Below are 461373 nucleotides of genomic sequence, written 5' to 3'. Positions count from 1 at the left end.
AATTAAGCAGGTCATTCTCAATATGATCAAAAATGCAATGGATGCCATCGAAGGTATCGGAGAAGACCGTGAGGGATGCATTGATATCCATACGGTGCTGGAAGGTTCGTATGTTCATATTTGCATTGAAGATAACGGTTTGGGAATGGATCACAATACATTATCACGTTTATTTGATCCATTTTTTACAACGAAAGAAAGTGGTACCGGCTTAGGACTGGCAGTGAGCTATCGGATCATCAAAAATCACGGGGGCTTTATTCATGTAGACAGTACACATGGAAAGGGGACACAGTTTAAAATCACGCTTCCTGTAGTTTAGTGTTCTGGGACTTTCACAAAGGGATGTAGTAGGTACTGATTCTTTTGTGTTGTACAGAACTGGGGCATAGGTATCACTCATTTGAAAAAGCCCGGATAGAGCGCATGATCTGAAGAGATGATGCGCTTTTTTGGTTCTGGAAGCTTATTTATTTGCGTAAATACGAAAATGAAATAATGAATATAAGACTAAAAAATGATTCACCTTTCACAGATTAAATGTTATTATGTACCATAATCCGTATTTATTTTTGATACTAAAGACTTAAAAAACGGCTTCCAAAGCTGTCAAACGTCTTAGATGATCGGAATTTCCGATATGCAGGGGGCTGAAGAGGCTGAATGAGTACACGGCTGGAAGTAAAGAAAACGATAGGCATCGGCATTGCTGCGCTAGTTCTGTTTGTCTTGGTTCAGTTATTTCATGTAACTTTGAATAAGCTATACTCCCATAATGTTTTTTTCTTGCTATACCCCATTGCAGGATTCGTCTGTGCGGCGATCTGTTTCTCTATTTTTTATCAATCCTGGTCGGTTTTGCTGGAGCAGTTATCCTGGCAGAGACTTCTCATCGCGCCCACATTTCTGGTGGCTGGTCTGCTTTACCTTGTTCATATCGTCTCGTTTAGTTTTGTTAGCCTGACGGACTTTGTTTTGTCTCCGGATATTTCGCTGTGGCTTCTTTATGTGAACCGTGTCTTCACCTCTATTATGCTTATAGTCATTTGCTCCCTCCCTTTTAGAAAAGCCGAATCAGGATATAAGAAAACCGCTTTATGGATAGGGATATGTTTTACTTTGCTGATCCTCGGGACCATTCAGATATACGAGTCGCACTTACCCGATCTGCGTATAAGTCACGAGATGGACAATCCGGGGTGGATCTTGAACTGGGTTATCCTGTTTCTGCTTGTATCCAATTTTATTTTAGGTGCACGAAAATATTCCCGACATCTCCCAGCGGAATTTGGTATGTTGCTTATGCTTCGCGGGATTGGGCTGTGTATCGTGAGCCAGTTGTTTTATTTGTCCTCCCGGCAAATGAGTGATATAAATCACCTTATGGGACTTTTGATGAGTGCTATTGCATTCTATGATCTGCTGAGCGGATTGGTTCGGCTAATGGTCCTTGTTCCATATCAGGAAAAGAAGGCGGCAGAATCTGAATTTAATTACATAGCCTATTATGACGATATCACAGGGCTGCCGAATCGTCGGCGTCTTTCACAACGCCTCGAGCAATCTCTGCGCAATTCATTAAAACCCGATGAAACGGCAACTCTTTTAATACTGAATATTGACCGATTCAAAACCATTAACGATTCGCTGGGGCATACGGCAGGGAATTATTTGCTCTATGTTGTAGGCGAACGCTTGGAGCATTTTTGCCGTGAAGGCGAGGATGTTTTCAGCATGGGCGGAGATGAGTTTGCGTTTCTTCTCACGGGCTACAAGGATATAGATGCCATGAAAAATCGTATTGATGATATGGTAAAGTTATTTGAGCAGCCTTTTGATATTAATGGTGAATATTATCATGTTATGGTGAGTATGGGAATAGCTTTGTACCCACTGGATGCCACTCAGGGTGAGCAGCTCATTCAGCACGCGGATACCGCTGTTCATAATGCCAAGGAGCAGGGAGTGAATTTTCAGCGGTATACCAGTGGCATGCAGATGCGGGCGCAGGAAAGGCTACAATTGGAAAATGATTTGCGGCGCGCGCTCGAAAATGAGGAATTTTCACTGGTGTATCAACCGCGTGTTCATTTGCAAAGTGGTGAACTGACGAGCTTGGAGGCACTGGTGCGTTGGAATCATCCTCATCGCGGAATGGTGATGCCGGGAGATTTTATTCCGGTGGCCGAAGAAAGTGGTCTGATCGTGCCTTTGGGGGAATGGGTGCTGCGGGAAGCGTGCCTGCAAAACAAGCGCTGGCAGAAGGCTGGATACCAGCCGATACCGATATCGGTGAATCTATCCATGCGCCAATTTCAGCAAAAAAAGCTGGTGGATGTGATTCGTGGCATTTTGACCTATACGGAACTGGAACCGTGTTATCTGGAGCTGGAGATTACGGAGAGTATGACTTTTGATAAGGATCGAGCCTTTGAGCAACTGAAAAAAATAAAAGCTATTGGTGTCGCAATAAGTATCGACGATTTTGGAACAGGCTATAGCTCGTTGCATTATTTGAAAAATCTTCCGATTGACCGTCTTAAAATTGACCGTTCCTTTGTCAATGAGGTGCTGGTCGACAGCAAAAATGCGGCTATTGTGTCGACCATTGCCTCTATGGCCCACCATTTGAAGCTGAAGGTTACGGCTGAAGGAGTGGAAAATGAGGGTCAGCTCCAATTTTTACAGGCTCAGGATTGCCATGAGGGACAAGGCTATTATTTCAGTCGGCCCATTCCGGCGGAATCCTTTGAAAACTTGTTTTTGCGCAAACCTATGAATTGGCTGGTTCAGGATGGTATGTAGTTTGCTTGCAATTTACAGGCAGGTAAGTTATACTAGATAACATCCTGATTCTGCTGGTTGACAATAGTTTGATTGTGTCATATATAAGAATTGAGATATTCTAAAGTGCGGGTGTAGTTCAATGGTAGAACTTCAGCCTTCCAAGCTGATAGCGTGGGTTCGATTCCCATCACCCGCTTTGTCGTAAAAATGATTGAAACCCTTGCGTCGCAAGGGTTTTTATTTTGCCCATAGTTCGACGTATGGCAGACTCCTTTTTAAATGGGGCAATTGGATTACATATAGATTAGCCGGGATGCCAATCGGGTGTCCAGGCTTGTTTGCGTTCTTACGAACTATTTTTACACTATTATACAAAATTAAAACCAATTGCTTCGCTTTCATGCTATAAATAAACAGATAAAAAGAACTATTTACCATTTGCTAAAGAATAAGTATAGTCTGGTTATTGGAATTAAATATAAAAAAAGGATGGTGTTATTGCAATGAGGAAAATTTATTTATTATTTCTATCCTTAACCTTTGTGCTTTTCGCTTTTCCAGCAACCTCTACGTTCGCTGCGGCTGATTTCCCGAATACGTCGACGAATGGACTTACAGGTTTTGCCGGACAGGCCAAAAATGAAAGTGGAGCTTCCAAGCCCAGTACAACCGGGGGCAAAAACGGTCAGGTTATCTATATCAACAATCTGAACGATTTGAAAAACCAGCTAGGGGATTCCACTCCCAAAATCCTGGTGATTGAAAAAAACATTTCTGCCTCCTCTAAAACCGTCGTCAATATTGGTTCCAACAAATCGCTTATTGGTTCATACGCGCAAAACAAACTGGTTAATATTCATTTGAAAACAACGGCTAATTCCGGTAATGTGATCTTCCAAAACTTGACTTTTGAACATAGCGCCAGCATCAACGATAATGATGATATTCAGCTTTATCTTACTGCGGGCACGAACTATTGGATTGATCATGTCACTTTTGCAGGTCACAATTATGATTCCAATGGTTCAGATCTGGACAAGCTTTTGTATGTGGGACAATCGGTTGATTATGTAACCATCAGTAATTCCAAATTTGCTAATCATAAGTACGGCCTCATTCTTGGTTATCCTGATGATGGCAATAAAAGCTACGATGGCTTACCTCATATCACTATCGCCAATAATTATTTTGAAAATTTGCAAGTTCGCGGGCCCGGGCTTATGAGATATGGATATTTCCATGTTAAAAATAATTACATCAATAATTTTCAGTTGGCCTACACGATAGCTACGAATGCAAGAATCTACTCAGAGTACAACTACTTTGGAAAAGGTAGCGAAAAGGGCGGCATTCTGGATGATAAAGCAAATGGCGAATTTAAAGACGTGGGCAGCTTTCCAGCCATCACCAACCAAAAGTCGCGGGTGACCAACTGGAATCCGAGCAAGAACTACAGTTATCAAGTTCAAACTCCTGAATATACAAAGGAATTTGTAACTAAATATGCAGGCGCGTCCAATACAACCCTGGTATTCGGAAAATAATTTTGATGCACAATGGATTTGCAAATACGTTCTGATCTGCTATACTGGCTGCAAGCAAGTATTCCGTGAAAAGGAAGGTAACTATACGTCCGATGAAGTAAGCACACTGATTTTCCCCATAAACTGCACAGTTACTGGCAGGCGGCTGTATGCTGCAACGGGAGAAGTGTGTCTGAAATGAGGTTTGGGACGTATACGTTTGCTCCGTAACGGGACTATGCTTTTTTCCGTTTACGGTTCTCTTTCTCATAAACGTATGTTCTGAAACGATTCATAGCAGTCATTCTATATTCCTTGTATGCAAGCCGCAGCCTTCTGCGGCTTTTTTTATTGCTTTCGGTATTGGAACCGGACAGGGAAAGGATGATTACCATATGAAAACCATTTTGCGTATCCGCAATGTGATAAAGGATTGGAACGGAACGTCTTTGTTTGAGAATGTATCAATGGATGTGACGGAGGGGGAACGACTCGCCCTGTTCGGAAGAAATGGAGCAGGCAAAACGACGCTATTGCGGATACTGTTAGGCGACGAGGCGCCGACTTCGGGTAAGGTAGAGCATGAATTACCGCTGGAGGAGCGGGGCTGGCTGAAGCAGCAGGACACCATTCAATCCGCCCGAACTGCACTTGAGGCGGCACAGCAGGCCAGTCCTGAGCATTGGCGAGTCAGGATGACGCTGAAGCAACTGGAGGCCGAAATTGCCCATAAGGGAGAGGAAGCAGAGCGTCATCTAGAGCAATATGGCGAGCTGATGGATGAGTACGAGCGGCTGCAAGGTTTTGCGTGGGAGTCCGAAGTGGAAAAGGCGCTGACCCGGATGGGCATGCCTGCTGAGACGTGGCCTATTGCCTATGGTGACCTGAGCGGAGGGCAGAAGACGAGAGTGCGGTTGGCCGGACTGATGGTCAGACAGCCGAAGCTGCTGGTGCTGGATGAACCGACCAACCATTTGGATGCCGAAAGTCTGGTTTGGCTGGAGCAGTGGCTGTCCACATATCAAGGGACGCTGTTGTTTGTATCGCATGACAGAGCCTTTTTGGATCGGGTAGCTACAGGCATATGTGAGCTGACGTCAACGGGCATTCGGCGCTATAAGGGTGGCTATACGGAATATAAGGCGAATAAGGAACGGGAGCTGCGGGAGCAGGAAGCCAACTATCGGAAGCAGGAACTGGCACGGCAGGCATTGGAGGAGACGATCCGAAATTACCAGGAATGGTTCCATCAGGCGCACCGGGCAGCTTCCAATGTGGAAATGGCCGTTACGCAAAGCTTTTATAAGGCCAAGGCTAATAAAAATATTTCCCGTTATCATGCGAAGGAGAAGGAGCTGGAACGGCTGGAGGCCAACCGGGTTGAGCAGCCGCGCGAAGTAGCATCTTTGCAAATGAAATTAAGTGACAGCGGGTTTCAGGCCAAATATCTGCTGCGCGCCGAGCATGTCTATTTTAGCTACGACGACCATACCATTGTGCAGGATCTCAACCTGAACATTGCACGTGGCGATCGCCTGGCTGTTCGGGGGCCGAATGGGATTGGCAAAACAACGCTCCTACGGCTGTTGACGGGCCAGTTGGAGCCGTATAAGGGTAAGATCACAGCGAATCCACAGCTGAAAATTGGATATTTTTCACAGGAACTGGAGCAGCTTCCGGAGGATCAGACATTGCTGGATAGTTTGCTTGCGCTCCCCACCATGACGCAGACGGAAGCGAGAACGGTGCTGGGATGCTTTCTTTTTGCCAGAGAAGATGTGTTCAAGAGGATCGGGACGCTTAGTATGGGTGAGAGATGCAGGGTGGCGTTTCTACGCTTGTATTTTAGCGGAGCCAGCCTGTTGGTGCTGGATGAGCCGACCAATTATTTTGACATTGAAACCCGTGAGATTGTAGAGGAGTCCTTGCGCAGTTACGGCGGGGCGCTGGTGCTTGTCTCGCATGACCGGGAGCTGGTGCGCCGGACGGCAACCCGTTTGCTTGATATGCAGCCTGGAGGCGTTTATGAAATCTACGAAGGGACCGCCGACGAAAAGCAGGAAGATCAGCAGAACCGTCAACAGGAACCAGAGGATCAGGAGCAGCGCGAGGAGCGTCTGCGATTGCAGTTGCGTCTTACGGAGCTGATGGGTACGGTCGGGCTGGACGATGAAAATGAGGAACTGTTGTCAGAAATCAGGCGTATTCGTGCCAAACTGGATCAGTCGGATTAAACGGCTGCGTCAGAATGGGTAAAACGGTATGCCCGGCTTGCCAAAGCGCTAGGGTTTGCATATAATAATGAGCAATAGTTCGAAATTTGAAAATGTCTTGATGGAGAAGAGTAGGCAGTGTCTGATTGAACAGGGAGGAAGCGCCGTAGGATTGAGAGCGTTTCTGCAAAACAAGGCTGTTGAAGTTCGCTCCGGAGCAGTTCCTTGAACCTCGTATGCCATTTGTAGATGGCAAGCGGGCAAGTAGGGGATACCGGTTCACGACCGTTACAACGTGCAGAGCGAGATGATCATGCAAAGCATGCATAAACCTGTACTGTCGAATGGCAGAAATTGTCGAAAGACAAGGCGCGGGATGAGCTGAGCAGGATTGTCTAACGAGGGTGGTACCACGGTCTTTTCGTCCCTTTACCGGGAGAAAGGACCTTTTTTGTTGTCTGAAAAGCTGGATATGAAGAAAGGGGACTGAACAGGCGATGAGCGAAACCATCCAAATGAAGGAACATTTGCTGGCCTTGAAGGAAGAAGCACTGGAAGTATTGGAGAAGGTGGCAACGCCCAAAGAGCTAGCTGATCTGCGGGTTAAATATTCGGGTAAAAAGGGTGCGCTGACTGAAATTTTGCGCGGTATGGGCAAGCTGAGCGCAGAAGAGCGTCCAGTTGTCGGACAGGTAGCTAATGAAGTTCGCGAGGCGATTGAAGAAGTCGTCAACCGTAAGCAGGATGAGTTCACGAAAGCGGAGACGAATGAGCGTCTGCAAGCGGAAAAGATCGACGTTACGCTGCCTGGACGCACATTGCCGCAAGGTGGGCTGCACCCGCTTAATAAAGTAATTGAGCAGATTGAGGACATTTTTACTGGTATGGGTTACCGGGTTGCGGAGGGTCCACAGGCAGAGACGGATTATTATAACTTTGAAGCGTTGAACCTCCCTAAAAATCACCCGGCGCGGGATATGCAGGATTCGTTTTATTTGACCGAGGATCTGTTGATGCGTACCCATACGTCACCCGTTCAAATTCGTGCGATGGAGGCGATGAAGGGTGAAACGCCGCTTAAGGTTATTTGTCCGGGTACCGTTTTCCGCCGTGATGATGACGATGCAACGCATTCCTTCCAATTCCACCAAATTGAAGGGATCGTAATTGGAAAAGACATCCGCATGAGCGATCTCAAAGGAACGCTGCTGCAATTTGCGCGCGAAATGTTCGGGGAATCGACCGAAATCCGCCTACGTCCAAGCTTCTTCCCGTTCACAGAGCCGAGTGCCGAAGTGGACGTAACTTTTGTGAAGAAAAATGGCGAACGGGTATGGATCGAAATTTTGGGCTGCGGCATGATGCATCCGAAAGTGCTGGAAATGGGCGGCTATGATCCTGAAGTGTACAGCGGCTTTGCGTTCGGCATGGGCGTAGAGCGGATAGCTATTTTGAAATACGGTATTGACGATATTCGTCATTTTTATAACAGTGACCTGTCATTCTTGAAGCAGTTTGCGCGTCAATAAACAACTATATCAAGGGAAGTGAACCCATATGAAAGTATCATTCGATTGGCTATCCGAGTATGTATCGCTGGATCAGGTGAGCGCGGAGGATCTGGCAGAGAAAATTACCCGTTCGGGCATTGAAATTGATGAGGTCGAACATCGCAACAAAGGGATTACAGGCGTCGTGGTCGGCTATGTCAAAAGCAAGGAAAAACACCCTGATGCGAATAAGCTGAATGTGTGTATCGTCGATGTGGGCCAAGAAGAAGATCTGCAAATCGTGTGTGGCGCCAAAAATGTGGATGCAGGGCAAAAGGTTCCTGTTGCCATCGTGGGCGCGAAGCTACCGGGAGATTTTCAGATTAAAAAGGCCAAGCTGCGTGGTGTTGTATCCATGGGTATGATCTGTTCGGCGAAGGAACTGGGCATGAATGACAAGCTGCTGCCCAAAGAGCTGCAAGAAGGTATTCTCGTACTGCCTGAGGATGCTGAAATTGGTACGCCGATTACGAAGCTGCTCGCGCTGGATGATCAGGTGCTGGATTTTGATCTGACACCAAACCGTTCGGATTGTTTGAGTATGCATGGTGCGGCTTATGAAGTGAGCGCGATTCTGGGGCGTGACATTTCGCTGGCTGAACCGGCTAAGGATTTGGTGGAGATCAGCGATGCGGCGGCAGATCATCTGTCGGTAAAGGTGGATACACCTGAACTGTGCACGCACTATGCGGCTCGATATATCACGGGTGTAAAAGTGGAGGCTTCTCCGCTGTGGATTCAAAACCGCCTGATGGCGGCGGGTGTTCGTCCAATCAACAACATCGTGGATATTACGAACTATGTCATGCTGGAATACGGTCAGCCGTTGCATGCTTTTGATGCGGATAAGCTGGAAAATGGCAACATCGAAGTACGTCTCGCTCGTGCAGGCGAAACATTGGTTACGCTGGACGATCAAGAGCGCAAGCTGGAGCCACATATGCTGCTGATTACAGACGGCGTGAAGCCGATTGCGCTGGCAGGGGTGATGGGCGGAGCCAATTCCGAAGTTACGGATGCGACGGTCAGCATTGCGCTGGAATCCGCAAAGTTTGACGGCGGTACGGTTCGCAAAACGTCCCGTCAGCTTGGACTTCGTTCCGAAGCAAGCCTGCGTTTTGAAAAAGAGGTTGACCCGGGTGCTGTTGTACCTGCGGTGAACCGTGCGGCAGCGCTGATTCAGCGTTATGCAGGAGGCACTGTGCATCAAGGAATCGTAGAATCTGCTTCTGCGAAGGCTGAGAACCGGATTATCAAGCTGTCGCTGGATAAAGTGAACCGATATTTGGGAACAGAGTTGTCGCTGCTTGAGGTGAAAACGATTTTCGGTAAACTTCATTTCGGATGCGGTGACGTGGAGCAAGGTGTGATGGAAGTGGAAGTGCCTACACGCCGCGGGGATATTACCATAGATGTGGATTTGATTGAAGAGGTTGCCCGTCTGTATGGTTACGACAACATTCCGACGACACCGATTGAAGGACCGACGACGCCGGGTGCTTTGACAGCATCGCAATCACTGCGCCGTTCGCTGCGTAAATTGCTGGCCCATGGCGGTTGGCAGGAGACGATTAGTTACTCGTTTGTGCATCCGGAAAGTGCAGGTTTGTTTAATGCGCTGACAGAGGAAAGCCATCCTGTACGTTTGGCGATGCCTATGAGCGAAGACCGCAGTGTGCTGCGTACGAGCATTATTCCGCAAATGCTGGATACAGCAGTGTATAACATGAACCGGAAGCAGGAAAATCTGGCGATTTTCGAAATAGGAACTGTATTTTATACCGCAGAACAAACGCTGACTCGCCAGCCTCAGGAAATTCAAGTGCTCAGTCTGCTGCTGACTGGCGTACGCCGTGAAAAACAATGGAATATCGGTGCTGAGAAGGTCGATTTCTTTGATATTAAAGGCGCGCTGGAAACGGTATTTGACTATTTTGGATTGGGTGCAAGCATCCGTTATGTGGCTGACCAGCCGCAAAGCTATCATCCGGGCCGTTCCGCCTCGGTATGGCTGGATGTGAATGGGACCTCCCAACGAATCGGCACCATCGGGCAGATCCATCCGGAGCTGCAACAGTCTTATGGACTGAATGATACGTATGTAGCAGAAATTGCGTTGCAACAGGTGATCGAACACGCCAACAGTCACATTCAGTTCAGAGAGCTGGCTCGCTTCCCGTCCGTGGAACGCGACATTGCCCTCGTGGTGGATAAGGACGTAGAAGCAGGCGAACTGCTGCGTGTGATTCATGCGGCGGGCGGAGAGCTATTACAGGATGCACGGGTGTTTGATGTATTTACAGGTAGCAAGCTTGGCGAAGACAAGAAGAGCGTAGCTATCTCCCTGACCTATCGTCATTGGGAGCATACGCTGACGGATGAAGAGATTAATGCGGCGCATATTCCTGTCGTGACGTCTCTGGAACAAACTTTTGGAGCAGAATTGAGAAAGTAGCAGGAAATGCGGGGAGCCGTATCGAATCTTAGTGACAGAGGTTCGATACGGCTTTTTGGCCTATCATCATTGAAGCTCTCTACTCTGATATTCACCCGCTGCGGGGAAACCGGACTAATGGGGTTGAACGCTTCACGAAGGGCGGGTTACCATAGTACCGGACACAACTTAGAATCAACATACAGTAGTATTGAAGGAGGGCATAATTGTGACTACACCAGATCGTACTCGCGTCACTGTAGAGATCTACGGTACTTCTTATAAACTCGTCGGCAGTAATACCGATTATATGAAGCAGGTTGCCAATTACGTGGATGAACGCATGCATAGCATTTCTCAGGCTCATTCGCGTCTGGATATGCCCCGAATTGCCGTGCTGGCTGCGGTTCATATGGCAGAAGAAGCTGTACAAATTCAGGAAATTCAGAGTCATATGAACCGGTTGGCCGGGGAGCGGGCGGAGCTTCGGGGCGAACTGGCTCACCTTCAGACAGCTCTTGGAGAACAGCAGCAAAAAAATACGGATATGCAGCAGTCTTTTACCCAATTGAAGGAAGAGAAGGAAACGGTTCTGAAAAAATGGAAGGAGACCGAATCCACATCAGCCAGGGAAATTGCCGAATTAAAGGCGAAGCTGGAACAGCAGGAGAAAAAAGCTGCAGAACTCGAAAATGGACAAAAGCAGGCTGAACGTCAATTGGAGGAGTCCCGTCAGGAAGCTTCCCGTAAGCTGAAAGAGCAGCAGGAGGCGGCAAATGCCCGTATCCGCCAGATGGAGGAGCAAACCAAGAAGGAGCTGGCCGAAGCGGTCAAGCAGGCGGAAGCCAAGCTGTCGGCTGCGGAGAAGGCTCATCAGGAGCGTCAGCATACAGAACTGGACAAGCTGCGTTCTGCTTTGCAGCAGGAGCATAGCCGGAAGGTCACTGAATGGCAGGACAAGTGGTCCGGGCTGAATGAGCAGCTGGAGCAGGAGCGTAAACAGGCGGAACTGGCGTTGAATGAAGAAAAGCTCCAGCATCAGGAAGCGGAGAAACGGGCCGAGGAAGCTGCACTGGAGCAGGAGATTCGGGTCGAGGAGCTTCAAGAGCAATTGGAGCAGGCTCAAGCAGGCAGTACAGAGCTGTCTTCTCGTCTGGGAGAGGCGCAAGAGCAGGTTGCAGCATTGAAGCAACAGCAGTCCGAACTGGAGTCTATGCTGGAAACGCAGCGGCAGGCTGCGACAGAGCGCGAGCAGACGGATACACTTGCGCGTGAAGAGCTGCAAAGCCGTTACGATGAATTGGCGGCGGAAGCCAAGGCAACGCAGCAGCAAGTGGCCAAGCTGGAGGAAGAACAGCGCCGAATGCAGAAGTTGCTGGAGCAGGCGCATGTGTCCTCCCGCAAACTGCAAAGTGAGCTGGCTACACTGGTCGAAAGCGAGAAGTCTTGGCAGAAGCTTGCAGAGGAGCGCCAGCTCGCAGTAGATGAGCTAGAGCTTTCGATACTGGAAGTACGTGAACAGAAGGAGACTGTACAGGAGCAATTACAGCATGCCATGGCTGAGGTTGAAGCTGTAAACCATAAATTTGCTGCACAGCAGCAACGTCTGTTGCAGTTGGAAGCGAGAATCAAGGAGCTTTCACCTGAGCTGATTCGCGTTCAGGACGAGCTGGAGAAGGCAATCCTGCGTGAGCAAGAGGGAACAAAGGCTTACAAAACACTTCAGGAGCAGTATGGAAGTATGAAGAGCCGGGCAGAGCAACTGGGACAGAATATCAAGCAGCTCCAGCGTGAAGATAGTGAACGGCGGAAGGAACTGGAGCGTGCCGAAGAGGAATCACTTGAATGGCAGCTTAAATATGAGCAGTTGAAGGCCGAAGCGGAACGTTTGGAAGCCGAAGATGCTGCCCGCAAGAAAGAATTTGCTTCGTGGGAACGGGAAATAGCCGTAACAGTTGAACAAAAGGAACAGCTTCAAGAGGAAATTCGTCTGGCCGTTGAAGCTGCCGAGGCGGCGAAGGCTGAGCGGCAATCTGTAGATCAGGAACGGATGGCTTTACAGTCCGAGCTGGAGGAGGTCGGTCAGAAGTACGAGCTGGCGGCTCATCAGCTTCGTCTTTTACAGGTTCAGCAGGATGTGGATCGGGAAAATACGGAGAAGATATCGACGGAATTACGTCAATTGCAAGAAGAGTATACCAAGCTTCAATCCGAGTACAATGAGTGGATTGAATTAATCGAACAGGATCAGTAGATACGGATTATAAATGTGATGCAATCCCCGGCTGCTTATCGCCGGGGATTATTTGTATGCTGTATCCTATTCGGTTCTCGGATGACAAAAGGCTGTCCAGCGGCAGAAGAAATCTGCTGTGGAACAGCCTTGTCGGGAATATGACCCCAAATTATTTCTCGCTCTTGCGGCCAGCTTCAAACGGTGTAGATACCGGAATGAACAGGTCTATAATCCCGATAACCAATGCGGCGAGCAATGCGCCCAAAAAGGAAACACTGACATGGGTTACGACATATTGAGCGATCCAGATAACCAGGGCGCTCACCAGGAAGCCTACGATACCGCGTCCAAATGGAGAAACGCGTCGGCCAAACATAGCCTCAATGATGTAACCGATCAAGGCAATGACAATGGCAAGGATCAGCGCGCTCCAAAAGCCGCCTACACTAAAGCCGGGAACGATCCAGCTTACGACCATCAGAACCAAAGCGGCAACGATGAAACGCACAATGTGCCCGAGAATGCTCACGGAATAACCTCCTTTGTTTTTTGAATGTACAGGGTTATACAAAGGTATTGTGTGGCATAAACGGCTTTCTTATGTGTAAAACAGAGTTGGCAAATAGCGTAAGTGCGCGGCTTTCGTTATAATATAGATATAAGTGAAAGGAGTAGTGAAGTTGGACTCTAAAATATTCAAAACCCTAGAATATCAAAAAATTTTAAATAAACTAAGTCACTATGCTCAAACCGCGATTGGTCAGCAGACAGCCCAGCGGCTACAGCCCAGCGATGATTTGGAGCATATCAAGAAATTGCTGAAAGGCACGGATGAGGCCTATGCTGCCGATCGACTTAAAGGAGTACCTTCGTTTAACGGAGTCGTGGATATTACTCCGGCGGTCAAGCGCGCCCGTATCGGCGGAACACTGAGTCCGCAGGAGCTGCTTGGCATTCGGACAACAGTTCAGGCTGCACGCCGTGTACAGGTGTACGTGGCAAGTTTGCATGAGGAAAATCCAGTTGAAACACTGCTGTATTGGAGTGAGCAGCTTTCAGAACAGAGAGGTCTGGAAAACTCGATTAAAGGCTGTATCGACGAAAATGCAGAGGTACTGGATTCTGCCAGTACAGAGCTTTCACAAATTCGCAGAGAGCTGCGCTCGGGTGAAGTGCGTATTCGGGAAAAGCTCGATTCCATGATTCGTTCCTCCACTGTGTCTAAAATGCTTCAGGATCAATTGATTACGATTCGTGGAGACCGTTTTGTAATTCCGGTTAAAGCCGAGTATCGTTCTTATTTTGGCGGAATTGTGCATGATCAATCCGGGTCCGGAGCAACCTTGTTTATCGAGCCTGAATCCATCGTGGCCATGAACAACAAGCTGCGGGAAACACGGCTGAGAGAAGAACGCGAAATCGAAGTGATATTACAAAAGCTGACCGCACTTGTCGCAGAGCAAGCGGATATGCTGCTATATGATGTAGATGTTTTGGGGACGCTTGATTTTATTTTCGCCAAAGCTCGTCTCGCTCGTGAGATGAAGGCAACCTTGCCTTTGATGAATGATCGTGGTTACCTGAAGCTGAAAAAAGGCAGACACCCTCTTATTCCGTTGGAGCAGGTCGTTCCGATTGATGTGGAGCTGGGCAATTCGTATACCTCCATTATCGTAACCGGACCGAATACAGGGGGGAAAACTGTTACGCTGAAAACCATCGGCTTGCTTAGTCTGATGGCGATGTCGGGACTCTTCGTGCCTGTAGAGGACGAGAGCCAGCTATGCGTATTTGATGCGATCTATGCAGATATTGGTGACGAGCAAAGCATTGAGCAAAACCTGAGTACCTTTTCCAGTCATATGACCAACATTATCAGCATCCTGAAAAATATGACGCCAAAAAGCCTTGTGCTGCTTGACGAGGTAGGTGCAGGGACCGATCCTGCGGAAGGCTCGGCTTTGGCTGTATCCATTCTGGAGCATATGCATGCTTTGGGTTGCCGTATGGTTGCGACGACCCACTATAGCGAATTGAAAGCTTATGCCTATGAGCGCAAAGGAATCATTAATGCGAGTATGGAGTTCGATGTTGCTACATTAAGTCCGACATACCGCCTGCTCGTGGGTGTACCTGGTCGAAGTAACGCTTTTGCCATTGCTGAGCGCCTGGGATTGCCAAGTCGTATTTTGGATTATGCCCGTGGTGAGGTGACAGAAGAAGACCAGCGCGTAGAACATATGATTGCGTCACTGGAACAGAATCGTCTGACAGCCGAGCAAGAGCGGGAAAAGGCGGAACAATTGCGTGGGGAGATGGAAGAACTGCGCACCCGTCACCAAAATGAGCTGGATAAGCTGGAAGCACAGCGGGACCGTATGTTGGAGAAAGCGGCGGACGAAGCGAGAGGTCTCGTGGACAAAGCTCGCAGCGAGGCCGAGAAAATCATTGCCGATCTGCGTAAGTTGGCTCAGGAAGAAGGAGCCTCTGTTAAGGAGCACAGGCTGATTGCAGCCCGCAGAGAGCTGGATGAAGCGGAACCGAAACAGCGTAAGAAAAGCGCAGTCAAGCGCCCGGCCGCTGCACGTACTCGTTCTATCGTAGCTGGCGATGAGGTATCCGTTCAGAGTCTGAATAAAAAAGGCCATGTGGTGGAACTGTCCGGTAGCAAGGAGGCCGTGGTGCAACTGGGAATCATGAAAATGAAGGTCAGTCTGGACGATCTGGAGCTACTGCAACCCGCCCAAACAACGGCACCGAGAGTCCAGAAGCCGGTAACTGGCATTAAGCGAACACGGGATGATAATGTGCGAAACGAGCTTGATCTGCGCGGTGCGAACGTGGAGGAAGCGCTGATGGAGGTAGATCGCTTCATGGATGAAGCATTTCTGGCCAATCTGGGGCAGGTACACATTATTCATGGCAAGGGTACAGGGGTTCTTCGGACCGGTATTCAGGAGTACCTTCGCAAGCATAAGCATGTGAAAAGCTACCGTATCGGAAATTACAATGAAGGCGGCACAGGCGTGACGGTTGCTGAATTGGAATGAGCTACGGGTTACCGGCCATTCGGTCGGGAACGCTTTGTAGGACGGGAGGGACAAAGTGAAGATGGCGATTGATGAATTGCTGTCACATCCGTTAGGAATGATGCTGGGCTATTTCTCGGTGGCGGTGCTGGAGCTGATTGTATTTTTGTCTTGCTTTGAGCTGGTAACCCGCTATAAATGCTGGGAAGAGATCAAACGCGGCAATATTTCAGTAGCGATGGCTACGGGCGGGAAAATGTTCGGTATTTGCAACGTGCTCCGCTTTGCGATGGAAGCCAAATCCAGCGTGTACGATACGATGATTTGGTCGTTCGTCGGCTTTTTACTGCTGCTTGCGGCGTACTTTCTGTTTGAGTTTCTGACACCGGTATTTTCAATCGATCAGGAAATTAAGGAGGACAACCGCGCTGTGGGCTTGTTCTCCATGATTATCTCGATATCGTTATCTTATGTGATTGGTGCCAGTGTAACTTGACACATCCTGTATACTAGAGCTTGGTATACGCATGGAACGGAAGGATGATAAAGCTTGGAAATGACTATTTGTCCATGGTGTAACATGGAAATTATTTGGGATGAAGAATTGGGACCTGAAGAAGAGTGCCCTTATTGCCATAACGACCTGAAAGGGTATTCGGATATCACCGATGATGAAGATGAAACGGAATCTGATTCTGCACATGTTCATGGGCATACGGATGAGCACCGACATGGAGAAAGTGAACGCATGCATACTCATGCACATGACCACGAACACAGCCATGAGGGTGCGACTTCTGCGGGTCAAGCCGCGCCTCTCCCTGGGAAGGAAGACCTAAAGGGCTATCGTACGTTGAGCATTCAGCTTGGGGATGATGACGAGCAGGATATTTTATATGAAGCAGAGGATGAAGTCTTAGTTGAAAAGCCGGCTGACGCTCCATTGTTGCAGGACAACGAGCTTCATAAGCTGCCTGTGCTGCATACCCTGCAAAAATTTGAAGAAAGCGGTGCGGATCTAATGGCTTATGAACAAGGCGCTGAACAAATACTCGACAGACAAGATGAGGTTCTTGAATGTTCCCAATGCGGTGAATACATGCTGCATGCAGGTTCGCAAACCGTGACCGGAGAAGGCTTTGTACCGTCGATGTCTCCTGCGCTCGGCAGACCTGTTCTGGATTTGCCGTTTGTCTTAAATGTATATGTATGTCCAAGCTGCTTCCATGTTCAGCAGACGTTGTCAGAGGATGACCGATTGCGTTTGTTAGAGAAGCTGAGTGGTATTTCCAACAATTAATTATATTCCCCCGGATAAGCCCAAGTTGAATTCGGGCATCTTAAGCCGAAGAAGCTCCGAAGCAAGCTGAGTTAAAAGGAGCTGAATAGTGATTTTCGGTTAGGGGGAAATTCATTGAAATCAAACCTGAACGGACAATCCATTCTGCTGCTAAGCCTGAATGGATTGTTTGTGTTTGCGGCAGCTTTGTCAGGTACTTTTCTTAACGTATATCTGTGGAAAAGCAGGCAGGATTACGCGATGATTGGCTGGTTTAATGTCAGCCAGCAAATTGCGCTGGGAATCATGGTCTGGTTGGCTGGAAAATGGGTCAAGGAGCATAACAAAATGAATGCTCTGCGCGTAGGGACCGCGTTGTCCGGATTATTTTATCTGGTGGTTTTATATACGGGATCGCAGGCTGTAAACTACATATGGCCGTTAGGGATGCTGTTGGGTGCAGCGTTGGGTTTGTTTTGGCTAGCTTTTAATGTGATTTTTTTTGAGGTCACAGATCGGGTAAGCCGGGATCATTTTAACGGATGGGTGGGCCTGCTGGGATCGTTTTCGGGCATTGTCGGTCCTTGGCTGTCCGGCTGGATTATCGCCCGTATGGAGGATGATGCGGGATACCGCGTGATATTTAGCATCTCTTTGGCACTTTATGTGGTGGGGGTAGTGCTGAGTTTCTTTCTTCGCAAGCGTAAGACGACAGGAAGTTACAATTGGCTGGAGCCCAAGCAGCGTTTGTCGCAAAAAGGAAGTATGTGGCGGCCATTGTCGTTGTCGCTTGTTACACAGGGCATTCGTGAAGGAGTTTTTGCCTTCCTGATTACGCTGCTTGTGTACGTCGCTACTCAGCAGGAGTGGAAACTGGCGCAGTTTTCGCTTATTACATCCGCAGTTTCATTTTTCAGCTTTTGGGCTGTTGGCAAATGGCTCAAGCCACATTATCGCTCAGTTGGCATGCTGCTGGGTGCCGTGCTGCTGGTGATTGCGCTTTTGCCGTTACTGTGGCGTATGGAGTATAGCACGTTGCTGATTATGGGCATCGGGACCGCCTTGTTTTTGCCGTTATATTTAATCCCGATGATTTCCGCTAGCTTTGACCTGATGGGAGTGAGCGAAAAGGATGTTAATCAGAGGGTGGAACTGGTCGTACTGCGCGAGTTGTGTCTGATGGTAGGTCGATTGACCGGAATGCTTATCTTTCTGGGTGTGTTGAGTATGAGCAAGGCACCTATAGCCATGATCTGGTTGTTAATTGGACTTGCATTAATGCCCGTGGCGGGATGGGTATTTATGCGCAATGTGCTAAAGAAGGAGCAAACAACGAAACAAAACAAGTCTCATTCCAAGGCACGACGCTGGCACAGGCAAACCGAGTAGCTCGAAATATATATATTCAAAAAAAAGAGCCTCCAAACCCACGGACATGGGAATTGGAGGTTCTTTCGTATTTATTAAGCGAGCGGCTCCGTGAATTCGGGGGAAGGCTTGGTAGTACGTGTCAGTGAAAAAAGCTCCATCTCAGGTCTGTGTGTGCCCGTTAGTTCATCGGCCAACAGTTGTGCAGCCATCATGCTGGTAACTGTACCGTTTCCCCCATAGCCCTCCAAAAAGTAGCAGCTCGGAAAGTGCGGGTGCGGACCAATATACGGCAAGCCATCATGGGAGGAGCCAAAGACGGCAGCCCATGAGTAATCAATCTTGAATGGTACATCGGGAAAATGCTCCTGTAATGCTTGCAGCAGCTTTTTCTGTTGATGCAGCAGTCTAACTTCACGCTGTTTCGGGTCGAGTACAGGCTCATCTAAACCGCCAATAATAATGCGCCCTTCCGTTGTTGAGCGTATGTATAGATAAGGACGGGCGGTTTCCCAGATTAAACATTGCTCATGCCACATGGCTGAATCTCCAACCGGATTGGTTACAATCGCATAGGAGCTTTCCAGTATGGCTCCGCGATCTTTTTTAATTTCTTGCGTTTCATAGCCGGTTGCAAAAATAACCTTTTTCGCCCGAATGGTTCCACCGCTGGTATGACAAACAACCTCGTTGTCGCCAGATTCAAAATGTTTCGCTTCGGTATGCTCATATAAGTGTACACCAAGACGGCTGGCAGATTGCAGGAGTCCCTGTGCAAAACGAAACGGATTTACCTCTGCATCTTCATGTGTATACAGCGCAGCAGGTTTTCGAAAAGGAAAACGGGCAGCCACCTGCTGCTCATCCCAATAATCCACCGGGAACCCAAAGCGGGTTAACTGTTCGAATTCTTTTTGGAGCACCGACACATCCTCCGGCGTACTCGCATAATACAGGCTGCTGCGACGGATAAAGGATGGATCGATGTCCACTGTGCTGGCCAGCTTTTCCAACTGATCCAGAGCATCCTTGCACATCCGATAAAACAACACACTATTAGCTTCGCCAAAAGTATTGATAAAAGAGGTCAGAGTCTTATCATTGCTATATTGCAGCAATCCGGTATTGGCCGAAGAACTCCCGTGCGTCAGCTTACGCTTGTCAATGACAACCGTATCCACCTGTCGTTCTCCCAGCAGTCGGGCACAGAGTGATCCACCCATCCCACCCCCGACGATAAGCACATCACAAGTCAAATCTTCTGTTAAAGCAGGAAAATCCAGTTTCTGCTCCAGGGTGCTAGGCCAATACGTATTCCCACTAATCAATTCCAAAACAAAACACTCCTTATTAACAATAAGTAATATTCAGGTGCACATCGTATTTTCAATCACACTTTTAGTCCTAAAGGGCGTTAAAGGTTTTCAGTAGTTCCGAGAAGCCATCAGGCTTCTCATATTTTATAGCCCTTCACTTCCCACCCCAAAGGGGAGTCTTGTCGAGATCTTGGCGCCTTAGTGGTGGGCGTTCCCGCCGAAGCAGCGAAGTGATCCATTTGAATCTGAAGAAGCGAAGCGCTCGCCTTTGCCACGGGATTCTTACCTCATAAATGTTTTATACAATCCAAGAATCCCGTGGCAACAGCGATCGTAAGATCAAATGGATCGCGTAGCGTCCTCCACAGTAGAACCACCCCTCACTAAATCGTCAAATTTCGATAAACTCCGCTCCTCTTCACATATACATATAATTCCGCCAAAACGGACAAGCTAACCAGCGTGCAACAAAACATTTAAGGAGGCACAGACCATGCAATCTACGAACATGCAACCTTTGACTGGCAAAGAACTGGAGTACATCGTGGACTCCATTTCCAATGAAGAACTGCTGCTCAAGCAATGTGCGGCAACGGCAGCATCCGTTCAGCATCCTGCCATTCAGCAAGCTTGTCTGCAATTCGCGAGAACTCATGAGCACCACCTGAATCTGCTTTCAAATGCCCTTCAACAGCACCAGCAGATTGCCCCTATGCAACCGCAGCAGTAACTATGGATTAACCAACAAAGGAGGTAGTATCACGATGTTTTCACAGAACAATACGTCATTTATGCCCGAAGAAGATTTGCTCTATACTATTCTTGCCGATATGAAACGCACGGTGGGAGAGTATACAACGGCGACAACTGAATCCAATTGTCCGTCTGTGCGCCAGCTTTTCACCGACCTTACGAGCGATACACTGCGTCTGCAAGGTGATTTGTACCGTTTGATGAGTCAGAACAACATGTACTCCACTACGACCAAAGCGCTGCGCACCGATTTGGACAAACAGATTCAGGAAGCCCGAAAAACCCAACAGGAATGCCAGCAGTTCATTCAGCAAAAATCGTCCTCCGCGGGAGTGTATAGCCAGCCTATGCATCAACAGGGCCAGCCTTCTCACCAAAACAACCCTTACTATATGTAAACGGGGCACTCCGCTTTTGAAGCTTTTTCTCATAACAAGCCGTCCGTCTGCCGGGTTTACCGGGGCGGGCGGTTTTTCTTTGCAGGTTTAAAGCACGTATTGTATGATGTATAGTAATCTCTTTTGATGGAGGCCTTATGTAGAATGACAGAACTGAATGATTTGAAATTAAAAGTGCTGGAATTGTTAAAAGAAGATGCAAGAAGGACGCCGACTCTGCTTGCTACCTTGCTGGGAGTTGCCGAACAGGATGTATGTACCGCGATTAAAGAGCTTGAAGACCAACATGTGATCGTCAAATACGCCGCTGTGGTCAATTGGGATAAAGTTGACGACGAGAAGGTTACTGCTTTAATTGAGGTGCAAATTACACCGGAGCGGGGAAGAGGATTTGAAGGCATCGCTGAACGGATTTATTTGTATCCACAAGTTAAATCGGTATATCTCATGTCTGGTGCATACGACTTGTTAGTGGAAGTAGAAGGACGCAATCTTCGCGAGGTAGCGAACTTTGTGTCGGAAAAACTGTCGCCTATCGATTCGGTCCTGTCTACCAAGACCAATTTTACGCTCAAAAAATACAAACAGGACGGAATTATCTTCGAAGATCATCAGGAAGATAATCGTCTGATGATTTCGCCGTAAAGGAAGATCATGATGAATATCAAACCTGAAGCATTGACCGACAGTAACAAAGCCATGAGCTCGTATTTGTCTCCATTGGTGCGCGAGATTCCATCCTCGGGTATTCGTAAGTTTTTTGATCTGGTGGGCGGCAACAAGGATATTATTACTCTGGGGGTAGGAGAACCGGATTTTACAACCCCTTGGCATATGCGGGAAGCCTGCGTCTATTCATTGGAGCGGGGGTTTACCAGCTATACTTCCAACGCGGGGACGCCTGAACTGCGTGAGGCGATTAGTGAATATCTGGATGAGCAATTTGCAGTCCGCTATGATCCAAAAAGTGAAATCATCGTGACGGTAGGCGGCAGTGAAGCGATTGACCTGGCTTTGCGTGCGTTAATTGTACCTGGCGACGAAATTCTCGTTCCTGAGCCATGCTACATTTCGTATTCTCCGATCACTTCGATTGGCGGCGGTATTCCCGTAGGGATTGAAACCTTCGCCAAGGATGAATTCAAGCTGACAGCAGAGGCGCTGGAGGCTAAAATCACCCCTAAATCCAAAGTGCTGATTTTATGCTATCCGAGCAATCCAACCGGGGCGACCATGACCTATGAGGATTGGCTTCCGATTGCGAAAGTTGTAGAAAAGCATGATTTGATCGTCATTTCTGATGAAATTTATGCAGAATTGAACTATGGTGAGAAGCATGTCAGCTTCGCGGCTATGCCAGGCATGATGGATCGTACCATTCTCGTCAGCGGTTTCTCCAAAGCCTTCGCCATGACGGGCTGGCGTATTGGATATACATGCGGGCACCCTGATTTAATTGCCGCTATGCTTAAAATCCACCAGTATACCGTGATGTGTGCGCCTTCGATGGGTCAGGTTGCGGCTCTTGAGGGTCTACGCAATGGTTTGGGCGAGAAGGATCGAATGGTGGAAGCTTACAATCAGCGTCGCCGTCTGATGGTTGAGGGGTTCCGGGAAATTGGTCTGGAATGCCACGAACCGAGAGGGGCTTTTTATGTTTTCCCAAGTATTCAAAGCACAGGGCTGAGCTCGGATGAGTTTGCGCAGCGTCTTTTGGCAGAGGCCAAGGTTGCGGCTGTGCCGGGGAACGTATTCGGTTTGGGGGGCGAAGGATACCTTCGTTGCTCATATGCGACCTCTGTGTCTCAACTGACGGAAGCATTGGATCGGATCGGTCAATTTGTAGAAAAAGTAAAAAAAGAAGGTTAAAATTATTTTTTTATGGGTAATTCATAGAAAAAAGTATTTTATTTCTAAATTTATATGCTATAATTTGAAATCGAAAGCAGGAAGTTTAATTTTTCAATTGCAGGAGGAATGCTCATGTCATATGTTGGATATAATTCGTCGGTGTCAACTGGATACGACATTTCCCTGGAAGATGAAATTTTGTTCCTGCGCAATGAGATGATGCGGACGTTTCAGGAAGAGAAGTCCTTTACCTCTGATCTTGTCATTGAGATCAGTTGCAAGCTCGATTTGAAAATTAACGAATACATGAAGCTGTACGGTTCGGAATGCAAGGTGTAACCGTGTGAAGCCAAGCCGTATATATAGAGAAGGCCGCAGGGCCTTCTTTTTTTGCGTTCACAACTTATGATATATTAGTGGCATGGAAGAGGGGGCGTACATATGAGAGCAGGGCTGAAAAGGCTATCTCCGTGGATCATTGGAATGCTGGCACTCGTGCTGTTGGCCGGATGCGGGGGGCGGAACAAGGACAGTTTCTCCATTTTTATTATGGATAAGCAAGGGGATGCTTCAGTTCTTCGTGATGAACTGGCGCAAAAGCTTAAGGATAAACTGGGCGAACAGGCTCCAACCATTGAGATTGCAGTTAGCCCACTGTATAACCAGCAGAAACTGGTCGTTGAATATGCAGCCGGGGAAAACGATCTGTTTATTTTGCCGGAAGAGGATATGAAGTTGTATGGACAGAATGGTTCAAATTTGCCTTTAGACGATGCTTTTGACAAGAAAACGTATGCTCGGGGTGTGTTCGAGGGCGGCGTATTTAAGGAGAAAGAGCAGGGGGGAAAAGGAACAGATATGATCAAGGAAACTCATTTGTTCGGGATTCCGGTGGAGCAGATGAAGATGTTCAAGGATGTAAAATATAACTCCAAAACATTATTTGCTACCGTGCCACCGCGTACGAGTAATAAGGAAGAAGCCATTAAGGTATTAAAAGCACTGACGGAATGATAGAGGGGATGAGATACCATGGGAATTTATACAAGAACAGGCGATGAGGGACAAACCTCGGTGATCGGCGGTCGAGTGGCCAAGGATGATGACCGTGTGGAGGCATACGGCACGATTGACGAATTGAACAGCTTTGTAGGACAAGCGATCAGCTTTGCCGAAGGGGAAAAGTTTGCGGATATTCGAACTCAATTGGAGGAAGTACAGCAGGAATTGTTCGATTGCGGCTCGGATTTGGCGTTTGTCAAAATCAACGAAAGCAAAAACAAGGTGAAGGATGAGCTGGCAGAGCGGCTTGAAGGCTGGATTGACGCATGTCAGGAGGAAAATCCGAAGGTGGAGCGTTTTATTATTCCGGGGGGGAGTACGTTGTCCTCAGCACTTCATGTTTGCCGTACGGTTTGCCGCCGAGCGGAACGTCGTGTAGTCACACTGGGCAAGCATACAGAAATCAATCCTGCGGTACGTCGATATTTGAATCGTCTGTCCGATTATTTCTTCGTCGTGGCCCGCACCGCGAATGTACGCCAAGGGGTACCGGATGTCGAATATGTGCGCAGCAAAAAAGTGTTCCGCAAATAAGGAGGCGACCGGGAATTTGTGATGAGTTTGTACTATGAACCTATCGTGTATACGATCCCTCCTGAGGAGGAGGGAATGCTGTTGAAGACCATTTTGCAAAAACGTATGAATGTTTCACGCAAGCTGATTTCCAAACTCAAGCTGACGGAACAAGGTATTATGCTGAACGGAACACGAGTGTATATCAGCGTAAAGGTACAGTCCGGGGATCGGGTGGAAATTCGTATGGAACGCGAGCGTTCCGATGATATTTTTCCTGAACCGATTCCTTTTGACATTTTATTCGAGGATGAGCATTTATTGGTTGTCAACAAGGCGGCGGGTATGATTGTCCATCCGACTCACGGTCATTACACGGGAACACTGGCTAACGGGGTTGTGCATTATTGGCAGGCCAAAGGCGAGCTGTTCAGGTTTCGTCCCGTTCATCGTCTCGATCAGGAGACGACGGGTGTCCTTGTGGTGGCTAAAAATCCATATGTACACCAGCATATTTCCGAGCAAATGATTGCGGGGACGGTGGATAAGCGCTACACGGCCCTGGTGCACGGTTGCCCTGATCCACAGGAAGGAAGGGTGGATGGGCCGATTGACCGTAATCCGGATGATCCGCATTTGCGCATGGTGACCCCTGATGGTTATCCGGCCCTTACACTCTATAAGCTGGAGGAAGCCTGGAATGAGGGGAGCCGCATCGGGATCAAGCTGGAATCCGGACGTACACACCAAATCCGGGTACACATGACTTCTATCGGATGTCCGTTGATCGGAGATAAAATGTACCGAAATACGCCTGCTGACGCTGCGCAACGTGAGCGTTATGATCTGCTGGATGCCCAGATGCCCCGACAGGCACTGCATGCCTCAGAGCTGTCCTTGGTGCATCCTGTGACCAGAGAGCAGTTGACGTTTTGCGCCCCATTGCCGGACGATATGGCCCAGTTGCAGGAGCTGTTAAGAAATCGAAATGGAGGGTTAACATAACGATGAGCCACTTGAAAGTATACCAGTACTCCAAATGCAGCACTTGTCGCAATGCAGTGAAATGGCTGCAAAGCAAGGGACATGAAACGGAATTGATTCCTATTTTTGAACAACCGCCCGGCCCGGAGGAATTAGCTGATTTAATCAGCAAAAGTGGACTGGAACTGAAAAAGTTTTTCAATACGAGCGGTGAGGTATATAAGGAGCTAAAGCTGAAGGACAAGCTGGCAGACATGAGCCGTGAAGAGCAAATCTCGCTTTTATCCTCGAATGGAAGATTGATCAAGCGCCCGATTGTAACAGACGGGAACAAAGTAACGGTAGGCTTCAAAGAGGAAACATTTGAGGAAGCATGGAGCGCTCAATAACATCCAATTTGGCTCCGCAATGTGTTATACTGTTGGGGTTAAATAATATGATGAATGGGAGCAATACAATCTGTGACACAACGTAATGAACAATCCATAATGCTGGTTGACGGCATGGCTCTGTTATTTCGCGCTTATTATGCAACTGCTGCAAACGGTTATATAAGGCGTACAAAGGCCGGAGTGCCAACGAACGCCATATATGGTTTTATTCGATATTTTTGGGATGCGGTACAAACCTATAATCCGACGCATGTCGTATGCTGCTGGGATATGGGAGGAACGACGTTCCGCGGGGAGCATTTTGCTGCGTATAAGGGGAATCGCGCTGACGCGCCAGATGATTTGATTCCTCAATTTACATTGATCCGTGATGTGACGGATAGCCTCGGCATTCCTAATATTGGAGCCGCAGGCTTTGAAGCGGATGATTGCATCGGTACGCTGGCACGCCACTATACGCAGAATGAGGACATGGATGTAATGATTCTCTCCGGAGATCATGATTTACTCCAATTGGTGGATGAGCGGACACGGGTTATTATTATGAAAAAAGGTCACGGCAATTATATGGTGTACACCCCGGAAACGTTACTGTCTGAAAAAGGGCTCAAACCCCGCCAAGTTGTGGACCTCAAGGGCCTGATGGGGGATGCAAGCGACAATTACCCGGGAGTACGAGGCATTGGTGAAAAGACGGCACTCAAGCTGGTACAGGAATATGACTCCATTGAAGGTATTCTGGAGAATCTGGATCAATTGACGCCAGCAGTGCGCAAAAAGATCGAGAGTGATCTGGATATGCTGCATTTGTCACGTAAGCTGGCAGAAATTCACTGTGGTGTACCTGTAGCATGCGCACTGGACAGTTGTCTGTTGACGCTGGATCATGTGCAAATTGTAGACAAGTTTGAGGAGCTTGAAATGAAAAGCTTGTGTACGTTAATGGGTGTGGCAACTGGATCATAACGAAGCCAGTTTGGCTTCACAGGTACAACTCGGAGCTCGTATTACACATATGAGGATGCTGGCGCTTGGTGCGTTAGTGTCCTTTTTTATACACAGTTATGTCAAGGGAGATATATATTGTTGTGAAGGATTATATACAATTGGGATCAGGGGATTGACCTTGGACACGTTTCAGGCGAATATAGGATAGAGAGAACCGGATCATGACTGAGAGGGGACAACAGCAGCTATGACAGTATTGGGAGCAATTGAGGCAGGCGGTACCAAATTTGTATGTGGAATTGGCAACGAACAGGGAGAGGTGCTGGAACGCGCGAGCTTTCCGACAGCCACGCCAGCAGAAACGATGGCGAATGTCGTTGCATTTTTTGAAGGGAAGGGCATTGAAGCGCTGGGCGTAGGGTCGTTCGGGCCGATTGATCCTATCGAAGGCAGTAATACATATGGCTATATTACAACAACGCCAAAGCCGCATTGGGGCAATTATAACCTGATTGGCAAACTGAAAGAGCATTTTGACGTACCTATGGGATTTGACACGGATGTGAACGGTGCAGCATTGGGCGAATCCATCTGGGGGGCGGCTAAGGGACTGGATAGCTGTCTCTATATTACGATAGGTACAGGTATCGGAGCGGGTGCTCTGGTCGGTGGAAAGCTGATTCATGGATTGTCCCATCCTGAAATGGGCCATATCCTGGTGCGTCGTCATCCGGAAGATACCTATGAAGGGACATGTCCTTATCACGGAGATTGTCTGGAAGGGCTGGCTGCGGGTCCTGCACTTGAAAAAAGATGGAAGGTCAAAGGCCATGAGCTTTCTATGGATCACCCGGCATGGGAGATGGAGGCTTATTATCTGGCACAGGCTTTGATGAGCTATGTATTGATTCTTTCACCGCAAAAAATTATTATGGGCGGCGGAGTGATGAAGCAGGAGCAACTGTTCCCACTCGTTCGCGCCGAGTTTCAAAAACTGTTAAACGGATACGTACAGCATCCGAGTCTGACTACAGAAATTGATCAGTATATCGTGGCCCCAGGCTTGGGAGACAATGCCGGATTGTGCGGCGCTCTTGCCTTGGCAAAGGAAAAGCTGAACAAATGAGAATTACGGGTTGACGACAATCCGAGGTACGGTTATCATATAGGCAACAGCATAGTACGGCTCAAAAAGGGAAGCACCTTTCTTGCAAATACGCGAGATAGGTGCTTTTTTGCGTTTGGCGTTGTACCGGACTGTAACCCAATTATAAGCATGGAGGAAAAAAGTATGGAAATTTTATTTTTAAATCGCTTGTCCAAACGGAATGAACAGGGTCATGAGCAATTTGCCCAGGTATGGATTGGACAACATGATGGGGTATGGAGTGCAGGGTGGAGCACACAACACAGCTTGGATGAAAGCACAGATGATCTGTGGTATGAGGGCAGCTTGTGGCAGGAGTTGCTGCATGTGTACCGTCACGAGCTGGCGCTTAAGATGGCAGAGGGCTACAGACCCTTAATCCATGGTGTTTTTCATGAGCAGGAAGGGGCAACAGGACGTGGGCAAACATTACAAAAGCTGTATTGTTATAGTGATTTGTTTCCGCGTGATGATGTGTATGAGCAATTGACGATGTGGAGACGACAAAAGGCGGCTGCCGAGCGAAAAGCACCCTATTTTATCGCTACCAATCGTCTGCTCCGGTTGATTAGCGTCTATCTTCCCCATACCGAGGAGGAGTTGCTGGAGCTACCAGGGGTGGGGCAAGGTAAAATATCCCAATATGGTCAAGAGCTGCTGGCTATTACGACACAAAATGATCGGACTACCCCATTTCCGCTAAATTGGGTAACAGAGACGCTGGATGAGGAAGTTTTCTTATCATGGCTGTACAAGCAAAAAGAGAACCAATATAAGCAGGAACTGAATAAATTCAGTCTGACAAAAACCATTATTGAAGGTATTTCAGACGGTCTTACGTTGGAGCATATTGGACTGAAGGCGGGGTTACATCGTAGAGAAATGATTGAAGCAGTGGAGCATTTGGATCGAGATGGAATCGATATGGAAAAGCTGATCCGTCAGGAACTGGTGAACGTATCTGAGGAAGAGCAGACGGCGATCTGGTCTGCGTATGAAGAACTGGGGGATACGCTGCTCAAGCCCGTCATGCTGCGGGTATATGGTGAGGAGCAGGCCGCGGAAACGGGGCTGGATCAAGTTTATGAGCGGCTACGTCTGATTCGTATCCGTTTTCGCCATCAGGTGGCATCAGATCGACATGCGGGATAACATCGCGCAAATATAAAATAATCACACAAAAAAAAGCAGTAGCTATATCCTGTGAGGATACGGCTACTGCTTCAACCTTTTCTTTTCAAACCCAATCCTTCTTGCGGAAAATACAGAACATGCTAACCCCCAGCGCCACCATAATACCAATGACGACAAAATAACCATAACGCGTATGAAGCTCAGGCATATTATCAAAGTTCATACCATAAATTCCGGTAATCACCGTCAACGGCATAAACACGGTTGTAATCGCTGTAAACACGCGCATGATTTCATTCGCACGGTTAGCGATACTGGATTGATAAGCTTCTCGAAGGTTACCCATTAGATCGCGGTAAGTTTCGAAAGTCTCCGAAATTTTCACGGCATTTTCATAAATATCGCTAAAATATTTTTGCAATTGATCGTCGATCAGCCGTAAATCCCGTTTGTTCAACGTATTGATGACTTCTTTTTGCGGACCAAGCACTTTTTTCAGCCACAGAATCTCACTGCGTAAGCCGATAATTTCATTCAAATGCGATTTTTTTGTATGCATCAGAATGTCTTCTTCCAGCTTCTCAATGCGAACCTCAATCCGGTCACCAACCAGAAAATAGTTGTCAACGATCAAGTCGACCAACAGATACATAAAACGGTCAGGCTGGCTGACCTCCTGCTCCCACAACATAGGCTTGAGGGTGCGTAGCTCATTGATTTTCTGCTTAGTCACCGTAATGATGAAATGGCGGCCGAGAAAAATGTTCAAAGCACGTAAAAATATTTCTTCATCATCAAAACGAATGCTGTTTACAACGATAAAATAATGGCTCTCGTAAATTTCAATCTTCGGGCGCTGCTCTTCTTCGCTCAAACAGTCCTCTACCGCGAGATCATGCATGGAGAATAGAGGCTGGAGCACTGCCAGATCATCAACATCGGCATCAATCCAATAAAAACCTTCTGCTGGCGGAGTAAGCGCCATTTCAATTTCTTCGACAGGGGTAAAAACCCCGTTGTTTACCAAACGGATTTTCATATATGTCACTCCTTATGCTCCGTCGTAACGGAAAATACGTGTACCTCAAGCATAAGGAATGGACTCAGTTAGCCAGTTAGCCGGATCGGGTAAGCGGCATCCCCATCAAAAGCCAGAGGCTTTTGGAGCATGCAGAGCCTGGCGTCCCGTCTTTCGGCAAGCTGAAGTCATTCCTATGCTGTTGTTCAGGGATCGCCGCCTATTCGGACTCGGGTCGCCTTCCATTCCGGATTCACCTCACAAATGTTCTTTTTTAGGTTGCCACAGTATCGCAGAAAGCACTCTAAATCTACACGACTGCTTTATATTTTCGGCCTATAGCACTTGTATAGTATAACGCTCGGCCTACAGCCTTTCAAGCGCAAAATCATGGGCTAAATCAACAGTAATGACAAGAGCTTCGGCGATAGGGTAATGTATGATTTAACATATGGAAATATAAGACGAAGTGTGAATGCAGGGTACAAAATTACAAGTCTCATCTTGACGAAGCCCAGCGGATGCATTAAAGTGAACAACAAGAACTTTTTATGAACCCAAAATGAATATAGCGAAATCTTATCAAGAGCAGGTGGAGGGACTAGCCCGATGATACCCGGCAACCGGCGATTTTAATCGCACGGTGCTAATTCTTGCAGGACGCGCGCTTTTTACAAAGAGCGATGCCCTGACAGATGAGAGAGGCGCATATGGATACAAATATGACCTTTCTCGTAACCGAGGAAGGTCTTTTTATTATATGCCCGGCATCTCAACATGACGATTTTCGCAAAAACTTCACCGAACAAGGAGTGAGTTTATATGCCGATTAAAATTCCGGATACACTACCTGCCAAGGAAGTGCTGGAGGGCGAAAATATTTTTGTAATGGATGAAAGCCTGGCCTATCATCAGGATATTCGTCCGTTGCGCATCGCCATTTTGAATTTGATGCCTACCAAAGAAACAACGGAAACTCAACTGTTGCGTCTGGTCGGCAATACCCCGCTTCAAGTGGACGTTACGCTGGTACACATGAAGTCGCATGTATCTAAAAATACATCGCAGGAATATTTGAACATGTTTTATAAAACGTTTGAGGAGATCAGAAACAGCCGTTTTGACGGCATGGTGATTACGGGAGCCCCCGTTGAACAGCTTGAGTTTGAAGATGTGAACTACTGGGAGGAAATCCGGCAAATTTTTGAATGGACGAAAACGAATGTAACTTCGACCATGCATATCTGTTGGGCCTCACAGGCGGGTCTGTTTCATCATTTCGGCGTTCCCAAATACGGACTTGATTACAAATGCTTTGGCGTTTTTCCGCATAGCGTTATTAAACCTAAAGTGAAATTACTACGCGGTTTTGATGAATTGTTTTATGCACCTCATTCCCGGCATACAGAGGTTCGGCGCGAAGATATTGAGCATATTGCCGAACTGGAGCTTTTATCCCAATCTGAGGAAGCCGGAGTGTATCTGGTAGCTACGCGGGATGGCAAACAAATCTTTGTGACTGGGCATTCCGAATACGATCCACTTTCTCTGAAATGGGAATATGATCGTGATGTCGCCAAAGGGATGGATATTGAAGTACCAAAAAATTATTTTCCCAACAATGACCCTGAGCGTACACCGCCCTCAACCTGGCGTGCGCATGCCAATTTATTATTTTCAAATTGGCTCAACTATTATGTATACCAAGAAACCCCTTTCGATATCGGGCCCCAGATTTAAAAAGGGGCTTAACGTTTATATCTACGCAGTATCACCTTGCAGCAGCGCAGCAGTACAGATATGATAATCCAATTTTGCAGCATATGTTACAGCACCTATTATGGAAGTGAACAGGAGGATTCATATGAGTGAGAAACAGTGGAAAATCGAAAGCAGGTTAGCACAGATTGGTTCAATCGAAGAACCGGTAACCGGAGCAGTGAATTTTCCGATTTATCAATCTACGGCGTTTCGCCATCCCCGTCTGGGTCAAAGCACAGGTTTTGATTACATTCGGACGATCAATCCGACACGTAAAGTACTGGAAGAGGCGTCCGCTGCACTGGAATCCGGTGATGCAGGCTTTGCATGCAGTTCAGGTATGGCGGCGCTGCAAACGGTATTTGCCCTGTTTGGACAAGGAGATCATCTGATTGTATCGCTGGATCTGTATGGAGGCACGTATCGTCTGCTGGAACGTATTTTATCCAGATTCGGCGTGACGGCAAGCTATGTGGATACGAATGATCTTGAAGCCATCGAGCAGTCATGTAGACCAAATACAAAAGCAGTATTCATAGAAACGCCTACGAATCCATTAATGATGATTACGGATATTCGGGCTGTAGCCGAATGGGCTTCACAACGTCAGTTGCTTACTATTGTAGATAATACGCTGTTAACACCATATTTCCAGCGTCCTTTGGAGCTGGGTGCCGATATTGTGGTACATAGCGCAACCAAGTATCTGGGCGGACACAATGATGTGCTGGCAGGCTTGATCGTAACCAAGGGTAAAGAGCTGTCAGCCGAAATTTCCTTCCTGCATAATTCCATTGGGGCTGTACTTTCTCCGAGCGACAGCTATCAGTTGATGAAGGGCATGAAAACATTGGCGCTGCGTATGGATCGGCATGAGCATAATGCGACAGTGCTGGCCAATTATCTGCTAACGCATCCAGCGGTGGCTGAGGTGTTTTATCCAGGGCTTGAGGGTCACCCAGGGCGTGAGATTCAAAACAAACAATCCAGCGGCAACACAGGTATTTTCTCGTTTAAAGTAAAAGATTCCCGTTATGTAGAGCCCTTGCTTCGAAACATTAAGCTCATTGCTTTTGCCGAAAGTTTGGGCGGTGTGGAATCGTTAATGACTTATCCTGCTGTACAGACACATGCCGATATACCGGCTGAGATTCGGGATGCGGTCGGGGTGGATGATCGTTTGCTGCGTTTCTCCGTCGGTATTGAACATACGGATGATTTAATTGAAGATTTGCGTTCAGCGTTGGAAGCGGCACGCCAAGAAATCGAAGGAGGGGAATAGCAATGATTGAGGACGTGCGGAAAATCGGGCGGGAAACGGAAAAAGAACGGAAGTTCGCTACCAAGCTGCTGCATTTTGGCTCTGAAATTGATAGTGTTACGGGTGCGTCGAGTGTACCGATTTATCAGGCGTCCACCTTTCACCATCATGATATTTTCAATCCTCCGCTGCATGACTACAGCCGTTCTGGCAATCCGACACGGCAAGCTTTGGAGGACTACATCGCCTTACTGGAAGGTGGAGCGAGAGGTTTTGCCTTTGCATCGGGTATGGCGGCTATATCCAGTACGTTTATGCTGTTGTCCGCTGGGGACCATGTCATTGTTTCGGAGGATGTATATGGAGGGACCTACCGCCTGCTGACTTCGATTTTAAAACGGATGAATATTGAAACCACCTTCGTCGATATGACAGACATCAACCTTGTGAAAGAAGCATTGCAGGAAAATACGAAGGCTGTATATATGGAGACGCCTTCCAACCCAACCCTCAAAATCACCGATGTGGCAGGGATAACGGCTTGGGCCCAGGAGAAAGGGCTTCTGACGCTGCTGGATAACACATTCATGACACCTTATTATCAACGTCCAATTGAGCAAGGTGTTGATATCGTGTTGCACAGTGCAACCAAATTTCTCGGCGGCCACAGCGATGTATTGGCAGGTCTTGCGGTAGCACGTACGGAGTCGTTGGGCAGACAAATCAAGCAGCTTCAAAATGGACTTGGAACCGTATTGGCCCCACAGGAGTCGTGGTTGCTTATGCGCGGGATGAAGACACTGGAAGCACGTATGGCTCACAGCGAAAAGAGTGCAGCGAAGCTGGCCAATTGGCTGAACGAGCGTAGTGACATTGAGGCGGTATACTATCCGGGCCTGGAAAATCATCCGGGGCGTGCCGTACATGAAAGCCAATCCAGTGGATACGGTGCGGTTATCTCGTTTGATGTAGGCACCGGTGAGCGTGCAAAAGAGGTTCTCAATCGCATACAAATTCCGATTGTGGCGGTAAGTCTGGGAGCTGTGGAAAGTATCTTGTCGTATCCGGCGATGATGTCACATGCGGCAATGCCACACAGTGTACGTCTGGAGCGGGGAATCACGGACGGTCTGCTGCGTTTCTCCGTAGGTCTGGAGGATATTGACGATCTGATCAGTGATCTGAACGAGGCTCTTCGCTAAAACAAAACACGGCATAATAAACATAAAATCTAAAAAAGCAGCAAGCTTCTGTGTAGTGGGAAGCTTGCTGCTTTGTGTAAGCGCGACATGGCGGAGGACAATATGAACGGTGTTGCACAACCCCATTCTCCCTTTCCATGGGACAATGTACCGTAGAATTATAGCTTGTTCGTCGTATCATATCGCCTGGGTAGAAAGCAGAAAGAAACGGGAATAAGTATGGTTCCTTACCTAAAGATATGTTAGTATTATCATTAGGTTTTACTATGCTATATAGCACAGACAAATACAAAGCCAGACATGAACACATATAATACGACAGGGTTCGAACGCAGGTTTGTGAAATCATTCTCGTTCATAAGTCCTGTCTTTCATTTCGTCCCCCTGTGAAAGCGAAGGAGGATACACCATGAGTGTAATCGACCATATTTTAGATAAAGCTCTGCGCGGCGAACGCCTGAATTTAGAGGACACCGTTGCTTTGTTCGAGTCAGACGAGGTAGAAAAAATCGGCCACGCGGCGAATAAAGTGATGAACCGTATGCATCCTGATCCGATTAAAACTTTCGTCATCGGACGAAATATTAACTATACGAACGTCTGTGACGTATACTGCCGCTTTTGCGCATTTTACCGTAGACCGGGTTCAGATGAAGGTTACGTTCTACCGGATGAGGTGATCTTTCAGAAGATCAAGGAAACGCAGGAAGTAGGAGGCACTGAAATTTTGATGCAAGGTGGAGTGAATCCTAACCTGCCGTTCAGTTACTATACCGGTTTGCTCAAAGCGATCAAGGAGCGTTTTCCCGATATTACGATGCATTCCTTCTCGCCGGCTGAAATTCATAAGATGAAGGAAAAATCCGGCTTGTCCATGGAAGATACGATTCGAGCCATTCATGAAGCAGGGTTGGATTCCCTGCCAGGTGGGGGCGGAGAAATTTTAGATGACCGCACACGCCGCAAAATTAGCCGTCTCAAAGGCTCTTGGCGTGATTGGATGGACGTGATGCAGACCGCTCACAAGGTGGGTATGAACACGACGGCCACGATGGTTATCGGCTTTGGCGAGTTGATGGAGGAGCGTGCGCTGCATTTACTGCGTGTTCGTGATGCCCAGGACGAATGCATTGAAAATAAATATGATTCCGAAGGCTTCCTGGCTTTTATTCCATGGACCTTTCAACCGGATAACACAAACCTGAAAAAGGAACGCCAGACGCCGGAGGAATATTTGAAGACTGTTGCAATCAGCCGCCTTGTTCTGGATAACATCAAGCATATTCAGTCTTCGTGGGTAACCATGGGACCGGAAATCGGTAAAAAATCACTATACTACGGTTGCGACGACTTCGGCAGTACGATGATTGAGGAAAACGTCGTTTCCGCCGCAGGCGCAACGTACAAAGTCAACATCGAATCCATTTTACAGCTGATCCGCGAAACGGGTCATGTTCCGGCACAACGCAATACCCGCTATGATATTATTCGTACCTTTGACGGTGCCAGCAGTATTGAACATGATTTTATCATGCAAAATTAGGAATACTTTCGTTAATATAGCGTAATCACTGCAAAACGCTTATCTATCATTAATCCGTGTAGAGGGATTAGTGTAGGTAAGCGTTTTTGATGTGTTTATAATTATAGATTATTCTTTTTCCTCAAATGGCATTAATATAATTACAGATTCCCTAAACCGCAAATGGAGCACTATTGGAATTAATGTCTCTGATGCTATTCAAGTATTTGAACAAGGGAACGACAATGTGTGGACACATATTATTGAGTCAGCAATGAAGAACGATTATCTTAAGTATGATCAACTTCCCAACAAGGATTTTATAAAATTGTATGCAGTTAATCCAATCGAAGCCTTGTCAGTTTATTTTCTGGAGACGGTTGATGTACATAACTACTGGGAATGGAGGGCGGTAGGGGGCACAAGCTATTGAAAGGGCAGAAGATGAGTCACAAAACTATGTATCAGGGTACTAATCTCAAATTTAGACTTAAAACAGGCGTTTTTCTTCCTCTAAATAATATCTATATGGTATAATATCCCTTAACAACAGAATGGCTTAGATGGGCGGTCGGCTAGTCTCCTGCAAAGGAGGTGATGCCTGTGGAGGTTAAAGATACACTGATGTTGATGATTCAATTTGCAACGTTAGTGATCTTGATTATTTCCTTCAACAAAAAGAAATAGACCGCCCTCTCCAAAGGTAAACGGTCTATTTCGATCAACAAATCTTTGAACAGCCGCCGCCCTTATAAGCGACTGTTGCTAAAGAGTAAGGATGCTACAACATCCTTACTCTTTTTTAAGTATACATCTTAGCTATATTTTATCATATTGCCAACCAGCATGACAATGGAGTAAAGGCGTATTAAGGTAAATATACTTGGCTTTGCTATACTTCCCATCGCTTCATATACATAATCTCAGCCTGCGGGTCTGCCATTTGGATTACCGCCTTAAAGCGCTGCAAATCCAACAGATGAACGCTGTAGACGATGACTTGTTCATCTTTTTCCTCTGCCAGTTCACCTCTATTTTTGCCCTCTATCTGTGCAGGATTTCCCACAGGCGTACTGTATATACGAAGCCTGCGGTATAAGGCTTCTTCGATGGTTTGCTGATTCTTGCTGACGACACATACCATACGGTTCAGACCGGTAAACATTAATCGGGTCGTTTCATAGGCGGCAAGGCAGGATAAGGCTGAATACAGAGCTGGCTCCCAGCCTAGCACGAAGCCAGCCGTAATTAGCAGCAAACCATTACAAAGCATCACAATTTGTATCAACGGAATCTTCCGATGCGTCAGCAACAGACTGGACGGTCGGCCATCGTCAGATTGGTTCAGCCCCAGAGAATCGAGCAGACCTCCATGACGGGCCGCCAGTCCTGCGCCAAGTCCGATGCAGATCCCCCCGCCCAGAGCGCATACTACCGGGTGGCCACTCACTGCCGGGAAAGGGGACAGAATGATGGCTGAGCCTGAAAAGGCGAACAAACCGGGAAGCGCCCGAAGCAGCATGGGCTTGTGGGTCGACAGAGAATACAGTAGCATGAGCGGCAAGTTCAAAATGAATAGCAGTAATCCAAAATGCTCTTGTGTGTAAAGCGACATGAGTCTGGAGATGCCTGTGACGCCACCAGCGATCATATCATGCGGATGCAAAAACAATTCCAGACCGACGGATGCCGTAATTCCGCCAATCACCGTATAAAAGACAGGGAACCTGCTCGCATCTCCCGAAGCGGGCTTCACAAGCCGCCTCATAGAGCTTCGGCATGTTTTACAGCGTGCGGCATAGCCTTCCCTCCTATTGGATTGTCGTATCCAGCTTTTACATTTCAGTTACACCGAGTTCCTCTCTTCCTTTCGAAGGCGGGGGTCCTTGAATTTGAAAACCTTATTCATCATATTAAAAATAGGTTTTGACTGCTTTGCCAGTAATGGAGCCATAATCGCCAATATAAGTACATAGATAGCTGCAAAGGGCTGAACAATATCCAGCAAACCGCCCTCTTTGCCCAAATTAGCCATAATGATCGAGAACTCACCGCGGGCCACAATCGTCAAACCGATATTTGCCGACGCCTTGGGTGACAGAGAGACAGTGCGTCCAGCCAGCATCCCGGCCCAAATGTTACCGATTAACGTAAGAATGACTGCTGCCAGCGCAAGCCAGATCGCGTTTCCGCCCAGAGACAGTGGATCAATAGATAGTCCGAAGCTGAAGAAGAACAAAGCGCCAAAGAAATCGCGGAAAGGAACAATTAAATGCTCAATCCGTTTGGCATGTTCTGTTTCGGCCAGCACGAGTCCGATTAGTAAGGCTCCGATGGCTTCCGCCACATGAATCGTTTCTGAAAAACCTGCCACAAGAAACAGGGAACCAAAAATAACAAGTCCGAATACCTCATTGGAGCGAATACGAAGAATTCGATTTAACAGAGGGACGGCCTTCCGACCGATAATAATAACTGCGAGCATAAAGCCAAGCGCGATTAGCGCCGATAACAGCACACCCCCGAGCGAGGATGAATCGCTGAGAACCAATCCGGAGAGGATGGAAATGTAGACGGCGAGGAAGACATCCTCAAACATAATAATGCCTAAAATCATTTCAGTTTCAGCATTGGCGGTTCGCTTCAGATCGACCAACACCTTGGCAGCAATGGCGCTGGAGGAAATCGTCGTGATCCCGGCAATGACCAGTGTCTCTGCAATGGGAAAACCAGTTAGAAAGCCGAGCGCCAGTCCCAACGTAAAATTAATGCCGATATATATGGTGCCGCCCACCGCGATGGAACGGCCTGACTTAATCAAACGGCCTACCGAGAACTCCAGTCCCAGGTAGAAGAGAAGAAATAGCACCCCGATCCTTCCCATAAAATCAATAAAAGGCGCGCTTTCGATAAATCGGAAATCAAAATGCCACAGCTCCATCGCATGCGGTCCGACGGCCATTCCAATCAGGATATAAAAAGGGATGACCGATAAGCGCAGTTTGGTGGAGATAAGTCCGGCTGCGGCGATCAGAGCAATAGCCAATCCAACCTCAAATACCAGATGATCCATCCAATCACCCGCTTCCGTTCATAAGAATTTGTTTAAAGCGTTTTTGCTGATCACGTTCCCCGACCACGACCACAGTAGCATCTTCGCTAATAATCACTTCCGGGCCGGGATTTACATACTTGTTCCCTTTTTTCTCAACAATGGCAATAACCGTAGCTCCTGAATTTTGGCGTACATCCAGCTCACCGATGGACTTGCCAACACTAGCATAGTGAGGTTCCACTCTGTACCATTCAATAATAAAATCGTCGAACGTCATTTCTACGCTTTCAAGCTGCTTGGGCTTATACGTCATGCCACCAATAATGGAGGCTACCAATCGCGCTTCCTGATCACTTAGGGTCGTCATAGAAATACTTTGTTCCAAATCCTCATAATCAAAATGATACAACTCACGTCTGCCGTCATCATGAATAATAATGACAAGGCGATCGCCATTTTCCGCATCTATTCGATATTTAATCCCGATTCCTGGCAAAATAGACTCTCGAATATCCATTTGTAATGCCTCCTGTATTGTACATTTGTTTAAAATGGGTATGGGAAATAAATCACATACATTAGGTGTGACATGGAACTTTTTCTTCACATTATAAAATTACATTAATTGTAAAAAAAATGGACAGAAAACAGACTTACTTATTAAACCTATTAGGAAAAGTTTACAAAAAGACATGCAAATATGATGTGCATGTAAAAGGAGTTAAGCCACATAACTGGAGGTGAATTTAATGGGGAACAAGTAGAGTTGCTTTTTCAGCTTGTAGATGACAGGAATGAAAGGCAAGCGCAGTTTTGGAATACTCATTAGTAGCACCAACGCCACCAAAATGATAAAGGGAAGTGATTTGGCCGCAGCAATCACTAGATGAAGGACCGGAGAGGATTTACGGATGGCTGGTTTAGAGTGATGCTCCAGCCCATGGGAGTCCGTTTCCAACGAAGGAGTTTCAACAATCGGCATGAGAGAAGATCCCGCAGTAAACTGGAGGGATTGAGTAGTATCTTCCGCATGAAACGTCACAGGAAGGGACAAAATCTGAACGAGGCTCAATATGACAATCATGAGTGTACGCAGCATGTTCAGCATCGTTGACATCTAATCCCCTCCCTCTTGTGAAAAATTCATATTACTATAACCTTAACATACCCTACCCTAAATATTCAAACGTCTTCTGGTTTTGTCCTGAGTTGCAGCCATTCTTTATAACACCGAAACCTTCTCTTTGAAACCCGTTTATTCTCATTTTATGCTGTATCCTGTTTCCAGTCGTTCACTTCGTATAACCCTTTCGAGCCCGCCATATACTGTAATCAGTGATCGAAAGGAGTGAGCCAATGGAACTGTTTACAGTGTGGACCCATACAGACGGAAATCAGGAAAGCGACCGTTTTTATCAGGTGGTCAAGAGCAGAAACAAAGGACTACATATGTCACGGCGCGGATTTCGATTCACTTTCAGACAACTCGAAAACAAAGTGGCATGGACCTGCAAGGGGACAGAGAGCAATCCAGCGTTTGAAAGCTTTCTCCCCTGTGTATACAGCATCATGGCTTCCGCAATAGCGGATTATATTATCGAAGTCAAGGAATGGGGAATGCTTGATCTGATCCTCGCCAACGCCTGCTCGCTGCTGGAGAAAGAGGATACGGAGCAGATTCGCAGCATGGTACATTCTTTGTTAAAGGATGATGGCCCAAGAGGGCGTATGAAGCGTCACGGCAAACTGTCTGCTTTACTGGAAAAGGATTTTATGGAGCTGCGCGTGATAAATCTGGAAGGACTTATACAATTCAGATTGAACGCATACAAAAAAGAGCTTGAGGAAATCGTCGACTATGCCATGGAAGAATTTTGGGCGGATCGGCAGTATGAAGAATTTATGGGATTGCTCAAGTACTTTGTGTTTTTTCAGGAAAGTAAAGTTCCACTGGTACATGTGCTTCATCAGGGTGGACATGATTTTACTATCCTCGATAGCTCCATGGTGCCGATACCGACACCTGATGGAGATGACATTATTGTGGAGATGCCGGGGATTGAACTGGAAATGGAGGTCGAGGACAGAATCGTAAGCACACTTATTTCGATTTCCCCTGCTTCCATTATATTACACACAGACGACGAGCACACCCCCATTGTACGGACGCTCCTGCATATTTTTGAAGATAAAATGAAGCTTAGCAGGCTCTATCCCGGGCAGGATGTTCAAAAATAATTAAGTGCTCGTATAAACCAACGGATTTCTGGAAAACCTTTGCCTCAAGGGGAGGTTTTTTATGAGATCCATGTTGGTATGGAAACGGATTTTGGGAACCGTATTAATCGCAACCTGTCTGGTATTGCCCGGCAATGAAGTTTACGGTCACAAAGAACCGATCCAGCATAAGAAATGGCAGTCCACACCTGTTTTGGCTCCACGTGAGGAGCAGGTTATTACGACCATGACGGTCACGGCAACAGGATATACAGCAGGCTATGAATCGACTGGAAAACGGCCAAGTCATCCCGGTTACGGTATTACGTATTCCGGTGTAAAAGTGCGTCGTGACAAGAACACACTGTCCACCATTGCGGCTGATCCCAAAACGTTTCCTTTGGGCAGCATTTTGTACATTCCAGGATATGGCTACGGGATTGTAGCAGATACAGGTTCAGCAATTAAGGGCAATAAAATTGATTTGTATTTTAAAACAACCCGGCAGGTGTATTCTGAATGGGGCAAGAAAGATGTGGATGTTCAAATTATAAAAAAAGGAAACGGAAAATGTACGGAAAAGATGGTGAAATCGCTCCAAAAGGCGATAGAAACGCATAAAACCATTCCGGCCGCTACGCTGGATGATTCCATATAATTCGTGCATATTGTCCTTTCTGACTTCACATACTATGTTGCGGGATGAGCTTATCCCGCAAAACATACTGGGAGGTTGAGAATTATGCCAAATCAAGGCGGAAGTTCTTTCACGAACAAAGGCTTCAAGGCAAGCACAGGAAATCAGTTCAAAGCGGAATTTGCACAAGACAATACGGTAGGTGTCGTTTCACAAAAGGTAAAGCAGTCTGAACAAAATAAAATTCAAGACAACTTCCAGACACCAAATGAGAAGTATGATGAAGAATTTGCAACAGATCAAGGCGGTACAGGTGCAGTAGCGCAAAAAGTTCAAAACTCCAGTCGCAACAAAATTCAAAACAATGCTCAAACACCGAACGAAAAGTTCGACGAAAACTTCAACACGAAATAAAAAAGAATATACAACCGACAATGCTCCGGATTATATCCGGGGCATTTCGTTTTGAGTAAAAGTGGTTAGGTACAAATAGGTCTAAGGTTTTATCTCCTTTTTAATTGTTTTTAAGGTGGAATTAAGGTTTAAAGTGCAAAATAAAGTCAGCTAAACAACACCACCTTGAAGCATAGGGTTTGGGAGGAGATATACAATGGACGAATTTAAAAATAATAATTCTGGACGCCGGGATGACAACGATCAGGTTGGATCCGATAATACAACCCGGCAGAATGATTCAAATGGTTCCTCATATTACTATTCGTACGGTCCCTTTTCTTCAGTTCAATCAGATGGACAACGCAAGGATGGGAAGCTTGTAGAGAAGGATGTTGAGATTACGCCACCGCAGGCGGTAAGGCCACTTCCTTCTTCATACCATCGTGCCGGGGCTGAGCAACAACAAGACGGCTCGGGTCGGAACAGCGGTAACTGGCAATTTAAACAGAATAAGCCCAAGTCCCAGGTAAAGACGATTTTCCTATCTTTTTTGGCCGGGATGCTGGTTATAACGGTTTTGATGTATACAGCCGACCGCACCAATATGTTTACACCCGAGACGGCGTTAACGTCGGCGGCAGCTGAAAGCGGAGCAACGACTAGTTCGGGAACGACAGGTCAGTCTCCTAACGCAGTTCCGGCTGTGATGCCTTCCGGTACCGCAGACGTTCAATCTGTTGTGGCCAAGGCCGGTCCGGCAGTCGTTAAAATTGAAACGCTGGCCAAGCAATCCAGCAGCAGTGGCAGACAAAGCAGCCCTTATTACAATGACCCGCTGTATCAATACTTTTTCGGTAATCAGTATGGAGACAGTGGTAATAGCGGAAACAACGGTAGCAACAATGACAATGAAGGCAACAATAGCGGACAACTGACTCCGCTTGGTATTGGTTCCGGCTTTATTTTCGATAAAACGGGCTACATCCTGACGAACAATCACGTTGTTGAAGGCGCGAATGTGGTTCAGGTTACGGTAGAGGGAACCAACAAGCCGTATGAAGCCAAAGTGCTGGGCAAAAATGCAGACCTGGATTTGGCTGTGCTGAAAATTGAAGGCAAGGATAACTTCCCGACGGTAACACTAGGCAACTCCGACAATGCTAAAGTCGGTGAGTGGATGGTAGCCATCGGTAACCCTGAAGGTTTTGAGCATTCGGTAACAGCCGGAGTGCTGAGCGCAAAGGAACGTACGATTACGATTAACAGTGAATCGACGGGAAAACCGACTCAATATAAACATTTAATTCAGACCGATGCATCCATTAACCCAGGGAACTCTGGTGGCCCCTTGCTGAACCTGCAAGGACAGGTTATCGGCATGAACGTAGCTGTCAGCGCTGATGCACAGGGAATCGGGTTTGCGATTCCGTCCAATACGATTTTGGAAGTTGTGGATAAGCTGAAGACTAATCAGCCTATTCCAAAAGAACCCGTTCCTTTCATTGGCGCAAGTCTGTTGAACCTGAGCCCCGAAGTAGCCAAGGAATTGGGTACAACCCTGACCGAAGGCTCGGTTGTGCGGGATATTATCTACAAATCGCCAGCTTATCAGGCCGATCTGCGTCCTTATGATGTGATTATCGGTGCTAATGGTACTCCTTACAGCACATCACAGGAGCTGATCGATTTCATTCAAAAGCAAAAAGTAGGTACAGCACTGACGCTTAACATTGAACGGGCTGGACAGAAAAAGGATATTCAGTTAAAAGTGGGTAACAAAAACGACTTTAGCTCGACTCTCCAACAGTAATCGAATTATTCTGTAAAAGTGAAAATGTGAAAAGAAACGGAAGGAAGTTGCCTTCCGTTTCTTGCTGTATGCGGCGGCAAGATGCTACACGCGTCTACTCCTGCTACAATAGAGTGAAAAGAAGATAATAAAGGAGCTCGATGGTGTATGCGTTCTACCATTTTGATTATTGATGACGATGAAAAAATTGTGTCCATGCTGCGCAGAGGGCTGGCCTTCGAAGGCTACGAAGTGCTGACGGCTGCCAACGGCGCAGAGGGATTGAATAAAATGCTTACAGCAGAGCCTGATGTTGTCGTGCTGGATGTGATGATGCCGCAACTGGATGGTTTCGAGGTATGCCGTCGTATGCGAGAGGGAGGAAGTACGGTCCCCGTTCTGATGCTTACAGCCAAGGATGAGGTAGAGAACCGGGTCAAGGGATTGGATCTGGGTGCCGACGATTATCTCGTCAAGCCGTTTGCTCTTGAGGAACTACTGGCCCGTGTGCGGGCGCTTCTGCGTCGTAAAACCGAGCAGCAGGACAATAACGGACATCGACTGACCTTCGAGGATTTACAGTTGGATAACGAATCGCGTGAAGTGATACGTGGGGGCAAGCGACTAGAGCTGACGGCAAAAGAATTCGAACTGCTCCACCTGTTTATGCAAAACCCGAAGCGTGTGCTGTCGCGTGATCTGATTATGGACAAAATTTGGGGCTATGACTACAGCGGAGAGTCGAACGTGCTGGAGGTGTATATTGCCATGCTCCGACAAAAAACGGAGCAGGATGGCGGCAAACGGCTCATTCGTACGATTCGGGGAGCGGGTTATATTTTAAGAGGTGATGTGTAATTATGTCCATTCGTTGGCGACTGACAGCTTGGTATTCCAGCATCTTGGCTATAGTGCTTGTTATGTTTGGATTGGCTATTTACGGACTGGTATATTATTACACATATAATGAAGTGAAAAGTCAGCTTATGAACCAGACGCCACGGATTAACAAGCAGCTACTGCTTACTGTCAAAGGAGGACTGTTTGAAGTCCCCAATCTCGATCTAGGCTTGGTGCAGGGTCGTGGAATTGATGAATCACAGCTATATGTACAAATTTACAATTATACGTCCGGAGTGACCAAGACAACGCAAAATATGAAGAATCTAGACATCACTTTCCCGGTTCCGTCCACAGCTGCTGGAGCTGTTCAAAATGAAGGAATTCGACGTGTGAGTGTGGATGGCGATCCCTTTATGATTTATCAGCAACCGATCAAATCCGAGGAACTTGGATTAGTGGTTGGACTGTTACAGGTGGGACAATTTACAGGCTCTCAGGATCGGCTGATGAACAGACTGCAAAATGTGCTCGTATACGGTTCGTTGTTTGCCTTGCTCGCTGCTGCAACCTCGGGTCTCTTTCTGGCTCGTAAATCCATGAAGCCGCTAGTGAAGGTGATTGAAGGGGCTAACCAAATTCAGTCCAGTAATGATTTGAGTGTCCGCATTGAATATGATGGACCGCCAGATGAAATTGGGCAACTGATCGCGACGGTTAACAAGATGCTGGGGCGTACGGAGGTTTTTTATAAGGAGCTGGAGGATGCTTATGGAGCCCAGCGTCGCTTTGTAGCCGATGCTTCTCATGAATTGCGTACACCGCTTACGACAATCAGGGGTAACGTTGATTTTTTGCTTAAAATGTGGACTACAGAGCCGGGAGACCGCCCCAATATGGATGAAGCGATGATTCGTGAACTCTCCATAGAGGCCCTAAGTGATATGGCGGATGAAGGCAAACGAATGAGCCGTCTGGTTGGTGATATGCTATCGCTTGCCAGAGCAGATACAGGAAAAACATTCGAGAAGGCCCCGGTGGCGCTGGAGCCACTCGTAAGTGAGGTTGCCCGGCGTGCTCAATTTTTGGAGCGAACCTCCGAATGGAATGTGGGCGACTTCTCGATACTGAATGGCGTTTATATGGATGGCAGCAAGGATTATTTGCAGCAAATGCTGTTTATTTTCATAGACAATGCGTTCAAATATACACCCGAAGGTACGGTCCGGTTTGATGCTATTGTCTATCAGGGACAGGTAGGTCTGCGAATTAGTGATACAGGCATCGGGATGGACAAGAGTGAGGTTCCCTTTATTTTTGATCGCTTCTATCGGGCGGATGAGTCACGCGGGGTGACAGAGGGAATTGGCTTGGGTTTGTCCATTGCCAAGTGGATAATAGATGAACATCACGGGTCCGTGGAAGTGGTTACACGCCAAGGTGAAGGGACGACATTTATTATCTGGCTTCCGGTCAGCTTTTCCGCGCCTCTGGAATAGGCTATAATAGGAAGGCAACTACATCATAGAATTGGCCGGTAAAGGCTTGGATGCCGCAGCTACCCAGTTTTTGGAGCTGTCTACTGTGTCAAAGAAAGCGGGTGCTATTTTTGGAAGTGCTCAGAATTTCGCCCCGGGGTTACTGCTACGGCGTAGTCGATGCCATGGTATTGGCTCGTCAGGCGGCCAGAAACTTGGACTTACCTCGGCCTATTTATATACTAGGCATGATTGTGCATAATAGTCATGTCACAAATTCCTTCGAGGATGAAGGAATTATTACACTGGACGGCCCTAACCGCATGGAGATTTTAAGCCAGGTGGAGAGTGGTACCGTTATTTTCACCGCCCACGGTGTATCCCCTGAGGTTCGCAAGCTGGCTCGCGATAAGAGGCTGACTACGGTTGATGCAACCTGCCCGGATGTGACGAAGACCCATGATCTGATTCGGGAGAAGTCTGCCGAAGGCTATCAGATTGTTTATATTGGCAAAAAGAATCATCCAGAGCCGGAGGGAGCTATCGGTATTGCTCCTGACCATGTTCATCTGATTGAAAAGGAAGAAGAGATCGACAGTCTTACGTTACCAGCTGGCAAAATCCTTATCACGAATCAGACGACCATGAGTCAATGGGACATTAAGCACATTATGAAGAAGCTGCTGGAGAAGTTCCCAGGTGCTGAGATACACAATGAAATCTGTTTGGCGACGCAGGTACGTCAGGAAGCGGTAGCTGAGCAGGCTGGACAGGCGGATCTGGTGATCGTTGTCGGTGATCCGCGCAGTAACAATTCAAACCGATTGGCCCAGGTTTCGGAGGAAATTGCTGGTACAACAGCTTATCGTATTTCTGATGTGACCGAGCTGAAGAGGGAGTGGCTTGAGGGCGTAGCTAAAGTGGCTGTGACTTCTGGGGCTTCCACGCCGACACTGATTACCAAAGAGGTTATTACGTATTTGGAGCAGTATGATGCGGCTAACCCGGATACATGGGAGATTCAGCGGACGATTGATATGAAGAAGCTGCTGCCCCCTGTGCGTGAAAAGTCAAAAACGGCTAAATAATTTGTAACAGATCATAGCTGCTATTCGGGAAGGGACTCCCGGATAGCAGCTTTTTTGAATTGGACGATAGACCCACCCGGACTAAATCGGCATCACGAGGATCGAAATTGCAGGCCAGTATTCAGGATAATTAAGTCTTGACGAGTACAGGTAAAACAGGTATATTTACTTTAACGAATAAAAGCTTAAAAGCGAACAAGCGTTTAAGTGTCATAATATTATTTATACATGATCCATAAAATATGTTTAATAGAGAGGAAGAAAAATATGATCGTTATCGCTGGTGTCCAAACACCTGAAGAACATATCCAGGCTATTGTTGCAGTTATTGAAAAAGAAGGTTTGCAGGCTCACGTTTCCCATGGATCGGATCGTACAATTATCGGGCTGATCGGCAGTGTAGAGCCCAAGCTGGCTGAACACCTGCGCCAAATGAAGGGCGTAGAGAATGTAGTCAAAATATCAAAGTCCTACAAATTGGCGAGCCGTGATTTTCATCCCGAAAATACCGTTATCTCTATCAAAGGTGTGAATATCGGCGGAGGCGAGCTTGTAATTATGGGTGGACCATGTGCTGTTGAGTCTGCTGCGCAGATCGACGAAATTGCTGCACTGGTTAAAGCTGCGGGCGCGCAAGTTCTCCGTGGAGGTGCTTTTAAGCCGCGTACGGGTCCTTACAGCTTCCAGGGAACAGGTGTAGAAGGTTTGATCATGATGGCCGAGGCGGGCAAAAAGCATGACCTCCTGACCATTACAGAGGTTATGACACCCGAATACGTGGATATCTGTGCAGAATATGCGGATATTTTACAAGTAGGTACACGTAACATGCAAAACTTTGATCTATTGCGCAAGCTGGGAACCTGCGGGAAGCCAGTGCTGCTCAAGCGTGGTTTCAGTTCGACTTACGATGAGTTCCTGAATGCTGCCGAGTATATTTTAGCGGGCGGTAACCCGAATGTTATGCTGTGTGAGCGCGGAATCCGTACATTTGAAACTTACACCAGAAATACGCTCGACTTGTCAGCTATTCCTGTTCTGCAACAACTGAGCCATTTGCCGGTTATTTCGGACCCGAGCCATGGCACAGGGCGTCGTGAGCTGGTTGTTCCTATGACGAAGGCTTCGGTAGCTGCAGGAGCAGATGGACTGATTATTGAAATGCACACAGATCCCGACAATTCGATGACGGGCGATGGTGTACAATCCTTGTTCCCAGATCAATTTTCAGATTTGCTGAAAGATTTGGAATTACTGGCTCCAGCTGTAGGAAAAACATTTCATACGCCTAGTACCATTTCTTAAAACCAATACTTAACATTAATGCATAAAAGTTTTGCCGCAACGCAGTAATTCGATTAAAATTGCCCCAAAAGCCCGGTGTTTCGGGCTTTTTGTGCTATTCAAATGTTATCAAGAACGTAAGCATAGCTAACATTAGTTTAAAAAATACCTTACATAGCTATTGACCCGTGTCATGTTTGAGATTTATAATGACGACAGAAAAAAACATTCGATCATGAACATTTCAGGGTTGTATAAGACTTAATGTTCGGAAAATTGGGAGGAAGAAGACATGTCCGTTGAGAATGTATTGAAAACAATTCAGGAAAATAATATTGAGTGGGTAGATTTTCGCTTTGTAGATTTGTCCGGCCGTGCTCACCATATTTCGTTGCCAGCTTCCGAAGTAGATGAAGAAACATTTGTTAACGGTGTTGCTTTCGACGGTTCTTCCATTCCCGGCTATCGTGGCATCGAGGAATCCGACATGGTTATGCTGCCCGATCCGGAAGCGGTTTTCATCGACCCTTTCACTCAGCATCCCACACTGAATATTCTGTGTGATATTGCTACGCCAGACGGCGAAAAATACGACCGCGATCCTCGCGGCATTGCAAGAAAAGCAGAAGAATTCCTGAAAACTGCTGGTGTAGGTACGAAAGTTAACTTTGCACCTGAATCTGAATTTTTCATCTTTGACGAGGTGCGCTATGAAACCAGTATGAACAGCTCCTCCTTTTTCGTGGATTCCGAAGAAGCTGCTTGGAACACCAATCGCAAGGAAGAGGGCGGAAATCTGGGCTTTAAAGTGGGAGTGAAGGGCGGATATGTGCCTGTAGCGCCAGTAGACACCCAACAAGACATCCGTAGTGAAATGTGCCGTTTGCTTGAAGAAGCAGGTCTGAGAATTGAGCGCCATCACCATGAGGTTGCTACGGCAGGTCAGGCGGAAATTAACTTCCGTTTTGATACACTCAAGAAAACAGCTGATAATCTGCTTGTTTATAAATACATTGTACACAACACAGCTCGTCAATACGGTAAAGTGGCAACATTTATGCCAAAACCACTCTTTGGAGACAACGGAAGCGGTATGCACGTTCACCAATCCATTTTCGATGGAGACACTCCTTTGTTCTACGAAAAAGGTGCTTACGCTAACCTGAGCGAACTGGCCCTTCATTACATTGGCGGTATCCTGTACCATGCACCAGCGCTGATCGCTTTGACGAACCCAAGTACGAACTCGTTCAAGCGTCTCGTTCCAGGCTATGAAGCTCCAGTTAACCTGGTATTCTCCAAAGGTAACCGTTCTGCGGCTGTCCGTATTCCAGTAGCGGCTGTTACGCCTAAAGGCTGTCGGATCGAGTTCCGTACACCGGACTCCACAGCTAACCCTTACCTGGCCTTCTCTGCAATGCTGATGGCGGGTCTGGATGGCATCAAGCGCAAACTGAACCCGATCGAATTGGGATATGGTCCACTTGATACGAACATCTATGAGCTGTCCGATGCTGAAATAGGTAAAATCCGTAGTGTTCCTGCTTCGCTAGATGAGGCTCTGGACGCTCTGGAAGCCGACTACGAGTTCTTGACAGAAGGTGACGTATTTACGAAGGACTTTATTGATAACTATGTAGAGCTCAAGCGTTCTGAAGCTAAATCGGTTAACATCCGTGTTCATCCGCACGAATACAGCCTGTATTTCGACTGCTAATAGTAGTTAATAAATGAGCAGCATGGTTACCTTGAAACATTAACTAACAAAACAAGCAGCATAGCTGCCTTGAACATTAACCATTAGCCTATGGTAACGGTTGATGTTCAAGATAGGTCTCCGGTTTTTAAGCCGGGGACCTTTTAAAATTAGATACCACAAAATTAAGATGTTAAATATACTTACATTCACATCTTTGTCACATCATAAATGAAATCGGAAACATTTTTTAACAAGTCTTGAACGCTCTTATGAATACTGCTATCATAGCGATAATATCCGCACCAGAGTAGAGAAGGGATGGGAATTTGTTGAGTAAGAGAGCCTATAATTTTAATGCAGGACCAGCGGCATTGCCGCTCAAAGTGCTGGAACGTGTACAAGCTGAATTCGTAGATTTTCAGGGAACAGGTATGTCCATTATGGAAATGTCTCACCGTGGAGCTGTGTATGAATCTGTTCATAATGAAGCGCAGGAACGTCTGTTATCTCTGCTAGGCAATCCAGAAGGCTACAAGGTGTTATTTCTCCAAGGAGGCGCCAGTACGCAATTTGCTATGCTGCCCTTAAATTTCTTGGGCGAAGGACAGACAGGAAGCTATATCATGACAGGTAGCTGGTCGGACAAGGCTTATAAAGAAGCCAAGCTTGTGGGCAAAGCTCATATTGCTGCGTCTTCCGCTGATGAGAAGTATATGCGTCTTCCGAATGTGGATTCTTTGGACTTGCCTGACAATACTGCTTATGTGCATATTACGTCCAACGAGACGATTGAAGGTACACAGTTCAAGCAATTCCCGGATACCGGTTCTGTGCCATTGATTGTGGACATGTCCAGTGATATTTTTTGCAAGCCGTTTGATGCTACTCAATTCGGACTGATCTATGCTGGAGCACAAAAAAATCTGGGTCCTTCCGGCGTAACGGTCGTGATCGCCCGTGAAGAACTGTTAACATCTTCACCGGACAACGTTCCTACGATGCTGCGTTATAGCACTTATCAAAAAAATAACTCTCTCTACAATACACCTCCATCCTTTGCTATATACATGGTGAATGAGGTACTGAAATGGATTCAGGAAGAAGGCGGCCTGGAAGGTATTGAACGTATCAACCAGCAGAAAGCTGCTTTGCTCTACGACCGTATTGACGGCAGCGAAGGCTTCTACCGTGGTTGTGTAGACGTCGCTGACCGTTCCATTATGAATGTGACCTTCCGCCTCGCAAATGAGGACTTGGAAAAGCAATTTATTAAGGAATCCGAGCAGGCCGGTTTCGTCGGTCTGAAGGGACATCGCAGTGTAGGAGGGCTTCGCGCTTCGATCTACAATGCTGTTCCGCTGGAGAACTGTCAAGCGTTGGCCGAGTTTATGGATAGCTTTAAGCAGCGTCATAGCTGATTGTAACGAACATATATTTCGATACACGAATGTTGGAAATCAAAAAAAACAAAGTAAAGCCTTCCCTGAATGTGTATAGGGGAAGGCTTTTAGTGGTGAGGAGCGATAATTTTTCTCATTTGATGTTCATATCCCGCCGATTTTGTTAAAATAATAGAATGTGTAAATTTTTTCAGTTCAAACATGAAGGGAACGAAACGTGATGCCATTACATATTGTGCTTGTTGAGCCGGAAATCCCGGCTAACACAGGGAATATTGCCAGAACGTGTGCTGCTACCGGAACACATCTGCATCTGGTAAAGCCGCTGGGCTTTCGTACCGACGATGCCACGTTAAAACGGGCTGGACTTGATTACTGGTATGCGGTCCACATTGAATACCATGAATCTTTTGCTGAGGTGCAGGAGAAGTACCAGGAAGGTCGCTTTTTTTATGCCACCACGAAAGCAAATCAGCGTTATAGTGATATTGCATTTCAGGATGGAGACTTTCTGGTATTTGGCAAAGAAACGAAAGGGCTGCCTCCCGAGCTTCTGGCGGCTAATCCGGATACATGCATCAAGATGCCTATGTCAGATAAAGTAAGATCGCTGAATTTGTCGAATTCCGCTGCGATTATCGTATATGAAGCGTTGCGGCAAATGGATTTTCCGGGTTTATCATGAATAATATCAAGTGAGCAAGCATAACTACGAATAAAGAACCAGGACCTTAGTTGCTAATCAAGCCTCGCGAATCTGTGTTCAAACGATCCCGAACGTAGGGCTTGAAAATAAGGTAATTTGTAAAATCCACAGATAAAGCTAATGATATTGGACATTCCGGTCGATAAAATATTACAGACATTCTGTGCCATACTTTGATATGGTTCATGATTTTATGAGAAAATGTAATAAAATTTCCTGTGATCAGCAGGATTCGACAAAAAGACAGCGAATACTACATAAAGAATAGTGTCTTTGTACCTAGTTTTTCGCAGGGAAGAAATTGCAAGTATAATGAATAGGAGAGGTGTACGATCACGATGAAACCTGCCGGTGTGGTGCGTAAAGTTGATCAGTTGGGGAGAATAGTCTTGCCCAAGTCACTACGCAAAAGATATCAAATGAATGAGGGAGACCCTGTCGAAATTTTGGTTCAGGGCGACCATATTATTTTGGAGCGTTATCGTCCGAAATGTGTATTCTGCGGATCAGTTGAGCAAGTGAACAATTTTAAAGACCGTTATATTTGTGCTCAATGTTTGACGGAAATGACACAGTACTCCTAAAATGGGGCAAAAGCATCACGACATTCGTTCGTGATGCTTTTTTTCTTATAGAGTATGAGAAAGCAAAAGTAGTTTACATGCCTGTAGACGATAAGTTCCTATTTATAGAACAAAAAATGAGTAGGGACCGGGCGGAGATTTCCATCCGACGGCTTGTTCACGACCCTACCGTTCAGGATGAGTGAGGAGGAGCCGCCCCCGTCCAGATTATAAGCATCCTGAACGCCGAGATTGTACATTTTCCCTTGTAGTTCTTCCAACGTTGCGCCTGAACCCCCGCTTTCATTGTAGCCGTCTACGACAATAATGAGCAGTTGGTCATCTTTATAGTTGCCGATGGCTGTACGTGGCGCCCGTTTAGGCGATACCTTCCACTTGTCTGGAATAGGCATCTTTTGGCCTCTTTGCAGTAGAACGGGAACGAAGGTAGCTCCAAAGACAGGTTTCAGGCTGTCCAGAGCGCCTTGACTGTAAAACTTGCCGCCGATGAGCTTGCCGGTGTTGCTCAATCCGACAAAGGACAAATCCTTAAAGCTGGACTGAAAGCCGGTCAGGTAATGGCCGTTCATGACGGTAGTGCTTAATGGATAGCGTTTGCCGTCTCCATCCGCAAAGCCGCCTGCATTAATGCCAGCGACAGCTCCATGTCTCAGGACAGCACGCATGGTCGTCTCAGAGCCGCCCAGTTTGTCGCTCCCCAGAGACATTTTCATAGCGGCAGGATCTTTAAGCTTGACCTTCATGGCATAGCCACGATAAATCCCCGGATTCACCTTAAACAATTCAATAGTAATCCGGTTGCTGTCTACCCGCTCATAGGGAACCCCGAGCTTGGCGGTGATGCGTCCATCATAGATTTTTTCGGGACGCTTAGATTGGGTAGAGGCCGTTTGAACAAGCTGATTCATCGTTTGGGTCGTTTGCTTGTACAGCTCCGATGTTCGGCGAATGGTGGACAAGGTGTATGTTGCCGTTTGTTTGGCTTCATCAAGCTGGTTGCTTACGGACTGCGTTTGTAGAACGACCTCGGTTTTTTGCAGACTCGGGACAGTAGATTCGGAAAAACTAAATGTGGGATGAATTAACAAAATACACCCCAACAAACCGATAAAAGGAGCAAGGGCCAACATGAAGAAACGATTTACCTGTTTTGTATCCATATTCATTTCAGCAGGTCCATTTTTTTCTGAAGTGTATTGAGCTGCTGCTTAACTTCGTTCAGTTGGGTGTAAAGCTTATTGCTGTTGTCGGTTTTATTGTTTGCATTATCCTTGGTAAAGGTCAGCAATTCATTGAAGGACTGCACTTTGCCCTCTAATCCGCTTACTTCCTTGGAAAGCGCGGTCAACTGTTTTTCATAGTCGGTTTTGAGCGCTTGAATCTGCTGGTCCGTATGGGTTTGCATTTCGTTCAGCATTTCCTGCTTCAAATGATTGCTGTACAGATAGGTTGCGAGAGCACCTAGTATAATAAGTAGGAACCAAAATAGCAGAAAGGCCTTTACGGGCATCCCCTTTCTTGAAGTGCCTCGCCGGGATTCGGCAGGAGGGTGTTCAGGTGAAGCTTGCATGCGATTTTCAACTCCCGTGTAAAATCAAATTTCCAGTCTTTATTTTGCAGTTCCAATTCTATCATGGGCCTATTTATTTCGCAAAAACGAAATGGATGCATAAAATTATTTGGAAAAAGAGATTGCATCGGAAGGAAGTCCTAGGATACAATTTCCTTAAACGGTTTTCGCTTCTTATACGTTCACATTTGCGCAATTTCTACATATGCAACCCCAAATTATAGATTCATTTTCGCTAACTATGTATTTTTATGTATTTTTTTGTGAAATCAGGAGGTTTAGACATGAGAAAAGTATGGCAGGTGGTCATTATAGACATCCATCCTACAAGCATGCTGGGTACAAAGCTTATTTTAGAAGACCAGCAGGATTTGCTTGTCAGAGGGATGTCCTCCTCCGGAACGGAAGGTCTGGAATTGGCTTGCTCCATTCGGCCGGAAATCATTTTAATGGATTACAGGTTGCCTGAGGGGACGGCGGAACCGTTTCTAACACAAATACGGGCCTTGTCTCCAGACAGCCATATTGTTATTATGACGGATGAGGATAATATTACGCTCTTCCAACAGCTGATTTCGCTGGGAGCGAATGGAATGTTATCCAAACAGGCGTCGCCAAGCCAGTTGATCCATCTGATCAACGGTTTGCGCGAAGGATTTGCTTCGTTACCGATGGACTGGATTCGTTGTGGAAACTGGCCTTTTATGCCGCTAATGGCTTCTGAGCCTTTTGACGAATTGACACAAACTGAAGTTTTTATTATGGAACGTATTGTACAAGGAATTACATATGACAAAATTGCTACTGAGATCGAAGTCAGTCGGCGCTCTATTGATAATTATTTACGTAAAATTTATGCGAAATTGGGCGTATCCAGCCGGGCGCAGGCGATTGAACGTTATGCCCTGTATGCGCGTCAGACCAAGCAGTTATATGCCTGACGCGCCAGCCCGGAAGCCGTGACCTATTTTTCAGCAGAAGGAGGATGTTCATGCAATATTCCTTTGCTTCACGAACGGCTGCAATGTTGGCTTCTCCAGTGCGTCATATCCGGGAAAATGCGAGAAGACACTCCTTTATATCTTTGGCTGAAGAATTGCCTGCACAAGAGCTTTTTCCGGTGAAGCTGCTGGAAGAAGCGGCTCATGATGTGTTTGGCTCCGGCCCTGACGCCCTCCAGTATGGTGAACCGGAGGGCTATTTTCCTTTGCGGGCGTGGCTTGCAGGAGAGTGGGAACAGCGCAAAGGGGTTAGAGTACCACCGGGACAAATCCTCCTGACAACAGGCAGTCAGCAGGCCATTGACCTAATTGTAAGGCTGATGGTGGATGAACGCGACCCGGTGTTGGTCGAAAATCCGACGTCGCCCGGATGTCTGCAAGTGCTGTCGATGCAGGGAGCGCAGATCGTGCCCGTAGAATCTGATGGAGAAGGTGTGCTTCCCGATCAGCTTGAAGCCTTAATCGTTCATCACCATCCCAAGCTTTTTTTCGCTACGCCCACGTTTACGAACCCGACCGGTTCCTTATGGAGCGCGGCAAGACGTCAGGAGATTTTGGACCTGTGCAGGCGTCATCAGGTGTTGATCGTGGAGGACGATTCTTATGGAGAACTTCATTTTAAACAAAAAAATGAATCCGGCGACAAGAGCCCGTATGGGCAAAGCCGGAAATTTGCAGAAGCCTATCCTTCGCTATTTGCGCTGGATCATGCGGGGCAGGGCGGCCAGGTGCTATATATCGGTTCATTCAACAAAACGATTGCGCCTGCGCTGAGAACCGGATGGGCGGCAGGCCCCGCCCCGTTGATCGAAGGTATGTACGCTTTGAAGCAGTTGGCCGATATGCAGTCCAGTACGATGAACCAGCGGCTCCTGTTCCAGTTACTGACCAGCTCGCGTTTTCAATGGCACGAGCATTTAGCCATGCTGAACAAAGAGTACTCGACACGTCTGCAATTAATTCTGGAGCTGCTCAAGCGCCCGTTTTGGAAAGACGTGACGTACCGCATTCCGTCCGGCGGCATGTATGTGTGGGTTCGGTTGCCCGATGGGCTGGACAGCGCACTGCTGCTAAAGGCAGCTCTACCCAAAGGTGTAGCCTTTATGCCAGGGGAGTTGTGCGCGGTTGGCAGCGAAGGCGCGTCCCATATCCGCCTGAACTTCAGTCATCCGGGCCGCGAGCAGCTACTCATGGGCATGAACTTGATCGGTGAGACGATCAGTGAATTCACTGCGCGAAGCTAGCAGGGGCCGAACGATCTAATTGCTGTGGCATACTTCCGGCAGTCGTGGCGTCAGAAGTAAGCTGTAGGCTTTTCAGTGATCGTCTGCATTCGAAGCGCCAGAAGTAAGCGGCAGGATTTTCAGAGATCGTCTGCATTCGCGGCGGCAGAGTACGCGGCTGGTGCTTCCGCGATCAGGCGTTGTCCGCCGCGATTATTGGGCTCTACGGCCTTGCCAGCGGCCGTTTCGGCGCCCTGCTCTTGCAGCACCGCCGTATACTCGCTCAGGGCGGCTTCGCCAAACGAGGTTAGCCTGTAGCGACCCCGGGCTACGCGCTCGAACCAGCCGTAGTAGTTGCGCTGGAGCACGGCTGCGGCCCCGCTGACGGCTGCTGTACGGGCGAGCTGTGCCGGTGCGGCTTCCCCCAGACCCTGCAAGGCCGCGGCCACGCGCAGCGCTTTTTCCCGGTAGGCCGTGACCAGCTTGCGCCGGGTACTGCCGCCAGTGTTGTGGTCGCCGCTGCGTGCGTGAAACTCTCGCAGCAGCCTTTCCTTGCGCGAGCCGGGGCGGGCTGCTGCCGTTTTGCGGTCACCACCGTTCGTACTCGCAGGCTTGCAAAGTACCTCTACGAGCGGCGGCTTGGTCTTATAATGGGTGACGGTGAGCAAGCCCAGCCCCAACTGGCGGCACAGTCCGACCAGCTCGTTCCAGCGCTGATTGACAGCCCCTTTTTTCGCACGGTTTCGTTCCACCGCCACATACACATTGCTGCTTAGCTTCAGACGCTGCATGCCTTGCAGCATCAGCGCCAGATTGAACGTCTTTTTAATCTCCACAATCAGTGGCTCCTGCTGTTCTGGCTTTATTCCCACCAAATCGCAGTTACGCACTTCTCCCTTGATTTCGTATCCTGAGCTCTCAAAAAAGGCTTTGATCGGAGCGTACAGCTCCGTCTCATGCCGAACCGCCATGCTTCTCCCGCTCCTTTATCCCATTATTCCGAGCTTATATTGTACCATAATGCGGCAGGTCCGCGTCGTTGTTGTATATTTTAGCACAGTGTATCTCTCTGTTTTTCGAAAAGGCAGGAAACCTGGCGCAAAAAAAAGGTCAATTCTGAAATCAATCTGCATAGGTATGTATTACACTTTTTTTAAGAGGATTGCATCATATCCTGAAAGGCGTGGACGAGTGTAGCCATTAACCATCCGGAGTGGAGGATAGTCATTACGCAGTCATAGGAGGAACCTAGCATGAATATTTTTGAACGCGTTGCGGAGTACCGGGCGGAAAACAACCGTCTGGCCTGGAGCGGCACTTTTAGAGAGTATATCGAGATACTCAAGAAAGACCCGACGCCGGCGATGACCGCTCATGCACGGGTTTACAAGATGATTGAATCTTTAGGTGTAGAAGAGGTTGGGGGACATAAGCGATATAAATTTTTTGAGCAGGAGATTTTTGGACTGGACCGTGCGCTTGAAAAGTTGGTGGAGGAATACTTCCATTCCTCAGCCCGTCGGCTCGATGTGCGCAAACGTATTCTACTTTTGATGGGACCCGTCAGTGGAGGTAAATCCACGCTGGTCACCTTGCTCAAACGCGGTCTGGAGAAATTTTCGAGGACGGATCAGGGAGCGGTATACGCCATTGAAGGCTGCCCCATGCACGAAGATCCGCTTCATCTCATTCCTCATGAGCTGCGTCCGGATTTTGAGAAGGAGCTGGGGGTGCGGATTGAAGGCAATCTGTGCCCAGCCTGCCAGATGAGATTACGCACAGAATTTGATGGAGATATTGAAAAGGTCCGCGTGGAGCGGGTGTTTATATCGGAAGAAAATCGGATTGGCATCGGTACGTTCAGTCCTTCGGATCCGAAGTCACAGGATATTGCCGATTTGACAGGCAGCATCGACTTTTCTACGATTACGGAGTATGGGTCGGAATCCGATCCACGCGCGTATCGTTTTGACGGAGAACTGAACAAAGCCAACCGTGGACTGATGGAGTTTCAGGAGATGCTGAAATGCGATGAGAAGTTTTTGTGGAATTTGCTGTCACTGACCCAGGAGGGTAATTTTAAAGCGGGACGTTTTGCGTTAATCAGTGCAGATGAATTGATCGTTGCTCATACCAATGAGTCGGAGTATAAAAGCTTTATCGCAAACAAAAAGAACGAGGCTCTGCAATCACGGATGATCGTGATGCCGATTCCTTACAACCTTAAAGTCTCGGAAGAAGAAAAAATTTACGCCAAGCTCATTGAACAAAGCGACATGAAGCATATTCACATCGCCCCTCATGCGCTGCGGACGGCTGCTATTTTCTCCGTGCTTACCCGCTTGAAGGAGACGAAGAAGCAGGGCATGGATCTGGTCAAAAAGATGCGCATGTATGATGGCGAAGAGGTGGAAGGCTACAAGACAGCCGATCTGAAGGAAATGCAAAATGAGTTTCTGGAGGAAGGCATGTCCGGGGTAGATCCAAGGTACGTCATCAATCGCATTTCCAGTGCGCTCATTAAGCAAAATGTAGAATCCATCAATGCACTGGACATTTTACGAGCTATCAAGGATGGTCTGGATCAGCATGCTTCTATTACGAAGGAGGAAAGGGAGCGCTATCTGAATTTCATTTCCGTGGCCCGTAAGGAGTATGACGAGCTGGCGAAAAAAGAAGTCCAGAAAGCCTTTGTGTACTCGTTCGAGGAATCAGCCAAGACGCTGTTCGACAACTATTTGGATAATATCGAAGCCTTCTGCAATTGGGTGAAAATCCGCGACCCGCTTACGGATGAAGAACTCGACCCGGATGAGCGGCTGATGCGTTCGATTGAAGAGCAGATTGGGGTATCGGAAAATGCGAAAAAGGCGTTCCGCGAAGAAATTCTCATCCGGATTTCCGCTTATTCACGCAAGGGACGCAAGTTCGAATATCATCATCATGATCGGCTGAGAGAAGCGATTGAGAAAAAGCTGTTCGCAGATTTAAAGGATATTGTCAAAATTACGACCTCGACCAAAACACCCGATGCTAATCAGCTCAAACGCATGAATGAGGTGATTAAGCGATTGATTGAGGAACACGGTTATACAGGTGCCAGCGCCAACGACCTGCTCAGGTATGTAGGTAGTCTGTTGAATCGATAAAAATCGGTAAGCTTAAGGTAAGCCAAAAGCAAAAGCGATAGCTAGAGTAATGAGTTGTGATGGACGGCGTCGTAGCTGAACAGAGATATCTATCGGCTGCGTAACCTATGAGGAATCCGGTAGCAAGCACTGGGAGTTTCCAAGTGCTTGCCACCGGATTTTTTTTGATGAAGGAGTTATTCCAGATGAATGTCCATCATTGATATGTGAAAAGTCACGAGAAAATAGCGCTCTCCCTCCGTGGCGGTCCAATCAACGCAACCGAGGAAGAGCGTAATACTTTATTAGGAAATGATTGATTTCTTCCATTCAGTATGAGCCGCAAATACTCTTTTCCATAACTCGTCCCGTTCCTGGGGACTATAGTTAACAAGCGGCTCACCAAATACATCTGCCAACACTTCCAGCCACTGCGATTTATGATCCAGCTCTATTTTTTCCAATCCGTTCAGCCCGTGTTTTTTCCAAATGCAGCCTCTTAGTTCATTCGTCTCTAATGCTTGTCTTTGCCGAATCAGAAACAGGTTGAACCATGGAGAATCCACTGAGCGGCTATAGAAATGATGTTTTGGCATAAACTCTTCCAAATCCCGAACAACCGTAGGGTCATAATCAACGCCGACAAATGAAGCAAGCGAATCATGCTCTAACCGCCAGCCTTTTGCAACAACCCCGGACTCCGTAACCTTATATTGAAGAGGAGCTTGTTCATAAGTGCCCATTTGGAGTGGAACAGGCTCATATGGCATATCGCCTAAACCGACATCAACAATCCATACTTCATCTTCGTGCTGCTCATTTAGCAAGTTCACGGTTAACCCAAGATGAAATGAATTGATGCGTGGCTCTGCCCCTAAAGGCTGAACCCCGGCACGATGCAGGCAGACCTTGTAGCCCAGTGAATGTAGTAGTGCGCTGAAGGCACCATTCAGATGAAAACAATAACCGCTTCTACCCTGTAAAATAAGTTGAACTGATTCTTGAAAACCAATGGCTGCTGGCTTTCTTGCAAAAATGTCCACCGTTTGCCACGAAAGATGTTTCACATGGGCCTTATGCAGCTCAAATAAATAGGATTGGGTAGGAGGCTGAATGTCTTGAATTCCGATCCTGTTTAGATAAGCCTTTATTTCTTCTTTTGTCATGATGTACATATACAGTCACCTCTATTGTTAGTTTCTCAATTTCTCTTTTCGGAACAAATGATCCTTGAGTCATAGCATCATTGTAGAAGGGGGACGTATTGATTACAATGCTATAAACTTTTGATTGTACCGGTACAATCAGCCAGTGGATCCGGTTCAGTGGCATGTAGATTTACCAAAGACAGTTGTCAGAACATAAAAAAACAGACCGTTTCGTTCGGTCTGCTTTCCTGTTTAGTTCCAAGCCGACAGATTATAACAGCGCTCTAAGCTCACGTCGATATTTGTTTAACTGCACGAATGATGGAATAACACGTTTGGCAGAACGGATGCCGCCTATTCTGATGTTGCGGACCACATGATAGGGAGAGATCAAAAGTGTGTGAAGCAAATGTAAATCATGGGCGCTTAACGGACGATATCGTTGATAGTAGTCGACCGCGCGCAGCATCTTGGTCCCGTTCCAAAGACAATTTCGATGAAGAAGATGGGACAAGTCTTTCATTCTTACGTGCAGGGAGCAATTTTCAAAATCGATTAAATGGATATTGAGCTGTCTGTCTTTAATCAGATTGGGGTAATTGTAATCGCCATGTATACATGCGCCTGCTTTTTGCTCTGAGTCGATTGCTTCTCGAACCTTGGACTGCTGTAAACGATGCGTCACTTCCTCACAGAGAGCCACGAGATGTGCTGTGTCTTTGTAGGGATTGAGGCGTTTTTTGTATCCAGCAATTTCATCACCCAAGCCTTCGTAACGTATTCTGGCTGCCGGAGTTTCGGTGATAGGAAAGCCTGCGGCGCTGGAGTGAAATTTGGCTAAGGTGGAAATCCCCTTTTTGAAATCTATTCTTTTTGTAAATTTGGGTCTTCGTCCATCCACCCAATTGGTTAACGTATACGAAATGCCTTCATGGGTCATATAAGCGGTTTGCTGCACTGTCGGATAGACCTTTTGGCTACGGGTAAACCCGCGCTCATCCAGGAAGGACAACACACGTGTAATAAAACGAATTTCATCTTCTGGGAATTTGTAGGGCTTTAAACAATAGGTCATGCCGGCGGTCTCAATCTTGTGTATGTCCTTCTTTTGACGAGTACGTTGAATTTTGATTCCGTACATCTGCTCAACGTTCGATAAAATCGACATTTTGATCCTCACTTTCTTTTATGCATGCACCCATTCCTGCAAAATATGAATGATTTGTAAACGAAGGGGCCACGATTGATCCCAATTGTCCAGGATCTCGCGGTTTCTTGAGCGATTCGGGTGTAGGGAGGCATGCCACGCTTCACGGGGCAGTTTATACAAGGCTGTAACCATTTTTCGTTCAGTTCGGCTTAGTGGTTTGCGTTTTTGGTATCCTTTCAGCAAGGATTGCACAAATTCAGGATTGAATTGGGTTGTATTCATAAGGGCCTTTGCCAGATCTGCATAGACTGAGCCGACCTTCACCCGATCCCAATCAATGATTTTAAGTTGACCATCATTTGAAATCATGACATTGGGGATCGTGATGTCACTGTGTATCAAAGAGGGGGAACGGCTTTCCTTCTGAAGCAGCTTAATAATAGAGGTGTCCTGCAAATCCCTCCATGCCCGCCTGGATAATCGTTGGCAGTCTTTGCCGTGAGTGTTGTACCAGCTGCGGTATTTTGTATCATGACGGCTGATTTTTTTTATTTTTTTTTGAAAAAGACGATCATGGTTTTTCCATATCCGCAATTGCTGAGACGTAGGGGATTTTCCCCTTCCAATCCGATGCAAGCCAGTGGACGTGGCATGAAGCGTGGCAAGTGCCCACCCAAGCTTTTCAAAATCTTCAGCATTCTCCAATCCCCGTCCCTTGATCCACTGACTCATATAAAATGGCGTCCCTTGATGTAAAGTCCATAGCTTCCCGGAATGTGTTGGAAGCCACGCGGGCATGTAGCTATACTTTCTCTTTTTCAAAAGCCTGATCATGCTTGCAGCCTGCTCCATCTGTTGGATTGTATTTGAGCGGACCATCCTAGTACGGCTAAAGGGCTTTAATGCATAAGTTCCCTTTTTCGTTTTCACCTGGATCACTGCATTTTTTCGGTACAGTGATGAGACTAAGCTTGATTTTAACGGGATCAGACCGAAACGACTGGTAATTTTGCGAATCTGTGCTTTGGTATAGGATTTCGTCATAAGAACCTCACTTGACTTGTGATTATAGAAAAAGGTAATCCTCTGTTAGTTATCAGTCTATTCATGATGAGGTAAATAGGTGCTGTTTTAAAGGGCTATACGCTTTCCTAACTAGTTCATGTTATATTTCTTTACACGATAAAGGGATAAAATGTCATGGTAGCGCTATATATATCGTCTTTTATCCTGTATGCACAATAAACATGCCTTTGTTTTGGTCAGGACGAACATTGTTTATGGAAGGAAAGTTGCAGTAACATAAGTTAAACCTACTCAATAGAGGAAGAAATACATCATGTCTAAGCCACAGGAGGGTCATATGGAAAACGAAAAAGAAAAACGCCACCCGAAAACGTTTGAGCCTTTTGCATTTATTCTCATTGTGGCTACAAGTGTTCTGGGAGCTATTATCGGAATGCAGATCGTAACCAGCCTGGGGGTGACCCCAAATACGGCCATCATCGGAGCGTTAATCGCGATGCTGATTGCACGTATCCCGTTTAACTGGTTTTTACGTTATAAATCGGTACATCGTCAAAATCTGGTCCAGACGGCGATTTCCTCTGCTACCTTCGGGGCGGCCAATAGCCTGCTGATTCCGATTGGAATTCCATATCTCATGGGAACCCCTGATTTGGTCGTACCCATGCTGCTGGGGGCGGCGTTGGCTATGTTCGCAGATGCAACGATACTGTACAAAATTTTTGATTCCAGACTGTTCCCCGCCTCGGGTACCTGGGCTCCGGGTGTTGCGACAGCGGAATCCATCAGAGCCGGGGACAAGGGCGGCAAGCGTGCCGGATTGCTGGGTGTCGGCGCACTGATCGGGGTAGTCGGCTCTTATCTCAGCATTCCGATGTCTGCCTTTGGTGTTGCTTTTATCGGTAACATTTGGGCCTTGGGCATGTTTGGTGTCGGCTTATTGATTCGCCAGTATTCCATGCCGCTATTTCAGATTGATGTAAATGCGCTATACATTGCGCATGGAGTGATGATCGGGGCGGGCATTGTGGCGCTGATTCAGGCTGCTGTACTCGTATTCGGCCGTTCCGGCAAGAAAAAGGACAGTACCGCCGCGCTTTCGGATAAAGCTTCAAATGAAGCATTTGGCACGAGTAGCATTGTCGTGGATGGGGCTCCCGTGCATGCCTCTTCGCAGGATGAAGAATACACCCGTCCGATTGCAGAGGCTCGTCGTACGCTTGGACTCGGATTCATCGCGTATCTGGCGATTTCCCTGTTGATCGCCATCATCGGTGGACTGGTTACGCACATGTCCGTAGGCATGCTGATCGGCTTTATCGTGTTTGCAGCCTTTGCCGCGTTCGTGCATGAAATTATCGTCGGCATTGCCGCCATGCATTCCGGGTGGTTCCCCGCCTTTGCGGTCGCCTTCATTACCTTGCTTGGCGGTATGATGATCGGCTTTCCGCCAGTGGCTTTGGCATTGCTGGCCGGGTTTAGCGCGGCTACAGGTCCTGCCTTTGCGGATATGGGCTTTGATTTGAAAACAGGCTATATCCTGCGTGGCAACGGTAAGGATAAGGAGCTGGAACGGGAAGGTCGAAAGCAACAGTATATAACGGCTCTGATCGCCTTCGCTGTTGCACTGGTGACTGTAGCTCTGGCTTATCCGAGTTATTTTGCGCAAAATCTGGTGCCACCGATTGATAAAGTATATGTATCCACCATTCAGGCCGGAGCTACACCGGGGGTGGCAAGCCAGCTCTTGCTGTGGGCGATACCGGGAGCGATTCTCCAACTCTTAGGTGGCTCCAAGCGCCAACTGGGTGTTATGTTCGCGACAGGGCTACTGATTGCGACAGCGAACGCGTGTTGGGCTGTTCTGGCCGGCATCGCAATTCGCTTCCTCGTAACCCGTTTCGCAAAAAAAGAGGTCGTTTCTTCCATGACGATTCTGGCCGCAGGCTTTATCGCAGGGGATGCGCTGTACAACTTCTTTAATTCCGTATTTAAACTAAAAAAGTGAGATGATGCAGATGGACGCTTTGAAGCTGGATGAGAGAATTGTTGAATATGCCGTTTATGGCGGTGCTGTTCTGGGCGGAGGAGGCGGAGGCTGGATTGAGGAAGGTCTGCGGATCGGAAAGCTGGCTCTTGAAGTGGGACAGCCGAAGCTGGTATCCGTCGAAAGCTTCGCAGATGACGATCTCTTCGTCACCGTGGCTGTCGTTGGTGCCCCGGCTGCTCCGAATAAATATGTGAAGCCTGTTCATTATGTGAAGGCGCTGGAAATGGTGTCCTCCATGACAGGAAAGGGTGTCGGGGCCTTGCATACGAATGAAAATGGTGGCGAAACAACGATTAACGGCTGGTTTCAGTCGGCTTTGATTGGTATTCCGGTTGTGGATTTTGCATGTAATGGCCGGGCACATCCGACGGGTACAATGGGCTCTATGAATTTGACCGAGCTGCCAGATTACGTTAGCCGTCAGGCTGCGGTGGGCGGACGCGGAGAGCATTATATTGAGGTAGGGATTTCAGGCTCTCTGGACCATGCTGCATCGCTGGTTCGTAAAGCCTCGGTAGAAGCTGGAGGACTTGTAGCGGTTGCGCGGAATCCGGTTACGGCTTCTTACGCGAGAGCCAACGGTGCGCCGGGAGCCATTTCCCGAGCAATTGCTGTCGGAGAAGCGATGCTGGCTCATCAGGGCGAAGCCGCGATTGCAGCCGTGGTCGCTGAGCTGGGCGGCAAGGTGATCGTCTCAGGAGAAATAACAGAATGCAAGCTTGAAACTTCGGGGGGCTTTGATGCCGGATTGGTACGTATTACCGATAGCCGCAGTGCCTACGAAATGACCTTCTGGAATGAGTACATGTCCCTGGAGCTTGACGGAGAGCGACTGGCGACTTTTCCAGATTTGATCATGACACTGGATCTGGATACAGGCAGACCTGTAATCACTGCCGCCGTAGCGAAAGGACAGCGACTGGCTATCATTGCGGTTCCGAAGGAAAAGTTGCTGCTGAGTACAACTATGTTTAACACCAAGCTGCTGCAACCGATTGAGCAAATTATTCATAAGCCTATACTGTCCTATCTATAAATGATTTCGGGAGGAATGCAAAGATGGCACTTCAACAGACATTAACCGTATTCGAAGCGCTGGACAGCGCCTATGTAAACGGAGAGCGGGTTAAGCAGCTTTTCGCCGGATACGAGGATATTGTGGTAACCGTAAAACAGGTAATCGGAGCCAAGGGAAGCACGGATTTTATACAAGTGCTTATTCCGGGTACAGAAGGTAAAAGCTCGGGAGGTACAGCACCGACATTCGGCATTGTCGGACGCCTGGGCGGGATCGGCGCACGTCCTTCCCGAATTGGTCTTGTATCTGATGCGGACGGAGCTATTGCGGCGGTGGCTGCCGGGCTTAAGCTGGCGGATATGCAGATCAAAGGTGACAAGCTGAAGGGTGATGTGATCGTAACTACACATATTTGCCCGGATGCACCTACTCGTCCGCATGAGCCGGTTGATTTTATGGACTCCCCTGTGGATTTTTTGGAAATGAATCGTCATGAGATTGTTCCCGAGATGGAAGCGATTTTGTCTATTGATACAACCAAGGGCAATCGTGTCATTAACCATAAAGGGATTGCTATTTCACCTACGGTGAAGGAAGGCTATATTTTGCGAGTCAGTGAGGATCTGCTGCGCCTGATGGAGCAGACCACGGGACAACTGCCTGTTACTTTTCCAGTAACCACGCAGGATATCACGCCGTACGGTAATGACTTATACCATATTAATTCGATTTTGCAGCCTGCTGTAGCGACGAATGCGCCTGTAGTCGGTGTGGCTATTACAGCGCAGGCTGCTGTACCAGGATGTGGCACCGGAGCGAGTCATGAGATTGATATCGCGGCTGCTGTACGTTTTTCCATTGAAACGGCCAAGGAATTTACGAATGGCACTTGTGCATTTTATGACCCGCAGGAATTTGTCAAAATTACTGAATTGTACGGCTCCATGAAGATACTTCAGACAGCAGGCAGTGCGCAAAACCACGACTGATGCTAAACAGGGCAGGCCACAGGCTTGCCCTTTGTCGTCAGGAGCGTAAAATAAAATGGATACGAAAGCAGGGGATTAAAGATGGATAAGCTTGGGATGATTACGATTGGGCAAGCGCCCCGGACAGATGTGGCTCCTATCGTGGAACGGGCTTTGGAAGGACGTGCAGAACTGGTACAGGTAGGTGCGCTAGACGGTCTTTCTTTTGCTTATATACAAGAGCATCTCTCTCCGTCCCCGGGAGAATATGTATTGACCTCCCGTCTGACGACTGGAGAGTCGGTAGTTATATCACGCGAAAAAATCCAGCCGCTGCTTCAGGAGAAAATTACGCGCATGGAGGAACAGGGCATTCGTACGATTTTATTGCTGTGTACCGGCGTATTTCCGGGTTTGCATACCCGAACCGCCTTTTTGATCGAGCCGGACCATGTGCTTCCTCCTGTGATTAAGGCGATGTCCGGCGGACGGCGGGTCGGCCTGATTGGTCCGCTGGAAGAGCAGAAGGACAATCTCAAGCTCAAATTCAGTCCTCACGGAATGAATCCCGGGTTTGCGGCGGCCTCGCCTTACAGCAGCAGTGAAGAGGAATTTCGCCAGGCTGCCGGGCAGTTCAAGGATCAGGCTGATCTTATCGTGCTGGATTGTATGGGGTATACGGATGTTCACAGAGAACTGGCTACGCGTTACGCGGGGGTTCCAGTCGTATTGTCCAATGCCCTGATCGGCAAGCTGGTATCGGAAATGGTATAAACATATAAGCTGACTGAAAATAGGAGGTAAAGAATATGAGCCAACAACGTGTTGAAATTAGTAAAAATGTATTGCAAACATGTCTGGGACTTACCGCTGGAGAGACGCTTCTGGTCGTAACGGACGATGATAAAAAGGAATTGGGCGAGTCCATTTATGAAGCTGGCAAGGCGCTGGGGGCTGAAGCTGCTATTTTGACGATGAAGGTGCGCTCCAAATCGGGGGAGGAGCCTCCGGCACCTGTCGCCGAAGCTATGCTCCGCTCCAACGTTGTCGTATGTGTCACCCGGTATTCGCTGACGCATACCCATGCCCGCAAGCAAGCCGCAGCGGCTGGAGCGCGTCTGGCGACGATGCCTGGCATGACGGACGACATGTTCATGAACGGGGCGATTGCTGCTGATTATCCGAAGGTCAAGGCGTTGACCGAAGAGGTGGCCGCATTATTGACGGCTGCCAAGCAGGTGCGGATTGAAAAGGATGGTTACAGCCTGAGCTTTAGCATTGAGGGTCGCAACGGCGTGCCCAGCACGGGCATGTATCTGAACCCTGGCGAATCCGGCAACCTTCCTTCCGGCGAAGCGTATATTGCTCCGCTGGAGGGGACGGCGCAAGGGCAGATTGTGGTGGACGGCTCTGTTGCGGGAATCGGTGCCTTGAAGGAGCCGCTACTGCTGATGGTCGAAAACGGCAGGTTGACAGCCGCAGAAGGGGAAGCCGGACAGCCCCTGCTGGAAATACTGGGCGACGGTGACGGCAGAATGCTGGCCGAGTTCGGTATCGGGACGAATGATAAAGCGCGTATTACAGGTGTTGTACTGGAAGATGAGAAGGTATACGGCACGATTCACGTAGCTTTTGGCAGCAATAATACTTTTGGCGGGACCATCGCTGCGGGTGTACATATTGACGGTGTCGTTCAGCGACCGGATGTATATCTGGATGACCGCCTGATTATGAAAGCAGGGCAACTGCTGGAGCGTTAGATGAATGAGAAACAGCAGGAGCTGTAAAAACGGGGAGGAATTCATCATGCTCGGAATTATCAGAGTGCTTACCATGCAAGACGAAGTAGCTATTGGCCTTCACGGTCGGGTTATCGAGCAGCGCTACGGGCTGTCTGTCACTAGTGTGTGTATCCCTGACCAGCCGCAGGGAATCTATGATGATGCAACGGATCGGGAATCGGTGCCTAAAATTGTGGTTGCAGCGCAACAGCTCGTCGAGCAGGGCTGCACGTCCATTGGCATTAGCTGTGCGGCTGATCCGGCACTGGAGGAAACCCGTCAGGCGGTGAATGTACCTGTATACGGCGCAGGCTCCTGCGCGGCGCATCTGGCATTGACAGCGGCCAGTCGTGTCGGTGTGTTAACCATTTTGGAGGAGGCACCCCCGTTGATCCGCCGTATCTTGGGTGAGTCTTACATCGGCACAGAACGCCCCGAGGGTGTACGTACGACGCTGGACCTGAACACTCCGCAAGGTAAGGAGGCGGCCATGGCAGCGGCGCTGCGGCTTCAGGAGAAGGGCGCAGAGGCCATCGTGCTGGCCTGTACGGGTTTTGTGACGATGAACTTCGCACCGGAGCTGGAGCGCAGGCTGGGCATCCGTGCCATTGATCCGATTGTGGCCCTCGGCGCAGCCGCATCAGTGCGTTGGGAACGGGAGAATGAGGAAGTTCAGGCAGGATAAGCCTGGCTCATAAAATAACAGGGTATGAAATAAACCGCCTTTTCCTGAAAAGGCGGTTTATTTGCGTTCCATCCGGTAAAAGGTTTTGTTTTGTAAACTTTTTTGGTACACTATCCTGAAAATTAAGTTAGGCGAGAACTTTGCAAAATCCTAAATATATATGTGCCGTTACCGCAAAATAAATAGCAAGGTGGTCTGTCCATATGAAAATACCGGGTGTAACCGTTCAGGAGCTTATGACAATGCCCGTATTGAAGGAGGCGAAGGTACTAAGCGGAGAGCAAGGGCTAAATCGGTTTGTCCGTTTTATTGATATTATGGAGGTCCCTGACTTGAAGGGCTGGATCAGGGAAGGCGTACTATTGATGACAACCGCTTATTCCATCCGTCATGAGCCTGAGGTATTGTGTCAAATTATTCAATTATTGCATCAGGGCGGGGCCGCAGCACTTGCGATCAAACCGACCCGCTTTCTCAAGGAAATTCCCCGCAGTGCGCTGGAGGAAAGCAATGCCTGTGGCCTGCCCGTGATTGAGATTCCGGCTGATATTCCATATACAGATATTACACAGCGAGTCATGGATATAGTGTTGAATCGGCAAGCAGAGCTGCTGCGACGCTCGGAAGAGATATATCGGACCTTAACAACGATGGTGCTGGAGAACAGCGGTATACAGGCTGTAAGCGATAATATTGCAGAGCTGCTTAAAGCCCCGGTTGCTTTGATTGATAATGGAGGCCGAGCCATCGTTACTTCACCACAGGAGTGGAATTGGGCGGAGGCGCAGGATTCCCGTTATTTTCCGATTAATGTCGATAAACGCACGGTTGCCAAGCTGGTCATTGCCCGCAACGAGCTGGATGATATGGAGCAGGTGGGGATTGAGCAGGCACGCCTGGTCATGGCGTTGGAATTAATGCGTGAAAAGGCGGTAGAAGATACGGAAAGCCGACTGCGGGGTAACTTTATTGATGAGCTGATGACCCCTCCGGTGCCGTTGCGGCATGAGGTTGAGCGCCGAGGGCGTCAATTGGGATTTAACCCGGCATATGATTGGGAGGTCGCTGTACTGGAAAGCGCTACCGCTCCGCCAGAAGAGATTCTGTCCGGATTGCTGATTCAGGAATCCACCCGGCGACGTGTGGTTTCTCATATTGAGTTCCGTTCCAATCGGGCAATATTATTTCTGCCTACTCTTCATCCGAATGACCATCATGACGGGGCTGGCGATGATCAGGGACTAACCTGGGCTGAAACGCTGAAGAACTGGAACAGTGAAAAAGCATTGGGAACGGGCGATTATTATATAGGCATAGGAAGTGCCAAAAAGCTGTGGGAGCTGATGCAAAGCTATAATGAGGCACGACGTGCCATCACCGTATCCCAGCGGCTGTATCCCGATAGACGTGTATGTAAATTCGGAGATATCGAAATGCACTATATGCTTGGGGAAGCAATGAACAAAGAGGAATTTGCCGATTTGTTTGAACGTAAGCTGGGCAAACTCCAGCAGTATGATCGGTCTCATGGCAGTGATTTGCTTAAAACGTTATTTTATTATCTGGAAAATCGGGGTAGTCTGATGGATACGGCGAATTATCTTTTTATACACCGTAATTCGGTCAAATACAGATTGGAACGGATTCGTGACATTGCGGATTTTGATCTCAACGATCCACGCGAGCAGTTCATATGCCATACCTGTCTGATCCATTATTATTTGCGGGAACATAAGTAGGCAGATACGGTTGGTTTATAGGGCAGGGAGGAAAAGACATGGATAAAAAAATATTAGTAGCGGACGATGAACCCAGCATTCGAAATGCGCTAGCCTATGGGTTGAAAAGAGAAGGTTATTTGGTAGAAACCGCTGTTGACGGGGAAGACGCATTGGAAAAAGTCCGTTTATTTCACCCGGATGTGCTGGTGCTCGACGTGATGATGCCCAAGCTGGGCGGATATGAGGTGTGCCGCCGTCTGGAAAGTCGGAAGGGCATTGGCATTTTGCTGCTGACCGCCAAAAACGATATCGTGGACAAGGTGCTCGGGCTCGAGCTGGGCGCGGACGATTTTATGAGCAAGCCCTTTGATCTGCGAGAGCTGCTCGCCCGCATCAAGGCGCTGGTACGGAGGCTTGAACGGGAGGGAGCGCCTGCACCAGAAGGATCAGAAACGGCACTTGGCCCGTTGCGCGTGCGTCCGTCCAGCAGAACGGCTGAACTGGAGGGAACAACGCTGGATCTGACACCCAAGGAGTTTGATGTGCTGGCGCTTCTGGTGTCACATGCCGGGCGGGTGTACACACGGGACGAGCTGCTGGAGCAGGTATGGGGCTTCGATTATGCAGGGGGAACGCGGACCGTGGATATTCATATCCAGCGCCTGCGCAAGAAGCTCGAACCGCATCAGTCGCTATTGCAGACGGTGTATGGAATTGGCTATAAGGCGGAAAAGATGCTGTGAACGAACGCCAGTTGCTTGGCGCTTGGCCCACCCATTCACCACGTCGATTCTTGATCCAGGCGGACACGAGGTTCATCGTTAACGAGAAAGTCGTACCAGCGGTTGCGAAAACGAACCTGAGGCCCGTCTGCAGGTACGTGCGCCTCCATGCGCAGCGCCTCAGGGATAGGACGCGGATGCTGGCTTTCCACCACGGTTCGATCCTCTTCCTGCGCCCCTCCTCAGCGGGAGTCAAAATCCATTGCTGCGGAAAAGTGTATTGCAGTAGCCCGCTTCTGTCTTTTTTACTTATACTATACCGATCGTTGGTTCTATACTACTATACAAACTTGCGATGATGCTTCTTGCCATCGTATGAGAATAAGGCCAGCTTGCCTTCAATCATCGTTTCCAAATGAATGGTCCGCCCCCACAGCTGATACACATACGGAAGCGTACGCTCCATATATTTTAAATCCAGCTCAATCCCTTCAAACTGATGCTTGAGCTTCAGCTCACCAGTGTGCAGATAATCTCCATCCTCAACGACAATATAAGGGGAGCCACCATTCACACGCGAGAACACAAGCTGGTCCCGTATGTTCTCCCACGATTTATCTGTTATTTTCCAATCCGGTCCCCGTTTCTCAAATACGTACAGATCCAAATCCTTGGTCAGTTGCTTGGTCATGTAATTGCGTATAAAAGAAGTGTCTGAGTCAAACTCCCGTACCTCGAACATTTTAGCGCGTCCTTCGCCCGGTTTGCGTCCTTGTCGCTCCTGCTCTTCACGGGTTGGGTTATCCCATCGCTTTTCAATATCCTCAAATATCTTAAGCCCCAAATAATACGGATTCAGGCTTTGCTTGGAAGGCTGTACGACAGAAGCATTCAGCAGTGCAAATTCAACGGTTTCATCCCCGGTCAAATCCAGTTCCCTCACAATCCGCTGATGCCAATAGGAGGCCCAGCCTTCATTCATAATTTTGGTCTCCATCTGGGGCCAGAAATACAGCATTTCGTCCCGCAGCATCGTCATAATATCCCGCTGCCAGTCCTCCAGCACCTCCGAAAATTCCTGAATAAACCATACAACATCCTTCTCCGGTTCAGGCGGGAACTGTCGTATCTGGATGCCTTCGCTTTCCGTCGAATCCAGCTGTGACTTCACCGTGTCCAGTGACCACAGATCATCGTAAGGACCGTCTGGGCGCTGCCGTTTTCCCGGTTCCTTTTGCTCACGGACTTTAAGCTCCATATAGCGCTGTTTATCCAGATGCTGCGGTTTGATTAGCTGTGGATCAACATGCTCTTGTATCGCCAGCACGGAGTCAATGAAAGATTCAACGGCCTTGGAGCCATATTCCATTTCATAACCGTTAATCCGGTCTGCTGTGGCGGACATACTCTCCACCATATTGCGGTTGGAAGCTGAGAAGCGAGCGTTGTGCTTAAAAAAATCACAGTGCGCCAGCACATGGGCGACAATCAATTTATTTTGAACTAAAGAATTCCCCTCCAGCAGGAAGGCGTAGCAGGGATTGGAGTTGATGACCAGTTCATAGATTTTGCTCAGTCCAAAATCATACTGCATCTTCATTTTATGAAATGTTTTTCCAAAACTCCAGTGGCTGAAGCGTGTGGGCATTCCATAGGCCCCGAACGTGTATACAATATCCGCCGGACAAATCTCGTACCGCATTGGATAGTAATCGAGCCCGAATCCGTTGGCAATCTCCATAATTTCTGATATCGCGTATTCCAGCTCTTTCTGGTCGGTGCTCATCCCACCGTTCCCCCTTCCCGTTTGCGAAAAAAGGTGCGTAAGGCTTGGTATACCTCGCCCTTTTCCTTGATAACGTAATACATGAACTGATCCAATTTAATGTTCTTATAGGCCGACATCAGTGTGCTGCTACGGTTATATTGATTCACTTCTCCATAGCCGAACATGTTGCTGCGCTTCATAAGCTCCTCGATTAGCTTCACGCACCGCTCGTTGTCCGAGGTCAGATTGTCGCCGTCCGAGAAATGGAAGGGATAAATATTATAGTTGGAAGCAGGGTAGCGCTTGTCGATAATCTCCAATGCCTTGAGATAGGCCGAAGAACAGATGGTGCCGCCACTTTCTCCACGGGTGAAAAATTCTTCCTCGGTAACCTCTTTGGCTTCGGTATGATGCGCCAGAAAGACAATCTCCACCTTTTCATATTGACGGCGCAAAAAGCGGGTCATCCAGAAAAAGAAGCTGCGGGCGCAATATTTTTCAAAAGATCCCATCGAGCCTGAAGTATCCATCATCGCAATGATCACTGCGTTGGATTGGGGAATGGTTTTCTCTTCCCATGTTTTGTAACGGAGATCGTCCGGACTGATATGATGAATGCCCGGATTGCCCTCGCGGGCGTTGCGGCGCAGATTTTCGAGAATGGTTCGCTTCTTGTCAATGTTGGCCTGCATGCCTTTTTTGCGTATATCATTAAATACGATAGATTCAACCTCAATCTGTTCCTTGTCTTTCTGCTGCAAATGCGGTAATTCCATGTCCTCGAACAGCATATCTTCCAGTTCTTCCATGCTGACTTCCGTCTCCATGATATCGTGTCCGGGCTGGTCTCCGGCTTTCTCGCCTTTACCGGGCTTCTGGGAAGCAGGATCGCGTCCGATGACATCCCCCACCTGACTGTCGCCGTCCCCTTGGCCTACATGCTTTTGTTTCTGATAATTATAAATGAAGCGATATTCGTCCAGACTGCGAATCGGTACTTTAATAATCTGCTTACCGTCTGACATGATAATATTTTCTTCCGTAATCAGATCAGGCAGATTTTGCTTAATCACATCTTTGACCTTCTGCTGATGACGCTGCTGGTCTTGGTACCCTTTGCGATGCAGCGACCAATCTTCGCGGGATACGACGAATGAATATGGCTGACGTGGTTCCGGCATTGTTAGGCACCCCCCAAGTGGATACACGGCACAGTTTGGCCTTGTTGGTTATTAAGTATATTCACGGGGATGTACGATATGTGATGGAACTTGATTTAAATTTTGCTCGTTTACTTTTATAATGAAAGTAAAAAATGTAAAAAAAGAATGGAGAATCTTGAGTTATGGAAGAAATTGAAGTACTTATAGTAGACGATGAACAGGGGCTGCGGGATATGCTGACAACGGTGTTAAAAAAAGAAGGATTCCTTCATGTTAAGCATGCAGCAACGGGTCAGGAAGCGCTGCAAGTCGTGAAGGAATATCATATTGATGTGATTGTGCTTGATGTTATGCTCCCTGATAGCGATGGGTTTGAGGTGTGTCGTCATTTGCGTCTATATACGGAAGCTCCTATTCTTTTTTTGACGGCAAGAGATACAGACCTGGACAAATTAATGGGATTTGGTATCGGGGGGGACGATTATATTACCAAACCGTTTAACCCTCTGGAAGTCGTTGCGCGTATGAAAGCTCGAATGAAATATCGGAAAGTTCCGACTGTGGCCATGAAACCGTCCTTACGCACTTTAGATTTTGGATATTTTCGTCTGGAGCTGGAATCCGGTGTGTTGTATGTGGAGGACAAGCAGGTCGATTGTCCGGCACGTGAATGGCTACTGCTGAAATTTTTGTGTAAGCACCCTAACCATATTTTCAGTGTACGGCAGCTATACGAGGCGATATGGAGCGAGGCCTTCTTAGGTGATGAGAAGACTGTAGTGATTCATATCTCCCGTTTACGAAAAAAAATAGAACCTGATCCTAAGCAACCGCAATTTTTAATTAATGTAAGAGGGCTTGGTTATAAAATGATGTCAGTCAAGAGGGAGGAGCAAGAATGAACTCTTTGGTTAAAATATCCTTTCGTTTTATGAAAGTAACGTTATGCTTTGTACTGGCCTATGTTCTTTGTTTTGTTATCTGCACTATCATATATATTTTTATAAAAAGTACATTTGCTGCATCTCAAAATATAAGTATTGATCTATTTTGGACAGGACTTGGTATCGTGCAAAGTACTGTATTCATAGCTGCCTATGGATGGTATATTGGTAAGCCACTAATTTACATGATTAAATGGATTGGAAATATATCAACGGGGGAATTCCAAGCGCCGCTAAGTGAGCTGGAACTGCCAGAGCGTAAAAAAAATCGGGAAAATAGTTATAAGCTCCCGTATCAATTGTATAAAGAGCTTTTTGAACAAATGAACATCTTATCTGCTCAATTGCGCCGCAATGAGGAGGAGAGAGTGGAAATAGAAAAGCGAAAACAGCAGTGGGTAGCAGGCGTAAGCCATGATCTGAAAACACCGTTAACCTATATTGAAGGATATGCAGCCATGCTAACTGCCCAAGAATATGATTGGTCTGATGAAGAAAGAAGAGGCTTTAGCATATGCATCAGTGAAAAAGTGACGGAGATGAAGCAGTTGATTCAGGATTTAAATGCTTCTATGCAGTTCAAGGAGAACCCTCTGCCGATTCAATTGAAGGAGGAGGACATTATAGAATTTCTTCGCAATGCAGTCATAGATATCGCTAACCATCCTTCAGCAGAGCAATACGAATTTTCTTTTACGTCAATGGAGGCAGCATGTATTATGCTCTTCGATAGCAAATTATTAGGAAGAGCGCTACAGAATTTTTTAATTAACGCGATCATCCATAACCCTCCAGGTACACATATTTCAATGGCAGTGAACAAAGCGAACGATAAGCTTCATATTTTTATCGAAGATGACGGCATAGGAATAATTCCAAATGAGTTCATGCAGGCGTCTCACTCCAAAGGGCATGGAATACCTATTGCCAAAAGCTTTATTGAAGCCCATAACGGAACGCTTCATATCCTTCCAGGAAGTAAAACGGGTACAAGGTTGGAGATTTCATTGCCGCTAAACATCTAACTTCTCAACATCTAATCTCACATTTTGAAGTTTGCTTGGTTTTTTTGCCTGCTGTTTATGAACTGTTTACTTGATGTTAACTTTACTTCAGTAAACTATATGTAACTAAAACTTCAGCATTAAAAGTCGAGAGGAGATAGGAAATGTCTGAATATGTAATACATACACAGCAGCTAACTAGGCGTTTTGGAAAACGGGAATTTGTAAAACGATTAAATCTCCAGGTACCCGGAGAGCAAATTTATGGATTTTTAGGACCTAATGGGGCTGGTAAAACAACCACGATTCGTATGCTGCTCGGGCTTATTAAATCCACAGCTGGAGAAATTGAGATTTTCGGGAAAAAGCTAAAGGATCAGCGTATGGAAATTTTGAAGGATGTTGGTTCCTTGGTTGAATCACCTGCCTATTATGCTCATTTATCCGCATATAGAAATTTGGAAATCGTTACAACGATGCGTGGACTGCCGACCCGAAGAATTCATGAAGTGCTGGATTTGGTGAGATTAAGCAAGGATGCGTATCGTCCGGTAAAAGGATATTCCTTGGGGATGCGACAAAGACTGGGGATTGCCATGGCACTTATTGCTAATCCCAAATTGTTGATTCTTGATGAACCGACGAATGGTTTGGACCCGTCCGGTATCCAGGAAATTCGGGAGTTAATTATGAACCTGCCTGGCGCTTACGGAATGACGGTACTGGTTTCGAGCCATTTATTAAGTGAAATTGAGCAGATTGCGACCTATGTAGGAATTATCAATCAGGGTGAAATGATTTTCCAGGGAACGATGAAGGAACTCACAGCCAAAAGTAAGCCTCAATTATTCATCGAAACCCAAGATCCTATTCTGGCTGCAGGAGCACTGATTCAGCATGGATGGACGGCTGAAGCTGAATCCATGGAACCCAAAGAAGTCGTAACTCCTATTGTGGATCGGCAACAATCTTCAGAGATGATTAAGGTGCTTGTGGAACACAATCATCCCATTTATCGGGTAACAGAAAAGAAAAAAACATTGGAGGAGATATTCCTTGAACTGACTGGTAAGGAGCGAAGTTTATGATACTCCGGGTTATAAAGGCAGAGGGGTTCAAGCTAAAGAAAATATGCTGGTGGCTTCCTCTTATACAGGGCTGTGTACTTACAGGTATGACTGCCGTGGAATGGTACCTTTACTTTCGGCAAGGGCCAGGAGGTGTCTATGCTGGTTTTGCTGTTATGTTTATGTTTCTCTCGTTTGTGATGCTGCTTGGCGGTACCCTTTTAGCGAGCATTATGGCGGGTACAGAGCATGATACTGATACATGGAAACAGCTTATGGCCATGCCTGTTCCCAGAAGCTACATCTATTTATCCAAAATAGTATGGATCGTGATTTTACAGTTTGGTACCGCCTTGATCACTATAGCAGGGATGAGCCTTATCTGGATGCTGTATACAAACGAGCCAATTCCTTGGCGGATTATGCTGTTGCAGCCGATTAATGCAAGCTTGGCTACCCTACCAGTACTCGCAATTCAACTTTGGCTTTCTACACTTTTCACTAATCAAGCATTCCCATTAGCGTTTGGTATATTTGGTTCTATTGCAAGCTTGTTTTTGGCACGCACAAGTATTCTATGGATTAAAATATTGCCTTGGTCATACCCTGCACTATCAAGCCCTCTGATTAAGGAACACATGATTTGGGTGATCGTTGCTTTAAGTGCAGGGGTCATTTTTACGGGACTTGGTACACTACAGTTTACCAAGCATGAATTCAAATAGAGAGGAGAAGCTGCATGGGCTCTATTTTACGCGTGGAAACGATAAAGCTTCAATGGATCATGGTATGGATTCTCATTATATTGGATGCGGTCATAAATTCTTTAATGGGAGTCTTGGAATTGAACGATTTGAAGCAGTTTTTTTCGCCTAGCTGGTTAACTTTATACACCTATTCAGCGCAATTTCACTCTATGTTTTTTTATCCGCTCTATTGTGGAATTATCGCTTCTCTTTTGTGTGCATACGAACATCGAGATGGGGGATGGAAAATTTTATTGAGCAGTCCGTATCCTCGTCAGCAAATCTATTATGCAAAATATATATTGCTCATTCTCATACTGGGGCTTGATCAGCTTATATTCATAGTAGGCTATTTTGTAAGTGGAAATATGGCAGGTGCTCCAGGAGAAATCCCTTGGTCTGTCGTCCTTTCTACCGGTTTGGGAGGGTGGCTCGGGATTTTCCCTCTAGCAGCACTACAGCTTATGCTCTCGATAAAAATCCGGAATTTTGGAGCTTCTCTGGGAATGTCCATTTGTTGTGTGGTTCCTAATATTGTCATAACAGGCTTCCATTCTTCTATAGGTGCGTGGTTTCCCTTCACGATTCCTTATTATATCATGCTGCCTCAAACAGCGACTTATGCACCCAGAGTTGAGCCTTATAGCCTTGGATTGATTGTAATTTTTACGTTTTTAGCTTATCTGTATGGTGGAAGAAAGATGTTTGTGAATAGGGACTGGTTGTAGTTAGGATAGCATTAGGATGTGATCCCAAGCTAGCTCCTTGTTCTCAGAAACACCTAATAAAGTAGCAGCAATTCCAGCAACGCCTTCAAGTATGCCCGCTTTTGACAGCCAGATCTGAGAGCCATCCGCCTTTGGCTCGGGATCAAGAAATCCAAGTGGGCTATCCGCTTGAAAGCGATCAAGTAAACGGCTCGATAATTGTTGCACAAGTGGGATAAGCGCAGGCTCTTTACTGTGACACCACATTCGCCAAGATATTATGAGTAGACCGGCAAGACCGTGACAGAGTGCAGAGGAGTCCATTTCCCGCTTAGTCACCTCATAGGAGATTGCACTAATACAAGCTTTTACAGCCAATTTTTGCAGATCATCATTATGGAGAGCCTTTCCGGCAAGAAATAGGGAACAGGCGATGCCGGGTGTACCGTAACACCATGCTTCTCTTGCTCGTTGGAAATCAAACTCTAGTGACCCTGTTTCAGCTTCAAATGGAACAATATGAGGCCAGTAGAAGCCGTATGTATCCTCATGTTTATACTTAAGCAACCATTCCGTAATGGTTTCAATCGCTTGATATTGACCTTTTACTTCAATTCCAGCACTGTATGCAACGGATAATAAAGCCAACGGTCCAGGAATACCATGTGCCATTCCACAATTGAAATTACCCAGAGGATAGTTACGTTTATCCCGGCCTAAAAATTGAAACTTTTGCGGAGAGTACCACCCTGGGACATAACGATTGTGAATATGTATGGGATGTGTAAGATGGGTGAGAAATTGAAGAATAGGCTCAACAAGAGGAGTACAGATGGGATCGGTTGAATTCATCAAAATATATCTTCCGATCCCTGAAGCTCCCGAAATGGTGTCAAAGGCTTGCATAGGCATCCCTTCTTGTAGACCTAATTGTTCTGTATTCGACTGAAGCCATTGTTTCGTTAGAGGAATCATCCATTGATGGATTTGTTGTAAGAAATTGCTGTAGTATTCGCCATGATTGGAAGCCTCACTCACGGAAGAAGCAATACCTGCCCATCCACTGTAAAGCGAGACATCGTTAAGACCATTTTTAGCAAGTGAAGCTTGGATTTGAGCCATGTTCAAGTGTATAGCCCCATTCCAATCATACGAAGAGTCTGTAGCACGCCATTGGGATAGTAAATGAATATTACCAGGATAACCATGCGAAAGTGAAGTTCCTCCCCAAGGGTGGTACTTTGTTTCCGGCGAAACATTGTGTTCTGCATGGACTGCCGTATAGACGGATTCGGGATCGCATATACAGAAGGCAATTTTTTTACTGATATCTCTTGCACGAGCTTGATCGGATTGTTGCATAACAAAACTATCCATTGTCATATGAATGCCCCCTTTATTTTTTTCTCATTATATTGTCGCTAAAAGTTAGTGAGTTGTCCTTAAAAATACTAAAAAGTAACGAAGGTTTATCTTAAATGTACTCGTTGAAGTTAAGACAAATGTAAGAATTTTATAAAGTCTAGTTAAGATTATATAACTTATAATGAAATTGTAAAAAATAAAAGGAGGTAACAAGATGAAAAATCAATTTGATCTGGACTTGCAAGTAGCCAAAAATGAGGTTGCTCCTAAAGAGGTTCAACCAGCCAGTGGTCTTATCTGTACTCCTTCATGTGCAACAGGTACTTTGAATTGTCAAGTTAGTCTTACCTTCTGCAAAACGTGTTAATAACGAGAAAATATGGAAAAAAGGCACGGTTTCTATAACCGTGTCTTTTCCCATATGAAAATGGGGAGGATTTATGGTCAAAGATTTGCAGGGGAGATCAGTTGAAATCAGTAAGTATATAGCACAAAAACTAACAGACCTATCATATACAGAAAAGATAGTCATTCATACAAACAACCTCTCACCTTCACGTGGAGTGGCCCCTTGGAATCCGGGCTCGCTTGCCGATGGAGTTCCAGGTGTATTAGTGTTGTTGGCCGAATGGGGTTATCTGGAGCCGGATCAATATTGGGCAGAGCATGTGCATACTCAGTTGCTGTATTTACACTCTAACTCTTTATTATTGCTGCCTCATACTTCTCTTTATTACGGAACAACAGGAGTGGCTTATGGCATACTCTTAGCTTCTAATAACAGAGCTAACTATAACCAACTAACGTCTCAACTGAATAAACATATTGAAGTTGAATGGGGAAAATTCCCTGTAATGAGCTCAACAAAAGAGTTTAGCAAGCAGATGGATTTCATCAATGGACTGCTCGGAGTTGGCAGATACACATTGGAGATTCCAGAAGACAAGGCGATGCGTGATCTGTCTCGTCAATTATTGGATACCATTACGTGCTTCATACCTGAATATATTCATTTGGCGTCAAGAGTAGGTTCGGCTTCAATCCATCTAGGTTTGGCGCATGGTATTACCGGAATACTTGCACTGCTTGTCACTGTCCTACAAAAAAAAATCGAAGTTAAAGGACTACATGAGGCTATAAAACATATAGCCAATTTTTTGCTTATTCAAATTCAGGAGGATCAATATGGTTTGTATTGGCCTGTAAACTCTCAAGTGGCTTCAATGAACAAGATAGAGAACAAAGACGGAATGAGAGAAATTGAAGGCTGGTGCCATGGAACCTTTGGAATAGCCTGGACTCTATTCAAAGCAGGAATTGAGTGTAGTAATGAAGAATGGAAAAAGATAGCGAAAAAAGCTGTAGAATCCATATTTTGCTTAGATGAAGAGCTATTAAATGCGTTATCCCCCACTTTCTGTCACGGATTGGCGGGTTTGCTTCATATGGCTCATAGATTCTATTACTTAACCGGTAATATAGCAGCGTTACACTTTGCCGATCAGATAGCATTAAAGTTAGTGAATTTATACGATGAAGAGCTTCCGTTTGGATACCAGGATTTGGAGGGGACAACTCATGTTCATAATATAGGAATATTGCAAGGGGCAACAGGGATTGCATTAAGCTTGTTGGACTATGGAATAGGGAAGGAACAACCTAAATATTCAGGGAGATGGAGTGAATTGTTTCTAATTTCGTAGCGGCTCGGTCTTAACTGCTTTATCTGAAGCATTGGTTTTGGGGGGATTAGATGAAACAAAAATTTATGGTTATATCATCCTTTAAGAAAATTAAGCATTTTTTTGAGACTTTAAGCACTCCAGAAAACGTTCAAATCATGTTTTATGATTCGCTTTACCAAGCTCTACCGGAGATTGATGAGCAGTGCATCGGTGTAGCTTTGAATCAGGATTATGTAACGCTAGAGGATTTGTCTTACTGGCACACCGTTAAAGAAAAATTTACGGTCCCATTTATCTTCCTGTCCTATCATTGTGATGACAAACGGCAATTGGATCTCCTCAAACAATTGTTTTCCATGGCTTCATCTGAATATGGAATGGAGAGAGACCGTGAGGCAATTAGTTTATCACCCAATGTTATTTTTGATCCTGCTGGAAAGGTTATTTGGAAGCAAGGGCATGAGCACATGCTGACTATGATGGAATTTCGATTATTAATGTATCTCCTTACAGCGAAAGAGCGTGCATTGACGATTGATCACATTATAGACAGAGTATGGGGAGTTGATGCTTTTACTACATCTAATACGGTGTATGTGCATATTCGAAAATTGAGAGAGAAAATAGAAGATGATCCAAGTCATCCGAAAATTTTAGTAACATGTCATGGAATTGGTTACAAGTTGAATATATTTCCTAAAAATTTGGAGGTGGTCAGTTGTGAAGAGACAACTGCATTACACTGATACTCATAAACTACATAAAGAAGAAAGAGTTAAGGATGAAAGGTGGTTCAGTGCATGTGATTTCTTTCTAATCAGAGCCCCATTACTACCGCTAGATCAATATTTTCAGGTATTTTCGGGCCAAAATTTGGACAGCGAGCTTACTTTGGAGGAAATAACTCGTCGACTAAAGCTGGTTTCCCAGGAAACTGTTATTCAAGAAGCCATATCATTAGCCTCTCCGTCCCTTATGCAGTTTCTACACTACTTGAACGATGATAATGCATTGGATGATAAAGGAGAGCTACAAAAGTATGAGAAGACGTTGAACAGCTTTTATCGTTATTTTATTAGGATGACTACCCGAACGACCCCTTTTGGATTGTTCTCGGGAGTAGGGCAGGGGATCTGCGGCAAGTCTACCCATTTGGATATTGGTACCTATAATAAGCATCTTAAGAGAGCTAGACCCGATATGGAATGGATATATAAACTTATTCAAAAAATCGAAGCTGATCCAGCCATATTTAATCAATTAAAAGTCTCCTTAAACAAAACGGTTATGATCAAAGGAAACCGAGCCAAATTACCTTTTAGACCTAAACATGGAGCAGCAGAAGCTGATGATTCTGCAGAAATTTTTAGCTCCATTCATCTCACTGATGTCGTTCGCCTGACGTTCGAAGCTACAGAGTTTCCAATTCAGGTGATGGAATTAAAAGTAATACTATTAAAAGCATTCCCTGACGCTACTATGGAAATGATCGTTAATTATTTGCGGCAACTTGTAGAGCAAGAATTTATTTTGAGTGAGCTTAGACCCCCATTAATGGATCATTCGTCCTTTCACTACATATTCGAAAAAATTAAAAAGTTGGATGTTACCGATCAATGGATTCATATTTTACATGAAATCGATACTTTATTACTTCGATATAATCAATGCACTATTGGGGAAGGAGCAGATGTCTATCGGAAGTTAAGTAGCAAAATGCTGAATATAATTTCTGTGAAGACACCTGTACAAGTTGATGTCAAACTGGAAAAAGAGGTCACTCTGCCGCGACATGTGTTGGATGATGCTGCATTAGGTGCTGAGATCATGTGCAGATTGTATGCACCTCCCAAAACTTATGAATTGGCAGAATACTTGAATCGTTTTTTGGAGAAATACGGTGTGTATCAGGAGGTCCCAATTAATGAATTGTTTGATGAGGATTGGGGACTCGGAATACCCGAGATGTACCGTACGAATATAGAGAAAAGTTCAATGGAGGATGTAGGGGCGTTTAAACGCAACGCTATTCTTTTTCAATGGGTTGCGAATGCAATTTCTAACCATGAAATAGAGCTTATCCTGACAGATGAGCAGGTAGAACAACTTACAGTTTTTGATAATTTTGAAACTTCCCCTGAAACGATGGAGATCTATTATAGTATTTATGCTAATTCCCCTGAAAAAGTTGATTCTGGCGATTATGTGCTGTTACTTGGAGCAAGTGCTGGTTCCAATAGAGCGGGTAAGACTTTTGGTCGTTTTCTAGATATGTTTAATGAGGAATTTATCCAAAAATTCTCTGAAGTATATGATCATCACCAATGTTTCCATCCAGAAGCATTGTTGTCAGAGATGGTTTTTATGCCTGAACAAGGAAAAATATCAAATATATCACTAAGTAAAAATTTAATGGAATATGAGATTGTATCTGGAACTATCTCTTCTAAAGACAAGGAGCATACACTACACATTGATGACTTGCTGGTGGGTGCAACTCTTGACCGTTTCTATGTCAAATCCAAATCTTTAGGTAAAGAAATAATCCCCTTGCAAACACATATGCTTAATTATAAGCTTTCACCACATATATTCAGGTTTCTAACGGATATTACCAATAAAGAGATTGGTACGTGGTCCTATTTTAACTGGGGAATATTAGAACAGTCACCTTTTTTACCAAGACTAGTGTATAAAAAGGTTATTATTAGTGCTGCACAATGGAAACTGGGCAAGGCCACACTGAACATTTCAAAATTAAACGAATCAAGAAAAGAAGAAGAGCTTTTTCATACATGGAGACAACAATGGAATGTGCCGCGCTATGTTTATTTAACGATGGGTGATAATCGTCTTTTACTAGACTTGTGCAATCTCTTTCATGTGAAAGAACTGCTTCGTGAGTTGAGCAAGACACGTGATGGACAGGAGCTTCTACTTATCGAATGTCTGGGTGACCCTTCACATACCCCATTACATGGGGCAGCAGGTAAATATATGGGGGAATTTGTGTTTCCATTAAAGAAAAAAAGTGTAAAGATAAAATCAAATATCCTTAGTTCACAGAATAAGGTTGAATTCCAAAATTTCACTGACCATACTCCTGTCAGCATGAATAGAGGGATACTTCCAGGAGGGAATTGGTTATACCTTAAATTGTACGGAATCAAGGAAAGAGAGACGGACCTTATTGGTTTAAGTTTGGGACAGCTAATAAACAAGCCCGATTTTGAGGACTGGAGTGAAAAAGCCTATTTTATCCGGTATGTTGATCCTGAACATCATATCCGTCTACGATTTCAGGGTGACCCTGATAAGCTGTGGACAATTGGTTTAGCGCAATTGAATCAGTGGGCATCCCAACTGCGTGAAGAAGGACTTATAACGAATATGATTTTGGACACATATCTTCCTGAAATAGAGAGATATGGGGGACAGGCACTTATGGAACTGGCAGAACAAGTTTTTGACATAGACAGTAAATGGGTCGTCTCCTACTTGGGGGGAGTTCGTTCTAAAGTTTTTAATCTGGACGTAGAGATTGCGGCGGTTATTAATATTATTCATTATCTGAGTGGCTTTGATTTAACAATTCAACAGCAAGTCGACTGGCTTGAAGAGAGAATTGATAGCAAGCCGCATATGAAGGCATTCAGGGATATTAAAAAAACATTGATCACCTCTGTAGAATCGAATTATGAATGGATTCGACAGGCGGATATGGTCTCACAGACCGCTTTTTTAGAACTTGTAGAAAAAAGACAAGCCAGTATTGAGCGGTATGCTCAAGCGGTAACCCTTGCTAAAAATAATAATGTGCTCACTAATCATCCTAATGATATTTTGGGTAGTGTAATCCATATGCACTTGAATCGTCTGCTTGGTGTTAATAGGGAGCGGGAAATGAAATGTATGGCTTTAGCAAAGCACACATTAGCTAACTTGTTGCACCGGAAAGGGGTAGGCCATGTCACAGTCTAATGGGCAAAAAAATGATTTAGTTTCATTGTCCTATAAGAATATATTTCGTACTTTTTTATTTTGGCCTCGTATATTCAGATTACTATGGGATACTCATCCCGCCTTTTTAATCGCTATACTCATTACTAATTTGTTTAAAGGTGCGATTCCTGCTGTGATTCTTTTAGCTACGAGAGAATTGATCAACAGTGTGGTGGGAGGGGGGTCAGGAGGAAGCTTTCAACCTGTTTTTATTGCTTTTGGCGTCTTAATAGGCATCAACATTGTGTATGATTTGATAAACATAGGAGAAAGTTTTTTTCGTAAAATGTTTCAAAGTCAACTATCAAACCAAGTTAATATCAGAATTATTGAAAAAGCACAGAAGATGTCTTTGCAGTCGTTTGAGGATGCAGATGTCCAAAATATGCTTCAACGGGCTCAGGGAGAGGCAGATTACAGGCCTTTTGAAATTTTCACTCAAATCCTGGCCATTATTAGTAGTGTTGTAACCTTATTTTCAGTGGGCGCTATTCTTATAGCGTGGAAATGGTGGGCGTTCTTATTTATTTTTCTTATTCCCTGTTTATCATTCTATTCTTTTTTACGCATCGGACAAAGAGAATTTAATGTTCATTTTCAAAGGGCAGGAAGGCAACGCGAATCCTGGTACTTGTCTTTTTTAGTTACCAGAGATAACAGTTTTAAAGAAGTGAAAATTTTTCAATTGGGAGACTATTTGCGAAAAAGATATAAGACTATACTTGAAGGGTTTTACCGTGAGGATAAAGTTCTAGCAGTTCGTAGGTCATATACTTCTCTTGTATTTCAAATTGTAAACCAGGGGGCAGGTGGGTTTATTATTTTCATGGCAGTACAAGCTACTTTTGTAGGCCAAATTTTAGTAGGGAACTTGGTAAGCTTAATTCAGGCTATAACGTTAACACAGTCAACATCCCAGAGCATCGTACAGGGAATTTTAAGCTTGTGCCAAAACAATTTATACATTAAGCAGCTATTCGACTTTTTAGATATGCCTGAGGAAACGGAGACACAAACAATAAATCAGAGTTTGTCCGCCATTCAAAGTATTGAATTTCGCAATGTATCGTTTAGGTATCCAAATACTGAGGTAAATGCAATTTCAAATGTTAGCTTCACTCTTTCTCAAGGAGAGAAGCTAGCCATTGTAGGAAGAAATGGTTCGGGTAAATCAACTATCGTTAAGTTATTGACTCATTTGTACTCAGAATTTGAAGGAGAAATTTTAATCAATGGGCACTCAATACATGAAATGGATAAAGATAGCTTCAGAGAAAAGATAGGAGTTGTTTTTCAGGATTTTGTACATTATGAGATGGCTGTTAGAGATAATATAGGTTTTGGAAATGTGTCTTCTAGAGAAATTGATGAGGACATTTGGACAGCTATAGACAAAGCTGGAATTGCAGATTTGGTAGTCAGTCTGCCCGATAAAATTGATACCTTGCTTGGAAAATGGTTTGAAGACGGACAACAGCTATCTGGAGGACAGTGGCAGCGTATTGCAATAGCAAGAGCTTTCATGAGGAACGCCGATGTATATGTCTTGGATGAACCAAGTTCGTTTTTGGACCCACACGCAGAGAAAGAAGTTTTTCAAAAGTTTGATCAGCTTGTAAATGAGAAATTAGGAGTGTTTATCTCTCACAGATTGTCCTCTACACGCATGGCGGATACCATCATTTTAATGGAGGAGGGCAAAATCATTGAGGCAGGGAGCCATGAACACTTACTGGATATGAACGGGGTGTATGCTGAAATGTTTCGGCTACAAGCCTCGTCGTATCTTCCACAACGAGAATGTGACTTTCAGGAGGAAAATACGTCGCCCTCTTTAGTAAGGATGACAGGTGGATAATTATAAAGGACAGATACCCTCCTGTGTCGTAGGAGGGTAATTTCTATCCCAGCCATAGCAGCCGAACGACAGCCATACTCACAATACCGACAATAACGGTAGCCAGCAGGTTTTTGCTCCATAAGGCAGTCACTAGTGTAGGAAGGATCGCAATAAGCACTTGCCAATTAAAAGTGACGGAGCCTTCCGTTCGGACGAGCAGATGTTCCATGACGAGCGCCGTAAAAATGCAAATAGGGATGTAGGACAGCCATTGGAGCACTGGTTTGGGCAGAGCCAGCTTTTGCAGTACGACGAAGGGAATGATTCTCGGGATGGCTGTGACGACCATGCCGCCGATAATGATGTACATGACGTTGGGATCAATGTTCATTTGTCAGTTAACACTCCAATCGTTGCGGTCATCATAGTAGCTACAATAACGGAGATATGAGATGGCACCCACCAGGATAAAAGGTACATCAGGATAGCCATACACAGCACGAGCAGCAGACGGTGCTTGAGCTTGGAGGTCTGGACGCTTTGCAGCTGGGAAATAAGCAGAGCCAGAAACATTGCTGGCAAGGCAAAGTCCAGACCAAATGCCTCCGGCCGGGAAATCCAGTTCCCGAGAATCCCTCCTGCCACACAGGAGGCAATCCAGACGAGGTAGGCAGTTATATTGAGCCCGTTCATCCAGCGATCACTGATCTGTCCACCTTTGGCCAGTTTATCAGAGGCTACCCCGAAGGATTCGTCTGTCAAAAGAACACCAATCCCTATATTTTTCCACAATGAATACTTTGAGAAATAAGGAGCCAACGATGCGCTTAACAACAGGTGGCGGGCATTTACAATAAAAGTCGTTAAAATAATGACAGAGGGGGGACTGACCGTAGCCAGCATCGAGCACATAATAAATTGGGAAGCTCCTGCGTAGACAAGCGCCGACATCAGGGCAATTTCCATCGTGCTAACACCTGACGAGGCCCCCACAATGCCTGCCGCGAAGCCAATACACACATAACCGAGCAACGTAGGGATACAATCCTTGACTCCTTGTAAAAAGTGGAGTGGATCGCGCTCCGTTTCGCTCAACCCCGAAGCTATAGACATTTCAACCTTCCCTCCATTCTAAATTTCATTATAGTATATAACGGAACCTTGAAAACAATCAATATATTATACATTTGTATGTTATGGTGAACATCATCTATAGCCTACTTTTGTATCCGTTGTAATTAGTTTTGTCATTAAACTTGAATTAGATGTCAGTGCCTGCGACCTTGATGGTTCAGGCATTTTTTACTTTCAGTTATTTATTTTCTTGATTAACGCTAACTTTTTTCAGTAACAATGGCTTATAAAGAATGCAATTAAAACTTGATAATAAAATGTCATTTTAGAGGGGATAGCAGTGAACTGGGGTGGTAAAAGATCATGGTTACATGAGGATGAACTTTATTCACGACGGATTGTCAAGCCAAGTGCGACAGTTCCTCTAAAAAGGATTCGTGAGCCGTTTTCCCCCCCAAACATTTTCGTGGTCTGTGATTGATGAGATAGAGTGCTTTCTCTAGGACTTCATCCGTAACTTGAGCGAAATCCGTCCCTTTGGGGAAGAACTCTCGCAGCAAGCCATTAGCGTTTTCGTTGGAGCCTCGTTGCCAAGAGGAATACGGATCGGCAAAATAGACCTGTACCCCATGGGGTGGCCTCCAGACTCGCATAACAGGCAAACTCTTTGCCACGGTCAGCGGTGGCTGTTTGGAAGACTCCAGTAGGGTACTGGGAAGCGGCTACGCCAAAGGCAATCTCCATGGATAGCGCTGTGCGATGGGGCATCTGAATCGCGGTGTAAAGACGCGTCTTGCCCACGGTATCCCATTCCCAATGTCCAAACGTCTCCCGAGAACGGACTTCTTTCGGGCGCTGGGAGATGGTTTTGCCTACGGAGAACGTTCCTCGTTTTTCCGCAGGCTGCTGCCGCTTGCCTTTGTGCCGGAGCACCTTCAGGGCCCCTCTCATTAGGCGGCTGGTATAGAGCCAGCAATAGATGGTTTTAAAGCACACCACATGTTCTCCTTCTTCCCGGAGCCGCTCTACGATTTGCTCAGGAGACCAACTGGCCTGAAGCTTTGCTTCGATGATCACTGCTTGTTCCGTTGTCCATTTGCCTTTGGATACACAAGCTTTCCGGCGCTCTTCATAAGCGTGCTGGGCCTGTTCCACCTGGTACGACACCGAAGCCTGCCTACGGATTTCATGGCAAATGGTTGCCGGGTGCCTATCCAGTTTCTTAGCAATGAATCTTGCACTCATCCCTTGCTGGTGGAGGATTTCTAGCTTGCTGCGCTCGATTATGCTAAGATGTGTGTAGCTCATGGTGGATTCTCCTTGTGTGAATGTGGGTGTAGGAACTTTCATTCTACACGAATCCGGCCATGGGCCCTTTTTTATTTATTTCCAGTGGGTGTCGCACTTCATATTACAATCCGTCATTTAAAAAACTTTCTGGCCGTTCTCTATTGAGGTAGTCTTTTCTCCCGTAAGGGTACATAGAGTTTGGGAAGGGAAGAGTAAACACAATTAAGAATTCGCTATATTGACGGCTTTTTTTGTTTTAATGATTTAAGTTCTTGTCCTTTGTTCGGGACAAGAACTTGACCTCATTGCCGAAAATGGACTAGCATAAGTACCATTAGCTGTAAAGGTATATACCTAAATTAAAGGAATACAGTGGAGAGAACTACGTATTCCTTGGTTGTATTAGGATTCCTAATCATTAGCAGAGTAAACACATTAAGGGGACCCTTTAAGCTAAATGGCTGGATCATAGTTTTTGTCTATTTACCGCCGTTATTGGCGGGGCTGGGACTCTGAATGGATTTTGTACCTTTCCGAGGGTTGGGAAAAACCTTTCCCGGCCAGACTAACTGGCCCGCTGTGCTGGGGTTCATCCTGATTCATAAATTTGGGCCTGTTTATATCGTTCGCTGGATGGTTTGTAACATTGAGGGCTTGCGTGCTTATGTGGTTTTCTCCATCCCGCCGGACCAGTAGGAGAGATCAGGAATTTTCATTGATTTTAGTGTGAGCACGTCTCGTATCTGCTAATATAGATTAGAGGTGTTATACTCGACTGGTGTGTTAATGAAGGAATATATTCTTTAGCAGAACGAATTGAGAATATTTAAAGCTTATTATCAGTTCCAATTCAGTTTAAATAACCAATAATAACTAAACAGAGAAAAGGTGTGTTCATATGAGTACAGCAAATCGTGGAATCCACATTGGTCCTCCCCGTTTTAAAATAGCCGTTCATTCTGTTGTATGGCTAGCAAAAAGTAACAGCGTTTTATCTAGTGCAATGATTGCGAGTCAAGTTAAATCGCATGCTACATTTATGAGAAGAGTCATGCAGTCTTTAACCATTGCAGGTATCGTGGAGTCAAAAGGTGGACGTGAGGGGGGCTACATTTTACGAAAAGCTCCCGGTCTAATTACTTTAGGTGATATTTATTATGCAGTAAATACGGATATATCAGAATCTGATTTTGATATCGATTGTGGAGATGCCGCTAAACAGCTTGACCTTGAATTGGAAAAAATTCTGTATGAAACTGAACAGCACACTATAAAATATTTGAGTCAGTTTACAATCGATGATGTTGCTAACCGTATAGATTTCTTCTAATTGGTAAAAATTGAAAAAGACTAAGCCGAAATTTATAATGTGCTGATTCAAAGATGCATCTCAAAAGCTTTAACCAATGATGCTGCCTTAGTGGTTAAAAGTTATAAGATGTCGCCATATTGGCGACTTTTTATTTTCTTGCTGGATTTTGTTATAACAGTACACTGATCGCTCAGTAAGTTCAATCAATAGACGAAAGTAAGCTTTTTAAAACCCTAGTTGTAAGAAAAGTGATTAAAAGTATACCTCTTCATCGATCATAGTTAGTCGTCTATTGTTGTATTCAGAAGATAGATAAATATGATACGAATGCTGTGAAAGAGCTCCCCCCTCAAAACGCTATTGCTCCTACTGACCAAACAATCAGGTGAACTCCTGTACTACAACGTTATAAAGCATATTTTGTAACCTAACATTCGTACAGAAATAAAACTTGAGATTAAGGAATAAATGAATTATAATGTGCTTATCACAGTTGCATTTAAAAGTTTTAAATGTGCTTTAAGAAGGCACAATATGAAGCGGACTGAGATAAATATCTTACTCTAAGGGAGAAATTACTATGTCCAATGTACTTTTTATTAAAGCGAATGATCGTCCAGCAGATCAAGCAGTAAGTGTTCAGATGTATGAGACTTTTCTCAAGACTTATAAAGATACCCATTCTTCTGATGTAATTACTGAACTTGATTTGTTCGTAGAGAACCTTCCTACTTATGGAAATACTGTGATCACAGGCATCTATAAATTAAGTCAAGGTTATGAACTTACGGCAGAAGAGTTGGAAGCCACAACAACGTCCAATCGTTATCTGGATCAATTCCTTGCCGCAGATAAAGTAGTCATTGCCTTTCCACTCTGGAACACCATGGCACCTGCACCGTTGGTCAACTACATCGCTCATATCTCCCAGGTTGGCAAAACATTTAAATTTACTGCTGAAGGTCCTGTTGGTCTTGCCGGTGATAAAAAAGTCGCATTGCTAAGCGCACGTGGAGGAATGTACTCCATAGAGCCGATGGCGTCCTTCGAATCAGCGGTTAAACCAGTGAAGATGAATCTTGGCCTTTTCGGAATTCAAACTACCGATGTTATTATTGAAGGACATAATCAGTACAAGGATCGTGCAGAAGTGATTGTAAAAGAAGGACTTCAAGAAGTGGCCAAAGTAGCATCAACGTTCTAAGACACTTTCCAGGAGGGCTTCACCTGTTTGGCGCCAGTGGCTCTATTGGGCAGATGTACGGCAAGCACTTGAGAAATGTGCTCTTGTAAGGCCTATGTACGCAAATCTGCAAGCCTATTCTAGAAAATAAGAATTATAATTTTGCAAACACTCTTTAAACGTAAAGGGGCTGTCCCAAAAGCCATGAATGGCTGCTTGGGATAGCCCCTGTTTTTGAGTAGGATATACGTGAGCGTTTGGTGAGGACGCTCCGCGAACGGAACGTTGTTCCAATCGCTGTTGTATCCAGACTTTATTTATTTGACTTAGCGGTAAAAATCGGATACAAAGGCGACCGCTGCCGCTTTTCCACAATCGTTCCGTCCTCTCCGCTGTTTAAGCGGGAATCGTATCTACAATCCTTCTAAAAATCATAAAAAAAGAAACCTTTCTTTGGTAAAATGGAAGTGCGACCAACCATTTCAAAGGAGAGGTTTCTTTTGTACATTCAATATAACATGGACCATCTTTGACGCCGCCTATCCCGGCGGTGGCCGCAACAGCTACCATCCTAAAATGCTGACAAAAGTCATCATCTACGCTTATACACAGCGCATTTACTCCTCCCGGCAAATCGCTAAAGCGCTTCGGGAGAATATCCCCTTCATGTTGTTGGCCGGACGGCAACGCCCGGACTTCCGTACCCTTAATCGTTTCCGTTCTCAGCGGATGAAGGAAGACCACATGCGAAACGGTCAACTGAAACCCGGATATAATGTGCAGGTCGGAACCGAAAACCAGTTCATTTTAGCCTACAGTGTTCACCAACGACCGACGGATACTCGCTGTTTGCAGCCGCATATGGAAAAAGCTCGGAAACTACTGGGAGGATTTCCACAGACCGTCATTGCAGACGCAGGCTACGACAGTGAAGAAAACTACGCCTGCCTGGAAAAGGAAGAGATCCAGGCAGTCGTTAAATACGGCAGCTACCATAAAGAGAAGAGCAAGGCGTGGAAAGCGGATATCGGAAAGATAGAGAACTGGACATACAACGAGGCAGAGGATACATGGACCTGCAAGGCTGGACAAACACTGCATTTCCGCAGAGAAAGGAAACCTTAAAGAGTGGATACGAGATTCGTAAACGTCATTACCGAAGCAACTCTTGTGACGGCTGCCCCCTGAAGGACCGTTGTACGAAGACGGAAGGAAATCGGGAAGTAGTCGTCCGTGTGGAACGGCTAAGATACCAGAACCAAGCTCGGGAAATCCTTCGAAGTGAAGAAGGGTACACCTTGGCCGTGCGCCGAATGACGGAACCGGAAAGCGTATTTGGACAACTGAAAAACAACCGGGGTTTCCGGCGGTTACTGCTTCGCGGCATGGAGAAGGTGACGCTTGAGGTCGGCTGGCTTTCACTTGCCCATCATGTGCTGAAGCAAGCCGCAGTGGACCAAAAACGCAAAGCAGCGATTCTCCAATAACGGGAGAATCGCTGCTTTGCTGACTTTTGTGGTTTTTTAGAATGAGAAGGGTTGTCTCTAACGTCGATATCTACTTTTGAGACAGCCCCCTTCCATAAGGCTGTTTAGGAAATGGCTTAGCAGTTAATACAGATAATTAACCCTTCCGTATGACCTAGCTCAGGCAAATTGTGCTCCAATATGTGTTATTCCATATCTATTACCTCTATTAGGTTGTATCACCTAAATAAGAGAGATTAATTTCTAAGTAGTGTTAGCAGGGGCATGTTTTTATGTTTAGATTTTCTAAGAGCAGTATTGGTGATTTGAAGGAGATAAATTAATAAGTTTTCTAATTTAAAAGTGACTTTTCAATGGGGATAACAGCTTGGGAAGAGATGCTGTACGCAATTAAATAATGGTCAAGAATCATCCAGACAGAATTAGACTTATTTTAAATATATATACTATATACAGTATATAAAATATATATAAACACATTATATAGGGTATTCAGGAACGTATTTTTTATTTTGCAATTGGCTTTTACCATATATCGAACTAAGCTTGATATAAAAAAGGGCCAATAGCTATGTCTTTTTATATTCTATCTATAAAGAAGAGTTAAACTTGGGGAAACTAACAAGGAAATAAAAGATGAATGTGAGGTTTTCTAATTACAACTATATATTTATCATTGGATTTGTTGATCCTATTCATCTGAAAATAAATACACAAATTGATTCGCTATAAATAAAATTTCTCTGAGTGGAAGTACCGCCAAGTAAGGGCTGTGGGAAAGCATCCCTGGCCATATTCGTGGCGCCTCGCTCGAATTTACTATGACTTTCGGAGGATGCTATTAAGAGTAGTAAAAAAGTTCCCGTTGTCTTTATCTCATACTGCTGGACAAACGAGAAATATATGCAGTCGGTCTTGGACAGCCACTAGGTTAGTAGAAAAATCTGGCGTTGACGTAATCCTCGCCAGGTGACATGGAGTGTTGCAACATATGGTTTGTAGTACGCCTATTAATTGTCTCTTATTTGTCTGAGAAGTCTTATTTTAGCCAAACAAATCATGTCCGTAGGTAAGTAAAGCACAACAAAAATGTTGATGGCTACACAGCCTTACATTAAATTTGATAATTGACGTTCATTTGAGCAAAATGTTAGAATCACATACAATTCAGACAAGCGCAGTGATCAATGGAGACTTGTCTTTTTTTGATGCTTTTTGAACATTGGGGGGATATTCATGTTGATTTCAAGAGTGATCAACAATAATGTGATCACGGCGATGAATGAAGACAACAAGGAATTGGTGATTATGGGCTTAGGGATCGCTTTTCAAAAGAAGAAAGGCGACACCGTTGATAAGTCCAAAATTGAAAAAGTATTCAGCCTTGAGAATAAGGAACTTACCGATAGACTAAAGACGTTATTAAACAAAATATCGTTGGAGGTTATGTCGCTTACAGAAGATATTATTAACTATGCTATGCAGAAAACGAATCGAAAACTGAATGAAAGCATATATATTTCGCTTCCCGATCATATTAATTTTACAATCGAACGTCATCAACAAGGGATAGATATTCATAATGCACTCCTTTGGGAAATAAAACGATTCTATAGATTGGAATTTGGAATCGGCATGGAAGCTCTGTCCATAATTAAAGAGCGTCTTGGTGTGGAACTCCCTGAAGATGAGGCTGGCTTTATTGCCCTCCATATCGTTAATGCTCAAATGAACGAAAATGTACCTGAAGCGGCAAATATCACAAGATTAATTAAGGAAATTCTCAACATCGTTCAATATACATTCAGAATTGATCTGGATGAAGAATCGCTTAACTATTTCAGATTCGTAACTCATCTCAAATTTTTTTCCCAGCGGATGTTTAATAAAATTATGACGGAAAGTAAAGATGAGGAATTGCTAAATATTGTGAAAGAAAAGTATAAGCCATCTTATGAATGTGCCTGGAAAATCAAAGAATACATCAAGCTAAGCTATGATTATCCCTTAAACAAGGACGAATTACTCTATTTGACGATCCATATTGAAAGAGTGGTCAACAGGAGTTGAGATCTTTACACCTGATGTAAGCGTTGACAGATTCCAAAGTACGTGCTAAATTATGCTCATATTCACAAAGTGAATAATTCTTTAGGATAAGTAGGATTGTAACTGCTTCGAGCAGGCAAGACCTAAATTCTAACGAACTTACGACTACCGCGGGGCGTAAGTTGGTTGAATTTAGGTCTTTTTTGCTTCCGTTTTTCATTAAAATCCCGGGGGGATCAGCATGAGCAATCAGAAAATTGCACAAGAAATACTGCCTTTATTAGGTGGAGAAGAAAACGTAAAAGATGTAACTCACTGTGTAACTCGATTGCGTCTTACCCTTAAAGACAATGAGAAAGCAGACAAAGCCGGTATTCAGGCTATACAGGGTGTTATGGGAGCGACAGTCAATGGGGGGCAATTTCAAATTATTGTTGGGGATAAGGTATCCGATGTTCACAGCGAATTTGTAAAATTGCTGGGTAACCGTCAAGTTGCGGATGATAGTAGTTCTGCATCAGGTTCGAAAGGCTTCAAAGGGATTCTCAATTCCTTCTTTAATGTCATCTCAAGTATTTTTGCTCCAATCATTCCAGCAATCATCGGGGCGGGATTACTTAAAGGGATTATTACATTACTCTCATCTTTTGAACTCGTATCTTTGGAAAGTAGCACATACAAGTTGCTATCTGTATTCGCTGATGCGGCTTTTTATTTCTTGCCTATCCTTCTTGCTTTTAGTACGGCGAAAAAGTTTAATGCTAACCAATATGTCGCTGGGGCGATTGCGGGTGTTTTGATTCATCCTAACTTAGGTGCTCTTTTGAACGGTGAATCACCTGTCACCCTACTTGGCATTCCGATTACTTCAGTCATATACGCATCGTCTGTATTACCCATTATTCTGGGCGTGTGGTTTATGTCTTATGTGGAAAAGGTTTTAAAACGTATCATTCCTAAGGTTCTTCAGTCTATCTTTTTGCCACTGCTTACATTGTTGATTGTTTCTTCTATCATTCTTATTGCGCTTGGACCTGCTGGTACACTCATAGGAAATGGAATCGCCGTCGGATTTATTTCACTATACATGAACTATGGATGGCTAGCGGGGCTTCTTCTCGGAGGATTTTATCCGCTGATTGTCATCACAGGTATGCATTACGGGTTCTTGCCAGTCATGTTCCAATCCCTTTCTAAGTATGGTGTTGACTATATAATGGGGATTGCAGTTGCAGCCAATTCGGGTCAGGCAGGGGCGACTCTTGCGGTATATTTGAAAACCAAAAACAAAGAATTCAAGGCTGTAGCTGGAACAGCAGCACTGAATGCCATTATCGGGATTACCGAACCTGCTCTTTACGGTGTAACCGTTAAGTTAAAAAAACCGTTGATCGCAGCTGCTATTGCTGGAGGCCTGGGCAGTGCAGTAATGGGATGGTTTAAAGTTGGTGCCACGGGAATTGGTACCGGGCCGATTGCAGGGTTACCATTTTTCTTCGGTTCCACATTCCTGTATTTCCTGATCGGCTGTGCAGTTAGTTTTGTTGTTGGTTTTGTTCTGACACTCATTATTGGATTTGAAGATATTCCAGAGAGAAAAGAAGCTGTAGCCGTCTCTTCGAATAATACAATTACAGGGACGATAGAGAGTGATCCTAAAGCACCCGTAACGGTACAATTTAATAATCCAGATCGTGTTCAACCTATTCTTAGTCCTATTCATGGAGAAGTGGTAGAACTCTCGCAAGTCAGTGATCCTGCGTTTGCAGCTGGTATGATGGGCAAAGGGATTGCAATTAGACCCACTACAGGAAGAGCGGTGTCACCTGTCAAAGGTACGGTCGCAACTGTTTTCAAGAAGAAACACGCCATTGTTGTTGTGGCTGACAGTGGAGCAGAAATATTGATTCATATTGGCATAGATACCGTTAAACTGAACGGTCAACATTTTGAGACTCACGTTGAAGTAGGTCAACATGTTGAGGCTGGCGATCTGTTGGTTGAGTTCGACATAGAACAGATTAAAAAAGCTGGCTATGACACGGTAACTCCTATTATTGTAGCTAATTATAATAACTATATCGATGTTAATGCAGAATCAACCGGAAGTATTGATGAAAAAGATCCTTTAATGAAGGTAATCGGATAAAAAAATTTGGAGAGTGAAAACAATGGAATTTACAAAAAAATCGGTGAATGAAATTAATATGTCGGGGGATTTATTCCCCCCTGACTTTCTCTGGGGCGGAGCCGTGGCTGCGAATCAGATCGAAGGTGCATATCTGGAGGATGGTAAGGGATTATCTGTCTCAGATGTGTTGTCGGACGGAATATTCGGTCAGATCCTGGATAAGCCTGATGGTGAATATCTCAAACACCAGGCCATTGATTTTTACCATCGTTACCCCGAGGATATCGCATTGTTCGCAGAAATGGGGTTTCGAACACTAAGAACTTCTATAGCGTGGACCCGGATTTTTCCGAATGGAGATGAAGCCATTCCTAACGAAGCAGGTCTGGAATTTTATGATCTGTTATTTGATGAACTACTCAAATACGGAATTCAACCATTAGTTACACTTTCTCATTATGAAATGCCTCTTGGACTCGTCCATAAGTACGGTGGCTGGTCTAATCGAGAAGTGATTACTCTTTTTGAACGTTTTTCGAGAGTTGTTTTCGATCGGTATGGGGACAAAGTAAAGTATTGGCTGACATTCAACGAAATTAATATGATGCTTCATGGTCCTTTTATTGCAGGAGGAATTTATCCTGATCAGGCAACTGAGCAAGTAACTTATCAGGCTATCCATCATCAATTCGTTGCAAGTGCTTTAGCAGTGAAGGCTTGTCATGAAATTATTCCTGATGCTCAGATCGGGTGCATGATAGCGGGTGGCCCAATGTATCCTCTTACACCTAAACCAGAGGATGTGTTGGAAGCCATGCGTAAAGATAGGGAGAATTTCTTCTTTGCAGATGTGCAAGTCAAAGGTAAATATCCTGGGTATATACTGCGTTATTTCAGAGAATCCAATATTGATCTCGATATCACAGAAGAGGATCTGAAGACACTTAAACACACGGTCGATTTCATTTCTTTTAGCTATTACATGAGTTACTGTGCAACGACAGATCCTGAACTTAATGAGCAATCCAGAGGCAATATTATGAGCGCGGTTAAAAATCCGTACCTTTCAGCTTCCGAGTGGGGTTGGTCAATCGATCCAAAGGGATTGCGCTACACGTTAAATCAGTTCTATGACAGATATGAAAAACCTTTGTTTATTGTCGAGAATGGCCTAGGCGCAATAGATGTCCCGAATGAGAAGGGGATTGTTGAGGATGACTATCGGATTGATTATATCCGCGAGCATCTTGTGCAAGTCGCAGAAGCGATTCAAGATGGAGTCGAGGTCATGGGATACACTAGTTGGGGATGCATAGACATCGTAAGCAACTCCACCGGAGAGATGCGTAAACGTTATGGCTTCATTTATGTCGATCGTCACGATGATTTATCGGGAACTTTTGAGAGAACACGAAAGAAGAGTTTCAATTGGTACAAAGTAGTCATCGCTACCAATGGGAAAATCATTACAGAGTAGAGGTAAAACAGCCGAAACATGTTCCATAACGAATGGAGGTGTTTCGGCTGTTTCAAATTTAATGTTATGAACATGAATTTAGAGGACTTGCCGAGGGATAACAGGCAAACTAATCATGGTCTCAGTATCTATAAATTTTAGTGTATCTTCATCCACTAACAAACCTTGCGGCGAAACCCAAGCTGCCTCTGCTACGGCTGCATTTTCGAAGATGTATAACGAAATAGCATCATAGGGTGCTTCGTCGGGGACATAGGCTCCATCTCCTTTTCCCGGTTTTCGAGTAGGATGCTGCCGATAAGAAATAAGCCCCGGAAGCTTGGTAGCAAGAGGTCCATGAGTGAATTCATAATGATAGCGAAACTCTTCAAGTGACATCCCTGGTTTTCTTCGGAACACAAACATGATGCTATGTCCTTTTTCAGGATATACATTTAACTCTTTTATACTCTCCATTATGGTTTAGCCTCCTCGAGTTAGTTTATTTAACATATGGCTATTATAGCAATGAAAATGAGCATCCTAATAGTGTCTTAATCTAGAGTTTTATGGTGTAAATCAAGTTTTGTTTGGAATGTGTACTGTTTCACGTTATGTTTTATTCCATAAAACTATTCGTATACTTTGAGCATAAAAGGGGGAAGGAACTCATGAGTGTTCTTCTTATACAAATAGACGAGAATGATTTCATGGAAGTGAAGGAGCTGATCACAAGGAATTATGCAGGAGCTAAAGTCATTACTGTGAATCAGTTGCCTGGGGATACGGATTGGCTTCTAAGTATGACAGAAATACCTGGTCTTTTGGATAGACTTATCAATACAGCTGGGGAACCTGCGGTGCAACGCGTTTTACATTATATAAACTGTCACTTTAGAAGATCATTAACGTTGGAGGAGGTATCTTCTGAAGTCCATTTGAATCCAGTCTATTTCAGTCAGTGGTTTAAGCAGAAGACCGATTGTGGGTTTAAAGAATACATTACTTATATTAGACTTCAGGAGGTACGACACTGGCTGCTAAATAGCGATCACACCATCAACTGGATCGCTGAGTATGTGGGGTATCAGGATACAGCACATCTATCTAAACTATTCCGCAAACATTTTGGTTTGGCTCCAGGGATGTATAGACAAAAGATAAGGAATGAACGCCAAGCATCAAGATAGTTCATTTTCAAAAAAGTATCTGAGGAAAAGGGTCGCCAAGCTCAGGATTTGGCATGGGTCCTCTAACATATTTCATTAAGCATATAGGTGTTCAAGGAAAATAAAGTATTCTTTGGGGGTCTTATTAAGAAGAAGGACGATTAGTAACTATGCAGAATTGTGATACCTAATTTTTTCATACTCATTGAGAACATCGTGTAATACATGATGTTCTCAAATAACTTGTTTTCGCTAATCTATAAGTTAAAGAACGGGTTATCTCGCTTATGAAGGGTATACCTGATTCCTTTTAAACAATCCCCATACCTGTTCGGCCATGTATTTCGGTGAATGTGGCATGTTATTTATAATCCACCATTCGATTACCCCAATGAATGCAAAGGCCATAAATTGCGTGATCAATAGCTTGTCATACCCCTTATTAAGGTCCTCCATATTGACTTGGTCTTTTATATTTCCTGTCACGATCTCCAACATATGCTCCCGAAAAGCAGGGATTCCTTTATTCGAAAGCATGGAAGCGAAAAACGTATGGTTCTGCTCAAAGTATTGAAAAACAGGTAACAAAGAATGGATAAAATCAACCTTTTCCTGATTTGGATCGGTTGAGATGCAAACGGAGGTCATTCTGCTCAAATGCTCATCGATGCATTTGTTAAGAAGATCGTATTTATCGGTGTAGTGAAAATAAATGGTTCCTCTGTTAACATTCGCCCGATCCGCAATCTCATTAATAGTTATTTCCTCAAAATCCTTCTCCGAGATCAAACCTATAAATGCATTAAATATGGCTGCCTTTGTTTTTAAGATTCTTCGATCGATTTTAACTTCCATAATGTATAGCCCCCAGAAGATATTTAACAAATTATTTGAATCCGTTGAATATAAAACAAAAATCACTTTATTGGCGATTGAAGTAATCATCATAACCCATATAATAATAACCAACGAACGTTATATATTCAACAAAAGATCGATAAAGTTTTGTTGTAACCTAAATGTTCATTGGGTCAAAAGAGCAATCTAACAATAAAATATCGAGGTGATCGACTAATGAACATAACGATTTTTGGTGGTAGTGGTGCAATTGGGAAAATTTTGACTGAGGTAGCAATTCAAAACGGAGATAACGTTACCCTTTATGCTAGAAATGCGGGGAAAATTGGACAGAAACATGAGCAGCTAAATGTTGTCGAGGGTCAATTATCTAATCAAGACTTGGTGGAACAAGCACTATCGAATGCTGATGTCGTCATTAGCACATTGGGACCCGCACTCGATACGTCCAGAAAATTAAAAGGTACCCCTGTTGCGGATGGTCATGAGGTTATTGTAAATGCGATGAGAAAGTTAAATAAGAAACGACTCATTACACTTGCTACTCCAACCTTGAAATCTGATAAGGATCGGAATTCGATTGCCACAGTTGTACCGGGAATTATGGCCAAGGTGATGTTTCCGAATGGTTACCACGAAATGAAAAAGCTTGAAAAAATCATCAAGCGATCTTCTTTAGACTGGACAGTAGTTCGGATTATTAATCCAAATGTAAGGCATAAGGAAAACGTTCATTATGCTTACTCGCTAGGCGATCAGCCAGCCAAGATGGGGGTATCCCGAGAAAATATCGCTAAATTTATGTATCATGCAGCTTCCGAGCCATCCTTAATTCATCAAATGCCAATTGTATACAACAGTTGAGAAAGGATTCGATCTGTTTATCAAGTGAAGGGAGAGGAACGAAATGAAAGTAGAGATTTGGTCGGACATTGGCTGCCCATTTTGTTATATTGGAAAACAGCGTTTCGAGGACGGGCTGGGGCGGTTTGCATCCAAAGATAAAGTGAATGTGGAGTACCGGAGCTTCCAGCTAGATCCTTATGCCGAGAAATACCCTGCTTACGATGTACATGACTTGTACGTTTCAAAGCATGGTGGCAGCAGGGAAGAAGCCAAGGCCATGCATAAACAATTTGCCCAACAAGCGAAGAGTGATGGAGTGGGTTTTCGATTTGACCGAATAATCCCTACTAATTCGCTCGATGCGCATCGATTGATCAAGTTTGCGGGTACCTATGGCAAGAGTGCGGAAGTGTTGGAGCTTTTGTATAAAGCGTATTTCACAGATTCCAAGCATATCAGCGACGCGGACACACTGGCCGACATAGCGGCGGAAGCCGGTATGGATCGCGAGAAAACGCTCAACGTGCTGGAAAGCACGCAATATGCGGATGAAGTTCGTGCAGATGGGCGCGAAGCAAGCAACCTTGGAGCTAAAGGTGTACCATTCTTTGTCATCAACCGCAAATATACGATTTCAGGCGCAGCACAATCAAGCGAAGTATTTCTCGAGGCGCTGCAAAAAGCATGGGACGAGGAACATCCGCTGATGACGTTAGATACGACTCTAAACCAAGAATCAGGCAATGTTTGCGAGGATGGTTATTGTACGCCAAAAAACAGTTGACGGAGGCGCCATTAAAGTAATCGTAAAACAGCGGCAGTCCAGGACTTTATTTTCTCGTCCATAGCTGCCGCTGTTTCTTTTATTGGAACTCTTTGGGTTTTAATGCTTGGCGAATCAGTTGATTGAATTGACTTATATGGTGATCAAAACTGAATTGTTCGTCAGTAGCTGTACGTGCAATAAGGCCGTCAATCAGCGCATACAACCAGAGAGAAAGGGTCTCCACATTATAATCTGGATCTACTTGTTTTTCATGAATAGCACTTGTAAGCAGATTTTTGAATGATTCACGCATGATGATATCACTTTGATTGAAGACATATCGCACACCCTTATTGCGTGAAGCTTCAGCCAAAATTTCGATCCATAATCTCTGGTCCATAGGATATACAGGGTCACTGACACAGCTAGTGATAATCGTCAAAATCTGTCCGAGTGGATCTTTTTCGGTATCTTTAAATTCCATCTTGGTTAAGGCATGGCGCTGTTCTTCTTCCACCAGTGCAATAATAAATGCATCTTTACTCGGAAAGTGGCGATACAGATTCCCAGCACTCATGCCTGCTTCTTTTGCAATTTCGACAATGCCTGTTTTGTGAAATCCATTGCGTGAAAAACATCGAACAGCAGCCTCGATGAGCAAGCGTCTGCTATCGTCTTTTTGTTTCATTCGTTTCGATTTAGGCAGTTCAGAGTTATTCATTGTACTTCAAATGTACAGGGATATCTTCTTGACTCTTATCCCTGTAACCTCCTTGCTTCGAGAAATAATGTACATCTATCATACCATGTACATTACCATAGTCTGTATTTGGATTAAAGCGTATTAAAGGCTGGGCGCTCTTTATTGTTAATATCTCCAAGCAGAGGTAAACGAGACAGCATATTCGCCAGGAAATAAGAGTCCCAAGGGAAATGTTCAGTGATCCCTAGACCGACTACATCATAAGACCGGGCCACATCTTGCAAAACTCGGATAATGGTTTCCATACTTGATCCTTGTGGAAAGCTCTTGGTGTATTTCTCGTATGTTCCCGGATAAGCAACCAGAAGGGAACGGAATTCTTTCATATCCAGTACATCCAGATCAAAATGGACAATAATCTTGGATGGTTTTTTCTCAGCTAGCCATTCGAGTACTTTAGAACTATCCTGTTTAATTTCATCTGGACCTACAATATCCAATTTCATATTTCGCATTGGGTCAGAGTTAAGGGGTTCGAACATATCATTCAATCCTACATATAGCACTTGTTCAGGACTAAAAAGGTGAGGAACCTCAGCAACAAATTCCTGATCACCTACACCAAGCAAATTGGCAAGAACATGAGCATGATGATTTTCAAAGTCTTCAGGGATTGAGACATCAGGGTGAGCATCAACCCATAGCAGAGCAACATCTCCATCATATTTCTCATTTAAATAAGAAAAAGGAGCAAGTTCTACACTGCAATCCCCTCCAAGGACAACGATACGTTCAGGATTATGTTTATGAATTAGACTTTTGGCTGATCTAGCTTGTTGCAATACGGTACTTCTTGCAATTATACCTTGTTCTTTTTCTACATTAGGGTTCAGATCCACCGGTACTATTTCAAAAGGACCATCGGACTTGGGAGCAAGCCAGTTTAACAAGTGAGCTCCCAGAACGTAAGGAGGGTTGTTCCCTCCTTGCCATTGAGGGAATAACAAACGCAGTGTACGGCTTGTATCCATTTCATTCAAAAGACATTTCTCCTTTTATTTAAGTTAGTGATCGTTCATTCACTGAAAATGATACAAGATTACTTTTTATATTGCAAACCCTAAATAACAGAGAATGCCTATTTGAAATTATGCTGATTATACAATGACAATCATGAAATTCTAAAGGAAGCTTTTTTATCTTTTATTATTTTTATAGCAAATGAGAAAAATTCTTTTTGATAAAGAAGGAGCAAGCCGATGGCAGTTAAGACAAAGAGTAAAAGAAAGATAGAAACGCTCATATACTAAAGGCAATTCACGACATATAGAAAAAGTGTCGTTATAGGCTTTATTAGTGACAAAACTAATTACAGCGGACATCTTTAGTTTTTTATAGCCAAAGAGAGTGTCTAATAAGCTAATCTTTGAAGTAAACATACTCTGAATGATGATATTTGTTGCTTGAACTTGCTATGTTTTAGCTATGATCAAGGATATCAAGAAAAATAGGCAAACAAAAAAGGGCGTTTCTGGAGCAATCCGGAAGTGCTTATAAATTCTTGTTTGCTGGAAAAAGGATGATCGGGGACCGTTTGTAATATTAATTGATGAAAGTAGCTCAATTAAAGCATTTATATTCTCTAGCAACTCTTCCAATTCACGTTCAGCAATTTTGTGAAAATCGAGTTTTTAGTTTGCGTTCACTTATGTTGTTGCAAGCAAGCGGTGAGCAGACATTGAGGGAACTACTGCTGAACAATAACCACTCCGGAATATTTGTTTCCGGTATGGATTTAACACTATCTGATGACGAAAAATATTATTTTTGAGAAGTGTTGAGCGAAGTGTATAATTTTGTTTCACAGGAAGGGTGAAACAGTATAAAGCGCTTTCGCATGAGTATGAAAGCAGCGAGAATGATAAATAATGATCTGTTCAGATTGGCAAAAACCTCCGGTGGCTCGGGGATTTTTGTTGTTTATAAAAATTTTCCGCATGTATACAGATGTTTGGCACGGAACTTGCAATACTAATAAATGAGAGAGACGAAGGGGGGAGACAGATAATCGGTGTAATGTTATTTTCTTTTTGCCTATCGCTCTCATTTTTTGCGTTATTTGCTGTAGGCATTATTGGATACGCGCTCGGTGTTTTGGATGCCGGTCAGGGAGTCATCCTTGGCCAGAATTTTGTAGGATATACAGCTTGAATCCATGGTATTGAGTTGCAGAGGAAAATGTAAGCGGTTTATTTTCGGTATCGTAGTACATGCAAAATTTCAAAAAAGGATGTGAAAGAATATGAAGAGGAAGTTAAGTGTGCTGCTTATTTTTTTTATGGTAATGGGTCTACCTTTAACTCCCGCCTTTGCTGCGGATCCTGGTTATTATGATGAAACATACCGTAATCAGATTCATTTTTCCCCCGAGGCTAACTGGATGAATGACCCGAATGGAATGGTTTATTATAAGGGTGAATATCATTTGTTCTACCAGTACCATCCGTACGGAACGGCATGGGGACCGATGCATTGGGGTCATGCGGTGAGCAAAGACCTTATCCATTGGAAACATTTACCGATTGCATTATATCCGGATGAAAACGGTCAGATTTTCTCGGGAAGTGCAGTGATCGATTGGAACAATACAGCAGGGTTCGGAAAAGAAGCGATGGTTGCGATCTTTACTCATTCCAGGGATAACGGCCAGGTTCAAAGCATTGCGTACAGCTTAGATAGAGGCAGAACCTGGACTAAGTATGAAGGAAATCCAGTAATGCCGGATCCCCCAATATCGGATTGGCGAGACCCTAAAGTATTCTGGCATGAAGACTCCAGACAATGGGTGATGTCTTTGGCCGCAGCGAATAAAGTAATGTTCTATACTTCGCCCAATTTAAAAAAGTGGACCTATGCAAGTGAATTTGGTGAAGATAACGGAATACAGGCCAACAGTCTGGATACCACTTCGTACGCTATGTCCTCACAGGAAGGCGCTTCATTCTCCTATGAGGGAGATATTACCCTTAATAAAAAGAATGGCCGGGAAGGCTCAGGAGGTCTGGTTTTTCGTGCTGACAAAAATGCGAAAAACGGTTATGTCGTCAGCCTGGACGCCCAAAATGATGTCGTTACTTTAAATAAGAATGTCGATGGATCGAATACAGAAATTGCAAGCAAGTCTTTAACCCTGGGAACCTCATCAACTTACAACGTGCAGGTGGACGTATATGGTCATGACATTCATGTGTTTGTAGATGATCAGTCTGTAATTAAAGAAACTGATACTGAATTTGATTATGGTTATTACGGTCTGACCGCCTGGAATTCAACAGCTTCCTTTCGAAATGTAAATTTCAAGAACACCTCTAACTTTGCAACCAACCTATCTAATTGGTCGGCTGTAACCGGCCGGTGGGAAGATACCATGGAGGGGAAAAGCGGTACATCAGCAGATGATGCTTTTATCATAAGTGGTAAGACAGGGGATAATTTTATATATAATGCGATTGTTGATTTGTCAGAGGGAGGAGATGAAACAGGATCACTTATTTTCCGAGCGGATGCTGATGCGGAAAATGGATATATGGCGAGTATCGATGCTTTAAACGATAAAGTGAAAATCGTGAAAATGGAAGACGGGAATAGAACGGTTCTGGCCGAAACCACAGTAACGTTGGATACTTATCAAAGCCATGATTTAAAAGTGAGCACATTAGGAACAAATATAAAGATGTATCTGGACGGAAATCTCATTCATGATATCGATGATGCAACCTTCCTGTCCGGCCATTTTGGATTACATCTTTTGCACTCTTCTGCGATATTTCAGGATGTTCAATTGGGTAGAAATATCATGGCCGATGAGAAAGAAATCACCAATCATGATTTTGAAACAGGCGATTTAACCGGATGGACTGTGATCCAGGGTGATACTTTTTCGGATGATCATGTATCCAGTGAAGCGACTTATTGGGGTGGATCCTTCGGACATGAAGGGAATTATCACTTGTGGGGATATTCCAAGCTTCACGAGGGAGATGAAGCAACGGGTGAACTGCATTCCTCCTATTTTAAACTAGGCGGTTCCGGTGAAATCAATCTATTATTAGGAGCAGGCGATGATGGCGACAATACCTATGTATCATTGGTCAGAGCAGCCGACGATCAAGAATTGATTCGCCAGGCCAATACAAGATTTAATGAGGAAAAATATTCAAAATACGTATGGGACGCGTCCAAATATATTGGTGAAGTGTTATATATCAAGGTAGTAGACCATGCAAAAGATGGTTACGGTCATATAAATGTTGATGATGTTAATGTTTATAATGAAGGGACCATATCGGATAAAGTTGACCAGGTTGCAAAAGAGCCGGAGAAAACAGATATGAAACAAAGCGGACTCCTCACAGATTGGTCCGCTGTTTCTGGACAGTGGATTCCTTCCACAAACGGCAGCATCGGAGGAGTATGGGAATGTCCTACGTTAGTCGAATTGCCGGTTGATGGCGACCCTTCAAAAAGAAAGTGGGTCCTACAGGTAAGTATAAATGATGGTGCTCCGGCAGGCGGATCGGGCATGCAGTATTTTGTAGGCAGCTTTGACGGTAAAACGTTTAAAAATGAAAATACTTCCGATAAAATGTTATGGACTGACTATGGAGCTGATTTTTATGCTGCTGTGGATTGGAGTGGAGTAGAAGGGAAGAATGGTGAGAAATATTGGCTCGGCTGGATGAGTAATTGGAAGTATGCCAACGATACACCCACCTCAACGTGGAGAAGTTCAACAACACTGCCGCGGAAGATGGAGCTCACTCAAACCGCAAAGGGTCTACGTTTAAAACAAGCCCCTATTTCGCTAAAAAGCATTCGTGACAGAGGGGATCGTATATCGTATACCAATAAAATGATATCGGGTAACAGCCATCTTCTTTCTAATTTATCAGAAGATACATTTGAACTGATCGCTTTGTTTGATGTTTCAAATACGGAAGCAACAGAATTTGGCTTTGAAATCCGTAAAGGAAGTGAGGAAAATACAACTGTCGGTTATGATGTCTACAACGAACAATTATTCGTAGACCGGACTCATTCAGGAGATTTCGATTACGGAAGTAGTGTAGTTGGTAAGCATGAGGGACCATTACATGCTAAAAACGGCACGGTTAAATTGCAGGTTATTGTTGATAGATCAGCTGTAGAGGTGTTCGGCAATGATGGTACGACCGTGATTACCGATCAGATATTCGCGGATTCTGCAAGCAAAGGACTAAAGATCTATAGTAAGGGCGGAAATGTTAAGCTGAAATCTTTGGACCTATATCCTCTAAAGAGTGTATGGAAAGAAAAAAGCTCTTCTTTTAAATCAAACTTATCAGGTTGGACCACCGTTAACGGGAAGTGGGCGGACACCATTCATGGCAAACAGGGACAGAGTAAGGGAGATGCTTTTATAGTATCAAAAGTGACCGGCAGGAATTTTGTATATGAAGCCAATATAAACGTGCCAGATACAGATTCCCACCCCGGTAATTCTGAAAAAGATTTGATAGACAATTCCATTGGAGCTGGTTCGTTGGTTTTTCGTTCTGACTTAACAGCAAAGAATTCGTATGCAGCAAATGTTGATATAAAAAATAATGTTGTAAAATTCATTAAATTTGTTGATGGAACCGGATATGAGATTGCAACATATAACAATGATGGAAAATTGGATTTACAGCCAAATACAGATTATCATCTCAAAGTAGAAGCGCAAGGCAATATCACTAAGGTTTATTTGAACAATAAATTAGTTATCGACACAAAAGATCAAACTTATAAAGAAGGATACTTTGGTCTCAATGTATGGGATACAACGGCTTTTTTTAATGATGTTAAAGTGAAACTAAAACATAAAGATGAATGATTAAGGTTGGTTAAATAATGACATTTGTATCTCTATGAGTTTAGTTTGTGTCGCCGCACAGCGACACAAACTTTTTTAAAATCACGCACTGCTGTTAAAGGCTGACTGTAGCGCTCGTTGCGGCGGTATGGAAGCGGGGATCAGTGGGAATTATAGCAACCTTTGATCGTACAGCTGCCGAATCAGCTCCCAATTGATCGGACGGGTCAGCACCGGTTGTAAATTCGGGTAGGCATCCGTCATCCCTGGTTCGGGCCTGTACAGTTTTTGCGAATGAACCGCCTTTAATCGAGGCATGAGTTGAAAGCCCGGCAGATGGCAAAAAGCAAAGGCGACTTCACTTTGACTGTGAGAATCTACATAGTTTTTCTCTACTTCCATATCGGTGCAATGTCGTAGCAGCCCTTCGATCATAGCTGCAATCTCGGATGAGGAACAAGATTTGAGCTGCGAATAGATACAAGTTGAATTTTTCTCCACTGCCAGTAAATCATCACGCCACGGCCACGGTACCGGATATGCCACTCTGTCATCAAATTCTGATCCCAGGCCCCAAACTTCTTTGAGTCGGATGCACAAGAAGTGGTTCCTTCTCCCCAAATTTCCTGCATCCGTACCCGAAAGATGGCATTGACCACTTCAGCAATGGCATTGCGCAAGTTATCTTTGTGAATGAATTTACGCCGCACATAAAGCAGATCTTTATAGCTTTCGCCAAAATCACCGGCACTGACCCGTTTTAAGCCTGTATTGGTCCCTAATCCGTAAACGGAAAGAATCAGACGCTTCCTCTTTCTGTAATCCGTACTTTGGGGTTCTTTGGCATCCCGGCATTCAGTTTTTCGAGCCCTTCGACCATTTCTTGTTTCAGCGCCGTAATAAACGAATCCGCATCTAACGGTTGATTCAATGCCTTATAGTTTTCTTCGCGCCGCTGCTCAAAGTCGGGGTTTGCTACAAATGTGGAAGGTATACGAAAGGAATTTAATTATGTTCCTTTCCCACCTTTTAAGACGTTGTATGTTACGAAGAAACCGATATACGTATAAATTTTGATATTGATCTGGTACTGTGGAAAGGATATGCGACCGTTTTTTTACTATGACACTTGAACAAAGTGTATTATAAATAGCGTGCAGCGCTCTTGTCTGCACGCTATTTATGTTCAGCCATTCCTTGATATGGTTTGATAAATCCTATATTCAAGGGAGTTTTATCATAATGGATATTATTTCCAAAATCGATAGTCAGGAATTTAACAATCAGTATGGTGCTGCTGCTGTAGATCGAGAAACGATTAAGCAGAAAGTGTGTTCTGTAAAAAACAATAAAATGATAACCCAAACGATTGTTGATGGTGAAATGGAATTCACGGAATCGATATTCGACCCTCTCCGAAAATGAATAAAGTCAATAACAATGTATGGGTAATCACACTTAAGGATTCTGTCATGCAATTGTTGCCTTTTATTCTTTTAGGATCGGTATTTTGTCTTCTGACTATACCTGGAGATGTGTATCATATCAAAAACTACCCTGATTTTTGGGTTCCGTTCGGATGGACGATGGGTATGCTTTCGCTGTTGGTTTCTTTCCTGATTCCGTTTAATTTGATGGAAAAGAAGAAGTTAAAAAAACAGCGCTTTATTGCCGGATGTACAAGCCTGGTTACTTTTTTGATCATCGTAACTCCTCAAGTCGTAAAGGACGGTACGGTTGGTTTTACTCATAGTTCTTTGGGCACCGGAGGGATGTTCGTTGCCATCATCGCCGCTATGATTACCGGTTATATCATGGGGCTGTTCGGAAAATTCTCCTTTTTCAAAGAAGATTCCGTCATCCCGGACTTTGTCAGATCCTGGTTTGATTCCATGCTTCCCATTGGGGTGACTATCGTTCTGGCCTGGGTGTTGGTCGATCTCGTTCATATTGATATATACAACATCATTTTAAATATTTTTATGCCGTTGGCCAACGTGGTAGAGACACCTTGGGGATTCATGTTAATTCTGTTTATCAGCTGTTTCTTGTATTCCATGGGGATTTCCAGTTGGATTTTGACCCCTGTCACCAAGCCGATTTTTCTGGCGGCCATTATGGCAAACGCTACCGCGGGGGCGCATAATATCGTAACGGCCGAAACGATTTATTCGGCATACTTGTGGGTAGGTGGTGTGGCCTGTACGTTGCCGCTGGCCATTATGCATCTACTTTCTAAAAGCACCAAGCTAAAAGCGCTAGGACGCGCATGTTTGGTACCTTCTATCTTTAATATCAACGAGCCTTTAGTGTTTGGTTCAATCGTATGGAATCCCATTATGATGGTGCCTATGTGGATCAATGGTTTGATTTTACCGTTGATCGTTTGGATCGGAACCAAAGTCATTCACTTTGGCCCCATCCCGAAGTGGTTTTCGATATGTGGTACGTTCCTTTTCCAATTTCCACGTGGATTACAACGGGAACCATTACAGGCATTATCCTGATGTTAATCGTTGTCGCGGTAGCCACGATGATTTGGTATCCATTTTTCAAAACCTACGAAAAACAAGAGCTTGAAAAAGAATTGCCACAAACCAATTAATCTGTTAAGGAGACTTTATTATGACTTCGGAACAAGTAGCCCAAAATGCGATGCAAATCATTTTGCACGCAGGGGAAGCAAGAAAACATTGTACGGATGCACTAAAGGATATTGAAAAAAGCGACTTTGACAGCGTTAAGGAGAAGATGAAATTAGCCAATGCGGAAATTGTCATCGCTCATCGCGTGCAAACGAATTGTATCCAAAAAGAAACGGAAGGAGTAAAAGGAGGTTACTCCGTTTTATTTGCCCATGCGCAAGATACGCTCATGACGGTCTATAGTGAAATTAATATTACCAAGCGGTTAATTGATATTTTCGAGAGCTTGAACCAGAGATTGATCCAACTGGAAATGACTAATAAATAACGAAAGGAAGTAATCAAAATGAAGAACATTCCAACAGGATTCCCATCCGATTTTTTATGGGGGGGAGCGGTTGCCGCCAACCAATTAGAAGGTGCTTACAATGTTGACGGATAAGGGTTAAGCGTAGCGGATATTAATGAATATTTGGATGGTATTCCTTTAGATAAAAAGTCGAATTTAGAACTGACTACGGACTATATTAAAGAAGCCATTCAAAGCGAAGATCGAGTTTTCCCGAAACGTTGGGGAATCGATTTCTATCACACCTATAAAGAAGACTTGAAATTGTTAGGGGAACTGGGACTCAAAACCTTTCGCACCTCGATTAACTGGGCAAGAATTTTTCCCATTGGTGACGAAACACAGCCTAATGAAGCAGGCTTGAAATTTTATGATGACCTGATCGACGAAATTATAGCGAACGGCATGGAGCCGATGATCACCCTATCGCATTATGAAATGCCGATTCATTTAACGACGGCTTATAAAGGGTGGTACTCCAGAGAAATGATCGACTTCTTTGTTCGATTCAGCCAAGTGGTTTTTGATCGGTACCATAAAAAAGTGAAATATTGGATTATCGTTAATCAAATCAATTTGATCGATCATGAATCCTTCAACCACCTGGGCATTGCGGAGGATGTGGTGGATGATTTGGCCTCCGCCAAATATCAAGGCTTGCATCATGAATTTGTTGCCTGCGGCCTGATCACGAAATATGCCAAAAGTCTGGATCCAAATTTGCAAATCGGGATGATGCTGTGTGGGGGACCGGCTTATCCGGCTACCTGTCGGCCGGAAGACATCTTTGCCACCGTGCGCAGAAATCAGATGGAGTACTTTTTCTCCGATATTCTGCTTCGCGGATATTACCCGGGTTATGCTTTCCGTTATTTCGCCGACAATAACATCACTGTCGAATTTGCAGAGGGCGATGAAGAAGCATTGAGAAATACGGCGGACTTTATGTCCTTCTCCTACTATACCCGCATTTACGATGCGGAAAGCATGAAAAACGATGATCGCCTTTATTTTAACGGGTCCAGGAACCCTGCTGCTCGAAAAGATGCTATTTAAATTTGGGAGACTGTATAAATTGAATTAAAGAAAGAGCAATTTATATAGAAAGAGGAGATAGAAACTATGGTGAAAAAAACATTTACAGTCATTGACGAATTAGGCATACACACTCGTCCGGCTTCCATCTTGGTTCAAGCCGCAAGTCAATACAATGCGGAGGTGAACATCGAATATAACGGTCGATCCATTAACTTAAAATCGATTGTGGGCGTCATGTCTTTAGGTGTTCCACATGGAGCGCAAATTCAAATTGCTGCGGTAGGTTCCGATGCGAATAAGGCGATCCAAGGGATTGAAGAAGCATTAAAGAACGAAGGGCTTAGCGAACCATGCGAAGTTATCTGAAAGGAATCGGCGCTTCAGCTGGTATTGCGGTCGCCAAAGCCTACCGCTTGGAGGAGCCGGAGCTTCAAATTATTAAAAAAAGTATTATCGACCGGGACGCCGAAAAACGGCGATTGGAGCAGGCTATCGGCTGCGCAAAAGATGAACTGAAAAAAATTACGGAATATGTAAACCGAGAGCTTGGCGCCGATAAAGCGGAAATTCTCGTAGCCCAGTTATTGGTGTTAAACGACCCGGAGTTGTTAAATCCGGTGTTCGAGCGGATAGGCACGGAAGGCGTGAATGCGGAATTTGCCTTAAAAGAATCAGCCGACATATTTGTTTCCATGCTGGAATCTATGGAAAACGAATATATGCGGGAACGTGCGAAGGACATCCGCGATGTAATGAATCGGATAATCGCCCATTTATTAGACGTGCCAATTTCCAATCCTAGCTTGATTTCCGAAGAAGTCGTCATCATCGCCAAGGATTTGACACCTTCCGATACCGCGCAGTTAAACCGCCGATATGTGAAAGGTTTTACGACGGATATCGGTGGCCGCACTTCCCATTCGGCAATCATGGCCCGCTCCATGGAAATCCCGTCTGTCGTCGGCACAAAACAAGCTACGGCCAGGATTAAAAACGGCGTAGTTGTCATTGTCGACGGTTTGGAGGGCGAAGTCATCATAGACCCATCATCAGAAATCATCGCACAATATGAAGCGAAAAAAGCAAAATACGAAACGCAAAAAGCGCAGTGGGCCAAATTGGTTCATGAGCCGACGGTAACTAAAGATGGCATGCATGTGGAACTGGCCGCAAACATCGGTACACCGGCTGATGTTAAAAGTGTGCTGGAAAATGGAGGGGAAGCGGTCGGGCTTTACCGTACGGAGTTCCTTTACATGGGTAGAGACCGGCTTCCGACAGAGGAAGAGCAATTTAATGCTTACAAAACAGTTCTTGAAAAAATGGAAGGGAAGCCGGTTGTTGTCCGTACGCTGGACATCGGCGGAGATAAAGAGCTGCCTTACTTAAATCTGCCCAAAGAAATGAACCCGTTTTTAGGCTTTAGAGCGATTCGTTTATGCTTGGAAGAACAAAATATTTTCCGTACGCAATTACGTGCATTATTACGTGCAAGCAGCTATGGAAACTTGAAAATCATGTTCCCTATGATTGCAACATTATCTGAATTTAGGGAAGCAAAAGCCATTCTTTTGGAAGAAAAAGAAAAGCTTGCGGCCAACGGTGTAAAAGCAGCGGATAATATTGAAATTGGCATGATGGTAGAAATACCATCTACCGCTGTAATGGCGGATCAATTTGCCAAAGAGATTGACTTTTTTAGCATTGGAACCAATGATTTGATCCAATATACCCTGGCCGCTGATCGCATGAATGAACGCGTATCCTACTTGTATCAACCATATAATCCAGCTATTTTACGGCTCATTTCAATGGTCATTGATGCGGCGCACAAAGAAGGAAAATGGGTTGGGATGTGCGGAGAAATGGCAGGCGATCCGATGGCTATTCCTTTATTGCTTAGTCTGGGGCTTAATGAGTTCTCCATGAGTGCAACCTCAATCCTCCTGGCACGTACACAAATCAAAGAGCTGGCAAGTGAACATGCACAAAACATTAAAGAGGCCGTTCTATCAATGAAAACGTCAGAAGAAGTTATTGAGTTTGTAAAAAGGACATTCTATATCCATAACTCCCTAGGAAGTCAGGTGTAACAATCTGTCTCTTCTGATTAACTTTATAATACAAATCGGTGCTTTAGTTGAAGAAAAAACATCATTAAGGTGTACTTCCACATTCCCATCATGCTAAGGCAAGTTAATACCCCAAAACAGCTTAGTGAAGCACGCTTTGCGTGCAGGCTTTCGAACAGATTATGTGTTAATGGACAACTGGTTCACGCTAAGTGAGATCTGCCGCGTTTTGCCCAAAACAAAAAAGATGCTATTTGGAGCTCGGTTCTGTCCAGACTGGGCAATTCTTTTGGTATGCCGATGCAGTACGTGATCTGGATTACCAAACGACTCTGCAACAATTGATGTCATTCTTTGTAGATCTCGCATCCGCAAAAAACAAACAAAGCAAACAAAACGTATGGTGTCAACTCCACCAGTGGATAGCTGATTCGCCTTTGTATATCAAGGGTTTATTCGGTCATTCAAGCTGCAAAAGTTGAGTTGCTAACAAGGTGTGGGCTATTAGGCAATTCACAACATATAAAAAAAGTGTCAAATTGATTTTTCAATTTGACACTTTTTTATATTGAATAGGATAATGAGTCGTGTATCCTAAATTGCAAAAGATCTGTAAAGACTTATATGTAGATTCATTTTTCGAATGGATCTCTCCCAAATGATATTATTTATTTTTAGTGTATAGTGGTCGTACAGAAAGTGGTGTTTATGGGCTGTATAGACATTTGGATACGAGGAGGCACGATCTGTGGATTCAATGCAGTATATCGTCGGTTCTAATTTGGCTCATATCAGGAAGATTAGAGGACTTAGCCTGGATAAAGTGGCAGAACTGACAGGGGTCAGCAAAGGAATGCTGGCACAGATTGAGAAGGGAAAATCCAATCCTACGGTGACTACACTTTGGAAAATCGCCAACGGTTTGCATGTGTCCTTTTCCACATTCCTCAAAGAGGACTCCCCGCAAATCACTAAAATCAGCAGGGAAGACCTGCATCCGGTGATTGATGAGGATGGTAACTATTTTGTTTACCCTATCTTCCCGTATCATTCGGAAAAGAAGTTCGAGGTGTTCACCGTAAGTCTGAAGCCGGGCTTTACACATCAGGCAGAGAAGCATCTGGGAGAAGAATCGATTCTCATGATCCGCGGGGAAATGTACTTTGAAATGCAGGGACAACAGCTTAAACTGAGTGCAGGGGATGCTGTGCAATTTCAAGTAACTGACCTTCATACGTACCGTAATGAGTCGGATGAGGATGCGGATTTTTATGTATTGATTTATTATGCGGATTAGTGGGATGATTAGCACAGTCTAAAACAGGCTTCCACTATATAAAAAGATAGCTACGAGGAAAAGAGAGGAAGAAAACTCATGGAAAGCAAGTACATCCGAGAAACCTACTGCTTCAAGACGTCCCGTGTATTTCCCAACGATATCAACAATCACAACACGCTCTTCGGAGGCCGATTGATGTCGTATATCGACGATATTGCGTCTATCGCAGCCTCCAAGCTATGCCGCACGAATACGGTCACGGCGTCTACGGATTCGGTGGATTTTTTGCTGCCCATCCATCCGAGCGATTCCGTCACGCTGGAGGCGTTTGTAACCTGGACAGGCCGTAGCTCTATGGAGGTATTTGTGAAGGTCATTCGCGAAGGACTAATGACTGGCGACCGGAAAATCGCAGCCACCGCCTTCCTGACCTTTGTGGCGCTGGACGAGAACAACCGTAAAGTTATCGTGCCGCAGGTCACTCCAGAGACAGAAGAAGAATTACAATTGCACCAGACTGCGCCATCGCGTGCAGCGATACGGCGTCAGCGCAGGGAGGAAAGCAAGCAACTGGCGAGCTTCCTGACGACAGATTATCCGTGGGAACTGTAACATTCTGACGCGCTTCAAGCCGATCTGGACAAGGGATAGCCCAGATACAGGTCAACTATCATTTTCCCGCAAAAAGAAGCCGTTCTTCCGTTAGCAGTGAGCTGCTGGGAAGACGGCTTTTTGGAAATAACGGAGTCACTGGAAGCTGCTACTTCAATGACAATGATGATGTCTATTCGATGATGAATGAACTAATCTACTTTCACTACACGAAAATGCTGATTCGTTCCGCCGTTATCCCCCCATTGAATCGCTTTGGCTCCATCGTCGGTAGTGCCTTCGGAAATGTCGATCAGCTTGCCCGTTGCCCGGTTTTTCAGTTTGTAATAACCTCCGGTTACAGATACCAGTTGCCATTGCTGGCTGGACCAGCCTCCGTCGCTCCATTGCTCGATGACCGCGCCGTCCGTCGTCGCTCCGTTTTCAACGCCGATCAGCTTGCCACTGTTGCGGTTGACGATTTTGTAATATCCGCCGCCTGCGTCTTTGAGCTGCCATTGCTGGCTGGATGCTCCCGAATCCGCACGCTGTTCCAGATCCGCTCCATCCGTGGTTGCACCGTCAATTACATTCAGCGGCTTGTTGCTCTTGCGGCTTACCAACTGATAGTATCCGTCCGGATCAATGGCGATTGGCGTGGTTACGCCTTGAACTACCCCGCTGGCGGTGTCGATGTTCATACTGTCGAACCAGTCCATAGCCAAAGAAGTCCCGGTTGGAAAACGCAGCGGCAGCCATACATATTGTGAATCCTGCACAGGACCGCTCCACGCTCCGGCCCAACGGTCGCCCAAATACAGGTACGAGGTCGTCTGAGTACCTTCTACCGGAATAACGTAGGCCGACTGTGAACCGTAGGTCGTACTGTCTCCGAAGTTAATCGTGTTGCTCCACGTACCTTCAATGCTGGATGCCGTAGCATACTTGGCTTGGTTGGGGTTCCAGCCCGTTGCCCCGGATGTGATCAGGAAGTAGACGTCTCCTTTTTTGAACATTGCCGGAGCTTCACGATATTGTCCCGGCCAGAGCGTGGTCACTAGCGCTTCAACTTGCAGAAAATCCGGTGTCAGACGATAAATGTTCAGGTCGGCATTCACGCGAGTAGCTGAGATCAGATACGCCGTACCATTGTCATTGTACACAGTCATATCCCTTGAATCGTAATCCAGTGGACGGAAGCTGCCCTGATAGGTGTAATCGCCGTCTACTGTATCGGAAGAGGCAACTGCCACCCGGGCTTCGTTGTAATTAACTCCATTTTCCTTGTGCATCCACAATACGTATTTGCGTGTTTTCTCATTATAAATGACTTTTGGACGTTCAATATTCGAAACATTCAGCTCTACTGCGGAACTGCTAGTTAGCACGTTTTTGCGGAATTCCCAGTTTCTTAAATCAGAGGAACGGTAGGCGGATACCGCCTTGAACGTGCCGTTGGGGTTGCGATTTTCACCAAACCAGTAGTAGTAACCGTCTACCTTAATCATACCGCCCCCATGGGCATGGACCACGTTTCCAGCAGTGTCTTTAAACTGAATACCATTCACAACATTCGCTGGAGCGGCTGAAGCGATCTTGGGTGAAAACATCTGGAAAATGCTCAACGACAGCAAAACAGCGAGCATAATACACAGTAAGACGGCAAAATCATATTTCATTGTTTCGTCCTCCTCTGTATGTTTTTAAAGCGCTTACAAAAATGATTTGTACTGAATAGCTCTCTATGCCGATGCCTATCACCTGTCTGATGATGCGATGTGATCAGCAAGAGGATTATATCCCAATTGTATCCATATTGAATTGAAAGTGCTAGAGTAGTATATTGACCATGTACACCGCACACTTATTACGTCATAGGGGGCAACCATGGAAATATATGCGATTGACACGAGCAAGCCGGAGGCAGAAGGTCATTACGAGTCACTGCTGAACCGGGTTTCGACTGAAAAGCGGCAGAAGCTGGATCGTTTTTTACATCTGGAAGATGCTGTAAGGGGCTTATACGCCGATGTGTTGTTAAGGTGGCTGGCCTGTCGGCAATTGAAGGTATCCAACGCCAGTCTTCAGTTTACATATAATGCTTTCGGCAAGCCTTCCTTGTTGAATGCACCCGCATTCCATTTTAATGTTTCTCACTCGGGAAAATGGGTGGTATGCGCCGTGGATGATCATCCGCTCGGAATCGACATTGAACAGCTCCGTCCTATTGATTTTGAGGTGGGGAGGGTGTGCTTTTCGGACAAGGAGTATGATGCGTTGATGCGCCAGGAGGCGGAGAGCCGCTTATCCTATTTTTACGATCTGTGGACGCTCAAGGAAAGCTTTGTGAAGGCCGAAGGGCAGGGATTAACGTTGCCGCTAAAGTCATTTTCATTCGATTTAAGCGAGCGTTCGTTGATCGGTTTTACGACGGAAGGCTTTACCACCGAGTATTGTCATTTTAAACAGTATGAGATCGATGGACACTACAAAATGGCTGTCTGTGCAACGCATGACCACTTTGCCGATCTGGTGCAGCAGGTAGACATACATACACTATGTTTGGAATCGGCAGCACAGGCGTGATATGAAGCACCATCCGACTGCGCAGTGGCGCTATAGTAACTCTTTAGTTCGGTTTATATAGTTGAAAAAAAGGGAGATGAGCTGCGTTGACACTAACATTGTTCAAGCACGGCAAGCTGTATGGGGAAGGGGCTGCCAAGGGAGATTCGGTCATTGTACAAAACGGCATTATACAGGCCATCGGACAAGCACGGGAGCTTGAATTGCAATTGTCGGGTAAGGAATATGACACGGTGGATTGGGAGGACGCTTATGTGTTGCCGGGCTTGACCGACTCACATATGCATTTGTCCATGCATGGCATGAAGCTGGCGATGCTGGATTTTACGTCGGCTACTTCGAAGGAAGAAATGCTTGATATGCTGCGTAAACGGGTTGCGGTAACACCGCCGGGAGAATGGATTTTAGGGCTGAACTGGAACGAAAATGCGTTTATTCCTGTTGAGATTCCGACCCTATCCGAGCTTGATGCCATTACGGATCAGCACCCGGTATATTTGACTCGTACTTGCTTTCATGCGTTTCTGGCGAATTCAGAAGCGTTTCGACGCGCTGGTATTGGCGAGAACACCCCTGATCCGGCTTCGGGAGCCTACGGAAGAAATGCTGATGGACAGTTGAACGGATTGATTTATGAGGAAGCGTCCACTGCCTTTACAAGTGTGCAGCCAGAGCCGGATTATTCGGTTAAAAAAGATGCAATCCGCCGAGCTTGTCTGGATGCACTACGGCTCGGATTGACGGCTGCGCACACGGAGGATTTACGTTTTCTGGGCAGCGTGGACACCATGCAGCGGATTTACAGGGAGCTGAGGGAGGAAGGCATTGCTTTTCGTACGCATCAGCTTATCTATCATCCGTTCATGGAAGAAGCGAAAGCGAAAGGGCTGCGTGCTGGTGACGGAAATGAGTGGTTTAAAATCGGTGCGGTAAAAATGTTTGCCGATGGTGCAATTGGTGGAAGAACTGCGCTATTGTCTGCGCCCTATAGCGATGCTCCTCATACCAGCGGCATGGCGATTCAACTGCAACCAGAGCTGAATCAGATGGTGGCGGCTGTCAGAGCCGCAGGTTTTCCGGTCGCTGTACATGCGATAGGGGATGGGGCGGCGCATATGATTTTGACAGCGATGGAAGCCCATGCGCTAACGGAGGAAAGCGGTTTGCCGGATCGTCTGATCCACGGACAGGTGCTGACTGCCAATTTAGTTAAGAGAATGGCGAAGCTGCCGCTGATTGCGGACATCCAGCCGCGTTTTGTAGCAAGTGATTTCCCGTGGGTGCTGGATCGGGTTGGCGCGGGACGTACCGAATATTTGTATGCCTGGAAAAAGCTGCTGGACGCAGGTATTCCATGTGCTGGCGGCAGTGACGCGCCGATTGAGCCGTTGGACCCTTTTCTCGGTATGCATGCCGCTGTGACCCGCACCAAGCCGGAAGAGACGCATGAGGGTTATCTTCCAAATGAAAAGCTGGACATTCACGAAGCGATTCATCTGTTTACCCTCGGAAGTGCAGTGGCTGCGGGAGAAGCGAATGAACGGGGTTCGATGGCTGTAGGGAAAGTCGCCGATTTTACGGTTATTGACCGGGATTTATCGGAGCGGCCTCAGACTTTACTTGACGTTAAAGCACGCATGACGGTTGTGAACGGAATCGTTGCATACCGGTCATAGACGGACGATAATATGTAGCAAAAAACCTTCAACCTCACGCTAAAAGTGGAGTTGAAGGTTTTTTGGCTTTTACAAACCACGCTGTGCGAAACGGTCTGCATTTTTCACACTGGACCATAGATCAGAGCTTGCCCCGCCTACATACCAGTAGGCGAAGCCTGCAAAGCCTTTGTCCTGTCCCAGACGGTATTTACGGGTGAAGGATCGCCCTTCCTCCAACCATAGCTTATGAAGCTGAGTATCCCTGTAGGAAACCGTATACTGCTGAATATCCTCATGCCAGATCGGTTTGGAGGTGGAACGGGATACAAGCTGGTTCTGCTCAATCAGTGAAATATCCGAGGAAGCGACCGATTGACCACTCGCATTGAGGGTCCAATTTCGTGTGAATAGAGGCAATGCCAATATCGCTTTATCACGATCGGTGGTTAGTAGAAAGCGCCGTACGCTTTCACGGAGCCAAGGTAATGAGGATACGGAGCCGGGGGTTGAGCTGCCTCCCCAATGTTCGTCATATCCCATCAGAATCAAATAGTCTGCCGCAGCGCCAAGTTGCTTATAATCAAAGGCGGCTGTCCAGTCTGTACCGTAATCAGGAGATACGCAGATTGCCAGTACAGCATTCAGGCTTTTTAACTTGGCCTTTAATTGTTGGATGAACAACGTGAGCTGAGTACGATCCTGACCAGCTACATTTTCAAAATCAATCACAAGCCCATCCAGATGATGTGTAGATACGGCATTCGTAAGCTGAGTTATGGTTTTGTTCCGTAAAACCTCACTGGACAGAATTTGGTGTGTCATCGTTAGATTGGAACGGTTGCCTACCATCGCCCAGACTTTTTTTTGATGCTGTTTGGACCAGGTGAGGAGCGAGGTGTTTGTAAGATCACTAATATTACCCGTTTCGTTTAGAAAAAACCAGCGTGGTGATAGGGTGTTGATGTTAGATTGAAGCACGGAGCTTTCAAACTGTTGAACGCTCTGGTCATATTGCCAGCCTAGTCGGATGGAAGATGCCGTGGAGGCTGTTTTGGAGGCATGCTGTGTTGAATACGTCAGCAGACGTTCCAGAAGTACTGCTGTTTCTTCGCGGGTCAGGGAAGATGTGGGGCGAAATTGGTTGTCTTCCCCTTTCATAAAGCCGTAACGGTTCACGGTAGTTACAGCTTCAACAGCCCAATCTGCAATCTGGTCGGTGTCTGTAAAAGTGGAAACCGCTGCTCCTGATCCCGTCGAGCGTATGAGGCGTGCGATCATCAAGGCTGCTTCTTGCCGGGTTACAGGGCTGTTGGATTGAAACGTGGCGGATGTCCCTCCCTGCACCACGCCAAGCTGGGAGGCTGCTTCAATCCATCCGTAATACCAGGCTTGTTTGGATACATCCCGATAGGAGGAGACAGATGCTTGTACAGGTTCCAGACCGAGTGTGCGATCCAGCGCGGTAACCCATTCGGCTCTCGTAACCGCCTTTTTGGGAGAAAAGTAGCCGGGTCGTGTACCTGCCAAAATTCCTTTGGCGTGCAGTGAGGTGATCGAATGATAAGCATAGCTGTCTGAAATATCCCGAAACGCCACACCGGCTGCGGCTGCGGGAACGGATAAACTTGAAGCGGATGCAGTTATTATAGTAATGGCGGCAGTCGCCAACAGGGTGAGTTTGGTTAGCAAGCGTGATCGTATGGGGCTCATACACAATAACCTTCTTTTTTATGATAGATTGTCAGACGAATCGTTCGTCACATGACGACTAATACTATCAAAAATAGTAAAGTTATTCATTGCTAAATTGTTGGAAAACACAAAAAAGCCCTTACCTGGTAGAGGCAAGGGACTTCACATTCGAAACTATTCTTTTTTGGCATACATTATACCAATCGTCTGTGGACCACAATGACTGGAAATGACACATCCGGCTGTTGCCAGCAGCACCTCTTGCGCTCCCGTTTCTTCCTGCAAACGGGCTTGCAGCATCAGTGCATCTTCCTTAGCCAAAGCATGTACGACAATAATGATATCGTTATCCATATGTTCCCGCTGGTTCAGGGCATTTTGCAGCATCTGATCCAGCGCCTTTTCACGTTTGCCGCGGACTTTGTACGCAGGTGTCATTTTTCCGTCTATTACTTTGATCACCGGACGAATTTTGAGCAGACTACCGATCAGGTTTTGCATCCCTGAGCATCTTCCGCCTTTGTACAGATATTCGAGCGTATCAATGACGAATTCCGTGTCTATCAAGGGGCGGGTTCTCGTCAACATGTCCACAATCTGTTCCATTGTACTGCCGTTGGCTGCAGCGCGTGCGGCCTTCATCACGAGCATGCCAAAGCCGCACGACAGATTCAGGGAATCAAAGACGGTAATGCGGCCTTCCGGGAACTCGGAGGTAGCGAGCAGCGCATTTTGGTAGGTTGAGGACAGCTCGGAAGACAGACTGATATATAAAATGTCGTCCCCTTGTTCTATGTAGGGAGCAAAGGCTTGAATAAAGTCCGATGGAGAAGGTGCGGCGGTTCGCGGCAAATGTCCCTCACGACTTACGCGCTGAAATAACTGTTCTGGCTGGATATCCACACCATCCCTTAATGATTCATCCCCAAACACCGTATACAATGGTACAATGCCAATCTCGTACTGTTCGCGCCATTGGACTGGAATATCACTGGTACTGTCCGCAAAAATTTTGATTTTGTTCATACATTGAATCCTCTCTGTGTGATGCGGAGATATTATAAGGATTGCACAGAGGAAGGATAGATATCCGCTGTGTTACTCGGAACGGCAAGACCCATGGCCAGAAGTGCAATGAAGCCCAGAATAATGAACACATTAATGATTAACCCTGCAATGGCAAAGGCTTTCTTACGGTTCTTCAACGCAATTCCAATAATGCCGACCACAAGCCCGGCGCAATTTAATAACAGACTGCCTAAAAATACAAAAGGAAGCAGGACGGCTCCGGTTTGTTGCAGAACAACTTCCGGGTCCAGGGTTTGGTATTGGCTGAAATGAGCCAACAGATTAATGACCATAACAGCCAGAATGATATACCCGATCAGGCTGACGAGCGACATAATAAAAGAAGCAATACCGGGACCGGAATGCTTGAGCTTGACTGGAGGCTGGAAGACGGGAGCTTCTGAAAAAACAGGATGCTCCTCAGACGCAACAGGCTTTTGCAGATTAGGATCTTGGTTACTCATTTTTTCAACTCCTTGAACAGTATCCGAACAGGTACTAATTTTCCACAAAATGAACAAAAAAGCAAGGGACCTTACACATTACCCTCCAAAAGGTAGGGTTTAATCATGGAATTCTGCAAGGTTCCAATTTAAATGGAGTGGCTGGTAAACTTCATACGGATTCGATAAAATAAAGAGATAGCTTGGATTAGAGGATGAGATGAAAAGGAGTACACAAACATGCAACGCAGATGGATAATTGTGGGATCTATAATGATGCTGCTGGCGGTAGCTATTGGAGCGTTCGGGGCTCATATCGTGAAAACGCGGATCGACGCGGACGCTTTGGCCGTATATGAAACCGGTGTGAAATATCATATGATTCATGCTGTCGGTTTGCTGATCATTGCATTGGCTGCGGGACAGTGGGGAGCGTCGGCTCGTTTAAAATGGGCAGCGCGGCTGCTGTTTACGGGAATCATTTTGTTTTCCGGCAGCTTGTATGTGCTGAGTTTGACCGGAATTCGCGTGTTAGGTGCCATTACCCCGCTGGGGGGCGTGTGTTTTATCGCAGGTTGGCTTTTGCTGGCATTAGCTGCCTTGGGTTTGAAGAAAGAGGATTAGTTTAACTTTCCAGATCATATCACAAAAAAGAGAATCGCTTGGAAACACATAACGTTTTTCCAAACGATTCTCTTTTTGCGTGTTTATTTCATGATGTAAGTGTTTTACTTTTACGATGTGATTTCATCAATTTCATTCATTTTAAAGGAGTAAACCTGCTTCTCATCCACATGATACACACTCAACAAGCTATTATCATGATCCAAATTAAGTATGCGACACGGGATGCTTCGTTGTCCGCCATAGCGGTTCACGATTAACCGTACAAGCGTATTATCTTGTATATAACGTTTAATCCAATCATGGGTGCTAAGTTCTTGTTGTGTTACAGGCTTCGGCTGTACGTGGGATTGTTTGATCTCTTGAACGACAGGTGGCTTGTTCAAAGCCGCGTCTAATTTTTTCTTGGAGAACTTCTCCGCAAGCTTAGCGGCAGCGTCAGATGAGCCGTTAGCGGCTGACTGTTTTTTTAGATACAGTGCAGCTTCGATTAAATTACCAAGTTCGATACCGGATTGAATCCGGCTATCCGCAATTTGTTCGTTTTGACTCAAGAGGTTAAGCAGGAACTGAAGGGCCTCTACATTGGAACGACCTTTAACTAATACATCTACATTAAATAAATAACTGGCTTCGTCTTGATTTGATTCTGTTTTCATACATCCTCCAGCCCAAGCCCTGGGTAATTAGTCTTTTATAGTACCTATCAATATATCATTAAAACGAAATCTGTCATAGTACCTTAGGCCCTGTTATTAGGCATCAACAAAAATAGGACCTGTATAAACGTATGAAAATTCCGGACGATAAATGGAGGTGCATGGTAGAACGAAGATACACAAGAACCCCGTCGGATAAAGTTTTGTGAAGTCCTGCAAGTGATCACCAATTGATGAAAATACCAACTTGTACTATACATATACAGAGAATAAACGAGAGTGAGAGTGAAATCAAGCAGTTTGAATTTTAAATATTTCATTTGATTGTAATATGTATGGAAAGTGAAGAAAAGTGGATAATATAAGACTCCGTTAGTGGCTTCATCTGCGCTGACAAGTGATTTCAGGGAAGGGGTATTCTGTCGGGATGCTCTTTTTCACTTGCCGTTATAGATAGCACGGTGGAACCCTAGCATAAATAACGACAAGCTCATTTGAATGGTAAGTGTTGGAGCATGTAAAGTGTTCAGGTGATTTAGGTTTAGCAATAGATGGACTAAGTCTAGGGTTGGGTTACGGGTGGGAGATCCTCAAGATGTTCGAAAATAAGCAGTTGCTTCTCTCTTGCGACCTTGACCATTTCATCAGCACCCTGCGAGGGTCCTCCAATTCGAAGCACTGCATCGCAGTGGTCTAGCAGGCGAATGGAGGACGGATGAAAAATGCGGTTGAAAACCTCATCTCCCAAAGAAGTGGAACCAGCTGTGGCGATTAGGGGCAATGCATACCACTCCCCTAGAACCGGTAAATGCCCAGTTTCATAAACTTGAAGAGCAATTTCATTCATGAACTGAACATTTTTCTCGATCAGCACGGGATCATCAGACGTTCCGGAACGATAAGGTCCCGCTATAAGAATATGCAACGAATTTGTTTTTTCCTTTAAAAGACCATGGATTTGAGCGTATTGGAGCAGCAAAATCGTCTTGGCATCACGAATTTCTCCGCTTTTGACCAAATTGAGCGCCTGAATAAAAGGAAGCTCTACCACTTCAATGTTTTCCTGGTCATCCTCGAGTCCACCACCCAGTCCTGTTGCCATATCTTCGTTATACTCTGCTACAAAAAAGTACAGGATTTCGGTAACCGATCCGGGCGACATGTAGGCCTCACCAATCTTTTGTACACAGTCGACACGGTATCCTGTCTCTTCCTCCGTTTCTCGCAGGATACTTTCCTCCGGTGTCTCTTTATCGAGCAGACCTGCACAGGTTTCGATAAGCATTCCCGTCTCATTACCGTTCTGGTAGGTTGGCATTCGGAACTGTCTGGTCAATACTATGGTTTGTTTTTTTCGATTATAAAGAAGGATTGTTGCTCCGTTGCCGCGGTCGTACACTTCACGGGATTGTGTCTCCCATTGGCCACTATTTTTTTCATACTCGAACGTGACTTTCTTTAAGATGTACCAGTTATCCGATAAAAGCTCCTCTTTGACGATCCGTACTCTTGGTTGTTGCTCCATTGCTTTCATGTTCATTTCCTCCCTAGAAATATTCCATTTTCTTTCGTCAGTTGAAGGACACCAGTCTGCTTCAGGTTTTGGTTGACATGGATACGAAACATATCGATGGCCTTTCCTACAAGTCGTTCCCTTGCATTCATCGGAGTCGAAATCATATAATCGATCAGGGGTTCCGCTTTGTCTACCATCAGGCGGTCGTCGTAATGGAGCAACAGAAGATTAGAAAAGCATGAAGACAGCAAGTCCATTCCGTTACCTAGGTGGAACCGATGAATCGCTTGGTCTAATACGCGAAGATCGGGGTCGAAGGAAGCCGCCAAGTCCTCAAGCTCTTGAAGGTGTTGCGTACTCATCGTCGACGTGCAAACTAGTCCCCCGGGCTTTAGAACACGGTGCATTTCCTCGATCGCTCTGGAGATGTCCGAGACGTGATAAAGCATATTGTTAGCAAGCACCACATCGAATTGCTCTTCGTGAAAAGGGAGCTGTTGGGCGTCAGCCGACAAAAATTTAAACATTGCATTGCTGCTTCCTAAGCGGCAACGTGCTTCCTCCACCATTCCGCTGGAGATATCGGTAAGCGTGATGCGCCAGCTATTGGGAATTCGTTCGGCATTTCTTAACCAAAAGGTCCCGTCACCGCAACCCAACTCGAGAATATGGGCTTCCGGTGTCACTTCCAGTTGATCAAAAACCCAACGATGCCAGCCTTGAGGATTCGTACTGAACTTGTCGTAAAGATTGATTCGTACTTGCAAGCGGGTGGCCGTCCGATATTGATCCCCCCAATTCTCTTCCTTCTGTACGGCTTGTATAAGCTCCGCGAAGCGATCCAAATCGGATCCATCGGCCAACTTTTCCAAAGCTTTTCGAATAGCATGGACGATATGTTCCGTATGAGCGATCTTCTTCTGGAGAATATCGAGCTGTGCTTCCAACGAATGTCTGATGTCCCCATCGGATATCAACTCTGCGTTTAAGATGTCTTTAATTTCTTGAAGAGATAGCCCGACATACTTCAACGTCTGAATCCGCTGCAGTCGTTTCAGTTCCTTCACCGTATACTTGCGAGCAGAGCCAGAATGATGGTCTTCCGGGGTCAATAGTCCAATCTGATCGTAATATCGCAAAGTTCGGAGTGTCATACCTGTACTTTTGGCAAGCTGCCCAGTCGATAAATAATCTCCTTTGCCCAACAGGTCTCCCTTCTTCCCATGCATTGATTTTCCAGTATAATCTACTAGGTTAGTATACTTGGTGACGTAACGTCACCAGCAAGTTAAATCTTTCGATAATTGAGTGTGTGGAAAACAGGGACCCTGCTGTATGGTTATCATTACGATTTTGATGAGAAAGGTAGAAGGGGGCCGAAACGGCCCCTTTTTCATTCTGTGTAAACAGCCTGTTTTTGCTTTGAGATGGGGTTCGCCGAATAAAGAAACGATACTGATTTACTCAACGCGGATTTAATTTCACCTGTGAGCCTTTGCCGCCCGTCTGGATTCCGCTTTCCTTCATTCCGGCTTCTTTCAGATCGACCAATAGCCGCTCTAATACCGCTTTGGCGGCGGCCGCTTCCTTGGCGCCGGACGATTTTACGACCAACTGCACCGGCTTGCCGGAGCGCAGATGTTTGTCTGCTTGGCGCAGCTTCGTGTCGTAGTCATGCTCCTCGATATGAGCAGTGAAGCGAAGCTCCTTGACCTTTTCCTTACTGCTCTTTCCAGCCATGTTGCTACCGCTCACCTTGCGTGTTCCGGTTTCCTTCTGCGCGAGCGCTTTTCCCTTGCCCTTAGCTACTAGGCTACATGGCGGAGGACTGCTCATCAGTGATGTACAGACCAGATCCATTCCTTTGGATCGGGCCATAGCCAAGGCTTCCTCTCTCGAGACGATACCGATCTTCTCACCGTTGAGTCCAGTGAGCATGACCTCGGAAGCCTTTATTTGCTCGTTGATTAATACTGCCACGTAAATGAAGCCTCCCTTAAAAACAATGATAAAGCTATCATATACGGAACCCGTTTGCGATTCAATTTGGAATTCCGGGTAGCGGGCAGAGGGAGCTTTCCAATGCGACATAGTACTGTTCTTTAGTACAATCTTTGTTGACAAAAATCATCAACCCCTATACTCTTTTACTGATAATGATTATCATTTTCTAATGAGACATATACATGCAGGGGTGAATGAGAGAAATGAAAAAGATGTTGAATGGCCTATTATTGTTTACGGTTTTTGCTATTGTATTGGCGGGTTGCGGATCAGTAGGGGATAGCTTGAAGTCGGAAGCCACTTCCGGGTCTGAGCAGACAACCAAAGCGGCCGGGCCGGTTATGGTTAAAGACGATCACGGGGAAGTCAAACTGGACAAGCCAGCCGAACGTATCGTTGTACTGGAATGGACGTTTACCGAAGATATGATCGCGCTGGGTGTGCAGCCTGTTGGTAATGCGGACAACGACGACTATAAGCTGTGGGTCACACAGGAGGCGAAACTGGCTGATTCGGTCACTGATATCGGTACACGGGGCGAACCGAATTTGGAAGCGATCGCAGCGCTCAAACCGGACCTTATTATCTCTAACGCAGACAATAATGCAGCGATTTACGCACAGCTTAAGGGAATCGCACCAACGATAGAATACGATCCTTACAAGGGAAACGGTTATGATTACGACCGCATGGTCGAGATCTTTAAGCAGATCGCTATCGCTACTGGAAAAACGGAGCAGGCGGATAAAGTCCTAAGCGAACTTGACCAACATTATATTGAGGCAAAGGCTGCATTGGAAAAAGCGGGAAAAGCGAATTTCCACTACGCGCTGACTCAGGCCTTCACAGCTCAAAATGCTGCCAGCCTACGGATGTTTAAGGATAACTCGCTTGTAGTTGGGACGCTTGCGAAACTCGGTATGGTAAACGACTGGAAGTCGGACAAAACCGAGAAATATGGATTCAGCACTGTTGGCATCGAAGCTCTTCCGGCGGTACAGGACAGCCATTTTATCTACATTACGCAGAAGACGGACGATGTATTTGGAGCCGCGATGAAGAACAATTCAGTCTGGAAAGAACTGAATTTCGTCAAAGAAAAACGGATCTATCCACTGGACGGAACAACGTGGACGTTCGGCGGCCCAATCTCATCGAAAGTGTTGGTTGATCAGGTGGTTGGAGTTCTGACGAAATGACCCGAGCAGACAGAACGAATTTGTCGAAGGCTTGGCGTGTAGGAAGCATTTTTGGGGGCGGATTGGCTGTCCTTATTGCGCTTTTTTTTGTAAGCTTGTGCTACGGAGAGGCGCCGATCCCGCTGCATACGGTAATCGAGGCGTTGACCCAGCGTCAGAATACGCTTGAGCACAATATGGTTTGGGATCTGCGGATGCCGCGTACGGTCATTGGAATCTTGGCTGGCGGTGCGCTTGCGATCGCCGGTGCATTGTTGCAGGCCATCACCAAAAATCCGTTGGCGGCTTCTGATACGCTCGGAATCAACGCCGGTGCCTACTTTGTGGTTGTGCTTGGCGCGGTGATGTTTCCCGGATTGCTGCATCAGGCTCCATTTCTGTTTGCCGCCATCGGCGGCCTGCTGGCAGCGGTGCTTGCTTACTTCATGGGCGGTGGGCGAGCTGGCAGTCCGATCCGGCTGGCGCTTGCTGGCCTCATTGTGTCTATGGTGCTCGGTTCGTTTACCGGAGCATTACATATTTTTTACTCCTTTGAAACGCAGGGATTGTTTCTATGGGGTTCCGGTTCGCTTGTGCAAAACGATTGGAGTGGAACTACTTATGCTTGGCCCTGGGTTGTAGGACTCTCGGTTATCGCGGTTTTACTGTCGAGGCAATTCGATGTGCTGGATCTGGATGAGTCCACATCCACGTCCCTCGGGCAAAAGGTGGGCTTGACCCGGGCGGTGGGAATTGTATTGGCGGTCTTGCTGTCGACCATTACAGTCAGCGTCATTGGACCCATTGGGTTTGTAGGTTTAGTGGCTCCGCATTTGGTGCGCTTAAGCGGCCTGAAAATGCATCGCTGGGTGCTGCCTGGTTCCTTCCTGTGGGGGGCACTTTTATTGACGGGCGCTGACGTGCTGGCGAAAATGGTCCACCAATCAAGCATGGATCTGCCAACCGGAGCAGTAATGGCATTGATCGGGGCCCCTTGGTTAATTTGGCTGATCCTGTGGAGGATGAAACTGTCTTCCGGCATCGGCGGACAGTCTTCAATGAACATAGGTGTGCGCTCTCGGAAATTACCGTATGGCAGGCTGGTCACATTGTTTGCGTGCGGGGCCGTGCTTTTAACCGTATTCAGCCTGATGTTTGGAGGAATGCGCATTCCGGTGGGCGATCTGCTGTCTGGCCTGTTCGGCGGTGAGAGCGCGAATTCGGCTTTGCTACAGTTTAGAATTCCACGAACGCTGGTGGCGGCCGGGGCTGGTATCGCGCTTGCGGTCAGCGGTGTCTTGATCCAACTAGCCGTTCGCAATCCCTTGGCGGATGCCTCGATCATCGGGGTTTCTTCTGGAGCGGGATTCGGCGCGCTTGCAGTAATCATCGTCTGGCCCGGACTGCCTGTTTATGTGCTGCCAGTCGCGGCGATCGCTGGAGCAGCAGTTTCGGCGGCGGTGATCTTCTTTCTATCCTGGAACAAACATCTGAATCCGTCTGTTGTCATATTACTCGGCATCGCCGTATCAGCGATCGGAGCAGCCGGAATTCAGGTACTAATTATCCAAGGCTCGCTGTGGGGCAGCACCGGTTATATTTGGCTGACGGGCAGTACCTATGCGCGAAGCTGGGCGCAGGTGACGACGATTCTGGCCTTTCTGCTCGTGTTGTTGCCAGTAGCCTGGTGGCTAGCTCGCCGCTTCGATCTTTTGGTATTTGACGATAGCAGCGCCATGGGACTGGGGCTTCCGGTGCGTCGCACCCGGCTGCTGGCGATGGCAGTGGGTGTGCTGCTGGCGGGAGGAGCGGTAGCCTGCGTGGGTACGATTGGCTTCATCGGGCTGATTGCTCCGCATATCGTGCGTACGTTGATCGGACACCATGTACGCCGTTCCATTATTTTGTCAAGCATCTTGGGAGCGGTAATGCTGGTGCTGGCTGATACAATTGGACGGACGGTGCTTGCGCCGACGGAGATTCCCTCCGGGCTGCTGATCGCTCTGATCGGTGCGCCGTATTTCCTGTACTTGATGTATCGCTCTAATCGTAGTAAGTCAGTGTAGTTGAAGTGGTACGCAAAAAGGCTGTTTCCGAGCGGATTTTCCGTGGGGGAAACAGCCTTTTTTTATATAGACAGTTGCAGTATTAATTTATTTCTTCTGCAAAGCTACCTGGATTTTATATTTACAAATCTAATAAAGTAGATATAATGTTCTGTATGGAACCGTCATTGATTTATAAAGCTTTGTCTAATGAGACACGTCGTCTAATTATGCTGTGGTTAAAAAATCCAGAGGAATTTTTTGATGAACAGGCTTATCTGAACCAAGGTCTTAATTTTCGAATCGGAGTATGCGTGGGGGAAATTCAGGCTAAAGCAGGACTTGCACAGTCTGTTATCTCAAGTTATTTATTAACGATGCAAAAAGCTGGTTTGTTGGAGTCTGAGCGAATTGGGAAGTGGACGTACTATCGTCGGAACGAAAAGACAATACAGGAATTTGCCGAGTACATCCAAAAGGAACTATAGACAGAAAGGAGGTTTTTTTTCGTAAAACACATCTATAAATCTGTATATATAAATATAATGGGGGCTTACATTTAAAATGAAACAGGTTAACTCTTTGCTTATTATTATTCTGGCTTTAGGCGTATTCGGCATTATTACAACGGAAATGGGGATTATAGGTGTTTTACCCCAGGTCACTCAAAAATTTAATATATCGACTTCACAGGCTGGCTGGCTTGTAAGTGTATTTTCTTTAGTCGTTGCTATTTCAGGTCCATTCCTGACCTTACTTGTTTCCGGTATAAATCGTAAAGTCATTCTGCTAACGGCTGTGCTCAGTTTTGTGATTTCAAATATGGTTTATGCTTTTACAACCGAGTTCGATGTGATGCTCATTTTCCGCATTCTCCCTGCTATTTTTCATCCTGTCTTTTTTTCGGTCGCCCTAGTGGTCGCAGCCAAACTTGTCCCGCCGGAAAAAAGCAGTAAAGCAGTCACCGAGGTTTTCGCCGGAATAACGGTTGGATTTGCTTTTGGCGTACCTTTAACTTCTTATCTCGCAGAAAAAATATCGTTAGAAGCCGCTTTCCTGTTTGGGGCTGTTGTCAGTATGATTGCCTTTACAGGAATCCTCATTTGGCTTCCTTCTATGCCGGTTAAAGAGAAAATGTCTTATGGAAAACAGCTCGGTATACTACGTAAACCTCAATTATGGTTCAATATCGTGACCGTTATTTTTATCTTTGCAGCTATGTTTTCTGTGTACAGCTACTTTGCCGAATATCTTGGTCAGGTCACCCATATGAATGGGTCATGGATTAGTATCATGTTGATGGTCTTTGGAATCATCATGATTTTTGGAAATTTTTTATTTGGAGGGTTACTACATAAAAATCTTATAAAGACCGTCCTTATGTTTCCCCTGCTTTTTGTGATCATTTACTTAATTATTTATTATTTGAGTTCTTCTTTCCTTCCCATGGTTGTAGTCGTACTCATTTGGGGGGCAGTGCATTCCGGAGGGCTTATTATTAGCCAAGCATGGTTAACGACAGAGACGAAAGAAGCTCCCGAATTTGGAAATAGCTTGTTTGTTTCATTTTCTAATCTTGGCATTACTATAGGGGCCTCAATTGGCGGTTGGTTTATCTCTCACTTGGGAATACACCAGCTTATCTGGAGCGGAATAATGTTTACACTTCTGGCTTTTTTAACAATCATCATAAAAATAAAAATGTTCAAATCGGATGCAGAGGAAGTAAACGTGAGTTAAAATATGGAGAGACATTAGAAGAGCACCCTACATAATGACCATAAAATAATGCATGGAGTGATGTTGATTGCATTTCGTATGGAGTAATATTTTAATTACCCTCCTAATCGTTGGTGGCATTTTGGCGTTGTTCGTCTGGGGAGTGCTTTCCTTTATAAAGCGTCTTCGGAGATCGGAATGAGCTTTTTAATGATCATTATTTACTAATTACATAAACGTGGGACCCGTAAAAATAACTCTTTTCAGAGTCTATATTTTACGGGTCTCCGTTTTATTTAGAGCTTACGAATTTCAAATAAATCGTTAGGAGTGATATCGAAATAGACACACAATTTAGTGATTAAGGTAGCTGATATTTTCTTTTTTTCCATATTGCTATTGTGCACCAGCTCCATAATTGTAGTTCTGCGATGTCCAATTTCCTCAGATAATTTCAGAACAGACATGTTATTGTGCTGTTTTAAAATCTCATCCAACTTGCAATGTAAAATGTAGCTTTGTTGATCCATAGAGGCCTCCAGATGACTTAGAATAAAATATTGCACTATGAAAGTGCATGTGATATATTGTGTTTATGTAAAGTTGCACTATGAAAGTGCAATTAGTTCGTAACATATTATCATTTTATCAAAGGGATGTACAACATACCCTTGGCTTTGCTATTGCCATTTTTCCAAAAATTGAATTGGGGATGATACCATGATGCCAAATACTAAAACCAACAAACAAGCCATCAAAACCATTGTTCGTATGGGACAGGTTTGGGAGCAGACAGAAGAAAACGAAGAAGCCGGGCTGCACTACTATCACATTACAGATGCCCTCAACCGCCAATGGCAGACCATTGGGGTGAATGTTACTGATGCGATTCAAGTGTTTGAGAATGGGAACGATGGAGTGTGGACACGAATAATTCAGCCAGCCCCATTTCATCCTGACCTGACTACTCACGATTTAATTCATATGCTCAGTGTTGGCCCGGAGGCTTGGCGTATACGCAACGCTATCCAAATCATATTGAATAACGTGGAAAGACGCAATGCATTTGTGAATCGCATCGTGAATGTGAATGACGAAGATGTATTGAATCTATTATACAATATGAAAAATGAATTTCTTAAGCGCGATCAGCTTTCAAACCAGAAGTTCATGGATTTATATGCTGTAAACCCTGTAGAGGCGTTATCGGTCTACTTTCTGGAGTCTGTGGATGTTCATACATATTGGGAGTGGAGCGAGGCAGGGGGTACATATAGCAAAGCCATTCAGTACAAACAAGTGCAGCCTGAAATGACTTTAGCTGAAGCTATTGAAAAGGCAGAAGATGAAGCCAGAGGCTTGGTTTCAGGCTACTAATATCGTGTGCTATCATGTTTTTAGCCATTCTATTGGATTAGATGGGCGGTCGGCTAGTCTCCTGCCAAGGAGGTGATGCCTGTGGAGGTCAAAGATGCGCTGACATTAATGATGATGTTCGGTACATTGCTGGTGACGCTGATCGGATTAGTCATCACGATTGTCGTTGCATTGAACCACAACCAAAAGAAGTAGATGAAAACGGATGGGGTATTGATTTATGCTGAGAATGAAATGATCTATTGGAGGTAAACCGATGAATATTCGGATGTATCATGACTTGGATTTGCAGTTGGAGGAGGCTATTTGGGAGCTTGGAGAGGAAGCCGCTGGTATAATCTCATTAGACAGTAAAATGGCTGAGGAAAAAGCACAAAAGGCTTGGGACCTGATACCTCAAATTCTCAACTTTAACGGTCAAACTCAGCGATCCACAGAGCTTTTAAATGAAGAGATTGTTGATTTGGAAATAGCGAAAAGTAAGGTATTGGATGAAGAGGATTTGCTATTTCAATTTTCAGCGTTGAATGTAAATGCCAGGCTTTTGAGTGAGATAAAAGGAGACCAATAAAGAAAAGATGAGCGGTGATTATCCATGAAAATTAGCATCAAGTTGAAATTTAGCTTGTTCCTGGCTGTACTGCTTATTCTTGCTCTAGGCGTGCTAAGCTATTTCGTTCTTCAAGGGGTGGAAAAGAACCAGCAGACTCAAACCGAGGTTTATCTGGCCCAGCACGTCAAAACGGTTAATCTGCGAGTAAAGCAGACCTATTATACGGGTACGCGGCTGGAGCCGCAGACATTTATGAAGCAGCGAGGCCGGGGGCTGGCTACAGAGTTGGCCGGATTTACCGGACTGGGAGTCACGCTATATGATGCGCAGGGACTCCAGGTGGGCACCTCAATTCAAGATCATCCAGCGGTGGACCAGCAGAGTGGAGTAAATGCTGCATTGGCCTATGCATTGCAAAATAAAATTGCATATGAGGTTGTGGGGGACACGCTCCTGTATCTGGCGCCGCTCCAAGGGCCAGAGGAACAAATGGGGGTAGTTCAGTTGCAATATTCACTCAAAAGTTCGCAGAGTTTTCTACGAACCCTCCAGAATTTGTTCCTGACTACAGGGATCGCGGTGCTTTTGCTAAGCTTCATCATAGGATATTTGTATTTTAACCGGGCAGCCGCAGCCATCGGACGGTTGAAAAAGGCGGCAGAGGATATTCGCCGCGCCGAATATATTCAGGCTCCTCCACTTAGGCGAAAGGATGAACTGGGCGAGCTGGCCGAGGGCATCTACTTTATGAGCATGGAGATTGAGCAGAGTATTGCTGCTAAGGATGAAGAGCAACGGAAGCTGCAACTGGCTATCCACAAGCTCCAGGCGCTGGAGCAGCAGCAGAAGCAATATATCGGCAATATTAGCCATGAATTCAAGACACCGCTGACCTCCATTAAAGCTTACGTGGATCTGCTGAATATGTACGACGATGATCCCAAACTGCTGTTGGAAGCCAAGGCCAGCATCGCCCAAGAAACTCAGCGGCTATATGAAATGGTGGAGAAGGTACTACAGGTGTCGGCGCTGGAAAAATATGATTTTGAGTCACAGGCCGAGCTGTTGGAGGTTGCAGAGGGGCTGCGCAATGTTTGTTCACGTATGAGCGGGAAGGCGGAACGCTTCGGTATCACTATTTCCTGCGATGCGAAGCCAGCCCACATCTGGATTGATAAAGAGAGCTTTATGCATATTTTTATTAATTTGCTGGATAATGCGATCAAATATAATGTCCCTCAAGGAACAATTCATGTCTACAGCGAACTTAGAGACAACCGGGTAAGGATCACGATCCGTGATTCCGGCATAGGCATTCCTGATGAAGCCAGAGAGAGGATTTTCGAGCCCTTCTACACGGTCAACCGCGATCGATCCAGGCAATCAGGCGGCACGGGACTGGGGCTGTCACTGGTACGCAATCTGGTTGAGAAGCAGAATGGAAGCATTACGCTGCTGGAGACGGAAGGCGAAGGTTCGGTTTTTGAGCTATCTTTTCCGGCCACATCTTAACAGGTCTGCACTCTGTATCAAAGCTACGCAAAAAGTTTACAGCTTGGAAACAAGCAGCCGTGGTTTGGAAATACTCCTCCGGTATGCTTAGAGCAAGCTAAGGTTACACAAGACTCAAGATTAGGCTTCCACAGCGAGTTTTGTACGAAGTGAATTCAATAATGTCCATGCTGTACAACGTTTTTAGGAGGAATCATGCAATGAACGCAAATATCCACAGCAAGCTGGGCAAACCAGGACTCATTCTGCTCGCTACGGCAATTCTTCTGTCCATGACTGCGTGCAGTACAGGAAACACAGAGGCGCGGCAGGTCGTAGAGAAGTCCGGCAAAAAGATTACCGTGATGGATAACACCACTGAATCCGTATACACCAAGTTGAAGCTGGAGGGCATTGCTAAGATCGAGGGTGTGCGCGGGATGGATTGGGTGAGTGAAGGCACGCTTGCGGTTGATAAAGAGAACAGGAAGCTTTCCCCCGTGATAATTGAGGGAGAAAAACGTTACCCACATAACCTTTATCAATATGATCTTGCTTCCAGTGGGGAGACGCCGCTGCTGGAGGGGGAGAACAGCTACGGATTTGCAAAGCTGTCCCCTGACAGGAAGCATATGCTTTATCAGCAATTGTATGAATCCACAGGAATAGGCTACATCATGAATCTTGAAACCGGCGTTTCCGTGAAGATGTACGATGCAGAGTTTATGGCCGGGGAAGGCGTATGGGAGGATACAGGGCACGTTATTTTTCCCAATATGGAAGGGGACATTATCAGGGCTGATGTAAACGGAAAAAGTGAAGTCGCAGTCAAGACTGGACAGAGAAGTGTTTCTAGCGTGGCTCAGTCGGGAAACATGATCTACTATGTTGCAATGGGGGAATTGATCGCCTATGATATCGAAACCAAGCAATCCGAAGTCCTGAAAAAAAACGTCTGGGTGGTCCTTCCTTCCCCAGATGGTAGCAAGCTGGCAGTTGTAAAACACACCAAACCAGGAGAGAACGTATTGGTTCTCTGCGATACCAAAGGGAAAGAGCTGTCCACATTGGCTTCGGGTATGCAACTGTTCGGTACAAGCTGGTCACCGGATGGTAGCAAGCTGGCCTATGCGGTTTCTGAGGATGGAGATAAATACCGTTTTTTCATTACGGAAGCAGAAACAGGAGAACAAACCCCGGTTCTGGGCGATAATGGAATAAGTGACCAGCTACGCTGGAGCCCTTCCGGTAAAAAGCTATTGATTCCAACAGGGGTTTTGAAGGACACAGGATATCAATCTACGGCTTACGTAATCAAGTTATCTTAAGTAAAAATCATTTATTTTAAGGAGGATGACGAACGCGATGAAAATAACAGAAGTGCTCTTAAATACACACCGATTGGATGCCATGAAGGATTTTTACGGCTCTCTCTTGGATCTGGAAGTTCTGGAGGAAACCGCTTCACGATTGTCATTTCGAGCTGGCGAATCGGTTCTTGCTTTTCAGGAAGATTCCTTCATGGAGAATGAGTTTTATCACGTTGCGTTTGCGATTCCAACGAATAAGTTCATTGAAGCAAAACAATGGGTAATCGACCGGGGTATCTCATTGATTTCAAGAACCAAAGAGGATGAGTTTCTTTTCGAAAGCTGGAATGCAACAGCACTTTACTTCTATGATCCAGATCATAACCTCATCGAGTTCATCGCTCACCATTCACTCGATAACGCTGTAGATGAAGCTTTCGGGCCAAAGGCTCTACTTCGTATAAGTGAGATTGGCCTTCCTGTAGATAATGTTCCAGAATTTTGTCAAACCGTCACAGAAGTGTTCCAACTTGATTCATGGGGTGGAGCTGGGCCGCAATTCACGCCGCTAGGGGACGCGGAAGGATTATTAATTGTAATAGACAAGCAGCGGCCTTGGTTCCCGGACGATAGAATGCCGCGCGAGTACAACACCAAAGTCTTGATTAATAGTATATGTCCTGCCAGTCTTTCGCTTCAAAATGGCTTGTACGAATTGAAATCAATCTGATTTAGAACTTTTCGCTCTAATATGAGACAGGAGGAATTCACTTGGCAACGATTGCTGAAATGTACAGGCATTTAACGATGCATCCGTTGATTTGGGAAGAAATATGAAACCACATGATTTGTTAAATGAAGCTATTTCTCACACAGGCATCATAAAGAGCAGATCGTGAATTTTCTTCAATCCATCGTCTAAAACCCATCTGTAGAGTGTTGTTATTTAATATCCTAAATAAAGGATCGAACAAGTGTACCGTTATATGGTATATTGTTCCTATAATAAAAGGTTTATTCATTCATAGGGCGGTACATTTTGGTCACTTTCATGGCGATATTGTAGAAGTTATACTTTGAAACCGATTTATGAATCGGAAGGTTGTAATAATGATGTTGATAAGGGGTGTGCTATAAGGAATTTCATCCCCCAATTGTTCTCTATCATGGTACAAATACTAGGGTTATAGAGAAGATCCTTACAGAAGGAATTAAACCAATGGGGAGAGAGTACGTCCATTTGTCCGAGACCCTTGAATTTGCAACGTTAGCAGGCAGTAGACGTGGAGAATTGGCGATTCTGGAAATTAACACGACAAGTGCCCTAGTTAATAATGTGAAGTTCTATTATGCAAACAATGAGGTTTGGCTTTCTGATTTTGTACCACCACAGTTTTTGATAAAGTTATAAAGTACGGGGTGGAGCAGGTGGAGAACAAATTCACTTTGTATTTGCACAAATCTTTTAAAAAGGAGTTAATCCGAAAAGGTATCTTAAGTAAATATATGAGAGGTATATGATATTGTTCCAGAAGATGGTACAATGTATTGCAGTAAGTCTGTTCTATCATTGGATTGCAATAGCCTTCTTTTTAATGAGTTGATTCCTAACAAGTTCCTTTTAAGGGGTGGTTTATTTTGTCTAATACAGCCACGATACTCACAGAGATAACCAATCATATGAAAGATAATGATTTAATTCTAAGCAACTTAGCCAGAGAAGTAGACATGAATCCTGGTACGATGAGCAGCATCATTAATGGGAACCGCACTTTTTCAGTCGATCAACTGGATCGAATCACAAAAGCAATGGGGCATCCTGTCGGCTATTATTATGAACGATATGTGCATGAGTATTTAGCGGAAGCTAACCCGAATTGGCGTCGAATGAGTCCTTTCTTACATAATTGTGCGAGATTAAACAAATTGGACTGTATTCATGAAGTTGTAAACTTATTGATGGACAAACTGGGATACTCAGAATCCTTATTCGAACTTGCTGAAGAACTCTTTAAAGAGGAGTTATATGAGGCGGCAGCTATACTTTATGAAAATGTAGCTGTAAGTGAGAAAAAGCAATATTCAGAACGTCTGGCTATGTGCCAGTATCGATTATTTGTGGCAAGACAAGGTGATAATCAAGAGGAAAACTATGATGCGGTAGTTCAGTTTCAAACTTACGTTGAGCGCTTGGATGAAGCGGATCAGCTAGATGCGTTAAGGGATTTAGTGAATACATGTCGTTCATTGCGTAAGTGGGATAAGGCCAATAAGTTTGCTACAACTTTGGGAAATAAAGCAGAAATACAATACAAAATCGATCAACAGTATCATGCAAAGAGCGAACATAGAAAGAAGTCTTTTTACCCTCCATTTGTATACTGGGCATTTTCACATTTAATTCGTGCTGAAGTTTGTGAAGCGAATAAAGATTACGAGCAAGCACTCCAGTACACATATGCTTATGCCGATTTAAATTGGGTAAAGGACACCGATGAGACGACCCTGAAATGGAAGAATCAATTTAAAGAATGGGCTATGATAAATACCTATGTGAATAAACTCCTTGCAGGAGATACAAGTGTTTTAGCTGATTACGTAACTCATATTTCTTCAAAAAAAGATGAGGTTCTTCCCGCACTTGATATTATACTTGAGGCTGCTAACCAATATCATTTTGATGTAGATGATATTCTAAAGCAATTCGAGGTGGATATTTCATCTTATCTGGAGGAACAAAGCATCGAAAGCTTTTATACTCAACGATTCATAACAGAACGTTTTATACATTTTTCGAAGGAATTATCAGTTTACTATTTGACCAAAGGAAGATTTTCTGATGGCTTTAGATTTTTATTAAGTTGTTTGGAAAAATCTACATTAATCAATAATAAATCGTATATAATTAAATGTATGAGACTGTTTGAGTTTTTTCAAGAACATGCTTCTTCTGAGACAAGGGCAGTTTTCAGAAATTTGATTAATGAGGTGGATGAAGATGAAGCGTAAAATTATTCTAACCTTTTTAGTAGCCAGCTTTATGTTAGTAGCAGTAGTGACTATACCTTTACAATTTCCAGATAAAGGATCTAGTTATCAACCAGCACAACATGGAGAAATTTAATTATCTCTAATAGGGATAAGTGATTTGAATTCGCATCAGTTATTGAAGCAGATCATTAAATTCTAATGATCAATACAGAAGGTTAGATGGGATTGTCCGTCTAGCCTTTTTGATTTGTAAGGAGTTAGGGACGGTCTATGCTTTTTTCTCAAAAATGATTTGCAAAAAATAAAGCCCCCCTTTAAATGGAGGACTTGATAAAGTCAAGTTATAATATGGTCTAACATTAGTGACAAGCTAGTGAATATTCTTGTTCAATAATCTCCTTGACTGTGTTTTTATTGGGAAGGTATATGCAGGTCATTGATCGCGCATAGGTTAAAAGGAAAAAATAATAAAGATAGCTAAGACGGCTCCGACCATGATTAAAATAGTTTTCTTTTTCATTAGTATTAGTTAAATGACCAACTATCAAGTTGACCTTTGGTGTTCCCATATACTATATATGTATTTGTACCTATGGTTGCACAAAGCTTAGAGTGAACAAAAGAAGTAGGAAACACTGACCTCTGTACTGCAAGTTTACCACTTGAGTTAACATATCCTTTATCATCTTTTACATCCATTGGCACCCATTAACGGTCTATTGTGCCACCGCCATTCAGTGTACTAAAATTTAATACATATCCACGGGTGTCCACACTCACGCGCAAATGCTGCATAAAATATCCCGGATGAACAAAGAGGAGGTGCACGTGAGGACAATGATACACATGGAACCCGTACAGGTGGGTGAGCATACATTTATCGGAGTTGAGGTCAAACTGCCTAAAACAACGCTGTTGACCATCTCCAATTCCCGTGGTTACATCATGTGCGGCGCACTGGATGTCGGATTGCTGAATGAACGGCTGGGAGATCGGAAAATTCTTGCCGCACGAGCTGTGGGTGTAAAAACGCTGCGCCAATTGTTGGAAGCGCCCATGGAGTCGGTGACGACGGAAGCGGAGCAGCTAGGGATTAAGCCGGGTATGCCGGGGTATGAGGCGCTGTTGAAGCTGGTCTAAGTGGTAGGGCTTTTGCTCTACGAAGGTAGAAAAACGCGAAAAACCGGGGCAACTTCGCTCCGGTTTTTTCAATAGAAAAGTTACATTTTATCAAGTAAAACGTTTCAACCTTCATACGAGCTACATGGCCCAGACAAATTAATCTGCAAATAAAGCAGGCAGGCTGTCGCTAAAGGGAGCTTGAACGATCCCTTTTTCGGTAATGATGGCGGTAATGTACTCCTGAGGCGTAATGTCGAAAGCCGGGTTATAGACCTTGATACCCTGTGGGGCCGTCCTTTTGCCGAAGCTTTCGGTAACTTCCTCCGCAGGGCGTTCCTCGATGGGAATGTCTGCGCCTGTTGCCGTGTGCAAATCAATTGTAGATAGCGGTGAAGCTACATAAAAAGGAATACCATGCGCCTTGGCCAGCACAGCTAAGCTGTAAGTCCCGATTTTGTTGGCGACATCGCCATTGGCAGCGACTCTGTCCGTGCCGACGATGACGGCCTGAACCCATCCTTTGGCCATGACCATGCCAGCCATGTTGTCACACAGCAGGGTTACATCAATACCAGCCTGCTGAAGTTCAAAAGCCGTCAGTCGCGCCCCTTGGAGCACAGGACGCGTTTCGTCGGCAAACACTTTCAGGTGTATGCCGTTCTCATGTGCGAGATACATGGGAGCGAGCGCCGTCCCATACTTCGCTGTCGCCAGCCCGCCTGCATTGCAGTGAGTGAGCACGCCCATGCCGTCTTGGAATAGAGGTAAAGCATGGACGCCGATCAGGCGGCATACTTCCTCATCCTCTGCCTGAATGGATATTGCTTCATGCTCCAATCCGGCATTCCAATCTTCGACCCGTCCTCCGGTCGCTTCGGCCGTTAGTTCTTTGGCCCGCTTTTTCATACGGTCCAGTGCCCAGAACAGGTTCACCGCGGTCGGTCGTGATGTAGCCAAATGCCCGCAAACGCTGTGTACATGCTCCAGCCATCCAGCAGCATCGGTTCCGCCGTAAGCGGAAGCACCCAGCACGACGCCGTAGGCCGCAGCCATCCCGATGGCCGGCGCACCACGTACCTTCATGGCATGGATGCCATCCCACACTTCCTCGGCTGTGAACAAATCCAGCATCACGATGGATTCGGGCAGCAGGCGCTGGTCCAGCATGGACAAGTGGTCACCTTTCCATACTAGCGACGAGAGAGCCTGACCGGCCACTATTGCTTCATTGGAAGCTTCAGTCACAGATTCTTTGTTTTCACTCATATCCATTAAACTCCTTTAATTGAGGCAGCCGTTGCTGTCTGAATAATGTCTCCCAATTCACGAATCGAATGCACCTCACGATTGCGTAGAACCAAGGCCTTCCCGATAGATAACGCCAGTCTTTCCGCTGCTTCCTTGATCGCAGGATTGGCAATCGTGTCTATATCGGCCACATGCGACAAGCTGATGATGCGGCGGATGACTTTGCAGCCTGCAAAGCCAATCGTATCTTGCAGCACTTTCTGGAGGTACAAGTCCTGATATCCCGGCGTGCGGGCCATGTGGTCGGTAACATGCTCGTCCCACAGTTTGCGGAACCCGCTCTCATACCGCTCCCATACCTGAATGGCAGTCTCTAAAAGCCAGTCACGCCGTTGCTGCATAGCTGTCTCGTCAGTAGTCCATCCGGGCTGTGCTGCGTAGTTCAACAGCAGATTGGCAATCACCGCTCCGATATCAAAGCCCATCGGTCCGTAGTAGGCAAATTCGGGATCAATGACTTTAGTGGACTCCGTTGTTACAAAAATACTACCCGTATGAAGATCGCCATGCAGTAGCGCTTCTGCTCGCGTCAGAAATTTCTCGCGCAGCAAAGCCACTTCCAGGTGAATGGCCTGATCTGTACGAAGTGCCTCAGCCTCGTCTTCGATGTACGAACCATAGTTGTTATTGTCTGAAAACCGATAAGGCTCGTCCAAAATAAGATCCTCGGTGATTTTACAAAGATCCGGGTTGATAAAGCGCTTGACCAGCTCTTTTTTGTCTTGCTGATTCATGCCCAGATCCGAGGTGAAAAAGAGCGTACGTGCCAGAAATTCTCCAATATGGTCAGCGAAATGCGGATATGTGTTTCCTTCGATTAATCCCTTGCGCATGATTGTGTATGAGCTTAGATCCTCCATCACTGTCAAGGCGAGTTCATCGTCATAGCCGAGTACCGCAGGAACCAGCTCAGGACAAATGTGGTGCTCCTTCTGAAGCGCCTCGCGTTCAATGCGGGCACGATCCAGTGACAGCGGCCAGGATTCACCCACAATTTTCACATAGGGAAGCGCCTGTTTGGCAATGATACTCTTGTCAGATTCAGAATCCGTAATATGAAAAACCAGATTCAGGTTACCATCACCGATTTCTTGGCATTCCAGACGGGCGTCCTGACTAAAAAATCCGGGGATGCCCTTCACGAATTCAATTGCTTCTTCTGTCGTTAAAGGATGATATTGGGACAACGAAGTCACCTCCATAAAATGTGCTTAAGTCAATTTCCAAAAATACTAAAAGATTAAACCAACCATTTTGCTTGGATAGAGCCAAGTATAACGAAAAACGCTTGAATTTTGTACATTTTTTTTACGAAATGCCGGAAGAGCACTCAGGCACTCTGTTGTTTTGTTTCATCTCTATACTGGAAGGGTAAATAATAAACAGACGTCCGGCAGGCGAAATACCATGCCCGCTGGCGTCTTCCCGTCAGAAGGACGGTGGATGAATACGTAAACGTTCCTGAATGATCAATTTGATGAAAAAGGAAGGGATTTATCATGGCTAAAACAACAAGCAACTCGAAAAATACGCAAACGAAATCGGTGGAAGAACTGTTGAACCGCCAGGTCGCTAACCTGAATGTACTATATGTGAAGATTCATAATTATCACTGGTATGTAAAAGGATCCAACTTTTTCACACTCCATGTTAAATTTGAAGAGCTATATAATGAAATTACGCTAAAAATGGACGAGATCGCCGAACGCCTGCTGGCGCTGAAAGGTTCTCCTTCCGCAACGTTGAAAGAATATCTGGAGCTGTCCTCAATTCACGAGGCAAGTGGCAATGAGGATGCGCCGAAAATGGTGCAAACGCTGATTGAGGACTTTGTTACTGTCTGCGAGGAATTTCAGGAAGGGATTGAACTGGCAGAAAGCGCATCTGATCAGCCAACCGCAGATTTACTGATTGGTTATAAGGCGGATCTGGAAAAACATATGTGGATGCTTCGCTCTTATCTGGGCTAACCGGAAAAATGATGCTGGCAGCTTGATTCTGGCAGTTTAATTCCATTCCCGAAGAAATGGGACCGTGTTCTGAAATAAGCGCTACACATGTAAAAACGCTACTGACGTCATAGGTCGGTAGCGTTTTTATGGATGAAAAAAACAATTTACAGTATTTTAATGCTTTTTCATAGATGGGAAGCGTTTATGATTGGATATGCGGTTATGATGAAGAGTTACGCTATAATAAAAGTAGGAAGCAGACCATCACGGTAAAGTTACACCTTTCTTCTTCATTGTTCATCACATTGTCTTTTGAACATACTTCATAATTTAGTCAGGTTCGTGTGCTATTTTGCCATTTGTGTGCTGAGTAGCATGAATATTTTATGAAGAAAGTCGCTTAACCTGTTTTTGTTGGTTGCACCCTTAAAGATATTTATTATAAAATAACTTGAGAATCATTGATAATCAGTTTAGAATGATTATAAATAAATTTTTAAATATTTCGCTTGCTTGAAATCAGGGGGCTCCCCTGTTTAAATATACTTTCTGATTTCGACACCACACTACAAATTTTGGAGGGTATTCCGAATATGGCTACAAACTTTAAGATTGAAGGTCTCAAAGCGACCATTGAAGGCAAGGAAATTCTGAAAGGCATCAACCTCGAAATGAAGGGCGGAGAAATCCATGCCATCATGGGTCCTAACGGAACGGGTAAAAGTACATTGGCCTCTGCTTTGATGGGGCATCCCAAATATGAAGTCACAGATGGCAAAGTAACTTTGGACGGAGAAGACGTTCTGGACATGGAAGTGGATGAGCGCGCACGTGCGGGATTGTTCCTGGCTATGCAGTATCCGAGTGAAATTGCAGGGGTCACCAACTCCGACTTTTTGCGTAGTGCAATTAACGCACGCCGTGAAGAAGGACAGGAAATTTCCCTGATTAAATTTATCCGCCAAATGGAAAGCAAAATGAAGGAACTTGAAATGAATCCTGAGTTTGCTCACCGTTACCTGAATGAAGGTTTCTCCGGTGGTGAGAAAAAACGGAATGAAATTTTGCAAATGATGATGATCGATCCGAAAATCGTCATTCTGGACGAAATCGACTCCGGTCTGGATATTGACGCTTTGAGAATCGTGGCTAGCGGTGTCAATGCTATGCGTTCCGAAGAGCGCGGTTTCCTCATCATTACCCACTACCAGCGTCTGTTGAATTACGTTAAGCCTGATTTCGTACATGTCATGATGCAAGGACGCATCGTTAAATCCGGTGGACCTGAGCTGGCCGAGCGTTTGGAAGCGGACGGTTACGACTGGATCAAGGAAGAACTGGGTATCGTTGATGAAACTGTAGGACAAGAGGCGTAAGCCGGAAGCGAGGAGGAAAACTAATGAGTACACAAACAATCCTTCCGGTAGATTCCGAGCAACTGCGTGTTCTGTCCGAACGTAACGGCGAGCCGTCATGGCTGACCGCAGACAGACAAAAAGCACTTGAGCTTGCAGGCAAACTGGAGCTTCCGGTATTTGAAAAAACCAAAATCGAACGTTGGAATCTCAACGATTACGGTCAACATAAAAACAGCGAGGCGATTCCATCGGTGGGGCAGGTTCCCGCAGCGATTGCCGATCTGGTAAAAGATCAGCAGGAGGGCGGTCTGATTATCCAGCGCAACTCCGGCGCGGTATATGTGAAGCTGAGCGAGGAATTGGCAGCGCAAGGCGTTATTTTCACGGATCTGCAAACGGCGGTTAAGGAGCATGGTGATCTAGTTAAAGCTCATCTGAATACGGTCATTAAGACGGATGAAAATTCATTGTCCGCGCTGCACGCAGCGATCTGGAACGGTGGAGTATTCGCTTATGTGCCGAAGAATGTGGAGTTAAATGTTCCGCTTCAGGCTGTTTTCCTGACAGATGATGCGACAGCAACCTTTGCACCTCACGTACTGCTCATTGCTGAAAGCCATAGCTCCGTAACGTACGTAGACAACTATGTATCTGTGGATTTGGCTGCACCTGTCATTCATAATGGCGCAGTAGAAGTGGTAGCGAATGCAGGAGCCAAGGTGCGCTATGCAACGGTGCATCAGCTTGGAGAGCAAGTAACGGATATTTCGATCCGCCGTGCTACGTTGGGGAACGATGCAGCTATTGAATGGATTGTCGGAGAAATGAACTACGGCAATACAGCGAGCAATACGATGTCCGTGCTGAAAGGCAATGGCTCCAACTCGGATGCCAAGATTATTGCTGTAGGCTCCGGCTCGCAAAAGCTGAACTATACGACACAAGCACAGCATTTTGGCAAAAGTTCGGCCAGCCAGATGATTACACGCGCAGTTATGCGTGAAAATGCTTCTTCCATTATTAACGGTATTACGAAAATTGAAAAAGGTGCTACCAAAGCAGACGGCCAGCAAACAGAACGTGTTCTCATGCTTAGCCCGAAAGCGCGTGGTGATGCTAACCCGATTCTTCTGATTGATGAGGATGATGTGACCGCAGGTCACGCAGCTTCGGTCGGTCAGGTGAATCGTGAACAAGTGTATTACTTGATGTCCCGCGGAATTAGCCGTGCAGAAGCTGAACGCTTGATTATTTATGGCTTCCTGGCACCTGTCGTTTCTGAAATCCCGCTTGAAGGACTTCAACAGCAGCTGCAAAGCCTTGTTGAAAGGAAGTTAGGCCAATGAATACTGCATTGATCCGTGAACAGTTCCCGATTTTACATCAGGAGATTAACGGTCATCCGCTGGTTTATTTGGATAATGCGGCCACTTCGCAAAAGCCGCTGGCGGTCATCGAGGCGATCAAGCACTACTACGAATATGATAATTCGAACGTTCACCGTGGTGTGCATACCTTGGGGAGTCGCGCTACGGATGCTTATGAAGGTGCGCGGGAGAAGGTAGCCCGCTTTCTGAATGCAAAGCGCAGTCAGGAAATTATTTTTACAAGAGGAACAACAACGGCGCTGAATCTGGTCGCTTCTTCCTATGGTAGAGCCAACTGTCAGGAAGGTGATGAGATTGTCATCACACAGATGGAGCATCACAGTAATCTGATTCCGTGGCAACAGGTAGCCAAAGCCACAGGCGCGACTTTAAAATATATTCCGCTTCAAGAGGATGGTAGCGTTGATCTTGCTGATGTGGAGAATACCATTACAGAAAACACGAAAATTGTAGCGATTGCGCATGTCTCGAATGTTCTTGGCGTTGTGAACCCGGTCAAAGAGATTGCCGCTATTGCGCATCGCAAAGGTGCGATCATCGTCGTAGACGGTGCACAAAGCACACCACATATGAAAGTAGACGTGCAAGACATCGATGCTGACTTTTATGCTTTTTCTGGTCACAAAATGTGTGGTCCTACAGGGATCGGGGCATTGTACGGCAAAAAGGCGCTGTTGGAAAACATGGAGCCGATTGAGTTCGGCGGGGAAATGATCGACGATGTGGGATTGTACGAATCCACATGGAAGGAGCTGCCTTGGAAATTCGAAGGCGGAACCCCGATCATTGCCGGAGCTGTCGGTTTGGGAGCTGCCATTGATTTTCTGGAAAGCATCGGGCTGGACGCGATTGCACAGCATGAAAGCCGTCTGGCCAACTATGCTCTCAAACGTCTCCGTGAAGTGGATGGCTTGACGATTTACGGTCCTGCTGAGCGTCATGTAGGACTCGTAACATTCAATCTGGATGATGTGCATCCGCATGATGTAGCGACCGTGCTGGATAGTAAAGGGGTGGCTGTACGTGCAGGCCATCACTGTTGCCAGCCATTGATGCGCTGGTTGAAAGCCAGTGCAACGGCGCGAGCCAGCTTTTACCTCTATAACACAGAAGAGGAAGTCGACGTTTTGATCAGCGCCTTAATCCAAACAAAGGAGTATTTTGGCGATGCAACTTGATGACTTGTACCGACGTGTAATTATGGATCATTATAAAAATCCGCGGAATCGCGGACGTTTTGAGGATGACGTGGTCACGGTGGATTTGAACAATCCTACGTGTGGTGACCGGATTTCTCTTCAACTCAAGACGAAGGACGGCGTTGTCGAGGATGCCCGTTTTACAGGGGAAGGCTGTTCAATCAGCATGTCCTCCGCTTCAATGATGACAGAGGCGGTTAAGGGAAAAACGATTGATCAGGCGCTGGATATGGCGAATCGCTTCTCTTCTCTGATGAAGGGTGAAGCCGCCGAATTCGACGATTATGAAGAACTGGAAGCTTTGTCAGGTGTCAATAAGTTCCCGGCCCGTATCAAATGTGCGACTTTGGCCTGGAACGCGCTGCGCAAAGGAATTGATGAAGAACAATAATTTAACTAGAATAGAGGAGGTTTGAGAAACATGGCCAAGCAAGCACCGGAAATGGAAGAGTATAAATATGGCTTTCGTGACGAGCACAAATCCATTTTCCAAACAGGTAAGGGTCTCACTCCGGAAATCGTAAAGGAAATCTCCAAAATTAAGGATGAGCCAGAATGGATGCTGGAATTCCGTCTGAAAGCACTAAAGCAGTTTGAAAAAATGCCTATGCCAAGCTGGGGCGGAGATATGAATGATCTGGATTTCGACGATATCCAGTACTATGTAAGACCTTCCGAGAAGCAAGGAAAAACGTGGGAAGAGGTTCCTACGGAAATTAAGGAAACCTTTGATAAACTGGGGATTCCTGAGGCGGAGCAAAAGTTTCTGGCTGGTGTATCCGCACAGTATGAATCCGAGGTTGTTTACCATAGCATGCAAAAGGAACTGGAAGATCAGGGCGTTATTTTCATGGACACCGATACGGCGCTGCGTGAGCATCCTGAAATTCTGAAAGAGTATTTTGCGACAGTTGTACCTCCTGCGGACAACAAGTTTGCAGCACTGAACAGTGCGGTATGGTCAGGCGGAAGCTTTATCTATGTACCGAAGGGTGTAAAATGTGAAGTTCCATTGCAGGCTTACTTCCGTATTAACTCGGAAAACATGGGACAATTCGAGCGTACACTCATTATTGCCGACGAAGACAGCTTCGTTCATTATGTAGAAGGCTGTACGGCTCCGATTTACAGCACGAACTCGCTGCATAGCGCCGTGGTGGAAATCATTTGTAAGAAAAACGCACGCGTTCGTTACACAACGATCCAAAACTGGGCACCAAACATCTTTAACCTGGTGACCAAACGTGCGGTTGCAGAAGAAAATGCAACGATGGAATGGGTCGATGGTAACATTGGTTCCAAGCTGACGATGAAATACCCGGCAGTTGTGCTGAAAGGCCGTGGAGCTAAAGGTATGGTCTTGTCCATTGCAGTTGCAGGCAAAGGCCAGCATCAGGATGCAGGGGCGAAAATGATCCACTTGGCACCAGATACGACATCGACGATTGTTTCCAAGTCGATCAGTAAGCATGGCGGTAAAGTAACGTATCGCGGATTGGCTTCATTCGGTCGTCAGGCTCAAGGGGCAAAATCGAATATCAAGTGTGATACGTTGATTTTGGATAATCAGTCGACCTCGGATACAATTCCTTATAATGAAATCATGAACGACGACATTACGCTGGAGCACGAAGCAACGGTATCCAAGGTATCGGAAGATCAGTTGTTCTATCTGATGAGCCGTGGTTTGACCGAAGCGGAAGCGACGCAAATGATCGTTATGGGCTTTATCGAGCCGTTCACCAAAGAACTGCCGATGGAGTACGCGGTAGAAATGAACCGTTTGATCAAGTTCGAAATGGAAGGCAGTATTGGTTAAAACGCCGTAACCCTTGGTGAGACAAGGTTTTTGAGATAATCTAAAGATCTTAAAGACGGATCGTGCCGATTTTGTGCCGACTCGTATTCCCTGTTAGTGTAGGAGGCGAACTTTTTTAAGTTCGTCTTCTTCTATTTTTTTCCGTAATGTCTAAATAGATGTCGGCAGTTTTCTGAATTGTCTTATGATCTAACCGTTGCGATACATACTTAATACTTAATCCACCTTGAACCCTCAGATCAACATATTCCTTTAGTTCGGCTACCGACATTCCGGTTTTGCGAAACCACGTCATTCTTTTAATCCATTCCAGATAAGGATGATCTATGATTCGGTTGTTTATAAGGGGAGGTAGAATTAAAAAATTTATTGTTAGGACTGCGGATAATTGCCTAGCACTTAACTATGTTTGCTTAATAGGATGTTGTAAGCCGCAAAAACATAAGGAGGCAGGCAACGGATGCAGAAGAATAAACCTGCAGTAAAGAAGAAAACAATCTCTTCTAAACAGACACAAAGGCATGTACATGAATTTGAAGGTAGTACCAAACTGGCTGAAGAAGGCGCAGACCGACATAATCACCGCTTTGCAGGTGTTACTGGGCAAGCGATTCGAGTTGGAAGAAGTCATGTCCATGAAATTGATCTTACAAATACTGATTTTCTGAACCACTTTCATAATCTGAAAAAGATTAGAACAGGACCAGCTATTCCAGTCGGAAATGGCAAACACGTACATTTTGTTACAGGCCAAACTACATTAAGTGATGGTCATGTACACCAGTTTAATTTCGCAACATTGATTCAGGCACCTCTTATTTAATGAACGAATGTAGAAGGTGAGTAATCAGGTTTGAGGTGAAGGGTTCCATCGGATAATTCTTGCTTTGCGAAGGTTATGATGGGGCTGAGGTAAGATAGTGACTAGGCATTTGTCCGTAACATAAAAAGAGGCTGTCCTTCGTAGAAGAACCTACGAATCAAGGACAGTCTCTTTTTATTCGCGTAGCCTGTGCTTCGGCAAGACATTTCGTTCCACCGAAGTAACGCCGGGAGGCAGTAGCAGATCAGGATTCCAGAAAAATTTCATCAATGGATACATGTCGCTCTCTGGACAAATCTACATACTCATTTTCATTAATTTTCACCAAAGGTCTGAAATAATCAGCAGGATTGTTCAAAATAATCGTTCCGATCTGACCCGAAGTCAACAGGACCTGCTTGTTAATAAAGTTCGGAAGCATATGCCGGATGAAGACTTGAGTGGCTTCCGGGTTAAGATGTCCGAAGCTCATGCTGTGCAGCTCGCGCAGTACGGTGAGCAGCTCCTGCTTCGTCTGGTACACACGGTTAGAGATCATAGCGCTATATACGTCCGCAATCGCGGTAATACTAGCGAAAGGGTGAATATCCTCCTTGAACAGTCCATGCGGATATCCGCTTCCGTCTTCTCTTTCGTGATGCTGCAAGGCGACGATGGCTGAAATCTCATCGCTGGTTGAATTGCGAATTATATTATAGCCGTAGAGGGAATGTTTTTTCATTTCCTGAAATTCTTCAGGCGTCAGCTTATCAGGTTTATTCAGAATCTCATCCGGTATCATGGACTTGCCTATATCATGTAAATATCCGGCCTTGCCAGCGGTATAGGCTTCTTCTTCCGTATATCCAAGCCATGTGGCAATGTAATACGACAGTACACCCACTTGGAGAGAATGATTGTACGTATAGTGATCTCCCCGTTCCATGATGAGCAGCAGAGATACGACATCTTTTTGATGAGCCAGCTCTGAAACGAGGGGGCTGAGCAGCTCATCGACTCGAAATTCATCAAATTTGCCGGTTGAGGCAGCTTTGAGAAACATGCTTTCAAAGCCATGAATAGTCTGCTCCATGAGGGGAACGGCACGTTTAAGGGATTCGGGGGAAGCGGGAACATCGGGGGCAAAGTCAACTGGAATGCTCGCTGAACCGGCATCAATGTCGATATAATCGACACCGTGCATGATGAGCTTGGAGATATCGTCGTGCTGTAGCATGGTGCCCTGAATCATGACGGGTACGCCGTGTTCATTGTATGTATCAGATCTGAGACGATCTCCTGGCTTGGCATCGGTAACGTGAACTCTCATGTGCTTAACCTCCTTATTGTCGTAAATTTGTCGAAAATACGAAGCAAAACTAATATATCAAGAATTATATGGGATGACAACGACTAATTCACTATTATTCCTAGCTGTAAAATAGGTCCCAGGAACCCGTCTCTTCTCAGAGGCATACGAAGACATTGTGACCTTGCTTCTCCCCGGGTCTCAATCCTGAGACAACAAAGTAGCTAAATCGTAGGTTGTAGCTCACCCCCGCCGACATGTACCATAATGCGAAATAACATGGTATCCTTAAACATTAGAAGCAACAGAGTCGATATATAAACTATAGAGGAGGGCGGTTATGGAGATGACGACTCAGCAAACGTTAACCATTTTGCATACCAATGATATACATAGTCATTTTGGCAGTATGCCTTCGATAGCCGCGATGATTCATGAACGAAGAACTGCATCAGGAGATACGCTGCTTGTGCTGGATATGGGAGACCACATGGACCGGATGGCCCCTGAAACGGAAGGAACGCTGGGTGGGGCGAATGTGGATGTGATCAATTTGACGGGGTACGATGCGATTACGATTGGTAACAACGAGGGTCTGACTTTTACCCCGGATATTCTTGAACAGGCATATGCAGGAATTCACTGCCCGGTCGTATGCGGCAATATCAGGGAGAACGCCACAGGAATGAAGCCTGCGTGGATGACGGATTCGCTCATTTTGGACAAGGCTGGCATTAAGATAGGCTTGCTCGGAGTGACGGCTCCTTTTGGCGAGTTCTATCAATTGCTGGGATGGGATGCACTCGATCCGTTTGAGGTATTGGGCGAGCAAATTCAGTCCCTGAGAAAGCATGTCGATGTTCTGGTTGTGATGTCGCATCTGGGTTTACCTTCGGATAAGAAATTGGCATCGCAGTTTCCGGAGATTGACGTGATTCTTGGAGGGCATACCCATCATGTGCTGGAGGAACCGTTGTGGATCGGGAACACAGTTCTATGCGGAGCTGGTAAGTATGGAACGCTGCTAGGTGAAGTGACCCTAAGCCGCAGCAGTAGTCATGAACCGTTTCGGGTTACGTCAGGCGGCGTAGTTCCTGTAGATCACACACTGCTGGATGAAAAGGTAGCGTCGGCCATTGTACTGCATCGCAGACAGGCAGAGCGTGCCATGGAGAGCACGGTTACGGTGACGGATCGGAAACTGGAGATCGCATATGATCGGGAATCTCCTTTCGGAAATTTGCTGGCACAATCGGTGTCACATTTTACGGGAACCGCTATTTCTCTAGTGAATGCGGGCCAACTGCTTGGCTCTTTACCTCAAGGTGATGTCAGTAAAGGAATGCTGCATTCCTTATGCCCTTCGCCGATTAATGCCTGTGTCATGAAGCTGTGGGGAAGAGATATTCGGCTCGCACTGGAGCAGTCTTTGCTACCGGAATTTGCTGACAAGAAAATGACGGGATTTGGCTTTAGAGGTAAAGTGCTGGGTACGATGTGTGTGGAAGGTCTGGAGATTCAATATGATCCGGCCCGCGCTCCTTATGATAAAGTGACGGATATACGTGTAGCGGGTCGCTCATTGGAAGAAAATGAGCAGTATACGGTGGGCACGTTGGATATGTTCACTTTCAGAGCAGGTTATGAGGTGCTTGCGAACGGAACGGAACTCCGATTTATGCTTCCAGAATTTTTGCGGGATTTGATTGAAATGGAGTTGAAGCGTCCGGGCGCGATGGAAGAGTGTTTTGCAGCTAGGTGGCTTCAGGTATCAAAACAATCGGGAGAGGATTAAGCTGCGACTGGTACCTGTTACATTATTGAGAGCCGGCATGAAGCTGGGTAAAAAAATATACAATGAAAATGGAATGGTGTTACTCTCGGAAGGTGTTGAGCTTACTTCGCGATTGATTGAACGTCTAGGCCAAGTCGGAATTGGATATGTATACATCGAGGATGCGGTGACAGAAGATATCGTGATTCCCGAAATGATCCATGAACAGACGAGGGCGGCGGCGCTACAGGAGATCAAAAAACAGTTTCAGGGTCTGTCCTCCTACTCCGTAGATCATAAGCACCAATACTTTGGCAAGTCATTTTATAAAGTTATGGAATCCATTCTGGACGATATCGGAGGCCGTCAGGACGCCATCATTATGCTGATGGATATCGGGGCGGCAGATCAGGATCTGTATCATCATTCATTGAATGTATGTCTGTATTCGCTTGTACTGGGAATATCCAGTGGCTACGATAACAACCAGCTCATGGAGCTGGGCATAGGTTCACTACTGCATGATATTGGTAAAATGAAAATTTCACCTCAAGTGCTATATAAGCCGGGCAAATTGACGGACGAGGAATACGAGCACATGAAAACGCACACGGTGATCGGCTACAAGCTGCTTAAAGACGAACCGGGAATCCCCCTGCTGTCGGCGCACTGTGCATTACAACATCATGAACGTATCGACGGTAGCGGATATCCGAACGGCTGGAAGAAGGACCAAATCCACGAATACGCCAAATGGATCGGTCTGGTAGACTCGTACGATGCGATGACAGCAAGCCGCATATACAAGCAGCCTTTGTTGCCCTATGAAGCAATGGAGGTGCTGTATGCCGGTGCGGGCACGTTGTATGAGCAACGGATGCTGGAGGCATTCCGCGATTGTGTAGCTATATACCCGCTGGGGCTCTCTGTGGTGCTCAATACGGGGGAAGAAGGGGTTGTGGTGCGCATACACTCCAAAATCCCGCAAAGGCCCGTTATTCGGATTGTGAGGGATCGGGACGGACAGGAACTGAAAGCACCTTACGATGTGGATCTGTCCGTATCTCTTTCGGTGATGATTACCAACACACTGGGCGCTACAGCTTCCCCTTTTGGAGCAATACACGTGGATTAGCAGATGAAGTGGAAGAAAACATGCAGACACTTTACACAACATGATATGATATTCATACGTCTTTTGAGGTTAATAACAGAAATAAGGTGAAAAATAATGACAGTTCTACAAAACAACATACTTCCACAAATATCGCCAGCGTATGATCCGTGGGACCCGATTGTCTCGCTGCGTACACATGGTCGTCATTTGCTGACAAGTGTGGAAATGACCGTGACGCATCTGTGCAATATGCGCTGTGAGCACTGCGCTGTGGGCGACATGCTTGTTATGAAGGAGGCTCCCTTCCTTCCATTAGATCTGATGCTGAAACGACTGGATGAAGTCGAGCATCTGGAGACGATCAGTATGACAGGTGGAGAACCCGCTTTGCTTGATAAAACGGTGGACGAAGTGATCGTTCCGCTGCTGAAATATGCCAAAGAGCGTGGTATTCGCTCGCAAATCAACTCCAACCTGACATTGGATATTCGCAGATATGAGAAGATGCTCCCTTATCTGGATGTCATGCATATATCGTTTAATTATTTGAATGCCGACGATTTTTATGAAGTGGGTTTTGCAAATACCGGACGTCCGACTCCACGCGCGGGGGCTGTTCGCCTTTATGAGAAAATGGTGGAAAACGCCCGCAGGCTGAGCGAAATGGGTATGTTTATTTCTGCCGAATCCATGATTAATTACCGTACTCACACGAAGCTGGATGGTATTCATCAGTTGATTAATGAAATGGGCTGTCGACGGCATGAGGTTCATCCGATGTACGCATCGAATTTTGCCTCTGTCTTACCTGTCCTTTCACTCGAAGATATGCGCAACTCCATTCATAAGCTGCTGGATGTGCGTAATCAGGATATGTGGATGCTGTTTGGCACGTTGCCGTTCTTTGCCTGTTCGGACCGAGAGGAAGACCGCAAGCTGCTTCGCCGACTGCGCCAAGAACCGAATATTACGGTGCGTAATGATCCGGACGGAAGAAACCGCGTAAATGTGAATATGTTCACGGGCAGCGTATATGTGACGGATTTCGCAGACATTCCGGCTTTCGGAAATATTCAGGAGCGCGGTCTGGACGATATTTTCGGTGAATGGCTGAATGAGCATCCGTTGAATCAGACCGTGAACTGTCATTGTGATGCCGCAGCCTGCTGCGGACCGAATCTGCTTGTAGCGGATATGTATTACAAGGGAGTAGATTTTAAATCCAGAAAAGCAATACAACTATAGAAATGGGGAGTTCGTATTGGAAGGTCATACCGAGTTTCATTGGGGATTGCTAACGGTGAATCTTCTTTTGGTACTGCTGCTCGTCTTTCTGAACGGTGTATTTGTGGCAGCGGAATTTTCGCTGGTCAAAATGCGCCAATCCCGATTGACGCAGCTCCAAAGTGAGGGGCATCGCATGGCAGGCTATGCGCTAAAGGTGAACCAGAAGCTGGATGCTTATCTGTCCGCCACCCAATTAGGCATTACGCTGGCTTCGTTGGGCTTGGGCTGGATTGGTGAACCAGCAATATCCGGCTACCTGATCGAGCCACTCATGCACAAACTCGGTGTAACTGACGGTACACTGATTACAACGATATCCGTTGTCGTCGGATTTTGCGTGATTACCTTTTTGCATATTGTATTGGGTGAGCTGGCTCCAAAGTCTTTGGCGATCCAGAAAACCGAAGGTGTGGCCTTGTTTTTATCCGCTCCTTTGCTGCTTTTTTACAAGATATTTCTGCCCGTCATCTGGGTGTTGAATGCCGCTGCGAATTTGCTATTACGGGCGTTCGGCATCCAGCCTGCGAGTGAAGCGGAAGCGGCGCATTCGGAGGAAGAGATCCGTATCTTGATGAATCAGAGCGCCAAAAGCGGTGTTATTGATAAGGACGAAATCAAGCTGATGGATAATATTTTTGATTTTTCCGATTTGCTGGCCCGTGAAATTATGCTTCCTCGTACGGATATGGACTGCTTGTATACGAATTTATCGTTTAAGGAAAATCTGAAAATCATCAGTGATACCAAGCATTCTCGCTACCCGGTAGCGGTTGAGGATAAGGACCAGATTATCGGCTTTGTTCATATTACCGATCTTCTGTTGGCTGAGCAGGGCGAGCAACTGGATCTGGCCTCGGTGGTGCGTCCTATTTTGAATGTGCCAGAATCCATGGAAGTAAGTCACGTGCTGCGTCTTATGCAGAAAAAGCATTCCCAGATGACTCTCGTGGTCGATGAGTACGGCGGAACGGCCGGACTACTGACAGCGGAGGAAATATTGGAGGAAATCGTCGGGGATCTCTATGATGAATTTGAGGATGAACGTCCAAGCGTGGAGATTAAGGATAATATCATTTCCGTGGACGGCCGTTTGCTCATTGAGGATGTCAATGATCTAACTGGAGTGAACATTGAAGACGACGAAGTGGATTCCATCGGGGGCTGGCTGTTTAAAGAACTGGAAGGCAGCCCGGTGAAAGGGAAAAAGATTGAGTTTTATAACCTGACCTTTGAGGTGGAAGAAGCGACAAGGCTTCGTATTATGAGAGTGAGGATTCACCGCAAGACTGACCCTGTAATCGAAGATGAACTTTCCACCGATGAGTCCTGATCCATAGATATGGTTTGGATCGGTTTCGGTATGAAAGCTATTATAGAGTGTAAATGCAAGAGCCTTTAGCACCACGTTATCGTGGTTTTGAAGGTTCTTTTTTTATCTGTAATTTTTTGTTCGAGACTTGGGCGATGCCGCATATGTTGAATAGTAAAGCAGATGGATCAATCAAAGGAGGTCCCGGCCCGTGAAATTTCCACAGCAAGGTGAGTTTGCCCCGTTTGTCGGTCCGTTCGATCCGTGCCCGCCCGTTTTGTGCAAAACCTTTGTACTTCCACCGAACCTGTTTGTACAATTTCAGCCCCCAGGTCTGCCTCAATTCAGTCCAGAAGAGGCGCTGAGGAAGGGAACACTATGGCCCTTGTTTTACAGCCCTTATGAGTCTTGTAGAAACCAGGGGGGAGGCGAGTAAAATGGATTATCCAAATCAGGGTCAGGCCCAAAACCAGCCTCAGAATCGAAATCAGGTTGAGAACCAGCAGCAGAATCAGAATCAAAGCCCCTATTCAAACCCGTATCAACAACAAAACCATACTGAGGGCTACAATCAGTACGACAGAAACCCATACCAAGGCTATGCGCCCCAGACCAAGCCGGGTGATGCACAGTTTTATGCACTGTTGGAGAAGCTCCAGGCAGTGGATTTTGTATTGGTGGAACTGAATTTGTATCTCAATACGCACCCGGATGATTTACAGGCTATCGAACAGTTCAATAAGCTGACGCAGGAAAGGACCGGGATTGCCAATGAGTATCAGATCCTATACGGACCTCTGCAAAATTTTGGCCGTGCCTATTCCAAGTATCCTTGGGAATGGAACCAAGCCCCTTGGCCGTGGCAGGTATAGGCAGATATAACCTTTTATAAAGGAGGGACCTGAATGTGGGTATATGAGAAGAAGCTGCAATATCCTGTACGTGTTAGCAAATGTGATCCTCACATGGCCAAGTTGCTCATGGAGCAGTATGGGGGAGCAGATGGTGAGCTCGCTGCAGCTTTGCGTTATCTGAATCAGCGATATACGATTCCTGATAAAGTCATTGGTGTGTTGAATGACATCGGGACGGAGGAGTTTGCCCACCTTGAGATGATTGCCACGATGATTTACAAGCTGACAAAGGATGCGAGTGTGGAGCAATTGAAAGCGGCCGGTCTGGGCGAACATTATGCAGCGCATGACCGTGCTTTATTTTACCAAAGCGCAGGCGGAGTTCCTTTTACAGCGACCTACATTCAAGCCAAAGGCGACCCCATCGCAGACTTGTATGAGGATATTGCGGCAGAGGAAAAGGCGAGAGCTACATACCAGTGGCTGATTGATCTGACAGATGATGTGGATTTGCAGGATAGTTTGAAGTTTTTGCGCGAACGTGAAATAATCCATTCGCTACGTTTCCGTGAGTCTGTGGAAATTTTGAAGGAAGACCGGAATCAAAGGAAAGTGTTTTAAGGAAATCATTCAGAATGTCTCTTGGTAAGCTAATGCTTGCATGAGACATTTTTCTTTTAAGAATTGTAATTTATGAAGGGCGCTTCAGCATCGAAGCGCCCTTCGTGTTGACTATATAAGTGAGCAGAAATAATCTCGGGAAACGGCTCAACGAGCCACTGAGCCAGTTGCAAATCATGGAGTACATTAATTAAGGCGGATAATCGTCAGGGATGCGCCTGTCGCGCCGCCTCCCGCGGCATTCCCAATGTTCTTTTTTGTGGAATGAATTGTGATCACCACTCTTTTTCGGTCAGGGTTGTCCTTTATGATTCCGGGTCAGGGTAGCGGTTAGACCTGCTTTGTTCTTCAAATATTAAGACGTCCTCCAGTTTGTGCTGGAGCAGGATCTGGTTATTCACCATTCCTCGCAATACTCGTTCTACGCTTCGATTCAATTGCAGGATATCTTGCAGACAAACATCCTCATCGTTTACAAAACGTTGTATTTTTTCGCCTTCGGCATGAAGTGTGCTGGACAAGCCCATTTCTTCCATAGCAATGGATGCGAGTATCATATGAATAACTTCTTTCCTCGTTAGAGAGATGAGGGGATTGATGTCGAATACCGGGCATAGACAAGTGCAATCTCTCCCTTCACTCCGAATGTGCATCATGGCTATGGTCGATATGGAATGACATACCCGGTGCCCGTCTTCCTCATTCCTGCTCTAGTTGTGCAAAATACTGCTCGTTATATAAAACACTCGGATGAGTAGGATGGTGCAACTGAGCCATGCGGTGATGCGATTTTGCTTTTTCAGTGTCACCGATTCGGTCGTAGCACAGGCATAATTGCAAGTGCGGAAGCCATGTATAGTACGATGAATTGGTTAAAGCCATCGCATTTTGTGGCGGTTCGATCAGTGTAGCCTGACGGAACCAGTAAATGGCTTGGGCATACTGTTCCTCTTCAATCAATAAATTGCCAAAGGCACAGCAGAACTGGGCGCGTGGTGTATCGAGAGTAAGCGTGCGAAGCAGAGTGATGCGCTGCTCCTGTTTTTGACCTTGGCGGCCGTAACAATCTGCAAGCTTAAAGCAAGCAGCAATCCGATCCTCAATCCATCCCTGATTCAGCCCCAAATAGTGTTCGTACTGCTGTATGGCTTCTACCGTCCGTCCGTTGTCATACAACTCATTGGCAAAATAGTAGTGATCTCGTTCAGAAAATGCGGTACCCTGCTCCCGGTGCTTGAGATATATATGTAAATTACGGTCGGTGTAGGCACGTGTCTTTTTATGAGTCACCGCCATATTGCTGTGAAAGGTGCTGCCAGTCACATGCAGGAATTCATGCACAAAGCCGATCCATCTGAAATGACGGTCCCGGCGGACAATCCGGTTTCTTTTGAGCTTATGCAGCGGCTGCCCCTGTTCATCTACGGATAGCACATAATCCACCGTAATGCTGTCATAAGAGAGGGTGGCTTGCTTTTTCCAGTCGAGAAATGCCAGTCGGTCTTGCTCTTCCAATATGTCGTCTGCATCCAGCCAAAATTGATAGTCCTGTGTTGCCTGATCAAATGCATAGTTACGGGCTGCGGAAAAATCATCGCACCATTCAAAATCATATATCCGGGCATTGAACGATGTGGCTACCTCTTGGGTACGGTCAGTAGAGCCGGTATCGACGATAATGATTTCATCCACCAGATCATGGACTGATTTCAGGCAGGTGTGAAGTGCTTCTTCTTCATTTTTGACAATCATGCATAAGCTGACGGTTACCATGCTCTTTGTCCCTCCCAAAAAACTTGGTATGATTCTCATTTTATTAGGATAGCTTGCTCATTATGTAGGAATTTCGGTTGAACACGTCGAGGGTATGGTGATGATCATAAATGGGGCGGCGCTCTAATAGATTAGAAAATCAAAGTCTGATGAAAGGGGGGAGGGCATGAGCCGGCCGTTCATTTCACTGTGCATGATATTGTATTTGTTGGATCAGGAGCTATGGCTGGAGGCTTATTATGAATTCGAAAAATGTACTCGCATGGGTGATAATTCATGGAAATATGTGACTTTGCGGGGAGTCGGCAGCAGCTATGCGTTGTACTACATGCCCATCTGTTTGGCGAAAATGGGGCGGCCTGTAGAAGCACAGGCCATCTTGGAGGCAGCTGGAAAAGGAGGGGCGTTATCAGAACAGGTGTTGACCGCCCAGGCTTAAAAAAGAGCTAGGCGGAAATGTACTCGATGGCGATCATTGAACTGGTCCCTCCTGCCAGCGATAAGGTCAGCCCGGATACGAGGGATTGTAAACTTCCGGGTACCGTCACCCGAAATAATAGCGATGCAACGATTTCGCCACCTGCTAAAACAGCCGGGAAGGGTCCCGACGGCATATTGTATTTTTTTCACCCTCAGCATTAATCAAGTGACTTAATGACAGCTCTTGAAAGGCGATGCAGGCAAGCAGTGCATTGATGTTGTTTTCATTGATATTTCCAGGTGTAAGTCCATTCATATCACGCTCACTTCCTTATCGCTTAATCGCAATTAGCGTATGCGTCAAAGCAAGCAGGAGGAACGGTTATGAGGCTTCCGCCTGATGGGAGGCGTCGACTCATGCGTATATTAATCGGCAGCCCGGTGCATCAAAAGCCCGAAATATTAGTTTTATTTCTTCAGGCTTTGGAGCGGCTGGAAGCACCCGATGTGCTGCCGGATTATTTGTTCGTGGATGATAATGACAATCCGGCCTCAAGCCAATGGCTGACTGATTTTGCGGACCGGCTTCCGGGGCGTGTTTTGCCCCCGCTGTCAGGCTTGCAGCAATACGAGAACCGAAGCAATGAGCATACCCATTATTGGCCCCCTTCCCTCGTCTGGAAAGTGGCCGGGTTCAAAAATCGTCTCATTGACTACGCGCTTCAGCATCATTACGACGCGCTATTTTTGGTCGATTCAGACCTGGTTCTCCATTCCCGTACTTTATGCAGACTGGTCGAGACAGAGAAGGATATCGTATCCGAGATTTTCTGGACACGCTGGCAGCCTGACGGGGCATTATTGCCTCAAGTGTGGGTTAGTGATGAATACAATCTGTTCCATCGTGAAGAAGGTGAAGTGCTATCGGCAGAAGAGCGGGCGCATCGCGAGCTTCATTTTATACATCAGTTGCATGTTCCCGGTTTATACGAAGTAGGCGGTCTGGGTGCTTGTACCTTAATTCGTAGACGGGCGCTGGAAGCCGGTATTCATTTTGGCAAAATCCCGAACGTTTCCTTTTGGGGAGAGGATCGACATTTTTGTATCCGGGCGGCGGCGTACGGGTTTTCGCTTTTTGTGGATACACATTACCCGGCTATGCACTTGTACCGCGAAGCGGACCGCATCAAGGCAGAACAACTGCTACTGACTCTGAATGGAATTATTACGCAGGACACAGCTAATAAGGACGATCAAAAAGCTTCACTCACTCCTGAAAATTCAAATATTTCAGAAAATTCTCCATCCAACACTGCCTCTAAATCCCCTGAAATCACCATTCCATCGGATCTCCGTGATTCTGCTGTCTTTGCAAAGCATGCTGCGGATTCTTTTGTCGTGCCACCAGCTTTCTCCGGTCCACGACATAGTGAGCTTCATGCTCCGCCTGTCTCCAGGCCCAAATTGACACTGAGCATGACGGTATGCAATGAGGCAGATCGCAAGCTCGCAGAAGTGCTTCGAAGTCATCGGGAATATATTGATGAAGCGGTCATTATTGATGATGGCAGCCGTGATGATAGCGGAGAATTGTGCCGGGATCTGCTAAAAGGGATCCCACTGCGTTTGATCCGTAATGAGAGGGCCTCCTTTACGAATGAAGTGGAGCTGCGAAAACAGCAATGGAGAGAGACGCTGGCATCTTCCCCGGAATGGATTTTAAACATGGATGCTGACGAAATATTTGAATCCCGATTTGCTCAAGCTGTGCATGCTTTATTAGCCGGAACGAAAGCCGATACCCTTTGTTTCAGGCTGTTTGATATGTGGTCTCCCACGCATTACCGTGATGATGATTACTGGCAGGCTCATCGTTATTACCGTCCCTTTTTAACTAGGTATCGGGATGGATTTCCTTATAAATGGAAAGAGCAATATTTGCATTGCGGGAGATTTCCCGATAATGTGCTTGAGCTTCCCAGTGAAATTAGCGACTATCGTATCCAGCACTGGGGCTGGTATACACCAGCTATTCGCACATCCAAATATGAACGCTATCAACAATTGGACCCGGATGCCCGCTATGGGTGGAAGGAACAATATGAGTCCATATTGGACCCAACTCCCCGTCTCAGTCTCTGGATAGACCCGGGCCAGGATGATGTGAACAATAAACATGAGGCTGAGTCCGGAGACACTGCCAGCGTAAAATCCGATGTGAACACGGGCATGAATATCGAGGATACGACTGCTGAGAATAAAATTGAAGCAATTCATACTGTTGAAGCTGTTCAAATGGCTAACGCTGCCAACCCTGTTGAAACTGCTCCTGCTCATGAATTTATTAACCCTACGAATCCTGTCAACACGAGTGCTGTCGCTAAGATTGCCGGTGTTCATGCTATTATTGGCTCCCGTACGCTTACCAAGGGCCAAATAGAGGGCGCACTTTATAGAGAAGGGAAAGGAGAAGAACAGGGCATGGCATGCAAACTGTGCGGCTCGTCCAATACGGCGGTGTTTCATCGGTATGAACATTTTACATTGATAGGATGTGGCTCATGTGGGCTTATTTTTCGCAATGATGTGGATCGGATACAGCCTGAGGATATGATCGCGGATATTTATAACGTCAAATGGGTCGCCATGCGCGATAGTGCAGCCGCTTCGACCTATGGGGACCATGCTCTTTTCGGACTCATGCTGCTGGATATGTTCAGTCCCGGTAAAGGGAATTTGCTGGAAATTGGATCAGGTACGGGAGAATTTATTCATGCTGCCCTTCAGAGTGGATGGAATGCTGTGGGCATTGAGCCTTCCATAGACTCGCGCGCATATGCCAAATACAAATATGACGTGGATCTGCTGCCGGGCTACTGGAATGGAGGCGATACAGAGACAGAGACAGAAACAGAAACAGAAACAGAAACAGAAACAGAAACTGAAGCGGCGAATGAAGCGCCAGAAACAGAGGGGGATACTGCCTTATCCCTGGATCATGAATATGAGGCTGTTGCATGCTGGCATGTGCTGGAGCATATTGCAGACCCCGTAGCATTTTTAACGGATTTACGCGAGCAGCTTCAACCGGATGGAACGTTATACATTACAGTACCCAACAAAAACTCGTTTACAAATGAGGCTTACGGTGCTCACTCGCCTTTATTTACCGAGGAAGATCATTTGTATCATTATTCAGAGCACACGCTGACACGTTTGCTGGCGAAGTCCGGTCTGCGCCCCGTGGCCCTGTTCACCCGTCAGCTTCCTTCCGGTCTGGACGCCTTGATAGAGGTGCATCCCTTGTATGGCGAGCTTACTTTCACGGAGCGGATGGGACTGTTGGCCAAACTTCAAGGTGAGAAACGCGGTCATGAGCTATGCTGTGTGGCAAAGGCGATCTGAGCTGGCTGGGGGAATATACGGTCTGACCCATACCGTTGCACCTTTCATTTAAAAAAGGGGGCTATATCCATGAACGCTGCTGATCCGTACCTCTCCCGTTTTTTCGTGCATTCTGACCCCAATACCTCCAGCCTGATCTACAGGCTGCCCCAAAGCTGGTGGAGTCGTCCCTATGAGTATGAGTGGTGTCTGCACTTTATGTCCGGGCAGGATACGGTGCTTGACGCGGCATGTGGTATTCCGCATCCGTTCAAGTTTGAGCTGGCCCGGCGCTGCGCTCAGGCCTATGCCTGCGATCTGGATATGAGGATCGTTTCCGTGGATGCCATATTGGCCGAGGTGCGCCGGGATATCGGAGAGGAGGCTGCCGAGCGTGTTCAGGAAATTTTACCGATTCGTCTTCACTCTGCGCATGCTAATTTAACCGCCTTGCCTTATGAGGCGGCCAGTTTTGACAAAATTGTATGTATATCAGTACTGGAGCATCTAACCCCTGATGACTCGTTAGCTGCCCTGCGTGAATTTCACCGGACTTTGCGGGATGACGGGATGCTACTGCTGACCTTTGATTACCCTGCGGTTAATCTGTCCGCGATGGAGCAATGGATGAGTCAGGCGGGGTTTTCGTACTGGAGCGACGTTGATCTCAACCTTCTGCCGGACGCCTTGCATACGGATTTGTGGGGCGGTTTGCATTGTTTCAGGGCTGTTTTGAAAAAATATAAGAGTTAACGGTATGCGCAATGAGGTTTACACGGACCTCTCTTATTGCTTATCATGAGAGGGGTCGGAACTGTAAACCTACATAGGAAAGGAATGACTGACAACTACATGAACAATGCACCTGTGTTGAAGAAACCTGAGGCTATGGTATTTGATATGGACGGTACACTTTTTCAGACGGAGACGCTGCTGCTTCCTGCGTACCACAAGCTGTTTGATACGCTGCGCGCCGAAGGGCTTTTTGAAGGAGAGACGCCGCCCGAGGAGCTTATTTTGAATAGTTTGGGTATGCTGCTGGATGAAATCTGGAGAAGAGTAATGCCGGAAGCCAGCGAAGCGGCTCACAGAAGAGCGGACGAGCTGCTGCTCCAGTTGGAGCTGGAGGGATTGAAGAACGGAAGTCATGCCCTGTATCCACATGTAAAAGAAACGCTCCAGACCCTCCACGAGCAGGGTGTTCGGTTGTTCGTAGCCAGTAACGGGCTGGAGGACTATGTAAAAGGGATAGCGGCTGCATATGAAATGGTCCCGATTTTTGAAGGACTGTACAGCGCTGGTGAATACAGCACACTTTCCAAAGTGAATTTGCTGGAGATTTTGTTGAGCAAGCACGGGATTTCAAACGTATGGATGGTAGGTGATCGTTCTTCCGATGTGGAGGCAGGCAAAAAGAACGGACAAACAGTCATCGGCTGCGCCTATGCTGGATTTGGCGTAAACGACGAGTTGAAGGGTTCCGATGCGATTATTACGGACTTCACGCAGCTGCTCACACTTTATAAAGACGCCGAGTAGCTACGAAGCACAGGTTACTGGTTATAGAAATGTTTGACGTACCCATATAAAAAAGCATGCGAGGTTAGTCAAATAAATGACAAAACAAGGAAGGCGGCCGCTTTTACGCGGAGCCTTCCTTTGCTTTATTTTCAGTTTTGCTTTCAGTTTTGCTCTCAGTTTTGCTCTCTGTGTTGTGATCCGTCAGAGGTTTTGGATTAATTTGCGTATGATAGACCCATAAGGCGTATTCCATGGGCTTGGCGATAGAGCGGCGGTAGGTTTCTTTTTCACCAATACGTGCAAATACCTCGCGTGCTGGCTTCGGATTGACCTCCAGTACATAAATGCGACCGTCCTTGTTAATTGCCAAATCGAGCGCAAGCTCGCACAATGCCCCATAGCTTTCCTCCAGATAAGCGGCGATATCCAGTCCGAGCTTTTCCCCCTGCTTGATGATTCTCTCTCTCTGTTTTTCATCACGAATCCATTGTGTCAGCAGTTGATTCATCGGTACCGCCTTGCCTCCGCCATGCAGATTGGAAGTCACGCTCCGATGTGCCCCGATCCGCCCTGCACATCCGGTTAACTCCCATGTCCCCTGACCATTTTTTTGCACCAGCATGCGGTAATCATGAACTCTGCCATTCGGCAGTTGTACAGGAATCCCTTCCTGAACAATGTAATTATTCATGTTCCAACTGCTTAAACGTGGCTCCAGACGGTCCAGACGCACCCGCTGTTGAGGAATAATATGACGTTTGCGATTGCGGCCCTCGATCAGATACAGGCCGCCCTGCTTGTTAACAGGCTCAATGCGTAAAATTCCGCGTCCTCCGGTGCCGTTAATCGGCTTGAGGTAGACCAGTGAATTCTTTCGGAGCATCCGCCTTACACTATGAAATCCCATGAACGGCTCCGTTTCAGGGAGATGCGATCGGAAGGCAGACTTTTTCGCAAGCTGCTGATGAATGGCCCATTTGTTACTCAGTGGCCGGTTTAAATATACGAGATCTGTATATTGCACCCGAAATTCCTGCAACTGACGATATCGTTCACTGCGCTGTACCCGGCAACGGTCGAAAATCATATCCGGGAATTCCCGCCATTTCAGGGTCCATTTGCCGCTGTGCGGATCATACATTTGGGCAAGGAGCAACTTGCGTTCTTTATGGACATCGGCGGGAGTGAATACATACATATCCAGCCCCAGTCTTTTACCCTCTGTAATCATGCGCTCATATATGGCGCGTTCCTCCAATTGCTTTTTGTTGTTCAAATACAAGGCCATGATGCCTAGGACAGGTTTTGGCACAGCATTCCACCTTCCTCTGCCGTCTGCTCATCTTCGGACAGCTCCCCGCGAAATACGAGGGTAGGCTTTCCGGTCGGTCCAGTCGTCATTTCATGCGCAACAAGTCCTGCGCGAAAGCAGGTTTTGAGACTGGCCATATTGTCGGCGGCCACGCTGCACGTCAGACGACGCAGCTGTTTGAGCTGGGCGGACAGCAGTCTAGCGCCCAGTCTGCGGCCCCGGTAAAGCGGACGAACGATCACGATGCACGCATCTTCACCGTAATTCAGAGCGAGGCAAAATCCCGCAATCCGCAGCCCTTGCTCTGTGCGCAGATAAGCGCACAGGAGGGAGGAGCCGGGGGATTTTAATTGCTCCGGCGTTAAAACGGCCAGCTGCCGCAAGGCATTGCGAGTAATGCGCATGCCGCCCGAGCTCCGGGCCAGAAATAGCAGTTGCCGTCGTCTCAGCAGCCAGCTCCGGGCAGGCAAATGTTGAACATTGCTAATTTGCGGCATGATCCCACTTCCTTGACTCATAATTTCATTCGTCCGGCCAAATAGGAGCTGTATTGGAATATGCGTCTCAGCGATTTTTGACGAATTTCCGGCTCGTCGAATTTCATGGGTTTGGCGTTGGCTTCAAAAAACCAGGGAATACCGAGCGTATCCACCCCCAAATCCATAGACATTTCCCCATGGGAAAGGCCGGAGCCACGTTCAATTTGGCGTGCGATCTGAATGGCCGTACTTTTGATCTTGTTCAGCAGGACCGTGCTGCTTTCAGGCCCAAACAACGCAGACAGCAGCTTGAACGGGTCCTCCACACTTCCGCCGCGCGGAACATGTGTCGTAATACTCCCTTTGCCTGCCAATCTGGCACCAACTCCGGTAATGCTCCATGAGCCGCGGACGTTTTTTTGCACCAGTATCCGCAGGTCGAACGGCTTTTTCTGATAAGTAGCCAGCTCGATGCCCTGCTGGATGATATAAGGTGACGCACCCGCTTCCCGGCGGATGCGCCCCCACAGTCGGGACAATGACACCGACCTGTAGGTTACGCTTTTTTTGTCATGCTGGATCGTCAGCCTGTAGGGCATTAGATGGTCCGGCCGATATTTGAGAATCATAATCCCTTTTCCAGCTTTGCCGTTCTCAGGCTTGAGATACAGGTATGGATAGGCGGACAGCATTTTCCCCAGAGAAGACAAGTTGCCTAACCGTTTGGTCGCCGGAACGAGATGACGGGTGGATTCCGAGGCGCGCAGCCATTTGAACAGCTCCCATTTGTTAAAAAAACCCGGATTGTACAGCTCAACACCTGAGGCATGCGAAATTTCATCCAGTTTGGTACGCACAGAGGTTTTCAGTTCAAAGTTGCGGTTAGGAATGCGATTATAGATGACCTGTGGTTGTGGAAAGTCCTGTTCCTCCCACGTCTCCGAGCTTTTGTTGAAAATATAGCCCTTGACCGTTTCGGATGCCAGCTGCAGATCCTTGACAGTAACGATGTACACCTGGTAGCCCATTCGTGTCCCTGTTTCAAGAATATCCCTGAAATTGCGCTGATTGCCCTTGAAAAATTGTCCTTGATCGTGCACGGTCAATACAGCAACGACTGGTTTATGCTCCGCCCGGGTATTCATAGTTCCTCTTTTCTGCGGAATTTACTGAGGTAAAGACAGTGGTCCAAAATATGCTCCACGGATGCTTTACCCTCCGCACGCAACGATGGATGCTGAAAAATAGATCGCCCCGGCTTGGAGTTGGCTTCGAACATCCACACCTTTTCTTGTTGGTCAATGCCCAGATCAAACCCGATTTCACCCAGCAGATGATGATGATGGTGCTCGATAGCTTCTGCGAGCGTAACTGCGACGTTCTTGGCATGCTGAAGTACCTCGCCTGCCCGGTCTCCGAATACCCGATTCAGCGCCTGCTCCGGTGTCATAAGGGAACCGCCGTTTTTAATATGAGTTGTAACACTGCCGCGTCCAGCCTTTTTGGCTCCAATTCCGACGACAACCCACTGGTTATTGCCGTTCTTGTGCATATGAAACCGGAAATCAATTGGGCAATTGTCAATCTCAATCAGTTGAATACCCTGCTGAATGACGTAGCCCTTCAACGACTGGCCCTGATTGGATTGAAGCATACGAAGCATGGAGTTAAAAGAGGTGAAGCGTAGCAATACATTGCTTTTTTTCTTTCGGTACCTCACATAATAACCTTGCTTCGGAACATGGGAGAGACGGTAAATTCCTTTACCGAGACTGCCCCCGCTCGGCTTGTAATAAGCAAATTGGTGACGGTCCAGCATGCCCCGGATACGCTCTGAGCTGGGGTTCATATACGATTCGGGGACATAACGGTTAACCTCCGAGTTATTTTCCAGTAGATGATAGATATCCGATTTATTGAAGAAGCTCCAGTTAAAGAAGGGAATCCGTTTGCGGGAAAAGCGCTCGCGCAACTGATTGATCGCCGGGGAAAAATCAGAGCGGCGGCTCGGCAGCCGATTATAAATCACGTCCGGCAGGGGTACGGTTTTACGTGTGAAATCCCCACCCGAGGAAAGAAAATAGCCGTTAATTGTATCATTTTGCCAGTTGATATCCCGAGGGGTGAAGGCGAAAATATAAGATTTATTGCTGCCTTCTTTCAGCAGTTGCTTAATAAAACCTGTACGTGAACTAAAAGGGCGGGTAGTGGAGGTATTGCCGTCAGACAGCACGCCGATCAGCGGCCCGAGCTGCACATCCCCGTCCTGATTTCGTAAATAGATGGACCCGCTTTTGGGAACACGGATCGCATTACGCAAGCCCGAGGTCAGGTATAGATGACGTCCTGCCTTCTGGATCGGTTTAATCGTCGCGGGAATCTGATCCTTGCCGAGCCGCAGACGAATGGACTTGGCTCCGGATAATTTAAGGCTTTTCAACAAGGAAGTGGATATATACGCCACCTTGTCGGGCTGCTGTGAGAAATGCACATTGCAATGCGTTAAACTCATCTGTTTATCCTCCTATACCGTATGTTCAAGGGAGGCGCCCGCGCCCTTTGACCCCGCCGGTTTCGAATGAGTCATTAAATACCGGGCATATTCGAGCGGGCGGTTGACTGACCGGTAAGCGCACTCTGGCTGACAGGTCTGAAAGAAGGAGGCCCGACCCGGCCGGGAATTAACCTCCAATAGCCAGATGTTCCCGCTCCGGTCAATACCGTAATCAATTCCCAGCTCGCCAAGGCGGCCGTATCGTTCCTCCAGCGCCCCGGTAATGGTTAGGGACAGCGCCATCATCTGCCCGATGATGAGACGCGTGCTGTCCGCGCCATATTGTTCACAAAGGTAAGACTCTGCCGGATGGGCTTTACCCCCTCCGTGCAGATTGGAAGTCAGGGTTCCTTTCCTGCCTTCTCTCACGGCAAAGCCCGTCAGTCGCCAGCAGCCGTTGCCGTCCTTTTGCATGAGCGCGCGGACATCAAAGGGATGACCGCTTTGGCTCGTTAATTTCAAATAAGGCTGCACGATATAGGATCGTCTGTGTGCAATCCCGTCGACCCATGATAATCCGGCATTTAGCTCGGAAAACTGGCGCCGGAACGGACGGTTTCGGGAGTCTCTGCCCTGCACGAGCAGTGCGGTGTCTCCGTCCGATAGTCGTAGATACAACGTGCCCTTGCCGTGCGATCCGGCCTGGGGCTTCATAAATAGCGCCGAATGGCGATGCAGCCATTCCACAAGCTGAGCCGTGTCCCGGTAAGGCGCCGTAGGCGGCACAAAGGGACGCACTTCATCTATTGCGTGCAGCGCACGATATACCTGCCATTTGCCGGGCAAGTTACGCGACCAGTAGATGAGCTTGCGTGATTCCTGCTCTGCTATATGCTCCAGTGCGTGCCCGGCGCTCTGGCTACCGTGGGCGTGGAAACAGCGATTATACACAATATCCGGCAAGGGGAATCGGCCGGATGTCCATACTCCATCGCGATAGGTATAACCTCGTATGGAGTGATCTTCGGGCGAAATTCCTTCGGCGGTAAACGCCATTACGTTAAGTCCGGAGCGCCTGCCTAACAGACTTAGCCTGCGGCAAAACTCCGCTTCGGTAATCGGGGGAATCGCCGCCTGATTCCGGCTGACGAGCACGCCAAGCGTGTCTGGTACGACAAGAGACACCGATAACAGCCTCCTTTGGCAGCCGGATTCCGTAAGAGACGGATTTATTTGAATCCGGCTGAATAACAGCAATATTCAATCATTTTCTTCACAGACGGTCGGGTTTTCTGATCATTTAACGGCGTATTGTCATTTTTCGACGGCTTGGAGTTGACCTCCAGCAGCCAAATATGCCCCGTGCTGTCAATCGCCAGATCAATGCCAAATTCCGCAAAATGGGCAGGGATCGCTTTCTCAACTCCGTTTGCAATTTCGAGCGCGGCTGTTTTAAGATGGGTCTGGCCGTTCGACTTGGTTAAGGCAGGCAGCGTGGTTTTGGCCAAGGCCTCCTTGACTGTGCTCAGCGTGCCGCCTCGCGCCAGATTGGACACAAAATGGCTGCCCCCGGCAATCCGGGCGACGATGGAGGTCACGGTCCATGCGCCAGAGGCGTTTTTCTGCACAAGCGCACGAAAGTCAACCGGACGATTGCCGTGATCAATCAGGGTAAGGCCCTGCTGGAGCTGGAAGCGCGTCATTTTCATTTTTCCTGCCAAGCCTTTGTACAGCTTTTCGATGTTCGGATACATTTGCTTTCGTGGTGTGCCGGCGGTGGTGGACAGTACGCAAAAGGTGCCATCGGCTTGCTTCGTAATGCGCATAATGCCTTTGCCCAGACTTCCCCGCACAGGCTTGAGAAAAACGGTGGGGTACTGGTTGCACATTTTTTTGAAGACCGCAAAGGTTTGTAACAAATGGGACTCGGGTAAATACTTGCGCAGGGATGAATTGGATTTAAGCGCGTCGAACACTTCATTTTTATCGAGAAACTTTTCATTAAAAATGGCCGTTCCGTACTGTGATTTTACTTCTTTCATAAAATGCTGTACGCTAGTTCTGTTCTCGAGTTTACGAGAGGTGAGCCGGTTATTGACGACATCCCCGGCGGGCATGACTGTCTTTTTCCAGCCTCCGTCATAGACCCATCCCTGAACGCGTCCGGGCTGATTTCCAATATGCTCCGGGGTGAAAAAATACACATATGCTCCTTGTCTGCGGCATTCCCCGATCAGTTCACGGCAGAACAGGGTGATCGACCCGAAAGGCTTGTCGGGCTGTTCGGGATAGTCCCGACTGACCAGCACGCTAATAAGTGGGCCCACTCGAAGTGTCCGGCGTCCTCGGCTGTAGGTTACTCGCAGCTCACAATTGGAATGAAGTCCCATTTTGCGGGCCAGCACGCTTCCCACACGCAGGCCTCTGTAACGGGGTACCGATATAACGGTAACCTGCTGGCGGAACGAACCGAAGGCGAGCTGTACAGGGTGGCCTGCGGATATTTTCCATTTGCGAAGCAAGGACTCGCCGACCATGAGTACGTCATCCTGCAAGATGCCCGATCCGATGATTTGAATCGTTGTTTTTTTGATGGACATCGTGGATCTCCTTCCAGGCAGCAACTTGATGTCTTAAAAGTAACGGGAAACGTGAAGGGGCTGTAATAGCACTGATTCATCATATGAGGACATATATACCTTGGTGATTGACGGACAATGTGAAATGTTTGCACTATATTTGAATTGGAGGAAATAACGAATATGAATATCTATGATAAAGCCCATGATTTGGCAAAAGCGTTGAAGGAAAGCAAAGAGGTGGAGGAAATTACGTCAGCGATGAAGCTGATTGAAACCGACCCGGAAGCCAAGAAAATGCTCGACGATTTCCGTGAGCGCCAAATGGAAGTACAGCAGCGGATGATGAGCGGTGATATGCCGGCACAGGAAGAGATGGAAAAAATGGAAAAGCTGTTCGAGGTACTTAGCCTGAACCTGAATATCCGCCGTCTGTTCGACGCCGAACGCCGCCTGAGTGTGATCATCGAGGACGTTAACAAAATTATCGCAGACAGCCTTCAGCATTTATACGGCTCGTCTCTGTAAGTTTGTCTCATATTCCTTCCTGCCCTCTCATAGACTAGATACATAGAGTCACAGGGAGAGGAAGGGATAACATTGGGTACTTTTAAAAAATGGAAACACGGCTTGTACACACTGATTGCGCTGGCTATGGTGCTTACTGCGCTGCCGCGCATCTCGCTTACGGGCGGATTGAACTGGGTCAACGGCTTCGGTATCGTCTGGGTACTGTTTGCGCTGCTTGTCATCGGAGCGAATCTGCACTTTTTGCTTGGCGTGGATGAGGAGAAGCGGAAAACGCTGGAGCGAGTGCGGCGGGCCAAAATGCAGCAGTGGCAGATGAAATGGGATAAAGAAGCTGATAAAGGCGGTACGCTGTAAAGGTTTCCTCCCGGCTTGCCATGAGCATGCTAGGATCCTGTCTGTCCGTGATAGTTAAAAAGCGGTCCCTGTAAAAAGGAGATCGCTTTTTGCTATTTCTGGCCTTGAAATTCAGTGATTCACGAGGGTCTAAAAAGACAGGGTTTTGTGCTATAATAGATACAGAATGATACAGATTGAACGTTGGGGGTGTAACAGAGTTGGACGGGCTAGATGAAACAGTTACGAAGCATGAGCAGCTATTGCGTCATATCGAGCAGTTGAAAATAGGCTCCAAAATTTCTGTGCGCAGGTTGGCTAAAGAAATGAGCGTCAGCGAAGGAACAGCCTACCGGGCCGTGAAGGAAGCGGAGAACCTGGGGATCGTCATTACCAAGGAACGGATCGGGACGGTGCGGGTGGAAAAGCGTCCGCGCGGGTTGTCCGAGCAGCTAACCTTTGCGGATGTTGTGAATATCGTAGAGGGACATGTGCTAGGGGGAAGCGAGGGGCTGGAAAAGCCCTTGCACAAGTATGTCATCGGAGCGATGCGTGAAGAGGCTATGGCCCGATACATCGATGCAGGCAGCCTGCTGATCGTCGGTAACCGTGAGGATGCGCACTCCCTTGCGCTGGAGCAGGGAGCTGGTGTGCTGATTACAGGCGGTTTCGGGACGAGTCGGGAGGTCAAGCAACTGGCGGACCAGATCAGTTTGCCGATCATTTCCTCGCGTCACGATACCTTTACGGTGGCTTCCATGATTAACAGAGCGATTTTCGACCGCTTGATCAAAAAGAAAATTATGCTGATTGAAGACATCGCGGCAGGCAAACCGAAGACGCAGACCTTGAAAATCAACAGTACTCTTACCGAATTTGAAGAGCTTTCGGTGACGACTGGAAACCACCATTTTGCGGTGGTGGATGAATGGAACCGTCTGATCGGCATCGTCAGCCGCAAGGATGTGGAGGGACTGCAACCCGAGCATACGATGGACAAATGTCTGATCCGCAATCCGGTAACCGTGACCTACCAGACCTCGCTCGCTTCGGCTGCGCAGATGATGGCGTGGGAAGGTGTGGATTATTTACCGGTCGTGGACCGCAACCGCAAGCTGCTGGGTTCCGTTACACGGCGGGAGGTACTGGATGCACTGCGCAACGCCCAAAAGCAGCCTCAGCTTGGCGAGACGTTCGACCAGCTGATCTGGAACGGATTTGCCGAGGAGCGTGATGAGGACGGATCATTATTTTTTCGTGGCTTCGTCATTCCTCAGATGGCGACCAATCTGGGTACCATCTCGGAAGGCGTGCTGGTGAACGTGATGACACAAGCGGGCTACCGGGTGGCCAGAGACATGAGCGGGAAGGATTATGTGCTGGACAATTTAACGACCTATTTTATCCGACCGGTACAGATCGAGGATGCCATAGTCCTTCGTCCGTTGTTGCTGGAAACGAGCCGCCGCACCTGCAAACTGGAAATTGCAATTACACGGGAAAATCAATTGGTGTGCAAAGCGGTGATGACACTTCATTCCATTGAACACGGCTAGTGTCAATTCGTGTGTGGTAAGTGGAGTCAGAATAGAACGTTTAATGACTTTCTGGAAGTCTTTCTTTTGCCTCCAGCCAAATTTGCAGCACACCTTCCATTACAAGCATCGTTTTGACCTGGATTGTATACTCCTTGTCACGAACGGTGTATTTTTTTTGGTGAAGCAGCATGCGTACCAGCTTGCTGTCGGAATCAATCTCGAACATGTCCCGGCCTCGCAGTACCTCCAAATCCCGACTGACGCGGCGAAGAAGCTCCTTTAGATTAATAGAGTCAATTTTTTCGGCAGAAGTTTCTTCGGCGATTAATTTGATTTCCTTGACAACAGTCTGACGCTTGCTGTATTTGCGCAGTGTTCTATTGTCTTCCTGCGCTTGCTGGAGCTGGAATTGAAGGTCCTGATTGTTCATCCACAGCTCATTGAAGCTAGCGTGCCAGATGGCATTGTAGACAATCGCTCCGGTAATCATGCCCAGCACGAACACGGAGGATAATTGCATAAAAGGGCGCAGGCGCTCAAAGGGGGGCACTCTCATGGTCTTTTCACCTCATGGCCGTGCGTTGCCGCACACCCATTTGACCAGCTCTGCACCCATATGAGCGCCTAAAAAGGCGAAAATCAAATATAATATCTGCTTAATGGCAGGTGACAAATTACCATCCAGCATATTGCTCTCAATGACCCGGATCGGGTCCATCGTTCCCCCCACAGCGGCGGCAAGCGCCCATATTTTAATTCTTCCGGCAACCTCCAGCATCGTCTGGGTAGGCGGCTGAAGCGATACCACAGCTCCCATTCCGCCGAGCATGGCTCCCCCGAGCACGATGCCGAAGGCAATGAAGAAGTCGAGAATCGCTTTGGATATAAAAGTGCTCATGCTCTTTTCCTCCTTAGGTGTAAGAATCAGGACCGCGCTTGTCCGCCCGGGTCTGTACTTTTATTGTATGGGCGCTACCAACGTGGATATGATAAAATAGTTTGAAGAAAAACAAGCGGTGAAAGGAAGAGAAGCGCATGAGTTCATTTGTGCATTTGCATGTTCATAGCGAGTACAGCCTGCTGGACGGCGCGGCTCGTACCGCGGAGTTGGTCAAACAGGCATCAGCTTATGGAATGAAGGCACTGGCCCTTACGGATCACGGGGTTATGTATGGTGCCATTCCTTTTTATAGAGCGTGTGTGGAGAACGGCATTAAGCCGATTATCGGGTGTGAGGCCTATATGACGGCAGGCTCGCGCAAGGAGCGGGGCAGCCGGAAGGATCAGCCCATATATCATTTAATTTTGCTCGCCAAAAATAAAACAGGCTATCAAAATCTGATGAAGCTGTGCTCTATCGGCCATTTGGAGGGCTTTCACTACAAGCCGCGAATCGACATGGAAGCACTGGCTGCCCATCATGAAGGCATCATATGCTTGAGCGCATGTTTGGGCGGTGAAGTTCCGCAGCATTTGCTGCATGGTCGGGAAGCCGAGGCAAGGCGGGCAGCGGAACGCTACCGCAACATTTTTGGCGATGATTTTTATCTGGAGCTTCAGGATCACGGTCTGTCGGAGCAAAAACGCGTAAATCCTCTGTTGATCGCGTTAGCGAAGGAGCTGGATATTCAGTTGGTAGCGACGAATGACGTGCATTACCTGACCGAGCCGGATGCAGATGTACAAGACGTTCTGATCTGCATTGGAACTGGCAAGACGGTCGACGACGAGGAGCGCTTGCGCATACCGACCCGTCAGTTGTACCTGAAAAGCCAGGAGGAGATGACTCGTTTGTTCCCCCATGTGGCGGAAGCCATCGACAATACAGTGCGTATTGCTGAAAAATGCGAATTGGAGCTGGAATTTGGGCAATCCATTTTGCCTGAATATCGTCCGCTGCCGGAAGACATGACTCCTTCGTCCTATCTGCGCAGTTTGTGTGTGCAAGGGCTGGAGCGTCGTTATGGGAGTGATCTGGCGTGGGAACAACCGGAGCAACGAGAAAGGCTGGAGCAGCGGCTCAGTTATGAGCTGAACACGATTGACAGCATGGGATTCAGTGATTATTTTCTGATCGTGTGGGATTTTATCGCTTTCGCTCATAAGCATAATATTGCTACTGGCCCGGGACGGGGTTCCTCGGCGGGCAGTCTGGTTGCCTATGTGCTTAACATCACGAATGTGGATCCGATGAAATATAACCTGCTGTTTGAACGGTTTCTGAATCCTGAACGGATTAGCATGCCGGATATAGATATTGATTTCAGCGATGAACGACGGGATGAGGTTATCGACTATGTGGTGCAGAAGTACGGTAACGAGCATGTAGCGCAGATTATTACCTTCGGAACGCTGGCGGCAAGAGCCGCAGTGCGTGACGTTGGGCGTGCGTTGAATGTACCGTATGGCGAAGTGGACAAGGCGGCCAAGCTGATCCCGGCGCAGCTCGGGATTAATATCCGTCATGCGCTTGAGATCACCCCGGAGCTGAAGACACTGTATGAAACCAAGCCCAAGACGCGCGAGTTGCTGGATATGGCAATTAAAGTAGAAGGCATGCCGCGTCATGCTTCGACCCATGCGGCGGGTGTCGTTATTTCGCGGACTCCGCTGACCGATGCAGTTCCGCTTCAAGAGGGGAGTGAAGGGGTCCCCCTGACGCAATACTCGATGGAAAATCTCGAGCGGATCGGTTTGCTGAAAATGGATTTTCTTGGGCTGCGCACCCTTTCTATTATTGAACGCTGTATGCGTTGGATTACCGAAGAACATGGGGAAACGCCTGATTTTAGCCGCATTCCTGATAATGACCCACATACCTATGACATGCTGGGCAAAGGCGACACAGGCGGTGTATTCCAGTTGGAGTCGGCGGGGGTACGCCGGGTGCTCAAGGATCTAAAGCCAAGTGTGTTCGAGGATATTATTTCTGTATTGGCCTTGTATCGTCCGGGTCCAATGGGCTTCATTCCTAACTTTATTCAGGCCAAGCACGGGGAGATTGAGGTTCATTATCCGCATCCTGATCTGGAGCCCATCTTGAAGGATACGTACGGCATTATCGTGTATCAGGAGCAAATCATGCAGATTGCTTCGCGCATGGCGGGTTTTTCCCTGGGAGAAGCCGATCTGCTGCGTCGCGCCGTGTCCAAGAAAAAGCGCGAAGTGCTGGATCTTGAGCGAGGTCATTTTGTGGAGGGCAGTGTCAAGCAGGGTTACACGGAAGAGGAAGCCGGAAAAGTCTACGATATGATCGTCCGTTTTGCGGACTATGGATTTCCACGTGCACATGCGGCTGCTTATGGTGTGCTGGCGTTCCAGACGGCGTATCTCAAAGCCCATTATCCGGTGCAGTTTATGGCTTCCATGCTGACAGCGGTGATGGGTAGCCACCGGAAAGTGGCGGAATATGTCGTCGAATGCCGTCGTATGGATATGGCAGTTCTGCCGCCTGATGTGAACGAAAGCGGGGTGCTGTTTACCCCATTGCAGGAAGGTAATATCCGCTTCGGACTGGCCGCGATTAAAAATGTCGGCACGCAGGCGATGGAAAGTATTCTCGCCGTTCGCAAGGAGCGTCCTTTTGACAGCCTGCTCGATTTTTGTCGTCGCGTGGATTTGCGGGTGTGCAATAAGCGGGTGATTGAATCGCTCATCCAGGCAGGGGCGTTTGACTCGTTGCCAGGTCATCGTGCGCAGTTGATTACCATGCTGGATGAAACGGTGGATGCAGCGGTCAAATGGCGCAAGGAACGTGACGATTTGCAGATAGATATGTTCGGTTTTGTGGAAATGCCCAATTGGGATATCGAATATCCCGATGTACCGAAATTCAGTGCGGGTCAGCAGCTAGAGCTGGAACGTGAGCTGTTGGGACTGTATCTGTCCGGGCATCCGCTGGATGATTTTGAGCCGTTGCTGGAAAGCAGCGCTGCAGAGCGTCTGATGGAATTGGGCGATGTGCCGGATGAAGCAGTTGTCGTGACCGCAGGTATGGTTGTGTCGCTCAAGACGATTACGACCAAACAGGGGAAGGCTATGGCCTTTATCGAGCTGGAGGATCAGATTGAGCGCTGTGAGGTCGTGTTGTTTCCCGAAGTGTGGAAGCGAAGCCACCAATGGATTGAAAAGGGAGCGCTGCTTGCGTTTCGTGCCAAAATGCAGCACCAGGACGAGCATTTCAAGCTCCTTGCGGACGAGGCCGCCCCGCTGGCGGAGGATTCACTGGCGCGGCTTCTCCAGCGCCGACGTGCTGGAGCGCGTTCGTCCGCCGCGGCCGGAAAGCCCGCGTCAGCGGCTGGCTCTGCCGCTGGTGGCCCCGGCGGGGGAACGCCACGTGTGCCGTCGAGGCCGTCGGCAGCCGGGGCGTCTGCGCAGCCGACTACGGCGCAAGCGGTCCCGCCCGTTTCGACGGCTCGCCCGGCCACGGGGACTACGCCTCACGCCACGGAAGCGGCTCCCGGCGAACAAGCCTCGGCTCCGCGTAGTTCGGAGCCGACTGCCCGTCAGCGGGTGTTTGTCAAAATCACCCGCCAGGCCGAGGAGGACGCCAGCTTGCTGGTCAGCCTCAAGGCGCTGCTACAGGAACATCCCGGTGCATTGCCTACCGTACTTTTTTATGAGAGCAGCCAGCGTTTGCTGGCGTTGAGTGATGCTTACAGCATCAAGCCTTCGCCTCAGCTTTTTGACCGGATGGAGTCGATGCTGGGGGCAGGCACAGTGAAAGTCAAATAATGAACATTTTCCTCCCCTCCCGCATACACTTGGAACACTGGCGGAACAGGAACACCAGCACTTATCCAGCATCATGAGGTTCCGCAAGGTGGAAGACAGAACTGTATGGTGAAGGCGGGAGGGAAATCATGTCCTATGAATACGCAGAATCCTTGTTAATTCGCAGAGGCATTAGTATTGAGTCCATAGCGGACATTGTTTTTCAGCTTCAGCTAAAATATTACCCCCAGTTGACCATTGAAGAATGTGTAGACAGCGTAAAGGCAGTTTTGCAGAAGCGAGAAGTGCAATATACGCTATTCACGGGGATTGCGCTGGATGAACTGGCCGAAAAAAAACTTCTTCCCCAGCCGCTGCAAGCCATTATGGAGGCAGATGAGCCCCTGTACGGGGTGGACGAGACACTGGCCCTCGGGATTACGAGCGTCTATGGTATGATTGGCTTGACCAGCTTTGGTTATCTGGATAAAGAAAAGACGGGAATCATTGAACAGCTAAACCATAAAGGCAGCGGTATTCATGTATTTCTGGACGATCTGGTCGCCGGACTGGCTGCTGCCGCTTCTTCGCGCATTGCTCATCGCAGCCTGCATGCCAAGCAATACCCTTCGTCATTGGACACTTGATTTACCTGTTCAAACAGAGTCAATGATTTTCTGGGCCCTCTGACCGATCTTGACCGAGCAGGAGGGCTTTTGTTGCGGGAAAAAAGTAAGGTATGTTATCATGAGTCTATTATATGGGCTCAAAACTTGAGGCTTAGGGGGTAGAAACAAGGCATGTGGACGGTGATCTATATAGCACCGACGGCCAGACTGGCTGACATGATTAAGCTCAAACTGTCGGAAGAAGGTTTTATGGTGCAGGCCCGGGCCATCAGCGCGTCCAAGCAGCAGTTTGAGATACTTGTGCCTTCGGGTGAAGTCGAAGAAATACAGGAAGTGCTTAATTCGATTTTGCGCCCTTGAGTCCGGAACGGCGGAAAGTGATACAGCAGCATGAATGGAACGAAGGATGCACGATTGGCGGTAATGTTTTGCAAAACAGGCGTTGACGTGTGTATAAACATAATGCTTAGAGGTGCCGCACAGACGGCAGAGGACCTTGTATCGGTTACGGCTGACAAATAAACGGCTGGAGAGGTGTAGTTGTGTTTAAAGATTTATTCCAAAAGAAGCGTAAATACGCGACCATCCCTTCGGAACGGGCGCTGAGCGGCGATCAAGCGGACATGCCGGATCGTCCCAAACGAGAAATTCCCGAAGGTCTTATGACCAAATGTGGCAAGTGCGGGAGCATTCAATACAGTAAAGAGTTGGAAAAAAATCTGAAAGTGTGCCCGGTGTGCGGATATCATATGCGTCTTAACGCGATGGATCGTATCCGTATGGTGCTCGATGAAGATACATTTACAGAATATGATGCCGATATGATTTCGGTTGATCCGCTGGATTTTCCGGGATATGCGAGCAAGCTGGAGCAGCAGACGCTGAAATCCGGTTTGCGAGAGGCTGTCATTACGGGCGATGGGCTTATTCATGGGCATCCGACTGTTGTTGCGGTGATGAGCTTTGACTTTTTCACTGGCAGCATGGGCTCGGTCGTCGGGGAGAAAATTACCCGCGCCATTGAGCAGGCGATAGACAAGCGTCTTCCGCTTATTATTTTCTCCACATCTGGTGGGGCGCGTATGCAGGAAAGTATTTTGAGCCTGATGCAGATGGCCAAAACAAGTGCGGCTCTCGCTCGCATGGACGAGCAGGGATTGCTCTATATTTCCGTTATCACCGATCCGACTACAGGTGGAGTGTCCGCCAGCTTTGCTACGCTTGGAGATATTAACATTGCGGAGCCGGGGGCAGTATTCGGTTTTGCCGGACGTATCGTGATCGAACAGACGATCAGACAGAAGCTACCGGACGATTTTCAAACCTCCGAATTTAATTTGCAGCACGGACAATTGGATATGGTTGTACATCGCAAGGAACTGCGCGATACACTTGGCCAACTGCTCGATTTGCACAGCGCGAAAGAGGTGGAATAGATGGCTGGCGAATTGCCTTATGAAAAGCCCCTGGTCGAGATGCGACAGAAGATCGAAGAACTCAAGCAATTCGGTCAGGATAAGCAAATTGATTTTACAGATGAAATTAACCGTCTGGAGGAACGTTATCTCCAGACGGAGGAAGAAATATACACAAACATTACAGCATCGCAAAAAATGCACGTGGCCCGTCATCATCAGCGACCGACATCGCTTGATCTGATCGAGCAGGTGTTTACAGACTTTATCGAATTGCACGGCGACCGCCTGTATGGCGACGATCTGGCAGTCGTGGGTGGAATTGCCAAGCTGAATGGTATTCCGGTAACCGTCATTGGACAGCAACGTGGCAAGGATACGAAGGATAACATCGCGCGGTTTTTCGGAAGCGCGCACCCGGAGGGATTTCGTAAAGGCTTGCGTCTTATGCAGCAGGCTAACAAATTCAAACGCCCTATTATTACATTTATTGATACGAAGGGCGCTTATCCGGGTAATACAGCAGAGGAGAGAGGTCAATCGGAAGCGATTGCCCGCAATTTGCGGGAGATGGCAAAGCTTTCGGTGCCTGTTATTTGTGTGGTCATCGGCGAGGGTGGAAGCGGCGGTGCACTTGCGTTTGCCGTCGGCAACCGTGTACTGATGCTGGAGCATGCCATCTACTCGGCCATTTCTCCAAACGGAGCGGCCTCGATTCTGTGGAAGGATGCTTCCAAGGCGGATCAGGCTGCCGAGGCCATGAAGATTACGGCGAATGACCTCCTGCGCATGGAGGTCATCGAGGATATCGTGCCGGAGCCGAAGGGGGGCGCGCATCGTAACTATGAAGTAACCGCTGCTGCTATCAAGGAGTCGCTGGAACGCCATTTGGCCGACCTTTTGAATATGAACAGCGACGAATTGAGGGAAGATCGGTATCAAAAGTTCCGAAAAATAGGCCAATATACCTTTTTGAAAACTTCGGAACCAGGTCCCATGTTGTAATACGCTGGAAACGGGTAACAATAAATATGACGAACTTCCTATACAAATAGGAAAAAGTGTAGTAGATTTAATTGTTGGAAAAAGATATAAAGTAGCACCTTTGAAAACGGAGGAAAAACCCAAATGCGCAAAACTAAGATTGTATGTACCATCGGTCCTTCCAGTGAGTCATTGGAAAATGTGAAGAAACTGATTTTGGCTGGTATGAACGTAGCCCGCCTGAATTTCTCTCACGGTGATTTCGAGGAGCATGGCAACCGGATCAAAAATATCCGCCAAGCTTGTAAGGAGCTTAACAAAAACGTTGCTATTTTGCTCGATACGAAGGGGCCGGAAATCCGGACAGGAAAGCTCGAAGTTGAACCTATTGAGCTTGTTCAGGACGAGTATATTACGCTGACAACGGAAGAAATTCTCGGTACGAAAGATCGTATTTCCGTTACGTACCAGGATCTTCCCTCGGACGTGGAGCCCGGCTCCACCATTCTGATCGACGACGGTCTGATCGGACTCACCGTTATTGAAGTATCAGGCAGTGAAATCAAATGCCGCATTGTCAATGGCGGAACGATCAAGAGCAAGAAAGGCGTTAATGTTCCCGGAGTGAACATTTCCTTGCCAGGCATTACAGAAAAGGATGCTAACGACATCACTTTCGGTATTGAGCAGGACGTTGATTTCATCGCAGCTTCTTTTGTTCGTAAAGCGAGTGATGTACTGGAAATTCGTGAATTGCTGGCGAAGCATAATGCAAGTCACATTCAAATCATTTCCAAAATCGAAAATCAGCAAGGTGTCGACAATTTGGACGAAATTTTGGAAGCTTCGGATGGCCTGATGGTTGCCCGTGGTGACCTCGGTGTTGAAATTCCTGCTGAAGAAGTGCCATTGGCGCAAAAATTGATGATTACCAAGTGTAATGTAGCGGGCAAGCCTGTTATTACCGCAACACAAATGCTGGATTCCATGCAACGTAACCCGCGTCCGACTCGTGCGGAAGCGAGTGACGTAGCGAATGCCATTTTTGACGGAACAGATGCCATTATGCTGTCCGGCGAAACAGCTGCGGGTAAATATCCGGTAGAATCTGTATTGACGATGTCCCGTATTGCAGAGAAAGCAGAATCCGCTCTGAACTACCGCGATTTGTTCAAAAAACAAAGAACGGCTCAGGAAGTTAGTATTACGGAAGCGATCAGCCAATCCGTTTCTATTTCTGCGCTTGACCTGCATGCCAAAGCCATCCTGACGTCCACACAAAGCGGAACAACGGCGCGTATGATTTCCAAATACCGTCCACAAGCTCCGATTATTGCTGTGACAACGCAGGAAAGAACAGTTCGCCGCTTGGCTCTGATCTGGGGAGTACATGCAGTACAAGGCAAACCTGTCGTGGACACGACGGACAAACTGATCGAAAATGCACTGGAAGGCGGTCGCAAATCCGGTCTCGTTAAAGAGGGCGATTTGGTTGTTATTACCGCAGGTATACCGCTCGGTGCTTCTGGTTCTACAAACCTGATTAAAATTAGCTGTGTTCCTGCACAAGCGTAACTTTAGCTTTTTCGGAATAAAACAGACAGGCTTCATCTTCTAGGTGCGGCAGAGAGAGCATTCAAGTCATTTATGACTTGGATGCTCTTTTTTATGCTCTCTAGCTTCTCTGATCCTCCAGACCTTCTATCCGTGTAAAATCCAGAAATGCCTGCTGGACCATGCTAAGGTTAGTATCGCGTAGATACAGTAAATTTATGTGGTAACGCTCATTCTGCCCCTCAGCATGAGGCCAAGGAAGCCACTCTACCGACGGAACGTCACTACCTTCGTTACGAAGAACACCACAGGCAGGGAAGAAGGCAAGTGCTTCTCCGTTGCTTACCACCTGCCTTAACGCCTCCCATGAATTCATTTCCAGATGGGGCTTGATCAACGAGGAATATGGATCTACAACAGATGACCCGCTATATCTCACCCATGTACCCTTGTCCAGCATTTCAGGCCCCAAAGCATCCATTGGTTTGGAAGTATACTCCATTGACATAGACCTGATAACTCCAATTCGATCCGAAGCGACAGGCTCTACCACGGTATGCTCGGAAGAATACTCTCCGTCATTCAAAAAAGCAAAATCAATCTCCCCCTGCTTTAGCAGTTGTCTGACTTTATCCGGGGATTGAATTTCTAGCCGAATTTGGCATTCGGGATATTGTTGAGCAAATTTAGCCATCATAGAAGGGAGTACATACGTACCCGAGATGGACTCGGCGCCGATGTGTAATTGTCCCTGCGACTGCTCAGCATGTTCATTCACTGTTTGTCTTGCTTCTTGCTCCAGAGCAACCATTTGCTTGGCATAAGGCAGCAGCTTTTTTCCAGTTTCGGTCAGCATAATTCTTCCTTGCTGGGAGACGAATAGGGAGACCCCCAGTTCCTTTTCCAGACTTTTCATATGAAAGCTGACGGTAGGCTGTTTAATTTGCAATGCCTCCGCCACATCCGTCGCCTTGTGGAATTTGTCGATCATCATCAAAATACGTAATTTTAAAATATTCATAGACTTGAACAGCTCTCCTTACATGTATTCATGGATAAAAAATGAACTATAGATTAATTATATACTGAAAAACAATTTATCTATCAATATTTTATATTTCTTTTACAAAACCAAGTCGTTCGTCTAACATTACAAGCCTACAATGTAAAAGTGTTGATGGTCATAAATAAAAAACCGTCACTTAAATAAGGGGAGGACAATAAAAAATGTTGAAAAAATGGCCGTTCATTCTGATGACTCTCACCATGGTATTTGCACTTGCAGCTTGCGGATCGGGTAACAATGCTGCACCACAAGGAGACGCTGCTAAAGGAACAGACAATAAAGCAGCTGCTGAACTGACAGGTAACATTCTGGCTGTCGGCTCCACTGCCCTTCAACCATTGGTAGAGCAAGCGGGACAAAAATTTATGGCTGTAGATAAATATAAAGGAATTGCAGTTCAAGTGCAGGGCGGCGGTAGCGGTACTGGCTTGACTCAAGTTTCCGGCGGACAAGCGGACATCGGTAACTCCGACGTGTTTGCAAAAGAAAAACTGGAGAGCGGCGCAGATGAGCTGGTCGATCACCAAGTAGCTGTTGTAGCCATGTCAGCGGTAGCGAATCCAAAAGTAGGCGTAACAGATTTGAAGAAAGATCAATTGGTACAAATTTTCACAGGTAAAATCACCAACTGGAAACAAGTTGGCGGCGCAGATCAAAAAATCGTTATCGTAAACCGCCCAAGCAGCTCCGGTACTCGTGCCACATTTGAAAAATACGCTTTGGGACAAAAAACGGAAGATCTGCCGGGTTCCATTCAGGAAGATTCCTCCGGTACTGTGAAAAAGCTGATTGCTGAAACACCGGGTGCTATTGGTTACCTGGCTCTGTCCTACATCGACAACACGGTAACAACATTGAAATACGATGGTGTTGAAGCCAACGTGGAAAATGTAGAGCAAGGTAAATATCCAGTATGGGCATACGAGCATATGTACACCAAAGGTGAGCCAAAAGAGCATGTAAAAGCATTTCTGGATTACATTCTGTCTGATGAAATCCAAAAATCCGATGTCGTAGACCTGGGATACATTCCGGTAGCAGGTATGCAAGTAAAACGCGATGCTGACGGTAATATTACGAAATAAGGAGAGCCACACCTCCTGTTCAGGCAAACGCAGCTAACGCGAGTATATTCACGGAGAAGAGGCGGACTAGCGTCCAGCCTCTATTCTTCGGTTAAAGGAGTCACAGTATGGAACCAATTGAAGGGAAGGCATACATGGAACAGAATAAACGATCCCGAGGTATGAAAGAAAGACATTACTGGGAAGAATGGACCGGCCGCATTTATACGTCGGTTTGTGTCGTTTTTTTGGTTGCAGTCATTGTCTCCATCGTATTTTTTGTCGCCTCCAAAGGTGTAGCTACATTTGCGGTGAATGGAGTTAGTCTGCGAGATTTTTTCTTCGGTACCCGATGGAGCCCGGATGGTGAACCCAAGTCCTTCGGAGCGCTTCCGTTCATTACCGGTTCTTTTGCCGTAACAATTCTGGCGGCTTTAATCGCCAGCCCGCTCAGCTTGTGTGCGGCTTTGTTTATGACGGAAATCGTACCGAAAACCGGCAAACGTATCCTTCAGCCCGCGATTGAATTGTTATCCGGTATTCCGTCTGTAGTATACGGCTTTGTCGGCTTGACCGTAATTGTTCCGTTGCTGCGGAACGTGTTCGGGGGACAAGGCATCGGGATTCTCGCGGGCTGTCTCGTCTTGTCTGTAATGATTTTGCCGACGATTACGAGTATTATGGCGGATGCATTGTCCTCCTTGCCGGGTGGTCTGCGTGAGTCTTCTTACGCTCTGGGCGCTACTCGCTGGCAGACGATTGCACGCGTCATTATACCGACGTTGCTGCCTGCTCTGTTAACAGGAATTATTCTCGGTATGGCTCGTGCCTTCGGAGAAGCGCTGGCTGTACAGATGGTGATCGGGAATGCTCCGCATATACCGCAATCCTTGCTGGAATCCGCTTCGACCTTGACCAGCGTAATTACACTTAGCATGGGCAATACAGCTATGGGCTCGGTTCATAACAATGCTCTTTGGAGCATGGCGCTTGTTCTCCTGCTCATGACATTCATCTTCGTGCTGCTGGTAAGGCTGCTTGAAAGGAGAAACCGGATTTGATGAAAGCTAAAACGACCGACAAAATTGCTACATTTGTAATCTGTTTCTTCGCATTGTTCATTGTCGCACTTCTGGTGGGACTGCTGGGATTCATTTTGGCACGCGGAGTCAGTCACATTTCCTTTGACTTTTTGACCAGTGCTCCCCAAACGCTACGCGCAGGCGGAGGCATCGGCCCGCAATTATTTAACTCTGTATTTTTACTTATTTTAACCTTGATTATCACCATTCCGATTGGCTGGGGTGCGGGTATTTACATGGCGCAATATGCGAAGCCGGGGAAAATTACGGACTTCATACGACTTGTCGTCGAAGTATTGTCTTCGTTTCCGTCCATCGTCATCGGTTTGTTCGGACTTTTACTTATCGTAAATACATTTAATTTTGGTTTTTCCCTGTTATCAGGATCCTTGGCCTTGGCAGTATTCAACCTGCCGCTCATGGTTCGGACGACAGAACAGGCTTTCCGGGCTGTGCCCAAGGAGCAAAAGGAAGCCGGGCTTGCGCTCGGGTTGTCCAAGTGGAAAATCATTACCTCCATTTTGCTGCCTGCTGCGCTGCCGAGCTTGATAACGGGTACGATTTTGGCCGCGGGCCGCATTTTCGGGGAAGCAGCAGCGTTGCTGTTTACAGCTGGGATGAGTACGCCGCCGCTTGATTTCACTGATTGGAATCCATTGCATGCCAGATCACCCATTAATCCGATGCGTCCTGCCGAAACACTGGCTGTGCATATCTGGAAGGTTAACAGTGAAGGCATTGCTCCTGATTCCAAGGATATTGCCGCAGGCGCTTCCGCGGTACTGGTGCTACTCGTACTTGCCTTCAACCTGAGCGCAAGATGGTTCGGAAGAGTCGTCTATCGCCGCCTGACGGCTGCCAAACGGATGGATTAGAAAGGGGATGGGAAACATGGAACAAGTGATTACGCGAACGGCAGCACCTGCAACACCTGTACAATCTGCGCGCTCGGAACAACTGGCGGGGCAAGCTCCACAACCATTCAGTACTGAGGATTTGAGCATTTATTACGGCAGCTTTGAGGCCGTGAAAAAAGTAAATCTGGCCTTTCCCGAGCAGACAGTGACTGCTCTGATCGGGCCTTCCGGCTGCGGTAAATCGACCTTTTTGCGCTCCCTCAACCGGATGAATGACGAGATTGCGTCTTCTTCTACGACAGGGCACATCTGGATGGATGGACAGGATTTGACCGCACCGGGCACAGATGTGATCAAGCTGCGTCAGCAAATTGGCATGGTGTGGCAGCGGCCTAACCCGTTTTACAAATCCATTTATAATAACATCGCTTTCGGTCCCAAATACCGGGGGGTTCGTAAAAAGAAACAGCTTGATGAAATCGTCGAAAGCAGTCTGCGTAAAGCAGCACTATGGGATGAGGTTAAGGACCGTCTTCATGATTCCGCTCTGGCGTTGTCTGGTGGACAGCAGCAACGGCTTTGTATTGCGCGCGCGCTATCCGTCCAACCGAAAATTTTATTGCTTGACGAGCCGGCCTCTGCGCTGGACCCTGTATCTACAGGCAAGGTGGAAGAGCTGATTACCGAGTTGAAAAAAGAGCTGCGCATCGTCATCGTGACGCACAATATGCAACAGGCGGCACGGATTTCCGATTATACGGCTTATTTTTATATCGGGAGTCTGGTCGAGCATGGCAAAACGAATGATATTTTCACTAATCCTGAAAATGAGCTGACCCAGGAGTACATTATGGGGCGGTTTGGGTAAGCGAGACCGTTCGTCGGCTTACTATATATGAGATAGGATAAAGGGGCTGTCCCAAAAGCCATGAAATGGCTGCTTGGGATAGCCCTTGTTTTTGAGTAGGATATACGTGAGCGTTTGGTGAGGACGCTCCGCGAACGGAACGTTGTTCCAATCGCTGTTGTATCCAGATTTTATTTATTTGACTTAGCGGTAAAAATCGGATACAAAGGCGACCGCTGCCGCTTTTCCACAATCGTTCCGTCCTCTCCGCTGTTTAAGCGGGAATCGTATCTACAATCCTTCTAAAAATCATAAAAAAAGAAACCTTTCTTTGGTAAAATGGAAGTGCGACCAACCATTTCAAAGGAGAGGTTTCTTTTGTACATTCAATATAACATGGACCATCTTTGACGCCGCCTATCCCGGCGGTGGCCGCAACAGCTACCATCCTAAAATGCTGACAAAAGTCATCATCTACGCTTATACACAGCGCATTTACTCCTCCCGGCAAATCGCTAAAGCGCTTCGGGAGAATATCCCCTTCATGTGGTTGGCCGGACGGCAACGCCCGGACTTCCGTACCCTTAATCGTTTCCGTTCTCAGCGGATGAAGGAAGACCACATGCGAAACGGTCAACTGAAACCCGGATATAATGTGCAGGTCGGAACCGAAAACCAGTTCATTTTAGCCTACAGTGTTCACCAACGACCGACGGATACTCGCTGTTTGCAGCCGCATATGGAAAAAGCTCGGAAACTACTGGGAGGATTTCCACAGACCGTCATTGCAGACGCAGGCTACGACAGTGAAGAAAACTACGCCTGCCTGGAAAAGGAAGAGATCCAGGCAGTCGTTAAATACGGCAGCTACCATAAAGAGAAGAGCAAGGCGTGGAAAGCGGATATCGGAAAGATAGAGAACGGGACATACAACGAGACAGAGGATACATGGACCTGCAAGGCTGGACAAACACTGCATTTCCGCAGAGAAAGGAAACCTTAAAGAGTGGATACGAGATTCGTAAACGTCATTACCGAAGCAACTCTTGTGACGGCTGCCCCCTGAAGGACCGTTGTACGAAGACGGAAGGAAATCGGGAAGTAGTCGTCCGTGTGGAACGGCTAAGATACCAGAACCAAGCTCGGGAAATCCTTTGAAGTGAAGAAGGGTACACCTTGGCCGTGCGCCGAATGACGGAACCGGAAAGCGTATTTGGACAACTGAAAAACAACCGGGGTTTCTGGCGGTTTCTGCTTTGCTGACTTTTGTGGTTTTTTAGAATGAGAAGGGTTGTCTCTAACGTCGAAATCTACTTTTGGGACAGCCCCTTTTTTATTAGTTTAGTAAACTCTTTCATTTGTATATAATAAAAATATATTGATTATTTGGGTATATTTTCATATAATACATGTGTTCAGTAGTTTTTGAGGTACCCATAATCATATTAAAGGAGAGGTTTGGAATGAGGTTTAATGTTAAAGAATCTGTCAAGTGGATCGCCCTTTCAGGCATGGCGATTACAGTAACAACGGGTTTTGCTAACCCTTCGTGGGCGGCAGCAAAGCAGGATGCAGCTGATACGGAGGTGAATGTTACCCAAGCAGTGTACGGTGATACGGCCATTTATGAAAATTCTATTGTTCCATTTGCTAGTGTGAGCGTGAGTGCAAGCAGCAGCCTGCTGGACAAGTATCGTGATTTTAGTAAATTCTCTACGGGCGATGTATCTAAGGATACCAAACTGGCCTTGAATATCGTATCGTGGCAATTGCCGCATGGCGGATTCTTCAAAGCTATGGAAAAGAATTATAAATCCAAGTGGGATGGTAAAGCTGCACGCTCCACCTGGAAGAGCAAGGATGGCGTAGAGCTGGGAACATTTGATAATGAGGCTACGACAACTGAAATTCGCTTTTTGGCGGATGTATACAAAAAAACAAAAAATAAAGACATTAAGGACAGTGTACAAAAAGCAGTTGACTTCGTTCTAACCTCTCAATATTCCTCCGGTGGCTGGCCTCAAGTATACCCTAAACGTGGTAATTATTCTGATGCCGTAACTTACAACGATGATGCAATGGTTAGAGTTATGGTGTTGGCGGATGATATTGCGAACAAGAAGCAGCCGTTTGATAGCGATATTCTGGACAATACATATCGCTCCAGACTTCAGCAAGCGCTAAACAAAGGCATCCAGTACACAATTAAGTCTCAAATTGTAAATAATGGTACACCGACGATCTGGGGTGCACAACATGATCCAGCTACTTATGCATCTGTTGAAGCCCGGGCATTTGAGCTTCCTTCCAAAACAACTACGGAATCGGTAGGCATCACGGCCTTCTTGATGTCCCAACCGCAAACGGCTGAGGTGAAAAAAGCAGCTCAGAGCGCCTTGAAATGGTTTGACACTAATCGGATCGACGGTATCAAATACAATCGTCAAGGTCCGGAGTTTTTCCAAAAGGACGCATCGAGCGTAATGTGGTATCGTTTCTACAATGTGGAAGACAATAAGTACTTCTTTTCAGACCGGGATGGCAAAAAGTATACGGACATCATGAAAATCAGTGAGGAGAGACGACTCGGTTATGCTTGGGCAGGAAGTCAAGCGAAAAGTCTGTTGATTGCGGCTTCGGAAAGCGGATATTACAAATTGTCCAAGCCGTTGCCAAAATGATAAAGCCATCATTTTAAAATACTTAAGAGGGCGAGCCATAACGGTTCGGCCCTCTTTTTGTTCCGGTGCGGTAAATATGGTTTAATGGAGAGAGGGCAAAAATAGAGATAAAGATGCACACAGATAGGAGAGCTTGTATGACACAAGAGGAGAAACAAACGGAATTACGCTGGTATGGAGCGCCGCTGCGTGTCCGTTATCAGGAAAGCGACCAAATGGGGGTCGTGTACCATGCCAATTATCTGAACTGGTTTGAGATCGGGCGTACGGAAATGATCCGGCAGGCAGGCTTTAACTATCGGAGCATGGAGGAACAAGGTGTTCTGCTGCCCGTTATCGAAATCAATGCGAAATATGTGAGTCCTGCCCGATATGATGATTTGATTACCATTTATACCGCGATTACGGACTTCTCCAGACTACGTCTGAACTACACTTATGAGGTCCGGCGTGTAACAGCCGAGGAGCATCAAAGCCAGGTGGGAAAGGTGTGGACACAGGCAGACACACTTCCGGGAGAGCTGCTCGTAACCGGGGTGACACGCCACGTATGGGTGAGCACTGAATGGAAGCCCGTCCGACTGGATCAGGCGCTGCCTAAGCTGTACATCGCGCTACGATCTGCGATGTCAGGCGGGGAGGGAGAGAAAGCGTGATGATGCGTAAACGTCTATGGCTGTTGCTGTTGATTATCCCTCTGGCTGAGTTGTACGGGTTCATATGGGTAAGTCACTGGATTGGAGCGGGTAAAACCATTCTGCTGATCATTCTGACAACCCTGGTTGGAGCCGCCATGATGCAATTTGAAGGCCGCAAGGTCATTGCTGATGCGAAAAATGAAATGAATCGGGGGCAAATGCCCGGCCGCAAAATGCTGGATGGACTATGTGTTTTTTTTGGCGGAAGCTTGCTGCTTATCCCCGGATTTTTAACGGATATTATCGGTTTTACGCTGGTTTTCCCTTTGACCCGTGCGTTGTATCGACGCTTTTTATTGAAATGGCTGGAGAAAAAAATGAAAAATGGAAGTATTACGTTTCGGCGGTTTTGACGTAAGCTGCCGTTTTTCCTGCTCCAATCATTTTAACGGACTCTTCCGGCGAGAATATAGTTGCGCAAGTCCTGAATGACATTGGCGCGATTCAGCGCATCGACTACAATGAGGGACACAGGCCCGATAATCAGTCCCAGTACACCAAACAGCTTGAGCCCGATGAACATCCCAATAAGGGTGGGAAGCGGGTTCAAACCCACGCTGCTGGCCAGTACTTTAGGTTCTACAATTTGCCGTCCCACCAACAGGATGATATAGAGGATCGATAATCCTACCCCTAATGCCAAATTACCCGACATATATGCATATAAAATCCACGGAATCATCACAATGCCAACCCCTAAATAAGGAAGCAAATCAACCAGCCCGATCATCAAACCGATGGTGAAGGCGGATTCTACACGCAAAATGAACAGTCCAATAATGACGGTCACCGCGGTAATGGAGATGATAATGAACTGTGCACGCAAATAACCAAACAACGCCTTGCGCAGATCGTGCCATATCCCCGACATGGGCTTGCGAATCGTATCAGGAACCGTATTCGAGAGCATTTGGCTATGTTGGTCCCAGTCCTTACTGATAAAAAATGCCGCTAATACAATAACCATCAGCACCGCGCCCATGTTAGGCAGAGAGGTCAGCAAATTCAGAATACCATTAAAAAATTGGGCAACCAGTGTGGTGACAGCAGAGCTAACCGTCTGGGTTGTTTTATCAATATTGCTGTTAATTGTATGGTAGTAATCGGGGTTATTGCGGATAAAATGGTTAATTTCATTAATTACATTTTGAATCAGATCGCTTTGAGTCCAGTCGATAAACAGGCTTTTAAAATGTTCAATATGCCCGTCAAAGGTCATAGTGAGTCTAATAACCTCTCGAACCATTCGCGTTATGGCCGCAGAGAGGACAACGGCGATTCCGCCTAAATATACAAATAACGAGACCGTGACAGCCATCCAACGTGGCATGCGGGCCTTGCTGCGCAGAAAGCGGACCAGCGGATTCATGGCATAGGCCACAACCCAGGCGAACAGGAAGGGATAGATGAGAGGGAACAGCACGTATATGCCCAGCAATAGAGCTACAGTCACGACTGCGACCCACAGAGCGCGAAATATGCGATTCAGGATCAACCGGCTCAAGCTCTCACGGCTCCTTTCTTTTACAGTTGTATTCCATGAAATAAGTGCTTTACTATACATATGCAAGAAGGGGGTGAGACAAGACCTGTGTAAAAAAGTGCAAATGGAATAATAAATTTTGTAAGGGGTTTCAAAAATTTCTTTATGAACCCGATAAAACATTTGAATGTGTCGGAATAGCCATGAATGTTCACATAAACGACAAAATCCAGTATAGTGAAAGAAGGTTTAAATATTGACATATGGCGTTAACATTACTTATTTATTTAAAAGGCAAAACTTACTTTTGAAAATGTTTACATTGCAAGTCCGTTCACAATGTTTTTACAAAGGAGAGATGTAACGATGACAGCGACTAAAGGTCTGGAAGGGATCGTAGCGACCACTTCCTCCATAAGCTCTATCGTAGATGGCGTTCTCACGTACCGGGGTTATAACATTGATGATTTGGCTGTTAACGCCGCTTTTGAAGAGGTAGCTTATTTGTTGTGGTTCGGAAAATTGCCTGATCAAGCCCAATTGCAGGAGCTTCGCGACCAATTAAGCGAATATGCTGCCATTCCGGATGAAATTATTACTCAATTAAAGCTGTACCCGAAAGATTTGAGCACGATGGCTGCCCTGAGATCAGCCGTATCGTCTCTTGCCTTGTATGACCCACAGGCGGATGATATGTCGAGAGAGGCAAATGTGATCAAAACCGTCAAGCTTCAGGCGCAATTGCCCACAATTGTGGCGGCCATAGCGCGTGTGCGCGAAGGGCTGGAGCCGATTGCGCCCAAGAAAGGTGTTTCTATCGCCGAAAACTTTCTGTACCAGCTTACTGGCAAAGACCCAGAAGAGACGGCTATCAAAGCGTTCAATCAGGCTCTTGTGCTGCATGCCGATCATGAATTGAATGCATCGACCTTTGCTGCACGCGTGACGGTAGCAACACTATCCGATATTTATTCCGGTATTACGTCGGCAATCGGAGCTTTAAAGGGACCACTGCATGGCGGAGCCAACGAAGCTGTTGCCAAAACCCTGGAGGAAATTGGCGGTTTGGATCAGGTGGATTCGTATATTCAGACCAAACTGGATAACCGCGAAAAAATTATGGGCTTTGGACATCGTGTCTATAAAAACGGTGATCCGCGTGCCAAGCATTTGCACAAAATGTCCCGCGAATTGGGCGAAATGAACGGCGATACGACGTTGTTCGATATTTCGGTTCGAATCGAGGAAATTGTGACAGGACAAAAGGGCTTGAAGCCGAATGTTGATTTTTACTCTGCCTCTGTTTATACACAACTGGGTATCAAAAGAGACCTGTTCACACCGATCTTTGCCGTGAGTCGTGTATCGGGGTGGACCGCGCACATTTTGGAGCAGTACGAAAATAATCGTCTGATCCGTCCGCGCGCTGAATACACAGGTCCGATTGACCAAAAGTATGTGTCTCCGGAATTACGCTAATCACTTGTTGTATGAATATTGAGGCTATATACCCTGAATTAAAAAAATAAGGTACAATAGAAGGGACGGCGAAAGATGCGTGTTTTTGTCTATGATGAAGATCACGTCTTTCGCCCTGTACCCATTCATATCTGAGGAGGAAATGGAACTTATGGCGAAATTTGAAAAGTTTGAGCTCCCAACTGAAGGCGAAAAAATTACGATTGAAAACGGTCAACTACAGGTTCCGAATCATCCGGTTATTCCGTTTATCGAAGGCGACGGCACAGGCCGCGACATCTGGAAAGCATCCAAGCGCGTACTGGACGCAGCTGTAGATAAAGCATATAACGGTTCCAAGAAGATTGCCTGGTATGAAGTATTCGCTGGTGAGAAAGCTTTCAATACATACGGCGAGTGGTTGCCTAACGATACCTTGGAAGCCATCCGTGAGTATATTGTAGCCATCAAAGGGCCGCTTACGACACCGATTGGCGGCGGCATTCGCTCTTTGAACGTAGCATTGCGTCAAGAGCTGGATCTGTACGTGTGTCTGCGTCCTGTTCGTTACTTTAACGGTGTTCCGTCTCCGGTGAAGCGTCCTGAATTGGTAGACATGGTTATTTTCCGTGAGAATACTGAGGATATCTATGCTGGTATTGAGTATGCTGAAGGCTCCGAGGACGTAAAAAAAGTCATTCAGTTCCTCCAACAAGAGCTGGGTGTGAACAAGATTCGTTTCCCAGAAACGTCAGGTATCGGGATCAAGCCGGTTTCCTCCGAGGGTTCAAAACGTCTGGTGCGCGCAGCCATTCAGTATGCTGTTGACCACGGACGAAAGAGCGTAACGCTCGTACACAAAGGCAACATTATGAAATTTACCGAAGGTGCCTTCAAAAACTGGGGTTATGAAGTGGCTGAGGAAGAATTTGCAGATAAAGTATTCACTTGGGCTCAATATGATGCAATCAAGGAAAAAGATGGTGAAGATGCGGCAAATGCAGCTCAAAAAGCAGCAGAAGATGCAGGTAAAATCATCATCAAGGATGCGATCGCTGACATTGCACTTCAACAAGTGCTGACTCGTCCTTCCGAATTTGATGTTATTGCTACACTGAACCTGAACGGAGACTATCTGTCCGATGCGCTGGCTGCTCAAGTCGGTGGAATTGGTATCGCACCAGGTGCGAACATTAACTATGTAACTGGGCATGCTATCTTTGAAGCTACACACGGCACAGCGCCAAAATATGCTGACAAAGATGTCGTAAACCCTGGTTCCGTTATTTTGTCCGGCGTGATGCTGCTTGAGCATTTGGGCTGGCACGAAGCGGCAAACCTGATTTACAAAGGACTGGAAACGTCCATTAATAAGAAAATCGTAACGTATGACTTTGCTCGTCTGATGGAAGGCGCTACACAAGTGAAATGCTCCGAGTTCGCAGATACCATTATTAGTAACCTGTAGAGAGGGGAATGCCACGTGACCATTCAACGCAAAAAAATATCCATTGTTGGTGCCGGTTTTACCGGTGCCACTACCGCATTGCTGCTGGCCCAAAAAGAGCTGGGTGATATCGTTCTGATCGATATTCCGCAACTTGAGAATCCGACCAAAGGCAAAGCGCTTGATATTTTAGAGGCCAGTCCGGTCCAGGGATTTGACAGCCAGGTCACAGGCACTTCCAATTATGAGGATGCAGCCAACTCGGATATCGTCATTATTACAGCGGGGATTGCGCGCAAGCCAGGCATGAGCCGTGACGATTTGGTAAATACGAATGCAGGCATTGTAAAATCCGTATGTGAAAACGTGAAGAAGTATGCGCCGGATTCTATCGTCATTATTCTGAGTAATCCGGTCGATGCCATGACCTATACCGCATACCAGACGCTTGGTTTCCCGAAAAATCGGGTCATCGGCCAATCTGGTGTGCTGGATACAGCTCGGTATTGTACCTTTATTGCACAGGAACTGAACGTATCCGTCGAAGACGTGCGTGGCTTCGTATTGGGTGGTCACGGTGATGATATGGTGCCGCTGGTACGCTATTCCAGCGTTGGTGGTATCCCTATCGAAACCCTGATTTCGAAGGAACGTATCGAAGCGATCGTACAGCGGACGCGTGTCGGTGGCGGGGAGATTGTTAACCTGCTGGGCAACGGTAGCGCATACTATGCCCCGGCAGCCTCACTTACGCAGATGACGGAAGCGATTGTAAAAGACAAAAAACGTATTATCCCGGTCATTGCCTATCTGGAGGGAGAGTACGGTTATCAGGACTTGTTCCTCGGCGTACCGACACTTCTTGGTGGTAATGGTATCGAAAAGGTGTTCGAGCTGGAATTGACCGACGAGGAAAAAGTAGCGCTTGATCAATCCGCCGAATCAGTCCGCAATGTAATTAAAATAGTAACCGTATAAGCTCGCTTACCTATTAAAACGGTATACTTTACTTGAAGAGGTGTCCCAAAGCCATAGTCATGGCTGGCGGACACCTCTTTTCGCTTTATAAGTAGTATATAAGTAATCTATTTGTTTTCTTCCTTTTCCTTTAATGTTGAAAATTTCAGCTTGGGTTTGCTGGCACTGGCGGAGCGGACGGAACGATTGCGGACAAGCGTAAGCGCTCGCCTTTGTCTCCGGATTTATACCATATCAAATATCTTCAATAGAATCCGGAGACAGCAGCGATGGTAGCAACGTTCCGTTCGCGGAGCCTCTCCAGCACTCCACCCTAGCTGAAACTTTTCTCACCGTCTTCCTTTGCTTTGTCCTGCTTCCCCGGTATAATAGATTTCGTATGCATTGATAGTGTACATAGAAAAGCATGTCCCAAAACACTGAAATGATGGTAGTCTACTCGTTGGAATATGATCGTTCTATGGAAAAAAGAATTTGCAGGTCAACAAAGAAATGGAGGTTGTAAAGAATGTTTTTTATTCACATGATCGGTTCGCTGGCGATGGGTTTTTATTTATTGCTCCCCTTCGTGGTTGGCAAAATCGACAAGCTGGCTCCCACCGTGCAGGAAGGGACGATATCAGCTGTTCAGCTATTGAACCGTTTGGCTCAATTTGCACTGATCGTTGTGCTTGTTAGCGGTATCTATATGATTTTTGCCTGGGGTCCATATTCAGTGGCCTGGATCGTCGTCGTCTTGCTGCTGTTTCTCGCTATTTCAGGCATCGCAGGTGCTATGGGCAAGCCGTTACGGTTGTCGCTGGAAGCGATTCGTAACCAACAGCCCATTACGCAATACGCTGGAAAAATGCGTATGTTCAGTACACTGCTTGCCGTCTTCCTGATCCTGATTACGTTTTTAATGGTATACAGCCATATTATTTAATCAAGCATTTTGCGAGTGGCTGCAATCGAATGATGTCAAATGCTAAATTGAAAAAAGCGGTCTGTGCTGAATAAGCATAGGCCGTTTTTTTGTGCGCTCAAATAACTACATTTTTCTTTTTTCGTTTAATGGATAACTTTGTGTGGTAAATCAGGAGTAGAGCGGATGCAAATGTTGCATCCTAAAAAATATCTGATTTTGAAGGGAGAATGTACAATGCCTAAAAGTAACCAACCTCAGCAAACCTTGCCTCCACAGCATCAAGAACAGCAACCGGGGGTTGAATCCAAAATGTCGCCCGCACCTCAGTTTGAGAAGTCTACCTATAAGGCGGCTGGCAAACTAACAGGCAAAGTCGCACTTATTACTGGTGGAGACAGTGGAATTGGACGGGCTGTAGCTGTCACGTATGCCAAAGAAGGTGCGGACGTAGCTATCATCTACTTAAACGAGCATAAGGATGCTGAGGAGACAAAGCGCCAGGTAGAGCAGGAGGGCCGCAAATGCGTACTGATTCCAGGCGATATCGGAGATGACCAATTTGCCAAAAAAGCAGTTCAACAGACGGTTAATGAGCTGGGCAAGCTGGACATAGTCGTGAACAATGCCGCAGAGCAGCATCCACAGCAGAAGCTGGAGGATATCACGAAAGAGCAGCTGGAGCGCACATTCCGCACGAACATTTTCGGCATGTTCTTCTTGACGCAAGCGGCATTGCCGCATTTGAAGAAAGGCAGCGCCATTGTGAATACCACGTCGATTACGGCCTATGCCGGGAACAAGACACTCATTGATTATTCATCCACCAAAGGGGCGATTACTTCATTCACCCGTTCGCTTTCGCTCAATTTGGTCGATCAAGGCATTCGGGTAAATGCTGTAGCACCGGGTCCGGTCTGGACACCGCTAATCCCTTCGACCTTTGATGCCAAGACCGTCAGTGAGTTCGGAGGCGCACAGCCGATGAAACGTCCCGGTCAGCCGGAAGAATTGGCACCAGCCTATGTGTACCTTGCTTCGGATGATTCATCTTATGTAAGCGGGCAGGTTATTCATATCAACGGCGGTGAAGTCGTCAACGGATAAGAGAGAGGTTGGGGCAGCGTGTGCCCTGACCTTTTTTCCTTTTTAACAGTGGAACAAAAAGCAGGTAGCCTGTAGAATGGGACTTAACTTACATAGCTGTTATGATCATAAAAATTTCTACTCAACTAAAGGATGGGCATATTTATGAAGTCGTTTCGTTTCAGGCTTACCTTGATTATGCTGATTTTGATCGGCGTATCTGTCCTGGCTGCCGGAATCACCATGGGACAAATTTTTAAAAACTCGAACATGAAGGTGCTTGAGGAAAATATGGGGCGTGAGATCGACCTGCTTCGGGCTACATTTCCTTTTGTCAACGCAGATGCTCTTTCCAGTACCGATTACGTCTCCTATTATTCGGAAAAGGCAAAGGAAATTGCACGTCTGACGGACTCACGGGTGACCTTCATTCGCAAGGATGGAACGGTTGTTGGCGATTCACTAAGTGATCCGCGCAAGATGGAGAACCATGCATTACGTGAAGAAATCCGGGAAGCCGCGTCAGCAGGAATCGGACGGACGATACGCTACAGTGAAACTTTGCAGCGGAATATGCTGTACGTGGCAGAGCCTGTCGTATCCGACAAGGGGTTCGACGGATATATTCGTTTGTCCATGAATCTGAAAGCAGTAGAGGAAGGTGTGCAGCGCGGCTGGACTGCGATTGGGATTGGGCTCGTGCTGCTGTTCCTCGCTGCCGGGCTGGTCAGCTATCGTATCGCCCGCAGCCTGACCTCACCCATTGAACATATTACGGGTGTTGCCAATCGTATTTCCGGACTGGATTATGACGCCAGGGTGGGCGTACAGCGTAGGGATGAGGTGGGACAACTGGGGGAAGCCATTAATCGCATGGCAGACAGTCTCCAAGACCAAATGAAAACAATCCGTGATAACGAGGATTTACTCCAGAGCGTCATGAGCAATATGACCGGCGGGATACTGATGATAGATGCCAGTGAGCACATTGCGCTTGTAAACCGTGAATCTGAGCGGATGCTTGGTGTCGTGGGTAAACGGGTGACAGATAAACCGTATCATGAGCTGAAAAAGCACTACGAGCTGACGAAGCTGATTGAGGGTAGTATACAAAGCCGCGAAAGACTGCATGGTGAGGTTCATCTGTATAATCCCGAGGAACGACTGATTCTGCTCGACGGCGTGCCGATGTATGAGGATGAAGGCGGATATCGCGGCATGCTGTTCCTATTGCAGGATATTACAGCTATTCGGCGGCTTGAAAATATGCGAAGCGAATTTGTGGCGAATGTTTCCCATGAGCTAAAAACGCCGATTGCCGCAGTCAAGGGCTTTGCCGAGACGTTGCTCGGTGGCGGGGTAAAGGATGAGGAAACATCCCGTTCTTTTTTGCAAATTATCTATGATGAAAGCGAACGGCTGAATCGGCTGATCGGCGACATTCTAGAGCTGTCCAAAATTGAATCCAAGCGTTCTCCGCTGGATTGCTCTCCGGTTCATGTGTCCTCGTTTATAGAATCATTGCTGGAAAAGCTGAATAATGTAGCTGCCAAAAAGAGAATTACGCTGCATATGGATGTCCCGGATGAACTGTTTATGGAGGCGGATGAAGATAAGCTCCAGCAGATTTTTGTAAACCTTCTGTCTAATGGCATTAACTACACACTCGATGGTGGCAAGGTGAAAATCAAGGTTGTAACGGTACAGCGGGAGAATGACACGGAGAAGGTCGTATTTACGGTTAGCGATACGGGCATCGGGATTCCAAAGAAGGACCTGCCACGCATCTTCGAGCGCTTTTACCGGGTGGACAAAGGACGTTCGCGCAACTCGGGTGGAACCGGCCTGGGATTGTCTATCGTCAAGCATTTGGTGGACCTGCATCATGGGGTGCTTTCCGTAGAAAGCGAGCTTGGTTTGGGCACCACATTTACAATCGAATTGCCGTTGTTGCAACAGGAAGAATGAACTAGATTGGTTTTTACATTCTGTTAACAATGCCGTGATAGAATATACGGGTGTCGCATGAGTATGGAAAAGATTTTGGGATTTTGACCAATGCGCCTTTAAAAGGTAAACAGGAGATGAATTTATTTATGGGACAACGCTTGCTGGTTATTGAGGATGAACCAACGCTTGCCAGATTGCTATCCTACAATTTGATACAAGAGGGGTTTGAAGTAGATACGGAGGATCATGGCAGTGCAGGGTTTGAAAAAGCCTCCAGAGAGTCCTACGACTTGATCCTGCTGGATTTGATGCTGCCCGGTATGAACGGACTGGATATTTTGAGCAGACTACGCCATCAGGGACTGACAACACCCATCATTATTTTAACGGCCAAAAACGGCGAAGCCGAGGTTGTCCAAGGATTGAAATCAGGAGCAGATGATTATATTACGAAGCCTTTCGGTGTTTCCGAGCTGCTGGCCCGCGTAACGGCGGTACTGCGTCGTACTTCCGGGGGGGATGAAGGCGTGCTGTCCGATCAAAAAGACGGCTCCAAAATTCAATTAGGCGAGCTGGAGATTTATCCTGAAAAATATGAAGTGATTCTCGGAGGACAATCCATCAGCTTAAGACCGAAGGAATTTGAGGTGCTTCTCTACTTGTCCCGTAAGCCAGGCGTGGTATTGACTCGCGACGATCTGATGAACGCGGTCTGGGGCTTTGACTATATCGGCGGTCAACGGACGGTGGATGTGCATGTTAGCTCATTGCGCAAGAAGCTGGAGCTGGACCCCGATTCGGTTCATATTGATTCGATTCGCGGAGTTGGATACAAGCTGGTTGTTAATAAAAAAAGAAGCGCTTCTCATTTACTATAAATGAGAAGCGTTTTTCTTTGTGTTCGATTTTTGTGTACATTTTGTGATTTTACGTTTCGTTAACATAAACAGACGTTACAATCAACAAATGACCGATATGATGTTCCCGTCACTCCAAGTAGTTAAAAAAGGGGACTTCAGAACGATGATAACGGAACCAAAGACCCAGCCGAGTTCCACCGCCGTGATTGAACGTGAATCCAACAAGCCGATTACTACCTACGTGCCGTGCCGGGAGGTTCCGATCATTGGTACGGATATGTCTTGTAAAGAACTGTTAGCACTTATGAAAACGCAAGAAGACATTCCTTGTGTCATAGTCGTTGATAAAAATGGTCTTCCGTTGGGCATTATTATGAGAGATGCGTATAACCGACATTTTACGGGCAGGTTTGCTGCGGCTCTGTTTTATGACAAGCCTGCGGCGATATTTGCCGACCCCGATACATTAATTGTGGATCTGGAAAGCCCGGCATCGGACATTGTAGAGCAGGCGATGCTGCGCGAAGATCAACAATTTTACGATTGTTTGTTAATTAAGGAGGGGACGAGGTTACTTGGCGTGCTGACGATTCGTGATATCCTGACGGTTGTTCAGCGAATGCAAAGAGAAGCGGACGAGCATCGGGGTAACGTGGTTCGGCATAGCTATGATGGTGCCCATCGGATTCAGACAACTGTGCTGGATGCCGCTAAAGAGGCCGGTGACAGTGTGCGTCTAACCCGTTCGATGAGTGAATTATCACGCCGTGGCAAAATAGAACTGGAAGATGTTCTGCTTTCCTATCGTGCAGTCACAGAGCAAATGAAGCGCCAGCATGAGCAGATTACAGCGCTAACCCAATCGCTGAATGACATTGCAGGCATGGCTTCCTCCATCCGCGCACTTGCGGATCAAAGTGGACTGCTGGCGATCAACGCTTCAATTGAAGCAGCACATGCCGGCGAACACGGGCGTGGCTTCCAGATCGTGTCTCAGGAGGTGCGGAATATGTCACTTCAGACGAAAGCCTTTTCCGCACAGATTACAAGCTTGCTTACAGATATTGAACAAATGCTGCGTGACACTGCCGATCTGACGGATACGAGCATGCAGCAGATTAATAGCGGCTCCCGGTATATATCCGCTGGAACCCAAACGTTTACCCAACTGTTGCAGGCCGTTGCTGAAATTGAGACCAAAAACAACGAAATGTCCCGCTCCGCAGAGGAAGCGGCTTTGAATGCAGCCGGGATTGCACAGGAGCTGGAGCTTATGCTGAATTCCTGATCATTTTACATACCGTTAACAAATCCACCACACTGAATTTACACACAGCTTATATAATCTTCATATTGTGCAAATCAGGTGCAATGCTTGAGGACCATAACTGCAACACGAAGGAGATCATAAATCAATGAATGATTCCGTTATTCGGATTGATAAGCTGAACTTGTATTATGAAAATTTTCAAGCGCTGAAACATATAAACCTGGATATTCCTGAAAAAACGGTAACAGCCTTCATCGGGCCGTCCGGCTGCGGTAAATCTACCTTGCTGCGTACGCTGAATCGGATGAACGATATGATACCGGGAACGCGTATTGAAGGAACGGTGAGTATCGCAGGTCAGGATATATATGGCGATACGATGGAAGTAGAAGCCCTGCGCAAGCAGGTGGGAATGGTTTTTCAACAGCCTAATCCGTTTCCTAAATCTATTTATGATAACGTGGCGTACGGCCCGCGTCTGCACGGAGTCCGGCAAAAGGACAAGCTGGACGAACTTGTTGAGCAAAGCTTGCGGCAGGCGGCACTCTGGGAAGAGGTTAAGGACTTTCTCAAGCGTTCAGCCCTGAGCTTGTCCGGTGGACAGCAGCAGCGTCTGTGTATTGCCCGGGCGCTTGCTGTGCAGCCAGATATTTTGCTCATGGATGAGGCGACGTCAGCCCTGGACCCGATTTCCACGATGAAGATTGAAGAACTGGTTCAAGAGCTGCGCGACAGGTATACGATTGTCATGGTGACGCATAACATGCATCAGGCGGCTCGTGTGTCCGGTCGGACTGCGTTTTTCTTGAACGGTGTCGTGGTAGAGGCGGCGGATACAGAGACGATGTTTTCCACGCCACAAGATTCCCGTACGGAAGATTATATTTCCGGCCGATTCGGCTAAAGCCAACCAGATTAGTAATGCCAGGAGGGGTGACTTCGAAATGATACGCAGAAAAGGTTTTGATGAAGGATTAGATGAGCTGAGAGCCGTACTGCGCGAAATGGGTGCACATGTATCGAAGGCACTCGATCAGGCCATCGAATGTTTGCAGACCAAAAATACGGAATTGGCCCAGCAGGTGGTCAAAAATGATACATCCCTCAATGTGCTGGAAGAGAACATTCTCGATATGGGCTCCAAGCTCATTATTACCCAGCAGCCGGTAGCCAAGGATTTACGCCGGATCATTGTTGCTTTTAAAATTTCCAGTGATCTGGAAAGGATGGGGGATTTGGCACTCGATATTGCCAAGGTCACGCTGCGTCTGGAAGGGCAGCAGGTCATCAAGCCGCTGGTGGATATTCCACAGATGGCTTCGATTGTTAAAGAGATGATTGACGACGCCATTACATCCTATTTGGATGAAAATACAGATTTGGCTTATAAAATGGCCAAAGAGGATGATCGTGTAGATTCCATGTATAGCCATATGATCAGCAATCTTTATGTGTTTATGGTAGAAAAGCCTGAGGAAGCTCCGCAAGGCATGCTGCAACTGCTCGTTGGACGATATATTGAGCGGATTGGTGACCATGCGACGAATATCGGTGAAAGCACCGTATATCTCGTGACAGGGGAGCGGCCGGATTTGAACCAGTAGGGCTTTTTAGGTATATAGCGGTTGTTTCTGACCCAGACTTGTCTTTGTGCAAAAGGCGAATCTGGTTAGGAAACAGCCGTTTTTTTCTGAAAAAGGAGCCTTTATGTTAAGATAGGAAAAGGAATGCGTAAAACGAAAGAACCTTTCGAATGCATTGATGAACTTGCGAGGTGCTAAATGGATAAACTCATGCTTATAGATGGCAACAGTATCATTTACCGGGCGTTTTTCGCTATGCCGCCGTTAACGAATTCGAGCGGACAGCAGACGAACGCGGTGTACGGATTTACAACAATGTTGCTACGGCTTTTGGAGGAGCACAAGCCGACGCATATACTGGTTGCCTTTGATGCCGGAAAAATAACGTTTCGCCATAAAGGATACGAGGATTACAAGGGTGGACGGGAGAAAACACCACCGGAGCTGTCACAACAATTCCCGCTGCTGAAAGAGCTGCTGACCGCCTTTGGCATTGCCCAGTTTGAGCTGGATGGCTATGAGGCGGACGATATCATTGGAACCCTGTCTAAAACCGCGGACGAAGCTGGTTTTAACGTGCTGGTGGTTACCGGAGATAAGGATATGCTTCAGTTGGCTTCGGACAATGTCACTGTCGGCTTGACCCGCAAAGGGGTTACCGAGGTGGAGACATACGGACCTGAACAGATTCAGGAGCGTTATGGCTTGAAGCCGTTGCAAATTATCGACCTCAAGGGTCTGATGGGCGATACGTCAGACAACATTCCCGGGATTCCGGGTGTGGGGGAAAAGACAGCGCTCAAGCTGCTGCACCAGTATGGATCGGTGGAAGAGGTGCTGGCGCATACAGATGAGCTGAAAGGCAAAATGAAAGAGCGCGTCGAAACGCATGCAGATGATGCACGGATGAGCAAGGATTTGGCGACCATCTATCGGGATGTAACGCTGGACAAGCAGCTGGAGGATGTCGTCTTCGGCGGGCTGCAAGCAGAAACGGGGGGACCTGCTCTGGCGAAGCTGGAGTTTAAGTCCTTGCTGGAGCGGTTATCCTTTTCGGGCGAGGTTGGCAGTGCTGGAATAGACGTAGAGGAAGCTGCAGCTGACGTGACCGTATTGGACGAACAGCGGATTAGCGAGCTGGTAAATGTACTGGATACCGTCGATCTGCTACATGTAGAGACCCATGGCGACAATCCGCATCATGCTGAAATTGTGGGGCTGGTCTTTGGCGGAGCGGGACGACAGTTTTTTATGACCTTGGATGTACTGCAAACTGATGCAGCCAAGCCTGTCCGTGAATGGCTCGCCGATGCTGGGCGCAAAAAGCGGGGGCATGATTTGCACCGTACGGATTTAGCCTTGCATTGGCACGGGATTGAATTTGCCGGGGCGGAGTTCGATGTACAGTTGGCCGGATATTTGCTGGACCCGACGGATGCAAACCAGTCGCTGAGCGGATTGGCAGCCAAGCATGGATTGTCCTCGATTCGTCCAGACGATGAAGTATTCGGCAAAGGCGCTAAATATAAAGTACCTGACGTGGATGTGCTGTCCGATCATGTGGCACGGAAGGCGGCGGTGATTGAAGCGCTGGTGCCTGTACAGCAGGCCGAGCTGGAAAAAACGGAAATGCACAAGCTGTTCCATGAGCTGGAGATGCCGTTGTCCCGGATTCTGGCGGATATGGAGAAGCAGGGTATTTTAGTGAATGTGGAAGAACTGCGCGCTTTGGGTAAAGAATTTGAAGCCCAGATTGAAACGCTGGTGCGCGAGATTTACAGTATTGCCGGTGTGGAGTTCAATCTGAATTCGCCCAAGCAGCTAGGTGAAATTTTGTTCGATAAGCTGGGCCTTCCTGTTATCAAAAAGACGAAAACCGGCTACTCCACCGATGCCGAGGTACTGGAAAAGCTCGCCCCATATCATGATATTGTGCAAAACATTTTGCAGTACCGTACCATTGCGAAACTCCAATCCACGTATGTGGAAGGATTACTTAAGGAAATTTCGGATAAAACGGGTAAGCTGCATACGTATTTCCGCCAAACGGTCGCGGCTACAGGACGCTTGAGCAGCCAGTTTCCGAATTTGCAAAATATTCCGATTCGTCTGGAAGAGGGACGTAAAATTCGCAAGGTATTTGTGCCTTCCGAGCCTGGCTGGTCTATTCTGGCGGCGGACTATTCGCAGATCGAGCTGCGAGTGCTGGCTGATATTTCGGATGATGAGCGCTTGAAGGAAGCCTTTGTGCACGATATGGACATTCATACGAAGACCGCGTCCGATGTGTTCGGTATCCCTGCGGAAGACGTAGATTCTAACATGCGGCGTTCTGCCAAGGCGGTTAACTTCGGGATTGTCTACGGGATCAGTGATTACGGTTTGTCGCAAAACCTGAATATTACGCGCAAGGAAGCGGCTCGCTTTATTGACCAGTATTTTGACGTGTTCCAGGGCGTCCGCCGTTACATGGATGATATTGTGAAGGATGCGAAGCGGGACGGATACGTAAAAACGCTGTTGGAACGCAGACGTTATTTGCCGGAGATTAATGCCAGCAACTTCAACCTGCGTTCGTTTGCGGAGCGTACCGCAATGAATACGCCGATTCAGGGTACCGCAGCCGATATTATCAAGCTTGCGATGGTACAGATGGACGCGGCGCTTCGCGAACGTAATCTTCGCAGCCGTATGCTGCTTCAAGTACATGATGAGCTTGTTTTCGAAGTTCCGCCGGAGGAAATGGAAACGATGAAAGAGCTTGTCCCGGCTACGATGGAAGCGGCGCTGAAGCTGTCCGTACCGCTTAAAGCGGAAGTTAGCTATGGAAGCAATTGGTATGAAGCGAAATAAGTTATTTCAATGAGCAGATTGTCCCATTTTAACGCTGCTTCCGTTATAATATAGGATGAGGTGAAGACATCATGCCGGAATTACCGGAAGTAGAAACGATTAAACGAACGTTAAACGAGCTTATCGTCGATAAACATATAGATCATGTGACTGTGAATCTGCCGCGCATCATTCAGCGGCCTGATGATATACATGCTTTTGCTATGGAACTGGCTGATCATCGGATTACAGGAGTGGAGAGACGTGGGAAGTTTTTGCGGATTCTGCTGGACGGGCTGGTACTCGTTTCCCATCTCAGAATGGAAGGGCGATACGGCCTGTATTCGCAAAATGATCCTGTGGAAAAGCATACTCACGTTATCTTTCATTTTACGGATGGTACGGAATTACGCTATCAGGATGTTCGCCAATTTGGCACGATGCATTTATTTACGGAAGGGCAGGATTTACTGGAGAAACCGCTGAACAAGCTCGGTTTGGAGCCTATGGACGAGTCCTTTACACCGGAGGCACTTCGCGCAGCTGTGGGGACCCGTTCGACTTCGATCAAGGCGGCGCTGTTAAATCAGTCATATGTCGTGGGCATCGGGAATATTTATGTGGATGAGTCGTTGTTTAAGGCGGGTATACATCCGGCACAGCCGGCCAAAAGTTTGGATGATAACCAGTTTCGTGTGCTGCACGAAGCTATTATCTCCACACTGAGCGCGTCGATTTTGGTCGGAGGCTCGTCCATCAAATCATTCGTCAACGGACAGGGTGAATCGGGCGACTTCCAGCATCAATTGCAAATCTACGGACGCAGCGTTAAGCCTTGTGTTAACTGTGGTACATTGATCGAAAAATCCGTCGTAGCCGGACGTGGTACACATCATTGTCCGGTCTGCCAGCCTCTGCGCTAAGCAGGTACAGTCACCCAAAGCCCATACCTCTCATATATTGATTCCAAGTACCAATACTGCGAAGGGTTCCGGCTGCTTTAAGGCCCTGCCCTCGCAATGGGAGGGAATTGGAGTGGCTAATCATTGGGGAGCCCTGCTGCTGTTGGCATTTGCACTAAGTCTGGACAGTTTTGGAGTCGGTGTTACGTATGGGCTGCGCAAAATGAAAATTCCACTGCTATCCATTGTCATCATTTCAGTATGTTCAGGTTTGGTCATTGGCATATCCATGCAGCTAGGCGCATTGTTGTCCCAGGTTCTGTCTCCTGTATATACGACCGTTTTTGGCGCTGTTATCCTGATTGGAATTGGCTGCTACTCTTTGTATCAATCCTTGCATCGCAAGGAGGATCTGATTGATGAGCCCGATCCTGAGAACAGTAATGTTCTGGCAGGGGAGAAATCTGAAGAAGTACAAGAGGAACGGACCGTATTTTCGTTGGAATTCCGCAAATGGGGTCTTGTTATTCGGATTCTCCGAAGTCCGTCTGCTGCGGATATGGACCGTTCGGGCAGTATCTCCGCTATGGAGGCGGTTTGGTTAGGTATCGCTTTATCGGTTGATGCGTTCGGTGCAGGATTGGGAGCAGCTATGCTGGGCTTCCAGCCACTTGCTACCGCGCTGGCTATTGCGTTATTCAGCGGAACATTTTTGATTGCGGGTATGAAAGCAGGTTTCTGTCTGTCGGCATTTCGATTTATGAAGGCGCTGGGTGTGTTACCGGCATTATTACTGATTATGATGGGCATATTGAAGCTGTTATGAGGTGAAAGAGCATGAATATCGGATTAACCGGAGGTATTGCTACCGGTAAAAGCACCGTGTCGGCTCTACTGGTCGCCAAGGGTGCGCTGCTGATCGACGCAGATGCCATTGCCCGGGAAGTGATGCTTCCGGGGCATCCGGTGCTGGCGGCGGTCATACAGCATTTTGGACAAGCTGTGATGAACAGTGACGGAACTCTGCACCGCAAAAAGCTGGGCGAGATTGTATTTGGGGACCCTGTCCAGCGGCAGGCGCTTAATGATATTACACATCCCGCGATTCGTGAGGAAATGCGCACGCGCATGGAATCTTACGAGCGCGAACATCCGGACAAGCTCGTTCTGGCAGATATCCCGCTACTGTATGAGTCCGGATTAGAGGGCTTGTACGATAAAATTATGGTGGTATACGTACCACGGGATGTGCAGCTCCAGCGTCTGATACTCAGAGACGGATTGACCGAGGAACAAGCAGGACTTCGGTTGTCTTCGCAAATGGATATTGAACACAAAAGAAGCCTGGCCGATATCGTCATCGACAATAGCGGAACACAGGCCGAAACAAAACAGCAAATTGATCAATTCTGGCAGCGAAAGGGACTTGCATGAATATTTTGCGCAAAAAAAGAGTCCTGCTGACTTTGTTTGTCGGGTTTGTCTTGATTCTGTTTTTTAATTCAAACTGGATGTCGTGGTTCTATCCGATTCAATATAAGGATGAGATTCGGCAATATTCGCAGACGTATGAAGTGGACCCGTTTTTGGTGGCGTCCATTATCCGTGTTGAGACGAACTTTAAGACCAGCAAGCAGTCGCACAAGGGTGCACTGGGACTCATGCAAATCATGCCCGATACTGCGAATTGGATTATGGATAGCGCTCAAATCCAAAAGGTTCCGCTGGATAGCGTCAAGCACGAGCCGGGCACCAATATTGAACTTGGAACCTGGTATGTGCATAACCTGTCGGTGAAATTTAAGGATAATCCGGTAGCTACCGTTGCGGCTTACAACGCAGGCCCCGGTAAAGTGCAGGAGTGGCTCGACAAGGGCGTATGGGATGGGAAAGAAGAATCCATCAAGCAAATCCCTTTTGGCGAGACGCGACATTATGTACAACGGGTTATTTACTACTACAGACAATACACGAAAATTTATAATCAGTTTTAACGGATGGCGAGGTTGTGTGTAAATATGTACATGACACAATGAGCCTGATGGCATTAAAATGAAAAAAAGCGCAGGACAGGCTGTTTTTAGCAGCCCATCCGTACACTTTTTCTTGTTATTTTTGCATTATTACCGCGATTATTGGTATTGACCTGCCAATTGTTGTTCGGCGATCGTTACGAGGCGTTTTGTGATGTAGCCCCCGATCGAACCGTTCTCATAGGAAGTCATGTTACCTTGGTATCCATCTTGAGGAATGCTGATACCCAGCTCTTGAGCGATTTCAAATTTCATTTGCTCCAGAGCGCCGGTGGATCTGCTGACTACCAGGTTGTTGGAGTTGCCATTGTTTCCTTGTGCCATTGTTGTTCACCTCCTCGCGACTTGGTAAACATATTATGAACCGTTTTGACAAAATTATTACGAAAAAAGTATAGAGAATTTATTGGAAAAAGGAAGTGATGAATTTATGAAATGCCCGTACTGTGCCTACAATGGAACAAAGGTACTGGACTCGCGGCCTGCGAATGACAACAAGTCCATCCGTCGCCGTCGCGAATGCGAGCAATGTGCTAGGCGTTTTACCACCTTTGAAATGGTGGAGGAGACTCCGCTCATGGTCATTAAAAAGGATGGCAGTCGTGAAGAGTTCAGCCGTGATAAAATGCTGCGTGGTCTCATTCGGGCCTGCGAGAAGCGTCCCGTATCCGTAGAGCAACTGGACATGATCGTATCTCAGGTGGAAAACGCCATTCGTAACACAGCCGCTACAGAGGTGGACAGCCAGCAGATCGGCGAGCTGGTCATGGAACAGCTCTATCCTGTTGATGAAGTGGCCTATGTACGCTTTGCGTCCGTCTATCGGCAGTTTAAAGACATCAACATGTTTATGAAAGAACTGAAAACACTGTTATCCAAAGATACAGCCAGCGACTGATCGCTGACTGTGTCTTGGTTTATGGTGTGAAAGTTATATTTTTTTATAAAAGTATTGACACAGGGGTGAAAATTTTATATGATATAGGAGTCGCTTCAAACAGATGTTGAAATTACATAAAACGGGGCCTTAGCTCAGCTGGGAGAGCGCATCGCTGGCAGCGATGAGGTCAGGGGTTCGATCCCCCTAGGCTCCACCAAATTTTAATATGGACTCTTAGCTCAGTTGGTAGAGCAGTTGACTCTTAATCAATTGGTCCAGGGTTCGAGTCCCTGAGAGTCCATCCTTTAGAAAAACGGCAGAGATGCCGTTTTTTTGTTTTGAATTCAGCTCTGCTTTCCCTTGTGATCACACGTTTGGTCACAGAAGGCCCTACTTTCTTAATAAAAAACAAACGCCATGTTCTCTTGAATGAGGGCACGGCGTTTGTTTTAGTTTACCCCATGCTTTTTAAAAGGCGGTCAAATTAACCTCTACAGTACATTTGAATTGGCTTGAGGAATTTTCCGTAGCCCATTCAAGAGCAGAAGCCTCGTCATGCAGAAATTTTTGTCGTTCTTCGTACAGACGCCGCGCATCCCCATCTTGGCTTAGAAACTCCAGTGTATCCATCGCCTTCTTCAATGTGGGTTCATTCACCTTAAGCACCTCCCAATTTGCCTTATAAGAAGATAGGCTTCCTTCTTGAAGCTAAACATCACATTCCTTAACACTCATGATCAATGGACCTGTTACTTGTGATCAAATCCGTTAAAGTCTCTGAGCATTCCGATAAAATTTTTAAGTTGTTCATCGTCCCATCTTGAAATGTGTTCGTAAAATACAAATTCTTTCTCTTTTAGAGCATCAATCGTCTTTTGTTGTCCAAGCTCAGTGAGGGATAGAAGTATTCCTCGACGATCATCAGGGGAGGTTTCCCTTTTCACATAACTCAAAAGCTCAAGTTGTTTGACGAGACGGCTAACCGAACTGCGATCCATAGCTGTCGATTCCGCCAGCATAGTGGCGCTTGTTGGGCCATATGAGTACAGCCAACGGATAATATGGAAACCCGCAGGTTGTATTGAAGGATCGAAACGTGCTGCAGTTTTGACATTTAGCGCATGTGAGGCGCTTATGAGGGCATTGATTTGCTCGCCGAGTTCCAGTTCCAGTTGTCCTCTTGGCGTATTTTTGTGTCGATCATCATTCATCCTATTTCACCTAACCTTAATTGATAAATTAAATAATTCAAGTCAATTACTTGACATATATCAACCAAAATAATATAGTTAATTTATATCAAGTATATGGCTGCGTCAGCTGCATGTCAAAACTTGAGACGGGTCTAACGGAGTAAAGCAATGAACGGCCAATTACATTGACTATTCAGCACAAAGGAGAATCACCATGATGGCTAATCCGATTGTTGTAATAACTGGCGGAACGAGTGGTCTGGGGCAACTCGTTGCGATTGAATTGGCTAAACGTGGTACTCATCTTGTCATGACAGCCAGGAGCAAGGATCGCGCTGAAGCTACTAAAAAAATTATAAAAGATATGGTGCCCTCAACAAAAGTAGACTTTTTTTTCGGGGATCTATCCTTAATGAAAGATGTCAGACGTATGGGGAACGAGATTTCAACTGCATACCCCAAAATAGATGTGCTTTTGAATAATGCAGGACTGCATGCATTCGAACAACGGGTAACCTCCGAGGGATTTGCAGAAATGATAGCTGTGAATTATTTAGCACCGTGGTTATTGACGCACACCTTACAGTATTCCTTGAAAAATGCAGGAAGCGCCAGAATTGTAAATGTTGCTTCTGAGGCTTCACGCAATCATGGCGAGCTTAAGCTCCCTGAGGATTTGACCAATATAGCTCCTTTTACTTCTAGAGGCTCATCTGCAATATATGGGAGAACCAAGCTGTATAACATTATGTTTACTGGTGAACTGGCACGTCAATGGACTGGAACGGGGATCAGTGTTAACGCTCTGAATCCAGGGTTTAATGTTACAGGTCTCGGACGTGAGCTCTGGTTTGCATCAATGCTTGAGCGTTTTTTGAATTTTTTTCATATTGGTGATCCACGCAGAGGAGCTGATATTATGACTCGTTTAATTGTGGATCCACAGTACCAGGCAGTTACAGGAGGGTATTTTAATGTCGGAACCGGACATTCAATTGTACCTGTAGACCCCGGTGGAGATATTGCTATGCAAAATAAACTGTGGAATTGTACGAAAGAATTACTACAACAAAGAAGTCTTCTTAACAATATGACCTGATTTTATGGATTACAGCGGTAAACTGAGGACTGTGAGCAGTTGACTCTTAATCAATTGGTACAGGGTTCGAGTCTCTATGTAATACCGAGGGTCCTGAAAAATAAAGAAGCGCAACACCATCGCAAAAAGGCACCCTGAACTCGTTAAAGAGTGGACTGCTTTCATGTAACTTTCGTCGTTGTTTCATGGTTGTTCTTATTTTAGAATAGATATGTTAATATCTAACATTTTAATGGATTCAGTGAACGAACCTGATCCTCAAGGGGGGAAAGCGGTGTACCGTATAATTGATTTGTACTCAACATGCTCCATGCAAAGCCTGCGGAATAAACGAGGCGAAGCTTGGTATGGAGCGAATAAATTTCGCCTGCATTGATTAGTTGTTTACAGACGCAGGCTTTGCCCCCTTAAAATATCAAATCTATTTTAAGGAGCGAGCGTAAAAGAAGTATGGCAAAAAAGAATTATAATAGATTGAACTTATAAAATTGAGAACCGCTTTTTTGGTCAATTAATTGTTCTTTATTTGCGTTAAGTGGGTTTATAAAAGTCAAATGCTCAGCATCGTAGCTGAGCATTTTTGTTTGCTTCTTAAGCATTTTCCTTTGAATCTCCATCGGGAATATGTTCAATAACATCTGTTAAAATGCATTCAAATTTGTTGCAGATATCGTCAATAATTTTCATTGAAATATATTCGTTTCGCCACATTTTAGCTGCTGTAGATGAAGATATACCCATGGCTTCGATAAAATCCATTTTACTCATATTCTTCTCAACCAAAAGTTTCTTCAGGGGTTTAAAGCTCCATAAATTATAATTGTCGGCTTGAGGAGAAGTGTTCTGGATCATCCCAATATTCTTCCACTGAAAAAAGAAGGGAAATTTGAGCAATTTGAATTGTGGGATCCGCTCATTTTGAAAGTGAACTGGGCGAAGTATATCTGGATGTAGACCCGGAATATACACTCCTTTATCCAGATATGATTAAATACGCGGAAGAAGATATATTTGAAATAAAAGAAGATGGTCGAAAGTGTATAGAGCTTCTATAGTGATTGAAAATGCGGACGGAACTCCGGTATTTGCAGAGTTCTGGTATGATGTTCTTAATAGAACGGCATGTGTAGGACTAGTATGTGTAGATCCGGATTATCGCGCAAGGGACATGCAACTGTTGCATTTACAGAAGGACTGTGGGGATGCAGACAGGTACAGAAAATGTATATGTTGTCTCGGATGTCTCTGGACTGAAAGACGTTCCTCAATATTTTATAATGGAGGCTTTGCTTGTGGATAACGTTTTCTCGGAGTGGGCAGAGTCCCATTTTCCTTTATATACTGCTGACAGCATCCATTCGCTGTACAGCACCTCGAATTTTCCGATGTATAAGATTCATGAGAGTGTAACCGTGCTGATTGCGATTGCCAGCGGCAAAGGTATTCTCAGGATTAATGATCAAATATACGAGCTCATGGAAGGGAGCGTCATACTTCTCCCGGCGCATAGCCATGCGGCTTTAATTACGAATCTCCAGCAACCACTTCATGCGTATAAACTTTTAATCCGTACGCGAGAGCAGGTGAGTCCTCTGCCCGCAGGTGTCATGATGCGGAAAAGCGAGGTGGCCTCCAATGCCAATATTCAGTTTTTCTCTTATGAGCCTGCGATTGTAGCCCATGCGGAGGAATTATATATTCATCGTTTACCAGCTAGTGAGGCCCGTCATGTGGAGAATCAAATTATATTTCACCAAGTCATTCTCCAACTGTTAAAAAAGCAGGAATCCCAGTATGCTGCCAGTGAGCAGCCGTCCATAGAACACAGTATTACTTATTTGGAAAACCACTATAGCGAAAAAATAACACGTGAGCAGTTGGCCGCAATTGCAGGCGTAAGCCGATCTCACTATTCTATTCAATTTAAGCAGCTTACCGGTTTTTCTCCGAACGAATACTTGTCGCGGCTGCGCGTTCACCGAGCCAAAGAGTTATTAATTAGCGGATCAGGCACGCTTCGGGAAATTGCGTTGAAAGTAGGTTACAAGGATGAATTTTATTTGAGTCGTCGTTTCAAGCAGTATACAGGAGCGTCCCCTTCAAGCTACAATCGCGGATCTTTCCAGCGTGTGGCTGTATTGCTTATACCTTACGCCAGCCATCTGTTGCTGCTTGGATTGGAACCTGCGGTCACCATTTCGGAAAGCAGCGAATATGTGAAGATGAATGGTCTGGAGCCTCCGCAAACGATGAAGTTTATAAGTACGAATTGCTCTGCTGAACAGGTAAACTCGGTATTGCTTGATACCAACATCGAGTTGATCATTGCGGCCAAACAGCATTTGCACCAATATGGGCTGAATCCTGACCATTTGCGAGTTGTAGCGCCTATCGTGGAAATTTCATGGATGGAAATGGGTTGGAAAGAGCATCTGCGTCGTATCGCACATGCTATTCAGAGGAGCGATCGGGCAGAGCAGTGGTTGACTGCTTTTGAAAAGGAGGAGCAGACCGCCCGTTCACTGGTGCAGCAATGCGCAGTCGCTAATGAAATCATAACGATTTTGGTGATTAAGCCGGATGAGCTACTCGTTTACGGAGCGAGAAATGTCGGATATATTATCTATCAATCGCTTGGACTACGGCCTCCTGAATTGATCGGGCAGGAGATGAAGAAGCTAGGGGATCAATTTCACTCCATTCCCATTGAGCTATCCGAACTCGCAGATTATGCAGGGTCGCAATTATTGGTTGCTGTGTTTCCGGATGAAAAGGGTTCTACTGCACATAGTGAAATGGTATTTAATTCGTCTTATTGGAACAGCCTTCCCGCTGTACAGCGGAATAATGTACATCTGCTTGACCTTGATGAATGGTTGCCTTACAATCCGGTTTCTATTCGTTTACAGCTTCAACGAGCGGTAGCTTTATTTACAAGTAACCAATAGTCCAAGTCATTTTCCAAACAAAAAGGCATGGTTCGGCGCATAGCGGTTCCATATAATTAGTTCATACAAATGAGAATGAATTTCATAATCAATGAAAAGGGTACTAAGTTCAAGATTAGTATCTTATCTACGATATGATGATTCATTGAACATAGCGTTTTGAAAGGGAGAGAGTTATTTTATGAGAAAGCTTTTTATTCCGCTGGTACTTTTACTTGTGGTTGTATTGAGTGCTTGTGGCGGAAATCAGGCGAACAATGCCGAGAATGGTAAAAGTTCGTCCTCTGAGGCTACTTCGGACTCGAAATCGAAATCTACCACATTTGTCTATCAATCCGAGAATGGCCCCGTGGAGGTTCCGAGCCATCCGCAGCGCGTCGTTGTGCTTACCAGATTCTTAACGGGTAACGTTATGGCGCTCGGTGTGCCTCTGGTCGGCGTGGACGAAATGTCCAAAACCAATCCGAATTTTGAAGAGAAGCTGAAAGGCGCCGAGGCGGTGACGGACGAAAGTCTGGAGAAGATCATCGAGTTGAATCCGGATCTTATCATCGGGCTTTCAGATATTAAAAACGTCGATAAATTAAAGCAAATCGCTCCTACTGTCACTTATACATATGGCAAGGTGGATTTCTTAACCCAACAACGTGAAATCGGCAAATTGTTGAATAAAGAAAAAGAAGCACAAGCCTGGATCGATGATTTTTCAGCCCGTGCCCAAAAAGCCGGAAAAGAAATCAAGGCGAAGATCGGTGCCAACGCGACGGTTTCGGTCATCGAGACATTCAATAAGCAGCTCTATGTCTATGGCGATAACTTTGGCCGTGGAACAGAAATTCTCTATCAGGAGTTCGGACTCGCCATGCCGAAGAAAGTCAAGGAGGCGACCCAGAAAGAAGGTTATTTTGCCTTATCGTCTGAGGTTATGAAAGATTACTTGGGTGACTATGTCATTTTCAGTAAAAACGCGGATGAGGACAATTCGTTCCAGAATACTGAAACGTACAAGAATATTCCCGCGGCCAAGAACCAACATGTCTTCGAGGCTAACGCGAAGGCGTTCTACTTTAACGATCCACTGAGCATGGAATACCAATTGAAATTTTTCATTCAACACTTTCTTGGTCAGTAAGGGTTGATCCCTATTTCGAGACCGCAACGCTTAGGGTCGTCTACGATTGAAGTCATGGCAACGATTCGTCTTTCGTTGTGAATTATTTTTATTCGATGCGAAGGAACTGGTTACTTAACAGTTTCTTCGCATATTTCATTAAAGAAGAGATGAGAGTCCGATGAAGATTAAACAACATGCTTTTCCCTTTGCATATAAGCTTCTTGGCAGCGTACTGGCGCTCATTTTGTGTTTCATTATTTCAATGGTATTTGGTGCAGCGGAAACAACGCTCCACGATCTATGGCTTGCTCTCACCTCGGGTACCAAGGATGACAAAATTCTTATCCTGCGCGAGATTCGGCTGCCCCGCGAGCTGGCTGCGATGCTGGTCGGCGCCGCTTTTGCCGTATCCGGCGCGATTATGCAGGGAGTTACCCGCAATCCATTGGCCGATCCGGGCTTGCTAGGCCTGACTTCCGGCGCTAATATGGCGCTCGCGTTGGCTTTCGTATTCTTCCCGGGAATCAACTATTTCGGCATTATGGTGGCCTGCTTTCTCGGTGCTGCTCTGGGCGCAGTTTTGGTCATCGTCCTTGGCTCAATGCGCCGAGGCAACCTGTCTCCGATCCGAGTCGTGCTGGCGGGAGCGGCTGTATCCGCGTTTCTGTATGCCATCTCGGATGGCGTCAGCATCGCATTTAAGATTTCAAAGGATGTATCCATGTGGACCGCCGGGGGTCTGATCGGAACAACGTGGGGACAAATACAGGCCATTGCGCCAGTCATCCTTCTCGGCATTATGGTAGCTCTGATGCTTTCCAACCAACTGAGTATTCTCAGCCTGAGTGACGAAGTGGCGGCAGGATTGGGGCAAAATCTGGTATGGATCAAATCCATCCTGTTTGTTCTTGTCATTGTGATTACGGGCGCATCGGTTGCGCTTGTCGGAAACATGGCATTCGTGGGTCTAATGATTCCTCATATCGTCCGCAAGATGGTTGGCACCGATTATCGGTATATCCTGCCTTTTTCGACTTTTGCGGGAGCTACATTCATGCTGCTCGCAGATACGCTGGGTCGCACGATTAATGCACCTTACGAGACGCCAGTGGCAGCCATCGTGGCGATGCTAGGCTTGCCCTTCTTTCTGCTCGTCGTGCGTAGAGGAGGTAAAGCTTTCTTATGATCCTATCCGCTCTTGTTCGAAAACAACGCCTGATCCTGCTCGTCAGTTTAGGGCTAATCATTCTAACCGCTATAGCTGGCATGGCGTGGGGGTATTCCTCTTTATCGTTTGACAGGCTGATCCCTGTTTTGTTCGGTCAAGGTACCTTCAAGGAAGAATTTGTTCTGTTCTCCGTCCGGCTGCCAAGGATTTTTATTACGTTGCTATCGGGTATGGCGCTTGCGTTATCCGGCTCTATATTGCAAAGTATCACCCGTAACGACTTGGCCGACCCGGGAATCATCGGCATTAATTCTGGGGCAGGCGTAGCAATTGCGTGCTTCTTTCTGTACTTCCCGATCGATGTCGGATCGTTCATCTATGTTCTGCCGCTTGTCGCTTTTATTGGCGCATTGGTAACAGCAGCTTTGATCTATGTTTTCTCGTATAGCCGAACGAGCGGACTTGATCCCATCCGGCTGGTGTTGGTCGGGGTTGGTTTCTCCCTTGCGCTGTCGGGGATCATGATCGTAATCATCTCCTCGGCGGAACGCTCGAAGGTCGATTTTATCGCGAAATGGATTGCGGGCAATATATGGGGCACGGACTGGCCGTTCATTTGGGCGCTGCTTCCCTGGCTGATCCTGCTTATCCCTTTTACCTTGTACAAGTCGCAACGGCTCAATCTTCTTGCTTTGAGCGAGCCGTCGGCGATTGGCGTCGGTCTGAAGCTTGAACGGGAACGCCTCGTTCTCATTCTGACGGCGGTCGCTGCGGCTGCATCTGCGGTATCTGTCACGGGTGGTATCGCGTTTATCGGGTTGATGGCCCCGCACATGGCCAAGGCACTGGTCGGGCCACGCAATCAGTTGTTCATTCCCGTCGCCGTTTTACTCGGTGGATGGCTGCTGTTAACCGCGGACACGATCGGTCGCAATCTCACAGATCCCGACGGTATTCCAGCGGGCATCATGGTGTCGTTAATCGGTGTGCCTTATTTTGCTTATTTACTGCTTAGGAAGTAGCTCCAACGCGAAGTCGGGTAGGTTAATTCAGGTAGTCCAGAGCTAGAGAGCTAGAGTCCCGCATTATCAATCCTTAAAAAACGGCAGAGATGTCGTTTTTTATTAGTTTATAAGTTCTGATTTCGAAGTACTACCATGACTGCGATTTCCAAGATAGGATACGTTGTATCTATGAGGAGATTGCAGTATTTTGTATTCAGTAAATTAAATAGCCCGAATTGGTTACTGCCAGCATTACAGCGAGGTACTAAAATACTTTTAACGCTGGCTGACATAATCGGCGAGGATTTTCAAGTACTCATCATTTACCAATTTTCTGGGGGCAAATACGGCTGTTAAAAAAGTTAGAGATTTTGAATGCGCGACTTTTTCATTCATCATGGAATGGTCGGCTTCAGGTAAATGGATGACGGACAGCAGCTCTGAAGGCACCTTCTGTCGATATACTCGTTCAGTATCTTTTACATCAACGTTAATATCTTTTCCAGCCAGAACCAAGAGTACAGGAGAATTAAAGTAGCCTAATTCTTCGGTGGAATCAGACCGGAAATTTTTGCCTATAAAGCTCCATCTTTCTTTGGAAATCAAATTGTCTGGGTTGGCTATTTTCAGGTATTCTTCATAAGAAGCTTGTTTTTGTAGTAATTGCAAAATCTGTTGATTGTAGTCCAATCTCTTTGTAATTTCTTGCGGAGTAGCCCCTTCCTGTTCCATCTCTTTTCTGGTGTTAAATTGCCCTTGTGTAATCCAGTTCACGGCGGGCGATACAAGGATGCTGAAAGCAATATTGTGCTCCTTTTTAACGATCTTCGGAATGACCCATCCTGCTTGACTGGCTCCCCATAGGCCGATTTTTTGCTTATCAATCATCGGTAAGGTTCTTGCCCAGTCTATTGCATATCGGATCTCCTGTGCCCGGTTCTCCATGCTTTGATCCTGCCAATTTCCAGGAGCGCCATTAATACCGGGCTTATTCAAGGATAAGGAGGCGTAACCCTTGGAAGCGAACCTTTCCCACAGTGGTTTGTATCCATCATCATATGTGTCATTGATAGGACCATCCCCATGGACAAAAACAACCAGTCCAATCTTTCCCGAGTAGTCCTTAGGCAAAGCTAATGTACCCGTTAATACCCCTTTAGGAGTCGTAATTTGTATTTTTTCTTCCGTCATCTTGTAGGAATTTTGATATAGAATAATCAATATTAAGGCAACAGCTAGACCTGACGCAATACCAAGGGTAAGCTTGGATGTTTTTTTCAACGGTGTTCTCTCCTCGAATGCAGTTTAGTTTCTTTCCAAGTCATCAGATGCCATACAGGCTCCTTGAACCAAAAATGCCGCAACCCATTGCATTTGGATTGTTCTACTTCAAACGCTAGTTTCTGATACAAACGGATGGCACCTTGGTTCTTATGCGCTACATGAAGCGTCAACACATGAAAACCGGATTCAACCGTAAATTGCTGTGCGAAAGCTAGAAAACGTCGTCCTATTCCCTGATTACGATGACTTGAGTGAATCGCCAAATGATCAATATAGCACTCATTTGCGGCAGGCTTATATTCCAGCGCATGCATACCTGTCAAAAATTTAAATACATTGAAGCAGCCAAACTGTTTTATGAGCGGAGCCCATGAAATGGGTTTTGTTTTAGGAAGCGAAGAGGAAGGTGCTTTCCATTTAAGGGAGAGAACACCGACAACTTCTTGGTTCTTTTTAACTACAAATTGCTTCATAGTTGAAGGATTAGGGTCTTGAACCCAGACCTTCATGAGTAACTGCTGTATATCCTGATCCTCCAGTGTAACAAGAGCTTGAAATTTAGTTTTAAATGATTCCACTAAGAGCTTACATACAGCTTCATAATTTTGCTTTTGATAAGCAACAATGTCAATTGATTCTGGACTCATGTAACGGCCTCCCGCACTCTAAGAAGTTTATTTTACTTTTACTTGAATCTCATATTGCAGCTTGTTGTTGTCGAACATGGATAGGTAGGATTTTTCTACTAGAATAATCTTGCTTTGGCACTTATATTGGTGCTGAGTGACATAGCGCTCTAATTGTTGGATTTCATACTCAATCTCGTCGTCTTCAGTGACGGAAAAATGCTTATAAAGATAGCTGCCTTCTTCCAGCATATAGTCAGCTGTATCTGTCATATCTGTCGTTTCATAACATAGCTTCACTTGTCCAGAGTCAGATAGATAATGCAGATCATTTTCAAATAACTGAGGTGGAGCGGGTCGTTGTTCGAATAAATCCCTGGCAGTGAGCTCTTGATCTCTCTCAAATGCAAACCACAGCTTTAAATGTCGGGGACCTAGCAGCCTAATCTGATACTCATTGTCCTGATGAGTGAGGTTATGATGTTCTTTTAGCACTTTGTGAATAAACTGTTCGAGCAACTTCAAATTAGTTATTTCATCCTGTACCCTCTGCAGCGAATCCTCTAAAAGCTGGTTGTAATCATCGGCAGCGTAGGAAGTCATGCATTCTTCAATCTGACCCACAGAGACATTTAATTTACGTAGCAATAAAATATGGGAAAGCTGATAAATTTCATGAAGCCCGTACATTCGATATTGATTTTTTTCTGTGTATGACGGATACAGGATCCCCTTTTCTTCAAAATATCGCAGTTGATGTACAGATACATTCATAAGCTGTGAAAGCTGGCTGATCGTAATGTGTTTTTTCAATGACAAGACTCCTTATGGTGTAGTTGAATAACTTCACTATAAACCTTAGGTCAGACCTAAGGTCAATAGCAAATTGACGACAGCAAAGGATGAGCAAATGAACGAACATAAATGATTTACCTGTCAGTGATAACCCGTTATAATTATAAGATTAGTGAGCATAAACAAGATGCTTAGGATGAAGGTTAGAATGGGGAAATCATGTTGAAGACTTTCAAAAAGGTATATATTGAAATTACAAGTATCTGTAATCTCGCTTGCAGCTTTTGCCCTCAGACGCAGCGTGTTAAAAAATTTATTGATCCGGTAATTTTTCGCGACGTTCTTGACCAGGTCAAGCCGCATACGGATTTCATTTATTTACATGTAAAAGGAGAGCCGCTGCTTCATCCGAAAATTGATCTTTTGCTGGAAAGCGCTCATGAAAAAGGTTTGAAGGTGAATATTACCACCAACGGCACTCTGCTACCCAAAACCGGACATAAGCTGTTGGGTCAACCCGCGCTACGGCAGATGAATTTTTCGCTTCACAGCTTTGACGGGCATGAAGGCTCGGTAGATCGGGAAGGGTATTTGGGCAATATTTTTATGTTTGTAAGGGAAGCTGTGAAGCATAATGTCATTATTTCGTTCCGTCTCTGGAACCTGACTCAAGATAATTTGACTAATGTGCAGCGTCAGCGCAACCGGGAGACACTTGAGCGACTGGAGCAGGAGTTTGGGCTGGACTACCGGATTGAGGAAAAGGTTATACCTGGGAGTGGGATTAAAATTGCCCCCAACGTTTATTTGAATCAGGATCACGAATTTGAATGGCCTAGCCTGAGTGCCCCGGAGGATGATGGCAAAGGCTTTTGCCATGCGCTTCGCAGCCAGGCGGCGGTATTGGTGGATGGAACAGTTGTCCCTTGCTGTCTTGATGGGGAAGGCGTAATTAATTTAGGTAACGTGCATGAGCAATCTTTTTCCGACATTGTTGAAGGGGAACGTGCAAATCGCTTGTACTTCGGGTTCTCCAAGAGAGAAGCGGTGGAAGAGCTGTGCCGCAAATGCGGTTACCGTAAACGATTTGGAACATAATTGAGATTTGGCAGGTGGAGACTTCGAATCTCTGATAGACCGCTACCCCCGTTTTGGAGTTTAGACCCATAGGGAAAAGCCGCTAAACAACAAGGATTTCTTGGTGTTTAGCGGCTTTTTTGCGTACGTGAAACATGTTCACATTCAACTGTTAGCCAGCGCTTTGGCGTGTTGTTTGCCTGCCGAGAGAAGGCTGTCACTCAGTTCAGGATCATTAACAGAACGTGCAAGCACAAGAGAACCGACCATACTGCTGAACAATGCCCTAGATTTGGACAGATCCATTCCCGCCAAATTGGAGATAAACGTAATCATTCGTTCCAATTCCTGCGTGAATATCTGCCGGATTTCTTCGGAAGAACGGGCTATGTCTACGGAAAGGGCAGGAATAATACAGCCCATTTCTGTTCGATCACGGTGATGGGTGCTTAAATAGTAGTCGATGACAACATTAATTTTGGGATCTTGCTTTTCTTGGTCAACGGCCTTCTGAAGAAGTGCAAGGGTATTACTGACGGCATAGCGACAGGCTTCGGCGACTAGCTGTTCTTTATTATCAAAGTGTGAATAAAACCCGCCGTGAGTTAATCCGGCGCCTTTCATAATAAAAGGCACACTTACATCGTGGATACCGTTGGCGCGAAAAGCCTGGGCAGCACTTTCAACGATCTTACTCCGCACTTTCATCTTATGGCCTTTTGGATAAGGCATTGTAATCACTCCACGGCTTCATAATGCTAACTTCAAAATATTATAACCATCATAATAAAACGTGTCAATTGGTCTACTTGCCACGACAACTTCAGCATGGCTGATCACGACTATTGACGTATTTAAAATATGATGGCTATAATATATTATGATCATCATATTTAGATCAGGCTATTTTAACAGGGGGTATTTGGTTATGAGCAAGCTTGAATCTGTAGATACACTGGTCATTGGATCAGGTCCGGGAGGTTATGTGGCGGCATTGCGTTCTTCTCAGCTTGGAATGAAGACAGCGATTGTCGAGCGCAGTCAGCTAGGTGGAGTCTGCACGCATGTGGGCTGCATTCCATCTAAAGCTTTAATTGCCGAAGCACATCGCTATGAGGTACTCAGGCAGTTCAATCAGACAGATGCAGCAGCGTCATTCGTGAATGCTCAAGCTTTCAAACAGGGGATTGTAACTAAGCAGGCAGGCGGAGTCGGCTATTTAATGAAAACGGCAAGAGTGAGCATTCTGGAAGGGGAGGCAAGCTTGGTTGACGAGCATACAGCCATCATCAAGGAACATGGAGCGGAACAAACGATTTCCTTTAAGTATGCCATATTGGCAACCGGTTCCCGTCCAATCGAGTTGAATGCATTTCCGTTCGGAGGGCGTATTTTATCTTCTACAGAGGCGCTTTCGCTTTCGGAGGTTCCAACCAGTCTAGTCGTCATAGGCGGTGGATATATCGGCGTTGAGCTTGGACAGATGTATGCCAAATATGGAACAAAGGTAACGATTCTGGAGGGAGGGGAACGGGTACTGCCGGGATTTGAGACGGACCTTGTGGCCCCTGTTGTTAAGCAGTTGAAAACAGATGGTGTAAGCATCGTAACTGGGGCGACAGTCGAGAAAGCCGTACAGAATGCGGATACCATTACGCTGCATTATTCAAAAGATCAGGAGCAGCATCATGTCACCGCAGAGTTTGTTTTAGTTACTGTAGGCAGAAAACCGAATACGGATGGCAGGTTAGGACTGGAGCGCATTGGCTTGCCAGTGACGAGCAGGGGATTGATCGAGACAGACGAGCAGTGTAGAACGGCTATTCCGCATATTTTTGCCATTGGAGATATTACGGCGGGTCCAGCGCTTGCCCATAAAGCTTCCTATGAAGCGAAGATCGCGGCAGAAGCGATTGCAGGTCAGGCTGCTAAAGTGGATTATAAAGCCATACCGCTGGTTGTCTTTTCTGAACCGGAGCTGGCTAGTGTGGGCCTAAGTGAAACAGAAGCAAAGGAAAAATCCTTACCGATTGTTATTGGCAGAGCTTCTTTTACGATTAATGGCAGGGCATTGGCATTGAGAGCAGCAGAGGGGTATATCAAAATCGTAGCAAAACAGGACTCGGGAGTCGTGCTGGGTGCGCAAATCGTGGGTGTCGAAGCGTCAACGCTCATTTCGGAACTTGCTCTGGCTATTGAGATGGGAGCAACCGTAGAAGATTTGGCTCTAACCATTCATCCCCATCCTACACTGGGAGAAGTAATCATGGAGGCGGCGGAGAACGCGGTCAGAAAAATGGACAGTACAAAGTAGAGGCTCCGTACGAAATCACTTCATTACCTGTGAGAATAATTATCAACTATAATGTATTATAGTTTGAATATGAGTGCGAGCAGGTACGTGGATGGTTTGGATCGGGGGCTGAACAAAAGCAATGAAATTAAATGATCACATCTTGCTGTGGAATCATGTTTTTATACAAGTGATGGATGTTCGTCATAAGAAAATGAGTAAAGGGGAGGAGTTGCGGAGCTATAGACTTCCGGCTAGTGCGTTCTTGTTCACTCTGCGCGGAAGTGCGCGAGTGCGGCTGGACGACAGCATTCATAGGGTGGGGCGTTTCCATGTGCTGCATGGGGGAAAAGGGATGTGCCTAAGTATGATTACGGAAGATGTGCTTGAATATTACATCATTCTGTACAAGGCAACGTTAGCCCTGCCCGGTCGTAAGGAGATTGCACAATTGTTGGAAAAGGAAAATCCTTTTCAGAATCAGTATGCTTTCGCACCTCATTACCCGCTGCCCCTGTATGATAAAGTAAAGCTGTTGGAGCAAGAATGGCGTGAAGCTTCCGGACTTGGAAAACTGCATGTCAAAGCCTTATTTCAACAATTAGTATATGAGTTGTTGCAGCAGTTGTATCGGCAGGGCATTGAACCCCTTAAGCCCGACTTGGTAGCGCAGGCTGTAGCATATATTCGTGAGTACTCCAGCCGATCTATGACACTTGAGTCCATTGCAGAGGAACTGGAGTGTAGCACCGGGCATCTATCAAGGCTGTTCAAGAATAAAATGCATACCAGTCCGATTCATTATTTGGGTCAGGTACGGATAGATCGAGCAGTTCAGCTTTTAATGCAGACGGACGCCACTTTACAGGAAATTGCGGAGAGTGTGGGGTATCCGGATGCTCATTCATTAAGCCGCAGCTTCAAGAAATACAAGGGACTTTCTCCTGTACGATTCAAAAAAGAACGGCAGCATCATGTCAGGAAGCAAGATCAGGATATGCCCCAAACGATGCTAACATATGCCCTTCAGCAGACTTCTTCCACACGTTATACTGATATTGATTATCAATATCGGTATAATGCGGAGGGAGATTTATTTATGCACGGAAGAGTCAAAATGACCGCCATGATGATTATGCTGTGTTTATCATTGATGCTGGGAGCTTGTTCAGCTCCTGCCAATACAAATGGAAGCTCGCAATCAGAGGCTAATCCTACAACGACATCATCCAATGGCGATAGACAAGTGACAGTGCAAGCAAAGACAAGAACAGTATCGACACTAAAAGGAGATATAGAAGTACCTGCAAACCCGAAACGAGTTGCATCTGATCAGTATATGGGTCATCTTTTTAAACTGGGAATTATTCCGGTAGGGGTCAGAAGCTTTATGCTGAATGAGGCTTGGATTGATAAATCAGGATATCCCAAAGCGAAATTGGCCGGAATCAAGGATCTCGGCGAATTTCCTATGAATCTGGAGAAACTGCCGGTTCTGCAACCGGATTTAATCATAGGTTCGATAGAAAAAAACATCGATAGCTACCAAAAGGTTGGAACAACTGTGTTCCTGCCATATTGGGAGGGCGAATCTACAGCGAGGCCGCTGGATAAATTCCGCAGAATCAGTGAAATCTTTGGCAAGGAGAAAGAAGCCGAGCAGTGGATCACTGAATATGAGAATAAAGTCGCAAAGGCCAGAAAGAAAATTGACGGTATCGTTAAGGTCGGAGAGACGGTTTCGATCGTGCAGGTCGCGAACAAATCAGTATATGTTTTAGCGGCAGAAGGCGGAAATTACGGAAGTCCAATCATTTATCAGATGTTAAAGCTGCCACCTACGAAGAAAGCATTGAACATGAAAGAAGGATTTGAAAATATTTCGCTTGAGGTTTGCCTGAGTCTACAGGGGATCATATCTTTGTGTACGGTTCGGAAGATGAGGGGGCCAATCAAGTTCTGAATAGTGAGCTATGGAAAGGCCTTCCGGCTGTAAAAAAAGGACAGGTTTATATGTATGGCTCATTCAGCGAAAAGGGCGATGAGTTTGTGATGGAAGATCCTTATTCGCTGGAGCTTCAACTCGACACGATTGTTAATATCTTATTAGCCCACAAAAAATAAAGTTTTATATAACTTTAAAAAATCGGCCCATCTCCTGATTCGTGCAGAACGTGTATACATTTCCGATAAATTATTGTGCCGACAATCAAGCTAGTATTTATGATTCACCACAATTCAATGCTTTTGGGCTTGTTGTATAGATGAAGCAATAAAAAACAGTGAGTTTCCTCACATAAAACGACATATTCCGACACCTGAATGCCATATTCTAGTAAGTGTTGATAGGCTATAATCGTAGCAAGTGACAACTGATTGTCACTAAAATTTATTAGAGTCAGGATCGGTGGTTCAAATAATGAAGCTGGCAACAAAATTAACTTGGATGATGCTCGTCATGTTGTTTCTCGTAGGATCCTCCATTGGATACTTCGGATATCGTACCGCTTACCATCAAGTGGATGAAGCTGCAGGGATCGAGCTGGTGGGCTGCGCCAATATTACGACCGGTCTTATAGATCCTAAGGATATATCAGCTCTGGTCAGTGGAGATAAGAGCAAACTTGCTGCCGTTGAAGACCGGATAGGCTGGATCGTGGCACATAAACCTATTTTTAAAGAGGCTTTCATTCTCTCTCTGGATGGAAAAATTCTCGCCGCCGATGCCAACTTCAAGCAAAGAGGCTATCAAGCTGGCGATTCCTTCTACTTCACGGACGAAGACAAGGAAATGATAACTACTATGAAGCATTCCGCATACTCCAAGGTTTATACATATGAAGGAACCTCGCTCAAAACCGGATACGGCCCCATTTATCAGGACCATGATCCCACCAAGCCCATTGTTGCACTGATGGCTATCAATTTTGACGGCTCGTTAATTCAGGAACGAACGTTGGATATTATTGTTCAGCCCTTCATTATTGGCGGCTCCATCTTCATCGTGGCTATCCTTGTCGCTTACCTGTTGATTCGCCGTATGGTAAGTCCGCTTACCAAGCTGTCAACCTCTGTGAACACTATTACAAAAGGCGACCTTACCCATGAACCGCTTCTCTTCAAAAGCAAGGATGAAATCGGGAATCTGGCCCGCGACTTCAACGATATGACAATGAACCTGCGCAACCTGATTACTCAGGTCAATGACACCTCCATGCTGGTCGCATCTTCCTCCCAGGAGCTGTCTGCCAGCGCCCAGGCAACGAACCGTGCCGGAGAGCACAGTGTGAATGTTACGATTGAGCTGGCCGATGGGGCGCATACCCAACTGCAGAACCTGGAAGGAAGCTATAAAGCCGTTCAGGATATGTCACGCTTCATCAGCAATATTGCTGGCAATGCGGACATCGCGATGAATAAGGCCGCCGATAATGTTCAGAAAGCGCGTCTTGGCCAGAAATCGATGCATTCCACCACCTCCCAAATGGGAGTTGTGAGCGAAAGCATCGGTGATCTCTCAAGCATTATTGATACGCTTAGCAGTCATTCCAAGGAGATTGAGAACATCGTCGGCACCATCGCCAGCATCGCCGAGGAGACCAACTTGCTGTCGCTGAATGCGGCGATAGAAGCTGCGCGCGCCGGAGAAGAGGGCCGGGGTTTTGCCGTTGTCGCCGGCTCCGTCCGCAAGCTGGCCGAACGTTCGGCCATATCCGCCAGACAAATCAGCGAGCTGGTCAGTCTGATTATCCCCCAAATCGACAAGGCGTGAGAAACTATGAAGCGTTCCACGGACGAAATGCTACAGGGCAAGGAGCTGATCATATGGGCCGGACGCTCCTTCTCTGAGATCGAAGTCTCCGTATCCGATATGTCTGCCCAAAGCGAGCAAATATCAGCCACAGTCCGGGAGTTGGCGCTGATCTGCGAAGGGCTCGTTGAAGCCATTCAGAATATCGTTACGGTCTCTAATCATACGGCTGAAGGGGCGGAGTCCCTGTCCACCTCTTCGGAGCAACAGCTTGCCGCCATGCAAGAAGTGGAATCCTCCGCAGCGCTCCTCTCCTCACTGGCCGAGAAGCTGCAGGTTTTGGTGGAGAACTTCAAGATTTAGGTTTCGTGCTGAACGTGTATACATTTCCGATAAATTATTTGGTTCATAGAGAAATAAACCGCTAAATACGAGGAACCCTGTATTTGGCGGTTTTTTATGGTTATTTTATGATGAGTCAGCTCAGTCACTTATGGTAGTCGTCACTGTGACGTTGTTGACAGAGGTTGAGGAGGCGCTAGTGTTGAAATTAATCGCCTCCAGGACTACCGTTGCACCAACAATCAAGCCTGTATTTATAATTAAATTAGCAGCGGTAAGCGTCGTTAATCCGCCTCGCTGCAAAGTGCCACCTACGAATATATTGTAGTAGCCGCTGCTTGTCGGAACCGTAAGTCCATTGGCAGCAACTGAAGCACCGCTATCATTCGTGAAGCTTTGTGCCGGAATGGTGGTTACTCCTCCCACGATGTTGCCCAGCACTACGGTAGCTGTATAACGATTAACAACAGGAGTGAAATTAATATTCGTTGTGACGTTAATATTTCCGCTTACTATACTGTCTGCTTCCAGACGTATTCTAATAATAGACATAGGAATTCCTCCATTCCTAATATTCCAGATATATCTCATAGTTTATGTCTATCATCTGGATATGGATTGGATGGGGATGAGTCTCTGATCATAGATTTTTTATCAAGCTTCTTTGGGCCCGGGTGACAATTCGTTTGGTTTCCTTCGTATCCGAAGTCTCCAGCCACGCAGCACACACTTGAAGCACCCATTCGGGATTGGTTTTACTGGCATCATTCAGCCAATTGCCCACAGAGTCCTGAACATATTTGGCAGGATCGGATTGGACTGCTTCCAAAAGTGGAAGTGCCAGCTCCGGGTGTTCTTTTAATTCCGGAATATGCTTGGCCCAAACACCTTGTGGTCGAGTCGACTCGATGGCAAAACGACGGATATTAGCATCCTGATCTCGTACCCATTCGTTTAACAGATCAAGCGCGTCAACCAATTGCTTGGAAATAGGCTCTCTCACGGCCATCCAGGCAATTTCACGCACTCCGAAATGGGGGTCCGCTGCAAAGGGGCGAATGCCTGCCAATTTTTGCTTAATACTTAAACGGGGGTCAATCCCAACGATATAGGCAGCCCAACAGCGAATGCTGTCTGAAAGATGGGATGCCATCACATCGAACATTCGAGTACGTTCTTGATGTGTTTGTTGCTCGAACAAGTTCAGCCATGCTTGGGCAATCGCAGGGATTATTTTCATGATCTTCTTTTCCTTCAGATGATCCAATTCGGACAGAAAGATATCGGATGATCGCTGCAATCCAAACTTAGCAAGTGCATTTTGTAGCAGTAAAGCATGGTCGACAGCTAGCCATTCGGTGAGGTTCACCGTCTGAAGCTGTCCTTGCTGTAGCAGGTGAAGCACATCATCAGGAATGTCTGTTCCCTTGCGAGCCCCTTTTCGTTGTAATATCGTATCTGTAATTGGGATTTGTTTAATATCATTATCCATACTTTGCCCCCGCCTGTGTAGATCAATCGAGTGATCTTGTTACGATTAATTTAAAGAGAACGAAGAACATTTGATTGTCCATTTCATCCACTCCATATCGTAGGTTTTCCAAGTAGCTATACGATACTTCTTTTCTCTGAACTATAGATGTAATGTAGTTTACAACTCCGACAGCTTTTCCCGATGGATGTAAATCGTTTTAAACCCGGTTTGAATGACCTTTTCTTTGACAAGCTCCTGTAGAGCCGTCGTTACAGCTTCTCGGGTGGCTCCGACCAGATTAGCGATTTCCTGGTGGGATAGCGGGAAATTTATTTTGTAATACTCATCATGACTTTGGAGGGCAAACTGATCGGACAGCCTTAAAAGAACATACAAAATTTTATCCTGTAAGTTTCCCAAAGCTAGATGCTGGGCCAAACGGCTCATACCCGAGATTCGGTCGCTCAACACCTTGATCATGTTCATCATGAATCGGGGATGTTGTATTAAAAAATGCTCAAATCGGTCTTTGTCCATCCGGCAGATATCGCATTCTTCTATCGTTTCTATATACATATCCCGTGTCCCTAATGAAATGATGTCCATATCACCAAATACATTTCCTTCGCTGAGAATATCCAAAGTAAATTGCTTACCATCCGCATTCAGCTTGTACAGACGGACCCTTCCCTTTTTCACAAAATAAAGTCCTTCGGAAAAGGTATCCGGGGTTTGAATAAATGTGTTTTTCGGTAGGGTCGTAATCGAAGTCATTTGATCCATCTCAACTAAATCTTCTAATGATAGACTATCAAGCAGATTGAATTGGGACAGGTATTGAATGCTATTCATGTGTTCTCCTTATGGTTGCTTGTGGTGTACAGAATCATAATACAATTATAGCTTCTCCAAGGAGCTTTGGCCTCCTAATGCTCACTTGTTTATAAAGTAGAAGGGTATGACGCTTGGAGAATCAGGCGATTTTATGTTAAAGAGGGGATGGTATAAAATAGAGATATAACTACGAGATACATACAGAAAGAAGGCTTGATGATGATCAAATTAAAAGATATCGGTAATTTTGACGTTCTTCCCGAGATTGTAATGCATATCGTTGAAGGCAATATATCTGCTTTACGTCAAGCGCTGACGGAAGGCTGGGATATAGAACAAGGAATCGTACTCAGCAAATATACCACGTTAAGTCCATTGGATATTACGCTTATTTCCGGGCAGTTGGATGTGTTGAAGCTGCTGGTGGAACAGGGGGTTCAACTCAATGTGAAAGACAATCCGGCATTCCTGACGGCTGTTCGCTATGGTACAGAAGAGATCGTGCGCTATGTGGTTGCCCATGGTGCCAAGCTGGACGGGAAAAATCATGTGAAATCAGGTGCTTATGAACAAGCTTACTACGGTAATAAAAAGAATATCCCGCTTATTCATGAGCTTGGCCTGGATATCAAGCAGCATGGTGGAGCAACGCTGCGCAATGCGGTTAGTGAGCATGACTCAAAAACGGTAGCTTTTCTGTTGGAGTATGGTGTAGATATTAATTTCAATGCTCCTAATATGGTATATCCTTATCAAGCCACGCCTTTAACCGTAGCGGCCCGAGATAATAATTTTGCGATGGTGAAGTATCTGGTCGAGCTAGGCGCTGATGTGACGCTGACGGAAAAAGACGGAGAACGGGCATATACGATTGCCATATCTAATAAAAACACGGAGATGGCAGAGTATTTAAAGTCTGTGGAGCCTCCGGAATTTCATAGCCTGGAAAATAAACGACATGCCTTAAAAAGCTACAAGCTCCCTAAGGACCTTGAGACCTTCCTGACGGGTGACCAGCTTCGTGTGAATGTACCTGAAAATGATTATGATATTGGATTTGTTGAATTTTTCTCATTGGTAGATACCATTGAAATGAAGGTGGGGCGGCAAAAGCTGCTGCGTCTGTCTTTGGAAATAGATAATTACTCAGATATTATGCTGGTGTGGAATCCGAAGAAGAAGTGTGTGGGTTATTATGATGAGGAGCATCAGGAATATGCGGATGTATGCAGTTTTGCCGATTTTCTGGCACAGCCGCAAAATTATTTGGAGAAGATTATGGAGGGGGAGCTTCTATAATCTTCTCTCTCATCAGGATCAGGAGCTGCTGCGAATAAGCTGAATGAGGTTCAGGGCAGCGGCAGATAGAGGTTCATTTTTGCGGGTACAGATAGCGATTGAATTATGAAGCTGGATGTCTTCGACGTATACCCGGCACAGCTCGCCGCGTTCTACATACTCGCGCACGACCAACGAAGACACAAAGTTCGCACCGTATCCGGCAATAACTGCGGTAATGGCCTCATGCAATCCCGTGAAGTTCAGGGTGATCTGGGGAGCTGGAGCATTGTAGGTTCGACATAAGGAAAACAATCGCTCCCGTGTCGAGCTTCCCTTTTCACGCATAACAAGGGGTTCATGCATCATCTCTAATAAAGTGGCCTGCTGATTAGCGTATCGGTGATCCGGTGCGACGACAAACCATAGCTCATCACGGAACAATTCTTCTGTCTCAATCGTATCCGGGTGTTGCTCCGGTAGTCCCCCATAGACGGCAAAGTCCACTTCTATATTTAATAGCTGCTTCAATGCATCATTGGAATTGGTTGTGTTAATCGTCATTTCAACGTGTTCATATTGTTGCTTGAACTTCGCAATCCAGGTCGGAATTAGAAAATGAGCCGGTAAATAAGTAGCAGCCAGCCGGATATGCCCATGGGTTCCATCACGATAATCCTGTGAGAATTGTTCGATTTGCTGTTCAACGGCAAAGAGCCGTTTAGCGAGTAAAGCAAGCTTTTCACCAGCATCGGTCAAGGCAATTCCTCTTCCCAGCGGCATGAGCAGTGTGAGGGATATTTCTTTTTCGAATTTTTTAATTTGAGCGGTAATAGCAGGTTGGCTGATATTTAATAGTTCAGAGGCTCGTGTCACACTTCCGGTGGAGGCGACCACATGGAATAAACGTAACGCATGCAGGTTCATTGTAGAACTCTCCTTTTCGATCATTCATACATTCAGATTATAAATAGAGCAAAAACATATATTATTTTTATAATAATAATTCATTTACAATCAAAGTGTAAGTTAATCCAAAGGAGAGTGGAGCAAATGAATCAAACGGACATATGGGATCAAGTAGACCAGTATATTTCGGATCGTCTCATTCCGCATGATGCTGTTCTGGAACAGGTATTGGCTGCTAATCAAAAAGCGGGATTGCCTCCGTATGATGTATCACCCAATCAGGGAAAACTGTTAAATATCTTTGCTCAAATGCAAGGTGCACAACGCGTGCTGGAGATCGGTACTTTGGGAGGATATAGTACAATCTGGCTGGGAAGGGCGTTGCCGAAGGACGGAAAAATTGTTACGCTGGAAGCTAATCCGCTTCATGCTGAAACAGCCCGGTCCAACATAGCGTTGGCCCAATTGGATGGAATGGTCGAACTTCGTGAGGGAGACGCGTTGAAACAGTTAGCACAGATGGAGGAAGAACACGTTGTCCCCTTTGATCTTATCTTTATTGATGCAGATAAACCGAATAATCCATCGTATCTAGCTTGGGCCCTTCGTTTTTCCCATCCTGGCACGGTGATTATTGGCGATAATGTCATCCGGGAAGGAGAAGTCATTCAAGCCTTCAGTACGGACCCTCGTGTACAGGGGGTAAGGAAGTTCTACGACTTGCTGGCTGAAGAAACGAGGATTACAGCTACAGCCATTCAGACGGTAGGGAGCAAAGGCTATGATGGTTTCGTGATCGGAATCGTAAATGGTTAATTGGCGAAAATCTGCTAAGCACAGGGGGACAACCCGAGTGTTTAGCTTTTTTGTTGTGGTAAAATGATGCTGATGGAAGCATCAGAACGTTTTTGAACGTTTACTGCTGAATTCCTATGTAAGAAGAATGAATTTACATAAAAGTAGATGAATTTTCTTTAAAATGTAAACGTAATCATGATGATTGGAGCAGGAATTCACCATTTTGTAAAAAAATGAAGTTGGAATGAAGTTTTTTGAATCTTTTTGAAGAAAAATGATTGTTTTTTGTGAGGTTTATGGTACGATATGAACAAGTTGGGGGAATGAAGATGCTGACGGAAGAAAGATACAAGTTAATAATACAGCGCTTACAAGAACGCGGTGTTGTAAAATTGCAGGAATTGGTCGATCTGTTGGGCGCTTCTGAATCAACGATTCGGCGTGATTTAATCGATCTTGAAGCCCGTCAGTTGCTAAAGCGGATTCATGGCGGGGCTTCCTTGCTGAATCAGAAAAGTCAGGAACCTGGCATGGAAGAAAAAGCATTCAAAAACGTTCAACAGAAAAACGCAGTCGCCCGTATGGCCGCCAAAGAAATTTTGGATGGCGAATGTATTTATCTGGATGCGGGAACAACAACGATGGCGATGATTCCTTACATTGAAGCTAAAGACGTGACGGTCGTGACAAATGGCCTATCCCACGTAGAAGCACTGGTAAGTAAACGAATCAGAAGCTATCTACTGGGAGGGATGATGAAAATTCATACCAAGGCCGTAATCGGGAGTATTGCTCTGCAGAATATGGACAATTTTCGGTTCGACAAGTGCTTTTTAGGAACGAACGGGGTAGATGTGGAAATGGGGTATACAACTCCTGATCCCGAAGAAGCGCTGATTAAACGGCGTGCCCATCAGCTATCAGGCAAAACGTATGTGTTGGCCGATTCCAGCAAGATTGGTGAAGTTACCTTTGCCAAGTTGTTCGAACTGAAGGAAGCTATCCTTATTACAGAATCGGTGCCTGAACGATCACGCCGATCCATTGCTCAGAAAACTAAGATAATCGAGGGATAACGATGATATATACAGTAACGCTGAACCCTTCCATTGATTATATCGTGGAAGTTGACGACTTGAAGCTAGGTGATTTGAACCGGATGAAACGTGATTTGAAACTGCCGGGCGGCAAGGGGATTAATGTATCGCGCGTGTTGAATCAGTTGGGAGCAGACAGCACGGCGATTGGTTTTCTCGGAGGATTCACAGGCAGGTTTATCAACGATACATTGCGGGAAGAATCCATTAAAACTAATTTTGTAATCATCGAAGATGATACACGGATCAACATTAAGCTCAAGCATGGCGATGAGACGGAAATCAACGGCTTGGGACCAGCTATACATGAGCAAGAGGCAGATGCGCTGGTGCAAAAGCTGTCGAGTCTCCAGAAAAATGACATTGTCGTCTTGTCTGGAAGCATCCCGCCGTCACTAGGGGGAGACTTCTATGATCGGTTGATTAGCGTATGCCAGCAGACCGGGGCGGAATTCGTCATCGACACCACAGGTGAAGCGCTGATGAAGGCACTGGTTCATAAGCCGCTGCTCGTCAAGCCGAATCACCATGAGCTGGCTGAGTTGTTTGGCGTTACTATTAACTCCAAGGAGGGGATTGTCACTTACGGCCGTAAGCTACTGGAGGCAGGGGCTAAGAATGTACTGATTTCCATGGCAGGAGAAGGCGCTTTGCTCATTACGGCAAATGAAGTGTACCACGCTAATGTACCGGCAGGAACGGTTAAAAATTCTGTAGGCGCAGGTGATTCCATGATTGCTGGATTTGTGGGTACGCTGGCCCTTCATGGCGACCCGATCGAAGCATTCCGTGCGGGTGTGGCATCCGGAAGCGCAACTGCGTTCTCCGATGATCTGGCTACAAGAGAGAAAATTGAACAATTACGGCCGCAAGTCACGATTTCAAAATGGTAATCCAGCTACATCATGAGCTTATTATGCGTGTGTCTACACGCTGATCGAACTTAGGAGAGTGTGAAAAATGAGAATAACAGACCTGATGATTAAAGAAACGATGATCATGGACTTGCAGGCAACGACAAAAGACGGAGCGATTGAGGAACTCATCGCCAGTCTCGAAGCCAGCGGACGCATTAATGACCGGGCATTGTTCAAGGAAATGATTTACAAACGCGAAGCAGAATCCAGCACCGGAATCGGCGGCGGCATTGCAATGCCGCATGCCAAGACCAAAGCTGTGAATGAAGCGACTGTCGTTTTTGCAAAAAGCAGTAAAGGTGTAGATTTCGAATCGTTGGATGGAGAGCCTGCGAACGTATTTTTCATGATCGCAGCTCCAGAGGGAGCAGCAAATACGCATCTTCGCACACTGGCGGCACTTTCCCGGTTATTAATTGATACCGATTTCATCGGTAAGCTTATGAATACGCAAACACCGGATGAAGTATCCGAGCTGTTTGATACCAAGCAGGCCGAAGTAGAAGTAGCCAAGCAAGCAAAAGAGGCGGAGAAAGAAGCTGCCAAGGCACAGCAAACGCCAGACGTTATCGTTGGCAACCCGGATTCTGACGAGTTTGTGGTTGCGGTTACCGCTTGCCCTACAGGTATCGCGCACACGTATATGGCTGAAGACGCTCTCATTAAGAAAGCGAAAGAGATGGGTGTAAATATCCGGGTAGAAACGAACGGCTCGGAAGGTGCGCAAAACGTACTGACCCCAGATGAAATTCGTCGTGCCAAAGGTGTAATCGTCGCAGCCGACAAGAAGGTTGAAATGGCCCGCTTCGACGGCAAGCCTGTATTGCAAAGACCGGTAAGTGACGGTATCCGTAAATCCGAAGAACTGATCCGCAAAGCGCTGAACGGCGATGCGCCAATTTATCGTAGTGAAGGTAATGGCAGCGCTGAAGAGTCGAAAGCGGAGAAGGGCAGCGTCGGTAGTAAAATTTATAAGGATTTAATGAATGGTATTTCTCATATGCTGCCATTTGTTGTAGGCGGGGGGATTTTGCTAGCAATTTCCTTCTTGATTGAACAGGTAGCGGGAGAAGATAATGTATTCTTCCAACTGTTACAAACGATTGGCGGCGGAACAGGTGCGTTCCACTTCCTGATTCCGATACTGGCCGGATTTATCGCGATGAGTATTGGAGACCGCCCGGCACTGATGCCAGGTATGGTTGGTGGTCTGATGGCTGTAAACTCCAATGCAGGCTTCCTTGGCGGTCTGGCAGCAGGTTTCCTGGCTGGTTATGTGGTTATCTTCCTGCGTAAAGCTTTTGCAGGTCTGCCGAAAACGCTGGATGGCTTAAAGCCAATCTTGTTATACCCAGTATTTGGACTACTAATTACAGGCGCGATTATGTTCTACCTGTTTGATCCGATTTTCGGTGGTATTAATACGTGGCTTGTCAATGTTCTGAACAATTTAGGAACAGGTAATGCGGTTATTCTGGGTCTGATCCTGGGTGGAATGATGTCGATTGACATGGGTGGACCTTTCAACAAAGCGGCTTACGCATTTTCGATCGGTGTCTTTACTTCCAGCGGTAACACGAACGGAGCTATGATGGCTGCTGTTATGGCGGGCGGTATGGTACCTCCGTTGGCGATCGCATTAGCTTCAACGTTCTTCAAAAATAAATTCACGGAGCAAGAGCGCAAGTCTGGCTTGACGAACTATGTACTCGGGTTGTCCTTCATTACGGAAGGAGCAATTCCATTCGCAGCTGCTGACCCTCTGCGTGTCCTAACCTCTTGTATTGTAGGCTCAGCGATTGCTGGTGGTCTGACGCAGTTTTGGCAAATCAATCTTCCAGCTCCACATGGCGGAATTTTTGTAGCAGCTCTTGCCAATCATGCTTTGCTGTTCTTGCTTGCAGTGGCGATTGGCTCTGTGATTTCCGCGCTCATTCTGGGATTGTGGAAAAAAACGCTCGAAGCGAAATAACTGGCATCACAAAAATAAAGAAATAAGAAGAGGGACACACTCCCTCTGGTTTTCATAATAGTAAAGCCGCTAAACACCAGATTTCTGAGTGTTTGGCGGCTTTTTCTTTATGCTAAGTTGGCTTGCATATATAGCTTATTAGTAGTTTTTACATTAGAGCTATCGCATATAAAGCTCCTTAACTAGTTGCATCAGTAGCTTTCGCGCCGAAGACATGTATTGCTGGTGCTGGCTGCTGTGTAATAGTCCAACGGGAATAGCCGGGTCTGTTAACTGTAGTGGAATCGTGATGAGCTCATCCGACACAGGTAACGACGATAGAATTACTCCGACCGAAGGAATTGCTTTTACAAATGACGGTATGGATGAGATTTGACTGACAATATAAAAAAATGGCATCGACGGAAAGTGCGAAAGCTCTTTTTCCAGGCGAATATGGTACAGGCAGCTCCTCCCTCCAACGATCAGCGGGTATTCATACAGGTCTTCTAGATGAAGATCGCTTTTGGCCGCAAAGGGATGATCACGGGATACGATAAAAGCAATCTGTTCGTGATACACAGGTTCAAAGTGCAGGGAAGGAATCGAGTATGGTTCCCCGCAAATTGCAAAATCAAGCGTGTTCTCCATCAGAGCATTCGAGAGTGCATCTGTGTTTCCTACTGTAAAATGGCACGTCATATTCGGCTTATGCTCCCGAAACTGACGCAGAACCTCGGGTAGCACGGTAGCCGCTACCGTTTCAATTACCCCGATATGCAGCGTGCCGATTTCCTCTTTTTTCAGAGACTTGGCCTGATCCAATACATAATTCCAATGCTGAATAAGTCCATCTACCTCTTCCGCATAATATTTGCCCGCAGCGGTTAATTCCGCATCCCATCCTCTTTTAAAAAGCTGAAATCCCAGCTCCTTCTCCAGTCTCTGAACTTGGCTGGTTACTGTAGACTGTGCGTAGTTTAATTTGGTGGCAGCCTTAGAGAAGGTTCCTTCTTCGATAATGGTACGAAACGTGGTTAGCTCTTTCAGATCCATGAACACTCATCTCCATCGGTAAAAATGAATATATTTATGATTATTTTCAATTATACAGATGAAAAAGGATGGGGTAAAATCTTCTTATCCAGACGGACAGGAGAGATGAACATGCCATTTGTACGAGTAGGATACATGGAGGATCAATACACAGAGAAGGAGCTGCCTGGGATTAGCCGCAGTATCATGAACGCTTTGATCGAACATTTTCAGGTGCCGGCAAAGGATTATTTTCAGGTTTTTCATGCTCATAAGCAGAGCGAGTTTTATTACAGTCCGGATTATTTGGATATACCCAGAACAGACAAGCTGCTCTATATCCAAATTACGCTCGGATCAGGCAGAAGTACGGAACAAAAAAAGAGCTTCTACCAAAGGGTAGCCGAACTCTTATCCACCGAATGCAAGATCAGGCCGGAGGATGTATTTGTAACACTGGTGGAAACGGAATTAGAGGATTGGTCCTTTGGCAACGGACTTGCCCAGATGATTTTATAGCTGGAAACTGCACATCTGCATACGATCTGCATAACCGTACATCAGGAACGAAGGGAAGTGTTGAATAAATGAAGCATAAATTAATCACATCGAGTGTACGGGAAAAGGTTGGGGATTTTGCGCCTGCTTTTGTGAACTATACGGAAAATGTTCTTTTTGGCGATGTATGGAGAAGAAGCGAGCTATCTCTCAGAGAACGGAGTCTCATAACCATTTCCGCGTTGGTAGCGGGTGAGCATGGGGGCCAGCTTCCCTATCATCTGAATTTGGCCAAGGATAACGGATTATCGGAAGAAGAACTGGTTGAGGTCATTACACAGCTTGCTTTTTATGTAGGATGGCCCCGGGCAGCCTCAGCTATTCAGGTTGCCAAAGACGTATTTTGCAAAGAAAAAGAAAGTTAAGCATGAATCTAAAAAGGTTTTTTTGGCATGATTGTATTGTTATTCTGGTTTGAAAGCGTTATAGTAAAAGTAATTGAATGAAGGGGTAAGTAACCCTCGGGATTGTTACTGGTTAGCAGGCGATACCCAAATAATGACTAATTATTTAGTCGTTATTTGGTTTTTTTGTTATTACAAACTTTGTCATTACATCAATGAGGTGAGCAGATATATGATCATCCGGCAAATATTTAACAACAATGTTATTCGGGCCGAAAATCAGGTGGGTCATGAATTTGTTGTCATAGGGAATGGTCTGGGCTTTAAAAAGAAAAATGGTCAGAGGGTCGATGAGGAAAAAATAGAAAAAACTTTTGTATTAAAGTCCGATAAAATTCCGCAAAAATTAATTGATCTCATTGGAGAAACATCTGTAGAATATTTAAAGGTGGCGGATGAAATTGTAGGCAGCGCAAAAAAGGAAATGGGAGATATTTTTAGTGACAATATCTATATTTCTCTGATTGACCATATTCAATTTGCCATCTCTAGATACAGAAAATCCGTGGGACTTAAAAATTCACTGTTATGGCAAATTAAAAAATTTTACAAAAAAGAATTTATGATCGGAATGAATGCATTGGACATCATCCATGCTCAATTTGGCATCCAAATGGATGAGCATGAAGCAAGCTTTATTGCTATGCATTTTGTAAATGCAAGACAAGACGGTCAAGGAATGAAACAAACGGTTGAGATTACCGAGGTCATTGATGACATTTTCAACATTGTAACCGATTACTATCAGATTACACTGGATGAAACTTCGTTCAATTATTCCCGGTTTATTACTCATTTGCAGTACTTTGCCCAACGATTGCTGAGCAATGAACAAGAACAACTAGCTTCAGGCGACAACTTCTTGTATGAGCAGGTCAAAGATAAATACACGAAGGCTTTTCAATGTACCCATTTGATTAATCAATACCTGGAAAGCAAGCATGAAAGCGCTATGTCGATTGATGAAAAGGTGTACTTGACGATTCATATACAGCGTGTGACTTCCAGAAACGATATGGCTGGTTCCTAGAAAAAAAAGCTTGCAAACGATTTCTGAGTGATTTATAGTAGGCTCACAACTTAAATATAAGGATTGTTACTGGTTAAGCAGGCGATACCTAAATGAATGGCAGTGATCATTTTCTTTGATTACACAGGCCTTTCGTTTAGGTATTTTTTTGTTTTCAGAACAATCTGCCCAGAAGGAGAATGAACATGGACCATAAGAAAATGGGCGATGACATCGTACGCCTCGTTGGAGGAGAAGAAAATATTAACGGGCTTGTGCATTGTGCGACACGGCTCCGATTTGACCTGAAAGATTCAAGAAAAGCCGAAAGAGAAACGCTAGAGAAGCATGAGGGCATCATCACTGTTGTCGAAAGCGGAGGGCAGTTTCAAGTGGTTATCGGGAGCCACGTTGCCTATGTATATACGGAGATCATGAAAAACAGGGATTTTGGATCGAACTCCCCTGCAGCCAGTGAATCCAGTGGAAAAAAAACATCGGTCATATCTACAATCTTTGAAGTCATTTCCGGCAGTTTCTCCCCATTGATTCCAGCGATGGCGGGCTCGGGGATGATAAAAGCACTCCTGACGGTTTTGACCTTGCTGGGATGGATGTCTGCAACAAGTGATACTTATATGATCCTGTCTGCTGCAGGGAATGCTGTGTTTTACTTTTTGCCGATTTTGCTTGGGATTACGCTTGGTATAAAGCTGAAGGCGAATCCTTATGTAGCTGGTGTAATCGGTGCGGCTCTCATGGAACCCAACTTTACGGGGCTGATGGACAAAGGCTCTGATGTATCATTTTTAGGAATACCGGTGGTCATGATGAACTACTCCGCCAGTGTTTTCCCGATTTTCATATCCATTAGCATATATGCGTTGGTGGATATGTTTTTGAAGAAGATCATTCTTAAGGATTTACAGCTTTTTTTAGTTCCGATGCTGGCTTTAATGATTATGGTTCCGCTATCTGCGATGGCTTTCGGACCTTTCGGTACAGGGGTAGGAGATTGGATTTCTTCAGGTGTGACATGGTTAATCGGTATAAGTGGCATTTTGTCAGGGATTGTTCTTGGTGGTTTTATGACCTTTATGGTCGTCTTCGGACTTCACTGGGGTTTTACACCCATCACGATTCAAAATATCAGTGTTGGAGGTGATCCGATTGAGGCGATGGCTGCAGCAGCAGTATTTGCTCAAATTGGTGTCGCATTTGGTATTTTCCTGAAGGCGAAAAAAGATAAAACACTTAGAACTCTTGCCGGTTCCACGAGTATTACAGGATTGCTGGCTGGTGTGACAGAGCCGATTGTGTATGGTCTGGTGCTTCGTTATAAACGTGTCATTCCGATTGTCATTATTGCAGGCGCTCTAGGCGGAGCTATCAATGGACATTTTGGAGTGAAAATGACGGCATATGTTTTTCACAACATTTTTGCAATTCCAGTATATACGCCAACCTTAATTTACGTTATCGCCATTGCATGTTCATTTATAGCTGCAACGCTAATGGTTCTTATTTTTGGGTATGAAAGCAAGGTTAAGGGGGAGGCCCCGGAAATGGATGAATCCGTGAAAACAGAAGAACCCGTGGCCGTCGACATCAAGAAAGAAACGATATACAGCCCGATCACAGGCACGACCACACCATTGAGTCAAGTGAATGATTCTGCATTTTCTACAGGAGCCATGGGAAAAGGGTTAGCCATTGAACCGTCTGTCGGTGAGGTTGTAGCGCCAATAGATGGAGTTGTAACCTCGCTGTTCCCCACAGGACATGCCATAGGATTGACTTCCAATGCGGGTACAGAGATATTAATTCATATCGGAATTAACACCGTTGCGCTAAAAGGGAAGCATTTTAATCCAGTGGTTAAAGAGGGCGACAGCGTGAAACAGGGCGATTTGCTAATCCAATTTGACAAGGAGCAGATTATTGAAGCAGGATATGAAATCGTAACGCCTGTCATCGTCACACTCACGAAACATAAAGTGGACGTATTTGAGACAAATCAGGAGCAGATTCAAAAAAATGAAGTATTGTTAACTTTGGTTGTGTGATACTGGCAAGCATCATCATCACACACATGAATTGCGAACATCAGAAGGATCTAACTATAACTGGAGGGACTATATCATGAAACATAATCAATTGAAGGCATTTCCTGAAAATTTTTTCTGGGGAGGTTCCACTTCCGCTTATCAAGTAGAGGGTGCATGGGACGAAGATGGAAAAGGACCCTCTGTCATTGACATGGCTAATCACGTCGAAGGAGTCACTGATTTTAAGGTAACCAGTGATCATTACCATATGTTCAAAGAAGACGTAGCTTTGATGGCTGAAATGGGCTTTAAAGCGTATCGTTTCTCTATTGCCTGGACACGCATTTATCCACAGGGCGCAGGTGAAGTTAATCAGAAGGGAATCGCGTTTTACAGCTCATTAATTGACGAACTCATTAAATATGGTATTGAACCGATTGTTACTATGTATCATTTTGATCTGCCTTATGCTCTTGAAAAACAAGGCGGATGGTCGAAGAGGGAGACGATTGACGCCTTCGAGCAGTATGCCAAAACATTGTATGAGAACTTTGGAGACAGGGTGAAATATTGGTTAACCATTAATGAGCAAAATATGCTGATTCTCCATCCCGGCTCCATCGGAACTTTAGATACAAGCCTGGAAAATCCGCAAAAGGTACTGTACCAACAAAATCATCATATGTTAGTAGCGCAAGCGAAAGCGATGGTGTTGTGCCATGAGATGCTGCCTGACGCGAAAATCGGACCAGCGCCGAATATTGGGGTCATTTATCCAGCGAGTTCCAAGCCGGAAGATACGCTGGCGGCTGATAACTATGCAGCCATTCGCAACTGGCTCTATCTGGATATGGCGGTATTTGGTCGATACAATCACATTGCCTGGAGCTATTTGGTCAAAAAAGGATATGAGCCTATCATTGAAGAGGGCGATATGGACATTTTAGCGAAGGGAAATCCGGACTTTATCGCCTTTAATTATTACACCTCTCAAACCGTAGGAGAAAGTTTGGATGACGGAAATGATTTTTCACATACAGGAGATCAGCATGAAATTGTGGGTGAACCCGGAGCATATCGAGGTTCCGTCAACCCCAACCTGCAAACGACGGAGTTTGGTTGGGAGATTGATCCGGTCGGTTTTAGAACCACATTACGCCAAATTTATTCTCGCTACCAATTGCCTCTCATCGTGACGGAGAATGGTTTGGGCGCTTTTGACAAGCTTGAAGAAGGCGATGTAGTGAATGATCCTTATCGGATTGACTTTTTCAAAAAACATATTGATCAGATTCAACTGGCAATCACAGATGGCGTAGAAGTATTCGGCTTCTGTCCATGGTCTGCGATTGATCTTGTTAGTACCCATCAGGGCTCCAGTAAGCGCTACGGGTTTATCTATGTGGATCGTGAAGAGTTTGATCTCAAAGATTTGCGCCGTATTCGTAAACAAAGCTTCTATTGGTACCAAAAACTGATCACCACGAATGGTGAAGTCCGTTAATTAAAGCAATAATACAAGTGCACCTCCCTGAAATGGATGTTACCATTTTGAGGAGGTGTTATTTTGGGTTTAGGGGGTTCTTGAAACAGCAGTGTTATCATGTGTTATATAATAGAAGAAACACAAACGGAAAGGACATCATGCATTGACCTTACAACAATTAAAATATGTCATCGAGGTTGCCAATCGCGGTTCCATGAATGAGGCGGCAAAGCGGTTGTTTATTTCCCAGCCCAGTCTGTCGAACGCGATTCGGGACCTGGAGGAAGAAATTCATATCACGATTTTTGACCGCACCAATAAAGGCATTTCTTTGTCCAAGGAGGGTGTGGAGTTTCTCGGTTATGCGCGTCAGGTCGTCGAACAGGCGGAGCTGCTGGAAAGTCGCTATCTGGATGCCAAGCCTTCACCGCAGCATTTTTCCGTATCCGCGCAGCATTATGCTTTTGCTGTAAATGCATTTGTGAATCTGGTGAATCAATATGGACAGGATGAGTATGAGCTGGCTTTGCGGGAGACGAAAACCCATGAAATCATACAGGATGTCAAAAGCTTGCGCAGCGAAATTGGAATTTTGTATCTCAACGAATTTAACGCCAAGGTGATTAATAAGCTGCTAAAAGATGCAAATCTGCAATTTAACAGCCTGTTTATCGCCAAGCCGCATATTTTTATCAGTGCCAAAAATCCGCTATCCCGGCAGTCCATCGTGACCATTGACCAGCTTCATCCTTATCCGTATCTGTCCTTTGAGCAAGGGGAGTACAATTCCTTTCACTTTTCTGAGGAAATTCTCAGTACGTTGTCTCATCCCAAAAGCATTCGTGTCCATGACCGGGCGACCCTTTTCAATCTGCTGATTGGTCTGAACGGGTATACCATTTCTACCGGGGTGATCAGTGCGGATCTGAACGGTAACGAGATTATTTCCGTACCTTTGGAATGTGAGGAGTCTATTAATGTGGGATGGATTTGTCATAAAAATGCTGCGCTCTCCAAGCTGGCTTCCGTCTATGTAGAAGCGCTGCATGAGGCGATAGGCGAGTAAAAAGTTTGGTATAGTTTTAGGCTATAACTAGCTATAGTTTATTGGAGTTACATTATAACTGAAAATGTATGTTATCTTTCTTACAAGAACTTCACTACAGAAGCGAAAAAGGAGATAACCCTAATGAGCAGCATCCTTGACAATGCATCCCAACGAAAAGTGACCCCTTTCAGACATGATATGGTCGGCAGCTTTCTGCGTCCGCAAGCGATCAAAAACGCTAGAATTCAATTTCAAAACAACGAAATTTCTGCGGACGAATTGAGAAAGATTGAAGACAACGAAATTATCAAGCTGGTAGAAAAGCAAAAATCCGTAGGACTTAAAGCCGTGACAGACGGTGAATTCAGACGCTCTTGGTGGCATCTTGATTTTATGTGGGGCCTGGATGGCGTGGAAAAGGTAGAGCTTTCGAACGGTTACCAATTCCAAGGCGTGGAAACAAGAGCGGAAACCGCACGCTTGACTGGTAAAATCGGTCACTCCCGTCACCCTTTCATTGAAGATTTCAAATTCCTGAAACAAGTAGCGGGTGAGGATGCGATTGCACGTCAAACCATTCCGGCACCTGCGCAATTCCTGGCCGAGCTGTTGCGTGGAGAGAACAAAGAAACAACCGATACCTATTACAGCAATCTGGATGAGCTGGTGACGGATATCGCCAAAGCTTACAAATCCGTGATTCAAGCGTTCTATAATGAGGGCTGCCGCAGCTTGCAATTGGATGATTGTACATGGGGCATGCTCTGCGATAAAAACTATTGGGAAGCCAGACAGCATGCGGGTGAGAATGTGGAAGATACCAAAAAGCTGTTCGCCCGCGTGAATCAGGAAACCGTGAATGATCTTCCAGCCGATCTGGTCGTTACAACCCACGTATGCCGTGGTAACTACCATTCCACCTGGGCATCCTCCGGCGGCTACGAGCCAGTTGCTGAAACCCTGTTCGGCATCGACAACATCGACGGCTACTACCTCGAATTCGATACCGACCGTGCAGGCGATTTCACACCGCTGAAGCATCTGAAAGGCCAGCAGCAGATCGTCCTGGGCCTCGTTTCCTCTAAAACGGGTGAGCTGGAAGACAAGCAGACGGTCATTAAACGTATTAAAGAAGCAACTCAATTCGTGGACATCAACCACATCTGCCTTAGCCCACAATGCGGCTTCGCTTCTACGGAAGAGGGCAATATCTTGACGGAAGAGCAGCAGTGGAAGAAGCTTGCCTTCATTAAAGAGATTGCGGACGAGATTTGGAAGTAAGGGTTTAGGGAAATTGATTGGGTAGGTTCTTTAAACTAAAGATTCCGTTATCATAAAAAACACGCCACATGGGGCGTGTTTTTTTATTTTGGCGTGTGACTTAGCTTCATTTCTTAATTAATATTCCCATAGTTTTATTCCGCTCAGATAGCACATGACTTGGTGTATAATCCTTATCCCCACTTATTTCTTGCGTTTGAGCGCACCCTGTAGAGGGCATACCTATTTTGTAGAATTATTACCTTCCCTCTACAAGTCACACTATTGATTTTACAGGAGCCTCTTGCCTTTCGCATGTAAGTAAAGGATGACATTTCAGTCCAATACACCTGCCAACATCACAACAAAGATTGGATTCAACAGCTATGATATGGCTCATAATTTTCATTTATAATAAGCACAAGGAGGCTCATAAGATGTTTGACCACAAGTCATTGCAATTGCTAACTCAGATGGTTAACTATCCGAAGTTGTCAATTCCGGAGTTGAGACTTCAATTGAATTTATCGCCTCGACAGTTTGAATATACGCTGAATAAATTAAATGACGGACTAATTGAGTTGGATTTACCGAAGATTGAAGTAATTGAAATGGGGTTTAAGATTGACGAAAGAGTTAAGAAATACTGGAAAAATGAGGAATTGTCACTTGGTCGCAAGCAACTGGTTTTTCAAGAGAATGAACGACTGTATTTGATTTATTTATACACGTATATCCGGCGGGAGCCGATTTCGATCGTTCATTATCAGTCTTTGCTCCAGGTAAGCAGAAATACGGCCTTGGCAGATGTCAAAAAGCTGCGTGCGCTTTGTCAGGGAGAAGGTGTCAAATTAGATTATAACCGAACGGACGGTTTTAAATTGGAGGGAGAAGAGCGTCACAAGCGTCGATTTGCATCGGTATGTATTGGGACACTATTACAGCTGCCGATGGGACGCCCGGGTATCAAGCAGGTGATGGATAGTTGGAAATATGAAGATACGAGTACAACGATCAAGCAGCAATTAACCGATATGGCTCATGAGTATCAGGTCGTCTTTGTGGGCAACAGGCTGGATCAACTTATTTATGAGCTGTTGTTTCTGCAATTCCGCTATGGGCGTAATGCACTGTTTTTGCCCGTTAAGCAAACAGAGTTAATACAACAACAACCACTCTTTCTGATGGGCAAGAAATTATCCGCTTATTTGTTTAATGAAGTGCATGAGATGGAGATCGTATATCTAACGATTCAATTATTGTCAGCTACGCAGGGCGTGCCCCATATTTATCCCAGTGAAGAGCTGAGTTATGTATCTGACGAAATTATCAGAGAAGTAGAACGCCTGACCCTAGTACCCTTTAAAGAAAAACCTGTTTTGCAATCGATCTTGTACAAGCATTTGGTACCAGCTTACTTTAGGATTATGTGTGAAGTGCCTTTATCTAATCCTTTAATTGACACTATCAAAGCAGAACATGGTGCCCTGTTCAAACTGGTCAAGCAAGCGTTGAAGCCGTTGTCTGATTTTACAGGGGAGTGGATTTCGGATGAAGAGGTTGGATACTTTACCATTTTGTTCGGGGGGCATGTCCGCAGATTAGAGCCCGAACCTAAAGTATACCGGGCTACAATTGTATGTCCAAACGGGATCAGTTCCTCCATGATGTTACGGACGCAATTGTGTCAGCTATTTCCGGGAGTGCATTTTACGGAATCACATTCAGTTGCGGAATTAAAACAGATATCTCCAGATAGCTATGACATGATTTTTTCTACTATTTATTTGGAATCATCCAAACCTGTTTACTTGACTCGCCCATTATTAACCGCATTAGAAGAAGATTATTTGCAGCAAGCTGTTGCTGCTGATTTTGAATTGCCCGTTCCCTCTGCTGTACCCATAGATGAATTAATGGCTACCATACGGAAACATGCCACGATTAAAAACGAAAAAGCACTTTATACAGATTTAACAAATCATTTACGACAGATGCGTTCAATTGAAAGGAGTCATTCCCCTATGTTGTCCGAGCTTTTAACTGTAGATAAAATTCAATTCACGGATGCTCCCCTGGATTGGAAGGAAGCGATTCAACTAGCAGCCAAACCATTGGAGGAGCAGGACTATATTACACCTGATTACACACAGGCAATGATTAACAGAGTTTTGGAAATCGGTGCTTTTATTCATGTCGGCAAAGGAATTGCTATCCCACATGCACGGCCGGAACAAGGTGTGCAGAAATTGGGGATGTCGCTGTTGCGAGTGAAAAAACCGGTGTTGCTGCTTGATCAGCCGGAGCATGCGATTGATATGTTTATTTGCCTGGCGGCGATTGACAATAAGTTGCACTTAAAGGCGCTGACGGAATTGACTTCGTTTCTGGTCAACGACGATTCGTTAAACCGTTTGAAAGAAGCTACAACAGCGGACGAAATTATAGCCATGATGCAAAAAAAAGGAGACGATAAAAAATGAAAATTTTAACAGTTTGCGGTTCTGGTCTGGGAACAAGCTTTATGGTGGAAATGAATATTAAGCAGCTATTGAATGAGATGGGCGTAGATGGTGTGGAAGTAGATCATTCCGATCTGGGTTCCGCTACGCCTGGGAGCGCAGATGTGTTTTTTCTTGCCAGAGACATTGCTGAAGGCGGGGCGAGCCTGGGTGATGTGGTCGTTCTGGAAAACATTATCGATCTCGAGGAATTACGCACAAAACTAACAGCAGTCTTACAAGATAAAAATCTATTGTAAGGAGAATTGGCCCATATGAATAAAGCTTTGAATATACTCATTAACGTTTTGAGTGAGCCGTCTGTGCTAGTTGCGTTGATTGCCTTGGTAGGGTTGCTGGCTCAGCGGAAAAATCTCTCGGATATCCTGAAGGGAACGACCAAAACGTTTGTAGGATTTCTTGTCATCAGCGCAGGCGCAGGTGTTTTGCAGCAAGCACTTGCACCTTTTGGCGATATGTTTAAAGCAGCGTTTCATGTAAGCGGTATCGTTCCAAATAATGAAGCTATTGTGGCTCTTGCCGTGAGTAAGTATGGTTCCTCCACCGCACTGATTATGTTTTTCGGTATGATTGTGAACCTGCTGATTGCTCGTTTTACACGATTTAAGTACATTTTTTTAACAGGTCATATTACGCTATATATGTCATGTATGATTGCTATCATTTTATCAGTGAGTGGTTTCACATCCGTCTCCCTTATCCTTTTTGGAGCGCTGACTGTAGGTATTTTCATGTCGCTTTCTCCAGCCGTTGTGCAGCCATTTGTCCGTAAATTAACGGGCAATGACAATGTGGCTTTGGGGCATTCTGGCGCGGTCGGCTTTGCTATTGGCGGGCTGGTAGGTATGGCAGTGAAAGGTAAGAAAGACATTGTATCCACTGAACAAATCAATTTCCCTAAAGGACTCGGCTTTCTGCGGGACAGTACGGTCAGTATTGCGTTAACGATGGCGGTCTTCTACATCATTGTAGCCCTTTTTGCAGGTCCGGCTTATGTCGAAAGTCACTTGAGTAATGGGAAAAACTATATTTTATTTGCGCTACTTCAGGCAGGGTTGTTTTCTGCAGGCGTATTTATCATCTTGTCGGGTGTACGTCTGGTCTTGGCTGAAATTGTACCGGCATTTAAAGGGATTTCCTCGAAAATTGTACCGAATTCCAAACCGGCGCTGGATGTCCCCATTGTTTATACCTATGCTCCGAACGCGGTACTGATAGGCTTTTTCTCCAGTTTTGTCGGGGGGATTGTCAGCATGCTCATTCTGGTTTTATCCGGCGGGATTGTTATTTTACCTGGGGTTGTCCCGCACTTCTTCACAGGAGCAGCAGCAGGAGTGTTTGGAAATACCATGGGCGGTGTGCGTGGCGCCATTTTAGGCGCATTTGTGAACGGAGTGCTCATCAGTTTCATGCCCATTCTATTAATACCTGTTTTAGGGGATCTCGGGTTAGCCAACGCAACCTTCTCCGATTCCGACTTTGGTGTAGTGGGGCTGTTCTTGAGCGGGCTAAACCAGATGGGTGGAAAAACGATAACGATGATCGGGATCGGTTTGGTGCTGCTCATTATGATTTTGGTAAGCCTGAAAAAGCCGAAAAGCAGTGCGCAATAAACAATATAAATGAACACTATAAAAAACGAGGATCAGGAAGAGAGGACAAACTTTATGAGATTTGACCAGCAAGACCTTCAAGCCGTTATGGCCATTCGAGCATTATCTTTAGACGCGATTGATGAAGCAAACTCCGGGCATCCCGGATTACCTTTAGGTGCAGCACCTATGGCTTATGCTCTTTGGTCACAGGCATTACTTGTAAATCCCAAAAATTCGCGATGGGAAAATCGGGATCGGTTCGTTCTGTCTGCTGGCCATGGATCCATGCTCCTTTACAGTCTGCTTCACTTATCCGGTTTTGATGTGACGATTGACGATTTGAAGAAATTCCGGCAGTTAGGTTCCCGAACGCCCGGGCATCCAGAAGTCGGACACACCGACGGTGTGGAAGCGACGACGGGACCCTTGGGACAAGGGGTGGCGATGGCTGTTGGCATGGCATTGGCAGAACGGCATTTAGCAGGTTTATATAATAAGGAGTCCTTTCCGATCGTGGATCACTACACGTATTGTTTGTGCGGAGATGGTGATTTAATGGAGGGCGTGGCTAATGAAGCGATCTCTCATGCCGGCCATGAGCAATTGGATAAATTAATCATGCTATACGATTCCAATGACATATCGCTGGATGGAGAACTGAGTCACTCTTTCTCAGAAAATATAAAACAGCGGTTTGAGTCCAGTGGGTGGCAACATATCCTGGTTACAGAGGGTAATGATCTTACCGAGATTACTGCAGCGATTGACTTGGCACGAGAAAATCATACACAACCTACAATTATTGAAGTGAAGACTGTGATCGGGTATGGCTCACCGCATGCCGGTACGCATAAAGTTCATGGTTCACCTCTGGGAGAAACAGGAACGGCTGCGGCAAAATTGAGCTATCAATGGGAACTACCGGCTTTTACCGTATCAGAGGAAGTATATACCCTTTTTCGTGAAAAAGTAGCAGCTCGTGGTGCCAAAGCCGAGGCTGAATGGCAGGCTCTAATGGTGAATTATACGGAAAGTTATCCAGAACTGGCTAAACAATTTCATGACAGCTTTACCAATACACTGCCCGTTGATTGGGAAAAACCACTGGCTGATTACGAAGCAAGCTCAAGTAAAGCAGGACGAGATACCGGCAGCGACATCTTGAACTTGATTGCACAGCAGGTCCCTTATTTCTTTGGAGGTTCAGCTGACTTAGCGAGCTCTAATAAGACATTAATTGCAGGGGATGAACGTTTTTCTAAATCAGCCCCAGCAGCACGTAACATTTGGTTTGGTGTACGTGAATTTGCGATGGCAGCTGAAATGAATGGCATAGCACTACACGGTGGGTTAAAGATTTATGGAGGAACTTTCTTTGTATTTTCCGATTATTTAAAAGCAGCTATACGCTTGGCGGCCATTCAGCAACTTCCGGTGATTTACGTACTAACCCATGACTCCATTATCGTAGGAGAAGATGGACCTACCCATGAGCCGATCGAGCAACTGGCAGGATTGCGTGCGATGCCGAATTTAAATGTAATCCGTCCCGCAGACGGCAATGAAGTGATCGCTGCCTGGCATATGGCGATCTTATCAGTTTCAACACCGACAGCACTTGTCCTTACACGTCAGGCTCTGCCGATCCTTGCAGGCAGCTCTGAAAAGGCGTTGGAAGGTGTGAAAAAAGGCGGATATGTTTTAGCGCCTGCTTCCAAAGAAGTACCAGATTTGCTGTTAATCGCAAGTGGTTCAGAGGTGAAGCTGGCTGTCGAAGCACAGAGTATCTTGGAAAACGAAGGCATTTCAGCATCTGTCGTAAGCTTGCCGAACACATCTGCTTTTGATCAGCAGGACGAGGCTTACAAAGAAAGAGTCTTGCCCAAAGCAATACGTGCCCGCGTCGGCATTGAAATGGGGGCAAGCTTTGGCTGGGAACGCTATATCGGACTGGACGGAAAGATGTTAGCCATTGATCGTTTTGGCGCATCCGGTAAAGGAACTGAAGTTGTAGAAGCCTTTGGCTTTAACGCAGCCAATATCGTTGCTTTAGCGAAAGAGGTACTCGCTGAATTAAGGGAATGATAAGAAATTAGAAACACTGAAAAGGCGCAAACACGCTACTAAGCAGTTACGCAAAAAAAGTCGTTCATTAGATCAATCTGATGAGCGGCTTTTTTGATATGTTTCTACACGATGTAACTGAACCACATATGCGTGCGTGTCATTATTCATTGTTTAAAATCTCTTTAACAATATTTTTCGCTAGCTTAATTTTTTGAGGGTTTGACTTTCTAAGCAATGTTAGTATTTCATTTAGTTCGGCTTCATGCTTTGTAACCTTAATTTCCTCATTTACATAAGCAAAAAGCTGAATCAAATTAACATCCAGTGCATTTGCAATTTTAGCTATATTTAATAAGGATACGTTCTTTTCCCCACGTTCAATCTGCCCTATGTATGAAAAATGAAATCCGCCTTTTTCTCCAAGCGATTCCTGAGACAAGCCCTTTTCTTTTCGCAAAGCACGTATTCTGGCACCCACTAATTTGAGAACTTCTTTATCTTCCATCGTCTACACCTCACTATTCTAAAAGTGTAGACAAGATATCTAAAGGAAAACATTGAATGATGAATATAATAAATATTAATGATATCTATAAGTATTATTTCGGGGTATAATAAGACTAATATTGAAATTCTCTGGAGGAATAGATATGAAAAAAGATCCTTCTACCCTTAACCGAAGTCATGCCCAGTCATCCAGACACGAACAACACTTACATCATTCAATAACCGATTTTTACACCCTAGCCCAATACCACATGAAACTAGCCAAAATCCTGCAAAAGCACAACCAGCTCCAATGCTGCATTATCCTGTGCGACTGGGCTTTGACTTCCATGCTGAAAGCCCTATATATGAAGGAAAACAATACCCTTTGCCCTCCAGATTTCCTGAGCATGAGTGACCTGCTGCACTTATTACATACCGACACCAACCCGGGATTGGATGTTGTCGTATTTATAGGCACCACTCAATTTCTGTCATCCCAGTTAGAAACCCCGCTCCTTCGAAAGATGAAGAACAAGGATGTGGGCAGACTGCTGCGCAGAACCGACGACATTCTGTGCCAGTTGTCCCCCCGTGTGATTACCGATCCATCCGAAACGTATCAGTCCATTTTCTAAGAAGTCCTATCTTGTCAAAATAAACTCGCTTGCCAAATAAACGTTGCCAATGCGCCCTGTCGTAAAGCATTTTTCTTCATACGATAAGAGTATGCTTTAAAGCAAGGAGGGATTCAGACATGGGTGAAGTTGGTTACGGTGGCGGTGGAGCATGGACATCCACAGGCGCAATTCTGGTATTGTTTATTTTGCTGGTGATTATCACTAAATCTTTTATGATCTAACAGCAGGTTAGCGCCGCTTAAATTCACAAAGCAGCCTTCTTTCACTATATAGTGAGGGAAGGCTTTTTTTGTGTAGAACGGATGCTAACCTAAGCATGTCGTCTGTCCCTGCAAGCATTGCTATACTTTATATACAGGGAAAATTTCCCTTAGCAATGTGACATACATGGATACGCAGAATACGCGAAAAAAACGGAGATTCGTTGACCAAGATCAGGAGGACTACACAATGAACGTAGCAAGCAGTCCATTTCAATTCACGACAGACACGGCGACCCTTTGCATATTTGATACGGAAGCACTTAAGCATCGCTTGGACGATGAGCCGGATTGGTGGTCCATTGAAGAGGACGAGCTGGGCGAGTTGAATCAGGGGAATGTAGCTTTTTTAATCTATTCCCCTTTCTTTAATACAGAGCAGCGAAGGCAGCAATAGCTTTACAAGTCTGATCCGGTTGTAAATACAGGATGAACCCTGTAACGACCCGGACAAGCCGCTTGAATATGCGGAAACCCTGGACAGGTGGAAACCTGAGCTTATGAAAATGGCAAAGGCCATCCCCACGGCTTTACATATCCGTGAAGACAGCCCTTAACCCGTCTATTGATATTTTATAATAATCGCATTGCTGATTTGGCGGCCGGGTGTGGTGAGATAGGAGCCGTTGTAATACAGCCCGCTGGAAGCACCGCCGTCCAAATTCATGGCCTGATAAGCGCCTGCCTGCTTCATGATTTGAGCGAGCTGTGACATGGTGGCTCCGCTTGTGGTCAGGAGGATTAGCTTATGATCCCGTGTAATCCCGAGGGCGCTTCTGGTCCCGCCGCCTGTTAATATTTTAGGGTCCTTGAAGCCTTCGGCTTTTATATTCAGGGAAACCTTTCCATTCGTCACTAAACGAGGCCCGGCTTGAAGGGCACCTTCGACGTTGCCTTGACTTAAACGCTGCTCAAAGGCAGGACCTGAAACCAGCTCGGCCAAATGGTTAGCATCGTATGTGAAGACGGTTCGTTGGTCGCCAGAGCTTTTTTTCAACAATTTCCCGTGGCTGACCAGATAGCCGTAAGGTGTTTTGTAGGAGCTTTTGGTATAGGCGTCAAAGTAGGTACCGTTGATGGCTACAACCGCTTGATTGCGTTTGGCGAGACCGCTTAGGTTCTCCACTTTGCCGATGCTATTGCCTGCCAGCGCCACGTCCAGACTCACCTTGGGATGAAGCATGGAGATGGTGACCACCTTAGCGGAGAAGGTGCGTGATCCGACTTTGAAGCTTTTATGAGCCGTCTGGATCGGTGTGGTGCTGCCAGGTAGCTTGCCCGTGAATACCGGAAGCCTGACGGACGTTGTGCCCTGCTTGATATGTACGGATGAAGTTTCCTTTTGCCATGAGACTTGCAGGTTTAGATGCTGGCTGATGAGCTGCAAAGGAACATAGGTAGAACCATTGTCGGTAAAAGGAACGCTGTGCATGCGAACCGTCTGGTCATTCACTTTAGCCGTAGACTGTCCAGCAAACAAGGTGAGCTGGGTATCGCCTTGAGAAATCTCAATCTTTTTGTCCGTAGCCGTCTTGTTGATGGTGATCCCTTCATAGCTGTTCAGGAGGCGGAGAGGGATGAACGAATGGTTACTTTGATCCACATAGACCAGCATAGGTGTTGGTGCAGCAGCGTAGATCGGGGTTACAAGTAATAGCAGGGACAGGATAACAAGTGCGGTGATTCTTTTCATGAATAGATCAATCTCCTTATGTAGTCTTGACACTTTACGGGGTGCTTGTACTTATATCGGGTTTTATAAGTTGTAAATGTATGTATGCCGCGAGCTTTGGCGCTATTTTGTCGGCAGTACGATATCCGGATTGGCGGTTACGTCAAATGAAGGCATGTTAGCGGTTGGGACCTGCGGCGGTATGCTTCATGTAATTGATTTGCAAAGCGGCACCAAGGATGAATACAGCATCGGCACCGCTCCAATTCGTGAGACAGAGCGTTGGATCATCTGGCGTAATCATGAGCCACTGCGCTGGTAATACGAATATTTTGCAAATGAGGATAAAAGCAAAATCTGTTAAGCTAACTTGGAAGAATGTGTAATGGCACATGATGCAGTTCTGATATAGAAAGGAAAGAGGTGCGGAGACATGGACAAGAAGGCGGATATTCGCACATCCATGAAGGAGTTATTTGCACATATGGATGAGGCTTTTTTTATGGATTTGGTAGAAAATGTACCCTTCGAGATGCGTGACGGCAATGCCGATGAGGAAGGCTGGATCAAGTGGAAGCCTCTTCCTTCGCAGATCACAGAGCAGGAAGTTCGGGATCTTGAGGAAACCTACCATTTCGAGCTTCCTCCCTTGCTGAGAAGTTTCATCATGTCCTATCATTATGTGTCTTTACAATTCGATAACGAATGCATTCCGGGGGTGTACTGGAGCGATTGTACCTTCGTTGAGTTTCCACGAATGCCTGTGGGCCAAGGGCTGAAGGGATTTTATGAGCTGATCGACCAGTGGTCGCCATTGCTGTCGGCAGGGTATATTCCCTTCGCAGTGGCAGAGGAGAACGAGGGTCCTGTCTGTTTGAATGCAGGGAGCAGACAGAAGGATGGTGACTATCCCGTTGTATGGTTCTATCATCAGGATTTGCAGCATCTGGACGAGGACGAGTTACGCATCAGGGATAACCTGATTCCCCATGTACAAGGGCTGTTCCCATCTTCCGTCGAGATGTTTAACGTCATGTTCAAGGAGATCAGGCACTAACAATTTCGGAATTGGGACTATATCATGCATCTATCGTATTGACATAAAAAATGAGGAATGTTATAAAAAAAGGTAGGCTGGCACTCGAATGAGGGGAGTGCTAACAGACTTTCGAGTTTGGACGGTTCCCCATGTGCAGCCTTACCTTACATAAGGTTCATATTCGAAAGGAGATATCAGAATGGAGAAAAAACAGTTTCAGGCTGAGTCCAAGCGTCTGCTCGAAATGATGATTAACTCGATTTACACGCAAAAGGAAATTTTTCTAAGAGAGCTGATCTCCAACGCAAGTGATGCAATTGATAAAATTTATTACAAAGCGTTGACGGATGATCAACTGGTCTTTGACAAAGAAAATTACTATATCAAAGTAACGGCCGACAAGGAGAACAGAACGCTCACTCTTCGCGATACCGGGATTGGTATGACCAAGGAAGAACTGGAAAACAATCTGGGTGTCATTGCTAAAAGCGGCTCGCTGGCGTTCAAAAATGAGAATGAATCCAAGGATGGACATGACATCATTGGGCAGTTCGGGGTCGGCTTCTATTCGGCATTTATGGTGGCGGATGTTGTTACAGTGACTACAAAGGCACTGGGCAGCGATACCGCTTATAAGTGGGAATCCACAGGTGCAGATGGATATACCGTTGAACCGGCTGAAAAAGACGAGGTCGGCTCTGTGATTGTTTTGAAAATCAAAGAAAACACCGAGGATGAGTCCTACGACGAATATTTGGACGAGTATCGTTTAAAAGCACTGATCAAGAAATACTCCGACTTTATCCGTTATCCGATCAAGATGGATGTTACAGGCAAACGTCTGAAAGAGGGCAGTGACAACGAGTTCGAGGATTACGAGGAAGAACAGCGTATTAACAGCATGGTTCCAATCTGGAGAAAGAACAAAAGCGAGCTGACCGACGAGGATTATCAAAATTTCTATGCGGAAAAACGCTATGGCTACGACAAGCCACTCCAGCATATCCACGTCAGCGCGGACGGCGCGGTGGTGTACCAGGCTATTTTGTTCATTCCAGAAAATATCCCGTTTGATTTCTATTCCAAGGAGTATGAAAAAGGACTGGAGCTGTACGCCAACGGCGTACTGATTATGGAAAAATCGCCTGACCTGCTGCCGGATTATTTCAGCTTTGTCAAAGGTATGGTGGACTCCGAAAGCTTGTCGTTGAACATTTCCAGAGAGATGTTGCAGCATGACCGTCAACTGAAGCTGATTGCCAAAAATATCGAAAACAAAATCAAAGGCCAACTGCTAACTCTGCTCAAAAATGATCGGGAAAAGTATGATCAATTCTACAAATCATTTGGCAGACAATTGAAATTTGGCGTCTACAACGATTATGGCACTCATAAGGAGACGCTTCAGGATCTGCTCATGTTCTACTCTTCTACGGAGAAAAAGCAGGTTACACTGGACGAGTATGTATCGCGTATGCCTGAGGATCAGAAGTATATTTATTATGCTTCCGGGGAGTCCAATGAGCGTATCGAGAAGCTGCCGCAGACCGAAATGGTGGCCGACAAGGGCTACGAAATTCTGTATTTCACCGATGATATCGATGAGTTCGCTATTAAAATGCTCATGAGCTACAAGGAGAAAGAATTCAAATCCGTATCCAGTGGCGATCTGGGCATTGAGGCTGACGAGAACGAGAAGGAAACAGAAGCGGAACAAAACGACAACAAAGAGCTGTTCGAGTACATGAAGGGCTTGCTGGAAGGCAAGGTATCCAGTGTTAAAGCCTCCAAGCGCTTGAAGACACATCCGGTGTGTCTGTCCGCAGACGGCGAAGTGACGATTGAAATGGAGAAAATCTTAAATGCTATGCCGAACAACGCTGACGTCAAAGCGAATAAAGTGCTGGAAATCAACATCAACCATGCGGTGTTCAACTCTCTGAAAGAGGCTTTTGCCGAGGACAAGGAGAAGGTCAATCTCTATACGGCATTGCTGTATAATCAGGCACTGTTGATCGAAGGCTTGCCACTGCAAGACCCGGTTGAATTCACCAACGATATTTGCAAAATCATGGTTTAATAAGGTTTAGTTTTGTTTTAGTTTTATAGAGAGCCGTTCCCGCATCGGGGGCGGCTTTATTCATGATAAACAATCCTACAGTACCAGCCAATCATTTTACCACGCTCTGAATCTTCTTCATAGGAATTGGCGGGGTGGCCTTTTTATTAGATATAAGATAATATTAACTTTTTAAGGCTGTTTACCTGGAATGCAAAAAAACTTCCGGTAAACGTGTACTGACTTCCTTGGAACGCCTTGGGAGGGGCTTTTATGGCGTTTTCATGCCTGAATTTGGGATTTGTAAAATTTTTGTGACATAGCCGTGTGAATTTTTACACTGCAAATTATCGTTTTTCTTGATTATTTGGTGGGATGTCTTTATAATCATTTTGTTTGCAAGAATGATTAGCGATTAGCGTATGGAATAAGGAGGTTATTTATTTTGGGAAAAGCATTGATTATTGGCGCCGGTGGCGTGGCCAGCGTTGTGGTGCATAAATGTTGCCAAAACCCAGATGTATTTGAAGAAATTTGTATCGCAAGCAGAACTGTTGAGAAATGCGATGCGCTTAAAGAAAAGCTGGGTGGAGGCCGTACGAAGATACAAACGGCTCAGCTTGATGCTGACAACACCGACATGGTCATTGACCTGATTCGAAGCTTTCAACCGGATGTAGTTATCAATGTGGCTCTCCCTTATCAGGATTTGACGATTATGGATGCTTGCCTTGAGACAGGCGTTCATTACGTTGATACGGCGAATTATGAACCGCCGGATACGCCGAAGTTTGAATACAGCTGGCAATGGGCCTACAAAGAAAGATTCGAAAAAGCGGGCATTACAGCTCTGCTGGGCAGCGGTTTTGATCCAGGCGTGACTGGAGTATTTACGGCTTATGCTCAAAAGCATTATTTTGATGAAATTCATACGATTGATATTGTAGATGCGAATGCAGGGGACCACGGATATCCTTTTGCTACGAACTTTAATCCGGAAATTAATATTCGGGAAATTACGGCGAAGGGCCGTTACTTTGAAAATGGAGAGTGGATTGAAACTGAGCCTCTTTCCGAGAAAAAGGTATACGACCTTCCTGAAATCGGACCCAAAAATATATATCTTTTGTACCATGAAGAACTGGAATCTCTTGCAGTAAACATTAAAGGCGTGAAAAAAATCCGTTTCTGGATGACTTTCTCGGACAACTACCTGAATCATTTGAACGTGCTTCAAAACGTAGGCATGACTTCCATTGAGCCTATTGATTACGAAGGACAGCAAATCATTCCATTGCAATTCCTGAAAGCCATTTTGCCAGACCCGGCTTCCCTCGGACCTAGAACCAAGGGTAAAACGAACATTGGATGTATCATTCAAGGCGTTAAAGACGGAAAACCGAAAACGTATTATGTATACAATGTGTGTGATCATGAGGAATGTTATGCAGAGGTTGGCTCCCAAGCCATTTCCTACACGACAGGTGTTCCTGCCATGATCGGCGCAATGCTTATTATTAAAGGCATCTGGAAAAAACCAGGCGTATACAACGTTGAGGAATTTGATCCAGATCCATTCATGGAAGCACTGAGTAAACACGGATTGCCATGGCAAGAGAGCTTTACGCCAACGTTGCTTGATTGAGGCCTGTGATGAATATTGATATTAGCGGACTTCCATCACCTTGTTACCTTGTTGACGAAAGACTTCTTGTGAAAAACCTTGAGGTTTTAAATTCTGTTCAAGAGCGAACAGGCTGCAATATTTTGCTTGCTCTTAAGGGATTTTCGATGTTTTCGACATTTCCTCTGGTTGGTAAATATTTAAAAGGCGTAACTTCCAGTTCGTTGTTCGAGGCGAGACTGGGTCGCGAAAAAATGGACAAGGAGGTTCACGTATACGCACCCGCTTATGTTGACAGTGAATTTGACGAGCTACTGGAGTATGTTGACCACGTCGTTTTCAACTCCTTCGATCAATTGAAACGGTTCAAAAGTAAGGTGCAAGGCGTGACTTCCAAAAAGATAGAAATTGGAATTCGGGTCAATCCGGAATATTCGGAAATCGAAACTCCGCTGTATGATCCTTGCTACAACAACTCCAGAATGGGTGTGACCTTGGCTAACTTTAAGCCTGAGGATCTGGAAGGCGTGGATGGTATTCATTTTCATACGATGTGTGAACAGAATTCCGACACGCTGGAGCGCACCATTAAAGTCGTGGATGAGAAGTTCGGGCCATACATTAAGCAAATGAAATGGCTTAATTTTGGCGGCGGTCATCATATCACCAGAGAAGACTATGATCTGGACACGCTGGTACGCTGCATCCAATATTTTCAGGATAAATATGGTGTACAGGTTTACCTGGAGCCGGGCGAAGCTATCGCTTTGAATACCGGTTATCTGGTCGCTACAGTTCTGGATACGATGAAAAACGGAATGGACATTGCCATTCTGGATACTTCGGCTGAATGTCATATGCCTGATGTACTGGCTATGCCATATCGTCCGAATATCATTGATGCAGGCAAGCCTGGTGAGTATGCACACACCTACAGACTCGGTGGACTTACTTGCCTGGCCGGAGATGTGATCGGGGACTATTCCTTTAAAGAGCCTTTGAAGCCGGGAGACAAGCTTGTATTCTGCGATATGGCCCATTATACGATGGTCAAAAACCATATGTTTAACGGAGTCAACCTGCCAGCCATCGCCAGCTACAACGACGAGGAGGGCATCAAGGTAATCCGTCAGTTCTCCTACGAGGACTTTAGCTCGCGTTTGTCGTAAGAAATAGTTGGAGCTTTAATGACTGAGTGTACCGATTGGAATGATTGAACTACCAAAAGCCGCGACCCTTGAGATAGGGACGCGGCTTTTGGTATAGTTAGAGATTTTATTGATTTTTATATGTGCCTTTTGTATGTATCCAATACAACAGCAGGCATTAAATAATGATTTAACTACTTGATAAGGTACATGATTTTAAATAGTTTACTCTACAACTTCAGAAGAGACTTTATAAAAGAATGTTTTTCCTGTGTAAGGTTGAAGTCCTGGCGCATCGACGGCTAGGTAGTACTCCTTACCTTTTTCAACATCTGTATTTAAAAAGTATTGGCCGTTTCTTGAACGTTTAATTCTTTGACCATTACTATCGTAAATAGTCAGTTGCAACCAGCAATCAGGATATCTGTCTCCCTGAATTGTAAAATGAACTTCTTGTGATTCAAAAGCCTTAAATTTATATACATCGTAGGCTTCCCAGACTCCGGGTACCCCCTCTTTACCGAGGGTTCCAATGAAAGCATCACCTATTAAAAATTCATTAGCTTGGTCAAAATCATCATTTGGCTCCTGTTCATTACCTGTAAGTGAAGAGGCAAGAATTGATTCCTTTGCTACTGGTACAGAATTTGCTTCTTCGGCTAACGCGACACTGGCAGAAGTACTTAGCATAAGGGTCAAGCCTAATGAAGCTAACAACGTTTTTTTCATGAATAAACTTCCTCTCTTTTTTGGGACTTATATTCATTTATATGAATATATTAGTAATTAAGTCGATTTTATTGTATACTATTTACCAGTAAATTGGAATAATAAAAAGGGATATTTATCAATAAAATAAATATAATAGAATATTTTGTTACAAAGGTGTATTTTTTCATCTCTTAGGAGTAGAATCTAAGGGAGTTCTGTAGAAAATGAACTATGTATCATGTAACCCACTCGTGCGATTATAACACTACAGATTGTAGTGTTAATGGGTAAAAAGATATAACTTCCACCATTTTATTCCTTTGATTATATATTTTGTTATAAAGGTTTTTTTGCTGGAAAATCGGTGAATTTCTTGGCTGCAAACATTTATGATATACTCATTTGATTGGGATCATATTTGAATGTTAAATGTATGAAACATAAGGAATGATAGGCAGAGGTGAAATGAACATGTTTGACCCGACGGTTTTTGATAATTTAAAAGTAGGTATGGAAAATGCAGTATACGATCTGGATAGTCTGGATTCACGTATTGAAATCACGCAACGGATCGACCGATTGGAAATGTCCGTGATGTCGCGTGAATTCGCTATACATTTCAGGCTGAAGGAACGACCCGGTGTGACGGCAGAAATTCGCCTAAATGCAGATTTAAACAACTTGGCTGCGGAAATTTTGGAGATCGAAGATCAAATCCCCGGATGTGTACTGCTGCTCAGCTTCTATATGGAAGTTCGTGAGATGGAAACACAGTGCAGCCAGATTGAAGATATATTGACGCAAATTTGGAAGCCGGATCTTAGGCCGCTCCAAACGCTCAGTTTTGTTTACGGGGAGAAGGCAGCTACATATCAAAACAAGATTGAGCTTCAATTTTCCAGACAAATTAATGAAGATCAGATGGAGGATATCCCGGAGCTATTGGAGCATATTTTGCTGACGCTTACGGAATTGCACAAGGTCTAAACATTCCTCTTAATGATGGAATACAGCCATCATTTAGGGATTTAGGGGTAAAGGAGCTAGGGATATAAGATGAATGAACCCGATTTTTCTGAAATATATGCGATCATGGAGGCTTCTTTTCCAGAATCAGAGTGCAGATCGTTTGAGTCTCAAAAATCTTTATTGAAGCATCCTAGCTATCGCATCATGACTGAAAAGAATGAGCAGGGCAATACAGTGGCCTTTTTGGCGGGCTGGGAATTTGCATATTTTCGGTTTGTAGAGCACATTGCGGTAGATTCCCGTATACGAGGTGGCGGATTAGGCAAAAAGCTCATGAGTAGATTTATCTTACAGTCTGATAAACCGGTAGTACTGGAGGTTGAGCCGCCAGTGGATGAATGGACCCGGAGAAGAATCTGTTTTTATGAACGTTTGGGGTTTCATCTGAATCCGTTTGAATATGTACAGCCTCCTCTAAGAGAAGGACAGGCTGATCTGCCGCTTCAAATTATGAGTTATCCAGATGCGTTGTCAGAACAAGCGTTTGCTCCGTTCAAGCAGCTTTTATATACCGAGGTTTACGGGCTAAAGCTTAAATGAGAGAACATATATCGCTAGTTATATAAAAATAAAGGGCTCTGCTTATGCCATATCCCTTCCTTTGAGAGTCGACACGTATAAACAGAGCCGCCAAGTATCCAAGACACGGTATCGCCACTTTTCACAATATGTAACTTTATTCGGTAGCTAATAAGCTGAAATAAAAAAGACCGTCTTTATGGACGGTCTTTTCACCCGTGGCGCTTGGCTAAAGCCTTGATCCGTATCCCGCGCCTCCGTTAACTCTGAAAATTAGAGATTAGCGGATAGGGTAAGGGATACGCTCAACATATGATTACTAATGTTGACGCACCTCCTTTCCTGATGCGTTCATATTACCATATATGGTGTGTGATATCCAGTTTTATATGCATGTTTCTAGGTGTTATTTATAGAAAAATATAATAATATAAAAACTACTTGATTTTACGATCCATGAGAGATATAATCTTAATCACGGTGATTAAAAACATCATCATGAATACATAATATGCGGTCGTGGCGGAATTGGCAGACGCGCACGGTTCAGGTCCGTGTGGGCTAACCCCCCGTGGAGGTTCGAGTCCTCTCGACCGCATCGCTTTAACAATGAACGAGCTCTTGAATTTCCTCTTGGAGATTCAGGAGCTTTTTGCATACTCGGAATTTGCAATGTATTGCTCACTACTTGAGCCGAAGAAATCTTTGAGCTGTATTCAAGATGAACATAGATGTTGGCGGTCGTGAAATAATGGCTATGCCCCAGCCATGCCTGAATTTCCTTTAAGCTGACACCGTTAGCAAAAGCAAGCTGGCACATTGTGCCGAAGATCGTGGAAACGAATCCGCCGCAAGTTATGCTTTTTCAGGACGAGCGGCAAAGTAGATAGCTCGATTTGTTTTTGGCCCGGTCTTTCGCCACTATGATTTGTTTGCCTTGATACGACACAGGGATAACCGTGTGCTTAATGGTAATTGTCTGATGCTGAAAGTTGATGGCCCATTTAAGTCCGACAATTTCACTTCGCCGCAGCCCGTAAAAGCTGTCAGAATAACAGCCAACCCAACCGGACCGCCTTTCACAACTTCGAACAAATCGTTTAGTTCATCACTTGTGTAGTAGCTCCCGATAAATTGGTCCTTCTTGAGCCGTCTAACTTTGTCTGCGGGGTTCGAAGGAATCATGTCCGTTTCAAAAGCATGCTGCAATGCCTGACGGATGTTGGCATGATAAAGCAGCACGATGTTCGTGGTCAGACCGAATTCTTTCAAGACATGCTGATAAAAATCTTGCAGGTGTTTGGGTTGCAGTTCCTTCAGATAAATTCCTTTTTCCCGGAAGTTTGGCGGGAATCCATTTGCTTCTTCCTGTAGGTGGCCTGCTACCATAATAAAAAAGTCGAAGCTGACTATATCACCGAAATTGGTGAAGAATTCATACTTGATTAGAAATAAACCCTTGAGGAATAGGCAACATTCTCAAGGGTTTTCTTTTCCAGCGCCCCCAATTTATCTTTTTTTATTCCTACGAATGTTTAATTTCTGTAAAGACGACAAAGGAGAAATATGCCATACTATGGATGAACAAGGAGATATCTGAAAGATTGCAGGCAAACACAATCCGGAAGAGGCGAGGTTATTGTTTGGAAATTCAAAGGTGCTGTTTAATGATGGATGGGAATTTGCAAAAAGCGATTTGGGTACGGCAGAATGGTCGGGCTTGGCGTTCGAATCTGTGGATCTTCCCCATGATTGGTTGATTTATAATACGCTGGACTTGTATGAGAACAGTATTGGCTGGTATAGGAAGCGCTTTCAGGCATTTCCCGGCGAGCGGGAATGGCTGCTGGCTTTTGATGGGGTGTACATGGACTCTTCCGTTTATGTAAACGGACAGTGGATAGGTGAATGGAAATACGGGTACTCCTCCTTCGAGCATAATCTGACTCCGGCCCTTGTGGAGGGCGAAAACGAGGTTGTGGTGAAGGTGGTGCACCAAAGCTTCGGCAGCAGGTGGTATTCCGGAGCGGGGGTGTACCGAAACGTTTGGCTCAAAACAAGAGAACGCAATTATATTGCTACAGACGGCATTTATGTAACTACTAAGCAAACAGAGCAGGGCTGGACGGTGGAGGTTGAAACCGAGGCGGCGGTGTGCGAGCCGATGAGGCTGACTCACGAACTGCGTGCTGGTGCGGAAATGGTGACTTCCGTCAGTGAAGTGGTGCTGCCGGACTCCAGACCAATGGTTCGGAGCAAGTTGGCTTTTCAGGTTCCTTCCCCCCGTCTGTGGAGCGTGGATGCTCCCTGGCTGTACCGGCTGGTTACCCGGCTTGAGCGGATGGAACCGCATGCGGCGCTGGAGGAGATTGGGCAGTGCATAGGCTTCCGGCATATCGAGATGGACCCGCAGCAGGGATTTCTTTTGAATGGCGGCAAGGTGAAGCTGAACGGTGTGTGCGAGCACCATGACCTGGGGGCGCTCGGCGCGGCGTTCAACAAGACGGCTCTGCGGAGGCGGCTGGCGCTGCTGAAGGAGATGGGGGTCAATGCCATTCGTACTGCCCACAATATGCCTGCGCCTGAGTTGATGGATTTGGCGGATGAGATGGGTTTTCTGGTGGTGTCGGAAGCGTTCGATATGTGGGAGCGGCCCAAAACGCCTTATGATTATGCGAGATTTTTTAAAGATTGGATGCCTAAGGATGTAAAAAGCTGGATCAGGCGCGACCGCAACCATCCCAGCTTAATTATGTGGAGTATCGGCAACGAAATATATGATACCCATGCCGATGAGAGAGGCCAGGAAGTGACGCTGATGCTGATGCGGGAGGTGGAGCTGCATGACCCCAAGGGCAACGGAGGGATAACGATCGGCTCCAACTTCATGCCTTGGGAAAATGCCAGAAAATGCGCTGACCTGGTGAAGCTGGCAGGCTACAACTATGGGGAAAAATATTATGACCAGCACCATGAGGAGCACCCGGACTGGGTTATTTACGGCAGTGAAACCAGTTCGGTGGTGCAAAGCCGCGGCGTCTATCACTTCCCCTTGTCCAAATCCATTCTCGCGGATGATGATGAGCAGTGCTCTTCATTGGGGAACAGCACGACCAGTTGGGGGGCAAAATCACCGGAATTTTGCATTTTGACGGAGCGGGACACATCGTATTCCATGGGTCAGTTTATCTGGACCGGCTTTGATTATATCGGGGAGCCAACCCCGTATCATACGAAAAATTCCTACTTCGGTCAACTGGATACGGCTACCTTCAAGAAAGACCCTTATTACATTTACCAGTCAGCCTGGACAGACTACAAAACCCGGCCCATGATTCATCTGTTTCCGTATTGGGACTTTAACGAAGGCCAACTAATCGATGTTCGTGTTGCTTCCAATGCTCCCCGGGTAGAGTTGTTCTTCGAGGGTGAATCCCTAGGCTCGCACGAGCCGCAGCATGAGCACGGAACCGGGCTGGTGGGCTGGTGGCAAATTCCGTACCGGAAGGGTGAACTGAAGGCCGTGGCTTATGATGAAAACGGTTGCACGATTGCCGTCGATATCAAAGGCTCCTTCGGCGATGCCAGCCGCATCCGGCTTTCGCCGGATAAGAAGCAACTGGTGGCGGACGGCACGGATCTGGTTTTTCTGGAGATTCAAATGGAGGATGATCAGGACCGAATTGTCGAAAACGCCAATAATCGGGTTCATGTCCAGGTGGAGGGAGCAGGCCGCTTGCTGGGGCTGGACAACGGGGACAGTACAGATTTTGATCCGTACAAAGGAACCAGCAGAAGGTTGTTTAGCGGCAAACTGTTGGCTATTGTCGGGGCCGGTCTTGAGCCGGGAGCCATTACGGTTAAGGTATCCTCGGTGGGATTGTCTGACAGCGTGCTACAACTGGAATCGTTACCGGCACATCCAGGAATTATTCAGGGCATATCGGCCCATATCTGCAACCAGGAGCTGCCTTGCATCGTTGGAACGGCACAGGAGATTCCGCTGCGCAAAATGGACATTAAAAGTCCTATGGGCCAGGCGTTTAGCAAAGAACTGCAAACCATAAAGGTGGCGGTCGAGCTGTATCCCGCAAATACTTCCTATACGGAAGTAGAATGGAATGCAGTGGATGATGCTGGTATCCAGTCCAATATTGCCAAGGTGGAGGCTAAGGGGCATGAAGCTATCGTAACCGCTCTGGGTGACGGAGAATTTCGCCTCCGCTGCACAAGCCGCAATGGTACGGACAAGACCAAGCTGATCTCCCAGTTGGAGTTCAAGGCTTCGGGCCTGGGCACCGCTTATTTGGACCCTTATTGCTTTATTTCCGCCGGATTGTACCAATACAGCAAAGGCGAGGTAGGGAACGGTAATGACCGGGGCGTTGCCACCAGCCGCGACGGGGAAACCCAGGTGGGCTTCCGCAATATTGACTTCGGCACTTACGGCTCCGATACGATCACCATTCCTATCTTTGCGCTGGACGATAGCCCGTATGCCCTGCAAATCTGGGAAGGCATGCCGGGCGAGGATGGCAGCACCCTTCTGGCCGATGCGGTCTACCAGAAGCCAAGCCGGTGGAATGTGTATCAGGAGGAAACCTACAAGCTTTCCAAGCGGCTTCGCGGCATTACCTCTCTCTGCTTCGTGTTATGGAAGAAGGTTCATATCAAAGGATTTTATTTTCAAAAGATGAGCAGAGCCCTTGAACAAAACCATGCCGGGGAGTGCGACCGCATCTATGGGGACAGCTTCCGGAAAGCTGGGAGTTGTGTTGAAGGAATCGGCAATAATGTGTCTCTAGTCTTCGACAATATGGATTTCGGCGAAACCGGGGCTTCGAAGCTGACTGTATACGGCAGGTCGCCAATCGACAAAAATACGCTGCATATCCAGTTTGAAGGAGCAAAAGGGGAAAGCAGACAACTTGTAGAGTTTGCGTATGCCGAAGGCTACGAGGAGCGCACCTTCACGCTGGAGCCGCTAAAGGGACCGCAGAAGGTTACGTTCATATTTTTGCCGGGCTCCAATTTCGACTTCGGCTGGTTCCGGTTTAGCTGATTGTGATCCGGGGAGTGAGGGTGCGATCCCATGTGATCCTCTCCGGCTGTTTCATCCTTATCCAACTATTAAAAAAGAAAAAGGAGACATTTTTTCCATGAACGACAATTTTTCGGGGTTTGCGCAGCAGGATGAGATGGAAGGCCCCAAGGCGCCTAAAGACCTGGTGGCAAGACGAAGCGGATTTTACATTATGTATGAAACCATGATCGAAGGAACCGCCCGGCCGGACGGAAGCTTTTCGCAGGAGATTTATCTGGAGGGGAGGCTGGCCAATAAGGCCAGGTATACGGGAGGAGTTGGAGATGAGGACATACTGGCGCTTCTGACCGATTGCGAAGGCTTGCACCGCTTGGTCCATAGTATCGGGATTATCGTGAAGGCGCATAACCCGGACGTGGCTAACGTTCGGGTTGCGTACCATAACTGGGGTAAAACGAGGAAGTACGAATCCGGCACCCGGCTTGAGCTTTCTTGCCCGGCAGATGGCTCGGAAACCGTGCTGGTTATGGAGGATTGCGACTGGTCTGCGGATGACGATGTTCCCGGGAGCTTTGCCTTCCTGTTCGATCGGGCGGGAGAACTGGCTACGGTCAGCATTATGTTCTACCTGCATGACGGGTTCCATGTTCCCGAAGTTTCCGTGGAGGAGCCGGTGGATTTCGAGTCGCAAGCCTATCGCGAGATGATCGCTAAATCCCTTTTGAACAAAGGCAATAACAAAAGGCTGAAGGCTGCAATTGAAAAGGCCAGAAGAGGGGGAGAGGTAACTGTCGCCTATATTGGCGGTTCCATTACACAAGGGGCGGGAGCCGTTCCGATTCATGAAAATTGTTATGCGTACCAATCTTATGCGCTATTCAAGCAAAAGTTCGGCAAAAACGGCGGGGAATCGGTCCAACTGGTAAAAGCAGGCGTAGGCGGCACTCCGTCGGAGTTGGGCATTGTCCGCTATGATCGGGATGTGCTTCGGGGAGGAACTGTAGAGCCGGATATTGTGGTAGTTGAATTTGCCGTGAATGACGCGGGTGACGAGACAAAGGGCAATTGTTATGAAAGCCTGGTATTGAAGGCCTTGAACGCGCCGAATAAACCTGTCGTCATTTTGCTATTCAGCGTGTTTGTCAATGACTGGAACCTGCAGGAACGGCTGTCACCTGTGGGCTGGCATTATGATCTTCCAATGGTCAGTGTAAAGGATGCTGTAGTGGAGCAGTTCCGGCTGACCAAGGCGGAAGGAAATGTGATTTCCAAACGACAGTTTTTCTTCGACATCTACCATCCGGCCAATGCCGGGCACCGGGTGATGGCTGATTGTTTGGGTTGGCTGTTCGACTTAGCAGATGAGGCATCACCCGATGAGGCGGATGTGGATACCGGTAAGCCTCCTGTCATCGGCTGCGATTTTGCCGAAACGAAGCTGCTCGATCGCAGCAATGCCGGAGATATAGCCACAATCGATATGGGTGGTTTTTCAGAGACCGATACAGACCTGCAAATGGTGGAAATGGACGATCACCCGTACAGCTCTCCCCAGTTTCCTTATAACTGGATGCATCATCCGGAAAATGGCGCACCCGAATTCAAAATGACCATTTGCAGCAAACGCCTTATCCTGGTGTTCAAGGACTCGGGGAGTAGCGATTTTGGATGCGCGGATATTTGGGTGGACGGGAAATATATCAAGACGGCCGATCCCCATGAGAACAATTGGACACATTGCAATGCCATTATATTGTACAACGAACAGGTTTCTGAGGAGCATACGGTGGCAATCCGCATGGCTGCTGGTCATGAGACAAAGCGCTTTACTATACTTGGATTCGGATATGTTTAGAAATGTTACCATTTCAAAGTTCCTATTTTTTTCTTGCTGAGGATGGGGAATAGCCCTTCATCATCTTGAACAGGTTGCTGAAATAGGAAATATCGTGAAATCCGCAGCGCTCCGCTGTTTCCGAAACGTTGAAATCGCCCGAGGACAACATCATCTCCGCATTGTTGATGCGGATGCGATTGAGGTATTCCTTGCAGGTTGAGCCGGTGGTTTCTTTGAACAGCTTGCCGAAGTAAACCGTATTCAGGTTTGCCTGCTCAGCCAGGATGCCAACCGTTATATCGTCCGAATAGTGCTCGTTAATGTAGTAGGTTGCCTTTTTGATTCTCGGGTCAATTGTGGTCACTGATAGCAGGTGATAATTGGAGAGCAGCCGGTGAAGAATCAGTTCAAACAATGCGCGGGCCTGGAAGGTGTAGAACGGCTGCCTGTTCATCCACACTTGTTTGAATTCACGAATGTAATCAAGGATCTCTTTAGTAATCATTTTCTTGCTTACGTACCCGAATGGAAGGCAGACGTCATTGGACGGAGCGGCCCAATGAAAGTTGAAGGGATAGCAATGCATGGGCGACTCCTCGAAGGTATGGGCTTCCCGGGTGCAGCCTTCCGGAATGTACAACAGATCGCCTGCTTCAACGATGACCTTTTCTCCATTGATGTAATAGCAGGCTTTTCCGCTAATGACGAAGGTGAGATCATGAAAGTCTATTTTTGCTTTTCCAATTGACCAATCTGCAAAACATTTGCGGTCTACAAATAGGAATATTTGAGGGATCAGATGCTCGTGATAAGCCAAATCCAAATAATCTCCTCCTCATGTGATGGAAGCGGTGTCTTTTCTCAACGTACCGGAAGCGCATAGCCAAGGTTGATGATGAAATAGAAAATGAAACGAAGGTGCTGTGATCATGAACGATGCAAAGCAATACTCAACGGAAGCAGCTGTTCTCGTACAGAATGGCAAGGCGGCCCCCATATACACCGATGCGAAGGGAACCGACTTTGACGGCATAAGGCGCGTCTCGTTATCACTGGCCAAGGATATTGAGCTGGTTACCGCCGTTTTGCCCAAGCTGATTACAGACAGGGCGCAGCTAAGCGGGATGGCGGTCATCGCCGGCTCCGTCGGACATAATGATATCATTGATTCCCTGATTGCGGAAGACAGGCTTGATGTGTCAGGTCTGCGGAGTCGCCGTGAGACCTATATGATCCGGGTTTTGGAGCGCCCATGCCCGGAATTGGATAAAGCCGTTGTTATCGCGGGCAGCGATAAGCGGGGGACGCTGTATGGACTGTATCATATTTCGGAACTGATCGGAGTCAGTCCCTGGGTATATTGGGCTGATGTGCATCCCCCGAGACGGCGGGAACTGGTCTTTGCTAAGGAAGAATTGGAATTCACTTCCAAAGAACCTTCCATTCGCTACAGAGGCTTTTTCCTGAACGATGAATGGCCTTCGCTGGGTTCATGGTCGAGGGATCATTGCGGCGGCTTTAACGAATGGATGTATGAGAAAATATTTGAGCTGCTGCTGCGGCTGAAGGGCAACTATTTATGGCCGGCCATGTGGAGCGCCGTTTTCAGCGAGGATGGGAAAAGCCATCCGCTGGCCAATGCCGAGCTTGCGGAGGCATACGGCATTGTGATGGGTACCTCCCATCATGAGCCCATGTTTCGAGCCGGCGAGGAATGGAAAAAGATCAATCATCATTATGGGGAGAGCGGCTTGTGGGATTATTGGGCTAATACGGAGGCCGTTACGAGGTTTTGGGAGGACGGTGTCATCCGTAATAAGCATTTGTCCAATATCATTACGCTGGGAATGCGCGGCGAACAGGATTCGGCTCTTGGCGGCACCATGGAGCAGAATATTCAGCGGCTGAAGGACATCATTTTGACCCAGAAGGCCTTGCTGCGCAAGCATGGCCTGGACAATGCACCGCAGGCATTGACGATCTACAAGGAAGTGGAGGCATTCTGGCATGGGACAGATACGGTTCAGGGGCTGAAGCATTGGGACGTGTTGGATGATGTGACCATCATTTTGTCAGATGACAACTTCGGCAATATGCGGAAGCTTCCCGAAGCCGCGGATCGGAAACGGAAGGCCGGCTGGGGGATGTACTACCATTTTGATTACCATGGTGCCCCCCGGTCTTATGAATGGGTTAATACGGTTCCGCTTGAGAAAATATGGGAGCAAATGTCCCTGGCCTATGACTACGGAATCCGGGACCTCTGGATTGTGAATGTCGGCGACTTGAAGCCGATGGAACTGCCCCTCTCCTATTTCATGGAGCTAGCCTATGATTTCGAGGCCTGGGGAGCAGAACGTCCTAACCGTACGGCGGAATTTTTGCAGACATGGGCGGAACGGCAGTTTGGTCATGCTGTTGATGCAGAGGCTGCCGAGGGCATTGCCCGGGTTTTGGCGGACTATACGAAGATGAACGGGGCCCGCAAGCCGGAAGTGACCTATGCAGACACATACAGCCTGCTTCACTACAACGAAGCGCAGCGGGTGCTGGAGAAAGCGATCCGGTTGGATAAGGACGCCCGGACGTATTATGAGCTTGTGAGCGAAGAGCAGAAGGATGCTTACTATCAGCTTGTGTATTATCCGGCCGTAGCATCGGCCAATGTGACAAAAATGCAGATATACGCGGGCTTGAATCAAAAATACAGCGGCTTCCGGCCTCAGAGCGTTCTTGCCAATCATTATGCCGCTTTGGTGGAGGAAGCCATTGCCAAAGATGTACAAATGCAAGAGGACTACAATCATAAAATTTCCGGCGGCAAATGGAAGGGGATGATGTCCTCCGCCCATATCGGCTATGTAAACTGGAATGACGAAGGCTGGCAGTATCCGGAGTTCAAGTATATCGAGCCGCAGGAAAAAGCGCTGATGATTGTTGATGTCGAAGGGACAGACGGAGGTTTTACCACCGGAACGGTAGCGCTCCCGCCATTCACCAGTCTGCAGAAGGAGCGCTGCCGCATAACCGTCAGCAATGCCGGAAAGCAGGCGTTTGCTTATCGTCTGGAGACCAGCGTCGACTGGATCAAGACAGATCGGACGCACGGAAGCGTTCTGACCGGGGAAACCGTTTGGGTTCATGTCGATTGGGAACGGCTTGACGCATCGGCAGCGGGGGAAATTACGATGGTTTGTGGCGATCAGACAGTAAAGGCAACGGTCGTCGCAGAGGTTGTACACACCGATGATTTGCCCGATCTGACCTTTGTTGAAGTACACGGCGTGATTGCAATCGAAGCGGAGCACACTTGCGGCCGGGAAGCCGCCGGGGAGGCCCGTTGGGAGATGATCAAGGGATACGGGCGCTCACTGTCCTCCATGAAGCTGTTCCCAACGACAGCCCTTTTTGAGCGGACCGAGGATGCTCCATATCTGGAATACCGTGTCTGCACCGCGGAGGAACAGACCTATACAGTAACGGTTTATGTAGCCCCGACCAACCCTCTGGCGGAGGATAGACGGCTGAAATATGCGGTAGCTTTTGATGATCATCCGCCGGTTCCGGCAGACATGCTGCCCCTGGAGTTTGCCGCGGGCGAATCACGGCATTGGTCGGAGTCCGTTATGAATAATGTCCATACTTCCACAACGCAGCATCCATTGACTGCCGGCATACACACCCTGCGATTTTATGTGCTGGATGCAGGTCTGGTGCTGCAGAAGCTGGTCTTGTCCCGGGAGCTGCTTCCCTGCTCCTATTTCGGCCCCGAGGAGAGCTTTTGCAAGGGGAGATTGGGTTTTTGAGTCTACGAGGCTTGAACCATAAATAGGAATATGAGAAGGGGAGAAGCGGCTTCACTACAGCTCCTAATGTTCCGCGTTGATTATACCCCGTTCATCCGACTTGCTGAATTCGGCGAAGCAGGAGCTGCGCTGCGGCTTGCAATCCATGCCGGAATTGATTCCTACAGAAACAGGGGTGCGGAAGCGGCGCAGCATGGAGCGAGGGGGCGGCATTGGCGACAGGCACAACCGGAAGATATACAGATGATCGGCGAAATGCTCCGCATGAGGCGGCGGGAACACCAGGCCGGGAAGATCGAAAAAAACACTTAGAGCCAGCTTTAGGTGTTTTTTCTATAGAATTGCCGTCTAAAGCCTATGCCAGATATATTTCCACTCAAAGCAAGGTTCCCTTTGTGCATTGCTATATATTGTGAAAGTCGGCTTTGACGGGGACACTTATATCCGCGAGGCGGATTTGATATCTGAACCGTAAACGTAAATGCGCTTTCATGTGTACAAGGGCAAGATTCATTCGACGAAGGAGGCGAAGGATGGATGATGAACGTGCTGCTGGTAGACGATGAACCGTGGGTTCTTGAGGGTTTGCGCACAATTGTGAACTGGGACAAATATGGCTTCCGGGTCTGTGGAGAGGCCTCGAACGGCAGCTCCGCCTGGTCTCTGATTGAGCGGCTTCAGCCCGAACTGGTGTTTACCGATATTCAAATGCCTTCCGTCAGCGGTCTGGAGCTGATCGACCGCTCACAGCATAAGCTGGCAAAGCCGCCGCGGTTTGTCATATTGAGCGGGCACAATAACTTCGAGTATGCAGTGACGGCGCTTGACCAACGCGTCGATGATTATCTGCTCAAGCCGATTGACGAGGATGAGATAGAGGCGGTGTTGGACCAGATAAGCCGCAAGATCCGGGAAGAGACGGCCAAGGAGGAGCTCCGTCGCCGCGACCGATCCCTGTACGTCAATTGTCTGCTCAATCGGCTGATTCAGGGCGAGGCGGGCACCGAGCTTGAGAATGAAGCCACGGCCTTGTTGAATATCGGAAGCGGTGAGGAGATCGGCTGCCTGCTGGTTGAAACGGAAATGAACGAAGAAGAGTTGAAGCGTCAGATATCGGAGCTTGCCGGGCCGGAACGCCCGGAGCTGTTCACGGATCCCGAAGGAAGAGTGGGCCTGGTCGCTTCCGGGAAACCGCACGCTGCAGATCGGCTTGAGGCTCTTGGGCGTCGGCTGTGTGAAGAGTGGCCGGGCGAGGCTCCCTCTCCCGCAATTGCGGCGCTGAGTTATGGTACGGGAGGGGCGTCCGCACTTCGGCCTATTTACGAAAAAGCGCTGGCAGCGCTCAAATGGAAGCGCTATCATAATGAGGGAGGCATTATCGTCTGCAACGAGCTTCCGCGGAACGAACGCATGAAGGGAGTGAACAAAGCGGCCCTGGCTTCCTTGATCGAACGGGTCTCCTCGGACAGTCCCGAAGAGATTGAGGCTGCGGCGGACGCCCTGCTTGCTGCACCGTCCCTCGGGCTACCGGATATCGAATATGTGCGGATTCAGTTGTCCGCCCTCGAAATGGGCATCTCCAAGAAGCTGAAGGAGCTGGGTGGAGACGCCGATGCCTTCATGCGGGGCATACAGGGAGAGTTCGGTACGCTGACGGAGACAACCACTTTTCCGGCTTTTCGCCGGTATGCCCTGGCGCTATGCCTGAGCGGAGCGGCTGCCCTCCGCGAGCAGCGTGAACGCAGCGAGTGCCGCACGATCTTCCGGGTGGTGCAGCATGTGGACCAGGAATTTCGGAAGAAGCTGCAGCTTCAGGAGCTTGCCCAGATGTTCCATATGAATCCTATCTATTTGGGACAGTTGTTCAAGCAGCAGACCGGCAAGTCGTTCCGGGAATATCTGAACGGCAAGCGGGTTGAAGAGGCGAAGCGGCTTCTGCGACAAGGCCGGCTGAGCATCGCCGAAGTGGCGGCGAATTCCGGTTATCCCAACACTGATTATTTTATAAGCCAGTTCAAACGGATAACAGGGATAGCGCCGTCTGCTTTCAGACGGCGGGAATAGAGACGGCTCAGGCCGAAAGAATGTTCAATGGGAGATGGTGGTGGAAGCCATGATTAGAAAGTTCAGATTTCGCAGTATAGTGAACGATATCCCGCTGAATTACAAATTCATGCTGATTTATGTAATCGGGATTTTGCTGCCTATTGTCATAATCAATTATTTGTTTATGGACCGGATGTCCGGGCTGATCAAGGAGCGGGAAGAGCAGAATCTGCAAATCTCGTTGGAGCGGGCGAGAAAGGATATCCACGGCATGATTGATGGCGGAGTTGCAGTCAGTCATGCCGTGATTACAGATAAGCTGCTGTACGAGACCCTGGACCGTGATTATAAGGGTTCGCTGGATTTCTATAATACGTTCAACGAACAGCTCCGTCATCGGGTCACATCCTATATTCCGGTGAACAATCAGATCCAGCGGATCGGCATTTACACGGACAATCCGACGATCGTGCCCGGCAGCGACTATTATGACTTGAATGAATCGGTTTTCGCCAGCCCCTGGTATCAGGAGTGGAAGTCGTTCAACGGAACCGTGCTGGTGTCTGCGTATCTGGACATGGGGGCCAAAACCCCCGCAACTGCCACGCCTTATCTCAGCGTCGTTGAGAAAATGGATAATTACGACGTCAACAACTCTTACCAGAAGCTGGTGCGGATTGATTTCGATCTCAGCCGCTTTTACGATGTCATCGCCCGCGAGCGGGATTACCTGGATCTCTATCTGGTTAACGACCAGAACGAGATCATCGTATCTATGGACAGCGGATACCAGCGCGAGAACATCTCCAGTTTTCCTTTGTTCAAAATGGACAAAGAGGCGGACAACGATCTGCATATCATGCCGATCGGTAACGCCAGCTATGTGCGGGGATGGAAGCTGATCGGCGTGCCCCAGGGGACGCGCGTCAGCAAGGCCATGCTGGATATGCAGCTTTATTCTAGCATACTGGTCGGCCTGATTACACTGTTCACCTCAGTGTTCATTTACGTCATGCTGCGCTCGTATAATCACCGGGTCAAGCGCTTGGCCCGGCATATGCAAAAGGTAAGGAACGAGAAGTTCGACTTGATCACAATCGATGAGGGGCGCGACGAAATCGGGCATCTGATCCGCAACTTTAACATGATGACCTCCCAGATCCATTCCTTGATCAATAATGTGTATAAGCTGGAGATTCAGCAAAAAAGCCAGGAAGCCGAGCGCGTCCGAGCTGAGCTCAATCTGCTGCAGAGTCAGATGAATCCCCATTTCCTGTTCAATACGCTGAATGCGCTTCTAGTGGTCAGTACCAAAAACAATTACACGGATGTCAAAGACATCATCAAGAACTTGTCGAAGCTGCTCCGCCGCTTGCTGAACTGGAAGGACGATCTGGTGCTGCTGGAGGAAGAGATAAATTTTACCGTGATGTATCTCGGCATTGAGAAATTCCGCTTCCAGGACAAATTCGAGTATTCCATCGAGATCACCGAAGAAGCGCGTTACTACAAGATACCGAAGATGAGTATTCAACAACTCGCGGAGAACGCCTGCAAGTATGGCATACAGGCCATCGAAGGGCTTGGAGTGGTCAAAATCCGCGCCGAAGTAGCCAATGAGCGGCTGCGTGTGGTTGTATCGGATAATGGCAAAGGTATTGACGAGGAGCGTTTAAAGGAGGTTTTGTACAACATGCGCAGCGAAAAGGAGACCATAGGAGGTAATATTGGCATTCGTAATGTATACCGACGGTTGGAGTTGTACTACAACGGCAGGGTTAGTTTTAACCTGACTAGCAAGGTGGGAGAAGGTACCGAGGTGGTCTTCGAAATTCCGATGCAGTTGCTGGAATGGCAGGATGGAGAAGGAGGGAAGGGCAATGGCGTTTAAAGTGCTGCTGATTGACGACGAGCCTTGGGCACTGGAGGGCATGCAAATTTGGATTGATTGGGGAGAGCTGGGCTTTGAGGTGTGTGGCATTTGCGGCAACGGAATGGATGGTTTGAGGCTAATGGAGAAACTGGGGCCAGACCTGGTGATGGTGGATATCCACATGCCGATAATGGATGGTTTGGAAATGATAAAGCAATGGCGGCAAAGAGGGAATGTCTCCACGAAATTTATCATTCTTACAGGGTACAGCGAATTTGATTACGCTCGAAAGGCTCTCAAATACAGAGTCTCCCGGTATTTGCTGAAGCCTTTGGATGAGGAGCAGACTGAACTGGAGATTCGGGCAATTCAACGCGAATTGTTGGAGGAACAGGAGCTCATTTACATCGGCCAGATTGCTCGTCGGGAAGAGGTGTTGCAGATGATTAAGGAGGCACTACTGGGCAAATCGATGTCCACGGAGGGGAACGATTTCATGGAATCTGTGTCCCAATCCGCCAACTTATGGAATGTATGTCTGGTGCAAGCGCATCGGGACCAGTCCGCACGACTGGGCGAGTTTGCACTTGAATTACTCGATGACTTAGAGACAGCATATTTGGTGCATCTGTCCATGGAACATTTCGTCATTGTGTTCGGTGACTCGGCGTATCAAGGTGATGGACTCAGTACTGAGAAGACTATAGAAGCACTGGCCCGTCGCTTGGCGGGTTTTCGTGTCTTCATGGCTGTTGGTACCCCGGTAGGCTCATTAACTGGAATTGGAACCGCCTACAAGACGGCGTCCAAGGCGCTGCTGCATGCGTTTTATGAGTCGGAAAATAATGGAATTATTCATTATGACATAATTAAAGACAGCGTGTTTCAACATTGCGATAATCAGGTGGAACTCTTGGAACGCATATTGGAGACATTTGAAATTATCGACTATGCTGGCTATCGGTCAATTGTCGATTCGATGGAGCAAGTGTTTTGGGAGACGCGAGTGTATCCTGATGAGGTCCAAAAATTTGTCGTCTTTCTTCTGCACGAAATCAGGGCGTATATGAGTGTTCATATTGCTAGCGACAGGGAGCCTTCTGGCCATCTGTTCGACATCCCCAATACGGACGAGGCATTGCTGACCTTTGACGATATGATTGGGATACTACGCTCTTGTGGACAGGTTTGCTTTGAACTTCTTCTCAAACAGAGCATGATTGAGCCTCAGGGGATCGTGCAGGATATCAATGACTACATCCGTAGTTATTTCCGGGAAAGTCTGACCATTAAACAGCTGGCAGAGCAATTTTTTCTGCATCCTACCTATCTGGGACAATTGTTGATACGCAAAAACGGTATCGGGTTCAATGAATTGCTCCATGATCTGAGGATTGAAGAGGCAAGTCGCCTGCTTCGTATGAACCAATATAAAAATAGCGAGCTATCAGAAATAGTAGGATATACTAATTATAACCATTTTCTGAAGCAATTTGAGAAGCGCTTGGGTATGTCACCAAACGAATATAAGAAAATCAAAGCTTTTCATGTGAAAAGCTTTAATTCGAATATAGTTTCCGATCAGATATAAATTTAAACTAAAATCAATTAAATGTAAGGGCTTTCATCCTTGGTATTATAAAACTATCGGAGGTGTCTTATGGGGGACAGAAAAAAATCGTTACTTCGTATTGGAGCGGTAGCACTTTTGTCACTGAGCGTTGTTCTATCTGGCTGCTCAATCAGCGGCAGCAGCAAAGGTGGAAATTCCAATGCGGACAATGTCAACAGCGGAGAGGTTGGAGCGGCAAGTCCAATTGAAATCTCAGTCTTCTTGAATGAAGCTGGACAGCAGCCGACAGCGGACAACAAGCTTTACAAAATGATGAAGGATGAGCTTGGTGTTACCTTCAAATTTGAATTTCTTGCGGGCGATAAGAACCAGAAGCTCGGCGTTATGATTGCTGGCGGGGACTACCCGGACCTGATCTCGGCAGACACAAAGCTGACCGCTGCGGGAGGCGTCATCCCGTTGGAAGATCTGATCGAGAAACATGCACCTAATCTGAAGAAACACTATGAAAAGTATTGGAACCAAATGAAGGACCCTAATGATGGACATATTTACTATTTGCCAAACTATGGCGTCTACAATGGTGAAGTTGCTGATACCTATTACGGTGGTCCTGCCTTCTGGGTTCAAAAGGCTGTTCTCAAGGAGTTCAACTATCCGACTCCTAAGACACTGGACGAATACTTCGATCTGATTAAAAAGTACAAAGAGAAATACCCAACGATTGATGGCAGCCCAACTATTGGTTTTGAAATCCTGAACTATGACTGGAAAACCTGGGGATTGCTGAATCCTCCACAACATTTGATTGGTCATCCAAACGATGGCGGTGTAGTTGTAAACAAAGGTGTGGCAGAAATTTTTGCTGATAAAGATTACGCTAAGAAGTACTACCAGAAGCTGAATGAAATTAATGCTCAAGACTTGCTCGATAAGGAAACGTTTACACAGAACTATGATCAGTACTTGGCGAAGTTGTCTAACGGTAATGTACTGGGGATGTTCGATCAGCACTGGAACTTCCTCAAAGCTGAGGATTCACTGAAGGTGCAGAAGAAGCTGGAGCGGACATATGTAGGTTTCCCTCTGGTATATGATTCCAGCATTAAGGATTACTATCGGGACCGTCCAGCGCTTAATCTGAATAATGGTTTTGGTATTACTGTTAACGCCAAGGATCCGGTAAAAATCATCAAAGTACTCGATAAACTTATGGATGAAAAATGGCAAAAGCGATTTACTTGGGGTGTCGAAGGCCAGGATTATTATGTTAATAAGCAAGGTCGCTTCATGAAAACACCAGAGCAGCGTACTAACGCTGATGATGCTGCCTGGAAGCTCGCCAATAAGGCAGAAGCTTTATACAATACCGCACCGAAGCTGGAGGGTTATTTTAGCGATGGCAACGCCACCACGGCAACCAATCAGCCTGAAGAGTATCAAGCAAGCTTGAAGCCTTACGATAAGGAAGTTCTAAAGGCATACGGGTTTAATAGCTACGTTGACTTCTTTAGTGCTCCTCCTGAGAACCCAGTCTACTACCCGGCTTGGTCCGCCGATATCGTGGATGGTTCTCCGGCCAAGATTGCCAGCACAAAGCTGAACGAGCTTTCTACAAAGTATCTGCCTAAAGCAATCCTGTCGAGTCCGTCTAGCTTCGACTCCGTATGGAACGAATACACCTCCGAGATTCATAAGCTTGACATCAAGACCTATGAAGACAAAATAAACGAAGTGCTTAAGTGGAGAATTGAGAATTGGACTGCTAAATAGAACTATTTCTAAACCGGAAAGGGAGCACTCCTCCCTTTCCGAAAAATATAAGAATGGATAGGGGGTTTGATACTATGGAGGAAATTGCAATTGGCGCCAAGCCAGTTAAACAGGCAGACCCGAAGAAGAAACGCAGAGACAAACGCGTGACCTGGGCTATTATCAAGGATCAGAGACAACTTATCTATATGTCAGTTCCTCTGCTTGCTTATATAGTCTTATTTGCTTATGTGCCGATCTGGGGTTGGTCGATGGCATTTCAAGATTACAAGCCCGCACGAAGCTTTGGTGAACAAACTTGGGTTGGCTTCAAGCATTTTAAGTTCCTGTTTACAGATGATAATTTTTTACGTGTCCTTCGTAATACACTTGCTATGAGTATGATCAACCTGATTTTTGGGTTTGTCACTGCCATTATTTTGGCATTGCTGCTTAATGAAATTAAAAAGATTTTCTGGAAGAGAGCCGTTCAGACGATTTCGTATTTGCCACACTTTTTGTCATGGATTATCGTTACGGGAATTGTTGCCACTTCTCTTGCCTCTGACGGCATTGTCAACGAAATGTTGATGAAGCTGCATTTGGTTGATAAACCAATTTTATGGTTGAGTGAAGGAAAGTATTTTTGGGGAGTAGTGGGAGCCTCACACGTTTGGAAAGAAGTTGGCTGGAATACAATTATTTATTTGGCCGCCATAGCCTCTATTGATCCGGCTTTGTATGAAGCCGCTGATATTGACGGGGCCAACAGATATCAAAAAATGTGGAGCGTTACTTTGCCAGGCATTAAGCCAACTATTGTTATTCTGTTGATTATGTCAATTGGACATATTTTAGAAGCTGGTTTTGAAGTACAGTATTTGCTAGGCAATGGACTTGTTGTGGATTGGTCAGAAACGATTGATATTTTCGTTCTTAAATACGGTATTGCGCAAAGTAACTATTCCTTGGCCACTGCGGGAGGTATATTCAAGACCGTCGTCAGCATTACAATGCTGCTGCTCGCAAACTGGACGGCCAAGCGCCTTGGGGAAGAGAGGCTATTATAATGATGAAGAAAACTCAGATGTCTGGCCCAGAGAGTACAATTGCAATCTCCAGACGCCGTCCAGGAAGCAGGGGATTAGAGCCGTTTGTTTTCAACACACTTAATACAATATTTATGATTATCCTGGTCATTGTTACCTTGTATCCGTTCCTGAATACGATTGTAGTTTCGTTTAATGCGGGGAACGACACGATCAGAGGCGGTCTCTATCTGTGGCCTCGGCAGTTCACGTTGCAGAATTATAAAGCGGTATTCGTTTCGGGCACTATTTATAATGCATTCCTGATTTCGGTTGCACGCACCGTGCTTTCGACCTTGCTGAATATTTTCTTGACCACAATGCTGGCTTATGCACTTAGTCGGCGGAATTTTGTGTTCCGCAAGCCTATTACTACAGTTTTTGTCCTGACCATGTATTTTAATGCAGGTTTGATTCCTGGCTACTTCTTGATGAAGGACCTGAATTTAATTAATAATTTCTTCGTATATGTACTGCCATCAATGATCAGCGCATTTAACCTAATTGTTATCCGTACCTATATCTATACAATTCCAGAGAGCTTGGTGGAATCGGCTAAAATAGATGGGGCAGGAGATTTTAAGATTTTTTGGAGAATTATTTTACCGCTCTGTAAGCCTGTGCTGGCTACTATTGCGTTGTTTGTTGCGGTAGGTGCCTGGAACTCTTGGTTCGACGCTTTTTTGTATACCTCGTCCCAACAGGAACTGAGCACACTGCAATACGAGTTAATGAAGCTGCTCTCCTCTAGTATGAACGCCAACAGCAATCCATCAGTGTCCAATGGTGTTGGAATGCAGAATGCTACCCAGGTTACACCCATTTCAATTCGCGCTGCTGTCACTGTAGTAGCTTCTATTCCAATCCTGGTAGTGTATCCGTTCATGCAAAAATATTTTGTTGTTGGGCTTAACGTTGGGAGTGTGAAGGAATAAATGAATAATCAATTGGTATCGCAAACCATTCGTTACTCAAATCCCATACTTCCTGGCTTTTATCCTGATCCTAGCATTACTAGAGCGGGAGAGTACTTTTATCTGATTTGCAGTTCGTTTGAATATTTTCCTGGTGTTCCTATCTTCCGGAGTCGGGATCTGATTCAATGGGAACAAGTGGGTCATGTGCTGAACCGACCCAATCAGCTTGATCTGACGGATCGCAAGAGCTCTGACGGCATTTATGCACCATCAATTCGTTATTTTGAGGGTACCTTCTACATGATTACAACCGATGTAGGAGGGATCGGGAATTTTTATGTTACAGCGACCGATCCGGCCGGACCTTGGTCGAATCCGATCCATGTTCCTTACGGTGGTATTGATCCTTCACTGTTTTTTGACGATGACGGCAAGGTGTACGTCACCGCGCAGCAGGGAGCGGACTACGACTCCCATGCCATCCAGTATGAAATTAATATTGTGACTGGAGAAGCGCTTTCGGAGCCGCAGGTGGTTTGGTACGGTGATGGGGGTCCATGGACAGAAGGTCCTCATCTATACAAGATTAATGGAATGTATTATATGATGTCCGCCTCTGGCGGAACAGCGAAGGAACACAGGGAGATTATCGGACGGAGCAACAATCCTTATGGTCCGTTTGAACGTTATCCGGAGCCGATCCTGACGCATCGGGGGCTTGATCATCCGATTCAATATTTGGGCCATGCTGACCTGATAGAAGACGTAAAAGGGAATTGGTGGGCTGTTTTTCTCGGCGTTCGGTTGACTGAGGATGGTTACAGCGTACTTGGTCGTGAAACCTTTCTGGCTCCGGTCATCTGGAAGGACGAATGGCCGTATATCGACAATAACGAGGGCTGTGTCAAGCTGGAAATGTCGGTTGCGCGCCTGCCCGCAGCGGCGCCCGGCGCTGCGGGCGAAGGCCGGAACGACTTTGCCGCAGACCATCTCGAACCCGAGTGGATCTTTGTGCGAAATCCGGCCGATGGCAGTTATTCGCTTGATGAAGCTCCCGGGTCTTTGACACTGCGCGGACAGGCGGCGGGACTGGGGGATGTCGGCCGGATCGCTTTTGCAGGCAAAAGGCAGCAGCATAAGCAGGCAAGCTTCACCACTTGCATGTCGTTTGCGCCAACCGCTGAAGGCGAAGAGGCTGGATTATGCGCACGCCGGGATGAGGATGCCCATTATGAGATTGGGCTGTTGCGTTCTGGAGACCGCAATCGGGTCATGGCGCGTCTGACCATTCGTGGAGAATCCCAGATCGTCTATGAGGCTGAGACAGAGGCGGAGCGACTTTTGCTAAGAATTGAAGCGACTGAGGATGAATATGCTCTTTCCTATTCGGAGGATGGCGAGAACTGGTCCAGTATAGCTACAGGTCCGGCACGGGCGTTGTCTCCGGAGGATTTTGTAAATAAAATGTGCTTCACTGGGGTAGTCATTGGGCTGTATGCAACAGGAAATGGCCGCTTAAGTGGGGTACCTGCGCACTTCGATTGGTTTAAGTATCAGGCTAAGTAGCCGTAAGTGTTTACCGATAGCCTGCCCAAGGAGGAAAAGGATGAATTTATCGACGCGGAAAGAAGCTTCATTAAAAGAATTATACAAAGACGATTTCCAGATCGGAGCGGCGGTCAATCCTCTAACCATTGAGATTCAGAAATCGTTGCTTGCTTACCACTTTAACAGTATTACAGCGGAAAATGAAATGAAGTTCTCAAGCTTGCATCCAGAGGAGGAGGTGTATACCTTTGAGAATGCCGACCGACTAGCTGCATTTGCCAAGGAGCATGGGATGGCAATGCGCGGTCACACCCTGGTCTGGCATAATCAAACGCCGGATTGGCTGTTTGAGAATGAACAAGGCGGTCCAGCGGATCGTGCCTTGCTGCTGGAGCGGCTCCGTTCGCATATCCAAACGGTAGTTGGACGGTATAAGGATACTGTATACTGCTGGGATGTGGTGAATGAGGTCATCTCGGACGAGGAGTCAGACAAGGAGGCGTTCCTTCGCCCGTCGAAATGGCTGGACATCGCCGGACCTGATTTTATCGCCAAGGCTTTTGAATATGCGCATGAAGCAGATCCTAAGGCTCTGCTATTCTACAACGACTATAATGAGTCCCATCCTTACAAGCGGGATCGTATCCATCGGCTGGTCCGGTCGCTGTTGGATCAGGGAGTGCCGATTCACGGCGTTGGCCTCCAGGCGCATTGGAATCTGTTCGATCCTTCCCTGGACGACATCCGTGCAGCCATTGAAAAATATGCAGAGCTGGGACTTCAGCTCCAACTGACGGAACTGGACCTGTCGGTCTTCCGCTTCGATGACAGACGTACCGACCTGCTTCATCCTTCGAATGAAATGCTGGAACGGCAAGCAGAGCTTTACGAGGCGGTTTTCCGTCTGCTGCGGGAATACCGCGACTGTATCAGTGCAGTCACATTCTGGGGGGCTGCCGACGATTATACCTGGCTGGACGGCTTTCCGGTCAGAGGCCGGAAGAACTGGCCTTTTTTATTCGATCAATCGCATCGTCCGAAGCAAGCCTATGAGCGTGTTGCTGCGCTGGCGAACCGTTGAATCCTTGAATCTGCCGGAAGCGCAGATTTAATTAATGGAAGGAGTTATAGCGATGTCCGCATTGCCTAAACCTTATCAGCCTTTAGTTACTCATATCTACACCGCCGATCCGTCGGTGCATGTGTTCGAGGATCGAATTTATATTTATCCTTCGCATGATCTGGATCACGACGGTCCGATCAACGATAACGGCGATCAGTATAAAATGGAAGATTATCACGTATTGTCCATGGCGGATTTTAAATCGCCGGTGGTCGACCATGGAGAGGTTCTGCATGTGAAGGATGTCCCGTGGGCCGCCAGTCAGATGTGGGCGCCTGATGCTTCATATAAGAACGGAAAGTATTATCTTTTCTTTCCGGCACGTGATCATGACGGGATTTTCCGCATCGGTGTAGCCGTATCTTCATCGCCGGCAGGACCTTTCCAGCCGGAGGAGCAGTATATTTCGGGCAGCTTCAGCATTGATCCGGCGGTATTTGCCGATGATGACGGCCAAGTCTACATGGCCTTTGGCGGACTGTGGGGCGGCCAACTGGAGAAGTGGCAAACTGGAAGCTTTGTGGACGAAGCGGAAGGTCCTGCGCCGGATGCGCCTGCGCTCGGTCCGAAAATCGCGAAGCTGAGCGAGGACATGCTCACGTTTGAGTCGGCTCCCCGGGAGGTTGTAATTCTGGACAAAAAGGGCAACCCGCTGACTGCGGGAGACGAGGAACGCAGATACTTTGAAGGGCCGTGGCTGCATAAGTATAACGGCAAGTATTATTTGTCCTATTCCACCGGAACGACGCACAAGCTGGTATACGCCATTGGCGACAGTCCAATGGGACCATTCACGTTCCAGGGTACGATTCTGTCTCCGGTAATCGGCTGGACCACACACCACTCGATTGTTCAATTTCGGGAGAAATGGTATCTGTTCTATCATGACTGCTCGCTGTCCGAAGGCGTTGACTACAAGCGCTGCGTAAAATACGCCGAGCTGACGTATAACCCGGACGGCACCATTTGCACAATTGATCCGTATCCGGAGCGATAATCAACCCTGGCTGCAGCCGCACCTATAACCTAGTGCCTAAATTCCAAAAAAATCCAACATAAATCGGATAATCTTACCGAAAGATGTGGTATGTTCAATGCAACAAAAATGGTGAGGGTGATCCGTGGCAAGAGGACGAAGGGCGAGAGCCATTGTCGTTAGCGATAAACAACGTGAAGTGCTGGAACAACTCGTTCGGGAACGGAGCACGCATCAGTCTCTGGCGAAACGAACGTGTCCGGTGCTGGAGTCGCTTCGCGGATTGGCCAACACAGCGATTAGCGAGCTCTTACCGTTGGATCGCCCCCAAGTCGTTCTTTGGCGCGGTCGTTGGATCGAACAGTACCCTGAGCTTTGCCGTATCGAGCATGAGCATCCCGAAGAATTGGAAGCCGCCCATCCTACAGACGTTTCGTGACCAGCCTCGCCGGGAACGCCACCGTCCTTTACCGAGCAGCAAGTGCTTCAGATTGTGGCCATCGCGTGCGAGAACCCAGCCGCCAGTGGACGGTCCATCAGCGATTCAAACGCGGGATTGTCTCGTCCATTTTCAGATTGAGATTTGGTTCAGCATTTTGGTCCGTCGTTTGCTCAAGTGCGGGAACTTTACAAGCACGTTGGATTTGCAACGACAAGTGTTTCAGTTTATAACGCAACCATAGCTAAGCCATTCAAATGGACGTACAAAGGTAAAGCTCTTTACTTTTAATTGTTGGAATATTTAATTTTTAATGCACTAGCTCCTGAATTTGTCCTTGTGGCGATTCAGGAGCTTTTTTGCATAATCGGAATTTGCAAAGTGTTGCTCATCACTTGAGTATTTGGTGGGGATCATTTTCCCGAAGCTCCCCCTTATCCGAACGGGCTGCCCTAATACCGTGACGTAGGCCGGGCAGAAGTGTTCGCCGACTCGGGACGGCCTGGAGGTTGCGTTTACCCGCTGGGCTTTCGTCGAGCAGGAACGGGACTTGCTGAGCTCCAAACGATTCGGCAGACGCTTGACATGCTGCGGGATAAGATCGATTACTATCGATCCTGGGAAGCCGAGGCCAAACTCAAGCAAATCTAACGAGGAGGATGAACATGCCCTATATCTGTATCCAGCAACGGGAATAAAGATTTTACGCTTCTCGCGTACTCGCCGCTGCTTGGCGGTTTGTACGGCCGGAGGATGCCGAACTAATGGTTACCGGAACGAAGAACAAATGAACAGATTGCAGGCGGTAAGGCATCTGGCGAAAGAGACTGGACACACGCCCAATCAGATTGTGCTTGCTTGGATGCTGCAAAACGCCCCGGTTGCCATACCCCTTGTTGCAGTGAGCGATTCCATTCAATTGGAAGAGAATTTAGGCGCGCTGGATATCCAGCTAAGTTCTGAACAGCTTGATTATTTGAATCAGGCGTAGAGCAATGCAGAAACAGGGATTGGTCTGGCCTTTGTAGACAACATTCTTTTGAGAAAAAGAGAAACCCAAGTCTTGGAAAAGACCGGGTTTCTCGAAATTTTTGCCTAAACGAATCTACTGGTCTGCTTCAAAGGCAGCATCGCTGATCACTTTCGTCCCGTTAACATAAATATCCAGATTTCTGTCCCTGTCTCCAGCGCATACCGGAACTTCACATTTTTAGTTCCGGTAACAGCACAGTAGACGTTATCCTACTCTACGGCTGCATCTGGCGAAGCATTAAAGTTGGCATATGGGGTACCGCTATCGTCCGAATAGGTGGCTTCTACTACGGAGTTGGTCAATGTTGTATCCGTCTCCGCATTATAAGTAGTACCGGTAATAGTATTATTTTGTGTAAACTTCCAGTAATCAAAATTAAATAAGTTGCCTGTGCCGGTTCCGGTAAATACAAAGAAGACGTTGTGAACACCAGTTGCGCCGCTTACAGCAGTTTCTATTTCTCTCCAGGATTGCGCTCCACCTGTGGAAGGCACAGTAAGCGTTCCTACAAGCTTACCGGTTACACTGTCAAGCCGCACTTCAATTTTTCCACCTGCGGCGGATGCTACATTTGCTTTAAAGGTTTTGGCTCCGCTTTTACCGAAGTCAGCGTTTCCTACAGCTATCCAGTCTCCGTTTTGAATACTTGTTACATTTTGATTATTTACTGGTCCGCCTGCTGCTGAAGATTTCTCCGTTAAAATACCTCCATTCCAGGCAAGCGTTTCAGCCTCTACCCGATTATATGGATTAAGATTGGCCAGTTGGGATACACCTGTATAATTGGCCGCAACCTCTTGAATGGTTCCATCTGCACGATGCACAAGCTTATTGATATGGGGAGAACGGTATCCTTTACCGGCTCCGTATCGAGCTAAGCTGACAGTTTGAGCATGGTACACTACATACCACTCATTATTAAATTTGAAAACAGAATGGTGGTTGTTTCCGCCAGCTCTGAAAAATGATCCTGGATTTTTCAGGAAATGGCCTGCATACGTAAAGGGACCCATCGGACTTGAGCTGGTCATATAGCCGATTTCTCCTGACGGCTTATCGGCCGGGTGCGTACCACTAAAATTAATACAATAGGAGTAGTAATATTTTCCGTTATACTTATGAATTCCTGAGTCTTCAAACATGAAAGGCGCATCAATCGTAGATGCACTTCCAATAATGCTGGTCATATCGGCACCCAGTTTCAACACTCTGGCTGTTTTCGGATTTGCTCTTTGCTCTTGTGTTGGGTTTGAACCGCCAGGAATACCCCCGCCGGCATATAGATAGCCTGTGCCGTCGTCATCCACGAATACGGCCGGGTCAAAAAGCCAAACAACGCCAGACATTCCGGGTGTACTGGTTGTAACCAGCGCTTTTCCCAGCGGATCTCTCCATGGCCCGATCGGGCTGTCTGCTGTGAGAACACCGATACCTCCGGCACTATTTGCGAAATAAAGGAAGAATTTATCCTTGCCATTTATATTTTTAACTGTGGCTGCCGGAGCCCAGGACGCACCTGCCCATTTCGCAATACCCTGGCCGCCATTGGCGCCATTGGCACCTGCTACCGGAATGGCTCCGTGGTCTGTCCAGTTCACCATATCCGCTGAAGATATGACGAATACGCTCTTCAAATTGGCAAATGAATTATCTTTAATCGTTCCGTCGCTATTGTATTCATAGTCATCGCTGGACATATAGATGTAGACTCTTCCGTTATAGGTCAACGCAAAGGGATCCGCTCCTAAATGATGGTCTATAAGCGGGTTTGAATTCCCTACCTGTTTTGCAATTGTATTACTGGCTGCAAACGCAGACATCTCAGGTATACAACTCAATACTAATGCCAGAACTAATAAAAATAAACTACACTTCTTACTCATAACTCAATTCCCTCCTTCATTCAAATTGTCCCTTGACATATTACCGCGGGCTATTGCTTATCGTTACAAACGCACCTACTGGGCTGAAACATTTATACTCTCTATGTTCGGTCCTTCCGTACCGGTAGTTACCACTTTTAAAGTATTATTCCCGCTATTCATAGGTACCTGGATCGTTTTTTCGCCCCAGGTTGACCAACTGCCTGTTGCTGCAAAGGCAGCATTGCTGATCACTTTCGTCCCGTTTACATAAACATCCAGATTTCTTGTCCCTGTCTCCAGCGCATACCGGAACTTCACATTTTTAGTTCCAGTAACAGCACAGTAGATGCTATTCCACTGAACGGCTGCATCGGATGAAGCATTAAAGTTGGCATATTTAGTATCGCTATCACCCGAATAGGTGGCTTCTACTACGGAGTTGGTCAATGTTGTAGCTGTCTCTGCTCCATAAGTGGTATCGCTGATAGTCTTGCCACCCAATTCACCTACAAAAGTTGTAACGCTTTGGGCAGGAAGCTGGGCTGTAAAGGCACCGCCCGACACATTGATGGACGATCCGGCTGCCATATTTCTGCTTCCGTCCGTGGCCCATGAAGAAACCCTAGATGCAGTCCCGTTCTGCAGGGCGAACCTTTGGTTTACTGCTGAAGTGCCTCTGTTAATAGCAACAATAACTACCTTGTTGTCACCTTTGTATGCAGAGGTGTAAATGTTTGTATTCGGATTCTTCGTTGCATCAACTCGTACATATCCGGGACGAACAAATTTCGAGAAATGAGCCATATTATAACCACGCTTGCTAATCGTACCGTCCTCTTTCATAGGACCGTATTGTCTACGGATATACCACCATACATATGATTGAAAATCTCCCTCTACCATAGCATTGTGTATATGATATGAAACATCCAACGCCTCGGGCCAGCGATCCGCCGAGTTATTGTCGCTATTTGGATAGTATACTTCCGTCATCCAAAGCTCTTTTCCCGCTCCTTTTTGTTTGAAAAGCGGATAAGCGAAATCACTGAATTTAGTACCATAAGTGTGAGCACCAAGAATATCCATATTAGCAAGAGCCTGTGAATCGTTTAGAATAGGGTCTGACATATTTTTCAGGTAAGAAAATGACTCAGGTGCGATGATCCTGCAGTTAATGGATCCAGCATTTTCTTTCATAAAACGAAGCATTTCTTGTGGAGTCCACCATGTCCAAGTATGTGCATAATCAGGCTCATTTTGCACAGAAATGGCATACAGATTCACACCGTTATTCTTCATGTATGAAACGAAATCGTTAAGATGCTGCGCATATGCAGCGTACTTATCGTATCTAAGGCGTTTTGCTGTTGTATCACCGTTATGATTGAAAGTCTCAGTCATGTCACTTGGAGGATTCCATGGCGAAGCAAAAACGATTGCTCCTTGTTCAATCGCACGTTTTGCAGTTGGTACTTCTCTGTACCAATTATTTTTATTTTCGTCTACATAGATTCTTAACACAGAAAAACCTAATTGGTTGTTTCCATTACCAAAAGCTGTTTCTCTTTGAGCTGCTGTCAAATCTCCAGCCCAAGCCGGATGGTTTATTCCTCCAAAACCGCGAATTACTTGTTTTTGTGCCGATAAGTTAATGGTTACATCACTTGCTGCTGAAACTTCTGCAGGTGCCGGCGCCGTTAACATTAACGGCAATGCTGTTACAAATGCCAATAATACACAAATTAATTTTTTTACATGTGAAACCATTTCTTTCATCTCCTTAAAAATAATAACCTCCATAAACCTGTAACTTTGGAAATGCAATTTCCATTTTACGGCTGTTTAAACGGCCTGTTCTGACCACCCCCTTTCGTATTATGGAATAAAGGTTTCACGCGGACTTTGTCCTACAAGATCAGCCCAAAACGGACGGATTCGGTCCAAGGCTAGCAAATGATAATGGTCTAAATAGACCACCTATCAATTAAAGCGCTTTCAAAATACACAGAAGTAGTGAACCTGGTAGAAAAAGTTGCTTTTGAAAGGTCATATCAGTGGGGACAACACTTTTTTTAACTCGATATTCGATCAAATGCAGGCGCATAGAAGGCAGTCAAAAACTTGTCTTCTTTCAAATCCTACACATGGAATATCCTCTAGAGGATACTGGTTAAATGAACAGGTATGAATAGACTTAATCACAATCTCATCCAGGATGGTCGACTATTGAAGGGTTTGATCTTTATGTCCGAGAGGAGTCCACTTTTTCCGCCTGATTGTCGTAAACTCTTGGGGGCTTGCTAAAAGGAGGATTGCTGCTGTTCTGGTTGTTTTGCCCGAGATAATGTTCTAACTCTTGAACACGAGTGGTGAGGTATTGGATTTGGTCTAGTAAAATGATAATGAACAGTCGTTTCATCATTATCTTTGTTTATATCATGAATACGTTATTTCGTGAAGTTTTTTATTCCCCTATATTATTATTATCCATATATCCCCGATTTCCTGCCAGGATTATAAAAAAGTTCTCAGCGATATTTCATGCGCTGTAATCCAGGTTGAGCCGCAAGCTATTTTACTATATAGTTATGACTGGACAACCATTCCATCGAATTTAAATGAATGCCATAATAGGGGGACCCTTGCAATGATTATTAAACCGAAAATCCGTGGTTTTATATGTACGACTGCGCATCCTGAAGGGTGTGCGGCTCATGTCAATCGTCAAATTAATTACATCAAAGACAGCACGGCAATACAAGGAGCTAAAAAAGTGCTCGTGATCGGAGCATCCACCGGCTATGGACTGGCTTCCCGCATTGCTGCGAGCTTTGGCATGGGAGCGGATACCATAGGGGTATCCTTTGAACGTCCCGCAGCAGAGGGACGCACGGCTTCAGCAGGCTGGTATAACACTGTGGCCTTTGAAAGAGCGGCCAGAGCGGCCGGCTACATAGCGGAGAGCATTAATGGAGATGCTTTTTCCCATGAAATTAAGCAGGAGACGTTGAAGCTGGTAAAGGAAAAGCTGGGCAAGGTAGACCTCATTGTGTATAGTGTCGCCTCACCGCGGCGCACACATCCAGACACTGGTGAAACCTTTAATTCCGTTCTCAAGCCCATTGGGCAGCCGTTTACGAATAAAACGGTGAATACGAATACAGGTGTCGTATCCGAAATTACGCTGGAACCGGCTACGCAGGAGGAAATTGACAACACCATTACGGTAATGGGTGGCGAAGATTGGTCCTTATGGCTCAAGGCGCTGGAAGAGGCTGATCTGCTGGCTGATGGGGTAACTACACTGGCTTACTCGTATATTGGTCCGGAGATCACGGAGGCTATTTATCGTAAAGGAACCATCGGTCAAGCCAAAAACGATTTGGAAGCCACAGCACATACCTTAACGAAACAACTGGAGCGTTATCATGGTAAAGCCTACGTTTCTGTGAATAAAGCTTTGGTTACACAGTCCAGTTCGGCCATTCCAGTGGTGCCTCTGTATATTTCCCTACTGTTTAAGGTCATGAAAGAAAAGGGATTGCATGAGGGATGCATTGAGCAGGCGCAGCGTCTGTTCGAGAAGCTCTATAGCGGGGATACTGTGGAAACGGATGAAGAAGGACGCATTCGTCTGGACAACTGGGAAATGAGAGACGATGTACAGCAGGCGGTCAAAGCAGCCTGGTCCGAGATCACAACAGAAAACGTGTCTGAACGGGGCGATCTTGAACAATACCGTCTGGATTTCCTTCAATTATTTGGGTTCGGCTTTGAAGAGATTGATTATGAATTAGATGTCGATCCAGAGGTTCACACCAATTAACAAACAAATATGAGTCAAATAAAAACGGGTACTCTCAAGCGCTGCAAATGGCTTGTGGGACCCGTTTTTTTTGTATACAGACAGAAAGGCACTCCATGTTGTGCTTATTCACCTCAGTTGAATTTATCGGGAATTAGTCGAAGAAAGCGACTTGTGGTGAAGCAAGCGAAAAACAGCAATGGTGATGATAATTCCAGCAATGCCAAAGACGGTGACAGAAGTTAGAGCTCGATAGGCCTGCCAGCCGAATAAAAAAGCGATACCACTGCCAAAGGTTGTGCCTGCCAGTAAACCGAGTGCGCAAGCGATGTCTGTTCTGGATTTCATAAGCATTTTTCCTTTCGGAATCAGAATTTGAAAAGCAACTTGTATTTTTCATCTGGACTTGGATAGGAATTTGTGCGTACAATTAAATAGAAAACGTTTTCAAAGAGAATCTCTTCTTACTCATTATGGATCATTCTTGTGCAAATTATTCCTTTTCAGGAGGTAGATGAAATGAATATGAATGAGCAGATCAAGCAGTGGAACGAAGAGGCACAGGCAAATAACACCGATCATCCTTACCGAAAGGTCGAATTGTTTATTGAGGTGCGTGATGGGGCGCTTGAAGCCATCGTCCCTTATTTGAAGCAACAGAATTACCGTCATATGACGCTGGTAGAGGATGAACATACTTCTGCGGCGGTAGGGGAAAAGGTGACACAACTCATACGTGACGCTGGTTTGGTGGTGGATGTGGTTCGGCTGCCTCCCAATGCTGTGGGGGATGTGATTGCAGATGAGGGCTATATCGTAAAAGTGTTGTTGGGCGTGGCGGATGAGAGTCAGGCTGTACTGGCCGTAGGCTCCGGAACTATTCATGATCTGGTTCGCTTCGCATGCTATAAAATGAATCGTCCGTTCCTGTCGGTGCCGACGGCCGCTTCTGTGGATGGATTTACATCGGCAGGCGCGCCGTTGATTGTGGGCGGCAGCAAGCAGACCTTTCAGGCTGTTCCGCCGGAAGCGATCTTTGCTGATCTATCCGTACTGGCGAATGCGCCACAAGCGATGACTGCTGCAGGCTTTGGCGATATGCTTGGCAAATTCACCTCATTAGCCGATTGGCATGTGTCCAGAGATTTGGGAGGTGAACCGTATTCGCCTCTAGCTAACCGAATCACGGAAGAGGCGCTGCGAGCCTGTGTAGAGCATGTTGATGAGATTGCTGCGGGTAGCCAGGCAGGTGTTGAAGTGCTGATGAACGCGCTGATCGCATCCGGCATTTCCATGCTGATGATTGATCATTCCCGTCCAGCATCGGGGGGAGAACACCATATCTCCCACCGAATTGAAATGGATTTTATTGCAGAGGGACGCAAGCAGGTTTTGCATGGTGCCAAAGTGGGCGTAGCTTCCGCTTTGCTGTCTGACATGTACAGGGAATTGGCTGCCAGCCAGGATGTGGATGTTTTTAAGGTATACCGAACCTTGCCAACGTCGGAGCAGATGCGTGCATGGCTGGCTCAGGTAGGAGGCCCGTCCACGATTGCCGAGCTGGGCGTAACCGAGGAACAGCTTGCACGCGCACTCCGCACAGCTCATACCCTGCGTAATCGCTATACAGGGCTCAAGTATATGAACGATCATCAATTGCTTCGTTCATAATATGACATCTGCACAAGCGGTATTTAGACGGGATTAGCCAAGCACTTGTAACATGGAAGGGATTAGCGAATGGGTTTACGCCTCCGGTAGCTATACACCGATATCCTGCTCCTGTGACATTTGTATGTACAAATGAACGATATGCTATAATCGTGAAATACAAAAGGGTACACGATATTGCAAGTGACGGAGGAAATTATGGCGCCCAAATATATACAAGTTAAACAGGAAATTTTATCATGGATTCATTCATCCAGGCTGGAACCTCAAAGCCAGCTTCCATCTGAACATGAAATGTCTGAGCAATTTGCGGTTAGTCGGCAAACCGTGCGTCAGGCGTTAGGCGAGCTGGTACAGGAAGGTTGGCTTTTTCGCATGCAGGGCAAGGGAACCTTTGTTGCCACACGGGACAGCAAGCAGCCCGAGGACCCACGGACCATCGGGGTCGTTACGACCTATATATCCGATTATATTTTTCCGTCGATTGTGCAGGGAATTGAAACCAAATTAAGTCGTCAGGGCTATAAGCTGCTGCTCTCAAGTACAGGCAATGACCCCGAGCAGGAACGGCAGTGTTTGGAAATGCTGTTAAGTCAGCCCTTGAGCGGAATTATTATTGAGCCGACGAAAAGTGGGGAACGCAATCCCAATCTGAATTATTACCTGACCTTGGAAAATCGCCAAATTCCTTATTTAATGATCAATGCGCGGTATGAGGAAATGGATGCGCCATGTCTGCGTGTAGATGATGAGAAGGGTGGATTTTTAGCGGCTGAGCATCTGATTAAGTTGGGACATCGGCGGTTAGCCGGGTTTTTCAAAACAGATGATATGCAGGGAATTCTACGTATGAAGGGATTTGTAGCCGCCCATCGCAAATATGGGGTTACGCTGCATCCGAATGCAGTGACCACCTACCGGACAGAAGAAAAAAATGAGGTTCCGTTACAGCGTGCGTCTGTGCTGCTGAGTATGGAGCCGGGAGAGCGTCCTACCGGATGGGTAACATATAATGATGAGCTGGCAGTGCGTTTGTTGGATATTGTGCGTTCGGCGGGTCTGAGCATTCCGGATGATTTGTCGCTGGTCGGGTTTGATGACTCTTTTTTGGCAACGGCAACGGAAATCAAGCTAACTACAATCCGGCATCCGAAAGAGGAGCTGGGACTTCGTGCTGCTGATACGATACTGTCGATGATCGAAGAAAAGGGCTTTCGCGAAGAGGATCGTCAGTGGATTATTCCGCCTGAGCTGATTATCCGTGAATCCACGAGGCCTGTTGCCAGTGATATATAGGAGCCTATAAGTATGGGCGAGTTTTTATTTGGACACATGTAAGGACAAGTTGGAAAAAATGTAGTTCTAACACCTAATAGCATATTGGCGTGCTCACTCGCCGTACCGGACAGCCTGTTTTCTGGATTGCAGAAAACAGGCTGTTTTTGCTATGTTTTTTCTGGAAATATAAACAGTTACGCAGTGAAAAAACGTATAAAAAAACACTGGCTAAGTTGTACGTACAAGTGTATAATGAAAGCGGAACCAAGGATATGAGGTCATTAGCACTTCCATTGCAGATTTCAGAAATGATAGTAAAAGGAGTGTTTTATACATGTTAGAACAATTGAAACAGGAAGTATGGGAGGCTAATTTGGCTCTTCCCAAGCATGGTCTGGTTACTTTTACATGGGGAAATGTAAGCGGTATCGACCGTGAGCAGGGGCTGGTTGTAATTAAGCCAAGTGGTGTGGCCTACGAGGAGCTGAAAGCAGAGCAATTGGTCGTACTCAATTTGCAAGGCGATATTGTTGAGGGGGACCTTCGTCCTTCATCGGATACACCTACACATCTGGCGCTGTACCGTGCTTTTCCACAAATCGGCGGTATTGTACACACGCATTCCTCTTGGGCCACAAGCTGGGCGCAGGCAGGACGCGCGATTCCGGCATTAGGGACAACACAGGGTGATTATTTTTATGGAACGATTCCATGTACTCGCGCGATGACTTCAGAGGAAATTGCCGGAGAGTATGAGCTGGAGACGGGACATGTGATCATTGAGACGTTTGAGGATATTAGTCCGGCGGACATTCCAGGTGTACTCGTTAATCAGCATGCACCGTTCGCTTGGGGAAAAAATGCTGATGATGCTGTTCATAATGCGGTGGTGCTGGAGGAAGTAGCCAAGATGGCGTACCGTTCCTTCGCGTTGAACCCGGAATTAACCTCTATGGATCAGGCGCTTTTGGATAAGCATTTTCTGCGCAAGCATGGAGCGAACGCTTACTACGGTCAAACGAAAAAGGAGGAGACACACAAATGAGCAAGTATACCATTGGTGTCGATTATGGAACAGAGTCCGGGCGCGCGGTCATTGTTGACCTCTCTAACGGAGCTGAAATTGCTACACACGTAACACCTTATCGCCATGGGGTTATTGATGAAGTGCTGCCTGGCAGCGGACGCAAGCTGGAAATGGACTGGGCGCTGGAGCACCCGGCTGACTATATTGAAGTACTGACGACTTCTGTACCTGCTGTCATGAAGGAGACGGGAATTTCTCCGGACGACATCATCGGGATCGGAATTGATTTTACGGCATGTACGATGCTGCCGATCGACGCGCAAGGACAACCATTGTGCTTTGACGAGAACCTGAAGGATAACCCGCATAGCTGGGTAAAACTGTGGAAGCACCATGCAGCGCAGGATGAAGCGGATCATCTGAACGAAATTGCATCACAGCGCGGAGAGGCATTTCAGCCCCGTTATGGTGGTAAAATTTCATCCGAATGGATGATCGCAAAAATTTGGCAAATTCTGAACGAGGCGCCGGATATTTATGATCAGACAGATCGCTTTGTAGAAGCGACCGACTGGGTTATTTCCCAGCTTAGTGGAGAACTGAAACGTAATCAATGTACAGCGGGTTACAAGTCCATTTACCATCATCGTGACGGTTATCCGGACCGCGAGTTTTTCAAAGCGCTCGATCCTCGTCTGGAAAATCTGACAGATACGAAGCTGCGTGGTGAAGTTTATGACTTGGGTAGCCGTGCAGGCGGATTAACAGAGGACATGGCTGCAAAGCTCGGGCTGAATCCGGGAACTGCGGTAGCAGTAGGTAACGTGGATGCACATGCGGCTGTTCCGGCGGTAGGTGTCGTCACACCAGGCAAGCTGGTCATGGCGATGGGAACTTCTATTTGTCATATGCTGCTTGGTGAGGAAGAAAAAGAAGTCGAAGGCATGTGCGGTGTTGTAGAAAACGGAATTATCCCGGGCTACTACGGCTATGAGGCTGGTCAGTCGGCGGTAGGAGATATTTTCGCATGGTTCGTTGAGCATGCTGTTCCCGGCGAGGTGAAGGAGCAGGCTGCGGCAGAAGGCGTAAACGTCCATGTGTGGCTGGAGCGCAAAGCGGCAGCGTACAAACCGGGCGAAACCGGATTGCTTGCGCTGGATTGGTGGAACGGTAATCGTTCTGTGCTGGTAGATACGAACCTGACGGGTCTTATGGTCGGCTATACGCTGCTGACGAAGCCGGAGGAAGTGTATCGTACATTGCTGGAAGCCACAGCGTTCGGTACACGTAAAATCGTCGATGCGTTCCATCACAACGGCGTGCCGGTAGATGTATTGTACGCATGCGGTGGATTGCCGCAGAAAAACCGTCTCTTGATGCAAATTTATGCCGATGTAACCGGACGGGAGATCAAAGTGGCGGCTTCTACTCAAACCCCTGCCCTGGGCGCAGCGATGTTCGCGGCAGTGGCTGCGGGAGCAGAGGCCGGAGGGTACGACGATATTGTCGAAGCAGCGCGCCATATGGCTCGTGTACGGGACGAGAGCTTCAAACCGATCCCAGAGAACGCGGCCGTCTATGATAAGCTGTACGAGGAATACAGCCGTCTTCACGACTACTTTGGACGTGGAGGCAATCCGGTGATGAAGAAGCTGAAGGCGATTAAGGAAGAAGCCGGACGTTCTACAGAAGCGGCAAGCACTCATTCTTAAAAGGTAAGTATCTAAAAAAGCACAGTACGCCGGGAAAACGGCAGACTGTGCTTTTTTTGTTCTTATATTCCGTGATTTGCAACAAGCGAAAGTCTTGTGGAATGAAAGATGGTAATGCGTTCCTTTCATAGACTTTCAGGTAAAGTACAATCGTTTAGTTTTAACGGGCATTCTCACTTTTTCAGCATGGCATCAGCAAACAAAATGGATTTTGGAATGCGGAAAAACTGTTCCGCCTGATCCTGGAAGGTTTGAGAAGGAACGGTACCCTGATGCAACCATTTTCGGAATGTGCCGGGATGAACGCCAATCCAATGACTGACATCGGTCACCGAAATATCATGGACCATACACAGACCCGCCAAAATCCGGTTTTTGACCGGGGAACGAGTCACAGTCCGTTTCATAAAACGGGACGGTGATGGCTGACAGATGAGCGGTGAACGCCGGACAACCTCTTCGTTAAACAGAATATGGTGCGGATAACCAAGTGTGTTACACGTTTTTTCCAGATTAGTGTTGCCGGGAATACGGCCTTCATATACCCACGCGCTGACGCTACGGGAGGAAATGGAAAGCTCCTCGGCAAGCTGAGACAGTTTAATGTCATTAGCCATCAAAACGGCTAGCAGAACACGATTGCGTACTTGACAGCGTGTCGGCTTGCGAAAACGTTTGACGCGCACACCTTTTCCCAAATATTTGCGATTGATCAGAGACCACGCCTGAATGGAATGTTTATCTTGTTGTTTAGGCATATATCCTCCGATTTTTTTTAACCACATACTACTATACCCGAAGGGGACTTTGCAAGTGACTCCCCTCCTGATTTTCTTTTAATCCCATGGGCTTAACCGGTTTATGGAAAATAAGGTCCATTTGACCTATGAAAAGGGCTGTTTAGGGGGCCGATATATTAAATTGTTGTATTTATTATGGGAATGGAGGAAAGATGTTCTTTTTTTATGATTGTAAGGTTTATAAGAGAGAGAAATGGATTGGGGACCCAAAGTATACCCAACTATTTCCTGAATGACAAGAGGAGGTTATCCAGTCAGATGTTTTGTAAAAAGATAATGGTATGGTTTCTGACGGCACTTTTGGCAGCAAACACTTTGCTGTGCTTGCCTAATGTGGCAGGAGCGGAGGAGCAAGACACGAGGGACGGAGTAGAACAAAATCAAGCGGATACGGCACAGGAGGAACTTGAGGTTTCTGATGGAACGGTTTCTTTCACCCCGTCCGCTTCTGCGACAAACAGCGTCTATAACGCACTGATGATGAGCTTGGCGGCAACGGTGGAATATACGTCGATCCCTATTAATCCCGGGGAAACGTATGAATTTGAGAATACAGATACGATTAGTAAATCCATATACAGTAACGCGTCCGAATCCAAAGGCATTCTGTATGATAGTGTGAGTTACAAAGAGGACGGAGATATCAGCACTGTCCATATGGATTACGGCATAAGCCCCATTGGTGTTCCCGGGGGAGGTACAGCATTTATTACGAATGCAGGGACAACAACATTAACCGTAAAGATAACGGATGTCTTCACCTACAGCACATCGGAGAGCCCGGCATTGGAACGTGTTACGGTCTCTAAGAATGAGAGTTACCGGATCGTAAATGACGGATGGACTGCCCGCTCAATTCAGCATGATGGTTCAAGTAAGGACAATCGCCGTTTTGATTTTGCCAAATACAAGGCAGATGGAACTTTAGCCGCCTCTGGCCTTAACAGCATTGCTCATCCCTCTTTGGCTGAAGGAGAGGAACTGATCGTTACAGGCGGCACTTCAAATGCTGTGACCTTTGGTTTACCATACGGAAAATACAGTACAGAAAGTACCGGAGAACCTGCTTACGCACGGGTTTCCTTGAACCAAGGAGAAAGCTACCAGTTTATTAATGTTGGAACCAGATTAGATTCAATTGAAAGTGATGGTACACCCAAGGATAAATTGGACTATGTTGTGTATCTGTCCAATGGAACGGAATCCTCGCGTGGCACTGGCACTTCAGCCAAGCCGCAGGTCGGTGTAGACAAATACGCGGTTATTACCCAGGTTACGGCCAACCCGGTTACATACGGCGCACCTTACCGTAACTTTATCGCCCGTCCTGTGGGCGGGGATGCGATCAGCCGTGTCGAGTTTGAGGCAGGCAAGAGCTACATTTTCCATAATAACGGCACGCTGATGAACCCGATCTACAACAACTCAAGAAAGGCAGGAAGCTTGTTCGATTATGCTATTTACAAGCCAGATGGAACGGTAAACTCCTACGGTTTTAACAGCCAGGCTGGTCCTATGATTCCAGCTTCAGGCTATGCCATTGTGACTGTGATGGGCCCAGGACCGATTACATTTGATTATACGGACGATTTTTCCTGGGAAACGAGCAAGGATCCTGCCTTTTTACGCGTAACCTTATCGAAGGGTGAAAGTTATGCTTATACGAATATCAGTGATCATTTAAGGAATCTGCACAGCACCGCTCCAACCGTTAAGGGCAAATTTGATGTGGTCCTGTATAAAGCGAACGGCATGGAGGAATCCAGACGCAGTACTGGAAACTCAACCTTTCTGGTTGGTGCAGGCAAAAAGGCCAGCGTGACGGTAACCAGTGACACGCCGATCACCTTTGGTGGTATCTATCGGAGCTTTAAGGCCAGCGCAGATGACAATGGTATCGGCCAAACGACGTTGGAACCGGGGGATTCGTATGTTTTCCGGAATCATGATAGCCAATCGAACTCATTGCGGCGTGATAAAAGTAGCGGGAATGCACGCTTTGATTCTGCAAGCTATCGAGGACTTCGTTTACTTACATCAGATCATTTCAACAATATAGTAGATCCGGAGATTGTCGCGGGCGGTGAAGCAATTGTCACCAATGTATCAGATCGGCCAATCACCTTTAGTTATAGCAGTAAAGTAGAGGCTTTGCTCAGCGGGCAGGCGGCATTCCATCGAATTACGTTAAAACGTGGAGAAAGTCGGAGATTTATTAATGTAAGTTCTATAGACAAAGCCCTGGATGTCATTTCTGCCAACGGTATGAAGTGGAGCTATACCAATTACCGTGCAGACGGAACTTTCACTCAAGTGAATGATACAACGCAATTGCCTCTAGTACAGGCTGGTGGCTACGTGGTGATTACTTCTGTATCGGATATACCGGTTACGTTTGGCGGTCCATTAGGAATATTCGACGTGGATGATGCCCAAGCTCCGGCAGGTCAGGTAACCGTTAATCAAGGAGAGAGCTACGTATTCGTGAATACAGGTACAGAGACTTCTACGCTGACCTCCAATGCTGCAAGTGAAAATCGTCTCTATGACTATGCCATATATGGAGAAGGTACCGGTGTTCATTCCAAGGTGGATGACGCAGGCATGAGTGTTTCGTTGCCTATGATCTTACTTGGGGCTGGAAAAACGCTAGTCGTGACTGTGACTTCACCACAGGCAGTAACTTTTAATTATGGAAATGAGATCAAGGCTGAAGCGGGTACTGACCCAGCGTTGTTAAAAACGTCTTTGTCTGGCGGAAAGCAGGAAGTATGGATCAATCGCGGAAGTCAGGAGGCCCCTGTCTTGACGAATGCAAAGACGGCTGGTGGAACGTATCAATATACCGTTACGGATCAGGCTGGAAAAGTGATTCGTGAACATAAAGAGGCGACAGATAATCTACAGCAAGTGCCAGGTAAAGCAAACATTCATCTTGCCGTAGCAGCAGCTACTCCTGCTGTTAACTTTGGAGCGCCTTATCGTTTGTTTGCTATGAAAAATAACGATGACAGCAAGCTGGACGAGCTCATTGAACTCATAGAAAAGGAAGCTGACTTTATGGCAGGTCAGCAAGGGAAATATCGATTTACGCCCAAAGAAGACGGAATGTACCGTTTTGCGGTGAAGGAAAAATCCAACGAAGCTGCGCAGCAGCCTATTGTAACCTTGTTTACCGACCCTGATTTTTCTAATCAGCTTGTCTCCTCAACAGAGCAAGAGCAAATATATGGTTGGAATTTCACTGTTTTAGAGTATGAGATGAAGGCAGGACAAACCGTTTATGTGAAGCTGACAGAAACTAATAGTGGCGCATTACAAACCGTAATTAAGGCAGCACATATGGCGCTTGGCAAGGATACTTCATATGAATACGGCAAAGGGAACCGACTGAATAAAGTTATTTTTTCCACCGGAGATCAAATCGAGCTGCATTATGATTTAAACGGAAACGTCAGTATGCGGCTGAAGAAGGTATTTCCTTTTACAAATTAAATAGGGGTGAGCGAGTGTTTAAACGTTATATTTGTAGTCTATTATGTGTGGTAATGTTGCTGGGTCCATGGAGTACATGGGTATATGGAGAAGAAGGGAAAGGAGAGGCGGCAGCTTCTCAGTCTTCTTCGTCTTCCACTCCACAGATTATTACCAGAGCATGGCTTGCACAGCAAACAGGTAAGGATCAGGCTTGGGTCAATGCACAGTTATCCAAAGGCTATACCTTATATGATATTTATAAAGCATGGCAAAAAAATGGCGGGGAAAACTCATTACCTGAACAAAGTCCTGCCTTGTGGGTACAGCAAAATGGGCTTGAATTGAGCACAAAAGCGAAGACGGAACCGTCCAAGGAGTCGGCTGAACTACAGGCAGGTGAAAAGCCCGTTCAGGATGAAGTGGTGAATCCCAAACCGCTGGATAAGGACGAGGAACCATCGCTGGTTCTTGAGACGACTGAGGTAGGCATACCATCCGTACCCGGTGTACATGATTCCGTGTATGCACCGAATCCAGAAAAAAACGGTCTGATCGGGCAGGGTTTACTTAAACAAAGTTTGTTGCAGGGTTCTGCTACAACAGATGTGTATGCTCCTTTTGATCAAGCGGCGCTTGCACAAAGCAGGCTGAGTGATGATGCTTCGCGTTATGGGCTGGATTACGGTGACAACAGTGTATCAAACGCTTCTGGACAGCTTATCGTTCAAAATACGGACCTGGTGCTGCCGGGGTCATTGCCCTTTGCACTGACTCGTGTGTATAACAGTTCATTGGCGAATAACCAGATTGGTATGCAGCAAAATGAAGGGGTGTACACAAACACAAGTGCCATCCGCGAGGAGGAAGCAGCTTCAAGTCTGGGAAGAGGCTGGAAATGGGATCTTCCTCATATGCAGAAACAGGACGGTAAACGGTATCTGTACATGCCTGGAACAGGCTCCTATGAACTGAAAAATGATTTAAAGCTTGAAGGATATGCATACAAAGATCTGAAGATCAGTACAGATCAAAGTGCAAGCGTGCAGGGATTACGAAGTGAATACAAAATATCAGAGCTGAATGGAAACGACTATTATCTCGATCAGGATGGTTATTTGATTTTAATCCAGGATGCGTATAAGAATCGGGTGGAATTTGATTATTCAAGTTCTGGTGGAGCTAGGCTCCTTCGTTCGATTCGAAATAATGATGGCAGAGCGTTTGACTTCACTTACAATGCCGGACAACTTGTCGTCAAGGAGCAGGGGACGGACCATCAGTACACCTATCGTCAAAGTGGCGAGGGAAGCAGCAAGGTGCTCACGGAAGTGCTGGATTCCCTGTCAAGAAGCACAAGCTATACGTATACCTTCATGGATGCTCCGTTTAATTTGGTAGCAGATAGTGAAGGGAAAGCTGGGGTCTTACAGCAAAATACAACTGCGCTGCTCACACGAATTGCACGACCTACTTCGTCCATTACAGACATACGTTACGAAGCCTATAACAAGCAAATAGGCGTATATGGTACACAAGGCGTGTTTAAAGTGGTTTCACGTGCAGATGTGTACAGTACAACGGCAGGTAACCGTTTTTTAAATAAAACCGATTTCACCTATTCGGGAGAAGATCTAGCCAGCTATGGCAAAAACGCCGAATGGACGGTGACTGCTACAGGAACACGTACAACGGAAACCTTCCATTTCAGTAAAACCTTTAGAGGAGATCATGCACCCGACAAATGGGTTCTTAACCGCTATGATCAAGAGGGAGATTCCACCGGTTATCATGTAAACTACACGTATAAGGATGCCATGGACTGGAATTTGCCTGCGCAAATGCGAGAGTCCTATACGGAGGGTGGTTCTTCATCAGAACCAGTGACGACCTTCTATGAGTACAATGAATATGGTCTGCCTTTGAAAATATCCCAAAGTACGGGTTCGGAGACTGTTCATACGTATAAAGCCTCAAATGAGCCTTTTTTCTGGGTACAACCTGTTCAGACGGTTAGGAAAATAAGTGAAGGAAAAACCGGAACGACAGTTCGAACCTATAAAGCAGAGGGCACATTGTATGAACTAAAAAACTATGAAGGTACAGAGCAAGGCAAGCTTTTATCACACAGCTATACTTTTTACAATGCAAAAGGGAATGTAAGCGGTCAGAAAGTTCTGATTGACGATAGAAACTATACGGATGTGTCTATTGATTATAAATCATCCTATGGTTCTCAGCTCGCGACAAGGCAGCTTTTGCCTAAAGGTGTTGAGTATACGTATGATTACTATCCGACTGGAGAAATCAAGTCCCAAACCGATGCCAAGCGCAAAACGGAGTCCTATGTGTATGACGCATTGGGGCGTGTAACGAAGGTTACTTATCCGGATGGAACTCAGACCGTTGTGGTGTATAAGGATGATACGAACGATGTCACCGTCACCGGACCGGATGGCGTGAGCGCTGAAAGAATGTATAATCCATTCGGACAAATGCTCCAGCAGCAGGTGGGTGATGCGATTTACGGATATGGTTATGATGATCATGGAGATATGGTAGAAAGCACGGATGCCGAACAAGCAACCACTCACTATGCCTACGATGCTTTTGGACGGCCTGTGAAGACGACCTATGCGGATGGAACAACAGATACCGTGGCGTATCATGCGGTGGAACGTACCGTGACTCAGACGGATGCGTCCGGTTATCGTGTGCGTGAAGTATCAGATGCTTTAGGTCGTGTGACTTCCACACAAGAAGCTACAAATGGATCATTTCAGCCACTTGAGTCGTTAGCTTATAATCATGCGGGCATGGTCACTAGCCGGACGGACGGTAACGGCCAACGCATGACCTATGATTACGATGCTCTGGGACAAATGACCTCGGTCACCGATCCATCCGGACAGCAGGTTAGCTATATGTATGATCTGGCCGGAAATTTGAAGACTGTTCAGTATCCTGACGGGCAAAAGAATATGTATTCCTATGATGAGCTGGGCAGACGGACGTTGCTTGAAAAAGCAAGTGGTGGAACAACGCAAAATATTTACGATACGGATGGTAATATCACCCGTATGCTGACAGGGAAATCGGAAGCAATCACCTTTCAATATAACGCGGACGGGCTGGTTACCGAAGCGGCGGGTCCCGATTTTAAGACCAATTACACCTACGACAACGCAGGACGAAGAACCGGCATGACGGATGGGCAGGGAACGACCTCCTATGCCTATGATCCGACAGATGGATCGTTGACCGGGCTGAAGTACCCGGATGGCACGAGAATGAACTACGAGTACAACAAGCAGTCTCGTACAGGCTACGTGCTGACCGATGCTTCCGGGACGTCTATGCATGTCCAGTCCAAACTGGACAGCTTGGGCCGAGTTGCTCAAATGGACGTTAGCGGTGGAGCCGGTACAGCCAACGTACAGAGTCTGGCGGGAGCCAGTGCTGCTTCGGGCGGTTCACTGGATAGCATGACGTTTGAGTATGCTCCTAATGGGTTGCTGAAAGGTCAGGCTTCAAGCAGAGGTTTGAGTACACGATTCAGCTATAACGGACTGGATTTGTCCGGGGTTACGGTGGAGCAAGGCGGTACGGCGCTGCACCAATTTGGTTATGAGCGAGATGGGAATAAAAACATCATCGGACGTACACAAAATGGAACAACGGATCAATTTGGATATGACCCGTCCAACCGAATTGCCAGCGAAGCCGCAGGAGAGAAGAACAAGACCTACGGCTACGATCCGAATGGAAACCGAAGCGCCGAAGGCAGCGGCAAAGTGTTTGGTATGACAAACGCCAGTTATGGCTATGATTCCGTCAGTCGTCTGACCCATGTGAGCGGTGAGGGCAAAGAGGTCGGATACAGCTACAATGGAGATGGACTGCTGTACGAGCGTACGGAGGATGGTAAAACAACCCGGTATTACTACGACGAGGAAGCGAAGCTCATTGCGGAAGCCGAGGTCGAAGGTGGAACGGCGAAGATCACGTATGCCTACGTGTATGACTTGTCTGGACAACTGTGGGCCAGACAAGACAAGGCAAGCGGACAGCTGCAATATTATCAGCTGAATGGCCACGGTGATGTGGTGGGCCTGAGTGATAGTACAGGCAAGGAACTGAATAGCTACAGCTATGATATCTGGGGCGGCCCGAAGACGGTGAAAGAGACGGTACCGAATGTGCTGCGCTATGCTGGCGAGTATTGGGACGACACGACTGGACTCCAGTATTTGCGGGCCCGCTGGTATGATCCGGGCACAGCCCGTTTTATGGGCGAGGATACGTATCAGGGAGAAATGAGTGATCCGCGAAGCTTGAATGGGTATGCGTATGTAGCGAATAATCCGTTAATTTATATTGATCCAAGTGGACATTATTTCGAAACCCTTGATTATCAAGAACTTAGAATATTACTAAATGAAGCGAGGGTTAAATCGAGTTCCAGCAAGAATCAGGATTATCAGTTATACAAGGACTTCATACGGAAACGATACGATTTTTCGTCGGTTTTTGGAGGAGCAAACCAGTATAATTACTTATACGACCTGTTAACGGGAACGAGTGGCTATAAGAATAGTGCTGGCAAGTCAGATTGGGCTAGAGGACAGTTGTTAAGTGCATACCAAAAGTGGACCGATGCCGAAGTCCTTGGCATAGCTGCGATGGGGATGATTGGTAATACTGGTGGAAAGTCTGTTAAGGGAAGAACAACAGGTTTTACAAAAATCAGCTTCAAGACAGACTTGTTTAATCGATATCAGAAACATGTATTCTCAACCGACCATATTAAAGACGGGATAATGAAATTAGGAAAAGATAAACAATCAATATTCAGTAGCATAACTGGAAAAATTGGCTCTGTAGATCCCTCTAAGTTAAAACAAGGTTCAAACCAAATGCATACCAAAATTAACGGATATGATGTAACAATAAGATTTTACGTTGAAAATGGTGCAGTTATTAATGTGAATACCTTTATGGGAACTGCTGACAGGGTAATTGGAAACCTCATTAAATAAATTGGAGTGGTAAAATGGAAGATATAAAATTGCAAGAGACTGTATCAAAATTAGTTGCTAGTAGGGATTTTCTTGAGGAAGCAGAAAGACTAATGCTAGACTATGTGAAAGTAAATCCAAATGATGTTGATGGTTGGGCTAGATTGGTCATTTTGGAGACACTTTCTCCGATTGAAGATTATGAACGAGCTACTAAGTATCTCAACAATGCTCTAGCCTTTCACAAGGACAATTTGTTGTTTTTTGTCTTAATGTTGTTCTTCTCCGATTGGTATTTAGGTGGCTTAGATGAAAAGCTGGTAAGGAAAGCGCTCGAACTAAAAAGTACAGTAAATTGTGAAGTTTCCTCCATATTGTCTTACATTCTTGCTTGGCATTACAAGAGTATGGACATTTGTAAATTTGATTCATTATTAAATGAGTCGATACAAGAGTGTCCAAAACATGTTACTAATTTCACTGATTTGGGGATGCACTATCTAGGTAAGGGCGATAAAGAATTAGGAAAAAAATTGATTCGGAAGGGGATATCAAACGTTAAATTAATTTATATAGATTCCAATATTGATTATGATCCACTCGATATAGTTCGCTTTGTAAATGAGAGGATAACTGGAGTATTTATGACTGAAGATACGTATCACTCTCTTAATAAATTGATACAAAACTAAATGTGAAAGGCCTTAAAAAGGGGAATTACGAAATTTCCAAGAGCCTCGCCTACAAGCTCTTTCTTCTCTATACAAGATTTTAAACATTTAGCCACAATGCGATATAGTTTCGTGTTGTGGTTTTTTATTATAATTTATATATATTTACAAATAAATCGGAGCAGTCACCTTTCAATATAACGCGGACAGGCTGGTTACCGAAGCGGCGGGACCGGATTTTAAAACCAATTATACCTATGACCTTGTGGGACGCCGAACCAGCATGACAGATGGGCAGGGAACAACCTCCTATGCCTATGATCCAGCAAATGGGTCGTTGACCGGACTAAAGTACCCGGACGGCACGCAAATAACCTACGAGTACAACAAGCAGTCTCGCACAGGTTATGTGCTGACCGATGCTTCTGGAACGTCTATGCATGTCCAGTCCAAGCTGGATAGTTTGGGCCAAGTGACTCAAATGGACGTTAGTAGTGGAGCAGGGACAGCCAACGTACAGAGTGTGGCAGGAGCGAGTGCTGCTACGGGCGGTTCACTGGACCGCATGACGTTTGAGTATGCACCGAATGGGTTGCTGAAAGGTCAGTCCTCAAGCCGAGGGCTGAGTACGCGATTCAGCTATAACGGACTGGATTTGTCCGGAGTAACGGTGGAGCAAGGCGGTACGGCGCTGCACCAATTTGGGTATGAGCGGGATGCCAATAAAAACATCATCGGACGTACACAAAACGGAACCACGGATCAATTTGGATACGACCCGTCAAACCGAATAGCCAGCGAAGCCGCAGGTGAGAAGAACAAGACCTACGGCTACGATCCGAATGGAAACCGAAGCGCCGAAGGCAGCGGCAAAGTGTTCGGTATGGAAAACGCCAGTTATGGCTATGATTCCGTCAGTCGTCTGACCCATGTGAGCGGTGAAGGGAAAGAGGTTGGATACAGCTATAACGGAGACGGGCTGCTGTACGAGCGTACAGAGGGCGGTAAAACGACCCGGTATTACTATGACGAAGAAGCGAAGCTGATGGCGGAGGCCGAGGTCGAAGGTGGAGCAGCGAAGATCACGTATGCCTATGTGTATGACTTGTCCGGTCAACTGTGGGCCAGACAAGACAAGGCAAGTGGTCAGTTACAATATTATCAGTTGAATGGCCACGGTGATGTAGTGGGCCTGAGTGATAGCTCGGGCAAGGAGCTGAACAGCTACAGCTACGACATTTGGGGCGGCCCGAAGACGGTGAAAGAGACCGTACCAAACGTGCTACGTTATGCTGGCGAGTATTGGGACGACACGACCGGACTCCAGTATTTGCGGGCTCGCTGGTATGATCCGGGCACAGCCCGTTTTATGGGCGAGGATACGTATCAAGGCGAGATGAGCGATCCGCAGAGCTTGAATTGGTATGCGTATGTGAATAATAATCCGTTGATTTATGTTGACCCAAGTGGGCATAAAGTTTGGCTAGTTCACGGTACTTTTGCTTATCCAAATACATGGAATAATAGTAAAAGTTACATTGAAAAGGAACTTTTTCATGAACCGATTGATACTCCGCGATGGAGCGGTAAGAATAACAATGGAGCCCGCGTTAAGGGGCAGAAATTGTAGCGAATGAAATTTATAATTATCACAAAGCTCATCCAAAAGAACCTATACGGATTATGGGGCATAGCCATGGAGGTAATGTGTCCATAATGGCAACTAATATTTTGGCTAAACGTGGGGTGCGCGTTGATACTCTTATCACCATTGCGACACCAGTACGAGGGTATAAGCTGAAAACGGATGTAGGACAACATATCAATGTATATAACGATTATGATTTAGTACAAAAAGAACTTGGAGGGAGTATTTGGACTTTGGGGCAAGCGATGCGTACATTCAGTGGCGCTGAAAATATTAAAGTTAAATTATCTTCATATTTTTCTACACATCGAATTGAAGCCCATTCTGTAATGCATAATAATCCTAATACATTGGATAAATACGTAAAGCCACTTTTGTTACAACATAATTTTTCTGAAGCAAGGTATAAAAATTCAATGAAAAACTGAGCAACACTTTAAAAGGATAAGCACTATTTAGATATGATATAAATTGAAAAGTAAAAAATCAAACATAGACAGGAGGGAGTAAATGAGTAAAATGCCTATCTGGTTCAAAATAATATGGATGATACCTATTCTTATAAATATAGCGGCTTTCATATGGTTTATTTTAGGCTCAACGGGGGGCTTTCAACATGGACATGATATCTTGGGAACCGCTACATTGGTTTTATTTGGAGTTCCGTCAATTATAATTGTATTAATATCGTTAACGTATATTTGGCAGGGATGGGCACCATTTAGTGGGATAAAATATTTGGTGTCAGCAATATTGATGGTATCTTTACTATTTTTTTCTTATTATTTAGTAGATGGAACTCCCACTCGAGGATGGCTATATGATAATGTTGATAGTGATCCAATACGCTTAACTTCAGATCAAAAATATGAATATCGCATTGATTTAATTAATCCTTTCCAGAGGAATAGTAGGGAACAATTGCACTTGAAAAATATTTCAACAGGAGAAGAAAAAAATATCGCTATTTCAATTAGAAAGGAAAATGAGGGCTATTCAGGTGGAGGTAGCGAGGACTGGGCTTGGGGGATTTTAAAACCGACAAATGTACCGAATCAATACGAGTTGTCTACACTGGACGAACATAAAAATGGGAGATATGGTATGGATCCCAGAGTTTTTCTAATTGATGTAGAGGCGGGGACTGTGCAAATATTGAAATAGGATTTTTTAAACATTTTACCACAATGCGATATAGTTTCGTGTTGTGGTTTTTTTTTAATTATCAGTCCTTAATTGCGCTTACTTCATGCTATTGTAAATAAATACTATGGTGGGCTGGTTACTGAAGCAGCGGGACCGGATTTTAAAACCAACTACACCTATGACCGTGCGGGACGCAGAACCAGCATGACAGATGGGCAGGGAACGACCTCTTATGCCTATGACCCAGCAGATGGGGCGTTGACTGGTCTGAAGTACCCGGATGGCACGCAAATAACCTACGAGTACAACAAGCAATCTCGCACAGGCTATGTGCTGACCGATGCTTCCGGAACGTCTATGTATGTCCAGTCCAAACTGGATAGTTTGGGCCAAGTGACTCAAATGGATATTAGCGGTGGAGCCGGTACAGCAAACATGAAGAGTCTGGCAGGGGCGAGTGCTGCTGCGGGCGGATCACTGGATAGCATGACGTTTGATTATGCCCCTAACGGGCTGCTGAAAGGTCAGTCTTCAAGCAGAGGACTGACCTTTCAGCTATAACGGACTGGACTTGTCCGGGGTTACGGTGGAGCAAGGCGGTACGGCATTGCACCAATTTGGGTATGAGCGGGATGGGAATAAAAACATCATCGGACGTACACAAAATGGCGAGGATACGTATCAAGGTGAGATAAGCGATCCGCAAAGCTTGAACTGGTATACATGCGTTGCGAATAATCCGATGGGGTATGTTGACCCGAGCGGGCAAGAATTTATGCCTGCGACTAAAGACGGAATATTTTATACTAACCAGAAGAACATTATACATTGTGAAAGAGTAGAGATTTTTGGTTCAGAGTAAAGCTAAATTCGCCTTGAGGGTTAAATTCCTTCAAGGTTTTTCATTTGCATTGGACTCATTGGGGTATTTTATGCAGATGAATTGAATATGGGAATTTCATGATAGGGAAGTATAAGAGTACAATGGGTACAGCCATAAAGCTGAATTAAATATATTTAAAACTATTGCCGTAGAGTCACGTTTAATTACAGAGTATAATGCAATTGATGGTGAAGGAGTTCTCTACAACTTGGAAGCAATAAGGAGAATTAAGACTAGGGAATCTCTTTCTTTTATGAAAATAAGAGCAGGTTCGAAAAAAAGAAGTTATCTTATTTTCAGAAGAATGTCTTAATGCCGTTTCAATAATTATTGTATGACTGTAAAAGGGAAGTAGTCTGTTCTAGCCATTAATACTGTGTACAAAATACATGAAAGACTTGTTTCATAAGCTCTGGTTCCGATAAAACAATTTGTTAATTGCTTGCATCCTCTACCTCAATGGATTTATTCACAACTTTGTAACCTCGGTGGGCGGGGGTATTGCGAGATTGTTGTCGAATTGTTTCACTATATTTACATACTATACTCTGGTAATCTATTAATATATATAGGGGGAAGGAAAGGCGTTCCGATTCAATCGGTTGAGATGCGTTTATGTTCTATATGTTTAGTGAATGTCTATATTGCCATGTCTATATCGTCATGTCTGTATAACTTCATAGACAAGCTAGAGATAGCTCCCGCACATATAAAATACAGCACAGGATGGTGTAAGTAATGAAGTTTTTGAATGTAAAATGGATGGCTGTATGTTTGATGGCAATCTGTTGTTTGGGTCTGTTGGGCATACATACGAATACGGCAAGTGCGCAAGCGAAGGCTCCTTTGCTGGGGGTCAATGATGTATTACTGGATTCTAATACGATTCGTCCTGTGATGGAAAATGACAAGTTGTATGTACCTATCGTTACATTAGGTCAAAAGATGGGGATCTCCACTTCGGCCAGCGGACGTACATTGGTGTTGACCGGACATAATCGCAGCTTTACGCTGGATCTGACCAAGGGTGATGTTTTTGAGCGCGGAGGACGTACGATGGTGCCAATTCGCACATTGGCGGATGCCTTCGGTTTTACCATCACGATACCTTCAAGCAATCTATATCGGATTCAGAACGCGAATGCGAACTTGTCTGAACCACAATTTTTGAATAAATTTGCCGCAGAAATTAAACAGTATGCAGCTGTGAAGCCAGGAAAATCTGGCAATGCAGGAACTAAGGGGAACGCTTCTGCATCGAGCCGAACGATTTATTTGAGCTTTGATGATGGTCCTACGGCGCATACTTCACAACTGTTGGATATTTTGGATAAATATAATGCCAAGGCTACTTTCTTTATGCTGGGACCGGAAATTCGTGAACATAGTGCAGTTATGAAGAGAATGGTAGAGGCGGGTCATGGTTTGGGCTTGCACGGGATGTCGCACCAGGTGAAGAAAATCTATGCTTCTCCGGCAGCGGCGCTTGCAGAAATGAATCAGGATAATGAGATTTTATTCCAGGCAACTGGGCAACGCACTTCTTTGATTCGTACGCCTTATGGCAGCAAACCGTATTTGAAGAAAGCATTCCGTGATCAGCTGACGGGTGCGGGCTATCATATTTGGGATTGGAATGTAGATTCCAACGATTGGCGTTATACCAAAAATCCAGAGCATTTTGAACAAACTGTTCTGAGTGATATTAGAAGATTGAAAAAACAAGGCAGAACACCTGTCGTTCTTATGCATGATAAGCCATCTACGATCAAGGTACTTCCACAGATTATGGCGGCTTTGCAGAAGGAAGGCTATTCGTTCGAGCCGTTAAATGGCAATCTGACTCCACTTAATTTTTGGAATGATCATCGTTAATTGAATAGCTTGTCAGAAAAACAGACTACCCTACTTTATTTTTTGAAGAGGGGGTCTGTTTTTTTTATATAAGCGGTAAGCAGAAATTATTAGGTTTTTTAAGGTTTTTTTGTCGTGTTTGCACAGAAAATCATGAGGTTTGCAGCTTGTTTTATATGAATCTATGATTTCAGTTCCCTCTTCAGGTCATATGACTTTACGGGTTGCCACGTCGCTGCATATATTGCAGTAACCGCCCTGAGAGGAGGAACAGGTATGAATATTAACCCGGCTATGTTTAGTATGTTTTGTGCCACCACAGGTGCCATTATAACATTTGCATTTGGCGGCTGGAATCAGTTGATGGTGCTGTTCACAGTTGCGATGGCTATTGATTATGTGACTGGGGTTGCCGCAGCGATTAAGACTGGGGAAGGCTTGAGCAGCAAAGCAGGGTTTTGGGGATTGACGAGGAAGGCTTTGATGCTGATGGTGATTTCTTTGGCACATCATGTAGACCTCCTGATGGGCACTGAAATCATGAAAGGGGCGGCGACGTATTTTTATTTATCCAATGAATTAATCTCGATTACGGAAAACTGCTCACGCATGGGCTTGCCGCTCCCACCGAAGCTCAAGAATTTTTTTGCTCTGCTGAAGGACAAGGAGGCTGGCGGGAAAGATGGTGGAAAAGATCGCTAGAATTACGAAGTTTCTTTCCGTATGCGGGACGTTATGATAAAATTTTCAAGAGAACATTTTAAGATAAGGAGCCTATACGCATGATTAAACATATTGTTTTGTTCAAATTGAAAGAACGCTCCCCTGAAAGCATTGAGCATACGGCGTCCGTCTTGCGCAGCATGAATGGTAAAATCAAAGAACTTCTATCACTCGAAGTAGGTACGGATGTGATTCGTTCGGAACGATCTTATGATATTTCCCTTACGGCTGTTGTCGAAACACTGGAGGATCTGCAGACGTATCAGGTACACCCTGTGCATCAGGAGATCATTGTACACATGAATGAAGTGAAAGATGTATCGATTGCAGTTGATTATGAAATTTGAAGCGGTTACGGGAGGTGAAGGACCTTGTATTATGTCAACCGGGAGCAAATTGAGCTTCGACTAGGGGCCGTTCCCGACATTGTTGCAGGACTCCGCCGCATAACGGCCGCTTGGAACGGAGATTTGTTGCAGGGGCTGGTGCAGGAGCGCTGCCTACATCTGGCGATTGAAACGGTAACGGACGTAGGAAGCTATATCATTGACGGATTTATTATGCGTGATGCCAGCAGCTACGAGGATATTATCGGTATCATTCATGAAGAGGGCGTACTGGATGATACCGTGTTTAATCCGATCATGGAGCTGGTCGCCTTGCGGAAACCCTTGGTGCAGGAATATTTCCATTGGGACCGGACGAGCCTTCATCCGCTCACACCTGAGCTGCCCGAGCTATTGGAGTGTTTTGCATCCAGTGTGCATGACTATTTAAATAAGGAATTGGGTCTGCAGCCCGAGGGAGTGTAAAGGCTAAAGTGACGGATAAGTATATCGTTCCCGAAATGCCCACCAGGCGCATGATTATGACATTGTTGAAAACCAAGGGACCTGTGGGCGTCGGAAGCTTGGCAGCTCAATTGGGCATTACCGAAATGGGGGTGCGCAGGCATCTCAAATTGATGGATCAGGATGGTCTCATCGTCGCTACCGTAGTGCGGCAAGCGATGGGACGTCCGACGTTTTTGTACAGTCTGAGCGAGCACGGAAGTGAGCAGTTTCCCCGCAATTATGATCATTTGTTGCTGGAACTACTGGGGGAACTGGATGAAGAGCAGGGAATGGAAGCTGTTTACTCTCTGTTTGACGGCAGAAAACGCAAAATGATGAAGCGTTACGCCCCTCAGATAGAGAGCGAGACCACGCTGGCTTCACGTGTGGAAAAGCTTTCCGGCATTCAGAACGCCTCCGGTTATATGGCGGAGTGGCGGGAAGAAGAGGACGGGAGCTACTCTATTGTGGAATACAATTGTCCGATTTCTCAAATCGCAGGCCGTTACCGCAAGGCTTGTGAATGCGAGCAGCAAATGTTCGAGGAGCTGCTTGATGCCGAGGTTGTTCGTGAGGATTGCTTGGCGGATGGAGGACGTTGCTGCCTGTATCGTATCCGGTCCCGAAAAAAGTAGGGGCATTTATGGTCGTTCGCTGTGTCATGACAAGCTCTCCCTGCTTATAATGCATTAACAGATGGGCATTCGCCCGGGCATAAGGGAGAGATGATGATGAAAGAAAACCACAAAAGCTTTATCCGTGGTGCGGTGGCAGGTAGCATTGCCGGTTCGCTCGCTGCGCTGTTGTTTGCCCCCAAGTCAGGTCGTGATCTGCGTCAGGACATTACGGATCAGGCACGTCTAGTCAGTGATAAGGGGCAGGAACTGGCCGGGAAAATTACAGATGCCTCTATTGAGTATACCGATAAAATTAAGGATACGGCCTCAGCGGTTATTCATGAAATCGGGCAATTTCGCAAAAAAGGCGGAGTTCTTCCTGAAGTCAGCATTTCATCCGATCCTGTTCAAGAAGATATCAAAAAGGATTCCCTGTAAGCAGCTCTAAACCAATATAATTTAACTGAATATGGATTCGCTTCGAGGCTTCTCCTGTTGGGATGAAGCCTCTTTGTTGATCGCTTTCCCTTTTTCGGGTAATATTTTGGGGTACCTTTTACTCGAATACAACATAAGGTATGTAGCAACGGATAGCTTCCCAAGAGGGAACGACTCATACTTGAACAAAAAAGGAAGCGGTGTGTACGTGCAGCAAGCGATTGCAATATTGGATTCCGGTGTAGGAGGTCTGACGGTTGTTAAAGAAGTCATGCGTCAACTTCCAAGGGAAAAAATCATTTATTTTGGAGACACTGCGCGCACCCCGTATGGACCCCGGCCATCGGAAGAGGTTAAGAAATTTACAGAGCAAATGGTTGATTTTCTGATTCAATTTGATCCGAAAGTCATTATTATTGCCTGCAACACGGCAACAGCCGCTGCATTGGACTATATTAGCCAAAAGGTATCCATTCCGGTGATTGGAGTCATCCACCCCGGGGCACGTGCTGCAATTAGCGCAACAGCCACCGGGCATGTCGGGGTGATTGGGACTGTAGGTACAATCCGAAGCGGAGCCTATACGGCTGCGTTGAAGCAACTATCCCCCTATGTAGACGTGGTGAGCCATGCTTGCCCTTCGCTTGTTCCTTTGGTGGAACAGGGATTGTTCCGTTCAGAGACAACATCAGAGGTCGTAGAGGAGACATTGAGACCGATTCAAGCGTACCCGATTGATTGTCTGATTCTTGGTTGTACGCATTATCCTTTTTTGAAGGAAACGATTCAGGAAGTGATGGGCCCCAACGTGAAGCTGATTAGCTCCGCAGACGAAACGGCTCGTGAGACGAGTACGATTTTGTATAACAAGGGCAAGTTGGAAGCCGGGGATGAGACACCGGTGCATCAGCTTTTTTGTTCTGGTGATCCGGAATTGTTCCAGAGTATTGCCGCACAGTGGCTTGGGGAGCAAATTCGTCAAACGCCTGTTGTTTGGCAGGTCACCAATCTCGATTGACGAGACGGCCGATTTTTTTGTCATTAGACAAAAGTATCGGCTGTTTTGGTATTCGCTTCATCAAGACACGCCGCGTCTGCATAACATGCAGTAAGACAGATGGAAGGGGCGTAGAAGATGAGGGAATATATCGTACAAAAAGGAGATACTTTGCACCGGGTCGCCTCGGCTTTTAAATTATCGGCAGATACATTGATGGCAGACAATCCATGGACTGCCGCGCAACCCTATCTGGTTTGTGGTCAAGTGCTGTACATTCGTCCGTCAATGGATCGTAAATACGTTATTCAGCCCGGTGAGCATGCCAGACACATTGCCAAGCAGTTTGGTGTGGAGCTTGATGAACTGCGGCAGGCTAATCCCGAACTTGCGGAGCATGATTTTGTGGAAGGAAAAACAATGATTATCCCTGAACACTATCAGGATCAGATTATACATTTGCGCGGGGAGTATGGGTACGAGGACTTGAGAGAAGATCTTGCGGCACTGGCTCAAAAGTATCCGTTTATTGAAGTTGGCAGCATCGGCACCAGTGTCATGGGAAAGGATATTCCCTATGTACGTATTGGACGGGGACCACTGAAAATTCACGCCAATGCCTCCGTACATGCCAATGAATGGCTGACGACGCCGTGTTTGCTGCGTTTTGTAGAGCGATATGCGCAAGGAGTCGACAGGATGAATGGAAATGAAGAGGGGGAGCATCACGATGAGCGAGAGGATCAAGGTAATGCTCCTCCATGGATATATGGCGTTTCTCCACAGACTTGGCTAAACCGTACTTCCTTATGGGTAGTGCCCATGGTTAATCCGGACGGGGTTGAGCTGGTTCAACAAGGTGTCCTTCCGTCTCATCCCCTGTATCCTGACTTAAGAAAATGGAATGATGGCCGCGCTGATTATCGTGGATGGAAGGCAAACATTCGCGGTGTGGATCTCAACGATCAGTTTCCGGCGCATTGGGAGGAAGAGGTGCGAAGACGCGGTAAAACAAGCCCGTCCAGAAGGGATTATGCGGGTCCTGCGCCTTTGTCTGAGCCGGAGGCTAAAGCGCTTGTCGATCTGACGGAGCGGGAACGGTTTGATATGGTGTTTTCCATACACAGTCAGGGACAGGAAATCTATTGGAATTACCGGGATTTGGAGCCAAAGGAGAGTCGGGATTGGGCATCACGGCTGGCGGCTGCGACAGGATACCGGGCGGTAAAGCTGGGGGGCAGTGATGCAGGGTATAAGGACTGGTTTATACAGCGCTTTGGCAAACCTGGTTTTACCGTTGAAGTCGGGCTGGGCGTAAATCCGCTGCCTATGCGTGATTATGACGATATTGCGGCAGAGGTGGGCATGTTAATGGCAACGGTGCTGTCATGGTAAAAGGGTCGACCTGAAACGCCATAGTTTATCAGTACGTATTAGGAGGAGCACGTGTTTTTACAAGTGTTCCTCTTATAAGTCCCTTCTAATGGGGTATATATACTTAGGAGCATTGGAAATGGAGTGAGCAACCTATGAAGTGGAAAAGATTACTGTCTCTCCGTCAATGGTCACATGTGTTTCGTCGCATGCCCCGGTTTATTACGTCATCGAAAATTCCATTGGGTGAAAAATTGCTGTTTGTCGTTCCTGTACTGCTCTATTGGGTACTGCCGGATGTCATGCCCTTTATGCCCATTGACGACATTGGGGTGACGCTGTTGGTGATGAACTGGTTTGTGACCCGCGCTGAACGAAAATATCCCGATGTGCTTGAGAAGCAGCGCGTACGTGTCCGGTAGGAATATAAGCTTGTGAATTTCGTGATTGCGATTTTTCGCAGTTTTCTTTACAATAGGAATATTGCCTTTCAAGTATAAAGGCTATTTTGTAGTTTATAGTTGTTGAACTTACCTGTTAAATTGTGTGGCGCGGATATTCATGCTCCGTTGGACCACAATTCATTTAATCAATATGAAGGAGATGAAGTTGATGAATTGCAAAATTACTCGCAACGCTGCTAAAGTATTGAAGCTTGAATTGGATAAAGAAGAAAACCAAGGGAAGAGCCTGCGGGTTGTCATTACTCATTCCCATGGAGATCATGCTCATTACGGGCTGGATTTGGACACGCCTAAAGAAACAGATACCGTCGTATCTACAGATAAAGGCATTGATGTTATTTTGGAAAACGGCCAGCCGCTGCTGGATGGCGTGAAAATTGATTACTTGTATTTCCCTGAAGAAGGATTTGTCATTACTAACCCTTCCCAAGGTAATCACGGCGACCACTAAGCCGGAGCACGGAGGGACGACAGATGGCCAATGATATTCGCGTATGTGATGAATGCAATCATATTCGCTTGAAAACAATCTTGCCCAAGCTGCAAAAGATGGCACCGGATGCGGAGATCAAAATCGGTTGCAAGTCGTATTGCGGACCTTGTGGGAAGCGGGCGTTCGTATATGTGAACGGACGCTATATAAGTGCAGCTACAGAAGATGAAGTATTGGAGAAGGCTGCGCGTTTTATAAAATAATTCCAGTACGCAGCATTCGCGGCTTTGTATAGTTCCCCTTCTTCTGATCCATGCTAATGGATGCAGACCACTGCCCAGAAGGAGGAGTGACTCATGGCCCAATATGATTCTAATCTGGACAATCACAGTGTCGAGGCCCAAACGCAAAACTCGGTGGACAAGCTTCACCATGCCGTTTCTCAGGTATTGTCACATCCGGCTGAGCAACTGATCGAGCAGGCGGAGCAGTCCCGTACTCATGCGGAGCATGCCATAGAGCAGGCGAAGGACAGCCTTGGCGACGATGCGGTAGAGGTTGCCGAGGAAATGCTTGGTGAAGAGACACAACGGCTGGAGCAGGCCAAAAAAGCATTGCGCCCATAAGCATTCGTAAATGTAAATGAGCGCGGTTTACTAGCTCAAGAATACCAAAAGCCCGATCATCAGCATGTTGCTGCTTGATCGGGCTTTTCTTGTAGGTACTCATCCTTCTGGGAATCCGGGAAGGGTGCTGTGCAAGCAACCTTCCTCAGAAAGTCTATTTGGATGTCGAAGGAGTCGTAGTTACTTCTTTGATTTGCGGTTCCCATTGGCGAATGAGATCATACGTGATCACCTGATCGGAAATATTCAACCGATTGAGAGCTTCAGTATACCCCGGTCCGCAGGCGTTCACATCCGTAGGCTGGCCTGTGGTAAGGTTGTAACAGGTTCCTTTGGAGAACGTGCCGTCCTCGGATGGAATGTAGTACACACGACCATCAGTGAAGGCACCACTGCGCAGCACGACCATGCGAGGCTTCCCGCTGAAAAGGTCATTGCCCATAAAGTGATACGGTTTCGTTGAAATGCCAAGCAGATGCATCACCGAAGGTGTCAGATCAAGCTGTCCTGCCGGTTCGGTGTAAGTTCCCGCGTGGCTTCCATCGGGAAGATGCACAAGCAGCGGTACCTGGTTCATGATTTTCTGCATATCAAGATCTGTGAGTGGTTTACCCAGAAATTTCTCATACAGGGCCTTATCTTTAATGGAATTGTCGTGATCCCCGTAGAACATCAGGATCGTATTATCCCACAATCCGTCTTTCTTCATTTGATCCACCAGTTCACCTAGTGCTTCATCCACATAATGCACGGATTTCAAATAGTCTCCGAACATGGTCCCTTCAAACTCGCCAACATCCAAATCCACAGCGTCAGGTGACAGATTGTAAGGGTGGTGGCTCGAAATTCCGACCATATAAGCGTAGAACGGCTGTTTGACCTCAGTGGTGAGATCATTGAGCGTCTGCCGGAAAAAGGATTTGTCTCCCAGCGACCAGCCAAGCGGCTCGTCTATTTTAAAATCTTTTTTACTGTAGAACTTGTCATAGTTCATCGCCTTATACATCGTGTAGCGATTCCAGAAGCTGCTGTCGTAAACGTGAAATGCATTAGGGCTGTAGCCAGTATCTTTTAGAATAGAAGGCAACGTATCGAATTTATGGTCCGCATAACGGATGAATACCGAGCCTGTAGGGAGCGGATGCAGTGAAGCATGTGTAGTGAAATCCGCGTCTGAAGTACGGCCCTGCGCAGTCTGGTGATAATAATTGTTAAAATACATGCTTTCCTTCGTCAGCTTGTCAAAGTTAGGCGTTATGGCCTGACCGTTGATCTCCTTGCCGATGAAAAAGTTCATATACGCTTCGGCTTGAATGACCATCACATTTTTGCCTTTATACTTGCCTGAAAGGTCATTTTTCACCTGAAGCAGCTTTTGATGCTGATTAAACCATTCCTTATCCTTATCGGACTCTGCCTGAGCCAGCGTAGGCTGGGATCCCAGATGGTCCTGTCCATAACGGTAAATGTCGTACCCGTGAAATCCGATCAGCCCGGTTACATTGTACAGGGCCATCGACCACCAGTTACCGACGAATATGCCGGTTGCCCACGTGGACGTATAGTATTTAATCGGTCCAAAGGTAAAAATGTAGCCGATCAGGAAGGCCAACGCGCCCTTGGAGAAGCGAAGCAGAAACCTTTTGCTGAATGAACCGCGTGACGTTTCGATGTAAGAATCACTCGTTCTATACCGACGCCGCAGGGAAGCCACGAACATCACATACGGAATGAACAGGATCCAGTCTGCAAAAAAGAAAAGATCCCACCAGTACATCAGAGATATGATACTTCCACCCAGGGAATCAACTTGTCCGGCTTGAAGCAAGACGGGAATCGTAATGAAATCCTGAAAATACCGGTAATAAACCATGTCAGAGTAAATGAGTGCGGTAAGAAAAATATCAAGCACCACAAGAGCTATTAAACGTCCGCGCCGTGACAGCCATAAGGTCCAAAAACTCACAAGCAAGAGCGAACCGATAGCGATGACATAATCCAGCGGATTCATGTCAATATTTTGGGCATGCAGGTTATGGTGGATCAGAACGAGCTTGCCAATCATAAGTACAAAAAACAGACCAAACCCGAAATATCGGGACAACAGCATTCTGCTGAACATGTTTCCAGTGCGATTTGCACTGGCCGTGCGAATAACCAACACTTTACCCCCTTCGGCAGAAATGTTCGGCTAGTATAAACTAAATATTAACGTAATGTTAAAACCGAAATCGCCTTTAATTATTATAGCGCTCATCCCGCGCATTTCAATGATTAAGTAAAGAAAATACAGCATTTTCCTTCCAGTACAACAGGGGAAAGCTACATTTTTATCCTATGAACAGCACAAATCAGGCCAGAAGGCGAACGGATGGTTCGCTTCCTGGCCTGGCATCATCTATTTAAGACTGCGACGGCGGAGTATCTTTGCGGCGCGGTGGTAGAGGGCCCAGATACTGATAGTATTGACATTCGATCCGGCCATTAAACAGCTTGCGGCGCTTATCGGCTTTACGGCCCCAATAGTGCTCGAATTGCTTGGTAGAGCTGATGGCAAAGAAGGACCATGTCTTCATTTCCGCTGCCGTGCGTGCGATTGACCGGATCAGCTTCTCCACCTCGGTTTCCTCACTCAGTCTCTCACCATAAGGTGGATTGGTAATCATCACACCATATTGGCCTTCAAGTCTGACTTTCGTTACAGGCATGACCTTTAATGAGATATCTTTAGCGAAGCCAGCCGCCTTTACAGCAGCCTCAGCGACTTCGATGGCACCTGGATCAATATCGCTGCCTGCAATCTCGAAAGGAATGTCATCGCGGGTCAAATCCATCGCTTCGTCGCGAGCCTGATCCCATAGCTCGCGACCAATGACAGGCCAGTCTTCCGAGTTAAAGGTACGTCTCAGCCCCGGAGCAATATTCCATGCCTGCATTGCTGCTTCTACCAGCAGAGTACCGGAACCGCAGCACGGGTCATAGAACGGTCGATCCGGGGTCCAGCGGCTAAGCTGAATCAGAGCGGAAGCCATCGTCTCTTTGAGCGGAGCCTCCGTTACGAGCTTGCGGTAGCCGCGCTTGTGCAGCCCCGGACCTGTCGTATCAAGCGTTAGCAATGCACGGTCATTTAAGAGAATGACCTCTATAACATAACGAGGGCCGTCCTCCTCAAACCAATCCGTGTGGTAGGTTTCCTTGAGTTTTTCCACAATCGCCTTCTTGACGATTCCCTGACTGGCTGGTACGCTACTAAGCTGTGATTTGTGCGAACGTCCCTCTACCGGAAATTCACCATCCATAGGAATCCAATCCTCCCATGGCAAAGCTTTGGTGCCCTCGAACAGCTCGTCGAAGGTGGTTGCGGCAAATTCACCCATTTTAATAAGAACGCGGTCTGATGTGCGCAACCACAGGTTACACCGGCATATATCCATATAATCACCGGAAAAAACGACGCGGCCATTCTCGACGGTCAGGTCCTCGTATCCGAGTTCTCTGAGCTCCCGAGCCACGACGGCTTCAAGTCCCATCGGCGCAGTTGCAATTAGTTGCAGTTGAGTCATTAAACGTATTCACTCCGTCCTCATAATCATATAAGCTTGGTTCAATCCCTATAGTATAGGTCATTGTACACGAAGAGACAAATAATTAAGGCAAATAATTTACGAAGGACATCGCGTCCAACCTGCGTTATGATAAAGCGAGAAGGAGAGATGAAACGTGGAAATTACACCCAATATGACCCCTGAACAATATGTAGACCAACTGGTACAGGAAGATGAAACGCTACGCGGCATCAGGGAGGCCATTGTTGCAGAGGGGATGCCTGAGGTATCGGTGGCTCATCCTTACGGAAAGCTGCTGACCTTTCTAATTGAGGTATCCGGCGCGCAGCAGATACTGGAGATTGGCGCATTAGGCGGATACAGTGGATTATGTCTGGCCCGTGGATTGGGAGAAAAGGGACGCATTGTGTCATTGGAGCTTAAAGAAGCGTATGCGGCACTGGCACATAGACATATGGAGGAAAACGGCTACGGTGACCGTGTCGAATATCGTCTCGGACCTGCAGCGGACAGCCTGAAGGAGCTTCAGGAAGAGGGGAGGACCTTCGATTTTTTCTTCATCGATGCCGATAAGGAAAATTACCCGGTGTATCTGGAATATGCGATTGCTCTTGCGAATCCAGGTGCCATTATTGCGGGAGATAACTGTTTCCTTCGCGGACGGACGCTCAATACCGACAAGAACGGTCCTGCCGTACAGGCCGTGAGACGCTTTAACGAAACGATAGCTACGGACCCGCGACTAGTCAGTACGCTTTTGCCAGCCTATGACGGATTGGCATTGGCCCGTGTAAAATAGGCTGTAGTGTTACTTATATAGCTATACAAAAAGTAGCTATACAAAAAGAACCTCCTTGTCCACAAAATTGTGGAGCGGAGGTTCTTGTCTGTTCTGGAAGGCTGACCTTACCAGAAGGCTATCTTACCTGAAATCAGGTGCAGGCTTACGATCATAGAGCTTCATACGTACCCAGAATATATTGACGATCAGCAGAACACCTGAAATGATGAACAATCCTTCGATGCCGATAAACCCGGACAGTACCCCGCCAATCACAGCGCCCAGCATATTACCAAGCGCCAGCGAGCTGGTATTGAAGCCGAACGAGCGGCTTTCCATGCCTTCCGGTGTATACGTGCGAATCAGCGCGTTTACGCTTGGCAGCAGTCCGCCCATAAATATACCCATGAAAAAACGGATCGTGACGAGCTGCCATACCTGATTGACAAAAGCCTGCGGAATGAGCATGAGCGCGGTTCCGAGCAGAGCGAGGGTCAAAATGCGGTGTGCCCCGATCTTGTCACTCAATCTTCCAAGCAGCGGCGCAGCGACCATATTGGATACGCCGGTAATGGCTGTAACAAAGCCGGCAATGAGCGCAATTCCTTCTGCCGACCCATACAGCTTTTGCACATATAACGGCAACAAAGATACCGTACTGATCATGGCAAACTGGAGCAGGAACGTTACGGTAAACAGAGCCGGAAGCTGGGGCGTATGGCTTAGCTCCTTTAATCCGGCAAGAACCGAAATTTGCGGTATTCGTGCAGCTTCGGCTTTGCTGAAATCTTCCTTAACCAGAAACATTGCGATGAGAGAGGCTACAAGAATAAGAGCGCCTGTAATGTAAAAGATCGGTCTGAATCCAACCCAGTCAGCCAAAAAACCGCCCATCAGAGGGCCGAGAATCGTACCCGCCATCTGACCGGATTGCATAATCCCCATAGCGAAACCGGTCCGTTCTTTGGGTGTGGTACCCGACACCAGAGAAATCGAAGCCGGATTGAAGCCCGAAATCGTACCGTTCAGCAGACGAAGCGCCAACAGTTGCCACGGATGGGTGACCAAACCCATGCAGCCAATCACCAGAGCCATACCGAAGCCCGAGCGGAGCAGCATTACTTTGCGCCCATATCGGTCAGCCAGTTTGCCCCATAGAGGCTGGAACATAAATGAAGTCAAAAAGTTTGCGGCAAAAATGACTCCGGCCCACAGACCGATATCATGCTCTCCCTTCACATGAAGGTCTTGGGCCAGATAAAGAGCGAGGAACGGAGTAATCATCGTAATACCCGCATTGACCAGAAACTGACCGAACCAAAGCACAATGAGATTGACTTTCCACGTCTCCCACGTTTTCAATGTGCTTTCACTTCCTTTCTGCCATTTCATGCTGATGCAAAACTACTTATCCATGTAGAATCCATGTAGAACTTCCCGGAGCTTTAAAAAAGCCATTCCTCTAGTATAGCACACTTCATTGAAACTTTATCCAAATGTCATGGGTTTGTCATGGATTGTCCGCCAGCGGCGGTTGTTACGACTCTTGAAAAAGGGCATAATAAAATACAGTAGTTACGATTCGAACTGGAGGCTGAAGTCATGACCTACAACGATACCTTTATCCGCGCTTGCCGCAAGCAGGCTGTGGATCATATTCCCGTATGGTACATGCGGCAGGCCGGAAGATATGATCCTGAATATCGCAAAATTAAAGAGAAATACACGTTGCTTGAAATTTGTCGTCAGCCCGAGCTGGCTGCAGAAGTGACCTTAATGCCCGTGCGCAAGCTCGGGGTAGACGCTGCTATTTTATATTCTGATATTATGAATCCGGTAGCCTCGCTGGGGATTGATTTTGATATTGTCAAAAATATCGGTCCGGTTATTGATAATCCGATCCGGACAGCGGCGGACGTGGACAAGCTGCGCCCGATTGATGTAGAACGAGATTTGAGTCACATTTTGGAAACGATCCGTATTTTGGACCGTGAGCTGGAGGTACCGCTGATTACGTTCGCTGGAGCTCCTTTTACAATTGCGAGTTATTTAATAGAAGGAAGACCGTCCAAAGGATATATCCGCACCAAAGCCATGATGTACGGAGAGCCTGAATTATGGCATCGGCTGATGGACAAGCTTGGAGACATGGTTATTACATACGTGCGTGCCCATATTGCTAATGGCGGCAAGGCATTTCAACTGTTTGATAGCTGGGTAGGGGCGCTTTCGCCTCATGATTTTCAAATGTTTGTGCTGCCGACGATTACACGTATTTTCCATGAGCTGTCTGATCTGGACGTACCAAAAATCTATTTTCCAGGTGTAAGCTCTGGCGAGTTGCTACCGCTGCTGGGCGGGGTAAAGGCCGATGTGATCGGACTGGACTGGCGGGTAAGTATACCTGAAGGACGCCGTCGTTTGGGTAATGGTTTTGGTGTGCAGGGAAATCTGGACCCTTACGTGCTCACAGCGCCGATGGATGTAATCAAACAGTATGCGAAAACGATTGTGGATGAAGGGATTTTGGAGCCGGGATATATTTTTAATCTGGGTCACGGTTTATTTCCAGAAGCTTCATTAGATAAGTTGAGAGAGCTTACGGAGTATGTGCATGAGTATTCCCGTTCCGTTTTGATAAAGACGTAATCAATCAGAAATTTGAAGAGGTGATGTGCTGATGAAAACCAAAGTGGGTGTACTGGTTATGTCCTACGGGACACCGGAAAGTTTGGATCAAGTGGAAGCCTATTACACACATATTCGTCGTGGCAACGCTCCTTCCCCGGAGCAATTGAAAGAATTAAAGGATCGTTATGAAGCCATTGTGGGCGGTGTATTTCCGCTACGTCAAAATACGGATCGTCAGGTTCAAAATCTGCAAGAAACATTAAATCGGGAAAATCGTAATCCGGATATTGAATTTGTCTGCTATCAGGGACTCAAACATGCCAAGCCGTTCATTGAGGATGGCGTGGAGGCTATGGTGCAAGACGGTATCCGTAAAGCGGTAGGTGTCGTGCTGGCTCCGCATTATTCCGTGATGAGTGTAGGCACTTATATTAAGCGCGCACAGGCCAAGGCACAGGAACTGAATCTGGCTATATCGTTTGTGGAAAGCTATCATCTTCATCCAAAGCTGATCAAGACGTTGACCGAGCGTGTAAATGCAAAGCTGGCGCTTTTCGAAGAAGCAGGGGCGAACCGGGACGAGGTACGTGTATTGTTCAGTGCACACAGCTTGCCTGAGCGGATTCTGGCGATGGGTGATCCTTATGTAGAGCAATTGATGGCTACTTCGCAAGCTGTTGCGGACAAGGCAGGAATCACAAACTGGCAGTTTACGTGGCAAAGCGCGGGCCGTACAGCAGAGCCTTGGCTCGGTCCTGACATCCTGGATACCATGCATAGTCTAAAGGAAGAGCAGGTTGAATATGTGCTGGCTGCGCCAGTCGGCTTCGTTTCAGATCATCTGGAGGTACTGTACGATCTGGATATTGAGGCACAGGCTTTGGCGAAGGAATTGGATATGCGTTTCCAGCGGATTGATTCGCTTAACAGTGATCCATTGTACATGGAGACGCTTAGCGATGTCATCATAGACCAATGGAAAAAGGGATGAGGACATAATGGAGCAAAAACTACGCAACATTGTGATTGTAGGCGGAGGATTGACCGGACTGAGCGCAGCTTTTTATACACGTAAAATGTACAAAGAAGCAGGCTACACACCACGAATTACGCTGGTGGAAAAGGCCCCAGTGTTGGGTGGGAAAATCGAAACGTTGCATAAAGACGGGTTTGTGATTGAAAAAGGGCCGGATTCGTTTCTGGCCCGTAAAACGGCTATGATCGAGCTGGCACAAGAGCTGGAGCTGGATCATGAGCTGGTAAGCACGAATCCAGAGGCGAAGAAAACATACATTTTGCATGAAGGTCAGCTCCATCCGATGCCCCCCGGTCTGGTACTGGGAATTCCGACGGAGCTGCAACCATTTCTGCGAAGCGGGCTCATCTCGTTGGGCGGCAAGCTGCGGGCCATGATGGACTTTGTTATTCCGTCTCGGCGCATACCCGGTGATGAAGCCTTGGGTGATTTTATCGAACGCCGACTGGGCAAAGAAGTGCTGGAAAATGTAACCGAGCCGCTGCTGGCTGGCATATATGCTGCCAATATGAAGACGCTGAGCTTGCAGGCGACCTTCCCGCAATTTGCTGAAGTAGAGCAGCAATATGGAAGCCTCATTCACGGGATGATGACCGGAAGAAAGCCAGCCGAGACGCATACAGGCACGAAAAAAAGTGCTTTCCTGACCTTCCGTCAAGGACTGCAAAGTTTGGTACATGCGTTACTAAATGACTTGCATGACTGTGATTTGCGTACAGGCGTTGCTGTTACAGAATTCACAAAGACAGCAGGCGGTGAAGGCAGTGTCTACCATGTTGTATTGGATAATGGGGAGACGTTGGATGCGGACGATCTATTTATCACGACTCCGAATTTTGCTGCAGCGCCGCTGTTGCGAGGACATGTGAATGTGGCGGCACTGGAAGCCGTTAATTATGTGTCCGTGGCGAATGTGGTCATGGCCTTTAATAAAAAAGACATCGAGAATGTCTTTGATGGTTCCGGTTTTCTGGTTCCCCGTAAAGAGGGACGCAGTGTGACGGCATGTACGTGGACGTCCGCCAAGTGGTTGCATACCAGTCCGGACGATAAAGTACTGCTGCGCTGCTACGTGGGACGTGCTGGAGCCGAAGAAACGGTAGAGCTACCCGATGATGAACTGACTGCGCTGGTACGTAAGGATTTGCAGGACATGATGGGGGTTACGGCGACTCCGCTATTTACGGAAATTACCCGTCTTCGCCACTCTATGCCGCAATATCCGGTAGGACACCCTCAGGCTATCGCCGATCTGCGAGAAGAACTGCGTACAACGATGCCGGGAGTGTATGTTTTGGGTGCTGGCTATGATGCCATCGGGTTGCCGGATTGTATCCGCCAAGCCAAGGAATGGGCCTCTGTCGCCGTCCAAGCTGCGGAACGGGAAGCGGTCAAGGTACAGGCATAATTAAATGGTTGGAGCACTTGAATAACGAACCCTTCGCGATCCCAAGCGAGGGGTTCTATTTATACCGAAATTTGATATATAATGGAGAAGGTGTTAAAATCGCCGGATCATTCAAGAATGTAATGCATATGCAACAGCATAGAAGGAGTGAAGAATGTACCCTCCCAGATCACAGAAAAATGAAGGTCGAAAGAAAGCAAGGAAGCGAAAAATAGGCAAGGCTTGGATCATCACGAATCTGGTCCTGCTGCTTATGATCGTAGGTCTTTTCGGATATTATTACATATTTGAACATGGGAAGAGTAGCTCTCTTGCGGAAAACGCCGGACTATTACAACAGGAGAACAAGAGCAAAACGGATTCAGCGGGTGGAGGACAGTCTTCTAGCCCGTTAAGAGAGAACGTTACAGCCGTTTCAAATGAACAACCGGACGACAGCTCCAATGGAGATGAGCACGCTGCTGAAGATAAGACAGAGCAACCTTCTGATACTACTACAGTTACAGACAGCCGCCCCGCGACCTCATCTGACACAAATGCTGCCGAAGGCAAATCGACAGAATCAGGATCATCTTCGGAGAAAGACGGGCAATCACTGGACAGCTCTTCAAATAAGGATGCATCGGACAGTGGGAAATCTACTGACCCCAACGAATCGGAGCAGGGGAGGAAAGCCGCATCGGATGGAACAGCTTCACCGACAGTCACGCTTCATTTTGTAGGGGATGTGCAGTTTTCCGGTAAGGTTGAGCAGCGGTTGGAAAAGAACGGATTTGATTTTCCATATCAATATCTCGGAAATCTGTTTCGCAAGGACGATCTGACGATAGCCAATCTGGAAACGCCAGTTACAACCGCGGGCGTGGGTGCGCTGAATAAAACGTATGTGTATAAGTCTTCTCCCAAGGCGTTGACTGCGTTGGCTGCGGCAGGGATAGATGCTGTAAATTTGGCCAACAATCATATTTTGGATCAGGGCACAGACGGTTTACTGGATACGCTGAAATATTTGAAGGACAACGATATAGCGTATACCGGAGCCGGGCGTAATGCAAAAGAAGCGTATGCTCCGCACTATTTTGAGCGTAAAGGTATTAAAATTGCATTGCTAGGCGCTACACGGGTTATGCCCGAGGCCAACTGGAATGCAGGCACCAAACAGCCCGGCGTTGCAGGAGCCTACGATTCGACCGCGATTGTGAAGTCGATTCGCGAAGCGCGCAAGCAGGCTGATTTGGTCATTGTCATTGCGCATTGGGGCAAGGAGCGCGCTACTGCACTGGAGCCTCATCAAACCGAGCTATCGCACGCTTTTATTGATGCAGGGGCAGATCTCGTAATCGGAGGTCACCCGCACGTACTACAGGGCATGGAGCAGTATAAAGGCAAATGGATTGCATACAGCACAGGGAATTTTATTTTTTCTAAATCTACAGTACCAGCCACCTGGGATACAGCGATATTTCAGGCAACCTGCACCCGGGCTGGGGCTTGCAGCATGAAGCTGACTCCTTTTCGGGCAGAGCTGGGCCAACCGGTCCCATTGAAGGATGCGGAAGCCAGCAAAATTTTGCAAGGAGTAGCGGCGATGTCACCGGGTAATGTATCAGTAGGCGCAGACGGTACAGTAACCGCCCGATAGTTGTCAAAGGAATCTTTGACTTGAAACAACCTGTGGATGGAGGTCATAACCGGAATGGACAATTTGTGCGTAGCTCACCGCGGTTTTTCAGGAATTGCTCCCGAGAACACGTTGGCGGCTTTTAAGCTTGCAATAGATCAGCCGTTTGTGCGCTGGATTGAGCTGGATGTACAACTGTCGAAGGATGGCGTTCCGGTGGTCATTCATGATTTCACGCTGGAGCGCACGACTAACGGCACAGGTCGGGTGAAGGATACAGACTGGAAAGAGCTGAAACGTCTGGATGCAGGTGGCTGGAAAAGCACGGAATATCAAGGTGAAAGCATTCCTGCTCTCGCACAAGTGCTGGATCTGTGTCGTGGCCGCGTATCGCTCAATATTGAGCTGAAAACCGCAGGAGATATGTATCCGGGGCTGGAGAAGGCCGTACTCCGTGAAATTGTGGCGCGAGATATGGAGAATGAGGTGGTATTGACCTCTTTTGAGCGTTCGGCTTTACGCCGGGCCAAAGAGCTGGCGTCAGGTATCCGTACCGGGCTGATTATTGATGCTCGTCCGGACGATCTGGCAAAGCAGTTGGAAGGGCTGCAATGCTCTTTTCTATCCATGGGCTACCCGCGTTTGGATCGAAAGCTGATGAAAGACTTGACCGGACGCGGTATCACTGTCATGGCATGGACGGTGGATGACCGTAGCATGATGCGGAGATTGGCCTCGTTACATCCTGAATTGATGATTTGTACCAATTGGCCGGATCGCTGGGAGCAGGTTTTTTTGCATTCCAAGCACCGGATGTGGCACTATATACGTAATCTATTTATTAAATAATGGGACTACATACGCGGGAAGGGTGACGGGTCGTAATGAACGTGGAAATTCGTAATGTTTACTGTGTCGGGCGCAATTATAAGCTGCACGCCGAGGAACTGGGAAATGAGCTTCCCACAGAGCCAATGATTTTTTTAAAGCCTTCTCATGCGGTAGTTCCGCTGGATGGAGCAACACTGGAGCTTCCTAAAGATCAAGGAGACATTCATTACGAGACTGAGCTGGTTGTGGCTGTGGGTCGTAATTACGAACCGGATATGTCTGCGGAAGCGATTCTGAATGCTTTTGCCTTCGGAATTGATTTTACCCTGCGTGATGTACAAAGCGTTCTCAAGAAAAAGGGTCACCCATGGACGGCGGCTAAAGGGTTCAAATCTTCTGCTCCCGTTACACCGTTCTTGCCTCTAGAGAAACTGGACACGCTGGAGCAGCAGGATTTTTCATTGCTCAAAAATGGACAGGAAGTACAGCGCGGCCATATCAAGGATATGATTTTTTCCATCAAGCATATCATTGATTACATAGGGAATCATTATGGACTGGGTGAGGGCGATATTATTTTTACAGGCACTCCGGCAGGTGTAGGGCCAACAATGAGTGGAGATCGTTTCGAGCTATTTTGGGGAACTGACCGTCAAGGAAGCTGCACAATCGGTTAAGCTGATGCATGGATAGTATCAATGAAGATGATTAAAAAGGGAGTTCTTTGGTAGTTGGGCAGTATGGAGTGATTCTCGTACGCAAGAATGTAAGGGCCGTGTCCTGTGCCATAGCATGGGACGCGGCTTTTATATAAGTGTAGAGCGTTGTACAATAATATACGAACTGAAAAAAGAAAAACGAGAGATTCATTTCAAAGTGGGGGTATATCATGGATTGGATCATCGGATTGCTTGGCGCTGCTATAGTGGCGGGGGCTGCTTTTTATAAAAAATCCTTAACCTTATCGGGCTTTGCGGCAGCTGTGCTGATGGGAACCGTGTATTATGGTGCAGGTAACCTGTTTTGGTTTGGGACCTTGCTCCTGTTCTTCATCACATCAACCTTGCTGTCGAGGTTCAAAAAGGAGCGCAAGGCAGAGCTTGAAAAATCGTATGCCAAAACCGGAAACCGGGATGCAGGACAGGTATGGGCCAACGGGGGATTAGGTATGCTGCTGTGCCTGGGATATGCGATCTGGCCTCATGTTGCCTGGCAGTTGACTTTTGTTGGCGTCATGGCTACGGTCACGTCGGATACGTGGGCAACGGAATTTGGCAGCCTGAGCCGCAAGCCGCCTCGCTCGATACTGAATGGCAAGGTGCTGGCACCCGGAACCTCGGGAGGTGTATCTTCTCTGGGGACGGCCGCGGCTTTGGCTGGGGGCGTGCTGATTGGAACAGGGGCATGGGTCTTTGGATACGCCGCAGGAATGCCGGGCCTGCCACTATGGCTGTGGGCACTGATCGGAGGAATATCTGGCAGCGCGGGGGCTTTTGCCGATTCTTATCTGGGTGCTACGGTGCAAATGATGCGGTTCTGCACGGTTTGTGATCGGGAAGTAGAGGTGGACTCGCATTGTGGACAGCCGACAGTCTATGTGCGGGGATGGCGCTGGATGAGCAATGATCGAGTGAACAGCATTAGCTCCATTTTCGGGGGGCTGGTCGCTCTGGCAGGAATTCTGTTTATCCTTTAATACAGGGAGGTGCGAAGATGGGCGGTATACATGGAGATAAATATGAAGCTATTTTGGACGCCGCTTATACAATCTTCGGCACCAAAGGCTTTTATGAAAGCAAGATTTCCGAGATTGCAGAACAGGCGGGTGTTGCCAAAGGCACGGTATATTTGTACTTCAAAAGCAAAGAACAGCTTTTTACAGCGGTTACGCGCAGAGATTGCGAGCAATACCTGGCCGAAATGCAGGGCGCACTGGCTAACCGCGCTTTGGGAGAGGGACTGCTGCGAATGGCAAAACTGCACTTACATTACACTACAAGCGCAAGCAGCATACCAAGTTGTTTTTTATGACCCCGAACAATGACCCTGATTTAATGGAGTTTATGCGCGGATTTATTCAGGATTATACCGATATGGTCAAAAACAAACTGGCTTTGGAGGGTGTGCAGCAGCCTGAGCTTCATGCGAAGGCTTTCATTGGCATGATGGAGCGCCTCAAAATGGACATTTTACTGGATAAAGATTTCCGTGAATGCGATGTGGATCAGACGGCTGAATTTGTGGCTAACTTGTTTATGTACGGCTGTGAAGCCGGGAGCGGGATACGCAGACCGTGATATTGTAAAGCTAGAAACCGTACTGACCTCGTTCAGATCACGGTTTTTTTAATCATTTGGTGTGACTGTGTTAAAATAAACAAGATGCATCACAAAATAGGGGAAGAGTAGGGAATCCGTATGAATATTATGACCGTTGAACATATAACGAAAAGCTATGGCGAAAAAATGTTGTTTGAGGATGCTTCCTTTGGCATGGATGAACGTGACAAAATAGGGGTCGTTGGTGTGAATGGCACTGGTAAATCAACGTTTTTACGCGTGATTTCCGGCTTAGAGCCACCGGATGATGGTAATATTGCGGTCAACAACGGTGTACGCATTCAATATTTGGCGCAAAATCCGGAGTTTGACCCTGAGGTGAAGGTACTCCAACATATTTTTCACGGCAACCAGCCGGAAATGAAGGCGGTGCGCGAATATACGGAAACGATGGAGATGCTGGAGCTGAATCCGGGCAGCGAGGAGCTTCAAAACCGCCTGTTGCGGGCAAGCCAGCAAATGGATACGCTCCAGGCATGGCAGTTGGAGAGTGAGGCCAAAAACATACTGACCCGGCTGGGTATCACGCAGTTTGAGGCACGTATGGGAGTGCTCTCTGGTGGACAGCGTAAGCGGGTTGCTTTGGCAGCAGCTTTGATCCAGCCCTGTGAGCTACTCATTCTGGATGAGCCTACCAACCATATTGATAATGAGTCGGTTGAATGGCTGGAGCAGTATTTGCAGAAAAGACGCGGCGCGTTGTTGATGATTACGCATGATCGCTATTTTCTGGATAGAGTGGCAACTGTCATGCTAGAGCTGGATCATGGTCGACTTTTCCGCTATGAGGCCAACTATACCCGTTTTCTGGAGCTAAAGGCAGAACGCGAGGAACGGGAAGCATCTTCGGAGCAAAAGCGGCAAAACCTGTTGCGTAATGAACTAGCATGGATTCGCCGGGGGGCAAAGGCCCGTTCGACCAAGCAGAAAGCGCGTATTGAACGATTTGAACAGCTTAAGGATCAGCAGCCGGAAGCTCGTTCCGGGTCTGTAGACATGTCGGTTGCCTCCGCGCGTCTCGGTAAGAAAATACTGGAGCTGGATCGCCTGTCCAAATCGGTAGGTTCCCGTAAGCTGATTCAGGATTTGAGCTATATCGCTGTGCCCGGTGACCGGGTTGGGATTGTGGGTCCCAATGGTAGCGGAAAATCGACTCTGCTCCAAATGATTGCACAGCGCGTAGAACCGAATTCAGGCAGTGTGATTGTGGGACCGACCGTGAAGCTCGGTTATTTTACCCAGGAACATCAGGAAATGAACGAATCGCTGCGTGTCATCGAATACATTAAGGAAGAAGCCGAAGTGATCCGCACAGCAGATGGTTCGGCTATTACAGCCGCGCAAATGCTGGAGCGTTTTCTGTTTGCGCCAAGCGCGCAATGGACGGTCATTTCCCGGTTGTCAGGGGGCGAGAAACGGCGCTTGTACCTGCTGCGTGTGCTGATGTCCGCACCAAATGTATTGTTACTGGATGAACCGACGAATGATCTGGATATTCAGACTCTTTCCGTGCTGGAGGACTATCTGGATGAATTTCCGGGTGTTGTTTTTATCGTTTCCCATGACCGGTATTTCCTGGACCGCACGATAGACAAGGTACTGGCATTCGAAGGAGAAGGACAGGTGCGTGTGCATGTGGGCGATTATAGCGAGTATGCAGAATGGATCAGTAAAAATGCTCCATCCGCTGCGAATTCGTCTGTCTCGGCGGGTACTTCTTCTGCTCAGTCTTCCACGTCTAAGTCTGCGGATGCTTCGGATTCAGTCAAGGAGACCACCAAAACCAAGCTTAAATTCACCTTTAAGGAACAGCGGGAATATGAGCAAATTGACGAATTGATCGAACAGGCTGAGGAGAAGTTGGCTAGCATCCAGCGACAGATGGAAGAGTCTTTCAATGATTCCGCACGACTACAGGAGCTTATGGCTGAGCAAACGAAGGCCGAACAGCATTTGGAGCATCAAATGGAGCGCTGGACCTATCTGAACGAGCTGGCCGAGCAAATCGAACAAAGTAAATCTTAAAATACGAAATAAGTATGATGCGTGAATCGCTTTTCCGTTGTTACTTAAACAAGCAAGTCTCCGTTAAAGATGGAGACTTGCTTGTTTGTATTTATTCCAGTACATCTGTCGTGGAAATAACTCATGTCCTGACTTGAAAACTCGAAGCTACCTAACATTATGCGTTGGAAAACAGAAACGGAAGAGGGAACAATGGAGATGCCTATACCAGCAGCTACCAAATTAACGATTGTATACATTTGAACGGCTTCCTGTACGATTTGGGGCTGGAAGCCGTGTTGTCTGCAAAAGTCTAATATGAGATCATGAAAAGACGATCCCATATGAGGCGGAGACAGGATAAAAGATTCTTCCGCTAAAGAACGTAAAGACAAGGTTGGATGGTGGGCTAGCGGATGTGTTGCGGGAAGTACGGCGATGAGTGATTCGTTGGTGTAGAGCCGAGAGGTGATATGTATAGATGGATCTGCCCAGCGCATGAAGCCCACATGAACTTTGTCATCGTGTATGGCTTTCAGTTGTTGGGCAGATGTCATTTCAAACAACGTAAGCTTCACGTCTGGAAAACGCTCCCGGAATTTCTTTAAGGCGTTAACCATCAGACTGCCAGATGCCGAATCTACAAAAGCGATGGATAAATGTCCGAATTTCCCCTGACTTGCAAGCTGTGTCATCTTAATGGATTTTTCCAATTGAGAAACCATGTTTCTGGATTCTTCTAAAAAGATCGCTCCTGCTGACGTAAGTCGAACTTGCCTTTTGGTTCGTTCCAAAAGTTTCACGCCAAGCTCTTCCTCAAGGCTTTGCTAAGCTACACCGACCTATTCTCCAGTGGAACAGGCCGGTCGTCATCATTCGGATTAAACCGTCACATAAGCCGCAAGCAGACGGGCGGTGTTCACCACGGCCTGCTTGTGCGTACGCTCCATCGCATGGGAGGCGTGTACGCCAGGGCCGATCAGCGCAGCGCGGATATTGTTGCCTGCTTTCAGAGCAGCCGAAGCGTCTGAACCATAGTGCGGATAAATATCAACCGCATACGGGATATTCAGCTCCTTGACCAGCTCAATCAGGCGTGTCGTCATGTCATAATCATAAGGCCCGGAAGAATCTTTGGCGCAGATGGATACATCCGTCTCCTTGCAGCTCAGATCCTCGCCTATGCAGCCCATATCGACGGCAATCATCTCGCTGACATCCTCGGGGATGTAAGAAGCCCCGTGACCGACTTCCTCATAGTTGGAAATGATCAGCTTAACGGTATGACGAGGCTTCCAGTCTTCGCGTACAGCGGATTCCAGTAAACCAAACAGTGCAGCCACGCTGGCTTTATCATCCAGATGACGTGACTTGATAAAGCCGCTGGGTGTCACGACCGGACGGGCGTCGAACGAAATAAAATCCCCTACCGCAATGCCGAGCTGGAGCACGTCTTCTTTAGATTCGACAAGCTCGTCGATCCGCACCTCCATATGACTTTCCTTGCGTTCAAAGCTACGTGCATCATCATAGACATGCACAGACGGATGGCTCGACAGAATCGTGCCTGTATATGTTTGTCCGCTTCTGGTATGAATCAGGCAGTATTCGTTCTCGATGCTGTTCATCATAAAACCGCCGACAGATGTCAGCCGCAAGGTACCGTGACTGGTTATTGAGCGTATCATCGCACCCAATGTATCCACATGCGCGCTCAGCGCAACTGTACGGTCTGTTTGCTGGCCCTCCAGGGTCAAGATGGCACCGCCCTTGGCGTTCCATTCTAAGGGCACCCCAAGGCTTGCGGCTTCCTTACGGATCAGTTCCATCACATGATGTGTGTAGCCGCTGGGACTGGGGGTGTTCAATAGTTGATTCAGAAAGGTCATGATATAATTTTCGTTCAGATGAATCGTCATGTTGTTGCTCCTCCTCATTTGGACAACCGGTCAAGGTCAGAGGACGTTTGCTCTGTATCCTTGTCAGATGTAGACACCGCACTGGACGAACCAGACGTGTTATAGACGGTATCCGCATATGCTTCCGCAGCGGGTGTGTGCTCTTCTTGCAGTGTATGAAGCTGGGTGGTCAGACGTTTGACCTCTCTCTGAAGCTTATATTGACGGAAAATACCGAAGGAACCGACGATAAGCCCTCCAAGAAGAGTGCAGCCGAGAATAAGCAAAATCAAAGGGACATTGACCGTACGAAATAGAAGATTTACTTGGACCGAGTTCACGTTAATGACAGCGAATACAGCCGTTAACAAAGCGATAACAAGAGCTGCGATCAGAGACCATTGTGTTTTCAAAATGCCACCTCCTTCCGCTACATTATAAAATCCCTTGCCCGTCATGGACAAGGGATTTATCCGTGCATCGTTTTAATGCTGGATTCTAATCGTGTATGGTTTTACTTTCCGGCGGTCAGCTTTTCCATTTCCGTAATAACTTCCTCGAATACGCTCATCGCTTCGCGGATCGGTTGCGGAGAGGACATATCCACGCCGGCCTTCTTCAAAATATTAATCGAATAATCGCTACCGCCGCTCTTCAGGAATCCTAAATAACGGTCAACGGCTGGTTGGCCTTCTTCCAGAATCTGTTTCGAGAAGCTGGTTGCCGCAGAGAAGCCGGTAGCATATTTGTAGACATAAAAGCTGTTATAAAAATGGGGGATACGGGCCCATTCCATTTCAATGTCTTTGTCTACTTTCATGCCAGGGCCGTGATATTTCACGTTAAGATCATAGTAAATCTCCGACAAAAGCTGCGGTGTAAGGGATTCCCCCTGTTCTGCGCGCTCATGTACGATTTTCTCAAATTCTGCAAACATCGTTTGACGGAATACCGTCGTACGGAATTGGTCCGCATAGTAGGTGAGAAGGTACATTTTCTCTTTTGGATCGGTAGACTTTTTCAGCAAGTAATCCATCAGCAACGCTTCATTGGTTGTAGATGCTACTTCAGCCAGGAAAATAGTGTACTGGGCATCCCGATATTTCAACGCATTATCCGAGTAATACGAATGCAGCGCGTGTCCCATCTCATGAGCGAGCGTAAACATGCTGTTCAGGTTATCTTTATGGTTCAGCAGCACATAAGGATGAGTACCGTAAGCACCCCAGCTATATGCGCCTGTACGTTTATTTTCATTTTCGTACACATCAATCCAGCGATCATCGTAGCCTTTTTGCAACGAAGCCAGATAGTCCTTGCCCAGCGGCTTTAGACCTTCCTTCGTTTGCTTTTTAGCATCTTCATACGAAATGTCAAGCTTGTATTCGTCCACAAGCGGAGCGAACAGGTCATACATATGAAGCTCATCCACGCCCAGCAGCTTTTTGCGCAACTTGATATAACGGTGCAGCAAAGGTAAGCTCTCGTGAATGGTATCAATCAGATTGGAGTACACTTCCTTCGGAATATTGTCACCGTATAACGACATTTCTAATACGGAAGGGTATTTGCGAACACGGGAATAAAAAACATTTTTGTTCACATTGGCACTTAATGTGGAAGCAATCGTGTTTTTATTCTTGGCATAAGTGTCGTACACCGCTTTAAAAGCACGCTCACGTACTTCCCGGTGCGGACTTTCTAGGAATTGAATATAGCTGCCATGCGTCAGTTCAACCTCTTTGCCGTTCTCGTCCTTTATCTTTGGAAATTTCAGATCCGCATTGTTCAGCATACCGAAAATAGTTTGCGGCGCTTGAGCCAGGTTACCCACCTGAGCCAGCAGGGCTTCTTCCGATTTACCCAGAATATGCGCTTTCTCCCGTTTCATTTCCTGAAGTGTAAAGCGATAATCTGCCAGCTTCGGATCTTTAATCAATGCATCGAGCTGATTGTCGGGCAGCGCCAAAATTTCAGGTGTCACGAAAGACAGGGATTCACTGACCTCAACGCCTAATTTTTTGGCTTTTTGCGAAAGGCCCTGATATGTAGGTTCAGCCGTATCCTCGTCATGATGCAGATGGGCGTACACATATACGCGCTCGGTTTTAAGCGATAGTTCATCTTCCAGCTTAAAGCAGTTGACAATTGCTTCGGCTGAATTCAGCTTGCCTTGGAATTGTGTAGCTTTTTTGGCTAGTTGTTTGACTTCTTCGTACTCTTGATCCCATGCTTTGCGGTCTGGAAACAGGTCTTCAAGCTTCCAGGTATTTTCCACAGATGCGTCTGCGCGTTTTACGATTTCACTCATGGAGAGCCTCCTCTGATCGAACGAAATGTGGGGTGGGGCTGCGGCGGTACGGGGCGGCTGCCAAAGCGAAGAAACCGCCACGCTGACCGTGAGCAGCAGAGCAAGAGGTTTTGTGGCATGCATGTAACGGCATATCCTCCTTATACCATGGCTTGTTATGCCATAGTATGACCTCTTGCGCCCAAAAGTATAATTTTCTTTACCTTGGGTCGGAACCTATATTTAATAAGCTGTATACAATAAGATAAAAGGCAAAGCAAACCATGATAACGGCAGTGAGGGCCATCCACTTTTTGAGAGGAGCCGGTAACGTATCACGTTTCATGATCAGCACTCCGCCCAGCGTAAAGGCCAGAATAATGAAGATGAGAAAGCTGTTGGACACCATGAAGCGCTATACCTGTTTGAAAGCGTTCATGATCTGCTGCCACTCTTCCTCGTTATCTTGAAAGGACTGCTTGGGAAACCGATTTTCAGCCCAATGCATCAGCGCCGGACGGCTCAAAAACGTGTGGGCTTCTTCACCCCAGTCATCGGATATTTCTCGTAGAACGATGTAACGGCCCTGCACCTCGACAGTCATCATGTTCCAATTGTCTTTTTTGTATATTTCGTGTTTTTTCATCATATGCATGTCTCCGATTTTAAAGATGTTTTGGTTCATGATACCGCAGTTTCCGCCGCAAAAGCAAATCATTCCAGCCTGTAAAAGCCCTCAAAACATCAATTGCATTGTGAAAAAGCATGAAGTATAATATGGATATTCGCCATAGATGGCGGTATTTTTAGGAGGTTGTTCACTTGAAAGGTACAGTAAAATGGTTTAACGCAGAAAAGGGTTATGGCTTTATCCAAGTGGATGGTGGCGAGGACGTATTCGTTCATTTCTCCGCAATCCAGGGTGACGGCTTCAAGACTTTGGAAGAAGGTCAAGCGGTTGAATTCGAAATCACTGAAGGTAACCGTGGACCCCAAGCAGCTAACGTAAATAAACTGTAAGTGTAACTGAATTGTAAGAAATGTTCCGTTCATACGGATGTCTTATATATTACGGTTAAACGATGAATTGAGAGCGCAGTTCCTTATAGTTTAAGGGACTGCGCTTTTTTGCGTAAAAAAGTTTATGATATGAGAAGGCTAAACTGGAATAGGGTATTATACCGTAATGGAAAAAAACATTAGTCATTATTGTAGGAGTTGAGAAGATGAGCGCAGCAGAGGCGAGTCGTAAACCTTCCTTGACCAAGGGTCCAATTACCAAAACACTGTTATCTCAGCAGTGGCGGTCATTTTCTATTATGCTTTTGGAAAATGGAAGCAGGCCAACATGGGGGATGCCTTTCAAGGCTTGAAGCCCGTAGAGGATAAGGGATAGGCAGGGCTTTTAACCTATTCTGAAATTAATAATTTTATCAGGGTAAATTTTGTTTAATTTCAATTTTTGTGCATTTGGTTATGACAGGTATAAAGATTTTTTGTGAAAATGGCTCATTTTTCTTAAATATTAAAGAAAAAGTGAGGTTGTTCATTTGTGCTAAAAGGACGATCATATTATAATGAGTATGGTTTGGATAGGTATAATTACGTAGACAACAATGTGGAGGCACCGTCATTTGAGTTATGTTGAGCAAGGACGTTATCAAGTTCCGAGAGGCCCCATAGGTCTAATGAGCCGAATGTACAAGCACATTCTCCCTGAAACGAAGCAGGAATTGGGAAATTGGAAACACAAGGCTAAACAGATTCCGGATCCCGAGCTGAGAAGTCAGGCACTTGCAAGCATAGCAGAAAAGACGTTTCACTGTGTAGGCGGGGCGGTTTATGCCGCAGGGAATATGTCTGCCCGGCAGACGTTAATTCCGCTTATTGTGGCGTACCAGACGATTAGCGATTATCTGGACAACCTGTGTGATCGCAGCACGTCCATGGACCCGGATGATTTCAGGCTGTTGCATCAGTCTATGCTGGATGCGGTCAACCCCGCAGCTAAGCCAGTGAATTATTACGCTTTGCGTCGTGAGCAGGAGGATGGCGGTTATTTGACCGGGCTGGTGACAACCTGTCAGTCTTGTGTAAGCAGGCTTCCTGGCTATGAGGCGGCAATGCCTTACGTTCAGGATCTGGCGGGATTATACACGGATTTGCAAGTTTACAAGCATATTAAACCCGAATTGCGCGAACAAGCGCTATTGGATTGGTGGTCGGTTCATAAGGGCCGTACACCGGAGTTGCGCTGGAACGAATTTGCTGCGGCTACCGGTTCAACCCTGGGGGTATTTATGCTGTTTCTTGCTGCTAGCGACCAGCATCTCACGGATGCGGGGGCTGCCTCAATACATGTATCGTATTTTCCACATGTGTGCAGTCTTCATATTTTGCTGGATTATCTAATCGATCAAGACGAAGACCGGAAGGGCGGAGATCTTAACTTCTGCAATTATTATGAAGATACCGACATGATGCTGGACCGGATCGCCTATGTTGTGAATCGGGCGCGGGCTGATATTGCAGATGTCCCTGCCAGCTCCTTTCACCGGATGATTATCGAGGGATTGCTGGCGTTATATTTATCCGACCCCAAAGTTAGCGAGCAGCAAGAAGTGCGCGCGGTTTCGAAACGTTTAATGAAAAACAGTTCGCTCATGCGTTTGTTTTTCTTTTTAAACAGTCGATGGATAAGAAGGCTTTTATGAACATTTTGAGGAGGTCATAAATCATGACAGCAGTTAAGAAAATCGCAGTATTAACGAGTGGTGGAGATTCACAGGGGATGAACGCCGCAGTTCGCGCCGTTGTGCGCAGCGGCTTGTATTTTGGACTTGAAGTATTCGGGGTTCAGCGCGGATATCAGGGCCTGCTGAATGATGATATTTTTCCGATGGATCTGAGAAGTGTCGGAGATATTATCCAACGTGGGGGTACTGTACTTCAATCTGCCCGGTGTCTGGAATTTACGACCGAGGAAGGACAGAAGCGAGGCGCTGAAATTTTGCGTAACCGTGGAATTGATGGCTTAGTCGTGATCGGTGGCGATGGTTCCTATCAAGGAGCTAACAAACTGACCAAACAAGGAATTAAAACAATGTGCCTTCCAGGTACGATTGACAATGACATCTCCTTCACTGACTACACGATTGGTTTTGATACGGCGGTTAGTATCGTAGTGGACGCCATCAACAAACTGCGTGATACGATGTCATCCCACGAACGTTCTTCTATCGTAGAAGTTATGGGGCGTCATTGCGGCGATATTGCTTTGCATGCAGGTCTGGCTTCCGGCGCAGAAACGATTTTGGTGCCCGAAGTAGAGTTTGACCTGAATGAAGTATCTGATCGGATGAAGCAAAACTTTAAGCACGGCAAACGCCACAGTATCATTATCGTTGCTGAAGGCGCAGGCAAAGGTGAAACCGTAGCACAGGTAATCCAGGAAAACTGTCCGGATTATGAGCCGCGTGTAACGGTGCTTGGACACATCCAACGTGGAGGCACACCAACCGCATTTGACCGTAATCTGGCAAGCCGTTTGGGTGACTTTGCTGTTCGTCAATTGATTGAGGGTGTATCGGACAAGGCTTGCGGAACGATTGATGGCAAGCTGGTAGCCACTGATATTGACAAGGTCGTAAATACGAAAAAAGATTTCAATATGGAGCTTTACGAGCTGGCCTTGCGCTTGTCCCAATAATAATTAGCTGTTATATGTCCAGATGGATTCACATCTAGGAATTCTTAAACTCATGCGGATGACCCGAGTCATCCGCTTATTTTTTAACATTTAAAGCAGGTTTGGAGGGGAATAAATATGTATTTGTTCAAAATCGAAGTGGACAGCTCGGAAGGAGCCTTAACCGTTATTCTCGTTGCGGAAAATGAGGAGCAGGCATTTCAGGCGGTGGACCAGCATGTGGAGAGACATTATCTGTATCCTCCAAAGCTGAACGAAGTAGCTATTGTGGAGAAAAAAAGAATAACTTCGGGTACTGCATATGTCATGGAAACACGCTGATACACGCAAAGGCTAAACAGCCTCTGCGTGTTGTTTTTTTTCGGCAAAACGTCGTTGTACAACCAGCAGGCGGAAGAGAAGGGACACTGCTCCCGCGGCCAAACCTGTAATCAAGCCGATCCAGTAGCCGTAGGGACCAAATGGTGTCCAACGTGAGATAATATATCCTACAGGAAGTCCAATAACCCAATAGGCCAGAAACGTAATCAGAAAGGCCGAATTGACATCCTTATATCCACGCAGTGCTCCTTGAGTAGGTGTAGCGATAGCGTCGGATATTTGAAAGAAAATCGCATAGAGCAGGAAATGTTGCGCTAACTGAATAACCTGTGGATCGGTGGAGTACAGCCTGGCGACCTGTTCGCCCCAGATCACAAGCACAACAGCCGTGATCAATGACAGACCAACCGCACTGCTGATTCCCATTACGCTGTATATTTTTGCATCCCGCGGCCGTCCTGCCCCTACCTCATACCCGACCAGAATCGTGAGCGCCATACAAATACTGAGCGGAATCATATATAGTGTTGTCGCAAAGTTCATAGCGGCCTGATGAGCCGCAATTGTTGCCGTATTATAACTGCTCATGAAGAGAGTAACAGCTGCGAAGACAGCCGTTTCGAAAAAGATCGCAAAGCCGATGGGTAACCCGATTTTGATAAGCTCTTTCCAGGCACTGGTAGCAATGCCGTATATCTTGTTGAAAATTCCGTATTCGGCAAATATCTTTCCCCGATGTGCGGTGATGCCAGCAACAAGCATAACAATCCAGTACGTGGCGGCAGTTGCCACTCCGGAGCCCACACCCCCCAGACGAGGAAAACCCCAGTTTCCATAAATGAGTAAGTAGTTCAACAAGACATTGATGGGCAACGACATCAGCGTGATGGTCATCGTAAACCGGGTTTGTCCCAGTGCATCCATAAAGCTCCGTAGGACCGTATAAGCAAAGAGCGGGGCAATGCCGAAGGCCATCGCACAAAGGTAGTACAAGGCCACATTATGAACCCTCAACTCCAGATTCATCCCGTGCAGAATGGGCTTAACGAGAAAAATACCTGCAATCAGAACAATCATCGATAGAGTGAGCGAGAGCCATAGCGCCTGAATGACATAGTAAGAAACCTTGTCCTTGCGCTGTGCTCCAACCAATTGGGATACAATAGGGGTGATGGCCATAAGTATTCCGTTGAGGCCTGTTTGTACAGGGACCCACAGACTCACTCCGATGGCTACACCAGCCAAATCGGCAGAAGAAAAGTGTCCCGACATATTAGTATCAAAAAAAGCCATCGCGGATAGTGCAAGTTGTGTTACCAGAATAGGGAGCAAAATGTTAAAAAGCTGCTTCCATTTTTGGCTGTTAGTTAGCGTCAAATGCATGTTTATGTCCTCACTTACTTGGAAGTTATCAATCGTATATATCATAACGTGTCAAGTATTTATTGTAAGGGATGTAGCAGCATTTGAACAGCAACAAAAGACTGCACCCATGATCAAACGAATGGGGCAGCCTTGGAAACCTTTAAATAATTTGGTGTATTGTGTAGAAATAATGATAAGACCGGGATACATGGATTATTTGTACGTTACTCCGCTAGTATAGCGGTTTGTAGCATTCCAGAGTAAATATTCGTCAACCTTCATATCCTTGAGCGCTCGAATTTGATCCTCGACCTGGGTTTTACCATATTTGGCATAATGACCGCTTCCCAGCCAGCTTGCGGTAAAATCCTGAATCCATGGACGAATGATTGGTTTCAGCTTGCCTGTCGGGTCAAGCTTCTTGTGCGTATCTGCCATCGAGCCTTTAATGGTCTGGTACGGATTTTTGTCAGGGTCTTTTACACCGAACCAGCCTGTTGTATAGTGACTTGGATAAACCATAGGAGAAATGACATCCACGTTTTCTGAAATTTTGGCGAAATCCTGTCCGATTCCTTCCGCAGCGGGAACGGATGCGGCATACCCGAAAATATCTACCGATACCCGCACACCCAGTGGAGCAAGCTCTTTACGGGCATATTGCACGAACTCAGCGACCGCATCTACACGTGATTGATTGGATTTGGTATATTTCAGCTTGTCGGCTCTTTTCTCAAAGCCTTCAGGGAAACGTACATAGTCAAACTGAATTTCCTTGAAGCCCAGCTTTGCTGCCTCCTTGGCGATAGCAATATTATAATCCCAAACCTCTTTATTATAGGGATTGACGAACCCATCGCCCTTGCCGTTTTTCCAGACAGAGCCGTCAGGATTGCGGAAGGACATTTCGGGATTTTTGTTGGCTAATACCGTATCTTTAAATACTACAATACGGGCAATCGGGTACACGTTGTGCTTTTTCAACCGGTCCATCAAACCGGAAATATCCCGAATGAATTTTTGCGGCTTGCCCAATTTCAGCAGCTCGGGATTGGTCGTTGGATAAGTGATGTAACCTGCATCATCCTTAATATCAATAACCATGGAATTGAGCTCTGTTTTGTCGAGCAGTTCAAGCAGCTGGGTCATACGGGAACCGCCTGCACTATAAGCCGTAACATAGATGCCCTTGATAGCAGGAGTCGTCGGCTGTGGGTCAATTTTAACCGGAGGGTTGGAGGCATCCATCTTCATATTACTGTGCTGAGCCTGAATCATCGCGCTGCTGATTGTCGTTGCCACCGTATCTTTTACATTTGGGGCGTTGGCTGAATGATCGCCGTTTCCGCCTATTCCCATTGCCAATAGCATAATTGCCCAAATCATATTCATTTCCTAACTCTCTCCCTTATGTAAGTCGCTTACCTGATTATACGTAAAGTTATGTATCGAGAAACAACACGGTTGTAACCAATACTGGAATCATCAGGCACAGTCTTACATGATTAACCCAACCCTTGTTCATTGAATCCGTAAAATGGCATAAATAATGCCGCTTTCTTCGTGGCTGCGGACTGCAACCGGAAGAAGCGGCACTTGGTGGAGAGATTTAATGAAGATGTTTACTGAAGATACGTATTGTCCTGATGCTCACAAATACTGTACTGAATAATTTCGAGCGCATCCATGGGCTTGAGAATGGCCATCCCATCCCGAAGTACAATCATCGAGTTCAGCTCATTCTTTTTGAGAAACGGGAGCATTTCTGGATACCATCTCAAGACAATGTCGGACAGTTTTACCGTTTCCATTTCCACAAAAATCACCCTTTCCTGCTCGGAATCATTCCATAAGAATCATTCGGTACGAATCGGAAAAGCAAAGTGCCTGTGAAATAGCAGGTAAAGCTGGTCTTTATATAATATGGGAACAGCGCACGTATAGTGTACCACAGAAACTGCATTTTGACACTTGGGCTCGTGCTTATCTTCGGCGGAATGAGCCCATAACCCCTACCGTTTCTACGATATTAACAAAAGCAGAAGGGTCTACTTTCTTAATAATGCGTTTCAGTTCTGCCAGCTCGTAGCGTGTTGTAACTGTCATCAGCATATCCTTTTCGGTATGAGAAAATGCACCTTCAATTTTAATTTTACTTACTCCACGCGGCGTTGTCAGCATTCGGCTGAGCAGCTTCTCTGTATGCTCAGTGATGATGTAAACGGTTATTTTAGTGTGACTCACATAAATCTGATCCAACACCTTGCCGGTCACGAAAATGGATAACATGGATGCAAGGGCAACATTCCAGTCCTGGTTCAGATATCCCGCTGCCAGAATAACCAGCCCATTCAAACCGACGAGCACAGTCCCTACAGGGAAATCGCGGTAACGGGTGACGATGGAGCCGATAATGTCAAAACCGCCAGTAGACCCCCCCACCCGAAAGGAAATACCAGCTCCAACACCAATCAGCACTCCACCAAAAACGGAGGCCAGCAGCGTATCTTTAACAAGGGCATGCACAGGAATCCAGGCCAAAATCCATGTCGTGGCGACAACAGACAAAATACTCATACTAATAAATCGTTTCCCTAAAATAAACCAGCCTGCAATAAGCATCGGAATGTTTAGGACAAAATACATCACGCTGATATCGAATTTTGTAAAGTAGCCAATTAACATGGAAAGCCCTGCTACTCCGCCGCTCAGCAGGTGGTGCGGCACGAGAAACAGATTAAAACCGCTTGCTATAGCAGCGGCTCCCAAAATGACAACAAAACAGTTTAACACTATTTTTAACAACGTTTTTTCACCTCATTTAAAATATACGGACAGTAACTTGCTGGTATTCATGAATTGTTTTGTGTTATAATGCGATGTGGATATTCTTGAGTAGGGACTTTCTGTCCAGAGAAACACTTAAAATTTAAACTGTTTTAAAAAGGATAAATTCGTTTAAGATGTATCGGATAAGGTTACCCGTGTTTATACAGAAAGATGCAGTTATAGGCCTAAATAAACTGTCACTGTATTGGGAAAACCTATACAATAATATCGCTACTTAAGAATACAGACAACATTGTGGATTGTCCACCACATCCACCATTATGAAGGAGTTTGAATAAATTTGACGACATTTGCAGAATTTAATCTTGAACCGAAAGTACTTGAGGCGATTACAGAGCTTGGTTTTGAAGAAGCGACGCCGATTCAATCCCAATCCATCCCTCTTGCGCTGCAAGGAAGAGACATGATTGGCCAAGCCCAAACAGGTACGGGTAAAACCGCAGCTTTTGGTATTCCGTTGATCAGCAAAATCTCTAAGAACGACGACAAAATCAGAGCACTGATTATGGCTCCAACACGTGAGCTTGCCATTCAGGTTGCTGAAGAAATCGAAAAGCTGTCCCGCTTCAAAGGTCTCCGCACCCTGCCAATCTATGGCGGTCAAGATATCGTGCGCCAGATTCGCGCTTTGAAAAAGAAACCTCAGATTATCATTGGTACACCGGGTCGCTTGCTCGACCATATTAACCGCAAAACCATCAAGCTGGAAGACGTAAACACCGTTGTTTTGGATGAAGCGGATGAAATGTTGGACATGGGCTTTATGGAAGATATCCAATCCATTCTGAAGCAGGTTCCGGACGAGCGTCAAACGATGCTTTTCTCGGCTACGATGCCTCCTAATATCAAAAGACTAGCTGAACAATTCCTTAAAAACCCTGAGCATGTTTCAGTTATCCCTAAACAAGTTAGTGCTCCACTGATTGATCAGGCCTACATTGAAGTTCCTGAACGTCAAAAATTCGAAGCTTTGAGCCGTTTGATCGACATGGAATCCCCAGAACTCGCTATCGTATTCGGTCGTACCAAGCGCCGGGTAGACGAGCTGGCTGAAGCTCTGCAAAAACGTGGATATTCCGCAGACGGTCTGCATGGTGACTTGTCTCAGAACCAACGTGATGCCGTAATGCGCAAATTCCGCGACGGAAGCATTGACGTGCTCGTAGCAACTGATGTAGCTGCCCGTGGTTTGGACGTTTCCGGTGTAACTCACGTTGTGAACTTTGACCTTCCGCAAGATCCGGAAAGCTATGTTCACCGTATTGGACGTACCGGACGTGCAGGTAAAGAAGGGGAAGCATGGTCTTTCGTAACGCCTCGTGAAATTGATCATCTGCATTTCATTGAGCGTGTAACTCGTCACCGTATTGCGCGTAAGCCGCTTCCAACTTTGGCTGAAGCTTTGGAAGGCAAACAACGCATCATCGCAGAACGTCTCCTGGAGGCTGTAGAAAGCGGTGAGCTGAATGAATACAAAGGCTTGGCTATTCAAATGCTGGAGCAGTATGACTCCGTACAACTTCTCTCCGCATCTCTGAAGCTGATGACTGGCGAGAAGAGAGAAGCGTCTATTGAGCTGACTCCGGAAGATCCAATTCGTGCAAAACGTCGTAAACCGGATGTTCGTTCCGGCGGACGCAAGCCGTCTAACTACAGCGGACGCAGCAACGGTGGTTATAACTCCAACCGTACTGGTGGCAGTGGTAGTGGCAGCAAAGGCGGATATGGTGGCTACAACCGTGGCAGCAAAGAAGGCGGTAGCTACAACCGTGATTCCGCGAGCCGCAATAGTGGAGATCGCAGACCACGTCCAAGCAGTAGCGGAGAAACTCGTCGTCCTGCAAGACGCGAAGATTCCTCTTCCGAATAAGAATTGAAATAACCGGAAAGCCGAAGTGAATGCTCGCTTCGGCTTTTTGCTATGAGATCAAAAAGTATAAATTACTTAGCAGCCTGCTTCGACAGCTGAAGTATTGATTTCACTGGCGCATTGGGGATGAAATACGGTATGATATAGTCAACAGCCGGAATTTACAGGCACAGCAACATGAGCCATGGAACCTGTCAGGGCTTGCGGAGGGAGAGACTAACGTTGGAGTTTAAAGGAGCTATGGGTGGTATTTATCGCCTGACTGAATGGATTACCAGACTGGCGGCTACCAATTTGTTATGGGTGTTATGCTCGTCGCCTTTTATGTTCTGTCTCATACTCAAACTACTTGTGATGAATCAGAACTTGGCTAATGAATCTTTACAAATGAACTGGGCGCTGGCTGTTTTGGCACCGCTTACTTTGTTTCCGGCTACATCGGCCATGTTTGCCGTCGTCCGTAAATGGGTAATGGGCGATACGGATGCAGGTGTGTTTCGTACCTTCTTTAAAGGATACAAGGAAAACTATAAGCAGAGCCTGATCGGGGGCATCTTTTACACGCTGCTGTTTGTCATTATGTATGTGGATTATACCGTGTATATGACGCAGCTCAGCAATTTGCAAATTGTAGGCATAATCATGCTTATTCTCATCATTATTTTGCTCGTATCCATGTTTAACTTTTTCTCGATGGTTGCTCATTATCATATGTCCATCGGGCAACTGATCAAAAATGCGGTCTTGCTGACGCTCATTCGACCGTTTCGTGTATTTTCTACCATGCTCGGCAGCGCGATTATTATCTTTATTGGAGTCAAATACCCTGTGCTGTTCTTGTTCTTCATTGGTAGTGTGGTGGCCTGGTTCGCTTTCTTTAATTTTTATGGAACGTTCCTCAAAATGCAGGATCAGATGGAAAAGATGAAGCAAAAAGACGAAGAGGCAGGTATCACGGAAGACAAGAAAAGTGATAACCTCCAAAAATAAAACAGATTTCTCCTAGCATTTACTTTCCGAGTGAGAAGCGCTATAATAAGGTCACATCCTGCGATGCACGTTACGGTCATTTGTTGTTTTGAACCAATGACAATGTCTAGGGAGACCAATACGGGTGGACAGCTGAAAAGCCCTGTCAATTCTGACAAGGGGACTTCAAAAGTTTGTCCTGCGATCACCCACCTGCTAAAGCAGGTTCAGAAGACGCTATGGTCGGACGGCATCGGCGGGTACTCTATAACGTAATCAATACACCCTGATACTGCTCCGTGCAGAAACAGGGTGTTTTTTGTATGTAATAATGCTAAAATAAGAAATAAGGTACTCAATCGCATACCACAGGTATGATCGGGTTCACTTTGTTGCTTTAACGTTTTTATAAAGCGCTTGCATCAAAGGGAAATCGATGTGCTGTATTCAGCAACGATTATCGTGAAGGAGGAAATGTCTTGTCGTTAAAGAGGACTCTGGTGGGGATTGTGCGCAGCCAAGAAGGTACAAGCGACCGGGTCAAAGACCCCCAAATGAAGACACGCTATTATAACTTATCGAGAGACAAGGCTTGGGAAGAGGTGTCGTCCGTTTTAAAAAAGATTCCTGGATACAAGGTGCTACATGAGGTGCCATCCGTAGGTGAGATTACGCTTGAGAAGCGAACGGCATTCGGCAGAACTGTCGACATTACCGTTTCTATATTGTCCGTCTCGCCCGTTCGGAGTGCTGTGGATATTTATTCCGCTTCGCGCGGATCGCTGGGGGACATGGGTGCAAATTATCGCATTATTTTGCAGTTGTTTGCCGTGATTGACAAGAAACTGTCTGCTCATAAGGTCGTACAGTGATTGCGGACGTGTGAGCAGCAACGTGGCAGACCAACGTCAAAAAAAGCGAGGAAGGCAACCCTTCACTCGCTTTTTTAATATTCGAATCAGCCTTAACGTAAGCAGAATGAATTTAGACGAGCTTCTTCACCGCTGCAATCGCTTGATCATAGTCAGGATGCTCGGACATTTCGCTCAGATATTCTACATAAGCGATTTTATCGTTTTGATCAATCACGAAAATAGCGCGATGATCCAGATGGAATTCCTTAATAAACACGCCGTAGGCTTCGCCGAAGGAATGGTCCTTGTAATCGGACAGTGTCAATACACGGTCAATACCCGCAGCACCGCACCAACGAGCTTGGGCAAACGGCAGATCCACGCTGACAGTCAGTATTACGACTTGATCTCCGAGAGAATCCGCTTCTTGATTAAAACGACGAGTCTGTGCGTCACACACGCCTGTATCAAGAGAAGGAACAACGCTGATAAGCTTGACTTTACCTGCAAAATCTCGAAGCGTAACAGCTTCCAGCAGATTTTTTTGCAATTTAAAATCAGGGGCCTGATCTCCAACTTTCAGTTCAGGACCCACGAGAGTCAAAGGATTGCCTTTAAAAGTAGCAGCTTCTTTACGTTCTTGTGCCATATGTAATAGCCTCCTTGGTTTTTAGCATTGGTTATCGTTGCTGAAATCTATTATAATCTTTTATAAAAGACATTGTCCAATTTGAATAAGGTGGAGACACCCCATGAAGGAAGGATTGCCTTGATTTTTTTACGGTATGAGAACTGGAAAAGTTATTTGCGTTTTTACCCGGTTACCTGTTTGATTCTGCTTATCAATATCGTGATGTTTATTGTGCTCACCGTACATGGTGGATCGGAAAATAGTTTGACACTAATCCGGTATGGGGCCTTGATCAATGAGGAGCCGTTTACCGACCAGTTATGGCGGTATGTGTCAGCTATGTTTTTACATGCGGGTTTTGACCATCTTTTCTTTAATTCCTTTGCGATTCTCGTATTTGCTCCACCGCTGGAACGTCTGCTGGGGTCCTTTCGCTACGTGCTGCTGTACCTCGCTACAGGCATTGTAGGAAACGTGCTGTCCATTGCGCATTACAACATGGTAGCGGAAACCACGGTCTCTGTAGGGGCGTCAGGAGCGATATATGGTATCTACGGCGCATTTCTGTACGTTGCTCTGTTTCAGCGGACGCTGATGGATGAAGCTTCACGCAAAACACTGTACACGCTGCTCGGCTTTGGTATCCTGTTTTCGTTCGCTGTGGCGAATATTAACTGGACCGCCCATTTTGGAGGACTGCTCAGCGGGTTTTTCTTGTATGGATTAATGATCAGATTGACTGGCCAACGTAAACGTCACTAAAGACAGCTTTACCGTAAGTCGGCAGGGCAAGAAAGAGGAAGGGGTTCGTCTAACCTCTTCTTCCGGATGTTGAAAAATAGATTGGAGCGAATAACGGAGTGGAATTACGACAGTTGCAATACTTCATGAAGGTAGCGCAAAAGGAACATGTCACTCAGGCAGCCGAGGAGCTGCATGTGGCGCAATCTGCGGTCAGTCGGCAAATTCATCAGCTTGAAGAGGAGCTAGGGGTTAACCTTTTTATGCAAAAGGGCCGCAACTTGCAGCTTACACCGGTGGGGCAGTTATTTTGCAAACGGGTTGAAACGATTATAAAGGATTTGGAGCGGGCTGTTCTGGAGGTCCATGAGTTTTTAGACCCCGAGGGTGGGGAAATTCGTATCGGCTTCCCGCACAGTTTGGGCATTCATCTTATTCCTACGGTTGTGGCTGAATTTCGTAAACGGTATCCGAATGTTAAATTCAGATTTAAACAGGGGATGTACCCAAGTTTGATCCGTGATGTGTTGGCGGGTGAGGTGGATTTGGCTTTTGTATCCCCTTTTCCGGATCGTCATGATCATGTCGAGGGAGATGTGGTGCTGACCGAGGAGCTGTTTGCGGTTCTTCCCCCTAATCATCCTTTGGCTTCAGCCGGGCACATCACGCTGGATCAGCTTAAAGGAGAAAAGTTCATCTTGTTCAGAGACGGTTACTCCCTGCGTCCGATTGTCTGGCAGGCTTGTCTGGAGGCCGGATTTACGCCTGACATCGCTTTTGAAGGCGAGGAGACGGATACGATCCGCGGATTAGTTGCCGCAGGTATGGGGGTCAGTCTTTTGCCGGAGATGGCGTTGTTCCAGACCAATCCGCTCCAGCCCGCGAGGGTGTCCATTGTTGATCCCGAGGTGACGCGAACCATTGGCTTAATTCACCGTAGAGACGACAAACTTCCGTTGGTTGCCAAATCGTTCCGCACTTTTTTGTTGCAATATTTTGGTCTTCAAGGTAGCGGCACTGTGACGGATGGAAGTGCTAAAGCGGACTAACGACAGGCGAGTATAGGGAATTGGATAAAACATAAAAAGGTTGTTCCTCTACCATCATCATGGGGAGGAACAACCTTTTTTGCTACAAAAGCGATTAGTCACGGCTGTTGAAGATACCGATCAGGCGAATCAGCTCCAGTAAGGAAACGAGAGCGGCAGCCACATATGTTAATGCAGCGGCATTCAATACTTTAGCCACACCTCGTTCTTCATCACTGCGGATAAATCCTTCGGACACCATAATTTCACGGGCACGGTTGGAAGCATTAAATTCGACCGGCAATGTAATTAATTGAAAAGCAACAGTAGCCGAGAAAAAGATAATGCCCAAGCCAATCAGGTTTGTGTAGCTGAACAGTAACCCGGCAATCAACAGAAACGGTGCAATGCCGGATGCGAAGTTGACAATCGGGAAAATCCGGTGACGCAGCGCTAACATAGGATAATGCTCTTTGTGCTGAATCGCATGACCGACCTCGTGACAAGCCACAGCAACTGCGGAAATAGATTTTTCATAATATACAGGTTCGGACAAGTGTACTACGCGTTGCATCGGATCATAGTGGTCAGATAACGCGCCAGGTACAGGTTCAATGGGCACATCGTGCAAACCGTTGCGATCCAGCATATGCCGGGCGGCATCGTAGCCTGTCAACCCGTTTTCGTTGGGAACATCAGACCATTTGTTAAAAGTACCTTTCACACGAAATTGCGCCCATAAGGATAAACCGAACGCAAGAATAATCAATATATACATCCCCATCATAAAGCAACCCTCCATTATTATTTCATCAAAACAGCCCGGGAATCTACATCATAGAGCTATGCTCCAGCAAATACTTCAGAGCTTCGATACAAGCGGCGCTTTGCGGTAGTAGACCAGTAAGCAGCTTACGTGCTTGAACGGGCTTGAGCTGCCCCAGAAGAGGCTGTAGCTCATTGACTTCGCGCTCCAGGCGCTGCATGTGCATCTCTAGACTTGTCAGCTTGTCGGTGACGTGCTCTTCGCCCGGAACCGAATTCCACTTCATTAATGTCTGTTTAATTTCCTCGAGGCTATACTTCTCTTGTTTCATTTGGTTAATACGTTCAAGCCTTTTTAAAGTTTCATCATTATATAACCGATAATTTTTCAAAGACCGTTCTTCAGGTGCGATCAAACCGAGCTTCGTATAATAATCAATGGTCCGTTCGCTGACACCAGCCGTCTTGGCTAGCTCGCCAATTCGATATAGCTTCATATCCCCATCTGTCCTCACCTCGCGCTCTTCATTCAGCCTTCAATATTACGCATCTGCAAACAGAGTGCTTATAAAAATATTTTACATGATTCCCAACCGTACAGTCAAACGTCATGCTTTTCTAGCCCATGAAACAAGCTACTTTTATAGTTAGTAAACGTGACATGGAAAGTTCGGGATCGATTTTTTTTCGAATAATAAAAAAAATCTTGTCAAGTTTCATGTATTCTGATTATAATGACAATAAGAATTTCACGAAATGTAAAGAAACTTAACATTCGAGGGAGTGGGCTTCATGAGAAAAAAGTGGTTTGTTGCATTACTAGCCATGCTGACGGTACTGGCTTTTCCGGTAGGTGCGTTCGCTGCTGACGGTCCGACAAATATTCAGCTTCAAGCGGGATTAAACACGGCGTTTACCTTCTTGGCATTTATTCTAGTGTTTTTCATGCAGGCGGGATTTGCATTGCTGGAGGCTGGCTCCACACGAATGAAGAATGCGGGGCATGTCGCTGGTAAAACGATTCTCACCACGGGCGTTGCAGCATTATCCTTCTGGGCTCTCGGGTTCGGGCTAGGCTTCGGTAACGATGGCGGTAACGGATTTATGGGGCTGACGGGTTTCTTCATGAGCGGCACGGATGCTGCTGTATCGTTTGACTCCCTTTCAAGTCTGGATGTTCCGATTACAATCATGTTTTTGTTCCACTTTGCTTTTGCTGCGGTATCTCTTTCTATCGCATGCGGGGGAATGGCAGAGCGTGCAAAATTAAGTGTATACATCATTTTCGGTATTTTGTTCTCCATCGTAATCTATCCGGTTGTAGCTCACTGGGTATGGGGCGGCGGCTGGCTTGGCAAGCTGGGCATGCAGGATTATGCCGGCTCGACGGTAGTCCATCTGACAGGAGCTACGGCGGCACTCGTCGCTACATTGCTGCTGAAACCGAGACTGGGCAAGTTCAACAAGGACGGCAAACCGAATATTATCCCTGGACATAATCAGGTATACTCCATTTTGGGGGTTATTATTCTCTGGTTCGGCTGGTTTGGATTTAACCCGGGTAGTGCTGTATCGGCTATGAATGACGGATTTTTCGGATATGTGGCGGTAACCACGAATCTTGCGGCGGCGGCAGGTGGAGTATTTGCCCTGCTGGTATCTTGGATGGTCTATGGAAAAGCGGATATTCCGTCCATGCTGAACGGTGTGCTGGCGGCTTTGGTAGCAATAACAGGGGCGTGCGCATTTGTAGCTCCTTGGGCGGCTCTGGTCATCGGTGCGGTAGCAGGGATTATTACCTTCTTCACAGCACAATGGTTTGAGCGTGCAAGGGTAGATGATCCGGTATATGCATTTTCCGTCCATGGTATTGCAGGGATGTGGGGTGCGATATCCACAGGATTGTTTGCTACTCCTGAACTGGTGAAAATAACAGGTGTTGGTCAAGCGGGGTTGTTCTATGGTGGCGGATTTACGCAATTGGGAGTACAGCTTCTGGGACTGATAGGGACTTTGGCTTTTGTGTTCGTCATTTCCTTCATTATTCTGGGTTCGATGAAAGCTATTATGGGTATTCGTGTTACGGAAGAAGAAGAAACGATGGGGCTGGATATCAGCGAGCATGGTACGTACGGCTATCCTGAGCAAATGAAGCTGGTTGCCGAGGCTGAGAAGCGTTCTGGGACTGTAAGCTAATATGTAAAATATAAAGAGCCAGTATGGATGAGCGGAGGAGATGGAAGTATGGAACTGCAAAATACGGCACCTTGGGTGAGTTCAGCCGAAGCGATTGATCATGCAGATACGCCTGAATCGCTAAGGCAGGCCAGGGTCGATTCTCAAAAATGGCTGCTGGCTTCCCAAGCCTCCGCTCCGTTATCAGACTGGTTACAAACGGCGAATGATATGCATGACCGCATTGCAGCCAGAGCTGTGCAAATGTGCGAAAAAGGGATGGTTGAGGATGGCTTCGGCCTTCCTCCCGTCCCTTACGCATTTATAGCCTTCGGCAGCATGGGACGCTCGGAGTCGACGCTATGGAGTGACCAAGATAACGGTATGATTATTAGTGACACTGCATCTGTCGGGAAAGAATCATATTTTATGGAGTTCGGCCAGAGGATATCTGCAATGCTGGAATATTTGGGATATCCGAAATGTGAAGGGAAAGTAATGTGTTCAGAGCCGCTATGGCGCCAAACGTTGTCTGAGTGGCAGGAGCAGCTGGCAAAATGGTCCGATGATTTTGCATGGGAGCCGATTCGTTATCTGATTATCTCTTCTGATATGAGGCATATCGCTGGAGACGAGCAATTGTCAGCAGAATGGAAGCGGAGCTTTTATGCGTTGCTGCGCAAGCATCCGGATTTGCCGTCCGCGGTACTTAGGAACACGGTAAGGCATAAAGCGACACTTAATATTTTGGGTCAAATCGTTACCGAGCGCTTCGGGGAGCACGCGGGTGATTTTGATGTAAAATACGGTTTGTACATCCCGTTGGTAAATGCAGTACGGTTTTGGGCTTTGCAGCACGGGGTGGAGGAGAGCTCTACGTTGAAAAGGCTCAGGCGGCTCGCGCTGCTGGAAGCAGCACCGTCACCTTTGCTGGATGCTTGTGAGCGGGCCTTTCGGATCGCGCTACAGCTTCGGATGGCTACTCCGGTGCAGGAAAAGAACGGACTCTTAGTTAGCAAGGGTTACCTTGCTGTCAAACCGTTGAAGCAAGGTAAGGGCTGGCATGAACTGCGCGAGGCGCTTTCGACGGTGCGGCGGCTACATCGCGCGCTGCAAAGACAGTTGCGGTTTACGGAAGGGAGAAAATCATGAAGGAACCAGCGCAGGGAGGCGGCTTTTGGAGCGCTCTTCGCAGAGGAGGGGTACCGTCGGCCATCGCTTCTGTGATGGGAGCTCCTACGGCTCAGCAGATGGCCTTTATCCGTTCCTTAACTCGGGAGCAACGGCGCTCTGAGGTATTGCGAACCCCGCTGGAGCGTTTGGAAACGGTTGTTTTTGACTTGGAGACTACGGGATTTTCAGCGCAGCATGGAGATGAGATTTTATCGTTCGGTGCGATTCGGGTTGTCGGGGATACGATAATGGAAAAAGAGCAATTTTACACGCTTGTCAATCCACGTACGGCCATTCCTGAGCACATTACGGAGCTTACCGGGATTACCCGGGAAATGACGGATGAGGCTTTGCCGCTTATGGATGGGCTGCATGACTTTATGTCCTTTGTAGGGGGACGGGTGCTTGTAGCGCATGCCAGTGCTCATGACAAGGCATTTTTGAATGCAGCGTTGTGGAAAACCTCTAAAGTGCAACTGACTCACCGTGTTTTGGATACGATGATGCTTGCCAAATGGCTGGAACCGCAGCAGCACCAAACGTACAGTTTAGATGAGCTGCTGACCTATCAGGGCATACCCATTCAGGGACGGCATCATGCGTTAGAGGATGCGAAAATGACGGCAAAGCTGTGGGTGGCGTACGTTCAGGAAATGCTGAAGCGTAATGTGACCAATTTGGCAGATGTGTATGCTCATTTAAGCCATGCCTAATTCAGTACAAGGCACAAGCTTCAATATAAGACAACATTACAGCAAGTCTACGATCATTCGTGGGTTTGCTGTTTTTTTGTGCACCTGTACAGATTGGAAGGGTTAGAGGTGGGAGCAGGATGGGCACCATATGGAGAAGGTGAGAGTAATCCAGATGAAAGGCCGGGTGATTGGACTGTGAAAAAAGCTGTTTTTATTAAATTCCTGATGGTTATGCTGGTTGTAGGAGTAGCTTCATCGGGAGGAGTAACAAACATGACTTATGCAGCAAGCGCACCGGCTAAAAATGTGCAAATTCAGGAGGAATATGAAGGTGAGGGAAGACTTGAAACTGGCAAGGGGATAGAAACAGGGTTAGAAGCTATAGAAGTGATGCAAAAGATACAGCCTGGTCAACCGCTTCCTTTCATAATTTTAAAAGGTTTGGACGGCAAATCCTACAATATAGGAGCCAAGCATCATAAAGCGCTGGTGATCAGCTTCTGGGCCTCGTGGTGCGATCCGTGCCGTTTGGAGGCACCTGTACTGAATGAGCTATATAGCAAGTACAAACATGATGTGGACGTGTATGGGATTAATGTAACACGCTATGATCGGTTGGAGGATGTGAAAAAGTTTTCCCGCTCGCTAAACCTTCAATTTCCGGTTTTGCTGGATGAGCAAGGAGCGCTGTTTGAAAGGTTTGGGGGTGCTGCATTTCCGACGAATGTCATGGTTGACCGTCATGGACAGGTACGTGAAATCATAATCGGCATGCTTAACGAACGTGAGCTGAAACGAAAAATAGAATTACTGCAAAAAAAGACGGTGTCTTTAGGGGCCGAATAGACCGCAAAAGACACCGCTTATTAAATAAAAGCATTCATCAAAGAGTAATCGTCCAATCAGTGATTTACTAGTCCTTGGGGCGATAGTTCGTTCTGCTGATTTTTCGGAGACGGAGCTTCCAGCAACGCATAACGGAAGCTGTCCACCAGTGCTTCCCAGCTGGCTTCAATTACATTTTCGGATACGCCCACGTTACTCCATACGTCCTCGTAATTTTTGGACTCAATGAGCACGCGTACCTTGGCAGCGGTGGCATCCTTTTCATCGAGTACACGTACTTTATAGTCGGCCAGATGCATATCACGCAGTGCCGGGAAATATTGAGAAAGAGCTTTACGCAGTGCGTTATCGAGCGCGTTGACCGGACCGTTGCCTTCAGCGGCAGTATAAACGCTTGTGCCTGCAACATTCAGCTTCAAGAACGCTTCGGATACAACTGGACGACCCGCTGTTTTCTCCACAAGCACCTTGAAGGACTCAAATGTGAACATTTCCTTCACTTCGCCGCCTGCTTCACGAATGAGCAGCTCCAGCGAAGCATCGGCTCCTTCAAACTGGTAGCCCTGATGTTCCAGCTCCTTGATGCGGCTAATGACCCCACGTGCCTCATTGCTGGACGGATCAAGGGTTATGCCCAACTCCTGCGCCTTGGACACAACATTGCTTTGCCCGGCTAGCTCAGAGACCAGCACCCGTTGCTTGTTGCCTACCAGTTCGGGAGCGATGTGCTCATAGGTTCGCGAGTCGCGCAGAATAGCTGACACGTGGATACCGCCTTTGTGGGCAAAGGCAGCATTGCCGACATAAGGCTGGTTCACTGGCAAATTCACGTTGGCAACTTCGCTGACAAAGCGGGCCGTGTTGTGAAGCTGCTTTAGCTTGTCGGAGTTCAAACACTCGTAGCCGAGCTTGAGCTGCAAATTTGGAATGACGGAGCATAAATTAGCATTACCACAACGTTCGCCGTATCCGTTAATCGTACCTTGGATTTGTCTCGCGCCTGCTTGCACTGCACTCAGTGTATTGGCTACAGCCAATTCACAGTCATTGTGTGTGTGAATGCCCAGCTTTGACCTTGTGAGCTGGCTATGCAGTGTGGTGACAATTTCCTGTATCTCATGCGGCATGGTGCCGCCATTGGTATCGCACATGACGAGCCAGTCTGCGCCTGCTTCTTCCGCTTTTTTCATGACGGCGAGTGCATATTCGGGATTATTTTTATATCCGTCAAAAAAATGCTCGGCATCAAAAATAACCTCCATGCCCCCTTGCTTTAAAAAGGCGATGGAGTCGTAAATCATGGACAGATTTTCTTCGAGTGTCGTCTGTAAGGCTGTGTGTACATGAAAATCCCATGATTTGCCGACGAGAGTAGCCGCTTGGGCGCCGGATTCCAGAATCCGTTGCAGGTTGGCATCCTGTGCCGCTATGCTATCTTTACGGCGTGTGCTGCCAAAGGCAACAATCTTGGCCTTTAGTCCCAGTTCTTGCACCCGTTTGAAAAATTCGATATCCTTGCTGTTGCTCCCGGGAATCCCGCCTTCAATATAATGAACACCGAGATCATCGAGTTTTTTGGCGATTTTCAATTTGTCGTCAGCAGACAAGCTAATTCCTTCTCCTTGAGTTCCGTCGCGCAGTGTTGTATCGAAGATAGAGATAGCGGTGGACATGAGGACTCCTCCTTCGCGGATTGCATAGATTGGTAGTGCTTTGCTTTTTTAAGCAGCTTATTTAATGATTTAACGCGTGAAAATAGAAAAGTGTCAACCTGCCTTGATTCGTATGATTTTTGATTATATCAACTTATGACTTCAAATGTAATATATAAATATCATTTTTGACCGCAAAACCTTTATTTTCATGTAAAATAGGGCATAGCGTTATTTTATAATTTATAGTTAAAAGAAGGGTTGAGCATGAGAGATGTCAGTGCTTATTATCCGGTTGGAGGACGGGTTATTCTGCATGTCGATATGAACGCATTTTATTGTTCTGTTCATGCAGCGGAGGAACCGGAGAAATACAAGGGGTTGCCTACCGCAGTCGCGGGCAGCAGTGAGCTGCGCAGAGGTGTAATCGTAACCTGCTCCTATGAAGCCCGGCGATTGGGCATCTCAACAGGGATGGTCGTCCAGCAGGCCCGGCGGATTTGTCCGCAGCTCATCGTGATTCAGCCTGATTTTCACTTGTACCGTCGTTATTCCAAAGCTTTTATGAGCATTGCTTATTCGTATACACCTATGTTGGAGGCAACTTCAATTGATGAATGTTATCTGGATATTACAGGTTCCAAGCAGTTTGGAACGCCAATGGAGATTGCGGAGGAAATCCAGCGCAGAGTAGCGGACGAACTGGGACTGCCTTGCTCCATCGGAGTGGCGCCCAACAAGCTGCTTGCCAAAATGGCCTCTGACCTGAAAAAACCGCGCGGAATTTCTGTTTTGCGCTTGCGTGATGTGCCAAAGGTTTTGTGGAATCTCCCCTGTGGTCAATTGTTTGGTGTGGGACGGAAAACGGCCGACAAGCTTCGGCAAATGAACATTCGCACCATTGGCCAATTGGCCAAGGCGGACGAGCATGTGCTGATTGGCGTATTTGGCGTGACTGGCTCGTGGTTAAAGCTGGCTGCTAACGGGATTAATCATTCTCCGGTCAATACCGAGCGGGAGCCGAACAAGTCGATCGGACACACTACTACCTTGCCCATGGATGTGGTGGAGCTGGAGGAAGCCCAACGGGTGCTTCTCAATATTAGCGATCAGGTAGCCCGCCGACTTCGACGGCATGGCATGCTGGCAGGAGGTATTCAACTGACCATTCGGACGCCGGAGATGAAGACCTTTACGCGTTCTCAGGTAAGGAGTATTCCTACGGAAAGCGCAGAGGACATATATAAGGAAGCTTGTGCGCTGTATAGGCGACATTGGGGAGAGGGCAAGCCTGTTCGTTTGCTTGGAATTACGCTTCAGCAGCTAATCCCAAAGGAAGAAGCTGCTGTTCAATTGGATCTATTTGAATACAAGGACCAGCCTAAAAAGGAAAGCTTGCTGAAGACGATGGATGCATTACGAGACAAGTTTGGCGAAAATGCAGTTCTGACTGCCGGGATGCTGGGAGATGACCCTTCGGTACTACTTCGGAACTCCAAACTGCGAGGGACTTCGCTGCAAAAAGACAATCTCCAGACGCCTGAGTAAACTTTTTGGTGGATTTGTGAAAGCAACGGAGGCATACGTTATAAGTATTTTTTGCATAAAGGATCAATGAAAATAATTTGTAATAATTTATTGTTTGTATTAATATGTGAATAGAATGCAAAAGCTGGTTTGTTTGATTGTATAGGAGGCAGAGGAGAGTTATGGCTAAATACACTTGGGTAGAAAAAGATACATGCATTGCGTGCGGAGCCTGTGGTGCTACAGCACCGGACATTTATGATTATGACGATGAGGGCTTGGCTGAAGTGATCTTTGATGGAGATGGAAACCAAGGCATCAAGGCAATTTCAGACGACCTGTTTGATGATATGCAGGATGCTTGCGATGGTTGCCCTACAGATTCTATTAAAGTTGCAGACGAGCCTTTCAATAAAGAAGGTTAAGTCTACGCTATCTTGGATAGGCACAGCACCGACAGCACTCTTTTGCCGTACAACGGTGAAAAGGTGCTGTCGGTGCTGTTTTTTTATGTGCTGTTCATATGGCCTGTTTTGACCGATATACATAGTAAAGAATTGGGTAAGACTACACGATCAGGAGGATCCGATGAATCATTCGCCTCATCTTAAATCGTATGTAAAAATGCACCCTGATAATAAAATGGCCTGGTATTTGCTCGGCAAAGAGTATGAGAGCAGTGGTCAGGAGGGTAAAGCAAATTATTGTTTCAATCGCGCGGGTGAAGTGTTCGAAGCCTTCGAGCATAAACAGATTCCGGCAGACGTATGGATGGAGTATCAGGATAAAGTGGTGCAGATGTCCAAGGAGAAGGCGCGGAGAACGGCTCGAACGCGTTATTTGCTAAACACGTTGATGGTACTTCTTCTAATATGGGTACCTTCAGCCAATTCGCCGGGTCATTCGAGGGAAAGTGCATCCGTTCTGCCTGGAACAGAGCGTGTGGCAGCCGACAATGTCAAAGTGGCAGGAGAGCAAGCTTCTGACCCGAATAAAGTGGCTCAGATCGGTGGGCCTGGTGCTGGTGGTGTGTTTACGGCCCAAGCACGCACAGGCAGTTCAGCAGGAATGGCACTTGCAGATATGTTGGCAAAGGCTGGTCGTCTTCCGGCCGAGACTACAGTGCTGGGTATGGAGCAAAGTGGTTCTTGGCTGCTCTGGAGAGATCGTATGCAGCCGCTGCTTAGCCTGCAAAACAAAGGTAATGGAGGCTTAGTCGTCCAGTCTTACGACGCAGCAGCTTGTGCTTGTAAGCCGTCTGACAGTGAAAAGCTTCGAAAAGCAGGTCTGCAATGGGCTGCGGGACAGGAAGAACTGGCTGTGCTGAATAGCTCCATGCGTGCTTTTCGTACGCAGCATCAACGTCTTCCTCAAAGTCTCGATGAGCTGACCGGAAGCTTTCCGGATAATATGATGTACGGTACGACAGACGGAATGAAGAAGGCTTTTACACCTATGCGTAATTTACTTGCTTCACAGGGACAGAAGGCTGAAGGGGCAGCAAGTCAACAAGCTGACTCGTCGGCTGAAAGCAGTCCTTTGCTAGCGTCGTCGCTGTATGGACGACCTTTTCTGGGGCAGCCGCTGCGGATTGTGGTAGACAAGTCGAAGCACAGGCTCGGATTGGTGAATGGCAATGTGCTGATCCGCAATTATCCTATCGGTTTGGGCGGAGAGCGGACTCCGGAAGGGAAGTTTGTTATTACGGACAAAGTCGTAAATCCGAACGGCAAGTCCAACGGTGAGTTTGGCAGCCGCGGTATGCAGCTGTCTGCAACGAATTATGCCATCCACGGCACGAACGAGCCGGACAGCATTGGCAAAAATGAGTCATTGGGCTGCGTTCGCATGGGCAAACAGGATGTGGAGGAGTTATTTGCTCTCGTGCCTTCAGGTACGGAGGTGGTCATTGGTACCGGGGGACTGCCTGATCAAGTGCTTGTGCCTGGCTCCCGATTTACGACTGAGCCGCAGCAGGACCAGACCAATCCCCGCAAAACCTATCACTGGCTAAATTAATCTTTAACGCTATTGCTACCTGTAGTTTAACGATTTCCCGCTTGTGCCAAAACAACGACCAGAACAATCACAATGATGAGGAGAACAAAACTGACGGCGGTCCATACAATCGCTTTCTTGTTCACCTCGTCCTTTTTCTTTTGCAGACTTGGCGGCTTGCGCTTGGTCTTCATATCAGCAATCCCTCTTTTCTGACGGGCTATAGCCCTGTCTTACTATGTCCATTGTAAATGGTTTGATTATACATTTTCAATGACATCTCCATGACAACTGAATTGTTCCTGATGCTGCACCTCGCAAATTACTTTCTTTTTGGTATGGAAAAAGCTAAACTATTTTGTAGAGATGTTTTTTTAGGATTGCGCAAGGGCATAGAACGGAGTGGATGAATCGTGTTGTATCGAAGGATTGTGAAACCTGTTTTTTTCAAAATGAGTCCAGAGACGGCTCACCATGTAGTCATTGACGGGTTAAAGCATGCGGGCTCACTTCCTGGCGGAGCGACAGCGCTGCGGGGAATGTACGGGGTCAAAGAGACGCCGGATTTGGCCGTCGATCTGTTCGGTATCCATTTTCCCAATCCGATTGGACTGGCTGCGGGACTGGATAAAAATGCGGAAGCGGTTGTCGGTTTTTCTTCCATTGGTTTTGGTTTTATGGAAGTAGGCACGGTGACACCTGTGGGACAGCCGGGCAATGACCGTCCTCGTTTGTTCCGGTTGCCTCCCGATGAGGCGTTAGTGAATCGGATGGGCTTTAACAATCTGGGTGCGGAAAGCATGGCTAAACGTCTGGCTGCGCTGAAACATCGGCCTGTTCCGGTTGCTGTGAATATTGGTAAAAATAAAAACACGCCTAATGAGGATGCCCATAAGGATTATGAGAAGTGCATTTCCGCGCTGTATCCGTATGCGGACTTTTTTGTAGTAAATATTAGTTCACCGAATACGCCGGATCTACGAAAGCTTCAGCATGGCAGTGAGCTAAAATCGCTGCTGGAAGCAGTGCGTGCAGAAATGGGAGTACAGGCAACTAAGCATGGCGGAGCCAAGTCAGTGCTGGTCAAAATTGCGCCGGACGTATCGGATGAGGAACTGGAATATATGACAGACGCGATTGCGGCCAGTGGAGTGGACGGCATCATCGCGACGAATACGACAATTTCGAGGGCTGGCCTGACGCACCGGAATGCGGGTGAGACGGGCGGGCTTAGTGGTAAGCCGCTACGTGACCGTTCTACAGAGGTCATCGGACGAGTGTATCGCCAAACCGATGGCAAGCTGCCGATTATCGGATCGGGCGGCATTTTCAGCAGTCGTGATGCTTACGACAAAATTAAAGCAGGCGCAAGTCTGATTGAAATTTATACAGCATTGATCTATGAGGGACCGGAAGTGAACCGGACATTACATGCCGGTCTGCGTGAGCTGCTGCGAAAGGACGGCTTTAGACACATTACCGAGGCTGTTGGTGCAGATCACAGATAAAAAAGTGTTGTCGGAAGAGACAGGAGGTACGGGGATGGACGGAAGAGACTGGGGAACATTTTTGCTGCCATATGATCAGGCGGTGGAGGAGCTTAAGGTCAAGTTCAAAACAATGCGTGCGGAGCTGAAAAAGCGCGAGGAATACGCTCCTATCGAATTCGTAACCGGACGGGTGAAAAAAATATCAAGCATCCTCGATAAAGCGAAGAGATTACAGGTTCCTTCTGATCAGCTGGAGACGGGAATCGAGGATATTGCAGGAATCCGCATAATGTGCCAATTTGTTGAGGATATCCGGCGGGTAGCCGAGTACATTCGAAGACGCAAGGATTTGACCGTACTGTATGAAAAGGACTATATAACCAATTATAAAGATAGCGGATACCGCAGCTTTCATATGATTGTGGAATATCCGGTGCAAACAGCGCTTGGATTAAAAATTGTGCTGGCAGAAATTCAGATTCGTACCTTGGCGATGAATTTTTGGGCGACCATTGAGCATTCCCTCAGCTATAAGTATCGTGAGAGCTTGCCAGATAATATGCGTACACGGTTAAAAAAGGCAGCCGAGGCGGCCTTCGTACTGGACAACGAGATGTCTTCGATGCGTCTTGAAATATTGGAAGCGCAGAAGAAGTTCGAGGATGAAGCGAATATTGTATCCAAAGTGCTGACAGGTATGCACCGACTGTATTTCTACCATAAGATCAGTGAAACGATTGATGCGCAGCGCAGGTTTAATGAGCTGTGGGAGCGGCACGACATGGAAGGAATCAAGCTGCTTCACGATGAGGTCAAAGAGATGCTAGAAGCCTCTACCAAGGAAGAAGACAGGGATGAGTATTAAATGACAAACCTTTCCTACGAACCGCTGTACGTGACTTATTTGGTATACTTCAATCGGGATCGGGATTATTTTGAATGTCACGAGGTACTGGAAGAGCTGTGGCTAAAGCTGGACCGTGACCCTGTATATAAAGGTTTGCTGCAAATTGCTGTAGGGCTGTATCACTTCCGTAACGGAAATTTTCGCGGTGGACATATGTTGCTGGACAGCGCGGTACACAAGCTGGAGCATGCGTCTCCGCAGGCGCTGGGCATTAACATGGCGAAGCTGGTGAACGAGGCGCGTGCTTGCGCCCGCCAGCTTGCCGAGGCCGTTGTAGCTGGCTCGGAAGATCTCCAGCATCAGCCGCCGGGTTTTCGGGATTTGACGATTGAAATCGTCGATCCCGTGCTACGCCAGGCTGTGGAGGAGGCATCGCCATCCATAACAGCTAACATCCCGCAGCAGAGAGGCCCGCGGCGTGGGGAAAAGCATGAGCAGCGTCAGCAGGCGCTTGAGGCTTCTGTGAGGCGCAGACAGGCGGCTGACGGCTCCTGCTCTGCCTCGCCCGGTACGAAGGGCACGATGTAGTTTGAAGCGTGCCCATTAAAGCAAGCAGCCCGATCCGTTTCAAGGGGATCGGGCTGCTTTAACGTTCAGTAGCCTAAGCCGTGTGGACGTCGTTTAGGAGGTTGTTTAGGAAGTTACATTCTTTTTATATTTTTCAAAAAAGGCTTTGAAATCATCGAGTGTGTAGCCGTTGTCGGAAGGATTTTCCTTCAAACCACCTACCATGCGCTCTTTTTCCACACCTTTTTCATAATAGATGAGCGTAGGGGTGTACTCAATTTTGTACTTGTCCCAGCCGTCCTCATACTCGCGCAGGTTAAATTCGTGCATGGTGATGTTTTCCTGCTTGCTCAAAGGCATTAGCTTGGGAGTGGTGGCGCGACAATGAACACAGTCAGATGCAAAATGATAGACGAAAAAGTTTTCCTTTTTGTCAATTTTGCTTTGCAGATCCTCTGGTTTAATAATCTGCTGATAGTTTGGATCATTTAGCAGCTCTTGGGTGGCAGGTTTTAACGAGGCTGTGGAAACGCCATAAAGCTTGTTTTTAGTGCCTGAATTCAAAGCGAGCAGCACCCCAAGCAAAATGACGAGCACAACAAAAAAGCCAATGACAGGTATAAGCTTTTTTTTGTTGGATTTTTGAGCGTTCAATGCAATCTCTCCTATCAAAATTCAAAATATGTAGCTATGAATCTCATTATTATACAACATTACAGCTTGTAGTGAAAGTTTGTAAATCACACGGATATTGCAGCTTAACAGGTTGATTATGGTACAATAAATTTTATTTTAACAGGACAGGATGATTACAATTATGGGTGTACAGCTCCCTACAGCATTTGTGAAGCGCATGGAGCAATTGCTCGGCGACGAGTTTGAGGCTTTTATGGCTGCTTATGACCATACGCCTCATGCCGGGATACGCGTCAATACGTTAAAAATTTCGGTGGAGGCGTTTAAGGCGATTTCGCCGTTTGAACTGCGGCCAATTCCGTGGTGTGATACAGGTTTTTATGTTCCGTACGGCACAAAGCCGGGGTTGCATCCTTATTATCATGCGGGGCTGTATTATGTGCAGGAACCAAGTGCAATGTCTCCGGTAGAATTGCTGAATGTTGCTCAGGGTGAGGCTGTATTGGACTTGTGCGCTGCACCGGGAGGGAAATCGACCCAAATTGCGGCCAAGCTGCAAGGAAGCGGTCTGCTCGTAACGAATGATATTAGCGCAGATCGAACCAAGGCGTTGGCTAAAAATGTGGAATTATACGGTGTGCGAAATGCTGTGGTGCTGAATGAAAGCCCGGATCGAATCGCAGATGCCTTCCCTCTTTTTTTTGACAAAATATTAATTGACGCACCTTGCTCGGGGGAAGGGATGTTTCGCAAGGATGAGGATATGGCGAAGCAATGGGAAAACCATTCAGTGGACAAATGTGTAGTTATGCAGCGGGATATTTTGCGAGTGGCAGCATCTATGTTAAGTGACGGGGGAAGAATTGTTTATTCGACCTGTACCTTTGCTCCGGAAGAAAATGAAGGGATGATCGCAGAGTTTCTGGAGGCACATCCTGATTTTGATGTTGTTCCTGTTCCTTCAGGAACGGGTTTTGCTTCAGGTCATCCAGAATGGGTGAGTGAAGCGGTTGCGGTAGGCCATCCGGAACTGCGTGGAACAGCACGCCTTTGGCCTCATCTTATAGAGGGTGAGGGTCATTTTATCGCTGTGCTGCAGCATCAAGGCAGTCGTACAGCTACAGCGGATAATCAGCGGGGTATGGTCGATTCCTTTAAATCCGCTGACAGGGACGAAAAGGCTTTAAACATAGGTTCGGATCGTGCCCGTAAGAAGCAGCGGCTGTCTGTCAAGGAAGCGCCGACGCCAGGTGGACAGGGCAGTTTTGCAGTTGGAGAGCACAAACGAAGTGGCAAAGGGATGGGCGGGAAATCGGGTAAAGGAGCGAATGCACGCGGCTTCGGCACCAACAAATCTCGTTTCGGCAAAGATGCGGCAAAATGGGCTGGGCGGGGACAACATGATGTACTGGAGTCCTATCTCTATTTTGTACAGGAGCAGCTTGAGGCGTCATTTGCAGGCCATATGGTAGTTTACGGAGATCGGATTTATCAGTCGCCGCTGGAATCTCATCGTCTGGACGGGCTTAAGGTGGTCCGTCCGGGCTGGTTTATGGGAACGGACAAGAATGGTCGGTTTGTACCTTCGCACCCGCTGGCAGTGGCTTTGCGCCCTTCTGAGGCGGTCAGGAGCATAAACCTCTCCAGTTCAGACACAGAGGCCATCCGTTATTTGAAAGGTGAAACGTTATCCATCCCGGCCCAGCGAATGACGCTGCGGAACGAAGCACAGCCCAAAGGCTACACTCTCGTATGCATTGACGGATATTCTGCTGGATGGGGCAAATGGCAGGACGGTATGCTCAAAAATGAATACCCTACAGGCTGGAGGTGGACATCGGTATGAGTGGGAAAGGAAGACAGACGCAGCGTTTGGACAAGGTTCTAACCCATATGGGATACGGTTCGCGCAGTGATATCAAGAGACAGGTAAAGCAAGGGATGATTACTGTGAACGGTCGGACTACCAAGGATAGCGGCTTGCAGGTTCATCCGTACAACGATCAGATTGAAGTGAACGGGGAACGGGTTGTTTTTCGGGAGTACGTTTATATCATGTTGCATAAGCCGCCGGGCGTTATATCCGCAACCGAGGATACAAGAGAGCGAACTGTGCTGGATTTGCTGAGTGCGGAGGAACGGAATTTTGAGCCTTTTCCTGTAGGACGGCTGGATAAGGATACGGAAGGGCTGCTATTGTTAACTAACGATGGCAAGCTGGCGCATGAACTCTTATCTCCACGGCGACATGTTCCCAAAACGTATGAGGCTACGGTGTCGGGTCATGTGACGGAAGAGGATATTCATCAATTTGCAGCAGGGGTGGAGTTGGATGACGGCTATGTCACTCTTCCGGCCCAATTGACCATTCTTCGTCATGAAAAAGCGCAAGAAGATGAAGAAGTCATTTCATACATTTCTCTTGTGATCCATGAAGGGAAGTTTCATCAGGTGAAGCGCATGTTTGAGGCGGTTGGCAAAAAGGTTACGTATTTGAAAAGAACGGCGATGGGGCCGTTAACGCTGGATGATCAGCTTCCTCTGGGCAGCTATCGTGAGCTGACGAACGAGGAGCTGGCATGGATCGGCCGGGATTTGGCATCTGCAACGTCAGAGGCTTGAAGAGGGACGCACAGGCTCTTATGGGAGTTCCCTGTGCGTCATTTTGCTATACAGACTATAATTTACAGCTAACAGATGGCAGACTGCATGTTTATTGTGCGCGTGCCGCCCGACTTTTTTTCACTTCTGCTGCCTTATAAGCTGTGACCTTGTTTTTGCCCGTTGTTTTGGATATATACATAGCCTGATCGGCCTGTTTGACCAGTTCATCCGGGTTCATTTCCTTCTTTAACGTGCTGTGCCCGACGCTGATGGTCACGATGCTTTCATCGGCGACCCGCTCACGGATTCGTTCCGCGACCTGTTCGACCTTGGCCCGCCGATCAACCACCATCGCGACCAACTCCTCGCCGCCGTACCTTCCGGTTAGTCCGATTTCATCCAGTTCTTCTTCCATAATCTGTGCAACCTGTTTAAGTACATCATCCGCGCGAGCATGGCCCTGCGTATCATTCAGCTTTTTGAAATTATCAATATCGCAAAAAATGACCGATACGCGGATTCCCTGCTCCATATATCGCCGCAATCGCCCCGAAAAGTATTTACGGTTATACAGGCCAGTCAAACCATCAGTAATGGAGGAACGGTAAATCCGTTGAAGCAGCTCCACAATCCGTTCGAACAGGATTAGAAACAATGTAGTGTAATACAGCAACGGCAAAAATGACATCCATAGGACTGTGCTTGTTGCACCTTTTTCAGCCGGAATGTCGCCTCGCAACCATAAACAGCCAAGCCAAAGCAAATAGAACAGTAAGCCCAGTGCAAACTTTTTGGGCTGACCAATTCGTGGGATGATGAACACAAGGCTCAAAGTAAGCACAATGAGTCGATAAAGCAGGGTGAACCCGACGAGATTTGCTGCGCTGATCCAACTGGGCAACAACCCGGCAGCCCATGCGCTAACTGGCAATATCAGTAGCGCTCCCAGCAAAAGCAAAGACCATGCTCCCGCACGTTTTAGCTTCCGGTAGAGCTGAAATACGGCGGCATTGGTAAGCACAAAGGCAGCAGCCTCCAGCGTATTTTGCCACACGATTCCTTGCAGCGGCATTTTGCCGCCACCTGCCGAATAGAGATTCATGGCTTCATATGTCATAATAAAAATAGCGGCAACCGAAAAAAGGATATAGGCTTTTTTTCGCTGTCTGCTATATATGATCACGCACATCAGCGCCATCATGAGTATAATATACAAACCGCAGGCGGCACTTACAGCCCCGGCCAGAGATGGGAAACCGAAGGTTCCCGATAAGGACAACAACGTCAACGTCACCGACTCCATCTGTATAGATAGTGAGTCTATTGAACGGGGGATATCGTTTCCGATACAATAGACAGGATTTATTCCATTTAAAATGTTATAATTTTCTTTTGTACTTAGCAATTATTCTCAATATATCATTTTTCAGAAAATCCGGAAACCTATACATACAACCTGTGTTCCGGGCAGTACAACGCTTGAAAGGGGAAGCACGTCATGAAATTGCTACAGGCTCTCTTTTTCCCACCCGAGCAACCGGGCGGCGTTTCATCTATGATTCCATATCTGCAAGAGCGATTTATGTCCCCGCGTTGGGAAATGGAGCTATTTTCAATCCCTAAACGGATTCGTAATAAGGGCAGGGATGAAGTCATATTTGATACCTTTGACTGGACGCAATATGAACAATATCCGATTGTCCAAAAATATATTCAGACGTACCGTGACTATTTGTGGTGGACCCGGCTTCGCATTCAGAAGCCCTTTGATCTCATTCATGCTCATCACCCGATTGCCGGGATTGCTATGAAAACTGTTTTTCCCGACATCCCGCTCGTTCAGACGATTCACTCTTCTTATGAGAAGGAGTTAATTCTAAACGGTAAAATAGAGGAGAACGGGCCTGAGCATCAATTTCTGGTGTCCTTGTATCGGGAGTTGGAGCATAAGGCCGATCGCTTGATTGCAGTATCCCGCTCTTTCCAGCATTACTTGATGCCATATGTACAAAATCCGCAAGATATTGTGGTCATTCCGAATGGATATGATGAGAAGCGCTTCAAGCCCATACCACATGAAAATGAAGTGACACAGCTTATAACTGTCTGTCGCCTTGTCCCTGCCAAAGGGCTGGATACTTTGTTACAGGCCTGTGCCGAGCTGAAAAAGAGAAATCAGAATTATGTGCTGCATATTATCGGAGATGGTCCCATTCGACCCGAGCTGGAAGAGATGGCGCGGCGGTTGGATATTTACCATGAAACGATCTTTTATGGATACACGCTTCATCCAGAAGAGTTTATGCCTTTCTTTGATGTGTTTGTTTTGCCTTCACGAGCGGAGGCCTTTGGTTCCGTGTTTGCGGAGGCGGCTTTGAGCTGTTTGGCTTTGGTGGGTACAGAGGTGGGGGGAATACCGGAGCAAATTGAGGATGGGGTAAATGGTCTGCTTGTGCCACCCGACAGTCCGGGGGCACTGGCAGACGCATTGGAAAAGGTTATCGCAGACCCTGCCTATCGTTATGAGCTGGCGCGATCTGCCTGCGACAAGGCTAAATCGAGCTATTCCCTGAGCAGGGCTGTTAATGAGCTAAAGAAAATGTATTTGAAATTCCAGCCCTAACCATGGCGTGTACCACCTGATTTTGAATCAGAATGCCGAAAGCTGGAGCGAGGACGTGAGGAACGGAAGGGTCCCCCACGTCCTGCCATGATCAACTTGCTCACCCACATCAGACTAAGCATCCCGAAAATGGGATATAGAACGGACAGCAATGAGCTGAAACCAAACTGACTGATTAGAAAACATGTGAGCATAATGAATAGTGTGATGAGCTTAGGTGAAATTTGGATATGCTGGCGGATTTGCAGACTGACACCGTAAATGTCGGCCACGAAGGTACTGAAGATTTCCATGAAAATGAGTAAAATATAAATGATTTCGACCAGGGCCCCCAGACGGTAAGCGATGCTTCCCATCGGGATCTCAAATTGCCGAATTCCCGGCATATGTGCCGACATGGCAAAGTGAGCAGACATGAGCATAAACCCGACGCCAATCCCGCCCAAAACCCCGCCCCAGCGAATCGTTTTGCGGGAAAAGGTTTGACTGCCGAGTGGTACAAGCACAGCTTGGGCCATTGCCAGATTGAAGGAAGTATACAGCAGCGGAGAAGTCCAGGCTCGCAGTATACTATAATCGGACGTATTTGTAATAAAGCTCTGCGGGTTTGGCATGGAGAGTGTGTTGTTAATGAGCAGGACAGACATAATCATCATCATAGGGACAACAATGGTGTTCATATGCAGGATAGCCTTGATCCCTTTGCTCAGCAGTAGATATGTTCCGATCAGTGTAATGAGCAGTCCGGTCTGGTAATGCAGGTGAAGGTGTTCAACGAAAACAGAACCCGCTCCTGCCAGCATCACACTGTTGACACCAATCAGTACAATGAGCGTGAACCAGCTAATCCATTTACCGGCTCTGGCTCCAAAAAGGTGCTTGTTCAGATCCTCGTAGGACCGAGCTGAAATATCGTGAGCGATCAGCATCATTTTCGTACCCAGCCATACAAATATGAGTGTGGACAGCATGATGGTGAGTGTAGCCCAACGTCCGTACTGTGTAAAAAACTGCAATATTTCTTGTCCAGTAGCAAATCCGGCACCGACGATTGTTCCGATGTATGTAAAAGCAATCTGCAAAACATGAATATTACGTTTCATCCCCAGTCCCTCCTTGCCTGCTTGAATAACGCTGTAGCGAGCATATAATACAAACTATGTTCAACTGAAATGGGACATGACTGGATGAGACTGAAAATAATTATAGTGAATTTAACGAATAGCTTGACGGGAGCGTAATTTATGGGTCAAATCCTTGCATGGATACTGGAATACGGATATTTGGCAATGTTCGGCTTGCTTGCCCTTGGAGTAGCCGGTATGCCGATACCTGACGAAGTACTGATGATCGCCTTTGGCGGGCTCGTGTCTCAAGGACACTACAACTTTATTGCCGCGCTGGCAGTCACATTTTCCGGAAGTATGACTGGCATGATGCTTAGTTATACGCTCGGTCGTTTGCTAGGCAAGCCGCTGCTGCACCGATACGGTAAATGGGTGAGGCTTACGCCATCGAGAATTGCTTCTTCCGAGAACTGGTTCGGACGCTACGGCACTTGGGGCATTCTGTTCGGTTACTTTGTTCCTGGCTTGAGACATGTGTCCTCATATCTGGCAGGTACGACCCGTTTGAGTGTCTTTCGCTATATGATGTATGCATCGGCGGGCGCATTGCTGTGGTGCGGCACGTTTCTGGGAATTGGACATGCCGTGGGCATGCACTGGGAACAGGTGGCGAAGCTGATGGAAAAGGTGACACATCGGATAGGGCTGGCGGTCATTCTTCTGATTATTTTGGGAGGAATAGTCGCGTGGTTTTGGAATAAGCGTAAAAAAAATGTCACATGAACGTATGGGAAAGCAAGCTATGGCTTGAAAGCGTCAGGTGATGTATGTTACTTTTACCGCATAGGAATGCCGTGGGAGGTCATGGAATGGAAGTATTAAAGGAACGGATTATAAAAGAAGGCGTCGTTGCGTCGGATCAGGTGTTGAAGCTGGATGGATTACTTAATCACCAGGTTGATCCGAAGCTGACGATGGAAATGGGACGAGAGTTCGCAGCTCGTTTCCGGGAAGAGAATATTACGAGAGTGGTAACCGTGGAATCCTCAGGTATTGCCATAGGTTTCGCAACAGCATTGGAGCTGGGTGTACCGCTGGTGTTTGCCCGCCGCAAAAAGACTTTATTGGCCGACCCGGACGCATTATGCGAACGTGTGCCTTCATTTACGAAAGGCATTGTCACGGACATTATGCTGTCCCGTCAATTTATTCATGAGCATGACCGTGTTCTGTTCATTGATGATATTATCGCCAATGGTGATGCCGCAAGAGGTATGGTCAAAATCATTCAACGCTCCGGTGCGGAGCTGGTCGGATTTGGCGTGGCCGTGGAAAAATGCTTCCAGGCCGGGGCGAGAACGATCCGTGAGCAGGGTATACGGGTAGAGTCACTTGTCAGAATTTCATCGTTAACTGACGGCAAGATTGAGTTTGCCGAATAGTAACAATTCAGAAACTGCCGATCCTTATTTCTAATAATAACCTTTGCATGAGCTTCAATTTCGCTTATAATATAGATAAGGTTTTGGGAGAGGAGGCAGCAACATGGGGAAAGAGCAATTGACCGAACAGTTTTTTCTGGAAAAACTGGCAGCGGCTAAAGTACATTTTGAACGTGCCTTGGATTGTAAGCATACGGAATTTGACGATTTGTATCCCTATATGATTGAACATCCTCAGTTTTTTTGGTACAAACGCTATGTGGCCTGGTCTGAGTTGTTGACGTTGGTTAACTTATGCGAAGAATTGTCCTTCTCTTGGAAAGAAGAATTTACTGCCCACCAAGTGGAGTACGTAGATCAGCGAGTGTTGTCTGCACAAGTGCTGGACTTCTGGTATGAGAAGAACGATACAAAAGAACATGATCACAGTGTAAATCAGTCGGGATAATTTGTCGCTCTGTTGGCAATCCATATAAGTAGTAAGCGGGAAGAGACCTAAATGATTTTGTTTAGGTCTCTTTTTAAACTTTTTAATGTGCATAGATGATAGCTGCCGTGTTAGAAACGATTGTATAAGGGGGGACAGGGATGATTAATGATGAAGAATTAGACGCCTATCGGCTCTCCGGTGAGAAGGTGCGCGTCGTGCGGGATGGGCTGGAGTCCAACGATGTGGTAGGCATAGTGCTGGCGTGGGACGAGGAGCAGGTGCTTATCCGCCGCCAGAATCGGCGTGTGGTCAAGCTGGATCGCAGCTATACATATCAGCCGTTCAGCGAACCCCGACACAATCCGATAGAACTGGATTAGACGAATGGGTCTCGGGCTGGCTGGATAAAAGGGTTTTAAATGACTGGATAAAATAGGTGTACGTGTTGATGGCATATGCAGCCTGTAAACCGGACACAGTACATAAGAATATACTCCATATGAGAGGGTGTGCTGTGTCTTGACGGTTATGAATGAGAAAATACATGCGTATAAGGATCAAATCAGTCATTTAGAAGATAAGCTGCCGGAGGTAGTTCATGCCTATCATCGTTTCACCGGGGAGTGTTTTCAAGCCGGGAGTCTGGATGAAAAAACCAAGCAACTGATCGCGCTAGGTATTGGTTTGTTTGCCAATAATGAGGTATGCACGTTTTATCACGTGGACGAGGCTCGGTCCAAAGGAGCCAGTGATCAGGAGATTATGGAGACCATTGCTGTAGCCGCAGCGGTAGGCGGAGGACATGGCTCTTAGCCAAGGGGTTACTCGTGTGCAGAAGGCGCTGCAATAAAGCGAACGATTTATGGGAATTCTTCATACACCGTTCATAGCGGGTAGGAATGGATAACGATAGCTGATGTTTATGTAAAGAAGCTTCCGAGCACGCTTGTGCCTGCGGAAGCTTCTTTCATATGCGGGCTTTGTGGGGATTATGCACTTCCGCTTGCGGCAGAAGCAGCAGGGCGAAGCGATTTACGCTTATAGGCCGAGGAGGATGTAACCAGACTTTGTTCAACAAACCGTAGGGGCTTGGAAGCTGAGCGGCTGTATGGAAACTCGGAGCGATGTTTTTCGGGTAAAGGGGAGGCAGCTGTATGAGGCATAGAGGTTGAGAGCCCCAGATAAGCGCGCATTCGTTCATACATTTCTTTGCGGAATGCAGGCATAGCCATACTGAACTGCTCTTTATTTCCTTTACTTATATAGGTGGCGTGAATGCCTGAGTGGTTTTGTTGTATGTCCAAAACACGAATATGACATTTATTAAATTCATGTTTTATTTCAGATAGTAAGATTCCGGTACGATCTACTCCTGCGTTAACCATTTCGACATAAAGATCAGGCGTTTTCAGCATACCGCTTTCTTCAAGAATAAGACTGTCCCGCTCAAATACCTTTTGAATAAAGGTAAGGAGCAGATAATTTTTCACAAGAGACAATTCATTCTGAGTAGTAACTGAAGAGATCATAACCATTCACCGCCTTAGGAAAATGTGATGATAATCCATATCTGACTGAACGAAAAGAACTAGTGTTCTCAGGAACTTATGTTCTTATTTTAGTGTATTATTCCTAATTTATCAAGAGGGAATGAAAATATAAAGTGTTTGACTTCTTCTTATGAGCATGGTATGATCTATCCTGTCGCTAAGAAAGGTTGATCTTTCGAGGACGAACGACAACATATATGCGGTCGTGGCGGAATTGGCAGACGCGCACGGTTCAGGTCCGTGTGGGCTAACCCCCGTGGAGGTTCGAGTCCTCTCGACCGCATCATCTTAAAAATGAACGCTCTTGAATTTCCTCTGTGGAGATTCAGGAGCTTTTTGCATATTCGGGATATGTAAAGTGGTACTCATGACACCCAGATGTAACCCCTCATGAATGGTTGCTGCATTGGTGTAAGCGTCTAAATCGCCAAGTACGAGAATGACTGTAGATGCTATCTTGATTTTGATTTGTTTCTGGCCGCGGCCTTCAAAATCTGGCTGGACATTCTATAATAGCAAGGAGTATCATGACTGTTTCTGAAAAAGCCAGCTTTATATCGCACCAACAAAAGAGTCTGTAGTCCTGAAATGGTATGGGGTCCTTTTTGGTGTTTAATGCTTAACCGTCAGACGACAGCAAGCGGCACATCATTTCCTCGTACCGGCGTTCATATAATGTACATCATGACGTTATATGGAGGTACAAGAGAATGGGCGATGCACGGAGCGCAGTCGATGAGGGGACAAGGAAGCTGAGGAACTTTTTTATGCGCCAGCAGCATCAAGACGGATCATGGCATTTTTGCTTTGAGAACGGGGTGACGATGGATGCTTATGTCATGATCCTCTTTCGGATATTGGATATACAGAATGAAGAGCTGATCCAGCGTCTGCATGATCGCATCCTTGCGGAGCAGCAGCTGGAAGGCTGTTGGCGTTGGTACCAGGACGAGCAAGAAGGTAATTTATCCGTTTCCATTGATGCCTATTATGCCCTGCTCTATTCCGGGTACAGTGAACCGACGGACGAGTCGATGGAGCGGGCCAGGAGTTACATCCAATCGCAAGGTGGACCGGGGAAATCGACCAGCATTCTGACAAAGGCGATTCTCGCTGCAACGGGGCAGCGCAAGTGGCCAGCATCGATCTCGTTCATACCGCTGGAGATCATCCTTTTTCCTGCCTATATGCCAATTAATCTGTATGAATTCTCAGGTTATTCCCGCATCCATCTGATCCCTATGCTGATCATGGCGGACCGGAATTTCTCTATATCAACGAATAAGGCTCCCATTGTATCCGATCTGTTCGATTCACGCTATGATGACGATGAGCCGCAACCCCAGGAGCACCGTGAGATCGCGGAAAGCATACGTATCGGTCTCAGCAGACTTCTCGGAACTCCCCGTTATATCCATGAAGCAGCTCTAAACAAGGCGGAGCAGTTCATGCTGAATCGAATCGAATCGGATGGCACCCTATACAGTTATGCGAGCAGCACCATTCTCATGGTTTTTGCCCTGCTTGCACTGGGCTATGATAAACGGCATCCGCTTATTTTAAAGGCCGTTCAAGGGTTGACAGAGATGCAGTACCGCTTTGACGGTAAAGCTACCATTCAGAATTCGCCCTCAACGATCTGGGATACGGCCTTGATCTCCTATGCGCTGCAGGAGTCCGGCGTCGCCGGGGATCATGAGGCCGTGCAGCGGTCGGCAGCCTACCTCTTATCCAGACAACAGGACAAAGCGGCGGATTGGAGTGTTCATAATCCGGATACGGTTCCTGGCGGCTGGGGATTCTCCGAGACCAATACCTTAAATCCCGATGTAGACGACACAACAGCCGCTTTAAGAGCGATTCACTGCCTGTCCCGTACGGATCCTGAATATCGTGACTCATCCACCCGGGGACTAAACTGGGTTATGTCTATGCAAAATAAAGACGGCGGTTGGCCTGCGTTCGAAAAAAACACCAATAAGAAAATGCTCACATGGCTGGCCATAGATGGTGCCAAGTCCGCCGCTATCGACCCTTCGGGAGCCGACCTCACTGGACGCACATTGGAATACCTCGGAAATTGTTGCGGATTCGACACGAGGCACGATTTCATTAAACGGGGGGTCAACTGGCTGATCTCCCATCAGGAGAAAGACGGATCATGGTATGGAAGATGGGGGATTTGTTACATTTACGGCACTTGGGCGGCACTGACTGGTTTAGAGGCTGCCGGGCTCCCGGCGGACCATACTTCGATTCAAAAAGGAGCGGAATGGCTCTTGCAGATTCAGAATTCGGATGGGGGCTGGGGTGAATCCTGCATCAGCGACCGGGTGATGAAATACATGCCCTTAGGGGAAAGCACGCCATCCCAAACTGCGTGGGCACTCGATGCACTCATCGCGGTTCAGCCGCAGCCGTCTGCTGCCATAAATAGAGGGATATACAAGTTGATGGAATTGCTGCAAAACGACGATTGGCCGTCCGCATATCCCACGGGTGCCGGGCTCCCGGGTAACTTCTATTCTCATTATCATAGCTATCGTTACATCTGGCCGCTTCTGACCCTAAGCCATTATAAGAAGAAATACGGGGAATAAGGAGCCATACAGCATCTATGTGGCAGGAATGGTTATATGGTGTGAGGGCTTAGCTCGTACAGGATGACTTTATTGCTCGGAATGAGGTCAATATTCCCCATAGAATGAAGGTATTGGTCAGGGAAGGAGAGAGGCCTCCCCGAAGCTGTCGCTTCGTTAATTTGTCAATGGTAGAGAGTGGGCTGGTTCGGTTGTCGTTCTCTCCGAGTTCTCTCAAACGTCCAAGATCGACCACATTTTGCCGACTTGCCGGGCGCTTGAATTAGACGAAGAAACCGTCAGAAACCTTGATTTTATAAGGGTTTTGACGGTTTTTTTAATTCCGTTCCATTGACTTATATTCCGCTAGGATCCCAATCGCATACGCGTTGTTGCTCAAGACCTGTGTCAAAGAAATTAGAATTAACTTGAATGAATAATGAATCAAATCACTCACCTTGATCAGCAAATGCTGCTGTCTAAACAATAACGAATAAAAACAACTGCCGCTCGTAAGATATAGCGGCAGTTGTTTAGTATTAACTGCATGAAATTAACTGTATCAGGACTCAGTATCTCCTTTTTTCTTTGAGCGCGCCCCTGCCAAATGGACTACTAGCGAAGCTACCACCAAAAATGCAGTTACACCCACAATGATAACAAAAAAGGATTGATCAAAAGCAGAACGGCCTGCAGCTTTCAATGCCTCTGCAGCCTGTGCAGGCAAACCCTCTGCAACCAGGAGTGCTTCATCCAGGCTGTCTTTCACATTCGCAGGAACATGGAGCCCCGAGGGGACTTTCATAGCCAGAGTATACACAAGGGTTGACATGCTTCCGATGATAGCTATCCCCGATGCTCCCCCCATTTCATAGGCAACTTCCTCAATGGATGCAGCCATACCTGCTTTCTGAGGGGGGGCATAGTTCATAATGGAATGAGATGCCGCTGTCATACCTGCTCCCAAGCCTGCACCAAGCAGGGCCAATCCAAGGATCTGCCCGGCAATGCCTGAATTAAATTGCATAAGATAGATGCCCATACCCAGACCGGCAATCAGAAGAGAGATGCTCTTAATACGGATAACGTCATAGCGATGCAATATGGACCCGGTTAACGGGCCGGCAATGAGAGATGCAATCGGTATGCTTATCGTGTACAGTCCTGCTTGGAGAGGCGACAGACCTTCCACCAGTTGAAGACGCTGGGTTACAATATATTGAATCCCCATCTGTGCAAATGCACCCACCAAGGCAGTTATAAATCCGGTGCTGAACCTTGTGATTTTGAATAAAGTAAGATCAATAAGAGGGCTGGCGCTTTTATTTTGACGACGGATAAAGATGATAAGTGCCAAGACGCCGATAACCGCACCTATTACGGCCAATATTGTAGACCCGTCACGACGGGCAAACTCTTTGATTGAATAGATGAGTCCCACCATGGCGATCATGATTTGGATGGAACCGGTAAGATCCCATTTTTTCTCTTTATTGCCCGCATGTTTTGGAACATAAATCAGAGTTAATGCAAAAGCAATGATCGCAATCGGCAAGTTAATCAAAAATACAGAACCCCACCAAAAATGCTCTAAAAGAAGCCCGCCGACGATAGGACCTAGTCCTGCACCTCCTGCGGAAACGGAGCCCCAAATTCCGATCGCTAATCCACGCTCGCGTTCATCGGTAAATGTAATCCTAATGATTGACAAGGTAGCAGGCATCATCATAGACGCTCCGACTGCAAGAAGAACCCGAGACGCCACTAATACAAAGGGCACGGGAGAAAAGGCGGCAGTAAGTGAAGCAGCAGCAAATACAAGCAAACCGAGGGTAAAGATTTTTTTATAACCCAATCGGTCCCCAAGCGTTCCCATTGCTGGCAGCAGACCCGCCATAACGAGCGAGTACCCATTCAGAATCCATAATTTTTCTGAAGCGGAAGCACCGAGGTCATGGGTTAGGCTTGGCAATGCCGTGTAAAGGATGGTCATATCCATTACAATAAGTAAAAGTGCGCTTGATACGATAGCCAGAATCATCCAACGTTTGAATTTAGACATGTTTTCCTCCGTTAATACAAATTTAAGGTATTGCAATTAAAACTTTAAACTATAGGGTTACACTATACTCAAGTAAAAATTCATGGGTATACTAAAATTATTAGGTTTCTAAAATCATAACGGAGGAAGAGTTATGTCAAAAAGTCACAGCCAATACTTTACTACCAGTGAGCTCGCTAAAACTTGCGGAGTTACCAAACATACCCTGTTCCATTATGATGAGATTGGACTCTTAAAACCAGAATTCACAAACTCAAAAGGCTATCGTTATTACTCCATTCAGCAATGTTACACGCTTGATATTATTAATGTGCTGAAGAAGGCGGGGAGTTCACTACAGGAAATCAAGGGATTTATTCAGAATCAGAACACGCCTCTACTCATAGAACTGCTCAAACAGAAACTGCATGATCTGGAAGTAGAACGGATTAGAATAAAACGGTTGCAAGGCCTTTTGAAAGGCGCCATTGAAATGACGGAGCAAGCTAACGGAGAATTACGCGATGGGCCGTCGATTGAGGAATGTGAAGAGGAATATTTCATCGCCACACCATTGGAACAGGGAGATGGTGATAAGGAGTTTGCTCACAAATTAAGCGAACATCGAGATTATTGCGAAAATCACTTTGTTGATTACGAGTTTCCGATCTGGACGATTTTATGCAAGGATCGTTTTGAGTCAGGCGATTATTATACGGACTATATTGCCAATAAACTCAAGGCTCCGATTTTGGAGGAGAGAATGATCACCAAACCCCAAGGACTCTATGCAGTCATGAATCACAGAGGATCATATGAAACAATGTCAGAAACGTATTCTATTATAAGAAAATATATAGAGAGTAATGGGAAGGCAGTATGCGGAAATGCGTACGCGGTGGAGTTGCTCAGCTATTTTGCAGAAAAAAATCCGGACGACTATGTAATACGGATATCGGTTGAGGTTTGTAAAGGGAGAAAATTTCTTTTATAAGGTTACCCTTTGAGATATGATAGAAAATAACGCATTTTATGATGAAGCTATTGAAAGGTTGGATGAGAGATGGAGAAAGCAACTTTTGCAGGTGGATGCTTTTGGTGTATGGTCACTCCGTTCGAGGAGCAGCCGGGCATTCACGGCATTGTCTCAGGCTATACTGGAGGGAAGATTCCCGATCCGACCTACGAACAGGTTAAAACAGGAACTACAGGTCACTACGAGGTGGTGCAGATTACTTTTGAGCCTGAGCTGTTTCCTTATGAAAAGCTGCTCGAATTGTATTGGCCGCAAACAGACCCTACTGACGGGGAAGGTCAATTTCAGGACCGGGGTACACAGTACAAGCCCGCTATTTTTTACCATACGGAGCAGCAACGGGATCTTGCAGAGCAGTCCAAGAAGCAGTTGGCAAAAAGTGGACGTTTTGATAAACCCATCGTGACGGAAATTCTTCCGGCCTCCATATTTTATCCGGCAGAGGATTACCATCAGGATTATCACAAAAAGAATGTGAAGCATTACAAGGAAGACCGCGCCCAATCGGGTCGTGATGAGTATATAAATCAGAACTGGTAAGCAAGTTTAGCATACATTTTGCGTACGTAAGGCAGATCGGGGATGACCTCTTGGATCTGCCCATACATATTTAGGCGACGTTACTCACACAATGAAGGGACAGAGAAGGAGGCTGACCTGTAATGAGTAAACGAACGAAACTTCACCTGAGAAACATCATAAAGAAGGCTATACAGGCTACTCGCAGCCGTAAAGAGCCGACCTGTGCACATGTGGTTTGCCAAAATCCAAGAATGAAAAAAAACTTAGCTGCGTGTATTGTGGTAGGTCTTGTTTTTACGGTATGCGGGAATGTCTGGAGCATGGATGTAGCAAGCGCTACGGGTAAGCAGGATCAGCACCAAAAGATGGTGGCCGTCATTATCGACGACATGGGCAACAACATGAAAGGGACTGAGCAAATTTTAAATTTGCCGGTTAAAATCACGGTTGCGGTGATGCCGTTTCTGCCCTCCACCAAGCAGGATGCCATAGAAGCTCACAAGCGCGGTCATGACGTCATTGTGCATCTTCCAATGGAGCCAAAGCAGGGAAGACCAGAATGGCTTGGACCTGGAGCGATTAAGGCGAATATGTCGGATGAAGAAGTACGCGCCAAGGTGACAGCAGCTATTAAGGAAGTCCCTTTTGCGATAGGTATGAACAATCACATGGGCTCCAAGGTCACCTCAGACAAACGCATTATGTCCATCGTTCTCGACGTTTGCAAGGAGCATGGGCTATTTTTTGTCGACAGCCGTACGAACTATTGGTCAGTAGTGCCTGAGCTTGCTGTTGAAAAGGGAATGCCACCGGTGCGCAATGACATTTTTCTGGATGATGCCCATACACTCGCCCATGTGAATCGGCAATTAACCAAGGTGGCTGAATGGGTGGACGAGCACGATACCTGTGTAACCATTGGTCACGTTGGTGTAGCTGGCATGCACACGTTCTCGGCACTTCATTCATCGGTTCCTGCGCTAAAAGATCACGCCAAGTTTGTGGGCATTAGTGATTTGGTGCGTTCCGTATGGGGATGGAAGGGAGCTCCTGCCACCCACACTACCATACCGTCAAATGAGCAATAATGCCTTCGGCTATCGCTTCTGCAACGTTTTTTTGACCGCGATCCCCGGAAAGAATAGCCCTGTCCTGTTCATTGCTGATAAATCCGGTTTCTACGATTACAGCGGGAGGCTGGATTTTATTCAAAAGATAGAAGGGTTTTCCGTAAACCGTTTCTCTGTTCATGCAGAATAAGCGGTTTAATGAATGTTGAATCCGCTCTGCCAACAGATAGCTGCTGCCTTCATCCTGGTACAAAACAATCGGTCCCCGTTTTTCGGCACGTTTGGTCCAATTCACATGCAGACTGACGACCAAAGCAGTAGGTAGTTGTTCTGCCAGGCTTTTACGCTGGGCCAGGTCTTTCAGATGCCGGGATTTGGATTGAAGCCAACGATTATCGTCGCTTAGAGCATAGTCCTTGTCCCTGTTTAAGACCGCGGGATAGCCCTGTGAGCGTAAAATCAGGTACAGTTTTTGACCTATTGCGAGATTAATGTCTTTTTCCAGAAGCCCTTTATGGCTCGTTCCACCGTCCACGCCTCCATGACCGACGTCTATAAGCACAACGGGTTTGGAAAAAGCGTGATACGACGAATGTACGTTGAATTGGCTTTCTGTGTCCTTGTTCGGATAGATGCTTTTTTCGCCGGGCTGAGCGCTTGCAAAGGCAAAGGGTATAAATACAGCACTGCAAAGGACACTTAAACTTAATCCCAGTCCAGTTAACCATTTGATGTTTAGCTTTTCTTTTCGCACGTCCCATTCCTCCAGTAGACGGATTGATTATTTTGTTATTCAGTTACTGCAAGAAATAAACAAGCATAACCAAGAAATAAACAACTATAACCAAGCAGCATAGCTGCCTTAAACAAAATCATTAGCCTTCGGGTAACTGTTTTGTTTAAGATAGTATGTTCCATTTAAGGGAAACCATGCATAGTTATTCTCGCAGGGTTAGGCTTTTTAGAAAATGAGCAAGCTAAGTTTATCTGCATCCAACGTGTGAATTTGATGTTTTCCTGCAATGCGAACAAAATGTCAGGGATGCAGATTGAAGGAGGTCGCGGAGGATGGCCAAGAGTGACGAGCTGGTGACGTACATTACGCAGCGAATTGTTCGGTATATGGAAACGCCGCGCGATGTGCGCCGTAGCCGCAAACAATCCAGAGAGCCATGGGTATACAAATGGTTCGGAATGCTGCCGCTCGCTCTGAATATGTGGATTAAATCCGCACGCAAAGGGCGAAAGGAGCGGCATTAAACTAGCCAAAGAGACCACAAGAGGCATACGGAATGCCGTTTGAGGTCTCTTTTTGTGTTATAGAAATGATCAAGGTGATTACATAAATTAATGGCTATAAGACGAACTCGAAAAATGAACATAAAAACGGAGTAGGCGGAATGCTACAGAACTTTTAAGTTCGGTTTATATAGGAGTGGATACGATAAAATTCACCGCCAGATAACAGCCGGTCCAGCGGCACAAAGCGGGAAAGCCCGGTGCGGCAAGTTGCCGCATACATAATAGGATGAGACAGATCAGGCGAAGGGTTCCAGGATTGATATCCGTTAATAGCCAAAGGGCCGCCAAAGGCAAAATTTATGCCGATCGCAGAAAATACGATACGTGATGATTGATTCAGTGTGTTGGTAAACTGATTTACGTTATGGATGGAAAGCTTTTGTTGGGGTAGAAGCCAGCTAAGATCGTCATAGGGGTCAAAAGGCTTAGCCGAAAGGGTAATCGCCTGTGCCCCTGCTTTCAGAGAGAGAGCAGAAGAAGAAGAATTTGTGCTGCTGTGGAGCTTGTTTTTCCAGCTTCCATTGGCTACCTCCGCAGGCAATGGATCACCCGTAAAAGCGTCGATGCACACTTCGCTGCCCGTGGAGGAACGCACTCGCCAGTAGGCTAATAGCGGTTCCTCATACATGGGAGTAATTTGCAGCTTGTCGATGGATGAAAGTTCAGTTTCTGTGAGGGATTTAAGGGATTGGCGGAGTAAATTCATACTGTACGGCCCACCCGGCCCGTTTCCGTATTCATTAAGCTGATAAGCGCCGTTATGATCTGCCCCGAAAATCAGGTAGCCAATGTATTCATCTCCACGATTCACCTGCACGAGCCAGCTATGTGTTCCGGGTCCGAGGGGATGGTAGCTCAGCTCGGCATCTTTCCACTGAGCAAATGGCGGCTGTGCCGATAGCGACTGCACCGTATCGGAGGAAACCCGCTTTACGTCCGTTGGTACCCCTTGCTCCTGAGCAGGAGGACTTGCGGAAGAGTTACCCGGAGAAAGGGAGGGGCTTACAGGAGCCGCCTCGGTTTGCTCCTGCTTCTCATCTTGGTTTTGGTTCGTGGGTTCCGCTGGGGAAACCAATGAACTTGCTTCGTAAGGGGGGGACGGGTTTGTGATGTGATCTTGGGTTGCTAAGGGGGCCGCTTGAATGGAAGCAAACGGACAGACTGCGGACAGACCGATCAGAACAGCCGCAATCATACCAACGCTATAGTGTCCGGAATTTTTTTTCAATGAAATCCACCTTTCTGAGGGCATAATGCACCGATGGAAGCTTTTTTATCCAGCATATAGCTTGTCCGATAAAAAGACTGCTACACCTTGTCGGCACATCTGTCCTGAACGGGTTCGTTTTTTGCTGTCGATAAGTAGCAACAGGCTTGGCAAAGCTTGTCGGTACAGCAATAAACCCGATATAGTCTGGAGCACGATGTTAAAAGCTGACGATACCTCTGCAACTAGCCTGCGAAGGAGCGTGAGATATCGGTTACCGCAGATGAAATATCCCGCAGTTAATGGCGGATACAAGCACCTTCGGTTCATATTGCCATACCATTTCTTTGCGGCGGGCTTGATGCTGTTCTTGTACGGCTTCTTTTTGTTCCTCTTCTTCTTTTTGCTCCTTGACCAAATCATCGTAATAGTGATCAATAACCTCCAATTCCTCGCGCAGCCGTCCTCTGGCCTGCTCAGCCCAATTGTAATCCTGTTGGCTTAGCTGAACATTGAGATAGTTTTCCAGCGAGGTGGAGGCCTCCGGAACAGATAACTTTGCAGGCTGCACATGCATATTGCCTGCCAGCAGGGGGCTGAGCTGTCGGGATTCGAGCATGCCGCCAAAGTCGGGTACAATCGTGCCGCTTTTGAGCGAAATCCCGAGCCAATGCAGCTCTTCCCGCTTCAAATCACAGGCAAATTCGATCTTGTAGCAGACGCCTAGCCAGGCTTCATACACTACGGGAGAACGGGCGGATAATTGACGAGCATTGGGCTGCTCGAACAAATTGACATATTTCCCTCCATCCCGTGCAGCTCCAAAAATTTGATGCAGCCGACGACTCCCATAACGCAGCTCTTCCTGCAAAATACGTCCGGGCCCCAGCTGCGGTAACGCCGGAACATGACCGAAGTAACGGCCCATGACCTGATCCTGCGCCGGACTGGCGGACGCTGGGGCTGGTTGTGGTCCTTGTCCCGGTTGTGCTTGTGACGGGGGGAGGGACGTATTTTCCATCGAACTCTCCTGTGCCGTCCGGTAGGCTTCCCCATCGAAAATAAAGGTGAACGACATCGTTTGCGCCGGAACACCCGTACGCTCCACATAGCCCCAATAGTAGGGGCGGTTCGTTAGAGCTTTATCCGCTTCGGGAGAAAGCTTGACGGTCACATGGTTGGGAGACCTCTCGATCACGTTGCATCCGGTCGCTTCCAGATACGTGAGGACAAAGCGCTGTACCTGCTGTGAATTCATGGTCATATCAGCGGCCTCCTTTCGCGCTGCGCCGGGCTTTGGCTGGAGGGACAGCGCTGCCTGAAAAGCCTAGCAAAGCAGCGGTGGTTTGGCTTGTTCCCGTCAGACGCCCGTTGTTGATCTGATCTGTCTCGGATGATATATCGGTTGGCGTATCCGAAGTAGATGGACTTTCTGTGCGAATCTGTTTCATTTCCTGTTTGATCGAATCCAGCGAATGACCGAGCTTTTGCATTTTTCGGCGTATTTCATCATCACTGCTGGATTCAAGCATGATTCTATACAGGCTCTTTTCAATGGATTCCTTCTTTTCAAACCGTTCCAGAATGACGTCCAGCCCGCCTATAACCATTTCGAACATATTGATTTTTTCATGCAGCAGGTGGAGGATATGCTCTTCAATCGTTCCGGTGGTGGACAGGTTGAAGATATTAACATCATGCGTCTGTCCCAGTCGATGCACACGTCCAATCCGTTGTTCCACACGCATGGGGTTCCACGGCAGGTCAAAGTTAATCATATGGTGGCAAAATTGAAGGTTAATGCCCTCGCCGCCCGCCTCCGTGGCAATCATCACCTGAATGCGTCCGCGGAACAGATCCATCATCCAGTCCTTGCGTCCCCGGTTCATGCCTCCCCGATAAGGAACAGCGGATAATCCACGATCACGAAAATAGTTCAGCAAATACTCCTGTGTAGCCCGGTATTCGGTAAAAATTATCACCTTTTCGTTCATTTGACGAATGAGTTCAAGCGCTTTTTCCGCCTTTGAATTGGCTTTAATCGCTTTGATGTGCGCGACCAATTCCCAGACGCGATCACGCAAGGGAGAGTCGGGCGCCATCTTTTTAGACAAATTGACAAGCGTTACGAATACCGCATCCCGGCTACTGCACACTTCCCGCTGAAGGGTAACGAGGGACAGCATACTGCTCAAATTTCCGCCATTCGCCTGATATTGATCCTTGACAAAGGAAGTGACTCCATCGTATAGCGCTTGTTCTTCTGGCGAAAGCTCCAAGTGAATGTTGGAAACATTTCGTTTGGTGAACTGGACCGGCCCTTCGCCGCGACGGTTGCGGATCATGACTTTGGACAGCTCATCCTTGAGCTGATCCTCATTTTTAGGTAGACGTTTATCCACAACGAAGTTAGCTGAAAAATCCCCGTGTCGTCCTAACTGACCGGGCTTAAGCAATGTAATGAGATTGAACAGTTCGGACAGATCATTTTGGACAGGGGTAGCGGTCAGGAGCAAACAATATTTTTTTCGCAGCTTCATAATAAACTGGTAGTTGGATGTTTTTTTATTTTTCAGCTTGTGGGCTTCGTCGATAATGAGCAGATCATAATCAGTGTCCAGCAGGATGTTGCTGTGTGGCTCCCGCTTGGCTGTATCCATAGAGGCCACGACGACCTCGGACGACCAGGAATATGCTTTTTTTTGAGCGACAGCCGGAATGCCAAATTTGCTGTTCAGCTCACGAACCCATTGAAGCACCAGGGAAGCGGGGACAAGAATAAGTACTTTGGCGGCAAGCCCGCGAACCAGATATTCTTTTAGAATCATTCCAGCTTCGATCGTCTTACCCAAGCCGACTTCATCAGCGAGGATGGCGCGACCGGACATTTCAAACAATACTTTACGGGCCGTATCCAGCTGATGGGGCAGCGGAGTGAGGTCTTGCAAATGCTTCAGACATTGAAGCTCATCAAAGCTGGGGACCAGCTTGGCCTTTTCCGCCTCAATCGCCAACTGATATAGGCCCCAATCTCCCCAAGGTCCTCCTTTGCGGAGGCGTTGGTCCAGCTCATCCTGCCAGCTACGGTCAAATTGCACCGGAACAGGCAATGGTGTCTGATTTTGTGATTGTGGGGAACTTGTCGATTTGGCTTTCATGATGGATTCCCTCCCTCCTAGTAATGGCGCAGATGAAGCTCTTGGTTCTGTCACATCGTTGGCATCTATGTTGCACAGATCGTAGATGTAGTATGGACGGAAAAAGATATCTTCATAACAGGAGGGGTGAAATCCTTTAGCTGCCTTCCATTAGCTTTTGGAGTTTGCTTTCTGTGGAGGTTTGTGCGTTCGGGGTGTAGATGCTGCAACGCAGATCGACGCTGCCCTGCACCTGAAGGGAGGTCAGGTCAAACAACATTTTGCCTGCCTTGGCATGACGAAATTCAATCAGCACCTCCGGCGCAGAGCTGACCTCACTCTGATTCCAAAGCTCATTAAACTCCGGATAAGCCCGGCTCATGTTCTGTATGAACTGTGCATACCAAGGGTCCGTCACATATTGTCCGTAATAAGCGCGGAAAATAGCAAGGAATCCTTTTACAAAATGCTCCCAGTTTACAGCCAGACTTTTAAACTCTTTTTTGGTAAACAGCAGCTCAATCATGTTGCGCTGTTCATGGGGCAGCTCTGCAAAATCCATAAACACATGAGCCGCCGCCGCATTCCAGCCGACAATATGGCAACGCCGATCTGAAATAATAGCAGGGCAGTAGCGTAGCTCCTGTACTATTTTTTGCAGGGAAGGGGAAATAACCGTTTGTTCTGCAAGAGCAGGAGGTGTTTGAAATCCGGTTTCAAGCGCCAAATCATACAAATACTTACGTTCATCCGCGTTTAGCTGCAAGGCGGCGGCAATGGCATCCAGTACAGAGGCAGACACCTTGATATCGCGTCCCTGCTCCAGCCAGGTGTACCATGTGGTGCTGACACCTGCTAATTGAGCCACTTCTTCTCTGCGCAAGCCGGGTGTTCTGCGGCGTGATCCGTTCGGCAGACCGACCATATGCGGGTGTAAACGGGCTCTTTTGGTTTTAAGAAAAACAGATAGTGCTTCCAGACGTGCTTCCGGTTTCATAGCGAGTTCTCTCCATTCGATGGTGGATAAGTAATGAGCAGTTAAGGCTCTAACTATAGTAGTGTTCATTATACCAGGATAAACAAACACTTGTAATAGGATAAGCTAAGGGTAAAATGAGGATTATAAGTAAGCAATCGAGCAGGAGGAATGAAGAGCGTATGCAAAGAGTTGTAATTACAGGTATGGGTGTGGTTTCGCCACTGGGCAATGACGTGGACACGCTGTGGAAGAATCTGCTGGAGGGTCGTTCAGGTATACGAAGAATAGACACGTTCGACGTGTCCGATTTGAAAGCACAGATCGCCGGGCTGGTACAGGATTTTGATGCAGAAAAGCAATGGGGACGTAAAGACGCCAGACGAATGGATCGCTTCACGCAGTTTGCGTTGTTTGCGGCAGAGCAAGCGCTGAAGGATTCCGGTCTGGAGCTGGATAACACGAATCTGGAGCGTGTCGGTGTCTATGTAGGATCAGGAGTCGGCGGTCTGGATACGTTGGTGGACAATGTGAATGTATTACAGAATCGTGGGCCGGGCAGAGTCAGTCCGACTCTGGTACCTATGATGATTTCAAATATGGCTGCGGCGCAAATCAGTATTGCGTTCGGAGCAATGGGTCCCACGCTTTCGCCGGTTACGGCCTGTTCCATTGGAAATACGGCGATTGGAGAAGCGTTTCGTACGATTCGCACAGGAGATGCGGATGTGATTTTTGCAGGTGGAGCGGAGGCAGCGGTTACCAGACTGGCGCTTGCGAGCTTCTCCAATGCAACGGCCTTGTCGACTCGTAACGAGGAGCCTTCGATTGCGAGCCGACCGTTTGATAAGGACCGCGACGGCTTTGTTATGAGCGAAGGGGCGGGCATTCTGGTACTGGAATCGCTGGAGCATGCTGTTCAGCGTGGCGCAGAAATAGTTGGGGAGGTCATTGGCTATGGCGCAAGCTCGGATGCCTACCATATGGTTGCACCGCACCCGGAAGGGACTGGAGCTTATCTGGCGATGAAAGCAGCCCTTCAATCCGCCCATATCACGCCTGAAGAGGTGGATGTGATCAGTGCGCATGCAACGAGTACGTCCGTTGGCGATCTGGCCGAGACCCTCGCGATACACAAACTGTTCGGTGACCATGCCTACCAAATTCCGGTTACCGCAAATAAATCCATGCTCGGTCATATGCTGGGAGCCGCAGGCGGTGTCGAAGCCATTGCACTTGTACAAAGTCTAAGGGAAGGCATCATTCCGCCAACGGTTCATCTGGACAACCCGGACCCGGCTTGTGATCTGGACTATGTGCCTCACGAAGCACGCAAGGCCTCATTAAATATCGGGCTATCCAATTCCTTCGGCTTTGGCGGCCACAATGCGGTCATCGTTATTAAGCGTTATGAGCCATAAGTGAAATAAATGATTTAACCTCAGGAGTTCTATCCAACGGGATGGAATGCCTGAGGTTTTTGCTATTGGCAACGGGTTCATTTTAGATAAGAGATAGAGTAAGATGGAGGAATACATTTGGAGGCGCATTGGAAGTAATGATTTTAATCAGGAACATAGAACCAGCAGATGCTGAAGCGTATTGGAATTTTAGGCTGGAAGCTGGTGCGATTAATGGTGAAAGGTTTTGGAGAGATGAAAATTGATCGGTTGCTTTCTATCGTCATTTTGCTGTTGAAAAGAAATAGAATTCAGGCGAAGGAACTGGCAGATTTGTATGAGGTTTCGATACGGACGATCTACAGAGATATCGAGGCGATTAGCCTGGCTGGTATTCCGGTGGTAACCTATCAGGGGGTAAATGGGGGAATCGGCCTGATGGATGGCTACCGTCTGGATCGAAGTGTGCTGACGGATGGCGATGTGAAGGACATTGTGATGGGCTTGCAGAGCTTGTCCTCGTCGTTAGGTGGACCGAATGTGACCCGGCTGCTCGATAAATTTGAAAGCATTATACCGGATTCGGGAAAAGCGAAATTCAGTGTCAATACCACACAGTTTATCGTCGATCATTCGGGTTGGGGAAATCAGTCTGCGCAGGAGGCTAAGCTGGTAAAGGTGAAGGAGGCGCTGAGTCAATCGCGTACGATTGCTTTTACTTACAGGAATGCGCAGGGAGCCGTGACCGCACGGAAGGTTGAACCGCACACGCTCGTTCTGAAAGGACAGCAATGGTTTGTATATGCTTACTGTCTCGACAAGGAGCAATTTCGTCTGTTCAAACTATCCCGCATGAGTGATCCTGTAGTTACGGAGACGGCTTTTACTCGCCGGGACCTTTCCTATGAAGTGCTGCCATGGAATGAGGAACGGCTGACGGCGGTTAAGACCGTACAGCCTTTTACGTTACAATTTAACCACAAATCCCGGCATCTGGCGGAAGACTGGTTTGGCGTGGAAGCGTTGACCGAGCAAGGAGAAGGGATGTATACGGTTTCGGTTCCTTTTCCCGAGGATGCGTGGATGTATGGATTTATTTTAAGTCTCGGGCCGGATGTGGTCGTCAAGGAACCTGCCCATTTACGGGAGAAGATTCGGGATATGGCGTTACGTATTGCATCCAATTATGGAGAGCCCCTGATAGAGAATCCTGAAAAACATAGAATATAAAAAACAAACCTGACGGATAGTTGTCAGGTTTGTTTCGTTATACTGATGTCATATCAATCACGAAAGGGGATTTACAAAATGGATAAAGCTTGTCAAAGTTGCGGGATGCCGCTGGAGCATGAGGAACAATACGGAACGGACGCACAACAGGTCAAAACAGATGAATATTGTAAGTATTGTTATAAGGAAGGTGCGTTTGTTCAGCCTGATTTGACGATGGAGGAGATGATTCAGCAGTGCGCGCCTATTCTCGCAGAGCAAGGGATGCAGAAGGAAGAGGCTGTTGCAATGATGCGTAGTTATTTGCCAAATTTAAAACGCTGGCGTTCACAGGAGAGTACGGAACGTGAAGAAGATTTTAAACCGATCCGGGAGGAAAGTCGGGGGGAGATTCGCCTGATCGGACTGGCAGCACGTACAAGCAACCGGAATGAGCAAACATCCCAGGCAATCATTCCAGGCATGTGGGAACGCTTCTGGAGTGAAGATGTGTCTGGACGGATAAGCGGGCATGAAGAACACCGTTCTGTCTATGGTTGCTATACCAATTATGAAAATGGGGTCTTTGGCGACTATACCTTTTTTATCGGAAAAGAAGCGGCTGCGGATGGTGAAGCTCCTGACGGTCTTGAACAACTCGTTATTCCTGCTGCGCGTTACGCTGTCTTTCAAGCTACACCCGAACCTTCCTCGGTCTTCCGGGTATGGCAAGCGATTTGGAGCTGGGCCGCCTCGGGACAAGCAGAGCGGACGTACACAGGTGATTTTGAAGTGTATGGCAATCCTGATGAGCCTGTACTAATTTACATTGCGATCAAGTGATGATTAGATAGTAAAAACAGAGAGAGCCGTCCGACCATTATTGTGGTACGGACGGTTTTTTGGCTGCTAAAACCATAGTAGTCGACCCTTCATTCAAGTTGAACGGCAGGTTACTGCCCAAAAGACGAGAGCCAGAGCACTGACGCCAGCACCCAATAGACATACCCCGTTCCAGCCTGCATATGTGTACATATGAGTCGAAGCGATGGCCCCGGTGGCGCTGCCGATGGAATAAAATATCATGTAGCCTGCGGTCAGTCGGCTGCGTGCCTCAGGACGTACAGTAAAAATCATGCTCTGATTCGTCACATGCACAGCCTGTACCGCCAGATCCAGAAGGATAACGCCAAGGACCAAAGCGAACAGTGAGTGCTCGGTATAGCCGATAGGCAACCAGGATAGCAGTAGCAGAGCCAGCGCAATACCCGTCGTCCGCTGTCCTGAGCCTTGATCGGCGAGACGCCCTGCCCGAGCAGCCGCTAATGCTCCGGCGACTCCGGCCAGACCAAAGGCCCCGATGGCAGTGTGTGAAAGAGATAGCGGCGGGGCACTGAGAGGCAGTACCAGCGAAGTCCACAATATGCTGAACGCAGTAAAAATGAGCAAAGCCAGCACGGCTCGGACACGCAGAATCCGTTCTTGCACGAACAGGGTGAGAACGGAGCGAAGTAGCTGCGGATAGGATAGCGTTGCTCCCTTGGGTTCATTCTGTGGCAGTACCCGAAACAGCGCTACAGACATGAATAGCGTCAATGCGGCGGAAACAAGGTACACCGAACGCCAACCCGCGAGATCGGTCAATACACCAGCCACGGTTCGTGCCAGCAGAATACCGATAACGACACCGCTGGTCACCAGACCTACGATGCGTCCGCGTTCAGCCGGGGCGGCCAAGGTCGAGGCGAACGCAACAAGTGTCTGTGTGACGACAGCCAGCAGCCCAACTGCTGCCATGGCCATGAGCAGGATTGTACGCGTGGGAGCCAGGCTAACTGCGACTAACGCCAGCACGGATAGGAGCATTTGTCCGGTAATCAGCCGCCGCCGATTCAAAAGATCGCCAAGCGGGACGAGCAGAAACAGTCCCAATGCATAACAAATCTGCGTGACTGTAATGACGATGCCAACCGATGAATGTGTGATGTCAAACTCGTGTGCCAGCGCGTCCAGCAATGGTTGCGCGTAATAAATGTTGGCGACAGCCAGCCCACAGGCGATGGCAAATAGGAGTGCCACAGATCGGGACATGGAATGAACGGGGGCTTTTTTTTCTGACGTCTTCATTTTCACATACCACATCACTTTCTGTGAGTTACATACCGATAAGTATAATATACCGATTGGTACGTAATGATTTTAGGTTAATATAACTTGCGTCCATACAAGATGTCAAGAGTTTATCATGTACATATTTGACAGTCGCTGCTGATGATCATACAATCTTAATATACTGAACGATATGAAAAGAAGGGGTTATTTATGGTTCGACCACGGGAATTTGATGAGGAAAAGGCATTGGATGCAGCGATGCAACTTTTTTGGGAAAAAGGGTTCGAGGCTACGTCTTTAAGCGATTTAACCTCCAAAATGGGAATTCAGCGTCCCAGTATTTATGCTGCCTTTGGGGATAAAAAGCAATTATTCGAAGCCGCGCTGCGCAAATATACACAATCCCACGCTGCTAATGTACGGTCCAGACTGCTAAGTAGAGCTTCTGTCAAAGAAGCAATTTGCAATTTTTTTGAAGGGGTAGTGGCAGAAGAATATGATGAATGCCCTAACCGGGGGTGCTTTTGCATCAATACAATGGTAGAATTGGCCCCACATGATGAGAAGTTTGAAATTTTGACGAGGGAGCATCAGATGTATCTTTCTACTGTATTTCAAGAAACCATCGAGCGTGGTATACGGTCAGGGGAGCTTGAGGCGACTACGGACGCGCGAGCTTTGGCTCATACAATGATCTCGTTGTTAATCGGGATTACCGTAATGATGAAGTCACGTCCGGAGCGTTCTTTTGTGGATCATGCGGTTGCGACTACACTTATGTTATTGAAGTGACTATTTCATTTTGAATATATTAAGGGATGTGTGTATTTCTCGCAATTTTTTGGAAAGTTCATGATTGAGAAGAAGCATCAGGGGATTATCGTAAATATGTCTTCTGTTTCTGGAATGGAAGGAAGCTCGGATGCGATCTATGGATTATCAAAAGCTGCAATCTTGGGCTTTACTAAAAGCTGTGCCATGAATTTTTCACCTTATGTAAGGGTCAATGCTGTGGCACCAACGATGGTAAGTACTCCAATGATGGATCATATTCCTGAATGGAGAAAGGAAGAATATACAAGTCATCAGCTAATTCCAGAGCCTTTAAATGCAGAAGAGGTTGCTTATACTGTCCTTTTTCTGCTATCGGAAAGATCCAGGCATTATACGGGAGCGACCTTTGATATTAATAATGGGTGTTATTTAAGATAATTTTAGACGATATACTGGAAATCGCTTGTGTAGACTATACAGCCGCAAGCTTCTGCACGCACAAGTGGGTATAAGGGGGATAATTGAATGCATGAGGAGCAAAATCAGGAACATTGGCCAGTGTGGGCTACGGAGCCTGTGAAAATAGTGAATCCTGATCCTGACTGGTCAGAGCAGGGCTTGCAGGTTATTCACGAGTTGCGGGAGCTGCTACTGCCGTTTAAGGTGACGGAAATGGAGCACATAGGAAGCACGGCAATTCCCAATCTTTCCGCCAAGCCCATCATAGACATTATGGCAAAATTGGAATCCTGGGATAGGCTGGAACAGATTGTATCTGCCTTGCAACCAGCAGGCTGGAGCTATGTTCCGCCTGAGCTGGACGGTCGGGAATGGAGAAGATTTTTGGTTAAAGTGGAACAGGATCAAAGAAAGGGACATCTGCATCTGATGCTGGAACATGAGGAACATTGGGATCAACAACTGTTGTTTCGGAACCGTCTTCGTGAACGGCCTGAGCTGGTTCAGCAATATGATGCATTAAAAAGGAAGCTGGCAATGGAAAATCAGCATGATCGTGAAGCGTACACGGACGCTAAAACCGATTTTGTGCAAAACGTTCTGGATGCCGGACCATCCTAAAGATTAGGACGGCCGGACATCCCGGGTTTTCACATTGTTACTATAGAAGGTAGAATCGCTGGATAGTTTATAGGAAGGGAACTTCTCGTCTGCATCAAGGCGCATGGATTCCTCAAAATAAATCGCCTGCTGACCGCTAACGAGAAAAGGTAAGCTGCCCGCCTGTACTTCTATATCGCCGTTGTCCGGCGTGCTGACGATCTTTAGTACCGTAATACCATCACAGCCGCAGCCCTCTGTGTCGTAAAAAAGCTTGATATAGCCCGGTTGATCACCGAGAATTTGTGTAAGCCGCTGTTCAGCCAGTGGACTGATTTGAATGTTCATGATGTCATTTCGCTCCTTTATGTCGAATAGGTCATTACATGTTATATTTTTGATTATACATATTTAAGCTCCCCACTCAACATAAGCAAACGATAATCCATGTGAAAAATGCCCAACAGGAGGTGTACGATGCTGGCGAAGCTGATAAATAAAATCCCGCGAGATTGGCTTGTATTCATGTATATGCATATGCCGTTCACCCGATTGAAAAATGCATTGGTGTATCGGGCGCAACACAAATTTCTGGTTGCTGTGTTGGGCATTTTTACGAATGATGCCGGGGAAGTGCTACTATTAAAGCACGTATACCGGAAGCAGCCGTGGGGGATTCCCGGCGGCTGGATGGAGCTGGAGCAGCCGGAAGCCGCACTGCGGCGTGAAGTCCGGGAAGAAACCGGGCTGGAGGTACAGATCACCTCACTGGCGCGAGCCAGATTTGGCCAGACGCCGAACCGTGTGGATCTCATTTTTACAGGCCGGGTTATTCCCGGTACTTTCCAACCAAGCTCCGAAATCTCTGACATTTGTTATTGTCGTGTAGGGGAATGGCCGGCTGATTACAGACGTTTCAAGAATACGCTGATGCGCTCCAAGGCGATTTCCAGTTGTTCCTGCGACGATGCATACGAGCAGCGGATAAAGCCCTCGCCGCCCGGTCCGAATGCGGAGCCGGGAACGGTAATGACACCCTCTTCTTCCAGTAACCGCTTGGCAAACTGCTCTGAGCTTAAGCCTGTGTGTGTAATGGATGGAAAAGCGTAGAAGGCACCGTTCGGTTCATGGCACGGCAGTCCTGTCTGACGCAAGCTTTCAACAAACCATTTTCTGCGCAGATTGTACGATTCCATCATGCGGTCTTTTTCCTCCAGCCCGTGGCGCAGGGACTCAATAGCGGCAATTTGCCCGATAATAGGAGCGCACATAACGGTATATTGATGGATTTTCAGCATGGCTGAAATCAGCTCCTGCGGGCCGCATACATAGCCGACTCTCCAACCCGTCATCGCAAAGGCCTTGGAAAAGCCGCTGATAAGCAGGGTTCGTTCTTTCATGCCCGGCAAAGCGGCGAAGCTTACATGCTTCTGTCCATAGGTCAGTTCACCATAAATTTCATCGGAGATCACGACTAGATTATGCTCCTCCACCAAGCGGGCAATCGGTAGCCAGTCCTCATAAGTCATTACTCCACCTGTCGGATTGTTCGGATAACAGAGAATAAGCACTTTGGATCGTGGAGTCAGCTTGGCTTTGAGCGCTTCGGCCGTCAGCTTGAACTGCTGATCAGCAGAGGTTTCAACCGTTACCGTATGCCCTCCATTCAGGAACGTGATCGGAGAATATGAAATATAGCAGGGCGCCGGAATGAGAATTTCATCGTGTTCCGTAATCAGGGCGCGGAGCGCCAAATCCAGCGCTTCACTGCTACCGATCGTTACCATGATTTCATTTGCCGGATTGTAGGACGTGTTAAAGTTGCTCTCCAGATACCCGGCAATCTCCTCACGCAGCTCGGGAAGACCAGCATTCGGTGTGTACGAGGTCTTGCCATTTTCCAGTGCTGTGATACAAGCCATTCTGACATGTTGAGGGGTCACAAAGTCCGGTTCACCGACACCAAGCGAAACAATATCTTTTCTGCCTGCGCTATATTCAAAAAACTTACGGATGCCTGAAGGCGGCATTTCCCGTACAGCTGGAGTTAAAAAATCGCTTATAGATACTGTGGTCGATACGTTCGTCATGTTGATTTCCTCCTTTTTAAAAAACAAAAAAACCCGCCCCTGTAAAGGGACGAGTTTATACCCGTGTTACCACCCTAGTTTCATTCCATAAGAAATGACACTCTGTTCACGTATCCATCAATACGTGTTCCGGTTAACGCTGGAAAGGCGGCAGAGCTTACTTCAAGTTCAGCCCGCTTCTCGGAGATGGCGTTCGGCTACCCTCGGAATGTTGGCTTTCACCTGCCCCAACTCTCTGCAAATCCGCTGTATAGCTTACTCGTTCTCGTCATTGAAATTTGTTACCGTATCAAGTTAGGTGTAATTATAAGCACAACATTTCAGGATGGCAAGTCTTTTTTTATGAAATTAAAGACAGGAGCATCATCATTGACGATTGGAAAATAACGTATATAGTGGTATCAAGGGGGATTGGGCCCCCGATTTCACCATGATATTTGACAATATTGGCTAGAGAGGGATGGTGTCCATATGAACGTATTTGAACGCTTTAACGGCAAGGTTTTGCCTACGGGATGGGGCTGGATCAACGAACCGACTGTATGGAGATTCGATGAATCCAAGAATTTACAAGTATCTGCACCTTCACAGGCGGATTTCTTTAGAGATCCGTCCGGCGCGGCGATAAAATCGTCTGCACCCTTTTTGCATACAACGCTTCAAGGTGATTTTACAATATGGACGAGGGTTCGTGTCGATATGAAGCAGCCGTATGATTCAGGATGCTTGATGATTATGGCGGATGATACCCATTGGGCCAAGCTATGCTTTGAATATTTTGAAAGCACTCCCTCTATTCTTAGTGTGGTCACACGGGATACGTCCGATGATTGTATATCTGGGACGATGGACGTCTCCAATCCGTATTTGCGAGTGGCAAGAGCCGGCAATTGCTTTGCTTTTCATTATTCATCAGACGGGCAGCAATGGAAGTTGGCGAGATATTTTGGCATGGATGTTCCAAACGAGCTAAAGGTTGGGGTCGTTGCACAATCTCCGGTCGGAGAAGGTTGTGATGTTACTTTTGATGTTTTGACTGTGGAGAATCACGTAACCGGGGACATACGAACTGTGTAATAAACGGAGTGAGCATTTCTATTAACAAGTATGGCAGCATGACGTATATACGTATATTCAGGCAGGGGGCTGGACAAGCGTTTGTTGTTTAAAGGAAAGAGATATAAGCTACCCGGCTTATTGGGTGTACTGCTTGTAGCTACGTTGGGATGTTATGGGCTTATTATGTATGTGCAGTCCACAAGTGGGACGGAAATGTATCAATTTTTATACTGGGATATATTTCTGGCATGGGTTCCAGTCTTGATTTCTCTGGGAATGCTCCCCTTATCCAGGCTGGGAAACATAAAAGTGAGAAGGCTTCTTTTATTAATTGCCGGAGCCGTGTGGCTGTTTTTTCTGCCGAATGCACTCTATTTGCTGACTGAATTACTGCATGCTTTCCGTTTTTATGATGTGAATCCAGACTCGCGTTTTTGGCTGAATATTCAATTCTGGTTGATCTTATTTACGTCTTTTTCGGCGGCAGGGATTGGTCTTTTTCTTACTTCCATTTGTATATTTATAATCCACCGTATGCTGCAAGAGGTTTGTTCCAGCTGGTTTGCGTGGGCTGTCGTTTTTATGTTGCTGTGGCTGTCCAGTGTAGGTGTATATATCGGCAGATTTGCTCGCTGGAATAGCTGGGATGTGGCGTTGCAACCCATGATGATCGTAATGGATGTTTGGAAATGGGTGGTACATGCCGGAGCAAGGCTTCATTTGTTGTCATTTAGCTGGCTGGTGTTTGGAATCGCTGTCATTTTTTATCTGTTGATCTATATCTCTTTAAGTGAGGAGAAGCACGCTTAGGCCGAGGATACGTATTCCATGAATACGGGCTTCGGCCTTTTTTACATATGGGAAGCTATCAGCTATAGTTGTTCTCCCCGTGTTCTTCATAAAGCACACGCACCAGCAGATCCTGACTGAAATTGCCGAATCTTTTGCCGAAAATGGTGAGACCCCCTTTGTTCTCCGACTGATCGGATACGGACAAGCGTAGTGTAATATCGCTTTTATAGTTAAGCCCAATATCGTCTATTGTGACTTCTGATATACGGCACCCGTCAATGAAGCTTCCATGTTGATTGATGCGAATTAATTTGAGCATGCCATATTGATTCAAATGCGGTGGCCACCAATCGGGATTCAGAACCCCCGGTACTTCTCCAAAATCTCCGGCGCTAGTCCAGTGACCAATAGGGATACCATTGACATGAAAACAAATGTCGGAAGGATACTCCTCACAATAACCTGGTGCTTCTGAGCCCAGCTCTGCGGAAAATTGAATTTCGGTAAAGGATTGATTCTCTTTCAGATAGTTAGGGATCCGATATTCCAGAAAACCATCTGCCATCCAGATCATTTCCGCGTCCAGCCGCTCGGGATCTGCAAAATAGCGGGGATCATCAAAATCACCAATAATGCTGTCTCTGGTTACCAAGCCACAGGTAGGTACTGCCTGATAGTTGCTATAATGACCGATGCGAATTTCAACCTCATACACATTTTTCTGCTCTCTGCTACGCAAGTCCACCATCAGTTTTTCCTTGTTCAGATAGCACATTTTTCGGGTTCCGTGCTTGCCACTCACGGTATTGATCTCGACAAGGCCGCATTCCTCCAGCTTACGAATATGCATCGTAATCGTGCCGTTGCTCAGATCAAGTTTGTTAGCGATGTCATTCATACTTTGTCCTTGATGGGCGGCGAGTAATTCCAGAATTTGAATGCGGATTTCCGAACCGAGCGCTTTGAAAATGTCTAGCCCTGACATTAAGTCCTTAATATAAATCATAGCTATAGACCTTCCTTATCTCTAAAAAATGTATTGTAAGCGCTTATATATTTGTTTTGACTTATGTTAAAATAAAATCAGAAAGAAGTAAACTGCTTTGCTGTAAATTATTTTTATGAAAATAAAAAGAAAAGTGCAACGAACCTCAGAATCGATTTTTTATCAAAATAAAACGTATTAAAGTTATTTAATTGAATTATACAGTTAAAATGAACTTAAATACGTTTTAATTTAACTTTTCATGCTATTCAATTCTATACTTTATATTTGTTTAAAAAGATTTAAAAATACATTGACGAACCGTTGAACGGCATGCTATATTTTGTTTGTAAACGAATACATTATTGATAAAGTAAAATGTTAATTATATGGCGCATGAGAGGGATGATGATCACAGGCTGAGTGTACAACAGATGATGTACCGCACAGGTGAATACAGCCCAAGTGGTATGAGTTTATTTTAACACTATATGTATGCGGTTTCATTTCAAATTTAGGAGGGGTCGCGTTGATAAAGAAAAAAGGTTTTGCAATGACAATGGTTGTGCTGTTGTTGATGGTTGCTGCACTGGCTGGCTGTAGTGGAGGAAGCTCCAGTAGTGATGGAAGCAAGGAGCTTACGTTCATGTTCCGTGGCGGAACAGATGAGCAGAAGGCATATAAGGAAGTCATTAAGAAATTTGAAGAAGAACATCCTGGCGTGAAGGTTAAAATGGTCGTTACAGCAGCGGATCAATATGCGACAAAGCTTAGAGCTGCGATCACAGGGAATAATCTTCCAGATGTCTTTTATTTTAACCCTGGAGATGTGAAGGCTTATGTAAATAGTGGGGTACTGAAGGACCTCACCCCTTACATTGAGAAGAACAAGGATATAAATCTGGATAACATTTGGAAATACGGTGTGGATTTGTATCGCTATGACGGTAAAATGGCCGGTCAAGGAGATATTTACGGTATGCCGAAGGACTTGGGTCCATTCGCACTCGGCTACAACAAAACGATGTTCGAAAAAGCGGGCATTCCCTTGCCTGATAAAGACAAACCGTATACATGGGATGAATTCATCAAGGTCAGCCAAGAGTTGACCAAAGATACAAATGGCGACGGCAAGCCAGATCAATACGGTACAGGCTTTAACGTTCAGTGGGCATTACAAGCCTTTGTATGGAGCAATGGGGCGGATTGGCTGGATGAGAGCAAAACCAAAGTAACGATTGATGATCCGAAATTTGCGGAAGCGCTTCAGTACTTTGCTGATATGCAAAACAAATATAAAATTACACCTGGTATTGAACAATCACAAACACTGGACACCTATCAACGCTGGATGAAGGGTGAAATGGCATTCTTCCCGGTAGGTCCTTGGGATATGAGTACATTTGAAAAACTGCCATTTGAATATGATCTGTTGCCATTCCCGGCAGGATCGACTGGCAAATCAGCAACATGGATTGGTTCTCTGGGTATCGGTGTTTCCTCTAAAACAAAGTACCCGGATGAAGCTGTAGCTCTGGTCAACTATCTGACGACTTCCAAAGAAGGAATGAAGCAGCTCGTAGACGCAAAGGTACAAATTCCGAATCTGCTGGATATGGCGGATGAGTGGGCCAAAGATACGAAAACCAAGCCTGCTAACAAACAAGAATTTATTGATATTGTGAATGACTATGGTCGCTCATTGCCAGGCAACTATACGTATAACGCCGAATGGTACGATATTTTCTTCACCGATATTCAACCTGTGCTGGACGGTAAGATTACAGCAGCGGACTATGTAAAGCAGGAGCAACCAAAGATGCAGAAACTGCTGGATAAAGCGGTGGAGCAAGAGAAAAAATCACAGAAATAATGCATAAATAGCGGATAAGGGATGATGTTAGTGGCTGATATGATGCTGCTGGCATCATCTTCATTCCAAATTAGAAACAGAGGTGAGCCCTGTGATAACCAAATCTAATCTCTACCGCAAAGAGAAGATATATGGATACTTATTTATTCTTCCTCCTATTCTCGGTCTGCTAATCTTTACGTTGTTCCCGTTTGTCTATTCGTTATACGGCTCTTTTACAGATTGGGACGGATTGGGACAAATGAACTTTATTGGTCTCGACAATTTTAGGGATTTATTTAGCGATGAGCTCTTTTACAAATCTATGTACAATACTCTTTTCTTAATGCTGGGTATTCCAATCGGTCTAGTATTAGCTTTACTGCTAGCACTGGGGTTGAATCGTAAGATTCCAGGCACGACGACATTTCGTGTGATCTACTATATTCCGGTTATTTCCTCTTTGGCTGCCGTTTCTATTATGTGGAACTGGGCATACAACGGAGACTATGGTCTGGTGAACCAATTTCTTGAGCTGTTCGGCATCAAAGGTCCTAACTGGCTGATGGATAAGGATACAGTCAAGCCAGCCTTGATTCTCATGACGGTTTGGAAAGGTCTTGGCTATACCATGTTGCTGTATCTGGCGGCGTTGCAAAGTGTATCTCGCTCTTATTATGAAGCAGCAGAGCTGGATGGAGCCAGCGGATTCCAAATGTTCCGCAACATTACATGGCCAATGGTGAAGCCGGTAACCTTTTTCCTGGTCGTAACCAATATCATTGGCGGTTCGCAAATTTTTACCGAAATGAACATTATGACACCAACGGGTGGTCCAGAATACTCCTCCGCCTCAATCGTCTTCTATATTTGGGATAAGGCATTCAAAAACCTGCAAATGGGCTATGCCTCCGCGATGGCTATGATTCTCGGCATCTTCATTTTTATCGTAACGTTGATTCAATTCAAAATGAATGAAAAGTCATCCTTTGATGGGGATTGATTTTCGCGGAAAGGAGTGAGTCTGATTATGTCCCATAGTCAAAGAACAAAAGTTACCAATACGATTATCTTTATTGCCCTGGCCATTGGAGCTATTGTGATGATCGCACCGTTGCTCTGGATGCTGTCCACCTCGGTTAAGGAAAAGCAGGATGTTTTTGCTCTTCCGCCAGTATGGATACCAGAAGTGTTCCAGTTCAGCAAGTACAAGGAGATTTGGGAAGCAGGGCCTTTGCTCAGCGGGATTAAAAACAGTGTAATTGTAGCAGTAAGTGTTACCGTTATTGGTACTTTTACATCCAGTGTGGCCGCTTTTGCATTCGCAAAGCTGAGATTTCCTCATAAAAACAAACTGTTTTTGGCCCTGATCGCATCGATGATGATTCCGTATCCGACGGTTATGATTCCACAGTTTATGATGTTTTCCAAGCTCGGTTGGGTAGACACGCTTCTGCCACTGATCGTTCCGGGTCTGTTTGGGAATGTGGTCATGATCTTTTTCCTGCGGCAGTATTTACTTAGCATACCGGATGCCATTATCGAAGCTGCCAAAATTGACGGAAGCTCTTATTTCCGACTCTACTCGTCGATTACGTTCCCGCTCATTAAGCCAGCTATCGCTGCGCAGCTTATTTTATGGTTCATGGGGATTTGGAATGATTATCTGGCCCCTATTATTTATTTGAATTCACCGGAAACGCAGACGTTGCAGCTAGTCATAGCGAACTTTAATGCGACCTATGCCATTCAGACGGATTATCCGCTCATTATGGCAGCTTCCATAATCGCTTTGTTACCTGTGCTGATTATATTCCTGATCTTCCAGAAACAGATTATTGAGTCGGTTGCTATTTCTGGTGTCAAAGGTTAAGTGTAGCCACTGGAGGGCACGGATGAATGATGCAAGGCAATCAGAATATGTAATGGGTAAAGGAAGGAGGAGAATGACAGTTATGGTGATGCTACTTATGCTGGGCCTATCCGGCTGTGGGGATAATACCCCGGACCCTGTGTACCCGCAGGCTCCGCCTCCCGATCACTTGTATGATCAAAGTACGATAAACGATGAGCAGCAATGGGCGATTAACAATGCGCATGATCCGGCGATTATCAAAACAGATCACGGCTATTATGTCTACTCCACGGATGTAAAGGCAGGCGGAGAGCTGAGACCGGGGGTTATGGTACGTAAATCGACTGATCTGATTCACTGGAACTGGGTACAGTATGCACTGCCTGGTATTCCCAAGGAAGCGGAGGCATGGTCGTCAGCAACCAATCTGTGGGCACCGGACGTTATTAAAATGGGCGATACCTATCGGATGTATTATTCAGCCTCTACCTTTGGAAGCACACGATCAGCCATCGGATTGCAGACATCCAGCTCGCCGGAAGGCCCGTGGAAGGATGAAGGGCTGGTCATTAAAACGAAGGAGCATGACAAGCTGAATGCGATTGATGCCAATCCGGTGCTGGATGCGGAGGGGAATTCGTGGATGGTGTACGGCTCGTTTTTTGGAGGCATCTATATTACACCGCTTGATCCCCAGACTGGAAAGCTCAAAGAATCCGGCTATGGCAAAAATATTGCCGCCAGAGATCGGGCAACAGAGAACGGTGCTGTGGAAGGGCCGTACATTGTGTATAATCCCGCATTCCGCAAATATTACTTGTTTGTCTCATATGATTCTTTGTTCGAGGATTATAATGTACGCGTTGCCCGCTCGGATTCGATCACAGGGCCGTATGTGGATATCAATGGACATGATATGGCAGATACCGGCTATTTACCCCAATACGAGATTGGGAACAAGGTACTGGGCGGTTATCGGTTCAGCGAAGGAGAAGGCTGGATTGCGCCGGGTCACAATTCCGTCCTGAAGGACGGAGAGGATTATTATATCGTGCATCATGCACGGGGAGAGACGGATAAGCGATGGCCGTATCTGCATGTACGAAAAATATTATGGACCGCTAAGGGCTGGCCTGTCGTATCACCGGAACGGTATGCGGGCGAGAAGGAACAGGACATACCTCAAAGATTATTATCCGGCAGTTGGGAACGCATCGTGATGAAGCAGGAAGTGGACGGTCAAGTGGAAGCTGAACCGCTTCGTCTGGAAGATGGAGGTCGGGCAACCAGCGGAACGCTTGAAGGCCACTGGAGCTTTGACGGCAAGCGTACTTTAACAATGGATTGGAGCGATACATCCGAAGGAACCAAGGAACAACTGCTTTTACTTCCTTCATGGGATTGGGAGCTGGGTCGCCAAACTTTAATTTTTACAGGGATGGACGACAAGGGAATTTCCATCTGGGGTAAGCGTATCGGTGATTAATTGTATGAACTACATACTTATATATAGAGGAGAGAAGAACCATGAATCAACCTGTACCTTTTATTAATCCGGTTATTGAGCAACGTGCAGATCCCTGGATTTACAAGCATAGTGACGGATATTATTACTTTACCGGGTCCGTACCTGAGTATGATCGCATTGAGGTTCGACGGGCACTTACCATTCAGGGATTAAATACAGCAGAGCCTGTCGCCGTGTGGCACAAATATGAAACAGGCCCGTTAAGCGCCAACATTTGGGCACCGGAAATTCATTTTATTGATGGCAAATGGTACATTTATTTTGCAGCGGCCCGCACTACAGAAACGAAGGAAGGCCTGTTCGACCACCGGATGTTCGTGCTGGAAAATGCTTCGGCCAACCCGCTGGAAGGAGAATGGGTGGAAAAGGGGCAGATCAAAACCCGTTGGGAAACGTTCGCGCTTGATGCCACAACCTTCCAGCATCATGGAGTTTTGTATTATGTATGGGCACAGAAGGACCCGGACATTGTCGGTAATTCCAATCTGTACATTTCTGAAATGAGCAATCCGTGGACGCTGCGCGGTGAACAGGTGATGATCTCCACTCCTGAATATGATTGGGAAGTCATTGGTTTTAAGGTGAATGAAGGAGCGGCAGTTCTGAAACGGAACGGACGAATCTTTATCAGTTATTCAGCCAGCGCCACCGACTACAATTATTGCATGGGACTGCTGACAGCGGACGAAAATGCAAACCTGCTCGACCCGAAATCGTGGACGAAATCACCTCAGCCTGTATTTTGCACGAATGAGGAAACGGGCCAGTTTGGACCGGGTCATAACAGCTTTACGGTTGGGGCTGACGGTAATGATGTTATCGTGTATCATGCAAGGAACTACAAGGAAATTACGGGTGACCCGCTGTATGACCCGAATCGCCATACACGTGTCCAGCCGTTGAACTGGAATGAGGACGGAACGCCTGATTTTGGCATTCCTGTACCGGATGGAGTTCCTGCCGGTAAATAAGCGAAACGAATGGTACAGGAGTTGACGTGTTGCATAGCAGCCCCGCAACTTTCTGAACGATGCAGAGAATAATAAATTAACTGCAAGTAACAAGGGTCATAAGATATTTTCTAAGCCGTAAGGCTGGGAGATATCTTTTTGTTTTCGCAGTACCTTTGCCACGGTGAAAGAGGATCATCGGGGCAGGCTCGAATTTCTGCACATCCCCGGTACGGATACTTGTGTCGTAGCGATTCATGATTATGTGCCGTCCCTGCCCTGGTTTATTTATAAATGTACACAGGCCGAAGTGCATCTGGGGGTCATGTATGCGTTTGGCAAGCATGTCAAACGCAGGATTGATAAAAATGTTTAATATTTTCCACGGGGTGGAAGCTGCAAATGTATGGTAAAGTGTAGTTTATACAAGGCTCTTACCTATCACACGTTTATACCGAATCCGAATCAATCGAGGTGAGGAAAAATGCTGCAATCGTTAAAAGCCATTGCTAACTATCGGAAAGAAAACGATCTGGCCTGGGATACGCCAACTTGGCTGAAGCTGCTTGTTTCGGCTGAGGAGCGTATTGTGAATCTGGAACGCATCCACTCCATAGGGGAGTTAAAGGATGCTAATCCCGTACTGGATTATGTGGAGCATACGTTGCTTATTTTGGACGGGCTTCCGCTGTCTTTCTGGATTAAGGAGCTGCTAGAAGACGTGCTGGTTTGGTCTGAGACGGCCAAAGGAGGCACAGTTCGCGAACGGCTGCGCTGGCAGCAGGAGGGCATTAATTTATTTGTGCATAATATCGGTTCCGCCCAGCTGTACGTCAGACAGGCTCAAGCGGAGAAACCGGTGTTTCCCCGCAATACTATGACTCGGATTCTGATTGAGACCCATGGATTAATTGGACAATATATACGGGGCGAAATTCCTTTTGCGGAAAATCGGGCGCTGCTGGAAATTACCCGTAAGGGCTGGTTAAGCCACGAGGAACTGGAGCTTGCCTTACGGGCGCTGAACGAGTGCATTATCGCCGGGGTAGACCCTGAATTATGGGAGCAGGTACGGAGTGAAGTGGAGCAACTGATTGGCTGGATTGCATGGGATAACGCGCCTGTGGCCTGGAGTGTAAAGGAACGACTGGAGAGATTACGATCGGTTTCTATTCATGAAGGGGAGCCATTTGAGCAGGCTTACGCCGAGCTGGAGCGCGAGTTGAATGTAGATAAGGCGCTGACTCCGTTGGAGAATAGAACGCTTTGGTATGTGGAGTCGGCTTTACAGGATTTTTCGCTTCAGGAGCTGGTGAAGGTATTTTTGCTCACGTTACGGGATGGTACGGGACAGGAATTGCCTGCAACGGTACGTCATATCAGCTTTGAATCGCTCATGAACACCATGCATTATGACTATCGCGGCATCAAGAAAATTAACGTTTATAAAAAACGGATGATTGAAAAATATTTACACGCGTTATCCTGGCAGGATATCTTGAAAGGAAAACGGAAGCATAATCCTCATTTGAATGTGATCGTGGAGCATAAAGAGGAACTGCCGAGTACCGTTTTTTTCAATTTTCATTTTTCATCTGCGGCTGAGAAGCTGATCGACTTTTGCATCGAGGCGGAAAAAACGCCTTTGTATGACAAAGCCATATTGCTGCTGTTTGATCTGTTCGGCTTGCGACGTGATGCTTATGATCGTTTTCACAATGAGGAGACGTACCTTACGGACATGAACCTAACTGTAGATTACAAAAAGGTCATTCTGGATTACGTGACGGGAACTCGTGTACTGGATATCGGACCGGGTGGGGGTGTGCTGCTGGACCTGATTGAACAGGAGATACCAGACGCGAAGCCGCTGGGACTTGATATTTCTGTGAATGTTATTGAAGCGCTCAAACGTAAAAAGCAATTGGAGGGCCACCGCTGGGATGTTATTAAAGGAGATGCTCTCCAACTGGAGGAATTTATAGAGCCGGGGAGCATGGATACGGTCATTTTCTCTTCCATTCTCCATGAGCTGTATTCTTACATCGAACGGGATGGAACCCGATTCAATCTGCATACGGTAGAGGCTGCTTTGCAAAGCGCCTATCGTGTGCTGGCACCGGGCGGACGGATCATTATCCGTGACGGCATTATGACTGAACCGGTAGAACAGCGCAGACGAATCCGGTTCCTGGAACCGGACGGAATGGAATGGCTGTTGCGATATGCCAAAGATTTTACAGGTCGCGACATTGAAGTGGAGCGTGTGAGTGAGCATGAGGCTATTTTGCCTGTGAACGATGCGATGGAATTTCTATACACCTACACGTGGGGAACAGAAGCTTATGTGCATGAAGTGCAGGAGCAGTTTGGGTATTTAACTCCTTCACAGTATGAAGAGTGTATTCGTCGCACGCTTGGATCGCAGGCAATAATTCGTGAAAGTCGTCACTATTTGCAGGAGGGCTATGCGGAAGCGCTGGCCGGGCGTATTGAATTTACCGATGAGCAGGGAGAGCCGGTTCCTTTGCCAGACAGTACCTGTCTGATCGTGATTGAGAAGCCGAATAATAGGGCTGGAGTTGCTGAATGATTTTTAATTTGAACAAGAGAATGCCTTCTGATTTGTGCCAAGCACGATTAGAAGGCATTTTTAGAAAACTAGTGGAGGTGTGTTCATGTATGTCCTCGCAGGTGGAGATATCCGGGTATGATTCGCAGTGGGCGGAAGAGTATACGCGAGAGCGAGCGAAAATTGTAGTGACTCTCAGAGGTGTATGTGTTGGCATAGAGCATATCGGTAGTACGTCCGTTCCTAATCTCGGAGCTAAGCCTATTATTGATATTATGGTTGGAGTGGAAGAGCTGGCAAGTCTTCAATCCGAACATCGAGAGCGTTTACTAGGTATTCAATATGAATATGTACATAAGCCAGATTTTCCAGAGAGAGCTTTCTTTCGCCGTGGAGAATGGGGAGCTGGGACTCATCACTTGCATATTTACAAGTATAAAGGTAAGCATTGGGAAAACCATCTATTGTTCAGAGATTACTTAAAAGCGTATCCTGATAGTCTGCGAGAGTATGATACTTTAAAAAAAGATTTGGCGAACCCATTTAAATATGACCGTGCAGCGTATACCGAAGCCAAAGGACCATTCATTCGGCAGATGGTTGAGCAGGCGAGGCTTGAAAGATATAGGCAGGGACAGATGAATTCTTAGTACGCATGGACAAGGTGGAGGAATGATGAAGGATATGATGCTGGAAGCACAAGTAACGCCGGATGGTTTAAAAGACAGAATGATGCTGTTGTCAGCGCTGGACATTATATTGTCTACCGAAGATTGGTTACGCACGTATCGTATGCAGCACGTAGGGTCTGGTGATATGTGTATGGGGGAGGTGAACAACGGCGCTGGAGATACGATTCATATGTTGTGGACGTGTGGAGGTGTGCTGTTGAAGGGTTTTGACCACGAATCCCCTGTAAGTCCTCATGCGAGAGACGAATATGAGGTCTGGCCGGGCATGTATGACGGTGTGCCTGATTATATGATGGAGCTTTTGGAAGACGAAGCGCTGGAGAAGGAGGATGTTACCTTTTGTATGTGGAGGGAAGCAGGAGATACGGCATGGCGTATGGGCAACGTGAACATCCCCGAGGCGTATGATGATGGTGCTTCCTTTTTACTGGGGAAACTTATAGTTACACCGGAGGAATATCAGGATTGGGCTGAAAGTTGCTATGAGTTGGTGATTTCTCTAGAGGTGGTAAGCCAGATTTTCAACGGTGTTCCGATCACTACACAGATGATCTCTGCGCTTCATCCACAGCGTGACGTTACGGAAGCGATAAAGGAGCTAAAGCAGCTTGGCGTTCAAATGCATGAAAGCTAAGAATACAGATTTGTTTTTCTTGACAAGTTTTGTATATAATACAGGAGAAATGGCTGAGTTAATCACCTCAAATTAAAGGAGCTGTGTTGAAGGTGTCCAAACGTTTGATTCCTTACATCACGATGGATGGAAATGCAAAAGAAGCAATCGAATTTTATGAAGAGGCATTGGATGCTCAACTGCTTTTTATTCAAACCTTTGGGGAAATGCCGGAAAACCCCGATTTTCCCATTCCCGCAGAGGTCAAGGAACGTGTTGGACATGCTACCCTTAAAGTGGGTGAGACAGAGCTTATGTTTTCTGATACCTTTCCCGGATCACCGTTTAACAGCGGGAATCAGGTGAGCATCTGTATTACAACCGATAGTGTGGAGCAAGCTCAAAAAATGTTTGATGCTCTACAGCAAGGAGGACGGGTGGGAATGCCTTTGCAGGAAACCCATTTTAGTCCAGCTTATGGGAATGTAACAGATAAGTTTGGTGTCACCTTTCAAATGTTCACAGAGGCTCGGTCTTAAGAAATGGAAAGCGGCTCGATTTCGCTACTTTAGCGATCTGGTCGTTTTTTTGCGTGCATGTCCTCGTCTGAAAAATAAATATACATACATAAAGCTGGGGAGTGATATCTTTCTTACCCTGTTTGCCGTTTAGTGGATTAGGTTTATTTACTGAATGCTTAGACGCTTTCGGCTCTCTTTTTTCACGTATAGCTCAATTCCTAAAATAAATTATTTTAATATTTTTGAACTGGAAACAAAAATTTAATATAATATTGTAATGCACCAACGGGTGGGAGGATAGGACATGAACAAAGAAGAACAGGTCTTAATGGGTTTCAGGGACTTATATAACAAGATAGTTTGGCTTAATAAGGATAAGATGGAAGACAGTCTTAAGGGTTATAAGCCTTCTGAAGTACATTGCATCGAATACATTGAAAAAAATGTAGATTCCAATGTGACAAAACTTGCGGAGTCCTTTTATATGACTCGCGGTGCCATAAGTAAAATAACGAAGAAGCTCATAAAAAAAGGCCTTATCGAAAGCTACCAGAAGTCGGATAACAAGAAAGAAATCTATTTTAGGCTTACGGAGCAAGGGAAAGTAATTTATAAAATCCATGAGGACCTGCACAAAGAGTTTCAAGAGCGAGATAAAGTCGTATTTGAGCAGGTAACCGAGGAACAATTTGACAGTATGCTTAACTTCGTGGAAAATTATAATAGGCATTTGGATGCAGAAATAAAGAAACTGGGTGTAGATATTAAGTCGGAATAAATTTGAATAATGAAAATGAAACCACAGGCAGCCGGGCTCTATTGAGAACAGGCTGCCTTTTTATCGTTATTATTTTGTTGACAAGGAAACAAAGTCGCGATACGATGAGAATGTTTCCAAGGAAATAAAACCACAGCTTTTGAGGGGAGAATTTAATGTTCAAATTTAGATCACACAATGAACAGATCACAGAACAAACCGTAGATAAACACGCTTTAATATTCGGTCTTATCTCTGTGTTTCTTTGCGGAATAGGCTTCAGTATCATAGCACCTGTCGTCCCATTCTTAGTACAGCCTTATATAAGCAATCCGGGAGAACAAGCTATCGTTGTTACGCTGCTGACCTCTGTTTATGCCTTCTGCGTGTTTTTTGCGGCCCCCGTACTTGGAGCTCTGAGTGACAAATATGGCCGTCGTCCATTGCTCTTAGTATGCCTTTTGGGTTCCGCAATCGGGTACTTGGTTTTTGGCATAGGAGGAGCTCTATGGGTACTATTTGCGGGGCGCATAATAGAGGGTATAACAGGCGGGAGCATAAGCACGATCTTCGCATATTTTGCAGACATCATTCCTCCAGAACAGAGAACCAAATACTTTGGATGGGTGAGTGCGGTTGTAGGTGTAGGCACCGTCATTGGCCCAACTCTAGGCGGATTACTTGCCAAGTTTGATTATTCTGCACCCATGTATTTTGGAGCAATCATAACTTTAGTGAATGTTATATATGGATTCTTTTTTATGCCTGAGAGCCTTGACAAGAAACATAGACTGAAAGAAATTACTTTTGTAAGACTTAATCCATTCATACAGCTTGCAAACCTGCTTTCCATGAAAAACTTAAACAGGCTACTTATCTCAGCGTTCTTACTTTGGATACCCAACGGATCTTTACAGGCCGTTTTTTCACAATTTACAATGGATACTTTCAGTTGGAAGCCTGCACTAATCGGACTTATGTTCTCAATTATGGGTGTCCAAGACATCATCTCACAAGGTTTCATCATGCCAAAGCTTTTGAGAAAACTTAGTGATAAACAGATAGCCATTCTTGGAATGGTTTCGGAGATTATAGGCTACAGTCTTATTGCGCTATCTACTTTGTTCTCATTCTATCCTCTTTTTATCGCTGGCATGTTTATATTTGGTTTTGGTGATTCGATCTTCGGGCCTTCATTCAATGGGATGCTCTCCAAGTCTGTCGATTCTAGTGAACAAGGAAGGATTCAAGGAGGTAGTCAATCTATTCAGGCTTTAGCAAGAATGATTGGGCCTATCATTGGAGGTCAAATCTATGTATCACTTGGTCATGCCGCACCCGCTTTTATGGGTATGATCCTTATAGCAGCGGCAATACCAGTTTTATATAAGAAAACGTATGTAAATATGTAAACTACCTACTTTCTTTAGGCAATAGGGTTTCAGAACTTAGGGACAAGTTCTGAAACCCTATTTGTTTACAGTCTGAGCCATCCGCATGCGGATGGCTCTTCATAGTATCACCTTGCTAAATTAATTTCACGTATTTGTGCTTATACGCCAAAATTAAAATCATCATCTGTCAATGGCTCCACATTCATTGCACGCACGTAGCCGTTTCCTTTTTTAGAAAAGAAATCGTGCTGCTTGGTGTGGGTGCTGATGCCGTTGAACACAATCGGATTGACTTCTTCTTCTTCAAATAATGGATCAAAGCCCAGGTTCATCATGGCTTTATTAGCGTTGTAGCGCAAGAAGACTTTGACATCATCCACCAGCCCGATAGGAGCATAAATTTGCTCGGTGTATTGCTCCTCGTTATTGTGCAAGTAGCGCAGCAACCCTACCAGCGTCTGGTACAGATCCCGTTGCTCTTCCTCGTCCAGCTCTGCATAAATCTCCTGTGCCAGCACACCTACATAAACACCGTGAATACTTTCGTCCCGCAAAATCAGGTCGATAATTTCTCCGCTGCATGTCATCTTACCCTGACCCGCCAGATAGAGAGGGTAGAAGAAGCCGCTATAAAATAAATAGCTTTCCAACAGCACCGACGCTGCCATCGCGAGATACAGGTCTTTGGGTGTGTGGATATTCATATAATACTGACGAATGGTTTCCGCCTTGGTCTGGAGGTGCGGATTTTCCTCTACCCAACGGAATACACCGTCAATCTCTTCCGTAGAAGCCAGGGTTGTAAAAATACTGCTGTACGATTTCGCATGAATTTGCTCCATCATCGCCATAAAGCTCAGTACAGCTTTGCGTTGCAGCCCATCCACATGCTCCATAATCTGCGGCATACCTACGCCGCCTTGAATCGTATCCAGCAGCGTTAAGCCGCCGAGCACCTTCATGTAGGCATCTTTTTCAATATCACTGAGGGTGACCCAGCTCATTTTATCATCGGACAGCGGAATTTCATCATCCGTCCAAAATTGCATAATGTTCTGATTCCAGAACATCAGTGTGAAATCATCGTCCGAGCGATTCCAGTTTACAGCTTGTATACCTGTCATTGTTTAGCATTCTCCCTTCAGCTTCCGAGATTTCCTAGAGTCACAATAAGGTGATGTAGGCGAATCATCATATGCTTGACATACGGAAGCTGCATCCGCGAGGCCGTGTCCCAACCCATAAAGGGCGGAACATCGCGCTGGATACAGCTTCTAATGAAAAGCATCCATATGGATTTCTAATGTTAATTTATGAGCACGGTCTTAGATCGAGCAGGTGAGGCACTCTTCTACAGACAGCTTTTTGGTACGTGTGTAGTACAACGATTTGAGTCCTTTGTGAGCAGCATACAGATAGCAACGCGCCAATTGGCGTGTAGTCACGTCACTGTTCACATGAAGCACGGTCGAAATCCCTTGATCCACGTGAGGCTGGATTTCTGCAATCAGGTCAAGCACTTTGAACTGATCCATTTGATACGCGGATTTATAAAAGAACACATTATCTCTTTGCAAGTAAGGCATTGGATAATAGGTCGTCGAATTCGCATAGGTACGTGTTTCAATTTGTTCCACGATTGGCATCACGCTGGACGTCGCATTTTGAATATATGAAATGCTGGCCGTCGGCGCAATCGCCATACGGTACGCGTGATACAGGCCGTTCTTCTGCACGTCTGCTTTCAGCTTGTCCCAATCCTCGGGAGAAGGAATATAGATGCCGTTGAACAGCTCTTGTACGCGTGCCGTTGTCGGACGGTAATCGGTATTCAGATAACGGTCAAAATACACCCCAGTCGCATAATCCGATTCCTCAAAGCCATAAAAGCTTTGTCCGGCCGCTTGGGCGATTTCCATGCTTTTCTCCAAAGAGTGATAGTTCATCGTCATGAAGAAGGTACGGACAAAATCCTTCGCTTCGTTGCTTTCATAAGCAATTTTGTTCTTGGCAAGGTAGCCGTGCAGGTTCATGACACCCAGACCGACAGAATGCATTTCACGGTTTGCCTTGGCAACACCCGGCGCGTTCGCGACTTGGGTCATATCGCTGACCGAGGTTAGGGCAATCATCCCCTCGTGAACGGATTCGCGGATTTTGCCATGCTCCATCACATTTACAATGTTGAGAGAAGCCAGATTACAGCTGATATCCCGACGGATTGTATCCTGTTGGCCGTAATCTGTAATTTCAGAGGTTTCCTGTAATTGAAAAATTTCTGTGCACAGGTTTGACATTTTAACCTGGCCCACGTTTTTAAGAGCATGTGCCTGATTCGCGTTACTTTTGTTCATCATGTATGGATAGCCTGATTCCAACTGGATCATGGCAATTTTGGTCAGCATGTCACGCGCGCTCATCGCTACCTTTTTCTTCACCCGGTCGTCAGCGAGCAGTGTATCGTACATTTCATCCAGATCCATATCGTCCAGATGGGTACCGTAGGCCTTGTATACACTGTAAGGAGCGAATACATGCAACGGCTCATTATCCTGAGCCAGCTTATAAAAGCGGTTCGGTACAATCAGTCCGATGGAGAGTGTCTTCAGGCGCACTCTTTCGTCGGCATTGATTTTTTTACTATCCAGGAACTCCAGTACATCCCATCCGAAAATGTTGTAGTATGCTGCGCCGGAACCTTTACGTTGACCCATCTGATCCGCGTAGGAGAAGCCGTCCTCCATCAGCTTCAGCACAGGCATAATTCCTTTAGCCGCGCCTTCTACACCTTTGATCGCCTCACCGCGTGACCGCAGTTTCGACAGGTTGACCGCGACACCGCCGCCGATTTTGGACAACTGCATGCAAGTGTTCAGCACGTAGTTGATCGAGTTGAGGGAGTCGTCCATTTCGAGCAGGAAGCATGATACCAGTTCTCCACGACGGCTTTTGCCTGCATTCAGGAAGGTTGGCGTAGCCGGCTGGAGACGCTGCTCCATCATCGAGCGGGACAATAGGCGCGCCGTATCGGCGTTACCGCGTCCCAAATGCAGGGCGACGACCGCCACCCGGTCAGGGTAGTGCTCCAGATAAACCTTACGGTCATTACTCTTCACTGCATAATCCGTATAAAACTTGGATGCTGCCATATAGGAAGGAAATTTAAAATTATAACTATGAGTGATATGGAAAATATCCTTAATTTCGTCAGCTGTATAGCTACTATAGAAATTTTCGTAATAATCATTCTCAATCATGTAGAGCACTTTAGCCGCTGTATCCGCAAACTTCAAGCTCCGTTCTTCGACTTCCTTCATAAATTCGTCTACAGCCTCTTGGTCCTTTTCCAATTGGAAAAAGCCATCTGTATCGCGTTTCATCAACATGTTGTTCAGTTCAATATGCCGCAACTCGGCTCACCTCCTGTTTGAAACGCTCTACATCGCCGAACGTTCCAGATAATTCAAATTTACTGATGACAGGCACGTTATAATGGTCGGAGATCAAATCCGCGCTTTTGGCAAAGCTCTCGCCCCAGTTACGGTTGCCGCTGGCAGCCACACCCACGAGGTTTTGAGCATTTTTTTGCAAAAAGGAAGATACCTTCTCAGGTATCTGTCCAAACCCCGTTGTATATGTAATGAGTACGTATGGTTCCTCTATAGTCATTTGCTCCTGGATTTGGACCGCCGGAAGCTTGAGCTTCCCGATAAATCTTTTTACATTGCCGGTCTTGGAATCATAAGCAATCAGCATTGTATTCATCCTCCTTGACATTTGGCAAAACGGCATCTGCCCAAGGCTCGAAATCCTGTAAAGATTCGCAAACCCTTGCTGGCTGTGCTTCGCCAAAATTTTAACGCCTATTTATATCGGTACTTCCATATCTGTATTTTCAAGATATATGTGTAAAATACGCGTTATACACTATATTTAGAGTACGATTTCTATTTTATATCTATATATAGGTGAGGTCAATCACTTTTAAAAGGTTGGGCACAAGGATTGGGGGCAAGTCCAAGCGGGGTGCGGGATAAGCGGAATAACTTTTTTTTCGTGCGAATTTTACAAATGTACTGGAGTTTTGAAGGACGAAGATGTACGATTTGTCAATAGGAGATACTGTGCTAAATCTACCTTTTACTGTAGGGGGAATATGAATGATGGGAAATGGATTTATGGATTCAGGGTCGTTTGATGCCATACTAGGTATACCCATACATAACCGAAGGGAAGATGTACTATGCCGCATATTATTGGGGAACGCATCGTGCTGAGAGAGTATCGTCAGGAGGATATACCGGAAATACGAAAATGGGTCAATGACCCGGATATTACATGCGGTTTGAGCGATGTTTTTACTTATCCTCATTCTCAGACGAATAGCGAAGCCTACGTACTGAAGGGCTTTGTTATTGCGCATAAAGACACGCTGGATTATATCGGACAACTGGATTTATTTAAAATCAACTGGTTGAATCGGCACGCCACGCTCGGCATTGTGATTGGGCGCGATGATAACCTGGGCAAAGGCTACGGACGTGAAGCGATCCGGCTATTACAGAAATTTGTATTTCATACACTGAACCTGAATCGACTGGAGCTGGAGGTCTATGCATACAACGAGCGTGCATATCGCTGCTATCTGGCCTGCGGCTTCAAGGAGGAAGGTCGGCTGCGGCAAAAGCTGTTCAGGGAAGGACAATACTATGACATCATTCAGATAGGGATTTTGCGAAGTGAGTATGAGGCTGCGGAGCAAACGACGGAATCTTCGCAGAACGTGTAGGGAAACAGACAGTCATCATCGTGTCATGTATATATGGAACGAAACAGAACGTTCAATGTAAAAGGGCTGAACAGCATTAGGCTGTCAGCCCTGTAATCTTTCATACATATAAGCCAAACTCGAACTATAAGCTGACTTTAAAAAAATAAGCATCAAAACGGAGTAGGCGGAATGGTGCTGTACAAGCGAAGCGGTCGCTTTTGTCCCCGGATTTCTATCCTAGTTATATGATTATTCAAGGAACCTGGGGGCGGTGGCGATGGCAAGCACCATCCGACTGCGTAGTGGCACGATAGGTAACTTTTAAGTTCAGCTTATTTGATCGTTATTTTTCCCCGTTCCACAGCTTGAGCCTATTTTGGATCAGACCGGTGTAGATTTCTTCAGCCTTCGGCACACCTGCCTGATCCAGCTCTTGGAGCATGCGGTCATAGACAGCATCAAATTGATCCGGCTTGGCGAGTACAGCTTCGGGAATCCGTTTGCGCACAATGTCCTGCGACTTCTGATAAATGACATTGTAGTTTGTATTGGTCGGGACGGGCATGTTGTAGGCGGCGCCCCATTCTTTTACCGGAAAATCCTTCTCGTTCGGGAACAGGTCCTTCCACGTTCGAGCATTGTATGCTTGCAGGGATTTTTTTTCGGCCGGGCTGTAATTTTCGGTAATCATCTCCGGATAGTTCGTCGTATAGTAGTTGCCGGAAGGGTCCTTGATGCCGTCACCGTAATGCGGCCCCCATATCCAGTACAAACCGATGCCTGACTCTCTCGTAAAAGCGGAATTATCGGTGTTTTTACGTTGCTGCACATCGGCCGGAATAACTCGTTTGCCGTTCTCTACATTGTAATGCTGGCCTTCGATTCCCCAGTTGCGCAAAATTTGTCCTTCGTCGGAGGCCAGAAAATCCAGAAACTTGATGGCACGCACGGGATTTTTGCACGAGGTTGTAATTCCGATCCCGTATGCAGCATCAAACCCGAGCGGCTGGAGGGAATGGTCCTCGTATTTCTCGCTTAACGTAACCGGGAAATGCGCGTAGGTAAATTCATCCTTGCCCGACGCTTTGAGTGCGTTTTCGGCATCCTGATAGTTCCATTTCTGATCGATGAGTCCAATTACACGGCCTGCGGCGATTTTGGACTTGTATTGATCGCTTTTTTGCACAAATGTGTCCTTATCCAGCAGTCCTTCGTTGTACATGTGATTCAGCCAGCGAAAATATTCCCGTTCTTCCGGGCGTTTGTAGTGGAGAATGGCTTTATGCGTCTTGGGGTCGATATAATACTCTCCATCATCCGGTCCGCCTGTAGCGGTAACTGCCGGATTGGTTACGGTAATTTGAATTTTCCAATCTTCGGCATCAAGGGAGAGGGGGATGGTAGGCTGACCGTTAGTGGTGGGGTATTTGGCGACATAGTCCTTGAGCGCTTTTTCAAAATCCTGAACAGTGCGGATTTTCGGATAGCCGAGCTTCTCAAGTGCCTGATGCTGGATTTCGAACCCGGCTTGTGCGTCAAATGCGATGTGATCTACACCCAAATTGGTTGGGATCGTATAGATGGCAGGGTCGTCATGGCTATATTTAATACGGTTAAAATAATCTCCGTACACTTTCTTGATATTGGGGCCGTATTTGTCAATCAGGTCGGTTAAGTCAATGAGTGCCTCGGCATCGACCAGCTTACCGACATCGCTTTTGGGGTAGACCAGGTCAGGATACTCTCCGCTGGCAGCCATCAAAGCAAACTTTTCCTCACTCCGGCCATTGACGGCATGTTCCCCGTTCAGTGTGACGCCCGTTTTTTTGATGATTTCCTGCCCGACTGCATCCTTCATATTATTCCAGTTGGAGCTGGCGTCACCACCAAAAAAAGTAAGTGTAACAGGACTGGTGTCATCGGGATTTTCCTTTTCTGCCGTACCGCCTGTTCCGTTCGCGCAGCCCGTTGTCACGAGCAGCAGCAAAGCTAGGAGCAGGATGGAGCCTTGTCGTACCGACCTGTTTTTGAACATCTGCAAAATCCCCCTCTATAAGTATGATTTACATAATGTAAGTGCTTTCAATAGTAAATTGTAGGAAATAGCGAGCCTTCCGTCAAGTCATTTCTGTTGATTTGTTATGTGTTTGTTTTTTTATTATGCAAACATATTTTGGTGGATGGTGTGGATTTGTGCAAATCTATCGTTTGATGATCTAAAACAAAGTGTGCTACGATGATACCAGTTTATTAGTACGCCCATGTATTGGAAAGGTAGAGGCAGAAAAAAGATTCCGAATAGGGTTGGGTGAGAAGATGCGTGGAAAAGTAACGTTGCAGGAAATTGCGGATGCGGCGGGCGTTTCAAAGTTCGCTGTTTCGCGTGCATTGTCCGGCAAGCCCGGAGTAAGTGAGGAGACGAGGGCAGTGTTGGTCAAGCTGGCTGCCCAGATGGGCTATTTTCGCAATCATCCAAAGACAACGGGGGTGGAACCTCGGGACACGGATGCCGGGGAATGGTCGGGCACTGTGCTGGTGTTATTTCCGAATATACGGCACCAGAACAGAGAATCCAGGTATTGGGGTCCTGTGTTTGAAGGTATTTCCGAGCGTCTGAACCGAAAGGGGATGAACATGCTCACGTTAACGGAGCCTTCGACAGAGGATATGTTTTCTTTGCTGAATCCGGAGGCGATCAAGGGCATTATCACGGTGGGGTCCATTTCCACTTCAATATTGCTGAATATTTATCGGATGAGCATTCCGGTTGTCATGGTGGATCATTGGGATTCTGCGTTTTTAAGCGATACGGTGTTCACGGATAACCGCACGTGCATGGGTGAACTCATGAGAAATGTGCTGTGCAGAGGCTATACCCGTTTTCAATTTGTCGGAAATATCGACGATGCTCACAGTTTCTATGAACGTTGGGAAGCTTTTCGCTCCACACTGGAGCTTGGAGGAATAGACTTAAAGCAAAACGGAGCTTTGCTCCACATGGGAGCGCAGAAGCTTGCCGAGGAATTGGGCAAGCTGACCGAGGATGAATTGCCGGAGATGTTTGTATGTGTGAATGATGTGACTGCCGGGCAAGTGGTGGATGCGCTCAAACAAAAGGGTATTGACGTCCCCAGGCGCTGCGGGGTGACCGGTTTTGACGATACGAGCGAGCAGATGCCGATTTATGCTACGGTGAGAGTGGATAAGGAGCTACTGGGAATGCGTGCGGTGGATCAACTGCTATGGCGTATAACCAACCCGGATTCTCCCGTCGAGAAAAAGCTGCTGCACGCGGAGCTAGTCGTACGGGAGGGGTATGCGCCGCGGCTCAGTCAGGGAAATGATGATCATGAACACCCGATTAGTACAATCAAATATAGTTGATGTCCAGATGTAGATGATCGAGCTCCGTACATGGGGAAGATAAAAAAGTCGCTTTTAGCCTTTTTGGCCGAGAGCGACTTTTCTTTGTTGTTTTTCAATTTGTTTTTTTACAAAAAAACGATTTGACTAATTTGTTAGCTTAATGTTATTTTTGTTATGTTTATAGAGGAGTCAAGATGTTCCCAATCATCCTTATAGGGAGGCTTGTGACGATGTTCAATGTGACAGGGTTGGATAACTGGAGGTTTAGGGAAGCACAAGGTGATGAGTGGCTTAGCGCAAAGGTACCGGGATGTGTGCATACGGACCTTTTACGACATGGCAAAATTCCTGATCCTTTTATCGGAACGAACGAGGAGAAGGTACAATGGATTGACAAACAGGACTGGATATACGAAGCCCATTTTGAAATGAGTGTGGAACAGCTTCAGTGCCCGTGTGTAGAACTGGTGCTGGAGGGCTTGGACACGTATGCGGAGGTAAAGGTGAATGGACACCCCGTTTTGTCGGCCAACAATATGTTTCGGATGTGGAGACGGGATGTGAAGGCATGGGTTCAACAGGGAGAGAATCGGCTGGAAATCGCGTTCCGTTCTCCAATAGCTGAGGATGTGCCCAAGCTGGAACAACTAGGTTACGCTCTTCCTGCGCCGAATGATCAGTCCGAAGCGGGTGGTTTGGCGGACAAAAAGGTAAGTGTCTTCGCGCGAAAGGCTCCTTACCATTACGGTTGGGATTGGGGGCCGAGGCTGGTGACGAGTGGCATTTGGAGAGAGGTGCGCGTGGAGGCATGGTCTGGTCTTATCGTTAGAGACTTGTTTATCCGGCAGGATGAAATAAGTGCAGAGGGAGCCAGACTCACGGCTGTGGCAGAGATTGAGAATGCGGGTGAGACCAGAGAAGCCGATCTGCGTATATCCGCTGACGGCAGGGAGTGGTCGAAGCCTGTTCGTTTGCTGAAGGGAAGGCAAACGGTGGATCTGGAATTGTATATAGAGCAGCCAAAACTGTGGTGGTGCCGGGGACTTGGAGAGCCGCATCTATATACGTTTGCAGCCGAGCTTGTGCACCGGGATGAAGGAGCTGTAATCGCGGAAAAAACGGTGAAGACGGGCTTGCGTTCGATTCGTCTTGTACGTGAACGGGATGTGGCGGGAGGGAGTTTTTATTTTGAACTGAACGGGGTTCCAGTGTTTGCGAAGGGAGCCAACCATATTCCGAATGACAGCTTTGCCCCTGAAGTGACACGGGAAAGGTATCGGCATGAGATTGCTAGCGCTGCCGCCTCTCATATGAACATGTTGCGGGTCTGGGGCGGCGGTATTTATGAGGAAGACGTATTTTACGAGCTTTGTGATGAATACGGTTTATTGATATGGCAGGATTTTATGTTTGCGTGCAGTATGTACCCGGGAGATCAAGCTTTTTTGGACAATGTGGTTAAGGAAGCGGAGGACAACATCAAGCGTCTGCGCAATCATCCATGTATCGCGTTATGGTGCGGCAATAATGAGATTGATTCGGCTTGGGCGCATTATGAGGAGAACGGGGGCTGGGGCTGGAAAAAGGATTATACGCCAGCGCAGCGAGAGCGCTTGTGGTCTGATTATGAGACACTTTTCCACCGGATTTTACCGGAAGTGGTACACATTTGGTCCCCGCAGACGGCATATTGGCCCTCGTCTCCACTGATCGGCCTGTCTGGTGACCGAAATCAGCATGCTCATCCGTCTTCGACGGCGGGGGATGTTCATTACTGGGGCGTATGGCACGCATCTGAGCCGTTTGAAAATTACCATGTGCATGTGGGGCGTTTTATGAGTGAATATGGCTTTCAGTCCTTTCCCGAATACAAGTCCGTGCGCTTCTATGCAGAAGAGAATGAGCTGGAGCTGGAATCAACAGTAATGCTGGCGCATCAGAAGAACGGGGCAGGCAATCGCCTGATTAAAGAATATATGGAACGGTACATGCGGGAGCCGAAGGATTTTAAAGCTTTTCTTCCCATGAGTCAGATTTTACAGGCGGAAGCGATGAAAATGGCAATCGAGGCCCATCGGCGTCGCAAGCCTTACTGTATGGGCACATTGTATTGGCAGATGAATGATTGCTGGCCCGTTGCATCCTGGTCGAGTATGGACTATTTTGGTCGCTGGAAGGCGCTGCAATATACGGCTAAGCGCAGCTTTGCCGATGTGCTGCTGAGCGTGGCGGATACGGATCAGGGTAATAAGGAGCTGCATATTGTCAACGATACGCTAAAACCTGTTCAGGGCACGCTGCGGCTGACGCTTTTGCAGATTCGGGACAGCAAGACCATCCATGAAGAGGAAATTCAGGTAGAGCAGCGAGCTAACGCAGCGGGGCTGGTACATATACTGCCTGCCGACAAATGGCTGAATGGACAGAACCCTGCGGAGCATATGCTGGTCGCACGTCTGATAGAGCACGGTGAACAGGTGGCTTCCTGTGAAGTTTATTTTGCTGATACAAAAGAGATGGATTTGCCACAGCCGAATATTGAAGTGATAGAAGTACAGGGAAGTGGAGGAAGCCGCTTTAACCTTCGCTCGGATGTACTGGCGAGGCATGTATGGCTGTCAGCGGAGCAGGAAGGCATTTTCAGCGATAATCATCTGGATCTGGCACCTGGTATTCCGAAAACGGTGGAATTTTGGGCTCTGGGCAGGGGGGGCTCGGCTTTTGAGGTAGCTTCTCCAGGCAAGCTGACGGTACGTTCATTGGTAGATTGGATACAAGGTTAGAGAACAGTTCAGGTTTATCCGTACTTCATTTAGGCGGATAAACCTTTTTTTTGCTGTATAAATGATTTTGTGATGATATGTATAGCGTTTTCATTATGTTAATATATTTAACATAAGTGAGTTTTTGAATTGAATATCAACGGATATTTGTGAGAAATCTATCTATTCAGCCACTAATTTTGGTAGAATAGGTTCAAAGTATAATCAAGGGCGCATTAAAGCTGACATACACGAGTATGCTTATTGTTGGACGAAGCTCTATAAAGAGGGCCATGAAAGCATTAGGCGGCAGGGGGGATATGATGCGAAAGAGCTGGTACAGGAGATTGTTTTTTTCCTATTTCCCGATTTTTATGTTGACCGTGTCTATTCTCATTTTTTTATCCTTCCTGATCGTGAATGAGATATCGCGTAATGAAACTGGGAAAGCAAATCGGATCACGACCGGATTTGTAATGGACAGTGTGGAAAAGTCGCTGACGAAGGTAGAAATGGACGTATTAAGTGAAGCGGAAACGAATAAGAGCTACAGCTACTTTCTGAATGGACAGGCGCAGAGCGGCAGCACGATATTGTATGGACTGGCAGGAAGCTTGCGTGCGCTCAAGGATAATCATGAATTGGTACATTCTATTTATATTTACAGGATGAAGGATCAAAAGGTACTTACCAGGAGCGGACTTCAGGATGCCAAGACATTTGGCGATTATCCGTATATCGAGCAGGCACTGCGATCTGAAGATCGGCAGTGGTCACCTGTGCGGGAATGGAAGGAGCCGGGCAAACATACGTTAGATCGTGTGATTTCGATGCATAAGCGGCTTCCGTTGCCGTTCGGGGGACAAGGGCTGCTGGTAATCAATATCGGTGTGTATCCGTTGGAACAAATGATCGGTCAAATGACGAATCCGGCGGTTTCCTTTCTGGTGATTAAGGATGGCAGTGGACATACGATCTACCCGTCTGCATCTGACACAGGGGGGGCTGTAAAGGAGAAAGACGGACAACAATTGACTCATCTGCCGTCGGCTAGACTAGGCTGGAGCTTCGAAAGCGGCATTCGTGCCGGGCAACTGTTCGAGTGGGTGTCTGTCATTTCTTACGTTTGGATTGTGCTCGGGCTGGCTGTTGTCGTCTTGGCAGTAGTTTACATTATCTATGTAACACGCAGAAATTACCGACCGATTCAACTGATGATGCAGCGTATTCAACAGTTGCCGGGCAGTCCTGATGGGGGAACCAACAAGGATGAGCTGTGGATGATTGATCACGCACTGCAAAATCTGATTCGGCAAACGGTCGATTATGAACAGCAAGAGCAGGCGAATGTACTTATTCGGCGGCGACAGCTGTTCCTTGATCTGATGGAAGGTACAACCATGGAAACGGCCGCGGTGCGTTTGGATAATCTGTCTCCTTTTGTGGACGGTACCCAGAGAGAGGCTATCCGTGTCTACGCCGTCATGGTGGTAGAGCTGCATGAGCTGGAACTGGAGCAGCCGTACATAACAGAAGGACCACAAGCGGGCAGTAGAAGTTCGAATGAGCATGGAGGTGAAGATCAACGCCTAAGCCTGTCGTTGCTGGGTGTGATGCAGGAGCTTGCAGCCACTTATGGTTGGCAGGGCTGGGCAGAATGGATGAGCCGCGAAAGAATTGCCATTTTGCTGCGGAAAGAGGATGGTGATGGGGAAGGATTGCTGGCTGTGAAGCTGCAAGAGATGGCGCAAACGGGCTGCGAGTGGCTACAGGGTCATCTGGGTGTACAGCTCACCATCGGAATTGGCGGCCAGACTCACGAGTTGGAGTATATTAAGGATTCCTATCTGACGGCTGTTTCTGCCCTTCGGTATCGGCTAACGCTTGGGGTACGCGATATTGTGACTAGTGACCAGGTTCCGCAGGACAATGAAATTCCGTTATATACGTATCTGCCGCTGATTTCGGAGACGATCCGTTCTTTTCGGCTGGCCAGCCATGATTGGCGTGGACAGTTGGAAGGTCTATTCGCAACGATGGAAACGGACAAGTTGAAGGATGGGGATATTTTAACCGTGATTCAGTGGTTACAGGAACTGCTGGAAAGGGAAATGCGCGAGATGAAGGACGTGTCGGGCGCATTGGATCGTTATTTTAACGGCCCGGAGGCGGAGGGGTGGAGATGTGAGGTGGAATCTGCTCCTTCGCTGGCCCTGATGCACACCGTGATGCTGGAACACATGACCACTGTGTACCGTACTTATGTTGCAGCTAGTGAAACCAAGAGCTATCGGGCTATGGTCAGTGAGATGAAACAATATATTGAAGAGCATTATACGAATCCGGATTTATCTTTGAATCATTTGAGCGAACGTTTTGATGTGTCGCCTAAATACGCCAGTCATTTGTTTAAAACTGAGTTTGATATGAAATTTGTGGATTTTTTGACCCGGTTGCGTATGAACCATGCCCAGCAAATGCTGTGTAACACTACAGAGACGGTTCAGCATATTGCAACCCAGGTCGGTTATGCCAATTCGATTACCTTTGGACGGGTGTTTAAGCGTGTGGTTGGCGTAACGCCGGGAGATTATCGCAAGCTGAGATTGAAGCCGGAAGATTCATCATTAACAGGGGGAGCGCTTTAGGCGCTCGCCTTTTTTACTTTTTAATTGTTAAAAAGGCGGGCAAACGGTGTCGGTTTATGGGGCGGAATTTAGTTTATTGCGGCCCAGGGGGACAAATGCGATACTTATGTCCATATCTTGAACCTACAGGGCGTCAACGGCTGATGTATTGGCAGGCATGAGGGCGAACCGGAATGACGGAGGATGGGCTATGACGGACATAGATGTACAAAAGCAATATGGGGATGAGCCGAAGGCTTCCGGCTGGGCGGCAGGCATTGATGTCGGCGGGACGAAGACGCTGATCTGTATCGGTACAGCGGAACGGCAAGTGGTAGTGAGGCATAAAATTCCGACGGTTCATACGAAGGATGCCGCCTTTTTCTTAGAAAGTCTGTTCGAGGAGCTGGAAAGCTGTCTGGAGCAGGAAGGCTTGACGCTGGAGCAATTAAAAGGAATTGGGATCGGCTTTCCTGGTGTGGTAGATAACGATAGCGGCATGATCACTCATGCTCCGGCGCTCCAATGGAGTATGCACAACAGCACACGTGGCAGTGGTACGCAAGGCGGTATACGATCTGTCATTGGACAGCGCTATAGCGGACGCTTGGTGCTGGATAACGATGTGAATATGGCTGCGTTGGGAGAGCAATGGCTGGGGGCGGCCCGGGGATTACGTCATGTGATGATGGTAACGGTGGGCACAGGTATCGGAAGCGGTCTTATTTTGAACGGGGAGCTGTACAAGGGAGCGGCCAACGGAGCTGGTGAGGTGGCTTACTGGATTGCAGGCGAGGAACAGGCACGGCAAGCGGCAAAATGGAAAGGGACGAACGAGTTCGGTGTGTTCGAATCTTTAACGTCGGGTACGGCAATAACGCACAGTGTAAAATCGGCCCTCGCATCCGGCATACCAGGTACGCACATGGTACGGCTGGCGGATGGCCAACGGGACCATGTTGGGGCGCGACATGTTCTGCAAGCAGCAGCCGAAGGAGATGTCGAAGCACAGACGATTCTGGAGCCTGCGCTGGCTCATATGGCGATGGCTTTGACGAATGTGATCAGCTTGCTGAACCCGGAAATGATCGTTGTAGGCGGCGGTGTGGCTGAAGGGAGCACGTATTATTTGGATGAAATTCGGCAAAGAGTAGCCTTATGGACGGACATTCCTTGTACCATTGTACCTGCTGGGCTGGGTAATGAAGCCGGGGCCATCGGAGCGCTGGCGACGATTCTGGGCAGCACGGTACGCTAAACAACAGGGAGGATTCCAGATGGTTGGCTCACAAATGCTGAAGCTGCGAGGCTTCTATTTGTTTATTGGTTTGGCCGGGGGGATGTTTAACCCGTATTTGACGTTACTGCTGGTTCAGAACGGGTTGACGAGCACCAGTGTTGGTGTGCTGATGGCGATCGGTACGCTGGTATCCATTCTGGTTCAGCCGATCTGGGGGATTATTGTGGATCAATACCGTCAAATGCGGCTGGTGCTTATTTTGAGTGTAGCGGTCCCGGGGGTCATGGCGGTATGTTATCAGTCGGAGCATTTTGTGCTGATGGCGCTTGTATATTCGATTATGGCTATATTCACGGCAACACAGGCGCCGATCGCTGATTCCTATGCGATCGTAACAGCAAAAAAGGCGGGGGCGACCTACGGCAGCATACGATTTATGGCGAGTATAGGTAATGCGGTGGGCGGTTATGCTGGAGGGCTGTTTGTGTCGCTTCTATCTGTGTCCATGATTTGGGTGCCTTTTTTGGTACTGAACGGTCTTGCGGCCCTTACGGCCCTGGCGCTCCCGAAAAATACGGAGGAAGATCTGGCGTTTCGTAAATCGTTTTCTGACGGTATCGGTCAATTAATCCGCAACAGGACGTTTTTAATATTTTTGGGTGGCAGCTTTTTAGTGAATCAGACGTTGACCGCATTTAACACCTATTTTGTACTGGCTTTTAAAATGTCGGGAGGACCTACGGGGTTGGTCGGGGTTGCTCTGCTAGTTGCTTCCATTACGAATGTGCCCTCCATGCTGCTGGCTTCCAGGGTGATTCGCAGGATTGGGCTGGAGAGAACCCTTTTGCTAGGGGCTGTAGCCTATATGCTGCGCTGGGGAGTTCAACTGGCGTTTCCTGATCCTGCGGTTATGATTGCTGTGCAGGTGTTGCACGGGTTGTCGTTTGGATTTTTCTACATTGCGGCCGTTGAATATGTATCGCATGTGACGGAAAAGGATATGCAGGCCACCGGACAAAGTGTGTTCAATATGGTATTCGCCGGACTGGCGGGCATTGTAGGTAATCTGTTGAATGGATACCTCCTTCATGCCGGGGGGCCGCAGTTAATGAATCTCGCTTGTCTGATCAGCGCGACCTTAGGTGCGTTAATGATGGTTTATGTATCACGCAGCCGTAAAGATGGAAAGACAGAGAAGGTGCGCAAGCTATCCATGAGTCTTCCATCAGAGACTTCGCCGCAGGAGTAGTATAGTGAAGCTACTACATCGTTAAAACTTAACAAAACACAGAGAGCATCCTAACCCTGATGAGAGGGAGGGTGTTCTTTTTGTGCAAAAGCAACTTTTAAGTCACTTGATATGGCAATATATCTAACACGATTCGAACGCAGAAAATAGTTTATTCGCAGGAAAATAGTGATCTTTTATAAAAGTAAGCGTTTTATCGCATTAAGTAATCGCTTTCATCTAAACTGTTTATGATTGGGAAACTAGTTTATTGTCAGTTTTCCTACGCTCATGTCATACTAAGGCACATCCCGGACCCAGAGGAACAGACACATGCCAATGCATGATATGCCATAACCTCCTCATTGAAGAAGAGGAACGAACGGGAAAAAGCAGACAAAGGGGTGTTCAGGAATGAGAGGAAATAAGGCTGGAGGAACATTGAAGAAGCTGCGTCTGCTGCTTGCAGCTACGGTTGCACTGTCGGTTGTATTGAGTGGATGCTCGTCGGGTGAGGCGGACAAAAGTTCGACTGCTACCGGAGATAAGGGTGGTTCATTGAAGGTTGAAATTTTTGACAGAGGCAACACACCTCAAGGCTACACCATTACTGACAGCTATTTAACCCGTTATGCAAAAGAGAACTTTGGCAAACCCAACAATATTGATCTATCGTATGTGCCTGTTCAGCGCTCGGAAGAGGTCACCAAGCTGAATGTCCTGATGGCGAGTGGCGGCGATGTACCTGATATCGTATTCACTTACGATTCCGGCACTTTTGAGCGGTACGCGGAGCAGGGGGGACTGACGGACTTGACCTCACTGCTAAACGAGTACGGCCCGAATCTTAAAAAATTCCTCGGTGAAGATACGTTGAGCTACGGTCAGGTGGAGGGCAAGGAATTTGCCATTCCGGGCAAGCGCACTATTTTAGGGAAATATTCTTCCTTTATACGCCAGGATTGGCTGGATACACTGAAAATGCCTGTCCCTAAAACGACAGACGAACTATATAACACGCTCAAAACGTTCAAGGAAAAAGACCCCGGCAAGACCGGCGGCAAGGTGATTCCAATGGGGATGACGATGGAGCCTGGACAATATGATTCGCTGCTGTGGTCTTTTATCAAGCCAGTGACGGATGAGCAGAAATATACGCTGACTCAAAAGCTGGGTTCCCGTGACTATCCGATCCTGCTGCCTGGATTCAAGGATGGAGTTCAGTTTATGAACAAGCTTTACAATGAAGATCTGATCAGCAAGGACTTCGGTCTGGATAAGGACAAAAAACAGCTGACACAGGACATTCAAAGCGGCAATATCGGCTTTTTCAGCGAAGATTACGACAACATTTTTTACAATGACTCGGCGTATCCAAATCTGTTGGCCAACCAGCCGAAAGCCAAGCTGACGCCAATGGACCCGTACACGAACAGTGAGGGCAAGCATGCCAAGCCGGAATTTGCATCCAATGGCCTGTACATCATGGTACCTAAATCCAGTGAGCATGCGATTGAGGCGATCAAGTACCTCGACTGGATGTCTTCCGAAAAGGTGCTGCTCGATATGCAAAATGGTGTGGAAGGCGAAAATTATACCTTGAAAGACGGAATTCCAGTCGCCAAGGAAAAACCGACACAAGAAGCACAAGACCGTATCTATAATCAGGGCGATGTAGTTATCGTAGCGAACGGCAAGATTGCTGGCGATGATGAGAAGAACAAGGAAGCCTTTATTTTGGGCATGCCGTCCCAGTTCCAGGGGGATGTACGCAAAGCAATGGATATTTCCAACACGGATACCATTCCTCCGCTGAAATTTGACCATCCGATTAAATCCGAGTCCAAATACAGCAACTCGCTGCTGGACAAGTTTGATGAAATGGTCGTCAAATCGGTGATGGCACCGTCCGCACAATTTGATGCAACCTTTGAAGCTGCATTGAAGGATTATATGGCAGGGGGCGGTCAGGCGATACTGGATGAGCGCACCGAGGCTTACAAGGCCATGACAGGTAAGTAAGAAGGCGGAACGTAAAGGAGAGACAGCGCATGAAAGGGAACGTTTACTTCCGCAGATATTGGCAATTATACGCGTTGCTTGTGCTGCCCTTGGCCTACTTCATTGTGTTCAAATATGGCCCGATGTGGGGCGTGCAGATTGCATTTAAGGATTTCAACTTTTTTCAGGGAATTACGGGAAGTGAATGGATCGGGTTCGACGCGTTTCGGGAAGTGTTCCGCATGGACGATTTCTATAGAACACTGCGCAATACCATCGTGCTGAATTTGCTTGATCTGCTGGTATCTTTTCCGGCACCCTTGGTCCTGGCGATTTTACTCTATGAAATGAAAGTAGTTTGGTTTAAAAAGCTTTCGCAAACGATTTTGTATATTCCCCATTTTATCTCGTGGGTAATTATCGGCGGGATTGTGTACCAGGTATTTGGTACGCAGTCCGGCATGATCAACAATGTGCTGACCTCGCTCGGGTTTCAGGCGATTCCATTTTTGACGGATAAAAATGACTGGGTGATCACGTATCTGCTTACAGGTGTGTGGCAAAGTGCAGGCTGGGGAACGATTTTGTACCTGGCTGCCTTGACCGGAATTAACCGGGAGTTGTTCGAGGCTGCTGAGGTAGATGGCGCAGGACGTATGAAACGAATTTGGCATATTACCATCCCGGGCATGAAAACGACGATTGCTACGCTGCTCATCATTAATCTGGGCAATATGATCACCATTGGCTTTGATCGTCCTTATGTGATTGGCAATGTGGCGGTTCGGGATTATTCCGATGTGCTCAGTACGTTTGTATACCGCATCGGGATGGAATCCGGTCAATACACACTGGCAACGGTGGTTGGTTTGTTCCAAGCCGTGGTGGGCCTGATCTTCGTACTGGGTGCGAACTATGCATCCAAGAAGCTGACGGATGAAAGTATTATGTAAGTGGTAAAGGAGCTGACACCTGATGAGTGAACGTACTGCGAACCGCACCTTTGATATTGTAACCACCATATTGGTGGTTGTGGCTGTACTGCTGTGTTTGGCCCCGTTTATTCATATTTTGTCTATTTCCTTCAGCTCAAACCGGGCTATTACGTCCGGGGAAGTTACCCTGTTTCCGGTTGATTTCAATTTGAAGGCGTATGGAAAAGTTTTCTCCGATATGAGCATGATTCGTTCGCTTGGGTTTACGGTCATGCTGACTGTGATCACGACGGTGCTGAGTATGCTGATGACGGTGATAGCTGCATATCCGTTAACGAAGAAAAATTTAAAGGGCCGCAAAACGATTATGTTTATTATTGTGGTGACGATGTTTTTCAGTGGCGGTATCATTCCAGAATACATTCTGGTGCGCGATTTGCATTTGCTGAATAATATGGGGTCCCTTATTTTACCAGGTCTGATCAGCCCGTTTTATCTGATTATTCTGATTTCCTTCTTTAACGGGATTCCAGAGAGCTTGGGAGAAGCAGCAGAGATTGATGGCAGCAGCCATTTCGGCACTTTGATTCGGATTGTGCTTCCGCTATCCCTGCCTGTGCTGGCGACATTAAGTCTGTTTTACGGTGTGGGGCGCTGGAATGGGTTTCAGGATACGCTGATGTATATTCAAAACCCGGATTTGTTCCCGTTGCAGCTCAAGCTGTATCAAATGATTCAAAATAACATGGTGTCCGAGCTGTCGAGATTGGAAGGAGCGAGCGGTGCGAAAATTACACCTGAAGGGCTGAAGGCGGCGAGTGTCATTTTCGCAACGGTTCCGATCCTGCTTGTTTATCCGTGGCTGCAAAGGTATTTTGTCAGCGGTGTGATGCTTGGAGCGGTGAAAGGATGATGACGATGAAGGCGAAGGGGGAATACTCCTTTTCCACCTGTTGGAATATGAAGAAGCAAACCGTCGGCCGAGAGCTTGTGGAGGAAATACGTGAGCTGGGCTTTGGCCGGGTGGAGCTGAATTATAACATTACCCGGGAAATGCTGACGACGATTGAGCCTATGATTGAGCGGGGAGAAATCGGCATATCTAGTGTGCATAATACGTTTCCACATACGCCTGATCCGGATTACGGTACGGATTCCGTTCTGCTTGGGTTTGATGATGAGACGAAGCGAAAACGCGCGATAGAACTGCTGGTACAATCTGCGGAATATGCGCATCGTTATGGTGCAAAGGCGGTGGTTGTGCATCCCGGAGAAGTTCCATTTCCTTACGATATCAGCGGTGAGCTGGAAGTGATTTACCGTGAGCAGGGCAGGGATTCGGTAGCTTATCAAGCGCTGTGGGCACAAATGCTGGAGCGGCGGAATTCGCTGAGCGGGCATTATGTACAACGTATCCGCGACAGTCTGGAAGAGGTGTGTGACCGTATCGCCTCCAAGGGCTATGATGTAGCAATTGGTATCGAAACTCGTTCACGCTGTTATCAGATGCCTACCTTACAGGAGGCCAAGACGATCATAGACGATTTGAAGGGCGCACCCGTGTATCTATGGTATGACATTGGACACGGCATGATCATGGACCGGATGGGGTTGTACGATAATGCCAAGGAAGCCAATGAAATGATCGACTATATTCTCGGTGTCCACATCCATGAAACGATAGGGTTATCCGATCATTGGTGCCCTTATATTCATAGTGGTGATCTGGAGTTCTTTGATCGTTTCGTGAATATTATCCGGCAGGCCCCAATTAAGGTCTATGAGCTGAAAGCAGCCTGTCAGCCGGAGGATATTGAACGCAGCCATGAGTTGTTGACAAGCAAGATAGCGAAACTTCAGACGCAAGGATGATCAACGATTATGCATATCACAGGGGCTGAGGGAATGTATAGTGAAATCGTAGCGGTCAATGATGCCTGGGTGAAACCGGGCATGGACCATCAGGTGCTGGATGTCGACAGTCGTTATTACGGGGGGGTGACCGATGATGAGAACGGGATTGCCTGGCCTAATCATTCGGTCGGCACTCCTGCGGCAATGGCGGTCTGGGCAGCCGCGCTCGTCAATCCGGATTCTGCTTATTACCGGAATGAGGGTGTGCTCATTCGGCTGGAGCTGGCGTCGCAGTATATGCTGCGTGTACAGCATGAAGACGGCTCTATTTCGCCGGGCTGGACCAATTTTCACTCGCCGCCGGATACGGCGTTCGTGGTGGTAGGCTATGCTCAGGTCTACCAGTTGCTGATCGGTGAGGACTGGCTGGAGCTGCGCCAGGTGACTGATGCGATCCGCCTGTTTCTGGAGCGGACGATTCCAGTCATGCTGACCGGAGGCTGCCATACACCGAATCACCGCTGGGTGCTGTGTGCTGCTCTGGGCTTCCTGCATGAGTTGTTTGATCTACCCGAGGCACTCGCCCGGGCCGGGGAGTGGCTGGCAGAGGGGCTGGATGAAACGCTGGATGGCGAATGGACGGAGCGCAGCAACGGAATTTATAATGCCGTCAGCGATATTATGCTGATTCATGCCGCCCGTTTATTGAAGCTGCCGGAGCTGCTGGAGCCGGTACGGCGCAATTTGTACATGATGGTGTATCTTGTCCATCCGGATGGGGAAGTGGTCACAGAGTATTCGGGAAGACAGGACTTCGGCGTGATGATGAATTTATCCTCCTATCTTCTCCCGTATGCCATGCTGGCTACCGAGGATGAGGATGCTATTTTCGAAGCGATGGCTGTCGCCGCTGTTCAGGTAACGGATCATCCGGGCGGTGCTCCGATTAATGCGGCTGTACGCTTCTTGCTGGAGCCGCGCTTGCAAACCCGCAAAATATCGCCTGCTGCATTACCTGTCACCTATAACAAGCTGCTGAACGGAGGTTTTCCGAGGGCTGACTATCTGAGCCGGATGGATGAGGCAGGGCATCATCAGCACATTTATCACAGCAGGCTGCATACGGACTTTGGCGCTCCGGTTGCTCGATATCGACAGGAGGATACCAGTGCGACACTCATGACCGAGGCTTCATCGTTCCTATCGTTGCGGCATGGAGATGCACGTCTATTGGCGGTTCAGGCAGCTTCGTATTTCTCGCCAGGCTTCGTGCCTATGCAGGAGCTGACTGCGCATGAAACCGGCTGGACGCTATCGGGTCAGCAGGCCAAAGGCTATTACGGGCCTGTTGCTGCCGCCGATCTGCCGCCTACCTCGCAGGAGGAAATCAGTCCGTGGTATTTGCTCCCGCACCACAAACGGCCACTAACCCATGAACAGAAGCATGAAATCCGGGTGGATGTGGATCGTCAGGAGGATGTGTGGACGCTTCGTTTTCGTTCAGAAGGTCCGGTGGATTGCATGACACAGATTTTATTTGTTTTTGGACGTGAAGGAAAATTCACTTGCGGGGAATACAGGCTGGTTAATGAAGCGGTGCAATGCTGGACTGGCGGTATGGTGCGCTATGAATCGGGAAATGCATGGTTAGAGCTGACAGGAACAGCGATGGAGCATTCGGCTACTTCGGTTCGGGGGGCTGCTCACCCTGTGGATTGTCACACATTGCTAGTCAATTGGATGGCTCCGTTCGATCAGACGATCACGATCCGTATGTCTCCTTTGCCAGTGAGTGAAGTTTGAGGTACGATGAGCACCTGTTTCCGGGGATGAGGTCAGTCTCGGAAACAGGTGCTTTTTGGTGTCTTGAGCCATGCTGAATGGAGCGCTTCCATTGAGCTTGAAGCGATTGTGGTGTACACTGTCCAGAACAGGTGTAAATTGGAACGTCAGGAAGGATGGACGGTTGCAAAGGAGGGAAAGACACTTATGTATGCCCGTTTAAGATCGTTGAATTATCCTGTAAAAGGGTATGTTTTTATTGTATTGGCCGTATGCTCAGTGATAAGCACCTTGTGGATCATTAACGTGCGGCTGCCCTCGGGAGGCCGCCCTTATCTTTTTATTTGGTGGAATATGATGCTGGCCTGGATTCCGATGCTTTTAACGCTGCTGCTTGATGTGATTTATAGTTCCTGGCGGCGGGGAACGAGAACATTTTTGCTCTGGATAACGGGAGCGGTATGGTTCTTTTTTTATCCCAACACACCGTATTTAATCACAGATTTGCTGCATGTGTTCGCAAGATATCCTTTTCTCGGGGAGCAACGCTTTTGGGGAGAGCCGTATTTCTGGAATCATGTACTGGGGATGCTGTCGGTCGCTGTCCTTGGGCTGACGATGGGATTTGTATCGCTCGAATCTGTACGACAGTTGGTACAGCGTGCACGCGGCGGGTTTGTAAGCTGGCTGTTTGTGCTGGCTGTACTGCTGCTAAGTAGCTTGGGGATTTATATCGGTCGTTTCTTTCGGGGGAACACATGGGATATTATATCTGCGCCTTCCCAGTTATATGCGCAGGTATCCTCCATATGGGCAGATACCCTGCAGCGTGCTCATTTTGTGGAATTTAGTGGGATGGTATTCGCTATTTTGTTCATTAGCTATGTATCCACGATGTGCGTGGTTTGGATCGGCAACAGCCGTCGGGATGAATGGCGTAACTGGTGATGTCAATACGACCAAGTGGCTGAGTAGCTTCATAAGCTTGAATAGAAAGGAGGAATAGAGACAATGAACGGACAGAACCGATCAGATATTCGCGCAGGGCTTCAGGTGGATATTGTGCTTAAAAAAGATCAGCCTACCGGAAAGCTGACACGAGGAACGGTGAAGGATATTTTGACCAATTCTCCGCGTCATCCGCATGGAATTAAAGTGCGTTTGGCAGACGGACAGGTTGGGCGTGTCAAACATGTCGTAACGAATTAAAGGTCCCTATTGAGTTTCATCCTTTGTGTATCGAATAAATAAAAATGTATTGTGATATTGTTTTTTAAGATTAACGTATTAAAAACACAACGGGGATGCTTCGTCGTTCTTACGAAACATCCCCATTTATGAAATTCTTGAATTACATAAAATGGCTATAATCATCAACTAGTTTCCGTATTATTGAACCTTAATATTAATAGAAGTCGTATATGTTTTGTTAGGCGCATGATAGTCTTGAGCTGACGCTGTAAGGCTTCCAGTACTCACATCACTCAGATTAAATGCCCGATAATAAATTGTCCCAATAACATTATTTCCTTGGGTTATATATTCATTTGGCTGATATTGCGTAGTAGGGATAAATACTCCATTTTGTGTGATCGTCGGACGTGGAGGAGAACCCAAAATCGTACCTATACACTTAACGGCGATAACACCCTGCGTTCCAGATAAATTGGAATTACTCCAGACATTATTGGCTCCATCGGAGGTAATTCCTACAATTTGAATGCTTGTCAAATGGGGAACAGGGGCAGCTGAAGCAGAAGGGATCAGAAAAAGAGCAAAAACTAGTATCAAAGTAAAGCTTAGTCCATAAAGTTTTTTCAATTGAATTCCACCTTTTTTGATATTTATAGTTTAGATGATAATGACAGAACAGTAACAAGAAATAAGTCACTCCTTTTATTTGAATTTCTGCATATCATCAAGAACTATTGAAAGAAACAGAAATACAATAATTTAGATATATATCGAATTAATAGCACTTATATAAATAAATTTACTTCGATAAGCAGCGGTTACCATGTGGAAAAGTCATGCAGGACAGAAATACCCAAAAAAAGATAACTTATGACAATAAAAATATAGTTACGGGTTGAGGGGGAATGACGTATGAATCAGGCAACGGCAAGGTCGAAACATGACCGCTATCCGTTTGTTTTGCTTGTATTACTGGTGCTTGTTCTCATCTGGTCCTTTATCCATCCGGCGGATCATTTTACCTGGGTACTGGAAGTTCTCCCGGCGATTTTGGGAGCGGGTCTGCTGGTGGCGGTTTACCGCCAATTCCGGTTTACGAATCTGGTGTATACCCTGATGTGGCTGCATGCGCTCATTCTGATTGTCGGCGGGCATTATACCTATGCGGAAGTGCCCCTGTTTAACTGGATACGGGATACCTTCGGGCTGGAGCGTAATTATTACGACCGACTTGGGCACTTTGCGCAAGGTTTTGTGCCTGCGCTTATTGTCAGAGAAGTGCTGCTGCGTAAAACGACCTTGGGAAGCGGAGGCTGGCTGACCTTTCTCACGGTTAGTGTGTGCCTTGCGATCAGTGCTGCGTATGAGCTGATTGAGTTTGCCGTAGCCAAGGCGACTGGAACGGCCGCAGAAGCCTTTTTGGGAACCCAAGGAGATATATGGGATACCCAATGGGATATGCTTCTTGCTTTGATTGGTGCCCTGACAGCCGTGATTCTGTTGAGCGGAGTACATAACAAGCTGCTGAAACAGCTCAGACATTAGCGGGTTCCTTTCTATTGGAGATTATAGCTGGACGATATAAAGTTGTAATGATAGTGGAGGGTGGTTACAGAATGCGTGCTAAAGCATTTTCTAACCACCCTTTGATGTATCCTGAGATCCGCAGTTTCTGGGGCTATATATGCGTCATATGGCGACTGTCGAGATGCAGGGTTGCGGCATCCATGTAGCTGTCCAGCAGTCGTTCGAAAATGCGGTCCCACGTCTGCTCCAGACTGTACGCTCTGCCCGCCACGGACATAGAGTCGCGAAGCGGGCCGTCTTTGTACAACAGGTGCACAGCTTCGGCAAAGGCAGGGGCATCTCCAGCAGGACACAGTAAGCCCGTCTTCCCATGGATGAGATTATCCTTTACCCCGCCTTCATCGGCACCGACCACGGGTGTTCCGCTCGCCATGGCCTCCAGCACGACGTTGCCGAATGTTTCCGTAGTGGAGGGAAACAGGAATACATCCGCTGCGGCGTATAGCTCCGCTAATTCCTGCCCTTTCACAAAGCCAAGCCAATGGACTGCATGCTCTGACACCCCCATGTCCGCTTCTGTTTTGACCTCGTACAGTGGTCCGTCTCCCGCAATGACCAGCACAGATTCTGCCCGGACATCGTCCGGCAACTGGAGATAGGCGTCCAGTAGGGTGTCTATTCCCTTTTCCGGTGCAAGTCTGCCAACATATAAAATCACGAATGCGTCTGCACGAACGCCCCATTTTCTCCATACTTCGTGACGATCCACTTTCGGTTGGAAGCGTTGGGTATCAATGCCCCGGCCCCAGATTTCGAGTTGACTCATTCCTTTATTGCGCAATAACTCCATGGTTGACCGAGAGGGCACGTACACTCGTTCACAATGTCTGTGAAACCAGAGGATGTATTTCCATAAGGCAGGTTCAAGCCAGCGAAGCTTGTAATATTCGAGGTATTTATCAAAGTGGGTATGATATGAGGCGACGAGCGGAACATGTTGTTTGGCTGCGTAGCTTGTTCCGTACAGGCCAAGGTTAAATGGGGTAGCGACATGAATCAGGTGCGGGGAAAAGGCGGTCAGACGGTCGTTAATCTGCTTGGCGTTGGGGATTGCCAGTCTGCATTCACGGTACAACAAAAAAGGGATGCTCCGAAACCGTTCTACACCCGGCCCGGAGGGCAGATGATGGTCTGCCTCCGGTGCGAAGACGAGCGTAGATACCCCATGTTTCTCCAGATAGCCAATCCATCGTTCCAGTGTCAGGGCAGCGCCATTTACGTCAGGCGCATACGTGTCCGTAAATAATGCGACTCGAAGCATGCCTTCATTCCTCCTCCGCCATTCTCATTTATCCTATGACGTTCCAGGGGAGTCCGCTTGGAGGCTCCGGCTTTTATTGTGCCATGATTTTGTTTACGGGCTTGCCGGGTTTTGTAAAAGCTGACCCGCGGACGGGCGGTTTTCTCGGAACATCCAATAGTAGACGAGGGAGGACAAAATATAGAACACACCTGTCATGCTGAACGTGATGGCATAGCCCCAGTAATTGCCGTAGGTCGTAATCAGATAGGCTTGTACAGGTCCCATGCCTGCGGTTCCGAGCATCCAGGTCGTTTGGAGAATCGAGTTGGCAATGCCCCGGTTCTTATCCGATACACGTTCCACCAGAATGGCGGTTTGCAGCGGATTGGCCGCATTCATCAGCGCTTGCCTGAACAGAAAGCTGATGGAAGCAATCCAGAGGACATTGGTGAAGCCGGTAATCAGAAGAAACGGGAGCGAGAGCAGTTGAAAGCCCACGACAGCCTTGACCAGTCCGATCCGGCTACCAAGCGTAGGCCCGATCAGCATGGAGAGGATGGTCATGAGCTGACCGAGAGCAATCAGCAAACTCATCGCGCTGAGCGATACGGAAAAGCGGTTCGTAAAATATAAATTGAGATACGGGATGACCAGACCTGAGCCCAACCCAAGAAAAAACTGGGCAAGAACAAATTGTCCGATAACCCGGGTATCGGAAGCAGCAGGAGCAGGTGCTACTGGTAAAGCGGGCGTGGATTCCGCCGTATCCGCTGTTACCGGTTCAAGTGTCGATTTGGCAAGGTGCACATTTTCTTCGACGTAAGAGGCTTTTGTCATGAACAATAGAGGAATAAAAGCGGTCAGTGTTGCCGTTCCTCCGAGAAACAGGGCGACCCGCAGACTGGAAAGCTGTGTGATCCCCCACGTTTGCAGTCCATCCGCAAGCACACCACCACCAAAGCTCCCTATGACCTGTGCCGCGAGTACAAGAGCCGAGTAATAGCTGAATATCTTCAAGCGCTGGGCTTTGCTTATGCTTTCCGCCAAAAAGGGTACAGCCAGCACCTGAATAAAGGCGGCAAATACTCCCGAAACGATGGCGAAAACCAGCATACTGCCACTGGTATCCGTAAAGGTACGGATGAGGAAGGCAACACCGCTGAATAGCGCTCCGATGACCAGCATGTGTTTGCGGCTCGTCCGATCCCCTAAAAAACCGACCGGAATAAACAGTAAGGCTGTAGCCAGCGCCTGCATGCTCACCACCCGGCCATTCATGTCATCCCCGAAGCCAAGCCCCTGGATATACAGGTTATACAGTACGGAAAACATCCCCGTACCCATCTGGTACAGCAGATTGGCGATAAAAAACAATCGGATATTACGTGGCCACTTTCGAGGCTCGTCTAACATTTTGCTAATCCATGACACGATGCGATCCTCCTGTGACGTTGATGCAGATAAGTTGATGCTGTTGATATGTATTCTAGCAGGATCTGTGCATTTCATAAATATTCCTTGTCTCCGATTTTTTTGGGTAATAATAAAGCATAGACTTTACATTGAAATTTCATTATAGTAATTCGGTATGAATAAATTTGAAGGGTAAGCAGGAGGGATGGCTTTGGCTTTTGGAGCACGGGTGTTAAAAACGGGAATCGCAGTGACGCTCGCCCTTTTTTTGAGCACGCTCTTGAATACCCATTCGCCTGTGGGGGCAGCGATAGCCGCTATTTTTGCCATGCAACCGTCGATATACAGGTCGTGGCGTTATTTTCTGGATCAACTCCAAACAAGCACACTGGGTGCAATCATGGCGTTGCTGGGCGGAATGGTATTTTCAAATGAACCGATTGCGGTCGGATTGGTATGTGTACTGGTACTAATGATATGTCTGAAAATAAATATGGCTGATACGGTAGGTTTGACACTCGTTACCGTTGTTTCTGTAATGGAAGCTTCCGGTGACTGGAAATTTGCGGTGACCCGTTTTGTGCTCACCTTAATCGGGATTGTTTCTGCTTTTGTCATTAATGTTACTGTTTTTCCCCCGAAACCGAAAAGGCAGTTTATCAATCAGATTCAAAGTGTATTTAACAGTATGTCCTTGCTGCTGCGCACCGCCATTTCCGATGAGATTAAGGAGTCTGTCTTTAAAGAGGAAAAAGGCAATCTGGAGGGAGCCATAAAATCGCTATCGGATAAATATCATTTGTTCGAGGAAGAGCAGAAGAAGCTCAAGCGCTCCCGGTTCAGTCAGACGAGGCAGATGGTGGTATACAAGCAAATGCTCGGAAGTTTGCACAAAGGATATGAGGTACTGGACGCGGTGGAAAGGCACTACTTCCAGTCCTTACGACCGAAGGGAACGGATGCATTTTTTGATAGTCATCTGGAGCTGCTGATCCGGTTCCATGAACATGCGCTGCTTAAATTCGAGGATAAGCTGAAACCGAACGATGAAGAAAGCGAAATGTTCCAGCAGGCGAACGGCGAATTTATGAAGCATGCAATTACCCGTTTTGACCACTGTCAGGAGGGAATGCTGAGACTGTCGATTGTGGCTGCCGCGATGTATGACTATGGTCATCAACTGGAGCGGTTGAGCAGATTGGCGGATCATATTCATCCTGTGGAAGAGAGCAAGTAGCGAACGTATAAAAAAGCAAAAAGCGGTCGTATTCATCTATACAGATGGACGACCGCTTTTTGCGTATATAAAAAGGCATAAAAAAAGCCCGCTGGTTGCGAACAGGGGTTGAAGTTGCTACAATAGAGGATGCTATGTTTATGGTAAAACCATGAATTTAAATTCGTTAATTACACTTCTTATCGCATTATAGCATGTTTCAAAGTGTAAGTCAATTTTCCCGGATCAGAGGGATGCCAAGGGTATACCCAGGTCCATAATAGAACATAGTTTAGCCCTGCGGTGGAGCAGGAGGAAACGGAACAGGAGTGATGCCAGTGACTACTGAGCAGCAATGGAATGAGGAACAACGGAGAGTAGAGGACGTGACTGCTGTCATTAGCGGGCGCATTCGGAAGCTGGAGACGGAGGTTGGCTCTGTACGCGGAGATGTCGTAGATATGCGTAAAGACTTTTGGGATGAGGTAACGATCAATTTCAGTGAGGCGGATGATGTGGGCGAGACCTCCACCAGCTTGCGTCAGCAATCTGAAATTTTGTCGGAACGGGAGCGCAGGCACAAGCATTCTACAGAGGCGTTAGGTCGTTTGAAAAAGCTGCTGGAATCACCGTATTTTGCACGTATTGATTTTGCTGAGGAAGGACAGCCCGCAGAGCGTGTTTATCTGGGGATCGCCTCCCTGCTGGATAATCAGGACGAGGAATTTCTGGTCTATGACTGGCGTGCGCCGATTTCCAATCTCTATTACGATAATATGCCGGGTCCCGCTTCCTATAAGACTCCGACAGGGGAAATGAAAGGAGAACTGACGCTCAAGCGCCAATTCTCGATCCGCGGTGGACAGATTCGTTTTATGTTCGATACAGGGGTAACGATTGGAGACGAGCTGCTACAGGCGGTGCTGAGCCGCAGCTCGGATGCTCAGATGAAAAGTATTGTGGCAACAATCCAAAGGGAGCAGAATCGCATTATTCGTGATGATCGTAGCCGTATGCTTATCGTACAGGGGGCGGCGGGAAGCGGCAAAACATCTGCTGCGCTCCAGAGAGTAGCCTATTTGCTGTATAAGTACCGTGATCGCTTGCGCGCGGATCAGGTGGTGCTATTTTCGCCCAATCCGATGTTTAACAGCTACGTTTCGACGGTACTGCCTGAATTGGGTGAGGAAAATATGCTCCAGGCGACTCTTCAGGAGTATTTGGAGCGTCGGCTGGGCCGGGAGTTTCAACTGGAAGACCCTTTTGAGCAGCTGGAATATGTATTGTCGGCATCTTCACAGACGGGGTATGAGGCCAGAATGGAAGGCATCCGCTTTAAGTCGTCCAAGACGTTTTTGCAAGCAATTATCGGATACAAGGCGTATTTGGAGCAGGAGGGTATGCGTTTTAAACCGATCCGGTTTCAAGGGCGCGAGGTAGTTCCAGTGGATGAAATGGTGCGTAGGTTTTATGGGTTTGACTCTTCGGTGCGGCTGGCGAATCGACTGGAACTGCTTCGGGATTGGATGCTCAAGGAGCTGGCCCGTTTCGGTAAAGAGGAATGCTCCGCTCCATGGGTAGATCAGCAGATGGACCTGATGGAGCCTGAGGATTACCAGCGTGCTTATAATCGTATGCGGCGTAAATCCAAGAATAAGGGCCATACCTTTGACGATTTTACACGAGAACGGGAAATATTGGCGCGAATGGTGGTCAGTGACCGCTTGAAGCCTTTGCGTAAATGGATCAAAGCGCTTCGTTTCGTGGATACGACCCGCTTATACGGGGAGTTGTTCCTGAATGAGACGCTGCTGAGCCAACTGGCCGATCACGCCAAGCTGCCCGATAGCTGGAGTGAAATCAGCCGTCAAACGCTGGAACGGATGCAGGCCGGGGAACTGGCGTATGAGGACGTGACACCCTTTTTGTATCTGCGTGAGCTGATGTTGGGTTTCCGTTCCAATAGCCATATCCGTCATGTGTTTATTGATGAAGCACAGGACTATTCACCGTTTCAACTGGCTTTTTTCAAGCGCTTGTTTCCGCAGGCTAAAATGACGGCGCTGGGCGATTTTAATCAGGCGATTTATGCGCATGCTTCGGTGCTTCAGGATGCGGAGCCTCTCTATGAGCTGTATGGAGCGGAACAGACCGAGATGATCTCCCTGACACGCAGCTACCGCTCGACTCAGGAAATTGTGGAGTTTACCCGGGGGATGGTGGCCGGAGGCGAGCATATTGTACCGTTTAACCGTAAGGGTGAGAAGCCACGTGTTACGGAGGTACATTCGCGTGAAATGCTGCATCGTCTGATCGTCGGAAACATCACGGAATTGCTGGCAGAAGGCTATGAATCCGTGGCAGTAATCTGCAAAAATGCTGGAGAAAGTGCAGCAGCTTACGAAGCGCTCGAAGGGCAGTTGCCCGTGAAGCCAAGGCTGATCAAGAAAACAACTCCGGCTTTTGAAAAGGGAATTCACATCATTCCGGCTTATCTGGCGAAAGGCGTAGAATTCGATGCGGTCCTGATCTATGACGGATCAGCGGAGCAATATCAGCGTGAAAGTGAGCGCAAGCTGTTCTACACTGCCTGTACACGGGCTATGCATTTGCTGCACATTTATACGATAGGCGAAATTACACCATTCGTGAGTTCGCAGGAATCGGATTCGTATACCCGTAAAGTGGAAGAAAGTGATCCTGTTCTGTAAGACTGGCATAATTGTGCGTATTCCAGTAACATAAGCAAATAAGAAAAACAGGTAAGAAGCATAAACGGAGGTAACAAAACGTAATGGACATGAAGAGTGTATTTCAACGCCCGCCGCTGGCGGACTGTGTACCCGAGCTGGTAGCTACAGCCAGAGGGGAGCGCAAGGCATCGCTGGTTATCCGCGGAGGAACGCTGGTCAATGTGGTATCGGGCGAATTATTACCGGGAATGTCTATTGCTGTGCAGGGCTCCCGTATCGCATACGTCGGTCGGGACGTTAGCCATACCATCGGAGAAGACACCGTGATCATTGAAGCGGAAGGCCGCTATATGGCACCGGGATTACTGGACGGACATTGTCACATCGAAAGCACGCAGCTTACCGTAACGGAGTTTGCAAAAGCTGTGCTGCCGCTAGGCGTGACGGGCGGATTTTTTGACCCGCATGAGATTTCAAATGTGCTTGGTCTGAAAGGGCTTCGCCTGATGCTCGATGAAGCACGCACGACACCGCTGGCTGCCTACATGCAGGTGGCTTCTTGTGTTCCGTCCACAGGACCGGAACTGGAAACGACAGGGGCTTCCTTCGGCCCGGCAGAAGTCGCGGAAGCCTTACGCTGGGGCCCGGATATGATCGGGCTGGGCGAAGTCATGAATTTCCCGGGCGTCGTCTATGGAGACGATGTGATGATCGGGGAAATTCAGGCCACGCTGCGCGCGGGCAAGGTGGCGGATGGCCATTTTACATGGGCCTCCGACGACTGGCGGCTGCCGGTATATGCAGCCGCAGGGATTACGGGCGACCACGAGTGTGTCACGCCCGAGGATGTAGCCGAGCGTATCCGGCTCGGCATGTATGCCAAAATGCGGCAAGGCTCCGCATGGCATGATGTGGCCGAGACCATCCGCGCCAGCACGGAAATGGGTCTCGACACCCGTCGCATGATGCTGGTGACGGATGACCGCAGCGCGGAATCCTTGCTCCATGAGGGTCAGATGGACTTCGTCGTGCGTCATGCCATTGCGCAGGGCGTCAAGCCCGTGACCGCGTTTCAGATGGCTACGCTGAATACAGCAGAGCGCTTCGGCGTAGCGCGGGATATCGGCTCGATTATTCCGGGGGCGATTGCCGATATTATTTTGCTTGATGGCCGACTGGCCGAAGTGAACGTGACCGCTACGATTGCGGCGGGTCAATTGGTGGCCGAGCACGGCCAAATGGTCGCCGATTGGGATGGCTTCGCTTATCCTGCGGAAGTGATGGACACGGTCCGTCTGGGACGAGACCTGAGTGCTGCGGATTTCCGCATTGCAGCTCCAGTACAGGAGGGGAACGTACCTGTACGAGTGATTCGTGTCACGGAAAATCACGTGGACACGAAGGAAGTGCGGATGAATGTTCAGATCCGCAATGGTGAGGTCACGGCAGATCCCGCGCAGGATCTTTGCAAAATAGCCGTCTTCGAGCGGCATCATGGCAGTGGCAGCCATGCCGTGGCACTCGTGACGGGCGTCGGTTTCACTGAGCCTGCCGCCATTGCCATGACTGTGGCGCATGACAGCCACAATTTGCTCGTCATTGGCAACGATGACGAGCTTATGACCCAGGCGGCGAAGCAGGCCGTGGCTATGCGCGGCGGCGTAGTGGTCGTATCCGCCTCGGGCGAAACACGCTTCCCGCTGCCTATCGCCGGGCTGATGTCTCCTGCGCCGTTTGCAGAGGTGGCAGCGCAGTCCGAGAGCATCAGCCGGGCACTTCAGCAATCCGGCTGTGTGCTGAACAACGCACTGATGACACTGTCGCTACTGGCGTTGGTGGTCATCCCCGAAATCCGCCTGTCGGATCAGGGACTTGTCGTGATCGGAGCGGACGGTATCCGCAAGGTATCGCTGTTCGTGGAAGAGGATACATCGGAAGCCTGACAGAATCCTTAGCCCATATGGGCGTAGCTACGATATGTGTTTTTGAAAGGGGGTGTCCCATAAGGTCTGTAAAGACTGGAGGGATAGCCCCTGTTTTCTACATTAAATATCAAAAAGGTTTCCTTCTATACAGGGATTCGGGGAGCAATAAGCATATGCATCAGTATTATCGTTCATTAGAGAAGATGGCTTATCAAGCTTTGATTATAGAGCAGGATTGGAAAAGATTTGTAGAACGAACCCGTGTGAAGCATGTGCAGCAGGGAACGTATCTAATTGAAACGGGTGTACCCGTAAATCATGCCTATTTTTGCTCAGAGGGATTTTTCCGTTTATTTTACACTTTGGCAGATGGCAGGGAGTATAATGTTGGCTTTTCGCCAGAAGATGATTATGTAACCTCTTACGGGGCTATGGTCCAAGGGCAACCGTCGACCTTTACCATTGAGGCTATGGAGGATTCGGTAGTCGTTGAAATCCCCTATGACGTACTGAAGGAGCTTATGGATACAAGCCATATGTGGGAAAGATTCGTGCGCAAGAGTGTAGAGAGACTATATATTCGAAAAGAGGAACGGGAACGTGAACTCTTGTATCTTTCCGCCAAGGAACGTTACCAAGCCTTTCTTCTCAAATACCCCGGATTGGACAAACGAATTGCCCAATATCATATCGCTTCGTACATCGGTGTATCCCCCGTTTCGCTTAGCCGATTGCTCCGCAGCGATCCGCATTAACATAGGTTAATGCAGCTTGGGGGACAAGCAGAGTACAATCATGTTAGTCCATTCGAGCTTCATAAAAAAGGAGATAGGCATATGCGATATATGATGATTGTTTTGTTGGAATTTTATCCTTCCTGGCTGGCTTTGCCTCGGGAAGAGCGTCGAAAATATGCGGCATCCTTGCAGGAGAGCATTCAAAAATATAGCGAGCATGTTCAAGTTCGTTTTTTTGATGCAGAGGCGCTTCCTGGCAAGGATTACACCGATTTCGTCGTATGCGAAACGGAGGATATGAAACAGTATCACTATATGTGGGAAGAAATTCGCGACTCGGAGCCGTACACCAAGGGATATATGAAGATTAAAAATGTGGTCATGGGGATGGAAAATGCCTTTCAGTCATACGAGTCAGAAATACTACAGATGAAAAAGTGAAATATAAGCTGAATCCGATAAATTAACTAGGAAAACGGAGTAGACGGAATGATGCTTTACAAGCAACAGCGATGGGAAGCACCATCCGTCTGCGCAGTGGCGCAACATGTGATTTTTGGTTCAGCTTATATACGATTAATTAAAGGCGAATTCCTAGGCTGTTGCATATAGGATTCGCCTTTTACTTTTTGCCATCATTCAGCTCATATCTGTGACAAAATGGGCTGCTGCAAGCATCTGTTCGGCTTCGTGCTGCTTACGGAATTGCGAAGGGGTCATGCCGTTCCATTTTTTAAAAGTTGCGATAAAATAGCTCAGATTATCAAAGCCAACCTCCAGCGCAATATCGACCACCTTGCGGTCACTTTGCTCCAGCAGTCGGCAAGCCTTCTGAACCCGGTGGTAATTGATGTATTCGACCGGGCTTTTTTGTACCATCTGCTTGAAGAAACGGCAAAAATGGCCCTCGCTCATACGGATCTCATCGGCGATATCCCGCAAACGAATAGGCTCATGAGCATGATTGTTGATGTACGCCAACGCTTGTTTGATCCGTTCAACCTTGCTGCGTTGACCTGCC

The 461373-nt window shown here is 46.7% G+C and carries 409 protein-coding genes, 5 tRNA genes, 1 other RNA gene, 12 pseudogenes, 1 riboswitch and 1 other annotated feature (2 of these 429 running past the window's edge); of the genes and pseudogenes, 313 read left to right on the top strand and 114 right to left on the bottom strand.

All coding sequences use genetic code 11. From position 1 onward, the window contains the following. From ACQ4MX_RS06325 to ACQ4MX_RS06290, 8 genes are all read left to right on the top strand, one after another. Nucleotides 1–322, top strand: partial view of an ATP-binding protein gene (locus ACQ4MX_RS06325; protein ID WP_134910565.1) — the 3' end only. Its footprint begins 782 nt before the window's first position; 322 of the gene's 1104 nt are visible here — the last part of the coding sequence; its start codon lies beyond the left edge, outside the window; it ends in the stop codon at nt 320–322. 341 nt (nt 323–663) lie between these two features. Continuing rightward, nucleotides 664–2805, top strand: a complete 2142-nt coding sequence (locus ACQ4MX_RS06320) for a putative bifunctional diguanylate cyclase/phosphodiesterase (protein ID WP_431089801.1) — start codon at nt 664–666, stop codon at nt 2803–2805. Between the two features lie 107 nt (nt 2806–2912). Next, nucleotides 2913–2983, top strand: a tRNA-Gly gene (locus ACQ4MX_RS06315). A 307-nt stretch (nt 2984–3290) separates the two neighbouring features. Continuing rightward, on the top strand, nt 3291–4331 hold the full coding sequence (locus ACQ4MX_RS06310) for a pectate lyase (protein ID WP_431089800.1): 1041 nt from the start codon (nt 3291–3293) through the stop codon (nt 4329–4331). A 374-nt stretch (nt 4332–4705) separates the two neighbouring features. Further along, nucleotides 4706–6544: a ribosomal protection-like ABC-F family protein gene (gene abc-f / locus ACQ4MX_RS06305; protein WP_431089799.1), complete on the top strand. Its 1839-nt coding sequence runs from the start codon at nt 4706–4708 to the stop codon at nt 6542–6544. 476 nt (nt 6545–7020) lie between these two features. Beyond that, complete coding sequence (gene pheS, locus ACQ4MX_RS06300; RefSeq protein ID WP_431089798.1) at nt 7021–8052, top strand: phenylalanine--tRNA ligase subunit alpha; 1032 nt, start codon at nt 7021–7023, stop codon at nt 8050–8052. Nucleotides 8053–8080: 28 nt separating this feature from the next. After that, the gene (pheT, locus tag ACQ4MX_RS06295) at nt 8081–10528 is read left to right on the top strand and encodes a phenylalanine--tRNA ligase subunit beta (RefSeq protein ID WP_431089797.1); all 2448 of its coding nucleotides are present in this window, start codon (nt 8081–8083) and stop codon (nt 10526–10528) included. A gap of 208 nt (nt 10529–10736) precedes the next feature. Beyond that, complete coding sequence (locus ACQ4MX_RS06290; protein ID WP_431089796.1) at nt 10737–12761, top strand: cell division protein ZapA; 2025 nt, start codon at nt 10737–10739, stop codon at nt 12759–12761. A gap of 151 nt (nt 12762–12912) precedes the next feature. Here ACQ4MX_RS06290 and ACQ4MX_RS06285 read toward each other — a convergent pair whose 3' ends face one another. Next, nucleotides 12913–13272, bottom strand: coding sequence for a phage holin family protein (locus tag ACQ4MX_RS06285; protein ID WP_431089795.1), 360 nt, complete (start codon nt 13270–13272; stop codon nt 12913–12915). A gap of 151 nt (nt 13273–13423) precedes the next feature. On the opposite strand from ACQ4MX_RS06285, the gene ACQ4MX_RS06280 reads away from it, so the two are divergent. The 4 genes from ACQ4MX_RS06280 (at nt 13424) to ACQ4MX_RS06265 (ending at nt 18440) form a co-directional block, all read left to right on the top strand. Beyond that, nucleotides 13424–15793, top strand: coding sequence for an endonuclease MutS2 (locus ACQ4MX_RS06280; protein ID WP_192511488.1), 2370 nt, complete (start codon nt 13424–13426; stop codon nt 15791–15793). Between the two features lie 61 nt (nt 15794–15854). Next, nucleotides 15855–16268, top strand: coding sequence for a DUF350 domain-containing protein (locus tag ACQ4MX_RS06275; RefSeq protein ID WP_007429540.1), 414 nt, complete (start codon nt 15855–15857; stop codon nt 16266–16268). A gap of 54 nt (nt 16269–16322) precedes the next feature. Continuing rightward, complete coding sequence (locus ACQ4MX_RS06270) at nt 16323–17072, top strand: hypothetical protein (protein WP_431089794.1); 750 nt, start codon at nt 16323–16325, stop codon at nt 17070–17072. 114 nt (nt 17073–17186) lie between these two features. Next, on the top strand, nt 17187–18440 hold the full coding sequence (locus ACQ4MX_RS06265; protein WP_431089793.1) for an MFS transporter: 1254 nt from the start codon (nt 17187–17189) through the stop codon (nt 18438–18440). A gap of 74 nt (nt 18441–18514) precedes the next feature. On the opposite strand, the gene ACQ4MX_RS06260 is transcribed toward ACQ4MX_RS06265, so the two are convergent. Next, the gene (locus ACQ4MX_RS06260; RefSeq protein WP_431089792.1) at nt 18515–19753 is read right to left on the bottom strand and encodes an NAD(P)/FAD-dependent oxidoreductase; all 1239 of its coding nucleotides are present in this window, start codon (nt 19751–19753) and stop codon (nt 18515–18517) included. 475 nt (nt 19754–20228) lie between these two features. Between ACQ4MX_RS06260 and ACQ4MX_RS06255 the strand changes: the two genes are divergently transcribed. From ACQ4MX_RS06255 to ACQ4MX_RS06200, 12 genes are all read left to right on the top strand, one after another. Beyond that, nucleotides 20229–20465 carry a hypothetical protein gene (locus ACQ4MX_RS06255; protein WP_044646651.1) on the top strand — a complete coding sequence of 79 codons (237 nt, stop codon included), beginning with the start codon at nt 20229–20231 and terminating at the stop codon, nt 20463–20465. 34 nt (nt 20466–20499) lie between these two features. Then, nucleotides 20500–20886 carry a spore coat protein gene (locus tag ACQ4MX_RS06250; protein ID WP_014280585.1) on the top strand — a complete coding sequence of 129 codons (387 nt, stop codon included), beginning with the start codon at nt 20500–20502 and terminating at the stop codon, nt 20884–20886. Between the two features lie 144 nt (nt 20887–21030). Continuing rightward, nucleotides 21031–21531, top strand: coding sequence for an Lrp/AsnC family transcriptional regulator (locus ACQ4MX_RS06245; protein WP_014280586.1), 501 nt, complete (start codon nt 21031–21033; stop codon nt 21529–21531). A gap of 12 nt (nt 21532–21543) precedes the next feature. Beyond that, nucleotides 21544–22755, top strand: a complete 1212-nt coding sequence (locus tag ACQ4MX_RS06240) for an aminotransferase class I/II-fold pyridoxal phosphate-dependent enzyme (RefSeq protein ID WP_137062281.1) — start codon at nt 21544–21546, stop codon at nt 22753–22755. Between the two features lie 114 nt (nt 22756–22869). Next, entirely contained in the window at nt 22870–23076 is a 207-nt protein-coding gene (locus ACQ4MX_RS06235; protein ID WP_025682361.1) for an aspartyl-phosphate phosphatase Spo0E family protein, read from the top strand. A gap of 102 nt (nt 23077–23178) precedes the next feature. After that, a complete protein-coding gene (locus tag ACQ4MX_RS06230) occupies nt 23179–23751 on the top strand; it encodes a hypothetical protein (protein ID WP_431089791.1) in 573 nt (190 codons plus the stop codon). Nucleotides 23752–23769: 18 nt separating this feature from the next. Continuing rightward, nucleotides 23770–24333, top strand: coding sequence for a cob(I)yrinic acid a,c-diamide adenosyltransferase (locus tag ACQ4MX_RS06225; RefSeq protein ID WP_431089790.1), 564 nt, complete (start codon nt 23770–23772; stop codon nt 24331–24333). Nucleotides 24334–24354: 21 nt separating this feature from the next. Continuing rightward, a complete protein-coding gene (locus tag ACQ4MX_RS06220) occupies nt 24355–25317 on the top strand; it encodes an RluA family pseudouridine synthase (RefSeq protein ID WP_431091263.1) in 963 nt (320 codons plus the stop codon). Nucleotides 25318–25319: 2 nt separating this feature from the next. Beyond that, complete coding sequence (locus ACQ4MX_RS06215; protein ID WP_431089789.1) at nt 25320–25685, top strand: arsenate reductase family protein; 366 nt, start codon at nt 25320–25322, stop codon at nt 25683–25685. Nucleotides 25686–25757: 72 nt separating this feature from the next. After that, nucleotides 25758–26654 (top strand): 5'-3' exonuclease, encoded by an 897-nt coding sequence (locus tag ACQ4MX_RS06210; RefSeq protein ID WP_134910553.1) that lies wholly within the window; start codon nt 25758–25760, stop codon nt 26652–26654. Nucleotides 26655–26883: 229 nt separating this feature from the next. Next, entirely contained in the window at nt 26884–27762 is an 879-nt protein-coding gene (locus tag ACQ4MX_RS06205) for an ROK family protein (protein WP_431089788.1), read from the top strand. A 165-nt stretch (nt 27763–27927) separates the two neighbouring features. Beyond that, nucleotides 27928–28935: an HRDC domain-containing protein gene (locus tag ACQ4MX_RS06200; RefSeq protein WP_431089787.1), complete on the top strand. Its 1008-nt coding sequence runs from the start codon at nt 27928–27930 to the stop codon at nt 28933–28935. 85 nt (nt 28936–29020) lie between these two features. Here the strand turns inward: ACQ4MX_RS06200 and corA are convergent, their stop codons facing one another. Beyond that, nucleotides 29021–29956, bottom strand: coding sequence for a magnesium/cobalt transporter CorA (corA, locus tag ACQ4MX_RS06195; protein WP_025682353.1), 936 nt, complete (start codon nt 29954–29956; stop codon nt 29021–29023). Nucleotides 29957–30511: 555 nt separating this feature from the next. Further along, a riboswitch (SAM riboswitch) is annotated at nt 30512–30637 on the top strand. Between the two features lie 120 nt (nt 30638–30757). Between corA and metA the strand changes: the two genes are divergently transcribed. From metA to ACQ4MX_RS06170, 5 genes are all read left to right on the top strand, one after another. Further along, nucleotides 30758–31675 carry a homoserine O-acetyltransferase MetA gene (gene metA, locus ACQ4MX_RS06190; RefSeq protein WP_431089786.1) on the top strand — a complete coding sequence of 306 codons (918 nt, stop codon included), beginning with the start codon at nt 30758–30760 and terminating at the stop codon, nt 31673–31675. Between the two features lie 124 nt (nt 31676–31799). After that, a complete protein-coding gene (locus ACQ4MX_RS06185) occupies nt 31800–32978 on the top strand; it encodes a PLP-dependent transferase (protein ID WP_431089785.1) in 1179 nt (392 codons plus the stop codon). 2 nt (nt 32979–32980) lie between these two features. Next, complete coding sequence (locus ACQ4MX_RS06180) at nt 32981–34159, top strand: trans-sulfuration enzyme family protein (protein ID WP_431089784.1); 1179 nt, start codon at nt 32981–32983, stop codon at nt 34157–34159. A 409-nt stretch (nt 34160–34568) separates the two neighbouring features. Continuing rightward, nucleotides 34569–35702, top strand: coding sequence for a cyclic dehypoxanthinyl futalosine synthase (gene mqnC / locus ACQ4MX_RS06175; protein ID WP_431089783.1), 1134 nt, complete (start codon nt 34569–34571; stop codon nt 35700–35702). A gap of 576 nt (nt 35703–36278) precedes the next feature. Continuing rightward, nucleotides 36279–36368 carry a putative holin-like toxin gene (locus ACQ4MX_RS06170; protein WP_007429455.1) on the top strand — a complete coding sequence of 30 codons (90 nt, stop codon included), beginning with the start codon at nt 36279–36281 and terminating at the stop codon, nt 36366–36368. 205 nt (nt 36369–36573) lie between these two features. Here the strand turns inward: ACQ4MX_RS06170 and ACQ4MX_RS06165 are convergent, their stop codons facing one another. The 4 genes from ACQ4MX_RS06165 to ACQ4MX_RS06150 form a co-directional block, all read right to left on the bottom strand. Continuing rightward, entirely contained in the window at nt 36574–37437 is an 864-nt protein-coding gene (locus ACQ4MX_RS06165) for a YitT family protein (protein ID WP_431089782.1), read from the bottom strand. Between the two features lie 90 nt (nt 37438–37527). Beyond that, complete coding sequence (locus ACQ4MX_RS06160) at nt 37528–38754, bottom strand: cation:proton antiporter (protein ID WP_044647429.1); 1227 nt, start codon at nt 38752–38754, stop codon at nt 37528–37530. Between the two features lie 4 nt (nt 38755–38758). After that, complete coding sequence (locus ACQ4MX_RS06155) at nt 38759–39253, bottom strand: cation:proton antiporter regulatory subunit (protein WP_134910545.1); 495 nt, start codon at nt 39251–39253, stop codon at nt 38759–38761. Between the two features lie 204 nt (nt 39254–39457). Then, nucleotides 39458–39853: a hypothetical protein gene (locus ACQ4MX_RS06150; protein ID WP_431089781.1), complete on the bottom strand. Its 396-nt coding sequence runs from the start codon at nt 39851–39853 to the stop codon at nt 39458–39460. A gap of 239 nt (nt 39854–40092) precedes the next feature. Here ACQ4MX_RS06150 and ACQ4MX_RS06145 point away from each other — a divergent pair, with 239 nt between their 5' ends. From ACQ4MX_RS06145 to ACQ4MX_RS06090, 12 genes are all read left to right on the top strand, one after another. Then, nucleotides 40093–40974, top strand: a complete 882-nt coding sequence (locus ACQ4MX_RS06145; RefSeq protein ID WP_192511479.1) for a putative sporulation protein YtxC — start codon at nt 40093–40095, stop codon at nt 40972–40974. 61 nt (nt 40975–41035) lie between these two features. Next, nucleotides 41036–41611 (top strand): 3D domain-containing protein, encoded by a 576-nt coding sequence (locus tag ACQ4MX_RS06140; RefSeq protein WP_431089780.1) that lies wholly within the window; start codon nt 41036–41038, stop codon nt 41609–41611. A gap of 84 nt (nt 41612–41695) precedes the next feature. Then, nucleotides 41696–42004 (top strand): hypothetical protein, encoded by a 309-nt coding sequence (locus tag ACQ4MX_RS06135; RefSeq protein WP_069291489.1) that lies wholly within the window; start codon nt 41696–41698, stop codon nt 42002–42004. A 196-nt stretch (nt 42005–42200) separates the two neighbouring features. Then, the gene (locus ACQ4MX_RS06130) at nt 42201–43796 is read left to right on the top strand and encodes a S1C family serine protease (RefSeq protein ID WP_431089779.1); all 1596 of its coding nucleotides are present in this window, start codon (nt 42201–42203) and stop codon (nt 43794–43796) included. Nucleotides 43797–43943: 147 nt separating this feature from the next. After that, a complete protein-coding gene (locus tag ACQ4MX_RS06125; RefSeq protein WP_431089778.1) occupies nt 43944–44633 on the top strand; it encodes a response regulator transcription factor in 690 nt (229 codons plus the stop codon). 2 nt (nt 44634–44635) lie between these two features. After that, nucleotides 44636–46114 (top strand): sensor histidine kinase, encoded by a 1479-nt coding sequence (locus ACQ4MX_RS06120; protein WP_431089777.1) that lies wholly within the window; start codon nt 44636–44638, stop codon nt 46112–46114. A gap of 110 nt (nt 46115–46224) precedes the next feature. After that, complete coding sequence (locus ACQ4MX_RS06115) at nt 46225–47181, top strand: 4-hydroxy-3-methylbut-2-enyl diphosphate reductase (protein WP_431089776.1); 957 nt, start codon at nt 46225–46227, stop codon at nt 47179–47181. A 267-nt stretch (nt 47182–47448) separates the two neighbouring features. Next, the gene (gene aroF, locus ACQ4MX_RS06110) at nt 47449–48486 is read left to right on the top strand and encodes a 3-deoxy-7-phosphoheptulonate synthase (protein ID WP_025682268.1); all 1038 of its coding nucleotides are present in this window, start codon (nt 47449–47451) and stop codon (nt 48484–48486) included. 271 nt (nt 48487–48757) lie between these two features. After that, nucleotides 48758–50182, top strand: a complete 1425-nt coding sequence (gene glnA / locus ACQ4MX_RS06105) for a type I glutamate--ammonia ligase (protein WP_134910540.1) — start codon at nt 48758–48760, stop codon at nt 50180–50182. 308 nt (nt 50183–50490) lie between these two features. Beyond that, nucleotides 50491–51582, top strand: a complete 1092-nt coding sequence (gene serC / locus ACQ4MX_RS06100; protein ID WP_149095307.1) for a 3-phosphoserine/phosphohydroxythreonine transaminase — start codon at nt 50491–50493, stop codon at nt 51580–51582. A 202-nt stretch (nt 51583–51784) separates the two neighbouring features. After that, nucleotides 51785–52249: a tRNA (uridine(34)/cytosine(34)/5-carboxymethylaminomethyluridine(34)-2'-O)-methyltransferase TrmL gene (gene trmL, locus ACQ4MX_RS06095; protein ID WP_103048232.1), complete on the top strand. Its 465-nt coding sequence runs from the start codon at nt 51785–51787 to the stop codon at nt 52247–52249. A gap of 359 nt (nt 52250–52608) precedes the next feature. Continuing rightward, a complete protein-coding gene (locus tag ACQ4MX_RS06090) occupies nt 52609–52854 on the top strand; it encodes an AbrB/MazE/SpoVT family DNA-binding domain-containing protein (protein WP_014280616.1) in 246 nt (81 codons plus the stop codon). A 98-nt stretch (nt 52855–52952) separates the two neighbouring features. Here ACQ4MX_RS06090 and ACQ4MX_RS06085 read toward each other — a convergent pair whose 3' ends face one another. Continuing rightward, complete coding sequence (locus ACQ4MX_RS06085) at nt 52953–54020, bottom strand: phosphodiester glycosidase family protein (RefSeq protein WP_431089775.1); 1068 nt, start codon at nt 54018–54020, stop codon at nt 52953–52955. Further along, nucleotides 54017–54424 (bottom strand): hypothetical protein, encoded by a 408-nt coding sequence (locus ACQ4MX_RS06080; RefSeq protein ID WP_431089774.1) that lies wholly within the window; start codon nt 54422–54424, stop codon nt 54017–54019. Before ACQ4MX_RS06080 ends, ACQ4MX_RS06085 begins: the two co-directional genes overlap by 4 nt. Before the next feature lie 284 nt (nt 54425–54708). On the opposite strand from ACQ4MX_RS06080, the gene ACQ4MX_RS06075 reads away from it, so the two are divergent. Both ACQ4MX_RS06075 and ACQ4MX_RS06070 read left to right on the top strand, forming a co-directional pair. Beyond that, nucleotides 54709–55365, top strand: coding sequence for a response regulator (locus tag ACQ4MX_RS06075; protein ID WP_431089773.1), 657 nt, complete (start codon nt 54709–54711; stop codon nt 55363–55365). A 50-nt stretch (nt 55366–55415) separates the two neighbouring features. Continuing rightward, nucleotides 55416–56669: a PLP-dependent aminotransferase family protein gene (locus ACQ4MX_RS06070; protein ID WP_431089772.1), complete on the top strand. Its 1254-nt coding sequence runs from the start codon at nt 55416–55418 to the stop codon at nt 56667–56669. A 119-nt stretch (nt 56670–56788) separates the two neighbouring features. On the opposite strand, the gene ACQ4MX_RS06065 is transcribed toward ACQ4MX_RS06070, so the two are convergent. Beyond that, nucleotides 56789–57619 carry a DUF2161 domain-containing phosphodiesterase gene (locus tag ACQ4MX_RS06065; protein WP_431089771.1) on the bottom strand — a complete coding sequence of 277 codons (831 nt, stop codon included), beginning with the start codon at nt 57617–57619 and terminating at the stop codon, nt 56789–56791. 282 nt (nt 57620–57901) lie between these two features. On the opposite strand from ACQ4MX_RS06065, the gene ACQ4MX_RS06060 reads away from it, so the two are divergent. Continuing rightward, the gene (locus tag ACQ4MX_RS06060; RefSeq protein WP_431089770.1) at nt 57902–59797 is read left to right on the top strand and encodes a PrkA family serine protein kinase; all 1896 of its coding nucleotides are present in this window, start codon (nt 57902–57904) and stop codon (nt 59795–59797) included. A 284-nt stretch (nt 59798–60081) separates the two neighbouring features. Here ACQ4MX_RS06060 and ACQ4MX_RS06055 read toward each other — a convergent pair whose 3' ends face one another. The 3 genes from ACQ4MX_RS06055 to ACQ4MX_RS06045 form a co-directional block, all read right to left on the bottom strand. Beyond that, on the bottom strand, nt 60082–60951 hold the full coding sequence (locus tag ACQ4MX_RS06055) for an arylamine N-acetyltransferase family protein (protein ID WP_431089769.1): 870 nt from the start codon (nt 60949–60951) through the stop codon (nt 60082–60084). 244 nt (nt 60952–61195) lie between these two features. Next, the gene (locus ACQ4MX_RS06050; RefSeq protein WP_431089768.1) at nt 61196–62092 is read right to left on the bottom strand and encodes a phosphotransferase; all 897 of its coding nucleotides are present in this window, start codon (nt 62090–62092) and stop codon (nt 61196–61198) included. A gap of 18 nt (nt 62093–62110) precedes the next feature. Beyond that, a complete protein-coding gene (locus ACQ4MX_RS06045; RefSeq protein WP_431089767.1) occupies nt 62111–63118 on the bottom strand; it encodes a phosphotransferase in 1008 nt (335 codons plus the stop codon). A gap of 319 nt (nt 63119–63437) precedes the next feature. Here ACQ4MX_RS06045 and ACQ4MX_RS06040 point away from each other — a divergent pair, with 319 nt between their 5' ends. The 8 genes from ACQ4MX_RS06040 to ACQ4MX_RS06005 all read left to right on the top strand — a co-directional run bounded on the left by ACQ4MX_RS06040 (nt 63438) and on the right by ACQ4MX_RS06005 (nt 72066). Continuing rightward, the gene (locus tag ACQ4MX_RS06040; RefSeq protein WP_431091262.1) at nt 63438–65108 is read left to right on the top strand and encodes an OPT/YSL family transporter; all 1671 of its coding nucleotides are present in this window, start codon (nt 63438–63440) and stop codon (nt 65106–65108) included. Nucleotides 65109–65118: 10 nt separating this feature from the next. After that, on the top strand, nt 65119–66186 hold the full coding sequence (locus ACQ4MX_RS06035) for a DUF917 domain-containing protein (protein WP_431089766.1): 1068 nt from the start codon (nt 65119–65121) through the stop codon (nt 66184–66186). A gap of 23 nt (nt 66187–66209) precedes the next feature. Beyond that, the gene (locus ACQ4MX_RS06030; protein WP_431089765.1) at nt 66210–67157 is read left to right on the top strand and encodes a DUF1177 domain-containing protein; all 948 of its coding nucleotides are present in this window, start codon (nt 66210–66212) and stop codon (nt 67155–67157) included. Between the two features lie 81 nt (nt 67158–67238). Further along, nucleotides 67239–67910 (top strand): AroM family protein, encoded by a 672-nt coding sequence (locus ACQ4MX_RS06025; RefSeq protein ID WP_431089764.1) that lies wholly within the window; start codon nt 67239–67241, stop codon nt 67908–67910. Between the two features lie 35 nt (nt 67911–67945). Further along, nucleotides 67946–68896 (top strand): aminopeptidase, encoded by a 951-nt coding sequence (locus ACQ4MX_RS06020; protein WP_431089763.1) that lies wholly within the window; start codon nt 67946–67948, stop codon nt 68894–68896. 46 nt (nt 68897–68942) lie between these two features. After that, a complete protein-coding gene (locus tag ACQ4MX_RS06015) occupies nt 68943–69602 on the top strand; it encodes an aspartate/glutamate racemase family protein (RefSeq protein WP_431089762.1) in 660 nt (219 codons plus the stop codon). Nucleotides 69603–69805: 203 nt separating this feature from the next. Further along, nucleotides 69806–71341 (top strand): PucR family transcriptional regulator, encoded by a 1536-nt coding sequence (locus tag ACQ4MX_RS06010; protein WP_431089761.1) that lies wholly within the window; start codon nt 69806–69808, stop codon nt 71339–71341. Nucleotides 71342–71379: 38 nt separating this feature from the next. Continuing rightward, entirely contained in the window at nt 71380–72066 is a 687-nt protein-coding gene (locus tag ACQ4MX_RS06005) for a response regulator transcription factor (protein ID WP_134910519.1), read from the top strand. Between the two features lie 35 nt (nt 72067–72101). On the opposite strand, the pseudogene ACQ4MX_RS06000 reads toward ACQ4MX_RS06005, so the two are convergent. From ACQ4MX_RS06000 to yhbH, 3 genes and pseudogenes are all read right to left on the bottom strand, one after another. Then, a pseudogene (locus ACQ4MX_RS06000) lies at nt 72102–72275 on the bottom strand (aromatic ring-hydroxylating oxygenase subunit alpha); the annotation flags it as partial. Between the two features lie 110 nt (nt 72276–72385). Next, nucleotides 72386–73831, bottom strand: coding sequence for a SpoVR family protein (locus ACQ4MX_RS05995; RefSeq protein ID WP_431089760.1), 1446 nt, complete (start codon nt 73829–73831; stop codon nt 72386–72388). Further along, on the bottom strand, nt 73828–74994 hold the full coding sequence (gene yhbH, locus ACQ4MX_RS05990) for a sporulation protein YhbH (RefSeq protein WP_431089759.1): 1167 nt from the start codon (nt 74992–74994) through the stop codon (nt 73828–73830). Before yhbH ends, ACQ4MX_RS05995 begins: the two co-directional genes overlap by 4 nt. Nucleotides 74995–75158: 164 nt before the next feature. On the opposite strand from yhbH, the gene ACQ4MX_RS05985 reads away from it, so the two are divergent. The 5 genes from ACQ4MX_RS05985 (at nt 75159) to ACQ4MX_RS05965 (ending at nt 79465) form a co-directional block, all read left to right on the top strand. Continuing rightward, nucleotides 75159–75878 (top strand): response regulator transcription factor, encoded by a 720-nt coding sequence (locus ACQ4MX_RS05985; RefSeq protein WP_431089758.1) that lies wholly within the window; start codon nt 75159–75161, stop codon nt 75876–75878. Beyond that, nucleotides 75875–76945, top strand: coding sequence for a sensor histidine kinase (locus ACQ4MX_RS05980; protein ID WP_431089757.1), 1071 nt, complete (start codon nt 75875–75877; stop codon nt 76943–76945). Before ACQ4MX_RS05985 ends, ACQ4MX_RS05980 begins: the two co-directional genes overlap by 4 nt. A gap of 143 nt (nt 76946–77088) precedes the next feature. Then, entirely contained in the window at nt 77089–78012 is a 924-nt protein-coding gene (locus tag ACQ4MX_RS05975) for an ABC transporter ATP-binding protein (RefSeq protein WP_431089756.1), read from the top strand. Then, a complete protein-coding gene (locus tag ACQ4MX_RS05970) occupies nt 78009–78716 on the top strand; it encodes an ABC transporter permease (RefSeq protein WP_431089755.1) in 708 nt (235 codons plus the stop codon). The genes ACQ4MX_RS05975 and ACQ4MX_RS05970 overlap by 4 nt, the downstream gene beginning before the upstream one ends. Nucleotides 78717–78730: 14 nt before the next feature. Further along, the gene (locus tag ACQ4MX_RS05965; RefSeq protein WP_431089754.1) at nt 78731–79465 is read left to right on the top strand and encodes an ABC transporter permease; all 735 of its coding nucleotides are present in this window, start codon (nt 78731–78733) and stop codon (nt 79463–79465) included. On the opposite strand, the gene ACQ4MX_RS05960 is transcribed toward ACQ4MX_RS05965, so the two are convergent. Continuing rightward, entirely contained in the window at nt 79466–80827 is a 1362-nt protein-coding gene (locus ACQ4MX_RS05960; protein WP_431089753.1) for a lanthionine synthetase C family protein, read from the bottom strand. Nucleotides 80828–81023: 196 nt separating this feature from the next. Here ACQ4MX_RS05960 and ACQ4MX_RS05955 point away from each other — a divergent pair, with 196 nt between their 5' ends. The 5 genes from ACQ4MX_RS05955 (at nt 81024) to ACQ4MX_RS05935 (ending at nt 88354) form a co-directional block, all read left to right on the top strand. Beyond that, nucleotides 81024–81176: an FDLD family class I lanthipeptide gene (locus tag ACQ4MX_RS05955; protein WP_137062363.1), complete on the top strand. Its 153-nt coding sequence runs from the start codon at nt 81024–81026 to the stop codon at nt 81174–81176. A gap of 73 nt (nt 81177–81249) precedes the next feature. After that, nucleotides 81250–82512 (top strand): lanthionine synthetase C family protein, encoded by a 1263-nt coding sequence (locus ACQ4MX_RS05950; protein ID WP_431089752.1) that lies wholly within the window; start codon nt 81250–81252, stop codon nt 82510–82512. Between the two features lie 50 nt (nt 82513–82562). Further along, nucleotides 82563–83240: a winged helix-turn-helix domain-containing protein gene (locus tag ACQ4MX_RS05945; protein WP_431089751.1), complete on the top strand. Its 678-nt coding sequence runs from the start codon at nt 82563–82565 to the stop codon at nt 83238–83240. Then, entirely contained in the window at nt 83215–86475 is a 3261-nt protein-coding gene (locus ACQ4MX_RS05940) for a lantibiotic dehydratase (protein WP_431089750.1), read from the top strand. The genes ACQ4MX_RS05945 and ACQ4MX_RS05940 overlap by 26 nt, the downstream gene beginning before the upstream one ends. Further along, a complete protein-coding gene (locus ACQ4MX_RS05935; RefSeq protein ID WP_431089749.1) occupies nt 86462–88354 on the top strand; it encodes an ABC transporter ATP-binding protein in 1893 nt (630 codons plus the stop codon). The genes ACQ4MX_RS05940 and ACQ4MX_RS05935 overlap by 14 nt, the downstream gene beginning before the upstream one ends. Before the next feature lie 43 nt (nt 88355–88397). On the opposite strand, the gene ACQ4MX_RS05930 is transcribed toward ACQ4MX_RS05935, so the two are convergent. From ACQ4MX_RS05930 to ACQ4MX_RS05920, 3 genes and pseudogenes are all read right to left on the bottom strand, one after another. Next, nucleotides 88398–88727 carry an AzlD domain-containing protein gene (locus ACQ4MX_RS05930; RefSeq protein ID WP_044647499.1) on the bottom strand — a complete coding sequence of 110 codons (330 nt, stop codon included), beginning with the start codon at nt 88725–88727 and terminating at the stop codon, nt 88398–88400. Then, the gene (locus ACQ4MX_RS05925; RefSeq protein WP_431089748.1) at nt 88724–89449 is read right to left on the bottom strand and encodes an AzlC family ABC transporter permease; all 726 of its coding nucleotides are present in this window, start codon (nt 89447–89449) and stop codon (nt 88724–88726) included. The genes ACQ4MX_RS05930 and ACQ4MX_RS05925 overlap by 4 nt, the downstream gene beginning before the upstream one ends. Nucleotides 89450–89811: 362 nt before the next feature. Then, nucleotides 89812–90718: pseudogene (locus ACQ4MX_RS05920) on the bottom strand (IS30 family transposase). Between the two features lie 880 nt (nt 90719–91598). On the opposite strand from ACQ4MX_RS05920, the gene ACQ4MX_RS05915 reads away from it, so the two are divergent. The 6 genes and pseudogenes from ACQ4MX_RS05915 (at nt 91599) to ACQ4MX_RS05890 (ending at nt 100339) form a co-directional block, all read left to right on the top strand. Further along, nucleotides 91599–92030: an RrF2 family transcriptional regulator gene (locus ACQ4MX_RS05915; protein ID WP_044647973.1), complete on the top strand. Its 432-nt coding sequence runs from the start codon at nt 91599–91601 to the stop codon at nt 92028–92030. 535 nt (nt 92031–92565) lie between these two features. Further along, nucleotides 92566–93216, top strand: a complete 651-nt coding sequence (locus ACQ4MX_RS05910) for an FMN-dependent NADH-azoreductase (RefSeq protein ID WP_431091261.1) — start codon at nt 92566–92568, stop codon at nt 93214–93216. Nucleotides 93217–93720: 504 nt separating this feature from the next. Then, a pseudogene (locus tag ACQ4MX_RS05905) lies at nt 93721–94682 on the top strand (transposase); the annotation flags it as partial. A 1236-nt stretch (nt 94683–95918) separates the two neighbouring features. Beyond that, complete coding sequence (licT, locus tag ACQ4MX_RS05900) at nt 95919–96752, top strand: BglG family transcription antiterminator LicT (RefSeq protein ID WP_431089747.1); 834 nt, start codon at nt 95919–95921, stop codon at nt 96750–96752. A gap of 220 nt (nt 96753–96972) precedes the next feature. Then, nucleotides 96973–98880 (top strand): beta-glucoside-specific PTS transporter subunit IIABC, encoded by a 1908-nt coding sequence (locus tag ACQ4MX_RS05895; protein WP_431089746.1) that lies wholly within the window; start codon nt 96973–96975, stop codon nt 98878–98880. A gap of 22 nt (nt 98881–98902) precedes the next feature. Beyond that, nucleotides 98903–100339, top strand: coding sequence for a glycoside hydrolase family 1 protein (locus tag ACQ4MX_RS05890; protein ID WP_431089745.1), 1437 nt, complete (start codon nt 98903–98905; stop codon nt 100337–100339). Between the two features lie 78 nt (nt 100340–100417). Here ACQ4MX_RS05890 and ACQ4MX_RS05885 read toward each other — a convergent pair whose 3' ends face one another. Continuing rightward, a complete protein-coding gene (locus ACQ4MX_RS05885; protein ID WP_431089744.1) occupies nt 100418–100795 on the bottom strand; it encodes an EthD domain-containing protein in 378 nt (125 codons plus the stop codon). 194 nt (nt 100796–100989) lie between these two features. On the opposite strand from ACQ4MX_RS05885, the gene ACQ4MX_RS05880 reads away from it, so the two are divergent. Then, a complete protein-coding gene (locus ACQ4MX_RS05880) occupies nt 100990–101508 on the top strand; it encodes a helix-turn-helix transcriptional regulator (RefSeq protein ID WP_431089743.1) in 519 nt (172 codons plus the stop codon). 264 nt (nt 101509–101772) lie between these two features. Here the strand turns inward: ACQ4MX_RS05880 and ACQ4MX_RS05875 are convergent, their stop codons facing one another. Further along, entirely contained in the window at nt 101773–102342 is a 570-nt protein-coding gene (locus tag ACQ4MX_RS05875; protein WP_431089742.1) for a TetR/AcrR family transcriptional regulator, read from the bottom strand. 219 nt (nt 102343–102561) lie between these two features. Between ACQ4MX_RS05875 and ACQ4MX_RS05870 the strand changes: the two genes are divergently transcribed. Both ACQ4MX_RS05870 and ACQ4MX_RS05865 read left to right on the top strand, forming a co-directional pair. Continuing rightward, nucleotides 102562–103209, top strand: coding sequence for an NAD(P)-dependent oxidoreductase (locus ACQ4MX_RS05870; protein WP_431089741.1), 648 nt, complete (start codon nt 102562–102564; stop codon nt 103207–103209). A gap of 43 nt (nt 103210–103252) precedes the next feature. Beyond that, on the top strand, nt 103253–103975 hold the full coding sequence (locus ACQ4MX_RS05865) for a DsbA family oxidoreductase (RefSeq protein ID WP_431089740.1): 723 nt from the start codon (nt 103253–103255) through the stop codon (nt 103973–103975). A gap of 79 nt (nt 103976–104054) precedes the next feature. Here ACQ4MX_RS05865 and ACQ4MX_RS05860 read toward each other — a convergent pair whose 3' ends face one another. Together ACQ4MX_RS05860 and ACQ4MX_RS05855 are read right to left on the bottom strand one after the other, a co-directional pair. Next, nucleotides 104055–104678 (bottom strand): TetR/AcrR family transcriptional regulator, encoded by a 624-nt coding sequence (locus ACQ4MX_RS05860; RefSeq protein WP_431089739.1) that lies wholly within the window; start codon nt 104676–104678, stop codon nt 104055–104057. A 113-nt stretch (nt 104679–104791) separates the two neighbouring features. Next, nucleotides 104792–105691, bottom strand: coding sequence for an arginase family protein (locus tag ACQ4MX_RS05855; RefSeq protein ID WP_431091260.1), 900 nt, complete (start codon nt 105689–105691; stop codon nt 104792–104794). 1271 nt (nt 105692–106962) lie between these two features. On the opposite strand from ACQ4MX_RS05855, the gene ACQ4MX_RS05850 reads away from it, so the two are divergent. Next, complete coding sequence (locus ACQ4MX_RS05850) at nt 106963–110574, top strand: GH32 C-terminal domain-containing protein (protein ID WP_431089738.1); 3612 nt, start codon at nt 106963–106965, stop codon at nt 110572–110574. A 162-nt stretch (nt 110575–110736) separates the two neighbouring features. On the opposite strand, the pseudogene ACQ4MX_RS05845 reads toward ACQ4MX_RS05850, so the two are convergent. Then, nucleotides 110737–111520: pseudogene (locus ACQ4MX_RS05845) on the bottom strand (Tn3 family transposase); the annotation flags it as partial. 275 nt (nt 111521–111795) lie between these two features. Between ACQ4MX_RS05845 and ACQ4MX_RS05840 the strand changes: the two are divergent. The 8 genes and pseudogenes from ACQ4MX_RS05840 to ACQ4MX_RS05805 all read left to right on the top strand — a co-directional run bounded on the left by ACQ4MX_RS05840 (nt 111796) and on the right by ACQ4MX_RS05805 (nt 118548). Beyond that, the gene (locus ACQ4MX_RS05840) at nt 111796–111978 is read left to right on the top strand and encodes a hypothetical protein (protein WP_431089737.1); all 183 of its coding nucleotides are present in this window, start codon (nt 111796–111798) and stop codon (nt 111976–111978) included. Between the two features lie 47 nt (nt 111979–112025). Continuing rightward, nucleotides 112026–113060 (top strand): PTS transporter subunit EIIC, encoded by a 1035-nt coding sequence (locus ACQ4MX_RS05835; protein ID WP_431089736.1) that lies wholly within the window; start codon nt 112026–112028, stop codon nt 113058–113060. A gap of 118 nt (nt 113061–113178) precedes the next feature. Continuing rightward, a complete protein-coding gene (locus ACQ4MX_RS05830) occupies nt 113179–113526 on the top strand; it encodes a PTS lactose/cellobiose transporter subunit IIA (RefSeq protein WP_431089735.1) in 348 nt (115 codons plus the stop codon). Between the two features lie 18 nt (nt 113527–113544). Then, a pseudogene (locus ACQ4MX_RS05825) lies at nt 113545–114603 on the top strand (glycoside hydrolase family 1 protein). A 66-nt stretch (nt 114604–114669) separates the two neighbouring features. Continuing rightward, nucleotides 114670–114951 carry a phosphocarrier protein HPr gene (locus tag ACQ4MX_RS05820; RefSeq protein ID WP_431089734.1) on the top strand — a complete coding sequence of 94 codons (282 nt, stop codon included), beginning with the start codon at nt 114670–114672 and terminating at the stop codon, nt 114949–114951. After that, nucleotides 114936–116678, top strand: coding sequence for a phosphoenolpyruvate--protein phosphotransferase (ptsP, locus tag ACQ4MX_RS05815; protein ID WP_431089733.1), 1743 nt, complete (start codon nt 114936–114938; stop codon nt 116676–116678). Before ACQ4MX_RS05820 ends, ptsP begins: the two co-directional genes overlap by 16 nt. Nucleotides 116679–117405: 727 nt before the next feature. Further along, complete coding sequence (locus ACQ4MX_RS05810; protein WP_431089732.1) at nt 117406–117954, top strand: helix-turn-helix domain-containing protein; 549 nt, start codon at nt 117406–117408, stop codon at nt 117952–117954. Nucleotides 117955–118032: 78 nt separating this feature from the next. Next, nucleotides 118033–118548, top strand: coding sequence for an acyl-CoA thioesterase (locus ACQ4MX_RS05805; RefSeq protein WP_431089731.1), 516 nt, complete (start codon nt 118033–118035; stop codon nt 118546–118548). 191 nt (nt 118549–118739) lie between these two features. Here the strand turns inward: ACQ4MX_RS05805 and ACQ4MX_RS05800 are convergent, their stop codons facing one another. Further along, the gene (locus ACQ4MX_RS05800; RefSeq protein WP_431089730.1) at nt 118740–120206 is read right to left on the bottom strand and encodes an RICIN domain-containing protein; all 1467 of its coding nucleotides are present in this window, start codon (nt 120204–120206) and stop codon (nt 118740–118742) included. A 208-nt stretch (nt 120207–120414) separates the two neighbouring features. Between ACQ4MX_RS05800 and ACQ4MX_RS05795 the strand changes: the two genes are divergently transcribed. Together ACQ4MX_RS05795 and ACQ4MX_RS05790 are read left to right on the top strand one after the other, a co-directional pair. Continuing rightward, the gene (locus ACQ4MX_RS05795; RefSeq protein ID WP_431089729.1) at nt 120415–121113 is read left to right on the top strand and encodes a 4'-phosphopantetheinyl transferase family protein; all 699 of its coding nucleotides are present in this window, start codon (nt 120415–120417) and stop codon (nt 121111–121113) included. Between the two features lie 86 nt (nt 121114–121199). Beyond that, a complete protein-coding gene (locus ACQ4MX_RS05790; protein WP_431089728.1) occupies nt 121200–122789 on the top strand; it encodes an amidohydrolase in 1590 nt (529 codons plus the stop codon). Nucleotides 122790–122858: 69 nt separating this feature from the next. Here the strand turns inward: ACQ4MX_RS05790 and ACQ4MX_RS05785 are convergent, their stop codons facing one another. The 3 genes from ACQ4MX_RS05785 to ACQ4MX_RS05775 all read right to left on the bottom strand — a co-directional run bounded on the left by ACQ4MX_RS05785 (nt 122859) and on the right by ACQ4MX_RS05775 (nt 125995). Then, nucleotides 122859–124481: an S-layer homology domain-containing protein gene (locus ACQ4MX_RS05785; RefSeq protein ID WP_431089727.1), complete on the bottom strand. Its 1623-nt coding sequence runs from the start codon at nt 124479–124481 to the stop codon at nt 122859–122861. A gap of 156 nt (nt 124482–124637) precedes the next feature. Then, nucleotides 124638–125489: a DegV family protein gene (locus ACQ4MX_RS05780; protein ID WP_431089726.1), complete on the bottom strand. Its 852-nt coding sequence runs from the start codon at nt 125487–125489 to the stop codon at nt 124638–124640. A gap of 32 nt (nt 125490–125521) precedes the next feature. Beyond that, complete coding sequence (locus tag ACQ4MX_RS05775; RefSeq protein WP_431089725.1) at nt 125522–125995, bottom strand: hypothetical protein; 474 nt, start codon at nt 125993–125995, stop codon at nt 125522–125524. Between the two features lie 219 nt (nt 125996–126214). Between ACQ4MX_RS05775 and ACQ4MX_RS05770 the strand changes: the two genes are divergently transcribed. Continuing rightward, nucleotides 126215–126598, top strand: coding sequence for a DUF423 domain-containing protein (locus tag ACQ4MX_RS05770; RefSeq protein WP_134910466.1), 384 nt, complete (start codon nt 126215–126217; stop codon nt 126596–126598). A 110-nt stretch (nt 126599–126708) separates the two neighbouring features. Here the strand turns inward: ACQ4MX_RS05770 and ACQ4MX_RS05765 are convergent, their stop codons facing one another. The 4 genes from ACQ4MX_RS05765 to infC form a co-directional block, all read right to left on the bottom strand. Further along, a complete protein-coding gene (locus ACQ4MX_RS05765) occupies nt 126709–127257 on the bottom strand; it encodes a hypothetical protein (RefSeq protein ID WP_431089724.1) in 549 nt (182 codons plus the stop codon). Nucleotides 127258–127819: 562 nt separating this feature from the next. Next, on the bottom strand, nt 127820–128791 hold the full coding sequence (nudK, locus tag ACQ4MX_RS05760) for a GDP-mannose pyrophosphatase NudK (RefSeq protein WP_431089723.1): 972 nt from the start codon (nt 128789–128791) through the stop codon (nt 127820–127822). Between the two features lie 2 nt (nt 128792–128793). Then, a complete protein-coding gene (locus tag ACQ4MX_RS05755) occupies nt 128794–129978 on the bottom strand; it encodes a MerR family transcriptional regulator (protein WP_431089722.1) in 1185 nt (394 codons plus the stop codon). Nucleotides 129979–130237: 259 nt separating this feature from the next. Next, nucleotides 130238–130753, bottom strand: a complete 516-nt coding sequence (infC, locus tag ACQ4MX_RS05750; RefSeq protein ID WP_431089721.1) for a translation initiation factor IF-3 — start codon at nt 130751–130753, stop codon at nt 130238–130240. A gap of 227 nt (nt 130754–130980) precedes the next feature. Between infC and ACQ4MX_RS05745 the strand changes: the two genes are divergently transcribed. From ACQ4MX_RS05745 to ACQ4MX_RS05730, 4 genes are all read left to right on the top strand, one after another. Beyond that, entirely contained in the window at nt 130981–131976 is a 996-nt protein-coding gene (locus tag ACQ4MX_RS05745) for an ABC transporter substrate-binding protein (RefSeq protein WP_431089720.1), read from the top strand. Further along, the gene (locus ACQ4MX_RS05740) at nt 131973–134021 is read left to right on the top strand and encodes an iron ABC transporter permease (RefSeq protein WP_431089719.1); all 2049 of its coding nucleotides are present in this window, start codon (nt 131973–131975) and stop codon (nt 134019–134021) included. Before ACQ4MX_RS05745 ends, ACQ4MX_RS05740 begins: the two co-directional genes overlap by 4 nt. Before the next feature lie 155 nt (nt 134022–134176). Continuing rightward, nucleotides 134177–134488 (top strand): ArsR/SmtB family transcription factor, encoded by a 312-nt coding sequence (locus ACQ4MX_RS05735; RefSeq protein ID WP_431089718.1) that lies wholly within the window; start codon nt 134177–134179, stop codon nt 134486–134488. A 76-nt stretch (nt 134489–134564) separates the two neighbouring features. Beyond that, complete coding sequence (locus ACQ4MX_RS05730; RefSeq protein WP_431089717.1) at nt 134565–135740, top strand: MFS transporter; 1176 nt, start codon at nt 134565–134567, stop codon at nt 135738–135740. A 275-nt stretch (nt 135741–136015) separates the two neighbouring features. Here ACQ4MX_RS05730 and ACQ4MX_RS05725 read toward each other — a convergent pair whose 3' ends face one another. Next, on the bottom strand, nt 136016–136249 hold the full coding sequence (locus ACQ4MX_RS05725; protein WP_431089716.1) for a helix-turn-helix domain-containing protein: 234 nt from the start codon (nt 136247–136249) through the stop codon (nt 136016–136018). Nucleotides 136250–136439: 190 nt separating this feature from the next. On the opposite strand from ACQ4MX_RS05725, the gene ACQ4MX_RS05720 reads away from it, so the two are divergent. The 10 genes from ACQ4MX_RS05720 (at nt 136440) to ACQ4MX_RS05675 (ending at nt 144581) form a co-directional block, all read left to right on the top strand. Then, nucleotides 136440–137096, top strand: coding sequence for a hypothetical protein (locus ACQ4MX_RS05720; RefSeq protein WP_431089715.1), 657 nt, complete (start codon nt 136440–136442; stop codon nt 137094–137096). An 81-nt stretch (nt 137097–137177) separates the two neighbouring features. Next, nucleotides 137178–137291, top strand: coding sequence for a putative holin-like toxin (locus ACQ4MX_RS05715; RefSeq protein ID WP_431089714.1), 114 nt, complete (start codon nt 137178–137180; stop codon nt 137289–137291). Between the two features lie 61 nt (nt 137292–137352). Then, complete coding sequence (locus tag ACQ4MX_RS05710) at nt 137353–137667, top strand: hypothetical protein (protein WP_431089713.1); 315 nt, start codon at nt 137353–137355, stop codon at nt 137665–137667. Nucleotides 137668–137691: 24 nt separating this feature from the next. Then, on the top strand, nt 137692–139161 hold the full coding sequence (locus tag ACQ4MX_RS05705) for a sensor histidine kinase (RefSeq protein WP_431089712.1): 1470 nt from the start codon (nt 137692–137694) through the stop codon (nt 139159–139161). A 200-nt stretch (nt 139162–139361) separates the two neighbouring features. Beyond that, nucleotides 139362–140468 carry a hypothetical protein gene (locus ACQ4MX_RS05700; RefSeq protein WP_431089711.1) on the top strand — a complete coding sequence of 369 codons (1107 nt, stop codon included), beginning with the start codon at nt 139362–139364 and terminating at the stop codon, nt 140466–140468. A 37-nt stretch (nt 140469–140505) separates the two neighbouring features. Beyond that, the gene (locus ACQ4MX_RS05695; protein ID WP_431089710.1) at nt 140506–141180 is read left to right on the top strand and encodes a VOC family protein; all 675 of its coding nucleotides are present in this window, start codon (nt 140506–140508) and stop codon (nt 141178–141180) included. Between the two features lie 396 nt (nt 141181–141576). Continuing rightward, complete coding sequence (locus ACQ4MX_RS05690; protein WP_431089709.1) at nt 141577–141861, top strand: RNA 2'-phosphotransferase; 285 nt, start codon at nt 141577–141579, stop codon at nt 141859–141861. A gap of 227 nt (nt 141862–142088) precedes the next feature. After that, nucleotides 142089–143459: a transcriptional regulator gene (locus ACQ4MX_RS05685; protein WP_431089708.1), complete on the top strand. Its 1371-nt coding sequence runs from the start codon at nt 142089–142091 to the stop codon at nt 143457–143459. Further along, the gene (locus tag ACQ4MX_RS05680; protein ID WP_431089707.1) at nt 143449–143574 is read left to right on the top strand and encodes a hypothetical protein; all 126 of its coding nucleotides are present in this window, start codon (nt 143449–143451) and stop codon (nt 143572–143574) included. Before ACQ4MX_RS05685 ends, ACQ4MX_RS05680 begins: the two co-directional genes overlap by 11 nt. Nucleotides 143575–144278: 704 nt before the next feature. Further along, nucleotides 144279–144581 carry a YunC family protein gene (locus tag ACQ4MX_RS05675; protein ID WP_431091259.1) on the top strand — a complete coding sequence of 101 codons (303 nt, stop codon included), beginning with the start codon at nt 144279–144281 and terminating at the stop codon, nt 144579–144581. A gap of 138 nt (nt 144582–144719) precedes the next feature. Here the strand turns inward: ACQ4MX_RS05675 and mtnA are convergent, their stop codons facing one another. Together mtnA and mtnK are read right to left on the bottom strand one after the other, a co-directional pair. Continuing rightward, nucleotides 144720–145829 carry an S-methyl-5-thioribose-1-phosphate isomerase gene (gene mtnA, locus ACQ4MX_RS05670; RefSeq protein ID WP_431089706.1) on the bottom strand — a complete coding sequence of 370 codons (1110 nt, stop codon included), beginning with the start codon at nt 145827–145829 and terminating at the stop codon, nt 144720–144722. Between the two features lie 5 nt (nt 145830–145834). Further along, nucleotides 145835–147058 carry an S-methyl-5-thioribose kinase gene (mtnK, locus tag ACQ4MX_RS05665; protein WP_431089705.1) on the bottom strand — a complete coding sequence of 408 codons (1224 nt, stop codon included), beginning with the start codon at nt 147056–147058 and terminating at the stop codon, nt 145835–145837. A 312-nt stretch (nt 147059–147370) separates the two neighbouring features. On the opposite strand from mtnK, the gene ACQ4MX_RS05660 reads away from it, so the two are divergent. The 7 genes from ACQ4MX_RS05660 to ACQ4MX_RS05630 all read left to right on the top strand — a co-directional run bounded on the left by ACQ4MX_RS05660 (nt 147371) and on the right by ACQ4MX_RS05630 (nt 154410). Then, complete coding sequence (locus tag ACQ4MX_RS05660) at nt 147371–147841, top strand: Dps family protein (RefSeq protein WP_431089704.1); 471 nt, start codon at nt 147371–147373, stop codon at nt 147839–147841. Between the two features lie 575 nt (nt 147842–148416). Beyond that, nucleotides 148417–149199: a Fe-S cluster assembly ATPase SufC gene (sufC, locus tag ACQ4MX_RS05655; protein ID WP_025685365.1), complete on the top strand. Its 783-nt coding sequence runs from the start codon at nt 148417–148419 to the stop codon at nt 149197–149199. A 23-nt stretch (nt 149200–149222) separates the two neighbouring features. Further along, on the top strand, nt 149223–150527 hold the full coding sequence (gene sufD / locus ACQ4MX_RS05650) for a Fe-S cluster assembly protein SufD (RefSeq protein WP_431089703.1): 1305 nt from the start codon (nt 149223–149225) through the stop codon (nt 150525–150527). Then, on the top strand, nt 150524–151747 hold the full coding sequence (locus tag ACQ4MX_RS05645) for a cysteine desulfurase (RefSeq protein ID WP_044648558.1): 1224 nt from the start codon (nt 150524–150526) through the stop codon (nt 151745–151747). Before sufD ends, ACQ4MX_RS05645 begins: the two co-directional genes overlap by 4 nt. After that, nucleotides 151737–152159: a Fe-S cluster assembly sulfur transfer protein SufU gene (gene sufU, locus ACQ4MX_RS05640; RefSeq protein ID WP_025685368.1), complete on the top strand. Its 423-nt coding sequence runs from the start codon at nt 151737–151739 to the stop codon at nt 152157–152159. Before ACQ4MX_RS05645 ends, sufU begins: the two co-directional genes overlap by 11 nt. 30 nt (nt 152160–152189) lie before the next feature. Continuing rightward, nucleotides 152190–153587: a Fe-S cluster assembly protein SufB gene (gene sufB / locus ACQ4MX_RS05635; protein ID WP_431089702.1), complete on the top strand. Its 1398-nt coding sequence runs from the start codon at nt 152190–152192 to the stop codon at nt 153585–153587. Nucleotides 153588–154047: 460 nt separating this feature from the next. Further along, the gene (locus ACQ4MX_RS05630; protein ID WP_431089701.1) at nt 154048–154410 is read left to right on the top strand and encodes a YmaF family protein; all 363 of its coding nucleotides are present in this window, start codon (nt 154048–154050) and stop codon (nt 154408–154410) included. Nucleotides 154411–154654: 244 nt separating this feature from the next. Here the strand turns inward: ACQ4MX_RS05630 and ACQ4MX_RS05625 are convergent, their stop codons facing one another. Then, nucleotides 154655–155719 (bottom strand): HD-GYP domain-containing protein, encoded by a 1065-nt coding sequence (locus ACQ4MX_RS05625; RefSeq protein WP_431089700.1) that lies wholly within the window; start codon nt 155717–155719, stop codon nt 154655–154657. Nucleotides 155720–156038: 319 nt separating this feature from the next. Between ACQ4MX_RS05625 and ACQ4MX_RS05620 the strand changes: the two genes are divergently transcribed. From ACQ4MX_RS05620 to ACQ4MX_RS05590, 7 genes are all read left to right on the top strand, one after another. Continuing rightward, nucleotides 156039–157493, top strand: a complete 1455-nt coding sequence (locus ACQ4MX_RS05620; RefSeq protein WP_431089699.1) for a bifunctional metallophosphatase/5'-nucleotidase — start codon at nt 156039–156041, stop codon at nt 157491–157493. After that, a complete protein-coding gene (locus ACQ4MX_RS05615) occupies nt 157447–158607 on the top strand; it encodes an HD-GYP domain-containing protein (RefSeq protein ID WP_431089698.1) in 1161 nt (386 codons plus the stop codon). Before ACQ4MX_RS05620 ends, ACQ4MX_RS05615 begins: the two co-directional genes overlap by 47 nt. A 96-nt stretch (nt 158608–158703) precedes the next feature. Beyond that, nucleotides 158704–159834 carry a radical SAM/CxCxxxxC motif protein YfkAB gene (gene yfkAB / locus ACQ4MX_RS05610; protein ID WP_431089697.1) on the top strand — a complete coding sequence of 377 codons (1131 nt, stop codon included), beginning with the start codon at nt 158704–158706 and terminating at the stop codon, nt 159832–159834. Between the two features lie 16 nt (nt 159835–159850). After that, a complete protein-coding gene (locus ACQ4MX_RS05605) occupies nt 159851–161206 on the top strand; it encodes a hemolysin family protein (RefSeq protein WP_431089696.1) in 1356 nt (451 codons plus the stop codon). Nucleotides 161207–161396: 190 nt separating this feature from the next. Then, a complete protein-coding gene (locus ACQ4MX_RS05600) occupies nt 161397–161621 on the top strand; it encodes a spore coat associated protein CotJA (protein ID WP_044648566.1) in 225 nt (74 codons plus the stop codon). 1 nt (nt 161622) lies between these two features. Next, nucleotides 161623–162057: a spore coat protein CotJB gene (locus ACQ4MX_RS05595; RefSeq protein ID WP_431089695.1), complete on the top strand. Its 435-nt coding sequence runs from the start codon at nt 161623–161625 to the stop codon at nt 162055–162057. A gap of 33 nt (nt 162058–162090) precedes the next feature. After that, on the top strand, nt 162091–162660 hold the full coding sequence (locus ACQ4MX_RS05590; RefSeq protein ID WP_431089694.1) for a manganese catalase family protein: 570 nt from the start codon (nt 162091–162093) through the stop codon (nt 162658–162660). 305 nt (nt 162661–162965) lie between these two features. On the opposite strand, the gene ACQ4MX_RS05585 is transcribed toward ACQ4MX_RS05590, so the two are convergent. Beyond that, the gene (locus tag ACQ4MX_RS05585) at nt 162966–163217 is read right to left on the bottom strand and encodes a hypothetical protein (protein WP_431089693.1); all 252 of its coding nucleotides are present in this window, start codon (nt 163215–163217) and stop codon (nt 162966–162968) included. A 142-nt stretch (nt 163218–163359) separates the two neighbouring features. Then, nucleotides 163360–164433: a glycosyltransferase gene (locus ACQ4MX_RS05580; protein ID WP_431089692.1), complete on the bottom strand. Its 1074-nt coding sequence runs from the start codon at nt 164431–164433 to the stop codon at nt 163360–163362. A 166-nt stretch (nt 164434–164599) separates the two neighbouring features. Between ACQ4MX_RS05580 and ACQ4MX_RS05575 the strand changes: the two genes are divergently transcribed. Further along, nucleotides 164600–164872, top strand: coding sequence for a hypothetical protein (locus ACQ4MX_RS05575; RefSeq protein WP_431089691.1), 273 nt, complete (start codon nt 164600–164602; stop codon nt 164870–164872). 7 nt (nt 164873–164879) lie between these two features. Here the strand turns inward: ACQ4MX_RS05575 and ACQ4MX_RS05570 are convergent, their stop codons facing one another. Next, the gene (locus ACQ4MX_RS05570) at nt 164880–165047 is read right to left on the bottom strand and encodes a hypothetical protein (protein ID WP_187644903.1); all 168 of its coding nucleotides are present in this window, start codon (nt 165045–165047) and stop codon (nt 164880–164882) included. Nucleotides 165048–165270: 223 nt separating this feature from the next. On the opposite strand from ACQ4MX_RS05570, the gene ACQ4MX_RS05565 reads away from it, so the two are divergent. From ACQ4MX_RS05565 to ACQ4MX_RS05555, 3 genes are all read left to right on the top strand, one after another. Continuing rightward, entirely contained in the window at nt 165271–168258 is a 2988-nt protein-coding gene (locus ACQ4MX_RS05565) for a methyltransferase domain-containing protein (protein WP_431089690.1), read from the top strand. A gap of 69 nt (nt 168259–168327) precedes the next feature. Continuing rightward, complete coding sequence (locus ACQ4MX_RS05560) at nt 168328–168990, top strand: class I SAM-dependent methyltransferase (protein WP_431089689.1); 663 nt, start codon at nt 168328–168330, stop codon at nt 168988–168990. A gap of 84 nt (nt 168991–169074) precedes the next feature. Continuing rightward, nucleotides 169075–169776 (top strand): HAD family hydrolase, encoded by a 702-nt coding sequence (locus ACQ4MX_RS05555; RefSeq protein WP_431089688.1) that lies wholly within the window; start codon nt 169075–169077, stop codon nt 169774–169776. A gap of 103 nt (nt 169777–169879) precedes the next feature. Here the strand turns inward: ACQ4MX_RS05555 and ACQ4MX_RS05550 are convergent, their stop codons facing one another. The 6 genes from ACQ4MX_RS05550 to ACQ4MX_RS05525 are packed head-to-tail and all read right to left on the bottom strand — an operon-like array spanning nt 169880 to nt 176643. After that, nucleotides 169880–171070 (bottom strand): YheC/YheD family protein, encoded by a 1191-nt coding sequence (locus ACQ4MX_RS05550; RefSeq protein WP_431089687.1) that lies wholly within the window; start codon nt 171068–171070, stop codon nt 169880–169882. After that, nucleotides 171052–171567 carry a GNAT family N-acetyltransferase gene (locus ACQ4MX_RS05545; protein WP_192512193.1) on the bottom strand — a complete coding sequence of 172 codons (516 nt, stop codon included), beginning with the start codon at nt 171565–171567 and terminating at the stop codon, nt 171052–171054. The genes ACQ4MX_RS05550 and ACQ4MX_RS05545 overlap by 19 nt, the downstream gene beginning before the upstream one ends. 17 nt (nt 171568–171584) lie before the next feature. Then, nucleotides 171585–172694 (bottom strand): YheC/YheD family protein, encoded by a 1110-nt coding sequence (locus tag ACQ4MX_RS05540; protein ID WP_431089686.1) that lies wholly within the window; start codon nt 172692–172694, stop codon nt 171585–171587. Beyond that, nucleotides 172691–174061: a YheC/YheD family protein gene (locus ACQ4MX_RS05535; RefSeq protein WP_431089685.1), complete on the bottom strand. Its 1371-nt coding sequence runs from the start codon at nt 174059–174061 to the stop codon at nt 172691–172693. The genes ACQ4MX_RS05540 and ACQ4MX_RS05535 overlap by 4 nt, the downstream gene beginning before the upstream one ends. 12 nt (nt 174062–174073) lie before the next feature. Next, complete coding sequence (locus ACQ4MX_RS05530) at nt 174074–175228, bottom strand: YheC/YheD family protein (protein ID WP_431089684.1); 1155 nt, start codon at nt 175226–175228, stop codon at nt 174074–174076. A gap of 44 nt (nt 175229–175272) precedes the next feature. Next, nucleotides 175273–176643 carry a YheC/YheD family protein gene (locus ACQ4MX_RS05525; protein WP_431089683.1) on the bottom strand — a complete coding sequence of 457 codons (1371 nt, stop codon included), beginning with the start codon at nt 176641–176643 and terminating at the stop codon, nt 175273–175275. A 162-nt stretch (nt 176644–176805) separates the two neighbouring features. Here ACQ4MX_RS05525 and ACQ4MX_RS05520 point away from each other — a divergent pair, with 162 nt between their 5' ends. From ACQ4MX_RS05520 to ACQ4MX_RS05510, 3 genes are all read left to right on the top strand, one after another. Next, entirely contained in the window at nt 176806–177150 is a 345-nt protein-coding gene (locus ACQ4MX_RS05520) for a YlbF family regulator (RefSeq protein ID WP_025685398.1), read from the top strand. Between the two features lie 72 nt (nt 177151–177222). Further along, nucleotides 177223–177507: a hypothetical protein gene (locus tag ACQ4MX_RS05515; RefSeq protein ID WP_134910432.1), complete on the top strand. Its 285-nt coding sequence runs from the start codon at nt 177223–177225 to the stop codon at nt 177505–177507. A gap of 200 nt (nt 177508–177707) precedes the next feature. Continuing rightward, on the top strand, nt 177708–179042 hold the full coding sequence (locus ACQ4MX_RS05510) for a DRTGG domain-containing protein (protein WP_431089682.1): 1335 nt from the start codon (nt 177708–177710) through the stop codon (nt 179040–179042). Nucleotides 179043–179082: 40 nt separating this feature from the next. On the opposite strand, the gene ACQ4MX_RS05505 is transcribed toward ACQ4MX_RS05510, so the two are convergent. Together ACQ4MX_RS05505 and ACQ4MX_RS05500 are read right to left on the bottom strand one after the other, a co-directional pair. Continuing rightward, a complete protein-coding gene (locus ACQ4MX_RS05505) occupies nt 179083–179580 on the bottom strand; it encodes a hypothetical protein (protein WP_134910431.1) in 498 nt (165 codons plus the stop codon). A 12-nt stretch (nt 179581–179592) separates the two neighbouring features. Next, nucleotides 179593–179922, bottom strand: coding sequence for a YtrH family sporulation protein (locus ACQ4MX_RS05500; protein ID WP_134910430.1), 330 nt, complete (start codon nt 179920–179922; stop codon nt 179593–179595). A 137-nt stretch (nt 179923–180059) separates the two neighbouring features. Here ACQ4MX_RS05500 and ACQ4MX_RS05495 point away from each other — a divergent pair, with 137 nt between their 5' ends. The 6 genes from ACQ4MX_RS05495 (at nt 180060) to pyk (ending at nt 188340) form a co-directional block, all read left to right on the top strand. Beyond that, nucleotides 180060–183758, top strand: a complete 3699-nt coding sequence (locus ACQ4MX_RS05495; RefSeq protein ID WP_431089681.1) for a DNA polymerase III subunit alpha — start codon at nt 180060–180062, stop codon at nt 183756–183758. A 128-nt stretch (nt 183759–183886) separates the two neighbouring features. Further along, nucleotides 183887–184384: a phosphatidylglycerophosphatase A family protein gene (locus ACQ4MX_RS05490; RefSeq protein ID WP_149095369.1), complete on the top strand. Its 498-nt coding sequence runs from the start codon at nt 183887–183889 to the stop codon at nt 184382–184384. 153 nt (nt 184385–184537) lie between these two features. Beyond that, nucleotides 184538–184726 (top strand): hypothetical protein, encoded by a 189-nt coding sequence (locus tag ACQ4MX_RS05485; protein WP_013309585.1) that lies wholly within the window; start codon nt 184538–184540, stop codon nt 184724–184726. Between the two features lie 182 nt (nt 184727–184908). After that, nucleotides 184909–185802, top strand: coding sequence for an acetyl-CoA carboxylase, carboxyltransferase subunit beta (accD, locus tag ACQ4MX_RS05480; protein ID WP_134910428.1), 894 nt, complete (start codon nt 184909–184911; stop codon nt 185800–185802). Further along, nucleotides 185803–186786 carry an acetyl-CoA carboxylase carboxyltransferase subunit alpha gene (locus ACQ4MX_RS05475; protein ID WP_134910427.1) on the top strand — a complete coding sequence of 328 codons (984 nt, stop codon included), beginning with the start codon at nt 185803–185805 and terminating at the stop codon, nt 186784–186786. 123 nt (nt 186787–186909) lie between these two features. After that, nucleotides 186910–188340 (top strand): pyruvate kinase, encoded by a 1431-nt coding sequence (gene pyk / locus ACQ4MX_RS05470; protein ID WP_044648779.1) that lies wholly within the window; start codon nt 186910–186912, stop codon nt 188338–188340. Between the two features lie 100 nt (nt 188341–188440). Here the strand turns inward: pyk and ACQ4MX_RS05465 are convergent, their stop codons facing one another. Then, nucleotides 188441–189340, bottom strand: a complete 900-nt coding sequence (locus ACQ4MX_RS05465) for a LysR substrate-binding domain-containing protein (RefSeq protein ID WP_431089680.1) — start codon at nt 189338–189340, stop codon at nt 188441–188443. 206 nt (nt 189341–189546) lie between these two features. Between ACQ4MX_RS05465 and ACQ4MX_RS05460 the strand changes: the two genes are divergently transcribed. The 9 genes and pseudogenes from ACQ4MX_RS05460 to ACQ4MX_RS05420 all read left to right on the top strand — a co-directional run bounded on the left by ACQ4MX_RS05460 (nt 189547) and on the right by ACQ4MX_RS05420 (nt 196967). Beyond that, on the top strand, nt 189547–190470 hold the full coding sequence (locus ACQ4MX_RS05460; protein WP_431089679.1) for a phosphate ABC transporter substrate-binding protein PstS family protein: 924 nt from the start codon (nt 189547–189549) through the stop codon (nt 190468–190470). 107 nt (nt 190471–190577) lie between these two features. Next, complete coding sequence (pstC, locus tag ACQ4MX_RS05455) at nt 190578–191510, top strand: phosphate ABC transporter permease subunit PstC (RefSeq protein ID WP_431089678.1); 933 nt, start codon at nt 190578–190580, stop codon at nt 191508–191510. Next, nucleotides 191510–192406, top strand: coding sequence for a phosphate ABC transporter permease PstA (pstA, locus tag ACQ4MX_RS05450; RefSeq protein WP_431091258.1), 897 nt, complete (start codon nt 191510–191512; stop codon nt 192404–192406). The genes pstC and pstA overlap by 1 nt, the downstream gene beginning before the upstream one ends. 16 nt (nt 192407–192422) lie before the next feature. Further along, nucleotides 192423–193256: a phosphate ABC transporter ATP-binding protein PstB gene (pstB, locus tag ACQ4MX_RS05445; RefSeq protein ID WP_431089677.1), complete on the top strand. Its 834-nt coding sequence runs from the start codon at nt 192423–192425 to the stop codon at nt 193254–193256. Nucleotides 193257–193638: 382 nt separating this feature from the next. Further along, nucleotides 193639–194238 (top strand): annotated as a pseudogene (locus ACQ4MX_RS05440) (transposase); the annotation flags it as partial. After that, nucleotides 194184–194393, top strand: a complete 210-nt coding sequence (locus tag ACQ4MX_RS05435) for a transposase (RefSeq protein ID WP_431089676.1) — start codon at nt 194184–194186, stop codon at nt 194391–194393. The pseudogene ACQ4MX_RS05440 and the gene ACQ4MX_RS05435, both read left to right, overlap by 55 nt. A gap of 305 nt (nt 194394–194698) precedes the next feature. Next, nucleotides 194699–195916 (top strand): pectate lyase, encoded by a 1218-nt coding sequence (pelA, locus tag ACQ4MX_RS05430; RefSeq protein WP_431089675.1) that lies wholly within the window; start codon nt 194699–194701, stop codon nt 195914–195916. A 137-nt stretch (nt 195917–196053) separates the two neighbouring features. After that, on the top strand, nt 196054–196572 hold the full coding sequence (locus ACQ4MX_RS05425; protein WP_044648773.1) for an acyl-CoA thioesterase: 519 nt from the start codon (nt 196054–196056) through the stop codon (nt 196570–196572). Beyond that, complete coding sequence (locus ACQ4MX_RS05420) at nt 196569–196967, top strand: FxsA family protein (protein WP_431089674.1); 399 nt, start codon at nt 196569–196571, stop codon at nt 196965–196967. The genes ACQ4MX_RS05425 and ACQ4MX_RS05420 overlap by 4 nt, the downstream gene beginning before the upstream one ends. A 32-nt stretch (nt 196968–196999) precedes the next feature. On the opposite strand, the gene ytvI is transcribed toward ACQ4MX_RS05420, so the two are convergent. After that, on the bottom strand, nt 197000–198118 hold the full coding sequence (ytvI, locus tag ACQ4MX_RS05415; protein WP_134910419.1) for a sporulation integral membrane protein YtvI: 1119 nt from the start codon (nt 198116–198118) through the stop codon (nt 197000–197002). A gap of 345 nt (nt 198119–198463) precedes the next feature. On the opposite strand from ytvI, the gene citZ reads away from it, so the two are divergent. The 15 genes from citZ to ACQ4MX_RS05340 all read left to right on the top strand — a co-directional run bounded on the left by citZ (nt 198464) and on the right by ACQ4MX_RS05340 (nt 215361). Continuing rightward, complete coding sequence (gene citZ, locus ACQ4MX_RS05410; protein WP_044648771.1) at nt 198464–199576, top strand: citrate synthase; 1113 nt, start codon at nt 198464–198466, stop codon at nt 199574–199576. A gap of 151 nt (nt 199577–199727) precedes the next feature. Further along, a complete protein-coding gene (icd, locus tag ACQ4MX_RS05405; RefSeq protein WP_431089673.1) occupies nt 199728–201023 on the top strand; it encodes an NADP-dependent isocitrate dehydrogenase in 1296 nt (431 codons plus the stop codon). Nucleotides 201024–201038: 15 nt separating this feature from the next. Then, the gene (mdh, locus tag ACQ4MX_RS05400) at nt 201039–201980 is read left to right on the top strand and encodes a malate dehydrogenase (protein ID WP_044648769.1); all 942 of its coding nucleotides are present in this window, start codon (nt 201039–201041) and stop codon (nt 201978–201980) included. 508 nt (nt 201981–202488) lie between these two features. Then, entirely contained in the window at nt 202489–202905 is a 417-nt protein-coding gene (locus ACQ4MX_RS05395; RefSeq protein ID WP_431089672.1) for a hypothetical protein, read from the top strand. 216 nt (nt 202906–203121) lie between these two features. Next, complete coding sequence (locus ACQ4MX_RS05390) at nt 203122–203991, top strand: SDR family oxidoreductase (RefSeq protein ID WP_431089671.1); 870 nt, start codon at nt 203122–203124, stop codon at nt 203989–203991. 144 nt (nt 203992–204135) lie between these two features. Continuing rightward, nucleotides 204136–205938 carry a two-component system histidine kinase PnpS gene (gene pnpS, locus ACQ4MX_RS05385; RefSeq protein WP_431089670.1) on the top strand — a complete coding sequence of 601 codons (1803 nt, stop codon included), beginning with the start codon at nt 204136–204138 and terminating at the stop codon, nt 205936–205938. A 128-nt stretch (nt 205939–206066) separates the two neighbouring features. Continuing rightward, nucleotides 206067–206798: a response regulator transcription factor gene (locus ACQ4MX_RS05380; protein WP_010349065.1), complete on the top strand. Its 732-nt coding sequence runs from the start codon at nt 206067–206069 to the stop codon at nt 206796–206798. A 145-nt stretch (nt 206799–206943) separates the two neighbouring features. Further along, a complete protein-coding gene (locus tag ACQ4MX_RS05375) occupies nt 206944–208068 on the top strand; it encodes a methyl-accepting chemotaxis protein (protein ID WP_431089669.1) in 1125 nt (374 codons plus the stop codon). A gap of 127 nt (nt 208069–208195) precedes the next feature. Further along, nucleotides 208196–208954: a phosphate ABC transporter ATP-binding protein PstB gene (pstB, locus tag ACQ4MX_RS05370; RefSeq protein ID WP_149095382.1), complete on the top strand. Its 759-nt coding sequence runs from the start codon at nt 208196–208198 to the stop codon at nt 208952–208954. Nucleotides 208955–208994: 40 nt separating this feature from the next. Beyond that, nucleotides 208995–209654: a phosphate signaling complex protein PhoU gene (phoU, locus tag ACQ4MX_RS05365; protein WP_431089668.1), complete on the top strand. Its 660-nt coding sequence runs from the start codon at nt 208995–208997 to the stop codon at nt 209652–209654. A gap of 177 nt (nt 209655–209831) precedes the next feature. Continuing rightward, on the top strand, nt 209832–212486 hold the full coding sequence (polA, locus tag ACQ4MX_RS05360; RefSeq protein ID WP_431089667.1) for a DNA polymerase I: 2655 nt from the start codon (nt 209832–209834) through the stop codon (nt 212484–212486). 71 nt (nt 212487–212557) lie between these two features. Further along, nucleotides 212558–213388, top strand: a complete 831-nt coding sequence (mutM, locus tag ACQ4MX_RS05355) for a DNA-formamidopyrimidine glycosylase (RefSeq protein WP_134910412.1) — start codon at nt 212558–212560, stop codon at nt 213386–213388. A 112-nt stretch (nt 213389–213500) separates the two neighbouring features. After that, nucleotides 213501–214193 carry a sporulation membrane protein YtaF gene (gene ytaF / locus ACQ4MX_RS05350; RefSeq protein ID WP_149095386.1) on the top strand — a complete coding sequence of 231 codons (693 nt, stop codon included), beginning with the start codon at nt 213501–213503 and terminating at the stop codon, nt 214191–214193. A gap of 11 nt (nt 214194–214204) precedes the next feature. Then, entirely contained in the window at nt 214205–214801 is a 597-nt protein-coding gene (gene coaE / locus ACQ4MX_RS05345; protein WP_431089666.1) for a dephospho-CoA kinase, read from the top strand. Next, a complete protein-coding gene (locus ACQ4MX_RS05340) occupies nt 214798–215361 on the top strand; it encodes a lytic transglycosylase domain-containing protein (RefSeq protein ID WP_134910409.1) in 564 nt (187 codons plus the stop codon). Before coaE ends, ACQ4MX_RS05340 begins: the two co-directional genes overlap by 4 nt. 138 nt (nt 215362–215499) lie before the next feature. Here the strand turns inward: ACQ4MX_RS05340 and ACQ4MX_RS05335 are convergent, their stop codons facing one another. Further along, nucleotides 215500–215724: an alpha/beta-type small acid-soluble spore protein gene (locus ACQ4MX_RS05335; RefSeq protein ID WP_134910408.1), complete on the bottom strand. Its 225-nt coding sequence runs from the start codon at nt 215722–215724 to the stop codon at nt 215500–215502. 106 nt (nt 215725–215830) lie between these two features. Between ACQ4MX_RS05335 and nrdR the strand changes: the two genes are divergently transcribed. The 3 genes from nrdR (at nt 215831) to ACQ4MX_RS05320 (ending at nt 216581) form a co-directional block, all read left to right on the top strand. Beyond that, nucleotides 215831–216298 carry a transcriptional regulator NrdR gene (nrdR, locus tag ACQ4MX_RS05330; RefSeq protein ID WP_013309614.1) on the top strand — a complete coding sequence of 156 codons (468 nt, stop codon included), beginning with the start codon at nt 215831–215833 and terminating at the stop codon, nt 216296–216298. Between the two features lie 123 nt (nt 216299–216421). After that, nucleotides 216422–216497 (top strand) — tRNA-Ala (locus ACQ4MX_RS05325). 11 nt (nt 216498–216508) lie between these two features. Further along, nucleotides 216509–216581, top strand: a tRNA-Lys gene (locus tag ACQ4MX_RS05320). Between the two features lie 167 nt (nt 216582–216748). Here the strand turns inward: ACQ4MX_RS05320 and ACQ4MX_RS05315 are convergent. After that, nucleotides 216749–216937: a hypothetical protein gene (locus tag ACQ4MX_RS05315; RefSeq protein ID WP_431089665.1), complete on the bottom strand. Its 189-nt coding sequence runs from the start codon at nt 216935–216937 to the stop codon at nt 216749–216751. Nucleotides 216938–217029: 92 nt separating this feature from the next. After that, complete coding sequence (locus tag ACQ4MX_RS05310; RefSeq protein WP_431089664.1) at nt 217030–217491, bottom strand: MarR family winged helix-turn-helix transcriptional regulator; 462 nt, start codon at nt 217489–217491, stop codon at nt 217030–217032. Nucleotides 217492–217687: 196 nt separating this feature from the next. Here ACQ4MX_RS05310 and ACQ4MX_RS05305 point away from each other — a divergent pair, with 196 nt between their 5' ends. Beyond that, a complete protein-coding gene (locus tag ACQ4MX_RS05305; RefSeq protein ID WP_431089663.1) occupies nt 217688–218572 on the top strand; it encodes an SDR family NAD(P)-dependent oxidoreductase in 885 nt (294 codons plus the stop codon). Between the two features lie 591 nt (nt 218573–219163). On the opposite strand, the gene ACQ4MX_RS05300 is transcribed toward ACQ4MX_RS05305, so the two are convergent. Beyond that, nucleotides 219164–219424, bottom strand: coding sequence for a helix-turn-helix domain-containing protein (locus tag ACQ4MX_RS05300; protein WP_431089662.1), 261 nt, complete (start codon nt 219422–219424; stop codon nt 219164–219166). Between the two features lie 350 nt (nt 219425–219774). Between ACQ4MX_RS05300 and ACQ4MX_RS05295 the strand changes: the two genes are divergently transcribed. From ACQ4MX_RS05295 to ACQ4MX_RS05280, 4 genes are all read left to right on the top strand, one after another. After that, nucleotides 219775–221520, top strand: a complete 1746-nt coding sequence (locus tag ACQ4MX_RS05295; RefSeq protein WP_431089661.1) for an AraC family transcriptional regulator — start codon at nt 219775–219777, stop codon at nt 221518–221520. 181 nt (nt 221521–221701) lie between these two features. Continuing rightward, nucleotides 221702–222652, top strand: a complete 951-nt coding sequence (locus ACQ4MX_RS05290; protein WP_431089660.1) for an iron-hydroxamate ABC transporter substrate-binding protein — start codon at nt 221702–221704, stop codon at nt 222650–222652. Nucleotides 222653–222812: 160 nt separating this feature from the next. Continuing rightward, on the top strand, nt 222813–223820 hold the full coding sequence (locus tag ACQ4MX_RS05285) for a FecCD family ABC transporter permease (RefSeq protein ID WP_431089659.1): 1008 nt from the start codon (nt 222813–222815) through the stop codon (nt 223818–223820). Then, nucleotides 223817–224824 carry a FecCD family ABC transporter permease gene (locus ACQ4MX_RS05280; RefSeq protein WP_431089658.1) on the top strand — a complete coding sequence of 336 codons (1008 nt, stop codon included), beginning with the start codon at nt 223817–223819 and terminating at the stop codon, nt 224822–224824. Before ACQ4MX_RS05285 ends, ACQ4MX_RS05280 begins: the two co-directional genes overlap by 4 nt. Nucleotides 224825–225082: 258 nt before the next feature. Here the strand turns inward: ACQ4MX_RS05280 and ACQ4MX_RS05275 are convergent, their stop codons facing one another. From ACQ4MX_RS05275 to ACQ4MX_RS05265, 3 genes are read right to left on the bottom strand one after another with little or no spacing between them, the layout of a single operon-like run. After that, nucleotides 225083–226087 carry an alpha/beta hydrolase family protein gene (locus tag ACQ4MX_RS05275; protein ID WP_431089657.1) on the bottom strand — a complete coding sequence of 335 codons (1005 nt, stop codon included), beginning with the start codon at nt 226085–226087 and terminating at the stop codon, nt 225083–225085. Beyond that, complete coding sequence (locus tag ACQ4MX_RS05270) at nt 226084–226737, bottom strand: GNAT family N-acetyltransferase (RefSeq protein WP_431089656.1); 654 nt, start codon at nt 226735–226737, stop codon at nt 226084–226086. Before ACQ4MX_RS05270 ends, ACQ4MX_RS05275 begins: the two co-directional genes overlap by 4 nt. A gap of 27 nt (nt 226738–226764) precedes the next feature. Continuing rightward, on the bottom strand, nt 226765–227529 hold the full coding sequence (locus tag ACQ4MX_RS05265; protein WP_431089655.1) for a MerR family transcriptional regulator: 765 nt from the start codon (nt 227527–227529) through the stop codon (nt 226765–226767). Between the two features lie 201 nt (nt 227530–227730). Between ACQ4MX_RS05265 and ACQ4MX_RS05260 the strand changes: the two genes are divergently transcribed. Next, on the top strand, nt 227731–228609 hold the full coding sequence (locus ACQ4MX_RS05260) for a radical SAM/SPASM domain-containing protein (RefSeq protein WP_431089654.1): 879 nt from the start codon (nt 227731–227733) through the stop codon (nt 228607–228609). A gap of 144 nt (nt 228610–228753) precedes the next feature. Here ACQ4MX_RS05260 and ACQ4MX_RS05255 read toward each other — a convergent pair whose 3' ends face one another. Then, the gene (locus ACQ4MX_RS05255; RefSeq protein ID WP_431089653.1) at nt 228754–229320 is read right to left on the bottom strand and encodes a TetR/AcrR family transcriptional regulator; all 567 of its coding nucleotides are present in this window, start codon (nt 229318–229320) and stop codon (nt 228754–228756) included. 196 nt (nt 229321–229516) lie between these two features. On the opposite strand from ACQ4MX_RS05255, the gene lpdA reads away from it, so the two are divergent. From lpdA to ACQ4MX_RS05230, 5 genes are all read left to right on the top strand, one after another. Then, nucleotides 229517–230902 (top strand): dihydrolipoyl dehydrogenase, encoded by a 1386-nt coding sequence (gene lpdA / locus ACQ4MX_RS05250; protein ID WP_431089652.1) that lies wholly within the window; start codon nt 229517–229519, stop codon nt 230900–230902. Nucleotides 230903–231023: 121 nt separating this feature from the next. Further along, nucleotides 231024–232844, top strand: coding sequence for an AraC family transcriptional regulator (locus ACQ4MX_RS05245; RefSeq protein WP_431089651.1), 1821 nt, complete (start codon nt 231024–231026; stop codon nt 232842–232844). Continuing rightward, nucleotides 232805–233005 carry a hypothetical protein gene (locus tag ACQ4MX_RS05240; protein WP_431089650.1) on the top strand — a complete coding sequence of 67 codons (201 nt, stop codon included), beginning with the start codon at nt 232805–232807 and terminating at the stop codon, nt 233003–233005. Before ACQ4MX_RS05245 ends, ACQ4MX_RS05240 begins: the two co-directional genes overlap by 40 nt. 295 nt (nt 233006–233300) lie before the next feature. Continuing rightward, on the top strand, nt 233301–234653 hold the full coding sequence (locus ACQ4MX_RS05235) for a methyl-accepting chemotaxis protein (RefSeq protein ID WP_431089649.1): 1353 nt from the start codon (nt 233301–233303) through the stop codon (nt 234651–234653). Between the two features lie 6 nt (nt 234654–234659). Next, nucleotides 234660–234995 carry a hypothetical protein gene (locus ACQ4MX_RS05230; RefSeq protein ID WP_431089648.1) on the top strand — a complete coding sequence of 112 codons (336 nt, stop codon included), beginning with the start codon at nt 234660–234662 and terminating at the stop codon, nt 234993–234995. Nucleotides 234996–235115: 120 nt separating this feature from the next. On the opposite strand, the gene ACQ4MX_RS05225 is transcribed toward ACQ4MX_RS05230, so the two are convergent. The 3 genes from ACQ4MX_RS05225 to ACQ4MX_RS05215 form a co-directional block, all read right to left on the bottom strand. Next, nucleotides 235116–235526 (bottom strand): DUF4183 domain-containing protein, encoded by a 411-nt coding sequence (locus ACQ4MX_RS05225; RefSeq protein WP_431089647.1) that lies wholly within the window; start codon nt 235524–235526, stop codon nt 235116–235118. An 88-nt stretch (nt 235527–235614) separates the two neighbouring features. After that, nucleotides 235615–236427, bottom strand: a complete 813-nt coding sequence (locus tag ACQ4MX_RS05220; protein ID WP_431091257.1) for a DNA alkylation repair protein — start codon at nt 236425–236427, stop codon at nt 235615–235617. 198 nt (nt 236428–236625) lie between these two features. Then, entirely contained in the window at nt 236626–237300 is a 675-nt protein-coding gene (locus tag ACQ4MX_RS05215) for a Crp/Fnr family transcriptional regulator (protein WP_431089646.1), read from the bottom strand. A 201-nt stretch (nt 237301–237501) separates the two neighbouring features. Here ACQ4MX_RS05215 and ACQ4MX_RS05210 point away from each other — a divergent pair, with 201 nt between their 5' ends. Next, a complete protein-coding gene (locus ACQ4MX_RS05210; RefSeq protein WP_431091256.1) occupies nt 237502–238581 on the top strand; it encodes an ankyrin repeat domain-containing protein in 1080 nt (359 codons plus the stop codon). Nucleotides 238582–238599: 18 nt separating this feature from the next. Here the strand turns inward: ACQ4MX_RS05210 and ACQ4MX_RS05205 are convergent, their stop codons facing one another. Further along, entirely contained in the window at nt 238600–239487 is an 888-nt protein-coding gene (locus ACQ4MX_RS05205; protein WP_431089645.1) for a LysR family transcriptional regulator, read from the bottom strand. A 126-nt stretch (nt 239488–239613) separates the two neighbouring features. On the opposite strand from ACQ4MX_RS05205, the gene ACQ4MX_RS05200 reads away from it, so the two are divergent. The 4 genes from ACQ4MX_RS05200 to ACQ4MX_RS05185 all read left to right on the top strand — a co-directional run bounded on the left by ACQ4MX_RS05200 (nt 239614) and on the right by ACQ4MX_RS05185 (nt 244253). Beyond that, nucleotides 239614–240285 carry an O-methyltransferase gene (locus ACQ4MX_RS05200; protein WP_431089644.1) on the top strand — a complete coding sequence of 224 codons (672 nt, stop codon included), beginning with the start codon at nt 239614–239616 and terminating at the stop codon, nt 240283–240285. A 311-nt stretch (nt 240286–240596) separates the two neighbouring features. Continuing rightward, nucleotides 240597–241343 (top strand): DeoR/GlpR family DNA-binding transcription regulator, encoded by a 747-nt coding sequence (locus tag ACQ4MX_RS05195; protein ID WP_044647095.1) that lies wholly within the window; start codon nt 240597–240599, stop codon nt 241341–241343. A 2-nt stretch (nt 241344–241345) separates the two neighbouring features. After that, nucleotides 241346–242257, top strand: a complete 912-nt coding sequence (pfkB, locus tag ACQ4MX_RS05190; protein ID WP_431089643.1) for a 1-phosphofructokinase — start codon at nt 241346–241348, stop codon at nt 242255–242257. Between the two features lie 67 nt (nt 242258–242324). Then, on the top strand, nt 242325–244253 hold the full coding sequence (locus tag ACQ4MX_RS05185; protein WP_431089642.1) for a PTS fructose transporter subunit IIABC: 1929 nt from the start codon (nt 242325–242327) through the stop codon (nt 244251–244253). 159 nt (nt 244254–244412) lie between these two features. Here ACQ4MX_RS05185 and ACQ4MX_RS05180 read toward each other — a convergent pair whose 3' ends face one another. Then, a complete protein-coding gene (locus tag ACQ4MX_RS05180; protein WP_431089641.1) occupies nt 244413–245288 on the bottom strand; it encodes a LysR family transcriptional regulator in 876 nt (291 codons plus the stop codon). A gap of 111 nt (nt 245289–245399) precedes the next feature. Between ACQ4MX_RS05180 and ACQ4MX_RS05175 the strand changes: the two genes are divergently transcribed. The 11 genes from ACQ4MX_RS05175 to tkt all read left to right on the top strand — a co-directional run bounded on the left by ACQ4MX_RS05175 (nt 245400) and on the right by tkt (nt 259282). Continuing rightward, entirely contained in the window at nt 245400–245786 is a 387-nt protein-coding gene (locus ACQ4MX_RS05175) for a tautomerase family protein (protein ID WP_431089640.1), read from the top strand. A gap of 68 nt (nt 245787–245854) precedes the next feature. Continuing rightward, a complete protein-coding gene (locus ACQ4MX_RS05170) occupies nt 245855–246190 on the top strand; it encodes a carboxymuconolactone decarboxylase family protein (protein ID WP_431089639.1) in 336 nt (111 codons plus the stop codon). 211 nt (nt 246191–246401) lie between these two features. Further along, nucleotides 246402–247259, top strand: coding sequence for a BglG family transcription antiterminator LicT (gene licT / locus ACQ4MX_RS05165; protein WP_431089638.1), 858 nt, complete (start codon nt 246402–246404; stop codon nt 247257–247259). A gap of 185 nt (nt 247260–247444) precedes the next feature. Further along, nucleotides 247445–249304 (top strand): beta-glucoside-specific PTS transporter subunit IIABC, encoded by a 1860-nt coding sequence (locus ACQ4MX_RS05160; protein ID WP_431089637.1) that lies wholly within the window; start codon nt 247445–247447, stop codon nt 249302–249304. 76 nt (nt 249305–249380) lie between these two features. Beyond that, entirely contained in the window at nt 249381–250790 is a 1410-nt protein-coding gene (locus tag ACQ4MX_RS05155) for a glycoside hydrolase family 1 protein (protein WP_431089636.1), read from the top strand. Between the two features lie 145 nt (nt 250791–250935). Further along, the gene (locus tag ACQ4MX_RS05150; RefSeq protein ID WP_431089635.1) at nt 250936–251838 is read left to right on the top strand and encodes a LysR family transcriptional regulator; all 903 of its coding nucleotides are present in this window, start codon (nt 250936–250938) and stop codon (nt 251836–251838) included. A 123-nt stretch (nt 251839–251961) separates the two neighbouring features. Further along, nucleotides 251962–253101, top strand: coding sequence for a 5-methyltetrahydropteroyltriglutamate--homocysteine S-methyltransferase (locus tag ACQ4MX_RS05145; protein WP_431089634.1), 1140 nt, complete (start codon nt 251962–251964; stop codon nt 253099–253101). Between the two features lie 416 nt (nt 253102–253517). Continuing rightward, nucleotides 253518–255563 (top strand): BglG family transcription antiterminator, encoded by a 2046-nt coding sequence (locus ACQ4MX_RS05140; protein WP_431089633.1) that lies wholly within the window; start codon nt 253518–253520, stop codon nt 255561–255563. Next, nucleotides 255560–255841: a PTS sugar transporter subunit IIB gene (locus tag ACQ4MX_RS05135; protein ID WP_010349015.1), complete on the top strand. Its 282-nt coding sequence runs from the start codon at nt 255560–255562 to the stop codon at nt 255839–255841. Before ACQ4MX_RS05140 ends, ACQ4MX_RS05135 begins: the two co-directional genes overlap by 4 nt. 15 nt (nt 255842–255856) lie before the next feature. Beyond that, nucleotides 255857–257215 (top strand): PTS ascorbate transporter subunit IIC, encoded by a 1359-nt coding sequence (locus tag ACQ4MX_RS05130; RefSeq protein ID WP_044647108.1) that lies wholly within the window; start codon nt 255857–255859, stop codon nt 257213–257215. Nucleotides 257216–257269: 54 nt separating this feature from the next. Then, nucleotides 257270–259282, top strand: a complete 2013-nt coding sequence (gene tkt, locus ACQ4MX_RS05125; protein WP_431089632.1) for a transketolase — start codon at nt 257270–257272, stop codon at nt 259280–259282. Between the two features lie 142 nt (nt 259283–259424). Here tkt and ACQ4MX_RS05120 read toward each other — a convergent pair whose 3' ends face one another. Beyond that, a complete protein-coding gene (locus tag ACQ4MX_RS05120; RefSeq protein WP_044647110.1) occupies nt 259425–259769 on the bottom strand; it encodes a helix-turn-helix domain-containing protein in 345 nt (114 codons plus the stop codon). 145 nt (nt 259770–259914) lie between these two features. Here ACQ4MX_RS05120 and ACQ4MX_RS05115 point away from each other — a divergent pair, with 145 nt between their 5' ends. The 3 genes from ACQ4MX_RS05115 (at nt 259915) to ACQ4MX_RS05105 (ending at nt 261048) form a co-directional block, all read left to right on the top strand. Beyond that, nucleotides 259915–260388: a hypothetical protein gene (locus tag ACQ4MX_RS05115; protein WP_431089631.1), complete on the top strand. Its 474-nt coding sequence runs from the start codon at nt 259915–259917 to the stop codon at nt 260386–260388. A 119-nt stretch (nt 260389–260507) separates the two neighbouring features. Further along, nucleotides 260508–260612 (top strand): YjcZ family sporulation protein, encoded by a 105-nt coding sequence (locus ACQ4MX_RS05110; protein ID WP_222934649.1) that lies wholly within the window; start codon nt 260508–260510, stop codon nt 260610–260612. A 229-nt stretch (nt 260613–260841) separates the two neighbouring features. Continuing rightward, nucleotides 260842–261048, top strand: coding sequence for a DUF6386 family protein (locus ACQ4MX_RS05105; protein ID WP_431089630.1), 207 nt, complete (start codon nt 260842–260844; stop codon nt 261046–261048). Nucleotides 261049–261213: 165 nt separating this feature from the next. Here the strand turns inward: ACQ4MX_RS05105 and ACQ4MX_RS05100 are convergent, their stop codons facing one another. Next, on the bottom strand, nt 261214–262344 hold the full coding sequence (locus ACQ4MX_RS05100; protein WP_431089629.1) for a phosphodiester glycosidase family protein: 1131 nt from the start codon (nt 262342–262344) through the stop codon (nt 261214–261216). Nucleotides 262345–262432: 88 nt separating this feature from the next. Here ACQ4MX_RS05100 and ACQ4MX_RS05095 point away from each other — a divergent pair. The 5 genes and pseudogenes from ACQ4MX_RS05095 to nspC form a co-directional block, all read left to right on the top strand. Then, a pseudogene (locus ACQ4MX_RS05095) lies at nt 262433–262645 on the top strand (PQQ-binding-like beta-propeller repeat protein); the annotation flags it as partial. A 111-nt stretch (nt 262646–262756) separates the two neighbouring features. Further along, nucleotides 262757–263380, top strand: coding sequence for an SMI1/KNR4 family protein (locus ACQ4MX_RS05090; protein ID WP_134910368.1), 624 nt, complete (start codon nt 262757–262759; stop codon nt 263378–263380). Nucleotides 263381–263561: 181 nt separating this feature from the next. Continuing rightward, entirely contained in the window at nt 263562–265442 is a 1881-nt protein-coding gene (gene htpG / locus ACQ4MX_RS05085; RefSeq protein ID WP_431089628.1) for a molecular chaperone HtpG, read from the top strand. Nucleotides 265443–265866: 424 nt separating this feature from the next. Continuing rightward, nucleotides 265867–267066 (top strand): saccharopine dehydrogenase C-terminal domain-containing protein, encoded by a 1200-nt coding sequence (locus tag ACQ4MX_RS05080; protein WP_431089627.1) that lies wholly within the window; start codon nt 265867–265869, stop codon nt 267064–267066. Nucleotides 267067–267074: 8 nt separating this feature from the next. After that, nucleotides 267075–268214 carry a carboxynorspermidine decarboxylase gene (gene nspC / locus ACQ4MX_RS05075; protein ID WP_431089626.1) on the top strand — a complete coding sequence of 380 codons (1140 nt, stop codon included), beginning with the start codon at nt 267075–267077 and terminating at the stop codon, nt 268212–268214. Between the two features lie 204 nt (nt 268215–268418). Here the strand turns inward: nspC and ACQ4MX_RS05070 are convergent, their stop codons facing one another. Continuing rightward, on the bottom strand, nt 268419–268922 hold the full coding sequence (locus ACQ4MX_RS05070; RefSeq protein WP_431089625.1) for a hypothetical protein: 504 nt from the start codon (nt 268920–268922) through the stop codon (nt 268419–268421). A gap of 453 nt (nt 268923–269375) precedes the next feature. Here ACQ4MX_RS05070 and ACQ4MX_RS05065 point away from each other — a divergent pair, with 453 nt between their 5' ends. The 3 genes from ACQ4MX_RS05065 to ACQ4MX_RS05055 all read left to right on the top strand — a co-directional run bounded on the left by ACQ4MX_RS05065 (nt 269376) and on the right by ACQ4MX_RS05055 (nt 271050). Continuing rightward, nucleotides 269376–269891, top strand: a complete 516-nt coding sequence (locus ACQ4MX_RS05065; protein WP_431089624.1) for a hypothetical protein — start codon at nt 269376–269378, stop codon at nt 269889–269891. Between the two features lie 69 nt (nt 269892–269960). Then, nucleotides 269961–270473 carry a GNAT family N-acetyltransferase gene (locus ACQ4MX_RS05060; protein ID WP_431089623.1) on the top strand — a complete coding sequence of 171 codons (513 nt, stop codon included), beginning with the start codon at nt 269961–269963 and terminating at the stop codon, nt 270471–270473. Nucleotides 270474–270965: 492 nt separating this feature from the next. Further along, nucleotides 270966–271050 (top strand) — tRNA-Leu (locus tag ACQ4MX_RS05055). A gap of 323 nt (nt 271051–271373) precedes the next feature. Here ACQ4MX_RS05055 and ACQ4MX_RS05050 read toward each other — a convergent pair. Further along, nucleotides 271374–271841 (bottom strand): phage integrase SAM-like domain-containing protein, encoded by a 468-nt coding sequence (locus ACQ4MX_RS05050; protein WP_431089622.1) that lies wholly within the window; start codon nt 271839–271841, stop codon nt 271374–271376. A 250-nt stretch (nt 271842–272091) separates the two neighbouring features. On the opposite strand from ACQ4MX_RS05050, the gene ACQ4MX_RS05045 reads away from it, so the two are divergent. Next, nucleotides 272092–275514, top strand: a complete 3423-nt coding sequence (locus tag ACQ4MX_RS05045; protein ID WP_431089621.1) for a glycoside hydrolase family 2 TIM barrel-domain containing protein — start codon at nt 272092–272094, stop codon at nt 275512–275514. Between the two features lie 97 nt (nt 275515–275611). Next, nucleotides 275612–277351: an SGNH/GDSL hydrolase family protein gene (locus ACQ4MX_RS05040; protein WP_431089620.1), complete on the top strand. Its 1740-nt coding sequence runs from the start codon at nt 275612–275614 to the stop codon at nt 277349–277351. A 22-nt stretch (nt 277352–277373) separates the two neighbouring features. Here the strand turns inward: ACQ4MX_RS05040 and ACQ4MX_RS05035 are convergent, their stop codons facing one another. Continuing rightward, nucleotides 277374–278156 carry an AraC family transcriptional regulator gene (locus ACQ4MX_RS05035; protein ID WP_431089619.1) on the bottom strand — a complete coding sequence of 261 codons (783 nt, stop codon included), beginning with the start codon at nt 278154–278156 and terminating at the stop codon, nt 277374–277376. A gap of 106 nt (nt 278157–278262) precedes the next feature. Between ACQ4MX_RS05035 and ACQ4MX_RS05030 the strand changes: the two genes are divergently transcribed. The 13 genes from ACQ4MX_RS05030 (at nt 278263) to ACQ4MX_RS04970 (ending at nt 295465) form a co-directional block, all read left to right on the top strand. Further along, nucleotides 278263–281139 carry a glycosyl hydrolase 115 family protein gene (locus tag ACQ4MX_RS05030; protein WP_431089618.1) on the top strand — a complete coding sequence of 959 codons (2877 nt, stop codon included), beginning with the start codon at nt 278263–278265 and terminating at the stop codon, nt 281137–281139. A gap of 30 nt (nt 281140–281169) precedes the next feature. Next, complete coding sequence (locus ACQ4MX_RS05025) at nt 281170–281451, top strand: hypothetical protein (protein ID WP_431089617.1); 282 nt, start codon at nt 281170–281172, stop codon at nt 281449–281451. 225 nt (nt 281452–281676) lie between these two features. Next, entirely contained in the window at nt 281677–283203 is a 1527-nt protein-coding gene (locus ACQ4MX_RS05020) for a response regulator transcription factor (protein ID WP_431089616.1), read from the top strand. A gap of 49 nt (nt 283204–283252) precedes the next feature. Then, nucleotides 283253–285076, top strand: a complete 1824-nt coding sequence (locus ACQ4MX_RS05015; protein ID WP_431089615.1) for a sensor histidine kinase — start codon at nt 283253–283255, stop codon at nt 285074–285076. After that, entirely contained in the window at nt 285066–286649 is a 1584-nt protein-coding gene (locus tag ACQ4MX_RS05010; protein ID WP_431089614.1) for a response regulator, read from the top strand. Before ACQ4MX_RS05015 ends, ACQ4MX_RS05010 begins: the two co-directional genes overlap by 11 nt. 69 nt (nt 286650–286718) lie before the next feature. Further along, nucleotides 286719–288404: a sugar ABC transporter substrate-binding protein gene (locus ACQ4MX_RS05005; protein ID WP_431089613.1), complete on the top strand. Its 1686-nt coding sequence runs from the start codon at nt 286719–286721 to the stop codon at nt 288402–288404. 74 nt (nt 288405–288478) lie between these two features. Further along, nucleotides 288479–289453 carry an ABC transporter permease gene (locus tag ACQ4MX_RS05000; protein WP_014280800.1) on the top strand — a complete coding sequence of 325 codons (975 nt, stop codon included), beginning with the start codon at nt 288479–288481 and terminating at the stop codon, nt 289451–289453. Between the two features lie 17 nt (nt 289454–289470). Further along, a complete protein-coding gene (locus tag ACQ4MX_RS04995) occupies nt 289471–290406 on the top strand; it encodes a carbohydrate ABC transporter permease (protein WP_420795085.1) in 936 nt (311 codons plus the stop codon). Then, nucleotides 290407–291954 carry a glycoside hydrolase family 43 protein gene (locus ACQ4MX_RS04990; protein ID WP_431089612.1) on the top strand — a complete coding sequence of 516 codons (1548 nt, stop codon included), beginning with the start codon at nt 290407–290409 and terminating at the stop codon, nt 291952–291954. Between the two features lie 40 nt (nt 291955–291994). Next, nucleotides 291995–293017, top strand: coding sequence for an endo-1,4-beta-xylanase (locus ACQ4MX_RS04985; RefSeq protein WP_431089611.1), 1023 nt, complete (start codon nt 291995–291997; stop codon nt 293015–293017). Nucleotides 293018–293069: 52 nt separating this feature from the next. Then, nucleotides 293070–294056 (top strand): glycoside hydrolase family 43 protein, encoded by a 987-nt coding sequence (locus ACQ4MX_RS04980; RefSeq protein ID WP_431089610.1) that lies wholly within the window; start codon nt 293070–293072, stop codon nt 294054–294056. Nucleotides 294057–294180: 124 nt separating this feature from the next. After that, complete coding sequence (locus ACQ4MX_RS04975) at nt 294181–294474, top strand: hypothetical protein (RefSeq protein ID WP_431089609.1); 294 nt, start codon at nt 294181–294183, stop codon at nt 294472–294474. 550 nt (nt 294475–295024) lie between these two features. Then, the gene (locus tag ACQ4MX_RS04970; RefSeq protein WP_431089608.1) at nt 295025–295465 is read left to right on the top strand and encodes an aldo/keto reductase; all 441 of its coding nucleotides are present in this window, start codon (nt 295025–295027) and stop codon (nt 295463–295465) included. Nucleotides 295466–295716: 251 nt separating this feature from the next. On the opposite strand, the gene ACQ4MX_RS04965 is transcribed toward ACQ4MX_RS04970, so the two are convergent. The 3 genes from ACQ4MX_RS04965 to ACQ4MX_RS04955 form a co-directional block, all read right to left on the bottom strand. After that, nucleotides 295717–297390, bottom strand: a complete 1674-nt coding sequence (locus ACQ4MX_RS04965; protein WP_431089607.1) for a glycoside hydrolase family 43 protein — start codon at nt 297388–297390, stop codon at nt 295717–295719. A 75-nt stretch (nt 297391–297465) separates the two neighbouring features. Next, on the bottom strand, nt 297466–299139 hold the full coding sequence (locus ACQ4MX_RS04960; RefSeq protein ID WP_431089606.1) for a carbohydrate-binding protein: 1674 nt from the start codon (nt 299137–299139) through the stop codon (nt 297466–297468). A gap of 475 nt (nt 299140–299614) precedes the next feature. Continuing rightward, nucleotides 299615–299791, bottom strand: coding sequence for a DUF6444 domain-containing protein (locus ACQ4MX_RS04955; RefSeq protein ID WP_431091255.1), 177 nt, complete (start codon nt 299789–299791; stop codon nt 299615–299617). Between the two features lie 228 nt (nt 299792–300019). On the opposite strand from ACQ4MX_RS04955, the gene fabV reads away from it, so the two are divergent. After that, nucleotides 300020–301198, top strand: a complete 1179-nt coding sequence (gene fabV, locus ACQ4MX_RS04950; RefSeq protein WP_431089605.1) for an enoyl-ACP reductase FabV — start codon at nt 300020–300022, stop codon at nt 301196–301198. Nucleotides 301199–301321: 123 nt separating this feature from the next. On the opposite strand, the gene ACQ4MX_RS04945 is transcribed toward fabV, so the two are convergent. After that, nucleotides 301322–301525 carry a hypothetical protein gene (locus tag ACQ4MX_RS04945; RefSeq protein ID WP_431089604.1) on the bottom strand — a complete coding sequence of 68 codons (204 nt, stop codon included), beginning with the start codon at nt 301523–301525 and terminating at the stop codon, nt 301322–301324. Nucleotides 301526–301696: 171 nt separating this feature from the next. Here ACQ4MX_RS04945 and ACQ4MX_RS04940 point away from each other — a divergent pair, with 171 nt between their 5' ends. From ACQ4MX_RS04940 to ACQ4MX_RS04925, 4 genes are all read left to right on the top strand, one after another. Next, entirely contained in the window at nt 301697–302848 is a 1152-nt protein-coding gene (locus tag ACQ4MX_RS04940; RefSeq protein WP_431089603.1) for a sn-glycerol-1-phosphate dehydrogenase, read from the top strand. A gap of 198 nt (nt 302849–303046) precedes the next feature. Then, entirely contained in the window at nt 303047–304144 is a 1098-nt protein-coding gene (locus ACQ4MX_RS04935; protein ID WP_431089602.1) for a GntR family transcriptional regulator, read from the top strand. A 316-nt stretch (nt 304145–304460) separates the two neighbouring features. Next, nucleotides 304461–305171, top strand: a complete 711-nt coding sequence (araD, locus tag ACQ4MX_RS04930) for an L-ribulose-5-phosphate 4-epimerase (protein WP_431089601.1) — start codon at nt 304461–304463, stop codon at nt 305169–305171. After that, a complete protein-coding gene (locus tag ACQ4MX_RS04925; protein WP_431089600.1) occupies nt 305168–306865 on the top strand; it encodes a ribulokinase in 1698 nt (565 codons plus the stop codon). The genes araD and ACQ4MX_RS04925 overlap by 4 nt, the downstream gene beginning before the upstream one ends. Nucleotides 306866–307038: 173 nt before the next feature. Here ACQ4MX_RS04925 and ACQ4MX_RS04920 read toward each other — a convergent pair whose 3' ends face one another. After that, entirely contained in the window at nt 307039–307623 is a 585-nt protein-coding gene (locus ACQ4MX_RS04920; protein WP_013370447.1) for a helix-turn-helix domain-containing protein, read from the bottom strand. A gap of 300 nt (nt 307624–307923) precedes the next feature. Between ACQ4MX_RS04920 and ACQ4MX_RS04915 the strand changes: the two genes are divergently transcribed. From ACQ4MX_RS04915 to ACQ4MX_RS04820, 20 genes are all read left to right on the top strand, one after another. Beyond that, complete coding sequence (locus tag ACQ4MX_RS04915) at nt 307924–311160, top strand: hypothetical protein (protein ID WP_431089599.1); 3237 nt, start codon at nt 307924–307926, stop codon at nt 311158–311160. 14 nt (nt 311161–311174) lie between these two features. Next, on the top strand, nt 311175–316178 hold the full coding sequence (locus ACQ4MX_RS04910) for an RHS repeat-associated core domain-containing protein (RefSeq protein ID WP_431089598.1): 5004 nt from the start codon (nt 311175–311177) through the stop codon (nt 316176–316178). Between the two features lie 14 nt (nt 316179–316192). Then, on the top strand, nt 316193–316849 hold the full coding sequence (locus tag ACQ4MX_RS04905) for a hypothetical protein (RefSeq protein WP_431089597.1): 657 nt from the start codon (nt 316193–316195) through the stop codon (nt 316847–316849). Between the two features lie 262 nt (nt 316850–317111). Continuing rightward, nucleotides 317112–318458 carry an RHS repeat domain-containing protein gene (locus ACQ4MX_RS04900; protein ID WP_431089596.1) on the top strand — a complete coding sequence of 449 codons (1347 nt, stop codon included), beginning with the start codon at nt 317112–317114 and terminating at the stop codon, nt 318456–318458. Continuing rightward, nucleotides 318452–318904 (top strand): lipase family protein, encoded by a 453-nt coding sequence (locus tag ACQ4MX_RS04895; protein WP_431091254.1) that lies wholly within the window; start codon nt 318452–318454, stop codon nt 318902–318904. Before ACQ4MX_RS04900 ends, ACQ4MX_RS04895 begins: the two co-directional genes overlap by 7 nt. An 82-nt stretch (nt 318905–318986) precedes the next feature. Further along, nucleotides 318987–319640, top strand: coding sequence for a hypothetical protein (locus ACQ4MX_RS04890; protein ID WP_431089595.1), 654 nt, complete (start codon nt 318987–318989; stop codon nt 319638–319640). A gap of 72 nt (nt 319641–319712) precedes the next feature. Next, entirely contained in the window at nt 319713–320183 is a 471-nt protein-coding gene (locus tag ACQ4MX_RS04885) for a hypothetical protein (RefSeq protein ID WP_431089594.1), read from the top strand. Nucleotides 320184–320193: 10 nt separating this feature from the next. After that, on the top strand, nt 320194–320484 hold the full coding sequence (locus ACQ4MX_RS04880; protein ID WP_431089593.1) for a hypothetical protein: 291 nt from the start codon (nt 320194–320196) through the stop codon (nt 320482–320484). 759 nt (nt 320485–321243) lie between these two features. Beyond that, a complete protein-coding gene (locus tag ACQ4MX_RS04875; RefSeq protein WP_431089592.1) occupies nt 321244–322380 on the top strand; it encodes a polysaccharide deacetylase family protein in 1137 nt (378 codons plus the stop codon). A 255-nt stretch (nt 322381–322635) separates the two neighbouring features. Then, a complete protein-coding gene (locus ACQ4MX_RS04870; RefSeq protein WP_431089591.1) occupies nt 322636–323061 on the top strand; it encodes a phage holin family protein in 426 nt (141 codons plus the stop codon). A gap of 80 nt (nt 323062–323141) precedes the next feature. Continuing rightward, nucleotides 323142–323429 carry a Dabb family protein gene (locus tag ACQ4MX_RS04865; RefSeq protein WP_431089590.1) on the top strand — a complete coding sequence of 96 codons (288 nt, stop codon included), beginning with the start codon at nt 323142–323144 and terminating at the stop codon, nt 323427–323429. A 24-nt stretch (nt 323430–323453) separates the two neighbouring features. Further along, complete coding sequence (locus ACQ4MX_RS04860) at nt 323454–323894, top strand: DUF86 domain-containing protein (protein WP_431089589.1); 441 nt, start codon at nt 323454–323456, stop codon at nt 323892–323894. Between the two features lie 8 nt (nt 323895–323902). Beyond that, nucleotides 323903–324550, top strand: coding sequence for a helix-turn-helix transcriptional regulator (locus ACQ4MX_RS04855; RefSeq protein WP_431089588.1), 648 nt, complete (start codon nt 323903–323905; stop codon nt 324548–324550). Between the two features lie 96 nt (nt 324551–324646). Beyond that, complete coding sequence (locus ACQ4MX_RS04850) at nt 324647–324970, top strand: YtxH domain-containing protein (protein ID WP_149094918.1); 324 nt, start codon at nt 324647–324649, stop codon at nt 324968–324970. A gap of 208 nt (nt 324971–325178) precedes the next feature. After that, on the top strand, nt 325179–325988 hold the full coding sequence (racE, locus tag ACQ4MX_RS04845) for a glutamate racemase (protein WP_025683453.1): 810 nt from the start codon (nt 325179–325181) through the stop codon (nt 325986–325988). 117 nt (nt 325989–326105) lie between these two features. Beyond that, entirely contained in the window at nt 326106–327362 is a 1257-nt protein-coding gene (locus ACQ4MX_RS04840; RefSeq protein WP_431089587.1) for a M14 family zinc carboxypeptidase, read from the top strand. 134 nt (nt 327363–327496) lie between these two features. Further along, nucleotides 327497–327763: a hypothetical protein gene (locus tag ACQ4MX_RS04835; RefSeq protein ID WP_431089586.1), complete on the top strand. Its 267-nt coding sequence runs from the start codon at nt 327497–327499 to the stop codon at nt 327761–327763. 190 nt (nt 327764–327953) lie between these two features. Next, nucleotides 327954–328256: a heme biosynthesis protein HemY gene (locus ACQ4MX_RS04830; protein ID WP_014280825.1), complete on the top strand. Its 303-nt coding sequence runs from the start codon at nt 327954–327956 to the stop codon at nt 328254–328256. 23 nt (nt 328257–328279) lie between these two features. Continuing rightward, nucleotides 328280–328501 carry a DUF1450 domain-containing protein gene (locus ACQ4MX_RS04825; protein ID WP_014280826.1) on the top strand — a complete coding sequence of 74 codons (222 nt, stop codon included), beginning with the start codon at nt 328280–328282 and terminating at the stop codon, nt 328499–328501. A 93-nt stretch (nt 328502–328594) separates the two neighbouring features. Then, on the top strand, nt 328595–328864 hold the full coding sequence (locus ACQ4MX_RS04820) for a hypothetical protein (RefSeq protein ID WP_431089585.1): 270 nt from the start codon (nt 328595–328597) through the stop codon (nt 328862–328864). 154 nt (nt 328865–329018) lie between these two features. Here the strand turns inward: ACQ4MX_RS04820 and ACQ4MX_RS04815 are convergent, their stop codons facing one another. Together ACQ4MX_RS04815 and ACQ4MX_RS04810 are read right to left on the bottom strand one after the other, a co-directional pair. Then, nucleotides 329019–331028 carry an LTA synthase family protein gene (locus ACQ4MX_RS04815; RefSeq protein WP_431089584.1) on the bottom strand — a complete coding sequence of 670 codons (2010 nt, stop codon included), beginning with the start codon at nt 331026–331028 and terminating at the stop codon, nt 329019–329021. Nucleotides 331029–331266: 238 nt separating this feature from the next. After that, complete coding sequence (locus tag ACQ4MX_RS04810) at nt 331267–332427, bottom strand: THUMP domain-containing class I SAM-dependent RNA methyltransferase (protein ID WP_431089583.1); 1161 nt, start codon at nt 332425–332427, stop codon at nt 331267–331269. Between the two features lie 157 nt (nt 332428–332584). On the opposite strand from ACQ4MX_RS04810, the gene ACQ4MX_RS04805 reads away from it, so the two are divergent. Next, the gene (locus ACQ4MX_RS04805; protein ID WP_431089582.1) at nt 332585–333229 is read left to right on the top strand and encodes an O-methyltransferase; all 645 of its coding nucleotides are present in this window, start codon (nt 332585–332587) and stop codon (nt 333227–333229) included. Nucleotides 333230–333352: 123 nt separating this feature from the next. Here the strand turns inward: ACQ4MX_RS04805 and ACQ4MX_RS04800 are convergent, their stop codons facing one another. Beyond that, nucleotides 333353–334573 carry an MFS transporter gene (locus ACQ4MX_RS04800; RefSeq protein ID WP_431089581.1) on the bottom strand — a complete coding sequence of 407 codons (1221 nt, stop codon included), beginning with the start codon at nt 334571–334573 and terminating at the stop codon, nt 333353–333355. 240 nt (nt 334574–334813) lie between these two features. Here ACQ4MX_RS04800 and hemE point away from each other — a divergent pair, with 240 nt between their 5' ends. The 9 genes and pseudogenes from hemE (at nt 334814) to ACQ4MX_RS04755 (ending at nt 345102) form a co-directional block, all read left to right on the top strand. After that, nucleotides 334814–335860: a uroporphyrinogen decarboxylase gene (hemE, locus tag ACQ4MX_RS04795; protein ID WP_431089580.1), complete on the top strand. Its 1047-nt coding sequence runs from the start codon at nt 334814–334816 to the stop codon at nt 335858–335860. Nucleotides 335861–335891: 31 nt separating this feature from the next. Beyond that, nucleotides 335892–336833 carry a ferrochelatase gene (gene hemH, locus ACQ4MX_RS04790; protein ID WP_431089579.1) on the top strand — a complete coding sequence of 314 codons (942 nt, stop codon included), beginning with the start codon at nt 335892–335894 and terminating at the stop codon, nt 336831–336833. 7 nt (nt 336834–336840) lie between these two features. Further along, nucleotides 336841–338286: a protoporphyrinogen oxidase gene (gene hemG / locus ACQ4MX_RS04785; RefSeq protein ID WP_431089578.1), complete on the top strand. Its 1446-nt coding sequence runs from the start codon at nt 336841–336843 to the stop codon at nt 338284–338286. 154 nt (nt 338287–338440) lie between these two features. Continuing rightward, nucleotides 338441–339928, top strand: a complete 1488-nt coding sequence (locus tag ACQ4MX_RS04780; RefSeq protein ID WP_431089577.1) for a CapA family protein — start codon at nt 338441–338443, stop codon at nt 339926–339928. Nucleotides 339929–339982: 54 nt separating this feature from the next. Beyond that, nucleotides 339983–340756, top strand: coding sequence for a glycerophosphodiester phosphodiesterase (locus ACQ4MX_RS04775; protein WP_431089576.1), 774 nt, complete (start codon nt 339983–339985; stop codon nt 340754–340756). Between the two features lie 35 nt (nt 340757–340791). After that, the gene (locus ACQ4MX_RS04770; RefSeq protein ID WP_431089575.1) at nt 340792–341415 is read left to right on the top strand and encodes a fumarylacetoacetate hydrolase family protein; all 624 of its coding nucleotides are present in this window, start codon (nt 340792–340794) and stop codon (nt 341413–341415) included. A gap of 212 nt (nt 341416–341627) precedes the next feature. After that, nucleotides 341628–342434 carry a DUF92 domain-containing protein gene (locus ACQ4MX_RS04765; RefSeq protein ID WP_431089574.1) on the top strand — a complete coding sequence of 269 codons (807 nt, stop codon included), beginning with the start codon at nt 341628–341630 and terminating at the stop codon, nt 342432–342434. Nucleotides 342435–342451: 17 nt separating this feature from the next. Beyond that, nucleotides 342452–343035: pseudogene (locus ACQ4MX_RS04760) on the top strand (TetR/AcrR family transcriptional regulator). 120 nt (nt 343036–343155) lie between these two features. Continuing rightward, entirely contained in the window at nt 343156–345102 is a 1947-nt protein-coding gene (locus tag ACQ4MX_RS04755; RefSeq protein WP_431089573.1) for an ABC-F family ATP-binding cassette domain-containing protein, read from the top strand. 44 nt (nt 345103–345146) lie between these two features. Here the strand turns inward: ACQ4MX_RS04755 and ACQ4MX_RS04750 are convergent, their stop codons facing one another. The 7 genes and pseudogenes from ACQ4MX_RS04750 to ACQ4MX_RS04720 all read right to left on the bottom strand — a co-directional run bounded on the left by ACQ4MX_RS04750 (nt 345147) and on the right by ACQ4MX_RS04720 (nt 349918). Beyond that, nucleotides 345147–345776, bottom strand: coding sequence for a LysR family substrate-binding domain-containing protein (locus ACQ4MX_RS04750; protein WP_431091253.1), 630 nt, complete (start codon nt 345774–345776; stop codon nt 345147–345149). A 66-nt stretch (nt 345777–345842) separates the two neighbouring features. Next, a pseudogene (locus ACQ4MX_RS04745) lies at nt 345843–345899 on the bottom strand (hypothetical protein); the annotation flags it as partial. Between the two features lie 63 nt (nt 345900–345962). After that, a complete protein-coding gene (locus ACQ4MX_RS04740; protein ID WP_431089572.1) occupies nt 345963–347000 on the bottom strand; it encodes a M42 family metallopeptidase in 1038 nt (345 codons plus the stop codon). Between the two features lie 14 nt (nt 347001–347014). Then, nucleotides 347015–347437 carry a LapA family protein gene (locus ACQ4MX_RS04735; protein ID WP_431089571.1) on the bottom strand — a complete coding sequence of 141 codons (423 nt, stop codon included), beginning with the start codon at nt 347435–347437 and terminating at the stop codon, nt 347015–347017. Between the two features lie 56 nt (nt 347438–347493). Then, nucleotides 347494–349290: an oligoendopeptidase F gene (gene pepF, locus ACQ4MX_RS04730; RefSeq protein WP_134914352.1), complete on the bottom strand. Its 1797-nt coding sequence runs from the start codon at nt 349288–349290 to the stop codon at nt 347494–347496. A gap of 199 nt (nt 349291–349489) precedes the next feature. After that, nucleotides 349490–349678 (bottom strand): hypothetical protein, encoded by a 189-nt coding sequence (locus tag ACQ4MX_RS04725; protein ID WP_025686450.1) that lies wholly within the window; start codon nt 349676–349678, stop codon nt 349490–349492. A 6-nt stretch (nt 349679–349684) separates the two neighbouring features. After that, nucleotides 349685–349918, bottom strand: coding sequence for a hypothetical protein (locus ACQ4MX_RS04720; RefSeq protein WP_431089570.1), 234 nt, complete (start codon nt 349916–349918; stop codon nt 349685–349687). A gap of 173 nt (nt 349919–350091) precedes the next feature. On the opposite strand from ACQ4MX_RS04720, the gene ACQ4MX_RS04715 reads away from it, so the two are divergent. The 4 genes from ACQ4MX_RS04715 to ACQ4MX_RS04700 all read left to right on the top strand — a co-directional run bounded on the left by ACQ4MX_RS04715 (nt 350092) and on the right by ACQ4MX_RS04700 (nt 353299). Beyond that, nucleotides 350092–350289: a cold shock domain-containing protein gene (locus tag ACQ4MX_RS04715; protein WP_010348936.1), complete on the top strand. Its 198-nt coding sequence runs from the start codon at nt 350092–350094 to the stop codon at nt 350287–350289. A gap of 614 nt (nt 350290–350903) precedes the next feature. After that, nucleotides 350904–351983, top strand: coding sequence for a tetraprenyl-beta-curcumene synthase family protein (locus ACQ4MX_RS04710; RefSeq protein WP_431089569.1), 1080 nt, complete (start codon nt 350904–350906; stop codon nt 351981–351983). A 23-nt stretch (nt 351984–352006) separates the two neighbouring features. Continuing rightward, the gene (pfkA, locus tag ACQ4MX_RS04705; protein ID WP_431089568.1) at nt 352007–352978 is read left to right on the top strand and encodes a 6-phosphofructokinase; all 972 of its coding nucleotides are present in this window, start codon (nt 352007–352009) and stop codon (nt 352976–352978) included. 117 nt (nt 352979–353095) lie between these two features. Continuing rightward, nucleotides 353096–353299: a DUF3906 family protein gene (locus tag ACQ4MX_RS04700; protein WP_431089567.1), complete on the top strand. Its 204-nt coding sequence runs from the start codon at nt 353096–353098 to the stop codon at nt 353297–353299. Nucleotides 353300–353311: 12 nt separating this feature from the next. Here ACQ4MX_RS04700 and ACQ4MX_RS04695 read toward each other — a convergent pair whose 3' ends face one another. The 4 genes from ACQ4MX_RS04695 to ACQ4MX_RS04680 form a co-directional block, all read right to left on the bottom strand. Continuing rightward, complete coding sequence (locus ACQ4MX_RS04695; protein ID WP_431089566.1) at nt 353312–354682, bottom strand: MATE family efflux transporter; 1371 nt, start codon at nt 354680–354682, stop codon at nt 353312–353314. A gap of 195 nt (nt 354683–354877) precedes the next feature. Further along, nucleotides 354878–356056, bottom strand: coding sequence for a putative glycoside hydrolase (locus ACQ4MX_RS04690; RefSeq protein WP_431089565.1), 1179 nt, complete (start codon nt 356054–356056; stop codon nt 354878–354880). Nucleotides 356057–356286: 230 nt separating this feature from the next. Next, complete coding sequence (locus ACQ4MX_RS04685) at nt 356287–356475, bottom strand: hypothetical protein (protein WP_134910319.1); 189 nt, start codon at nt 356473–356475, stop codon at nt 356287–356289. 172 nt (nt 356476–356647) lie between these two features. Then, on the bottom strand, nt 356648–357469 hold the full coding sequence (locus ACQ4MX_RS04680; protein ID WP_192511282.1) for a YitT family protein: 822 nt from the start codon (nt 357467–357469) through the stop codon (nt 356648–356650). A gap of 325 nt (nt 357470–357794) precedes the next feature. Here ACQ4MX_RS04680 and ACQ4MX_RS04675 point away from each other — a divergent pair, with 325 nt between their 5' ends. The 4 genes from ACQ4MX_RS04675 (at nt 357795) to ACQ4MX_RS04660 (ending at nt 361225) form a co-directional block, all read left to right on the top strand. Next, entirely contained in the window at nt 357795–359384 is a 1590-nt protein-coding gene (locus ACQ4MX_RS04675) for a DEAD/DEAH box helicase (RefSeq protein ID WP_431089564.1), read from the top strand. Between the two features lie 222 nt (nt 359385–359606). After that, the gene (locus tag ACQ4MX_RS04670; RefSeq protein WP_431089563.1) at nt 359607–360374 is read left to right on the top strand and encodes a YesL family protein; all 768 of its coding nucleotides are present in this window, start codon (nt 359607–359609) and stop codon (nt 360372–360374) included. Nucleotides 360375–360426: 52 nt separating this feature from the next. Beyond that, nucleotides 360427–360620: non-coding RNA, 6S RNA (ssrS, locus tag ACQ4MX_RS04665), on the top strand. A gap of 212 nt (nt 360621–360832) precedes the next feature. After that, nucleotides 360833–361225 carry a DUF1499 domain-containing protein gene (locus ACQ4MX_RS04660; RefSeq protein ID WP_134910315.1) on the top strand — a complete coding sequence of 131 codons (393 nt, stop codon included), beginning with the start codon at nt 360833–360835 and terminating at the stop codon, nt 361223–361225. A 112-nt stretch (nt 361226–361337) separates the two neighbouring features. On the opposite strand, the gene tpx is transcribed toward ACQ4MX_RS04660, so the two are convergent. After that, entirely contained in the window at nt 361338–361856 is a 519-nt protein-coding gene (gene tpx / locus ACQ4MX_RS04655) for a thiol peroxidase (RefSeq protein WP_431089562.1), read from the bottom strand. Nucleotides 361857–361976: 120 nt separating this feature from the next. Between tpx and ACQ4MX_RS04650 the strand changes: the two genes are divergently transcribed. Continuing rightward, nucleotides 361977–362600: a rhomboid family intramembrane serine protease gene (locus ACQ4MX_RS04650; RefSeq protein ID WP_134910313.1), complete on the top strand. Its 624-nt coding sequence runs from the start codon at nt 361977–361979 to the stop codon at nt 362598–362600. Between the two features lie 98 nt (nt 362601–362698). Next, complete coding sequence (locus ACQ4MX_RS04645; RefSeq protein ID WP_014280860.1) at nt 362699–363628, top strand: LysR family transcriptional regulator; 930 nt, start codon at nt 362699–362701, stop codon at nt 363626–363628. A 94-nt stretch (nt 363629–363722) separates the two neighbouring features. Here ACQ4MX_RS04645 and ACQ4MX_RS04640 read toward each other — a convergent pair whose 3' ends face one another. Beyond that, nucleotides 363723–364394, bottom strand: a complete 672-nt coding sequence (locus ACQ4MX_RS04640; protein ID WP_431089561.1) for a zinc metallopeptidase — start codon at nt 364392–364394, stop codon at nt 363723–363725. A 43-nt stretch (nt 364395–364437) separates the two neighbouring features. Next, entirely contained in the window at nt 364438–364869 is a 432-nt protein-coding gene (locus tag ACQ4MX_RS04635; protein ID WP_187644882.1) for a MerR family transcriptional regulator, read from the bottom strand. A gap of 295 nt (nt 364870–365164) precedes the next feature. Here ACQ4MX_RS04635 and ACQ4MX_RS04630 point away from each other — a divergent pair, with 295 nt between their 5' ends. The 4 genes from ACQ4MX_RS04630 (at nt 365165) to ACQ4MX_RS04615 (ending at nt 369261) form a co-directional block, all read left to right on the top strand. Continuing rightward, a complete protein-coding gene (locus ACQ4MX_RS04630; protein ID WP_431089560.1) occupies nt 365165–366568 on the top strand; it encodes an ammonium transporter in 1404 nt (467 codons plus the stop codon). A 48-nt stretch (nt 366569–366616) separates the two neighbouring features. Beyond that, entirely contained in the window at nt 366617–367699 is a 1083-nt protein-coding gene (locus ACQ4MX_RS04625; RefSeq protein ID WP_431089559.1) for a DUF294 nucleotidyltransferase-like domain-containing protein, read from the top strand. Continuing rightward, nucleotides 367696–368433, top strand: a complete 738-nt coding sequence (locus tag ACQ4MX_RS04620; RefSeq protein ID WP_025686468.1) for an exonuclease domain-containing protein — start codon at nt 367696–367698, stop codon at nt 368431–368433. The genes ACQ4MX_RS04625 and ACQ4MX_RS04620 overlap by 4 nt, the downstream gene beginning before the upstream one ends. Nucleotides 368434–368541: 108 nt before the next feature. Further along, a complete protein-coding gene (locus tag ACQ4MX_RS04615; RefSeq protein ID WP_431089558.1) occupies nt 368542–369261 on the top strand; it encodes a TlpA family protein disulfide reductase in 720 nt (239 codons plus the stop codon). Between the two features lie 56 nt (nt 369262–369317). On the opposite strand, the gene cimA is transcribed toward ACQ4MX_RS04615, so the two are convergent. Next, on the bottom strand, nt 369318–370934 hold the full coding sequence (cimA, locus tag ACQ4MX_RS04610) for a citramalate synthase (protein WP_431089557.1): 1617 nt from the start codon (nt 370932–370934) through the stop codon (nt 369318–369320). A gap of 246 nt (nt 370935–371180) precedes the next feature. Here cimA and ACQ4MX_RS04605 point away from each other — a divergent pair, with 246 nt between their 5' ends. The 3 genes from ACQ4MX_RS04605 to ACQ4MX_RS04595 all read left to right on the top strand — a co-directional run bounded on the left by ACQ4MX_RS04605 (nt 371181) and on the right by ACQ4MX_RS04595 (nt 374459). Further along, nucleotides 371181–372461: a DNA polymerase IV gene (locus ACQ4MX_RS04605; RefSeq protein ID WP_134910307.1), complete on the top strand. Its 1281-nt coding sequence runs from the start codon at nt 371181–371183 to the stop codon at nt 372459–372461. 161 nt (nt 372462–372622) lie between these two features. Further along, nucleotides 372623–372865 (top strand): ferredoxin, encoded by a 243-nt coding sequence (locus ACQ4MX_RS04600; protein WP_014280869.1) that lies wholly within the window; start codon nt 372623–372625, stop codon nt 372863–372865. 163 nt (nt 372866–373028) lie between these two features. Beyond that, entirely contained in the window at nt 373029–374459 is a 1431-nt protein-coding gene (locus ACQ4MX_RS04595; RefSeq protein ID WP_431089556.1) for a L,D-transpeptidase, read from the top strand. A gap of 26 nt (nt 374460–374485) precedes the next feature. On the opposite strand, the gene ACQ4MX_RS04590 is transcribed toward ACQ4MX_RS04595, so the two are convergent. Next, the gene (locus ACQ4MX_RS04590; RefSeq protein WP_014280871.1) at nt 374486–374632 is read right to left on the bottom strand and encodes a hypothetical protein; all 147 of its coding nucleotides are present in this window, start codon (nt 374630–374632) and stop codon (nt 374486–374488) included. 219 nt (nt 374633–374851) lie between these two features. On the opposite strand from ACQ4MX_RS04590, the gene ACQ4MX_RS04585 reads away from it, so the two are divergent. From ACQ4MX_RS04585 to ACQ4MX_RS04575, 3 genes are read left to right on the top strand one after another with little or no spacing between them, the layout of a single operon-like run. Next, entirely contained in the window at nt 374852–375946 is a 1095-nt protein-coding gene (locus ACQ4MX_RS04585; protein WP_431089555.1) for a quinone-dependent dihydroorotate dehydrogenase, read from the top strand. Between the two features lie 34 nt (nt 375947–375980). Continuing rightward, nucleotides 375981–376793 carry a GTP pyrophosphokinase gene (locus tag ACQ4MX_RS04580; protein WP_134910304.1) on the top strand — a complete coding sequence of 271 codons (813 nt, stop codon included), beginning with the start codon at nt 375981–375983 and terminating at the stop codon, nt 376791–376793. Next, the gene (locus ACQ4MX_RS04575; protein ID WP_431089554.1) at nt 376794–377363 is read left to right on the top strand and encodes a DUF309 domain-containing protein; all 570 of its coding nucleotides are present in this window, start codon (nt 376794–376796) and stop codon (nt 377361–377363) included. A gap of 105 nt (nt 377364–377468) precedes the next feature. Here the strand turns inward: ACQ4MX_RS04575 and ACQ4MX_RS04570 are convergent, their stop codons facing one another. Further along, nucleotides 377469–377996, bottom strand: coding sequence for a thioredoxin family protein (locus ACQ4MX_RS04570; RefSeq protein ID WP_192511274.1), 528 nt, complete (start codon nt 377994–377996; stop codon nt 377469–377471). A 163-nt stretch (nt 377997–378159) separates the two neighbouring features. On the opposite strand from ACQ4MX_RS04570, the gene ACQ4MX_RS04565 reads away from it, so the two are divergent. Further along, nucleotides 378160–379824: an RsmB/NOP family class I SAM-dependent RNA methyltransferase gene (locus tag ACQ4MX_RS04565; protein WP_431089553.1), complete on the top strand. Its 1665-nt coding sequence runs from the start codon at nt 378160–378162 to the stop codon at nt 379822–379824. After that, on the top strand, nt 379821–380600 hold the full coding sequence (locus ACQ4MX_RS04560) for a pseudouridine synthase (protein ID WP_431089552.1): 780 nt from the start codon (nt 379821–379823) through the stop codon (nt 380598–380600). Before ACQ4MX_RS04565 ends, ACQ4MX_RS04560 begins: the two co-directional genes overlap by 4 nt. A 91-nt stretch (nt 380601–380691) precedes the next feature. Here the strand turns inward: ACQ4MX_RS04560 and ACQ4MX_RS04555 are convergent, their stop codons facing one another. Then, the gene (locus tag ACQ4MX_RS04555; protein WP_149094992.1) at nt 380692–381885 is read right to left on the bottom strand and encodes a GGDEF domain-containing protein; all 1194 of its coding nucleotides are present in this window, start codon (nt 381883–381885) and stop codon (nt 380692–380694) included. Nucleotides 381886–382080: 195 nt separating this feature from the next. Here ACQ4MX_RS04555 and ACQ4MX_RS04550 point away from each other — a divergent pair, with 195 nt between their 5' ends. Then, nucleotides 382081–383205 carry a glycosyltransferase family 4 protein gene (locus ACQ4MX_RS04550; protein WP_431089551.1) on the top strand — a complete coding sequence of 375 codons (1125 nt, stop codon included), beginning with the start codon at nt 382081–382083 and terminating at the stop codon, nt 383203–383205. On the opposite strand, the gene ACQ4MX_RS04545 is transcribed toward ACQ4MX_RS04550, so the two are convergent. Next, nucleotides 383202–384308 carry a YkvI family membrane protein gene (locus tag ACQ4MX_RS04545; protein WP_431089550.1) on the bottom strand — a complete coding sequence of 369 codons (1107 nt, stop codon included), beginning with the start codon at nt 384306–384308 and terminating at the stop codon, nt 383202–383204. The genes ACQ4MX_RS04550 and ACQ4MX_RS04545 overlap by 4 nt on opposite strands. Nucleotides 384309–384449: 141 nt before the next feature. Between ACQ4MX_RS04545 and ACQ4MX_RS04540 the strand changes: the two genes are divergently transcribed. The 5 genes and pseudogenes from ACQ4MX_RS04540 to ACQ4MX_RS04520 all read left to right on the top strand — a co-directional run bounded on the left by ACQ4MX_RS04540 (nt 384450) and on the right by ACQ4MX_RS04520 (nt 386994). Continuing rightward, complete coding sequence (locus tag ACQ4MX_RS04540; RefSeq protein ID WP_044646364.1) at nt 384450–385055, top strand: DedA family protein; 606 nt, start codon at nt 384450–384452, stop codon at nt 385053–385055. An 86-nt stretch (nt 385056–385141) separates the two neighbouring features. After that, on the top strand, nt 385142–385714 hold the full coding sequence (locus ACQ4MX_RS04535; RefSeq protein ID WP_134910298.1) for a xanthine phosphoribosyltransferase: 573 nt from the start codon (nt 385142–385144) through the stop codon (nt 385712–385714). 103 nt (nt 385715–385817) lie between these two features. Continuing rightward, nucleotides 385818–386162 carry a hypothetical protein gene (locus ACQ4MX_RS04530; protein WP_007429850.1) on the top strand — a complete coding sequence of 115 codons (345 nt, stop codon included), beginning with the start codon at nt 385818–385820 and terminating at the stop codon, nt 386160–386162. Nucleotides 386163–386302: 140 nt separating this feature from the next. Next, nucleotides 386303–386524, top strand: coding sequence for a hypothetical protein (locus ACQ4MX_RS04525; protein ID WP_014280883.1), 222 nt, complete (start codon nt 386303–386305; stop codon nt 386522–386524). A 139-nt stretch (nt 386525–386663) separates the two neighbouring features. After that, nucleotides 386664–386994 (top strand): annotated as a pseudogene (locus tag ACQ4MX_RS04520) (carboxymuconolactone decarboxylase family protein). Between the two features lie 139 nt (nt 386995–387133). Here ACQ4MX_RS04520 and ACQ4MX_RS04515 read toward each other — a convergent pair. Continuing rightward, nucleotides 387134–387673, bottom strand: a complete 540-nt coding sequence (locus ACQ4MX_RS04515) for a hypothetical protein (RefSeq protein ID WP_431089549.1) — start codon at nt 387671–387673, stop codon at nt 387134–387136. A gap of 220 nt (nt 387674–387893) precedes the next feature. Between ACQ4MX_RS04515 and ACQ4MX_RS04510 the strand changes: the two genes are divergently transcribed. Both ACQ4MX_RS04510 and shc read left to right on the top strand, forming a co-directional pair. Then, a tRNA-Leu gene (locus ACQ4MX_RS04510) sits at nt 387894–387977 on the top strand. Between the two features lie 427 nt (nt 387978–388404). Then, complete coding sequence (gene shc / locus ACQ4MX_RS04505; RefSeq protein WP_431089548.1) at nt 388405–390294, top strand: squalene--hopene cyclase; 1890 nt, start codon at nt 388405–388407, stop codon at nt 390292–390294. Between the two features lie 541 nt (nt 390295–390835). Here the strand turns inward: shc and ACQ4MX_RS04500 are convergent. After that, nucleotides 390836–392335 carry an MFS transporter gene (locus tag ACQ4MX_RS04500; protein ID WP_431089547.1) on the bottom strand — a complete coding sequence of 500 codons (1500 nt, stop codon included), beginning with the start codon at nt 392333–392335 and terminating at the stop codon, nt 390836–390838. A 133-nt stretch (nt 392336–392468) separates the two neighbouring features. Here ACQ4MX_RS04500 and ACQ4MX_RS04495 point away from each other — a divergent pair, with 133 nt between their 5' ends. The 3 genes from ACQ4MX_RS04495 (at nt 392469) to ACQ4MX_RS04485 (ending at nt 394960) form a co-directional block, all read left to right on the top strand. Further along, a complete protein-coding gene (locus ACQ4MX_RS04495) occupies nt 392469–393308 on the top strand; it encodes a MerR family transcriptional regulator (RefSeq protein ID WP_431089546.1) in 840 nt (279 codons plus the stop codon). Between the two features lie 69 nt (nt 393309–393377). Further along, nucleotides 393378–393890: a peptide-methionine (S)-S-oxide reductase MsrA gene (gene msrA, locus ACQ4MX_RS04490; protein ID WP_431089545.1), complete on the top strand. Its 513-nt coding sequence runs from the start codon at nt 393378–393380 to the stop codon at nt 393888–393890. A gap of 122 nt (nt 393891–394012) precedes the next feature. Next, on the top strand, nt 394013–394960 hold the full coding sequence (locus tag ACQ4MX_RS04485) for a divergent polysaccharide deacetylase family protein (RefSeq protein WP_431089544.1): 948 nt from the start codon (nt 394013–394015) through the stop codon (nt 394958–394960). On the opposite strand, the gene ACQ4MX_RS04480 is transcribed toward ACQ4MX_RS04485, so the two are convergent. Next, nucleotides 394935–395696: an N-acetylmuramoyl-L-alanine amidase gene (locus ACQ4MX_RS04480; RefSeq protein ID WP_431089543.1), complete on the bottom strand. Its 762-nt coding sequence runs from the start codon at nt 395694–395696 to the stop codon at nt 394935–394937. The genes ACQ4MX_RS04485 and ACQ4MX_RS04480 overlap by 26 nt on opposite strands. A gap of 314 nt (nt 395697–396010) precedes the next feature. Here ACQ4MX_RS04480 and ACQ4MX_RS04475 point away from each other — a divergent pair, with 314 nt between their 5' ends. Next, on the top strand, nt 396011–396202 hold the full coding sequence (locus tag ACQ4MX_RS04475) for a YqzE family protein (protein ID WP_025685457.1): 192 nt from the start codon (nt 396011–396013) through the stop codon (nt 396200–396202). 154 nt (nt 396203–396356) lie between these two features. On the opposite strand, the gene ACQ4MX_RS04470 is transcribed toward ACQ4MX_RS04475, so the two are convergent. From ACQ4MX_RS04470 to ACQ4MX_RS04455, 4 genes are all read right to left on the bottom strand, one after another. Next, the gene (locus ACQ4MX_RS04470; RefSeq protein WP_431089542.1) at nt 396357–397472 is read right to left on the bottom strand and encodes a hypothetical protein; all 1116 of its coding nucleotides are present in this window, start codon (nt 397470–397472) and stop codon (nt 396357–396359) included. Between the two features lie 253 nt (nt 397473–397725). Continuing rightward, complete coding sequence (locus tag ACQ4MX_RS04465; protein WP_431089541.1) at nt 397726–398715, bottom strand: YqhG family protein; 990 nt, start codon at nt 398713–398715, stop codon at nt 397726–397728. A 1-nt stretch (nt 398716) separates the two neighbouring features. Next, nucleotides 398717–400609 carry a DEAD/DEAH box helicase gene (locus ACQ4MX_RS04460; protein ID WP_431089540.1) on the bottom strand — a complete coding sequence of 631 codons (1893 nt, stop codon included), beginning with the start codon at nt 400607–400609 and terminating at the stop codon, nt 398717–398719. Nucleotides 400610–400745: 136 nt separating this feature from the next. Further along, entirely contained in the window at nt 400746–401585 is an 840-nt protein-coding gene (locus tag ACQ4MX_RS04455) for a helix-turn-helix transcriptional regulator (protein ID WP_431089539.1), read from the bottom strand. Between the two features lie 161 nt (nt 401586–401746). Between ACQ4MX_RS04455 and fabF the strand changes: the two genes are divergently transcribed. The 3 genes from fabF to ACQ4MX_RS04440 all read left to right on the top strand — a co-directional run bounded on the left by fabF (nt 401747) and on the right by ACQ4MX_RS04440 (nt 405016). Further along, entirely contained in the window at nt 401747–402985 is a 1239-nt protein-coding gene (gene fabF / locus ACQ4MX_RS04450) for a beta-ketoacyl-ACP synthase II (RefSeq protein WP_431089538.1), read from the top strand. A gap of 234 nt (nt 402986–403219) precedes the next feature. Beyond that, nucleotides 403220–404194, top strand: a complete 975-nt coding sequence (locus ACQ4MX_RS04445; RefSeq protein WP_431091252.1) for a helix-turn-helix transcriptional regulator — start codon at nt 403220–403222, stop codon at nt 404192–404194. A 78-nt stretch (nt 404195–404272) separates the two neighbouring features. After that, nucleotides 404273–405016 carry a zinc ribbon domain-containing protein gene (locus ACQ4MX_RS04440; protein WP_431089537.1) on the top strand — a complete coding sequence of 248 codons (744 nt, stop codon included), beginning with the start codon at nt 404273–404275 and terminating at the stop codon, nt 405014–405016. A 93-nt stretch (nt 405017–405109) separates the two neighbouring features. On the opposite strand, the gene ACQ4MX_RS04435 is transcribed toward ACQ4MX_RS04440, so the two are convergent. Beyond that, on the bottom strand, nt 405110–406300 hold the full coding sequence (locus ACQ4MX_RS04435; RefSeq protein ID WP_431089536.1) for an MFS transporter: 1191 nt from the start codon (nt 406298–406300) through the stop codon (nt 405110–405112). A gap of 195 nt (nt 406301–406495) precedes the next feature. Here ACQ4MX_RS04435 and ACQ4MX_RS04430 point away from each other — a divergent pair, with 195 nt between their 5' ends. The 3 genes and pseudogenes from ACQ4MX_RS04430 to ACQ4MX_RS04420 all read left to right on the top strand — a co-directional run bounded on the left by ACQ4MX_RS04430 (nt 406496) and on the right by ACQ4MX_RS04420 (nt 408139). Then, on the top strand, nt 406496–407077 hold the full coding sequence (locus ACQ4MX_RS04430; RefSeq protein WP_431089535.1) for a TetR/AcrR family transcriptional regulator: 582 nt from the start codon (nt 406496–406498) through the stop codon (nt 407075–407077). Between the two features lie 18 nt (nt 407078–407095). Beyond that, a pseudogene (locus ACQ4MX_RS04425) lies at nt 407096–407497 on the top strand (SDR family NAD(P)-dependent oxidoreductase); the annotation flags it as partial. Nucleotides 407498–407584: 87 nt separating this feature from the next. Further along, nucleotides 407585–408139 carry a GrpB family protein gene (locus ACQ4MX_RS04420; RefSeq protein WP_192511246.1) on the top strand — a complete coding sequence of 185 codons (555 nt, stop codon included), beginning with the start codon at nt 407585–407587 and terminating at the stop codon, nt 408137–408139. Nucleotides 408140–408142: 3 nt separating this feature from the next. Here the strand turns inward: ACQ4MX_RS04420 and ACQ4MX_RS04415 are convergent, their stop codons facing one another. After that, nucleotides 408143–408466 (bottom strand): iron-sulfur cluster biosynthesis family protein, encoded by a 324-nt coding sequence (locus tag ACQ4MX_RS04415; protein ID WP_431089534.1) that lies wholly within the window; start codon nt 408464–408466, stop codon nt 408143–408145. A 108-nt stretch (nt 408467–408574) separates the two neighbouring features. Here ACQ4MX_RS04415 and ACQ4MX_RS04410 point away from each other — a divergent pair. Continuing rightward, nucleotides 408575–408964: pseudogene (locus ACQ4MX_RS04410) on the top strand (NUDIX hydrolase); the annotation flags it as partial. A 59-nt stretch (nt 408965–409023) separates the two neighbouring features. Here ACQ4MX_RS04410 and ACQ4MX_RS04405 read toward each other — a convergent pair. Continuing rightward, on the bottom strand, nt 409024–410208 hold the full coding sequence (locus ACQ4MX_RS04405; protein WP_431089533.1) for an aminotransferase class I/II-fold pyridoxal phosphate-dependent enzyme: 1185 nt from the start codon (nt 410206–410208) through the stop codon (nt 409024–409026). Nucleotides 410209–410250: 42 nt separating this feature from the next. Further along, nucleotides 410251–410489: a binding site (T-box leader), on the bottom strand. Between the two features lie 190 nt (nt 410490–410679). Here ACQ4MX_RS04405 and ACQ4MX_RS04400 point away from each other — a divergent pair. Further along, nucleotides 410680–411285 carry a DUF1349 domain-containing protein gene (locus ACQ4MX_RS04400; protein ID WP_431089532.1) on the top strand — a complete coding sequence of 202 codons (606 nt, stop codon included), beginning with the start codon at nt 410680–410682 and terminating at the stop codon, nt 411283–411285. Nucleotides 411286–411366: 81 nt separating this feature from the next. Continuing rightward, nucleotides 411367–412077, top strand: coding sequence for a DUF1361 domain-containing protein (locus ACQ4MX_RS04395; protein ID WP_431089531.1), 711 nt, complete (start codon nt 411367–411369; stop codon nt 412075–412077). 58 nt (nt 412078–412135) lie between these two features. On the opposite strand, the gene ACQ4MX_RS04390 is transcribed toward ACQ4MX_RS04395, so the two are convergent. Further along, nucleotides 412136–413065 (bottom strand): ArsR/SmtB family transcription factor, encoded by a 930-nt coding sequence (locus ACQ4MX_RS04390; RefSeq protein ID WP_431089530.1) that lies wholly within the window; start codon nt 413063–413065, stop codon nt 412136–412138. 508 nt (nt 413066–413573) lie between these two features. On the opposite strand from ACQ4MX_RS04390, the gene ACQ4MX_RS04385 reads away from it, so the two are divergent. From ACQ4MX_RS04385 to ACQ4MX_RS04330, 12 genes are all read left to right on the top strand, one after another. After that, complete coding sequence (locus ACQ4MX_RS04385; protein WP_431089529.1) at nt 413574–414917, top strand: ABC transporter substrate-binding protein; 1344 nt, start codon at nt 413574–413576, stop codon at nt 414915–414917. Between the two features lie 91 nt (nt 414918–415008). Continuing rightward, entirely contained in the window at nt 415009–415899 is an 891-nt protein-coding gene (locus ACQ4MX_RS04380) for a carbohydrate ABC transporter permease (RefSeq protein WP_134910278.1), read from the top strand. Nucleotides 415900–415926: 27 nt separating this feature from the next. After that, on the top strand, nt 415927–416769 hold the full coding sequence (locus ACQ4MX_RS04375) for a carbohydrate ABC transporter permease (protein WP_149094866.1): 843 nt from the start codon (nt 415927–415929) through the stop codon (nt 416767–416769). Between the two features lie 82 nt (nt 416770–416851). Continuing rightward, the gene (locus ACQ4MX_RS04370; protein ID WP_431091251.1) at nt 416852–418237 is read left to right on the top strand and encodes an arabinan endo-1,5-alpha-L-arabinosidase; all 1386 of its coding nucleotides are present in this window, start codon (nt 416852–416854) and stop codon (nt 418235–418237) included. Between the two features lie 41 nt (nt 418238–418278). Continuing rightward, nucleotides 418279–419250, top strand: a complete 972-nt coding sequence (locus ACQ4MX_RS04365; RefSeq protein WP_149094864.1) for a glycoside hydrolase family 43 protein — start codon at nt 418279–418281, stop codon at nt 419248–419250. Between the two features lie 163 nt (nt 419251–419413). Further along, entirely contained in the window at nt 419414–419605 is a 192-nt protein-coding gene (locus ACQ4MX_RS04360; protein WP_431089528.1) for a hypothetical protein, read from the top strand. 108 nt (nt 419606–419713) lie between these two features. Continuing rightward, nucleotides 419714–421822, top strand: a complete 2109-nt coding sequence (locus ACQ4MX_RS04355; RefSeq protein ID WP_431089527.1) for a class I SAM-dependent methyltransferase — start codon at nt 419714–419716, stop codon at nt 421820–421822. A gap of 89 nt (nt 421823–421911) precedes the next feature. Then, nucleotides 421912–422451, top strand: coding sequence for a GrpB family protein (locus ACQ4MX_RS04350; RefSeq protein WP_431089526.1), 540 nt, complete (start codon nt 421912–421914; stop codon nt 422449–422451). A 22-nt stretch (nt 422452–422473) separates the two neighbouring features. Then, nucleotides 422474–423127, top strand: coding sequence for a hypothetical protein (locus ACQ4MX_RS04345; RefSeq protein ID WP_431089525.1), 654 nt, complete (start codon nt 422474–422476; stop codon nt 423125–423127). Between the two features lie 92 nt (nt 423128–423219). Then, nucleotides 423220–423645, top strand: coding sequence for a VOC family protein (locus ACQ4MX_RS04340; RefSeq protein ID WP_431089524.1), 426 nt, complete (start codon nt 423220–423222; stop codon nt 423643–423645). Nucleotides 423646–423931: 286 nt separating this feature from the next. Continuing rightward, a complete protein-coding gene (locus ACQ4MX_RS04335) occupies nt 423932–424405 on the top strand; it encodes a MarR family transcriptional regulator (RefSeq protein ID WP_431089523.1) in 474 nt (157 codons plus the stop codon). A 155-nt stretch (nt 424406–424560) separates the two neighbouring features. Continuing rightward, nucleotides 424561–425796 (top strand): MFS transporter, encoded by a 1236-nt coding sequence (locus ACQ4MX_RS04330; protein ID WP_431089522.1) that lies wholly within the window; start codon nt 424561–424563, stop codon nt 425794–425796. A 140-nt stretch (nt 425797–425936) separates the two neighbouring features. Here ACQ4MX_RS04330 and nrdF read toward each other — a convergent pair whose 3' ends face one another. The 3 genes from nrdF to nrdI all read right to left on the bottom strand — a co-directional run bounded on the left by nrdF (nt 425937) and on the right by nrdI (nt 429534). Beyond that, nucleotides 425937–426902, bottom strand: a complete 966-nt coding sequence (gene nrdF, locus ACQ4MX_RS04325; protein ID WP_149094861.1) for a class 1b ribonucleoside-diphosphate reductase subunit beta — start codon at nt 426900–426902, stop codon at nt 425937–425939. A 201-nt stretch (nt 426903–427103) separates the two neighbouring features. Next, entirely contained in the window at nt 427104–429188 is a 2085-nt protein-coding gene (gene nrdE, locus ACQ4MX_RS04320) for a class 1b ribonucleoside-diphosphate reductase subunit alpha (protein ID WP_431089521.1), read from the bottom strand. Then, nucleotides 429175–429534 carry a class Ib ribonucleoside-diphosphate reductase assembly flavoprotein NrdI gene (nrdI, locus tag ACQ4MX_RS04315; protein ID WP_134910268.1) on the bottom strand — a complete coding sequence of 120 codons (360 nt, stop codon included), beginning with the start codon at nt 429532–429534 and terminating at the stop codon, nt 429175–429177. The genes nrdE and nrdI overlap by 14 nt, the downstream gene beginning before the upstream one ends. A 487-nt stretch (nt 429535–430021) precedes the next feature. On the opposite strand from nrdI, the gene ACQ4MX_RS04310 reads away from it, so the two are divergent. Further along, entirely contained in the window at nt 430022–430567 is a 546-nt protein-coding gene (locus ACQ4MX_RS04310) for a GNAT family N-acetyltransferase (protein WP_431089520.1), read from the top strand. Between the two features lie 325 nt (nt 430568–430892). Here ACQ4MX_RS04310 and ACQ4MX_RS04305 read toward each other — a convergent pair whose 3' ends face one another. Beyond that, nucleotides 430893–432584, bottom strand: a complete 1692-nt coding sequence (locus tag ACQ4MX_RS04305) for an ABC transporter substrate-binding protein (RefSeq protein WP_431089519.1) — start codon at nt 432582–432584, stop codon at nt 430893–430895. 281 nt (nt 432585–432865) lie between these two features. On the opposite strand from ACQ4MX_RS04305, the gene ACQ4MX_RS04300 reads away from it, so the two are divergent. From ACQ4MX_RS04300 to ACQ4MX_RS04245, 12 genes are all read left to right on the top strand, one after another. Then, entirely contained in the window at nt 432866–433933 is a 1068-nt protein-coding gene (locus ACQ4MX_RS04300) for a LacI family DNA-binding transcriptional regulator (RefSeq protein ID WP_431089518.1), read from the top strand. Nucleotides 433934–434145: 212 nt separating this feature from the next. Next, entirely contained in the window at nt 434146–436698 is a 2553-nt protein-coding gene (locus ACQ4MX_RS04295; RefSeq protein ID WP_431089517.1) for a beta-mannosidase, read from the top strand. A gap of 299 nt (nt 436699–436997) precedes the next feature. Beyond that, a complete protein-coding gene (locus tag ACQ4MX_RS04290; RefSeq protein WP_431089516.1) occupies nt 436998–439325 on the top strand; it encodes a helix-turn-helix domain-containing protein in 2328 nt (775 codons plus the stop codon). Between the two features lie 190 nt (nt 439326–439515). After that, on the top strand, nt 439516–440562 hold the full coding sequence (locus ACQ4MX_RS04285) for an ROK family protein (protein WP_431089515.1): 1047 nt from the start codon (nt 439516–439518) through the stop codon (nt 440560–440562). Between the two features lie 19 nt (nt 440563–440581). Beyond that, on the top strand, nt 440582–441793 hold the full coding sequence (locus tag ACQ4MX_RS04280; RefSeq protein ID WP_431089514.1) for an MFS transporter: 1212 nt from the start codon (nt 440582–440584) through the stop codon (nt 441791–441793). Nucleotides 441794–442186: 393 nt separating this feature from the next. After that, nucleotides 442187–443794 carry an extracellular solute-binding protein gene (locus tag ACQ4MX_RS04275; RefSeq protein WP_431089513.1) on the top strand — a complete coding sequence of 536 codons (1608 nt, stop codon included), beginning with the start codon at nt 442187–442189 and terminating at the stop codon, nt 443792–443794. A 29-nt stretch (nt 443795–443823) separates the two neighbouring features. Beyond that, entirely contained in the window at nt 443824–444726 is a 903-nt protein-coding gene (locus ACQ4MX_RS04270) for an ABC transporter permease (protein ID WP_283655536.1), read from the top strand. Between the two features lie 22 nt (nt 444727–444748). Continuing rightward, nucleotides 444749–445621, top strand: coding sequence for a carbohydrate ABC transporter permease (locus tag ACQ4MX_RS04265; protein WP_431089512.1), 873 nt, complete (start codon nt 444749–444751; stop codon nt 445619–445621). Then, the gene (locus ACQ4MX_RS04260) at nt 445618–446580 is read left to right on the top strand and encodes a sugar phosphate isomerase/epimerase family protein (protein WP_431089511.1); all 963 of its coding nucleotides are present in this window, start codon (nt 445618–445620) and stop codon (nt 446578–446580) included. The genes ACQ4MX_RS04265 and ACQ4MX_RS04260 overlap by 4 nt, the downstream gene beginning before the upstream one ends. Before the next feature lie 9 nt (nt 446581–446589). After that, a complete protein-coding gene (locus tag ACQ4MX_RS04255) occupies nt 446590–448365 on the top strand; it encodes a hypothetical protein (RefSeq protein WP_431089510.1) in 1776 nt (591 codons plus the stop codon). A gap of 186 nt (nt 448366–448551) precedes the next feature. Beyond that, on the top strand, nt 448552–449292 hold the full coding sequence (locus ACQ4MX_RS04250) for a DUF1361 domain-containing protein (protein ID WP_149094988.1): 741 nt from the start codon (nt 448552–448554) through the stop codon (nt 449290–449292). Nucleotides 449293–449355: 63 nt separating this feature from the next. After that, nucleotides 449356–449553 carry a YwbE family protein gene (locus tag ACQ4MX_RS04245; RefSeq protein WP_431089509.1) on the top strand — a complete coding sequence of 66 codons (198 nt, stop codon included), beginning with the start codon at nt 449356–449358 and terminating at the stop codon, nt 449551–449553. Nucleotides 449554–449733: 180 nt separating this feature from the next. Here ACQ4MX_RS04245 and ACQ4MX_RS04240 read toward each other — a convergent pair whose 3' ends face one another. After that, nucleotides 449734–450165, bottom strand: coding sequence for a hypothetical protein (locus ACQ4MX_RS04240; RefSeq protein WP_431089508.1), 432 nt, complete (start codon nt 450163–450165; stop codon nt 449734–449736). 285 nt (nt 450166–450450) lie between these two features. On the opposite strand from ACQ4MX_RS04240, the gene ACQ4MX_RS04235 reads away from it, so the two are divergent. Further along, entirely contained in the window at nt 450451–451083 is a 633-nt protein-coding gene (locus ACQ4MX_RS04235; RefSeq protein ID WP_431089507.1) for a DUF2238 domain-containing protein, read from the top strand. A 133-nt stretch (nt 451084–451216) separates the two neighbouring features. Here ACQ4MX_RS04235 and ACQ4MX_RS04230 read toward each other — a convergent pair whose 3' ends face one another. Both ACQ4MX_RS04230 and ACQ4MX_RS04225 read right to left on the bottom strand, forming a co-directional pair. Next, the gene (locus ACQ4MX_RS04230; protein ID WP_431089506.1) at nt 451217–452386 is read right to left on the bottom strand and encodes a glycosyltransferase family 4 protein; all 1170 of its coding nucleotides are present in this window, start codon (nt 452384–452386) and stop codon (nt 451217–451219) included. A gap of 93 nt (nt 452387–452479) precedes the next feature. After that, nucleotides 452480–453799 carry an MFS transporter gene (locus ACQ4MX_RS04225; RefSeq protein ID WP_431089505.1) on the bottom strand — a complete coding sequence of 440 codons (1320 nt, stop codon included), beginning with the start codon at nt 453797–453799 and terminating at the stop codon, nt 452480–452482. 187 nt (nt 453800–453986) lie between these two features. On the opposite strand from ACQ4MX_RS04225, the gene ACQ4MX_RS04220 reads away from it, so the two are divergent. The 5 genes from ACQ4MX_RS04220 to ACQ4MX_RS04200 all read left to right on the top strand — a co-directional run bounded on the left by ACQ4MX_RS04220 (nt 453987) and on the right by ACQ4MX_RS04200 (nt 460793). Continuing rightward, on the top strand, nt 453987–455018 hold the full coding sequence (locus ACQ4MX_RS04220; RefSeq protein WP_431089504.1) for an FUSC family protein: 1032 nt from the start codon (nt 453987–453989) through the stop codon (nt 455016–455018). Between the two features lie 311 nt (nt 455019–455329). Further along, the gene (gene helD / locus ACQ4MX_RS04215) at nt 455330–457708 is read left to right on the top strand and encodes an RNA polymerase recycling motor HelD (RefSeq protein WP_431091250.1); all 2379 of its coding nucleotides are present in this window, start codon (nt 455330–455332) and stop codon (nt 457706–457708) included. A gap of 83 nt (nt 457709–457791) precedes the next feature. Next, nucleotides 457792–459633 carry an adenine deaminase gene (locus tag ACQ4MX_RS04210; RefSeq protein ID WP_431089503.1) on the top strand — a complete coding sequence of 614 codons (1842 nt, stop codon included), beginning with the start codon at nt 457792–457794 and terminating at the stop codon, nt 459631–459633. A 155-nt stretch (nt 459634–459788) separates the two neighbouring features. Next, entirely contained in the window at nt 459789–460370 is a 582-nt protein-coding gene (locus ACQ4MX_RS04205; RefSeq protein WP_431089502.1) for a Crp/Fnr family transcriptional regulator, read from the top strand. An 81-nt stretch (nt 460371–460451) separates the two neighbouring features. After that, the gene (locus tag ACQ4MX_RS04200; protein ID WP_044646952.1) at nt 460452–460793 is read left to right on the top strand and encodes a darcynin family protein; all 342 of its coding nucleotides are present in this window, start codon (nt 460452–460454) and stop codon (nt 460791–460793) included. A gap of 198 nt (nt 460794–460991) precedes the next feature. On the opposite strand, the gene ACQ4MX_RS04195 is transcribed toward ACQ4MX_RS04200, so the two are convergent. After that, nucleotides 460992–461373 carry the 3' portion of an AraC family transcriptional regulator gene (locus ACQ4MX_RS04195; protein ID WP_431089501.1) on the bottom strand. Its footprint extends 548 nt past the window's final position, so 382 of the gene's 930 nt are visible here — the last part of the coding sequence; its start codon lies off the right edge, out of view — the gene reads right to left on this strand; it ends in the stop codon at nt 460992–460994.

Source organism: Paenibacillus sp. 8b26, from assembly GCF_050626875.1.
Lineage (GTDB): Bacteria > Bacillota > Bacilli > Paenibacillales > Paenibacillaceae > Paenibacillus.
Note: the sequence above shows the minus strand (reverse complement) of the source record. Positions and strands in the feature narration are given on the sequence as shown.

Excerpts from the sequence above, each read along its gene's own strand:
- ACQ4MX_RS05980 (WP_431089757.1), top strand. The coding sequence starts at position 75,875 with ATGAACTCTTTGGTTAAAATATCCTTTCGTTTTATGAAAGTAACGTTA.
- ACQ4MX_RS05925 (WP_431089748.1), bottom strand. The coding sequence starts at position 89,449 with ATGTCTATAGCTTCGGGGTTGAGCGAAACGGAGCGCGATCCACTCCAC.
- ptsP (WP_431089733.1), top strand. The coding sequence starts at position 114,936 with ATGCGAAGTTATCTGAAAGGAATCGGCGCTTCAGCTGGTATTGCGGTC.
- ACQ4MX_RS06005 (WP_134910519.1), top strand. The coding sequence starts at position 71,380 with ATGGATAAAAAAATATTAGTAGCGGACGATGAACCCAGCATTCGAAAT.
- ACQ4MX_RS04270 (WP_283655536.1), top strand. The coding sequence starts at position 443,824 with ATGAAAGGGAACGTTTACTTCCGCAGATATTGGCAATTATACGCGTTG.
- ACQ4MX_RS05995 (WP_431089760.1), bottom strand. The coding sequence starts at position 73,831 with ATGAGCACCGACCAGAAAGAGCTGGAATACGCGATATCAGAAATTATG.
- ACQ4MX_RS04695 (WP_431089566.1), bottom strand. The coding sequence starts at position 354,682 with ATGCATTTGACGCTAACTAACAGCCAAAAATGGAAGCAGCTTTTTAAC.
- ACQ4MX_RS06045 (WP_431089767.1), bottom strand. The coding sequence starts at position 63,118 with ATGACGAAATCCTATACCAAAGCACAGATTCGCAAAATTACCAGTCGT.
- araD (WP_431089601.1), top strand. The coding sequence starts at position 304,461 with ATGTTAGAACAATTGAAACAGGAAGTATGGGAGGCTAATTTGGCTCTT.
- ACQ4MX_RS05585 (WP_431089693.1), bottom strand. The coding sequence starts at position 163,217 with ATGATACTCGCATCCATTGCTATGGAAGAAATGGGCTTGTCCAGCACA.
- ACQ4MX_RS04255 (WP_431089510.1), top strand. The coding sequence starts at position 446,590 with ATGCATATCACAGGGGCTGAGGGAATGTATAGTGAAATCGTAGCGGTC.
- ACQ4MX_RS05060 (WP_431089623.1), top strand. The coding sequence starts at position 269,961 with ATGAATGAACCCGATTTTTCTGAAATATATGCGATCATGGAGGCTTCT.
- ACQ4MX_RS06020 (WP_431089763.1), top strand. The coding sequence starts at position 67,946 with ATGAGCCAACAACGTGTTGAAATTAGTAAAAATGTATTGCAAACATGT.
- sufC (WP_025685365.1), top strand. The coding sequence starts at position 148,417 with ATGGCTACAAACTTTAAGATTGAAGGTCTCAAAGCGACCATTGAAGGC.
- fabF (WP_431089538.1), top strand. The coding sequence starts at position 401,747 with ATGCAAAGAGTTGTAATTACAGGTATGGGTGTGGTTTCGCCACTGGGC.
- pstC (WP_431089678.1), top strand. The coding sequence starts at position 190,578 with ATGGAACCAATTGAAGGGAAGGCATACATGGAACAGAATAAACGATCC.
- ACQ4MX_RS04725 (WP_025686450.1), bottom strand. The coding sequence starts at position 349,678 with ATGGTGTCCAACAGCTTTCTCATCTTCATTATTCTGGCCTTTACGCTG.
- ACQ4MX_RS05785 (WP_431089727.1), bottom strand. The coding sequence starts at position 124,481 with ATGAGCCCCATACGATCACGCTTGCTAACCAAACTCACCCTGTTGGCG.
- ACQ4MX_RS04890 (WP_431089595.1), top strand. The coding sequence starts at position 318,987 with ATGAGTAAAATGCCTATCTGGTTCAAAATAATATGGATGATACCTATT.
- ACQ4MX_RS04965 (WP_431089607.1), bottom strand. The coding sequence starts at position 297,390 with ATGAGTAAGAAGTGTAGTTTATTTTTATTAGTTCTGGCATTAGTATTG.
- ACQ4MX_RS05840 (WP_431089737.1), top strand. The coding sequence starts at position 111,796 with ATGGATATTATTTCCAAAATCGATAGTCAGGAATTTAACAATCAGTAT.
- ACQ4MX_RS04735 (WP_431089571.1), bottom strand. The coding sequence starts at position 347,437 with ATGACGGGCAAGGGATTTTATAATGTAGCGGAAGGAGGTGGCATTTTG.
- ACQ4MX_RS04310 (WP_431089520.1), top strand. The coding sequence starts at position 430,022 with ATGCCGCATATTATTGGGGAACGCATCGTGCTGAGAGAGTATCGTCAG.
- ACQ4MX_RS06035 (WP_431089766.1), top strand. The coding sequence starts at position 65,119 with ATGGACGCTTTGAAGCTGGATGAGAGAATTGTTGAATATGCCGTTTAT.
- ACQ4MX_RS05660 (WP_431089704.1), top strand. The coding sequence starts at position 147,371 with ATGGCTAAAACAACAAGCAACTCGAAAAATACGCAAACGAAATCGGTG.
- ACQ4MX_RS04830 (WP_014280825.1), top strand. The coding sequence starts at position 327,954 with ATGAATTGCAAAATTACTCGCAACGCTGCTAAAGTATTGAAGCTTGAA.
- ACQ4MX_RS05305 (WP_431089663.1), top strand. The coding sequence starts at position 217,688 with ATGATGGCTAATCCGATTGTTGTAATAACTGGCGGAACGAGTGGTCTG.
- ACQ4MX_RS05630 (WP_431089701.1), top strand. The coding sequence starts at position 154,048 with ATGCAGAAGAATAAACCTGCAGTAAAGAAGAAAACAATCTCTTCTAAA.
- ACQ4MX_RS06120 (WP_431089777.1), top strand. The coding sequence starts at position 44,636 with ATGTCCATTCGTTGGCGACTGACAGCTTGGTATTCCAGCATCTTGGCT.
- tkt (WP_431089632.1), top strand. The coding sequence starts at position 257,270 with ATGAGATTTGACCAGCAAGACCTTCAAGCCGTTATGGCCATTCGAGCA.
- ACQ4MX_RS05805 (WP_431089731.1), top strand. The coding sequence starts at position 118,033 with ATGGAAAGCAAGTACATCCGAGAAACCTACTGCTTCAAGACGTCCCGT.
- pelA (WP_431089675.1), top strand. The coding sequence starts at position 194,699 with ATGAGGTTTAATGTTAAAGAATCTGTCAAGTGGATCGCCCTTTCAGGC.
- shc (WP_431089548.1), top strand. The coding sequence starts at position 388,405 with ATGGGCGATGCACGGAGCGCAGTCGATGAGGGGACAAGGAAGCTGAGG.
- ACQ4MX_RS05675 (WP_431091259.1), top strand. The coding sequence starts at position 144,279 with ATGATACACATGGAACCCGTACAGGTGGGTGAGCATACATTTATCGGA.
- ACQ4MX_RS06220 (WP_431091263.1), top strand. The coding sequence starts at position 24,355 with ATGAGTTTGTACTATGAACCTATCGTGTATACGATCCCTCCTGAGGAG.
- htpG (WP_431089628.1), top strand. The coding sequence starts at position 263,562 with ATGGAGAAAAAACAGTTTCAGGCTGAGTCCAAGCGTCTGCTCGAAATG.
- ACQ4MX_RS04265 (WP_431089512.1), top strand. The coding sequence starts at position 444,749 with ATGAGTGAACGTACTGCGAACCGCACCTTTGATATTGTAACCACCATA.
- ACQ4MX_RS06185 (WP_431089785.1), top strand. The coding sequence starts at position 31,800 with ATGAGTGAGAAACAGTGGAAAATCGAAAGCAGGTTAGCACAGATTGGT.
- ACQ4MX_RS04820 (WP_431089585.1), top strand. The coding sequence starts at position 328,595 with ATGGCCCAATATGATTCTAATCTGGACAATCACAGTGTCGAGGCCCAA.
- ACQ4MX_RS04960 (WP_431089606.1), bottom strand. The coding sequence starts at position 299,139 with ATGGTTTCACATGTAAAAAAATTAATTTGTGTATTATTGGCATTTGTA.
- lpdA (WP_431089652.1), top strand. The coding sequence starts at position 229,517 with ATGAGCAAGCTTGAATCTGTAGATACACTGGTCATTGGATCAGGTCCG.
- ACQ4MX_RS05775 (WP_431089725.1), bottom strand. The coding sequence starts at position 125,995 with ATGAGTAACCAAGATCCTAATCTGCAAAAGCCTGTTGCGTCTGAGGAG.
- ACQ4MX_RS05935 (WP_431089749.1), top strand. The coding sequence starts at position 86,462 with ATGTCACAGTCTAATGGGCAAAAAAATGATTTAGTTTCATTGTCCTAT.
- ACQ4MX_RS05050 (WP_431089622.1), bottom strand. The coding sequence starts at position 271,841 with ATGGTAGCAGGCCACCTACAGGAAGAAGCAAATGGATTCCCGCCAAAC.
- ACQ4MX_RS05870 (WP_431089741.1), top strand. The coding sequence starts at position 102,562 with ATGAACATAACGATTTTTGGTGGTAGTGGTGCAATTGGGAAAATTTTG.
- ACQ4MX_RS05395 (WP_431089672.1), top strand. The coding sequence starts at position 202,489 with ATGTTTTTTATTCACATGATCGGTTCGCTGGCGATGGGTTTTTATTTA.
- ACQ4MX_RS05680 (WP_431089707.1), top strand. The coding sequence starts at position 143,449 with ATGAAGCGTAAAATTATTCTAACCTTTTTAGTAGCCAGCTTTATGTTA.
- ACQ4MX_RS05885 (WP_431089744.1), bottom strand. The coding sequence starts at position 100,795 with ATGGAGAGTATAAAAGAGTTAAATGTATATCCTGAAAAAGGACATAGC.
- ACQ4MX_RS05225 (WP_431089647.1), bottom strand. The coding sequence starts at position 235,526 with ATGTCTATTATTAGAATACGTCTGGAAGCAGACAGTATAGTAAGCGGA.
- ACQ4MX_RS04330 (WP_431089522.1), top strand. The coding sequence starts at position 424,561 with ATGTTCAAATTTAGATCACACAATGAACAGATCACAGAACAAACCGTA.
- ACQ4MX_RS05895 (WP_431089746.1), top strand. The coding sequence starts at position 96,973 with ATGAGCAATCAGAAAATTGCACAAGAAATACTGCCTTTATTAGGTGGA.
- ACQ4MX_RS06150 (WP_431089781.1), bottom strand. The coding sequence starts at position 39,853 with ATGTCAACGATGCTGAACATGCTGCGTACACTCATGATTGTCATATTG.
- ACQ4MX_RS04755 (WP_431089573.1), top strand. The coding sequence starts at position 343,156 with ATGAATATTATGACCGTTGAACATATAACGAAAAGCTATGGCGAAAAA.
- ACQ4MX_RS05110 (WP_222934649.1), top strand. The coding sequence starts at position 260,508 with ATGGGTGAAGTTGGTTACGGTGGCGGTGGAGCATGGACATCCACAGGC.
- ACQ4MX_RS05565 (WP_431089690.1), top strand. The coding sequence starts at position 165,271 with ATGCGTATATTAATCGGCAGCCCGGTGCATCAAAAGCCCGAAATATTA.
- ACQ4MX_RS06060 (WP_431089770.1), top strand. The coding sequence starts at position 57,902 with ATGAATATTTTTGAACGCGTTGCGGAGTACCGGGCGGAAAACAACCGT.
- ACQ4MX_RS05955 (WP_137062363.1), top strand. The coding sequence starts at position 81,024 with ATGAAAAATCAATTTGATCTGGACTTGCAAGTAGCCAAAAATGAGGTT.
- ACQ4MX_RS05865 (WP_431089740.1), top strand. The coding sequence starts at position 103,253 with ATGAAAGTAGAGATTTGGTCGGACATTGGCTGCCCATTTTGTTATATT.
- ACQ4MX_RS05505 (WP_134910431.1), bottom strand. The coding sequence starts at position 179,580 with ATGAGAGTGCCCCCCTTTGAGCGCCTGCGCCCTTTTATGCAATTATCC.
- ACQ4MX_RS06030 (WP_431089765.1), top strand. The coding sequence starts at position 66,210 with ATGGCACTTCAACAGACATTAACCGTATTCGAAGCGCTGGACAGCGCC.
- ACQ4MX_RS05425 (WP_044648773.1), top strand. The coding sequence starts at position 196,054 with ATGACACAAGAGGAGAAACAAACGGAATTACGCTGGTATGGAGCGCCG.
- pyk (WP_044648779.1), top strand. The coding sequence starts at position 186,910 with ATGCGCAAAACTAAGATTGTATGTACCATCGGTCCTTCCAGTGAGTCA.
- ACQ4MX_RS05580 (WP_431089692.1), bottom strand. The coding sequence starts at position 164,433 with ATGGTAACCGTCAGCTTATGCATGATTGTCAAAAATGAAGAAGAAGCA.
- ACQ4MX_RS04455 (WP_431089539.1), bottom strand. The coding sequence starts at position 401,585 with ATGAAACCGGAAGCACGTCTGGAAGCACTATCTGTTTTTCTTAAAACC.
- ACQ4MX_RS04625 (WP_431089559.1), top strand. The coding sequence starts at position 366,617 with ATGGAACTGCAAAATACGGCACCTTGGGTGAGTTCAGCCGAAGCGATT.
- ACQ4MX_RS04575 (WP_431089554.1), top strand. The coding sequence starts at position 376,794 with ATGACAAACCTTTCCTACGAACCGCTGTACGTGACTTATTTGGTATAC.
- ACQ4MX_RS05245 (WP_431089651.1), top strand. The coding sequence starts at position 231,024 with ATGAAATTAAATGATCACATCTTGCTGTGGAATCATGTTTTTATACAA.
- ACQ4MX_RS05495 (WP_431089681.1), top strand. The coding sequence starts at position 180,060 with ATGAGTTCATTTGTGCATTTGCATGTTCATAGCGAGTACAGCCTGCTG.
- ACQ4MX_RS05880 (WP_431089743.1), top strand. The coding sequence starts at position 100,990 with ATGAGTGTTCTTCTTATACAAATAGACGAGAATGATTTCATGGAAGTG.
- ACQ4MX_RS05860 (WP_431089739.1), bottom strand. The coding sequence starts at position 104,678 with ATGAATAACTCTGAACTGCCTAAATCGAAACGAATGAAACAAAAAGAC.
- ACQ4MX_RS05780 (WP_431089726.1), bottom strand. The coding sequence starts at position 125,489 with ATGAACAAAATCAAAATTTTTGCGGACAGTACCAGTGATATTCCAGTC.
- ACQ4MX_RS06240 (WP_137062281.1), top strand. The coding sequence starts at position 21,544 with ATGAATATCAAACCTGAAGCATTGACCGACAGTAACAAAGCCATGAGC.
- ACQ4MX_RS05570 (WP_187644903.1), bottom strand. The coding sequence starts at position 165,047 with ATGCCGTCGGGACCCTTCCCGGCTGTTTTAGCAGGTGGCGAAATCGTT.
- mutM (WP_134910412.1), top strand. The coding sequence starts at position 212,558 with ATGCCGGAATTACCGGAAGTAGAAACGATTAAACGAACGTTAAACGAG.
- ACQ4MX_RS05160 (WP_431089637.1), top strand. The coding sequence starts at position 247,445 with ATGGACCATAAGAAAATGGGCGATGACATCGTACGCCTCGTTGGAGGA.
- ACQ4MX_RS04275 (WP_431089513.1), top strand. The coding sequence starts at position 442,187 with ATGAGAGGAAATAAGGCTGGAGGAACATTGAAGAAGCTGCGTCTGCTG.
- ACQ4MX_RS05290 (WP_431089660.1), top strand. The coding sequence starts at position 221,702 with ATGAGAAAGCTTTTTATTCCGCTGGTACTTTTACTTGTGGTTGTATTG.
- ACQ4MX_RS04690 (WP_431089565.1), bottom strand. The coding sequence starts at position 356,056 with ATGAATATGATTTGGGCAATTATGCTATTGGCAATGGGAATAGGCGGA.
- ACQ4MX_RS04260 (WP_431089511.1), top strand. The coding sequence starts at position 445,618 with ATGATGACGATGAAGGCGAAGGGGGAATACTCCTTTTCCACCTGTTGG.
- ACQ4MX_RS04555 (WP_149094992.1), bottom strand. The coding sequence starts at position 381,885 with ATGGAGTCGGTGACGTTGACGTTGTTGTCCTTATCGGGAACCTTCGGT.
- ACQ4MX_RS05620 (WP_431089699.1), top strand. The coding sequence starts at position 156,039 with ATGGAGATGACGACTCAGCAAACGTTAACCATTTTGCATACCAATGAT.
- ACQ4MX_RS05850 (WP_431089738.1), top strand. The coding sequence starts at position 106,963 with ATGAAGAGGAAGTTAAGTGTGCTGCTTATTTTTTTTATGGTAATGGGT.
- ACQ4MX_RS04635 (WP_187644882.1), bottom strand. The coding sequence starts at position 364,869 with ATGAAGCTATATCGAATTGGCGAGCTAGCCAAGACGGCTGGTGTCAGC.
- ACQ4MX_RS04620 (WP_025686468.1), top strand. The coding sequence starts at position 367,696 with ATGAAGGAACCAGCGCAGGGAGGCGGCTTTTGGAGCGCTCTTCGCAGA.
- ACQ4MX_RS05540 (WP_431089686.1), bottom strand. The coding sequence starts at position 172,694 with ATGAATACCCGGGCGGAGCATAAACCAGTCGTTGCTGTATTGACCGTG.
- ACQ4MX_RS06040 (WP_431091262.1), top strand. The coding sequence starts at position 63,438 with ATGGAAAACGAAAAAGAAAAACGCCACCCGAAAACGTTTGAGCCTTTT.
- polA (WP_431089667.1), top strand. The coding sequence starts at position 209,832 with ATGGATAAACTCATGCTTATAGATGGCAACAGTATCATTTACCGGGCG.
- ACQ4MX_RS06205 (WP_431089788.1), top strand. The coding sequence starts at position 26,884 with ATGACAGTATTGGGAGCAATTGAGGCAGGCGGTACCAAATTTGTATGT.
- ACQ4MX_RS05285 (WP_431089659.1), top strand. The coding sequence starts at position 222,813 with ATGAAGATTAAACAACATGCTTTTCCCTTTGCATATAAGCTTCTTGGC.
- ACQ4MX_RS04850 (WP_149094918.1), top strand. The coding sequence starts at position 324,647 with ATGAAAGAAAACCACAAAAGCTTTATCCGTGGTGCGGTGGCAGGTAGC.
- ACQ4MX_RS06250 (WP_014280585.1), top strand. The coding sequence starts at position 20,500 with ATGTTTTCACAGAACAATACGTCATTTATGCCCGAAGAAGATTTGCTC.
- ACQ4MX_RS05255 (WP_431089653.1), bottom strand. The coding sequence starts at position 229,320 with ATGCCTTATCCAAAAGGCCATAAGATGAAAGTGCGGAGTAAGATCGTT.
- ACQ4MX_RS05735 (WP_431089718.1), top strand. The coding sequence starts at position 134,177 with ATGGAACCGTCATTGATTTATAAAGCTTTGTCTAATGAGACACGTCGT.
- ACQ4MX_RS06145 (WP_192511479.1), top strand. The coding sequence starts at position 40,093 with ATGGAACTGTTTACAGTGTGGACCCATACAGACGGAAATCAGGAAAGC.
- ACQ4MX_RS06085 (WP_431089775.1), bottom strand. The coding sequence starts at position 54,020 with ATGAATATGGATACAAAACAGGTAAATCGTTTCTTCATGTTGGCCCTT.
- ACQ4MX_RS04295 (WP_431089517.1), top strand. The coding sequence starts at position 434,146 with ATGTTCAATGTGACAGGGTTGGATAACTGGAGGTTTAGGGAAGCACAA.
- ACQ4MX_RS04545 (WP_431089550.1), bottom strand. The coding sequence starts at position 384,308 with ATGAAACGTAATATTCATGTTTTGCAGATTGCTTTTACATACATCGGA.
- pstB (WP_431089677.1), top strand. The coding sequence starts at position 192,423 with ATGGAACAAGTGATTACGCGAACGGCAGCACCTGCAACACCTGTACAA.
- ACQ4MX_RS06235 (WP_025682361.1), top strand. The coding sequence starts at position 22,870 with ATGTCATATGTTGGATATAATTCGTCGGTGTCAACTGGATACGACATT.
- icd (WP_431089673.1), top strand. The coding sequence starts at position 199,728 with ATGGCGAAATTTGAAAAGTTTGAGCTCCCAACTGAAGGCGAAAAAATT.
- trmL (WP_103048232.1), top strand. The coding sequence starts at position 51,785 with ATGCCATTACATATTGTGCTTGTTGAGCCGGAAATCCCGGCTAACACA.
- ACQ4MX_RS05915 (WP_044647973.1), top strand. The coding sequence starts at position 91,599 with ATGAGTACAGCAAATCGTGGAATCCACATTGGTCCTCCCCGTTTTAAA.
- helD (WP_431091250.1), top strand. The coding sequence starts at position 455,330 with ATGCCAGTGACTACTGAGCAGCAATGGAATGAGGAACAACGGAGAGTA.
- ACQ4MX_RS05180 (WP_431089641.1), bottom strand. The coding sequence starts at position 245,288 with ATGGATCTGAAAGAGCTAACCACGTTTCGTACCATTATCGAAGAAGGA.
- ACQ4MX_RS04595 (WP_431089556.1), top strand. The coding sequence starts at position 373,029 with ATGAATCATTCGCCTCATCTTAAATCGTATGTAAAAATGCACCCTGAT.
- ACQ4MX_RS04335 (WP_431089523.1), top strand. The coding sequence starts at position 423,932 with ATGAACAAAGAAGAACAGGTCTTAATGGGTTTCAGGGACTTATATAAC.
- ACQ4MX_RS05210 (WP_431091256.1), top strand. The coding sequence starts at position 237,502 with ATGATCAAATTAAAAGATATCGGTAATTTTGACGTTCTTCCCGAGATT.
- ACQ4MX_RS05965 (WP_431089754.1), top strand. The coding sequence starts at position 78,731 with ATGGGCTCTATTTTACGCGTGGAAACGATAAAGCTTCAATGGATCATG.
- ACQ4MX_RS06075 (WP_431089773.1), top strand. The coding sequence starts at position 54,709 with ATGAGAAAAGTATGGCAGGTGGTCATTATAGACATCCATCCTACAAGC.
- ACQ4MX_RS04500 (WP_431089547.1), bottom strand. The coding sequence starts at position 392,335 with ATGTCTAAATTCAAACGTTGGATGATTCTGGCTATCGTATCAAGCGCA.
- ACQ4MX_RS04865 (WP_431089590.1), top strand. The coding sequence starts at position 323,142 with ATGATTAAACATATTGTTTTGTTCAAATTGAAAGAACGCTCCCCTGAA.
- ACQ4MX_RS04430 (WP_431089535.1), top strand. The coding sequence starts at position 406,496 with ATGGTTCGACCACGGGAATTTGATGAGGAAAAGGCATTGGATGCAGCG.
- ACQ4MX_RS04445 (WP_431091252.1), top strand. The coding sequence starts at position 403,220 with ATGAAAATTGATCGGTTGCTTTCTATCGTCATTTTGCTGTTGAAAAGA.
- abc-f (WP_431089799.1), top strand. The coding sequence starts at position 4,706 with ATGAAAACCATTTTGCGTATCCGCAATGTGATAAAGGATTGGAACGGA.
- mqnC (WP_431089783.1), top strand. The coding sequence starts at position 34,569 with ATGAGTGTAATCGACCATATTTTAGATAAAGCTCTGCGCGGCGAACGC.
- ACQ4MX_RS05645 (WP_044648558.1), top strand. The coding sequence starts at position 150,524 with ATGAATACTGCATTGATCCGTGAACAGTTCCCGATTTTACATCAGGAG.
- ACQ4MX_RS04280 (WP_431089514.1), top strand. The coding sequence starts at position 440,582 with ATGGTTGGCTCACAAATGCTGAAGCTGCGAGGCTTCTATTTGTTTATT.
- ACQ4MX_RS06275 (WP_007429540.1), top strand. The coding sequence starts at position 15,855 with ATGGCGATTGATGAATTGCTGTCACATCCGTTAGGAATGATGCTGGGC.
- pheS (WP_431089798.1), top strand. The coding sequence starts at position 7,021 with ATGAGCGAAACCATCCAAATGAAGGAACATTTGCTGGCCTTGAAGGAA.
- ACQ4MX_RS06140 (WP_431089780.1), top strand. The coding sequence starts at position 41,036 with ATGAGATCCATGTTGGTATGGAAACGGATTTTGGGAACCGTATTAATC.
- ACQ4MX_RS04560 (WP_431089552.1), top strand. The coding sequence starts at position 379,821 with ATGAGTGGGAAAGGAAGACAGACGCAGCGTTTGGACAAGGTTCTAACC.
- yhbH (WP_431089759.1), bottom strand. The coding sequence starts at position 74,994 with ATGCCGGAACCACGTCAGCCATATTCATTCGTCGTATCCCGCGAAGAT.
- nspC (WP_431089626.1), top strand. The coding sequence starts at position 267,075 with ATGAATATTGATATTAGCGGACTTCCATCACCTTGTTACCTTGTTGAC.
- ACQ4MX_RS04990 (WP_431089612.1), top strand. The coding sequence starts at position 290,407 with ATGAATAATCAATTGGTATCGCAAACCATTCGTTACTCAAATCCCATA.
- ACQ4MX_RS04765 (WP_431089574.1), top strand. The coding sequence starts at position 341,628 with ATGGATTGGATCATCGGATTGCTTGGCGCTGCTATAGTGGCGGGGGCT.
- hemG (WP_431089578.1), top strand. The coding sequence starts at position 336,841 with ATGGAGCAAAAACTACGCAACATTGTGATTGTAGGCGGAGGATTGACC.
- ACQ4MX_RS04750 (WP_431091253.1), bottom strand. The coding sequence starts at position 345,776 with ATGACACAGCTTGCAAGTCAGGGGAAATTCGGACATTTATCCATCGCT.
- ACQ4MX_RS04925 (WP_431089600.1), top strand. The coding sequence starts at position 305,168 with ATGAGCAAGTATACCATTGGTGTCGATTATGGAACAGAGTCCGGGCGC.
- ACQ4MX_RS05205 (WP_431089645.1), bottom strand. The coding sequence starts at position 239,487 with ATGAACCTGCATGCGTTACGTTTATTCCATGTGGTCGCCTCCACCGGA.
- ACQ4MX_RS04985 (WP_431089611.1), top strand. The coding sequence starts at position 291,995 with ATGAATTTATCGACGCGGAAAGAAGCTTCATTAAAAGAATTATACAAA.
- ACQ4MX_RS06055 (WP_431089769.1), bottom strand. The coding sequence starts at position 60,951 with ATGTACATCATGACAAAAGAAGAAATAAAGGCTTATCTAAACAGGATC.
- ACQ4MX_RS04935 (WP_431089602.1), top strand. The coding sequence starts at position 303,047 with ATGGCGCCCAAATATATACAAGTTAAACAGGAAATTTTATCATGGATT.
- ACQ4MX_RS05835 (WP_431089736.1), top strand. The coding sequence starts at position 112,026 with ATGCAATTGTTGCCTTTTATTCTTTTAGGATCGGTATTTTGTCTTCTG.
- ACQ4MX_RS04530 (WP_007429850.1), top strand. The coding sequence starts at position 385,818 with ATGGGGAAAGAGCAATTGACCGAACAGTTTTTTCTGGAAAAACTGGCA.
- ACQ4MX_RS05175 (WP_431089640.1), top strand. The coding sequence starts at position 245,400 with ATGCCATTTGTACGAGTAGGATACATGGAGGATCAATACACAGAGAAG.
- ACQ4MX_RS05795 (WP_431089729.1), top strand. The coding sequence starts at position 120,415 with ATGGAAATATATGCGATTGACACGAGCAAGCCGGAGGCAGAAGGTCAT.
- ACQ4MX_RS05740 (WP_431089719.1), top strand. The coding sequence starts at position 131,973 with ATGACCCGAGCAGACAGAACGAATTTGTCGAAGGCTTGGCGTGTAGGA.
- ACQ4MX_RS06050 (WP_431089768.1), bottom strand. The coding sequence starts at position 62,092 with ATGTCGATTTTATCGAACGTTGAGCAGATGTACGGAATCAAAATTCAA.
- ACQ4MX_RS05705 (WP_431089712.1), top strand. The coding sequence starts at position 137,692 with ATGAAAATTAGCATCAAGTTGAAATTTAGCTTGTTCCTGGCTGTACTG.
- ACQ4MX_RS04900 (WP_431089596.1), top strand. The coding sequence starts at position 317,112 with ATGACAGATGGGCAGGGAACAACCTCCTATGCCTATGATCCAGCAAAT.
- ACQ4MX_RS06160 (WP_044647429.1), bottom strand. The coding sequence starts at position 38,754 with ATGGATCATCTGGTATTTGAGGTTGGATTGGCTATTGCTCTGATCGCC.
- ACQ4MX_RS04945 (WP_431089604.1), bottom strand. The coding sequence starts at position 301,525 with ATGAAATCCAGAACAGACATCGCTTGCGCACTCGGTTTACTGGCAGGC.
- msrA (WP_431089545.1), top strand. The coding sequence starts at position 393,378 with ATGGAGAAAGCAACTTTTGCAGGTGGATGCTTTTGGTGTATGGTCACT.
- ACQ4MX_RS05100 (WP_431089629.1), bottom strand. The coding sequence starts at position 262,344 with ATGAAAAGAATCACCGCACTTGTTATCCTGTCCCTGCTATTACTTGTA.
- ACQ4MX_RS04350 (WP_431089526.1), top strand. The coding sequence starts at position 421,912 with ATGTCCTCGCAGGTGGAGATATCCGGGTATGATTCGCAGTGGGCGGAA.
- ACQ4MX_RS04580 (WP_134910304.1), top strand. The coding sequence starts at position 375,981 with ATGGACGGAAGAGACTGGGGAACATTTTTGCTGCCATATGATCAGGCG.
- ACQ4MX_RS05215 (WP_431089646.1), bottom strand. The coding sequence starts at position 237,300 with ATGAATAGCATTCAATACCTGTCCCAATTCAATCTGCTTGATAGTCTA.
- ACQ4MX_RS04230 (WP_431089506.1), bottom strand. The coding sequence starts at position 452,386 with ATGCTTCGAGTCGCATTATTTACGGACACGTATGCGCCTGACGTAAAT.
- ACQ4MX_RS04780 (WP_431089577.1), top strand. The coding sequence starts at position 338,441 with ATGTACCCTCCCAGATCACAGAAAAATGAAGGTCGAAAGAAAGCAAGG.
- ACQ4MX_RS05030 (WP_431089618.1), top strand. The coding sequence starts at position 278,263 with ATGAACGATGCAAAGCAATACTCAACGGAAGCAGCTGTTCTCGTACAG.
- ACQ4MX_RS05020 (WP_431089616.1), top strand. The coding sequence starts at position 281,677 with ATGATGAACGTGCTGCTGGTAGACGATGAACCGTGGGTTCTTGAGGGT.
- ACQ4MX_RS05490 (WP_149095369.1), top strand. The coding sequence starts at position 183,887 with ATGTCCTATGAATACGCAGAATCCTTGTTAATTCGCAGAGGCATTAGT.
- ACQ4MX_RS04515 (WP_431089549.1), bottom strand. The coding sequence starts at position 387,673 with ATGATCTCTTCAGTTACTACTCAGAATGAATTGTCTCTTGTGAAAAAT.
- ACQ4MX_RS05930 (WP_044647499.1), bottom strand. The coding sequence starts at position 88,727 with ATGAACATTGATCCCAACGTCATGTACATCATTATCGGCGGCATGGTC.
- ACQ4MX_RS05875 (WP_431089742.1), bottom strand. The coding sequence starts at position 102,342 with ATGGAAGTTAAAATCGATCGAAGAATCTTAAAAACAAAGGCAGCCATA.
- ACQ4MX_RS06025 (WP_431089764.1), top strand. The coding sequence starts at position 67,239 with ATGGATAAGCTTGGGATGATTACGATTGGGCAAGCGCCCCGGACAGAT.
- ACQ4MX_RS05340 (WP_134910409.1), top strand. The coding sequence starts at position 214,798 with ATGAATATTTTGCGCAAAAAAAGAGTCCTGCTGACTTTGTTTGTCGGG.
- ACQ4MX_RS04550 (WP_431089551.1), top strand. The coding sequence starts at position 382,081 with ATGAAATTGCTACAGGCTCTCTTTTTCCCACCCGAGCAACCGGGCGGC.
- ACQ4MX_RS04980 (WP_431089610.1), top strand. The coding sequence starts at position 293,070 with ATGTCCGCATTGCCTAAACCTTATCAGCCTTTAGTTACTCATATCTAC.
- ACQ4MX_RS04740 (WP_431089572.1), bottom strand. The coding sequence starts at position 347,000 with ATGACGATTCATCTGAACGAAAATTATATCATGACCTTTCTGAATCAA.
- ACQ4MX_RS04210 (WP_431089503.1), top strand. The coding sequence starts at position 457,792 with ATGGACATGAAGAGTGTATTTCAACGCCCGCCGCTGGCGGACTGTGTA.
- ACQ4MX_RS05090 (WP_134910368.1), top strand. The coding sequence starts at position 262,757 with ATGGACAAGAAGGCGGATATTCGCACATCCATGAAGGAGTTATTTGCA.
- pnpS (WP_431089670.1), top strand. The coding sequence starts at position 204,136 with ATGAAGTCGTTTCGTTTCAGGCTTACCTTGATTATGCTGATTTTGATC.
- ACQ4MX_RS05800 (WP_431089730.1), bottom strand. The coding sequence starts at position 120,206 with ATGAAATATGATTTTGCCGTCTTACTGTGTATTATGCTCGCTGTTTTG.
- hemE (WP_431089580.1), top strand. The coding sequence starts at position 334,814 with ATGACCTACAACGATACCTTTATCCGCGCTTGCCGCAAGCAGGCTGTG.
- ACQ4MX_RS04540 (WP_044646364.1), top strand. The coding sequence starts at position 384,450 with ATGGGTCAAATCCTTGCATGGATACTGGAATACGGATATTTGGCAATG.
- ACQ4MX_RS05390 (WP_431089671.1), top strand. The coding sequence starts at position 203,122 with ATGCCTAAAAGTAACCAACCTCAGCAAACCTTGCCTCCACAGCATCAA.
- ACQ4MX_RS05005 (WP_431089613.1), top strand. The coding sequence starts at position 286,719 with ATGGGGGACAGAAAAAAATCGTTACTTCGTATTGGAGCGGTAGCACTT.
- pstB (WP_149095382.1), top strand. The coding sequence starts at position 208,196 with ATGAATGATTCCGTTATTCGGATTGATAAGCTGAACTTGTATTATGAA.
- ACQ4MX_RS06155 (WP_134910545.1), bottom strand. The coding sequence starts at position 39,253 with ATGGATATTCGAGAGTCTATTTTGCCAGGAATCGGGATTAAATATCGA.
- nrdF (WP_149094861.1), bottom strand. The coding sequence starts at position 426,902 with ATGACAGGTATACAAGCTGTAAACTGGAATCGCTCGGACGATGATTTC.
- ACQ4MX_RS05465 (WP_431089680.1), bottom strand. The coding sequence starts at position 189,340 with ATGAATATTTTAAAATTACGTATTTTGATGATGATCGACAAATTCCAC.
- pfkA (WP_431089568.1), top strand. The coding sequence starts at position 352,007 with ATGACAGCAGTTAAGAAAATCGCAGTATTAACGAGTGGTGGAGATTCA.
- ACQ4MX_RS04400 (WP_431089532.1), top strand. The coding sequence starts at position 410,680 with ATGAACGTATTTGAACGCTTTAACGGCAAGGTTTTGCCTACGGGATGG.
- ACQ4MX_RS04200 (WP_044646952.1), top strand. The coding sequence starts at position 460,452 with ATGCGATATATGATGATTGTTTTGTTGGAATTTTATCCTTCCTGGCTG.
- ACQ4MX_RS06320 (WP_431089801.1), top strand. The coding sequence starts at position 664 with ATGAGTACACGGCTGGAAGTAAAGAAAACGATAGGCATCGGCATTGCT.
- ACQ4MX_RS06135 (WP_069291489.1), top strand. The coding sequence starts at position 41,696 with ATGCCAAATCAAGGCGGAAGTTCTTTCACGAACAAAGGCTTCAAGGCA.
- ACQ4MX_RS06310 (WP_431089800.1), top strand. The coding sequence starts at position 3,291 with ATGAGGAAAATTTATTTATTATTTCTATCCTTAACCTTTGTGCTTTTC.
- ACQ4MX_RS06080 (WP_431089774.1), bottom strand. The coding sequence starts at position 54,424 with ATGCAAGCTTCACCTGAACACCCTCCTGCCGAATCCCGGCGAGGCACT.
- ACQ4MX_RS04775 (WP_431089576.1), top strand. The coding sequence starts at position 339,983 with ATGGACAATTTGTGCGTAGCTCACCGCGGTTTTTCAGGAATTGCTCCC.
- ACQ4MX_RS04375 (WP_149094866.1), top strand. The coding sequence starts at position 415,927 with ATGTCCCATAGTCAAAGAACAAAAGTTACCAATACGATTATCTTTATT.
- ACQ4MX_RS05335 (WP_134910408.1), bottom strand. The coding sequence starts at position 215,724 with ATGGCACAAGGAAACAATGGCAACTCCAACAACCTGGTAGTCAGCAGA.
- phoU (WP_431089668.1), top strand. The coding sequence starts at position 208,995 with ATGATACGCAGAAAAGGTTTTGATGAAGGATTAGATGAGCTGAGAGCC.
- tpx (WP_431089562.1), bottom strand. The coding sequence starts at position 361,856 with ATGGCACAAGAACGTAAAGAAGCTGCTACTTTTAAAGGCAATCCTTTG.
- ACQ4MX_RS04770 (WP_431089575.1), top strand. The coding sequence starts at position 340,792 with ATGAACGTGGAAATTCGTAATGTTTACTGTGTCGGGCGCAATTATAAG.
- ACQ4MX_RS05770 (WP_134910466.1), top strand. The coding sequence starts at position 126,215 with ATGCAACGCAGATGGATAATTGTGGGATCTATAATGATGCTGCTGGCG.
- ACQ4MX_RS05235 (WP_431089649.1), top strand. The coding sequence starts at position 233,301 with ATGAAGCTGGCAACAAAATTAACTTGGATGATGCTCGTCATGTTGTTT.
- ACQ4MX_RS05120 (WP_044647110.1), bottom strand. The coding sequence starts at position 259,769 with ATGGAAGATAAAGAAGTTCTCAAATTAGTGGGTGCCAGAATACGTGCT.
- ACQ4MX_RS05520 (WP_025685398.1), top strand. The coding sequence starts at position 176,806 with ATGAATATCTATGATAAAGCCCATGATTTGGCAAAAGCGTTGAAGGAA.
- ACQ4MX_RS05295 (WP_431089661.1), top strand. The coding sequence starts at position 219,775 with ATGCAGACAGGTACAGAAAATGTATATGTTGTCTCGGATGTCTCTGGA.
- ACQ4MX_RS04825 (WP_014280826.1), top strand. The coding sequence starts at position 328,280 with ATGGCCAATGATATTCGCGTATGTGATGAATGCAATCATATTCGCTTG.
- ACQ4MX_RS06215 (WP_431089789.1), top strand. The coding sequence starts at position 25,320 with ATGAGCCACTTGAAAGTATACCAGTACTCCAAATGCAGCACTTGTCGC.
- ACQ4MX_RS04440 (WP_431089537.1), top strand. The coding sequence starts at position 404,273 with ATGGATAAAGCTTGTCAAAGTTGCGGGATGCCGCTGGAGCATGAGGAA.
- ACQ4MX_RS05105 (WP_431089630.1), top strand. The coding sequence starts at position 260,842 with ATGAACGTAGCAAGCAGTCCATTTCAATTCACGACAGACACGGCGACC.
- sufB (WP_431089702.1), top strand. The coding sequence starts at position 152,190 with ATGGCCAAGCAAGCACCGGAAATGGAAGAGTATAAATATGGCTTTCGT.
- ACQ4MX_RS06230 (WP_431089791.1), top strand. The coding sequence starts at position 23,179 with ATGAGAGCAGGGCTGAAAAGGCTATCTCCGTGGATCATTGGAATGCTG.
- ACQ4MX_RS05720 (WP_431089715.1), top strand. The coding sequence starts at position 136,440 with ATGATGCCAAATACTAAAACCAACAAACAAGCCATCAAAACCATTGTT.
- ACQ4MX_RS05890 (WP_431089745.1), top strand. The coding sequence starts at position 98,903 with ATGGAATTTACAAAAAAATCGGTGAATGAAATTAATATGTCGGGGGAT.
- ACQ4MX_RS05280 (WP_431089658.1), top strand. The coding sequence starts at position 223,817 with ATGATCCTATCCGCTCTTGTTCGAAAACAACGCCTGATCCTGCTCGTC.
- ACQ4MX_RS04605 (WP_134910307.1), top strand. The coding sequence starts at position 371,181 with ATGAGAGATGTCAGTGCTTATTATCCGGTTGGAGGACGGGTTATTCTG.
- ACQ4MX_RS04370 (WP_431091251.1), top strand. The coding sequence starts at position 416,852 with ATGGTGATGCTACTTATGCTGGGCCTATCCGGCTGTGGGGATAATACC.
- ACQ4MX_RS04940 (WP_431089603.1), top strand. The coding sequence starts at position 301,697 with ATGAATATGAATGAGCAGATCAAGCAGTGGAACGAAGAGGCACAGGCA.
- ACQ4MX_RS05435 (WP_431089676.1), top strand. The coding sequence starts at position 194,184 with ATGGACCTGCAAGGCTGGACAAACACTGCATTTCCGCAGAGAAAGGAA.
- nrdR (WP_013309614.1), top strand. The coding sequence starts at position 215,831 with ATGAAATGCCCGTACTGTGCCTACAATGGAACAAAGGTACTGGACTCG.
- ACQ4MX_RS04640 (WP_431089561.1), bottom strand. The coding sequence starts at position 364,394 with ATGATGGGGATGTATATATTGATTATTCTTGCGTTCGGTTTATCCTTA.
- ACQ4MX_RS04420 (WP_192511246.1), top strand. The coding sequence starts at position 407,585 with ATGCATGAGGAGCAAAATCAGGAACATTGGCCAGTGTGGGCTACGGAG.
- licT (WP_431089747.1), top strand. The coding sequence starts at position 95,919 with ATGTTGATTTCAAGAGTGATCAACAATAATGTGATCACGGCGATGAAT.
- sufU (WP_025685368.1), top strand. The coding sequence starts at position 151,737 with ATGCAACTTGATGACTTGTACCGACGTGTAATTATGGATCATTATAAA.
- ACQ4MX_RS05975 (WP_431089756.1), top strand. The coding sequence starts at position 77,089 with ATGTCTGAATATGTAATACATACACAGCAGCTAACTAGGCGTTTTGGA.
- licT (WP_431089638.1), top strand. The coding sequence starts at position 246,402 with ATGATCATCCGGCAAATATTTAACAACAATGTTATTCGGGCCGAAAAT.
- ACQ4MX_RS04810 (WP_431089583.1), bottom strand. The coding sequence starts at position 332,427 with ATGACTCAACTGCAACTAATTGCAACTGCGCCGATGGGACTTGAAGCC.
- hemH (WP_431089579.1), top strand. The coding sequence starts at position 335,892 with ATGAAAACCAAAGTGGGTGTACTGGTTATGTCCTACGGGACACCGGAA.
- ACQ4MX_RS06130 (WP_431089779.1), top strand. The coding sequence starts at position 42,201 with ATGGACGAATTTAAAAATAATAATTCTGGACGCCGGGATGACAACGAT.
- ACQ4MX_RS05730 (WP_431089717.1), top strand. The coding sequence starts at position 134,565 with ATGAAACAGGTTAACTCTTTGCTTATTATTATTCTGGCTTTAGGCGTA.
- ACQ4MX_RS04525 (WP_014280883.1), top strand. The coding sequence starts at position 386,303 with ATGATTAATGATGAAGAATTAGACGCCTATCGGCTCTCCGGTGAGAAG.
- ACQ4MX_RS04305 (WP_431089519.1), bottom strand. The coding sequence starts at position 432,584 with ATGTTCAAAAACAGGTCGGTACGACAAGGCTCCATCCTGCTCCTAGCT.
- ACQ4MX_RS05200 (WP_431089644.1), top strand. The coding sequence starts at position 239,614 with ATGAATCAAACGGACATATGGGATCAAGTAGACCAGTATATTTCGGAT.
- aroF (WP_025682268.1), top strand. The coding sequence starts at position 47,449 with ATGATCGTTATCGCTGGTGTCCAAACACCTGAAGAACATATCCAGGCT.
- ACQ4MX_RS05700 (WP_431089711.1), top strand. The coding sequence starts at position 139,362 with ATGAACGCAAATATCCACAGCAAGCTGGGCAAACCAGGACTCATTCTG.
- ACQ4MX_RS05380 (WP_010349065.1), top strand. The coding sequence starts at position 206,067 with ATGGGACAACGCTTGCTGGTTATTGAGGATGAACCAACGCTTGCCAGA.
- ACQ4MX_RS05765 (WP_431089724.1), bottom strand. The coding sequence starts at position 127,257 with ATGAAAACAGAATCAAATCAAGACGAAGCCAGTTATTTATTTAATGTA.
- ACQ4MX_RS05270 (WP_431089656.1), bottom strand. The coding sequence starts at position 226,737 with ATGAGTCCAGAATCAATTGACATTGTTGCTTATCAAAAGCAAAATTAT.
- nudK (WP_431089723.1), bottom strand. The coding sequence starts at position 128,791 with ATGAAAGCAATGGAGCAACAACCAAGAGTACGGATCGTCAAAGAGGAG.
- ACQ4MX_RS04955 (WP_431091255.1), bottom strand. The coding sequence starts at position 299,791 with ATGAAACGACTGTTCATTATCATTTTACTAGACCAAATCCAATACCTC.
- ACQ4MX_RS04590 (WP_014280871.1), bottom strand. The coding sequence starts at position 374,632 with ATGAAGACCAAGCGCAAGCCGCCAAGTCTGCAAAAGAAAAAGGACGAG.
- ACQ4MX_RS05155 (WP_431089636.1), top strand. The coding sequence starts at position 249,381 with ATGAAACATAATCAATTGAAGGCATTTCCTGAAAATTTTTTCTGGGGA.
- ACQ4MX_RS05070 (WP_431089625.1), bottom strand. The coding sequence starts at position 268,922 with ATGAAAAAAACGTTGTTAGCTTCATTAGGCTTGACCCTTATGCTAAGT.
- ACQ4MX_RS04915 (WP_431089599.1), top strand. The coding sequence starts at position 307,924 with ATGTTTTGTAAAAAGATAATGGTATGGTTTCTGACGGCACTTTTGGCA.
- ACQ4MX_RS04600 (WP_014280869.1), top strand. The coding sequence starts at position 372,623 with ATGGCTAAATACACTTGGGTAGAAAAAGATACATGCATTGCGTGCGGA.
- ACQ4MX_RS04920 (WP_013370447.1), bottom strand. The coding sequence starts at position 307,623 with ATGCCTAAACAACAAGATAAACATTCCATTCAGGCGTGGTCTCTGATC.
- coaE (WP_431089666.1), top strand. The coding sequence starts at position 214,205 with ATGAATATCGGATTAACCGGAGGTATTGCTACCGGTAAAAGCACCGTG.
- ACQ4MX_RS04250 (WP_149094988.1), top strand. The coding sequence starts at position 448,552 with ATGTATGCCCGTTTAAGATCGTTGAATTATCCTGTAAAAGGGTATGTT.
- ACQ4MX_RS05555 (WP_431089688.1), top strand. The coding sequence starts at position 169,075 with ATGACTGACAACTACATGAACAATGCACCTGTGTTGAAGAAACCTGAG.
- ACQ4MX_RS06010 (WP_431089761.1), top strand. The coding sequence starts at position 69,806 with ATGAAAATACCGGGTGTAACCGTTCAGGAGCTTATGACAATGCCCGTA.
- ACQ4MX_RS05040 (WP_431089620.1), top strand. The coding sequence starts at position 275,612 with ATGAACGACAATTTTTCGGGGTTTGCGCAGCAGGATGAGATGGAAGGC.
- ACQ4MX_RS05535 (WP_431089685.1), bottom strand. The coding sequence starts at position 174,061 with ATGAGTTTAACGCATTGCAATGTGCATTTCTCACAGCAGCCCGACAAG.
- corA (WP_025682353.1), bottom strand. The coding sequence starts at position 29,956 with ATGAAAATCCGTTTGGTAAACAACGGGGTTTTTACCCCTGTCGAAGAA.
- ACQ4MX_RS04235 (WP_431089507.1), top strand. The coding sequence starts at position 450,451 with ATGAATCAGGCAACGGCAAGGTCGAAACATGACCGCTATCCGTTTGTT.
- ACQ4MX_RS04415 (WP_431089534.1), bottom strand. The coding sequence starts at position 408,466 with ATGAACATTCAAATCAGTCCACTGGCTGAACAGCGGCTTACACAAATT.
- ACQ4MX_RS05010 (WP_431089614.1), top strand. The coding sequence starts at position 285,066 with ATGGCGTTTAAAGTGCTGCTGATTGACGACGAGCCTTGGGCACTGGAG.
- ACQ4MX_RS05475 (WP_134910427.1), top strand. The coding sequence starts at position 185,803 with ATGGCTGGCGAATTGCCTTATGAAAAGCCCCTGGTCGAGATGCGACAG.
- ACQ4MX_RS05015 (WP_431089615.1), top strand. The coding sequence starts at position 283,253 with ATGATTAGAAAGTTCAGATTTCGCAGTATAGTGAACGATATCCCGCTG.
- ACQ4MX_RS05745 (WP_431089720.1), top strand. The coding sequence starts at position 130,981 with ATGAAAAAGATGTTGAATGGCCTATTATTGTTTACGGTTTTTGCTATT.
- ACQ4MX_RS05985 (WP_431089758.1), top strand. The coding sequence starts at position 75,159 with ATGGAAGAAATTGAAGTACTTATAGTAGACGATGAACAGGGGCTGCGG.
- ACQ4MX_RS04220 (WP_431089504.1), top strand. The coding sequence starts at position 453,987 with ATGGCTTTGGCTTTTGGAGCACGGGTGTTAAAAACGGGAATCGCAGTG.
- nrdI (WP_134910268.1), bottom strand. The coding sequence starts at position 429,534 with ATGCTGATTGCTTATGATTCCAAGACCGGCAATGTAAAAAGATTTATC.
- ACQ4MX_RS04905 (WP_431089597.1), top strand. The coding sequence starts at position 316,193 with ATGGAAGATATAAAATTGCAAGAGACTGTATCAAAATTAGTTGCTAGT.
- ACQ4MX_RS05950 (WP_431089752.1), top strand. The coding sequence starts at position 81,250 with ATGGTCAAAGATTTGCAGGGGAGATCAGTTGAAATCAGTAAGTATATA.
- ACQ4MX_RS05310 (WP_431089664.1), bottom strand. The coding sequence starts at position 217,491 with ATGAATGATGATCGACACAAAAATACGCCAAGAGGACAACTGGAACTG.
- ACQ4MX_RS04345 (WP_431089525.1), top strand. The coding sequence starts at position 422,474 with ATGATGAAGGATATGATGCTGGAAGCACAAGTAACGCCGGATGGTTTA.
- sufD (WP_431089703.1), top strand. The coding sequence starts at position 149,223 with ATGAGTACACAAACAATCCTTCCGGTAGATTCCGAGCAACTGCGTGTT.
- ACQ4MX_RS05595 (WP_431089695.1), top strand. The coding sequence starts at position 161,623 with ATGGATTATCCAAATCAGGGTCAGGCCCAAAACCAGCCTCAGAATCGA.
- ACQ4MX_RS05500 (WP_134910430.1), bottom strand. The coding sequence starts at position 179,922 with ATGAGCACTTTTATATCCAAAGCGATTCTCGACTTCTTCATTGCCTTC.
- ACQ4MX_RS05830 (WP_431089735.1), top strand. The coding sequence starts at position 113,179 with ATGACTTCGGAACAAGTAGCCCAAAATGCGATGCAAATCATTTTGCAC.
- ACQ4MX_RS05140 (WP_431089633.1), top strand. The coding sequence starts at position 253,518 with ATGTTTGACCACAAGTCATTGCAATTGCTAACTCAGATGGTTAACTAT.
- ACQ4MX_RS05195 (WP_044647095.1), top strand. The coding sequence starts at position 240,597 with ATGCTGACGGAAGAAAGATACAAGTTAATAATACAGCGCTTACAAGAA.
- ACQ4MX_RS04365 (WP_149094864.1), top strand. The coding sequence starts at position 418,279 with ATGAATCAACCTGTACCTTTTATTAATCCGGTTATTGAGCAACGTGCA.
- ACQ4MX_RS06255 (WP_044646651.1), top strand. The coding sequence starts at position 20,229 with ATGCAATCTACGAACATGCAACCTTTGACTGGCAAAGAACTGGAGTAC.
- ACQ4MX_RS05590 (WP_431089694.1), top strand. The coding sequence starts at position 162,091 with ATGTGGGTATATGAGAAGAAGCTGCAATATCCTGTACGTGTTAGCAAA.
- glnA (WP_134910540.1), top strand. The coding sequence starts at position 48,758 with ATGTCCGTTGAGAATGTATTGAAAACAATTCAGGAAAATAATATTGAG.
- ACQ4MX_RS04435 (WP_431089536.1), bottom strand. The coding sequence starts at position 406,300 with ATGAAGACGTCAGAAAAAAAAGCCCCCGTTCATTCCATGTCCCGATCT.
- citZ (WP_044648771.1), top strand. The coding sequence starts at position 198,464 with ATGACAGCGACTAAAGGTCTGGAAGGGATCGTAGCGACCACTTCCTCC.
- ACQ4MX_RS04465 (WP_431089541.1), bottom strand. The coding sequence starts at position 398,715 with ATGACCATGAATTCACAGCAGGTACAGCGCTTTGTCCTCACGTATCTG.
- mtnA (WP_431089706.1), bottom strand. The coding sequence starts at position 145,829 with ATGAGTGAAAACAAAGAATCTGTGACTGAAGCTTCCAATGAAGCAATA.
- ACQ4MX_RS05065 (WP_431089624.1), top strand. The coding sequence starts at position 269,376 with ATGTTTGACCCGACGGTTTTTGATAATTTAAAAGTAGGTATGGAAAAT.
- ACQ4MX_RS06180 (WP_431089784.1), top strand. The coding sequence starts at position 32,981 with ATGATTGAGGACGTGCGGAAAATCGGGCGGGAAACGGAAAAAGAACGG.
- fabV (WP_431089605.1), top strand. The coding sequence starts at position 300,020 with ATGATTATTAAACCGAAAATCCGTGGTTTTATATGTACGACTGCGCAT.
- ACQ4MX_RS05525 (WP_431089683.1), bottom strand. The coding sequence starts at position 176,643 with ATGTCCATCAAAAAAACAACGATTCAAATCATCGGATCGGGCATCTTG.
- ACQ4MX_RS05460 (WP_431089679.1), top strand. The coding sequence starts at position 189,547 with ATGTTGAAAAAATGGCCGTTCATTCTGATGACTCTCACCATGGTATTT.
- ACQ4MX_RS06125 (WP_431089778.1), top strand. The coding sequence starts at position 43,944 with ATGCGTTCTACCATTTTGATTATTGATGACGATGAAAAAATTGTGTCC.
- ACQ4MX_RS05000 (WP_014280800.1), top strand. The coding sequence starts at position 288,479 with ATGGAGGAAATTGCAATTGGCGCCAAGCCAGTTAAACAGGCAGACCCG.
- pepF (WP_134914352.1), bottom strand. The coding sequence starts at position 349,290 with ATGAGTGAAATCGTAAAACGCGCAGACGCATCTGTGGAAAATACCTGG.
- ACQ4MX_RS04300 (WP_431089518.1), top strand. The coding sequence starts at position 432,866 with ATGCGTGGAAAAGTAACGTTGCAGGAAATTGCGGATGCGGCGGGCGTT.
- pstA (WP_431091258.1), top strand. The coding sequence starts at position 191,510 with ATGAAAGCTAAAACGACCGACAAAATTGCTACATTTGTAATCTGTTTC.
- yfkAB (WP_431089697.1), top strand. The coding sequence starts at position 158,704 with ATGACAGTTCTACAAAACAACATACTTCCACAAATATCGCCAGCGTAT.
- ACQ4MX_RS05545 (WP_192512193.1), bottom strand. The coding sequence starts at position 171,567 with ATGCCGCAAATTAGCAATGTTCAACATTTGCCTGCCCGGAGCTGGCTG.
- ACQ4MX_RS05960 (WP_431089753.1), bottom strand. The coding sequence starts at position 80,827 with ATGACAATGGATAGTTTTGTTATGCAACAATCCGATCAAGCTCGTGCA.
- ACQ4MX_RS05945 (WP_431089751.1), top strand. The coding sequence starts at position 82,563 with ATGAAACAAAAATTTATGGTTATATCATCCTTTAAGAAAATTAAGCAT.
- ACQ4MX_RS05145 (WP_431089634.1), top strand. The coding sequence starts at position 251,962 with ATGAGCAGCATCCTTGACAATGCATCCCAACGAAAAGTGACCCCTTTC.
- ACQ4MX_RS05485 (WP_013309585.1), top strand. The coding sequence starts at position 184,538 with ATGTGGACGGTGATCTATATAGCACCGACGGCCAGACTGGCTGACATG.
- ACQ4MX_RS06245 (WP_014280586.1), top strand. The coding sequence starts at position 21,031 with ATGACAGAACTGAATGATTTGAAATTAAAAGTGCTGGAATTGTTAAAA.
- ACQ4MX_RS05695 (WP_431089710.1), top strand. The coding sequence starts at position 140,506 with ATGAAAATAACAGAAGTGCTCTTAAATACACACCGATTGGATGCCATG.
- ACQ4MX_RS04870 (WP_431089591.1), top strand. The coding sequence starts at position 322,636 with ATGAATATTAACCCGGCTATGTTTAGTATGTTTTGTGCCACCACAGGT.
- ACQ4MX_RS04535 (WP_134910298.1), top strand. The coding sequence starts at position 385,142 with ATGGAAGTATTAAAGGAACGGATTATAAAAGAAGGCGTCGTTGCGTCG.
- ACQ4MX_RS04405 (WP_431089533.1), bottom strand. The coding sequence starts at position 410,208 with ATGACGAACGTATCGACCACAGTATCTATAAGCGATTTTTTAACTCCA.
- ACQ4MX_RS05130 (WP_044647108.1), top strand. The coding sequence starts at position 255,857 with ATGAATAAAGCTTTGAATATACTCATTAACGTTTTGAGTGAGCCGTCT.
- ACQ4MX_RS04205 (WP_431089502.1), top strand. The coding sequence starts at position 459,789 with ATGCATCAGTATTATCGTTCATTAGAGAAGATGGCTTATCAAGCTTTG.
- metA (WP_431089786.1), top strand. The coding sequence starts at position 30,758 with ATGCCGATTAAAATTCCGGATACACTACCTGCCAAGGAAGTGCTGGAG.
- ACQ4MX_RS04390 (WP_431089530.1), bottom strand. The coding sequence starts at position 413,065 with ATGATTTATATTAAGGACTTAATGTCAGGGCTAGACATTTTCAAAGCG.
- ACQ4MX_RS06170 (WP_007429455.1), top strand. The coding sequence starts at position 36,279 with ATGCCTGTGGAGGTTAAAGATACACTGATGTTGATGATTCAATTTGCA.
- ACQ4MX_RS06065 (WP_431089771.1), bottom strand. The coding sequence starts at position 57,619 with ATGGCGGTTCGGCATGAGACGGAGCTGTACGCTCCGATCAAAGCCTTT.
- ACQ4MX_RS04290 (WP_431089516.1), top strand. The coding sequence starts at position 436,998 with ATGATGCGAAAGAGCTGGTACAGGAGATTGTTTTTTTCCTATTTCCCG.
- ACQ4MX_RS05970 (WP_431089755.1), top strand. The coding sequence starts at position 78,009 with ATGATACTCCGGGTTATAAAGGCAGAGGGGTTCAAGCTAAAGAAAATA.
- ACQ4MX_RS04840 (WP_431089587.1), top strand. The coding sequence starts at position 326,106 with ATGAGGGAATATATCGTACAAAAAGGAGATACTTTGCACCGGGTCGCC.
- ACQ4MX_RS04995 (WP_420795085.1), top strand. The coding sequence starts at position 289,471 with ATGTCTGGCCCAGAGAGTACAATTGCAATCTCCAGACGCCGTCCAGGA.
- ACQ4MX_RS04485 (WP_431089544.1), top strand. The coding sequence starts at position 394,013 with ATGAGTAAACGAACGAAACTTCACCTGAGAAACATCATAAAGAAGGCT.
- ACQ4MX_RS05725 (WP_431089716.1), bottom strand. The coding sequence starts at position 136,249 with ATGGATCAACAAAGCTACATTTTACATTGCAAGTTGGATGAGATTTTA.
- pfkB (WP_431089643.1), top strand. The coding sequence starts at position 241,346 with ATGATATATACAGTAACGCTGAACCCTTCCATTGATTATATCGTGGAA.
- ACQ4MX_RS04630 (WP_431089560.1), top strand. The coding sequence starts at position 365,165 with ATGAGAAAAAAGTGGTTTGTTGCATTACTAGCCATGCTGACGGTACTG.
- ACQ4MX_RS05260 (WP_431089654.1), top strand. The coding sequence starts at position 227,731 with ATGTTGAAGACTTTCAAAAAGGTATATATTGAAATTACAAGTATCTGT.
- ACQ4MX_RS05135 (WP_010349015.1), top strand. The coding sequence starts at position 255,560 with ATGAAAATTTTAACAGTTTGCGGTTCTGGTCTGGGAACAAGCTTTATG.
- ACQ4MX_RS04685 (WP_134910319.1), bottom strand. The coding sequence starts at position 356,475 with ATGGAAACGGTAAAACTGTCCGACATTGTCTTGAGATGGTATCCAGAA.
- ACQ4MX_RS06015 (WP_431089762.1), top strand. The coding sequence starts at position 68,943 with ATGCTCGGAATTATCAGAGTGCTTACCATGCAAGACGAAGTAGCTATT.
- pheT (WP_431089797.1), top strand. The coding sequence starts at position 8,081 with ATGAAAGTATCATTCGATTGGCTATCCGAGTATGTATCGCTGGATCAG.
- ACQ4MX_RS04565 (WP_431089553.1), top strand. The coding sequence starts at position 378,160 with ATGGGTGTACAGCTCCCTACAGCATTTGTGAAGCGCATGGAGCAATTG.
- ACQ4MX_RS06200 (WP_431089787.1), top strand. The coding sequence starts at position 27,928 with ATGGAAATTTTATTTTTAAATCGCTTGTCCAAACGGAATGAACAGGGT.
- ACQ4MX_RS05855 (WP_431091260.1), bottom strand. The coding sequence starts at position 105,691 with ATGGATACAAGCCGTACACTGCGTTTGTTATTCCCTCAATGGCAAGGA.
- ACQ4MX_RS06070 (WP_431089772.1), top strand. The coding sequence starts at position 55,416 with ATGCAATATTCCTTTGCTTCACGAACGGCTGCAATGTTGGCTTCTCCA.
- ACQ4MX_RS05575 (WP_431089691.1), top strand. The coding sequence starts at position 164,600 with ATGAGCCGGCCGTTCATTTCACTGTGCATGATATTGTATTTGTTGGAT.
- ACQ4MX_RS04720 (WP_431089570.1), bottom strand. The coding sequence starts at position 349,918 with ATGATGAAAAAACACGAAATATACAAAAAAGACAATTGGAACATGATG.
- ACQ4MX_RS05820 (WP_431089734.1), top strand. The coding sequence starts at position 114,670 with ATGGTGAAAAAAACATTTACAGTCATTGACGAATTAGGCATACACACT.
- ACQ4MX_RS04475 (WP_025685457.1), top strand. The coding sequence starts at position 396,011 with ATGGCCAAGAGTGACGAGCTGGTGACGTACATTACGCAGCGAATTGTT.
- ACQ4MX_RS05115 (WP_431089631.1), top strand. The coding sequence starts at position 259,915 with ATGAAAAAAGATCCTTCTACCCTTAACCGAAGTCATGCCCAGTCATCC.
- ACQ4MX_RS05185 (WP_431089642.1), top strand. The coding sequence starts at position 242,325 with ATGAGAATAACAGACCTGATGATTAAAGAAACGATGATCATGGACTTG.
- ACQ4MX_RS05375 (WP_431089669.1), top strand. The coding sequence starts at position 206,944 with ATGATAACGGAACCAAAGACCCAGCCGAGTTCCACCGCCGTGATTGAA.
- ACQ4MX_RS04285 (WP_431089515.1), top strand. The coding sequence starts at position 439,516 with ATGACGGACATAGATGTACAAAAGCAATATGGGGATGAGCCGAAGGCT.
- ACQ4MX_RS05300 (WP_431089662.1), bottom strand. The coding sequence starts at position 219,424 with ATGATCCAGAACACTTCTCCTCAAGCCGACAATTATAATTTATGGAGC.
- ACQ4MX_RS05710 (WP_431089713.1), top strand. The coding sequence starts at position 137,353 with ATGAATATTCGGATGTATCATGACTTGGATTTGCAGTTGGAGGAGGCT.
- ACQ4MX_RS04875 (WP_431089592.1), top strand. The coding sequence starts at position 321,244 with ATGAAGTTTTTGAATGTAAAATGGATGGCTGTATGTTTGATGGCAATC.
- ACQ4MX_RS06090 (WP_014280616.1), top strand. The coding sequence starts at position 52,609 with ATGAAACCTGCCGGTGTGGTGCGTAAAGTTGATCAGTTGGGGAGAATA.
- ACQ4MX_RS04495 (WP_431089546.1), top strand. The coding sequence starts at position 392,469 with ATGTCAAAAAGTCACAGCCAATACTTTACTACCAGTGAGCTCGCTAAA.
- cimA (WP_431089557.1), bottom strand. The coding sequence starts at position 370,934 with ATGTCCACCGCTATCTCTATCTTCGATACAACACTGCGCGACGGAACT.
- ACQ4MX_RS04835 (WP_431089586.1), top strand. The coding sequence starts at position 327,497 with ATGAAGTGGAAAAGATTACTGTCTCTCCGTCAATGGTCACATGTGTTT.
- ACQ4MX_RS05230 (WP_431089648.1), top strand. The coding sequence starts at position 234,660 with ATGAAGCGTTCCACGGACGAAATGCTACAGGGCAAGGAGCTGATCATA.
- ACQ4MX_RS05025 (WP_431089617.1), top strand. The coding sequence starts at position 281,170 with ATGAGAAGGGGAGAAGCGGCTTCACTACAGCTCCTAATGTTCCGCGTT.
- ACQ4MX_RS05625 (WP_431089700.1), bottom strand. The coding sequence starts at position 155,719 with ATGAGAGTTCACGTTACCGATGCCAAGCCAGGAGATCGTCTCAGATCT.
- ACQ4MX_RS04355 (WP_431089527.1), top strand. The coding sequence starts at position 419,714 with ATGCTGCAATCGTTAAAAGCCATTGCTAACTATCGGAAAGAAAACGAT.
- ACQ4MX_RS04700 (WP_431089567.1), top strand. The coding sequence starts at position 353,096 with ATGTATTTGTTCAAAATCGAAGTGGACAGCTCGGAAGGAGCCTTAACC.
- ACQ4MX_RS05560 (WP_431089689.1), top strand. The coding sequence starts at position 168,328 with ATGAACGCTGCTGATCCGTACCTCTCCCGTTTTTTCGTGCATTCTGAC.
- ACQ4MX_RS04245 (WP_431089509.1), top strand. The coding sequence starts at position 449,356 with ATGAACGGACAGAACCGATCAGATATTCGCGCAGGGCTTCAGGTGGAT.
- ACQ4MX_RS06225 (WP_431089790.1), top strand. The coding sequence starts at position 23,770 with ATGGGAATTTATACAAGAACAGGCGATGAGGGACAAACCTCGGTGATC.
- ACQ4MX_RS05170 (WP_431089639.1), top strand. The coding sequence starts at position 245,855 with ATGAAGCATAAATTAATCACATCGAGTGTACGGGAAAAGGTTGGGGAT.
- ACQ4MX_RS04460 (WP_431089540.1), bottom strand. The coding sequence starts at position 400,609 with ATGAAAGCCAAATCGACAAGTTCCCCACAATCACAAAATCAGACACCA.